At 58.0% G+C, this 442544-nt stretch carries 426 protein-coding genes, 2 tRNA genes and 36 pseudogenes (2 of these 464 only partly in view); 255 read left to right on the top strand and 209 right to left on the bottom strand.

Features of this window, described 5'->3' with window-relative positions:
- The 3 genes from era to recO all read left to right on the top strand — a co-directional run.
- A protein-coding gene (era, locus tag ACZ1HM_RS18960) for a GTPase Era (RefSeq protein WP_472744168.1) crosses the window boundary here: on the top strand, nucleotides 1-455 show its 3' end. It extends 469 nt beyond the left edge of the window; only the last 455 of its 924 coding nucleotides appear in the window; the start codon falls outside the window, past its left edge; the stop codon is at nucleotides 453-455.
- Nucleotides 456-527: 72 nt separating this feature from the next.
- On the top strand, nucleotides 528-857 hold the full coding sequence (locus ACZ1HM_RS18955; RefSeq protein ID WP_472744167.1) for a DUF1491 family protein: 330 nt from the start codon (nucleotides 528-530) through the stop codon (nucleotides 855-857).
- Nucleotides 857-1582: a DNA repair protein RecO gene (recO, locus tag ACZ1HM_RS18950; RefSeq protein WP_472744166.1), complete on the top strand. Its 726-nt coding sequence runs from the start codon at nucleotides 857-859 to the stop codon at nucleotides 1580-1582. The genes ACZ1HM_RS18955 and recO overlap by 1 nt, the downstream gene beginning before the upstream one ends.
- Before the next feature lie 46 nt (nucleotides 1583-1628).
- Here the strand turns inward: recO and ACZ1HM_RS18945 are convergent, their stop codons facing one another.
- Nucleotides 1629-2156 carry a TetR/AcrR family transcriptional regulator gene (locus tag ACZ1HM_RS18945; RefSeq protein ID WP_472744165.1) on the bottom strand — a complete coding sequence of 176 codons (528 nt, stop codon included), beginning with the start codon at nucleotides 2154-2156 and terminating at the stop codon, nucleotides 1629-1631.
- Between the two features lie 63 nt (nucleotides 2157-2219).
- Nucleotides 2220-3911 (bottom strand): acyl-CoA dehydrogenase family protein, encoded by a 1692-nt coding sequence (locus tag ACZ1HM_RS18940; RefSeq protein WP_472744164.1) that lies wholly within the window; start codon nucleotides 3909-3911, stop codon nucleotides 2220-2222.
- A gap of 144 nt (nucleotides 3912-4055) precedes the next feature.
- On the opposite strand from ACZ1HM_RS18940, the gene ACZ1HM_RS18935 reads away from it, so the two are divergent.
- The gene (locus ACZ1HM_RS18935) at nucleotides 4056-4820 is read left to right on the top strand and encodes a TSUP family transporter (RefSeq protein WP_472744163.1); all 765 of its coding nucleotides are present in this window, start codon (nucleotides 4056-4058) and stop codon (nucleotides 4818-4820) included.
- A gap of 3 nt (nucleotides 4821-4823) precedes the next feature.
- On the opposite strand, the gene ACZ1HM_RS18930 is transcribed toward ACZ1HM_RS18935, so the two are convergent.
- Nucleotides 4824-5183, bottom strand: coding sequence for a helix-turn-helix domain-containing protein (locus tag ACZ1HM_RS18930; protein ID WP_472744162.1), 360 nt, complete (start codon nucleotides 5181-5183; stop codon nucleotides 4824-4826).
- A 151-nt stretch (nucleotides 5184-5334) separates the two neighbouring features.
- On the opposite strand from ACZ1HM_RS18930, the gene ACZ1HM_RS18925 reads away from it, so the two are divergent.
- Nucleotides 5335-6183 (top strand): helix-turn-helix domain-containing protein, encoded by an 849-nt coding sequence (locus ACZ1HM_RS18925; protein ID WP_472744161.1) that lies wholly within the window; start codon nucleotides 5335-5337, stop codon nucleotides 6181-6183.
- 155 nt (nucleotides 6184-6338) lie between these two features.
- Here ACZ1HM_RS18925 and ACZ1HM_RS18920 read toward each other — a convergent pair whose 3' ends face one another.
- Nucleotides 6339-6641, bottom strand: coding sequence for a hypothetical protein (locus ACZ1HM_RS18920; RefSeq protein WP_472744160.1), 303 nt, complete (start codon nucleotides 6639-6641; stop codon nucleotides 6339-6341).
- Nucleotides 6642-6742: 101 nt separating this feature from the next.
- Here ACZ1HM_RS18920 and ACZ1HM_RS18915 point away from each other — a divergent pair, with 101 nt between their 5' ends.
- Nucleotides 6743-7090, top strand: coding sequence for a hypothetical protein (locus ACZ1HM_RS18915; RefSeq protein ID WP_472744159.1), 348 nt, complete (start codon nucleotides 6743-6745; stop codon nucleotides 7088-7090).
- 160 nt (nucleotides 7091-7250) lie between these two features.
- Here ACZ1HM_RS18915 and ACZ1HM_RS18910 read toward each other — a convergent pair whose 3' ends face one another.
- Nucleotides 7251-8849 (bottom strand): phosphoenolpyruvate carboxykinase, encoded by a 1599-nt coding sequence (locus tag ACZ1HM_RS18910; protein WP_472744158.1) that lies wholly within the window; start codon nucleotides 8847-8849, stop codon nucleotides 7251-7253.
- Between the two features lie 371 nt (nucleotides 8850-9220).
- Between ACZ1HM_RS18910 and ACZ1HM_RS18905 the strand changes: the two genes are divergently transcribed.
- The 7 genes and pseudogenes from ACZ1HM_RS18905 (at nucleotide 9221) to ACZ1HM_RS18875 (ending at nucleotide 14579) form a co-directional block, all read left to right on the top strand.
- Complete coding sequence (locus tag ACZ1HM_RS18905) at nucleotides 9221-9922, top strand: response regulator transcription factor (RefSeq protein WP_472744157.1); 702 nt, start codon at nucleotides 9221-9223, stop codon at nucleotides 9920-9922.
- Between the two features lie 32 nt (nucleotides 9923-9954).
- Nucleotides 9955-11643, top strand: coding sequence for a sensor N-terminal transmembrane domain-containing protein (locus tag ACZ1HM_RS18900; RefSeq protein ID WP_472744156.1), 1689 nt, complete (start codon nucleotides 9955-9957; stop codon nucleotides 11641-11643).
- A gap of 4 nt (nucleotides 11644-11647) precedes the next feature.
- Nucleotides 11648-12091 carry an HPr kinase/phosphorylase gene (locus tag ACZ1HM_RS18895; protein WP_472744155.1) on the top strand — a complete coding sequence of 148 codons (444 nt, stop codon included), beginning with the start codon at nucleotides 11648-11650 and terminating at the stop codon, nucleotides 12089-12091.
- On the top strand, nucleotides 12088-13002 hold the full coding sequence (rapZ, locus tag ACZ1HM_RS18890; RefSeq protein WP_472744154.1) for an RNase adapter RapZ: 915 nt from the start codon (nucleotides 12088-12090) through the stop codon (nucleotides 13000-13002). Before ACZ1HM_RS18895 ends, rapZ begins: the two co-directional genes overlap by 4 nt.
- On the top strand, nucleotides 12999-13391 hold the full coding sequence (locus tag ACZ1HM_RS18885) for a PTS sugar transporter subunit IIA (protein WP_472744153.1): 393 nt from the start codon (nucleotides 12999-13001) through the stop codon (nucleotides 13389-13391). Before rapZ ends, ACZ1HM_RS18885 begins: the two co-directional genes overlap by 4 nt.
- A 10-nt stretch (nucleotides 13392-13401) precedes the next feature.
- Nucleotides 13402-13671 (top strand): HPr family phosphocarrier protein, encoded by a 270-nt coding sequence (locus tag ACZ1HM_RS18880; protein ID WP_472744152.1) that lies wholly within the window; start codon nucleotides 13402-13404, stop codon nucleotides 13669-13671.
- Nucleotides 13672-13701: 30 nt separating this feature from the next.
- Nucleotides 13702-14579 (top strand): annotated as a pseudogene (locus ACZ1HM_RS18875) (lysophospholipid acyltransferase family protein).
- Nucleotides 14580-14886: 307 nt separating this feature from the next.
- Here ACZ1HM_RS18875 and ACZ1HM_RS18870 read toward each other — a convergent pair.
- Nucleotides 14887-15762: a 3-hydroxybutyryl-CoA dehydrogenase gene (locus ACZ1HM_RS18870; protein WP_472744151.1), complete on the bottom strand. Its 876-nt coding sequence runs from the start codon at nucleotides 15760-15762 to the stop codon at nucleotides 14887-14889.
- 153 nt (nucleotides 15763-15915) lie between these two features.
- On the opposite strand from ACZ1HM_RS18870, the gene ACZ1HM_RS18865 reads away from it, so the two are divergent.
- Nucleotides 15916-16743, top strand: a complete 828-nt coding sequence (locus tag ACZ1HM_RS18865) for a DUF6473 family protein (RefSeq protein ID WP_472744150.1) — start codon at nucleotides 15916-15918, stop codon at nucleotides 16741-16743.
- Nucleotides 16744-16818: 75 nt separating this feature from the next.
- Here the strand turns inward: ACZ1HM_RS18865 and ACZ1HM_RS18860 are convergent, their stop codons facing one another.
- The 6 genes and pseudogenes from ACZ1HM_RS18860 to ACZ1HM_RS18835 all read right to left on the bottom strand — a co-directional run bounded on the left by ACZ1HM_RS18860 (nucleotide 16819) and on the right by ACZ1HM_RS18835 (nucleotide 21222).
- Nucleotides 16819-17748 (bottom strand): electron transfer flavoprotein subunit alpha/FixB family protein, encoded by a 930-nt coding sequence (locus tag ACZ1HM_RS18860; protein ID WP_472744149.1) that lies wholly within the window; start codon nucleotides 17746-17748, stop codon nucleotides 16819-16821.
- Nucleotides 17748-18506: an electron transfer flavoprotein subunit beta/FixA family protein gene (locus ACZ1HM_RS18855; protein ID WP_472744148.1), complete on the bottom strand. Its 759-nt coding sequence runs from the start codon at nucleotides 18504-18506 to the stop codon at nucleotides 17748-17750. The genes ACZ1HM_RS18860 and ACZ1HM_RS18855 overlap by 1 nt, the downstream gene beginning before the upstream one ends.
- Nucleotides 18507-18835: 329 nt before the next feature.
- Nucleotides 18836-19408, bottom strand: a complete 573-nt coding sequence (locus ACZ1HM_RS18850) for a cob(I)yrinic acid a,c-diamide adenosyltransferase (protein ID WP_472744147.1) — start codon at nucleotides 19406-19408, stop codon at nucleotides 18836-18838.
- Nucleotides 19408-19614, bottom strand: coding sequence for a twin transmembrane helix small protein (locus tag ACZ1HM_RS18845; protein ID WP_472744146.1), 207 nt, complete (start codon nucleotides 19612-19614; stop codon nucleotides 19408-19410). The genes ACZ1HM_RS18850 and ACZ1HM_RS18845 overlap by 1 nt, the downstream gene beginning before the upstream one ends.
- Nucleotides 19615-19671: 57 nt before the next feature.
- Nucleotides 19672-20504, bottom strand: a pseudogene (locus tag ACZ1HM_RS18840) (SDR family NAD(P)-dependent oxidoreductase).
- Between the two features lie 61 nt (nucleotides 20505-20565).
- Complete coding sequence (locus tag ACZ1HM_RS18835) at nucleotides 20566-21222, bottom strand: SH3 domain-containing protein (RefSeq protein ID WP_472744145.1); 657 nt, start codon at nucleotides 21220-21222, stop codon at nucleotides 20566-20568.
- A 197-nt stretch (nucleotides 21223-21419) separates the two neighbouring features.
- On the opposite strand from ACZ1HM_RS18835, the gene parC reads away from it, so the two are divergent.
- The 5 genes from parC to tuf (ACZ1HM_RS18810) all read left to right on the top strand — a co-directional run bounded on the left by parC (nucleotide 21420) and on the right by tuf (ACZ1HM_RS18810) (nucleotide 28145).
- On the top strand, nucleotides 21420-23723 hold the full coding sequence (gene parC / locus ACZ1HM_RS18830) for a DNA topoisomerase IV subunit A (RefSeq protein WP_472744144.1): 2304 nt from the start codon (nucleotides 21420-21422) through the stop codon (nucleotides 23721-23723).
- A gap of 66 nt (nucleotides 23724-23789) precedes the next feature.
- Nucleotides 23790-25097 carry a DUF898 family protein gene (locus ACZ1HM_RS18825; protein ID WP_472744143.1) on the top strand — a complete coding sequence of 436 codons (1308 nt, stop codon included), beginning with the start codon at nucleotides 23790-23792 and terminating at the stop codon, nucleotides 25095-25097.
- The gene (locus ACZ1HM_RS18820; protein WP_472744142.1) at nucleotides 25094-26167 is read left to right on the top strand and encodes a M48 family metallopeptidase; all 1074 of its coding nucleotides are present in this window, start codon (nucleotides 25094-25096) and stop codon (nucleotides 26165-26167) included. The genes ACZ1HM_RS18825 and ACZ1HM_RS18820 overlap by 4 nt, the downstream gene beginning before the upstream one ends.
- Nucleotides 26168-26252: 85 nt before the next feature.
- Complete coding sequence (locus ACZ1HM_RS18815) at nucleotides 26253-26819, top strand: hypothetical protein (protein ID WP_472744141.1); 567 nt, start codon at nucleotides 26253-26255, stop codon at nucleotides 26817-26819.
- Nucleotides 26820-26969: 150 nt separating this feature from the next.
- Nucleotides 26970-28145: an elongation factor Tu gene (gene tuf, locus ACZ1HM_RS18810; RefSeq protein ID WP_472744117.1), complete on the top strand. Its 1176-nt coding sequence runs from the start codon at nucleotides 26970-26972 to the stop codon at nucleotides 28143-28145.
- Nucleotides 28146-28283: 138 nt separating this feature from the next.
- On the opposite strand, the gene ACZ1HM_RS18805 is transcribed toward tuf (ACZ1HM_RS18810), so the two are convergent.
- Together ACZ1HM_RS18805 and ACZ1HM_RS18800 are read right to left on the bottom strand one after the other, a co-directional pair.
- Nucleotides 28284-28970: an HTTM domain-containing protein gene (locus ACZ1HM_RS18805; RefSeq protein ID WP_472744140.1), complete on the bottom strand. Its 687-nt coding sequence runs from the start codon at nucleotides 28968-28970 to the stop codon at nucleotides 28284-28286.
- Entirely contained in the window at nucleotides 28967-29386 is a 420-nt protein-coding gene (locus ACZ1HM_RS18800) for a hypothetical protein (RefSeq protein ID WP_472744139.1), read from the bottom strand. Before ACZ1HM_RS18800 ends, ACZ1HM_RS18805 begins: the two co-directional genes overlap by 4 nt.
- A 118-nt stretch (nucleotides 29387-29504) precedes the next feature.
- Between ACZ1HM_RS18800 and ACZ1HM_RS18795 the strand changes: the two genes are divergently transcribed.
- The 3 genes from ACZ1HM_RS18795 to ACZ1HM_RS18785 all read left to right on the top strand — a co-directional run bounded on the left by ACZ1HM_RS18795 (nucleotide 29505) and on the right by ACZ1HM_RS18785 (nucleotide 30974).
- Complete coding sequence (locus ACZ1HM_RS18795) at nucleotides 29505-30158, top strand: CatB-related O-acetyltransferase (RefSeq protein ID WP_472744138.1); 654 nt, start codon at nucleotides 29505-29507, stop codon at nucleotides 30156-30158.
- Nucleotides 30159-30309: 151 nt separating this feature from the next.
- On the top strand, nucleotides 30310-30798 hold the full coding sequence (locus tag ACZ1HM_RS18790; RefSeq protein WP_472744137.1) for a hypothetical protein: 489 nt from the start codon (nucleotides 30310-30312) through the stop codon (nucleotides 30796-30798).
- 100 nt (nucleotides 30799-30898) lie between these two features.
- Nucleotides 30899-30974 (top strand) — tRNA-Trp (locus ACZ1HM_RS18785).
- Between the two features lie 18 nt (nucleotides 30975-30992).
- On the opposite strand, the gene ACZ1HM_RS18780 is transcribed toward ACZ1HM_RS18785, so the two are convergent.
- A complete protein-coding gene (locus tag ACZ1HM_RS18780) occupies nucleotides 30993-31505 on the bottom strand; it encodes a GNAT family N-acetyltransferase (protein ID WP_472744136.1) in 513 nt (170 codons plus the stop codon).
- Between the two features lie 147 nt (nucleotides 31506-31652).
- Between ACZ1HM_RS18780 and ACZ1HM_RS18775 the strand changes: the two genes are divergently transcribed.
- Nucleotides 31653-32588, top strand: coding sequence for a hypothetical protein (locus ACZ1HM_RS18775; protein ID WP_472744135.1), 936 nt, complete (start codon nucleotides 31653-31655; stop codon nucleotides 32586-32588).
- 116 nt (nucleotides 32589-32704) lie between these two features.
- Entirely contained in the window at nucleotides 32705-32896 is a 192-nt protein-coding gene (gene secE / locus ACZ1HM_RS18770; protein ID WP_472744134.1) for a preprotein translocase subunit SecE, read from the top strand.
- Nucleotides 32897-32923: 27 nt separating this feature from the next.
- Here secE and ACZ1HM_RS18765 read toward each other — a convergent pair whose 3' ends face one another.
- Complete coding sequence (locus ACZ1HM_RS18765) at nucleotides 32924-33055, bottom strand: hypothetical protein (RefSeq protein WP_472744133.1); 132 nt, start codon at nucleotides 33053-33055, stop codon at nucleotides 32924-32926.
- A 35-nt stretch (nucleotides 33056-33090) separates the two neighbouring features.
- Between ACZ1HM_RS18765 and nusG the strand changes: the two genes are divergently transcribed.
- A complete protein-coding gene (gene nusG, locus ACZ1HM_RS18760; protein WP_472744132.1) occupies nucleotides 33091-33624 on the top strand; it encodes a transcription termination/antitermination protein NusG in 534 nt (177 codons plus the stop codon).
- An 80-nt stretch (nucleotides 33625-33704) separates the two neighbouring features.
- On the opposite strand, the gene ACZ1HM_RS18755 is transcribed toward nusG, so the two are convergent.
- Both ACZ1HM_RS18755 and ACZ1HM_RS18750 read right to left on the bottom strand, forming a co-directional pair.
- Nucleotides 33705-34364 carry an HD domain-containing protein gene (locus ACZ1HM_RS18755; protein ID WP_472744131.1) on the bottom strand — a complete coding sequence of 220 codons (660 nt, stop codon included), beginning with the start codon at nucleotides 34362-34364 and terminating at the stop codon, nucleotides 33705-33707.
- A 91-nt stretch (nucleotides 34365-34455) separates the two neighbouring features.
- Entirely contained in the window at nucleotides 34456-35604 is a 1149-nt protein-coding gene (locus tag ACZ1HM_RS18750; protein WP_472744130.1) for an aromatic ring-hydroxylating oxygenase subunit alpha, read from the bottom strand.
- A gap of 100 nt (nucleotides 35605-35704) precedes the next feature.
- On the opposite strand from ACZ1HM_RS18750, the gene ACZ1HM_RS18745 reads away from it, so the two are divergent.
- The 10 genes and pseudogenes from ACZ1HM_RS18745 to ACZ1HM_RS18700 all read left to right on the top strand — a co-directional run bounded on the left by ACZ1HM_RS18745 (nucleotide 35705) and on the right by ACZ1HM_RS18700 (nucleotide 51302).
- Nucleotides 35705-36289 carry a TetR/AcrR family transcriptional regulator gene (locus ACZ1HM_RS18745; RefSeq protein WP_472744129.1) on the top strand — a complete coding sequence of 195 codons (585 nt, stop codon included), beginning with the start codon at nucleotides 35705-35707 and terminating at the stop codon, nucleotides 36287-36289.
- Nucleotides 36290-36473: 184 nt separating this feature from the next.
- Nucleotides 36474-36899: a 50S ribosomal protein L11 gene (gene rplK, locus ACZ1HM_RS18740; RefSeq protein ID WP_472744128.1), complete on the top strand. Its 426-nt coding sequence runs from the start codon at nucleotides 36474-36476 to the stop codon at nucleotides 36897-36899.
- A 1-nt stretch (nucleotide 36900) separates the two neighbouring features.
- The gene (rplA, locus tag ACZ1HM_RS18735) at nucleotides 36901-37599 is read left to right on the top strand and encodes a 50S ribosomal protein L1 (RefSeq protein WP_472744127.1); all 699 of its coding nucleotides are present in this window, start codon (nucleotides 36901-36903) and stop codon (nucleotides 37597-37599) included.
- 125 nt (nucleotides 37600-37724) lie between these two features.
- Nucleotides 37725-38699, top strand: coding sequence for a glycosyltransferase family 2 protein (locus ACZ1HM_RS18730; protein WP_472744126.1), 975 nt, complete (start codon nucleotides 37725-37727; stop codon nucleotides 38697-38699).
- 311 nt (nucleotides 38700-39010) lie between these two features.
- Nucleotides 39011-39523: a 50S ribosomal protein L10 gene (gene rplJ / locus ACZ1HM_RS18725; RefSeq protein ID WP_472744125.1), complete on the top strand. Its 513-nt coding sequence runs from the start codon at nucleotides 39011-39013 to the stop codon at nucleotides 39521-39523.
- 68 nt (nucleotides 39524-39591) lie between these two features.
- Nucleotides 39592-39966, top strand: coding sequence for a 50S ribosomal protein L7/L12 (gene rplL, locus ACZ1HM_RS18720; protein ID WP_472744124.1), 375 nt, complete (start codon nucleotides 39592-39594; stop codon nucleotides 39964-39966).
- A 953-nt stretch (nucleotides 39967-40919) separates the two neighbouring features.
- Nucleotides 40920-45058: pseudogene (rpoB, locus tag ACZ1HM_RS18715) on the top strand (DNA-directed RNA polymerase subunit beta).
- Between the two features lie 92 nt (nucleotides 45059-45150).
- The gene (gene rpoC, locus ACZ1HM_RS18710; RefSeq protein ID WP_472744123.1) at nucleotides 45151-49401 is read left to right on the top strand and encodes a DNA-directed RNA polymerase subunit beta'; all 4251 of its coding nucleotides are present in this window, start codon (nucleotides 45151-45153) and stop codon (nucleotides 49399-49401) included.
- A gap of 224 nt (nucleotides 49402-49625) precedes the next feature.
- Nucleotides 49626-50432 (top strand): glycosyltransferase, encoded by an 807-nt coding sequence (locus ACZ1HM_RS18705; protein ID WP_472744122.1) that lies wholly within the window; start codon nucleotides 49626-49628, stop codon nucleotides 50430-50432.
- On the top strand, nucleotides 50433-51302 hold the full coding sequence (locus tag ACZ1HM_RS18700; RefSeq protein ID WP_472744121.1) for a DMT family transporter: 870 nt from the start codon (nucleotides 50433-50435) through the stop codon (nucleotides 51300-51302). It begins immediately after the preceding gene.
- 18 nt (nucleotides 51303-51320) lie between these two features.
- Here the strand turns inward: ACZ1HM_RS18700 and ACZ1HM_RS18695 are convergent, their stop codons facing one another.
- A complete protein-coding gene (locus tag ACZ1HM_RS18695; RefSeq protein WP_472744120.1) occupies nucleotides 51321-52130 on the bottom strand; it encodes a putative rhamnosyl transferase in 810 nt (269 codons plus the stop codon).
- Nucleotides 52131-52455: 325 nt separating this feature from the next.
- Here ACZ1HM_RS18695 and rpsL point away from each other — a divergent pair, with 325 nt between their 5' ends.
- The 4 genes from rpsL (at nucleotide 52456) to tuf (ACZ1HM_RS18675) (ending at nucleotide 56844) form a co-directional block, all read left to right on the top strand.
- Nucleotides 52456-52827 (top strand): 30S ribosomal protein S12, encoded by a 372-nt coding sequence (gene rpsL, locus ACZ1HM_RS18690; protein WP_367879952.1) that lies wholly within the window; start codon nucleotides 52456-52458, stop codon nucleotides 52825-52827.
- A 93-nt stretch (nucleotides 52828-52920) separates the two neighbouring features.
- Nucleotides 52921-53391, top strand: a complete 471-nt coding sequence (gene rpsG, locus ACZ1HM_RS18685; RefSeq protein WP_472744119.1) for a 30S ribosomal protein S7 — start codon at nucleotides 52921-52923, stop codon at nucleotides 53389-53391.
- Nucleotides 53392-53465: 74 nt separating this feature from the next.
- The gene (fusA, locus tag ACZ1HM_RS18680) at nucleotides 53466-55583 is read left to right on the top strand and encodes an elongation factor G (protein ID WP_472744118.1); all 2118 of its coding nucleotides are present in this window, start codon (nucleotides 53466-53468) and stop codon (nucleotides 55581-55583) included.
- Nucleotides 55584-55668: 85 nt separating this feature from the next.
- The gene (tuf, locus tag ACZ1HM_RS18675; protein WP_472744117.1) at nucleotides 55669-56844 is read left to right on the top strand and encodes an elongation factor Tu; all 1176 of its coding nucleotides are present in this window, start codon (nucleotides 55669-55671) and stop codon (nucleotides 56842-56844) included.
- Between the two features lie 131 nt (nucleotides 56845-56975).
- Here the strand turns inward: tuf (ACZ1HM_RS18675) and ACZ1HM_RS18670 are convergent, their stop codons facing one another.
- Nucleotides 56976-58601: an SGNH/GDSL hydrolase family protein gene (locus tag ACZ1HM_RS18670; protein ID WP_472744116.1), complete on the bottom strand. Its 1626-nt coding sequence runs from the start codon at nucleotides 58599-58601 to the stop codon at nucleotides 56976-56978.
- 211 nt (nucleotides 58602-58812) lie between these two features.
- Nucleotides 58813-59715, bottom strand: coding sequence for a glycosyltransferase (locus tag ACZ1HM_RS18665; protein WP_472744115.1), 903 nt, complete (start codon nucleotides 59713-59715; stop codon nucleotides 58813-58815).
- 351 nt (nucleotides 59716-60066) lie between these two features.
- Here ACZ1HM_RS18665 and rpsJ point away from each other — a divergent pair, with 351 nt between their 5' ends.
- The 10 genes from rpsJ to rplP all read left to right on the top strand — a co-directional run bounded on the left by rpsJ (nucleotide 60067) and on the right by rplP (nucleotide 66281).
- Nucleotides 60067-60384: a 30S ribosomal protein S10 gene (gene rpsJ / locus ACZ1HM_RS18660; RefSeq protein WP_011567658.1), complete on the top strand. Its 318-nt coding sequence runs from the start codon at nucleotides 60067-60069 to the stop codon at nucleotides 60382-60384.
- A gap of 15 nt (nucleotides 60385-60399) precedes the next feature.
- Complete coding sequence (gene rplC, locus ACZ1HM_RS18655; protein WP_472744114.1) at nucleotides 60400-61254, top strand: 50S ribosomal protein L3; 855 nt, start codon at nucleotides 60400-60402, stop codon at nucleotides 61252-61254.
- Nucleotides 61251-61868, top strand: coding sequence for a 50S ribosomal protein L4 (gene rplD, locus ACZ1HM_RS18650; RefSeq protein WP_472744113.1), 618 nt, complete (start codon nucleotides 61251-61253; stop codon nucleotides 61866-61868). The genes rplC and rplD overlap by 4 nt, the downstream gene beginning before the upstream one ends.
- Nucleotides 61865-62161, top strand: a complete 297-nt coding sequence (locus ACZ1HM_RS18645; protein WP_472744112.1) for a 50S ribosomal protein L23 — start codon at nucleotides 61865-61867, stop codon at nucleotides 62159-62161. The genes rplD and ACZ1HM_RS18645 overlap by 4 nt, the downstream gene beginning before the upstream one ends.
- A 251-nt stretch (nucleotides 62162-62412) precedes the next feature.
- Nucleotides 62413-63192, top strand: coding sequence for a HalD/BesD family halogenase (locus tag ACZ1HM_RS18640; RefSeq protein ID WP_472744111.1), 780 nt, complete (start codon nucleotides 62413-62415; stop codon nucleotides 63190-63192).
- Between the two features lie 450 nt (nucleotides 63193-63642).
- Nucleotides 63643-64485, top strand: a complete 843-nt coding sequence (rplB, locus tag ACZ1HM_RS18635) for a 50S ribosomal protein L2 (RefSeq protein WP_472744110.1) — start codon at nucleotides 63643-63645, stop codon at nucleotides 64483-64485.
- Nucleotide 64486: 1 nt separating this feature from the next.
- Entirely contained in the window at nucleotides 64487-64765 is a 279-nt protein-coding gene (gene rpsS, locus ACZ1HM_RS18630) for a 30S ribosomal protein S19 (protein ID WP_472744109.1), read from the top strand.
- A 3-nt stretch (nucleotides 64766-64768) separates the two neighbouring features.
- Complete coding sequence (rplV, locus tag ACZ1HM_RS18625; protein ID WP_025054725.1) at nucleotides 64769-65149, top strand: 50S ribosomal protein L22; 381 nt, start codon at nucleotides 64769-64771, stop codon at nucleotides 65147-65149.
- Nucleotides 65149-65856, top strand: coding sequence for a 30S ribosomal protein S3 (gene rpsC / locus ACZ1HM_RS18620; RefSeq protein WP_472744108.1), 708 nt, complete (start codon nucleotides 65149-65151; stop codon nucleotides 65854-65856). The genes rplV and rpsC overlap by 1 nt, the downstream gene beginning before the upstream one ends.
- An 11-nt stretch (nucleotides 65857-65867) precedes the next feature.
- Nucleotides 65868-66281 (top strand): 50S ribosomal protein L16, encoded by a 414-nt coding sequence (rplP, locus tag ACZ1HM_RS18615; protein WP_472744107.1) that lies wholly within the window; start codon nucleotides 65868-65870, stop codon nucleotides 66279-66281.
- A 75-nt stretch (nucleotides 66282-66356) separates the two neighbouring features.
- Here rplP and ACZ1HM_RS18610 read toward each other — a convergent pair whose 3' ends face one another.
- The 3 genes from ACZ1HM_RS18610 to ACZ1HM_RS18600 form a co-directional block, all read right to left on the bottom strand.
- Nucleotides 66357-67097 (bottom strand): heparin lyase I family protein, encoded by a 741-nt coding sequence (locus tag ACZ1HM_RS18610; protein ID WP_472744106.1) that lies wholly within the window; start codon nucleotides 67095-67097, stop codon nucleotides 66357-66359.
- A gap of 96 nt (nucleotides 67098-67193) precedes the next feature.
- On the bottom strand, nucleotides 67194-67811 hold the full coding sequence (locus ACZ1HM_RS18605; protein WP_472744105.1) for a TIGR02466 family protein: 618 nt from the start codon (nucleotides 67809-67811) through the stop codon (nucleotides 67194-67196).
- A 19-nt stretch (nucleotides 67812-67830) separates the two neighbouring features.
- The gene (locus tag ACZ1HM_RS18600) at nucleotides 67831-68205 is read right to left on the bottom strand and encodes a DUF6636 domain-containing protein (protein ID WP_472744104.1); all 375 of its coding nucleotides are present in this window, start codon (nucleotides 68203-68205) and stop codon (nucleotides 67831-67833) included.
- A gap of 297 nt (nucleotides 68206-68502) precedes the next feature.
- On the opposite strand from ACZ1HM_RS18600, the gene rpmC reads away from it, so the two are divergent.
- The 29 genes and pseudogenes from rpmC (at nucleotide 68503) to ACZ1HM_RS18455 (ending at nucleotide 90469) form a co-directional block, all read left to right on the top strand.
- Nucleotides 68503-68703, top strand: coding sequence for a 50S ribosomal protein L29 (gene rpmC / locus ACZ1HM_RS18595; protein WP_472744103.1), 201 nt, complete (start codon nucleotides 68503-68505; stop codon nucleotides 68701-68703).
- Nucleotides 68704-68714: 11 nt separating this feature from the next.
- Nucleotides 68715-68951, top strand: a complete 237-nt coding sequence (gene rpsQ / locus ACZ1HM_RS18590; protein ID WP_472744102.1) for a 30S ribosomal protein S17 — start codon at nucleotides 68715-68717, stop codon at nucleotides 68949-68951.
- Nucleotides 68952-69061: 110 nt separating this feature from the next.
- On the top strand, nucleotides 69062-69430 hold the full coding sequence (rplN, locus tag ACZ1HM_RS18585; RefSeq protein ID WP_008757934.1) for a 50S ribosomal protein L14: 369 nt from the start codon (nucleotides 69062-69064) through the stop codon (nucleotides 69428-69430).
- Nucleotides 69430-69741 (top strand): 50S ribosomal protein L24, encoded by a 312-nt coding sequence (gene rplX, locus ACZ1HM_RS18580; RefSeq protein ID WP_472744101.1) that lies wholly within the window; start codon nucleotides 69430-69432, stop codon nucleotides 69739-69741. Before rplN ends, rplX begins: the two co-directional genes overlap by 1 nt.
- Nucleotides 69734-70297, top strand: a complete 564-nt coding sequence (rplE, locus tag ACZ1HM_RS18575) for a 50S ribosomal protein L5 (RefSeq protein ID WP_472744100.1) — start codon at nucleotides 69734-69736, stop codon at nucleotides 70295-70297. The genes rplX and rplE overlap by 8 nt, the downstream gene beginning before the upstream one ends.
- Nucleotides 70298-70314: 17 nt before the next feature.
- A complete protein-coding gene (rpsN, locus tag ACZ1HM_RS18570; RefSeq protein WP_472744099.1) occupies nucleotides 70315-70620 on the top strand; it encodes a 30S ribosomal protein S14 in 306 nt (101 codons plus the stop codon).
- Nucleotides 70621-70633: 13 nt separating this feature from the next.
- On the top strand, nucleotides 70634-71026 hold the full coding sequence (rpsH, locus tag ACZ1HM_RS18565) for a 30S ribosomal protein S8 (protein ID WP_472744098.1): 393 nt from the start codon (nucleotides 70634-70636) through the stop codon (nucleotides 71024-71026).
- 10 nt (nucleotides 71027-71036) lie between these two features.
- Entirely contained in the window at nucleotides 71037-71570 is a 534-nt protein-coding gene (gene rplF, locus ACZ1HM_RS18560) for a 50S ribosomal protein L6 (RefSeq protein WP_472744097.1), read from the top strand.
- A gap of 12 nt (nucleotides 71571-71582) precedes the next feature.
- On the top strand, nucleotides 71583-71942 hold the full coding sequence (gene rplR, locus ACZ1HM_RS18555) for a 50S ribosomal protein L18 (protein ID WP_472744096.1): 360 nt from the start codon (nucleotides 71583-71585) through the stop codon (nucleotides 71940-71942).
- 149 nt (nucleotides 71943-72091) lie between these two features.
- On the top strand, nucleotides 72092-72664 hold the full coding sequence (gene rpsE, locus ACZ1HM_RS18550; protein ID WP_472744095.1) for a 30S ribosomal protein S5: 573 nt from the start codon (nucleotides 72092-72094) through the stop codon (nucleotides 72662-72664).
- 3 nt (nucleotides 72665-72667) lie between these two features.
- Entirely contained in the window at nucleotides 72668-72856 is a 189-nt protein-coding gene (gene rpmD / locus ACZ1HM_RS18545) for a 50S ribosomal protein L30 (RefSeq protein ID WP_472744094.1), read from the top strand.
- 340 nt (nucleotides 72857-73196) lie between these two features.
- Nucleotides 73197-74279, top strand: coding sequence for an acyltransferase family protein (locus ACZ1HM_RS18540; RefSeq protein ID WP_472744093.1), 1083 nt, complete (start codon nucleotides 73197-73199; stop codon nucleotides 74277-74279).
- Between the two features lie 133 nt (nucleotides 74280-74412).
- Nucleotides 74413-74892 (top strand): 50S ribosomal protein L15, encoded by a 480-nt coding sequence (gene rplO, locus ACZ1HM_RS18535; protein WP_472744092.1) that lies wholly within the window; start codon nucleotides 74413-74415, stop codon nucleotides 74890-74892.
- Between the two features lie 121 nt (nucleotides 74893-75013).
- Nucleotides 75014-76378 (top strand): preprotein translocase subunit SecY, encoded by a 1365-nt coding sequence (gene secY, locus ACZ1HM_RS18530; RefSeq protein WP_472744091.1) that lies wholly within the window; start codon nucleotides 75014-75016, stop codon nucleotides 76376-76378.
- Nucleotides 76375-76953, top strand: a complete 579-nt coding sequence (locus ACZ1HM_RS18525; protein ID WP_472744090.1) for an adenylate kinase — start codon at nucleotides 76375-76377, stop codon at nucleotides 76951-76953. Before secY ends, ACZ1HM_RS18525 begins: the two co-directional genes overlap by 4 nt.
- Before the next feature lie 285 nt (nucleotides 76954-77238).
- The gene (gene rpsM, locus ACZ1HM_RS18520; protein WP_472744089.1) at nucleotides 77239-77607 is read left to right on the top strand and encodes a 30S ribosomal protein S13; all 369 of its coding nucleotides are present in this window, start codon (nucleotides 77239-77241) and stop codon (nucleotides 77605-77607) included.
- Between the two features lie 12 nt (nucleotides 77608-77619).
- Nucleotides 77620-78009 (top strand): 30S ribosomal protein S11, encoded by a 390-nt coding sequence (rpsK, locus tag ACZ1HM_RS18515; RefSeq protein ID WP_472744088.1) that lies wholly within the window; start codon nucleotides 77620-77622, stop codon nucleotides 78007-78009.
- 114 nt (nucleotides 78010-78123) lie between these two features.
- The gene (locus tag ACZ1HM_RS18510; RefSeq protein WP_164353875.1) at nucleotides 78124-79140 is read left to right on the top strand and encodes a DNA-directed RNA polymerase subunit alpha; all 1017 of its coding nucleotides are present in this window, start codon (nucleotides 78124-78126) and stop codon (nucleotides 79138-79140) included.
- 139 nt (nucleotides 79141-79279) lie between these two features.
- Complete coding sequence (gene rplQ, locus ACZ1HM_RS18505; protein ID WP_472744087.1) at nucleotides 79280-79696, top strand: 50S ribosomal protein L17; 417 nt, start codon at nucleotides 79280-79282, stop codon at nucleotides 79694-79696.
- A gap of 452 nt (nucleotides 79697-80148) precedes the next feature.
- Nucleotides 80149-81525: a trypsin-like peptidase domain-containing protein gene (locus ACZ1HM_RS18500; protein ID WP_472744086.1), complete on the top strand. Its 1377-nt coding sequence runs from the start codon at nucleotides 80149-80151 to the stop codon at nucleotides 81523-81525.
- Nucleotides 81525-82838: a replication-associated recombination protein A gene (locus ACZ1HM_RS18495; RefSeq protein WP_472744085.1), complete on the top strand. Its 1314-nt coding sequence runs from the start codon at nucleotides 81525-81527 to the stop codon at nucleotides 82836-82838. The genes ACZ1HM_RS18500 and ACZ1HM_RS18495 overlap by 1 nt, the downstream gene beginning before the upstream one ends.
- A gap of 124 nt (nucleotides 82839-82962) precedes the next feature.
- Nucleotides 82963-83343, top strand: coding sequence for a fluoride efflux transporter CrcB (gene crcB, locus ACZ1HM_RS18490; protein ID WP_472744084.1), 381 nt, complete (start codon nucleotides 82963-82965; stop codon nucleotides 83341-83343).
- Nucleotides 83340-84380: an RluA family pseudouridine synthase gene (locus ACZ1HM_RS18485; RefSeq protein WP_472744083.1), complete on the top strand. Its 1041-nt coding sequence runs from the start codon at nucleotides 83340-83342 to the stop codon at nucleotides 84378-84380. Before crcB ends, ACZ1HM_RS18485 begins: the two co-directional genes overlap by 4 nt.
- Nucleotides 84380-85063, top strand: coding sequence for an HAD-IA family hydrolase (locus ACZ1HM_RS18480; protein ID WP_472744082.1), 684 nt, complete (start codon nucleotides 84380-84382; stop codon nucleotides 85061-85063). The genes ACZ1HM_RS18485 and ACZ1HM_RS18480 overlap by 1 nt, the downstream gene beginning before the upstream one ends.
- A pseudogene (locus ACZ1HM_RS18475) lies at nucleotides 85060-85775 on the top strand (ATP12 family chaperone protein). Before ACZ1HM_RS18480 ends, ACZ1HM_RS18475 begins: the two are co-directional and overlap by 4 nt.
- A gap of 205 nt (nucleotides 85776-85980) precedes the next feature.
- Nucleotides 85981-86997 carry an amino acid ABC transporter substrate-binding protein gene (locus tag ACZ1HM_RS18470; RefSeq protein WP_472744081.1) on the top strand — a complete coding sequence of 339 codons (1017 nt, stop codon included), beginning with the start codon at nucleotides 85981-85983 and terminating at the stop codon, nucleotides 86995-86997.
- A 126-nt stretch (nucleotides 86998-87123) separates the two neighbouring features.
- The gene (locus tag ACZ1HM_RS18465) at nucleotides 87124-88362 is read left to right on the top strand and encodes an amino acid ABC transporter permease (RefSeq protein ID WP_472744080.1); all 1239 of its coding nucleotides are present in this window, start codon (nucleotides 87124-87126) and stop codon (nucleotides 88360-88362) included.
- Nucleotide 88363: 1 nt separating this feature from the next.
- Nucleotides 88364-89651 (top strand): annotated as a pseudogene (locus ACZ1HM_RS18460) (amino acid ABC transporter permease).
- A gap of 50 nt (nucleotides 89652-89701) precedes the next feature.
- On the top strand, nucleotides 89702-90469 hold the full coding sequence (locus ACZ1HM_RS18455; protein WP_472744079.1) for an amino acid ABC transporter ATP-binding protein: 768 nt from the start codon (nucleotides 89702-89704) through the stop codon (nucleotides 90467-90469).
- Nucleotides 90470-90578: 109 nt separating this feature from the next.
- Here the strand turns inward: ACZ1HM_RS18455 and ACZ1HM_RS18450 are convergent, their stop codons facing one another.
- From ACZ1HM_RS18450 to ttcA, 9 genes and pseudogenes are all read right to left on the bottom strand, one after another.
- A complete protein-coding gene (locus ACZ1HM_RS18450; RefSeq protein ID WP_472744078.1) occupies nucleotides 90579-91073 on the bottom strand; it encodes a SixA phosphatase family protein in 495 nt (164 codons plus the stop codon).
- 1 nt (nucleotide 91074) lies between these two features.
- Nucleotides 91075-91727, bottom strand: a pseudogene (locus ACZ1HM_RS18445) (ferredoxin).
- Nucleotides 91724-92587, bottom strand: a complete 864-nt coding sequence (argB, locus tag ACZ1HM_RS18440; RefSeq protein WP_472744077.1) for an acetylglutamate kinase — start codon at nucleotides 92585-92587, stop codon at nucleotides 91724-91726. Before argB ends, ACZ1HM_RS18445 begins: the two are co-directional and overlap by 4 nt.
- 122 nt (nucleotides 92588-92709) lie before the next feature.
- The gene (yihA, locus tag ACZ1HM_RS18435) at nucleotides 92710-93363 is read right to left on the bottom strand and encodes a ribosome biogenesis GTP-binding protein YihA/YsxC (RefSeq protein ID WP_472744076.1); all 654 of its coding nucleotides are present in this window, start codon (nucleotides 93361-93363) and stop codon (nucleotides 92710-92712) included.
- Nucleotides 93360-93536 (bottom strand): hypothetical protein, encoded by a 177-nt coding sequence (locus ACZ1HM_RS18430; RefSeq protein ID WP_472744664.1) that lies wholly within the window; start codon nucleotides 93534-93536, stop codon nucleotides 93360-93362. The genes yihA and ACZ1HM_RS18430 overlap by 4 nt, the downstream gene beginning before the upstream one ends.
- Nucleotides 93488-93937, bottom strand: coding sequence for an MOSC domain-containing protein (locus ACZ1HM_RS18425; RefSeq protein WP_472744075.1), 450 nt, complete (start codon nucleotides 93935-93937; stop codon nucleotides 93488-93490). Before ACZ1HM_RS18425 ends, ACZ1HM_RS18430 begins: the two co-directional genes overlap by 49 nt.
- A gap of 174 nt (nucleotides 93938-94111) precedes the next feature.
- Nucleotides 94112-95962: a membrane protein insertase YidC gene (gene yidC, locus ACZ1HM_RS18420; protein WP_472744074.1), complete on the bottom strand. Its 1851-nt coding sequence runs from the start codon at nucleotides 95960-95962 to the stop codon at nucleotides 94112-94114.
- A gap of 171 nt (nucleotides 95963-96133) precedes the next feature.
- A complete protein-coding gene (locus ACZ1HM_RS18415) occupies nucleotides 96134-97675 on the bottom strand; it encodes a putative bifunctional diguanylate cyclase/phosphodiesterase (RefSeq protein WP_472744073.1) in 1542 nt (513 codons plus the stop codon).
- Between the two features lie 114 nt (nucleotides 97676-97789).
- Nucleotides 97790-98617 (bottom strand): tRNA 2-thiocytidine(32) synthetase TtcA, encoded by an 828-nt coding sequence (ttcA, locus tag ACZ1HM_RS18410; protein WP_472744072.1) that lies wholly within the window; start codon nucleotides 98615-98617, stop codon nucleotides 97790-97792.
- A gap of 206 nt (nucleotides 98618-98823) precedes the next feature.
- Between ttcA and ACZ1HM_RS18405 the strand changes: the two genes are divergently transcribed.
- A complete protein-coding gene (locus ACZ1HM_RS18405) occupies nucleotides 98824-99768 on the top strand; it encodes an alpha/beta hydrolase (protein WP_472744071.1) in 945 nt (314 codons plus the stop codon).
- Between the two features lie 170 nt (nucleotides 99769-99938).
- Here the strand turns inward: ACZ1HM_RS18405 and yidD are convergent.
- The 3 genes and pseudogenes from yidD to rpmH form a co-directional block, all read right to left on the bottom strand.
- A pseudogene (gene yidD, locus ACZ1HM_RS18400) lies at nucleotides 99939-100156 on the bottom strand (membrane protein insertion efficiency factor YidD).
- Complete coding sequence (rnpA, locus tag ACZ1HM_RS18395) at nucleotides 100153-100578, bottom strand: ribonuclease P protein component (protein ID WP_472744070.1); 426 nt, start codon at nucleotides 100576-100578, stop codon at nucleotides 100153-100155. The pseudogene yidD and the gene rnpA overlap by 4 nt, the downstream one beginning before the upstream one ends.
- Nucleotides 100579-100601: 23 nt before the next feature.
- Nucleotides 100602-100736, bottom strand: a complete 135-nt coding sequence (gene rpmH, locus ACZ1HM_RS18390; protein ID WP_036181318.1) for a 50S ribosomal protein L34 — start codon at nucleotides 100734-100736, stop codon at nucleotides 100602-100604.
- Nucleotides 100737-101034: 298 nt separating this feature from the next.
- Here rpmH and ACZ1HM_RS18385 point away from each other — a divergent pair, with 298 nt between their 5' ends.
- From ACZ1HM_RS18385 to ACZ1HM_RS18355, 7 genes are all read left to right on the top strand, one after another.
- Nucleotides 101035-101772, top strand: coding sequence for a TVP38/TMEM64 family protein (locus ACZ1HM_RS18385; RefSeq protein ID WP_472744069.1), 738 nt, complete (start codon nucleotides 101035-101037; stop codon nucleotides 101770-101772).
- The gene (locus tag ACZ1HM_RS18380) at nucleotides 101769-103187 is read left to right on the top strand and encodes a dihydrolipoyl dehydrogenase family protein (protein ID WP_472744068.1); all 1419 of its coding nucleotides are present in this window, start codon (nucleotides 101769-101771) and stop codon (nucleotides 103185-103187) included. The genes ACZ1HM_RS18385 and ACZ1HM_RS18380 overlap by 4 nt, the downstream gene beginning before the upstream one ends.
- A 57-nt stretch (nucleotides 103188-103244) precedes the next feature.
- Nucleotides 103245-104630, top strand: a complete 1386-nt coding sequence (locus ACZ1HM_RS18375) for a sensor histidine kinase (RefSeq protein ID WP_472744067.1) — start codon at nucleotides 103245-103247, stop codon at nucleotides 104628-104630.
- A 67-nt stretch (nucleotides 104631-104697) separates the two neighbouring features.
- A tRNA-Arg gene (locus ACZ1HM_RS18370) sits at nucleotides 104698-104774 on the top strand.
- A 141-nt stretch (nucleotides 104775-104915) separates the two neighbouring features.
- Nucleotides 104916-105626 carry a hypothetical protein gene (locus ACZ1HM_RS18365; protein WP_472744066.1) on the top strand — a complete coding sequence of 237 codons (711 nt, stop codon included), beginning with the start codon at nucleotides 104916-104918 and terminating at the stop codon, nucleotides 105624-105626.
- Nucleotides 105623-106267 carry a hypothetical protein gene (locus ACZ1HM_RS18360; RefSeq protein ID WP_472744065.1) on the top strand — a complete coding sequence of 215 codons (645 nt, stop codon included), beginning with the start codon at nucleotides 105623-105625 and terminating at the stop codon, nucleotides 106265-106267. Before ACZ1HM_RS18365 ends, ACZ1HM_RS18360 begins: the two co-directional genes overlap by 4 nt.
- Nucleotides 106248-107342: an MBL fold metallo-hydrolase gene (locus ACZ1HM_RS18355; RefSeq protein ID WP_472744064.1), complete on the top strand. Its 1095-nt coding sequence runs from the start codon at nucleotides 106248-106250 to the stop codon at nucleotides 107340-107342. Before ACZ1HM_RS18360 ends, ACZ1HM_RS18355 begins: the two co-directional genes overlap by 20 nt.
- 15 nt (nucleotides 107343-107357) lie before the next feature.
- Here ACZ1HM_RS18355 and ACZ1HM_RS18350 read toward each other — a convergent pair whose 3' ends face one another.
- From ACZ1HM_RS18350 to ACZ1HM_RS18335, 4 genes are read right to left on the bottom strand one after another with little or no spacing between them, the layout of a single operon-like run.
- Nucleotides 107358-107849 carry a hypothetical protein gene (locus tag ACZ1HM_RS18350; protein ID WP_472744063.1) on the bottom strand — a complete coding sequence of 164 codons (492 nt, stop codon included), beginning with the start codon at nucleotides 107847-107849 and terminating at the stop codon, nucleotides 107358-107360.
- Between the two features lie 54 nt (nucleotides 107850-107903).
- Nucleotides 107904-108488: a hypothetical protein gene (locus ACZ1HM_RS18345; RefSeq protein ID WP_472744062.1), complete on the bottom strand. Its 585-nt coding sequence runs from the start codon at nucleotides 108486-108488 to the stop codon at nucleotides 107904-107906.
- Complete coding sequence (locus tag ACZ1HM_RS18340; RefSeq protein WP_472744061.1) at nucleotides 108485-108682, bottom strand: hypothetical protein; 198 nt, start codon at nucleotides 108680-108682, stop codon at nucleotides 108485-108487. Before ACZ1HM_RS18340 ends, ACZ1HM_RS18345 begins: the two co-directional genes overlap by 4 nt.
- 26 nt (nucleotides 108683-108708) lie before the next feature.
- Nucleotides 108709-109044 (bottom strand): hypothetical protein, encoded by a 336-nt coding sequence (locus tag ACZ1HM_RS18335; protein ID WP_472744060.1) that lies wholly within the window; start codon nucleotides 109042-109044, stop codon nucleotides 108709-108711.
- A 96-nt stretch (nucleotides 109045-109140) separates the two neighbouring features.
- On the opposite strand from ACZ1HM_RS18335, the gene ACZ1HM_RS18330 reads away from it, so the two are divergent.
- Together ACZ1HM_RS18330 and ACZ1HM_RS18325 are read left to right on the top strand one after the other, a co-directional pair.
- On the top strand, nucleotides 109141-109371 hold the full coding sequence (locus ACZ1HM_RS18330) for a hypothetical protein (protein WP_472744059.1): 231 nt from the start codon (nucleotides 109141-109143) through the stop codon (nucleotides 109369-109371).
- 1721 nt (nucleotides 109372-111092) lie between these two features.
- Entirely contained in the window at nucleotides 111093-111755 is a 663-nt protein-coding gene (locus tag ACZ1HM_RS18325) for a LysM peptidoglycan-binding domain-containing protein (protein WP_472744058.1), read from the top strand.
- Between the two features lie 528 nt (nucleotides 111756-112283).
- On the opposite strand, the gene ACZ1HM_RS18320 is transcribed toward ACZ1HM_RS18325, so the two are convergent.
- Complete coding sequence (locus ACZ1HM_RS18320) at nucleotides 112284-112607, bottom strand: hypothetical protein (protein WP_472744057.1); 324 nt, start codon at nucleotides 112605-112607, stop codon at nucleotides 112284-112286.
- Between the two features lie 247 nt (nucleotides 112608-112854).
- Nucleotides 112855-113424, bottom strand: a pseudogene (gene rplI / locus ACZ1HM_RS18315) (50S ribosomal protein L9); the annotation flags it as partial.
- Nucleotides 113425-113827: 403 nt separating this feature from the next.
- Here rplI and ACZ1HM_RS18310 point away from each other — a divergent pair.
- Entirely contained in the window at nucleotides 113828-114265 is a 438-nt protein-coding gene (locus ACZ1HM_RS18310) for a hypothetical protein (RefSeq protein ID WP_472744056.1), read from the top strand.
- A 483-nt stretch (nucleotides 114266-114748) separates the two neighbouring features.
- Here the strand turns inward: ACZ1HM_RS18310 and ACZ1HM_RS18305 are convergent, their stop codons facing one another.
- From ACZ1HM_RS18305 to ACZ1HM_RS18270, 8 genes are all read right to left on the bottom strand, one after another.
- Nucleotides 114749-115294: a hypothetical protein gene (locus ACZ1HM_RS18305; RefSeq protein WP_472744055.1), complete on the bottom strand. Its 546-nt coding sequence runs from the start codon at nucleotides 115292-115294 to the stop codon at nucleotides 114749-114751.
- Nucleotides 115295-115485: 191 nt separating this feature from the next.
- On the bottom strand, nucleotides 115486-116322 hold the full coding sequence (locus ACZ1HM_RS18300) for a hypothetical protein (RefSeq protein ID WP_472744054.1): 837 nt from the start codon (nucleotides 116320-116322) through the stop codon (nucleotides 115486-115488).
- A gap of 363 nt (nucleotides 116323-116685) precedes the next feature.
- Nucleotides 116686-117195 (bottom strand): hypothetical protein, encoded by a 510-nt coding sequence (locus ACZ1HM_RS18295; protein ID WP_472744053.1) that lies wholly within the window; start codon nucleotides 117193-117195, stop codon nucleotides 116686-116688.
- The gene (locus ACZ1HM_RS18290; RefSeq protein ID WP_472744052.1) at nucleotides 117188-117412 is read right to left on the bottom strand and encodes a transcriptional coactivator p15/PC4 family protein; all 225 of its coding nucleotides are present in this window, start codon (nucleotides 117410-117412) and stop codon (nucleotides 117188-117190) included. The genes ACZ1HM_RS18295 and ACZ1HM_RS18290 overlap by 8 nt, the downstream gene beginning before the upstream one ends.
- A gap of 97 nt (nucleotides 117413-117509) precedes the next feature.
- Complete coding sequence (locus tag ACZ1HM_RS18285) at nucleotides 117510-117881, bottom strand: hypothetical protein (protein ID WP_472744051.1); 372 nt, start codon at nucleotides 117879-117881, stop codon at nucleotides 117510-117512.
- Between the two features lie 121 nt (nucleotides 117882-118002).
- The gene (locus tag ACZ1HM_RS18280) at nucleotides 118003-118284 is read right to left on the bottom strand and encodes a helix-turn-helix transcriptional regulator (protein ID WP_472744050.1); all 282 of its coding nucleotides are present in this window, start codon (nucleotides 118282-118284) and stop codon (nucleotides 118003-118005) included.
- Nucleotides 118285-118365: 81 nt separating this feature from the next.
- Nucleotides 118366-119133, bottom strand: coding sequence for a hypothetical protein (locus ACZ1HM_RS18275; RefSeq protein WP_472744049.1), 768 nt, complete (start codon nucleotides 119131-119133; stop codon nucleotides 118366-118368).
- Nucleotides 119130-120305: a tyrosine-type recombinase/integrase gene (locus ACZ1HM_RS18270; RefSeq protein ID WP_472744048.1), complete on the bottom strand. Its 1176-nt coding sequence runs from the start codon at nucleotides 120303-120305 to the stop codon at nucleotides 119130-119132. Before ACZ1HM_RS18270 ends, ACZ1HM_RS18275 begins: the two co-directional genes overlap by 4 nt.
- Nucleotides 120306-120639: 334 nt before the next feature.
- Here ACZ1HM_RS18270 and tmpA point away from each other — a divergent pair.
- Nucleotides 120640-121775 (top strand): annotated as a pseudogene (gene tmpA, locus ACZ1HM_RS18265) (2-trimethylaminoethylphosphonate dioxygenase).
- Complete coding sequence (gene tmpB / locus ACZ1HM_RS18260; protein ID WP_472744047.1) at nucleotides 121775-122362, top strand: (R)-1-hydroxy-2-trimethylaminoethylphosphonate oxygenase; 588 nt, start codon at nucleotides 121775-121777, stop codon at nucleotides 122360-122362. Before tmpA ends, tmpB begins: the two are co-directional and overlap by 1 nt.
- Nucleotides 122363-122383: 21 nt before the next feature.
- Here tmpB and ACZ1HM_RS18255 read toward each other — a convergent pair whose 3' ends face one another.
- Entirely contained in the window at nucleotides 122384-123166 is a 783-nt protein-coding gene (locus tag ACZ1HM_RS18255) for a lysophospholipid acyltransferase family protein (RefSeq protein ID WP_472744046.1), read from the bottom strand.
- Nucleotides 123167-123526: 360 nt separating this feature from the next.
- Between ACZ1HM_RS18255 and phnD the strand changes: the two genes are divergently transcribed.
- The 10 genes and pseudogenes from phnD to ACZ1HM_RS18205 all read left to right on the top strand — a co-directional run bounded on the left by phnD (nucleotide 123527) and on the right by ACZ1HM_RS18205 (nucleotide 132221).
- Complete coding sequence (phnD, locus tag ACZ1HM_RS18250) at nucleotides 123527-124447, top strand: phosphate/phosphite/phosphonate ABC transporter substrate-binding protein (protein ID WP_472744045.1); 921 nt, start codon at nucleotides 123527-123529, stop codon at nucleotides 124445-124447.
- 121 nt (nucleotides 124448-124568) lie between these two features.
- On the top strand, nucleotides 124569-125375 hold the full coding sequence (gene phnC, locus ACZ1HM_RS18245) for a phosphonate ABC transporter ATP-binding protein (RefSeq protein ID WP_472744044.1): 807 nt from the start codon (nucleotides 124569-124571) through the stop codon (nucleotides 125373-125375).
- Nucleotides 125372-126181 carry a phosphonate ABC transporter, permease protein PhnE gene (gene phnE, locus ACZ1HM_RS18240; RefSeq protein WP_472744043.1) on the top strand — a complete coding sequence of 270 codons (810 nt, stop codon included), beginning with the start codon at nucleotides 125372-125374 and terminating at the stop codon, nucleotides 126179-126181. The genes phnC and phnE (ACZ1HM_RS18240) overlap by 4 nt, the downstream gene beginning before the upstream one ends.
- Nucleotides 126181-126981 (top strand): annotated as a pseudogene (gene phnE, locus ACZ1HM_RS18235) (phosphonate ABC transporter, permease protein PhnE); the annotation flags it as partial. The gene phnE (ACZ1HM_RS18240) and the pseudogene phnE (ACZ1HM_RS18235), both read left to right, overlap by 1 nt.
- A 12-nt stretch (nucleotides 126982-126993) precedes the next feature.
- Entirely contained in the window at nucleotides 126994-127896 is a 903-nt protein-coding gene (locus ACZ1HM_RS18230) for an HAD-IIA family hydrolase (protein WP_472744663.1), read from the top strand.
- Nucleotides 127897-127974: 78 nt separating this feature from the next.
- Nucleotides 127975-128628 carry an HAD-IA family hydrolase gene (locus ACZ1HM_RS18225; protein ID WP_472744042.1) on the top strand — a complete coding sequence of 218 codons (654 nt, stop codon included), beginning with the start codon at nucleotides 127975-127977 and terminating at the stop codon, nucleotides 128626-128628.
- A gap of 57 nt (nucleotides 128629-128685) precedes the next feature.
- Nucleotides 128686-129252 (top strand): helix-turn-helix domain-containing protein, encoded by a 567-nt coding sequence (locus ACZ1HM_RS18220; RefSeq protein WP_472744041.1) that lies wholly within the window; start codon nucleotides 128686-128688, stop codon nucleotides 129250-129252.
- Nucleotides 129253-129344: 92 nt separating this feature from the next.
- Entirely contained in the window at nucleotides 129345-130532 is a 1188-nt protein-coding gene (locus ACZ1HM_RS18215; protein WP_472744040.1) for a glycine C-acetyltransferase, read from the top strand.
- Between the two features lie 11 nt (nucleotides 130533-130543).
- On the top strand, nucleotides 130544-131584 hold the full coding sequence (tdh, locus tag ACZ1HM_RS18210) for an L-threonine 3-dehydrogenase (RefSeq protein ID WP_472744662.1): 1041 nt from the start codon (nucleotides 130544-130546) through the stop codon (nucleotides 131582-131584).
- A gap of 85 nt (nucleotides 131585-131669) precedes the next feature.
- Nucleotides 131670-132221 carry a pyridoxamine 5'-phosphate oxidase family protein gene (locus ACZ1HM_RS18205; protein ID WP_472744039.1) on the top strand — a complete coding sequence of 184 codons (552 nt, stop codon included), beginning with the start codon at nucleotides 131670-131672 and terminating at the stop codon, nucleotides 132219-132221.
- A gap of 34 nt (nucleotides 132222-132255) precedes the next feature.
- Here ACZ1HM_RS18205 and ACZ1HM_RS18200 read toward each other — a convergent pair whose 3' ends face one another.
- On the bottom strand, nucleotides 132256-133104 hold the full coding sequence (locus ACZ1HM_RS18200; RefSeq protein WP_472744038.1) for a DMT family transporter: 849 nt from the start codon (nucleotides 133102-133104) through the stop codon (nucleotides 132256-132258).
- A gap of 218 nt (nucleotides 133105-133322) precedes the next feature.
- Between ACZ1HM_RS18200 and ACZ1HM_RS18195 the strand changes: the two genes are divergently transcribed.
- The 6 genes from ACZ1HM_RS18195 to ACZ1HM_RS18170 all read left to right on the top strand — a co-directional run bounded on the left by ACZ1HM_RS18195 (nucleotide 133323) and on the right by ACZ1HM_RS18170 (nucleotide 139343).
- Nucleotides 133323-133994: a DUF1045 domain-containing protein gene (locus ACZ1HM_RS18195; protein ID WP_472744037.1), complete on the top strand. Its 672-nt coding sequence runs from the start codon at nucleotides 133323-133325 to the stop codon at nucleotides 133992-133994.
- 278 nt (nucleotides 133995-134272) lie between these two features.
- Nucleotides 134273-135367 (top strand): ABC transporter ATP-binding protein, encoded by a 1095-nt coding sequence (locus ACZ1HM_RS18190; protein WP_472744036.1) that lies wholly within the window; start codon nucleotides 134273-134275, stop codon nucleotides 135365-135367.
- A gap of 89 nt (nucleotides 135368-135456) precedes the next feature.
- Nucleotides 135457-136560, top strand: a complete 1104-nt coding sequence (locus tag ACZ1HM_RS18185; RefSeq protein WP_472744035.1) for an extracellular solute-binding protein — start codon at nucleotides 135457-135459, stop codon at nucleotides 136558-136560.
- 62 nt (nucleotides 136561-136622) lie between these two features.
- Complete coding sequence (locus ACZ1HM_RS18180) at nucleotides 136623-136910, top strand: DUF1330 domain-containing protein (RefSeq protein WP_472744034.1); 288 nt, start codon at nucleotides 136623-136625, stop codon at nucleotides 136908-136910.
- A 27-nt stretch (nucleotides 136911-136937) separates the two neighbouring features.
- A complete protein-coding gene (locus ACZ1HM_RS18175; protein ID WP_472744661.1) occupies nucleotides 136938-138443 on the top strand; it encodes an ABC transporter permease in 1506 nt (501 codons plus the stop codon).
- Between the two features lie 3 nt (nucleotides 138444-138446).
- Entirely contained in the window at nucleotides 138447-139343 is an 897-nt protein-coding gene (locus tag ACZ1HM_RS18170) for an ABC transporter permease (RefSeq protein WP_472744033.1), read from the top strand.
- On the opposite strand, the gene ACZ1HM_RS18165 is transcribed toward ACZ1HM_RS18170, so the two are convergent.
- The 5 genes from ACZ1HM_RS18165 to ACZ1HM_RS18145 all read right to left on the bottom strand — a co-directional run bounded on the left by ACZ1HM_RS18165 (nucleotide 139340) and on the right by ACZ1HM_RS18145 (nucleotide 143932).
- Nucleotides 139340-140074 (bottom strand): maleate cis-trans isomerase family protein, encoded by a 735-nt coding sequence (locus tag ACZ1HM_RS18165; protein ID WP_472744032.1) that lies wholly within the window; start codon nucleotides 140072-140074, stop codon nucleotides 139340-139342. The genes ACZ1HM_RS18170 and ACZ1HM_RS18165 overlap by 4 nt on opposite strands.
- On the bottom strand, nucleotides 140074-141234 hold the full coding sequence (locus tag ACZ1HM_RS18160; protein WP_472744031.1) for a M24 family metallopeptidase: 1161 nt from the start codon (nucleotides 141232-141234) through the stop codon (nucleotides 140074-140076). Before ACZ1HM_RS18160 ends, ACZ1HM_RS18165 begins: the two co-directional genes overlap by 1 nt.
- Nucleotides 141231-142277 carry a pyridoxal-phosphate dependent enzyme gene (locus ACZ1HM_RS18155; protein ID WP_472744030.1) on the bottom strand — a complete coding sequence of 349 codons (1047 nt, stop codon included), beginning with the start codon at nucleotides 142275-142277 and terminating at the stop codon, nucleotides 141231-141233. The genes ACZ1HM_RS18160 and ACZ1HM_RS18155 overlap by 4 nt, the downstream gene beginning before the upstream one ends.
- A gap of 81 nt (nucleotides 142278-142358) precedes the next feature.
- The gene (locus tag ACZ1HM_RS18150) at nucleotides 142359-142775 is read right to left on the bottom strand and encodes a response regulator (RefSeq protein WP_472744029.1); all 417 of its coding nucleotides are present in this window, start codon (nucleotides 142773-142775) and stop codon (nucleotides 142359-142361) included.
- Nucleotides 142772-143932 carry a sensor histidine kinase gene (locus ACZ1HM_RS18145; RefSeq protein WP_472744028.1) on the bottom strand — a complete coding sequence of 387 codons (1161 nt, stop codon included), beginning with the start codon at nucleotides 143930-143932 and terminating at the stop codon, nucleotides 142772-142774. The genes ACZ1HM_RS18150 and ACZ1HM_RS18145 overlap by 4 nt, the downstream gene beginning before the upstream one ends.
- A gap of 129 nt (nucleotides 143933-144061) precedes the next feature.
- Here ACZ1HM_RS18145 and ACZ1HM_RS18140 point away from each other — a divergent pair.
- Nucleotides 144062-144830: pseudogene (locus ACZ1HM_RS18140) on the top strand (SDR family NAD(P)-dependent oxidoreductase).
- Nucleotides 144831-144832: 2 nt separating this feature from the next.
- Here the strand turns inward: ACZ1HM_RS18140 and ACZ1HM_RS18135 are convergent.
- From ACZ1HM_RS18135 to ACZ1HM_RS18105, 7 genes and pseudogenes are all read right to left on the bottom strand, one after another.
- Nucleotides 144833-145225, bottom strand: coding sequence for a Na+/H+ antiporter subunit G (locus ACZ1HM_RS18135; RefSeq protein ID WP_472744027.1), 393 nt, complete (start codon nucleotides 145223-145225; stop codon nucleotides 144833-144835).
- Nucleotides 145222-145509, bottom strand: coding sequence for a K+/H+ antiporter subunit F (locus tag ACZ1HM_RS18130; RefSeq protein WP_472744026.1), 288 nt, complete (start codon nucleotides 145507-145509; stop codon nucleotides 145222-145224). Before ACZ1HM_RS18130 ends, ACZ1HM_RS18135 begins: the two co-directional genes overlap by 4 nt.
- On the bottom strand, nucleotides 145506-146006 hold the full coding sequence (locus tag ACZ1HM_RS18125) for a Na+/H+ antiporter subunit E (protein WP_472744025.1): 501 nt from the start codon (nucleotides 146004-146006) through the stop codon (nucleotides 145506-145508). Before ACZ1HM_RS18125 ends, ACZ1HM_RS18130 begins: the two co-directional genes overlap by 4 nt.
- Nucleotides 146007-147562: pseudogene (locus ACZ1HM_RS18120) on the bottom strand (monovalent cation/H+ antiporter subunit D). It lies immediately after the preceding gene.
- Nucleotides 147559-147915, bottom strand: coding sequence for a Na+/H+ antiporter subunit C (locus ACZ1HM_RS18115; RefSeq protein ID WP_472744024.1), 357 nt, complete (start codon nucleotides 147913-147915; stop codon nucleotides 147559-147561). Before ACZ1HM_RS18115 ends, ACZ1HM_RS18120 begins: the two are co-directional and overlap by 4 nt.
- Before the next feature lies 1 nt (nucleotide 147916).
- Nucleotides 147917-150799 (bottom strand): monovalent cation/H+ antiporter subunit A, encoded by a 2883-nt coding sequence (locus tag ACZ1HM_RS18110; RefSeq protein ID WP_472744023.1) that lies wholly within the window; start codon nucleotides 150797-150799, stop codon nucleotides 147917-147919.
- 241 nt (nucleotides 150800-151040) lie between these two features.
- Complete coding sequence (locus ACZ1HM_RS18105) at nucleotides 151041-152144, bottom strand: Do family serine endopeptidase (RefSeq protein ID WP_472744022.1); 1104 nt, start codon at nucleotides 152142-152144, stop codon at nucleotides 151041-151043.
- A 151-nt stretch (nucleotides 152145-152295) separates the two neighbouring features.
- On the opposite strand from ACZ1HM_RS18105, the gene ACZ1HM_RS18100 reads away from it, so the two are divergent.
- The 13 genes and pseudogenes from ACZ1HM_RS18100 to ACZ1HM_RS18040 all read left to right on the top strand — a co-directional run bounded on the left by ACZ1HM_RS18100 (nucleotide 152296) and on the right by ACZ1HM_RS18040 (nucleotide 164274).
- Nucleotides 152296-152967 (top strand): response regulator, encoded by a 672-nt coding sequence (locus tag ACZ1HM_RS18100; RefSeq protein WP_472744021.1) that lies wholly within the window; start codon nucleotides 152296-152298, stop codon nucleotides 152965-152967.
- On the top strand, nucleotides 152964-154313 hold the full coding sequence (locus ACZ1HM_RS18095; protein ID WP_472744020.1) for a sensor histidine kinase: 1350 nt from the start codon (nucleotides 152964-152966) through the stop codon (nucleotides 154311-154313). Before ACZ1HM_RS18100 ends, ACZ1HM_RS18095 begins: the two co-directional genes overlap by 4 nt.
- 75 nt (nucleotides 154314-154388) lie before the next feature.
- A pseudogene (locus ACZ1HM_RS18090) lies at nucleotides 154389-155350 on the top strand (NADPH:quinone oxidoreductase family protein).
- Nucleotides 155351-155412: 62 nt separating this feature from the next.
- Entirely contained in the window at nucleotides 155413-155928 is a 516-nt protein-coding gene (locus ACZ1HM_RS18085; protein ID WP_472744019.1) for a CoxG family protein, read from the top strand.
- Nucleotides 155929-155985: 57 nt separating this feature from the next.
- Complete coding sequence (locus tag ACZ1HM_RS18080; protein ID WP_472744018.1) at nucleotides 155986-156933, top strand: ABC transporter ATP-binding protein; 948 nt, start codon at nucleotides 155986-155988, stop codon at nucleotides 156931-156933.
- The gene (locus ACZ1HM_RS18075) at nucleotides 156930-157691 is read left to right on the top strand and encodes an ABC transporter permease (protein ID WP_472744017.1); all 762 of its coding nucleotides are present in this window, start codon (nucleotides 156930-156932) and stop codon (nucleotides 157689-157691) included. The genes ACZ1HM_RS18080 and ACZ1HM_RS18075 overlap by 4 nt, the downstream gene beginning before the upstream one ends.
- A 50-nt stretch (nucleotides 157692-157741) precedes the next feature.
- Complete coding sequence (locus tag ACZ1HM_RS18070) at nucleotides 157742-158539, top strand: S49 family peptidase (RefSeq protein WP_472744016.1); 798 nt, start codon at nucleotides 157742-157744, stop codon at nucleotides 158537-158539.
- Between the two features lie 170 nt (nucleotides 158540-158709).
- The gene (locus ACZ1HM_RS18065) at nucleotides 158710-159657 is read left to right on the top strand and encodes a calcium/sodium antiporter (protein WP_472744660.1); all 948 of its coding nucleotides are present in this window, start codon (nucleotides 158710-158712) and stop codon (nucleotides 159655-159657) included.
- An 11-nt stretch (nucleotides 159658-159668) separates the two neighbouring features.
- Entirely contained in the window at nucleotides 159669-160451 is a 783-nt protein-coding gene (locus ACZ1HM_RS18060; protein WP_472744015.1) for an SDR family oxidoreductase, read from the top strand.
- 286 nt (nucleotides 160452-160737) lie between these two features.
- Nucleotides 160738-162603, top strand: a complete 1866-nt coding sequence (gene uvrC / locus ACZ1HM_RS18055) for an excinuclease ABC subunit UvrC (RefSeq protein WP_472744014.1) — start codon at nucleotides 160738-160740, stop codon at nucleotides 162601-162603.
- A gap of 313 nt (nucleotides 162604-162916) precedes the next feature.
- The gene (gene pgsA, locus ACZ1HM_RS18050; protein WP_472744013.1) at nucleotides 162917-163585 is read left to right on the top strand and encodes a CDP-diacylglycerol--glycerol-3-phosphate 3-phosphatidyltransferase; all 669 of its coding nucleotides are present in this window, start codon (nucleotides 162917-162919) and stop codon (nucleotides 163583-163585) included.
- Nucleotides 163582-163827 (top strand): molybdopterin converting factor subunit 1, encoded by a 246-nt coding sequence (gene moaD / locus ACZ1HM_RS18045; RefSeq protein WP_472744012.1) that lies wholly within the window; start codon nucleotides 163582-163584, stop codon nucleotides 163825-163827. The genes pgsA and moaD overlap by 4 nt, the downstream gene beginning before the upstream one ends.
- A 3-nt stretch (nucleotides 163828-163830) precedes the next feature.
- A complete protein-coding gene (locus tag ACZ1HM_RS18040) occupies nucleotides 163831-164274 on the top strand; it encodes a molybdenum cofactor biosynthesis protein MoaE (protein WP_472744011.1) in 444 nt (147 codons plus the stop codon).
- A 123-nt stretch (nucleotides 164275-164397) separates the two neighbouring features.
- Here the strand turns inward: ACZ1HM_RS18040 and ACZ1HM_RS18035 are convergent, their stop codons facing one another.
- The 3 genes from ACZ1HM_RS18035 to ubiA all read right to left on the bottom strand — a co-directional run bounded on the left by ACZ1HM_RS18035 (nucleotide 164398) and on the right by ubiA (nucleotide 167672).
- Entirely contained in the window at nucleotides 164398-164751 is a 354-nt protein-coding gene (locus ACZ1HM_RS18035; protein ID WP_472744010.1) for a hypothetical protein, read from the bottom strand.
- Nucleotides 164738-166648 carry an OmpA family protein gene (locus ACZ1HM_RS18030; protein WP_472744009.1) on the bottom strand — a complete coding sequence of 637 codons (1911 nt, stop codon included), beginning with the start codon at nucleotides 166646-166648 and terminating at the stop codon, nucleotides 164738-164740. The genes ACZ1HM_RS18035 and ACZ1HM_RS18030 overlap by 14 nt, the downstream gene beginning before the upstream one ends.
- Nucleotides 166649-166709: 61 nt before the next feature.
- Entirely contained in the window at nucleotides 166710-167672 is a 963-nt protein-coding gene (gene ubiA / locus ACZ1HM_RS18025; protein ID WP_472744008.1) for a 4-hydroxybenzoate octaprenyltransferase, read from the bottom strand.
- Between the two features lie 11 nt (nucleotides 167673-167683).
- Between ubiA and ACZ1HM_RS18020 the strand changes: the two are divergent.
- From ACZ1HM_RS18020 to ACZ1HM_RS18010, 3 genes and pseudogenes are all read left to right on the top strand, one after another.
- Nucleotides 167684-168410 (top strand): annotated as a pseudogene (locus tag ACZ1HM_RS18020) (16S rRNA (uracil(1498)-N(3))-methyltransferase).
- Complete coding sequence (locus tag ACZ1HM_RS18015) at nucleotides 168407-168934, top strand: hypothetical protein (protein ID WP_472744007.1); 528 nt, start codon at nucleotides 168407-168409, stop codon at nucleotides 168932-168934. Before ACZ1HM_RS18020 ends, ACZ1HM_RS18015 begins: the two are co-directional and overlap by 4 nt.
- Before the next feature lie 61 nt (nucleotides 168935-168995).
- Nucleotides 168996-170365 (top strand): annotated as a pseudogene (locus ACZ1HM_RS18010) (glutamate--cysteine ligase).
- Here ACZ1HM_RS18010 and ACZ1HM_RS18005 read toward each other — a convergent pair.
- The 5 genes and pseudogenes from ACZ1HM_RS18005 to ACZ1HM_RS17985 all read right to left on the bottom strand — a co-directional run bounded on the left by ACZ1HM_RS18005 (nucleotide 170362) and on the right by ACZ1HM_RS17985 (nucleotide 175252).
- Nucleotides 170362-171288, bottom strand: a complete 927-nt coding sequence (locus tag ACZ1HM_RS18005; RefSeq protein ID WP_472744006.1) for a DUF805 domain-containing protein — start codon at nucleotides 171286-171288, stop codon at nucleotides 170362-170364. The pseudogene ACZ1HM_RS18010 and the gene ACZ1HM_RS18005 overlap by 4 nt on opposite strands.
- Nucleotides 171289-171673: 385 nt before the next feature.
- Nucleotides 171674-172276, bottom strand: a pseudogene (gene plsY, locus ACZ1HM_RS18000) (glycerol-3-phosphate 1-O-acyltransferase PlsY); the annotation flags it as partial.
- On the bottom strand, nucleotides 172276-173556 hold the full coding sequence (gene pyrC / locus ACZ1HM_RS17995; RefSeq protein WP_472744005.1) for a dihydroorotase: 1281 nt from the start codon (nucleotides 173554-173556) through the stop codon (nucleotides 172276-172278). The pseudogene plsY and the gene pyrC, both read right to left, overlap by 1 nt.
- 199 nt (nucleotides 173557-173755) lie before the next feature.
- The gene (locus tag ACZ1HM_RS17990) at nucleotides 173756-174292 is read right to left on the bottom strand and encodes a hypothetical protein (RefSeq protein ID WP_472744004.1); all 537 of its coding nucleotides are present in this window, start codon (nucleotides 174290-174292) and stop codon (nucleotides 173756-173758) included.
- A gap of 2 nt (nucleotides 174293-174294) precedes the next feature.
- A pseudogene (locus ACZ1HM_RS17985) lies at nucleotides 174295-175252 on the bottom strand (aspartate carbamoyltransferase catalytic subunit).
- A 131-nt stretch (nucleotides 175253-175383) separates the two neighbouring features.
- Here ACZ1HM_RS17985 and ACZ1HM_RS17980 point away from each other — a divergent pair.
- The 4 genes and pseudogenes from ACZ1HM_RS17980 (at nucleotide 175384) to ACZ1HM_RS17965 (ending at nucleotide 181682) form a co-directional block, all read left to right on the top strand.
- Nucleotides 175384-176171, top strand: a pseudogene (locus ACZ1HM_RS17980) (uracil-DNA glycosylase).
- Nucleotides 176168-176710 (top strand): molybdenum cofactor biosynthesis protein B, encoded by a 543-nt coding sequence (gene moaB, locus ACZ1HM_RS17975; RefSeq protein ID WP_472744003.1) that lies wholly within the window; start codon nucleotides 176168-176170, stop codon nucleotides 176708-176710. The pseudogene ACZ1HM_RS17980 and the gene moaB overlap by 4 nt, the downstream one beginning before the upstream one ends.
- Nucleotides 176711-176825: 115 nt before the next feature.
- Nucleotides 176826-178280 carry an efflux RND transporter periplasmic adaptor subunit gene (locus tag ACZ1HM_RS17970; protein ID WP_472744002.1) on the top strand — a complete coding sequence of 485 codons (1455 nt, stop codon included), beginning with the start codon at nucleotides 176826-176828 and terminating at the stop codon, nucleotides 178278-178280.
- 3 nt (nucleotides 178281-178283) lie between these two features.
- Nucleotides 178284-181682: pseudogene (locus ACZ1HM_RS17965) on the top strand (efflux RND transporter permease subunit).
- Here ACZ1HM_RS17965 and ACZ1HM_RS17960 read toward each other — a convergent pair.
- Nucleotides 181683-182489, bottom strand: a complete 807-nt coding sequence (locus tag ACZ1HM_RS17960) for a protein-disulfide reductase DsbD domain-containing protein (RefSeq protein WP_472744001.1) — start codon at nucleotides 182487-182489, stop codon at nucleotides 181683-181685. It abuts the pseudogene before it with no gap.
- Nucleotides 182490-182640: 151 nt separating this feature from the next.
- Here ACZ1HM_RS17960 and ACZ1HM_RS17955 point away from each other — a divergent pair, with 151 nt between their 5' ends.
- Nucleotides 182641-183210: a YqgE/AlgH family protein gene (locus tag ACZ1HM_RS17955; RefSeq protein WP_472744000.1), complete on the top strand. Its 570-nt coding sequence runs from the start codon at nucleotides 182641-182643 to the stop codon at nucleotides 183208-183210.
- A gap of 1 nt (nucleotide 183211) precedes the next feature.
- Here the strand turns inward: ACZ1HM_RS17955 and ACZ1HM_RS17950 are convergent.
- Nucleotides 183212-184164, bottom strand: a pseudogene (locus ACZ1HM_RS17950) (L-threonylcarbamoyladenylate synthase).
- A 132-nt stretch (nucleotides 184165-184296) separates the two neighbouring features.
- Between ACZ1HM_RS17950 and ACZ1HM_RS17945 the strand changes: the two are divergent.
- From ACZ1HM_RS17945 to ACZ1HM_RS17925, 5 genes and pseudogenes are all read left to right on the top strand, one after another.
- Nucleotides 184297-186003, top strand: a complete 1707-nt coding sequence (locus ACZ1HM_RS17945; protein WP_472743999.1) for an acyl-CoA dehydrogenase — start codon at nucleotides 184297-184299, stop codon at nucleotides 186001-186003.
- A pseudogene (locus tag ACZ1HM_RS17940) lies at nucleotides 186000-187051 on the top strand (MBL fold metallo-hydrolase). The gene ACZ1HM_RS17945 and the pseudogene ACZ1HM_RS17940 overlap by 4 nt, the downstream one beginning before the upstream one ends.
- Before the next feature lie 5 nt (nucleotides 187052-187056).
- Nucleotides 187057-187527, top strand: coding sequence for a DUF6173 family protein (locus ACZ1HM_RS17935; RefSeq protein WP_472743998.1), 471 nt, complete (start codon nucleotides 187057-187059; stop codon nucleotides 187525-187527).
- Nucleotides 187528-187618: 91 nt separating this feature from the next.
- On the top strand, nucleotides 187619-187753 hold the full coding sequence (locus ACZ1HM_RS17930) for an aa3-type cytochrome c oxidase subunit IV (protein ID WP_472743997.1): 135 nt from the start codon (nucleotides 187619-187621) through the stop codon (nucleotides 187751-187753).
- Nucleotides 187754-187794: 41 nt separating this feature from the next.
- On the top strand, nucleotides 187795-188400 hold the full coding sequence (locus tag ACZ1HM_RS17925; RefSeq protein WP_472743996.1) for a hypothetical protein: 606 nt from the start codon (nucleotides 187795-187797) through the stop codon (nucleotides 188398-188400).
- Here ACZ1HM_RS17925 and ACZ1HM_RS17920 read toward each other — a convergent pair.
- Complete coding sequence (locus ACZ1HM_RS17920) at nucleotides 188389-188715, bottom strand: AzlD domain-containing protein (RefSeq protein ID WP_472743995.1); 327 nt, start codon at nucleotides 188713-188715, stop codon at nucleotides 188389-188391. The genes ACZ1HM_RS17925 and ACZ1HM_RS17920 overlap by 12 nt on opposite strands.
- A pseudogene (locus ACZ1HM_RS17915) lies at nucleotides 188712-189430 on the bottom strand (AzlC family ABC transporter permease). Before ACZ1HM_RS17915 ends, ACZ1HM_RS17920 begins: the two are co-directional and overlap by 4 nt.
- Before the next feature lie 46 nt (nucleotides 189431-189476).
- Here ACZ1HM_RS17915 and fdhD point away from each other — a divergent pair.
- The 4 genes and pseudogenes from fdhD to ACZ1HM_RS17895 all read left to right on the top strand — a co-directional run.
- Nucleotides 189477-190352, top strand: a pseudogene (fdhD, locus tag ACZ1HM_RS17910) (formate dehydrogenase accessory sulfurtransferase FdhD); the annotation flags it as partial.
- Between the two features lie 12 nt (nucleotides 190353-190364).
- Complete coding sequence (gene mobA, locus ACZ1HM_RS17905; RefSeq protein ID WP_472744659.1) at nucleotides 190365-190967, top strand: molybdenum cofactor guanylyltransferase MobA; 603 nt, start codon at nucleotides 190365-190367, stop codon at nucleotides 190965-190967.
- The gene (gene mobB, locus ACZ1HM_RS17900; RefSeq protein ID WP_472743994.1) at nucleotides 190964-191455 is read left to right on the top strand and encodes a molybdopterin-guanine dinucleotide biosynthesis protein B; all 492 of its coding nucleotides are present in this window, start codon (nucleotides 190964-190966) and stop codon (nucleotides 191453-191455) included. The genes mobA and mobB overlap by 4 nt, the downstream gene beginning before the upstream one ends.
- A pseudogene (locus ACZ1HM_RS17895) lies at nucleotides 191452-193513 on the top strand (molybdopterin-binding protein). The gene mobB and the pseudogene ACZ1HM_RS17895 overlap by 4 nt, the downstream one beginning before the upstream one ends.
- 41 nt (nucleotides 193514-193554) lie before the next feature.
- On the opposite strand, the gene ACZ1HM_RS17890 reads toward ACZ1HM_RS17895, so the two are convergent.
- The 3 genes from ACZ1HM_RS17890 to ACZ1HM_RS17880 form a co-directional block, all read right to left on the bottom strand.
- Complete coding sequence (locus ACZ1HM_RS17890; protein ID WP_472743993.1) at nucleotides 193555-194610, bottom strand: hypothetical protein; 1056 nt, start codon at nucleotides 194608-194610, stop codon at nucleotides 193555-193557.
- A 37-nt stretch (nucleotides 194611-194647) separates the two neighbouring features.
- Nucleotides 194648-195118, bottom strand: coding sequence for a transcription elongation factor GreA (greA, locus tag ACZ1HM_RS17885; protein WP_472743992.1), 471 nt, complete (start codon nucleotides 195116-195118; stop codon nucleotides 194648-194650).
- A gap of 147 nt (nucleotides 195119-195265) precedes the next feature.
- Nucleotides 195266-195646 (bottom strand): VOC family protein, encoded by a 381-nt coding sequence (locus tag ACZ1HM_RS17880; RefSeq protein WP_472743991.1) that lies wholly within the window; start codon nucleotides 195644-195646, stop codon nucleotides 195266-195268.
- Between the two features lie 75 nt (nucleotides 195647-195721).
- On the opposite strand from ACZ1HM_RS17880, the pseudogene soxR reads away from it, so the two are divergent.
- From soxR to ACZ1HM_RS17860, 4 genes and pseudogenes are all read left to right on the top strand, one after another.
- Nucleotides 195722-196179 (top strand): annotated as a pseudogene (gene soxR, locus ACZ1HM_RS17875) (redox-sensitive transcriptional activator SoxR).
- Between the two features lie 215 nt (nucleotides 196180-196394).
- The gene (locus ACZ1HM_RS17870; RefSeq protein WP_472743990.1) at nucleotides 196395-198047 is read left to right on the top strand and encodes an electron transfer flavoprotein-ubiquinone oxidoreductase; all 1653 of its coding nucleotides are present in this window, start codon (nucleotides 196395-196397) and stop codon (nucleotides 198045-198047) included.
- Nucleotides 198048-198217: 170 nt separating this feature from the next.
- A complete protein-coding gene (locus tag ACZ1HM_RS17865) occupies nucleotides 198218-199933 on the top strand; it encodes a tetratricopeptide repeat protein (protein ID WP_472743989.1) in 1716 nt (571 codons plus the stop codon).
- Entirely contained in the window at nucleotides 199923-200729 is an 807-nt protein-coding gene (locus ACZ1HM_RS17860; RefSeq protein ID WP_472743988.1) for a 4-(cytidine 5'-diphospho)-2-C-methyl-D-erythritol kinase, read from the top strand. Before ACZ1HM_RS17865 ends, ACZ1HM_RS17860 begins: the two co-directional genes overlap by 11 nt.
- Here the strand turns inward: ACZ1HM_RS17860 and ACZ1HM_RS17855 are convergent.
- The gene (locus tag ACZ1HM_RS17855; RefSeq protein ID WP_472743987.1) at nucleotides 200722-201720 is read right to left on the bottom strand and encodes a polyprenyl synthetase family protein; all 999 of its coding nucleotides are present in this window, start codon (nucleotides 201718-201720) and stop codon (nucleotides 200722-200724) included. The genes ACZ1HM_RS17860 and ACZ1HM_RS17855 overlap by 8 nt on opposite strands.
- A gap of 69 nt (nucleotides 201721-201789) precedes the next feature.
- Here ACZ1HM_RS17855 and ACZ1HM_RS17850 point away from each other — a divergent pair, with 69 nt between their 5' ends.
- The 3 genes from ACZ1HM_RS17850 (at nucleotide 201790) to ACZ1HM_RS17840 (ending at nucleotide 203028) form a co-directional block, all read left to right on the top strand.
- A complete protein-coding gene (locus ACZ1HM_RS17850; protein ID WP_472744658.1) occupies nucleotides 201790-202008 on the top strand; it encodes a putative signal transducing protein in 219 nt (72 codons plus the stop codon).
- Nucleotides 202001-202753, top strand: a complete 753-nt coding sequence (locus ACZ1HM_RS17845) for a tRNA1(Val) (adenine(37)-N6)-methyltransferase (protein ID WP_472744657.1) — start codon at nucleotides 202001-202003, stop codon at nucleotides 202751-202753. The genes ACZ1HM_RS17850 and ACZ1HM_RS17845 overlap by 8 nt, the downstream gene beginning before the upstream one ends.
- A gap of 110 nt (nucleotides 202754-202863) precedes the next feature.
- Nucleotides 202864-203028 (top strand): YdcH family protein, encoded by a 165-nt coding sequence (locus tag ACZ1HM_RS17840; RefSeq protein WP_472743986.1) that lies wholly within the window; start codon nucleotides 202864-202866, stop codon nucleotides 203026-203028.
- A 12-nt stretch (nucleotides 203029-203040) separates the two neighbouring features.
- On the opposite strand, the gene yddG is transcribed toward ACZ1HM_RS17840, so the two are convergent.
- From yddG to ACZ1HM_RS17815, 5 genes are all read right to left on the bottom strand, one after another.
- A complete protein-coding gene (yddG, locus tag ACZ1HM_RS17835) occupies nucleotides 203041-203916 on the bottom strand; it encodes an aromatic amino acid exporter YddG (protein ID WP_472743985.1) in 876 nt (291 codons plus the stop codon).
- Nucleotides 203913-204854: a transcriptional regulator GcvA gene (gene gcvA / locus ACZ1HM_RS17830; protein WP_472743984.1), complete on the bottom strand. Its 942-nt coding sequence runs from the start codon at nucleotides 204852-204854 to the stop codon at nucleotides 203913-203915. Before gcvA ends, yddG begins: the two co-directional genes overlap by 4 nt.
- Before the next feature lie 311 nt (nucleotides 204855-205165).
- Nucleotides 205166-205888, bottom strand: coding sequence for an acetoacetyl-CoA reductase (gene phbB / locus ACZ1HM_RS17825; protein ID WP_472743983.1), 723 nt, complete (start codon nucleotides 205886-205888; stop codon nucleotides 205166-205168).
- Nucleotides 205889-206050: 162 nt separating this feature from the next.
- Nucleotides 206051-207226: an acetyl-CoA C-acetyltransferase gene (locus ACZ1HM_RS17820; protein ID WP_472743982.1), complete on the bottom strand. Its 1176-nt coding sequence runs from the start codon at nucleotides 207224-207226 to the stop codon at nucleotides 206051-206053.
- 164 nt (nucleotides 207227-207390) lie between these two features.
- Nucleotides 207391-208230, bottom strand: coding sequence for an EAL domain-containing protein (locus ACZ1HM_RS17815; protein ID WP_472743981.1), 840 nt, complete (start codon nucleotides 208228-208230; stop codon nucleotides 207391-207393).
- Between the two features lie 109 nt (nucleotides 208231-208339).
- On the opposite strand from ACZ1HM_RS17815, the gene ACZ1HM_RS17810 reads away from it, so the two are divergent.
- Both ACZ1HM_RS17810 and ACZ1HM_RS17805 read left to right on the top strand, forming a co-directional pair.
- Nucleotides 208340-208924 (top strand): DNA-3-methyladenine glycosylase I, encoded by a 585-nt coding sequence (locus ACZ1HM_RS17810; protein ID WP_472743980.1) that lies wholly within the window; start codon nucleotides 208340-208342, stop codon nucleotides 208922-208924.
- A 1-nt stretch (nucleotide 208925) separates the two neighbouring features.
- Nucleotides 208926-209237, top strand: coding sequence for a Dabb family protein (locus ACZ1HM_RS17805; RefSeq protein WP_472743979.1), 312 nt, complete (start codon nucleotides 208926-208928; stop codon nucleotides 209235-209237).
- Between the two features lie 95 nt (nucleotides 209238-209332).
- On the opposite strand, the gene ACZ1HM_RS17800 is transcribed toward ACZ1HM_RS17805, so the two are convergent.
- The gene (locus tag ACZ1HM_RS17800) at nucleotides 209333-210763 is read right to left on the bottom strand and encodes an NAD-dependent succinate-semialdehyde dehydrogenase (protein WP_472743978.1); all 1431 of its coding nucleotides are present in this window, start codon (nucleotides 210761-210763) and stop codon (nucleotides 209333-209335) included.
- A gap of 297 nt (nucleotides 210764-211060) precedes the next feature.
- On the opposite strand from ACZ1HM_RS17800, the gene rpsD reads away from it, so the two are divergent.
- From rpsD to ACZ1HM_RS17775, 5 genes are all read left to right on the top strand, one after another.
- Nucleotides 211061-211681 carry a 30S ribosomal protein S4 gene (gene rpsD, locus ACZ1HM_RS17795; RefSeq protein WP_472743977.1) on the top strand — a complete coding sequence of 207 codons (621 nt, stop codon included), beginning with the start codon at nucleotides 211061-211063 and terminating at the stop codon, nucleotides 211679-211681.
- A 122-nt stretch (nucleotides 211682-211803) separates the two neighbouring features.
- Nucleotides 211804-212886, top strand: a complete 1083-nt coding sequence (gene hisC / locus ACZ1HM_RS17790) for a histidinol-phosphate transaminase (protein WP_472743976.1) — start codon at nucleotides 211804-211806, stop codon at nucleotides 212884-212886.
- Nucleotides 212883-213803, top strand: coding sequence for a prephenate/arogenate dehydrogenase family protein (locus ACZ1HM_RS17785; protein WP_472743975.1), 921 nt, complete (start codon nucleotides 212883-212885; stop codon nucleotides 213801-213803). The genes hisC and ACZ1HM_RS17785 overlap by 4 nt, the downstream gene beginning before the upstream one ends.
- Complete coding sequence (locus tag ACZ1HM_RS17780; protein WP_472743974.1) at nucleotides 213800-214129, top strand: hypothetical protein; 330 nt, start codon at nucleotides 213800-213802, stop codon at nucleotides 214127-214129. The genes ACZ1HM_RS17785 and ACZ1HM_RS17780 overlap by 4 nt, the downstream gene beginning before the upstream one ends.
- On the top strand, nucleotides 214126-214599 hold the full coding sequence (locus ACZ1HM_RS17775) for an extensin-like domain-containing protein (RefSeq protein WP_472743973.1): 474 nt from the start codon (nucleotides 214126-214128) through the stop codon (nucleotides 214597-214599). The genes ACZ1HM_RS17780 and ACZ1HM_RS17775 overlap by 4 nt, the downstream gene beginning before the upstream one ends.
- 90 nt (nucleotides 214600-214689) lie before the next feature.
- Here ACZ1HM_RS17775 and ACZ1HM_RS17770 read toward each other — a convergent pair whose 3' ends face one another.
- Nucleotides 214690-215697 (bottom strand): DUF2125 domain-containing protein, encoded by a 1008-nt coding sequence (locus tag ACZ1HM_RS17770; RefSeq protein ID WP_472743972.1) that lies wholly within the window; start codon nucleotides 215695-215697, stop codon nucleotides 214690-214692.
- Between the two features lie 66 nt (nucleotides 215698-215763).
- Between ACZ1HM_RS17770 and ACZ1HM_RS17765 the strand changes: the two genes are divergently transcribed.
- From ACZ1HM_RS17765 to ACZ1HM_RS17755, 3 genes are all read left to right on the top strand, one after another.
- The gene (locus ACZ1HM_RS17765) at nucleotides 215764-216306 is read left to right on the top strand and encodes a gamma-glutamylcyclotransferase (RefSeq protein WP_472743971.1); all 543 of its coding nucleotides are present in this window, start codon (nucleotides 215764-215766) and stop codon (nucleotides 216304-216306) included.
- Nucleotides 216307-216380: 74 nt separating this feature from the next.
- Nucleotides 216381-217583, top strand: coding sequence for a biopolymer transporter ExbB (locus ACZ1HM_RS17760; RefSeq protein WP_472743970.1), 1203 nt, complete (start codon nucleotides 216381-216383; stop codon nucleotides 217581-217583).
- The gene (locus ACZ1HM_RS17755; RefSeq protein WP_472743969.1) at nucleotides 217584-219818 is read left to right on the top strand and encodes a peptidoglycan -binding protein; all 2235 of its coding nucleotides are present in this window, start codon (nucleotides 217584-217586) and stop codon (nucleotides 219816-219818) included.
- A gap of 63 nt (nucleotides 219819-219881) precedes the next feature.
- Here the strand turns inward: ACZ1HM_RS17755 and ACZ1HM_RS17750 are convergent, their stop codons facing one another.
- The 3 genes from ACZ1HM_RS17750 to gloB all read right to left on the bottom strand — a co-directional run bounded on the left by ACZ1HM_RS17750 (nucleotide 219882) and on the right by gloB (nucleotide 224115).
- The gene (locus ACZ1HM_RS17750; RefSeq protein WP_472743968.1) at nucleotides 219882-220853 is read right to left on the bottom strand and encodes a M23 family metallopeptidase; all 972 of its coding nucleotides are present in this window, start codon (nucleotides 220851-220853) and stop codon (nucleotides 219882-219884) included.
- Nucleotides 220850-223171, bottom strand: coding sequence for an ATP-dependent Clp protease ATP-binding subunit ClpA (gene clpA / locus ACZ1HM_RS17745; protein ID WP_472743967.1), 2322 nt, complete (start codon nucleotides 223169-223171; stop codon nucleotides 220850-220852). The genes ACZ1HM_RS17750 and clpA overlap by 4 nt, the downstream gene beginning before the upstream one ends.
- Nucleotides 223172-223347: 176 nt before the next feature.
- Entirely contained in the window at nucleotides 223348-224115 is a 768-nt protein-coding gene (gene gloB / locus ACZ1HM_RS17740) for a hydroxyacylglutathione hydrolase (RefSeq protein WP_472743966.1), read from the bottom strand.
- A 62-nt stretch (nucleotides 224116-224177) separates the two neighbouring features.
- Between gloB and ACZ1HM_RS17735 the strand changes: the two are divergent.
- Nucleotides 224178-224923, top strand: a pseudogene (locus tag ACZ1HM_RS17735) (methyltransferase domain-containing protein).
- 94 nt (nucleotides 224924-225017) lie between these two features.
- Here the strand turns inward: ACZ1HM_RS17735 and ACZ1HM_RS17730 are convergent.
- Nucleotides 225018-226361 (bottom strand): hypothetical protein, encoded by a 1344-nt coding sequence (locus ACZ1HM_RS17730; protein WP_472743965.1) that lies wholly within the window; start codon nucleotides 226359-226361, stop codon nucleotides 225018-225020.
- Between the two features lie 376 nt (nucleotides 226362-226737).
- Here ACZ1HM_RS17730 and ACZ1HM_RS17725 point away from each other — a divergent pair, with 376 nt between their 5' ends.
- The 7 genes and pseudogenes from ACZ1HM_RS17725 (at nucleotide 226738) to ACZ1HM_RS17695 (ending at nucleotide 233286) form a co-directional block, all read left to right on the top strand.
- Nucleotides 226738-227298: a F0F1 ATP synthase subunit delta gene (locus ACZ1HM_RS17725; RefSeq protein ID WP_472743964.1), complete on the top strand. Its 561-nt coding sequence runs from the start codon at nucleotides 226738-226740 to the stop codon at nucleotides 227296-227298.
- Complete coding sequence (gene atpA / locus ACZ1HM_RS17720) at nucleotides 227299-228837, top strand: F0F1 ATP synthase subunit alpha (RefSeq protein WP_472743963.1); 1539 nt, start codon at nucleotides 227299-227301, stop codon at nucleotides 228835-228837. It abuts the gene before it with no gap.
- A 14-nt stretch (nucleotides 228838-228851) separates the two neighbouring features.
- Nucleotides 228852-229730 (top strand): F0F1 ATP synthase subunit gamma, encoded by an 879-nt coding sequence (locus ACZ1HM_RS17715; protein WP_472743962.1) that lies wholly within the window; start codon nucleotides 228852-228854, stop codon nucleotides 229728-229730.
- 19 nt (nucleotides 229731-229749) lie between these two features.
- A pseudogene (gene atpD, locus ACZ1HM_RS17710) lies at nucleotides 229750-231175 on the top strand (F0F1 ATP synthase subunit beta).
- Between the two features lie 12 nt (nucleotides 231176-231187).
- Nucleotides 231188-231616: a F0F1 ATP synthase subunit epsilon gene (locus ACZ1HM_RS17705; RefSeq protein WP_472743961.1), complete on the top strand. Its 429-nt coding sequence runs from the start codon at nucleotides 231188-231190 to the stop codon at nucleotides 231614-231616.
- Nucleotides 231617-231804: 188 nt separating this feature from the next.
- Nucleotides 231805-232164: a hypothetical protein gene (locus ACZ1HM_RS17700; RefSeq protein WP_472743960.1), complete on the top strand. Its 360-nt coding sequence runs from the start codon at nucleotides 231805-231807 to the stop codon at nucleotides 232162-232164.
- Nucleotides 232165-233136: 972 nt separating this feature from the next.
- Nucleotides 233137-233286 carry an H-type lectin domain-containing protein gene (locus ACZ1HM_RS17695; protein WP_472743959.1) on the top strand — a complete coding sequence of 50 codons (150 nt, stop codon included), beginning with the start codon at nucleotides 233137-233139 and terminating at the stop codon, nucleotides 233284-233286.
- 27 nt (nucleotides 233287-233313) lie between these two features.
- Here the strand turns inward: ACZ1HM_RS17695 and ACZ1HM_RS17690 are convergent, their stop codons facing one another.
- A complete protein-coding gene (locus ACZ1HM_RS17690) occupies nucleotides 233314-234330 on the bottom strand; it encodes a ribose-phosphate pyrophosphokinase (RefSeq protein ID WP_472743958.1) in 1017 nt (338 codons plus the stop codon).
- Nucleotides 234331-234425: 95 nt separating this feature from the next.
- Between ACZ1HM_RS17690 and ACZ1HM_RS17685 the strand changes: the two genes are divergently transcribed.
- The 3 genes from ACZ1HM_RS17685 to ACZ1HM_RS17675 are packed head-to-tail and all read left to right on the top strand — an operon-like array spanning nucleotide 234426 to nucleotide 235829.
- A complete protein-coding gene (locus ACZ1HM_RS17685) occupies nucleotides 234426-235022 on the top strand; it encodes a DsbA family protein (RefSeq protein ID WP_472743957.1) in 597 nt (198 codons plus the stop codon).
- Nucleotides 235023-235051: 29 nt separating this feature from the next.
- Nucleotides 235052-235591 (top strand): alpha/beta fold hydrolase, encoded by a 540-nt coding sequence (locus ACZ1HM_RS17680; RefSeq protein WP_472743956.1) that lies wholly within the window; start codon nucleotides 235052-235054, stop codon nucleotides 235589-235591.
- A complete protein-coding gene (locus ACZ1HM_RS17675; protein ID WP_472743955.1) occupies nucleotides 235560-235829 on the top strand; it encodes an alpha/beta fold hydrolase in 270 nt (89 codons plus the stop codon). The genes ACZ1HM_RS17680 and ACZ1HM_RS17675 overlap by 32 nt, the downstream gene beginning before the upstream one ends.
- Before the next feature lie 81 nt (nucleotides 235830-235910).
- Here the strand turns inward: ACZ1HM_RS17675 and ACZ1HM_RS17670 are convergent, their stop codons facing one another.
- The 5 genes from ACZ1HM_RS17670 to ACZ1HM_RS17650 all read right to left on the bottom strand — a co-directional run bounded on the left by ACZ1HM_RS17670 (nucleotide 235911) and on the right by ACZ1HM_RS17650 (nucleotide 239865).
- Nucleotides 235911-236945 (bottom strand): threonine aldolase family protein, encoded by a 1035-nt coding sequence (locus ACZ1HM_RS17670; RefSeq protein WP_472743954.1) that lies wholly within the window; start codon nucleotides 236943-236945, stop codon nucleotides 235911-235913.
- Nucleotides 236945-237415: a YcgN family cysteine cluster protein gene (locus tag ACZ1HM_RS17665; protein WP_472743953.1), complete on the bottom strand. Its 471-nt coding sequence runs from the start codon at nucleotides 237413-237415 to the stop codon at nucleotides 236945-236947. The genes ACZ1HM_RS17670 and ACZ1HM_RS17665 overlap by 1 nt, the downstream gene beginning before the upstream one ends.
- Entirely contained in the window at nucleotides 237412-238344 is a 933-nt protein-coding gene (locus tag ACZ1HM_RS17660) for a bifunctional riboflavin kinase/FAD synthetase (protein ID WP_472743952.1), read from the bottom strand. The genes ACZ1HM_RS17665 and ACZ1HM_RS17660 overlap by 4 nt, the downstream gene beginning before the upstream one ends.
- Before the next feature lie 114 nt (nucleotides 238345-238458).
- On the bottom strand, nucleotides 238459-238902 hold the full coding sequence (locus ACZ1HM_RS17655; protein ID WP_472743951.1) for a MaoC family dehydratase: 444 nt from the start codon (nucleotides 238900-238902) through the stop codon (nucleotides 238459-238461).
- Nucleotides 238903-238992: 90 nt separating this feature from the next.
- Nucleotides 238993-239865 carry a TIGR01459 family HAD-type hydrolase gene (locus ACZ1HM_RS17650; protein ID WP_472743950.1) on the bottom strand — a complete coding sequence of 291 codons (873 nt, stop codon included), beginning with the start codon at nucleotides 239863-239865 and terminating at the stop codon, nucleotides 238993-238995.
- 325 nt (nucleotides 239866-240190) lie between these two features.
- Here ACZ1HM_RS17650 and ACZ1HM_RS17645 point away from each other — a divergent pair, with 325 nt between their 5' ends.
- Nucleotides 240191-240454, top strand: a complete 264-nt coding sequence (locus ACZ1HM_RS17645; RefSeq protein WP_472743949.1) for a hypothetical protein — start codon at nucleotides 240191-240193, stop codon at nucleotides 240452-240454.
- 42 nt (nucleotides 240455-240496) lie between these two features.
- Here the strand turns inward: ACZ1HM_RS17645 and ACZ1HM_RS17640 are convergent, their stop codons facing one another.
- Nucleotides 240497-241417, bottom strand: coding sequence for a manganese-dependent inorganic pyrophosphatase (locus ACZ1HM_RS17640; protein ID WP_472743948.1), 921 nt, complete (start codon nucleotides 241415-241417; stop codon nucleotides 240497-240499).
- A 78-nt stretch (nucleotides 241418-241495) separates the two neighbouring features.
- Nucleotides 241496-241849 (bottom strand): MmcQ/YjbR family DNA-binding protein, encoded by a 354-nt coding sequence (locus tag ACZ1HM_RS17635; protein WP_472743947.1) that lies wholly within the window; start codon nucleotides 241847-241849, stop codon nucleotides 241496-241498.
- A gap of 52 nt (nucleotides 241850-241901) precedes the next feature.
- Here ACZ1HM_RS17635 and ACZ1HM_RS17630 point away from each other — a divergent pair, with 52 nt between their 5' ends.
- The 6 genes from ACZ1HM_RS17630 to ACZ1HM_RS17605 all read left to right on the top strand — a co-directional run bounded on the left by ACZ1HM_RS17630 (nucleotide 241902) and on the right by ACZ1HM_RS17605 (nucleotide 247618).
- A complete protein-coding gene (locus tag ACZ1HM_RS17630) occupies nucleotides 241902-242582 on the top strand; it encodes a DUF2161 domain-containing phosphodiesterase (RefSeq protein WP_472744656.1) in 681 nt (226 codons plus the stop codon).
- A gap of 179 nt (nucleotides 242583-242761) precedes the next feature.
- Nucleotides 242762-243049: a co-chaperone GroES gene (locus ACZ1HM_RS17625; RefSeq protein WP_472743946.1), complete on the top strand. Its 288-nt coding sequence runs from the start codon at nucleotides 242762-242764 to the stop codon at nucleotides 243047-243049.
- 70 nt (nucleotides 243050-243119) lie between these two features.
- Nucleotides 243120-244769 carry a chaperonin GroEL gene (groL, locus tag ACZ1HM_RS17620; RefSeq protein ID WP_472743945.1) on the top strand — a complete coding sequence of 550 codons (1650 nt, stop codon included), beginning with the start codon at nucleotides 243120-243122 and terminating at the stop codon, nucleotides 244767-244769.
- A gap of 129 nt (nucleotides 244770-244898) precedes the next feature.
- Nucleotides 244899-245642, top strand: coding sequence for a sensor histidine kinase (locus ACZ1HM_RS17615; RefSeq protein WP_472743944.1), 744 nt, complete (start codon nucleotides 244899-244901; stop codon nucleotides 245640-245642).
- A 173-nt stretch (nucleotides 245643-245815) separates the two neighbouring features.
- Nucleotides 245816-246409, top strand: a complete 594-nt coding sequence (locus tag ACZ1HM_RS17610; RefSeq protein ID WP_472743943.1) for a response regulator — start codon at nucleotides 245816-245818, stop codon at nucleotides 246407-246409.
- A 360-nt stretch (nucleotides 246410-246769) separates the two neighbouring features.
- Nucleotides 246770-247618, top strand: a complete 849-nt coding sequence (locus tag ACZ1HM_RS17605) for a DMT family transporter (protein ID WP_472743942.1) — start codon at nucleotides 246770-246772, stop codon at nucleotides 247616-247618.
- Here ACZ1HM_RS17605 and ACZ1HM_RS17600 read toward each other — a convergent pair.
- A complete protein-coding gene (locus ACZ1HM_RS17600) occupies nucleotides 247584-248039 on the bottom strand; it encodes an NUDIX domain-containing protein (RefSeq protein WP_472743941.1) in 456 nt (151 codons plus the stop codon). The two genes, ACZ1HM_RS17605 and ACZ1HM_RS17600, sit on opposite strands and share 35 nt — an antisense overlap.
- A 70-nt stretch (nucleotides 248040-248109) precedes the next feature.
- Between ACZ1HM_RS17600 and ACZ1HM_RS17595 the strand changes: the two genes are divergently transcribed.
- Both ACZ1HM_RS17595 and ACZ1HM_RS17590 read left to right on the top strand, forming a co-directional pair.
- A complete protein-coding gene (locus ACZ1HM_RS17595) occupies nucleotides 248110-248916 on the top strand; it encodes an alpha/beta fold hydrolase (protein WP_472743940.1) in 807 nt (268 codons plus the stop codon).
- Nucleotides 248903-250045 carry an alpha-D-ribose 1-methylphosphonate 5-triphosphate diphosphatase gene (locus ACZ1HM_RS17590; protein ID WP_472743939.1) on the top strand — a complete coding sequence of 381 codons (1143 nt, stop codon included), beginning with the start codon at nucleotides 248903-248905 and terminating at the stop codon, nucleotides 250043-250045. Before ACZ1HM_RS17595 ends, ACZ1HM_RS17590 begins: the two co-directional genes overlap by 14 nt.
- Here the strand turns inward: ACZ1HM_RS17590 and ACZ1HM_RS17585 are convergent.
- From ACZ1HM_RS17585 to ACZ1HM_RS17575, 3 genes are all read right to left on the bottom strand, one after another.
- On the bottom strand, nucleotides 250035-251102 hold the full coding sequence (locus ACZ1HM_RS17585; RefSeq protein WP_472743938.1) for a 5-(carboxyamino)imidazole ribonucleotide synthase: 1068 nt from the start codon (nucleotides 251100-251102) through the stop codon (nucleotides 250035-250037). The genes ACZ1HM_RS17590 and ACZ1HM_RS17585 overlap by 11 nt on opposite strands.
- A complete protein-coding gene (gene purE / locus ACZ1HM_RS17580; RefSeq protein ID WP_472743937.1) occupies nucleotides 251095-251583 on the bottom strand; it encodes a 5-(carboxyamino)imidazole ribonucleotide mutase in 489 nt (162 codons plus the stop codon). Before purE ends, ACZ1HM_RS17585 begins: the two co-directional genes overlap by 8 nt.
- A gap of 89 nt (nucleotides 251584-251672) precedes the next feature.
- Nucleotides 251673-251897 carry a YdcH family protein gene (locus ACZ1HM_RS17575; RefSeq protein WP_472743936.1) on the bottom strand — a complete coding sequence of 75 codons (225 nt, stop codon included), beginning with the start codon at nucleotides 251895-251897 and terminating at the stop codon, nucleotides 251673-251675.
- Nucleotides 251898-252058: 161 nt separating this feature from the next.
- On the opposite strand from ACZ1HM_RS17575, the gene ACZ1HM_RS17570 reads away from it, so the two are divergent.
- The 3 genes from ACZ1HM_RS17570 (at nucleotide 252059) to ACZ1HM_RS17560 (ending at nucleotide 253660) form a co-directional block, all read left to right on the top strand.
- The gene (locus tag ACZ1HM_RS17570) at nucleotides 252059-252472 is read left to right on the top strand and encodes an Hsp20 family protein (RefSeq protein ID WP_472743935.1); all 414 of its coding nucleotides are present in this window, start codon (nucleotides 252059-252061) and stop codon (nucleotides 252470-252472) included.
- 5 nt (nucleotides 252473-252477) lie between these two features.
- Nucleotides 252478-252696: a DUF1150 family protein gene (locus tag ACZ1HM_RS17565; RefSeq protein ID WP_472743934.1), complete on the top strand. Its 219-nt coding sequence runs from the start codon at nucleotides 252478-252480 to the stop codon at nucleotides 252694-252696.
- 85 nt (nucleotides 252697-252781) lie between these two features.
- Nucleotides 252782-253660, top strand: a complete 879-nt coding sequence (locus ACZ1HM_RS17560) for a PhzF family phenazine biosynthesis protein (RefSeq protein WP_472743933.1) — start codon at nucleotides 252782-252784, stop codon at nucleotides 253658-253660.
- A gap of 102 nt (nucleotides 253661-253762) precedes the next feature.
- On the opposite strand, the gene ACZ1HM_RS17555 is transcribed toward ACZ1HM_RS17560, so the two are convergent.
- The 3 genes from ACZ1HM_RS17555 to trxB all read right to left on the bottom strand — a co-directional run bounded on the left by ACZ1HM_RS17555 (nucleotide 253763) and on the right by trxB (nucleotide 258355).
- Nucleotides 253763-255481 carry a bifunctional sulfate adenylyltransferase/adenylylsulfate kinase gene (locus tag ACZ1HM_RS17555; RefSeq protein WP_472743932.1) on the bottom strand — a complete coding sequence of 573 codons (1719 nt, stop codon included), beginning with the start codon at nucleotides 255479-255481 and terminating at the stop codon, nucleotides 253763-253765.
- Nucleotides 255482-255611: 130 nt separating this feature from the next.
- Nucleotides 255612-257312, bottom strand: a complete 1701-nt coding sequence (locus ACZ1HM_RS17550; RefSeq protein ID WP_472743931.1) for an adenylate/guanylate cyclase domain-containing protein — start codon at nucleotides 257310-257312, stop codon at nucleotides 255612-255614.
- Between the two features lie 53 nt (nucleotides 257313-257365).
- Nucleotides 257366-258355 carry a thioredoxin-disulfide reductase gene (gene trxB, locus ACZ1HM_RS17545; RefSeq protein ID WP_472743930.1) on the bottom strand — a complete coding sequence of 330 codons (990 nt, stop codon included), beginning with the start codon at nucleotides 258353-258355 and terminating at the stop codon, nucleotides 257366-257368.
- A 203-nt stretch (nucleotides 258356-258558) separates the two neighbouring features.
- On the opposite strand from trxB, the gene ACZ1HM_RS17540 reads away from it, so the two are divergent.
- Nucleotides 258559-259059, top strand: a complete 501-nt coding sequence (locus ACZ1HM_RS17540) for an Lrp/AsnC family transcriptional regulator (protein WP_472743929.1) — start codon at nucleotides 258559-258561, stop codon at nucleotides 259057-259059.
- On the opposite strand, the gene ACZ1HM_RS17535 is transcribed toward ACZ1HM_RS17540, so the two are convergent.
- The 5 genes and pseudogenes from ACZ1HM_RS17535 to lgt all read right to left on the bottom strand — a co-directional run bounded on the left by ACZ1HM_RS17535 (nucleotide 259049) and on the right by lgt (nucleotide 263261).
- On the bottom strand, nucleotides 259049-259831 hold the full coding sequence (locus ACZ1HM_RS17535; RefSeq protein ID WP_472743928.1) for a Hint domain-containing protein: 783 nt from the start codon (nucleotides 259829-259831) through the stop codon (nucleotides 259049-259051). The genes ACZ1HM_RS17540 and ACZ1HM_RS17535 overlap by 11 nt on opposite strands.
- Before the next feature lie 308 nt (nucleotides 259832-260139).
- The gene (locus tag ACZ1HM_RS17530) at nucleotides 260140-260283 is read right to left on the bottom strand and encodes a hypothetical protein (RefSeq protein ID WP_472743927.1); all 144 of its coding nucleotides are present in this window, start codon (nucleotides 260281-260283) and stop codon (nucleotides 260140-260142) included.
- A gap of 284 nt (nucleotides 260284-260567) precedes the next feature.
- Entirely contained in the window at nucleotides 260568-261323 is a 756-nt protein-coding gene (gene pgeF, locus ACZ1HM_RS17525; RefSeq protein ID WP_472743926.1) for a peptidoglycan editing factor PgeF, read from the bottom strand.
- A complete protein-coding gene (locus ACZ1HM_RS17520) occupies nucleotides 261320-262381 on the bottom strand; it encodes a class I SAM-dependent methyltransferase (RefSeq protein ID WP_472743925.1) in 1062 nt (353 codons plus the stop codon). Before ACZ1HM_RS17520 ends, pgeF begins: the two co-directional genes overlap by 4 nt.
- Nucleotides 262378-263261, bottom strand: a pseudogene (gene lgt, locus ACZ1HM_RS17515) (prolipoprotein diacylglyceryl transferase). Before lgt ends, ACZ1HM_RS17520 begins: the two are co-directional and overlap by 4 nt.
- 92 nt (nucleotides 263262-263353) lie before the next feature.
- On the opposite strand from lgt, the gene ACZ1HM_RS17510 reads away from it, so the two are divergent.
- From ACZ1HM_RS17510 to ACZ1HM_RS17485, 6 genes are all read left to right on the top strand, one after another.
- Complete coding sequence (locus ACZ1HM_RS17510; RefSeq protein ID WP_472743924.1) at nucleotides 263354-263602, top strand: accessory factor UbiK family protein; 249 nt, start codon at nucleotides 263354-263356, stop codon at nucleotides 263600-263602.
- A 168-nt stretch (nucleotides 263603-263770) separates the two neighbouring features.
- Nucleotides 263771-265906 (top strand): hypothetical protein, encoded by a 2136-nt coding sequence (locus ACZ1HM_RS17505; protein WP_472743923.1) that lies wholly within the window; start codon nucleotides 263771-263773, stop codon nucleotides 265904-265906.
- Nucleotides 265907-265989: 83 nt separating this feature from the next.
- Nucleotides 265990-266421 carry a hypothetical protein gene (locus tag ACZ1HM_RS17500; protein WP_472743922.1) on the top strand — a complete coding sequence of 144 codons (432 nt, stop codon included), beginning with the start codon at nucleotides 265990-265992 and terminating at the stop codon, nucleotides 266419-266421.
- Between the two features lie 221 nt (nucleotides 266422-266642).
- Complete coding sequence (locus ACZ1HM_RS17495) at nucleotides 266643-267143, top strand: type III secretion system chaperone family protein (RefSeq protein WP_472743921.1); 501 nt, start codon at nucleotides 266643-266645, stop codon at nucleotides 267141-267143.
- A gap of 30 nt (nucleotides 267144-267173) precedes the next feature.
- Nucleotides 267174-267989 carry a pyrroline-5-carboxylate reductase gene (gene proC / locus ACZ1HM_RS17490; protein WP_472743920.1) on the top strand — a complete coding sequence of 272 codons (816 nt, stop codon included), beginning with the start codon at nucleotides 267174-267176 and terminating at the stop codon, nucleotides 267987-267989.
- Nucleotides 267982-268320 (top strand): tRNA-binding protein, encoded by a 339-nt coding sequence (locus tag ACZ1HM_RS17485; RefSeq protein WP_472743919.1) that lies wholly within the window; start codon nucleotides 267982-267984, stop codon nucleotides 268318-268320. Before proC ends, ACZ1HM_RS17485 begins: the two co-directional genes overlap by 8 nt.
- 71 nt (nucleotides 268321-268391) lie before the next feature.
- Here ACZ1HM_RS17485 and ACZ1HM_RS17480 read toward each other — a convergent pair whose 3' ends face one another.
- Nucleotides 268392-268988: a thymidine kinase gene (locus ACZ1HM_RS17480; protein ID WP_472744655.1), complete on the bottom strand. Its 597-nt coding sequence runs from the start codon at nucleotides 268986-268988 to the stop codon at nucleotides 268392-268394.
- A 287-nt stretch (nucleotides 268989-269275) separates the two neighbouring features.
- Between ACZ1HM_RS17480 and ACZ1HM_RS17475 the strand changes: the two genes are divergently transcribed.
- Both ACZ1HM_RS17475 and arsH read left to right on the top strand, forming a co-directional pair.
- Entirely contained in the window at nucleotides 269276-269737 is a 462-nt protein-coding gene (locus tag ACZ1HM_RS17475) for a hypothetical protein (protein WP_472743918.1), read from the top strand.
- Nucleotides 269721-270437 (top strand): arsenical resistance protein ArsH, encoded by a 717-nt coding sequence (gene arsH / locus ACZ1HM_RS17470; RefSeq protein ID WP_472743917.1) that lies wholly within the window; start codon nucleotides 269721-269723, stop codon nucleotides 270435-270437. The genes ACZ1HM_RS17475 and arsH overlap by 17 nt, the downstream gene beginning before the upstream one ends.
- Before the next feature lie 50 nt (nucleotides 270438-270487).
- Here the strand turns inward: arsH and ACZ1HM_RS17465 are convergent, their stop codons facing one another.
- Nucleotides 270488-271612, bottom strand: a complete 1125-nt coding sequence (locus tag ACZ1HM_RS17465) for a beta-ketoacyl-ACP synthase III (protein ID WP_472743916.1) — start codon at nucleotides 271610-271612, stop codon at nucleotides 270488-270490.
- A gap of 173 nt (nucleotides 271613-271785) precedes the next feature.
- On the opposite strand from ACZ1HM_RS17465, the gene ACZ1HM_RS17460 reads away from it, so the two are divergent.
- On the top strand, nucleotides 271786-272226 hold the full coding sequence (locus ACZ1HM_RS17460; RefSeq protein WP_472743915.1) for a BrnA antitoxin family protein: 441 nt from the start codon (nucleotides 271786-271788) through the stop codon (nucleotides 272224-272226).
- A gap of 261 nt (nucleotides 272227-272487) precedes the next feature.
- On the opposite strand, the gene ACZ1HM_RS17455 is transcribed toward ACZ1HM_RS17460, so the two are convergent.
- A complete protein-coding gene (locus tag ACZ1HM_RS17455; RefSeq protein WP_472743914.1) occupies nucleotides 272488-273078 on the bottom strand; it encodes a TetR/AcrR family transcriptional regulator in 591 nt (196 codons plus the stop codon).
- A complete protein-coding gene (locus tag ACZ1HM_RS17450) occupies nucleotides 273075-273446 on the bottom strand; it encodes a hypothetical protein (RefSeq protein WP_472743913.1) in 372 nt (123 codons plus the stop codon). Before ACZ1HM_RS17450 ends, ACZ1HM_RS17455 begins: the two co-directional genes overlap by 4 nt.
- Before the next feature lie 188 nt (nucleotides 273447-273634).
- Between ACZ1HM_RS17450 and ACZ1HM_RS17445 the strand changes: the two genes are divergently transcribed.
- The gene (locus ACZ1HM_RS17445) at nucleotides 273635-274936 is read left to right on the top strand and encodes an adenylate/guanylate cyclase domain-containing protein (protein ID WP_472743912.1); all 1302 of its coding nucleotides are present in this window, start codon (nucleotides 273635-273637) and stop codon (nucleotides 274934-274936) included.
- 38 nt (nucleotides 274937-274974) lie between these two features.
- Here ACZ1HM_RS17445 and ACZ1HM_RS17440 read toward each other — a convergent pair whose 3' ends face one another.
- The 7 genes from ACZ1HM_RS17440 to ACZ1HM_RS17410 form a co-directional block, all read right to left on the bottom strand.
- The gene (locus ACZ1HM_RS17440) at nucleotides 274975-275481 is read right to left on the bottom strand and encodes an SRPBCC family protein (RefSeq protein WP_472743911.1); all 507 of its coding nucleotides are present in this window, start codon (nucleotides 275479-275481) and stop codon (nucleotides 274975-274977) included.
- Nucleotides 275482-275565: 84 nt separating this feature from the next.
- Entirely contained in the window at nucleotides 275566-276795 is a 1230-nt protein-coding gene (locus tag ACZ1HM_RS17435) for an RNA polymerase sigma factor (protein WP_472743910.1), read from the bottom strand.
- Nucleotides 276792-277145, bottom strand: a complete 354-nt coding sequence (locus ACZ1HM_RS17430) for a YciI family protein (RefSeq protein WP_472743909.1) — start codon at nucleotides 277143-277145, stop codon at nucleotides 276792-276794. The genes ACZ1HM_RS17435 and ACZ1HM_RS17430 overlap by 4 nt, the downstream gene beginning before the upstream one ends.
- A gap of 28 nt (nucleotides 277146-277173) precedes the next feature.
- Entirely contained in the window at nucleotides 277174-277686 is a 513-nt protein-coding gene (locus ACZ1HM_RS17425; protein ID WP_472743908.1) for an SRPBCC family protein, read from the bottom strand.
- A gap of 432 nt (nucleotides 277687-278118) precedes the next feature.
- On the bottom strand, nucleotides 278119-279276 hold the full coding sequence (locus tag ACZ1HM_RS17420) for a 3-hydroxyacyl-CoA dehydrogenase family protein (RefSeq protein WP_472743907.1): 1158 nt from the start codon (nucleotides 279274-279276) through the stop codon (nucleotides 278119-278121).
- The gene (locus ACZ1HM_RS17415; RefSeq protein WP_472743906.1) at nucleotides 279273-280241 is read right to left on the bottom strand and encodes an enoyl-CoA hydratase-related protein; all 969 of its coding nucleotides are present in this window, start codon (nucleotides 280239-280241) and stop codon (nucleotides 279273-279275) included. Before ACZ1HM_RS17415 ends, ACZ1HM_RS17420 begins: the two co-directional genes overlap by 4 nt.
- A 12-nt stretch (nucleotides 280242-280253) precedes the next feature.
- Entirely contained in the window at nucleotides 280254-281462 is a 1209-nt protein-coding gene (locus tag ACZ1HM_RS17410) for an acetyl-CoA C-acetyltransferase (RefSeq protein WP_472743905.1), read from the bottom strand.
- A gap of 287 nt (nucleotides 281463-281749) precedes the next feature.
- Between ACZ1HM_RS17410 and ACZ1HM_RS17405 the strand changes: the two genes are divergently transcribed.
- Genes ACZ1HM_RS17405 through ACZ1HM_RS17395 form a run of 3 tightly spaced genes read left to right on the top strand, consistent with a single transcriptional unit; the run spans nucleotide 281750 to nucleotide 283894 of the window.
- On the top strand, nucleotides 281750-281875 hold the full coding sequence (locus tag ACZ1HM_RS17405; RefSeq protein WP_472744654.1) for an acyl-CoA dehydrogenase family protein: 126 nt from the start codon (nucleotides 281750-281752) through the stop codon (nucleotides 281873-281875).
- Between the two features lie 43 nt (nucleotides 281876-281918).
- Nucleotides 281919-282692: an enoyl-CoA hydratase-related protein gene (locus ACZ1HM_RS17400; protein ID WP_472743904.1), complete on the top strand. Its 774-nt coding sequence runs from the start codon at nucleotides 281919-281921 to the stop codon at nucleotides 282690-282692.
- 56 nt (nucleotides 282693-282748) lie between these two features.
- Entirely contained in the window at nucleotides 282749-283894 is a 1146-nt protein-coding gene (locus ACZ1HM_RS17395) for a CaiB/BaiF CoA transferase family protein (protein WP_472743903.1), read from the top strand.
- A gap of 93 nt (nucleotides 283895-283987) precedes the next feature.
- Here ACZ1HM_RS17395 and ACZ1HM_RS17390 read toward each other — a convergent pair whose 3' ends face one another.
- Nucleotides 283988-284209 (bottom strand): hypothetical protein, encoded by a 222-nt coding sequence (locus ACZ1HM_RS17390; protein ID WP_472743902.1) that lies wholly within the window; start codon nucleotides 284207-284209, stop codon nucleotides 283988-283990.
- A gap of 172 nt (nucleotides 284210-284381) precedes the next feature.
- Entirely contained in the window at nucleotides 284382-285305 is a 924-nt protein-coding gene (locus tag ACZ1HM_RS17385; protein WP_472743901.1) for a LysR family transcriptional regulator, read from the bottom strand.
- 98 nt (nucleotides 285306-285403) lie between these two features.
- Here ACZ1HM_RS17385 and ACZ1HM_RS17380 point away from each other — a divergent pair, with 98 nt between their 5' ends.
- The 3 genes from ACZ1HM_RS17380 (at nucleotide 285404) to ACZ1HM_RS17370 (ending at nucleotide 288547) form a co-directional block, all read left to right on the top strand.
- Nucleotides 285404-286384 (top strand): sterol desaturase family protein, encoded by a 981-nt coding sequence (locus ACZ1HM_RS17380; RefSeq protein ID WP_472743900.1) that lies wholly within the window; start codon nucleotides 285404-285406, stop codon nucleotides 286382-286384.
- Complete coding sequence (locus tag ACZ1HM_RS17375) at nucleotides 286381-287163, top strand: 3-methyl-2-oxobutanoate hydroxymethyltransferase (protein ID WP_472743899.1); 783 nt, start codon at nucleotides 286381-286383, stop codon at nucleotides 287161-287163. The genes ACZ1HM_RS17380 and ACZ1HM_RS17375 overlap by 4 nt, the downstream gene beginning before the upstream one ends.
- A 232-nt stretch (nucleotides 287164-287395) precedes the next feature.
- Nucleotides 287396-288547, top strand: coding sequence for an amidohydrolase (locus ACZ1HM_RS17370; RefSeq protein ID WP_472743898.1), 1152 nt, complete (start codon nucleotides 287396-287398; stop codon nucleotides 288545-288547).
- Nucleotides 288548-288610: 63 nt separating this feature from the next.
- Here ACZ1HM_RS17370 and ACZ1HM_RS17365 read toward each other — a convergent pair whose 3' ends face one another.
- From ACZ1HM_RS17365 to ACZ1HM_RS17325, 9 genes are all read right to left on the bottom strand, one after another.
- On the bottom strand, nucleotides 288611-289894 hold the full coding sequence (locus ACZ1HM_RS17365) for a TRAP transporter large permease (RefSeq protein WP_472743897.1): 1284 nt from the start codon (nucleotides 289892-289894) through the stop codon (nucleotides 288611-288613).
- Entirely contained in the window at nucleotides 289891-290439 is a 549-nt protein-coding gene (locus ACZ1HM_RS17360; protein WP_472743896.1) for a TRAP transporter small permease subunit, read from the bottom strand. Before ACZ1HM_RS17360 ends, ACZ1HM_RS17365 begins: the two co-directional genes overlap by 4 nt.
- 25 nt (nucleotides 290440-290464) lie before the next feature.
- Nucleotides 290465-291490: a TRAP transporter substrate-binding protein gene (locus ACZ1HM_RS17355; protein WP_472743895.1), complete on the bottom strand. Its 1026-nt coding sequence runs from the start codon at nucleotides 291488-291490 to the stop codon at nucleotides 290465-290467.
- On the bottom strand, nucleotides 291487-292332 hold the full coding sequence (locus ACZ1HM_RS17350) for a putative hydro-lyase (protein ID WP_472743894.1): 846 nt from the start codon (nucleotides 292330-292332) through the stop codon (nucleotides 291487-291489). The genes ACZ1HM_RS17355 and ACZ1HM_RS17350 overlap by 4 nt, the downstream gene beginning before the upstream one ends.
- A gap of 92 nt (nucleotides 292333-292424) precedes the next feature.
- Nucleotides 292425-293303, bottom strand: a complete 879-nt coding sequence (locus tag ACZ1HM_RS17345; protein WP_472743893.1) for a LysR family transcriptional regulator — start codon at nucleotides 293301-293303, stop codon at nucleotides 292425-292427.
- A gap of 97 nt (nucleotides 293304-293400) precedes the next feature.
- Nucleotides 293401-293697: a TOBE domain-containing protein gene (locus ACZ1HM_RS17340; RefSeq protein ID WP_472743892.1), complete on the bottom strand. Its 297-nt coding sequence runs from the start codon at nucleotides 293695-293697 to the stop codon at nucleotides 293401-293403.
- Nucleotides 293698-293713: 16 nt separating this feature from the next.
- Nucleotides 293714-294262: a hypothetical protein gene (locus ACZ1HM_RS17335; RefSeq protein ID WP_472743891.1), complete on the bottom strand. Its 549-nt coding sequence runs from the start codon at nucleotides 294260-294262 to the stop codon at nucleotides 293714-293716.
- Nucleotides 294263-294695: 433 nt separating this feature from the next.
- A complete protein-coding gene (locus ACZ1HM_RS17330) occupies nucleotides 294696-295340 on the bottom strand; it encodes an extracellular solute-binding protein (protein ID WP_472743890.1) in 645 nt (214 codons plus the stop codon).
- 159 nt (nucleotides 295341-295499) lie between these two features.
- Nucleotides 295500-295718 carry a hypothetical protein gene (locus ACZ1HM_RS17325; protein WP_472744687.1) on the bottom strand — a complete coding sequence of 73 codons (219 nt, stop codon included), beginning with the start codon at nucleotides 295716-295718 and terminating at the stop codon, nucleotides 295500-295502.
- On the opposite strand from ACZ1HM_RS17325, the gene ACZ1HM_RS17320 reads away from it, so the two are divergent.
- Nucleotides 295681-296334 carry a winged helix-turn-helix domain-containing protein gene (locus ACZ1HM_RS17320; protein ID WP_472744653.1) on the top strand — a complete coding sequence of 218 codons (654 nt, stop codon included), beginning with the start codon at nucleotides 295681-295683 and terminating at the stop codon, nucleotides 296332-296334. The genes ACZ1HM_RS17325 and ACZ1HM_RS17320 overlap by 38 nt on opposite strands.
- Before the next feature lie 509 nt (nucleotides 296335-296843).
- On the opposite strand, the gene ACZ1HM_RS17315 is transcribed toward ACZ1HM_RS17320, so the two are convergent.
- The 3 genes from ACZ1HM_RS17315 to ACZ1HM_RS17305 form a co-directional block, all read right to left on the bottom strand.
- Nucleotides 296844-298109: an NAD(P)/FAD-dependent oxidoreductase gene (locus ACZ1HM_RS17315; protein ID WP_472743889.1), complete on the bottom strand. Its 1266-nt coding sequence runs from the start codon at nucleotides 298107-298109 to the stop codon at nucleotides 296844-296846.
- A 79-nt stretch (nucleotides 298110-298188) separates the two neighbouring features.
- Nucleotides 298189-301242, bottom strand: coding sequence for an efflux RND transporter permease subunit (locus ACZ1HM_RS17310; protein ID WP_472743888.1), 3054 nt, complete (start codon nucleotides 301240-301242; stop codon nucleotides 298189-298191).
- A gap of 7 nt (nucleotides 301243-301249) precedes the next feature.
- The gene (locus ACZ1HM_RS17305; protein WP_472743887.1) at nucleotides 301250-302380 is read right to left on the bottom strand and encodes an efflux RND transporter periplasmic adaptor subunit; all 1131 of its coding nucleotides are present in this window, start codon (nucleotides 302378-302380) and stop codon (nucleotides 301250-301252) included.
- Nucleotides 302381-302413: 33 nt separating this feature from the next.
- On the opposite strand from ACZ1HM_RS17305, the gene ACZ1HM_RS17300 reads away from it, so the two are divergent.
- Nucleotides 302414-302848, top strand: a complete 435-nt coding sequence (locus ACZ1HM_RS17300) for a MarR family winged helix-turn-helix transcriptional regulator (protein ID WP_472743886.1) — start codon at nucleotides 302414-302416, stop codon at nucleotides 302846-302848.
- 353 nt (nucleotides 302849-303201) lie between these two features.
- Here ACZ1HM_RS17300 and ACZ1HM_RS17295 read toward each other — a convergent pair whose 3' ends face one another.
- Both ACZ1HM_RS17295 and ACZ1HM_RS17290 read right to left on the bottom strand, forming a co-directional pair.
- Nucleotides 303202-303810 (bottom strand): LysR substrate-binding domain-containing protein, encoded by a 609-nt coding sequence (locus tag ACZ1HM_RS17295; protein ID WP_472744652.1) that lies wholly within the window; start codon nucleotides 303808-303810, stop codon nucleotides 303202-303204.
- On the bottom strand, nucleotides 303746-304141 hold the full coding sequence (locus ACZ1HM_RS17290) for a LysR family transcriptional regulator (protein ID WP_472743885.1): 396 nt from the start codon (nucleotides 304139-304141) through the stop codon (nucleotides 303746-303748). The genes ACZ1HM_RS17295 and ACZ1HM_RS17290 overlap by 65 nt, the downstream gene beginning before the upstream one ends.
- A gap of 90 nt (nucleotides 304142-304231) precedes the next feature.
- Here ACZ1HM_RS17290 and ACZ1HM_RS17285 point away from each other — a divergent pair, with 90 nt between their 5' ends.
- Together ACZ1HM_RS17285 and ACZ1HM_RS17280 are read left to right on the top strand one after the other, a co-directional pair.
- Nucleotides 304232-305068 (top strand): TauD/TfdA dioxygenase family protein, encoded by an 837-nt coding sequence (locus tag ACZ1HM_RS17285; protein ID WP_472743884.1) that lies wholly within the window; start codon nucleotides 304232-304234, stop codon nucleotides 305066-305068.
- Nucleotides 305069-305088: 20 nt separating this feature from the next.
- Nucleotides 305089-306720, top strand: coding sequence for an arylsulfatase (locus tag ACZ1HM_RS17280; protein WP_472743883.1), 1632 nt, complete (start codon nucleotides 305089-305091; stop codon nucleotides 306718-306720).
- A 139-nt stretch (nucleotides 306721-306859) separates the two neighbouring features.
- On the opposite strand, the gene ACZ1HM_RS17275 is transcribed toward ACZ1HM_RS17280, so the two are convergent.
- Nucleotides 306860-307513, bottom strand: a complete 654-nt coding sequence (locus tag ACZ1HM_RS17275; RefSeq protein WP_472743882.1) for a TetR/AcrR family transcriptional regulator — start codon at nucleotides 307511-307513, stop codon at nucleotides 306860-306862.
- Nucleotides 307514-307556: 43 nt separating this feature from the next.
- Between ACZ1HM_RS17275 and ACZ1HM_RS17270 the strand changes: the two genes are divergently transcribed.
- Nucleotides 307557-308090, top strand: a complete 534-nt coding sequence (locus ACZ1HM_RS17270; protein WP_472743881.1) for a hypothetical protein — start codon at nucleotides 307557-307559, stop codon at nucleotides 308088-308090.
- 258 nt (nucleotides 308091-308348) lie between these two features.
- Here the strand turns inward: ACZ1HM_RS17270 and ACZ1HM_RS17265 are convergent, their stop codons facing one another.
- The 8 genes from ACZ1HM_RS17265 to ACZ1HM_RS17230 are packed head-to-tail and all read right to left on the bottom strand — an operon-like array spanning nucleotide 308349 to nucleotide 315372.
- Nucleotides 308349-309239, bottom strand: coding sequence for a DMT family transporter (locus ACZ1HM_RS17265; protein ID WP_472743880.1), 891 nt, complete (start codon nucleotides 309237-309239; stop codon nucleotides 308349-308351).
- Nucleotides 309236-310027, bottom strand: a complete 792-nt coding sequence (locus ACZ1HM_RS17260; RefSeq protein ID WP_472743879.1) for an ABC transporter permease — start codon at nucleotides 310025-310027, stop codon at nucleotides 309236-309238. Before ACZ1HM_RS17260 ends, ACZ1HM_RS17265 begins: the two co-directional genes overlap by 4 nt.
- Nucleotides 310020-310958 carry an ABC transporter permease gene (locus ACZ1HM_RS17255; RefSeq protein WP_472743878.1) on the bottom strand — a complete coding sequence of 313 codons (939 nt, stop codon included), beginning with the start codon at nucleotides 310956-310958 and terminating at the stop codon, nucleotides 310020-310022. The genes ACZ1HM_RS17260 and ACZ1HM_RS17255 overlap by 8 nt, the downstream gene beginning before the upstream one ends.
- Nucleotides 310955-311680 carry an ABC transporter ATP-binding protein gene (locus ACZ1HM_RS17250; RefSeq protein ID WP_472743877.1) on the bottom strand — a complete coding sequence of 242 codons (726 nt, stop codon included), beginning with the start codon at nucleotides 311678-311680 and terminating at the stop codon, nucleotides 310955-310957. Before ACZ1HM_RS17250 ends, ACZ1HM_RS17255 begins: the two co-directional genes overlap by 4 nt.
- Nucleotides 311674-312357, bottom strand: a complete 684-nt coding sequence (locus tag ACZ1HM_RS17245) for an ATP-binding cassette domain-containing protein (protein WP_472743876.1) — start codon at nucleotides 312355-312357, stop codon at nucleotides 311674-311676. Before ACZ1HM_RS17245 ends, ACZ1HM_RS17250 begins: the two co-directional genes overlap by 7 nt.
- Nucleotides 312354-313877, bottom strand: a complete 1524-nt coding sequence (locus ACZ1HM_RS17240) for an ABC transporter substrate-binding protein (RefSeq protein WP_472743875.1) — start codon at nucleotides 313875-313877, stop codon at nucleotides 312354-312356. Before ACZ1HM_RS17240 ends, ACZ1HM_RS17245 begins: the two co-directional genes overlap by 4 nt.
- A gap of 11 nt (nucleotides 313878-313888) precedes the next feature.
- Nucleotides 313889-314161, bottom strand: a complete 273-nt coding sequence (locus tag ACZ1HM_RS17235) for a DUF6525 family protein (RefSeq protein WP_472743874.1) — start codon at nucleotides 314159-314161, stop codon at nucleotides 313889-313891.
- Nucleotides 314158-315372 (bottom strand): GTP-binding protein, encoded by a 1215-nt coding sequence (locus ACZ1HM_RS17230; protein WP_472743873.1) that lies wholly within the window; start codon nucleotides 315370-315372, stop codon nucleotides 314158-314160. The genes ACZ1HM_RS17235 and ACZ1HM_RS17230 overlap by 4 nt, the downstream gene beginning before the upstream one ends.
- 105 nt (nucleotides 315373-315477) lie before the next feature.
- Between ACZ1HM_RS17230 and ACZ1HM_RS17225 the strand changes: the two genes are divergently transcribed.
- On the top strand, nucleotides 315478-315906 hold the full coding sequence (locus ACZ1HM_RS17225) for an RrF2 family transcriptional regulator (RefSeq protein ID WP_472743872.1): 429 nt from the start codon (nucleotides 315478-315480) through the stop codon (nucleotides 315904-315906).
- A gap of 140 nt (nucleotides 315907-316046) precedes the next feature.
- Nucleotides 316047-316331: pseudogene (locus tag ACZ1HM_RS17220) on the top strand (tyrosine-type recombinase/integrase); the annotation flags it as partial.
- A 284-nt stretch (nucleotides 316332-316615) separates the two neighbouring features.
- Here the strand turns inward: ACZ1HM_RS17220 and ACZ1HM_RS17215 are convergent.
- From ACZ1HM_RS17215 to ACZ1HM_RS17175, 9 genes and pseudogenes are all read right to left on the bottom strand, one after another.
- Nucleotides 316616-318660: pseudogene (locus tag ACZ1HM_RS17215) on the bottom strand (oxidoreductase).
- A 16-nt stretch (nucleotides 318661-318676) separates the two neighbouring features.
- Nucleotides 318677-320176 carry a M81 family metallopeptidase gene (locus ACZ1HM_RS17210; protein WP_472743871.1) on the bottom strand — a complete coding sequence of 500 codons (1500 nt, stop codon included), beginning with the start codon at nucleotides 320174-320176 and terminating at the stop codon, nucleotides 318677-318679.
- Between the two features lie 21 nt (nucleotides 320177-320197).
- Nucleotides 320198-320869: an alpha/beta fold hydrolase gene (locus ACZ1HM_RS17205; RefSeq protein ID WP_472744651.1), complete on the bottom strand. Its 672-nt coding sequence runs from the start codon at nucleotides 320867-320869 to the stop codon at nucleotides 320198-320200.
- Between the two features lie 188 nt (nucleotides 320870-321057).
- Complete coding sequence (locus ACZ1HM_RS17200) at nucleotides 321058-322056, bottom strand: ABC transporter ATP-binding protein (RefSeq protein WP_472743870.1); 999 nt, start codon at nucleotides 322054-322056, stop codon at nucleotides 321058-321060.
- On the bottom strand, nucleotides 322053-323039 hold the full coding sequence (locus ACZ1HM_RS17195; RefSeq protein ID WP_472743869.1) for an ABC transporter ATP-binding protein: 987 nt from the start codon (nucleotides 323037-323039) through the stop codon (nucleotides 322053-322055). The genes ACZ1HM_RS17200 and ACZ1HM_RS17195 overlap by 4 nt, the downstream gene beginning before the upstream one ends.
- 3 nt (nucleotides 323040-323042) lie before the next feature.
- On the bottom strand, nucleotides 323043-323885 hold the full coding sequence (locus ACZ1HM_RS17190) for an ABC transporter permease (protein ID WP_472743868.1): 843 nt from the start codon (nucleotides 323883-323885) through the stop codon (nucleotides 323043-323045).
- Between the two features lie 16 nt (nucleotides 323886-323901).
- Entirely contained in the window at nucleotides 323902-324846 is a 945-nt protein-coding gene (locus ACZ1HM_RS17185; RefSeq protein ID WP_472743867.1) for an ABC transporter permease, read from the bottom strand.
- Between the two features lie 58 nt (nucleotides 324847-324904).
- Nucleotides 324905-326464: an ABC transporter substrate-binding protein gene (locus ACZ1HM_RS17180; protein ID WP_472743866.1), complete on the bottom strand. Its 1560-nt coding sequence runs from the start codon at nucleotides 326462-326464 to the stop codon at nucleotides 324905-324907.
- 82 nt (nucleotides 326465-326546) lie between these two features.
- Nucleotides 326547-327215, bottom strand: coding sequence for a helix-turn-helix domain-containing protein (locus ACZ1HM_RS17175; protein ID WP_472743865.1), 669 nt, complete (start codon nucleotides 327213-327215; stop codon nucleotides 326547-326549).
- Nucleotides 327216-327397: 182 nt separating this feature from the next.
- Here ACZ1HM_RS17175 and ACZ1HM_RS17170 point away from each other — a divergent pair.
- A pseudogene (locus ACZ1HM_RS17170) lies at nucleotides 327398-329349 on the top strand (CocE/NonD family hydrolase); the annotation flags it as partial.
- A 143-nt stretch (nucleotides 329350-329492) separates the two neighbouring features.
- Here ACZ1HM_RS17170 and ACZ1HM_RS17165 read toward each other — a convergent pair.
- On the bottom strand, nucleotides 329493-330077 hold the full coding sequence (locus ACZ1HM_RS17165; RefSeq protein ID WP_472743864.1) for a hypothetical protein: 585 nt from the start codon (nucleotides 330075-330077) through the stop codon (nucleotides 329493-329495).
- 81 nt (nucleotides 330078-330158) lie between these two features.
- Between ACZ1HM_RS17165 and ACZ1HM_RS17160 the strand changes: the two genes are divergently transcribed.
- Together ACZ1HM_RS17160 and ACZ1HM_RS17155 are read left to right on the top strand one after the other, a co-directional pair.
- Nucleotides 330159-330614, top strand: a complete 456-nt coding sequence (locus ACZ1HM_RS17160; RefSeq protein ID WP_472743863.1) for a MarR family winged helix-turn-helix transcriptional regulator — start codon at nucleotides 330159-330161, stop codon at nucleotides 330612-330614.
- A 205-nt stretch (nucleotides 330615-330819) separates the two neighbouring features.
- Nucleotides 330820-331620, top strand: a complete 801-nt coding sequence (locus tag ACZ1HM_RS17155) for a GNAT family N-acetyltransferase (RefSeq protein WP_472743862.1) — start codon at nucleotides 330820-330822, stop codon at nucleotides 331618-331620.
- A gap of 732 nt (nucleotides 331621-332352) precedes the next feature.
- Here ACZ1HM_RS17155 and ACZ1HM_RS17150 read toward each other — a convergent pair.
- On the bottom strand, nucleotides 332353-333198 hold the full coding sequence (locus tag ACZ1HM_RS17150; RefSeq protein ID WP_472743861.1) for a hypothetical protein: 846 nt from the start codon (nucleotides 333196-333198) through the stop codon (nucleotides 332353-332355).
- A gap of 165 nt (nucleotides 333199-333363) precedes the next feature.
- Here ACZ1HM_RS17150 and ACZ1HM_RS17145 point away from each other — a divergent pair, with 165 nt between their 5' ends.
- On the top strand, nucleotides 333364-334011 hold the full coding sequence (locus tag ACZ1HM_RS17145) for a hypothetical protein (protein ID WP_472743860.1): 648 nt from the start codon (nucleotides 333364-333366) through the stop codon (nucleotides 334009-334011).
- 48 nt (nucleotides 334012-334059) lie between these two features.
- On the opposite strand, the gene ACZ1HM_RS17140 is transcribed toward ACZ1HM_RS17145, so the two are convergent.
- On the bottom strand, nucleotides 334060-334236 hold the full coding sequence (locus tag ACZ1HM_RS17140) for an adenylate/guanylate cyclase domain-containing protein (RefSeq protein WP_472743859.1): 177 nt from the start codon (nucleotides 334234-334236) through the stop codon (nucleotides 334060-334062).
- 676 nt (nucleotides 334237-334912) lie between these two features.
- Between ACZ1HM_RS17140 and terL (ACZ1HM_RS17135) the strand changes: the two genes are divergently transcribed.
- Nucleotides 334913-335398 carry a phage terminase large subunit gene (gene terL, locus ACZ1HM_RS17135; RefSeq protein ID WP_472744650.1) on the top strand — a complete coding sequence of 162 codons (486 nt, stop codon included), beginning with the start codon at nucleotides 334913-334915 and terminating at the stop codon, nucleotides 335396-335398.
- 342 nt (nucleotides 335399-335740) lie between these two features.
- Here terL (ACZ1HM_RS17135) and ACZ1HM_RS17130 read toward each other — a convergent pair whose 3' ends face one another.
- Nucleotides 335741-336376 (bottom strand): TetR/AcrR family transcriptional regulator, encoded by a 636-nt coding sequence (locus ACZ1HM_RS17130; RefSeq protein ID WP_472743858.1) that lies wholly within the window; start codon nucleotides 336374-336376, stop codon nucleotides 335741-335743.
- Nucleotides 336377-336418: 42 nt separating this feature from the next.
- Between ACZ1HM_RS17130 and ACZ1HM_RS17125 the strand changes: the two genes are divergently transcribed.
- Nucleotides 336419-337441 carry an alpha/beta hydrolase gene (locus ACZ1HM_RS17125; RefSeq protein ID WP_472743857.1) on the top strand — a complete coding sequence of 341 codons (1023 nt, stop codon included), beginning with the start codon at nucleotides 336419-336421 and terminating at the stop codon, nucleotides 337439-337441.
- Nucleotides 337442-337560: 119 nt separating this feature from the next.
- On the opposite strand, the gene ACZ1HM_RS17120 is transcribed toward ACZ1HM_RS17125, so the two are convergent.
- From ACZ1HM_RS17120 to ACZ1HM_RS17105, 4 genes are read right to left on the bottom strand one after another with little or no spacing between them, the layout of a single operon-like run.
- Entirely contained in the window at nucleotides 337561-339942 is a 2382-nt protein-coding gene (locus ACZ1HM_RS17120) for a transketolase (RefSeq protein ID WP_472743856.1), read from the bottom strand.
- Nucleotides 339943-339966: 24 nt separating this feature from the next.
- Nucleotides 339967-340518 (bottom strand): OsmC family protein, encoded by a 552-nt coding sequence (locus tag ACZ1HM_RS17115; RefSeq protein WP_472743855.1) that lies wholly within the window; start codon nucleotides 340516-340518, stop codon nucleotides 339967-339969.
- Entirely contained in the window at nucleotides 340518-341834 is a 1317-nt protein-coding gene (locus ACZ1HM_RS17110; protein WP_472743854.1) for a trans-sulfuration enzyme family protein, read from the bottom strand. The genes ACZ1HM_RS17115 and ACZ1HM_RS17110 overlap by 1 nt, the downstream gene beginning before the upstream one ends.
- 21 nt (nucleotides 341835-341855) lie before the next feature.
- Nucleotides 341856-343061 carry a methionine gamma-lyase gene (locus ACZ1HM_RS17105; protein ID WP_472743853.1) on the bottom strand — a complete coding sequence of 402 codons (1206 nt, stop codon included), beginning with the start codon at nucleotides 343059-343061 and terminating at the stop codon, nucleotides 341856-341858.
- Between the two features lie 92 nt (nucleotides 343062-343153).
- Between ACZ1HM_RS17105 and ACZ1HM_RS17100 the strand changes: the two genes are divergently transcribed.
- A complete protein-coding gene (locus ACZ1HM_RS17100; protein ID WP_472743852.1) occupies nucleotides 343154-343627 on the top strand; it encodes an Lrp/AsnC family transcriptional regulator in 474 nt (157 codons plus the stop codon).
- Between the two features lie 3 nt (nucleotides 343628-343630).
- On the opposite strand, the gene ACZ1HM_RS17095 is transcribed toward ACZ1HM_RS17100, so the two are convergent.
- Genes ACZ1HM_RS17095 through dctP form a run of 8 tightly spaced genes read right to left on the bottom strand, consistent with a single transcriptional unit; the run spans nucleotide 343631 to nucleotide 352167 of the window.
- On the bottom strand, nucleotides 343631-344320 hold the full coding sequence (locus ACZ1HM_RS17095; RefSeq protein ID WP_472743851.1) for a TetR/AcrR family transcriptional regulator: 690 nt from the start codon (nucleotides 344318-344320) through the stop codon (nucleotides 343631-343633).
- Between the two features lie 22 nt (nucleotides 344321-344342).
- A complete protein-coding gene (locus tag ACZ1HM_RS17090; protein ID WP_472743850.1) occupies nucleotides 344343-344948 on the bottom strand; it encodes a hypothetical protein in 606 nt (201 codons plus the stop codon).
- Nucleotides 344941-347733 (bottom strand): 2Fe-2S iron-sulfur cluster-binding protein, encoded by a 2793-nt coding sequence (locus ACZ1HM_RS17085; protein ID WP_472743849.1) that lies wholly within the window; start codon nucleotides 347731-347733, stop codon nucleotides 344941-344943. The genes ACZ1HM_RS17090 and ACZ1HM_RS17085 overlap by 8 nt, the downstream gene beginning before the upstream one ends.
- Entirely contained in the window at nucleotides 347730-347996 is a 267-nt protein-coding gene (locus tag ACZ1HM_RS17080; RefSeq protein ID WP_472743848.1) for a sarcosine oxidase subunit delta, read from the bottom strand. The genes ACZ1HM_RS17085 and ACZ1HM_RS17080 overlap by 4 nt, the downstream gene beginning before the upstream one ends.
- 12 nt (nucleotides 347997-348008) lie before the next feature.
- On the bottom strand, nucleotides 348009-349262 hold the full coding sequence (locus ACZ1HM_RS17075) for a sarcosine oxidase subunit beta family protein (protein ID WP_472743847.1): 1254 nt from the start codon (nucleotides 349260-349262) through the stop codon (nucleotides 348009-348011).
- A 7-nt stretch (nucleotides 349263-349269) separates the two neighbouring features.
- Nucleotides 349270-350559 (bottom strand): TRAP transporter large permease, encoded by a 1290-nt coding sequence (locus ACZ1HM_RS17070; protein WP_472743846.1) that lies wholly within the window; start codon nucleotides 350557-350559, stop codon nucleotides 349270-349272.
- Nucleotides 350556-351119, bottom strand: coding sequence for a TRAP transporter small permease (locus tag ACZ1HM_RS17065; RefSeq protein ID WP_472743845.1), 564 nt, complete (start codon nucleotides 351117-351119; stop codon nucleotides 350556-350558). Before ACZ1HM_RS17065 ends, ACZ1HM_RS17070 begins: the two co-directional genes overlap by 4 nt.
- A gap of 58 nt (nucleotides 351120-351177) precedes the next feature.
- Entirely contained in the window at nucleotides 351178-352167 is a 990-nt protein-coding gene (gene dctP, locus ACZ1HM_RS17060) for a TRAP transporter substrate-binding protein DctP (protein ID WP_472743844.1), read from the bottom strand.
- Nucleotides 352168-353294: 1127 nt separating this feature from the next.
- Between dctP and ACZ1HM_RS17055 the strand changes: the two genes are divergently transcribed.
- From ACZ1HM_RS17055 to ACZ1HM_RS17030, 6 genes and pseudogenes are all read left to right on the top strand, one after another.
- The gene (locus ACZ1HM_RS17055; protein WP_472743843.1) at nucleotides 353295-354416 is read left to right on the top strand and encodes an aromatic ring-hydroxylating oxygenase subunit alpha; all 1122 of its coding nucleotides are present in this window, start codon (nucleotides 353295-353297) and stop codon (nucleotides 354414-354416) included.
- The gene (gene betC / locus ACZ1HM_RS17050; RefSeq protein WP_472743842.1) at nucleotides 354413-355954 is read left to right on the top strand and encodes a choline-sulfatase; all 1542 of its coding nucleotides are present in this window, start codon (nucleotides 354413-354415) and stop codon (nucleotides 355952-355954) included. The genes ACZ1HM_RS17055 and betC overlap by 4 nt, the downstream gene beginning before the upstream one ends.
- Nucleotides 355944-356738, top strand: a pseudogene (locus ACZ1HM_RS17045) (SDR family NAD(P)-dependent oxidoreductase). The gene betC and the pseudogene ACZ1HM_RS17045 overlap by 11 nt, the downstream one beginning before the upstream one ends.
- A complete protein-coding gene (gene kce, locus ACZ1HM_RS17040; protein WP_472743841.1) occupies nucleotides 356738-357670 on the top strand; it encodes a 3,5-dioxohexanoate:acetyl-CoA acetone transferase in 933 nt (310 codons plus the stop codon). The pseudogene ACZ1HM_RS17045 and the gene kce overlap by 1 nt, the downstream one beginning before the upstream one ends.
- 10 nt (nucleotides 357671-357680) lie before the next feature.
- Complete coding sequence (locus ACZ1HM_RS17035; RefSeq protein ID WP_472743840.1) at nucleotides 357681-359099, top strand: aminobutyraldehyde dehydrogenase; 1419 nt, start codon at nucleotides 357681-357683, stop codon at nucleotides 359097-359099.
- Nucleotides 359099-360763 (top strand): SDR family oxidoreductase, encoded by a 1665-nt coding sequence (locus tag ACZ1HM_RS17030; RefSeq protein ID WP_472743839.1) that lies wholly within the window; start codon nucleotides 359099-359101, stop codon nucleotides 360761-360763. Before ACZ1HM_RS17035 ends, ACZ1HM_RS17030 begins: the two co-directional genes overlap by 1 nt.
- Here the strand turns inward: ACZ1HM_RS17030 and ACZ1HM_RS17025 are convergent.
- On the bottom strand, nucleotides 360741-361853 hold the full coding sequence (locus tag ACZ1HM_RS17025) for a GlxA family transcriptional regulator (RefSeq protein ID WP_472743838.1): 1113 nt from the start codon (nucleotides 361851-361853) through the stop codon (nucleotides 360741-360743). The two genes, ACZ1HM_RS17030 and ACZ1HM_RS17025, sit on opposite strands and share 23 nt — an antisense overlap.
- Nucleotides 361854-362214: 361 nt before the next feature.
- Between ACZ1HM_RS17025 and ACZ1HM_RS17020 the strand changes: the two genes are divergently transcribed.
- From ACZ1HM_RS17020 to ACZ1HM_RS17005, 4 genes and pseudogenes are all read left to right on the top strand, one after another.
- Complete coding sequence (locus ACZ1HM_RS17020; RefSeq protein WP_472743837.1) at nucleotides 362215-363006, top strand: helix-turn-helix transcriptional regulator; 792 nt, start codon at nucleotides 362215-362217, stop codon at nucleotides 363004-363006.
- Between the two features lie 99 nt (nucleotides 363007-363105).
- Nucleotides 363106-364458, top strand: a complete 1353-nt coding sequence (locus ACZ1HM_RS17015; protein WP_472743836.1) for an aminomethyl transferase family protein — start codon at nucleotides 363106-363108, stop codon at nucleotides 364456-364458.
- An 18-nt stretch (nucleotides 364459-364476) separates the two neighbouring features.
- Nucleotides 364477-367703 (top strand): annotated as a pseudogene (locus tag ACZ1HM_RS17010) (reductive dehalogenase).
- 38 nt (nucleotides 367704-367741) lie between these two features.
- Entirely contained in the window at nucleotides 367742-368995 is a 1254-nt protein-coding gene (locus ACZ1HM_RS17005) for a cytochrome P450 (RefSeq protein WP_472743835.1), read from the top strand.
- A gap of 129 nt (nucleotides 368996-369124) precedes the next feature.
- Here the strand turns inward: ACZ1HM_RS17005 and ACZ1HM_RS17000 are convergent, their stop codons facing one another.
- The 5 genes and pseudogenes from ACZ1HM_RS17000 to ACZ1HM_RS16980 form a co-directional block, all read right to left on the bottom strand.
- The gene (locus tag ACZ1HM_RS17000; protein ID WP_472743834.1) at nucleotides 369125-369607 is read right to left on the bottom strand and encodes a GFA family protein; all 483 of its coding nucleotides are present in this window, start codon (nucleotides 369605-369607) and stop codon (nucleotides 369125-369127) included.
- A 30-nt stretch (nucleotides 369608-369637) separates the two neighbouring features.
- Nucleotides 369638-370486 (bottom strand): MBL fold metallo-hydrolase, encoded by an 849-nt coding sequence (locus tag ACZ1HM_RS16995; RefSeq protein WP_472743833.1) that lies wholly within the window; start codon nucleotides 370484-370486, stop codon nucleotides 369638-369640.
- Between the two features lies 1 nt (nucleotide 370487).
- Nucleotides 370488-371495, bottom strand: a complete 1008-nt coding sequence (locus ACZ1HM_RS16990; RefSeq protein ID WP_472743832.1) for a sulfatase-like hydrolase/transferase — start codon at nucleotides 371493-371495, stop codon at nucleotides 370488-370490.
- Nucleotides 371496-371686: 191 nt separating this feature from the next.
- Nucleotides 371687-371878: pseudogene (locus tag ACZ1HM_RS16985) on the bottom strand (sulfatase-like hydrolase/transferase); the annotation flags it as partial.
- A gap of 63 nt (nucleotides 371879-371941) precedes the next feature.
- Nucleotides 371942-372412, bottom strand: coding sequence for a MarR family winged helix-turn-helix transcriptional regulator (locus ACZ1HM_RS16980; RefSeq protein ID WP_472743831.1), 471 nt, complete (start codon nucleotides 372410-372412; stop codon nucleotides 371942-371944).
- 114 nt (nucleotides 372413-372526) lie between these two features.
- Between ACZ1HM_RS16980 and ACZ1HM_RS16975 the strand changes: the two genes are divergently transcribed.
- The 4 genes from ACZ1HM_RS16975 (at nucleotide 372527) to ACZ1HM_RS16960 (ending at nucleotide 377206) form a co-directional block, all read left to right on the top strand.
- Nucleotides 372527-373474, top strand: a complete 948-nt coding sequence (locus ACZ1HM_RS16975) for a Bug family tripartite tricarboxylate transporter substrate binding protein (RefSeq protein ID WP_472743830.1) — start codon at nucleotides 372527-372529, stop codon at nucleotides 373472-373474.
- A gap of 152 nt (nucleotides 373475-373626) precedes the next feature.
- Complete coding sequence (locus ACZ1HM_RS16970; protein WP_472743829.1) at nucleotides 373627-374097, top strand: hypothetical protein; 471 nt, start codon at nucleotides 373627-373629, stop codon at nucleotides 374095-374097.
- Nucleotides 374097-375686, top strand: coding sequence for a tripartite tricarboxylate transporter permease (locus tag ACZ1HM_RS16965; RefSeq protein ID WP_472743828.1), 1590 nt, complete (start codon nucleotides 374097-374099; stop codon nucleotides 375684-375686). Before ACZ1HM_RS16970 ends, ACZ1HM_RS16965 begins: the two co-directional genes overlap by 1 nt.
- Nucleotides 375683-377206, top strand: coding sequence for a sulfatase-like hydrolase/transferase (locus tag ACZ1HM_RS16960; protein WP_472743827.1), 1524 nt, complete (start codon nucleotides 375683-375685; stop codon nucleotides 377204-377206). Before ACZ1HM_RS16965 ends, ACZ1HM_RS16960 begins: the two co-directional genes overlap by 4 nt.
- A 526-nt stretch (nucleotides 377207-377732) precedes the next feature.
- Here ACZ1HM_RS16960 and ACZ1HM_RS16955 read toward each other — a convergent pair.
- The 7 genes from ACZ1HM_RS16955 to ACZ1HM_RS16925 all read right to left on the bottom strand — a co-directional run bounded on the left by ACZ1HM_RS16955 (nucleotide 377733) and on the right by ACZ1HM_RS16925 (nucleotide 387237).
- A complete protein-coding gene (locus ACZ1HM_RS16955) occupies nucleotides 377733-379214 on the bottom strand; it encodes a sulfatase-like hydrolase/transferase (protein WP_472743826.1) in 1482 nt (493 codons plus the stop codon).
- 1303 nt (nucleotides 379215-380517) lie between these two features.
- Nucleotides 380518-381249, bottom strand: a complete 732-nt coding sequence (locus ACZ1HM_RS16950) for an SDR family NAD(P)-dependent oxidoreductase (RefSeq protein ID WP_472743825.1) — start codon at nucleotides 381247-381249, stop codon at nucleotides 380518-380520.
- The gene (locus ACZ1HM_RS16945; RefSeq protein WP_472743824.1) at nucleotides 381246-382874 is read right to left on the bottom strand and encodes a flavin-containing monooxygenase; all 1629 of its coding nucleotides are present in this window, start codon (nucleotides 382872-382874) and stop codon (nucleotides 381246-381248) included. The genes ACZ1HM_RS16950 and ACZ1HM_RS16945 overlap by 4 nt, the downstream gene beginning before the upstream one ends.
- Nucleotides 382875-382878: 4 nt before the next feature.
- The gene (locus tag ACZ1HM_RS16940) at nucleotides 382879-384012 is read right to left on the bottom strand and encodes a mandelate racemase/muconate lactonizing enzyme family protein (RefSeq protein ID WP_472743823.1); all 1134 of its coding nucleotides are present in this window, start codon (nucleotides 384010-384012) and stop codon (nucleotides 382879-382881) included.
- A gap of 1 nt (nucleotide 384013) precedes the next feature.
- Nucleotides 384014-385426 (bottom strand): aldehyde dehydrogenase family protein, encoded by a 1413-nt coding sequence (locus ACZ1HM_RS16935; RefSeq protein ID WP_472743822.1) that lies wholly within the window; start codon nucleotides 385424-385426, stop codon nucleotides 384014-384016.
- A gap of 3 nt (nucleotides 385427-385429) precedes the next feature.
- Nucleotides 385430-386413: a transketolase family protein gene (locus ACZ1HM_RS16930; RefSeq protein ID WP_472743821.1), complete on the bottom strand. Its 984-nt coding sequence runs from the start codon at nucleotides 386411-386413 to the stop codon at nucleotides 385430-385432.
- Entirely contained in the window at nucleotides 386410-387237 is an 828-nt protein-coding gene (locus tag ACZ1HM_RS16925) for a transketolase (RefSeq protein WP_472743820.1), read from the bottom strand. The genes ACZ1HM_RS16930 and ACZ1HM_RS16925 overlap by 4 nt, the downstream gene beginning before the upstream one ends.
- A gap of 82 nt (nucleotides 387238-387319) precedes the next feature.
- Between ACZ1HM_RS16925 and ACZ1HM_RS16920 the strand changes: the two genes are divergently transcribed.
- The 9 genes from ACZ1HM_RS16920 (at nucleotide 387320) to ACZ1HM_RS16880 (ending at nucleotide 395198) form a co-directional block, all read left to right on the top strand.
- Nucleotides 387320-388021 (top strand): GntR family transcriptional regulator, encoded by a 702-nt coding sequence (locus ACZ1HM_RS16920; RefSeq protein WP_472743819.1) that lies wholly within the window; start codon nucleotides 387320-387322, stop codon nucleotides 388019-388021.
- 101 nt (nucleotides 388022-388122) lie between these two features.
- A complete protein-coding gene (locus ACZ1HM_RS16915; RefSeq protein ID WP_472743818.1) occupies nucleotides 388123-389088 on the top strand; it encodes a tripartite tricarboxylate transporter substrate binding protein in 966 nt (321 codons plus the stop codon).
- 72 nt (nucleotides 389089-389160) lie between these two features.
- On the top strand, nucleotides 389161-389622 hold the full coding sequence (locus ACZ1HM_RS16910; RefSeq protein ID WP_472743817.1) for a tripartite tricarboxylate transporter TctB family protein: 462 nt from the start codon (nucleotides 389161-389163) through the stop codon (nucleotides 389620-389622).
- 3 nt (nucleotides 389623-389625) lie between these two features.
- Nucleotides 389626-391122 (top strand): tripartite tricarboxylate transporter permease, encoded by a 1497-nt coding sequence (locus tag ACZ1HM_RS16905; RefSeq protein WP_472743816.1) that lies wholly within the window; start codon nucleotides 389626-389628, stop codon nucleotides 391120-391122.
- The gene (locus ACZ1HM_RS16900) at nucleotides 391119-392606 is read left to right on the top strand and encodes a sulfatase family protein (RefSeq protein WP_472743815.1); all 1488 of its coding nucleotides are present in this window, start codon (nucleotides 391119-391121) and stop codon (nucleotides 392604-392606) included. The genes ACZ1HM_RS16905 and ACZ1HM_RS16900 overlap by 4 nt, the downstream gene beginning before the upstream one ends.
- Nucleotides 392607-392613: 7 nt before the next feature.
- A complete protein-coding gene (locus tag ACZ1HM_RS16895; protein WP_472743814.1) occupies nucleotides 392614-392892 on the top strand; it encodes a hypothetical protein in 279 nt (92 codons plus the stop codon).
- 8 nt (nucleotides 392893-392900) lie between these two features.
- Complete coding sequence (locus tag ACZ1HM_RS16890) at nucleotides 392901-393584, top strand: transketolase C-terminal domain-containing protein (protein ID WP_472743813.1); 684 nt, start codon at nucleotides 392901-392903, stop codon at nucleotides 393582-393584.
- The gene (locus ACZ1HM_RS16885) at nucleotides 393581-394426 is read left to right on the top strand and encodes a transketolase (protein WP_472743812.1); all 846 of its coding nucleotides are present in this window, start codon (nucleotides 393581-393583) and stop codon (nucleotides 394424-394426) included. Before ACZ1HM_RS16890 ends, ACZ1HM_RS16885 begins: the two co-directional genes overlap by 4 nt.
- Nucleotides 394419-395198, top strand: a complete 780-nt coding sequence (locus ACZ1HM_RS16880; RefSeq protein WP_472743811.1) for an SDR family NAD(P)-dependent oxidoreductase — start codon at nucleotides 394419-394421, stop codon at nucleotides 395196-395198. The genes ACZ1HM_RS16885 and ACZ1HM_RS16880 overlap by 8 nt, the downstream gene beginning before the upstream one ends.
- 27 nt (nucleotides 395199-395225) lie before the next feature.
- Here the strand turns inward: ACZ1HM_RS16880 and ACZ1HM_RS16875 are convergent, their stop codons facing one another.
- The 5 genes from ACZ1HM_RS16875 to ACZ1HM_RS16855 are packed head-to-tail and all read right to left on the bottom strand — an operon-like array spanning nucleotide 395226 to nucleotide 400118.
- A complete protein-coding gene (locus ACZ1HM_RS16875) occupies nucleotides 395226-396323 on the bottom strand; it encodes a DUF917 domain-containing protein (protein ID WP_472743810.1) in 1098 nt (365 codons plus the stop codon).
- A gap of 1 nt (nucleotide 396324) precedes the next feature.
- The gene (locus tag ACZ1HM_RS16870) at nucleotides 396325-397107 is read right to left on the bottom strand and encodes an ABC transporter permease (protein WP_472743809.1); all 783 of its coding nucleotides are present in this window, start codon (nucleotides 397105-397107) and stop codon (nucleotides 396325-396327) included.
- Complete coding sequence (locus ACZ1HM_RS16865; RefSeq protein WP_472743808.1) at nucleotides 397104-397949, bottom strand: ABC transporter permease; 846 nt, start codon at nucleotides 397947-397949, stop codon at nucleotides 397104-397106. Before ACZ1HM_RS16865 ends, ACZ1HM_RS16870 begins: the two co-directional genes overlap by 4 nt.
- Nucleotides 397946-398902 carry an ABC transporter ATP-binding protein gene (locus ACZ1HM_RS16860; protein WP_472743807.1) on the bottom strand — a complete coding sequence of 319 codons (957 nt, stop codon included), beginning with the start codon at nucleotides 398900-398902 and terminating at the stop codon, nucleotides 397946-397948. Before ACZ1HM_RS16860 ends, ACZ1HM_RS16865 begins: the two co-directional genes overlap by 4 nt.
- Nucleotides 398903-398957: 55 nt before the next feature.
- The gene (locus tag ACZ1HM_RS16855) at nucleotides 398958-400118 is read right to left on the bottom strand and encodes an ABC transporter substrate-binding protein (protein ID WP_472743806.1); all 1161 of its coding nucleotides are present in this window, start codon (nucleotides 400116-400118) and stop codon (nucleotides 398958-398960) included.
- A gap of 40 nt (nucleotides 400119-400158) precedes the next feature.
- On the opposite strand from ACZ1HM_RS16855, the gene ACZ1HM_RS16850 reads away from it, so the two are divergent.
- From ACZ1HM_RS16850 to terL (ACZ1HM_RS16840), 3 genes and pseudogenes are all read left to right on the top strand, one after another.
- Nucleotides 400159-401085 (top strand): LysR family transcriptional regulator, encoded by a 927-nt coding sequence (locus tag ACZ1HM_RS16850; RefSeq protein ID WP_472743805.1) that lies wholly within the window; start codon nucleotides 400159-400161, stop codon nucleotides 401083-401085.
- A gap of 344 nt (nucleotides 401086-401429) precedes the next feature.
- Complete coding sequence (locus tag ACZ1HM_RS16845) at nucleotides 401430-402026, top strand: hypothetical protein (RefSeq protein ID WP_472743804.1); 597 nt, start codon at nucleotides 401430-401432, stop codon at nucleotides 402024-402026.
- Between the two features lie 777 nt (nucleotides 402027-402803).
- Nucleotides 402804-403265, top strand: a pseudogene (terL, locus tag ACZ1HM_RS16840) (phage terminase large subunit); the annotation flags it as partial.
- Between the two features lie 395 nt (nucleotides 403266-403660).
- Here the strand turns inward: terL (ACZ1HM_RS16840) and ACZ1HM_RS16835 are convergent.
- The 6 genes from ACZ1HM_RS16835 to pcaC are packed head-to-tail and all read right to left on the bottom strand — an operon-like array spanning nucleotide 403661 to nucleotide 408057.
- On the bottom strand, nucleotides 403661-404710 hold the full coding sequence (locus ACZ1HM_RS16835; protein WP_472743803.1) for a 3-carboxy-cis,cis-muconate cycloisomerase: 1050 nt from the start codon (nucleotides 404708-404710) through the stop codon (nucleotides 403661-403663).
- A complete protein-coding gene (pcaD, locus tag ACZ1HM_RS16830; RefSeq protein WP_472743802.1) occupies nucleotides 404707-405492 on the bottom strand; it encodes a 3-oxoadipate enol-lactonase in 786 nt (261 codons plus the stop codon). Before pcaD ends, ACZ1HM_RS16835 begins: the two co-directional genes overlap by 4 nt.
- Nucleotides 405485-406336, bottom strand: a complete 852-nt coding sequence (locus tag ACZ1HM_RS16825; protein WP_472743801.1) for a 3-oxoadipate:acetyl-CoA acetyltransferase — start codon at nucleotides 406334-406336, stop codon at nucleotides 405485-405487. The genes pcaD and ACZ1HM_RS16825 overlap by 8 nt, the downstream gene beginning before the upstream one ends.
- Nucleotides 406329-406949 carry a protocatechuate 3,4-dioxygenase subunit alpha gene (gene pcaG, locus ACZ1HM_RS16820; protein ID WP_472743800.1) on the bottom strand — a complete coding sequence of 207 codons (621 nt, stop codon included), beginning with the start codon at nucleotides 406947-406949 and terminating at the stop codon, nucleotides 406329-406331. Before pcaG ends, ACZ1HM_RS16825 begins: the two co-directional genes overlap by 8 nt.
- Nucleotides 406949-407677 (bottom strand): protocatechuate 3,4-dioxygenase subunit beta, encoded by a 729-nt coding sequence (pcaH, locus tag ACZ1HM_RS16815; RefSeq protein WP_472743799.1) that lies wholly within the window; start codon nucleotides 407675-407677, stop codon nucleotides 406949-406951. Before pcaH ends, pcaG begins: the two co-directional genes overlap by 1 nt.
- Nucleotides 407674-408057, bottom strand: coding sequence for a 4-carboxymuconolactone decarboxylase (pcaC, locus tag ACZ1HM_RS16810; RefSeq protein WP_472743798.1), 384 nt, complete (start codon nucleotides 408055-408057; stop codon nucleotides 407674-407676). Before pcaC ends, pcaH begins: the two co-directional genes overlap by 4 nt.
- 97 nt (nucleotides 408058-408154) lie before the next feature.
- On the opposite strand from pcaC, the gene ACZ1HM_RS16805 reads away from it, so the two are divergent.
- Complete coding sequence (locus ACZ1HM_RS16805) at nucleotides 408155-409069, top strand: LysR substrate-binding domain-containing protein (protein WP_472743797.1); 915 nt, start codon at nucleotides 408155-408157, stop codon at nucleotides 409067-409069.
- On the opposite strand, the gene ACZ1HM_RS16800 is transcribed toward ACZ1HM_RS16805, so the two are convergent.
- Nucleotides 409060-409962: a LysR family transcriptional regulator gene (locus tag ACZ1HM_RS16800; RefSeq protein WP_472743796.1), complete on the bottom strand. Its 903-nt coding sequence runs from the start codon at nucleotides 409960-409962 to the stop codon at nucleotides 409060-409062. The genes ACZ1HM_RS16805 and ACZ1HM_RS16800 overlap by 10 nt on opposite strands.
- A 76-nt stretch (nucleotides 409963-410038) precedes the next feature.
- Between ACZ1HM_RS16800 and ACZ1HM_RS16795 the strand changes: the two genes are divergently transcribed.
- The 9 genes from ACZ1HM_RS16795 to nrtS all read left to right on the top strand — a co-directional run bounded on the left by ACZ1HM_RS16795 (nucleotide 410039) and on the right by nrtS (nucleotide 418457).
- On the top strand, nucleotides 410039-411049 hold the full coding sequence (locus ACZ1HM_RS16795; RefSeq protein WP_472743795.1) for a TRAP transporter substrate-binding protein: 1011 nt from the start codon (nucleotides 410039-410041) through the stop codon (nucleotides 411047-411049).
- 68 nt (nucleotides 411050-411117) lie between these two features.
- Entirely contained in the window at nucleotides 411118-411642 is a 525-nt protein-coding gene (locus ACZ1HM_RS16790) for a TRAP transporter small permease (protein ID WP_472743794.1), read from the top strand.
- Entirely contained in the window at nucleotides 411639-413024 is a 1386-nt protein-coding gene (locus tag ACZ1HM_RS16785) for a TRAP transporter large permease (RefSeq protein ID WP_472743793.1), read from the top strand. Before ACZ1HM_RS16790 ends, ACZ1HM_RS16785 begins: the two co-directional genes overlap by 4 nt.
- Before the next feature lie 18 nt (nucleotides 413025-413042).
- The gene (locus ACZ1HM_RS16780) at nucleotides 413043-413825 is read left to right on the top strand and encodes a coniferyl-alcohol dehydrogenase (protein WP_472743792.1); all 783 of its coding nucleotides are present in this window, start codon (nucleotides 413043-413045) and stop codon (nucleotides 413823-413825) included.
- Between the two features lie 112 nt (nucleotides 413826-413937).
- The gene (locus ACZ1HM_RS16775) at nucleotides 413938-414723 is read left to right on the top strand and encodes a nuclear transport factor 2 family protein (protein WP_472743791.1); all 786 of its coding nucleotides are present in this window, start codon (nucleotides 413938-413940) and stop codon (nucleotides 414721-414723) included.
- 14 nt (nucleotides 414724-414737) lie between these two features.
- Nucleotides 414738-416240, top strand: coding sequence for an aldehyde dehydrogenase family protein (locus ACZ1HM_RS16770; protein ID WP_472743790.1), 1503 nt, complete (start codon nucleotides 414738-414740; stop codon nucleotides 416238-416240).
- Between the two features lie 81 nt (nucleotides 416241-416321).
- Nucleotides 416322-417428 (top strand): OsmC family protein, encoded by a 1107-nt coding sequence (locus ACZ1HM_RS16765; protein WP_472743789.1) that lies wholly within the window; start codon nucleotides 416322-416324, stop codon nucleotides 417426-417428.
- Nucleotides 417429-417442: 14 nt separating this feature from the next.
- Nucleotides 417443-418219: an SDR family oxidoreductase gene (locus ACZ1HM_RS16760; RefSeq protein WP_472743788.1), complete on the top strand. Its 777-nt coding sequence runs from the start codon at nucleotides 417443-417445 to the stop codon at nucleotides 418217-418219.
- A complete protein-coding gene (gene nrtS / locus ACZ1HM_RS16755; protein ID WP_472743787.1) occupies nucleotides 418191-418457 on the top strand; it encodes a nitrate/nitrite transporter NrtS in 267 nt (88 codons plus the stop codon). Before ACZ1HM_RS16760 ends, nrtS begins: the two co-directional genes overlap by 29 nt.
- A gap of 4 nt (nucleotides 418458-418461) precedes the next feature.
- Here the strand turns inward: nrtS and ACZ1HM_RS16750 are convergent, their stop codons facing one another.
- Nucleotides 418462-419301: a helix-turn-helix domain-containing protein gene (locus ACZ1HM_RS16750; RefSeq protein WP_472743786.1), complete on the bottom strand. Its 840-nt coding sequence runs from the start codon at nucleotides 419299-419301 to the stop codon at nucleotides 418462-418464.
- A 106-nt stretch (nucleotides 419302-419407) separates the two neighbouring features.
- Here ACZ1HM_RS16750 and ACZ1HM_RS16745 point away from each other — a divergent pair, with 106 nt between their 5' ends.
- Genes ACZ1HM_RS16745 through ACZ1HM_RS16730 form a run of 4 tightly spaced genes read left to right on the top strand, consistent with a single transcriptional unit; the run spans nucleotide 419408 to nucleotide 425401 of the window.
- On the top strand, nucleotides 419408-421051 hold the full coding sequence (locus ACZ1HM_RS16745) for an alkaline phosphatase family protein (RefSeq protein WP_472743785.1): 1644 nt from the start codon (nucleotides 419408-419410) through the stop codon (nucleotides 421049-421051).
- Between the two features lie 3 nt (nucleotides 421052-421054).
- A complete protein-coding gene (locus tag ACZ1HM_RS16740) occupies nucleotides 421055-422317 on the top strand; it encodes an alkyl sulfatase dimerization domain-containing protein (protein WP_472743784.1) in 1263 nt (420 codons plus the stop codon).
- A complete protein-coding gene (locus ACZ1HM_RS16735; protein WP_472743783.1) occupies nucleotides 422314-424410 on the top strand; it encodes a TRAP transporter permease in 2097 nt (698 codons plus the stop codon). The genes ACZ1HM_RS16740 and ACZ1HM_RS16735 overlap by 4 nt, the downstream gene beginning before the upstream one ends.
- Nucleotides 424411-424423: 13 nt before the next feature.
- Nucleotides 424424-425401, top strand: coding sequence for a TAXI family TRAP transporter solute-binding subunit (locus ACZ1HM_RS16730; RefSeq protein WP_472743782.1), 978 nt, complete (start codon nucleotides 424424-424426; stop codon nucleotides 425399-425401).
- Between the two features lie 70 nt (nucleotides 425402-425471).
- On the opposite strand, the gene ACZ1HM_RS16725 is transcribed toward ACZ1HM_RS16730, so the two are convergent.
- Nucleotides 425472-426383, bottom strand: a complete 912-nt coding sequence (locus ACZ1HM_RS16725) for a LysR family transcriptional regulator (protein ID WP_472743781.1) — start codon at nucleotides 426381-426383, stop codon at nucleotides 425472-425474.
- 97 nt (nucleotides 426384-426480) lie between these two features.
- Here ACZ1HM_RS16725 and ACZ1HM_RS16720 point away from each other — a divergent pair, with 97 nt between their 5' ends.
- On the top strand, nucleotides 426481-426765 hold the full coding sequence (locus ACZ1HM_RS16720) for a DUF2218 domain-containing protein (protein ID WP_472743780.1): 285 nt from the start codon (nucleotides 426481-426483) through the stop codon (nucleotides 426763-426765).
- 23 nt (nucleotides 426766-426788) lie between these two features.
- Nucleotides 426789-427628 carry a nuclear transport factor 2 family protein gene (locus ACZ1HM_RS16715; protein ID WP_472743779.1) on the top strand — a complete coding sequence of 280 codons (840 nt, stop codon included), beginning with the start codon at nucleotides 426789-426791 and terminating at the stop codon, nucleotides 427626-427628.
- A gap of 393 nt (nucleotides 427629-428021) precedes the next feature.
- Here the strand turns inward: ACZ1HM_RS16715 and ACZ1HM_RS16710 are convergent, their stop codons facing one another.
- From ACZ1HM_RS16710 to ACZ1HM_RS16695, 4 genes and pseudogenes are all read right to left on the bottom strand, one after another.
- Nucleotides 428022-429113, bottom strand: a complete 1092-nt coding sequence (locus ACZ1HM_RS16710) for an aminomethyl transferase family protein (protein WP_472743778.1) — start codon at nucleotides 429111-429113, stop codon at nucleotides 428022-428024.
- A 12-nt stretch (nucleotides 429114-429125) separates the two neighbouring features.
- Nucleotides 429126-429866 (bottom strand): trimethylamine methyltransferase family protein, encoded by a 741-nt coding sequence (locus ACZ1HM_RS16705; protein ID WP_472743777.1) that lies wholly within the window; start codon nucleotides 429864-429866, stop codon nucleotides 429126-429128.
- A 121-nt stretch (nucleotides 429867-429987) separates the two neighbouring features.
- Nucleotides 429988-430596 (bottom strand): annotated as a pseudogene (locus ACZ1HM_RS16700) (trimethylamine methyltransferase family protein); the annotation flags it as partial.
- A gap of 7 nt (nucleotides 430597-430603) precedes the next feature.
- Nucleotides 430604-430855: a hypothetical protein gene (locus tag ACZ1HM_RS16695; protein WP_472744686.1), complete on the bottom strand. Its 252-nt coding sequence runs from the start codon at nucleotides 430853-430855 to the stop codon at nucleotides 430604-430606.
- On the opposite strand from ACZ1HM_RS16695, the gene ACZ1HM_RS16690 reads away from it, so the two are divergent.
- The 3 genes from ACZ1HM_RS16690 (at nucleotide 430796) to ACZ1HM_RS16680 (ending at nucleotide 434299) form a co-directional block, all read left to right on the top strand.
- The gene (locus ACZ1HM_RS16690; RefSeq protein ID WP_472743776.1) at nucleotides 430796-431728 is read left to right on the top strand and encodes a LysR substrate-binding domain-containing protein; all 933 of its coding nucleotides are present in this window, start codon (nucleotides 430796-430798) and stop codon (nucleotides 431726-431728) included. The two genes, ACZ1HM_RS16695 and ACZ1HM_RS16690, sit on opposite strands and share 60 nt — an antisense overlap.
- Before the next feature lie 271 nt (nucleotides 431729-431999).
- Nucleotides 432000-432923 (top strand): DUF1963 domain-containing protein, encoded by a 924-nt coding sequence (locus ACZ1HM_RS16685; RefSeq protein WP_472743775.1) that lies wholly within the window; start codon nucleotides 432000-432002, stop codon nucleotides 432921-432923.
- 350 nt (nucleotides 432924-433273) lie between these two features.
- Nucleotides 433274-434299: a hypothetical protein gene (locus tag ACZ1HM_RS16680; RefSeq protein WP_472743774.1), complete on the top strand. Its 1026-nt coding sequence runs from the start codon at nucleotides 433274-433276 to the stop codon at nucleotides 434297-434299.
- Nucleotides 434300-434517: 218 nt separating this feature from the next.
- On the opposite strand, the gene ACZ1HM_RS16675 is transcribed toward ACZ1HM_RS16680, so the two are convergent.
- The 5 genes from ACZ1HM_RS16675 to ACZ1HM_RS16655 form a co-directional block, all read right to left on the bottom strand.
- Entirely contained in the window at nucleotides 434518-435084 is a 567-nt protein-coding gene (locus tag ACZ1HM_RS16675) for a hemerythrin domain-containing protein (protein WP_472743773.1), read from the bottom strand.
- Nucleotides 435085-435162: 78 nt separating this feature from the next.
- Nucleotides 435163-436692 carry a glutamate synthase-related protein gene (locus tag ACZ1HM_RS16670; RefSeq protein ID WP_472743772.1) on the bottom strand — a complete coding sequence of 510 codons (1530 nt, stop codon included), beginning with the start codon at nucleotides 436690-436692 and terminating at the stop codon, nucleotides 435163-435165.
- Nucleotides 436689-437684, bottom strand: a complete 996-nt coding sequence (locus ACZ1HM_RS16665; RefSeq protein WP_472743771.1) for a glutathione S-transferase family protein — start codon at nucleotides 437682-437684, stop codon at nucleotides 436689-436691. The genes ACZ1HM_RS16670 and ACZ1HM_RS16665 overlap by 4 nt, the downstream gene beginning before the upstream one ends.
- A 22-nt stretch (nucleotides 437685-437706) precedes the next feature.
- Nucleotides 437707-438750 carry a hypothetical protein gene (locus tag ACZ1HM_RS16660; RefSeq protein WP_472743770.1) on the bottom strand — a complete coding sequence of 348 codons (1044 nt, stop codon included), beginning with the start codon at nucleotides 438748-438750 and terminating at the stop codon, nucleotides 437707-437709.
- Nucleotides 438750-439976 carry a hypothetical protein gene (locus ACZ1HM_RS16655; protein WP_472743769.1) on the bottom strand — a complete coding sequence of 409 codons (1227 nt, stop codon included), beginning with the start codon at nucleotides 439974-439976 and terminating at the stop codon, nucleotides 438750-438752. The genes ACZ1HM_RS16660 and ACZ1HM_RS16655 overlap by 1 nt, the downstream gene beginning before the upstream one ends.
- A gap of 105 nt (nucleotides 439977-440081) precedes the next feature.
- On the opposite strand from ACZ1HM_RS16655, the gene ACZ1HM_RS16650 reads away from it, so the two are divergent.
- The gene (locus ACZ1HM_RS16650; RefSeq protein WP_472743768.1) at nucleotides 440082-440972 is read left to right on the top strand and encodes a LysR family transcriptional regulator; all 891 of its coding nucleotides are present in this window, start codon (nucleotides 440082-440084) and stop codon (nucleotides 440970-440972) included.
- Between the two features lie 1147 nt (nucleotides 440973-442119).
- On the opposite strand, the gene ACZ1HM_RS16645 is transcribed toward ACZ1HM_RS16650, so the two are convergent.
- Nucleotides 442120-442544, bottom strand: partial view of a tyrosine-type recombinase/integrase gene (locus tag ACZ1HM_RS16645; protein WP_472743767.1) — the final stretch only. 1090 nt of this gene lie beyond the right edge of the window; 425 of the gene's 1515 nt are visible here — the last part of the coding sequence; its start codon lies beyond the right edge, outside the window; the stop codon is at nucleotides 442120-442122.

The following is a 442544-nucleotide window of genomic DNA, read 5'->3' as shown; positions in this document are numbered from 1 at the left end:
TTTCTGCGGAAAAGGGTCATGGCGTAGAGGCGCTGCGCGATTGGTTGGCGGTTGAGATGCCCGAAGGGCCTTGGCTCTATCCCGAAGACCAAATCGCCGATCTGCCCATGCGCATGATCGCGGCTGAGATGACACGGGAGAAGCTGACCCTGCGCCTGCATCAGGAGCTGCCCTATCAATTGACGGTGGAGACTGAGAACTGGGAAGAGCGCAAGGACGGCTCTGCCAAGATTGACCAGTTGATCTATGTCGTGCGCGACGGCCACAAGGGCATTGTGCTGGGTCACAAGGGTGAGACGATCAAAGCGGTCAGCAAAGCCGCCCGGACGGAGCTTGAAGAGTTTTTGGGCCGCCGCGTGCATTTGTTTTTGCAGGTCAAGGTCCGGCCAAATTGGCTTGATGAAGCGGAGCGCTATAAGGAAATGGGGCTCGATTTCAAAGATGGCAACGCCTGAGTTTCATCGCAGATGTCTGTCTTGTGGCCACGGTGGCTGTAAGTTTTATTGGAAAGATGAAGGGGCAGGCCAGTGCCAAGGCTGACAACACGGTTCTGGGTTGATGCCTATTTGGCGCGTTTGTCGCTGCAAGGGATCCCGGCTTTTGTCGTGGCGCATGGGGATGACACGGGCGGGGCGGTTCTGGTCAAGCTTGCGACGCTTGATGGGCAGGCGGTGTTGTTTCAGCGGTCCTTTGATCTGATGAGCGGAGAGCGGAGTTGGGTTGAATTGGCCAAGGGCGCTGAGCCGGAGGTGGATGCAGCGGCGCGCAGACAGCGTGAATTTGACCCTGACCTGTGGGTGATTGAGGTGGAGGACCGTCAGGGCCGGCATCTGTTGGACACAGAGGGGCTGGCCTGATGGAGTGGCGCGATCAGGGCATATTGCTCAGCACGCGCCGCCATGGGGAAACCTCTGTGATCATCGAAGTCTTTACGCCAGAGCGCGGCAAACACGCAGGCGTGGTACGGGGCGGAACCAGCCGCAAAATCGCGCCAGTGCTGCAACCGGGCGCGCAGTTGGATCTGGCCTGGCGGGCCAGGTTGGAAGACCACATTGGTAGTTTCACCGTGGAACCGCTGCGCAGCCGTGCGGCGATCGCATTGGGCGACCGGCTGGCGCTGGCTGGGTTAAATGCGGTAACCGGGCTTTTGGCCTTTGCCCTGCCCGAACGTGAGCCGCATCCGGCACTTTATGCCCGAACAGAAGCGCTGTTGGATTTGCTGGGGCAGTCCGATGTCTGGCCGCTGGCGTATCTGCAGTGGGAGATGTGTTTGCTTGAAGAGATGGGCTATGCGCTGGATCTGACGTCTTGTGCGGTGACGGGGTCCCGTCAGGGGTTGCGCTATGTCTCGCCTAAATCGGGGCGGGCGGTATCGGCGGAAGGGGCCGGAGAATGGGCGGATAGGTTGTTGCCCCTGCCCGATGTTTTGCGGGGACAAGGAGAGGCGTCTGATGCAGAGATTGCGCAGGCCTTTGTCACAACGGGGCATTTTCTGAACGCACATATGGCCAAGAACCTTGGCGACAGGCCGCTGCCTGACGCGCGGGCACGCTATGTTGAGGCGTTTGGACGAAGCCTTTGAAGGCTTCGGGCCGTTTCCTTGAAAGGAAACGGGCACCGCCGCGTCTTTATTCCAGTGCCAGGATCGTATCGACCAACGTGTCAAAGGGCGCGATGCCGTCATCAGCAGCGCTTTGCGCGATTTGCGGCAGGCCAATCAGAGACGCCTGAAGCGCGCGGGCAAAATCGGGGTTGCCCAAGCCCAGGCCTGCCAGAAGCTGCGTCAGATAGCGCAGGCGTTCGGCGTCAACCTCTTCCAACACGGTGCGAACGCGCGCATCGCCGTTGGCCCAGATCCGCAGATTGGCCTCAACCCCGTCATTCAGAACGTCTCGGCCAAATTTGCGCAGCCGTTGATCGGGTTCACCACGTTCCTGCAACAAGGCCACCACATGGGCCAGCGCCCGGGCGCGCCATTCTTGCAAGACAGCGTCCTGGAAGGCGGGGACATCTTTGAAATGCCAGTAAAACGACCCTTTGGTCGTTCCCAACCGGCGGGCAAGGGGTTCTGCGGCCAAAGCGGAAGGGCCGGAGGCCACAAGCGCTTCCATGCCAGCGGAAAGCCATTTTTCAGGGGAGAGTCGGGGGCGTGCCATATCCGAGGGATACCGCCCCGCGTGCAGGAGAGGCAAGCGATGCCTCTCCTAATTCACGAAAACTTAGCCAAGCAAGCGGCGTGCGATCACCTGTGCCTGAATTTCAGCCGCTCCTTCAAAGATATTGAGGATGCGGGCGTCACACAGAACGCGGCTGATCTTGTACTCCAGGGCAAAGCCGTTGCCGCCGTGGATCTGCAAGCCATTGTCCGCCGCAGCCCAGGCCACGCGGGCACCCAAGAGCTTGGCCATACCGGCCTCAACATCACAGCGGCGTCCCTCGTCCTTTTCAAAGGCAGAGAAATAGGTCAGCTGACGCGCCACCATGATCTCCACCGCCATCATCGCCAGTTTGGACGACACGCGGGGGAAGTTGATCAGGGATTTGCCGAACTGTTTGCGGTCAATCGCATACTGCATGGAGATATCGAGCGCGGATTGCGCCACGCCAATCGCGCGGGCCGCGGTTTGGATGCGCGCGCTTTCAAAGGTCTCCATCAGTTGCTTAAAGCCTTTGCCTTCTTCGCCGCCCAGAAGGTTTTCACCCTTCACGTGGAAGTTATCAAAGCCCAGTTCGTATTCTTTCATGCCGCGGTAGCCCAGCACTTCGATTTCGCCGCCGGTCATGCCTTCGGTGGGGAAGGGGGCCTCATCCGTGCCGGGTGTCTTTTCGGCCAGGAACATGGACAGACCTTTGTAGTCAGAGGTCTCAGGATCGGTGCGTGCCAGCAGGGTCATCACCTGGGTGCGTGCGGCATGGGTGATCCAGGTTTTGTTGCCGGTGATTCTGTAATCGCCATTCTCGTCCTTCACCGCGCGGGTGCGCAGAGAGCCAAGATCAGAGCCGGTGTTCGGTTCAGTGAACACAGCCGTCGGCAGCGTTTCAGCGGAAGCCAGACGTGGCAGCCACTTTTCTTTCTGCTCTTGCGTGCCGCCAGCGATGATCAGTTCTGCCGCAATCTCAGACCGGGTGCCCAGAGAGCCCACGCCGATATAGCCGCGCGACAATTCTTCGGACACAACGCACATGGACGCTTTGCTCAGACCAAAGCCGCCGAATTCCTCTGGGATGGTCAAGCCAAAGACGCCCATCTCAGCGAGCTCTTCGATCACCTCCATCGGAATAAGTTCATCCTTGAGGTGCCAGTCATGCGCAAAGGGTTCGACCTTTTCCACCGCATAGCGGCGGAACTGTTCGCGGATCATCTCAAGCTCTTCGTCCAGGCCAGATGCACCGACGGTGATGTTCGCGGCCTGCTCTTGCATCAGCTCACAAAGCCGGGTGCGGGCGGCTTGGGTGTTGCCCCCTTGGGTCAGCGTCTGGATCGCAGGTTCCATCATCCCGCGCATGTCTTCTTGGGTCAGGCCCATGTCCTGGAGGCGCAGCACCTCGCCCTGGTTCATCTGGATGCCGCCGTAGATCTGCCAGAGGTATTCGCCAAAGGCGATCTGGTGGATCAGCTGCTCAACCTCGCCAAACTTGCCTTCGGTGTTGAGCGTTTCGGCCCACCGCTGCATTTCGCGCAACGACTGCGCATAGGTGGCCAACCAGGCCAAACCGTGTGCGGCGGTCTGATGCGCCTCGATCAAACCTGCTGAAACGCGGCCGTCTTTGCTGACCAGCGCCCGCACAGAGGTTTTGGCCTTTTCCAAGATCGTTTCAACGGGTGCCACGGCCGCACCTGTCAGCTCCAGCAGATTGTCCAGCAGGACAGGTGCCTGCATCATTGTCATGTCCTGACCGTCATGTGCCATAAGTCTAACCCTCGTTTTGCTGCCCTGCAGATAGCGCCTTCGCAACTGCAGCACAATAAAGATACGTTTTGATGCGTCAATTTGTTCAAAAATTGCGCGCCCATTTTCGCCGTGCAGCGGATTCGCCAGATGGTATGTAGGGCTATGAGCAGCTTATTCGCCATTTTGGACCCATTTCAGCTGATCTTGGCTATGGGTATCGCGTTTTGCGCAGGATTCGTCAAAGGCGTGGTCGGTTTCGCGCAGCCCTTGGTGATCATCTCGGGGCTGACATTGTTCCTGTCGCCAGAGCTGGCGTTGGCGGGTCTGATCCTGCCCACGCTGGTCGCGAATGTGTTTCAGTCCCTGCGCCAAGGGGTGGGGGCGGCGTGGTCTTCTGTGCGGAAGTTTCGGTACTTCATGGCCGTTGGCGGGATCACAATGGTCGTCGCGGCACAGTTGGTTCTGGTGGTGCCGCAGCCGGTGCTATTGGTCGTGATTGGCCTGCCTGCGTTGGTTTATTCTATTCTTGAGCTGTCTGGCGTGTCTTTCACGCTTAAACAGCAACGCAAACGCGTGGACATGGGCATTGGGGCGGTGGCCGGTGTCATGGGCGGCATGGCCGGGGTCTGGGGCCCGCCAACGGTGATGTATCTGACAGCACTGAACACGCCCAAGCATGACCAGATGCGGGTGCAGGGGGTGATTTATGGCGCTGGATCGGTGGTGCTGGTCTTTGCCCATACCGGGTCAGGGGTGCTGACGTCTGACACTGTGGGGCTGTCGCTGGCCTTGATTGCGCCGGCGCTGATCGGGATGTGGGTCGGCGGGCAAGTCATGGACCGAATCGATCAGGTGATGTTCCGACGCGCGACCTTGGTCGTGCTGCTGATCGCAGGCGCGAACCTTATCCGCCGCGCGATTTTCTGACGTTTAGTTGCGCCGCGCGACGGTCACGCCAGAGACGTCTTCGATGAATGTCACGATCCGTGTCTTTACGTTTTCATCTTTGATGGCCGCCAAAGCATGCACAATCTCAAGTCCTGCGTCTTCGCGTGGGGCTTCGTTTTGATTGTCATGCAGTCCTTCAAAGAAGAAAGACGGCGAAACTTCAAGGATTTGCGCCAGCTCAAACAGGCGGCTGGCAGCGACGCGGTTTGATCCGATCTCGTATTTCTGAATTTGCTGGAAAGACAGGTTAAGTTTTCGGGCGACATCCGTTTGAGACAAGCGGCGCAGGGTGCGGATCTGCTTGAGTTTCCGACCGACGTGAAGATCTACAGGATGCGACATTAATCAAACCTCAGGTTGTGAGCTGTAGTCGTTGTCTCCACTTTCGGGATGTCATTCAATTGCCTAGTTTTTTCCTCTTTGGGGAAACAAATAACACGTAGATGGGTGATTAATGTTGCAATGATGGGTGATTTCTTTACCTATGAGTCTAATGAATGAAACGACGAACATAGAGAGCCGTGTAGCCGCCGCCGCGCAGGATGCACCGCCCGCTTTGTTGTACGAAATGATACGGTCGTTCATTGCATTGGCGGACACGTTAAACCTCAGTCATGCAGTTGCGGAATTAAACAGCACCAGACAGACGGTCCGCCGCCACATCTCGCACCTCGAAGCGTCGATGGGCGCGTCTTTGTTCAATGTCGTTGACCGGCGCTATTTTCTAACGCCCGTGGGTGAAAGCATGCGGCCGATGGCCAAGGATATTCTGGCCAGGGGCAAGCTGTGGCATTCCGGCCAGGTCCGCAGCATTGGCGATCTTGAGCGTCTGCATGCGACATCTGGCGACTGGATGCTGTATCAGCAGCAACAACCGTTGGGGCGCATCTGGAGCGATTCCTCCCCGCTGTTGCGAGAGACCTTTCGCGCCTGGAGCATGGCGGGCGGAGAAATTGAAAGCGAATTTTTCGCCCATGTGCGCCCCTATGTGATTGTATATCGCCAATCAGAGGCTGGGTGGATCTGTGTCGAATTTGGCGAACAATCCACTTACGTAAAGTGGTTCGGAAAGGATTTCGCCCGCTCAAGTATTGGTCGCCCGATCAATAAGATGCCCGCGGGGGAGGATTTCTCCAGCCTGGTCTATGCCGCTTTTGAGGAAGTGCAGGCCGCACAGATGGCGCGGCTGGACCATGTTCTGACCCGCATGCCACGCCCCGATGGGCAAGTGGCGCGGCCCGTTGCCTATCAGCGTTTGATGCTCAGCGGTTTTTTCCAGATAAATCACCTTCGGTTCTGTCTTTGGTGGCCCCCGCCGATGACGTGTATATCGACGGTATAGATGTCTCCAAAATCAGGGATTTAGAACCCGTTGAGCCGCTTGAGTTCGGCCCCGAACAAACCCTTTTTGAGGGTGCAAACATGAGCGCCTTTTCGAAATAAGGCGAAAATTGGACAGTTCGATGTCAAATGTCGGGTCTTTTTCCCGCATTTGTATTAGTCTTTTGTCAAAGCGGACAAAAGGACTCGGGCATGACAATTCAATTTCCAAGCGACGCCGCGCCGTTCATCGCGACAAGTCGCGATATCTTGCGGGCACATAAGATTGAGGTAACCACAGGTAGTAATTTTGAAGAGTACAGTGAGATCATCCACACTGAGCGCAAGGTGCAGAATCTTGGTGCGCCGTTCGACTTCAAGCAGTACGACCTGAAAAAAGAAGATGCCTTTTGGCTGATCGGCCGCAACCGTGAGGGGGAGCTGATTCATTCGCAGGCGGCCAAAAAAGTTCCCTTGCATGGTGCTTCTTTGGCAACACATCTGCGCACGCATTTCGTGGATTTCCCGCCTCCTATTCCGGGGTCGATTTTGAACGCTCGCGCTTTCGGGCGACGCCGGGCATGCGCGGCATCACGGGGAATGTGGTCTATCACGGTGAGGTTTGGATGGCCCCGGAAGAGGGCCAGTATCGCGGCACGGGTCTGTCTACCGTGTTGGCACGGACCGGCCTGCTTGAAATCATGCGCCGTTGGAACCCTGATTTTATCTACGGCTTCATGCTGCGCCAAGTTGCGTTCAAGGGGTTCTCTGAACGGATGGGGTATTTCCACAATGAACCCGGCGCGCTCAAGTGGCAGATTGCGGGCCGCGACAAGCCGTTGGAGGCGTTTCTGACCTGGCTCAGTGACGAAGACGCGCGGTTCTTGCTGGATATTCCGGTTGAGGATCTGGTGACAGAGGCGGCCTAAAGCGCCTGCTTCAGGCGGGATGAGCCTCAAAGCGACGATGGAAATGAAAAAGAGCCGCGCCCTTGTCGCGGCTCTTTCTATGTCAAAAGCGATAACGCTCTAATCTGCCCTTAGCGGCTCTGCAGCCCAGCGTCCCTGGAACGCAACTGCGCTGCCAAGCTTACCCGATAGCAGCTGATTTGACGTCTTCATCAATGAAGGGGACGTATTGTTCAAAGTTGTCTGAGAACATCGCAACCAACTTGGCCGCTTGCACGTCATAGCCTTCTGCGTCGTCCCAGGTCCGGCGGGGATCCAGCAGGATGTCCGGCACACCCTCCACCGCAACAGGCACCTCAAAGCCAAAGTTCGGGTCTTTGCGGTAGGTCACCTCGTTCAGTTCACCTTCCAACGCGGCGGTCAGCAGGGCGCGGGTGGCCTTGATCGGCATCCGGCTGCCGGTGCCGTAGGCGCCCCCGGTCCAACCGGTGTTCACCAGCCAGCAGGTCGCCCCATGCTGGGCGATCTTTTCGCGCAAGAGGTTGCCATAGACCTCAGGGCGGCGTGGCATAAAGGGCGCGCCAAAGCAGGTGGAGAACGTGGGCTCAGGCTCAGTCACGCCGCGTTCTGTGCCCGCCACCTTGGACGTAAAGCCCGACAGGAAGTGATACATCGCCTGTGCAGGCGTCAGCCGCGCGATAGGGGGCAAGACGCCAAAGGCGTCGCAGGTCAGCATGATGATGTTCTTGGGATGCCCGCCCACCGCCTTTTCAGAGGCGTTAGAGATATAGTGCAGGGGATAGGCGCAGCGCATGTTCGCCGTCAGGCTGTCGTCGTCAAAATCCAGAGCTTTGGTTTCAGGATCAAAGACCATGTTTTCAATGACGGTGCCGAACTTGCTGGTGGTGTCATAGATCTCTGGCTCTGCTTCGCGGCTCAGGTTGATCGTTTTGGCATAGCAGCCCCCCTCAAAGTTGAAGGTGCCGTTGTCGGACCAGCCGTGTTCATCATCGCCGATCAATGTGCGCTGTGGATCGGCAGAAAGCGTCGTCTTGCCCGTGCCCGACAGGCCAAAGAAAACAGCCGTATCCACCGGGTTGTTCGTCGCGTGGTTGGCTGAGCAGTGCATCGGCATGATGCCTTTCTCAGGCAGCAGATAGTTCAGCAGCGTGAAGACAGACTTCTTGTTCTCGCCCGCGTATTCGGTGCCGCCGATCAGGATCATCTTGCGGTCAAAGTTCATCGCAATCACCGTCTCAGACCGGCAATTGTGCTTGGCGGGGTCCGCCTGGAAGCTGGGGCAGTTGATCACGGTGAAGTCTGCGATGAAGTCATCCAGATCTTCGCGCTCAGGGCGGCGCAGCATGGTGCGGATGAAAAGCCCGTGCCAGGCCAGTTCTGTCACCATGCGAACGTTGATCGCGTGGCGCGGGTCGGCGCCGCCGACCAGGTCCTGCACAAAGTACTCTTTGCCCTGCATGTGCGCGATCATGTCGTCATAAAGCGCGTCAAACCCTTCGGGCGACATCTCGGCGTTGTTTTCCCACCAGATCGTGTCTGCGACACTGGCGGTTTTCACAACATGCTTGTCCTTGGGTGACCGGCCGGTGAATTTGCCCGTGGTGACCAAAAACGCACCACCATTGCCCAGCGTGCCTTCCCCGCGTTTCAGGGCGGTCTCAATCAAGGCCGGTTCCATCATGTTATAATAGACATTGCCCAGCCCGGTGATCTGTTGATCTTCAAGGCGGAACTGCGGGTTTACCCGTCCAGATGTCATGCAATGTCTCCTGTAGACGTGCCGGTGCGGCGATTGGCTAAACTGTTGGTACCAGGCTGGCAAAGCGCTGGCCGCGACCGTTAAGGGTCACAAAGCGGCTCATAACATGAGGGTTTCGGGGATGAACAGGTGGCTTGGTCGCAGTTAGCGCCATCATAGCAAACTTTGGCCACAGGGCGTTGCGCGCAAACGATTGCGCCGGGTTGAACCCAAGGAAAAGTGCGGCAATTTAGCCATTCCTAACCAAAATGTGGCGGAAATGTGGCGATCATCCGAGGTGATTCGCACTTAAGGATTGATTCGCAGGGTTAAAATTGGGATCAATGCCAAAAAACAATAACATGTATTGAGCAGCACGAAGGAAACAGGCGATGTCAAAAATTGCTTTGGTGGACGACGACAGGAATATCCTGACGTCGGTCTCGATGACTCTAGAAGCAGAAGGCTTCGAGGTCGAGACATATAATGACGGCCAGGCGGCCCTCGACGCGTTTAACAAGAAACTTCCAGACATGGCCGTGTTGGACATCAAGATGCCCCGCATGGACGGCATGGATCTGTTGCAGCGTCTGCGTCAGAAAACAGCGATGCCCGTCATCTTCCTCACCTCCAAGGATGATGAGATCGACGAGGTGCTGGGTCTGCGTATGGGCGCGGATGACTACGTCAAAAAACCGTTTAGCCAGCGCTTGTTGGTGGAACGCATCCGCGCGCTTTTGCGCCGTCAGGATGCCGTGGACACCGGACAGGTGGGCGAAACGGAAGAGACCAAGGTGATGGAACGCGGCGATCTGCGGATGGATCCCTTGCGCCACGCGGTCAGCTGGAAGGGCAAAGATGTGTCCCTGACAGTCACCGAATTCCTGCTGTTGCAGGCATTGGCGCAGCGCCCGGGTTTCGTGAAATCGCGCGATCAGCTGATGGATGTCGCCTATGACGATCAGGTCTACGTTGATGACCGGACGATCGACAGCCACATCAAACGTCTGCGCAAGAAGATGCGCACCGCGGATGATGAATTCTCCGCAATTGAGACGCTGTATGGGATCGGGTACAGATATAACGAAGAATAGAATGGCCGCAGAGCCATTGTGAAAGGAACGTAGTGCGGGATACGAGCACACCCACGCGGGACGGTGACGTTGTTCTGGGCGATGATTGGGTCGCCCCGGACAATGCAGCACCCGATGAGCTGCGCGTGCGTCGTGAACGCCGCGGGCTTTTCTCGCTGCGTGGCTCGCCGCTGACCCGCAAGATCATTACCTTCAATCTGATCGCGCTCAACGTTCTTGTCGCGGGCATTTTGTATCTCAACTCCTCGCGGGATTCTCACGCAGTTCAGCGCGCCACGGCGCTGGTGTCTGAGGCTGAGCTGATCGCGAATGTGATTGAGGCTAAATTGCCCGTAGGTGCGCCCGTCAGCCTTGCCACCGGCGATGGGGTCGATTTGAACGCCACCTTGGCGGCGATTGATCTGCGCACCGGGATTGATGTCTTTGTCTACGATCCTGCCGCCAATCTGGTGGCACAGACCAAAGGTGGCCTGTCAGAAAGCATGTCCGACACCGGCAACCGGACATTGCTTACCGATGGTCTAAGCTGGATCTGGGACAAACTCTCCGTGCCTTTTGGCCGGGCAGATGCCGAACCCGCTGCACCTTTGTCTGAGCAGTTCAAACCCTATGTCGCCGACAGCCTGTCTGCGGGGACCCGGACTGAGAACACCATTGATGCCGCAGGGGCCACGCTCTTTACGGTCATGACCCCGATTGAGCAGGGGGCAAACCGTGTCGGCGTTGTCGCCATCGCATCCGCCGCGGGTGAGATTGACAAATTGGTCCGACAGGAACGTGAACGCGTCCTGCAGATGTTTGTCATCGCCACGCTGGTCTCCATCGGTCTCAGCCTCGTGCTGGCCTCAACCATCGCCAACCCGCTGTCTGATCTTGCCTCCGCGGCTGAGCTGGGCCGCGACAAGAACGCGCGCAAGATGAACCCGGGCCGCATTCGTATCCCCGATCTGACCGCGCGCCCCGATGAGATTGGCCGCCTGTCAGGCGCGCTGCGCGGCATGGTTTCAGCGCTTTACAACCGCATTGATGGCAACGAACAATTCGCGGCTGACGTTGCCCATGAAATCAAGAACCCGCTGGCCTCACTCCGCTCGGCAGTGGGCACGCTGCGGATGGTCAAACGCGAAGACCAGCGCGAAAAGCTTCTGGATGTGATCGACCACGACGTGCGTCGCCTGGACCGTTTGGTCAGCGATATCTCCAACGCTTCGCGGCTTGATTCCGAGCTGGTCAAAGAAGAAGAAGAACAGTTCGATCTGCTCAACATGGTGTCCAACCTCGGCCAGTACCTGGGCGAGGATGCCAAGGGCAAAGGCATTGATTTCATTACCGACCTGCCGCAGCAGCCTATCCACGTCCACGGGTTGGAAGCGCGCCTTGCGCAGGTCTTTGTGAACCTGATCACCAATGCAATTTCCTTCTGCGAAGAGGGCGATGCGATCCGCGTCTGGGCACGCAAGCGCGACAATCGTGTCTTGGTGGTGGTCGAAGACACCGGTCCGGGTATCCCCGAACAGGCGCTGGCCAAAATCTTCAAACGCTTCTACTCACAGCGCCCCGAAGAGCATTTTGGCAATAACTCCGGTCTGGGTCTGGCGATCTCCAAACAGATTGTTGAAGCGCATGGCGGCGTGATCTGGGCGGAAAACATCCGCCCCACTGAGGCTGACATCACCTCCGACCCGCTTGGCGCCCGCTTCGTTGTGGGTCTGCCGCTCTAAGCCGGTGCCGCCAGACGCGCCTCCTTCCTTTGAACGTATCCATGCCACCTGTGTGAGCCTTCAGGACCACGCCGCATTGATCATTGGGCCTTCGGGCGCTGGCAAATCGTCCCTTGCGTTGAACCTCATCGCATATGGTTGCGACCTTGTCTCAGACGATCAGACCGAACTCACCCGGCACGCGGACCATGTTGTTGCCACGGCACCTAAAACCATCACCGGCCTGATCGAAGCACGCGGCGTGGGCCTGCTGCGCGCCCCTACCACAGATCAAGCCCGGCTTGCCTTGGTTGTTGATCTGTCTCGGCAAGAGCCCAAACGCCTGCCTGAGGCGCATAGCTATGATCTGCTTGGGATCACCTTTCCGTGTCTTCGGGCCGCCCCCAGCCCCCATTTCGCCGCTGCCGTCTTGCTTTCGCTCAAAGCGATGTTAGGTCCGGGGGCATGACCGAAACGCCCACGTCCACTACCGATAAAACCACTGGCAAACGCCGTGTGGTGCTGGTGACGGGCCCGTCTGGCGCCGGGCGCTCCACCGCGCTGAATGTGCTGGAAGACGCCGGATTCGAAGGCATCGACAACCTGCCGCTGCGGTTGTTGCCGCAGCTTTTGGAAGGCGATGATGCCACCCGCCCGCTTGCGCTGGGGATTGATGCCCGCACCCGCGATTTCTCAACCGATGGCGTGTTGGATGCGCTGGACCGGCTCTCGCAGGCCCCCCAGCTGTCGGTTGAGCTGCTGTTTCTTGATTGTACGCCTGATGTGTTGCTGCGCCGTTTTTCCGAAACCCGCCGCCGCCATCCGATGGCCGAAGGAGCAGCCCCACACGTGGGCATCGCGCGCGAACAAGAGCTGCTGGCCCCCCTGCGTGCCCGCGCTAATGTTTTGATCGACACCTCTCCGCTCACCATCCACGATCTGCGCGCTGAAGTAGAGCTGTGGTTCGCACCAGGCGGCCAGCATCATCTGAGCCTCTCGGTTCAGTCCTTTTCCTACAAACGCGGCCTGCCCCGGTCGGTGGATATGGTGTTTGACTGTCGTTTCCTGCGCAACCCGCACTGGGACCCGGATCTGCGCGCGGCCACCGGCCAAGACCCCCGCGTGGCGGCCTATGTCGCTGAAGATGCCCGTTTTGCCCCCTTCGCCGATCAGGTTTTTGAGATGAGCAAACTGCTGCTTCCCGCCTTTCGCGAAGAGGGAAAATCCAACGTGACTATCGCATTTGGCTGTACCGGCGGGCGGCATCGTTCGGTTACTCTGGCCGAAGCACACGCTTTGCGGCTTGCAGAGCAGGGCTGGCAGGTGTCAATTAGACACCGCGAGCTGGAGAGCCAGCAACAGGGTAAGGCACATTCGTGATCGGGATTGTGATCGTGGCACATGGCGGACTGGCGCGAGAATACCTCGCCGCCATTGAACATGTCGTGGGCTCACAGCACGGTGTGCGCGCGATTGCGATCCAAGCCGACCACGACCGCGATGCCAAACAGCAAGAGATTTGCCAGGCCGCCGACGATGTGGACCAAGGCGCTGGTGTTGTTGTGGTCACCGATCTTTTTGGCGGCTCGCCCTCCAACCTCTCGCTGCGTGCCTGCCAGCCCGAAAACCGCCGGATCCTTTATGGGGCGAATTTGCCGATGTTGATCAAACTGGCCAAGTCGCGTGAACTGGATGTCCCTGACGCGGTGCGCGCGGCGTTAGAGGCGGGCAAGAAATACATCGACAGTCAGAATATCAGCGTCAGCTAAAGGCCCCTCAATGACCCAAGTGTCCCTCCAGATCGTAAACGAAAAGGGCCTGCATGCGCGGGCCTCTGCCAAATTGGTCGAAGTTGTGGAAGCTTTTGACGCGCGCGCTGAGGTCAGCAAGGATGGCATGTCTGCATCAGGTGACAGCATCATGGGGCTTTTGATGTTGGCAGCTGCAAAGGGAAGCACTATTGACGTGCAAACCTCTGGACCGGATGCAGAGGCGCTGGCCGAAGCACTGGGTGCGCTGGTCGCGGACAAGTTTGGAGAAGGCTTCTGACGCCTGCACGCTAACGGACCCGGGGGGGCCATGGTGGACGAGACACAATCAATCTCTGGCACGACCGGCGCCACCGATGATGCGCCGATGAAATACGATCGCCGCAGCCTGTCCTATGCCTCTACCTTCCAGGACCCTTGGAAAGCGGGCTTTATCAGCGTGATGGAACTGCTTACCGGCAAGCTCAAGATCTTGCGGATGGTGCGCAAGTTTGAACGCGCCGGTGCCCCTTCGGGGCAGGCCTTCTGGCGCGGCGCGTTGGATGTGATGGGGATTGATCTGACAACCCCCGAAGAACAATTGCAGCGCATCCCCAAAGAGGGCCCGGTGATCGTGGTTGCCAACCACCCCCACGGGTTGGTCGATGGGATGATCTTTGCCGATTTGATTGGCCGCGTTCGGCCCGATTACCGCATCCTGACCCGTTCGCTGCTGACCTCAATCGACCAGGCCGCAGGCAGCTACATGATCCCTGTGCCGTTTCCGCATGACCCCGACGCGCAGCGCAAAGGGGTTGAGATGCGCGCCAAAGCCATGGCTCACCTGAAAGACGGCGGTGTCGTGGCGCTCTTCCCCTCTGGGGGGTGGCCCATTCCGACAGCTGGTGGGGCCCGGCCATTGAGGGCGAATGGAATGTCTTTACCGCCAAGATGATCCGCCGGTCAGGCGCGACCGTCCTGCCGATCTTTTTTCCGGGCCAAAACAGCCGTCTTTATCAGATTGCCAATCAGGTCAGCCCGATGCTGCGCCAGGGCCTACTTATCCATGAGATCGTCAAGACCTGCAACAAACCCCAAGGCCCGATTGTTGGCCACCCTATCCCACAAAGCGAAATTGACGCCCGCGCCGATGAGCCACGCAAGTTCATGGCCTGGCTACGTGCCCATACGATTGGGTTGAAGGACTAAGTCCATTTCGATCTGATTGAACGCGGATGGCGGCATCCAGGACCGCTGTTTTTTTTGAGTTTTATTGGAAAGATGAAGCCGAGGTTTCGCGCCATCTTGAGGGCGTGGTTGAGGTGACGTCTTGGTGAGAACCAAAAAGCCACCGCAGTTTTTTATCTCAGACGAGGTTGAGCGGTTCTGCTCCGCACAATTCGACGCTGGCAACACAGGCTGAGCTTCGTCGTTAAAGGACCACGGGGTCGCTTCATCTTTCCACTAAAACTTAATTCCGCATTCACGTCTTGGCTGCAGTTCTTGTGGGGTGCGCCTACCGCGTCGGCACGGGCATGTCCCCGCGGTAGTCATAAAACCCACGTTGCGTTTTGCGCCCCAGCCAACCGGCTTCGACGTATTTCGTCAGCAATGGGCAGGGGCGGTATTTGGTGTCTGCCAAACCATCGTGCAGCACGTTCATGATTGCCAAACAGGTGTCGAGCCCGATGAAATCGGCCAGCTCCAGGGGGCCCATCGGGTGGTTTGCGCCTAGTTTCATTGAGCTGTCGATGGATTGCACGTTCCCGACCCCTTCATACAGCGTATAGACGGCCTCGTTGATCATTGGCATCAGAATGCGGTTCACGATGAAGGCGGGAAAATCCTCAGCACTCGCGGCGGTTTTGCCCAATCGGTCCACCACTGCCTTGCAGGCGGCATAGGTTTCTTCATCCGTGGCGATCCCGCGGATCAGCTCCACCAGTTTCATCACGGGGACCGGGTTCATGAAATGGAACCCCATGAATTTCTCGGGCCGATCCGTGCGGCTGGCCAGCCGGGTGATTGAGATGGAGGAGGTGTTGGAGGTCAGGATCGTCTGCGGTTTGATATGCGGCAGCAGGTCTTCAAAAATCGCCTGTTTGACCGTCTCTCGCTCCGTTGCGGCCTCGATGATCAGATCGCTGGGGCCCAGTTCTTTCAACTCTGTCGTGGGCGCAATGCGTTTCAGTGCTGCGGTCATGTCGTCTTCGGCGATTTTGCCGCGTCCGACCTGCCGCGCCATATTGCCTTCGATCAGGGTGATCGCGTTTTGCAAGGCCTCTGTGCTGACATCGGTCATCGTCACGTCATATCCGGCCAGCGCCATCACATGTGCAATGCCGTTGCCCATCTGACCTGCGCCTACGATCCCGATTTTCTGAATATCCATGCCGCGCCCTTTCGTAACATGTCCCAGACTACGGGCAGGGTGGGGCGGGCCGCAAGGGCGGGTCTTGTGGAAAATCTTGTGCAAATTCATCCATTAAGCGAATCGCAAGGGCCGATGGGAATAGTGCGAGGTGGGTAATGAGAGGTGGGTTTTATGTCTTATGACGTGCTTGGGCCGGGGCCCTTGGATTATTTGCCGTGTCGGTACGGCGTTTCGCGGTTGTTGTTTCGGGGGCCTAAGCGGTCTTTGGATGCGCCATATATCGCGTTTATCGGCGGCACGGAAACCTATGGAAAGTTCATCGAACATCCCTTTCCTGCGTTGCTGGAGGACAGGCTGGGCACCACCTGTCTGAACCTGGGTCAGTTGAACGCGGGCATTGATGTTTTTGCGCAAGATCCTTTTGTGTTGGAAGCGTCTTCAAAGGCCGATGTCACCGTTGTGCAAATCCTGGGCGCGGCCAACATGACCAATCGGTTTTATTCAGTCCATCCGCGCCGCAATGACCGGTTCGTGGAAGCGTCCAGCCTGTTGCAAACCATCTACCGTGAAGTGGATTTTTCTGAATTTCACTTCAATAAACACATGCTGAGCAGTCTGCAGAGCACGTCAGAAGACCGGTTTGATACGGTGTTGCAGGAACTGCGGGCGGCGTGGCTGGCCCGGATGAAACTGATGCTGCGCCAGATTAAGGGCAAGACGGTTCTGTTGTGGCTTTCCACCCGCGCAGTGGATGACGCGGCTGTTTCGGCTCAGGGATTGGGCCCTGATCCACTGTTTGTGTCACGGGATATGATTGAAGAGATCCGGCCCCTCGCCACGGCTGTGTTGGAGGTTGTGGCCTCTCATGCGGCGGTTGATGCGGGTACCGAGGGAATGGTGTTCGGAGAGCTGGACGCGCTGGCCGCGGCTGAGATCTTGGGGCCAGCCGCGCATCAAGAGGTTGTGGATGCCTTGGCAGAGGTGCTTGCAACCCTCTGAGGCGAAGCGTCTTGTGTACTAAATGAAAAAGGCCCGCCGTGGTGGCGGGCCTTTTCCTCATCTCTGAAAGGGGTGTTAGCCCAGCTTTTCCATCAGCTCTGGCACAGCGTCAAAGAGGTCAGCGACCAGGCCGTAGTCGGCAACCTGGAAGATCGGTGCTTCTTCGTCTTTGTTGATGGCCACGATGACTTTGGAGTCCTTCATGCCCGCCAGGTGCTGGATCGCGCCGGAAATGCCGACGGCGACATAGAGGTCAGGAGCCACGACCTTACCGGTCTGACCGACCTGCCAGTCGTTGGGCGCATAACCAGAGTCCACAGCCGCGCGGGACGCGCCAACAGCGGCACCCAGTTTGTCAGCCAGCTTTTCGATCAGCGCAAAGTCCTCTTCGGAGCCAACGCCGCGGCCACCAGAGACCACCACACCGGCGGAGGTCAGCTCGGGGCGGTCGCTTGCGGCAACCTTGTCTTCCACCCAGGAAGACAGGGCAGGATCCGCAGCAGCGCTGATGGTTTCCACAGAGGCAGAGCCGCCTTCACCAGCCGCGTCGAATGTCGCGGTACGGAAGGTGACAACCTTTTTGGCGTCGGTGGATTTCACGGTCTGGATCGCGTTGCCCGCATAGATCGGACGCTCAAACGTGTCCGCATCGACAACGCCGGAGGCGTCAGAGATCACCATCACGTCAAGCAGGGCTGCCACACGGGGCATCACGTTCTTGGCGTCGGTGGTCGCTGGGGCCACGATGTGATCATAGTCACCGGCCAAAGACACGATGAGTGCTGCGGTGGATTCCGCCATGCGGTGACCCAATGAGGCATCTTCGGCCACGAGCACTTTGCTCACGCCGTCGATTTTGGCCGCCGCTTCACCCGCAGCAGCGGCAGAGCCGCCTGCGGCCAGAACGGTCACGTCACCCAGCTGCTTGGCCGCGGTCACGGCCTTGGCTGTGGCGTCCATCGCCAGTTCGCCATCGTTTACTTCTGCAAGAAGAAGAACAGCCATTACACAACTCCCTTTTCTTTAAGCTTCGCAACCAGCGTATCAACATCAGCAACCATTTCACCTGCGGCACGTTCGGCAGGCTCTTCGGTTTTGACGATTTCCAGGCGGTTGGCGACGTCCACGCCGTAATCGGCAGGTGTCTTTTCGTCCAAAGGCTTTTTCTTGGCCTTCATGATGTTGGGCAGCGACGCATAGCGTGGCTCATTCAGGCGCAGGTCAACGGTGATAACCGTCGGCATGGAGACCTCAATGGTCTGCAGGCCGCCGTCGACTTCGCGTGTGACCTTTGCTTTGTCGCCCGCGATCTCAACTTCGGAGGCGAAGGTTGCCTGGGACCAGCCCATCAGCGCTGACAGCATCTGACCGGTGGCGTTCATGTCGTTGTCGATGGACTGCTTACCGCAGAGCACGAGGCCAGGCTGTTCTTCGTCCACGATCCCTTTGAGGATTTTGGCAACGGTCAGTGGCTCAATGTCGTTGTGCACGTCATCGGTGGCGACAACAAGGATCGCGCGGTCAGCACCCATGGCGAGTGCGGTGCGGAGTGTTTCCTGGCTTTGCTTGACGCCGATGGATACGGCGACGACTTCGTCTGCCTGACCCGCTTCTTTGAGGCGGATCGCCTGTTCGACGGAAATTTCGTCAAACGGGTTCATGGACATTTTAACGTTTGCGAGATCAACCCCCGATCCGTCCGCTTTCACACGTACTTTCACGTTGTAGTCAATCACGCGTTTGACAGGTACAAGCACCTTCATGAGCGTTTTTCTCCTTGAGTATGGCCCCGGGGTTCCCGGATTCTCCAATGCAATCTTTTGCGTCATATAACGTTCGGATGCCCTAAAACAGGGCAAAATCGTCCGATTTATGTGGTAGAACGTCACGTCCAGCCCGCCGTTAGCGCGAACGGGATATTATCGGAAATTTTGAAAACCCTTGGCGGGTGAGGATGGCCTGAGCCGGTGATGCCTGACGTCTTGGCCTGCAGGAAGCACCCAGTTTGGCCCGTGTCCCCGCGGGGACACAGGTGGGTTTTCGTTTAGAATCAGCCAGCTGCGCGGAATTTAACCCTTAAGTAGGGATTGGGTCAGCGGTTGGCACCTGGCACCCAAAGGACATCGTCCTTACCGCCATTGTTGGCCACGCGGGCGGCGACAAAGAACCAATCGCTCAGCCGGTTCAGGTACGTGACGGCAGCGGCGTTGGTGTCTTCGGCGCGGGCCAACTCCACCGCTAGCCGTTCGGCTCGCCGTGCCACGGTGCGGCAGACGTGCAGATGCGCAGCAAGGCGGGTGCCGCCGGGCAAGATGAAACTGCGCAAAGGCTCGAGCGCGCCGTTCATCACGTCAATCTCAGCCTCCAGCCGAGAAACCTGAGCCTCAGACATGCGCAGGGGCGGATACTCCGCCTCGGCGTCGGCGGCCATATCGGGGCGGCACAGATCCGCACCCAGATCGAACAGATCGTTCTGGATCCGAGAGAGCGCTGCATCCGTTTCTTCGGTCGCTTCAAGCCGGGCAACACCGACAAAGCAGTTCAACTCATCCGCTGTGCCGTATGCTGCGACGCGGACGTCGTGTTTGACCACCCTGTCCCCGTTACCCAATGCGGTTGTGCCGGCATCACCGGTTTTGGTGTAGATTTTATTCAGGACTACCATCAGCCCACGCCCCCTTTGAACCAAATGTAGCCAACGATCATGACCACCGCGACAAACTGCGCGATGATCCGCATCCGCATGAGTTTGTTTGAGTTTTTCTTGTTGAATGCGCCGCCCGAGGCAAACCCCCCAAGGCCGGTCATCAAGATGATCACCACGGCCAAGAGCGCCAGAAGGATAAAGATAAACAGTGGATCGTCGGCCATGTGTGTCCCTTTACGTTTGTGCGCAGATGTAGCGGGGCGATCCCAGACTGCAAGGGCTTAGCGGTTTGCAACCCAATCGAGGCCACGGGTGGGCAGGATCCGGCGCAGGAAACCCGCGATATAGGTGGGCGTCGTCACGTAGTAGCGCGGCTTTGGTTTGGGGCTGTCTAAGGCGTGGATCAGCTTGGCGGTCACGGCCTCCGGGCCCAGTTCAAACGGGTCCTTTTTGACGGAGGCGTAGAGACGCGGGCGCAAGGTGGCCTCATATTCTGCGGCACGGGGGCGTTGGCCCAGTCTATCCACTTTTCAAACTGCGCGATGGAGTTGCGCCGGAATTCAGATGTGATGGGACCAGGTTCAATCTGGATGATCTTGATCGGCGTGTCCTGCATTTCCAACCGAAGCGTGTCCGAATAACCTTCGAGCGCAAATTTCGTGGCGTTATACGCCCCGCGCCACGGCATGGCGACAAGGCCCAGCACGGATGAACATTGCACGATCCGGCCATGGCCCTGGGCGCGCATCACCGGCAGCACCGCGCGGGTCAGCGTGTGCCAGCCGAAAAAGTTCGCCTCAAAGATGGTACGCAGCGCGTCCGTTGGCAGGTCTTCGATGGCACCGGGAATGGCATAGGCCCCGTTGTTAAAAAGCGCGTCCAACTGCCCGCCCGTGGCCGTCAGAACCTCATCGACGGCGTTTTGGAGGGTGGCCCCGTCTTGGTAATCAAGAAGCGGGGCGTCAAAGCCTTCGGCTTGCAGTCGCGCGCAGTCTTCTGGTTTGCGGCAAGAGGCAAAGACACGCCAGCCGCGCGCTTTGAGCGTTTGGGCCGCGTGATATCCGATGCCGCTTGAGGCACCGGTGATCAGGATGGATTTGGATGAGTTTGACAGCGGAAAGACCTCCTGGTTGGAGGTCTTTTTGCGTGTCAGTGCAGCGAAGGCAAGGGGGCTGTCAGCCGCCGGTCAGCAGGAAATCTGCCATCCAGCCGTTGGTGCGGCCATCGATGGTTTCAAAGCGCACCCAGCCTGCGCCGTTGTCTTCCAGCACCATTACTTCGGCACCGCGTACAAGGCTGGCGACCACGCCAAAGCTGGTGCCGGGGCCGCCGCGCACGTTCACCCGGTTGCCCGACACCCGACGAATGTCGACGGTGTTCAGGCTGGTCAGCGTGCTTTCGTCAACTGTCGTTGAGGGCTGGATCAGGCTGGGGATGATGGCGGGGGTGTCGGCGCTGGCGCTGACCAGGCTGACGTTCTGAGGGACTGCGTCGGTATCTGCATCTGCCTCAGGCGCTGCTGTCAGAACCGCTTCTTTGGTTTCCTCCAATACCTCGTCTGCGGAGGTCAGGTTCAGCGCCACGGGGGTAAAATCGTTCAGCGCAGGTGGATCGGTGTCCACAACCACTTTGGGCGCCTCGGCCACAACAACCGGTGTGGTGGTGGCCGCACGGGTGACCGTCGCCTCAGCTTCAGCAGCGTCCGCGGCGCGCTCAGCCTCATAGGCTTGCATCTTTGCCGTCTTGACCGCCTCCGGGTCAAACGCGGCACCGCCGCTCATTTCATAGAACGCCCAAGCCATGAACGCGAAGGATACAAAAATAAAACGCATGATCGTTACGTCCCTCATCACGATTCTTCGAAGTTTACCACGAAACCTCTGTTGTCGGGGTCATTATCAGGGTTAATGGCCGCGTTAATCGGGGAATTGTCGAATTCCGCTCCCCGTGGCGTTCTTGCCGCAGCGCAGCACCGAAAGACGCCACCAACTGCTTGCCGGTCCGGGCAGTGGGGGCTACACCATCTGGTATGTCTGACGTCACCGACCCCTCTGAGACCGACCCGCATAATGTGTCTGAACCGCTGCGCCGTGCGTTGGGTGAGCGGTATCTGACCTATGCGCTCAGCACGATCATGCACCGCGCGCTGCCAGATGCGCGCGACGGGTTAAAGCCGGTCCACCGGCGTATCCTTTATGCGATGCGCGAATTGCGGCTCAGCTCGGCGGGCGGTTTTCGTAAATCCGCCAAGATCAGCGGCGATGTGATGGGCAACTATCACCCGCATGGCGATGCGGCGATTTATGATGCGATGGCGCGTCTGGCGCAGGATTTCAACGTCCGCTACCCGCTGGTCGACGGGCAGGGCAACTTTGGCAACATCGACGGCGATAACCCTGCCGCCAGCCGCTATACTGAGGCGCGGATGACCGCCGTGGCTGAGGCGATGCTGGACGGTCTGAACGAGAATGCCGTTGATTTTCGTGAAAACTACGACGGCACGCTGACCGAACCTGCGGTGCTGCCTGCACAGTTCCCAAACCTTTTGGCCAATGGGTCGTCCGGGATTGCGGTGGGCATGGCCACAAACATCCCGCCACACAACATTGCAGAGCTGTGTGATGCCTGCATCCACATGATCAAAGTCCCCGATTGCCGCGAAGACACGCTGCTGAATTTCGTGCCGGGCCCGGATTTCCCCACAGGCGGCATCATCGTTGAGCCGCAAGAGAACATCGCGCAGGCTTACCGCACGGGTAAAGGTGGCTTCCGCCTGCGGTGTCGTTGGGAGGTTGAGGATCTGGGCCGGGGCCAGTGGCAGATCGTGATCACGGAGATCCCTTATCAGGTTCAGAAATCCAAGCTGATTGAAAAGATCGCCGAGGCCATTCAAACCAAAAAGATCCCGATCCTGGCGGATGTGCGCGACGAAAGCGCCGAAGACGTGCGCATGATCCTTGAGCCGCGTTCCAAGAACGTGGACCCTGAGGTGCTGATGGGGATGCTCTATCGCAACTCTGATCTTGAGGTGCGGTTTTCGCTCAACATGAATGTGTTGATTGATGGAGTAACGCCCAAGGTCTGTTCGATGAAGGAAGTGCTGCGCGCTTTCCTCGATCACCGCCGCGAAGTTCTGCTGCGCCGGTCCGAGCACCGGATGGAAAAGATCGACCACCGGTTGGAAGTATTGGAAGGCTTTATCGTCGCCTTCCTGAACCTGGACCGTGTGATCGACATCATCCGCTATGACGATGATCCAAAGGCCGCCTTGATGCGCGAAGATTGGGGCAAGACCCATGTGCGCGCGATGGACGAAAAGGACTATGTCTCGCCCGCCGCAGGAGAGGGCGAGCTGTCTGAGGTGCAGGTCGATGCGATTCTCAATATGCGCCTGCGCAGTTTGCGGCGGCTGGAAGAGCTTGAGTTGCTGCGCGAGCAATCAGAGCTGATGGAAGAACGGGCTGGTCTGGAGGATCTGCTAGAAAGCAGCGATCTGCAGTGGCAGGCCATCACGGATCAGCTGAAGGCCACCAAAAAGCAATTTGGCAAAGACTGGGACGGCGGCGCGCGCCGCACGACCTTTGCTGAGGCGGGCGAGATTGAGGATGTCCCGCTGGAGGCCATGATTGATCGTGAGCCAATTACGGTGGTTTGTTCGCAAATGGGCTGGATCCGGGCGATGACCGGGCACATTGATCTGGCCCGCGAGCTTAAGTTCAAGGACGGCGACGGTCCGCGTTTTATCTTTCACGCGGAAACGACGGACCGGCTGTTGGTCTTTGGCTCAAACGGGCGTTTCTACACTCTGTCAGCAGCCAATCTGCCGGGTGGGCGCGGCATGGGTGAGCCGCTGCGCTTGATGGTGGATTTGCCCAATGAGGTGCAGATCGTCTCGCTGTTTATTCACCAACCGGACCGCAAGCTGTTGGTGGCCTCCACGGCGGGGGACGGGTTTATCGTCTCTGAGAATGATGTGGTGGCACAGACCCGCAGCGGTAAACAGGTGCTGAACGTGCGCGGCGATGTGCAGGCGTTGGTGTGCCGGGCTGTCAGCGGTGACACCGTTGCGACCGTGGGGGAGAACCGCAAGGTGCTGGTGTTCCCGCTGGACGAATTGCCAGAGATGGGGCGCGGCAAGGGTGTGCGGTTGCAGAAATACAAAGACGGCGGGCTGTCGGATGCCACCACCTTTACCCTGGCTGACGGGCTAAGCTGGTTGGACCCCGCAGGCCGGACCCGGACAGAGGTTGCGCTGGCGGAGTGGACGGGCAAGCGGGCGTCGGCGGGCCGGATGGCCCCGCGCGGGTTCCCGCGTGAAAACAAGTTCACTTGAACCGGGGCAGGGGCGGATGAGCGGCAGCTCAGTCACCACCGGCCCCTGGGGGCAGCGCCTGCGCCCGTGCCTGACCCCGCACCACATCCCCCGGCAGCAGAGAACGGGATCGCCGTTGAATTTACTGGCCGGCGCGGTGCCCTGTTTTGGCTGGCGCTGAAGACCGGGTTTTTCACCATCCTGACGTTGGGGTTTTACCGGTTCTGGATGAAGACCCGACTGCGTCGGTACTATTGGTCTGCGATACGTCCTGCGGGGCATCCACTGGAATACGTGGGGGACCCGGTTGAAAAGCTGCTGGGCTTTTTCATCGCCGTTGTGATCCTGACGTTCTACATCGGCATCCTGAACCTGTTGCTGATGTTTGTCAGCTTCTCGGTCTTCAGCTCATCTGTCATCGGGTATCTGGCCAGTTTTGCCGGTGTGATCCCGCTGTGGTTTTATGCCCGCTACCGCGCCCGGCGCTATGTTCTGGCCCGCAGCCGTTGGCGGGCGGTGCGGTTTGGGCTGGAAAAGGGGGCCTGGGGCTATGCCTGGCGGGCGTTGTGGTATTGGGCGCTGACGATAGTGACGCTGGGCGTGCTGTGGCCGCGCATGACCTTCCTGCTTGAGAAATATAAAACGGATCGCACGTTCTTTGGCTCTGCCCGGCTGCACCAGGGCGGGCGGTGGACGATGCTTTACCGCGCCGCCTGGCCCTTTGTCGCGGCGTTGGTTGGGCTTGGGGCCGCGCTGATTTGGATGTTGGGCGTGGCACCGGTGTTTCCCGAAGGCATTGAGGATGGTGCCGCCTTTGCCGATGCGGTGGAGGCACTGCTGACAGACGCGGCTTTGCAGATCGGCACCGACAGGCCGGTGCGGCTTTTGCTGATCCCGCTGGCCATGGCTGGGTTGCTCTTTGGCGGGATTTATTACCGGTGGGTCAGCAAAAAGATCATGGCCAATCACAAAATCGCCTCAGGGGTGCAATTTTCCTCTGCGCTCAGCGGTGTGCGGGTGACGATGATCTATGTGCTGGGCAACTTCATCGCCTACCTGATGTTGGCGCTGGGCGTTTTGGCGATGATTGTTCTGGCGGCGTTTATCTACAGCGACAGCCTGCTGTTTCTGGCTGAAGCACCTGGGGCGAACACTTTCACGGACCTGCCGCGTTGGGTGTCGTTTGCGTTTTTGGCTGTGGTCTATCTGGCGTTCTTTTTGCTTTGGGGTGTGCTCTATCACACCTTCGTCACCTTCCCCTTGATGCGCCACATGGCGGTGACAACAACGTTGCCGGTCACGGTAGGTTTGGCCTTGATCAGCCAGCGTGAGCGGGACGCTTTTGCAGAGGCCGAAGGTTTTGCCGAAGCGCTGGATTTGGGGGCCGCGATATGAGTGCGGTGTTCTTTGACGGGGACCGGCCAGAGCCACGCGCCGCCATTGCAACAGTAGAGGGCGAGATGCTGGTCATTGCGCTGGCGGATGGTGAGACCATGCGCTGGCCCGCCGCGCAGGTGCGGCGGGTGGGGGATATGGCAGGCCAGGGCGGTGTGTTGCTGCGCCGGACCGCTGATCCGCTTGCCCGGTTGCTTGTTGATGATGCGGATCTGCTGGCCCGCCTGCCGGCGCTGGACCGGCCCGCGCCGCCAAAGGGGCGGGGCAGGCTTGCGGTCTGGGCTGTTGCGGCCATTGGGGCGGTGGCGCTGCAGATCTTTGTGCTGATTCCATTGCTGGCAGATAACCTGGCGGGCTTTATCCCCCCGGCAGGAGAGCGGGCGCTGGGGGCCGCGACCTATGGCCAGATCCGCGAAGCCTTGGATGAGACCGGGCTGAACCCGCTCGAGATTTGCGAAGCGCCCGCCGGTGTCGCCGCATTGGACCGGCTGGTCGCGCGGTTAAGCGGGGAACGGGCGTTGCGCCAAACCCTGCAGGTATCGGTGCTGGATCATGAGATGGTCAACGCCTTTGCCCTGCCTGGTGGCTATGTCGTGCTGTTTCGGGGGTTGATTGAGGCGGCGGAGGGCCCTGATGAGGTGACGGCCGTCCTGGCCCATGAGATCGGCCATGTGATCAGCCGGGATCCCACGCGCCACGCGTTGCGATCTGCGGGCTCCATCGGCATTCTGGGCCTGCTGTTCGGGGATTTTGCAGGCGGTGCGGCGGTGCTGTTTCTGGCCGAAAGGCTGATTTCGGCGCAGTATTCGCAGGCGGCTGAGACGGCGGCGGATGCCTTTGCCCACGAGATGTTGGCGCAGGCTGACATCAACCCCGGCGCGCTGGGCGATCTGTTTGAGACGCTGCGCGCGGAACACGGCGACCGGGAAGGTGTGATCGCGCATTTTCTGACCCATCCGGGCTTGGGGCAACGCATTGCGGCAGCCCGTGCCGAGGTGGACGCCGCGCGCCTTTACAGCGCGTCGATGCCCGATGCCGATTGGGCGGCGTTGCAGGCGATTTGCCGCTAGGGCCTGCAGGCTGCGGCAATGGATTGCGCCCGCGAGGGTGCTGAGGTATCCGAAACGGACAACCGATCCCAGGGGAGAGCGACCGATGATGCGCGTGATGGCTGTTTTGATGAGCATTGTGATGCTGGCCGCCTGTAATGGCGCGCGCGATTTGAATGAAGCGCCAGTGCCGTTGGGGGATTTCAACCTGGTGCACAACATCGCCGTGGCATCGAAAGCGGCCAAAGGTCCGCTGAGCCGGGAAGCCAGCGAAGAACAGCTGATGAAAGCGATGACCGACGCCACAGAAGAACGCTTTGGCCGCTATAACGGCGGGCGTGACTATCACTTTGGGATGAGCATTGAGGGCTATAATCTTGCCGTGCCGGGCGTGCCGATTGTGTTTTCGCCAAAGTCCGTGTTGATCATCAATGTCACGGTCTGGGATGATGAAAAGAATGCCAAGCTGAACGCCGAACCGCATCAGATCACGGTGATTGAATCGTTTGATCAGGGGGCGATCATCGGCTCAGGCTATACCAAGTCAGCTGAAGAGCAGCTCAAGAACCTGGCACAGAACGCGGCCAAGCAGATTGAGAACTATTTGGTCAAACAAAATAAGGAAAACGGGTGGTTTAACGGCACTGCCACAGTCGCCGCCACGACCGAGTAAGCCCGATGGGCGGCATGGGTTCGAAACCCGCTTGATTTTGTCGCCAAGGTTCAATACATCGCGCGCCATAAACGGCGTCAGACGCAGGTCTGGCGCCAAAAATACGTCCGGGCCCAGGTGGCCTCTCAATTTGAAAAGGGTGCTACACGCATGGCAAAGGAAAAGTTTGAACGCACGAAACCGCACGTTAACATCGGCACGATTGGTCACGTTGACCACGGCAAGACGACGCTGACGGCGGCGATCACGAAGTACTTTGGTGACTTCAAAGCCTACGACCAGATCGACGGCGCGCCCGAAGAGAAAGCCCGCGGCATCACCATCTCCACCGCGCACGTGGAATATGAGACCGAGGCACGTCACTACGCGCACGTCGACTGCCCCGGCCACGCGGACTACGTCAAGAACATGATCACCGGTGCGGCGCAGATGGACGGCGCGATCCTGGTGGTGAACGCGGCTGACGGCCCGATGCCACAGACCCGTGAGCACATTCTGCTGGGCCGCCAGGTTGGCATCCCAAAGATGGTCGTGTTCATGAACAAAGTGGACCAGGTTGACGACGAAGAGCTGCTGGAGCTGGTGGAAATGGAAATCCGCGAGCTGCTGTCTTCCTACGACTACCCAGGCGATGACATTCCAATCGTTGCAGGCTCTGCGCTGGCAGCGATGGAAGGCAACAACCCTGAGATCGGCGAAGAGAAGATCAAAGAGCTGATGGCGGCTGTGGACGACTACATCCCAACGCCTGAGCGTGCGGTAGATCAGCCGTTCCTGATGCCAGTGGAAGACGTGTTCTCCATCTCTGGCCGCGGTACAGTTGTGACCGGTCGTGTTGAGCGCGGCGTGATCAACGTGGGCGACGAGATCGAGATCGTGGGCATCCGCGACACGGCCAAGACGACCTGCACAGGCGTTGAAATGTTCCGCAAGCTGCTGGACCGCGGTGAAGCGGGCGACAACATCGGCGCGCTGCTGCGTGGTGTTGACCGTGACGGCGTTGAGCGTGGCCAGGTGCTGTGTAAGCCAGGTTCCGTGACACCACACACCAAGTTCGAGGCCGAGGCCTATATCCTGACCAAGGAAGAGGGTGGCCGTCACACGCCGTTCTTTGCGAACTACCGTCCGCAGTTCTACTTCCGTACGACGGATGTGACCGGCACCGTTCAGCTGCCCGAGGGCACCGAGATGGTGATGCCAGGCGACAACCTGAAGTTCGACGTTGAGCTGATCGCACCGATCGCGATGGAGCAGGGCCTGCGCTTTGCGATCCGCGAAGGCGGCCGCACGGTTGGCGCGGGCGTTGTGTCCAAAATTACTGAGTAATTTGCGAATGCGCTGAGCGTTCAGCACAGACGAAAAGCAAAGGCCGCCCCTCGGGGCGGCCTTTGGCGTTTGGTGGGGGCCGAACCCTTTAAAGGGTTCGGCGCGATCTCTTTAAAGAGATCGGGATCCACGCAGAGGTTAGCCGCCGAAAATGCGGGCCTGAAACCAGATCAACGATGGGTAGGCCACAAGCCATATCCAGAAGAACCGGTTCAACCCAAAAAGGCAGGCGTTTGCCAGATGAAACAGCGCCGCGACCCCCAGCGCCAGGATCAATGCCGTAGGATGCAGCAAGGCCAGCGGGAACATCAGCTCAAACAGGATCACCGCCCAGGACATCGCCTGCATTAACTGTGGCCGATCCGCAAAGCTGCGCAGCGCCTCGCTGACCGGATAGGCGGAGTAGGCAAAGACGTCCTGCAACGCCTGCCCGCTGCGCCAGCTGGGGTTGGTGATTTTGACCCGTCCTGAGATGAAATAAGACAGGGTAAGTTGCAGGGCGAGATAGCCAAACAGCACCTCTTTGACGAAATCCGTGGGCACAAGGGCGGCACCCAGCAGACACCATAGGATCAGCAAGCTCATTTTATCGCTGCCGCCGTTATAGGGGCCCTGAAACCGGTTGAGCATCACCAGACTGATGGCCGCAAGGGCCAGCAGCGCAAAGGTTGCCGATGGGGCATAAAGCAGGGCGGCGGCACACAGAAACCGCAGGCCAAAAAGCACCCGGTCGCGCGCGGTTGTGGCCAGATGCTCAGCGCTTTGGTGCATGAAAGCCAGCGCCATCAAAACTTCGCTCAGGCGCAGGGCTGCGTCGAGCGTCATGATGCCGGCCCATCCATCTGCCAGGGATCAGAGCGGTAGGTTTCGGTCTCGGACAAGCCTGCCCCCTGACGGTGGACAAACATCAGACGGAACTGCAGCTGTGCGCCTGCGGGGGCCTTGCCTGCCACGTCTTGCGTCAGGATCCGCTGGATCTCAGCCAGGCTGTGCGCCGACGGGGCGAGGGTCAGCCGTTCGGCCAGGCTGACCATATAGAGTGTTTCATTCCACCGTGGGTTCCAGAACAGCCGTTTGAAGATCGCCAAGCCTGACAGGTGCTGCGGCCTTGGGCGGAACTCATGCCAGGTCTCGTCGCCCGGCACAAAACGCCACTGCACCCGGGGGGAGGGTTCCACCGCTTTGAAAAAGGCCCATGACGGGATCAGGGCCGGCAAGAGCAAGCCGAAGGTACGCACCATGTGGGGGATGTAGTGTTTCGGCGTTTAGCCTTGGTTAAGGAATTCAGCCCTGTGGCCCATTTCGCTTTGCCTGCCGCGCCGATATGATCGAGGCGCAGGGCAGCAAGAGGGGGATAAGATGCCGGTCTTTGCCAATCCGGATGAGGTTCACCCCATAAAGCGGCCTGAGGGCGGGGCGTTTCAAGGCACGGTGTTTTTGCGGCCCGCAGTGGATCATCCTCGCATGACAGTCGGGGAGTATACCTATGCCAGCGCGTTTGAGCCGCCCGAGGATTGGGCCGCGCGGCTGGCCCCCTACCTTTTCGATTTCAGCCCGGAGCGGTTGGTGATTGGTAAGTTCTGCCAAATCGCCGACGGGGTGACCTTTGTCACCGCTTCTGCCAATCACCGCTACGACGGTATCTCCTCCTATCCATTTGCGATCTTTGATGATGGCGGGCAGGCGGGGCGGCCCTCTTTGCCGGAGGGCGGGCAAGATACTGTTATTGGTCACGATGTCTGGCTGGGGCAGGGGGCCAAGATCCTGCCCGGTGCCCGCCTTGGAAACGGGGTGATCGTAGGCGCGGGGGCGGTTGTTGCCGGGCATGTGCCCGATTACACGATTGTCGGCGGCAATCCGGCGCGCGCCTTGCGGTCCCGCTTTACGCGCGATGAGGCGGAGCGGTTGAACCGCCTGGCCTGGTGGGATTGGCCCATCGCGCGGATCATCGCCAATGAGGCATTGATTGCAGGCGGTGACATCAGCGCATTGGAAGCCGCTGCACCGACCTAGCCTGCTGGAAATTGGCGGACATATGCTGGTGCCCCGCAGGCCAGTGGCTGGGGCATGCATTCCTGCTGACAAATGTGCTGCGACGCGCTACTTTGGGCGCATGATTTATTTACGCAAATTTTTCACCCCTCTTTTCCTGAGCTTGATGCTGATGATGCCTGCCGCCCTTTGGGCGTCGGTGATCGACCGTTTTGAAGGCAGCTATGCCGGGCAAACCGAATTTGAGGTGAACGGCGAAACCCAGAAGCGGGATTTGAGCACCACGATTGAGAGCAGCCGCAAGGGGTTCACTATCACTTGGACGTCGGTGACGTACAAAAGCGACGGGCGGACCAAGGAAAAGACTTATACGATTGAGTTCTTGCCCAGTGAGCGGGACAATATCTATCAGGCCGCGATGAAGTCTAACCTCTTTGGCAAGGCGGTGCCGTTGAACCCCATGGCGGGTGAGCCGTTTGTCTGGGCGCGGGTCGAGGGCGATACGTTTTCCGTCTATTCGCTCTTTATCAACGAAGTTGGTGAATATGAGATTCAGGAATTCCACCGCACCTTGGTGGAAGAAGGCCTGGATCTGGTGTTCTTGCGGGTGCGCAACGGGGCGCCGGAGCGTGAAATTCGCGCGACCTTGATCCGGCAATAGCCTGAGGCGGCATTGGGCCGCGCAATTGTCAAAAGTTGCCGTCTTGCGGCGATCTGCTCTTGATTGCGGGCGCTTTTGCGACTACCCAACGCCACGGCATAGGGGTTTAGCTCAGTTGGTAGAGCATCGGTCTCCAAAACCGAGGGTCGTGGGTTCGAGTCCCTCAGCCCCTGCCAGACTTCCATCCACTGTATTTATTGCTCGGGTTTGACGCTCCGGTATCGGCGTTTGGCTGGGCCATGCGCGGCTCCGGCAGGCAGTGGCGCAAAACCGGTTTTCTCCAATACCTTTTGGCTTGCAAGATGCGCGGTTGAGACCTGCGCATAGATGGCTTCAATCTGCAGGGTGGCAAAGGCATGGCGGCAGGCGGCCTCAACCGCTTGGGTTGCCAAGCCCTGGCCCCAGTGGGGCTGCGCGATTTCATAGCTGAGCGATGCGCGCTCACGCCGTTGCTGCCCAAAGATCAGCCTTAGAAAACCGATGACCTCACCGTTCTGACGCAGGCTCCAGGCAAAGCCGTTGGCGGAGGCGATCAGCTCAACCTGGCCGTTGATAAAATGAAACGCATCCATTTCGCTGGGGCGCGTTGGCAGGGCCGAGTATGTTGCCATGTCAGGCCCCGCCATGACGCGCGCAAAATGTGGCGCATCGGCCTGGGTGACCGGCACCATCAAAAGCTGCGCTGTGCGTAAGGTGTGTTGGGTCATTGCGCGTTCCATGGCGTCTGCCTGGCGTTCACTACCTTGTCTTGGCGCGTGCAGCAAACCTGGGTTCTGCCACATTTTGGCCATCTAGCCGCCCCGCCGGTGCCAGAATGCCCTGGTAGGCAGGAGGCCTGGGAAAATGAGATGTCTATGCCACAAGAGTTGAAATCTGCGCGGCCAGATGATGCTGCCGTATTAACAGAGGACGGTGAACTTGATTCACAGTCCATGAATGCCATTCGCAATCTACTGGGCGGCGGTTCTGAGCCAGCCCCTGAAACTAGCCATGTGCCGCGCGCTGCCGCGCCGCTCAGGGATGCCGTTGCGGCGCAGCCGCCGCAGATGGGCGCGCCTTTTCCGTTGGAGGATTTGGCCGATGAGGCACCGCGCGTACCGCCTGCGCAGGTCACGCGCTTTGAGGTTGCTGTGCCTGAGGTCGATGATGCGCCACGGGCCGCAGGCCCGCAGCATGCGTATGGCGCGCCAGAGGATGCGCAATTTGCGGACGCAGTGACGGACACGCCAAAGGCGGCGGAGCTTGCCGGTCCGGTCGATGATGCGGCAGCCTTTGCCGCGGCGCTGAAAGCGGCGGAGATGTCCGCCGCGCAGGTGCCTTTTGGCGTGGAGCCTGTGAAAAAGCCGCAGGCCCAAGGCAGCGTACCCGCAGGTGCAGGGCAAAAACGGGCAGGGCGCATGCCCTTTGGGTTTCGTCCCAAGCCCCGCCATTACGTTTATGCCGCGCTGGCAGCGCTGGCGATCTTCCGGCCTGGATTAATTGTTGGGGCGCTGTTGATGGCTCTGGCGTTGTTCTTGGCTGTCTTTATCGTCTTGGGCTATGACGGCTTCTGGCGCCGGGCGATGGGGCTGGGCCAATGGTACGCCCGCCTGCGTCCCGCTCATGCCGAAGTCCTGCTTGGCCGGATGGAACAGTTCGCCGTGAAGTGGGATGCCTTCCTTGACCGCTTTCCAGAAGGCACCGTGGACGGGCTCTATCTGCCTGACTTTGGCGAACTGGCCACAGCGGACAAACGCCATGATGAGGCGATGAGTCGTCGCTTGTCCGGCATCCAGGAAGGCGAGGCGTGAAAGGCGGGGCCCGGAAGGGCCCTGCAGGCTTGAAACCTTTGTCAGCAGCGGCTACATCGCTTGGCAGCGCAGGCAGCATGGCCTGGGCAGCAGTTGGCAAAGGGACGCTTTAGGCAATGACCAATCCACTCCAGTTTATCCAGCAGGTGCGTGCTGAGGTCGGTAAGGTTGTTTGGCCCACGCGGCGTGAGGTCATGCTGACCTCTGTCATGGTGTTTATCCTGTCAGCGCTGACAGCGGTGTTCTTTGCGGTTGTTGATATCCTGATCCGTGGCGGTCTGAACGGCATTCTTGGGATCTTTGGCTAACGCCCGTTTGGCCCAGCTTGCACGCTATTATTCACCCGGCAGGCTTGAATCCCACAACGACTGCGGATAATCAGCAATTCTAGTCTGATAAGGCGTGCGGCGAATCGAGCCCGCGCGCCCTTTTTTTATCAGGTTTTCGAAATGGATTTCGCGGCGCATGGCGCTGCCGCTTCAAGACAGGGATCAAAGGTCAGATGGCAAAGCGTTGGTATTCAGTCAGTGTCCTGTCCAACTTTGAGAAAAAGATCGCAGAGCAAATCCGCCAGACCGTGGAAGAGCAGGGTCTTGAGGATCAGATCGACGAAGTGCTGGTGCCCACCGAAGAGGTGATCGAGGTGCGTCGCGGCAAGAAGGTGACAGCAGAACGTCGCTTTATGCCCGGGTATGTGCTGGTGCATATGGAGATGTCTGACCAAGGCTATCACCTGATCAATTCCATCAACCGGGTCACCGGCTTTTTGGGCCCACAGGGCCGTCCGATGCCCATGCGGGACGCTGAGGTGCAGGGTATCCTGGGCCGCGTGCAGGAAGGCGAAGACGCGCCGCGCACGCTGATCCACTTTGAAGTGGGCGAGAAGGTTAAAGTTGGCGACGGTCCGTTCGAAGACTTTGACGGCATGATCGAAGAGGTCGACGATGAGAACCAGCGCTTGAAAGTGTCTGTATCCATCTTTGGCCGCGAAACACCAGTTGAGCTGGAATATACTCAGGTGATCAAGCAGGGCTGAACCTCACAAACGTCACCACCGCAAAAACCGTAGGGTGCGCTTTCACAGCGCACCTTTTTTCATTCAACGGACGCGTGCGTCTAAGCCCCGCCAACCTCTGCCAACAAACCCTCATAAAACCGCGCGATCACGTCGTGGCGGGCCTGCGCCAGCTGGCGCCCCGTTGGCGTTTGGAACCCGTCTTTCAGCCCCAGCAGTTTGGTCTTGAAATGGTCGATGGCAAAAGATGCATCATCCAGCGTGCGGTTCTGCGCAGCCGGGTCCGCCGGGTCATAAAGCGCGCGCCCCAAACTGCCCGACACAGCAAAGCAGCGCGCGATGCCTACATGGCCCAAGGCATCGAGGCGGTCAGCGTCTTGCAGGATCCGCGCTTCCAGCGTTTCGGGTGGGATGCCTGCGGAAAAGCTGTGGGCCTCGATGGCATGGGCAACCTGATCGGTAAACGCCTGCTCGGCCCCCTGTTGGTGCAAGACATCCCGCGCGTGGCGGGCAGAGAGCCGCGAGGCAAGTTGCCGGTCGGGCGCGTCTTTCGGCAGGTTGACGCAATCATGCAGGATCGTGGCCGCCACAAGCGTGCGCAGATCGCCGCCTTCGGTTGCTGCGATGGTGCGGACATTCTGCCAGACCCGAAGGATGTGGGACAGATCATGCGCGGTGTCAGTGGGGCCCGCCGCACTGCCCGGCAAAAGTGCAGCGGCGAGGGTTTCAAAAGGGCTGAACTGCGTGAGGGGGTCTGTCATGAAACAGGTATGCGGGCTGGTGCCGCACAGATCAACGCCGTTGTCGGGGGTGGCCTTTGGTGGGTTTGTCCGTCTGAGGGGATAGCGCAGGTCAGCCCGCCAGCATTTCCTCCACCACCAGGTTGAAGCGGTTCAAAGCGCCTTCAAACCGGCCAAAAAGGTGGCTGGGATTTCCACGACAGGCAAAGCCGGACTGGATTTCGGCGCCCAGGTCAAAATCCTCCATCAGTGCGGTGACCGTGATCTTCTGGTTTTTTTCCCAATGGGCCTGCATCTCGTCGGTGTCGGGTGCGCTGCGCGGCACCAGCGTGGCCATGCGGATGTGGGTCAAATCCACCGCCTTTGGTTCAAAATGAAACAGCATCACGTGATCCTGTTGGACCAGCAGCTGGACATTGGGTGTTAGGGCATAAAGCAGGTTGGCGTCGCGCCGGATGTCCCGAGAATCCTGTGGCGTGTCGCTTAGGTCAGGCATTGCAATGCGGGGCAGGATCGCGCGGATATGCGGCCCGAACATCTGGTTGCTAAGCAGGTTGTCGGGGAAGTAGGGCGCGATCGTGTTCTTGTGCGCCACGCGAAAGTGATAGGCCTCAAGCCCTCCTTCCATCAACACTTTCCAATTCGCCTTGATCTCCACAGTGTCCATCACCGCGATGCGGTGATCTGCCAGGCCCATCCAGCGGAAGTCGTCACCAAGGCCGTTCAGCCATGTATCGATGTCCGGCATATCCGCCGTTTCGGGGTTGGCGATGATCCAGATAAAGCCATGGGCTTCGGTGCAGGGCAGGCGGCGCAGGCCCCGTTCGGCGCGTGGCAGGTCAGGAAAGCCCTGTTTTTCCTGCGGCACAGCCCGCAATGCGCCGTCATTGGAAAAGCTCCAGGCGTGGTAAGGGCAGGTGAAAACCCGTTTGCAGCCTTTGGCCTCGCGCTCCAACACGGCCCCTCTGTGGCGGCAGACATTCAAAAACGCGCTCACTTTGCCGTCTGCATCCCGGACCAAAAGAAGCGGCAGGTCCAGAAAACGGCGGGTCAGGAACGCGTTCTCTCCCTCCAGTTCTGAGCTATGCGCTGCGACCACGGGCTTTCGGCGAAAAATCATCGCGTTCTCACGCTCGAACCGCTCAGCACTGGTGTAGCGCGCGATTGGGGAATGCGCGATCTCAGGATCCAGAAATGCCGACTTTTGCTCGGCCAGGCCGATGATCTCTTTGATCAGCTTGATCTCAGTTGCGCGGTCCATGGTGTCCTCCTTTGCGTCTTGCCCTTACCGAGTGGTAAGTAACTTACCGGTTGGTAAGGCGTCAAGCCTGTGGTAGGGGAGTGCGTGGAAAGGACCCGCCATGACACAGGCCGAAGACCCCCGCCGCGCCTATATCGCCATCGCCGCGCAGAAATTCGCGGCAGCGGGCTATCACGGCACAAGCCTGGCCGCTGTCGCCTCTGCGGCTGGGGTGACCAAACAGGCGTTGCTACATTTTTTCGGCACCAAAGAACGGCTCTATGCGGACGTGTTAACAGCACTTGCAGACCGTTTGAGCCAAGCGGTGGAAGATGTGCGGCAGGATGATCCGGCGGCCCATTTGCTGGCCTACTTCTTGGCCTTTCGCCGCGCAGCACTTGAACGGCCAGATGACATCCGACTGGTGGTGCGCGCACTTTTGGACAGTGATGAGAAAGCCCGAAAATGGCCGCTCAGACCCTATTTGGATCAGGTGGAAGAATTGCTGCGCGCAACGCCCGCTGAGAACTGGTCAAAAGCACAGCGCATGGCTTGGGTGTCGCAGATGATCGGGTTGCTGCAGTACCTGGCCATCTCAGCCCCCACGATCACGGGCATGTACGGCGCAGAGATGGCGGAGGAGATGGCACAGCAGTATGATGCAGCGATCCGCGATGCCGTGGCGCGCCTGCACCAGCCTGTATAACCAACCTGCATTGGGGCACACGCATGCTTTCCCTTGCAATATCAACAGCCCCTCGTTAGGACGCAGCAATCGTCTTCGGGCGATTCATTCTTGTGGGAGGTGAGGGGGCCGCGGCACCCGACCCGGACCACACAACACATAGCTCGGCGGACGCGTCCAAAGAGCGTTGGAAAGGAGAAGGCCAATGGCCAAGAAACTCGTCGGTACGATGAAGTTGCAAATCCCTGCGGGACAAGCAAACCCATCCCCACCAGTTGGTCCTGCGCTGGGTCAGCGCGGCATCAACATCATGGAATTCTGTAAAGCGTTCAACGCCAAGACAGGCGACATGGAGCCGGGCGCCCCATGCCCAACCGTGATCAGCTACTATCAGGACAAGTCCTTTACCATGGACATCAAGACGCCACCTGCGTCCTATTACCTGAAGAAAGCTGCCAAGCTGAAGTCTGGTGCCAACAACCCCTCTCGTGAGATTGTCGGTTCCGTGACCACCAAGCAGCTGCGCGAGATTGCAGAAGCGAAAATGGCCGACCTGTCCGCAAACGACGTGGAGCAGGCCATGAAGATCATTCTGGGCTCAGCGAAGTCCATGGGCATCGAGGTGAAGTAAGATGGCAAAACTAGGTAAGCGTACAACCGCCGCCCGCGAAGCATTTGCCGGCAAAGAAGACGTGACAGTTGAAGAAGCTGTGGCGCTGATCAAAGGCAACTCCAAGGTCAAGTTCGACGAGACGCTGGAAGTTGCGATGAACCTCGGTGTTGATCCCCGCCACGCGGACCAGATGGTGCGCGGCGTGGTTGGCCTGCCAAACGGCACAGGTAAAACCATGCGCGTTGCGGTTTTTGCACGCGGCCCCAAGGCGGATGAAGCCAAGGAAGCTGGCGCAGACATCGTGGGTGCAGAGGATCTGATGGAAACCGTCCAGGGCGGCACCATCGAATTTGACCGCTGCATTGCAACGCCAGACATGATGCCCATCGTGGGCCGTCTGGGTAAGGTGCTGGGCCCTCGTAACCTGATGCCAAACCCAAAGGTTGGCACCGTCACCATGGATGTGGCTGACGCGGTAAAGGCGGCCAAGGGCGGCGAAGTGCAGTTCAAAGCTGAAAAAGGTGGCGTAGTGCACGCCGGCATCGGCAAACTGTCTTTCGACGAAGCCAAGCTGGTTGAAAACGTGCGCGCCTTCGTGGGTGCCGTTGCCAAGGCCAAGCCAAGCGGGTCCAAGGGCACATACATGAAAAAGATCAACCTGAGCTCCACAATGGGTCCAGGCGTGTCGATCTCTGTGGATAACGCAGCAGGCGAATAAGCCTGACGCGCCTTGTGGCGCGATTGAAACACTTCAAGCAAAAGGCGGGCCAATCGGTCCGCCTTTTTTGCATTGAGATCCGCTGCGCGCCATGGTTGCAAAAAATAAAACCAGAGGCAGAAACGATGCGGGCAGACACCCAATCCCTTCCGCATGCCGATCTATCAGGGCTGACCGTTGCCGCGGTCATGCGCGAAACGATTGGCATGACCATGGCATTCGTTACGTGGTATTTGCGCCAGGGCGCAGATCAGATCGTGATTTGTTTTGATGATCCGGCAGATCCGGCAATTGCAGCACTTGAGCCCTTCCCTCAGGTGTATTGTGTGCCCTGTTCGGCCGAGTTTTGGGGCGCGCTTGAGATTTCGCCCTACGCCCGTTTCACCCGGCGTCAAAATCGGTCGATGGATTTTGTCTATAAAAGCCTGTCGGATGGCTGGTTCATGACCGTGGATGGCGATGAGTTTGTGCATCTCGAAGGCCGCACCCTGCAGCAAGAATTGGAGCGCACGCCAAAGGACATCCGGTCCGTCACAGTGCTGCCAGCGGAGAACATCCAGTCCCCGGATACGCACTATGCCACCCAGTTTCGCCTGGCAATGAGCCGTGAGGCGGTGGATGCTGTTTATGAAGACAGGGCGGGGCTGATGGTCATGCGGCACGGTCTTAGCGGTCACCGCGTGGGCAAGACGGCTTCTCGGGTGGGTATCCCAGGCGTCTTTGTGCGGCAACATTTCTTGCAAGGCACGGATGGCAGCAGGCTGATGGACCGGATCATCGGGCCGGAAGAGGCCGCACATCTGTTGCATTTCTTTGATCAGGGCTATGCCGTTTGGCGGGCCAAGTTGCCGTGGCGTTTGTCGTCGCGCGGGTTTACCGAACGCAGCCGCGCGGTGTTGCAAGACGCGCTTGCCCTGGCTGATCCTGAACCCACGCTGCAAGAGATCTATGCCAAGCTGCATGTCTTTGACGCCAGCCGCAGGCAGGTTCTGGCCGCCCATGGGGCGCTTTTTGAGATAGATGCGCAGCGCACCCGCGCGCTGGCCCAGGCGGTGCCCGATCCGGGGGCCACATCAGGCATCACGCAATACGCCGCCTGACCCTGGCGCGGGTTTGGCGCAGGCCCGCAAAGAAGGGGTTGGAAAACAAACCCGAAGCGGGTAATTCCCTGCTCAAGTACCCAAGCGCGATTCGTCGCGCTTTCGTGCTTTTCGTCCGAGACGGTGGGTGTTGGGATTTGCCAACATAATTCCTGCCTGAGACGGGAAGACGCTTAATTTCTTCGGATGCGCCCATAGGCCTATCCGCAGCAATGCGCAGACCCCCGTAAGGACCCGAAATGTCGGGTGTCACACAAGGCCCCCGGCAAAACTGAGCCGGAGGGGAAACCCTCCCTTACTGGAGTGAAACTGTGGATAGAGCACAAAAAGAAGCACTGGTCGAAGAGCTTGGCCAGATCTTTGAAAGCTCTGGCGTCGTTGTGGTTGCCCACTACGTCGGTATGACAGTTGCTGAAATGCAGGACCTTCGCGCACGTGCACGTGACGCGGGCGGTGCTGTACGTGTTGCCAAGAACAGGCTCGCCAAAATTGCCCTGAAAGGCCGCCCTTGCGAAAGCATTAGCGACCTTCTGACGGGTATGACCGTTCTGACCTATTCTGAAGATCCTGTGGCCGCGGCCAAGGTGGCGCAGGAATACGCCAAGGAAAACCAAAAGCTGGTGATCCTGGGCGGTGCTATGGGTGAGAACGCTCTGGACGTCGCCGGTGTGGAAGCCGTGTCCAAGATGCCTTCGCGCGAGGAGCTTATTGCTACCATCGCAGGCATGCTGGGCGCACCTGCCTCCAACATCGCTGGCGCGGTCGGCGCACCTGCAAGCAACATCGCATCCATCCTGTCCACCATCGAGGACAAGGCTGCGTAAGCAATCGTCTTATCGGCGTGTTGAACATCAACGCGTTGGAACACAAACATTAACGGAAAGAGCTAAACATGGCTGATCTGAAGAAACTGGCAGAAGAGATCGTTGGTCTGACCCTGCTTGAAGCACAAGAACTGAAAACCATCCTGAAAGACGAATACGGCATCGAGCCTGCTGCTGGCGGCGCTGTGATGATGGCGGGCCCTGCTGATGGCGGCGGTGCCGCTGCGGAAGAAAAGTCCGAATTCGACGTCGTTCTGAAGAACGCAGGCGCCTCCAAGATCAACGTGATCAAGGAAGTACGCGGCATCACTGGTCTGGGCCTGAAAGAAGCCAAAGACCTGGTCGAAGCCGGTGGCAAGATCAAAGAAGGTGTCGACAAAGCGGAAGCCGAAGACATCAAAGGCAAGCTGGAAGCAGCTGGCGCCGAGGTCGAGCTGGCCTAAGCCTGCTCGGGCGGGGGTTTCCTCGCTCATTGGAAAAGAAGCGGCGGTTCCGAAAGGGGCCGCCGTTTTTTGCTTTTTGGTGGTGCGGGTGCGTTGCAAAGGACGCGCGGCAATAGTGTTTGGTGGGTCAGGCGTTGGGCTGGCATCTCTTGACATTGCGCGTCGCCATTCAATGGTGGCCAAGCAGATCGCACTTCCTCCAAGGTGTGTTTGCAACGGCCATCACACCAGACCGGTGGAACGCCTGGCGCGGCACTGTTGGCTGATGCCCCTGGTCCCCCGGGGCGGGGATCAATGTCTGATTGGCAATAACACCACAGGTATTTTTGAATTGGACAGGATCAGGGTGGCGCAGTGCTGGAAAGCTCTAGACTAGGGTTTTTCAGGGCACGCGCCAATACGCTGTGTTTGCGCCAATGCCGGCGTTGGCCAACGAAGCAATGAAACCGCCGCCTCAGTTCCCTAACTGTGATGTGACACAAGTCGCTCGTTAACCTACCGCGTTAGGGCGACACGGCGGTTGTTTGGTACAGGGCTGATATTCCTGCAATGCGCAGCTCTGGTAGAAGCGGCCCCAAAACCCGCCATCTTACCTAAGTCAAACAACCCCCTTGACGCAGCCCCCCTCGCACGGCACACTCTGTCCCCGCAAACCCCTCTTGCACTCCCTCCCCATACCGCCTAAATCACAAACTCCGCTGGGAGCGACGATTCGCGCCCGGCTTTTTGCGTCGTATGAACAGGCAGGAGCAGGCACCTCACATAACTCCCTCCAATCTTTCGCAAAAAGCCGCCCCAAAACGCGAACACCGGCGGTTTTTTAGGAAAGATTAAGATCGGGCGCGCACCTCTGGGCCGGTGTGCAGGTATAGATCTTCTTTTCGATCTTTGACGGTTCGCGCCGGTTCAGCCCCACCGCGTGCGATCATACAAAGATGGAGTGCGAAAACCGCATGGCAAATACGTTCCTTGGCCAAAAACGTCTACGTAAATATTATGGCAAAATCCGTGAAGTTCTGGATATGCCGAACCTCATTGAGGTGCAGAAATCCTCCTATGACCTCTTTCTGAACTCCGGCGATATGCCTGAGCCTACAGATGGCGAAGGTATCATGGGCGTGTTCCAGTCGGTCTTTCCGATCAAGGACTTCAATGAGACGTCCATCCTGGAATACGTGAAGTACGAGCTGGAAAAGCCCAAGTACGACGTGGAAGAATGTCAGCAGCGCGACATGACCTATTCCGCGCCGCTGAAGGTGACGCTGCGCCTGATCGTGTTTGATGTGGATGAGGACACCGGCGCCAAGTCCGTCAAGGACATCAAGGAACAAGACGTGTTCATGGGCGACATGCCTTTGATGACGCCAAACGGCACGTTCATCGTGAACGGCACGGAGCGTGTGATCGTCAGCCAGATGCACCGCTCTCCTGGCGTGTTCTTTGACCACGACAAGGGCAAGACGCATTCCTCGGGCAAGCTGCTCTTTGCCTGCCGGATCATTCCCTATCGCGGCTCTTGGTTGGATTTTGAGTTTGACGCCAAAGACATCGTTTTCGCCCGCATCGACCGTCGCCGCAAGTTGCCGGTGACCACGCTGCTTTATGCGCTGGGTCTTGATCAAGAAGCGATCATGGACGCCTATTACCAGACGGTGACCTACAAGCTGGAGAAGAAAAAGGGTTGGGTTGCCCCCTTCTTCCCTGAGCGTGTGCGCGGCACCCGTCCGACCTATGACATCGTGGATGCGAAATCCGGTGAGATCCTGTTTGAAGCCGGCAAGAAGGTCACGCCCCGTGCGGTCAAGAAACTGATCGATGAAGGCGAAGTGACCGAGTTGCTGCTGCCCTTTGATCACATCCAGGGCAAGTTCGCGGCCAAGGACATCATCAACGAAGAAACCGGCGCGATCTATGTCGAAGCCGGGGATGAGTTGACGCTGGAGTACGACAAAGACGGCGAATTGATTGGCGGCACCGCCAAAGAGCTGGTTGATGCAGGTTTCACCGAAATCCCGCTCTTGGACATCGATAACGTCAACGTCGGCCCCTACATGCGCAACACCATGGCGCAGGACAAGAACATGAACCGCGACACGGCGCTCATGGACATCTACCGCGTGATGCGTCCGGGCGAGCCGCCCACCGTTGAAGCGGCAAGCGCGCTCTTTGACACGCTGTTCTTTGATGCGGAGCGTTATGACCTGTCCGCCGTTGGCCGGGTAAAGATGAACATGCGTCTGGATCTGGACGCAGAAGACACCCAGCGCACGCTGCGCCGCGAAGATATCGTGGCCTGCATCAAGGCGTTGGTGGATCTGCGGGACGGTCGTGGCGACATTGACGACATCGACCACCTCGGCAACCGCCGCGTGCGTTCTGTCGGTGAGCTGATGGAAAACCAGTACCGCGTGGGTCTGCTGCGCATGGAGCGCGCGATCAAAGAGCGGATGTCCTCCGTTGAGATCGACACCGTGATGCCGCAGGATCTGATCAACGCGAAACCTGCGGCCGCAGCTGTACGCGAATTCTTCGGTTCCTCACAGCTCAGCCAGTTCATGGACCAGACCAACCCGCTGTCAGAGGTGACGCACAAGCGCCGCCTGTCTGCGCTTGGGCCAGGCGGTCTGACACGCGAACGTGCGGGTTTTGAGGTGCGCGACGTGCACCCGACGCACTATGGCCGGATGTGCCCGATTGAGACGCCGGAAGGACCGAACATTGGTTTGATCAACTCTCTGGCGACCTTTGCGCGGGTGAACAAATACGGCTTCATTGAAACGCCCTACCGCGTGGTGAAAGAAGGCCAGGTTACGGACGAAGTACACTACATGTCCGCAACTGAGGAAATGCGCCACACCGTGGCGCAGGCCAACGCGACGCTGGATGACGCGGGCAAGTTCAAGAACGAGATGGTCAACACCCGCCAGCAGGGGGATTATACCCTCGCACCGGTGGACAGCGTTGACCTCATTGACGTCAGCCCCAAGCAGTTGGTCTCTGTTGCTGCCTCGCTCATCCCGTTCCTTGAGAACGACGACGCGAACCGCGCCTTGATGGGTTCCAACATGCAACGTCAGGCCGTGCCGCTGTTGCAAGCCGAAGCACCGCTTGTCGGCACCGGCATCGAAGAGGTTGTGGCCCGCGATTCAGGCGCTGCGATCATGGCGCGCCGTGCGGGTGTGATCGACCAGGTCGATGCTTCGCGGATCGTGATCCGGGCCACCGAAGATCTGGAATTGGGCGATGCTGGCGTAGACATCTACCGCATGCGCAAATTCCAGCGCTCCAACCAGAACACCTGCATCAACCAGCGTCCGCTGGTGAAAGTGGGTGACACGGTTGGCAAAGGTCAGGTGATTGCGGATGGTCCGTCCACCGACATGGGTGAGCTGGCGCTGGGTAAAAACGTGGTTGTCGCGTTTATGCCTTGGAACGGCTATAACTATGAGGACTCCATCCTGATCTCAGAACGTGTCAGCCGCGACGACGTCTTTACCTCGATCCACATCGAGGAATTCGAAGTCGCCGCCCGTGACACCAAGCTGGGCCCAGAAGAGATCACTCGCGACATTCCGAACGTTGGTGAAGAAGCACTGCGCAACCTCGATGAGGCTGGCATCGTCTACATCGGTGCGGACGTTGAGCCAGGCGATATTCTGGTCGGCAAGATCACGCCAAAGGGCGAAAGCCCGATGACGCCTGAAGAAAAGCTGCTGCGCGCCATCTTTGGTGAAAAAGCCTCTGACGTGCGCGACACCTCTTTGCGGGTGAAGCCGGGTGACTTTGGCACGGTCGTGGAAGTGCGTGTCTTTAACCGCCACGGTGTGGAAAAAGACGAACGTGCGCTGCAGATTGAACGTGAAGAGGTTGAGCGTCTGGCCCGTGACCGGGACGATGAAATGGCGATCCTTGACCGGAACATCTTTGCACGTCTGCGCCAGATGATCATGGGCAAGGTGGCTGTGAAAGGCCCCAAAGGCGTCAAGTCCAACAGCGTGATCACCGATGAGCTTCTGGATGACCAACTGACCCGCGGTCAGTGGTGGCAGCTGGCGCTTGAGGATGAAGACGATGCGAAAATCGTCGAAGCCCTCAACGAACAGTATGAGATCCAGAAACGTGCTTTGGATGCGCGGTTCGACGACAAGGTGGAAAAAGTCCGCCGTGGCGACGATCTGCCCCAGGTGTGATGAAGATGGTCAAAGTCTTTGTCGCGGTGAAGCGCAAGCTGCAGCCAGGCGACAAGATGGCGGGCCGTCACGGCAACAAAGGTGTGATTTCCAAGGTTGTACCCATGGAAGACATGCCGTTCCTTGCCGATGGGACGCCGGTTGATTTCTGTCTGAACCCACTCGGCGTGCCGTCACGTATGAACGTCGGTCAGATCCTCGAGACGCACATGGGCTGGGCCGCACGCGGTCTGGGCGTGAACGTGGATGAGGCGCTGCAAGAGTACAAACGCTCTGGCGATCTGACACCGGTGCGCGAGGCGATGAACCTGGCCTACGGCGAAGACGTCTATGCCGAAGGCATCTCTGGCATGGATGAGGACACGCTGGTCGAAGCGGCAGGCAATGTCACACGCGGTGTGCCGATCGCAACGCCGGTCTTTGACGGTGCCAAAGAAGCAGACGTGAACGACGCGCTGGTGCGCGCGGGCTTTAACTCCTCCGGTCAGTCCGTCCTCTTTGATGGGCGCACGGGTGAGCAATTTGCCCGCCCTGTGACCGTGGGCGTTAAGTACCTGCTGAAACTGCACCACCTGGTGGATGACAAAATCCACGCGCGTTCCACCGGCCCATACTCCTTGGTCACACAGCAGCCGCTGGGTGGTAAGGCACAGTTCGGTGGCCAGCGCTTTGGTGAGATGGAGGTCTGGGCCCTGGAGGCTTATGGCGCTGCATACACCTTGCAGGAAATGCTCACCGTTAAGTCGGATGACGTGGCAGGCCGGACGAAGGTCTACGAAAGCATCGTCAAGGGCGAGGACAACTTTGAAGCGGGCATCCCAGAGAGCTTTAACGTTCTCGTGAAAGAAGTCCGCGGCCTCGGCCTGAATATGGAACTCCTGGATGCGGAGGTGGATGAATAAGGGCAGCCCCGGACCTTTTAAAGGTCCGGCCCGATCTTTTGCCAAAGATCGGGCCCTCTTCTCTCCGACGCACCCCTTTCAAGGATTTGAAAATGAACCAGGAACTGACAAACAACCCGTTCAACCCGCTCGCCCCTCAGAAGGTATTTGATGAGATCAAAGTCTCTCTTGCCTCGCCTGAGCGGATCTTGAGCTGGTCTTTTGGTGAGATCAAAAAGCCCGAGACGATCAACTACCGGACGTTCAAGCCTGAGCGTGACGGCCTGTTCTGCGCGCGTATCTTTGGCCCGATCAAAGATTACGAATGTCTCTGCGGCAAATATAAGCGGATGAAGTATCGCGGCGTTGTCTGCGAAAAATGCGGTGTGGAAGTCACGCTGCAAAAGGTCCGCCGTGAGCGGATGGGCCACATTGAGCTGGCCTCCCCTGTGGCGCACATCTGGTTTTTGAAATCACTGCCGTCCCGGATCGGCCTCATGCTCGACATGACGCTGCGCGATCTGGAGCGTGTGCTGTATTTCGAAAACTACGTGGTGATCGAACCCGGTCTGACGGATCTCACCTACGGTCAGATGATGACCGAAGAAGAGTATATGGACGCCCAGGATGCCTATGGCATGGACGCGTTCACCGCCAACATCGGTGCCGAAGCGATCCGCGAGATGCTTGCCGCGATTGATCTGGAGGCCGAGGCCGACCAGCTGCGCGAAGAGCTGAAAGAAGCCACAGGCGAGCTGAAGCCGAAGAAGATCATCAAACGCCTGAAGGTGGTTGAGAGCTTCCTTGAGAGCGGCAACCGCCCTGAGTGGATGGTGCTGACAGTCATTCCGGTCATTCCGCCAGAGCTGCGCCCACTGGTGCCGCTGGACGGGGGCCGCTTTGCGACGTCTGATCTGAACGACCTCTACCGCCGTGTGATCAACCGGAACAACCGTCTTAAGCGTCTGATTGAACTGCGCGCGCCAGACATCATCGTCCGCAACGAAAAGCGGATGTTGCAGGAATCCGTCGATGCGCTCTTTGATAACGGCCGCCGTGGCCGGGTGATCACGGGGGCCAACAAGCGTCCGCTGAAGTCGCTGTCTGACATGCTGAAAGGCAAGCAGGGCCGCTTCCGTCAGAACCTTTTGGGTAAGCGCGTCGACTTTTCTGGCCGCTCGGTGATTGTGACCGGGCCAGAACTGAAGTTGCACCAATGTGGTCTGCCCAAGAAGATGGCGTTGGAGCTTTTCAAGCCCTTCATCTACTCGCGGCTTGAGGCCAAGGGGCTCAGCTCCACCGTCAAGCAAGCCAAGAAGTTGGTGGAAAAGGAACGTCCCGAGGTGTGGGATATCCTTGATGAGGTGATCCGCGAACACCCTGTGATGCTGAACCGTGCGCCAACGCTGCACCGTTTGGGCATTCAGGCGTTTGAACCTGTGCTGATCGAAGGCAAAGCCATCCAGCTGCACCCGCTTGTGTGCTCGGCCTTTAACGCCGACTTCGACGGGGACCAGATGGCCGTGCACGTCCCGCTGAGCCTTGAGGCGCAGTTGGAAGCACGCGTGCTGATGATGTCCACCAACAACGTTCTGTCGCCCGCCAACGGTGCGCCGATCATCGTGCCGTCTCAGGATATGATCCTGGGCCTTTATTACACCACGCTGGAACGGCAGGGTATGAAGGGCGAAGGCAAGATCTTTGGCACCGTGGAAGAAGTGCAGCACGCGCTTGATGCCGGAGAAGTGCACCTGCACACTAAAATCACCGCGCGCATTCCTCAGATTGATGAGGAAGGCAACGAAGTGATGATGCGGTTTGAAACAACGCCAGGCCGTGTGCGTTTGGGCGCGCTTTTGCCGCTGAATGCCAAGGCACCTTTCGCTCTGGTGAACCGTTTGCTGCGTAAGAAAGAAGTGCAGCAGGTCATCGACACCGTATATCGCTACTGCGGTCAGAAAGAATCCGTCATCTTCTGTGACCAGATCATGACCATGGGCTTCCGCGAAGCGTTCAAGGCCGGGATTTCCTTCGGCAAGGACGACATGTTGATCCCAGACAGCAAGTGGGGCCTCGTTGATGAGACCCGCGAGCAGGTGAAGGATTTCGAACAGCAGTACATGGACGGTCTGATCACCCAGGGTGAGAAGTACAACAAGGTGGTCGACGCCTGGTCAAAGTGTAACGACAAGGTCACCGACGCCATGATGGGCTCTATCTCTGCGGAACGCACAGATGAGGCCGGTGCCGAGATGGAGCCAAACTCCGTCTACATGATGGCCCACTCCGGTGCGCGTGGCTCGGTCACGCAGATGAAGCAGCTGGGCGGGATGCGCGGCCTGATGGCCAAGCCGAACGGCGACATCATTGAGACACCGATCATCTCGAACTTTAAAGAAGGTCTGACCGTTTTGGAGTACTTCAACTCCACCCACGGTGCCCGTAAGGGTCTGTCAGATACCGCTTTGAAAACGGCGAACTCCGGTTATCTGACCCGCCGCCTGGTGGACGTGGCGCAGGACTGCATCGTGCGTATGCATGACTGTGGCACTGAGACTGCGATCACCGCTGAGGCTGCGGTCAATGATGGTGAGGTCGTGGCGTCCCTGGCTGAACGTGTCCTGGGCCGTGTTGCGGCTGACGACATCCTCAAGCCGGGCACCGATGAGGTGCTTGTCACCCAAGGCACCGTGATCGACGAACGGATGGCAGATGCCATCGATGAGGCAGGTGTCCTGTCCACACGGATCCGTTCGCCGCTGACCTGTGAGGCAGAAGAGGGCGTTTGCGCCATGTGCTACGGTCGTGACCTGGCGCGTGGTACGCTGGTGAACCAGGGCGAAGCTGTGGGTATCATCGCAGCACAGTCCATTGGTGAGCCTGGCACACAGCTGACGATGCGGACGTTCCACATCGGCGGCGTTGCGCAGGGTGGTCAGCAGTCGTTCCTTGAAGCGTCCCAGGAAGGCAAGATCGTCTTTGAAAACGCGCAAACGATTGAAAACGCCGTGGGCCAGATCATCGTGATGGGCCGTAACATGAAGATGCTGATCACGGGTGAGGATGGGGCAGAACGCGCCAGCCACAAGATCGGCTACGGCACCACGCTCTTTGTCAAAGAAGGCGATATGGTTGCCCGTGGTGACAAGCTCTTTGAGTGGGATCCATACACGCTGCCGATCATCGCAGAGAAGTCTGGGACAACCCGTTTTGTCGACCTGGTCAGCGGTATCGCCGTGCGCGAGGAAACCGATGACGCGACAGGCATGACCCAGAAGATCGTGACCGATTGGCGCGCTGCACCAAAAGGTAACGAGCTGAAGCCAGAGATCATTCTGGTGGGCGAAGACGGTGAGCCTGTGCGCAATGACGCTGGCAATCCTGTGACCTATCCGATGTCTGTGGACGCGATCCTGTCTGTTGATGACGGCCAGGACGTCAAAGCAGGTGACGTGGTTGCGCGTATTCCGCGTGAAGGTGCCAAAACCAAGGACATCACCGGTGGTCTGCCACGTGTGGCCGAACTCTTTGAGGCACGCCGCCCCAAAGATCACGCCATCATCGCGGAAATCGACGGCTATGTGCGCTTTGGCAAGGACTACAAAAACAAGCGTCGCATCGCGATTGAATCCTCCGAGGATCCGGATCACAAGGTCGAATACATGGTGCCCAAGGGCAAGCACATCCCGGTTGCGGAAGGTGACTTTGTCCAGAAGGGCGACTACATCATGGATGGTAACCCCGCGCCGCATGACATCCTGTCCATCATGGGTGTCGAAGCGCTGGCCGATTACATGATCGACGAAGTGCAGGACGTCTACCGCCTGCAGGGTGTGAAGATCAACGACAAGCACATCGAGGTGATCGTGCGCCAGATGCTGCAGAAGTGGGAGATCCGGGAATCTGGTGATACCACGCTGCTCAAAGGCGAACATGTCGACAAGCAAGAGTTCGATCTGGCCAATGAAAAAGCCGCCTCCAAGGGTGGGCGTTTGGCCAAGGGCGAGCCGATCTTGCTGGGCATCACCAAGGCGTCCTTGCAGACCCGCAGCTTTATCTCTGCTGCCTCCTTCCAGGAGACAACGCGCGTGCTGACTGAAGCATCTGTGCAGGGCAAGAAAGACAAGCTTGTCGGTCTGAAAGAGAACGTCATCGTGGGCCGTCTGATCCCAGCCGGGACCGGTGGCGCGACCATGAAGATGCGTCGCATCGCGCAAGAGCGTGACAACGTCGTGATCGAAGCGCGCCGCGAAGAAGCCGAAGCCGCCGCTGCTTTGGCGGCACCCCAGATGGGCGATGACAACGACATCGTCGGCGGTGAGATCTTTGGCCAGCCTCATTTCGATGAGGAAAGCCGGGATTAATCCACCCCGCATATAAAAAGCTTCAAGCCCCCGTTGCAGCACTGCGGCGGGGGTTTTTCTTTGCCCGGTCGTGATCTTGCACGGGGCCGTCATGCAGCCCCGATGCCTACCCCCGCGCCACGCGCAGGCGCGGCGAGGAGGGGGCCAGATAGGTCCATGAGACTTGCGGGTTCACCCTGATCCGAATTTCCCGTAGTTTGCGCGAAAATCCCAAGGTCAGCGCAGTGACACTCAAATCCCAGATCAAAGGCTTGATGCGGTTTTCGTATCTATCTGAGAACGGCTTTGCCAAATCCGTCAGTGATTTGGACGCCCGGCGTGCGCAGCTTTATGATCCGGCCCGGCTTGAACGGCGGTTTCGGTTGTTTGAACAACTGGCCCTGCCCACCGTGGCCCGTCAGGAGGATCAGAATTTCACCTGCGCGGTCCTAATCGGCGAATGTTTCCCCGATGCCTGGCGCAGCCGATTGGAGGTGTTGCTGGCCGATGTGCCAACGATGCATTTGGTTGCCCTGCCGCCGATGGTTCACATCCAGGCGGTCAAGCAAGCCTATAACGCGCTGCCTGATGACCCGGATGCCACCCATATGGCCACCTTCCGGCAAGACGATGATGACGGCATGCATGGCGAGACCACAGCGCGCATCCGCGCGGTGGCAGATGCCATGCTGCCCGCCCGCGTGAACGACAAGCCGTTTATCATCGCCTTTAACCGTGGTCTCTACCTCGACAACACATCAGAGCCTTCAATCACCGAATGGTATGAGCGGGCGCCCTTGGGCATTGGTCTTGCGATGGTCACGCCCAAAGGCGATCACGCTACGGTCTTCCGCCGCAATCACCGCAATCTGGTGGAGTACTATGATTGCTATACTGAGGTCGGCAAACCCATGTGGATCCGCACCGTGCATCAGGACAACGATTCAGCCGCCATGCCGCAGGGGCGACGCGGTGCGTTGCGGGCAAGGGGTGTCCGGCGTGTGCTTGAGGAAGGCTTTGGCCTGACGCTTGATCAGTTAGCAGGGCTCTGAGTGTCCCGCAATCTGGCCGGCGCGCTTTTGATGATGGCCTCAATGGCCTGCTTTACGCTGAACGATGCGATGCTCAAGCTCACCCTTGGGGGCATTCCTCTGTTCCAGCTATTGTTCGTGCGCAGCACAATCACCACCGGGCTGATCCTGGCCACACGGGGCAGGTTGGGGGCCATTCATTTCAGGATTAGCCGCCGGGATTGGGGGCTGATCATCCTGCGGGCTCTGTCTGAACTGGTGATCGCATATTTCTTTCTGACGGCCCTGTTCAACATGCCCATCGCCAATGTCACAGCCATTATGCAGGCGGTGCCGCTGGCGGTGACACTAGCCTCTGCCCTGATCCTGCGCGAGGCGGTGGGCTGGCGGCGGATGCTGGCCGTGGGCGTTGGGTTTCTGGGTGTCCTGTTGATTGTCCGCCCTGGAGCGGATGGTTTTAACCTGTGGTCATTATATGTGCTGATTGCAGTTGTGGGGGTCACCTTCCGCGATTTGGTGACGCGCCGTCTGTCGGCTGAGGTGCCGTCGATGACGGTCACCTTGGTGACGGCCGCAACGGTCACCATCGCCTCTGGGCTGGCATCGCTCAGCGCGCCTTGGGTGGCCATCTCCGGCGTAAATGCCCTTTATATCGTGGCATCGGCGGTATTCATTCTGGGTGGGTATTTCTTTTCCGTTCAGGTGATGCGCACGGGCGATGTGTCGTTCACGGCACCTTTCCGGTATTCCGGGCTGGTCTGGGCCCTGATCCTGGGCTGGTTCGTTTTCGGGGAATGGCCCACGCTGATCACGATGCTCGGTGCTACAATCGTTGTGGGCACCGGTATCTTCACCTTCTACCGGGAACGCCAGCTGTCGGCGCGCAGCTAAGGCGCACGCCTGACGCGCTCAAAGCGCTGCAAACCGGGCGGTCACCGCATCGGCGTCGATGGCAAAGACGGACTTAAGGTGCGCTTTCATCGCGGCATCCACCGGCGTCAGCTTTGGGGGCTTGATGCCGGGCTTCTGGCGGCTGTCGTTGTGATCGTTGTGCCCCCGGATCAACATATCCTGACCGGTGAAGGTGACAGTGGGCATTTTGCGCCCCACCTTCATGTGGGCGAAGTTCATCACTGACACCTCTAAATCCGCCCGGATCATCAGCGCCAACGCAGCGGTGGTGTAGGGCGTGTTGGTGGGTGCCACTTCGAGCCCTCGCGCAGTGGGGCGCGCGATCAGACCTTGGTTAAAGTCGATGGCGATGTGGCGGTGCTTGGCGGCCAGGGCCTCAACATCCTGCGCGGCCTGGCGCAGCTTTTCGACGTATGTGCAGGCCACCGCATCATCGTCGTCCATGCGAAACTGCAGGCAAGGCGCGCCATCGAACTGGCGCACGCTGTTGATGGCGCGTTGCATGACCTTGCGGTGCGGGCCGGGTGGGCAGCTGCGGATCACCGCGTTGGGCATATCCGCCACCGCCGCTTCCAACCGGGCGCGATACGGGGTGGGCAGGCTGTCACCGGTGACAATCAGAAAGGTAAAATCAGGGTCCGTCTGCGCCTTGAGCGGCGGCAGGGTCATCGTTTCAAAGGTCGCAAAGCGCGCCTCCATCCGGTCGGGCGCATAAAGGTAGCCCATCCGCGCCTGCAGGCTGTCATGTTCCACCTGGAACCCACCTTCGCCCAGGTAGGAAAAGCGGCAGATGCCGATGGTTTGCATAGGCGCAGGCCCCTTGTTTTATCAGCCGAAACATCGCAGGCCGATGGGGGCGTGGCAACCCGGGGAGGCGCTGTTGACAGGTGCCGTCCCTTCCCCTATACGCCCGCTATCTCGACGGCGGGGTCTCCCTGCCAAACGGAATCATAACTTAAGTGGTCAAGATCCGGCCTCCTACTGGCCCGGTCCTCTGAAGCCCCACCGCCTTGTTCACCTCGGTACGGGAACATTGCGGTGCTTTTGCTTTGTTTATGGCGAAGCGCAGAATTTTAAACCGCATGGGGTGAGCCTCGTGCACCTGATGTGAGACAGAACGGGAAGAACCGGAATGCCAACGATTCAACAGCTGATCCGCAAACCGCGGCAGCCAAAACGCAAGACCTCCAAATCCCTGCACCTGGAGCAGTGCCCACAGAAACGTGGCGTTTGCACCCGTGTGTACACCACCACACCTAAGAAACCGAACTCCGCGATGCGGAAAGTGGCCAAGGTTCGCCTGACCAACGGTTTCGAAGTGATTTCCTACATCCCCGGTGAAAGCCACAACCTGCAGGAACACTCTGTTGTTCTGATCCGTGGTGGCCGTGTGAAAGACCTTCCCGGTGTGCGCTATCACATCCTGCGTGGTGTTCTGGATACTCAGGGCGTCAAAGATCGTAAGCAGCGCCGCTCCAAGTACGGTGCCAAGCGTCCGAAGTAATTGATGTCGTGGTGCGCAGTGAATGCGCACCCTACAGCCACCACGTAGGGTGCGCATTTATTGCGCACCATCCGCAAGAAGGAAGACAAACCCATGTCACGCCGCCACGCCGCTGAAAAACGCGAAGTTTTGCCAGACGCCAAGTACGGTGATCTGGTGCTGACAAAATTCATGAACAACCTGATGATCGACGGCAAAAAATCTGTCGCCGAGCGCATCGTTTACAACGCGCTGACCCGCGTTGAGAACAAGATCAAGCGCGCCCCCGTGGAAGTGTTCCACGAAGCGCTGGATAACATCAAACCCTCCGTCGAAGTGCGCTCCCGCCGTGTGGGTGGTGCGACCTATCAGGTGCCCGTTGAAGTGCGCCCTGAGCGTCGCGAAGCACTGGCCATCCGCTGGCTGATCAAAGCGTCCCGTTCGCGCAATGAGAACACCATGGAAGAGCGCCTTGCAGGTGAGCTTCTGGACGCTGTTCAATCTCGCGGTACTGCCGTGAAAAAGCGCGAAGACACGCACAAAATGGCCGACGCCAACAAAGCGTTCAGCCACTACCGCTGGTAAAACCTCCCCCATTAGGGCCGTGATCCGCACGGCCCTTGATCATTTGAAAAGCATACTTCTAAGGAAGCATCAAAATGGCACGCGATTATCCGCTAGACCGCTATCGTAACTTTGGCATCATGGCTCACATTGATGCCGGCAAGACCACATGTTCCGAGCGTATCCTGTACTACACAGGCAAATCCCACAACATCGGTGAGGTGCACGATGGTGCCGCCACCATGGACTGGATGGAGCAGGAACAGGAACGCGGCATCACCATCACATCCGCTGCGACAACCACGTTCTGGGAACGCACTGAGGACGGGTCCACTGCGGACACGCCCAAGCACCGTATGAACATCATCGACACGCCCGGCCACGTGGACTTCACCATTGAGGTTGAGCGTTCCTTGGCCGTTCTCGACGGCGCGGTTGCCGTTCTGGACGCCAACGCCGGTGTTGAGCCACAGACAGAAACGGTTTGGCGTCAGGCCGACCGCTATAAAGTGCCACGCATCGTGTTCGTGAACAAAATGGACAAGATCGGCGCGGACTTCTTCAACTGCGTGCACATGATCCAGGACCGCACAGGCGCCACGCCTTGCCCCATTCAGATCCCAATTGGGGCCGAGAATGAGCTGGAAGGCATGATCGATCTGGTGACCATGGAAGAATGGGTCTGGGCCGGTGAAGACCTCGGCGCATCCTGGGAAAAACGCCCCATCCGTGACAGCCTGAAGGATCAGGCCGAAGAATGGCGCGGCAAGATGGTCGAAGTTGCCGTTGAAATGGACGACGACGCGATGATGGAATACCTCGAAGGCAATGAGCCTGACGTTCCAACACTGCGCAAGCTGATCCGTAAGGGCACGCTTGAGATCAAATTTATCCCCGTTCTGTGCGGCTCTGCGTTCAAGAACAAAGGTGTGCAGCCTCTGCTGAACGCTGTGATCGACTATCTGCCCAGCCCGCTGGACGTTGTTGATTACATGGGCTTCAAACCAGGCGACGAAACAGAAACACGTGACATCCCGCGCCGCGCGGACGATGACATGGCTGTGTCTGGCCTGGCGTTCAAAATCATGAACGACCCCTTTGTTGGCTCCCTGACCTTCACACGTCTCTACTCCGGCGTGTTGAACAAGGGCGACACGCTGCTGAACTCCACTAAAGGTAAGAAAGAGCGCGTCGGTCGTATGATGATGATGCACTCCAACGACCGTGAGGAAATCACAGAAGCATTCGCAGGCGACATCATCGCGCTGGCAGGTCTGAAAGACACCACAACCGGTGACACGCTTTGCGCCGTTAACGATCCTGTGGTTCTGGAAACGATGACTTTCCCTGATCCGGTGATCGAGATCGCGGTTGAGCCAAAGACCAAAGCCGACCAGGAAAAAATGTCCGCCGGTCTGCAGCGTCTGGCCGCAGAAGACCCCTCCTTCCGTGTGGAAACTGACCTGGAATCCGGTCAGACCATCATGAAAGGCATGGGCGAACTGCACCTCGACATCCTCGTCGACCGCTTGAAGCGTGAATTCAAGGTTGAGGCCAACATCGGTGCGCCGCAGGTGGCCTATCGTGAGACGATCTCTCGTGAAGCTGAAATCACCTACACCCACAAGAAACAGTCCGGTGGTTCCGGTCAGTTTGCTGAGGTGAAGATGATCCTGATGCCAACCGAGCCGGGCGAAGGCTACTCTTTCGAGAGCCGCATCGTCGGCGGTGCCGTGCCTAAGGAATACATCCCCGGCGTGGAAAAAGGCATCAACTCTGTCATGGATTCCGGTCCGCTGGCGGGCTTCCCCGTGATCGACTTCAAGGTCGCGCTGATCGACGGTAAGTTCCACGACGTGGACTCATCCGTTCTGGCGTTTGAAATCGCGGCACGTATGGGTATGCGCGAAGGCATGAAAAAAGCCGGCGCGAAACTGCTTGAGCCCATCATGAAGGTCGAGGTGGTGACGCCTGAGGAATACACCGGTGGCATCATCGGTGATCTGACGTCCCGTCGCGGTCAGGTACAGGGGCAGGACACCCGCGGTAACGCGATTGCCATCGACGCTTTTGTGCCGCTGGCCAACATGTTCGGCTACATCAACACCTTGCGGTCCATGTCTTCGGGTCGTGCGAACTTCACCATGCAGTTCGACCACTACGAAGGCGTGCCACAGAACATCTCAGACGAGATCCAGGCCAAATTTGCATAAACCGCGGTGCGCAGTGAATGCGCACCCTACACCAACCCGTAGGGTGCGCTTTTAAGCGCACCGTTAACAAAAAGGAGCCATCCCAATGGCAAAGGAAAAGTTTGAACGCACGAAACCGCACGTTAACATCGGCACGATTGGTCACGTTGACCACGGCAAGACGACGCTGACGGCGGCGATCACGAAGTACTTTGGTGACTTCAAAGCCTACGACCAGATCGACGGCGCGCCCGAAGAGAAAGCCCGCGGCATCACCATCTCCACCGCGCACGTGGAATATGAGACCGAGGCACGTCACTACGCGCACGTCGACTGCCCCGGCCACGCGGACTACGTCAAGAACATGATCACCGGTGCGGCGCAGATGGACGGCGCGATCCTGGTGGTGAACGCGGCTGACGGCCCGATGCCACAGACCCGTGAGCACATTCTGCTGGGCCGCCAGGTTGGCATCCCAAAGATGGTCGTGTTCATGAACAAAGTGGACCAGGTTGACGACGAAGAGCTGCTGGAGCTGGTGGAAATGGAAATCCGCGAGCTGCTGTCTTCCTACGACTACCCAGGCGATGACATTCCAATCGTTGCAGGCTCTGCGCTGGCAGCGATGGAAGGCAACAACCCTGAGATCGGCGAAGAGAAGATCAAAGAGCTGATGGCGGCTGTGGACGACTACATCCCAACGCCTGAGCGTGCGGTAGATCAGCCGTTCCTGATGCCAGTGGAAGACGTGTTCTCCATCTCTGGCCGCGGTACAGTTGTGACCGGTCGTGTTGAGCGCGGCGTGATCAACGTAGGCGACGAGATCGAGATCGTGGGCATCCGCGACACGGCCAAGACGACCTGCACAGGCGTTGAAATGTTCCGCAAGCTGCTGGACCGCGGTGAAGCGGGCGACAACATCGGCGCGCTGCTGCGTGGTGTTGACCGTGACGGCGTTGAGCGTGGCCAGGTGCTGTGTAAGCCAGGTTCCGTGACACCACACACCAAGTTCGAGGCCGAGGCCTATATCCTGACCAAGGAAGAGGGTGGCCGTCACACGCCGTTCTTTGCGAACTACCGTCCGCAGTTCTACTTCCGTACGACGGATGTGACCGGCACCGTTCAGCTGCCCGAGGGCACCGAGATGGTGATGCCAGGCGACAACCTGAAGTTCGACGTTGAGCTGATCGCACCGATCGCGATGGAGCAGGGCCTGCGCTTTGCGATCCGCGAAGGCGGCCGCACGGTTGGCGCGGGCGTTGTGTCCAAAATTACTGAGTAATTTGCGAATGCGCTGAGCGTTCAGCACAGACGAAAAGCAAAGGTCGCCCCTCGGGGCGGCCTTTGGCGTTTGGTGGGGGCCGAACCCTTTAAAGGGTTCGGTGCGATCTCTTCAAAGAGATCGGCCCTTCATCAGACCAGACCGAACAGGCCCGCCATTTCCAGCTGTCCCACAAGCGTGCCGAAATCAATATCGGCCAGGTCATCTGTTGAAACGGCTGTGACAGTTTCAAAGCCCGTGGCCATAACGCCATTTGCGACCAAATAGGCGTCCACATCTTCGATGGGTGTTTCAGAGACGACCAGCAGCATATCGTCACCCGCGCCGCCAAAGAAGAGATCCGCACTGTCTCCGACAACGCCACCGATCTGATCGGCGGAGAAATACACAACGATGTCATCCCCGCTGCCGCCAGCGACCACATCATTGCCCAGCCCATCGACCAGCAGGTCGTTGCCAGCACCGCCGTTGACGAAATCATTGCCCGCGTTGCCCGCAACCACATCATCCCCTGCACCGGCAAACAGCATGTCATTGCCGGCACCGCCGCCCAGGACATCACCATCTGCGCCGCCCAGCAGGACGTCGTTGCCTGTGCCGCCAAAGACGATGTCTTCGCCAGTCCCCGCAAAGACGACATCGTTGTCGGCCCCTGCAAAGATCAGGTCATTGCCCGCATCCCCGCGAATAATGTCACGCCCCGCGAGCGCAAAGATCGTATCATGATCTGCGCTCCCTTCGGTGATCCCGCCCATGGCGTCGCCTTTGATCTGGTTGGTGCCCAGTGTGCGCGCTTGGAAGGCGCCAAAGACCTCATGCAGTTCGGATGTGAAATGCACAGGGTCAATAAAGCCCACCTGATCAATTGGCACATCCGTGATCAGCAGGGTGTTTTCCGCATCGCTGTTGGGCAGGGCATTCTCAAGCGTGAGGAAGCCGTAGCTTTCTGCGTCTGCCTGCACCTCTTGGGCGAGGGCGTAGAAATCAACCATTTCGACATTCACGCCATTGGCGGCAAGGCCTGCGCCAATGGCCTCAAGCCCGGCGTTCACCTGGGCTGAGACGAGATCGAACAGGGTTGCCGTTTCTGGGCCAAAGGCTGCGATCAGCGCGTTGGAGCTTGGGAAAAAGCTGCCGCCCGGCAGGGCGTTCAAAACCAACGTGCCGATACCTGATGCCGCGAGAATTTCCGCCTGCGACTGGATGTCGGTCAAAATCACGCCGATGCCCTGGGCGATGGCCAGCTGATCAATCGTGCCCCCAGCGGTTGCCGCACCCGCAAGCGCGCTCAGATCGTTGAGGCCAATGAAAATTGAGGCCGCTGAGCTGCCCAGAAACGCGGCTTTCTCCGCGTCGGTCCCTGGCAATCCGGCAAGGCCCAGCTGAAAGGTGCCAACCTGTTGTGCCAAGGTGCTGTTGGCCGTCCCGCCAAAGGCGCTGAGGTCGGTCGCAGTGCCGCCGCCCACGGCCAGGTTGGAGCCCATCAGATCATCGTAGACCGTGCTGGTATCACCCGGGATGCCCAGCAAATCCGCCGCGATATCGGCATAGACCGTGCCGTTGGTGAAGTTGTTGTTATAGAAAATCCCGCGCCCGGCGAAATCCACTGGATTGCCGTCCAGGTCCGTCCCCGTCAGCTCTGCTGGTGGAAAGGTGCCGCCGGTCAGGGCGGACACCGCGCCATTGTCGCTCAGGCTGTCGCCAAAGACAAAGAGTGCGCTGTAATTCGGCTGTGCGTTGGTTGTTTCTTCTTCCATTCTTTCCTCCCAATTAAATGTATGGCTCCCAGCCAAGGGGGCTGGTGCCACTGTTGTTGGCTTGCGCCATTCTTGGAAAGAAATGTCCGGCCTGTGGCCTGCCGATGCAAGCCGGAATGCGCAGGTTTACCAAACCTGCCCCCACGTCATCTGCGGTGATGTGCCCGCCCTCAGCTCCACCATCGGCCCGCTCAGGCCCAGACGGTTGGGATCAGGCAGCGTTGCGGGCGGCTTGCAGCTCTTGATGCGCCTCATCGGTACCGGGTGATGAAAAACGGCTCGCCCCTTCGGCCCAGGCCGCCTTCAGTGCGGGCAGGTCCATCCCGAATTTGCGCCTTAAAAACCGCTTTAGGTTGGGCGGGTTAAAGGCGAAGGATTTTGTGCGCCGGGCAAAGGTGCCGATCTGGCTGTCGTTGTCGTGGTGCGCCCCGCGGATGAACATTGCCGTCTGCCGATGGGTCAGTACGGGCATGGAATGCCATACGCGCAGGTGCGGGAATTCAAAGACGGATTTGGCGGTGCTTGCCTCTTGGAACACCACCAATCCGGGGGCCCATTGTCGGGCAGCCACAGGGCGAAAGTCTATGTTGCCTTGCGTCGTGGCCATGATCAGCCCGCGAGTATAATCAAGGCCCGCAATGCCTTCGGTTTCATAGATGGGGCGCAGTTGGTCAAAAATCTCACGCGATTTGGCTACGAATTCAGCGCCCACCGCGTCATCGTCATCAATCCTGTATTGGGCAAAGACATCACAGGTTTTGTCGCGGTAGGTCGGGATCATGTCTGACAACATTGCCCGCATGTCCTGGCCTTCGGGCATAAATACCGGCATGGCCTGGGGCACGGTTTTCAAAAGGCCCAACAGCCGTTTGCGCCAGGGGTCAGGCAGTTGGTCGCCCATCACGAAAAGCTGTCTGAAATTCGGATCGGTTTGTGCGCGCAAACATGGCAGCACCACATGTTCGAGCAAAAAGAGCCGGTGTTCCAACCGGTGGGGCGCATAAAGCTGCTCTCGAAGCTGGTCGAGATCTTTGCCAGATTTGCGAAAGTCAGCGGAGTTGCTGGGATAGGACCATCGGGTCACGCCCAGCACTTGAGTGCGAAGTGAAGCCATTCTGCCTGCTCTTTTGTTCTTCTGAACTGTCAACTTGTTGCCGACTTACCTTCACGCTAACGGATTGCGGGGGTAAGAAAAGGCCCAATTTGCAGCGTCAAAAAAGTGTTTCGTAAATGCAACCCAAGCGGGACCAATCATCTGGGCCAATTTGGGTCAGCGGCGATCCTTCTTTTAAGGGGGCAAACCCTTAAAATAGGCTTGCCAGCCGCATCCCAACCTCCTATACGCCCCAAGACTCACCGGGGTGCGCTGCGCGCGCCCCGTGTGCGTTGACAGCAGGCGCGAAGAAGGTGTGCGATGAGCGTATATCTTCCAATCCGCTGAAACCCCGATGTAAGGGGATGACACATGGCACAAAGCCAGAATATCCGCATTCGCCTGAAGGCGTTTGATTACCGGGTGCTCGATACTTCCACACAGGAAATCGTAAACACGGCAAAGCGCACAGGCGCTTCCGTTCGCGGCCCGATCCCGCTGCCCAACAAGATCGAAAAGTTCACCGTTCTGCGTGGCCCACACGTTGACAAAAAATCCCGCGACCAGTTCGAGATCCGGACGCACAAGCGTCTCTTGGACATCGTGGATCCAACGCCCCAGACCGTGGACGCGCTGATGAAGCTCGACCTCGCCGCTGGTGTGGACGTTGAAATCAAGCTGCAGTCGTAAGGGGGGCACCAGATTATGTTGCGCTCAGGCGTTATTGCAAAAAAAGTCGGTATGACCCGGCTGTTCATGGAAGACGGCAAGCAGATCCCTGTGACCGTTCTTCAACTCGACAAGCTGCAGGTTGTGGCACAGCGCACCGCTGAAAAAGACGGCTACACAGCTGTTCAGCTGGGTGCAGGCACGGCCAAAGCAAAGCGGACGTCCAAAGCCATGCGTGGCCACTTTGCCGCGGCAAAGGTGGAGCCAAAGCGCAAGCTGGCGGAATTCCGTGTGGATGCGGACGCGATGCTGCCCGTTGGTGAAGAGATCATCGCTGATCACTACTTCGCTGGTCAGTATGTGGATGTGGCAGGCACCTCCATCGGTAAAGGTTTTGCCGGTGCGATGAAGCGTCACAACTTCGGCGGTCTGCGGGCGTCACACGGTGTGTCCATCTCTCACCGTTCGCACGGTTCCACCGGTCAGTGTCAGGATCCTGGTAAGGTTTTCAAAGGCAAGAAAATGGCCGGTCACATGGGTGCAGCCCGCGTGACAACGCAGAACCTCGAAGTGGTCAAGACAGACACCGATCGTGGCCTGATCATGATCAAAGGTGCGGTGCCTGGTTCCAAAGGCGGTTGGGTCACAGTCAAAGACGCTGTGAAAAAGCCATTCCCTGAGAACGCAGTTCTGCCAGCAGCGCTGAAATCTGCAGCGGATGAAGCGGCGAAGGCCGCCGAAGAAGCAGCAGCGGCAGCAGCAGCTGAGGCGGAAGCCGAAGCCAAGCGTCTGGCCGAAGAGCAAGCCGCAGCAGAGGCCGCAGCCGAGGCGGAGGCCGAAGCCTCCATCGCGGCAGATGCAGCTGAAGAAAAGAAAGAAGGTGACGCATGAAACTCGATGTCATCAAACTCGACGGCGGCAAGGCCGGATCGGTAGAGCTGGACGAGGCGCTGTTTGGCCTTGAGCCACGCGCCGACATCCTGCACCGCGTGGTCCGCTGGCAGCGCAACAACGCGCAGGCCGGTACCCACAAGGTCAAGACACGGTCCGAGACGTCTTACTCCACCAAGAAGATCTACCGCCAAAAGGGCACCGGTGGCGCACGCCACGGCGACCGCAACGCGCCGATCTTCCGCAAGGGTGGTATCTACAAGGGCCCAACCCCGCGCAGCCACGGTCACGAGCTGACCAAGAAGTTCCGCAAGCTGGGTCTGAAGCACGCGCTGTCTGCCAAGGCAAAAGCGGGTGAGCTGGTCATAATCGACGAGGCCGCCGCCGAAGGCAAAACCGCCGCATTGGCCAAGCAGGTCTCCTCCCTCGGGTGGAAGCGTGCGCTGGTCATCGATGGTGCGTCTGTGAACGAGAATTTCGCGCAGGCCGCGCGGAACATTGAAGGTTTGGACATCCTGCCCAGCATGGGTGCCAACGTATATGACATCCTCAAGCGTGACACTCTGGTGCTCACCAAAGCAGGTGTCGAAGCATTGGAGGCCCGTCTGAAATGAGCGCCAAAGCACAACACTACGACGTGATCCGCAAGCCGATCATCACCGAGAAAGCGACAATGGCGTCCGAACAGAACGCCGTGGTTTTCGAAGTGGATATCGACAGCAACAAGCCACAGATCAAAGAAGCCGTTGAGGCGCTCTTTGGTGTGAAGGTGAAGGCGGTGAACACCACCATCACCAAAGGCAAGGTCAAGCGTTTCCGCGGCCAGATTGGGCGTCGCAAGGACGTCAAGAAGGCCTACGTGACGCTGGAAGAAGGCAACACAATCGACGTGTCCACCGGCCTCTAAGCCGCGCTGGACCCAAGGTTAGAAAGGCCCCCCGCGTGGGGGCCTTTTTGCGTTTGGTGAAGACCTGGTTAATTGTCACACGCTGTACACCGCGCGTGCACCGGACGTGCAGACATGGTGCCGTAGGGTGCGCATGAATGCGCACCGATGTGGTATAGATTGGGATCGACCGGTGCGCATGAATGCCCACCCTACCTTGCCAAGGCGGTGCGAAAAGATAGGCTGCGCCGTGACCTAAACGGAGCCTTGCCATGTCCCTAGCCGCCATTGTCGATCTTGATGCCCACCCGATCACGGACCCTGATTTCGCCACCACCTGCCGGGCGACTTTGGACCGGGACGGCGCATTGGTGCTGCCGGATTTCCTGACACCGCAGGCCCTGGCCGACATCCACGCAGAGGCACAGGCCGGACGGGACCAGGCCTATTTCTGTGCGCAGAACCACTCGGTCTATCTCACGCCCCCTGATCCCGCTTATGCCGAGGATCACCCCGCCAACCGGCAGGTGGTGTCCTCCAAGGGCTGTATCTGTGACGACATGGTCGGGGAAACGTCTGCGCTGCGCCAGCTTTACGATGCGCCCGCGTTTCGGGATTTCGTGCGGGGCGTGACCGGCCAAGACGGCCTGCACCCCTATGCCGACCCGCTGTCGTCGATCAACATCCACTACGCCGAGCGGGGCCAAGAGCTGGGCTGGCATTTCGACAACTCCTCATTCGCGATCACGCTGCTGATCCAAAAGCCGCCTGCGGGCGCGCGGTTCGAATACCTCAAGGACCTGCGGGATGCAGACGCGGGAGAGATGAATTTCGACGGCGTCGGCGCGCTTTTGGATGGGACGGTTGAGCCTGAGGTGCTGACGATGGAGCCGGGGACGCTGGTGCTGTTCCGGGGGCGGAACTCGGTGCACCGGGTCAGCCCGAATGAGAGCGACGTGACGCGGATGCTGGCGGTGCTGGCGTATAATGCAGAGCCGGGGGTGGCGTTGTCGGAAAGTGCGCGGCAGACGTTTTATGGGCGGTTGGGGTAGGGCGCCCGAGACGAATAGGTGATCCGGGTAGCGGTGGCTTGGGCCGAGGCGTTGATGGAGAGGGTGTTGCGTGGGAGTGGCGCTGTTTCATTGGGTGAGAAGGGAGGGGGTATCGTGGAAAAGGCGATGGGTAGGGTGCGCATTTACTGCGCACCGATACTGCGCACCGGTACGTTGATTTGGCGGGAGCGGTGCGCATGAATGCGCACCCTACGGCTTGCTAGGGGAGAGTAAGGAAATTTCTGCCGTGTTCCCCACCCCTTGACCCCACCCCCATTCCCCCCTAAACGCACGCACAGACACAGCCCCGGATCTGTCCGGGGCTCTGTCTTTGTTCGTCCCAGCCCCACACGGGCCACGACGCACACACCAAACTGGGGACCTTCGGGGCCCTTCATACCATAGGCGGGGGCACACCTCCGCCCGTAAGCAAAACGGAAGACAGACAACATGGCACTCAAGTCGTACAAACCGACGACGCCGGGCCAGCGTGGGCTGGTACTGATCGACCGTTCGGAGCTTTGGAAAGGCCGCCCGGTCAAAGCCCTCACAGAGGGTCTGACCAAGAATGGCGGACGGAACAACACCGGACGGATCACAATGCGTCGCAAAGGTGGTGGTGCAAAGCGCCTCTACCGTATCGTTGATTTCAAGCGCAACAAAATGGACGTCGAAGCCGTCGTCGTGCGCATTGAATATGACCCGAACCGGACCGCGTTTATCGCGCTCGTTCAATACACCGATGGTGAGCAAGCCTACATCCTGGCCCCACAGCGTTTGGCTGTTGGTGACAAGGTTGTGGCCGCGGCCAAGGCTGACATCAAGCCTGGCAACGCGATGCCCTTCTCTGGCATGCCCATCGGTACAATCGTCCACAACATCGAGATGAAGCCTGGTAAAGGCGGTCAGATCGCGCGTGCGGCGGGCACCTACGCTCAGTTCGTGGGCCGGGACGGGGGCTATGCCCAGATCCGTCTCAGCTCAGGCGAGCTGCGTCTGGTGCGTCAGGAATGCATGGCCACCGTTGGTGCGGTTTCCAACCCTGACAACTCCAACCAGAACATGGGTAAAGCGGGTCGTATGCGCCACAAGGGCGTGCGTCCAAGCGTCCGTGGTGTTGTGATGAACCCGATTGACCACCCACACGGTGGTGGTGAAGGCCGGACCTCAGGTGGTCGCCATCCGGTGACGCCATGGGGCAAGCCAACCAAGGGTGCCAAAACCCGCAACAAGAACAAAGCGTCCAGCCGTCTGATTGTACGGTCACGGCACGCCAAGAAGAAGGGGCGGTAATATGGCTCGTTCAGTATGGAAAGGTCCTTTTGTTGACTCTTATGTCCTCAAAAAGGCCGAAGCCGCCCGGGAAAGTGGCCGCAACGAAGTGATCAAGATCTGGTCCCGTCGCTCCACCATCCTGCCGCAGTTTGTGGGTCTGACATTCGGTGTCTACAACGGCCACAAGCATATCCCAGTAAACGTTAGCGAAGAGATGATTGGCCAGAAGTTTGGTGAATATTCTCCGACCCGTACCTATTACGGTCACGCCGCTGACAAAAAAGCGAAGCGGAAATAAGCCATGAGTAAGGATAAAAATCCCCGCCGCGTGGCCGACAACGAAGCACGTGCAAAGCTGCGCATGCTCAAGACGTCACCGCAGAAACTGAACCTCGTTGCTGGCCTGATCCGTGGCAAGAAAGTGGAGCGGGCGCTGACCGATCTGACTTTCTCCAAGAAGCGGATCGCGCAGGATGTGAAGAAGTGCCTTCAGTCCGCAATCGCCAACGCTGAGAACAACCACAACCTGGACGTAGACGAGCTGATCGTGGCCGAAGCCTATGTGGGCAAGAACCTCACGATGAAGCGCGGTCGCCCTCGGGCCCGTGGCCGGTTTGGCAAGATCATGAAGCCATTTGCCGAAGTCACCATCGTCGTGCGTCAAGTTGAGGAGCAAGCATAATGGGTAACAAAGTAAACCCGATCGGCATGCGCCTGCAGGTCAACCGCACCTGGGACAGCCGCTGGTACGCCGACACCAAAGACTATGGTGATCTTCTGCTCGAAGACCTCGCGATCCGTGAGTTCATCAAGAAAGAGTGTCATCAGGCCGGTGTGGCCCGTGTGATCATCGAACGTCCGCACAAGAAGTGCCGTGTGACCATTCACACCGCGCGTCCTGGCGTGATCATCGGCAAGAAAGGGGCAGACATCGAAGGTCTGCGTCAGAAGATTGCCAAGATGACCTCCTCCGAGCTGCACCTCAACATCGTTGAAGTGCGCAAGCCAGAGCTGGATGCAGCCCTGGTCGGTGAGAGCATCGCACAGCAGCTGGAGCGCCGGGTGTCCTTCCGCCGCGCCATGAAGCGTGCGGTACAGAACGCCATGCGTATGGGTGCCCTGGGCATCCGTGTGAACCTGGCCGGTCGCCTGGGTGGGGCAGAGATTGCCCGCACCGAGTGGTACCGCGAAGGTCGCGTGCCGTTGCACACGCTGCGTGCTGACATCGATTACGCGCATGTGGAAGCCTCCACCGCTTATGGGATCATCGGGATCAAGACCTGGATCTTCAAAGGCGAGATCATGGAGCACGATCCGCAGGCCCGTGACCGTAAGGCACAGGAACTTCAGGACGGCCCAGCACCACGCGGTGCAGGCGGTCGCCGGTAAGGAGTAGATAGATGCTACAGCCAAAACGGACGAAATTCCGCAAGCAGTTCAAAGGTTCCATCAAGGGCATGGCGAAGGGGGGCTCTGACCTCAACTTCGGCACCTACGGTCTGAAGGCGTTGCAGCCAGAGCGCGTCACCGCGCGCCAGATCGAAGCCGCCCGTCGTGCCATGACGCGTCATATGAAGCGTCAGGGCCGTGTTTGGATCCGCATCTTCCCAGATGTGCCTGTTACCTCCAAGCCTGTCGAAGTTCGGATGGGTAAAGGTAAAGGTTCCGTTGATTTCTGGGCGGCCAAGGTTAAGCCGGGCCGTGTGATGTTTGAAATTGACGGTGTGAACGAAGAAATCGCGCGCGAAGCGCTGCGTCTGGCGGCGATGAAGCTGCCGATCAAGACGCGCGTGATTGTACGCGAAGATTGGTAAGACCGGTTTTGGTGCGCTGAGAAGCGCACCCTACGGTTCGAGATTGGCCCCCGGCGCGCAAGCGGCGGGGGTTCTTCATTTTAGCGAAGTGATTGTCACATCGTCAAACAGGGCTGCCGAGGTCTCGGACCCTTTGCCACCAGGTCTGTAGATGCCAAGCTTTAGGTAGGGCACTGCGCATCGGGCATAATCGACAGGGGCACCCGAAACGATCTGCTGCTCATTGAGCGAGACGCTCAAGCGGCCTGGCTTGGTGCTCATGTCCAGGTCCAATGCGAACCGTACCGGTTTGCCATAGAGCCCCTTCACCGCAATTGTGTGTCCAAGCGCATTGCGATGTCTGCCAGATGACAGGGCTGACACGCCGCGTAAGGTTTCAATCCGCAACTGGCCTTCGTCAAACTTCAACATTGCAGGCGGATAGGCTTTCTTGCAGCGCGTGTTCCAGCCATGGATTTGCAGGAACGCCTCTCTTTCGCCGGTAAAGCCTTGCAGCAGGGTCACTTCTGCCGTGATGCGGTAGCGTGCACCCAGTTCCAGGCGCGTTGCCTGCGCCACCTCTGCCCGCTCCCAATAGGGGGCGCTGTGGCGGGCTTGCGCGTCGGTGCTGCATTTGCCCTTGTCTCCGGGCTTTAGCGTGACCCGCAGCTTCCGGTCGCCATCCTGGGAGACCTGTGAGATGGAGCTTGCCTGAGGCAGCCCGCATGTGTCGCGCAAAACCACGGACCAGTCTTTATCGCGGAAACTGCCTGCAAAGGCTGCCCCCGCGCAAAGCTGTGCCACCAAAAGTGCGCTGCACAGTAATGCCGATCTCATCACGCCCCTGTCTGTTGTCATAGCATGACGACAGTGTAGCACAGCATTCATGGTGCCGTTTGCAGAACATCCGGACTTACCGGAGCGCAGCCCACCTCACCCCCACGCATAATTGAAGCTGACCGATATGCGGTCTTCCTCGCTCATGTTCATGGGCACCTCATGGCGCAGCCAGCTTTCCCACAGCAGCACATCGCCCACCTTGGGAGAGACATAGGCGAAGGGGCGTAGGGCCTCGGGCGCGTCTTTGGTGCGGCCTGGGGCGGCCATCATCATGGGCAGGCGGGGGTCTTCGTATTTGATGGAAGCAGAGCCGTCCGGCAGGGCCACGTAGGTGGTGCCTGAGATCACTGAATGGGGGTGGATGTGGCCGGTGTGGATGCCGCCTTCGGGCAGGATGTTGATCCAGATGTCTTCAAGCTTGAGCGCTTTGCCATCCAGATCGAAATGCAGATCGCGGGCGAATTGGGCCACATGGGCATCCAGCGCCTTGATCACATCCGCAAAGATCGGGAACCGCCAGCCCAGGTCAGTCAGCGAGGCATAGGAGGTATAGCCGGGATAGCCGTTTTCCTCTGACCAGCGCTGCCCGGCCTCATCGTCTTCGGCGATGGCATAGCAGGAGGCCTCAAGCTCATCGGGGTCCACTTGGCCGTGGTCATTGAGCTGCGCATGATAAAGCGGGGTGACGAACAGGGTTTTGGTCTGGGCCATGGGCGTGCCTTTGGGTGGTTCAGAACGCCGTTTGTACGGCGCGGGACAGAAAGAAGCCATGGCCATCTTGGTTGCGGCACTCAAGCCCCTTGCGGCTGGAATGGCACGAAAAGCCGCCGAATTGCCCGGTGACGCCATAGTCGGCCACATGTTGCCCGCCCACGGGGCGTTCGCCTTGGGGTGTGCAGGTGACATCCACGCCGCCGCGGTTGCCCATGAAGGCGGTGATGCCACGGTGCACCGGGCAGGCGGTGAACTGCGCCATGGGGGCTTTGCGTTGAAAGATGGTGCAGGTCAGATCCGAGCTGCTGACCTCTTCGCCCACCCAGCATTCGATATTGCCTGAGGGGGTGTTGAAGGACCAGACATCAGCCCGGCCGGGCCTGCAAAACAAAGGGCAAGGAGCATCAGTGCGCGTAAGATCATCAGCCGGGCTTTCTTGGGGTTTCGGGATCAGGATAAGGCGGTTGCGACGCCTGGGCCAAGCGGTTTTCGCGCATGTGCGCGCGGGTCTTGGCTGGTAGGCTGTGCCTGTTGGGTGGCAGAGGTGTGCGGGCAGGGGCGAAAACCGGCAAAACCCCCTTGCCAAGTCGCGGGCACCGCCATATACGGCGCACTTCTAGTGACCTCCACCAGAATCAGGGTAACGCAAAAGCGGCCTGCTGGTGATGTTGAAAAGGAAATATGCGTGATGAACGCCCAAGACCTTCGGGATAAAACCCCCGATCAGCTTCGTGATGAGCTGGTCACCCTCAAGAAAGAAGCCTTTAACCTGCGTTTTCAGCAGGCCACCGGTCAACTTGAGAACCCTGCGCGGCTGCGCAGCGTGAAGCGTGATGTGGCGCGTGTCCACACCATTCTGAACGAAAAAGCCCAAGCGGCTGCGGAATAAGGAGAGCACCCATGCCAAAGCGTATCTTGCAAGGCGTCGTGACCTCCGACGCAAACGCCCAGACAGTCACCGTAAACGTAGAGCGTCGCTTTACGCATCCGGTTCTGAAAAAGACCATTCGTAAGTCCAAGAAATACCGGGCGCACGATGAGAACAACACATTCAAAGTGGGCGACACCGTGCGCATCATTGAATGTGCACCAAAGTCCAAGACAAAGCGTTGGGAAGTGCTGACGGCGGAAGCCTGATCCACAAGCCGCGTCCGCCGCAAGGCAGGCGCGGTTTCTGACGTTAAGATTTAGCGAAACCCTGGGGAAACGGCTAAGGCATCAGCCCCCCAAAGGTCGGGAGAAACCAAATGATCCAGATGCAGACCAACCTGGATGTTGCTGACAACAGCGGCGCTCGCCGTGTTCAGTGCATCAAGGTACTGGGTGGTTCCAAGCGTAAATACGCATCCGTAGGCGACATCATCGTCGTTTCGGTTAAGGAAGCCATCCCACGCGGTCGTGTGAAAAAAGGCGACGTCCGTAAGGCCGTTGTCGTTCGCACGGCAAAAGAAGTGCGTCGCGAAGATGGCACCGCCATCCGCTTTGACCGCAACGCAGCCGTCATCCTCAACAACAACAATGAGCCTGTAGGTACACGTATCTTTGGCCCAGTTGTTCGCGAGCTGCGCGGCAAGAACTTCATGAAGATTATCTCGCTGGCTCCGGAGGTGCTCTGATGGCTGCCAAACTGAAAAAAGGTGACAAGGTCATCGTGCTTGCTGGCAAAGACAAGGGCAAGACCGGGACCATTTCCTTGGTTGATCCAAAGGCAGGCAAGGCCGTTGTGGATGGCATCAACATCGCCATCCGCGCCACGCGTCAGAGCCAGGAAAGCCAGGGCGGCCGTCTGCCCAAGGCGATGCCGATTGATCTGAGCAACCTTGCGTATGTGGATGCCAACGGCAAAGCCACACGGGTTGGTTTCAAAATGGAAGGCGACAAGAAAGTGCGCTTTGCCAAGACCACGGGAGACGTGATTGATGCTTGATTCCGCTGATTACACACCCCGCCTTCTGAGCGTCTACCGCGACGAGATCCGCGCGAAGATGAAAGAAGAGTTCGGCTATAAGAATGACATGATGATCCCACGTCTGGACAAGGTCGTGCTGAACATTGGTTGTGGTGCTGAAGCCGTGCGCGACAGCAAGAAAGCCAAATCCGCTCAGGAAGATCTGACCGCGATTGCGGGCCAGAAAGCCATGACCACCACCGCCAAGAAATCTATCGCGGGTTTCCGGGTGCGTGAGGACATGCCCCTGGGTGCCAAGGTCACGCTGCGCGGTGAGCGTATGTATGAATTCCTTGACCGTCTGATCACGATCGCTCTGCCACGGGTCCGCGACTTCCGCGGCGTGAAGGGCTCCTCTTTTGATGGCCGCGGCAACTATGCCATGGGCCTGAAAGAGCACATCGTGTTCCCAGAGATTGATTTCGACAAAGTCGATGAGACCTGGGGGATGGACATCATCATCGCCACCACGGCGAAAACCGACGCTGAAGCGAAGGCACTGTTGACGGCGTTCAACATGCCCTTCAACAGCTGATCGGGAGGATTTGAGATATGGCTAAGAAATCCATGATCGCACGCGAAAAGAAGCGTGAAAAGTTGGTCGCGAAGTACGCCGAAAAGCGTGCGGCTCTGAAAGAGATCGTGAACGACGAAAGCAAGCCAATGGAAGAGCGTTTCCGCGCCTCCCTGAAGCTGGCGAAACTGCCCCGCAACTCAAGCGCTGTGCGTCTGCACAACCGCTGCCAGCTGACGGGCCGTCCACACGCGTATTATCGCAAACTGAAAATCTCGCGTATCGCGCTGCGGGACCTTGGCTCAGCGGGCCAAATCCCCGGCATGGTCAAATCCAGCTGGTAAGGAGGGTACATAGATGAACGATCCTATCGCAGATATGCTGACCCGCATCCGCAACAGCCAGATGCGCGGCAAGTCTACCGTCATGACACCTGCCTCCAAACTGCGTGAGCGTGTGTTGGAAGTGATGGCAGACGAGGGCTATATCCGGGGTTTTGAAAAGACCACCGGCATCGACGGCCACCCGGCCATCGAGATCAGCCTGAAGTACTACGAGGGCGAACCTGTTATTCGTGAGCTGAAGCGGGTGTCTAAGCCCGGTCGTCGCGTATACATGGGCGCACAGGACATCCCACAGGTGCGTCAGGGCCTGGGTGTGTCGATTGTCTCCACCCCCAAGGGTGTGATGTCGGATGCAAATGCACGTAGCGCCAATGTTGGCGGCGAAGTGCTCTGCACCGTATTCTAAGGAGGTTGCAATGTCTCGTATTGGTAAAAAACCAGTAGACCTGCCCAGCGGTGTGACCGCGACAGTCTCTGGCCAGTCTATCGAAGTGAAGGGCCCCAAGGGCACCCGCAGCTTCCACGCCACAGACGATGTTGACATCAAAGTGGAAGACAACGCTGTTTCCGTGATGCCACGTGGCAAATCCAAGCGCGCGCGCCAGCAGTGGGGCATGTCCCGCACCATGGTCGCCAACTTGGTGACCGGTGTGACCGAAGGCTTCAAAAAAGAGCTGGAGATCCAGGGTGTTGGTTACCGTGCACAGGTGCAGGGTAACGTATTGAAACTGAACCTGGGCCTGTCCCATGACGTGGACTTTGTCGCCCCTGAGGGTGTGACAGTGACCGCGCCAAAGCAAACCGAAGTTGTGGTCGAAGGTATCGACGAGCAACTGGTGGGTCAGGTTGCGGCGAACATTCGCGCGTGGCGTAAGCCAGAGCCCTACAAGGGCAAAGGCATCCGCTACAAGGACGAGTATGTCTTCCGCAAAGAAGGCAAGAAGAAGTAAGGACGCAAGGACATGGCAAACAGCAAAAGACAACTGTTCATCAAACGCCGCCTGCGCGTTCGGAACAAACTTCGCCGCACAAATGCGGGCCGTATGCGCCTGTCTGTGCACCGTTCCAACAAGAACATCAGCGTTCAGCTGATCGACGATGTGAACGGCAAAACAGTCGCCGCAGCTTCATCTTTGGAGAAGGATCTGGGCGTGGTTGGCAAAAACAACATCGACGCGGCCACCAAGGTGGGTGCAGCGATTGCCGAACGCGCAAAGAAAGCCGGTGTCGCAGAAGCGTATTTCGACCGTGGCGGTTTCCTGTTCCACGGCAAAGTGAAAGCGCTGGCGGATGCTGCCCGTGAGGGTGGTCTGAAGATCTGATGTGGTCGGTGCGCAGTGAATGCGCACCCTACATCGAACACAACCTGTAGGGTGCGCATTCACTGCGCACCTTCGATGATCGGGGAGCCGCTTGGGCTCACTGCGATCGAACAAACCGGGCGCAGGCCCACCAGATAAAGGATGTTCTCATGGCAGAACGTGAAAACCGTCGCGGCCCCCGCCGGGACAGAGACGAAGCACCGGAATTTGCCGACCGCCTGGTCGCCATCAACCGCGTGTCCAAGACCGTTAAAGGTGGTAAGCGCTTTGGGTTTGCCGCACTCGTCGTTGTCGGCGATCAGAAGGGCCGCGTAGGCTTTGGCAAAGGTAAAGCGAAAGAAGTACCTGAGGCCATCCGCAAAGCCACTGAGCAGGCCAAGCGCCAGATGATCCGCGTGCAGCTGCGCGAAGGTCGGACGCTGCACCACGACATGGAAGGCCGCCACGGTGCGGGCCGCGTTGTGATGCGTACCGCGCCAGAAGGTACTGGGATCATCGCAGGTGGTCCGATGCGTGCGGTATTTGAGATGCTGGGCATCAAGGACGTTGTGTCCAAGTCCATCGGCTCTCAGAACCCATACAACATGATCCGTGCAACCATGGACGGTCTCCGCAAAGAGTCCTCTCCACGGTCCGTCGCACAGCGTCGTGGCAAGAAGGTCGCTGACATTCTGCCCAAGAACGATGCGCCTGCGGCCGCACCAGCAGCTGAGGAGGCCTAATCCATGGCTAAGACTATCGTTGTAAAGCAGATCGGTTCCCCGATCCGCCGCCCCGCCATCCAGCGTCAGACGCTGATCGGCCTGGGCCTGAACAAGATGAACCGCACCCGTGAGCTGGAAGATACCCCAGCTGTGCGTGGGATGATCAACAAGATCTCTCACATGGTTGAGATCATCGAAGAAAAAGGCTGAGTTTACAAAAAACTCAACGTCTTAAGGAACGCCCTGCTGGAAACAGCGGGGCGTCTTTTGTTAAGGGTGATCGTGCCAAAGGGTCAGCCATTGGTGTGTTTGTTGAATGAGTAAAGGTGCCAAATGCACCCTCGGACGTGCGACGCCCGCAGTTGAGATCAGGGATTTCAGCGGGTTTCTGGGACGCCTGTCGCCGAGGTGAGATGCATTTCGTGCAAGCGGAGCGTAAACAGTTGGCTGTGTTCAGGATCAGTGGTTCCCCAAGGGTGGGAATGAACCCGGAGAGGGCACGAACCTGCCCCATTTTTGCCCCACTTCTTAAGCTATTCAGGTCCGAATGATGACGTCTGAGCCTCATCAGGAACAGCGGATTAAGGACAGTTCTTTGGTATCGGTTGGTATGAACATGCCCGTGACTGGCACGGCCCCGCAGGGGACGGCGCATGCGGGCCGGCTGCATTCCATTGATACGGCCAAGGGCATTGGCATTTTGCTGGTGGTCTTTGGCCATGCCTGGCACGGTGCCTTTGCTGCAGGTTTGCTGGGCGATGCGGCCGTGTTTCGGGCGGTCGATAACATGATCTATTCCTGGCACATGCCGCTGTTCTTCTTTTTGGCGGGTCTGGTTTTTCTGGATGCGATCACCCGTGTGACGCCGCAGGACTTTGTCCTGAGCCGGATGTGGCGGTTGCTTTGGCCGATGGTGCTGTGGACCTGGATTTTCTTTGGGGTCCGGCTGATGGCGGGGCAATCTGCGAATTTTCCGGTGGAGATATCGGATTTCCCGCTGATCCCGCTGCCGCCCTATGAGCATCTGTGGTTTCTGTGGGCCTTGTTGTTGGTGCAGCTGGCGTCGTTGGCGCTGTGCCGCGCTTTGCTGCCCCTGATATCGGTGCCTACGTTGCATTTCGCGCTGGGGGCCATCGCGTTTGTCTACGCTTTGTGTTTGCCCATCATATCGGTCACATCGCTTTATACAGGGCCTGCGGTTGAGAATGCGCCTTACTTCATTGCGGGCGTCGCCGCCGGTGGCTTGGCAGCACTGCGCCCGGCCCGTTGGATGGCCGTAGCGGCGGCGGTGATCTTTGCCGTTCTGTTGATCCAGGCGATTGAAATTTGGGGGCCGGGCCTGCATTCGCTGGCCTTGGTTGTGTTCTTTTGGGTGATGATTGCCCATCTTGATACCAACGCCGATGAGCCAGGTGTGATCCTGAAGGTCCTGCGGTATCTGGGCGTGATGTCACTGATCATTTTCCTGGCGCATACGATCTTTACCGCCGCGTTTCGAATTGGCTTTGTCAGCGTCGGTGTGACCGATCTGTGGGTGCATCTGTCCATTGGCACGCTTGTGGGTGTCGTGGGGCCGATAGTGCTTTATCACGGCTTGCGCAGGCTGGGTGTGACCAAATGGTTCGGTGTCTGACCAACGCCCTTGATCCACCCCAAGACTTCTCCTATACGCCCCCGGTGGCCACTGCGTGGCCTAGAATCAAGTGAAACGCCGTGTTTGCCCGCTCCCGTCGCTGGGGGGTATTTCCGGCAAGAGGAGAAGCGACATGAAATTGAATGAACTCTCTGACAATCCAGGGGCCACCAAAAAGCGCAAGCGCGTTGGCCGTGGTCCTGGTTCTGGCACCGGTAAAATGGGTGGCCGGGGTATCAAAGGTCAGAAATCCCGCTCAGGTGTAGCGATCAATGGCTACGAGGGTGGCCAGATGCCGCTCTATCAGCGTCTGCCAAAGCGTGGCTTTAACAAGCCGAACCGCAAATCCTTTGCTGTTGTGAACCTGGGCCTGATCCAGAAGTTCATCGACGCCAAGAAACTGGACGCGAAAAAGCCAATTGACGGCGCGGCACTGGTGGCTTCTGGCCTGGTGCGTCGTGAGCTGGACGGCATCCGGGTTCTGGCCAAGGGCGAGATCACAAGCAAAGTTGATCTGACCGTTGCTGGCGCATCAAAGTCCGCGATTGACGCGGTTGAGAAGGCCGGTGGCAGCGTCACTGTGGCTGCCAAGGCGGCCGCTGCGGCGGAGTAACCCTGCCTTTGGGCTTGTGAGCGGGCGCGCGCCCGCTTACATAGACTTTCGAGTTTTCAGGGACGCCGCCGGCTGGAGACAGTAGGGCGGCGTTTTCACACCAACGAAAAGAGACCGCATAATGGTATCAGCCGTCGAAAACATGGCCGCCAACACAAGTTGGTCCGCTTTGGGTAAGGCCACCGACCTGCGCAACCGGATCTTTTTCACGCTGGCGTTGCTGATTGTCTATCGTCTGGGCACGTTTATCCCGGTGCCGGGCATTGATGGCGCGGCTCTGCGGGAATTCATGGACAGCGCGGGCCAAGGCATCGGCGGCATGGTGTCGATGTTCACAGGCGGCGCATTGGGCCGGATGGGGATCTTTGCCCTTGGCATCATGCCCTATATCTCAGCCTCGATCATCGTGCAGCTTTTGGGGGCGATGTATCCGCCCTGGGAGCAGCTGAAGAAAGAAGGCGAACAGGGCCGCAAGAAGCTGAACCAATATACGCGCTATGGCACCGTGGCTTTGGCGACGTTGCAATCCTATGGCCTCGCGGTTTCGCTGGAAGCGGGTGATATCGCGGCGGATCCGGGTTGGTATTTCCGCATTTCCTGCATGATCACGCTGGTGGGCGGGACGATGTTCCTGATGTGGCTGGGTGAGCAGATCACCGCGCGCGGCATCGGCAACGGTATTTCCCTGATCATCTTCGTTGGCATCATCGCCGAAGTGCCTGCGGCACTGGCGCAGTTCTTTGCCTCTGGCCGGTCAGGTGCGATCAGCCCTGCGTTGATTGTCGGGGTGCTGGTCATGGTCGTGGTGACGATCATGTTTGTGGTCTTTATGGAAAGGGCCTTGCGAAAAATTCACATCCAATATCCGCGCCGTCAGGTGGGGATGAAGATGTATGACGGTGGCTCAAGCCATTTGCCGGTCAAGGTCAATCCATCGGGTGTGATCCCGGCGATCTTTGCGTCATCACTGTTGCTGCTGCCTGTCACGATCAGCACGTTTTCCGGCAATTCAACAGGCCCGGTGATGTCCGTGCTTTTGGCGAACTTTGGTCCGGGGCAGCCGCTTTATCTGCTGTTCTTTGTCGCGATGATCGTTTTCTTTGCGTATTTCTATACGTTCAACGTCAGCTTTAAGCCCGACGATGTGGCCGATAACCTCAAAAACCAGAACGGTTTTGTGCCGGGCATCCGTCCGGGTAAGAAAACGGCTGAGTATCTGGAATATGTGGTGAACCGCGTGTTGGTGCTGGGCTCTGGCTATTTGGCGCTGGTCTGTGTGTTCCCCGAAATTCTGCGCGGCCAGTTTGCGATCCCATTTTATTTTGGCGGGACTTCGGTGTTGATTGTGGTATCGGTGACGATGGACACAATCCAGCAGGTTCAAAGCCATCTGCTGGCACATCAATACGAAGGTTTGCTTGAAGAGTCGCAGCTGCGCGGCAAAGGCAAAGGGACGAAGAAGAAACGGAGCCCGGTACGTCGATGAACATTATTCTACTTGGACCGCCGGGCGCGGGCAAAGGCACACAAGCACAGGTTTTGGTTGATGCGCGCGATATGGTGCAGCTGTCGACCGGTGACATGCTGCGCGAGGCGCGCACATCCGGCACGGAGATGGGCAAGCGCGTCGCTGAGGTGATGGACCGCGGTGATCTGGTGACAGATGAGATCGTGATCGGCCTGATCCGCGAAAAGCTGGAAGGCGATAACAAGGGTGGGTTCATCTTTGACGGCTTCCCGCGGACCTTGGCCCAGGCGGATGCCTTGGGTGAGCTGTTGGCCGAAATGGGTCAGAGCCTGGATCATGTGATCGAGATGGAAGTGAATGATGAGGTTCTGGTGGGCCGCATCCTAAAACGCGCAGAAGAGGCGGCGGCCGCAGGGCAGCCCGTGCGCGCGGACGATAATGAGGAAAGCCTCAAGGTGCGTCTGATGGCCTATTACAAGCAGACCTCACCGCTGATCGGGTATTATCATGCCAAAGGTCAGCTGCAGGGTGTTGATGGGCTGGCGTCTATTGACAGTGTCAGCGCGGCGATTGCCGGTTTGCTTGACGCCTGATTTTGGGGCCTGTCTTTTGCAAAAGACAGGCGCGATCTGTTGAAACAGATCGGTCTGAATTCTTTCAAGAATTCAGCTGCCCTGCGCAAAGGTCCTCCATGGGTTGACGCTTTGTTGAAAACGCCATAGTGAGCGCTATCTCGAATGAGAATCAATTCGCAATGCAGGTCGCCCCTGCGGCGCGAGATCACCTGATCAGCCTTAGCCCGACGGCAATACGCCTCGGGCTTATGTTGTGAAAAAAGGGTCTGGGATTACGGACCCGCAACGAAAGGAAATGCACACGTGGCACGTATTGCCGGCGTAAATATCCCGACTGCAAAGCGGGTTCCAATCGCCCTCACATATATCACCGGTATCGGCAACTCCTCCGCCGCAAAGATTTGCGAAGCGGTAGGCATCGACATGACCCGCCGGGTCAACGAATTGTCCGACGCCGAAGTTCTGAAAATTCGCGAACACATCGACGAAAACTATACCGTCGAAGGTGACCTGCGTCGTGACACGCAGATGAACATCAAACGTCTGATGGACCTGGGCTGCTACCGTGGCCTGCGCCACCGTCGTAACCTGCCCGTTCGTGGTCAGCGCACACACACCAACGCACGCACCCGCAAAGGCCCCGCAAAGGCCATTGCTGGTAAGAAGAAATAAGGGGGCTGACAGATGGCACGCGATACACGTCGGACCAAGCGTAAGGTCTCCAAGAACATCGCCGCAGGTGTGGCGCATGTGAACTCTTCTTTCAACAACACCAAGATCCTGATCTCTGACGTTCAGGGCAATGCGATCTCTTGGTCTTCTGCGGGCACGATGGGCTTTAAAGGTTCACGTAAGTCCACGCCTTATGCGGCACAGATGGCTGCCGAAGATGCGGGCCGCAAGGCGCAGGAGCACGGTGTAAAGACGCTGGAAGTTGAAGTGCAGGGCCCAGGCTCTGGCCGGGAAAGCGCGCTGCGCGCGCTGGCGGCTGCGGGCTTTAACATCACGTCCATTCGTGACGTGACGCCCATGGCACACAACGGCTGCCGCCCCCCAAAGCGCCGCCGCGTTTAACAGACATTTTTTAGACTGGGGCCCTGCGGTTTGCTGCGGCCCCAGACCGCATTTTGAAACCTCGGGAGCCTGCGCTGTTTGGACATGCAGTGCAAGGCAGGAATGGAGGGATACATGATCCACAAAAATTGGGCGGAACTGATCAAACCACAGCAGCTTGACGTAAAGCCAGGCAACGATCCTGCGCGCCAGGCCACTGTGATTGCAGAACCACTGGAGCGTGGTTTCGGCCTGACCATGGGCAACGCGCTGCGCCGCGTGCTGATGTCATCTTTGCAGGGTGCCGCGATCACCTCTGTGCAGATCGACAACGTGCTGCATGAGTTTTCCTCTGTCGCCGGTGTGCGCGAAGACGTCACCGACATCATCCTGAACCTCAAAGGTGTGTCGATCCGTATGGAAGTGGAAGGGCCTAAGCGTCTGTCCATCTCTGCGAAGGGTCCGGGTGTTGTGACGGCGGGCGATATCTCCGAATCTGCGGGCATTGAGATCCTGAACCGTGACCATGTGATCTGTCACTTGGATGACGGCGCGGACGTCTACATGGAGCTGACCGTTAACACCGGTAAGGGCTATGTGTCTGCTGACAAGAACAAGCCTGAGGATGCGCCGATTGGGTTGATCCCGATTGATGCGATCTATTCCCCGGTCAAGAAAGTGTCTTATGACGTGCAGCCGACCCGTGAGGGCCAGGTGCTGGATTATGACAAGCTGACCATGAAGGTGGAAACAGACGGCTCCATCACGCCGGATGACGCGGTCGCTTTTGCGGCGCGCATTCTGCAGGACCAGCTGGGTATCTTTGTGAACTTTGATGAGCCTGAATCAGCGTCCCGCGCGGATGAGGATGACGGTCTGGAGTTCAACCCGCTGCTGCTGAAGAAAGTGGACGAGCTGGAACTGTCCGTGCGTTCCGCGAACTGCCTCAAGAACGACAACATCGTCTACATCGGTGATCTTATCCAAAAGACCGAAGCAGAGATGCTGCGCACGCCAAACTTTGGCCGGAAGTCTTTGAACGAGATCAAAGAGGTGCTGTCCGGCATGGGCTTGCATCTGGGCATGGACGTTGAGGACTGGCCACCAGACAACATCGAAGATCTGGCGAAAAAGTTCGAAGACAACTTTTGATTGTATGGCGGGGGCAACCCCGCTTTACAACACTACTGGGTAGCGCGTGAAACGCACACCCCAAGGAGAGCCGGTGACACGCATCGCTGGCCAGACAAAGCAAAATCGCCCGTAGAGGGCATCGAAATGGAGAACTAAAATGCGTCACGCACGTGGATACCGCCGCCTGAACCGCACACATGAGCACCGCAAGGCGCTCTGGGCAAACATGGCAGGCTCGCTCATTGAGCATGAACAGATCAAGACAACATTGCCGAAAGCCAAAGAGCTGAAGCCGATCATCGAAAAGATGATCACACTGGCCAAGCGCGGCGATTTGCATGCGCGCCGTCAGGCGGCCTCAAAGCTGAAGCAGGACGCCTATGTGGCCAAGCTATTTGACGTGCTGGGCCCCCGCTATGCCGACCGTCAGGGTGGCTATGTGCGCGTGCTGAAAGCGGGTTTCCGCTATGGCGATATGGCACCGATGGCGATCATCGAGTTTGTCGACCGGGATCGTGACGCGAAAGGTGCGGCTGACAAGGCGCGTCTGGAAGCGGAAGACGCCGCGGAATAAGACTTTTGCAAAAGTCTGGGGCGCGTGAGGCGTCTGAAAGAGCCCTGCCTTTGGTGGGGCTTTTTGTTGTTCTGAGGTGCATGAGTTGTAGGGTCAGGACCCACTCATTTCGCACCACTGGTTTGACAGATTTTTCTCGTGACAAGGTACATCTGCGCAGGAACTCTTGTTGAATTTCAAGCAGATGTAACGCCCCCTCTCGCGACATTGCTTTGCAATGCGCTGCCGGGCAGTGGCTCACGAGGAAAATCCGTCAAATCTGAAGGACGACAAAACCGCTTCTTTTCAGAGGCATGAGCCATTTGCAATGAACCCGTTCGTTGCAGCATGCCTCAAACCGCTGAAACTTCGCGGTTTTGACGCCAGTGGCGCGAAATTAATGGGCCCTGACCCTAGAGGAAAGATGAAGCTGGGGTGTTGCGTGCCCTGGGGTGGCGCGCATATGGTGGGGCATGCGGATATTTGTTTTGATATGGGCGCTGATGGCGACCCCTGTGATGGCCCAGCAGGTGCCAAGTTCGGCCCTGCAGATGCAGTTGAGCTTTGTGCCTTTGGTGAAAGAGGCAACGCCAGCGGTGGTGAACATCTACGCCAAGATCATGGCCGAGCCGCGGCGAACGCCTTTGCAGAGTGATCCATTCTTTGAGCGGTTTTTTCGCGATCCTTTTGCGGAAAAGCCGCGCGTGCAGAATTCCTTGGGCTCTGGCGTGATCCTGTCCGAGGACGGGATTGTCGTGTCGAACTATCATGTGGTGGGCATGGCCACGGAGATCACTGTGGTGCTGTCAGACCGGCGCGAATATGCCGCGCGCGTGCTGCTGGGGGACCGGGAGGCGGATCTGGCGATCTTGCAGATCGAGGCGGAGGGGCCGTTGCCCTATTTGGCGCTGAGGGACAGTGAGACGGTTGAGGTGGGCGAGCTGGCCTTGGCCATTGGCAATCCTTTTGGGGTGGGGCAGACGGTGTCGAGTGGCATTGTGTCCGGCCTCGCGCGCAGCCGCGTGGGCGGGGGCAATTCGGGCCTGGGCTATTTCATTCAGACCGATGCGCCGATTAATCCGGGCAACTCAGGTGGGGCGTTGATTGACATGGGGGGGCGGTTGATTGGGATCAATACCTCCATTCTGACGCGCTCTGGTGGGTCCAATGGCATTGGTTTCGCCATTCCGGCGGATTTGGTTGCGGCCTTTGTGGACCAAGCGCGGGCGGGGCGGACGGCCTTTTCCAAGCCCTGGGCCGGGATCAGTGGGCAGCCTGTGGATGCCGATATGGCGGGGCCTTTGGGGCTGGATCGCCCTGGTGGCATCATCGTGTCGGGGGTGCATGCGGCCAGCCCCTTTGCCGCTGCTGGTTTGCAGGTTGGTGATGTGATCACCCATGTGGGCGGGGCGGAGGTGAACACGCCGGCTGAGATGGTCTACCGGATGAGTGTGGAGGGCATGGGCCAGGCAGCACCTGTCAGTTTGCTGCGCGCGGGGGAGAAGATGGCCCTTGAGGTGGCGCTGGTGGCGGCACCGGATGTGCCTGCGCGGGATGAGACAGTGTTGTCTGAGCGCAGCCTGTTGCCGGGGTTGCGCATGGTGCGGATCAATCCGGCGGTTTTGGCTGAGATGAACCTGCCGTTGGAGAGCGAAGGGGTTGTGGTGCTGGAGGCGGGCCGGTTTGGCCAGCGGGTTGGGCTGCGCAGTGGCGATGTGATTGTGGGCATCAACGGGGTTGAGACGGTCCATCCCGAGGAGGTCTCCACCCTGTTGGGCGGGCAAGTGCGGCGCATTGAGATGGTGGTGCAACGGGGGGACCGGCGCAGTGTGCTGCGGTTCCGGGTCTGATGGCGGATTTGTTTGACAGCGGTGCGTTTGAGGGGGCGGCACCAACGGGGCACCGGCCTTTGGCAGACCGGTTGCGGCCGCGTTCCTTGTCTGAGGTTATTGGGCAGCAAAAGGTGCTTGGGCCTGAGGGGCCGCTGACGGTGATGTTGGGGGCGGGGGCGCTGACCTCGCTCATCTTTTGGGGGCCGCCTGGGGTGGGCAAGACCACGATTGCCCGGTTGCTGGCTGATGAAACGGATCTGCATTTTGTGCAGATCAGTGCGATTTTTTCAGGCGTGCCAGAGCTGCGCAAGGTGTTTGAGGCGGCCAAGATCCGGCGGCAGAACGGGCAGGGGACGCTGCTGTTTGTGGATGAGATCCACCGGTTTAACAAAGCGCAGCAGGATGGGTTTTTGCCCCATATGGAGGACGGCACGATCCTGCTGGTGGGGGCCACAACGGAGAACCCCAGTTTTGAGTTGAACGCAGCTGTGATGAGCCGCGCGCAGGTGATGGTGCTGGAGCGGCTGAGCCTGGCGGAGTTGGAGCTGTTGGCCCAGCGGGCGGAGAAGGAGTTGGACCGCGCGCTGCCGCTGAGCGGGGCGGCGCGGGAGGCGTTGTTGGAAATGGCCGATGGCGATGGGCGTGCGCTGTTGAACCTGGTGGAGCAGGTGGCGGCCTGGGACGTGGCAGACAAGCTTGACCCCGCAGCCCTGGGCGCGCGGTTGATGCGGCGGGCGGCGAATTATGACAAATCGGGGGATGCGCATTACAATCTGATCTCTGCTTTGCATAAATCGGTGCGCGGATCAGACCCTGATGCGGCGCTTTATTGGTTTGCCCGGATGCTGGAGGGGGGCGAGGACCCGCGGTTTTTGGCCCGACGGCTGACGCGGATGGCGGTGGAGGACATTGGGCTGGCCGATCCGCAGGCGCAGGCGGTTTGTTTGCAATCGTGGGAAACCTATGAGCGGTTGGGATCGCCCGAAGGGGAATTGGCGCTGGCCCAAGCGGTGGCCTATCTGGCCTTGGCGCCTAAGTCGAATGCGGCCTATGTGGCCTACAAGGGGGCGCGGCGCGCGGCCAAAGAGACCGGATCGGCCCCGCCGCCCAAGCATATCCTGAACGCTGCAACCTCCATGATGAAAGATCAGGGGTATGGGGCGGGCTATGCCTATGACCATGATGCTGAGGAAGGGTTTTCGGGGCAGAACTATTTCCCGGACGGGATGGAGCGGCTGGCGCTTTATACGCCGGTAGAGCGTGGGTTTGAGCGTGAGTTGGCCAAGCGGGTTGCCTATTTCACCAAGTTGCGCGCGCAGCGCGGCGGGTAGGCGGCTTGTTCAATGCGTGGTGCGCGCTGAGAACGGGCTTTTGAGTTATAGTGGAAAGATGAAGCCCGGGGCGCGGCTTTGCGGCCAGCTTGACAATTTGGATGCAAAGGAAGACAGACGCGCCATGCTTTCGACACTTTCTCTTGTCGCTTTGGGCGGTGCCATTGGCGCGGCGCTTCGGTTTTTGGCCGGGGTGGCGATGTTGCGTTTGACGGGGCCGCAGGAGTTCCCCGTAGCGATCTTGTCGGTGAATGTGCTGGGGTCGTTTCTGATGGGAGTGTTTGTGGTTATGGCCGCGCATAAAGGTCTGACCGGATACAGCCCCTTTGTTATGACGGGGCTTTTGGGTGGGTTCACGACGTTTTCCGCGTTTTCTCTTGAAACGGTGACGTTGATTGAGAGAGGCGAGGCGGGGGCAGCTGCGCTTTATGTGGGGCTTTCTGTGGTGCTGTCTGTGGGCGGCTTGATGCTGGGCTTGATCCTGGCGCGGGGGATGGTGGCATGAGCCGGGTACAGACTGTTACGGTAGGGCCGGGGGATGGCGATCAGCGGTTGGACCGGTGGTTTCGGTCCAAGTTTCCGCATGTGCCGCAGGGGCGCATCGAAAAGATGTGCCGCAAGGGTGAGATCCGGGTGGATGGTGGCCGGGTGAAAGGATCATCGCGGGTGGAGGTGGGCCAACAGGTGCGCATCCCGCCGCTGCCGTCTAGCCCTGCCCCGGCCCCCACGCAGGTCAAGATCAGCGATGCGGACGCCAAGTTCATCCGCGCTTGTGTGATCTATAAAGATGATCACGTGATAGCCCTGAACAAGCCTGCGGGCCTGCCTGTGCAGGGCGGATCCGGGCAGGGCACGCGCCATGTGGACGGGTTGGGCGAGGCGTTGATGTTTGACGCAGAAGAGCGGCCCCGCTTGGTGCACCGTTTGGACAAGGACACCTCGGGTGTGTTGTTGCTGGCGCGCACGCGTGCCGCGGCGCAGGCCTTGACCAAGGCGATGCGGCACCGCGAGACCCGCAAGATTTACTGGGCTGTCGTGGCGGGGGTGCCAACGCCCTATCTGGGTGAGATCCGGTATGGCTTGGTCAAGGCGGGCGGCCATGGACGGTCGGGGGAGGGCGAAAAGATGGTTGCCGTGCATCCGCGCGATATGGATGACACGCCGGGTGCAAAACGGGCGCATACGCTTTATGCGACGCTGTTTCGGGTCGCCTCTCGGGCGTCCTGGGTGGCGCTGGAGCCGGTGACGGGCCGGACGCACCAATTGCGCGCGCATATGGCTGAGATTGGGCATCCGATTGCTGGTGACGGCAAATATGGCGGGTCTGGGCAAGAGAACCTTGGCGATGGCTGGGGCGCGCAAATTGGTGGGATCATTTCCAAGAAACTGCATTTGCATGCGCGTATGATGCGGTTTGAGCATCCTGAGACGCGCAAGATTATCACCGTGATAGCAGATTTGCCGCCGCATATGGCAGAGACCTGGGACACCTTTGGCTGGACGGAGGATTTGGCCGAAGACGACCCGTTTGAGGCGCTCTGATGGGGGCTGATCTGCGGCTGGTGATCTTTGATGTCGATGGCACCCTGGTCGACAGCCAGGCGGATATTCTGTCCGCGATGGCAGTGGCCTTTGCCGCTGTGGACCAGCCCTTGCCCGCACGGGATACTTTACTGAGCATTGTGGGGCTGTCGTTGAATGTGGCCTTTCCCCGGCTGGCCCCTGATCTGGCACCGTCGGCACATGCGCAGATGGAGGTGGCCTATAAGGCGGCCTATATGGATTTGCGGGCCAAGGCAGGGGTGGCGCAGTCCTCACCGCTTTATCCCGGCGCCCTGGCGGCGATGCAGGCGCTGAATGCGATCCCTGAGGTGTTGTTGGGGGTGGCCACGGGCAAATCGAAGCGGGGGTTGGACAAGTTGATTGAGGGGCATGGTTTGCAAGGGATGTTCGTGACCCAGCAGGTGGCGGATTTCCATCCGTCAAAACCGCATCCGTCCATGATTGAGGCGGCGATGGCGGAAACGGGTGTGTCCGCCGCGGCGACGGTAATGATTGGCGACACCAGCTTTGACATGGAGATGGCAACGCGCGCAGGCGTGCGGGGCCTTGGGGTATCTTGGGGGTATCACCCTGTTGCTGCTCTGACAGAGGCTGCCGCCGTGGTGGACAGCTTTGAGCAGGTGATGCCGACCCTGAAGCGGCTGTGGGGGGCGTCTGCATGAGCGCATGGAAGATGAAACGCTTTTGGAAAGAGGCGCAGGTTTCTCAAGAAGACGCGGGCTTTGCCGTGCTGTTGGATGGGCGTCCGGTCAAGACACCGGCGAAGCGGTCTTTGATCACGCCGACCCGCGCGATGGCAGAGGCTGTTGCGGCGGAATGGGATGCGCAAGAAGATGAGATCAATCCACATGTGATGCCCGCGACCAAGACGGTGAATGCCGCGATTGATAAGGTGGCGGTGCAGCATGCGGAGGTGGCCGACATGATCGCGGCTTACGGTGACAGCGATTTGCTGTGCTACCGCGCGGATCATCCCCAGGGTCTGGTCGCGCGGCAGACCGAAGCGTGGGATCCGATGTTGCATTGGGCAGAGCAGGCGCTGGAGGTGCGGCTGCACCCCGGACCGGGATCATGCACCAGCCGCAAGATCCTGCCGCTTTGGCAGCCCTTGCCCAGCGGACCCATGCGTTGAGTGCTTTTGAACTGGCGGCCTTTCATGATTTGGTCAGCCTGTCGGGATCATTGATCCTGGGCTTTGCCACCGCGCTTGGGGCGCGGCCCGCTGAGGAGGTCTGGACCTTGTCGCGGCTGGATGAGCTTTGGCAGATTGAGCAGTGGGGAAAAGACGACGAGGCCGAAGAACTTGCCGCGATCAAACGCGCAAGTTTTCTGCACGCCAGCCGCATGTTCACGCTTTGCTCTGCTGACAGTTAAGGCCAATGCGCGTTGGCTAGGCATTCGCCTTTGCTGCGTGGGCTTTTTGCATGGATTTTGAGCAGGCTGCCCTTGACGTTCAGCGGGGAATCCGAGCACACTAGCTGCCACTGATCGGAAAATCCGTGATGTATCACCTACTGGCTGCACAATGCGGTTGGTATTACCGCCCTAACACGTGGCGGACTATCAGGAAGAGGTAAAAATGACTAAATCTGTATTCTTTGGCGCGCTAACCGTCGCCGGCCTTGCGGCTGGTGCAGCGGCAGCGGGCACGCTGGATGACGTTAAGGCGCGCGGCACGCTGAACTGTGGTGTGACCACAGGTCTGGTGGGCTTTGCGGCACCTGACGCCAACGGCGAATGGAAAGGCTTCGACGTTGCAGTATGCCGCGCGGTTGCTGCTGCTGTTCTGGGCGATGCAAACGCTGTGGAATTCGTTCCAACAACCGGTAAGACACGCTTTACGGCGCTCGCTTCTGGTGAGATCGACATGCTGGCACGTAACACCACATGGACGTTCTCTCGGGACGTTGACCTGAAGTTTGAATTTGTCGGCGTGAACTACTACGACGGTCAGGGCTTCATGGTTCCAAAAGACCTGGGCGTATCTTCTGCCAAGGAACTGGACGGTGCGACAGTCTGCATTCAGACCGGTACAACAACAGAGCTGAACCTGGCGGACTTCTTCCGCTCCAACAACATCAGCTATGAGCCTGTGCCAATCGAAACAAACGCCGAAGCACAGCAGCAGTACCTGGCTGGCGCATGCGACGTTTACACAACTGACGCATCCGGCCTGGCCGCGACACGTGCGACATTTGAAGATCCAACAGCGCACACGCTGCTGCCAGAGATCGTATCCAAAGAGCCACTGGGCCCACTTGTTCGCCACGGCGACAACGACTGGGGTGACGTGGTCCGCTGGACGCTGAACGCTCTGATCACAGCAGAAGAGCTGGGCGTGTCCTCCACAAACGTGGGCGAAATGTCCTCCAGCACGAACAACCCAGAAGTTGCACGTCTGCTGGGCTCCGAAGGCACATTGGGCGAAATGCTCGGCCTGGACGCAGAATGGGCCAAGCGCGCCATCGAGACGCAGGGCAACTATGGTGAGATCTTTGCCAAGAACATCGGTGAAGAAACACCCATCGGTCTGGCCCGTGGCCTGAACGCACAGTGGACAGATGGCGGCCTGCTCTACAGCCCACCATTCCGCTAAGAACGACGATTGGGGGCGCGGCACAGACCGCGCCCCCAACGCTTTAAGGGACTAAACAATTTACCTGATACGGGCCTTCTTAAGGGCTGATAAAAATCAACGATCAGGCACACGGGGAACAATCTGATGTCGACAACCACCGACCCTCAAGGGGGCTCGTTCCGGCTATCCATGCTGTTGAACGATACGCGATACCGATCCGCGACATTGCAAGCAATTGCGGCGATCGTGCTGGCGCTGGCGATCTGGTATCTGGGCCGCAACCTGATGCTGAACCTGCGCGCTGCAGGTCTCAACATCTCTTACGAATTTCTGGGATCGCCGTCCGGCTATGACATCAACCAGACGCTGGTTGATTACACCAGCCAGTCGACGCACCTGCGGGCGGCCGTTGTTGGCATCCTAAACACGCTTTTGGTGGCGTTCCTTGCCTGTGTCACAGCCACGGTGCTGGGCGTTCTGGCCGGGGTGCTGCGCCTGTCCAACAACTGGTTGGTCAGCAAGCTGATGGCGTTCTATGTGGAAATCTTCCGCAACATCCCCGTTCTGATTTGGATCGTGATCATCTTTACGATCATGATTGCGGTGCTCCCTGGACCGAGGGCGTTCAGGGGCGATGATCCGGCCTCAACCATGTTGCTGGACATGTTCGCCTTTACCAACCGGGGCGTTTATGTGCCCGGTCCCTATTTCACCCGTGGCATCGGCGGAGCAGAGGGCAGCATCGTCAACTGGCTGCTGGTGATCGGTACGCTGATTGGCTCACTGATCGTCACGCGCATGGTGACGGCGCGGGCCAATGCCACGCAGGCCGCGACCGGGATCCGGCCCAACACGCTTTGGGTCAACCTGGCTATTTGGTTTGTTCCTTTGATTGCGCTGCTGGCCATTCTGGGGCTGGCCTGGGACATTCCTGAGCTCAAGGGCTTTAACTTTGCAGGCGGCATCAAAATCGGTGGCCCGCTGATTGCACTGTGGTTCGCCCTGTCGATCTACACCGGTGCCTTCATCGCGGAAAACGTCCGTGCGGGCATTCAGGCGGTCAGCAAAGGCCAGACCGAAGCGGCTGGCGCGCTGGGCCTGCGGCCCAACCGGATCATGAGCCTGGTGGTTCTGCCGCAAGCGCTGCGGGTGATCATCCCGCCGCTGATTTCACAGTACCTCAACATCACCAAGAACTCATCCCTGGCGATTGCCGTGGGCTATGCCGATGTGACGGCGACGCTGGGCGGCATCACGCTGAACCAGACGGGCCGTGCGATTGAATGCGTGTTGTTGTTGATGCTGTTCTATCTGACGATCAGCCTGCTGATTTCGGCATTCATGAACGTCTACAACAATGCCATGAAACTGAAGGAGCGCTAAGATGAGCGATACCAACATCTCATTCGTGCGCACCGAAAGCCTTGCACCGCAGGCCCCTCCGGCGGCGGAAACGGGCATCGTGAAATGGCTGCGCGAGAACCTTTTCGCCACTTGGGGCAACGCCCTTCTGACGATTGCATCGCTTTACGTGATCTTCCTGATCTTGCGGGTCGTGTTTCCGTGGCTTTTCAACGGGGTTTGGACAACGTCCAGCCTGGCGGAATGCCGCGAGGTTTTGCAGGGCGTGTCGGGGGGCTGTTTTTCGGTTCTGACCGAACGCTGGAACCAGCTGCTGTTTGGGTTCACCTATCCATCAGAGCTTTATTGGCGGCCCACCGTTGCCTTTCTTTTGATGCTGGTGGCCATTGCGCCCGTGCTGTTTTTTGACCTGCCGCGCAAGTTGCTGATCATCACGGGGCTTTTCCCCTTCGTGGCCTATTGGCTGATCTGGGGCGGGACCATTTTGGTGCCGGTGCTGGCGCTGGTTGGCTTTATCGTCGGCTACTTTGTCTACATCCGCTTTGAGCGCGTCAGCTTTGCGGCGGGTTTCTTTGGCGGGGTGGCTGCGGCGATTGTTGTGTGGTCGCTGTCGGGCTACATCACCGGGCCTGCGGCCAATGTCCTGGCGTTGGAGGCTGTGCCTTCCCGCGATATGGGCGGCTATATGCTGAACATGATGCTGGGTGTGACCTGTGTGTCCCTGTCCTTGCCCATCGGCATTGCGCTGGCGCTGGGGCGTCAGTCCTCCATGCCGCTGATCAAGTGGATCTGTGTGGTCTTTATTGAGTTCGTTCGCGGCGTGCCGCTGATCACGCTCTTGTTTGTGGCCAACGTGATGCTGGCGTATTTCTTCCCGCCCGGATCCGGTGTGGATCTGTTCCTGCGGGTGGTGATCATGATCACGCTCTTTTCCTCGGCCTATATCGCTGAGGTGATCCGGGGTGGTCTGGCCGCTCTGCCCAAGGGGCAGTATGAGGCGGCGGATTCCTTCGGGGCTGGATTACCCGCAGGCGATGCGCCTGATCATCCTGCCACAGGCGCTCAAGATCTCCATTCCGGGCATCGTGAACATCGCCGTGGGTCTGTTCAAAGACACCACATTGGTTTCCGTGATTTCCATGTTCGATATCCTCGGCATGATCCGCGGGCCGATCCTGGCCTCGACCGAATGGAACGGCGTCTACTGGGAGCTTCTGGGCTTTGCCTGTGTTGTCTTCTTCGTCGTTTGCTACGGCATCTCACAATATTCGCAGTGGCTGGAACGCCGCCTTGCAACTGATCACCGCTGATCCGCGCAAATTAACGCGGTCGCGCTTAGAAAATAGAAAGGGCTAGAGATATGGCCGAAGCTGCAAAGTTGAAAGTATCCGACGAAGTCGCGATTACGATCCAGAAGATGAACAAATGGTACGGCGCGTTCCACGTGCTGCGGGACATTGACCTGACGGTGTTCCAAGGCGAACGGATCGTGATTTGCGGACCATCTGGTTCAGGTAAATCAACGCTCATCCGCTGCATTAACGCACTGGAAGAGCATCAGAAGGGCTCCATTGAGGTGGACGGCACGCTGTTGTCCTCAGACCTCAAGAACATCGACAAGATCCGCTCAGAGGTTGGCATGTGCTTTCAGCACTTCAATCTGTTCCCGCATCTGACGATCCTGGAGAACTGCACGCTGGCGCCGATCTGGGTGCGCAAGACGCCCAAGAAAGAGGCCGAAGAAACGGCGATGCATTTCCTGGAAAAGGTAAAGATCCCGGATCAGGCCAATAAATACCCCGGTCAGTTGTCGGGTGGTCAGCAGCAGCGTGTGGCGATTGCCCGCTCGCTCTGCATGCGGCCGCGCATCATGCTGTTTGATGAACCGACCTCAGCGTTGGACCCTGAGATGATCAAAGAGGTGCTCGACACAATGATCGAGCTGGCCGAAGAGGGCATGACCATGCTTTGCGTGACGCACGAGATGGGCTTTGCCCGTCAGGTGGCGAACCGCGTGATCTTTATGGATGAAGGTCAGATCGTGGAGCAGAATGAGCCTGAGGCCTTCTTTAATAACCCACAATCCCCACGGACGCAGCTGTTCCTGAGCCAGATCCTGGGGCACTAAGCCGGTGCCGGGGGACCCCGGCCCGTTTATGCAAAATCAAGCGCGTCGCCTTTGCAGGGCGGCGCGTTTTTCGTGGGGGCGGGTCTGATTGGGGGACCGGATACCCGGCCTAGCGCATCTCACGCGGGACGACGAAATGTCTGACGAAGGCTTTGCCCCAGGTGGCTCTTTCCCAATCGTCGATATCGAAGTCAGCCACCAATGTGGCCCCGGTGGGGTATTGGTGGAATTGCGGATGGCCGGGGGCCGTTTTCACAAACTCCTCTGCGGCAACGCCGATACCGGGGTTGTGGCCAAGCATTAGAACGCAGTCGCCGGTGGCCCCGTGCAGGGTTTGCAAAATCGTTGGGGCGCTTGCCAGGTAGAGATGTTTGAGCAGCTGCGCGCGGACATCATCGGGCAGGTCCAGCCGCAACAGCGTTTCCTGGGTGCGCACGGACGTGGATACAAGCACCTGATCGGGGATCAGCTCATTCTGGCGCAACCAATCGCCCAAGGCTGCCGCCGCGCGCCTGCCGCGTGGATTGAGCGGGCGGTCATGATCGTTGCTCGGCCCACCTGACCAATCCGATTTGGCATGGCGCATCAGGATCAGTCGCTTCATATCATCTCCCTGCAAACTGCTTCATATGATACGCAGATTGCGCTGGGATGCGCCCGTAGATTTGTGAAACTGGACAACTGCGACGCACATTGCAGCCCTTATCCATATTGGATTTTCCCTCATGGGTAGAAAGAAAGTCTTTACATTTCGGCACGTCATAGCCCGCAGGGGTCAATGCATCCGACAGGCAACTGTTGCGGCAGGGTTGGCCCGCACAGCTGTTGCAGGGGTTCGGTGGCGGCTCTGGCAGATCAATATGCTGGGGCAGGGCCAGGGCCCCCGGAAGGACACGAAAAGGCCAGCCGTATCATGGACCAGCAGTTGCACAGGTGAACTGTGGGTGCGGCCGGTGCGCAGTGCCCAGGAATAAAACGGCTGAAATGGCGGGCCGCCGAAGGGATAGAGCGCGGTGGCGCCAAGGTCTTTGGCCCAGCTGCCAATGACGCGGGTGGACCAGCGGTCCATCGGGTCTGCTGCCCCGTCTTGCCATTCCGGGCTGGCGGTGAACATGGGCCAGAACCCCGGCTCATCCGGGCCCAGCATCAGCAGGGTCTGACACTGATCTGGCACAGCGTCGTCTGCCTGGGGGTGGAACCCGCCCAGGATTGTCAGGTGGCGCGCCTTTGCGGCGTCTTGCAAGGCGGCGTATGTCATCCGCGGCGAATGATGCTGCCCGCACCGTGATCGGTGAAAAGCTCCAACAGGCAGGCGTTGGGCGCGCGGCCATCAATGATCACGGCCGCGCGGACACCGCCCGCCAGCGCATCCAGCGCGGTTTGAACTTTGGGGATCATACCGCCCGCGATGGTGCCATCGGTGATCAAGGTTTCAATTTGGGTGGCGGTCAGATCGGTCAGCACCTCGCCTTCGGCGTTTTTGACGCCAGCGACATCGGTCAGCAACAAAAGCCGGTCTGCCTGAAGCGCAGAGGCGATGGTGCCGGCGGCGGTGTCGCCATTGATGTTGAACGTCTCGCCCTGCGTGCCCATGCCCAAGGGGGCGATGACCGGAATGATCCCTTTGTCAGACAGGTCTGTCAGCACGGTCGGGTCCACCTTGACGGGTTTGCCGACGAGGCCCAGGGCTGGATCTTCGGCCTCGCAGGTGATGAGCGCGCTGTCCTTGCCCGACAGGCCCACCGCGCGTCCGCCCTGTGCTGCGATGGCCTGCACGATCCGTGAATTGACAGAGCCGGAGAGGACCATTTCCACCACTTCCATGGTGGCCGCATCTGTCACGCGTTTGCCGTTCACGAAATCAGATTTGATCTCAAGCCGTTTGAGCATTTCATTGATCATCGGCCCGCCGCCGTGCACCACCACCGGGTTCACGCCGACCTGGCGCATCAGGGTCACATCGCGGGCGAAGTCGGCCATCGCCGCATCGCTGCCCATGGCGTGACCGCCCAATTTGATGACGACGGTGGCCCCGGCATAGCGCTGCATATAGGGCAGGGCCTGGCTGAGGGTTTGGGCTGTGGTGATCCAATCGCGGTTCATGTCTTGGGTTCTCATGGTCAGACCTCTTTGAGCGGGATCATAGAAAGTTGGGCGGGATTGACCACATGGTAAATGGCGCGTTTGGCGCTGGTGTTGCTGTGAGTTGTAGAGGAAAGATGAAGCGCGGTAGCGCGTGCTTATTCCAGCGTTGCGATGATGGATCGGAGGGTGGGAATACCCCAGCCCTTTTCGGAGCTTGTCACAACGATTTCAGGGTAGGCTGCGGGGTGTTTGGAGAGGGCCGTACGGACCTGATCAAGGATTTTCGCGCGTTCTTTTTCTTTGACCTTGTCGGCCTTGGTGAGCACCACCTGAAAAGTAACTGCGGCGCTGTCCAGCAGGCTGAGGATTTCGGCATCCACTTTCTTGACGCCGTGGCGGGCGTCGATCAGCACAAAGGCGCGGCGCAGGGTTTGCCGCCCTGAGAGGTATTGTTTCAGCAGGCGTTGCCATTTCTCAACCACGGGAAGCGGGGCGTTGGCGTAGCCGTAGCCTGGCAGGTCAACCAGGTAATGCGCATCCCCGGCGGTGAAAAAGTTGATCTCTTGCGTGCGGCCCGGCGTGTTGGAGGCGCGGGCCAGCGCCTTCATGCCCGTCAGCGCGTTGATCAGGGTAGATTTGCCCACGTTTGAGCGCCCTGCAAAGCAGACCTCCAGCCGGTCTGGTTCAGGCAGGCCAGACATGGCCACAACACCTTTGACAAAGGTGGTTTCACCGGCAAAAAGCAGGCGGCCCGCTTCGGCGGTTTGCGGATCTGGTTCTTCGGCGATGGGGAAGGGCAGGGATGTCATAGGCGGGTGGCCTTATCTCCGATTTGGATTGTGCCGCCTTGGATGACGCGGGCCTGTACGCCAAAATCGACATGGCCAAAGTTGCGTTCCAGCGCGCCGAGCGTGTCTGTATCGCGTTGGCCGGTCAGGGGGTTGGCGGTGGTATGGCTGCAGCGTTCGATGCGTTCTTCGATCCGCAGAACGGCATCTGCGATGCGGATTTCATGACCGATCCAGCTGAACTCTTCCCGGGGGCGGTGCCCTCCAGCCAGATGTTGCCGCGCCAGCGCTCAGCCTCCAGCGGGCCGCCGAGGGTTTGGGCCACTGCATCGTGCGAGGCTGTTGTCATCAGCGAGAGGGTGGGCAGGGGGCTGTCGGTCATGGCGCGCTGGGTCGCGCGCAGGATCCCGGAAGGGCGGCTGCGGTTTTCGGGGCAGAGCGGCGCGATCCATGCAAGGAATGCTGCCTCGCCCTCGGGCGTGTCGGGGCCAAAGGTGAGCTCGCCCAGGTCCTGATGGGTGAGGGTGATTTGCTGTGCCGCCTCATCGAGCTTGGCCCAGAGCCCGGCAAGGGCCGGGGTGCGGGCACCGATCATGAAGTTGTGGCATTGCACCCAAGCGCCTGATTGGGCGTCTGGTTGCGTGGCCTCATGGGTGACAGCCCAGTGCCCTGTCCCAGGGCATGGTTTGATTGGCCGTCAACGCCACTTTTTCGATGCTTTCGCGCCCGTGGCTTTTGATGGGATACCGCCAGAGCGCAGAAACTTGCATCACTTGCTGCCCTTCTTGGCGGGCTCCTTAGGATCGTTGGCGGCTTTCGCCTTGCGCTTGAAGCTCGACTTGATGTTGCCCAGCAGGTCAGGTTTGTAGCCCTGGCTGCGCATGATCAGGTACTGCTGCACGAAGGTGATCGTGTTGTTGGCGATCCAGTAGACGACGAGGCCTGAGGCAAAGCCGCCCAGCATGAACATGAAGACCCAAGGCATCCAGGCAAAGATCATCTGCTGGGTGGGGTCGGTGGGTGCCGGGTTCAGCTTTTGCTGGAGCCACATGGAGATGCCCAACAACAGCGGCAGGATGCCGATAAAGATGAGCGCCATCAGGCTCGTGGGCTCAGGTGCGTCCCAGGGCAGCAGGCCGTAGAAGTTGAAAATGGAGGTCGGATCAGGGGCGGAGAGATCTTGGAACACGCCGAACCAAGGGGCGTGGCGCAGTTCAATCGTGACAAAGATCACCTTGTAGAGCGAGAAGAAGATTGGGATCTGCAACAGGATGGGCAAACAGCCCGCGGCGGGGTTCACCTTTTCCTTCTTATACAGTTCCATCATGCCTTGCTGGAGCTTTTGCCGGTCATCGCCTGCTTGCTCTTTCAGCTTCTCCATCTCGGGCTGGAGTTCCTTCATCTTGGCCATGGATACGTAGGATTTATAGGCCAGCGGCAGGAGAACCGCTTTGATGATCAGGGTCAGGCCGATGATGGCCCAGCCCATGTTGCCGATGAGTTTGTTCAATTCGTGCAGCAGCCAGAAGATGGGTTTTGTCAGGAAAAAGAACCAACCCCAGTCGATGCTGTCGATGAATTTGGTCACACCTGCGGCTTCGTATTCGCGCAGGATTGCCCATTCTTTCGCACCAGCGAAAAGCTGCGTTGTCACTTCACTGCTTTGACCGGCTGCGATGGTTTGAGTGGGCAGGCGGGTGACCGCGCGGTAGACGTCCGCGCGGGCGTCATAGGTCAGCGCCTGGTCAAAGGTTTGGCCCGCACTTGGGATCAGGATGGCCTGCCAGAAGTGGTCGGTAAAGCCGACCCAGCCTTGGGTCACGCCCTCTTGCACGATGGCCTGGCGGCCCCAGGTGGCGTTCACCTCAGCCTCAGCAATGTCGGCCCAATCGGTTTCGATCAGCTCTTCATCTGCGATGGCAACCGCCCCTTCGTGCAGGATAAAGAAGTTTTCCAGATCGTCAGGTTCGGTGTGTTGAACGACCATGCCGTAGGGGGCCAGGGTGACAGGCTCACCCCCGTTGTTGGTCACGCTTTGCGTGAGCGAGAACATATAGTCGGCATCAACAGAGATCGTGCGGCCAAAGACCTGGCCCGCGCCGTTATCCCAGGACAGGGTGACGGGGCTGTCCACGCCAAGCGTTTCGCCTGAGGTTAGCGTCCATTCGGTGTTGGGGCCGGGCACCGCGTCTGCGGCGATGCCGTTGCCGGCGGCCCACCCTTGAAGCGCGTAATAGGCATCAATCGTGCCTTGTGGCGACAGCATGGTGACGATGGGCGCATCAGGATCAACGGTGGTGCGGTAATCTTTCAGTTTCAGGTCGTCCACCCGGCCGCCAACCAGCGACACCGAGCCGGTCAGGCGCGGTGTTTCGATGGGCACACGCACGGCGTTTTCAAAGCTGGCGCTGCTGTCATCGCTGGGCGCGATGCTGGCCGTCTCGGAGCTGGCGTCTGGGGCCACGGGGACGCTGGCGTCCGCTTCGGCCTGGGCGGCGGTTTCGACCGTGCCGTCAAGGGGGGTGTCAGGTTCAGGTGGTGGGAAAAGCACAAACCAGATCAGGATCACAACAAAGCTGAGACCCGTCGCAAGGAGGAGGTTCTTGTTCTGATCGTCCATAAGGAGCGCCACCTGAATGCTGCTGAAAACTAGGGTGGTTCAACAGAGTGCGGCGCGAAAGGTCAAGTGGAATCGGCCCAATTGCAGCACAGAAAAAGGGCAAGAGCGGCCTTGAAAACAGATGTTTTTGTACGCTGCGCCAGCTTTGCCGCGTCAGAGGGCCAGACGGGGCTATGGCCCTTTGCCGTTCATCAGCCGCGGAACATCTTCCAGCTTGTCGGTGTGGCGGGTGATCCAATCCAGTGTTTGGTCAAAAGGCATGGGGCGTCCGATGCCAAAACCCTGGACGTGGTCACAGCCCAGCTGCGCAAGAAGAACATGTTCCCCGACGGTTTCAACACCCTCTGCCAAGGTTTCAATCTGTAGCCTTTCGGCCATGGTCAGGATGGCGCTGATCATGCGTTGTTGTTCTGGATCGCGGTCGGCTTTCATCACAAATGACCGGTCGATTTTGATGCGTGAGACCGCGAAGCGGCGGATTGATGCGATGGAGGCCTGCCCGGTGCCAAAGTCGTCCAGATCAATTCGGCAGCCCAATTCGCCCAAGGCCTTGATGTTGCGGGTGATCACGTCATCGGAGGTGCTGGCCACGACGGTTTCCAGCACCTCAACCGCCAGCCGGTTTGGCGTCAGCTCAAAGCGGTCAAACTCCCATGACAGTTTGTCGACAAGGTTCGGATTGCTCAGCTCTGGCCCGGCGAAATTCACGCCGATCTGGGGGATGTTGAGCCCGGCACTGTCCCAGGCCTTTAACGCGGTAAAGGCGTGGTACATCATCACTTCTGCCAAACGCTCCAACTGGCCCGCTTGTTCGACCGCGGGCAGAAACTCAGACGGGGCGATCAGCCCGCGATTGGGGTGATCCCAACGGGCGAGCGCCTCAAAACCGCTGATTTGGCCCGTATCCGTTGAGATTTGCGGCTGAAACCAGGGAAGGATCTGCCCGCCTTCCAGGGCTTTGACGACATCTTCGCAGAGATCCACGCGGGCCTGGGCGCTGACGCGCATTTGTTCTGTGAAGGCGCGGATGGCGGAGGGCCCATGGCTTTTCGCTTCGCGCAGCGCCAGGGCGGCGGCGTTCAACCACTCAGCACAGCTGCCGCGCGGGGCGCGATCAAGTTGGCAGAAGCCAATGGACACGGAAATGTAGATGGATGTGCCATCAAGCGACAGCGGTTCTTCGGCAGCGGTTTGCAGGCGGCCTGCCAGTTGGATGCAGCTTTCCAAATCCAAATACGCGACCGGCGCAGTGCAGATGGCAAATCGCGCCTCACCCATTTGGCCAACACGGTCGACCCGTCGCAGCGCCGATTGCAGGCGTTCGCCAACCCGCTGGCTGACCGTATTGGCCGCCGCGTGGCCATAGCGTTCCACAACCTGGTCAAATTCCTCAATCACAACATAGAACGCGGCGCTGTTCAGGTCCTTTTGCTGGGCTTGCTGATATATCTGTTCGGCGAGTTCTTCAAAAACGGGGCGCTGCTGTGGCCCGATGCCGGCGTCTTTTGAAAAACTGGCATTGGGTTGAAAAGACCCGCTGATCAGAAACAAGATCGGGATCAAACCGGCCAGGAAGATCAGGCCGCTTTCGCCGACGAACCAATAAGCGGCCAGGCAAATGGCGGGCAAAAACGCAAGGGCGACGGGGCGCCAGAGGTTGTGAATGCCCAATTTTCGCGCATGAGCGATAAATGAAGGCCGAGGCGGCACCATAATCAATCTCCTCAAGGCGGCGCGCAAAGCCGCGATTGAGGCAAGTAAAGATCAAAGAGGTGGTGCGTGGGTTAACGCGAGGGCGTTAGACAAGCGGAAATTATCTAAAATTCTCTAGGTTTCCCGCGTAAGGCCCGCAAAATCGAACAGTTTGGGGTCCAATAGGTGTGAGGGCCGCGCGTTCATCAAGGCGCGGAACATCACCTGGCGGCGGCCCGGACTGTTGGCTTCCCAGCCATCTAGGATCTGTTTGACCTGCTGTCGCTGCAGCCCGTCCTGAGAGCCACACAGATCACATGGAATGATCGGGTAATTCATTGCAGTGCTGAATTTTTCGCAATCCACTTCGGCAACATGGGCCAGCGGGCGGTAGACAAAAAGATCGCCTTCTTCGTTCACCAGCTTGGGCGGCATCGTTGCCAAGCGGCCCCCATGAAAGAGGTTCATAAAAAACGTCTCAAGGATGTCGTCGCGGTGGTGGCCCAAAACCACGGCGGTACAACCTTCTTCACGGGCAATCCGGTAGAGATTGCCCCGGCGCAGGCGCGAACAGAGCGCGCAAAAGGTGCGGCCTTGGGGGATTTTGTCCATCACGATGGAATAGGTGTCTTGGTATTCAATCCGGTGCGGCACCTCCATTTGCGCAAGAAACTCAGGCAAGACCGTCGCGGGAAAGCCCGGCTGGCCTTGGTCGAGGTTGCAGGCCAAAAGCTCAACCGGCAGCAGGCCGCGCCATTGCAACTCATGCAGGATGGCCAGCAGTGTATAGCTGTCCTTGCCGCCCGACAGACAGACCAGCCATTTGCCGCCCGGCTCGATCATGCCGTATTGATCAATCGCCTCGCGGGTATAGCGGACCAGCCGTTTGCGGAGTTTTTTGAACTCAGTCGTTTGCGGCGCGCCATGAAACAGCGGGTGGATTTCATCAGATTGATCAAGCATGGGGTCCCTTAAAGCGAACGGCATTTCACCCAAATCGTAGCGTATCATGGCCCCCCTTTTGATCTTGGGCCGGGGGAACAAGTCAGCGCCATAGGCTTTGCTCTAGAACATTGGCGGTGGCCGTTCAACGGTTTCACGGGCAGCCTGCGGTGTTCTAGTTATGCGTGATATGCTACCTTGCGGGCATTTTAGAACAGGAGATTAACATGGACTATATTTTTACCGTCCGCAGCATCCGCAGTGGCGCTTTTTCGAATGAGCCGGGGGCCAATCATTTTCTGGCCGTGCCAGCGGGCAGCAAGGTGCCTTCGCCGGATCACCGGATCAAGAAAACCGAATGGGTAAAGCAGATTGTTGAGGCGTCAAAGCATGGGCCCCAAGATGACGGGCCTGTGGGCGACATCGTGCTTTATGTGCATGGCTTCAATACCTCGCAAGAGGAGATGCTGAAACGTCAGCGTTTGCTGCGTAAGGGGTTGGAAAAGCATGGGTTTGAGGGCGTGGTGATCAGCTTTGACTGGCCCAGCGCCAGCAGTGCGCTGAACTATCTGGAAGACCGCACCGATGCCAAGATGACGGCGCTGCGGCTGGTGGATGAAGGCATCTCCAGCTTTGCCGCCCTGCAAACGCCCGACTGCCACATCAACCTGCATCTGCTGGCCCATTCGATGGGGGCCTATGTGGTGCGAGAGGCGTTTGATGACGCCGATGACCGGCCCGCCATCGCGGGGCGCAGTTGGTCGGTGAGCCAGGTGATGGTGCTGTCGGGGGATGTCTCGGCCAGTTCCATGCGGGCGGGGCAGTCAAAGTCCAGCTCGCTTTATCGCCATTGCGTGCGTCTGACGAATTACTTCAACCCGTTTGACAATGTGCTGACCCTGTCCAACGTCAAACGCGTGGGCGTGTCGCCGCGCGTGGGCCGGGTGGGCATCCCCGAAGAGATGCCTGCGCAGGCGGTAAACGTGAACACTGGCAATCACTTTGAGGCGCATCAGGCGAATTTTGCCGATCTGCCTTATGCCGCCCACACTTGGTATTTTTACGATGACACGCTGATGCAGGACCTGATGCACACCATCAAAGGGGAGGTGGACCGTGAGATGATCCCGACCCGTCAGTTGGGCGATCGGGGGAATATGGTGTTGGTTTGAGGTTTGCGTTTTGTCGCAGGGGGTGCGCGGGGGGCAGGCGGTGTGCAGGAGTTGTAGAGGAAAGATGAAGCCGGGGGCGTGGGCAAAACCATTGTTGCGGGTTTGGGTTTCTGTGGCGGGGCATTGCAGCTGGCGCATTTGGTAATGCGCAACCCTTTGGCCCTTTTGATTTAGGGCACGTTGTCGATGCCGCTGGCACCCCAGGGTGGCAGCGCAGGATGCGGCGTGCGGTGAGCCAGCCGCCTTTTAGGCCGCCGTGTTTTGCCAAGGCCTCCAGCGCATAGGCGCTACAGGTGGGGTGGTAGCGGCAGTTGTGTCCGACCCATGGGCTGAAAATCAGCCGGTAGGCGCGCACGGGCAGGGCCAGGATATGGGCGAGGGGGCTCATGATCTGGTGTGATGTAGGCGATTGAGGGCCGATTGAAAGTCTGCTTGAAGCTGCGCAAAAGGCAGGGTGGCGGTGGCCCCTTTGCGGCCGATCAGCACATAATCATGTCCCGGTTTGCCATTTGCGCCCAGCCCCAGTCGGGCGATTTCGCGCAGCCTGCGTTTGGCGCGGTTGCGCGCCACGGCGTTGCCGACCTTTTTGGAGCAGGTGAAGCCCATTCGCATCACGTCAGCGCCTGGCGGTTCGGCGGCACCGCGTTTGCGCATCTGCAGCACAAAGCCGGGTTTCGCGACATGGGCCGCCCGCGCGGCGCGCTGGAAATCGGCGCGCTTCTGGATAACCTCAAGACGCAAAGAAACCGCCGGAGGCATGTCCCTCTCGGCGGCGGTGGTGCCATCCGTTGGGGCCTCCGGCGGTGTCATACTTTACCTTGGCGCTGGCGGGTTTAGGCGCTCAGCTTCTTGCGGCCCTGGGCACGGCGTGCGTTCAGGATCTTGCGGCCTGCTTTGGTGGCCATACGCGCGCGAAAACCATGGCGCCGTTTGCGCACGAGGTTGGAAGGCTGAAAGGTGCGTTTCATCGCTCCGTCTCCATTTATCTAGCTGCCAGGCGGATTCGGCCCGCAGCGGCAATTCAAGCCCGCTCTCTACTGGTGGCTGTTGGGCAAGTCAAACCCTTGGGGCGTGAAATTCGGCGCTGATTGCAACATTTTCACCAAATCCAGACCCGGGTTTGTTTCAATTGCGCACTCAGAGGGGCAAATGCACACGAAATCCTACACTCAAAGTCAAGCGGTTGTGATCGGGCTATCGCACAGGCGCGCAAGCCGCCATCTAGAGTGAAAGAAATGCCGTGTCTTTCCCAAAGGATGGTGCCAAATGACAGAAATGACTGAAACCCGCAAAACCGGCATTGGGCGGTACCTGCCCCTAATTGCGATCCTTGCTGTCGCGGCGATTGGCGCGTTCACCTTGCGCGACTACCTCAGCTTTGAGGCGTTGCGTGACAACCGTGAGGCCCTGATCGCGCTGCGCGACAGCAATGTGGTGTTGTCGGTGCTGGGCTTTGTGCTGGTCTACGTTGTTGTGGTGGCGTTCTCATTGCCGGGTGCGTTGATTGTCACGCTGACGGGGGGCTTTTTGTTCGGCACGCTGCTGGGCACCAGCTTGAACGTGGTGGGGGCGACCATCGGTGCGGTTTTGATATTTTTGGCCGCCCGCATGGGGTTGGGCGACCGGTTGAAGGCGCGCATGGATGCGTCTGATGGATTGGTGGCCAAGGTCAAGAAAGGCATTGATGAAAACCAGTGGTCGATGCTGTTCTTTATCCGTTTGGTGCCTGCGGTGCCGTTTTTTGTGGCCAACTTGTTGCCTGCGTTTTTGGGCGTGCCGCTTTATCGCTATGCGATTTCGACCTTTCTTGGGATCATGCCCGGCACTTTGGTCTTTACCTCGGTTGGCGCGGGGCTGGGTGAGGTGTTTGCCAGGGGCGAGACGCCGGATTTGGGCATTATCTTTGAGCCGCATATCATTCTGCCAATTTTGGGCCTGACCGCATTGTCGCTCATGCCGGTGGTCATCAAGGCGGTGACCGGAAAGAAGGAACTTATCAAATGAACCGGATCAAGACAGATGTGCTGGTGATTGGCGCAGGCTCTGGTGGGTTGTCCGTGGCGGCCGGTGCGGCACAGATGGGCGCGGATGTGGTGTTGCTGGAAGGGCATGAAATGGGGGGTGATTGCCTCAATTTCGGTTGCGTGCCCTCCAAGGCGCTGATCGCCAGCGGCAAGGCGGCTTATGGCCAGCAGCACAGTGCAGCCTACGGGGTGAAAGATGTGGCCCCTAAGGTCGATTATGCTGCGGCCAAGGATCATGTGGCAGATGTGATCGCGCAGATCGCGCCGATGGACAGCCAGGAACGGTTTGAAGGGTTTGGCGTCAAGGTGATCCGGGAATACGGGCGGTTTATTTCCAAAACCGAGGTTCAGGCCGGTGACACCGTGATCACCGCAAGGCGCGTGGTGATTGCCACCGGATCATCGCCGCTGGTGCCGCCGATCCCCGGGTTGGACAAGGTGCCTTATGAAACCAATGAGACCCTGTTTAACCTGCGTGAGCAGCCCGAACATCTGTTGATTATCGGGGGCGGCCCCATCGGCATGGAGATGGCGCAGGCGCATGTTCGGCTGGGCAGCAAGGTGACCGTGATCGAAGGAGCCAAGGCGCTGGGCAAGGACGACCCGGAGATGGCGCGCGTCGTGCTGGACAGTTTGCGCGATGAAGGTGTCGTTATTGAAGAAGATGCGCTTGCCGCTGAAATCCGCGGCTCGGCTGGCGCGATTGAGGTGGAGGCCAAAGATGGGCGCGTGTTCAAGGGCTCGCATCTGTTGATGGCCGTTGGCCGCAAATCGAACACTGACAAGCTGGATCTGGAAAAAGCGGGCATCACACCTTCCCGCACCGGGATCGAAGTGGATGCCGCCCTGCGCACCAGCAACAAAAAGGTCTACGCCATTGGCGATGTCGCCGGTGGGCTGCAGTTCACACATGTTGCGGGATACCATGCGGGCGTGATCATCCGCTCCATGCTCTTTGGTTTGCCGTCGAAGGCCAAGACGGCTCATATCCCCTGGGCGACCTATACGGATCCTGAATTGGCTCAGGTGGGCCTGACCGAGGCTGAGGCCAAGAAAGCGCATGGCACAAACCTGGAGGTTGTCCGCTTTCCCTATCACCATAACGACAGGGCAATTGCGGAGCGGAAAACCAAGGGGTTGATCAAAGTCATGGTGGTCAAAGGCCGCCCCGTTGGGGCCTCTATCGTTGGCTATCAGGCGGGTGAGTTGATCAACCTTTGGGCCTTGGCACTGGCCAACCGAATGAAGATGAGCCAAATTGCGGCCATGGTCGCCCCGTACCCAACCATAGGTGAGATCAACAAACGGGCCGCTGGTGCCTATTTTGGCCCGCGGCTGTTTGAAAGTGATCGTGTCAAAAAGGTTGTGCGTTTCGTGCAGCGGTATCTGCCGTGACCTGCGTGCACCGCGCCTTCCACCTTTGGTCGTTCTGCACAGACGGATAGGGCATTCATGATCAACTCCCTGTCCGGTCGGCTGCTGATCCTTACTACGGTCTTTGTGATGATTGCCGAGGTGCTGATTTTCGTGCCCTCCATCGCGCGGTTTCGCGAAGATTACATGCTGAACCGTCTGGAACGGGCGCAGATCGCCTCGCTTGCGCTGTTGGCGGATGACATGCTTGACCCGGATCTGGAGTATGAGCTGCTGGAGAATGCGCAGGTCTTTAACGTGGTGCTGCGGCGCGATGAGGTACGGCAGTTGATGCTGTCGTCCTCCATGCCGCAATCCATCAGCCAGACCTTTGATTTACGCGATGCCACGGCGCTGATCCTGATCCGGGACGCGATGCTGCGCATGGTCACGCCGGAGAACGAAGTGATCCGGGTGATCGGTGCGCCGGTTCGCGAAGCGGGGCTGTTGATTGAAATCACCATGGAGACCGAGCCGCTGCGGATGGCGATGATTGATTACGGCATCCGTATTCTGATCCTGTCTGCGGTGATCTCGATCATCACGGCGGTGTTGCTGTTTATCGCGATGCGCGCGCTGATCCTAAAGCCGATCAAAGGCGTTGTGGGCCACATGCAACGCTATGCTGAGGCCCCTGAGGACGCGCGCCGCATCATCGAACCCTCTGCCGGGGTGACAGAATTGCGCGAAGCGGAAGTGGCGTTGCGGACGTTGCAGACCGACCTGACCCAATCGCTGAAGCAAAAAGAGCGTTTGGCGCAATTGGGCTCAGCCGTCAGCAAGATCAGCCATGATCTGCGCAACATCCTGACCTCAGCGCAGCTTTTCACGGACCGGATCGAGATGTCAGAAGACCCGATCGTGAAACGTATGGCCCCGAAACTTGTGGGCTCTATCACGCGGGCGGTTCATTTGTGCGAAAGCACGCTGGCCTTTGGCAAAGCGGAAGAGCCTGGGCCGACGTTGACCATGGTGTCCTTGGCTGAGCTGGTGGATGATGTGATCGAAGGGGAACGGCTGGCCATTGCCGAACACCCCATCAGCTTTGGCGCGGATATCCCTGTGGGTCTGACCGTGCGCGCCGATCCAGAACAGCTTTACCGGGTGATTTCCAACATCATCCGCAACGCACGCCAAGCACTGGCTGCGACGGGCAAAGGGGGCGAGATTGGTCTGATCGCCCAGGATAACGAAACAACCTGGCAGATTGATATCTGCGACACCGGCCCAGGCCTGCCGCCCAAAGCGCAAGAGCATCTGTTCACCCCGTTCCAAGGCAGCGCCCGCAAGGGCGGCTCTGGCCTGGGGCTTGCGATTGCGGCGGAGCTGATCAAAGGCCACGGCGGCAATCTTTCGCTGGTCAAAACAGATGAAAGCGGGACGACCTTCCGTCTGGTTTTGCCCAAAGGCGACGGCGCGCTCTAGCTCTTGGTGCAGAAAGCAAAACTTGGGCTTGCAAAGCCCGGGCAGGCCGACTAAACCGCGCGGCAGTGGACCGATAGCTCAGCTGGATAGAGTACTTGACTACGAATCAAGGGGTCGGGGGTTCGAATCCTCCTCGGTCCGCCACTTCTCCAAGCAAGTCATTGATTTTAAAGGAAAATAGGCGCACCCTGCGGTGATCTACCAAGTTTCCTACCAAATTTGATTTCCGGACTAGTGGTGAGTGCGCCCTTGACACACCGCTTTGGAAGTAAACTAGTAGGACCGATGACAAATCAGTTGACCATTGAGCCGGAAGAAATCGAGTCGAGCATTGTGATGATCGGCAATTTCAACCCGGCAATCTTTAACCCAACATGGCTTTTTACACAGGGCATTGAGCTCGAGACGGCTGGCAATGAGACTGAAGTAGATGTGATCCACGAAGACATTTCACGCTTTGTGATCGACGGAACACGGTATCTGATCGAGAAGGGCCGTTTTCAGATTCACACAAACACATCACCATTTGTTCAGATTGCAGATAAAGTAAATTTACTATTTGGGGAGTATTTGATGCATACCCCAGTTAGAGCATTTGGAGTCAACTTACAGATGCACTTCAACTTGCCAACAAAAGAGAAGCGGCAATCCCTTGGTCGGCTTCTTGCGCCGGTTGAGCCATGGGGGCGGTTTGGTGAGGAATTATTGGGAAACACAGGCTCTCTTAAGCCAGGCGGCATGAGAAACATCACCATGCAGCGAGTTGATGATCGGGAAGATGTTTCAATAAGCACAAACGTATCCATACAGCCATCGGGAAGACTAAAGGGTGATGAAGGGGTGTTTGTGTCAGTGAATTTCCACCATACATCATTACAACCCGAGATCCACGTGGGAGCAAAATGGGCGGCTCATATGATCTCGCAGAACTTTGATGTACTGACTCTTGAAGCAATGGAAATTTGTAATCACTTTATGGTTCAGGGGCAGAAATGAATACCGCACGGGCCAGGAACCCAATTTTCGATTTTCGCTATAAGAACTCCGATTATTCTGGCGACAGTTTAGAATTGAGTATGTCTGAGGTAGATTTCGTTGGGAATCTGGCGCACGACTACCAGAGAGTACCCAAGCATATTTCAACTAAGAAACTCCCGAATACTACTGATCTAGAATTGGAAGAACGTGATCAGCTAACTGGTGTTTCAAGTGTCGTAGTTGATCTAGATATTGATGATTTAGTTGCACCCCTTTCTCTCAGGCAGGAGCCATTGTTCTTGCGATCACAACGGCAATTTAACTCGATTGCTGAGTGGGAAGGAGCAATTCATCATATTGATACCGAGTGTTTCTACGTCGCACTGGTGCCAGTTTTTGGTGATAGTTCGTTGCCAATGGATGAAGGCATTTTTCAAATTAGTGACCTTGATGAATATCAGAAACAGCACTTGGAGCTTGGCGCGGTCATTCGCTGGTCGATAGGCATCCAAAAACTGCCCAACGGAGTGAAGCAACGTGTGTCTCAGATTCACTTCCGACGGCTACCTGCCCACTCTTTGAAAGAGCACTCCCGCGAGATTTCAAATGCCGAGCAACTCCTAAGCAAAATTTCGTGGGATGACCGCACCGGATCCTGACCAAATAGAGCTCAGTGTCTTTGGTCCTGGGTTTGGGGAGTGTATCCTTTGCCATGTAGGGTCAGGCAATTGGGTCGTGATTGACTCCTGCCTCGACCACACGTCAAGGCCAGTGGCGTTGAGTTACCTTGACGGTATTGGAGTAGATCCGGCTGTTGGCGTAACTCACATACTTGCTACACATTGGCATGACGATCACATTAGAGGATTGAGCGGAATTTTGGCCGCATCTCCTTCAGCAATCCTATGTCACAGCTCTGCGCTTACAGAAGCAGAGTTTGTGGCGCTGCTAGCTAGCTTTGACAATCAACCTGTATCGAGACTGGATCGCGGCGGCACCGAGATGCTAAAGTGTTTGGAGCACGCTGCCGAACACGGCAACTTGCTACGAGTCTTAGGTGAAAACTCAATCGCTGCCGAATGGGAGAAAGGTATCCTAGCTCACGGAAAGCCAGTTGAGTTGCGTGCGCTTTCACCGTCACGAGAACAGTTTACTAGGTTCCTGGCTTCGGTTCCGGATTGGGTTAGAGCTTTAGACAAATTGGCCAAAGGTCGAATAGCAAGCAAAGGTAGAAATGACCTTTCAGTCGCTGCTTTGCTTCAGGTTGGCGATGAACTTTCTTTACTGGGCGCTGATCTTGAGGAGCACAACGACGCACTAGTAGGTTGGAGTGCTGTTCTTACACTAAGGGACAGCTCACAAAAGAAGGCAAACCTCTTTAAGGTGCCTCACCATGGTTCCGCAGGCGCACATCATGATGGTGTTTGGTCCGACCTGCTCCTTCCGGATCCTATCTCCATTATCACACCCTGGGCTTTAGGCAGTGGACGCCTTCCGAAGGAAACTGACCTTAAACGGATAGATAAACTCTCGGCCGAAACCTACATAACAAGCGAAAAGGAGATCAGTCTTAAGTCCCGATATGAGAGTGAGGTCTTGCGAGAAATTCGAAAGAGCGGTGTTAGCTTGAAACCAGCTGTCTTTGAGCCTGGCCAAGTTAGAGTTAGATGGACGCCTGATCGTTTTGAAAGCCGAACTGTGGAGATTTTTGGTGGTGCAGCAAAGGTAGCGTAAAACCACCCGCCACAACTACCCTTTTGCCACTACCAACGGTGGCTCACTTGGGAAGCTCCGCATGTCAAACCACTTGAACCTGGTGCCGTCAGGATTGACCTGATCTCCCATCACCAAGTTTGAGCCGTTCATCTGGTGCCGGATGAGCGCGGCGCGGAATGCTCGCAGATCAATCAGCCACCACGCATCTAGACCGGTCTCAGCGTCGTTGGAATGGCCATAGAACATCCAATCACCGTTCCCGTTCACTATCTTGCTGAGCTCCGTCTGCGCTCCTGACGGGACCGCTGAGCGAATGGTAAACTGATGAGGATAGCGGCCCACATAGCCAGGACGACGCACTCTTGCTGCAACGCGCATGTCCCTTGCGTCTAACATCATCAGGTCTGTGGCTTGGAGGTGATCAAACGGATCGGCAGCCGTCTCCAAGAGGTAGCCGCCGACCAGCTGTTTGATCTCGGGGAGAAACCGGTCCGACCAGCTTCTGTTGTGGGTGTAACAATTCATACTGACTACTCTCTGGCGCTCCCCCGGCGCACCGAACACAATTGCACTTCCTGGCTATGCTGCTGACTTGATCAGTTGCCGCGCTTCTTTCCAGAATGCGCCGGTTTCCCAATCAGACATAAGGCCACCCTTGCAACTATCGACAACGGCTTTGGCCGCGAAATCGGCTGCGCAGGTGCTTGGCTGGGCCATCATCTCTGCCTCAATCCTGGATGAGTGCTGGTAAAATAGGAGCTCCAGCTCTTCATCTCCGGCCTTCACGGTGGAAGCCGTCTGGTAAGTCTGCGCTGCGCCGATAATGGCTTGGTGCTGGCGGAACAGTTCTAGGATGGGTGTCGAGGCGGTTTGCCGGTTGGCTTCATCTTCAGCATCCGCCTTTGCGGTCTGAGCTAGGGCCGAGGTTGGTAGCTGGGTTTCATCCCGATCCTCTAATCCATCCAGATCCAAGAACAGGTCGTGGGCCAGCCGTGCCATGGTCTCGAAAGTCTGTTGGAAACCTGACCTCTGGAGATCCATGTTCATTGCAGTGTCTGATGCCGCGACGCCCATCTTGGCCAAGCCAAACAGAGCACCTGCCTTTTCATGGGCCAGGTCGCTGGCGGACTTTTCCGCGCTGATTTCATAGATGATGTCTTTCATTTGCCTCTCTCCGCGTTGTCTAATGCTTCGGTTATGTTTCCTGCGACCAACAGGGTCTGATGGAGGATGGCGTGAATGCTGTTGTTAAGGGGGCTGGCGTCCACCACTTCGTTCAAAAGAAGCTCTAGCCCCTGCAGCATTCCGTGAAGCGTGGTCGCTTGATCCCGGAGGTCTCCGAGGGATTGCGTTTGCATGATGCGTTCCTCTTTGTGTTCGACCGTCAAGCCACGAGCCGAAGCTCAGGCTCGCGTTGTTCGGTAGCAGCGTGCGGTGGCTGAAGCTGTTCCTGCGGGGCCCGCAGCGCGGCCCTGAGGACTCCAAGGCGGGTATAGTCCTGCTGAGTGAGCCGGGGTTTGCTCTCAATGGCGTTGATTGCTGAGCGGGTGCGATTGATGGGGCACTCATGGAATGCCGCCAGCTTTGCCTTTGCCCATGCGGCCTGCAGTTCTCGCCCGAATGCCGTGCGGCAGAAGGGCAAGCCGCGATTGAACTGGTGATAGGCTGCCCATGCGGCGCGCATTATGATCAAGTGATCAACCGTTCCATACTTACTCATTGCTTTGCTCCATTTGTGCTGATAGCATAAATTTAGTAACAGTGGCACATGCTGTCAACACATAAAATGTGCAGATAGCACAGAAATGGAGACATCATGACGCCTGAGCAGTTCAAAATGGCGAAATCGGCGCTTGGTCTAAGTAATCCTGACCTTGCTGAAATGACGGGTCTGCACCGCAATACCTTAAACAAAGTCGATAAAGGCGAAGGCAAGCAGTCTACGGTGTCACACCTTCGCTTGGCCCTGGAAGCCCAAGGCATCCAATTCCTGGAAGATGGTCAGGTAGCTGCTGGACCTGGGGTCGCGTTGAAGTTGAGCGAATAGCTAAGGGTACCCTTGACCAATACTCTTCACATCGGCCTTACTGGTTGTCACAATTTTTGATCTTTCAGTATTGGAATTCAAATATGATTAGATTTCTGCTTCTGGCACTCGGCTTGGTCCTCCCGACATTGGCAAACGCTGGGGGCGATACCCCAGAACTATCGGATGGCATTTGTTTATTTGAAGGAGGTGCTTTCTCGGAGGGTTCCCAACTTACGCGGGCTGGGGCCAGGATGGTATGCACCAAAGGGATCTGGGCAAAATCAAAGGAAATTCAGTGTGCTTATGAACAAGGCTTCTACAGCGACGGTTCAGAGATTTTCCCAGTCGGGGGCGAAGGTCTAGTCTGTGAAAATGGTGAGTGGAAGCGCTTTTCCTGTAGCATGCATACCATCGGCGGCGACGCGACCGCACTTGTATCTAATCCCTCCAATCCTGACTGGAAAGTTTGCCTTGTTCATAGCCCGACAATTGATGGCGCGGAGCCAGCAATTGTTGGGATCACGGTAAGAAACTCGGCAGATCCGCCAGACGCTCCTCACGTGCTCAGCGAGCTGATTCGAGGTATTCCCACTGACAACGCTGATGGACCAACAGAGGCTTGCATAAATCTGAAAGTTAGCAGCGGTCAGGTTCTTTCCGCCGTTAAAACAACGAAGCCACTTGGTCTAATGAAGGTGTGCCCAACATCAGTGAAACGCTAGCTCAGCAAACGGCTGCGGGTCTAGAACAGCTATAGATTTTGACGGGACACTCAACCAAGACAGAAAGCCTATTGAAGTATTTCCTTCACTGGCACCCCGCTTCGGAGGGGTTTTTCTTTGCAGTCGAGGGTAAGACAGGCCTGACTACCTCACGCTATGGCGTCTCTTTGCGAACGGACGCCAATTGCACGATAGGGCTTTTTTGCTGTGCTGGGTCGGGACCCTCGTCCAGCAGAAACAAAGCTATTCGCCCTGCAGGAGTTATTTCTCGCGACGGAGTAATCAGACCAGCCTCCGCCAGCTCCCAGGCACATTTCGGATAGATTGGTGGCGCAATCCAAACCCCCGTGTCCCAATGCCGGGCTGTGGCTTTCCGCATTCGGATATATGCGGCCCGTTTTTCCTCGCTCACTGCATGATCTCTTGTGACAGTTGGCTTTGATGCGCACATTTTTGGATGGCTGTTGGCCGCTAAAGGGGAAAGCTCATTGAAAGTTATCATTGCGGTTGTTGCGGTGCTTTTTTTTGGTTTTTTGCGGGTCAGCCGGTTACAGCGGAACTCCCCTTCGAGGCGAAAGGTGAGCTATCCGGCATTGCGGCTGTCGTGGACGGCGATGGTGTTCGCATTGCGGGTGTAGAAGTTAGACTGCAGGGCATCGCCGCGCCGGAGGACAATGGAGCGCGGGTTGAGTCGGGCGGGAAAGAGGCCACAGAGGCGCTGAAGGCCCTTGCTGATGGGCGGTTGGTCCGCTGCTACTTGGACGGCACTACGACGCGCAGGCGGCCTGGGGAGTCTGCTTTGCGGGCAACGTGGAGCTAGGTGAGGTAATGGTGCGAGGCGGGTTCGCGAGGACTGCCCGAGATACTCAAAATCAAGGTACAGCCAAGCAGAGGGAGAAGCTGTTGAGAAGGGTGCCAAGCTTGTGGCCATTTATCCGCTGCCAAAATACTGCTTAGACTGAAGGTCGCCACAGTTTAGAATGCCCCAAGTGTTCCGGAAACACCGAGGGCGAAGACATGACCGTTGAGACTGTTGAGTACCGGGTTAGGCGCGGCGATACGTTCCAGAACATAGTAGAGGCTGCCGGCTTTCCTAGAAGGGATTGGGGGCGCATCTACAACGCTCCGTATAACCGAGCGATTAAGAAGCTTCGGCCTGACCCGGATCATATTGAACCTGGTGACCGCATCATGTTGCCGCGCTTCAACCCTCAACAGATTGGGGACATTGCAGATAGAATCCAGGCTGTAGAAAACCGTTTTGGGCGTCTAACTGACGCCGTGCGCCAGGTCGAACGCGGAATATCAGAGCTAGAAGAACAAGTTCAGAGCTCTCGGGCGCAGTCTGAGAGGGACCAGCGGAGGAAAATCGAGGATCTACAGCGCCGCTCCGACGACTTGCTAGATATTGCTGCATCTGCGGCTGACCTATGCGATGACGCCTATTCCTGCATGGGTGGCGGGGCTGCCTCCGCCAAGTTCGAAGCGACAGCAAGAAAACTCAGGAACGAAGCTAAACAGGTTCAGCGGCATGTTTCGCGTGATGAACGGGCCGCGCTTAAGGCGTTGAAGGGCCTGCGAAGCCGACTAAGCTATTTTCAAAAAGAGTATAAGCGGGTCGAAAATGAGATGATCCGCTTGAGAAACTTCTACAGGAGAGCTGCACGCAACCCCTATTGAGCCGGATTGGTCACTCCATCAGCAAGTTCCAGCTCTGGAAACGCCGCAAGGAAGCTTTCTGCATCTTCCATAGCCCTGAAATAGAACGCGGTAGCATGGCAGTGGATGCCTCGCGTTGATAGGTTCTGGCACCGCTCGGGGCCTAAATTATCACCGATCCAAGCATGGATTTCGCTTAGCTGGTTGCCCAGCTCAGCAGGCGGTATCTTCATCTTCACCCGGATCGGGAAAGCACTGTCAATTCGTCGCTTGTTTGGGGGATTTTGCTTGGGGAGGCGTTTAACCTATCGATCCAAGTCGGCGCAATCAACTGACTTAGCCCCCTGATCCGCGCCGTTCGGGTTGGCGTAGTAGCTTCAAATACCGGACCAGCCAGTTCGCACAGTTGTTAATATGACCTTTCATTCAACCGCGCAACCAGCGGGCAAAAACGAAACAGGTTTTTGCAATGGTACATAATACCAAGAGATAGCACCGTCTGGGTGGTCAATCAGAATATTTCCTGTTTAGCGAAACACTTTTGTAAATCTATCTGTGTACTTTTGACGAGTTAAGCTCAATTCTCTCAGAACTCGATGTTGGCACAACTTCCAGAGATTTTTCAACTGATACCAATCGCGTAATCATTTGTTCATGTGCTTGAATAACCGTATTTGCCGCAGCCTTGATTGCTTCACCTTCAAGTTCGGCGCGAGCGACGCGTAAGTCGGATTTGATCTGCGCAATTTCTTTCTCTTGTTCGCTGATCCTCAACAATGCATCTTGTAGCTGGGTTTGCAAAGTCGATACGTTGGATGTCAATTGTACAACATCCGTAAGTAGTTTCTTAAAATCTGACCAGCCGATATCCATTAACTTAGCCTTAGCGCGAACTCAAAAGTTCATTAATTTCCGCTTCCCTTTGGGCGATTTCCTTGAGCTGCTTGGTCACAAGATCAGAAGTAACGGAAATCTCCACTTTCTGAGTATCTGTTAGTGCTTCTATGAACTCATGTAACGACGGTCTGTCGCTGCCATCTCTACTGACTGAGTTCATAGAAGGGGAGCTTTTGGAAGCGGCGAAACTCGCTTCAACTTGAGATCCATAGGTTGCTTCAAATTCTTCGACCGACACTACCGCCCATACATCATCAAGCATCTCTACTACTTCGATGCCAGCTCCTAATTCTTCCTCCGCCGCGAGCTCTTGGATGGATTTACCGGACGCCTGCAGTTCCGCTTCTTCTTCCGAGCGGGCGACGTTCAGCTGGATCGTAGCATCCACTTCAGGGTGCAGCACAACAGTCACGTCATGCAGGCCCAGCTCTTTAATCGGAGCGGATAGTACAACCTGCTTGCGGTCTACGGTGAAACCACCTGCTGTTGCCGCCTCAGCCGCGTCACGGGTGGTGACAGAGCCGTAGAGCGCGCCTGCGTCAGAGGCGGAGCGAAGCACGATGAACTGCTGACCGCCCAGTTTTTCGGCCATAGAAATGGCCTCTTTTTTGGTCTCCAGGTTCTGTGCTTCGAGCTGTGCCTTGCGGGCTTCAAACGCCTCAATAACCGCCTTGGAGGCAGAGAGCGCCTTGCCATGGGGCAGCAGGAAGTTTCGGGCGTAGCCGGGTTTCACGTCAACCACTTCGCCCATCTGACCAAGTCTTGCGACACGCTTGAGCAAAATCACTTGCATTTCTGGTAGCTTAACCTCGACAGTTCTGCAGCCCTACCTAACCATTGAATGTCAACGGACCAAAGTCAACGTGCGAAGGCTCTTTATTAGAAATAGTTACTAGGTGGTCAACAAAAAACCGCTTGTACATCAAGTCTGAGGTCTTACTTCCTCCTGCCGTGCTAGGGACGGTTAATTTCAAGGCCTGCTACACAGCCAGCCTAAAGTATAAGTCGAACTTAGTGAAAGCCACGGAGGTCACCTTGCAGAGAAAACCGTCTCTTGTTTTCTCAGATTTTGAATAGTTGCTCACCGAACGGCAACAGAGTGATACTACTGGAACCGCAACCAGCTTTTAGCTATCGACCTGAGAGGATCAAAGGGACATTGACGCGGAGCATCAAGAGCGTTGCAGGACGTTAGGATGGCGAGGCCCCCCAGCCTGCGCAAAGATTCTGCTAAAGTGGCGAGTAATTACATGATTTTCCGTACGCGCTTGAAAGAGAGCCTTTGGATGCGATTTTTATTGGCGGTTGAGCGGCTTGCGGTCTTAGGCGCTTCAATTGCCGCAATAATAACTCTTCTGCAGTACTATGGTGAGGCCGATCAACGCAGAGTGGTTCGAACTTCATCTCTGATTATAGCGCTAAATGTCTGTGAAGAGTATTTGGCCGGTGAACGCAAAGAACTCAAGGAACGTTTCTTCACGCTAGATGGGCAACGGGCAATCATCGACGTCGCAGCATCTCGATTAAGCTTCGAGTGCGGGCACATAGAAGCGCTTGCAAATGAAAAAACCCCAATCTTCCAAAGCCTCTTTGACAGGTGGGATGCTCTTCAGAGGACAAGAGGTCAAGACTAGAGGTGCATTGCACAAAACTGTACGAGGAACAAAAAGGCCTAGAATTCAACCCAGTTTTGTTTCTTCGCTTTTAACTCTAGGCTTGTCCTGTTTAGGAAACTTCTACCCCAGAGCATTGACGCCGACTTCAAATCTACAGAGTAGTTGCCTCGGCTGGTGCAACCTTGACGCAGAAGGGGGCCGCCCCCAAATTGAGGGCATGTTCAGAACAATTCTCTTCCTTGCCATATTGGCCGCCGCAGCTTCGACGTACGCGCCAGTGCCCATAACCTGGCCGCTTGTGGTGACGGTCGCATTGCTGGTGGGCTTTGGCCTGGCGACAGGCCGTATTCCCTTAAGGCCTCGCCATTAGCGCGTCGATGATCTCGCGCGTTTTGCCCGTGTACGGTTCACTGCCCGCTGTTTCCTTGGCAGCCAGGACCACTGCAACGTGATTTGTCAGTGTCACTAGTTTTCTTTGGGCTCTAGTTAGTTTTTTGCAGCTCATTTCAACTTGTTTTCGGCATCTCTTCTAAGTTCCAAAATGAGCTCAAGCATTTTTTCCCAGCCAACATGCTGCAATTCAACCGGCTTACCGTGCCAGGTTTGGTCTATCTCAATACCATTCCAAACAGTTGGTAAGTTCTGAAAGAAATTTCCCCGCGAGTTCTGCAAATGCCAGCGAAAATCATGTGAAATAGCATTCCTAAGGTGACGCATGAACGCGTAGCAATCGAAGTTCTTGAAAGCTTTTAGCTGCCCAGAACGTTCGACGTAGTTCAGAACGACTTCATAACTCTCTTTGATTGCAGAACGATACAGCATTAGTGTGTACTCTTTCAGAGCAATTTCGCGGTCCCTCTGCACTTCAAGCATGTCAGCTACCTGGTCGAAAGGAATTGTTTTTGATCCAATGCTCGCGTGACTTTCGCGGAGAACTTCCATACCTCGAGCGTCCATAAGTACTGGAACAGCTGCAAGACCGATTATTAGACTGTTCCTAGCGTTGGTCAGTTGGCTAAGCGCTTCTGCCTTGGTTCCATTTGTCAACTAGGCGTTCCTTCTTACGGTTGTCAGGTATCAGGAGGACTGCGTTTGCCCATATTTCTGTTTATCGTGACACAGAATTGGGTAGACAGCATTTAGGTCTGTTAGCCAGCTAAGTATTGTATTGAGGTTTAATGGATCAACCATAAAGATGAGTATGGAATGAGGTAAAGGGGTCATTCGCCCTTGTTTTCTCAAGTTATCGTCTTTGCGCTCCGGACTAGTGCGTTGACCGCCTTTCTGGACGCAACGGCCTGCTGAGACCTTGCGCCATGTTTCCAAGTTGGATGGCCAGGGCCGGGCAAATGCCCTCCGCCAGCGCCATGCATTCGACAAACAGTCCATCCGCGCACTGCCGGGTTTTTGCACGGTAGACCTGCGCGTTTAGAATGTGCAGTGCATCGCGGCGCTTCATGAGCCTTTTGCATGGGGTTATCGTCACTTTTCACGAGCAGCCTCCCCCTTTGGACGTTTCCAACGATGGCTTGGCCGCCGTTTTCAACGTTCACGTGCTGGACTGTGACAACCTGCTTGCCGCCGTTCCGGTGTTTACGGAGTTGCTCCATCTGTGCTGTGAAGGTGCGAGCAAGTTTGTTGTAGATTTTCTCATGCAGATCCGCCTGCTCGAGATAGTCAGCGCAAGCCAACTTTGCGGAGTGCCGCAGCATTGCAATGTGAGTTGCTGCCATCTGTGTTGCCAGCATCGCTTCGAGGCTGTCGCGCGGCGAAATACCATCAACAATTGCGATAGCATCAGATCCGTCTCCTTCCAGGCCTGCCTTTTGCCCAGACACGTTTAGACATCCACGCAGCATCGCATCAGAGAACTCGCGGCGGCTGTTCCCGAATAGCTCCTCCAATAGTGTTTCCGAGACAATCTGGACGTTTGCAACTCCGCCATCTGTGGCAACCACCTTGGGGAGCGGAAATCGCTTGATTTGATCATCCGTGACAGAGGTGGTTTTTTCAATGCCAGCTTGCATTGATATAGCTTGAACTTGCGTCCCGTTCTTAGGTCTCTTCAAACTCATTTCTGTTTCCTTTGTCCTGTTTCTTCTGCTCTCAACATGTTGGTCATCGGATGGTCCCGATGCGTTTGGCTGCAGCGATAGTTTCTGGGCGTGGACCTTGGGTCTTTCCCCCTTTCTCAGCATCTCCGACATCGGCTCCACGCGCCGAAGAAATCGGTTGGACGTTTTCGCCTGAAAAGCGCGCCGTCTCGTCTAGTTCTTTTCTCGTGTTAGTCTCGTCTACGTCTCGTCTCGTCTTCGTCTCGTGTGCCCCCACGGTGTCGGCAGGGTGTAGGCACGGTGCCTCCATGAAGTGCTGCAGAGAGGGCATGAGAGCGCAAATTTCGGCCTTCACAGCCCGATTTTGCCCCTGCATTTGGTCGCTCAAAGCCTGATGGAAATCTTCTTCAAAGTTCTGGCGCATGGTGGCGAGAAACGGTGAGAAGACACCCCGGAGCTTTTCCCATTCGGTGCTGTCGGGCCTCCACCTTTGGGACCGCTTGATAGACCGACGGTGAACTCAGCCGAAGATGAGAGGAGCATTTCACTGGGCGCATCGATGACCAAAAAGTCGGCTGCAAGCGAGGCCATCCGGCTCGCATTCTCTGGCGCGTTCTTCTTCATGAACCACCCGGCAATGCGCAGAAATTCATCGTCTTCGTTGAATTCGATGAGGCCAACGGTGACCATCTGTTCAATCGCTTTTTCGAGGTCGGAGCGGGTGAGGTCAGCATCATCCGCCCAAACAGCCTTGGGATACCGGAACAATCCGGTAAACCCGCCCAAGGGTGTGAGATGGGCGCACAAATACGCCCACCTTTGCTGGTGGTTGAGTTGCCGGATTTTCTTTGAATGCGGCAAGGTTGCTTCGATTTGAGCGAAGGTTTTACTCATTGCCCGGCACCTCCGTGAGGCTGCTGAGGGCCTGAACTACCTCAAGCAGAAGGGCCGCGCGGAACGCGACCCCCTGTTTCCCTGGACGCATCTCACCACCGCCCGCGTCGAAGAACACCCGGACATTGACTAGGTCATAACCATTGAATTCATTGCGGGAAAAGCGGATGGTCCCGCGCTTGTTTTTGCGGATTTCGACGGTTTGAGGCCCCATCATGCGGCCTCCCCGAAGTACAAATTCGCAATCAGCTTTGCTTGTGTCTGGCTGAGCCCGAAACGGCGCATAAGATGGGCAATTTGAAGAGAGCGGGTCATTATGCGTCCTCTCCATCAATGCGTGTCACCTTGCTGTCGAGAGTGTAGACGCCGTAACGATCACGGCCTGTCTCAGGGTCCTGTTTGTACAGGGTGCAGGTGATCGCCACGCCATGGTCACGCCGCAGGGGCAGGACATTATCTGACAGGCGGCAATAACTGGCAGCCAAAACAGGCGATTGCATCAGCCCTTCGAGAACTTGGCGCTTACGCCGCGATACGGTGATGATCCGTGATTGCTCGCCAGGGGTTTCCACACGGTATTTTGCAGGCTTTGCTGCATCTGGCAGGTCAGCCCACCGATAAATGCGTTTGGTATTGTGAGGCGGTTTTTCGCCAGGTTCTGCAGTGATTGTGGTGCTGTGGGTCATCGTCTCAAACTCCTATGTTGAGATTGAGGCTCAAACGGGCTATCTTTCTTTTGTCCGCCAAGACATGTCGAAAGACGCACCCCCTCGTTCGAACCTCGTAGGTTTAGCGGGGGGGTTGTCTTTAGGCGGCCTGTTCAACGAGATTGTCTGCAAGCCATTTGTCCAGGTCGGAACGGCGGTAGATAATGCAGCCCGCCACTTTTGCAAAAGGCGGACCTTTACCAGCATTAATCCTCATGCGCAGCTTCGCGAGATGGGACAGACTTAAGCCAGAGTATGCAGAAGCAACGGGTGGACGCATGTTTGGCGGCCATTCTGATACCATTGGATCAGATTTGTTCGGTTCATATGCTGCAGGTGGATTGCACAGTTCTGTGCAGCTCTGTTCGAGTGTCTCAGACATTTTCGCACGTTCCTAAAGTTTCATATGTGCGACAAATATCAAGGGCATCATGGGACAGTGGCCCGCACTGTCCCATTTTTCTCAGGTGACCTTTTTTCTCCGATTGTATGTCTTGACCAATGAGCTGTACTTCATGGTCAGCCCAAGACTCTTAATGGTGTTTCTGGCGGCATCAGTCTTTTTTTGTCCCTCGCCAATTCGACGCTCCATTTCAGCGAGAGGCCTGGCAAGTCGGGCAGCTTGGCCCTTCGCCCTTTGATTACCAGCATCAGACGCACCTGACTTAACCTTCCTCCCTCGCATTGCATCTGCTTCGGAGGAGTATTTGGCCTCAAACTGAACCATTAACCCAGCTAGATGCATGCCTAAGCTGAAAGCGCGCCATACTTCTTCCTGTGTCTTATTGTCGGAAGCCTGCACGCGCAGTTCCAGAGCATCATATTTTGCAAGGACCAGAGCGAAAGTTGAGGCGTACCAAAGCACAGAATGATCTTCGTCTGGGCAGTGAAGCATCGCCGCCAAGCGGAAGCCATTGTCCATGCTTCCCTGAAGATAGTCATGACCTCTTTCTGCAGCTTCATGCCAATCCATTGGCCGGAATTTCCCATTAATGTCTATCAGCAGAAACGGATCTGGGAGACCGAGGCTGGAATAAATATGCCTACTCCACTTCTCGGCGGTTTGACGAACATCTTCCAGAACTGGACCGGACATCACCTTCATTCCGCTTGGAACAGGCTGGCCGGTTAAGAATTTTTCGCGTGTCGGACCGTCCATCAATACGGGTTCACGCTCGTAGGCCGTTAGTCCTGAACCGACCCTAACAGTTTCGGGTTTCTTCGAGCTCACGCCTGGCTCCTCTTACCGATGGATTTAGCGCATTCGCCACTGCAGAACTTGCCCCAGGCTTCCATCAGTAGGGCGCGCCTTTCAAAGAGGTTGGATCGGGCATATGACCTGGCGGTATCACTCCCAACGGCGTGGCTCAGACAGGCTTCTGCCACTTCCCACTCCGCCTTTGCGCTTTCACTGGCCCAATCTCGAAAAGCACTCCTAAAGCCGTGAACCGTGAACCCCTCGCACTTCATGCGGATCAACAAGGCTCTGATCGCTGCGTCACTTTGCTCTCTTTCAAACTGAGAATTGCCCATGCTCGGGAATACCAAGTCCTGCCCAAGGCCATTCACCTTTGTCAGCACGCCCTGAGCGGCCTCGGACAAAGGGACGTGGTGTTCGATACCCCTCTTCATCCTTTGTGCGGGGACACACCAGCGGTGCCCGCTGATCTCCGGCCATTTTGCTCCGCGAGCCTCGCCCGACCTCGAGGCGGTTAAGATGATGAACTCAAGGGTGCGTGCGGAAACACCCTCGCGTTCAGCCAGCTGCACCATCAACTGTGGCACTTTTTGCCAGGGCATCGCCGAATGATGTTTAACCTGCGGCCTAAAATTAGGAAGTGCTTTCTGGATGCCGTTGATTGGGTTCTCGTGAAGGAAATGGCCTGCGCCTTTCGCCCAGTCAAAGACGGTCGCTAGTCGCTGCTTGAGCCTTTTGGCAGTCTCATGCTTCTCCACCCAGATTGGTGATAGGATCTTTAGGCAGTCTGCAGTCCGAATTGTTTCTATCGGCCTCTCACCGATTTCTGGATTGGCGTAAGTCTTGACGGTGGATAACCATCCGTCTGCATGCTTTTTGTTGCGCCATGTAGGGAGCAAGCTTTGATGCACTCGGTCAGCCGCTTGAGCAAACGTGAGCTTCTCTTTCCGCCTCTCAACGCGAGGGTCTCCACCGGCGCGAGCTATTTTCCTGATTTCTCGCGCCTGATCCCTTGCTTCTTCCAGGCTGGTGTAACTTGCTCCACCCAGACCGATGTCAGTTTGCTTGCCGTGAATTGTGACCCGGCAAATGTAATACTTCCCGCCGTTCTTGGGGATCACGAGGTAAAGGCAATTTCCGTCAGAGTACCGCCCTGGATTGCTGAGCTTTGCAACCTTCGCAACTGTCAGGCCCGATTTAGCCATCCTACCATATTCCCTACCATGAATATCTATCTATAGCATGGAACATCGAGGAAAGAACAGGCAAGGGGCTAAGGGTTTTTCTATATTTTTATGGAACTATGGTCCATCAGCTGAAATCTGCATGAATAGGGGTTTGGCGGTTCCTCGGTCCGCCACTTTCCTCTCACCCCATCGATAGAAAACTGCCTTGCGACCTGCCCGCGTTTTTGGGTCTGCCGGGCCGTGATTTGTCGCGAAAAACACATCGCTTGGGCGTTTGTTTGTGCTTTAGTGCTTTTTGCAAGCAGCAGGCCCGTGCTGCATCGGCGCGGGTTTTGAGACAAGGAGACTGGCCATGGACACGACACTAAACGCCGATGGAACGGTTCTGACGCTTCGGTCCGCTGAACAGACGCTCCGGTTTCACGCGATGTGGCTGCGCGACAATGCGCAAGATCCTGAGACGCGCGCGGTTGCTAACGGGCAACGTTTGATTGCGCTGCGCGACATCCCGGCAGACACGCACATCAATGCCGCCGTGATCGATGCGAAGGGTTTGCATGTGACCTTTGAGCCCGAAGGCAAGCAGGTGACCTTCGATCCCAAGTGGTTGCGTGCCAACGCCTATGACGTCGATGCCCCCACCGAAAAGGGATGGGTGGGCGATGACATTGCGTTATGGGACGGCACGCTGGGGGCTGGCGTGCCGGTGGCGCAGTTTGCGGATCTGGGCACAAAACCCGAAGTTCTTGCGACATGGCTGGATGAGGTCACGCTGCACGGGTTTGGCAAGGTCGAAGGCGGGCCCATCCAAGAGGGCGCGCTGTTCAAGCTGGTCGATCTTTTCGGCTACGTCCGTGAGACAAATTACGGCAAGCACTTTGAGGTGCGTACAGAAGTAAACCCAACGAACCTGGCCTATACAGGCTTGGGATTGCAGGCCCATACCGACAACCCTTACCGTGACCCGGTGCCCACTGTTCAAGTGCTCTATTGCCTGGAAAGCTCGGCTGCGGGGGTGAGAATATGGTGGTGGACGGGTTTGCCTGCGCGCGCCGTTTGCAGGCCGAAAACCCTGCTTATTTCGACGTGCTCAGCACTTATTGCGCGCGGTTTGAATATGCGGGCGAAGCGGGGGTGCATCTGACGTCGCGGCGTCCGTTAATTGAATTAGCGCCAGACGGCGAACTGATGGCGGTGCGCATCAACAACCGGTCACTGGCGGCAGTGACGGATGTGCCTTTTGACAAGATGGCGCTGTGGTATGCGGCCTATCGGAGGCTTGCCGAGATCATTGATGATCCTGCGATGGAGGTGGTGTTCCGTCTGAACCCTGGCGAAGCCTTTGTGGTGGATAACACCCGTGTGCTTCATGCGCGCAAGGCCTATTCAGGGGCTGGCACGCGGTGGCTGCAGGGGTGTTATGCGGACAAGGATGGGCTGCGATCCACACGTGATGCGTTACGAAAGAAACAGCCGGAGGCGGTGTGATGAGTGCAGCAGCAAAGGATCTGACGGCGGAGACGATCGTCGATTTCCTCGCGTCGATTTTTGAGCGTCGCGGATCAGAAGAATACCTGGGCGAGCCGGTGACGATGGGAGAGCACATGCTGCAGGGGGCGACCCTGGCAGAGCAAAACAACCAGTCGGATGAGATCGTGGTGGCGGCCCTTTTGCATGATATCGGTCACTTTACGTCAGAGTTCGGGACTTTTGCGATGGAGGATACCGAAGACCGCCATCACGAAGACGCAGGGGCGGAAGTGCTTGAGCGGTTCTTTCCAACTGTGGTGACGGATTGCTGCCGGTATCACGTCGCGGCCAAGCGGTATCTTTGCGCGACAAAGCCGTCCTATTTCGACAGGTTGTCTGAGGCCTCCGTGCATTCGCTGAAACTGCAAGGCGGGCCGATGAGCGCGCAGGAGGTGGCAGCGTTTGAGCTAAACCCGAACCTTAGCCAGATCATCGCGGTGAGGTATCTGGATGAGGCGGCCAAGATCGCAGGGATGAAGACACCAGATTTCAGCCATTTCGCGCCAAAGGTTCAGCGGCTGGTGGACGCGCACCTGGGGTCTTGAACCCAAGGTGATGCGGCGCATTCAGTCCTGCGCGCCTTGCTCAAAAGCAGCCATCATGGCGCTGCGCAAGCGGGCCACGTCTTCGTCTATTGAGACGCTGTGATCACAGTGAAACGACGGCAGCACCGTCACCGGGATTGTGCCGCTTTTGGGCAGGTGTTTGCCACGCGGCAGCAAGCGATCTGAGGCGTGAATGACGATGGGTCTGATCGTCCGGCCTGTGGTGCGCGCGACCATCACTGCGCCCGCTTTAAACGGGCCCAAGCTTTCGGACTTTGTGCGCGTGCCTTCGGGGAACAACACGACAGAGCACCGCGCCGGCATGGCGTTTACCGCATCGGTCAGTGTTTCAAGCGCAACCGTGCCGCTTTTGCGGTCAATCTCTACCAAACCGGCCCCTTTGAACCCGTTGCGCAAAAGGGCCGCATCACAAAGTTCCTTTTTGGCTGCGAAGGTGATCCACTTTTCATCGGGCATCAAGTCCATCAGGGCAAAGCCATCCAGATGGCTTCGGTGGTTGATGACGATGATGCTGTCGGTATCAGACGCCAGGGTGGCACGGTCTGCTTGGGACATTTCCGGGCGAATGCTGAGCAACCACATCAGTCGCGAACAGGCCCGTTTGACGAGCCGCCAGTACCATCCGCGAAAGCCGGGGCGCTTGCGGCAGAGCAAGGGAATGAAGGCCACAAAGATGAAATAGACAGGCCCAAGGATGAACAACGCCCCCAGTTTGAGGACGCGCAGGCCAGACGGCGCTTTGGCCGCCGGTGCGGCCTTTTCGTGTGATGGATGCCGTGACATGAATCCCCGTCGCGCATGCTACCTGCCGGGGGATGGTCACAAGGGCGCGTGCCCTTTGGGCGCTTGGCCCGACAAGCCGGAGCGCCCCGTCTCTATGGGCTAAGGGCCGGGGCACTTCAACAAAAACTGTGCATCCGCGCCTGCCAAAAGCCCCGGCAATGTAATCCCGCTGGTTGATTCTTAGCTGTAGCGATAGGCCGATTGAAAGGCCGCAGGGGGCAGATTGCCTTTGCAGGCTTGCTTTGCCAGCCTTTGCATACGGCCGCGAATTGTAAGCGCTTATCAGAAAAGTTGCTCTGCATCGGCGAAAGTGCAATCTTTCAAATCATAAGAGAAGAGAATACTTGGGAGGACTTTAGAATGAAATTTACCAACGCCTTATCAGGAGCCGCATTTTCGCTGCTTTTGGCTGCTGCACCTGCTTTTGCGCAATCTGGGGAAGATTGCCACCGCGGCACATTGGATGTGGCTTATTGTGACAGGAACCTCGATCAGCTGGCTGACCTGCCAACGGACCCCGCCGATTGGGTTGATCCGTCCACGATCATTTTCACCTACACGCCGGTCGAAGACCCTGCCGTTTACGCCAGTATCTGGGACGGTTTTGTGAACCACATGGCTGAGGTAACGGGCAAAGATGTGGTGTTCTTTCCGGTGCAATCCAACGCCGCTCAGCTAGAGGCGATGCGCTCTGGTCGTTTGCATGTGGCAGGCTTTAACACAGGCTCAAACCCGATTGCGGTGAGCTGCGCGGGTTTCGTGCCCTTTGGCATGATGGCCTATGATGATGGGTCTTTCGGCTATGAGATGGAGATCATCGTTCCCGCTGATTCCGAGATCACCTCGCCTGAGCAGATTGAGGGCCGCACGATGGCTTTTACCTCGCCCACGTCTAACTCTGGTTTCAAGGCGCCTTCGGCGATCCTGAAAGGTGAATTCGGGCTGATCGCAGAAGAGAATTTCACACCGACCTATTCAGGCAAGCACGATAACTCCATCCTGGGTGTCTACAACGGCGACTACGAAGTCGCAGCGATTGCCAACTCCGTTTTGCAGCGGATGATGCGGCGCGGGGTGATCGAAGAGGGCAAGATCAGAACGATCTATAAATCCCAGACCTTCCCGACTACGGGCTATGGGCATGCGCATAACCTGCACCCTGAGCTGGTGGCCAAGATCAAAACGGCGTTCTGGACCTACGAATGGGACGAGAATTTCAAAAGGAATTCTCAAAAGCGGATCGCTTTGTCGGCATTGAGCACAAGTATGATTGGGCGGTAATCCGTCAGATCGACGCGGCCAATGGCGTGTCCTACGACTGTAAGTAATCGGTCAACACCTACAAAGGCCCGCCCATTTTGGCGGGCCTTTCGACAGTTATTTCCTCAAAAGAAAGACGCTCATGCTGCGCCTTGAAAACCTGTCCAAGCGCTACAAGACCGGCGACTTGGCTTTGAACGATGTGTCGTTGGACATCCCCGATGGGCAACTGGTGGCGTTGATTGGGCCATCGGGGGCAGGGAAATCCACGTTGATCCGATGTGTGAACCGGCTGGTCGATGCCACGTCGGGCAAGATATATCTGGGCGACCGCGAAATCACCGGCCTGTCTAAAACAGAGCTGCGCCGCGCGCGTCGGCGGATGGGGATGATTTTTCAAGAATATGCCTTGGTTGAACGCCTGACGGTGATGGAGAACGTGCTGTCGGGGCGTCTGGGCTATGTGAATTTTTGGCAAAGCCTGTTCCGCAAATTTCCCAAGGACAGCGTGCGCGAAGCGTACCGGCTGCTGGACCGTGTCGGTTTGATGCATATGGCGGACAAACGGGCGGATGAACTTTCCGGCGGGCAACGCCAGCGCGTTGGCATCTGCCGCGCCCTGATCCAGGATCCTGAGCTGTTGCTGGTGGATGAACCCACGGCAAGCCTTGATCCCAAAACCTCGCGGCAGATCATGCGCCTGATCAAAGAGCTGTGCGAGGAACGCGGCCTGGCCGCGATCATCAACATTCACGATGTGGCCTTGGCGCAGATGTTTTCGCAGCGGGTCGTTGGCCTCAAACTTGGTGAGATCGTCTATGACGGTGCGCCGGATGGGCTGAAGCCTGACGTTTTGACTGAGATCTACGGCGAAGAAGACTGGGAAGCCACGATCGAGGACAAAGAGGTCAAAGAAGAGATCATCAGCGGTGACGGGCACGCGGCATGAGTGACGCATCCCCTTCATACGCGGATCATTGGAAGAAACCGCCTTTCATCAAATCATCGCTGCTGCGCTACCTGATCTATCTTGGCGCGCTGACCTATTTCTTCCTGGCCATCTACACGATGGAGGTGAATTGGACCCGCGTTGCCGAAGGCATTCCGCGCGGCGCTGAGATGCTGAGCAAGTTCTTTCCACCAGACCTAAGCGACAGTCGCGGTGTGATCCTGGACGGCATCCTGGAAAGCATCTGGATGGCCATCATCTCCACCATTGGGGGCATCCTGTTGTCGGTGCCCATCGGTCTGGGTGCTGCGCGCAATCTGGCGCCCACGTGGATGTATCTTTTCTGTCGTGGGATCATTGCCGTATCGCGCACCTTTCCCGAAGTGATCCTGGCGATTTTCGCGGTGAAGTTTTTTGGCTTTGGCCCCTTTGCCGGTTTCATTGCGCTGTCCATCGGCACCATCGGCTTTTTTGCCAAGCTGTTGGCCGAGGACATCGAAAACATGAACCGGTCGCAGGCCGAAGCGGTGCGCGCGACGGGGGCGTCCTGGTTGCAGTGGGTGAACTACGCAATCCAGCCTCAGGTCTTGCCGCGCATGATTGGGCTGTCGCTCTACCGGCTCGACATCAATTTCCGTGAAAGCGCGGTGGTGGGGATTGTGGGTGCCGGTGGGATCGGTGCGCATCTGCTGACCTCCGTGCAGCGGTATGAATATGCCACCACAGCGACAATCCTGTTTTCCATCATCGCGATTGTGATCACGCTGGAATACACCTCAGGCTATCTCAGAAAGTGGGTGCAGTAATGCCGTTGATTGAGACAAACGAGGGGCCGATTTGGCGCAAACGTACCCCCCTGAAGCAATGGCTGATCTGGGGGGGCTGGCTGATCGGGGTGTGTATCGCGGTATATGCCTGGCAGCTGATATCAGAGAAAACGATCTGGATGTTCGTGTGGGATGCCCCGCGGCAGATTTCGGACATTGTGGGGCGCATGGTGCCACCGGACACAGGATACCTGTCGCAGCTTTGGCGCCCTGTTTGGGATACGCTTAACATCGCGACCATCGGCACGGCCATTGCCATGGTCCTGGCTGTTCCCATTGCCTTTCTGGCCGCCCATAACACCACGCCGCATAAATCGGTGCGGGCCGTGATGTTGCTGATCATTGTGGGCACACGTTCGGTAAACTCACTGATCTGGGCGTTGCTGCTGGTTGTTATTGTGGGGCCCGGCGTTTTAGCTGGAACGCTGGCCATTGGTATCCGGTCCATCGGCGGCTGTGCTAAGCTCATCTACGAATCCATCGAAGAGATTGATCACAAGCAGGTCGAAGCGATTGAGGCCACTGGCGGGTCACGGGCGCAGCAGATGGTCTATGGGATCATCCCGCAAATCCTGCCCACCATCGCGGGTGTGGGTGTCTTTCGCTGGGACATCAATGTGCGCGGTTCAACAATTCTGGGCATCGTGGGGGCCGGCGGGATCGGGGTGCAGCTGAATGCCTCCATCAACGTGCTGGCCTGGACCCAGGTTTCAACGATCTTGTTGGTCATCTTGGGCACGGTTTTCATCTCAGAATACATCTCGGCAAAGGTCCGGGGGCCATCATCTAGCATGACCCAGCGAGATGCCGCATGGGCCGTGCAGCAATATGAGGCTGTGCGCGCGCTTTTGCCTAAAGGGCACATGCCAGCAGACTATCAGCGTGCCGCCAATCTGGGGGACATTGCGGATGCCTTTGACGTGTTCTTGCTGGATGCCTTTGGGGTGCTGAACGTCGGCAATTCCGCAATTGTGGGTGCCACTGACCGGGTGAAGATGTTGCAAGACATGGGCAAGCGGGTGCTGGTCCTAACAAATGGCGCCACCTACCCGGCCGAGGCCGCGCTGCGCAAGTTCACCGACTTTGGCTTTCACTTTGAGCTGAATGATATCGTGTCCAGCCGCGATGCCCTATCGGCGGCCCTGTCCAAGTGCGGCGATGCGGGCACATGGGGGGTGATGGCCGGGCCAGCCTCTGCCGTTGACATGCTGGGCGTTGCTTGGCACGCGCTGGGAGATGAGGCCGCAGCCTATGACCAGGCCTGCGGGTTTTTGCTGTTGTCGTCGGGGCAATGGTCTGACAGCAGGCAGGCGCTGTTACGCGCAAGCCTTTTGCGCCATCCGCGCCCCGTACTTGTGGGAAACCCCGACATTGTGGCCCCGCGCGAAGACGGGTTCAGCCTGGAGCCGGGGCATTATGCCTATCAGCTTGCCCGCACGCTCGGCATTGAACTGGGTCTTTTCGGCAAGCCCTTTGCAAACATATTTGAGCAAGCCTTTGACCGTCTGCCCGCCGTTGATCTGGGCCGGGTTGCGATGGTTGGTGATACGCTGCACACCGACGTTTTGGGCGGCGCGGCATATGGCGTGCAAACGGTGTTGGTGACAGACCACGGGCTATTTGCAGGCCAAGACCACGCCGCATTCATCGCGCAAACCGGGATCGTGCCGCACTACGTTATTCCGGGCATCTAAAGCGAAAGAGACAGACATGCAGTTTACCACCAGCGCCAACAGGCCACAAAAGCCCCATGATGTGGAAAGGGCAGGCCGATGAGCGCACGCATCCTCTTTGATCTGGACGGCACGTTGATCGACAGCGCGCCCGACATTCAGAACATCGCCAATGCCGCACTGGCGCAGGTCGGTGCGGCCCCGATTTCGCTGCAAGAGACGCATACATTTATCGGTGAGGGGGTTGAGGCCTTTGTGCGCAAGATGCGGCAGGCACGCGACCTGTCTGAGACGCATCAGGAGACGCTGCTGCAGGAAATCGTCGCGCGCTATGACAGCGCGGTCACGCATACGGTCATGTATCCGGGGGTGGCAGATGCTCTTGCCAGCCTGCATCAAAGCCATGCTTTGGGCATCTGCACCAACAAGCTGCTGAGGCCCGCGGTGGCGGTGCTGGAACATCTCAAGATAGACCATCACTTTGCCACCATATGGGGCGGCGACAACCCCCTTGCCCGCAAACCAGATCCGGCCCCATTGCGCGCGGCATTTGCTGAGCTGGGTCAGGGGCCGTGCATCTATGTCGGGGACAGTGAGGTTGATGCAGAGACAGCGCAGCGGGCGGATGTGCCCTTTGTCTTGTTCACGAGAGGATACCGCAAGTCCCCGGTGGAGAGCATTCCGCATACTGCCCGCCTGGATGACTTCAGCGCACTGCCAGAGGTGATTGAGCAGATACTGCGTGCGCATTGACGCGTGGCCAGTTGGTGGTGCGCTTGCGCATGGCCGTAATTTGCGTAGTTTTCCGCTATGACGGATGATGACAACGATATTCTGAACGCCCTCCCGGCCCGCCTGAAAGAGGCGCGCAAATCGCAAGGGCTGTCACTTGATGCGGTGGCCAACTTCAGCGGGGTTTCCCGCTCCATGGTCAGCCAGATTGAGCGTGGTGAAAGCAGCCCGACGATAGCAACATTGTGGAACCTGACGCGGGCGCTGAACGTCGATTTTGCGGGGTTGCTGGATCAGGGCGATCAGGATGACCGCATTGACGTGCTGCGCGCCGCAGACGTGCCTGCCATCGAAAAGCATGGCACGGGCTGCCGGATCACAATTCTGTCTCCGCCAGAGGATGCGGGCGGGCATGAGGTGTATGACATTGCTTTTGACGCAGGCGGTGCCTTGACCAGCCAGCCCCACGCGCGGGGCGCGCAAGAACAGCTGACGGTTCTGGAAGGGGCGGTTGAGGTGACCTCAGGGGCGGCGGTTGAGGTGCTGAATGCAGGCGATACCGCGCGGTACGCTGCCGATGTAGCCCATGCGATTGCAGCGCAGGCAGGTGCTGCGCGGGTGTTCCTGATTGTGAAAAGCGCATAGAACCAGTGTAGCGGATGAATATCCGGTATAGTGGATTTCTGTATTGCGGATGAATTTCCGTTATGTCAGATGTGGGGTGAAAGGACATCCCCATGACCACCCATTTCCTGACCGACATCGCCAACACACTTTCTCAAATTGAGGCGGAGGGCCTTTATAAACGCGAGCGTGAGATCACGTCGCCCCAGGCTGGCACCGTTCATGTGCAGGACAGGTCGATGATCAACCTGTGCGCCAATAACTACCTGGGACTTGCCGATCATCCCGCGCTGATTGCCGCCGCGCAAGATGTGATGGGGTCCAAGGGCTTTGGTATGGCCTCGGTTCGGTTCATCTGCGGCACGCAGGACATTCACCGCAGTTTGGAACAGCGGCTGGCGCAGTTTCTCAAAAAAGATGACGCCATCCTCTTTGCGGCTTGCTTTGATGCAAATGGCGGGTTGTTTGAACCCCTGCTGGGGCCCGAGGATGCGATCGTCTCAGACAGCCTTAATCACGCGTCGATCATTGACGGCATCCGGCTGTGTAAGGCCAAGCGCTACCGCTATGCCAACAATGACATGCACGATCTGGAAGAGATGTTGAAACAGGCCCGCAACGAAGGCGCGCGTCATATCATGATTGCAACCGACGGCGTGTTTTCCATGGACGGCTATCTGGCAAATCTGCCCGACATCACTCGGCTGGCCAAAACCTATGACGCGGTTGTGATGGTGGATGACTGCCATGCGACGGGGTTCATGGGGCCGCGCGGGGCCGGAACGCCAGACTACTTTGGCGTGGATGTGGATATTCTGACAGGTACCCTGGGCAAGGCGCTGGGCGGGGCGATTGGGGGATATATCGCGGGGCCGCAACCGGTAATCGACCTTTTGCGGCAGCGCGCGCGCCCGTATCTGTTTTCGAACTCGCTGCCCCCGTCCATTGTGGCCGCAGGCATTGAGGCCATCCGCCTGGTTGAGGAAGGCGCCGATCAGCGGGCCACGCTTTTTGAGAATGCGCGCTACTGGCGGGCGGGGTTGGCGGCGCTTGGCTTTGATCTTTTGCCGGGGGAGCATCCGATCATTCCAGTGATGTTGGGCGAGGCGCAGTTGGCGCAAGATATGGCCGCTGCCTTGTTTGACGAAGGCGTTTATGTCTCAGGCTTTTTCTTTCCGGTGGTGCCGCGCGGGCAGGCCCGCATTCGCACGCAGATGAACGCAAGACTGACCCGGGCAGAGCTTGATCAGGCCTTGGCGGCCTTTGCGAAAGTGGGCCGCGCATTGGGGGCCATCGCATGACACAGAACACTATGACCGCGCTGGCGAAAACCAAAACTGAACCGGGCCTTTGGCGCGTCTCTGCCCCCGTACCTGAGATTGGCGCTGACGAAGTGCTCATCCGGGTGCACAAGACCGGCATCTGTGGCACGGATATCCACATCTGGAACTGGGATGACTGGGCGGCAGAAACCGTTCCCCAAGGGTTGATCACCGGGCATGAGTTTGCAGGTGAGATCGTTGAAGTTGGCCGGAACGTAGAAGGATTGCGCCTGGGCCAACGCTGTTCAGGGGAGGGGCACCTGATCGGCACAGACAGCCGTCAGTCCCGGTCTGGCCGGTTTCACCTTGATCCGGGCACCCGCGGTATTGGGGTGAACGAACAGGGGGCCTTTGCACAATACCTCAAACTGCCGGCCTTCAACGTTGTGCCGCTACCCGATGATATCCCTGATGAGATCGGCGCCATCCTCGACCCGCTTGGAAACGCGGTACACACGGCGTTGAGCTTTGATTTGTTGGGAGAGGACGTGCTGATCACCGGCGCGGGGCCCATCGGCATCATGGCGGCGGCCGTCGCACGGCATGCAGGCGCGCGGAACGTTGTGATTACAGATATCAACCCCGCGCGATTGCGGTTGGCCGAAGATGTGGTGCCCAGCCTGCGCCCGGTTGATGTCACCAAAGAAGACTTGAACGATGTGGCCCATACGCTTGGCTTGAAAGAAGGCTTTGATGTGGGGCTGGAAATGTCCGGCAATCAATCGGCCTTGGACCAGATGGTTGAGGCGTTGGTGATGGGCGGCAAGATCGCTTTGCTGGGCATTCCCCCCGGCCAATCCCCCGTCAATTGGAGCCGGATCGTGTTCAAGGCCATCACCCTGAAAGGCGTCTACGGGCGTGAGATGTTTGAGACCTGGTACAAGATGATCGCGATGCTGCAGAACGGTCTGGATGTGAGCCGCGTCATCACCCACCGGTTTCCGGTTGAGGCCTATGAGGACGGTTTCGCCGCGATGTTGTCAGGCACCTCCGGCAAGGTGGTGTTGGATTGGACATCTCCCACCGCGTAACGTGCCGCGCGCAGGCCAATGCGCAAAGCCGTTGTTGGATGCCAGATGTTCATCTAATGTTCGCTCACGCAAATAGGGGGCGAACATGGCATTAGGGCAGAAACTCAACGGTACATTGCGCAAGTTCATTGAACGGCAGCCGGTTTTCTTTGTGGCAACCGCAGCGCCGGATGGGCGCGTCAATGTCTCGCCCAAGGGGGCGGACACTCTGCGGATTTTGGATGATCGGAACCTGCGGTGGTTGAACCTATCGGGCAGTGGCAATGAAACGGCGGGCCATATTCTGCAATGCAACCGCATCACCATGATGTTCTGCGCCTTTGAAGGGGATGCGCTGATATTGCGGCTGTATGGCAAGGCCCAGGTGCTGCACCCACGGGATGAAGGCTGGGATACGGCCTGCGCGGATTTCCCGAAACTCGCGGGCAGTCGTCAGATTTTCGACATCGAAATTGACGGTGTGCAAACCTCTTGCGGCACCGGCGTGCCGATCATGCGCTTTGAAAAAAGCCGCGTCGAGGATGAGCTTGAGCCCTATTACGCTGAAATGGGCGAGGACGGTGTGCAAGCCTACTGGCGCAAAAAGAACCTGCGCACGATTGATGGTTTTGACACCGGGTTGCTGGGCGAGGATTGAGGTGTCGGGCGCTGGGCCCACATCCAGCTGGCGGTCAGAGCGCCAGCACACCGATCCCGCCAAAGGCCACCGCACAGCCCAGCCATTGCGGCGGGGTCAGCTTTTCGCGCAGGAAGATCCAGGCGAGGATAATGGTGATCATCCCAAACGTGGATGAGGCCACAGCGGCATATTGTGCCGATGGCAGGCTGCCTGCGGAAATCACGCAGAGCAACGCGATGCCGTCCAAAACACCCATGATCGCAATGAACACCAATGCCCCGCGCCCCGGCAACCACGGCAAGGCCAGCAGCGGAAAGGCGGGCAGAAAAAGCGTGATGCTGGTGATCCGCGTGATCAGGATGGAGGGTAAATCATCCGCAAGTTTCGCGGCCTCTTGGCCAAAGGCGAAGGTGGCAAAGAACCCAATGGCAGACAGGGCCGAGAGCGCGATGGTGGGTAGAACCGCTGGAATCTCCGCGTCCTCTTCATCCGCTGAAAACGTGGAGACGATGGCGATGCCGGCCACCACCGCCAAGACAGCGGCCCATTGCACAGGGCTGATGTCTTCGCCGCGAAACGATGCAAAGGCCACGGAAAGCACCGGATAACTGCCGATCACGGGTGCTACGATCCGAACAGGGCCGCGGTGGAAGGCGTTATAAAGGCACACACTTGCCAGCAGAAAACCAATGCCCGCCAGGACAGAATAGATCACGGCGATCTGCGGCAGTGCCGTAAAGCTGCCTGTCGCGGCCATTACCACAACCTGAAAGGCGGCCCCCACCACAAGCACGCCCAAAAGCGTCGCCATCAGTGGGGCAGTTTGGCTGATACGGCGGATGGTGACATCGTGAATGCCCCAGCACAGCGCTGCGATCAAACCAAGGGTCAGAGCATTCATGTGGCGACATTTCCCAATTGAGGGGTTGAGCATTCCCCAACCGGATTTTCCATGCGCCAGACCTAAAGCAGAAGTGCATCAGCCCGCAACACTCAACCCGGCGTGAAATCAGAGGCTTCAGCGGTTTGCAGGATTGGCTTAGGATTTGGTCACATGCCTTTCGCTGGGGCACAACCTGTGCCAAGCCTGCAGCGTCAGTCTTGCAAGATGAGGCCGCCATGTACACGCGCTACGCCATTTATTACCTGCCCCCACCCGGTGCTCTCGCCAGTTTTGGCGCGCGTTGGTTGGGCTGGGATGTCCTGACAGGCGAAGCGGTGCCGCATTACGATGTGCCTGCGCTGAGCGAGGCGACCAAGGCCCCCCGCAAGTATGGCTTTCACGGCACGTTGAAACCGCCCTTTCGCCTGGCTGACGGCACAGATGCTGCGGCACTCAAAGACGCAGTCGGGGCGCTGGCCGCGCGCACGGAGCCCGCACACGCGTCAGGTCTGGGGATCACCCGTTTGGGCCGGTTCTTGGCGTTGGTTCCGCAGCCAAATCAGGGGGATCTTGGCCGCGTGGCGGATGCTTGCGTGATGACGCTGGACGACTTTCGCGCCCCCGCGACGGCGGACGAACTTGCTAAACGCCGCAAGGCCAACCTGACGCCCGCACAGGATGCGTTGTTGCTGCGATGGGGCTATCCTTATGTCTGCGAAGCGTTTCGGTTTCACATGACGCTGACAGGGCGCTTGCCCGCCGGGGATCTGGAAGGTTGGGCGGCGCAGACGGCGGCAAAACTGCCCGCGCTTTCTGACCCCTTTGTGCTGGATGCCATCGCTCTTGTCGGCGAACGCGCGGATGGCCGATTTGAGCTTATTGAACGCTTCCCCCTCATGGGAGGCTGAGTGGGGGGAGGCGAGGCCCGCTCTGGCACAGAATCTGCAATTGCGCAGCTTTAGGCAAAAGTGCGGCTTTGCGTGCAGGAGAATGTTTTGTGATTGCTGGTTTCTTCAGTCGAAAAGCCTATGGATGCCTCGAACAGTGGCGGGATTTCTCAAAAAACCCCTGCAAGGCGGGGCGCATGGAATTTCTGATTGTAAAATTCCCCATGACGTTTCACAGTCACGTCTGAAAATAAGTCCTGCGCGCACAACGACGACAGGTACAATGGGGAAGTATTGCAATGCCAACATCCGACGGGGCCTTCGTCGCCTTTGATCGTGTGCAAAAAAGCTATGATGGGGAAACGCTGGTCGTCAAAGACCTGAACCTGTCCATGCCAAAAGGCGAATTTCTAACCATGTTAGGGCCATCAGGGTCAGGCAAGACAACCTGTCTGATGATGCTGGCCGGGTTTGAAACAGCGACACATGGTGACATCACGCTGGATGGCGTGTCGATCAACAACATCCCGCCGCACAAGCGGGGCATCGGCATGGTGTTCCAGAACTATGCGCTGTTCCCGCATATGACAGTGGCCGAAAACCTCAGCTTCCCGCTGGAAGTGCGCAAGATGGGCAAATCTGAGCGGGACGAGAAGGTAAAGCGCGCGCTGGACATGGTTCAGATGGGCAGCTTTGCAGGTCGCCGTCCTGCGCAGCTTTCTGGCGGGCAGCAACAGCGGATCGCCTTGGCCCGTGCGCTGGTGTTTGAGCCTGAGCTGGTGCTGATGGACGAACCGCTTGGAGCTTTGGACAAGCAGCTGCGCGAAACCCTGCAGTTTGAGATCACCAACCTTGCGCACGAGCTGGGCATCACCACCGTTTATGTGACCCACGACCAGACAGAGGCGCTGACCATGTCAGATCGCGTGGCGGTTTTTGATGATGGCCGAATTCAGCAGCTTGCCCCGCCGGATGAGCTTTATGAAAAGCCCGAAAACAGCTTTGTTGCGCAGTTCATCGGTGAAAACAACACGCTGGATGGTGTGATCCAAGAGATCAAAGGCGATACCTGCATCGTCAAGCTGGATAGCGGTGAAATCATTGACGCCGTGCCGGTGAATGTCAGTGCCGTTGGCGAACGCACTAAGGTGTCCATCCGTCCCGAACGGGTTGAGTTTAACAGCGACCGGTTGAGCGGTGATGCCCATACACTGCAGGCCGAAGTGCTGGAATTCATCTATATGGGTGACATTTTCCGCACTCGCCTGCGCGTGGCGGGAACCGACGAATTCGTCATCAAGACACGCAACGCCCCCGATCAACGCCGCCTGAAACCAGGCGAAAAGATCGAAATCGGGTGGTTGGCACAAGACTGTCGGGCTTTGGACGCCTAAGCGTCCGGCCTTGATCAGAATAGAGGGTGACGTCACCCGGGCGACGCCCTTGGATTATCAAACCGGGTAACAAGTAACGGGAGAACCAAATGAAAACCACATTGAAACTGATGGCAACATCCTGCCTGACGCTGACGGCAACAATGTCGTTCGCCGAAGAAATGGCAGACGAAATGACCATCGTAAGCTGGGGCGGCGCTTATTCTGCGTCTCAGCAAGCGGCTTATCACGACCCCTACGCCGAAAAGACAGGCGTGAAGATCATCAACGATGAATCCTCTGCCGAAGCGGTTGCTAAGCTGCGTGCGATGAATGAAGCGGGCAATGTCACATGGGACGTCGTTGACGTTGTGGCGTCTGACGCGATCCGCCTGTGCGACGAAGGTCTGGCGCTTGAGATCGACCCTGACACACAGCTGGCAGACGGCGACGATGGCTCCAAAGCTTCTGATGACTTTGGCGATCTGATCGTATCCGACTGCTTTATCCCGCAGATCGTGTACTCCACCACATTCGGCTACCGCACCGATCTGGTCGGCGACACAGCGCCAACATCCGTCTGCGCCGTGTTCGACACAGACGCCTATCCTGGCAAGCGTTCGCTGGAAAAGCGCCCCATCAACAACATGGAATGGGCGCTGATCTGTGACGGCGTGGCCAAAGAAGACGTCTATGACGTGCTGGAGACCGAAGAAGGTCAGGCGCAGGCGTTTGCCAAGCTCGACACCATCAAAGACGATGTGATTTGGTGGTCTGCGGGTGCGGACACGCCACAGCTGCTGGCGGATGGCGAAGTTGTCATGGGCTCCACCTATAACGGTCGTCTGTTTGCGCTGATCGAAGAGCAAAAGCAGCCCGTGGGTATGCTTTGGGATGCGCAGGTGTTTGACCTTGATGGTTGGATCATCCCAACGGGCCTCAGCCCAGAGCGTCAGGCGCGTGCGCTGGACTATGTGAAGTTCGCGACAGACACACAGCGTCTTGCCGATCAGGCCAAGTACATCTCATACGGTCCTGCGCGTAAGTCTTCCGCACCATTGGTCGGCAAGCATGCGACACTGGGCATCGAGATGGCACCACATATGCCAACCGATCCCAACAACGCCAAGAACACCTTCTTGTATAACTACGAATGGTGGGCGGATTACCGCGATGATCTGGATGCGAAATTCCAGGCCTGGCTGAGCCAGTAAACCTATCGTTCGCAGCCCCGCCAACTGGTGGGGCTGCGGCACGCTACTAAAAGGATCGCGTCATGCCCAAGGGCTATATCATCGGCCATATCACCGTCACTGACCCTGAGGGGTATCCGGAATATGTGCGCCGCGACACGCCGATCCTGCAATCGCATGGGGCGCGCTTTGTCGTCAGAGGCGGACAGCAAGAGGTGCTGGAAGGTGACGCTGGTCAGCGCACCGTGGTGATTGAATTTGACAGTTTTGACGCCGCCAAGGCGGCCTATGACGATCCAGAATATCAAGAGGTTGCCGAAATCCGGCGGCGCTGTGCTGACAGCACGATCCTCGTCGTTGAAGGGACATAACCCGTGACAGATGCCACATCCGGTCCAATGCTGGCCGCCGATGGTCGGCCGCTCAAAGCGTCGCTGAACCGCGCGTTGCGCCGCCAAAAGTTGCGGGCGCTCGCGCTGATCGCGCCTTTGCTGATCTTTATCCTGGTGTCTTTTGTGATGCCCATTGCGGACATGTTGTTCCGCTCTGTCGAAAATGAGATCGTCTCAGAAACCCTGCCGCGCACCGTTGTGGCGCTTGAGCAGTGGGATGCGACCTCAGAAGAGGCCCCAGGAGAGGCTGTTTTTTCGGCGCTTTACACAGACATTGCCCTGGCGGCGGAATACAAGAAACATACGCGGGTCGGCTCGCGCCTGAACTATGAAACCACCGGCATCGCATCGCTTTTCCGAAAATCCGGTCGGCGTGTGGGGCGTTTTGATACAGATACCTATACAGATGCCTTCACAGATGCCGATCCCGCCTATGCCGACCCCGCTCAGTGGGCCACCTGGATGGCGGATGACAGCATTCGAACCGCTCTGCCGCTGACGGCCTCGGCCTATGATGGCTGGGCGCAGATGATTGTTGAAGCCGAAGGCGACGACCCTCTGGAAGAAGAGCCATGGGATTTCGTCTTTACCGCGCTTTACCAAGACGCCACCAACGGCGGCACGCTGCCCGTTAACGTGGATCTGTCAGGCGTAGAGCCTGTGTCCCTGCGCGCGGCCTTTGAAGACATTGACGATGATTGGCTTGACCCGGAGGTCTGGCAAACGATCAAGACCTATTCGCCGGTCTATACAGACGGCTATTTCCTGAACTCCATCGACATGCTGAAAGGCCCCGATGGGGCCGAAGCGCGGCCCGAGAATGAGCAGATCTACATCACGCTTTTTATCCGCACGATGATCATGTCGATGGCCATCACCGGCATGTGCGTGCTTTTGGGCTATCCCATCGCTTGGCTTCTGGCCAACCTGCGTGATAGCACCGCGAACCTGCTGATGATCTTGGTTCTGCTGCCCTTCTGGACCTCGCTTTTGGTGCGAACCTCAGCCTGGAAAGTGCTTTTGCAGCAGCAAGGGGTGATCAACGACACGCTGGTGTGGATTGGCATCGTTTCTGACGGCAACCGGCTTGAGCTGATCAACAACCAGACCGGCACCATCATCGCGATGACGCACATCCTGCTGCCCTTCATGATCCTGCCGCTTTATTCGGTGATGAAGACGATCCCGCCCAGCTATCTTCGGGCGGCCAAATCCTTGGGGGCCACGAACTGGACCGCGTTCTGGCGCGTCTACTTCCCGCAATCGGTGCCGGGCATCGGGGCGGGCTGTATCCTCGTGTTCATTCTGGCGATTGGCTATTACATCACGCCGGAACTGGTAGGCGGGACCAAAGGTGTCTTTATCTCCAACCGGATTGCTTATCACATCTCCAGCTCTTTGAACTGGGGTTTGGCAGCGGCGCTGGGTAGTATTCTGCTGGCGGTCGTGCTGATCCTTTACTGGGTCTACGACAAGATCGTGGGCATCGACAACGTGAAGCTGGGGGGCTGATCCATGAGCGCATTGCCACCATATGCGACAACCGGCCAACGCATCTGGCACTATAGTTTCCGGGTGATCTGTGGGTTGATCTTTTTCTTCCTGATCGCGCCGATCCTGGTGATTATCCCGCTGTCGTTCAACGCGCAGGATTTCTTTACCTTCACGCCTGAGATGCTGGCCTTTGACCCTGAGGGGTATTCGCTCAAGCATTATGAGGATTTCTTTACCAACTCCGATTGGCAGTTGGCCTTGCAGAACTCACTCAAGATTGCGCCGGTGGCCACGTTGCTGTCGGTGTCTTTGGGCACCCTGGCCGCCATTGGTCTGAGCCAGAGCCACGTGCCCTTTCGGCGCGGGATCATGGCGATCCTGATCTCGCCCATGATCGTGCCGCTGATCATTTCCGCCACGGGCATGTATTTCTTTTATTCCAACCCCTACATCCCGTTGCCCTTCGGTTTGTCGATTGAGCTGCCGTTCACGCTCACCGGCACCTACATCGGCGTTGTGCTGGCCCATGCGGCCTTGGGCATTCCGTTTGTGATCATCACCGTGACCGCGACGCTGGTGGGCTTTGACCGCTCGCTGACGCGGGCTGCGGCGAACATGGGGGCAGGGCCGGTCACCACCTTTTTCCGGGTGCAGATGCCATTGATCTTGCCGGGCGTCGTCTCGGGCGGGCTTTTCGCCTTTATCACCTCATTTGATGAGGTGGTTGTGGTGCTCTTTGTCGGCTCTGCGGGTCAGAAAACACTGCCGTGGCAGATGTTCACCGGCCTGCGCGAACAGATCAGCCCCACCATCCTGGCGGTGGCGACCATCCTGATCACGCTCTCGGTTATCCTGCTCTTTGTGGTGGAGCTGCTGCGCCGCCGGTCTGAGCGGTTGCGGGGCATGTCACCCAGCTAACAACGCCAAAGGCGTCCCGGTGCATCCGGGGCTGCCTTGGCGCCGGCCAGCTTCAGCATGTGCCAGGCCAAGACCTGATTGCTGCTGAGCACGGGCTTGCCCAACTCATCCTCCATCTGCGCAATCACGTCGAGCGTGCGCAGGTTGGTGCAGGACAAAAAGACGGCATCACATGCCTCATGTGCCCCAACCAGCGCGCCCGCACGGTGCAAAGAGGCGGGCGTGATGCGGACCACGTTGGCCTCCACCGGTTCGTTGAAGCTCCCGAACTGAGCTACCTCAATCCCCGCCGCCTGCAACACTTTGCGCAACTGGTCAGAGATATTGGCGACGTAAGGACTGACCAATCCCAAGGAAGTCACGTTCAGCGCACCGCAAGCGGCGATCAATGCGGCCACGGGGTTGGTGACGTGTTGTGTTTGAACACCGTCCTGAATGCGCGCGGCAATCCTGTCGCTGCCGATCTGGGCCGAGGCTGAGGTGCAGCCGTATCCAACGGTGCCAAAGCGGCTGTCTTGCGGCAAGAGGCGTGCCGATGCGGTCAGCCTGCCTTCCATGGCGGCGATCATGTCCTGGCTCAGCACGGTTCCCGATTCCACGCGCGACACCAAAAGCTCCACCTCCGGCGGCAGTAGCCTACGCATATCCGCCTCCAGGGTTTCATCCGATTGCAGCACGATCATCCCAAGTTGCATGGGGTGGCCTGAGCTAAGCGAATACGGCAGGTCCATCACAGCACCCTCATGTCAGCGGTTTGCGGGGCCGACAGAAAGCGCGGCGCGCCTTCGGTGATCAAGATGTCCTCTTCATGCACCATGATCTTGCCATCCGCCAAGGTGATCCCCGGCTCAAGTGTCAGGACCATGCCGGGTGCCAATGTTGTGTGATCAGCCGGGATGATCGACGGACCTTCGGTCAGCTGCATGCCCAAGCCATGGCCCAGACGCCCCGCATCCGACCCGCTTTGGCCGGGGTTCAGGGTGGCGTTCATCACGGCAAATAGATCGCAGATACGCGCGCCTGGACGGGCGATTTCAAAGGCGGCCTGGGTCGCCTTGATCAAACTGGCATGGGCGTCTGCCACAGCACTGTTTGGCGGGCCAAGGCTATAGTTGCGGTCGAAATCGCAGAAATAGCCATCCCAAACCAATCCGGTGTCCAGCATCAGAACATCGCCCGCCTGCAGGGGCGCATCCGTTGCGGGTGAGATGACATCGCCATATCCCCCTTGCCCTGCCGCCCCGGCCAGATAGGGCACCCAATCCGCGCCTTCCTCCAGGCAGAGCCTTTGGAAATTGCGGAAAACCTCAGAAAGCGGTGTGCCCTGATTGGCAATTTCATGCACCCGGTCAAAGGCGCGATTGGCGATGCCGGTGGCCTGCTCAATCTTGGCAATCTCAGCGGCGGACTTGATCTGCCGCAGATCGAATGTGATCCGCTGATCGCTCACGATGTCGCGGTCGCCAAGCTGGCCACGCAGACGCCGGAAATCCGTAATCGGCATCCGCAGGTGGCTTTCAAGGTGGCTGGCCAGGCCGATCTTGCCGCCCTTGGGCACAACCTCCCGCAGGGTGTCAGACAGGGCGGTCACACCGTCGTCGTCGTAATCTGGCGACTGCCAGGTGCGGATGTCTGTCAGCCAGGTCTGCCCCATCAAATGGGCACCAATGGCGGGGATGACGGCGATGGGCGTGCCCATGGCGGGCAGCACCACAAACCAGGGTCGGGTAGGGCTTTCCCAAAAACGGGTCAGAAATCCTGTGTAATAGCGCACCTCAACCTCGGTGCTGAGCAGCAGCGCATCAAGGCCAATTGCGCGCATCCTGTCCTGGGCAGCGGCGGTTCTTGCCGCAAACTCAGCATCCGGAAATCCGCGGGTGGGCGGCGTCACGCTTCGGGTCCTTCGCTTAGGATGACCATCACCCGCGCGTCTGGGCCAAGGCCAAACTCACCCGGCATCCGGGCGGCTTTCAGCAGCCCCGACAGACCCGCGCCGCCCGATGGGGTGGTGGGCATGCCGTGCGCAGCGGCGGTTGCGGCACCGGCGGCGCCTTCTTCTTCGCTGATCAGCAGAAAACCGTCAGCATCCCGCGCCAGCCCTTTGAGTGCGATCAAGGATGGCTCTTTGCAGTCCAGCCGCCCCATGTCGGAAACCGGCCCGTCCATGATTTGCGCCGATCCCGCTTGGACGGAGCCATAAAGGGCAGGTGCTGCTTCTGGCTCTACCACGATGATCTGCGGCGTGCTGCCCCAGACCTTGCGTGCGTAACAGGCCGCCGCGGCAGCCAGCCCGCCCACACCTGCTTGCAAAAAGATATGGGTTGGGGCCTGCGGCATCTGCGTGACCGCTTCTTGCATCAGCGCCAGATACCCTTCCATCAAGCGGTGCGGCAGTGTCGTGTAGCCGGGCCAAGAGCTGTCGGACAGCAAGACCCACCCGTTGGCTTCTGCCGCTTGGGCCGCGCCTTGCATGCTTTCCTCGTAAATTGCGCCGTGCCGGACAACCTCAGCGCCTTTGGCGCGCAGCCTGTCGGCAAAGCTCTCAGGTACGGTTTGGGCCAGGTAAATGACTGATTTGGCGTCAAAAGCGGCAGCGCCTGCGGCCACGGACATGCCGTGGTTCCCCGCACTTGCCGTCACAAACGTCTGCCCTTTTGCCCGGCCCTGTTGCGCCTCGTGCGCGATGACATAGGCCGCGCCCAAAGCCTTGAAGCTGCCAAGGTTCATGCGCCCGCGTTCATCTTTGACGTGGATCTCGCCCAGACCAATTTCGCGGGCCAAGGGGCTGAGGGACGTCAGCGGCGTGATTGCGGCGGCCGGACACTGCTCCAGCAGCGCGGTGGGGGTGTCCGCATCATCGCTTGGCCAGGGGAAATCTTCCAGGCTTTGAAGAACGGCAGCTTGCTGGGCGGGGGTTTTGTGAAAGAAGCTCATGCCAAAGTGCTAACGCACTTTTGTGCGGCACAGAAGCATGCAAGCGGCATCTGGACCTTGTGTTCGCGACGTCTGCGCGAGTTAATTATCTTGCCGCGCTACCAGTCTGCTTAGACACAATAGCTGCTCACCGGTCAGTGGCTTGTTCAGAAAATCCTTCACCATCTCAAACGTCCGGGCGCGGATTTCATCCTCTGGGTTGAGCGAGGTGGTCAACATCACAACGATGGGGCAAAGCGATGCGCCCAATCTGTCTGTGGCTTCTTTGAGAAATTCAAAGCCGTCCATCCCGGGCATATTGATGTCCAACAGGATCAGATCAGGCCGCGCGCTGTTGGGGTCTTGCAGATGGGCCAGCGCCATGGTCGCGTCCATAAACTGGATGAGGTTGCCCACCAGGCCAGATTTGTTTGCGATCCGGCGATAGATCATCTGATCAATTTCGCTGTCGTCGATCAGCATCAGCGTCTCAATCGGGTATGTGCTGGTTTCGGTCATGCTAAGGGCACTTCCATGCTAAAGGTTGCGCCTTCGCCCAAAGCGGAGGTGAGGGTGATGTCGCTGGCGTGGTTCGCCGCGATGCGCCGACAGATGGCAAGCCCCAGACCCGTGCCGCTTACCTCAGTGGGTTGTTGCAGACGTTTGAACAGTTGAAACACCTGATCATGCCGCTGGGGGTCAATCCCGATCCCGTTGTCCGTAACAGACAGTGCGCATGTTTTGGCCATGGCCGTCAGATGTGCCTCAATGCGCACAACAAGAGGATGATGTTCTTTGCGGAACTTGACGGCGTTCTCAATCAGGTTTTGCAGATAGATCCGGATCTGGGTGTGATCACCGCGCACCATCGGCAAGTCAGCTACATGAATCCGCGCGCCACTTTCTTGTAGCAGGCCGCGCAAATCGGCCTCGATGTCGGACACGATCTGGCCCAGGTCAACGGTCTGCATGTGCAGTGCCTGATTGACGACCTGGGTGTAGTGCAGCACATCATCCACCAGCCGCCCCATGCGCCCCGCCGTTTCCAGTGCCATTTGGACGAGGTATTGCGCATCTTGGTTCAGTGTCTCTTGATGTGTGTCCAACAATTCCCGCATTAACAGGCCCAGCGTGTTGGAGGGGGATTTCAGATCATGCGACACCGAATAGGAAAAGGTGCGCAATTCGTCGTTCACCGCTTCTGATTTGCGATGTTCTGCCTGCGCTTTTTCCTCGGCTAGTTTTTGTTTGGTGATGTCAGAGGCGACGCCGATGTGACGCACCACGTTGCCCAAATCGTCGCGGTCAAAAACGGTGTCATAGGAAATCAGCCAGACCCATTCGCCATCTTTGGCCTTCATCCGGTATTCCAGCTGCGCCACTTCGCCATCCTCCAACGCGGAGATATCGCTAAAATGTTTACTGATCCGGTCAATATCATCCGGGTGGCACAAGCGGGGCATCACCTCTGATCCCATTTCTTGTACTTCTTGGGCGCTGTAGCCAAGCGCCTCACCCACGGAGCGGTTCGAATATTCGTTGCACTGGGTTTGTTCGTTGAAAATGTAGATAATGCTCGGAACAATGTCCGTTACCTTTTTCAAAAACTGGGCGGCCTGCCACGAAGACATGGTTGTGCCATCTTCAAAGTCCAGAACCTGCGTTGCTGCGTTCATGTTACTCTCCATCACCCGCGACCGACGGTAGAGGACAAGTCTTAAGCAAGGCTAAAACCCTGCCCGCCTCTTGCCTGCCTGTGTGTGAAAAACTATGCCTGCAGCAGCCAGCAAGAGAGGGAGCGGGAAATGGAAATGTGGGCAGGTAGCGTCGCGATTGTCACGGGTGGGGCCTCAGGATTGGGGGCGGCCAGTGCCGAGGCTTTGGCGCAGGCGGGGCTGAAAGTTGCTATTTTCGATCTCAATGATGCTTTGGGCACCGCCAAGGCCCAAGAGTTGGGCGGGACCTATCACAACGTGAATGTCGCGGATGCGGCCAGCGTGTCAGCGGCCATGGCAGCGGTTGTTGCTGAGGTCGGAACGCCGCGCGTGTTGGTCAATTGCGCAGGCATCGGGCCTGCTGCAAAAACCGTGTCGCGGGGCGAACCTCATGACCCGGATGTCTTCGCCAAGGTCATTGGCGTTAACTTGATCGGCTCGTTTATCTGCGCCTCTCAGGCTGCGGCCCATATGGTGGCGGCAGACCCGATGGCCCCTGCCGGCGCACGCGGCGTGGTGATCAACACCGCCTCGGTTGCGGCCTACGAAGGGCAGATCGGCCAGGTGGCCTATGCCGCGTCCAAAGGCGGCATCGTGGGCATGACCTTGCCGATGGCACGGGATCTGGCAGATAAAGGCGTGCGCATCTGCACCATCGCACCCGGCTTGTTCCTGACGCCGTTGCTGAAAGGGCTGCCTGAGGATGTGCAGACGTCACTGGGCCAACAGGTGCCATTCCCGTCCCGTTTGGGCGATCCTGCCGAATACGGCAAGTTGGTGTGCCACATCCTGGACAACCCCATGCTCAACGGTGAGGTCATCCGCACTGGACGGGGCCATCCGCATGGCACCCCGGTAAGGTCAGGGTTTCGCAGGCTCCGCCGCTGGGTTGGCATCCTGATCCGGTGTGTTCAGCGTAGACCAGGTGTCATCCTCAGGCGGGGATGGCGGCGTCTCACAGGTGCCTTTGTGGATGTTCACCTTTGCAATGAAATTTGCAGAAATAGGCGCGGTGACAAACAGGAACGCCATGATCAACAGCTCATGGATCGATCCATCCGCCGTTGTGAAAGCATAGACCAAAGAGGCCGCCAGCAGCGCACCAATGCCCACCGTACCCACCTTGGTGGGGGCGTGCAGGCGGGTCATAGGGTCATTGAATTTCAGCAAGCCGATGGCCCCAACCAGGGCAAAGCATCCGCCGATGATCAACAGCAAGGCTGTCGCATATAGTCCGATCACATCCAGGCTCATTCGATGATGTCCCCCCGCAGCACAAACCGGGCATAGGCCACGGTCGACACAAATCCGAGCATTGCGATGATCAGCGTGACCTCAAAATAGATTTCGCTGCCCTGGGCGATGCCCAAGAGCACAATCAGACCAATGGCGTTTACCACCATCGTATCCAGCGCCAGGATCCGGTCGCCCACGGCGGGGCCAATCACCAGTCGCACCATGCACATCACCTGCGATATCGCCACCGCGCTAAAGGCAAAGATCAACGCAGCGTTCAGGAAACCCTCTGCGGCTGTCATGCGAAAATCTCCTTCAACCGGCGTTCATAACGTTCTTTGATCGTGTCCCGCTCAGCCTCGGGATCATCGGTGTGCAGCACATGCACCAAAAGGCTGTGCCCTTCGTCAGACAAATCGGCTGAGACCGTACCAGGGGTCAGCGTGATGGTGCCTGCCAAAATCGTAATCGCCTCAGGCTGGCGCAGCTCAAGCGGGATCACGATCCAAGCAGGCTTAAGCTTGGCGTTGGGTTTGGTCAGCACGATCCAGGCCACTTGCAGGTTGGCCACGATGATGTCCCACATCACGATCAAAGAGTAGCTGATGAACTTGCCCACCGCGATGCCTTTGGGGCGTTCGGGCCACCAGATCTCAGTGATTTTGGGAATGATGATGCCCAGGATCAGGCCGAAGACAGCCATGCCCGCGCTGACCGAATTCTGCAAAAGCACCCAGACGATGGCCAAAAGGACCGTCAGCAGCGGATGCGGGAACAGCCAATGCAATGCGCGTGTCATCTATTTGTCCTCCTTCTCACCGTCTTTGGCCGGCTTGCTTAGTTTGCCGGGGGTGTCCACCACGGTGGAGATATAGGGCTCCGGTGCAAAGAGCGCGGCTGAGGTTTGTTCAGTGTAGCGATAAATCGGACCGGCAAAGACAGTGTGCGCAATCAAAAGCGCGATCAGCCCGCCAACGGCGGCATAAGACAATGTGCTGGGGGGGCGGATGTCTCAGCGCCTTCATCCGGCGTGATGGATTTGGCTTTCCAGAACACCACTGAACCGGCACGGGCAAATCCAACAACACTGATCAAGCTGGAGGTGAGGATGACGGCCCAGATCCACGCCGCAAGTGGCGTGTCAAAGCCTGCATCCAGGATCATCAGCTTGCCCACAAAGCCCGACAAGGGCGGCAGGCCCGTCATCGCGATGGCTGCGGTAAAGAACAGCGCGGATGTCAGGGCAGCGCCCGCAACCGGCGGCATCGCCGTCAGCGCAAGCGAGGGCCGCCCGGCCCGCACCAGATCCGCGATCAGAAACAGAGCTGCGGCGGCCAGTGTGGAATGCACGATGTAATACAGCGCTGCTGAAATCCCCGCAGGCGTGAACATCGCGATGGATACCATCACCATGCCCATCGACCCAATGACCGAAAACGCTACCAGCCGGTCCAGTTTTTTCGCGCCCAGCACACCAATCATCCCAATGGCCAGAGACGCAAGTGCTGCTGGCAAAAGCCAGGTGGTGTGCAAGCCCGCTGTCACTTCAAGCTCGGGTGAGAAGACCATCGTGTAGACCCGGATGATCGCATAGGCCCCGACCTTGGTCATGATCGCAAACAGGGCGGCCACAGGTGCGGGCGCTTCAGCATAGCTTGACGGCAGCCAGAAATGCAGCGGCACCACCGCGGCCTTGATCGCAAAGACCAGCAGCAACAAAACCGCAGCCAGACGGATGCCCACGGTATCCGCAGGATCAATAAGCGCCACCCGCTGGGCCAGATCTGCCATGTTCAGCGTGCCGGTCTGGGCATAAATCGCCCCCAGCGCAAACAGGAACAGCGTGGAGCCGATGAGGTTAAAGAGCACATATTGCACCCCGGCGCGCAGCCGCACTTCACCGCCAGCGTGGATCATCAGACCGTAAGAGGCGATCAACAGGACCTCGAAGAAAACAAAGAGGTTAAAGAGGTCACCGGTCAGGAACGCCCCAAGGATGCCCATCAACTGGAATTGGAACAGCGCATGGAAGTGCCGCCCCCGCTCATCCCAGCCGGACCCAATGGCGTAAAGCAGCACAAAAAGCGCCAGCACAGCGGTGAGCAGGATCATCATCGTGCTCAACCTGTCGCCCACGACGACAATGCCAAACGGCGCGGCCCAATCGCCCAGCTGATACAGCAGAACAGTACCGTCAGAAGTGGCCCAGGCCAGGCCCGCCGCCAGGACGATCTGCGCAATAACGCCAGCAACAGAGAACACCCGCTGGATGCCCATGTGATAGCGCGCCGCCAGCACAATGAAGGGGGCCAGCAGAGAGGGCAGAACAATCGGAAGGATGATCCAGTGCATCATGACCGTTCTCCTTCCTGCGTATCTTCCTGGGCGGGATCGTTGACGCTGTCGTCATCCGCGCCAAGAAACGCCCCCAGGGCGATCATCACCACAACCGCCGTCATCCCGAATGAGATCACGATCGCGGTCAGAACCAGCGCCTGCGGCAGCGGATCGGTATAGGTGGTGGCATTGGTCAGGATGGGCGGTGCGCCCACCGCCAACCGACCCGAGGCAAAAAGAAACACGTTCACCGCATAGGTCAGCAGCGAAATGCCCAGGATCACCGGGAAAGTCCGCAGTCGCAGGGTCAGATAAATCCCTGCAGCGGTCAGAATGCCGATGGCTGAGGCAACAAGCAGTTCAAGTCCCATCTTACGCGCCCTCCGCTTTTGGGCTGGCCGGATCAATGGGATCCGGATCATCGCGGGATGGGTCAATATCCATGGCGTGTTCACTGTCTTTCACATGGGCGCGGCGTGCCAGCCGCGAAAAGCTCTCCAACGACAGCATCACCGCACCGACCACAGCCAGGAAAACGCCAAGGTCAAAGAGCGCCGCCGTGGCCAGCTCAAATTCGTTGAAGGGCGGAATGCGGACATAGGTAAAGTCAGACGTCAGGAATGGCTTTTCTACAAACCACGACCCGATCCCGGTCAGACCCGCGATCAGAACGCCTGCACCAATGATCCCATGGTAGGGATAGCGCAGCCGCGCTGTTGTCCAGCTAAAGCCGCTGGCCATGTACTGCATCACCACCGCGATGGAGACGACAAGGCCCGAGATGAACCCGCCCCCCGGCTCATTATGCCCGCGCAGGAAGATATAGAAACCAACCAGCAGGACAACCGGCATGATCACCCGTGTCAGCACCACCATCATCATCGGATGGGCATCACCCGCAATCGGCTGATCCGGTCTGCGGTTCAGCAGACGGGCGCGCACAGGGCCGTTCAGCAAAGTCTCGGTCAGGGCGAAGATCAGCAGAGCGGCGATGCCCAGCACGATGATCTCGCCAAAGGTGTCAAAGCCACGGAAATCCACCAGGATCACGTTCACCACATTGGTGCCACCGCCGCCTTTATAGGAATTGGCCAGGTGGAATTCTGAGATGGGCGTGGTCACTGCGTCGCGCAGCAAGAAGTGATAGGCCATCGCAAAGGTGGCAAGCCCGCCCGCAATCGCCACCGCGCCATCGCGCATCCGGCGCAGCACGCTGCTTTCTTCTGGTGTGCGGTTGGGCAGGAAATTCAGCGCCAAGAGCAGCAGAATGATGGTGACAACTTCGACGGTGATCTGCGTCATCGCCAGATCCGGTGCGCTAAAGAACACAAAGCCCACAGAGACCATCAGGCCGACAATGCCAATCAGGATCAGCGACAGCAAACGGTTGCGGTGCAGCAGCACCAGGCCCAGCGTTGCTGTCACCAACATCGCCCAACCGGCGATTTCCACCACACCTGCCGCCTGCGGCGTGCGCGTGGCGGGCCCGACAACGCCGGTGGTCCAGGCGTAATAGCCTGCCGCCGTGATCGCCACAGCAGCAAAGGCTGCGTAGCGTGAAAACGCGCCATTGTGCAGGCCGTGGGTAATGCCACGGGCGAGGGCGGCGGCGGCCTCTACAATGGCTTCAAAGATAACCTTGGCTTCTGGACGCGGGGCGGCATCCCACATGCGCAACATCGGTTTGAACAGCATCAGCGCAATCAGACCACCGACCACAGCCGCGATCGACATAAAGAGCGCAGGCACCAGCCCGTGCCAGATCTTGATGTATTTCACTTCAAGCTTCGCGGTGTCGCCGATCACGGCATCGGCCACCAGGAAGACAAAGTTCTGCACCAGGAAGGGCGCGCAGCCGATGAGCACGACCAGCACAACCAAAAGCGCCGGCGGCCCCCACATGCCAAAACCCGGATCATGCGGCTTGGCCGGATAATCATCCCTGACAGGGCCAAGGAAGGTGTGGCTGATCAGGCGGAAACAATAGGCAGCTGAAAAGAGCGAGCCGATCACCGCCAGCGTTGGCACCAACCAGGGCGTGCCAAAGAGCACGGTGTGATTGGCTTCCTCCAACATCATTTCCTTGCTGAGGAACCCGTTCAGGAACGGGATCCCCGCCATCGACAGAGACGCGACCGTGGCGATCACAAAGGTGACCGGCATCAAGGTGCGCAACCCGCCCAGCTTGCGAATATCGCGGGTGTGTGTCTCATGATCGACAATGCCTGCGGACATAAAGAGCGCTGCTTTGAACGTCGCGTGGTTCATGATGTGGAACACAGCCGCCATCGCGCCAAAGGGCGTGCCGGTGCCCAGCAGCATGGTGATCAGGCCTAGGTGGCTGACCGTGGAAAAGGCCAAAAGCGCCTTCAGATCATGTTTGAAAAGCGCGATTACAGCGCCCAGCACCATGGTAATCAGACCAGCGCTGGTGACGATCACGAACCATTCGGTCGTCCCCGACAGCACAGGCCACATCCGGGCCATCAGGAAAATACCGGCTTTGACCATGGTGGCTGAGTGCAGGTAGGCCGACACAGGCGTCGGTGCCGCCATCGCGTGGGGCAGCCAGAAATGGAACGGGAACTGCGCGGATTTGGTGAAGCACCCCAGCAGGATCAGGATCAGAGCGGGCAGATACAGCGGGCTTTCCTGGACCATCTCGCGGTTTTGCAAAATGACGCTTAGGTCAAAGCTGCCAACGATATTGCCGATGATCAGCATCCCGCCGATCAAGGCCAGCCCGCCCATACCGGTCACGGCAAGCGCCATGCGCGCGCCCTGACGGCCTTCGGGCAGATGTTTCCAATAGCCGATCAGCAGGAAGGAAGACAGGGACGTCAGCTCCCAGAAAATGAGCAAAAGCAGGATGTTATCGGACAGGACAATCCCCACCATCGCGCCTTGGAACAGCAGCAGATAGGTAAAGAATTCGCCCATGTTGTCGTTTCGGGACAAATAGAAGCGCGCATATGTGATGATCAACAGCCCGATGCCAAGGATCAGCAGCGCGAAAAAGAACCCAAGCCCGTCCAGCATCAGGTTCACGTTCAGCCCCAAACCGGGCAACCAATCCACGCCGGTGGTCACCACATCGCCCGCCAGCACGTAAGGCAGGTTGGTCAGCAGGCCGATAAAGGCGGCAAGTGTGACAGTAAAGGTGACGCCAGCACAGGCCTGACGCCCTGCGTTGTACATCAGACCCGGCAGCAAAGCGCCCAGAAAGGGCAAGGCGACGATGAGGAAGAGGGACACGCGAACTCCTGATCAGGGTCTTTGGAAGTTCGGCTATATCTGTGTTACTTGCTTGCCTTTCTCAAGGGAAACCGGACCGAAATCCGACCGAAATCGTCGAAAATCGACATGCCAAGGTATCTTGAGCGCTCCAGAGGGCCCTATACGACGTTTCAGGGCATGAAACGTGGCCCCGCGCTGGCGATGCGCAGGGCCTCAGACCCCGATTGGGTGATACTGGGGGAATCGGGGTCTGTTGGGGTCAGGCGGCCTCTGGATCCAGCACGCCGATGGTCACACCCAGCGTCAAGGTCTCGCCCCGGCGCAGCAGGGTGATCTTAGCGGCGTCCTTGGGTGTGGTGGTGGCCACAGCACGGGTCAGATCGCGCAAATCACTGATCTCTTCGCCCGCATAGCTGAGGATGATATCGCCTTTGCGCAGGCCAGCGTCCTCAGCGGGGCTGTCTGCGGTCACGGCCTCAATCACAGCACCTTTGGGCGCGTCATAGCCCAACACGGCGGCGACTTCCTCGGTCATGGGCCGGATCTGCACGCCCAACCAGCCGCGCGCCAGCTCTCCATCATCGGCAAGATCGGCAACCACCGTCTGCACCAGATCTGAGGGAACGGCAAAGCCGATGCCCACCGATCCGCCCCCGGGCGAGATGATGGCGGTGTTCACGCCGATCACGTCACCTGCGTTGTTAAACAAAGGCCCGCCAGAATTGCCCCGGTTGATCGCAGCATCTGTTTGGATGAAATCGTCAAAAGGGCCTGACCGGATGTCGCGCGACAGTGCTGAGATGATGCCCGACGTCACCGTGCCGCCCAGACCAAAGGGGTTGCCAACCGCGACAACCTCATCGCCAACGCGCAACCCTGTTGAGGTGCCAAAATCCACCGTTGGCAATGGCGCATCTGCCGCGACCTGCAGCAAGGCAATGTCGGTCATCGGGTCAGAGCCGATGACCTCGGCCTCTAACTTGCGCCCGTCCGTCAAGGTCACTGTGACCGTCTCAGCGCCCGCAATCACGTGGTGATTGGTCACGATCTGCCCGTCTTCTGAGATGATGAAACCAGATCCCAGCCCCTGGCTTGGTCCGCGTTGACCTGGGGTGAAGTCTTCAAAGAAGCGGCGCATCTGTGGCGGCATATTGCGCGGCGTTTGCTCCAACGCGGCCTGCGCTTTGCCAGTCACCTCAATAAAGACCACCGCAGGTGTCACTTCTTCTACCAGATCGGCATAGCCCCCCGGCGGCACAGCGAATGCGGGCGCGGGAACTGAGGTAAGTGCAACAGCAGACAACATCGCCGCGGTTAGGGCCGCGGTTGTGGTCCGGTTTGATAGGGAAAATACGTTACGCATGAAGGAGCCTCATCCAATGGTTCGTGATGGGGCTGGATATGGCGGGCCAGTCTTACAGCGTGATGGGGCTGGCTATACAAATTTGTAACACGCCCTCCTGATCCATCTGTCACCTCTATATAAGGGAGGCGACAGAAAGGACGTAGCACCCATGAAACTGCTGGTGATAGAGGACGACGCCACCACAGGCACCTATATTGCGCGGGGCTTGCGGGAAGAAGGCCATGTGGTCGATTTGCTTGAGGATGGCAAAGCCGGGCTGATCGCGGCGGCCTCTGGTGGATATGACGTCATTGTGCTGGACCGGATGTTGCCTGAACTCGATGGGTTGAGCGTTCTGAAAACCCTGCGCGGGGCGGGCAATACAACGCCCGTCCTTCTGTTGACCGCTCTGGGTGAGGTGGATGACCGCATCGAAGGGCTGCAGGCCGGGGCAGATGATTATCTGGCAAAACCCTTTGTCTTTGGAGAGCTTTCGGCCCGCGTTGCAGCCCTGGCACGGCGCCCCCAAACGCTGGAGGCTGAGGCGGTTTTGCGTGCCGGGGACCTGGAGATGAACCTGATCACCCGCCAGGTCACGCGGGGGGCTGCCAAGATTGATCTCTTGCCGCGTGAATTTGCGCTGCTGGAGCATCTGCTGCGCCGCAAGGGCCGGGTGCAGACCCGGACGATGTTGCTGGAAAGCGTATGGGACATTGGGTTTGACCCCGGCACCAACGTTGTCGAAACACATATCAGCCGTCTGCGCGCCAAGGTGGACAAACCCTTTGCGCGTGATCTGATTGAAACGATCCGCGGCGCCGGGTACCGGATCGCCGCATGAGCTTACGGGTGGCGGAACTCTGGCGGTCGATGCCCCTCAGGCTTGCGGTTTTGCTGGTCTCCCTCTTCGCGCTCATCTCATTGCTCAGCCTTGCGGCCAGCTATGCCGTTACCCAAGCCTCATTTGAAGAAACCATCCGAGCGGATCTGAACCAGGACCTTGCCGGGTTTCGTGCGGCCCCCAACGCGCGTGCCGTGGCGCTGTTGGTGGATGCAGAATCCAAAGAAGCTGACCCCAACCGCCTGATCCTCAGCTACATCGCACCGTCGGGGCGCATTTTTGGCAATGGGGCCATCGCGCGGGACGATGAGGGGTTTCATATCTTCTCGCTCAACCCGGAACGTGCTGAGTTCGAAGGCCGCTACCTGTCGCTGACCGATACGCTTTATGGCGGGCTGATCACGGTGGCGCGCAGCCGGGCTGAGATCGAGGCGCTTGGCAGTGTGTTTGTGAACATCCTTGTCATCAGCCTGTTGCCCACAGTTCTTATCGCGCTCTCTGGGGGGCTGATCCTGGCGCGCCGTTCAAAACGACATGTTGAGGTGGTCAACGCAGCACTTGACCGGATGACGAGCGGAGATTTGGGCGCCCGCGTTCAGATCGGGCCGCGCTGGTCTGATGACATGGTTCAGATTGGCGTGAAGCTGAACCAGATGGCCAGCGCACAAGAGGGGCAGATGAAGGCGCTGAAGGGTGTTTCATCAGACATCGCGCATGATCTGAAAACCCCGTTGCAGCGCGTCGCTTTGCACCTCGAAGAATTGGACGCGCAGATGCAAGGCAACGATGCATCGGCGCAGTTGGTCGAAAAGACCCAGAAGGAAGTGGCCGAAATGACCCGCGTCTTTCAATCGCTTCTGCAATTGGCGCAGGTTGAGGCGGGATCTCCGAAAGCGCGGTTTGAACGCGTGGACCTCAATGCGTTGTGCCAAACCGTTGTCGATGTGTTTGAGCCCAGCACCACGGAAACGGGCCACGTTTTGCGTCTTGAAAGCAAGGTGCAGACCGCTTGGGTACAGGGTGACAAGGCGCTTTTGGGTCAGATGCTTTCCAACCTGATCGAAAACGCGCTGCGCCATACACCAGATGGCACCATCGTGCGGATAACGCTTGGGGCTGAAGATGCAGGCCCCGTGCTGGCCATTGCAGACACTGGCCCCGGCATCCCGGCTGAGGAACGTGAAAAGGTGCGCCAGCGTCTTTATCGTCTGGACCGCAGCCGCAACACGCCGGGCCATGGTCTGGGCCTCAGCCTGGTGGAGGCGGTGGCCAGCTTGCATGATGCCACGCTGACGCTGGAGGATAACGCGCCCGGTTTGCGCGTGACCTTGCGTTTCACTGGATAAGCGGCGCGCAAGGCTACTTGTGTTCGGCGCACAAAATTGGCCAAGTGCGCGGAACCTTCAGAAAGGATCGTTCAAATGCGCGCCATGCAAGTCACCGCCTATGACACGCCGCTTACCCTGCAGGACGTGGACCGCCCAACCCCCGGCCCGGAAGAAGTTCTGGTGCAAATTGACACCTGTGGCCTCAACTTTGGCGATACGCTGCTGATCAAAGGCACGTACCAGGAAAAACCTGCCCTGCCTTTCACCATTGGCATGGAACTGGCAGGCACCGTGGTTGAGGTGGGGGCAAATGTGACCAGCCTTGGACCGGGGCAGCGCATTGCCTCCTACACCGGCTTTGGCGGGCTTGCGGAATATGCGGCCATTCCGGCGGACATCTGTGTGCCGATCCCGGATGAGATGTCTGCCGTTGATGCGGCGGCCTTTCTGGTGGCCTACGGCACCAGCCACGTGGCGCTGGATTACAAAGCGCGCATGCGCCCGGGTGAACGGCTCTTGGTGCTGGGCGCGTCTGGCGGCGTTGGGCTGACGGCGGTTGAATTGGGCAAACTTATGGGCGCTGAGGTCATCGCCTGCGCCAGGGGGCGGCCAAGCTTGAGATCTGCAAGGCCGCTGGTGCCGATCATCTGCTGGATTCTGAGACAGGCGACATTCGCACCTTTGTCAAAGATCTCGGCGGCGCTGATGTGGTCTATGACCCGGTGGGCGGGGATCAGTTCAAAGCAGCGCTGCGCGCCTGCAATCCCGACGCGCGGTTGTTGCCCTTGGGCTTTGCCTCGGGCGAAGTGCCCCAGATCCCGGCCAATATCCTGCTGGTCAAAAACCTGACCGTCATGGGCCTTTATTGGGGGGGATATGCAAAGGTTGATCCCTCTGTCCTGACCGACAGCTTCAAAACGCTGTTTGATTGGTACGTGGACGGCAAGCTTAAGCCGCATGTCAGCAATGTGCTGCCGCTGGATCAGGCCAATGAAGCCCTTGATTTGCTGCGCACGCGCAAGGCCACCGGCAAAGTCGTTGTGCAAGTGTCCTAAGCGACCCCTTGCCGCCACCCAACAGGTGACGGTAACGTAGCGGGGTTACAGGAGGAATTTCCATGCAGATGTCAGATACCCGCCAGATCTCCGTCCCTCCGGCGCAGGTCTATGCCGCGTTGTTGGATCCTGAGATGTTGAAGCACTGCGTGCCCGGCGCACAAGAGGTGACAGGCTCTGTCGCGGATGGGTTTGAGGCCACCGTGGTCCAGAAAGTAGGCCCGGTAAAGGCCACGTTCAAAGGCCAGGTGACCATCTCTGATTTGGTGCAGGACACATCGCTTAAGATTGACGGATCGGGTAAAGGGGGCGCTGCGGGCTTTGCCAAAGGCGGTGCTGAGGTCAGGCTGTTGGAAAAGGACGGCGGCACTGAGCTGAGCTATGACGTCGAAGCGAAGGTGGGCGGTAAGCTGGCGCAATTGGGCAGCCGCATCATCGATGGCTTTGCCAAAAAGATGGCTGATCAGTTCTTTGAGAACCTGCAAACCGCACTCGAAGGGCCAGCTGAGCCTGAGGAAGAGGCCGAAGGCGAAGACGCGCCTGCCAAAAAAGGCTGGTTTGGACGCTCAAAAAGCTGAACTGCTCTGTTCACTTTTTCGATCCCGGTTTAGATTGCCTCTCCGGGAGAGCTTTACATGCAGAATATTGTTGAGATCAAAGACCTCAAAAAATCCTACAAAGGCGGGTTTGAGGCGCTCAAAGGCGTGGACCTGAACATCAAAGAGGGCGAGATCCTCGCGCTGTTGGGGCCAAATGGCGCGGGCAAGACGACGCTGATTTCAACCATCTGCGGCATCACCACCGCATCCTCGGGCAGTGTCACCGTGGGCGGGCACGACATTCAGCGCCAATACCGTGCGGCCCGCGCGATGATTGGCCTTGTCCCGCAAGAGATCAACCTGGAACCCTTTGAGCGGGTCAAGAATACCGTAAAGTTCTCACGCGGTCTTTTTGGCAAAGGCAGCGATGATGCCGCCATTGAAAAGGTGCTCAAACAGCTGTCGCTTTGGGACAAGAAAGACAGCCAGATCCGCGAACTCTCTGGTGGGATGAAACGCCGCGTGCTGATCGCCAAGGCGCTGGCGCATGACCCGCGCGTACTGTTTCTGGATGAACCCACAGCCGGTGTGGACGTCGAATTGCGCAAAGACATGTGGGAAGTGGTGGCCAATCTGAAAGCCAGCGGTGTCACGATCATCCTGACCACACATTACATCGAAGAAGCTGAGGCCATCGCCGACCGGGTAGGCGTGATTGCCAATGGTGAGCTTTTGCTTGTGGAAGACAAAGACACGTTGATGGCCCGCATGGGGCAGAAAGAGCTCGAAGTGCAACTGACCGCCCCCATCGACGCGCTTCCCGCGGCATTGCAACAGGACGCTCTGCGCCTGTCTGACGATGGGCATGCGCTGATCTACACCTACGACACCCGTGCAGAGAGGACAGGCATCACCAGCCTGCTGTCGGACGTGGCCAAGGCCGGTCTGGTGCTGCGCGATGTGGTCACGCGGCAATCCTCGCTTGAAGAAATTTTTGTCAGCCTTGTCAAAGATAACGCTGACCAGTCGGAGGATGCCGCATGAACTGGACCGCTGTGCGCGCCATCTTTGTGTTTGAGATGATGCGTTTTTTCCGCACCATCGCACAAAGCTTTCTGGCCCCTGTCCTGTCCACGTCTCTCTATTTCGTGGTCTTCGGTGCCGCCATCGGCAGCCGCATCCAAGAGGTTGAAGGCGTCAGCTATGGGGCCTTCATCGTGCCGGGTCTGATCATGCTGACCGTGATTACGCAATCCATCTCCAATGCCTCTTTCGGGATCTACTTTCCGAAATTCATCGGCACCTTCTTTGAGCTGTTGTCCGCGCCGATCAGCTTTATTGAGATCGTGATCGGCTATGTCGGTGCGGCGGCGGCTAAGGCGTTGATCATTGGCCTGATCATCCTGGTCACGGCCTTCTTCTTTGTCGATTTCAGCATCGCGCACCCGCTTGCCATGCTGGCCTTCCTGATCCTGACCACCATCAGCTTTGCGCTTTTTGGCTTTATTCTGGGGATCTGGGCCAAAAGTTTTGAACAGCTTCAAATCGTGCCGTTGCTGATTGTGACACCTTTGGTTTTTCTGGGCGGGTCGTTCTATTCCATCTCCATGCTGCCGCCCGTCTGGCAGACCATTTCGATGTTCAATCCGGTTGTTTACCTGATCTCTGGCTTCCGCTGGGCCTTTTATGACACGGCGGATGTGCCCATCATCACCAGCCTTTTGGCCATTGGTCTTTTCACCGCTGTTTGCCTTGCTGCGATCTGGTGGATCTTTCGGACTGGGTGGCGCATCCGCGAATAAACCGGGCCGCCGTCTTGTTTGCCCCGTTCTTGGGCTCTACATGGGGGGACATGAAGAACTGGCTTCCTTTCCTAAAATCTGATCCGACCGTCGCTGTGATCCGCCTGTCAGGTGTGATCGGCGGGGCAGGGCGCGGCACATTGTCTGACGCCGCACTCGCCCCCGTGATCGAAAAGGCGTTTTCGCGGGGCAAACCTGTGGCCGTAGCGCTTGAGATTAATTCCCCCGGCGGCAGCCCCGTGCAATCGTCGCTGATTGCCGCACGTATCAGACGGCTGGCAGAGGAAAAAGAAATCCCCGTTTTCACCTTCGTCGAAGACGTCGCCGCCTCTGGGGGCTATTGGCTTGCCGTGGCGGGGGATGAGATTTTTGCAGATCGGTCATCAGTTGTTGGCTCAATCGGTGTGATCTCTGCCTCTTTCGGGCTGGATAAGCTGATCAACACGTATGGCGTGGAACGCCGCGTTTATACCGCCGGTAAATCCAAAAGCATGCTGGACCCGTTCCGCCCCGAAAACCCCGAAGATGTCGCCCGGCTCAAAGGTCTGCTGGAAGACATCCATCTCAATTTCAAGGATCACATCAACGTCCGCCGCCAGGGCAAGCTGCCCGAAGACCAGGATTTGTTCACCGGTGAGGTCTGGCTGGCTGAGCGGGCACAAGTCCTTGGGCTGATCGACGGCATCGGCCACCTGCGCCCGGTGATGAAAGAGCGGTTTGGCGACAAGGTGCGGTTCCGGCCCTACGGCATTAAACGTGGTCTGCTGTCGCGCTTTGGCGCGCAATTGGTATCTGACACGGTTCAGGGGATTGAGGAACGGGCGGCATACGCTCGGTTTGGCCTCTGATTTATGCTGTCCAAGATTGTCCTTCTTTTTCTGGTGTTCATTGGCGTGCTTGCATGGTTCGGCAAGATGCACTGGATTGGGGGCAAACGTTTGACCCAAAAGAAATGTAAGGCCTGCGGGCGCTACCGCATCGGCAAAGGTGACTGCGCCTGTGGAGGGCCCGGCTCATGATGATGCCTTGGGTGCTGTCCGGTTTGGGCCTGTTGATCCTGCTGCTTGCAGGGGATGCGCTGGTGAAGGGGGCGGTCAATCTGTCCCTGCGCCTTGGCGTGCCTGCCTTGATCGTCAGTCTGACGATTGTGGCCTTTGGCACATCCGCGCCTGAGCTGTTGATCTCCATCAAAGCGGTCTTGGACGATGCCTCTGGCATTGCGCTGGGCAATGTTGTGGGCTCAAACACCGCCAATATCCTGCTTGTGCTGGGCATTCCTGCGCTGCTGGCAACGATGCACACGTCTGAGTGTGAGACCAAAAAGACCTTCAACATCATGATCGCTGCATCGGTGATGTTCATTGCCTTGGCCTTTCGCGGGGTCTTTGACTGGACCGCGGGCCTGATCCTGCTGGCCGCGTTGACCTTTGTTTTGGGCAGCGCATTCTATGACGCGCACAAACACCGCAAAGCTGGTGAGGCGGTAGATGAAGAAGAGCCCGAAGGCGCAGACCCGGACATGCCGGGATGGCAAATTGCCGTGTTTCTTGTGCTGGGCCTGATGGGCCTGCCGCTTGGGGCGAGCCTGCTGGTAGATAACGCCACGATCATCGCCAAAGCTTACGGCGTCAGTGATACGGTGATCGGCCTGACCCTTGTGGCCATCGGCACCTCGCTGCCCGAGCTTGCGACAACTGTGATGGCCGCTTTGCGCCGGCAAGCGGATGTGGCGCTGGGCAATGTGATCGGCTCCAACATGTTCAACCTGCTTGCCATCATTGGTGTCGCCAGCCTTGTTGGGCCGATTGCGGTGGATCCCGCGTTCCTGCGGTTTGATCTTTGGGTGATGCTGGGCGCGTCGCTTTTGCTGATCCCCTTTGTTTATTTCCGCCAAGACATCACGCGCCTGTGGGGAATTGCCCTAAGCGCGCTATATGCGGCCTATCTGGTACTTGTCTTGATCTAAGGAGTTCGCGCATGAAGCGGCGTGCACTTGTGACTGGCGCGGGGCAGCGGCTCGGCGCTGCGATGGCGCTCTATTTGGCCAACCGTGGGTTTGATGTTGCTGTGCACTACGCCAGCTCTTCTGAAGGGGCGGATGCGGTGGTGCGGCAGATCACCGATCTGGGCCAGCATGCCACAGCCCTGCAAGCAGACCTGCTTGAGGATACCGCAACAGGGCATCTGTTCAGCGCTGCCACTGAGGCGCTGGGCGGGCCAATCACCTGTTTGGTCAACAACGCCTCCATCTTTGAATACGACACGCTCAGCAGTGCGACGCGTGAAAGCTGGGACAGACATATGGGCAGCAACCTCCGCGCGCCCTTTGTATTGACCCAGGCGATGGCCGCGCAGGGCCTGACGGCTGAGACAGACGCCCAGGGGGAGCCGTTGGCCACAGGTCTTGTGGTCAACATGCTCGATCAGCGCGTGCGCAAACTCACGCCTGAGTTCATGACCTACACGTTGGCCAAGATGGGGCTGTGGGCGCTTACCCAAACCAGCGCCCGCGCGCTTGCCCCAGCGGTGCGCGTCAACGCCATCGGGCCAGGCCCCACTTTGCAAGGCAGCCGCCAGTCTCAGCAGCACTTTCAAGATCAACGCGCCAACACCGTGCTGAAACGTGGTGCAAACCCCGCTGATATCACCGCTGCATTGGGTTATTTTCTGGATGCTCCGGGGGTTACCGGGCAGCTGCTGTGTGTGGACGGGGGCCAGCATCTGGCGTGGGAAACCCCGGATGTTCTGGGCGTGGAATAGGTGTTTCGCGATCAAGTTGTGCACGTCCCGCGGGTTTCGCCACATTTCTGTCACAATTCCACTTGGTTTTCAGACTGTTAGGCCGGAGGCGAAAAAATATCTAGTAATATCAAGGGCTAATGATTTTGCTTAAAAACCGCTCATTTCCAGGAACTGCCCGAACTGCAACGATAAATTTGCATTTTCAGGATCCTGTCCTCAGGTTTATCCACAGGCAAAGTGAAAGGCTTTACGCTTGCGCAGCAGGGCGTCCTGTTGCAGGACGAAGTGAGAATCAGGCCCCGACATGACAGAGCAAACCAACGCCCCCCTTCTGGGTCACGAGGTGATCCAAAACTACCTGAAGACGATCGACACGTCGCCGGGCGTCTACCGCATGCTCGATGCGGAAAGCCGCGTGCTTTATGTCGGCAAGGCGCGCAACCTCAAGGCGCGGGTCAGCAACTACGCGCGGCCCTCTGGCCACTCTGGCCGGATCGCCCGCATGATCGCCTCAACCGCGTCGATGATGTTTCTGACCACAAAGACTGAGACCGAAGCACTGCTGCTGGAACAGAACCTGATTAAGCAGCTCAAGCCCAAGTTTAACGTGCTTTTGCGCGACGACAAAAGCTTTCCCAACATCCTGGTGACGGGCGAACATGATTTCCCTCAGATCAAAAAACATCGCGGCGCCAAAAAGGAAAAAGGCGCCTACTACGGCCCCTTCGCCAGCGCCGGTGCGGTGAACCGAACGCTCAATCAGCTGCAGCGCGTCTTTCTCTTGCGCGATTGCTCAAACGCGATGTTTGAAACCCGGACGCGGCCCTGCCTGCAATACCAGATCAAACGCTGCTCTGCGCCCTGTGTGGGCAAGATCAGCCCAGAGGCCTACCGCGAGACGGTCAAAGACGCTGAACGGTTCTTGTCGGGCAAGACCACCGATATTCAGGCGCGTCTGGCCGCCCAGATGTCGGCGGCCTCTGAGGCGATGGAATTTGAACGCGCTGCCGCCCTGCGCGACCGGATCAAGGCCCTGACCCAGGTGCAGACCGCCCAGGGCATCAACCCGCGCGGCGTGTCTGAGGCTGACATCATTGCGCTGCACATGGACAGCGGGCAGGCTTGCGTTCAGGTGTTTTTCATCCGCGCCAATCAAAACTGGGGCAACAAGGATTACTATCCCCGCGTCGGCGCTGATGTGGATGCGGCCGAAGTGCTTGAGGCTTTCATCGGCCAGTTCTACAGCGACCGCGAACCGCCCAAACAGCTTTTGCTGTCCAACCAGATCGAAAACGCTGATCTGATGGCCGAAGCGCTGGGCAGTAAGATCAACCGCAAGGTTGAGCTTTTGGTGCCCCAGCGCGGCGAAAAGGCCGAGTTGATCGACGGCGCGCTGCGCAATGCCCGCGAAAGCCTGGCCCGCAAAATGGCGGAAACCGCGACCCAGGCCAAATTGCTCAAAGGTCTGGCGGATGCCTTTGACCTGCCCCAAGTGCCTGCACGGATTGAGGTCTACGACAACTCTCACATCCAAGGCACCAATGCCGTGGGCGGGATGATTGTTGCAGGCCCCGACGGGATGATGAAAAATCAATACCGCAAGTTTAACATCAAGGGCGATGCGCTGACCCCAGGCGATGATTTTGGCATGATGAAAGAGGTGCTCACCCGGCGCTTCAAACGTCTGATCAAGGAAGACCCTGACCGCAAGGAAGGCCATTGGCCGGATCTGTTGTTGATCGACGGTGGGGCGGGGCAGGTTTCTGCCGTGGCCTCTATCATGCGCGAATATGGTGTTGAGGACATTCCGATGGTGGGCGTTGCCAAAGGCGTCGACCGGGACGCCGGCAAAGAGGAGTTCCACCGCGTCGGTCAACGCCCGATGGCGCTGCGCCACAATGATCCGGTGCTCTATTTCGTGCAACGTCTGCGAGATGAGGCACACCGCTTTGCCATTGGCACCCACCGCGCCAAACGCGCCAAGGCTGTCGGGGCAACCCCTCTGGACGAGGTGCCAGGCGTCGGTGCCGCCCGCAAACGCGCCCTTTTGGCTCATTTCGGTTCTGCCAAAGCGGTTGGGCGCGCCAACCTCAACGATCTCAAAGCAGTGGACGGCGTCTCTGATGCCCTGGCTGAGACGATCTATGCCTATTTCCACGAAAAAGGCTGAGGTCCTAATAGGCACCTCTCAAACGCATGCTCCGTCCCCCCGGTCACGAGGCAGGGGTTTTATAGGATGGAATGATCCGCTCTCTTCCAAGCCCTGTGCCTATTTCCCTACTTGAGTGTTAACGACATACCTATCCCCATGGTATTAAACGAAAAGCCTCTCCTGTCCCCGCGGGGACAGCCCCCCGTTGGCTCTGTTTGCACGCCGCCTCAAATCTGCGCAGCCTTCCCGATAAGAGAAACCCCAGCACCGATCTGATCAATCCCGCCGTTCCGGCTTTCGCCTGCCGAAGCCGCATTGTAATGTGCGCGTCATGACGTGGAATCTGCCCAACATCCTGACGCTCCTGCGCCTGTTGGCCGCCCCGATGGTGGCGGTGATGTTTCTCTATTTCACGCGCCCCTATGCGGATTGGTTTGCGCTGGTGCTGTTTCTCTCAGCCGCCATCACAGACTGGTTTGACGGCTACCTCGCCCGGGCGTGGAGCCAGGAAACCAAACTGGGTGCCATGTTGGATCCCATCGCAGACAAGGCCATGGTTGTCATCGCGCTCATGGTCATCATCGGCTTTTCCAGCTGGTCACCCTGGCTGGTGCTGCCCGCCACTGTGATCCTCTTCCGAGAGGTTTTTGTCTCTGGCCTTCGGGAATATCTGGGCGATGTTGCGGGCACGCTGAAAGTGACCCAGCTGGCCAAATGGAAAACCACCTGTCAGATGATCGCCATTGCGGTGCTGTTCAGCCAGGGGGTGTTTGAACATTACCTTGGCATGTCGGTTTTTGGCATGGATGAAGCCATGGTGGCCGACATCCTGGAAGGGCGCGAAGAAGACATCTTGGGCTTGCAATGGAAGCTGGCCGGGATGGAATGGTCGGGCCTGATCGGCTTGTGGCTGCTTTGGCTTGCAGCCGCGCTGACGGCGATCACCGGGGCGGATTATCTCATCAAAGCGATGCCGCATTTGAAAGAGGGTCGGACATGAATGTGCTCTATTTCGCCTGGGTACGCGAACGCATCGGCCTGCCGCGTGAAGAGGTAACAACCGACGCCAAAACCGTAATGGAGCTGGTCACGGAACTTAGAGCGCGGGAAGACCGCTACGATATGGCGTTCTCTGATCTGTCTGCCCTGCGCGTGGCCGTTGACCAGCAGCTGACGGATTTTGATGCCTCTCTTGAAGGCGCGCGCGAAGTGGCGTTTTTCCCGCCCATGACAGGCGGCTAAGCCATGCGCATCCAAGTGCAAGAGGCCGCTTTCGACCTAGGGGCTGAGACATCCGCTTTTGCCGCCACGGGTCGCGATATGGGGGCCATCGTCACCTTCACCGGCGTTGTCCGGGATCTGCCCGACACGCCCTTGCAGGCGATGGAGATCGAACATTACCCCGGCATGACAGAAGCAGCCCTGCGCCAGATCGCCGAACAAGCGACCGCGCGGTTCTCACTGGGCGACGTGCTGGTCATCCACCGCTATGGCAGACTGGCCCCGGGGGAGATGATCATGATGGTCGCCACCGCCGCCCCGCACCGTAAGGACGCCTTTGAGGGCGCGGAGTTTTTGATGGATTTCCTAAAATCCCGCGCGCCCTTCTGGAAACGAGAGATCACGGCAAAGGGTGCTGATTGGGTCGCTGCAAAAGACACGGACGAAGACGCGCTCAACCGGTGGTAAAAGACCAACCGCGCCTTCCTACTGGGTGGGCGCTACCGGCACCCACGCCCTGCGCTTCATCTTTCCCTTAAAACTCCAGTACCATAGATCCAACAAGACACAGCCTCGCGTTGGAGCGGCACCTCACCGTTTGCTGGTAAAGACTTCGCCGCCTGATTTACTCTGCGCTTCCAGATAGGATCGCAGCTCTTCGGCCTCATGCCGGGCATCGCGCAAACCTTCCATGGCAGCACTCAGCTCCGCTTCGGTCTGGGCCAATTGGTTGGTCAATTCTGCCTCGCGTTGCTGCAAATAGGTGATGGCCTGATCGCGGGTTTCTTCCGCCTCGTGCAGCTCTTGGCTCATCTTATCCAGCTGGGCCACATCGCCTGCGGCCACGCGGGTAAAGCGGTGCAGCAGCCAATTCGCGAACCACCCAAGGCAAAAGGCAACGAAGAGGATGATCGCTGTTGCGAGGACAAACTCAGTTCTGCTCATCGGTGGTGCTTTCTTCTGCGGCGTCGGCAGGGGCTGTATCGCCGGATTGCGCGGCACTTTCCAGTGTTGTTTCGTCTGGTGTGGCCACGGTATCGGGGCGGATCAGGCGAAACTCGATGCGACGGTTCGCTTCCCGGCCTTCCTCGGTGTCATTCCCGGCAATGGGGTTTTCCTCACCGTAGCCCTTGGCGGTGAAGGATGAGGTCAAAACCCGCCGCGCGCGCAATTCGTTCAGCACGGATTCAGCGCGGCTTTGGCTCAGCGCCAGGTTCATCGTCTCACGGCCTTGGCTGTCGGTATAACCTTGGATCTCAAGCGGCAGATCCCCGCAATCTTTCAACAGGTTAGCGATGGCATCCATGATGCTGAGGGCAGAGGCATCGATCGTGGCTGAGCCAGGCTCAAACGTGATTTTACCGCCCGCCAGGATCTCACCGATTTGGACTTCGCATTCGTCCGGGGTGGGCAGGCCCAACACAGGATCAAGCTTTTCCTGATATGTCACATTGATGTCAAAAGCGGCCCCGTCGCCCAGGTTGGCAGAAAGCAGAGCTGCGATCACGTTACTGGCATCTGGATTGCCGGTGTTGCCCGTAACGGTCAGCTGATCGGGGGTGACCAGGATTTTGCCGTTGTCGAGGGCGGCCAAAGCCTCCAACCCGGTCAGAACCCGCGGGGCCCAATCGCCGGGCAGGTCATCGGTGACGCGCGCGGCCATATAGACATTGTCGGTCCCAAACCGCGCCTGGGCATAGCTGTCGGCCAATTCGCGCAACGCAGGGTCGGACACCCGGCCACGCAGTTGCACCTGCCCTTCAGGGCTGCGGGTGGCGGTGAATTCGGGGGGGCCTTGGTTGGGGTCTTCGATTTCAGGCAATTTGGCGTTCAGCACAAACAGCTCGGGCAGGCTGGTCTCCAGCTCTCCTACGACCCGGTCGAATTGCGCCTGATTGCTGCCGGGCAAACCGATCAGGGTGATATCCGCATCCGCGAAAGTGACAGAGCCGCCTTCCAGGCGGTGCACGGCCGCAATGGTCTGCGTGACCGCTTCGCTCCATTTCGGGCTGGGCACGCCCAGGCCCACCAGACAGCGGGCAGCGCCCGTCAGACCAGCATCACTCGCCGCGGCCAGGATGCGGCTGCGCGCTTCTTCGGTATCGGCTGAGCAGACGTCAAAACGCGGGCCATCCGCATCAATCTGAAACTTCAGCGTAAAGGGGGTGATGACCGGGCGCGGTGCGGCGATATCCAGCGTCAGGTCGATGCCCTCTGGCACGCGACGTGTCAGCCGGGTCTCCATATCGATTTTTTCCTGAGGGCTATCGGCAATGGCGGTGATCATGACCGCCCCCGCTGACACGGATGCTTTGGCCCGGGGCAGCTGCGCCATCGCGGTCATCGCGTAGGACAAGGCGTCTTGCCAGCCATCAGGGGCGGGGTAGTTGGCCTGTTCCAGCAGGTCCGTCACATTGGCTTCCCCTGCCAGATCCTGAAAGCTCTCAATCATCTCTTCGCGGTCGGTGCTGGTGGGGATCAAGCCGATGATCGACACACCGCTGTCGTTGCGCAGCACCTCGGCAGAGAATTTGGGCGGTGCCAAAGCGGCCTGCGCCTCAACCGCCATTTCATCAATCACGCGGGCCGCATCGACGATTGACCCGGCGGTGCTGAGCGCTTGGAACCGCACAGCTTCGGTGGGGGCCACGCCTGCAAGGGTCACCTGCAGGCCGTCGGCCTGCACTTCGGCCCAGGTCATGCCAGCCTCATCCAGCGCGCCGCGCACGCCGATTTCAGAGGTTTCCTCGATCAACTTCACACTGAAGTTGGCCGCCAAAAGCGACACCACGCCAGCGGCGAAGAAGGTGGTAGAGATGATCAGAAGGGATGACAGGCGCATCTGTTGTTTATTGTCTTATTATTCGGTGTCTTCTGATACGCGGCTCTGCGCTTGCGCGCAATCACGCCAATAGCGCAGCGGCGAAAAACAGCAGCGGGATTATGCCGGTGTCCCTGTTGGCTTGAAAAAGCCGGAGCATCTTGCCAGGGTTTTCCAGATCAAGCCCCCGCAATTGCCAGGCCATATGCCACCCCATGGCCCAAGGTCCGGCCAGAGCAAGGACAAGCGCCAAGGGTGAGGCGTTGGGCATCGCAGTAAAGATCACCGCCAGCCCCATCAGGCCCACCGTCACCATCAAGAAACGGCGCAGCCAAATGGGCGAGCTTTCGCCAAAGAGCCGGGCTGTGGATTTCACCCCAATCAAGGCGTCATCTTCGGTGTCTTGGTGAGCGTAGATCGTGTCATAAAAGAGCGTCCAGGCAATGCCCGCGCCATAGAGCAGGACCGCAGGCGCATCCAATTGGCCGGCATGCGCGGTCCACACCAACAGCGCCCCCCAGTTAAAGGCGAGGCCCAAAAACACCTGCGGCCACCAGGTGAACCGTTTGGCAAAGGGATACACGGCCACCAGCAAAAGCGACAGAACACCCAGCGATATGGCCGCACGGTTGAACGTGAACAGAATCACCGCCGCCAAAAGCGCCTGGATCACCATCCACGCCACAGCACCATTGACGGTGACCTGGCCCGAGGGGATGGGGCGCGACCTTGTGCGCGCCACCTGGCCGTCAAAATCGCGGTCGGTGATGTCATTCCAGGTGCACCCCGCCCCTCGCATCAAGAAGGCGCCAATGCCGCACCCGATAAAGATCCACAGATCCTCCCACCGGGGCGACTGATCATAAAGGATAGCAAGCGCCAGACCCCACCAGCACGGAAGCAGCAACAGCCAGGTGCCAATGGGCCGGTCCGCCCGGCTGAGCCTGAGATACGGGCGTGTGAAGGGCGGCGCATAGCGGTCTACCCAATTGTCTGGGGGCGCGTCTGCGACAGGAGCATCTGGTGATGGCGGCAGGTCTTGCATATATCGGGCCCATGAGAGCGAAGATCAGGCTTTATGTAGATCACCCCTTGGGTGAGGGGCAATCGGTTCCTTTGGATAAGGCGCAGGCGCATTACCTTTTTGGGGTGATGCGGCAGGCGGTCGGTGGGCAGGTGGCGCTGTTTAATGGCCGCGATGGAGAGTGGACGGCCCAAATTGCCCAGGCAGGTAAGCGCAGCGGGGTTTTGACCTGTGTGGCGCTGTCCGCTCCGTTGCAGGTGCCGCCCGATCTGTGGCTGGTCTTTGCCCCCATCAAAAAGGCGCGGACCGATTTCATTGTGGAAAAGGCAGCCGAAATGGGGGCCGCGCGGATCGTGCCGGTGATGACAGAGTTCACCAACGCAGGCCGGGTCCAGCGCGACCGGCTTCAAGCCCATGCGGTTGAGGCCGCCGAGCAATGCGGGGGCACTTTCGTGCCGCAGGTGGATGAGGCGGTCAAGTTTGGCCAGCTGATGGACCGCTGGGATACGACCCGCCAGATCATGTTCTGCGACGAGATCCCTGGCCGGTGGGCAGGCCGAGCTGCCGGATCTGCCGGGACCTTGGGCGATCCTGATCGGGCCAGAGGGCGGGTTTTCTGAGCAAGAGCGTGCGCGGCTACAGCGCATGGCGCAGGCCCACGCGGTGGCTTTGGGCCCACGCATTTTGCGGGCAGATACTGCGGCGGTGGCTGCGATGACGCTTTGGCAGCAGCAGTTGGGCGATTGGGGGCAGGCATGAGCTTTATCCGACCACAGGCCAAAGCAACGCTTTGGCGTTGGCGCGAGGTGATTGTGGCCTTTGGCTGTGCGGTGCTGGGGCTTTGGATGGTCTCGGGCCCTGGTTTCCTGGTGGCGATCCCGGGTTATGCGTTCATTCTGGGGGGGCTTGTCATGGGCTGGATCGGCATTCAGCGCGCGCGGTTTCGGGGCGGCGATGGCGGGGCCGGGGCGGTGCAGATTGACGAAGGCCAGGTGACCTATTTTGGCCCGCTCACCGGCGGCACGGTTGCTTTGCGCGAATTAGAAAGCCTGACGCTGGATGGGGGGATGTATCCCGCGCATTGGCGTCTGGTCCAGCGGGGGCATGCGCCGCTGCTGATCCCGGTGAATGCGGCAGGCTCGGATGCGCTTTTTGACGCTTTTGCCACCTTGCCGGGGCTTAAGACGGAGCGGATGTTGCACACGCTGAATGCCAAACCACATCAAGCGGTCGTGATCTGGCAACGCGGCCCTTTGCGCCCCGCAGGGGCCATGTTGCATTGACACCTTTGAAATTTGGGACCATGGCTGACGCCCAAACAAAGCCAAAGCGGAGCGCTTAGAGATGTCCATTCCACAGTCCGGCGGTGGCCCGATTGAGCGTCATGAACAGCTTGCAGAGTACCTAGAAGCTGGATGCAAACCCAAAGAAGACTGGCGGATCGGCACGGAGCACGAGAAATTCGGCTACTGCAAAGACACGCACAAGCCGCTGCCCTATGAGGGGGAACGTTCCATCCGGGTCATGCTGGAAGGGCTGCGCGATCGGCATTCCTGGGCCCCAGTGGAAGAAGCGGGCAAGCTGATTGGGCTGGAAAAGGACGGCGCCAACATTTCGCTTGAGCCGGGCGGGCAGCTGGAGCTGTCGGGTGGCCCGTTGGAGACAATCCACGAAACCTGTGATGAGGTGAACACCCATTTGGCTGAAGTCAAAGACGTGGCTGATGAGATTGGCGTCGGCTGGATCGGCCTGGGCGCGGCGCCTGAGTGGACCCATGAGCAGATGGATCTGATGCCCAAGGGCCGATACAAGCTGATGAACGATTACATGACCCGTGTCGGATCCATGGGCCGGGTGATGATGCGCCGCACATGCACGGTGCAGGTGAACCTGGATTTCGGGTCTGAGGCGGACATGATCAAAAAGATGCGGGTGGCTGTCGCGTTGCAGCCCGTTGCCACCGCGCTTTTTGCCAACTCTCCTTTCTTTGAAGGCAAACCCAACGGCTATAAATCCCTGCGCTCCATGGTGTGGCGCAATCTGGATGCGGCGCGCACCGGGACGCTGCCGTTTGTCTTTGATGAAGGGTTCGGGTTTGAAGCTTGGGTGGAATATGCGCTCGATGTGCCGATGTATTTTGTCTATCGCGATGGGCAGTACATCAACGCGCTGGGCATGTCTTTCCGTGACTTTATGGCAGGCAAGCTGCCTGCTCTGCCCGGTGAAACACCGACGCTGAGCGATTGGGCCGATCACCTGACAACCGCCTTCCCCGAAGCACGTATGAAAAAGTTCATCGAAATGCGCGGCGCAGATGGTGGGCCGTGGCGGCGGCTTTGTGCGTTGCCGGCGTTTTGGGTGGGGCTGATGTATGACCAGACAGCGCTTGATGCGGCCTGGGATTTGGTCAAGGACTGGACCGCGGCACAGCATGACGCGCTGCGGGTTGCGGCCTCAATCGATGGGCTTCAGGCGCAGGTCACGGGCATCAATATGCATGAGGTCGCGCGCGAAGTGATCGCGATTTCTGAGGCCGGGTTGAAAGCGCGGGCAAAGCCTGGCGCGGGCGGCATGGTTCCAGATGAGACCCATTTCCTGAATGCGCTGGTCGAAAGCATCGAGACGGGCAAAGTGCCCGCCGATGAGTTGTTGGATGATTATCACGGCGCTGGGGCGGTGATTTGAGCCAGATCTACAGCGCCTACAGCTACTAAGACGTGGCCTGTCCGGGTCTGTCCGTGCTTGCGTTCGCAGCACCCAGCACACGTTCGCGGTAGAGCGCCTTCAGCTCTTCTTTTTGCTTTTGCTTGAGATACGCCTGTTCCTCGGGCGTTTTTTCAAACAGATGGCCATAGCCTTCCATCGGGTTGTGCGATGTCGGCCCTTTGCGGAAACTCGCAGCCGACGGCACGCTGCTTTCGCCATAGCCGTTGCCCTCAGGGTCTGAGGGCAGCAGCATGAAGAACAGGTGCAACGCGACGCAGACAAAGGGTGTCGCAACTGTGCCAATCATCGCAATCAGCAAGCTGCCGCCTTCGATAGGGCTTTCCTTCAGGCCCTGGGCCACGTTTCCGGCAACGGCTTTCGCCTCTTCTGCCTCCAAACGGGGGGCAGAAGACCAGCTTTCGGCAACACCAGCCCAAAGCGCATCCCAGCCAACGGCGTTCAGTGCAGCGGCCGTGCCAAAGGCGGCCTCCCAAAAGGTGTCAGCGGCACCGGCGACAAGCGCGCCCAGAATGATCCCGATGCTGAGCATCTGAAACCCGGTGTCAGTGGCGGTGATCAGGAAAGTGCTAAGGCCGAACATCAAGATGATACCTGAGATCAGCGCTGAGACAGGCAAGGTGGCCCATTTGCCACTGCGCCCGCTGTCGTGCAGGCGGCGGACGGTCAGCGAAAAGCGGGGCACCAGTGTAAGGAAGAACAAGACGATGGATTCATAGAACAGCGGGTTCAACGGTGGGATTTCACGGCGCAGCAGATACTCCCATATCTCGCGCGCATCGACGACAAAGGCCCAGATGATCAGGCCCCAGATCACCGGCATCACGGCCCAGTATTCCAGCCGCGTGGCGCGGTCCCAAAAGTTGATGCCGCGAAAGGCAAATTTCTCAAATGCGGAAAAGACCTGTTGCATATGCAGTCCTTCTGACGTGCTGAGTTTGCACGGATTATGCGTGCAATCGCGTCCGAATTAGGGCGCGGTGATGTCCTTTTGCGGTAACGCCGGGCTGTTTTTAATCTGCTTTTGATTGTGCGTCGGGCAGATAGGCGCGCACAAAGTCGATCACCTTTTGCGCGGGCATTTCGCAAGGAAACAGCGCGGGGCCTGCGCTGAGGTCATAAAGATTGAGGCTGATGTAATCCGTGCCGCCCAGCTCTTCGGCAACGACTTTGGTGGCCTTTCCCGCCCCAAAGGTGCTGCGGCTGGTCACATAGCGTTTATCAAACGCGGTGCCTGTGGTGGTGCCCATTGGCAGGGCGGCGATCTTTGCCACGACATCGGGCGGCGGGGTCACTTTTTTCTGGCCGATTTTCGGCTCTGTCCCTGCTTTGATGCGCGCGATGTTTTCGCGGTGACGGTAGAACACCAGCAAGGTCATCAGAATGCCCCAGGCCAGCGCATAGCCGTAGCCCAAGAAGACCAGCAGGAACGTTGACGCTGATGCAGAGGCGAGCCCACCCATGGACGAGATGCGCGTGATGCCTGCAGCAATCAGCCAGACCAGACAACAACCAATGCCCACGGGCCAGGCCACGGCCAGCATCAGTCCCAGGAAAGTGGCCACGCCCTTGCCGCCCTTGAACCTAAGCCAGACTGGAAAGCAGTGCCCGATCATCGCCGCAAGGCCTGCTACCAATGCGGCGTCTTCCGCGAAAAGGGCGCGTGCCAGCAAAAGCGCAACCGCCCCTTTGGCGGCATCAAACAGCAAGGTGAGTGCAGCCGCCAGTTTGTTGCCGGTGCGCAAGACATTCGTGGCCCCGATATTGCCAGAACCGATGTCGCGAAGATTGCCCAGGCCCATGGCGCGGGTCAGGATCATGCCAAAGGGGATCGACCCCAGCAGATAGCCCAGCACAGCGCAGAGCGAGAGGATGGTTGATGTTGATTCAAGGGGTGGCATCAGGGGGCCTCAAATACGCAAGCGCCAGCGACATAGGTGCCCAGCACCTTACCTTCCAGCCGCACCCCGTCAAATGGCGTGTTGCGCGACTTGGACCGCAGGGTTGCACGGTCCAGCACAAAGGGGGCGTTGGGATCAAACAAGACCAGGTCAGCAGGCGCACCCACGGCCAGCCGCCCTGAGGGCAGGCCCAGTCGGTTGGCGGGGTTCAGCGACAAGGCCCGCCAAAGTGTTGGCAGGTCCATATGATCGTTGTGCACCAGCCGCATCGCGGCAGGCAGCAGCGTTTCCAGACCCACTGCGCCAGAGGCTGCTTCTTCGAACGGCAGGCGTTTGCTTTCTTCGTCTTGTGGGGTGTGCATGGAGCAGATGATGTCAATCAGCCCTTCCGCCACGGCATCAATCACAGCGCGGCGGTCGTCTTCGTCGCGCAGCGGTGGCTTGAGCTTAAAGAAGGTTCGGTAATCGGCCACATCCAGCGCGTTCAGGGTCAGGTGGTGAATGCCCACACCCGCGGTGATATCCAGACCGTTCTTTTTGGCACGTGCCAAAGCGGGCAGGGCGCGCGCGGTGGTGATCTGATCGGCGTGGTATTTGGCTCCGGTCATTTCAATAAGCGCGATGTCACGGTCCAGCCCCATGCGTTCAGCCATCGGTGAGACCGCAGGCAGGCCGCGCAGCGACGCGAATTTGCCAGAGGTCGCAGCCGCGCCTGCGCTGAGCGTGGGTTCCCGGGGGTGCGCGATGACCAAGGCACCCAAGCTGCGCGCGTAGGTCAACGCGCGGGAGAAGACTTTGGTATCTGCGATCACGGCGTCGCAATCGGTAAACGCGGCGGCACCTGCGTCTTGTAAAAACCCGATTTCGGTCATTTCACGGCCCGCGCGGCCTTTGGTCAGGGCCGCCATTGGTACGACGTTGACGGGCGAGACTTCGTTTGCGCGGCGGGTGACAAACTCCAGCACTTCGGGACTGTCGATGGCGGGCTGGGTATCGGGACGGGTGATCATGGTGGTCACGCCGCCCGCTGCAGCGGCCAGCCCAGCGGAGCGATAGCTTTCTTTGTGCCGCTCACCGGGTTCGCAGACTTTCACGCCCAGATCGACGATGCCGGGGGCCAGAAACTTGCCCCTGCAATCGACCTCTTGCGCGCCTTTGGGCAGGGGCGCCATTTCGGTGCTGATCTGAGAGATCTTCCCATCAAAGACCGACAGGGTGCCGGTGATAATGTGCCCGGCTTCGGGATCAATCATTTTGGCGTTGGTAAAGTGCAGCGACATGAGCCGGTGTCATTCCTTTGTGCGGTTGCGCTCTCTTGCCCGAAACTGCGCGGTGAACCAAGGGGATTGTGTGTTGTGTCAGCCGATCCAGAGCATCATGCCGACAATGCCAAAGGCCACAAGCAGCGCGATCATCGCGATGCGGCCTGACATTTTGGGGTCTGGTTTGGGTTCTTGCATGGAGCGTTTGCCTTTGTGGTTATGCGGCCAGCAGCCAGATCAGAACGGCCAGCACGACAAGTGCCAGGATGGCCACGACGATGGAGCCGCCCCGCTGGCGGCGTGCGGGCTGAGCGGTGTCCGGTTGCGGGGTGCCGGAATAGGGTGCGGCGGCTTCAGTTTGGAGTGCCGTGACTGAATTGTCGGCGGGCGTCTGGCTGTAGCTGCCGATCAGCGTGAGGGCGGAAATGGGGTCAATCTGCCCGCCTGCGCCGCCAAAGGCGGAGGAATGCACAAGCAGCACCCAGCCATCAAGGGCTGCGAGTTTGGCTGCATCCCGCTTAAGATCCACCTCATTGGCGTCCACGCCGTCCCGCAGATATCCGGCCAGCCCCAGATCGCCCAGATCGGAGATGGCAAAGACCTCAAGCCCGAGATCATTCAGATCTTCGGTGCCAAGCGCGGCCTCTTGCAGCATGTGTTCATCCGACAGTGCTTTGGCCTCAGCAGGCGACATCGACAGCGAAAAGACGCGCGTGACGCCCTGTTCACCTGTGGGGATCGTGATGCGGCCCATCGTCAGGCCAACGCCATTCGGTCGGCGCGTAGATTGCGGGCCAGCAGATCCATGGCCGCCATGCGCACGGCGACGCCCATCTCAACACTGGTCCTGGATCACGCTGCGGTTGATGTCATCGGCCAGCGTGCCGTCAATTTCCACGCCCCGGTTCATCGGGCCGGGGTGCATGACAATCGCATCTTCGGCGGCATGGGCCAGCTTTTCGCCGTCCAGACCGAAGCGGTGGTAATATTCCCGTTCTGACGGGATGAAACCGCCGTCCATCCGTTCCTTTTGCAGCCTGAGCATCATGACGACATCGACGTCTTTGAGGCCCTCTTGCATGTTGTCAAAAACCTCAACGCCAAACTCAGCAATGCCCGACGGCATCAGCGTGGGCGGGCCGATCAGGCGCAGGCGGTTTTCCATTTTGCCCAGCAGCATGATGTTGGACCGCGCCACGCGGCTGTGCGCGATGTCGCCGCAAATGGCGATGCTGAGCCGGTGCAGGCGGCCCTTGGCGCGCCGGATCGTCAGCGCGTCCAGCAGCGCCTGTGTGGGGTGCTCATGCCGTCCGTCGCCGGCGTTTAGAACGGCGCAGTTGACCTTTTGGGCCAGCAGATCAACCGCCCCCGACTGGGGATGGCGCACGACCAGCAAATCGGGGTGCATGGCATTCAGGGTCATCGCGGTGTCAATCAGGGTTTCACCCTTTTTGATCGAGGACGCCTGCATTGCCATGTTCATCACATCAGCGCCCAAACGCTTGCCCGCGATCTCAAAGCTCGCCTGGGTGCGGGTGGAGTTTTCAAAGAACATGTTAATCTGGGTGAGCCCGGCCAGCGCGTCTGAGTGTTTGTCCGCGCGGCGGTTCAGATCAGCATAGCTGTCGGCCAGATCCAGGATCTCGGTAATGTCCAGCGGGCTAAGCTGTTCAATGCCCAACAAATGACGATGTGCGAAGGTGGCTGTGGTCATTGTTGCGCGGTCCTTTGGAAACTCAGCGTCTTATAAAGGTCAGACCGAAGCCCCCGCAAGCCACTGCGACAGTTTGAATGGGGGGCATGAGAGGGATTTAGCTCAAGGCCAGTGGCGGGTAGGGTGGGAGTATGGAATCGATGAGTTTTCACAGCGATCTTGCGCTGCTGGATTGGCAGATGGAATTGGGTGCGACCGAAGCCATTTGTGATGCGCCGGTCAACCGGTATGAGCTGCCCGCGACGCTGGGCAAGCCCAAAGCGGTTGCCGCAGCTGCGCAGCCGGTTGCGGCCCCAAAGCCTGTGGCCCAGGACGATCCGGTTGCGGTGGCGGAAGGGGCGGCGCGGGCTGCGCAAACGCTTGAGGATTTGCGCGCCGCCGTGGAGGCCTATCCGCATTGTGAGTTAAAGAAAGGCGCGCGCAATCTGGTGTTCAGCGATGGCATCCCCGGTGCGCGGGTTATGCTGGTGGGTGAGGCACCGGGGCGCGACGAAGACCTGCAAGGGCGGCCTTTTGTGGGGCGTGCGGGCCAATTACTGGACAAAATGTTGGCGGCGATCAACATGGGCCGGGCCGATGAAAACGCACCGGTCTACATCACCAACGTCTTGCCCTGGCGGCCACCGCAGAACCGAGACCCCAAGCCGCATGAGATCGCGATGATGAAGCCGTTTGTGCAGCGCCATATCGAACTGGCCAAGCCGGATGTGCTGGTGCTGGTGGGCAATTGGTCCTGTCAGGCGTTGTTGGGCAAACGGGGCATCACACGTCTGAGAGGGCATTGGACCGAGGCAGCGGGCCTGCCAGCTTTGCCGATGTTCCACCCCGCCTACCTGCTCCGTTCGCCCGAAAAAAGCAGGAGGCCTGGGCCGATCTGCTGAGCCTGCAGGCGAAACTGCGTCAGGGAGCAGCGCGATGAGCCGTATTGACGAAAGCAAAGACTTTATCGCAGTCCGGGTGGCGATTTTGACCGTTTCAGACAGTAGAGCGCTTGCCGATGACCGCTCAGGCCAGGTTTTGGTCGACCGGGTTGAGGGCGCGGGCCACGTAGTTGCCGCCCGCCATATCTTGCCCGATGAGCGGGATTTGATCGCAGATCAACTGCGCGAATGGTGTGCGGACCCTGAGATTGATGTGGTGCTCAGCACCGGGGGCACCGGGCTGACGGGCCGGGATGTCACGGTTGAGGCGCACAGGGATGTCTATGAAAAAGAGATCGACGCCTTTGGGACGGTCTTTACCATCGTATCCATGCAAAAGATTGGCACCTCAGCGGTGCAAAGCCGGGCCACTGGTGGCGTTGCGCAAGGGACGTACCTTTTTGCGCTGCCAGGCTCGCCGGGGGCGTGCAAGGACGCCTGGGATGAGATTTTGGCAAAACAGCTCGATTACCGGCACAGGCCCTGCAACTTTGTTGAAATCATGCCCCGGCTTGATGAACACCAGCGGCGAAAATAAATTTGCTGCGGCGCGACGGAAATGCCGCGCAGCTGCGTAATATAGCTGTGACTTGGTATTTTGCGGTAGCCGATTAGGTTACTGGGTGAGGCAAAATTTTTGAAAGCTGAATAATATGAGGTTTTTGCGCCAAAGCATGATCGGCCTTTTCCTGGCGGCGGTGACGCTGGGATTGCTTGTTTATGCAGGGTCCATGATCGGTTCTGCCGTTAGTGAGCGGATGGCGGATGAGCGGACAGGCCCCCCTCAGCGGGAGCGCGTGTTCGCTGTGAACGTCATTTCAGCCCAGATGTCAGACGTGACCCCCATTTTGGAAACCTTTGGTGAGGTGCAAAGCCGCCGCCAGCTGGAATTGCGCGCGGCCAATGGTGGGCGCGTGATTGAGCTGGCCGCAGATTTTGAGGATGGCGGCGAAGTGCGCGCGGGCCAGGTGCTGGTGCGGCTTGACCCGGCTGATGCGCAATCTGCCGTGGACCGTGCGCAAAGCGATGTGGCGGATGCCACCGCCGAAGGGCGCGATGCGGCACGTGCGCTTGAGTTGGCCAGAGCAGAGCAGGCGGCCTCAGAAGAGCAGGCAGCGCTGCGCCAGCGCGCGTTTGAGCGGCAGCGGGATTTGGCAGAGCGCGGTGTGGGCACGGCGAGCGTGGCGGAATCAGCTGAGTTGTCGGCATCCTCTGCCCGGCAGGCGGTGGTGTCGCGCCAACAGGCCGTGGCCCAAGCCGAGGCGCGTGTTGATCAGGCCGCAACCCGGCTTGCCCGCGCAGAAATTGCGCTGGCCGAAGCGGAGCGGCGGCTCAAAGATACGGTTCTGACGGCCCCTTTTGATGGGGTTTTGTCCGCCACGAACGTGCTGGTGGGGCGGCTGGTTTCCCCAAATGAGCGGTTGGCGGAACTGATAGACCCTGAGGATCTGGAAGTGTCGTTTCGCACCTCAACCGCGCAATATGCCCGGCTGCTGGATCAAGACGGTGATCTGATCCTAAGCGATGTCACCGCGACGCTGGACGTCACGGGCGTGGATCTGGAGGCCAAGGGCCGCATCAGCCGCGCAAGTGCGGCGGCAGGCGAAGGGGCCACGGGGCGATTGATTTTTGCAGGGCTGTCCCAGGCCAATGGGTTCAAGCCGGGTGATTTTGTCACCGTGCGCGTGCAAGAGCCTGCGTTGCAGGGCGTTGTGCGTTTGCCCGCCTCGGCTGTGGATGCCAAGGATGAGGTGCTGGTGCTGGATGCGGAGAACCGGTTGGAAGCCATTGCGGTCACAATACTGCGCCGTCAGCGCGATGATGTGCTGGTGCGCGGCCCGTTGGTGGGCCGCCAGATTGTTGAGGCACGATCGCCCCTGTTGGGGGCGGGGATTTCCGTCACACCGCTGAGCCGGGATGCCGCACCTGCGCCGACAGAACCCGAAATGCTAGAGCTGAGCGAAGAGCGGCGGGCGAAACTGGTGGCCTTCATTGAGGCCAATGACCGGATGCCCAAAGAAGCCAAGGCGCGCGTGCTGTCGCGACTTGCGGAACCCAAGGTACCCGCGCGCATGGTCGCGCGGATCGAAAGCCGGATGGGAGGCTAACCCATGGTGCGCAAGATGCCAGGCGCGGCGGGGGGCGTTCTGTCGTACTTTGTGCGGCACAGGACGGCGGCCAACCTGCTGCTGTTGGTGCTTTTGGTGGCCGGGCTCGCCTCAGCGCCCAACATGCGGGCGCAGTTCTTCCCGGATGTGATCATTGATAACGTGTCCATAAACACCACGTGGGATGGGGCCGGGCCAGAGGACGTGGATGAAGCCATTGTCCAGGTCTTAGAGCCGGTGCTGTTGTCGGTTGAAGGTGTGACAAGCTCTGAAAGCACGTCCAGAGAGGGGCGTGCCACGGTGCAGCTGGATTTTGAGCCGGGCTGGGACATGTCGCGGGCCGCTGCTGATGTGCAGACGGCGATTGATGCAGTGACCACTTTGCCTGACGGCGCAGACGAACCTGTCGTGCGGCGCGGGGCCTGGCGGGACAGGGTCACGGATGTGGTCATCACCGGTGATGTTTCGCCCCAGCAGCTGGGACGGTTTGCGGATGAATTGGTCACCCGGCTTTTTGCGGCGGGGGTCACGCGGACCACCATCCAAGGCGTGGCAGACCCCGAAACGCTGGTCGAAGTGCCTTCGGCCAAGTTGATCGCCTATGACATCAGCATGGCCGATATCGCCGGTGCCATCGCAGAAGAGGCAGATGCCGATCCCGCAGGCGATGTGACGGGCGCAAACGCCCGCGTGCGCACCGGCACTGCCAAGCGCAGTGCGCAAGAGATTGCAGGCATTGTGCTGCGGTCAAACCCGGATGGGTCAAAGCTGACCATCGGGGACGTGGCCACAGTGCGGGAACAGGGCGTTGACCGCGAGCGCAGCTTTTTCGTGGGCGATGATCCGGCGATGTCGCTGCGGGTCGATCGCTCAGACCAGGGTGATGCCATCAGCATTCAAGAAGACGTGGAACGCGTCACCGCCGAGCTGCAAGCGAGCCTGCCTTCAAGCGTCACAATTGAGCTGATCCGCACCCGGTCTGAGGCGATTACAGGGCGTCTGAATATCCTGATCGACAATGGGTTGATGGGTCTGGCGCTGGTGGTTGGTTTGCTCTTTTTGTTTTTGAACGCCCGCACCGCGTTTTGGGTGGCGGCGGGTATTCCCGTGGCCATGGGGGCTGCGATTGCGTTGATGTATCTGGGCGGTTTGACGATCAACATGATCTCGCTCTTTGGATTGATCATCACGCTGGGCATCGTTGTTGATGACGCCATTGTTGTGGGCGAACATACCGATGCGCGTTTTCGAATGGGCGACACGGCCATGCAAGCGGCTGAAAACGCCGCTGCGCGGATGGCGATGCCGGTCTTTGCCGCGACGTTGACGACCATCGTGGCCTTCTTTGGTCTGGTCGCGGTTGGCGGGCGGTTCGGCGATTTGATCCGCGACATTCCCTTTACCGTGATCGCGGTTTTGGCCGCGTCCCTGGTAGAGTGCTTTTTGATCCTGCCCAACCACATGGCCCATGCGATGAAGGCGGCGGATAAGGCGCATTGGTATGATCTGCCAAGCCGTGTGGTGAACCGTGGGTTTGTCTGGGTGCGCGAAACCTTGTTCCGTCCGCTGATGGCGGGGGTGATCAAGGCACGCTATGTGGTGTTGGCGGGCACAATGGTGGTGCTGGCCTCTCAAGCGGCGCTTTTTATCACGGGTGATGTGCAGTGGCGGTTCTTTAACGCGCCAGAACGCGGCTCGGTCACTGGGAACTTCATCATGGCCGAAGGGGCCACGCGGGAAGATACCTTTGCCATGATGCGCGAGATGCAGCGCGCGACGGAGGCGCTGGGCGCAGAATATGAAGAGCGGTATGGGACCAATCCGCTGGATTATGTGATTGCCCAAACCGGTGGGAACAGTGGTTTTGGTCTGGCCGGGGCCAGCACCAAGGACAACGATCTGCTGGGCGGTATTTCCATTGAGCTGATCGACGCTGATTTGCGCCCCTATTCCAGCTTTGCCTTTGTCGCGGATCTGCAAGACCGGGTGGTGCAGCATCCGCTGGCCGAAACCGTGAGCTTTCGGGGCTGGCGGTCAGGGCCGGGTGGTGATGCGCTGGATGTGCAGTTTTACGGTGCCGACACAGATACCCTGAAAGCCGCATCTGAGGCTTTGCAGGATGCGCTGCGACAATATCCGGAGGTGAGCGCGGTTCAAGACAATCTGGCCTATGACAAAGAAGAGCTGATCCTGGATCTGACCCCGCAGGGCCAAGCGCTGGGCTTTACCATCGATAGCCTGGGGCGTGCCTTGCGCAACCGCTTGGGCGGGATTGAGGCGGCAACCTATCCCGATGGGCCGCGCTCCGCGAGCATCCGGGTGGAGCTGCCCAAGGGTGAGCTGACGGCGGATTTCCTGGACCGCACACAGATGCGCACGCCCACCGGGCTTTACGTGCCCCTGGCCGATATCGTGAGTGTGGACCGCCGCACCGGGTTCAACACCGTGCGCCGGGAAAACGGCATCCGTCTGATTTCTGTGACAGGCGACATTTCAGAAGATGATCCCGCCCGCGCAACCGAGATCAGCACCGCGCTGCAGGAAGAGATTTTGCCCAAGATCGCCTCAGAGCTGCAGGTGGAGTTCCGGCTGTCTGGCCTGAGCGAGCAAGAAGATGAGTTCCTAAATGATTCCATCACCGGTTTGGTGCTGTGTTTGACCGGGATTTATCTGGTGCTGGCACTGGGTCTTTGGCAGTTGGACGCGACCGGCGGTGGTGATGGCGATTATTCCGTTTGGATTGGTTGGCACGATCTATGGCCATTATGTCTGGGATGTACCGCTGAGCATGTTCACGGTGGTTGGGCTGTTGGGCATGACAGGGATCATCATCAACGATTCCATCGTTTTGGTCACAACCATCGACGAATACGCCGAAACGCGGGGGCTGATGCCCTCCATCATTGATGGTGCGGCGGACCGGTTGCGGCCTGTGATGTTGACGACGCTGACAACTGTGCTGGGTCTAACGCCCCTGCTTTATGAACAAAGCCAACAGGCGCAGTTTTTGAAACCCACGATTATCACGCTGGTTTACGGGTTGGGCTTTGGGATGTTCTTGGTGCTGCTGGTGGTGCCTGCACTGATCGCCGCGCAACATGACATCGGGCGGCAGATCCGGGCGATGCGCCGGGGGTTGCGTGCACCGGTGGGCAGCGTGCAGGCCAGCATGCTGGTGCTATGGGCGGCGGTTTTGGCCTGGGGGGTGTCACCTTGGGATGGGCCGTCTGGACGGGTGCGATGCACCCTGCATTGGCCGGAATGCTGCCCGCTGGCGGCGCATTGGCTGGGACGGCTGGGGCATTGCTGGTCTTTATCGCCGGTGCAGCAGTGATCGCGTTGACTGGCTATGTGGCATCGGTGCTGGTTTTTGCGCTGCGCCGCAGACGGGCTGCGGCCTGATCAGCCCGGTTTGCAGCCTTTGATTTCAACGGAATGTTTCTGGCCCAACACGGTAATGACGACCGCTGATCTGTCGATGGCCACTGGTGCACCATCGCTTGTCATCATCTCGCCTATCGCGGTCAGTGTCTGACCCTGCCTGCTGACCTCTGTTTCGCTCATCCATAGGCCGGGTGCGCCCGGTTCAATGATGACCACTTCGCTGCCGCCTGCGGACGGCATGGAGACGCGGGTTTCGATTTGCAGCCCGTCCTCTGTCGGGCGCAGCGCGCAGGTGGTGCCCCGCACGCCGGCTTCTTTTGCCGAAAAGGGCCGGTTGGCCAGTGCCGCGGCAATGGCGGGCGTGGGTTTGGTGTTGTTGTCATCAATGACGGCGGTGATTTTCATGCGGTGCGGGACGCAGATGTCACTGCACACGCCCATGTCCACCACAGCCTGCAAGGTGATGGGTTGACCCGCCGTTTTCGGCAGGAGTTTCAGCGGCAAGACAACGGTGTCCGTATAGCCAATGGTGCGCATCCCGGCGGTCAGAAAAACCTCTGGTGCGGGCCAGGATATCCCGACGCCGTGCAGATTTTTGGAGCCTGACCAAGAGAAGGTCGGCGGAATGCCCGCATCACCGGGCGTGCGCCAGTAGGTTTTCCAGCCCGGTGCCAGCTCAAGCCTGAGAGCTGCCATCCGGCTGCCATCCGATTGCTGCCACCCGCTTAGGATTTCGCCGCTCACCGGCACTTCAAAACGGTCTTTGGCAAGCGCGGGCAGCGCGATTGCGGCCATGGTCGCGGCGATGAAAAGGTTTTTGATCATGGCAAGCTACATGCGCCATCCTCTGGCTGCTGCCAAGTCACGTTTGGGTCATAGCGGACGTGATCATCACCGCTCAGCCCCGTCAAGCACCTTGCAAGGTGTGCCCAGTGCGGGCATCCTTGGCCCATGCGCTCAACCCCTGATCGACTTCATGACTGAAGACATCACATCGCTGACCGGCAAATTGCTGATCGCCATGCCTGGCATGGGCGATCCGCGGTTTGAGCATTCTGTCGTGTTTTTGTCGGCCCATTCTGAGGATGGGGCCATGGGTCTCATTGTGAACAAGCCTGCCGACGGGGTCAGCCTGTCAGACGTGCTGGACCAGTTGGTGCAGGACATGCCCCAGGGCAAGCCGCAGATGGGCGTGCATTTCGGCGGGCCGGTCGAAACCGGGCAGGGGTTTGTGTTGCATTCGCAGGAATACCGCTCAGCCATGCAGACACTGGTGGTTGATGGCGGCTTTGCCTTGACCGCCACGCTTGACGTGTTGGAAGACATCCTGCGCGGGCAGGGGCCAGAGAAAGCGCTGCTGATGCTGGGCTATGCCGGTTGGGGGCCGGGGCAGCTGGAAGGTGAAATTGCGCAGAACGGGTGGCTGACGGCGGATGCAGACCGGGAGCTGGTGTTTGATCTGCCGGACGCGCAAAAGTGGGAAGCGGCGTTGAAATCGCTGGGGATTGACCCGTTGGTTTTATCGGCGACGGCGGGGCGGGCCTAAATCAGGGCGCAGTAACGTTGCGGGGGGCCGCCGCGCGGCGCAGGCGATCATTGATTGCAATGCCCAAACCACGCGCTGGGATCGGGGCCACGGCGATGGGGGCGCCTTTGGCGTCCGGGGGTGTGCAGGTGGTCAAAGAGGTTGGCGGCGGCCTCAACCAGATCACCACTGGCCGAAAGAGACAGATCACCAGCAATTGCACCAAACCCCAGCAGCAGCTCATCGGCGCTTGCGTCCGTGGCGTTCAGGCGCACGCGGGCTGCAGGCGCGTAGTGAGAGCTGAGTTGACCGGGGGCGGTGATGTCGTTTTTTGCAGGGGCTGCAAGCGGGTGGCCCAGGGCGGCCTCAATGGCCTCTTGCGGCAGGCCGCCCGCGCGCAGCAAGGTTGCGCGCCCGTCTTGCCATCCGACAATGGTGCTTTCCAAACCGACGCTGCAGGCCCCATCGTCGAGCACCGCTTCGATCCGGCCTTCCAGCCCGGCCAAGACATGGTGAGCCTGCGTCGGGCTGATCCGGCCCGATGGGTTGGCCGAAGGTGCCGCGACGGGGCCACCAAAGCTTTGCAATAGTTGATGTGCTGCGGGGTGCGCGGGCACGCGCAAGGCGACGGTGGGCAGACCAGCAGTTACCAGAGACGACAGGCCATGCCCTTCTTTCAGCGGGAGGACGAGGGTGAGGGGACCGGGCCAAAAGGCTGCCGCCAACACCTCTGCCGCATCAGACCAAAGCACATAATCCCGCGCCTTAGCGGCCTCAGCAAGGTGGACAATCAGCGGATTAAAGCTGGGCCGCCCCTTGGCGTCATAGATCCGGGCAACCGCACTGGCCATCACGGGCATCGGCCCCCAGGCCATAGACAGTTTCGGTCGGAAAAGAGACCAGCGCCCCCTCCCGCAACAGCGCAGCGGCTGCGGCGATGCCGTCGTCTTGTGGGAAAAGCAGGCGTGTTTTCATGGACCTTCCCCGCGTGACGCCGCGTCGTGGTTGTGGTGCAGTGGTGGGATTTTCATGGTTGACCCAAGGCAAAGCTGATATCGCGGCAGGCGTACTTTGCCAAGGCATTCCAAGTTTGTAAGGAGATGCATCATGCCCTACCGTGCTGCTGTTGAAGATTTTCGCTTTATGCTCGACCACCTGATCGACATGGAGGCGGTGCGTCAAACGGAGCGCTTTGCAGAGGCTACCAAAGATGTGTCGGACGCTATTCTGGCTGAGGCTGGGCGCGTTTGCGATGATGTTCTGTCGCCCTTGCAGCGCAATGGTGATCTGCATCCCGCGGTGCTGGAGAACGGCGTTGTGCGCACCTCGCCTGGCTACGCCGAAGGGTTCGCCGCCATCGCCGAGGGCGGTTGGATCGGCATCACCGCCAACCCCGCGCATGGCGGCATGGGACTGCCGATGGTGTTGAACACCGCAATGAACGACATGATGAGCGGTGCGTGCCTGTCTTTGCAACTGGCCCCGTTGATGAGCCAGGGTCAGATTGAGGCGTTGGAGCATCACGCCTCTGATGAGATCAAAGCGCTTTATCTGCCCAAACTGATCAGCGGTGAATGGACCGGGACCATGAACCTAACCGAGCCGCAAGCCGGCTCTGACGTTGGGGCGTTAAAGACCAAAGCGGTGGACAACAACGACGGGACCTATGCGATTTCGGGTCAGAAGATTTACATCAGCTGGGGCGACAACGACTTTGCCGAAAACGTCTGCCACCTTGTGCTGGCGCGTTTGCCCGGCGCACCGGAGGGGACGAAAGGCATCAGTCTGTTCATCGTGCCCAAGTATCTGCCAAATCCAGACGGGACCGTCGGCAAAAGCAATGGTGTGAGCGTGGTCAGCCTGGAGCACAAGCTGGGGCTGCATGGCTCTCCTACAGCTGTGATGCAGTATGATGACGCGACCGGCTGGATGATCGGGCCGGAGCAGGGCGGCATGGCGGCGATGTTTACGATGATGAACAACGCGCGTCTTGGGGTTGGCACGCAAGGCATCGGCGTGGCCCATGCCGCGTTTCAACACGCGATGGCCTATGCGCTGGAGCGCAAGCAGGGCAAATCCATTCATGGCTTCACCATTGCCGCCCATGCGGATGTGCGCCGGATGCTGTTGGCGATGAAAGCGGATGTGTTTGCGGCGCGCGCAATTGCGCTGTCTTGTGCGCAGGCGATCGACATGAGCAATGCGACCGGGGACAAAAGCTGGCAGGCCCGCGCGGCCTTTTTGACGCCGATTGCCAAGGCCTTTGGCACCGAGACCGGGATCAAGGTGGCGGATACGGGCATTCAGGTGCACGGCGGCATGGGCTTTGTTGAGGAAACCGGTGCTGCGCAATTCCTGCGCGATGTGCGGGTGACAGCGATTTATGAAGGCACCAACGGCATTCAGGCGATGGATCTTGTCGCGCGCAAGATGATGGACGGTGGCGAAATGGCGGGCCGCCTGCTGGATGAGATCGAAGAGACAGCAGAGGCCGCGCGCGCCACTTTGCCGGACCTCGCAGAAGCGGTCTGGGATGCGAGCGAGACTTTGAGGGAAACGACAGATTGGTTGGTGGCCCAAGAGGACCTGACCGACAGGTTCGCCGGTGCGGTTGCCTATCTGCAAGCTTTTGCCCGTGTGCTGGGCGCGCATTTTCACCTCAAGGCCGCCATGGCAGCCCCCGGTGGCCCGCGCGAGAAAATGGCGCGCTTTTATATGAACCGCCTGTTGCCGGAACACGTTGTCCTGCTGGCACAGGCGAAAATCGGACAGGACGACCTTTACGCCATGGATCTGGATGAGTTGTCTGCATGAACACCCAAGCACCTGAAGGCCTGCGCTATCCCTGGGAAACCCCGCCCGCGCATGGTGACGAAGCGATTGAGGTCGCTCCCGGCGTTTTATGGCTGCGCATGCCGCTGCCCATGAAGTTGGACCATGTGAACATCTATGCGCTCGATGATGGCGACAGCTGGACAATCATAGACACTGGGTTTGCGTCCAAGAAATCAAAAGCGCTGTGGGAGGCGGCTCTGGCTGGGCCGTTGGGTGGTAAACCCGTGGGCCGTGTTGTGGTCACACATCATCACCCTGATCATGTGGGACTGGCGGGGTGGTTCCAAGATGCGCATGGGGCCTCACTGGTAACCACACGCACAGCGTGGTTGATGGCGCGCATGCTGACGCTGGATGTGCAAGAACAGACGCCCCCCAAGACCATTGAGTTTTATCGACGCTCAGGCATGGACGCGGCCTTGCTTGAAAAGCGTATTGCAGAGCGTCCGTTTAACTTTGCCGATATCGTGGCCCCCTTGCCCTTGGGCTATACCCGGATCCAGCAGGGGGACAGCATCGTCATGGGCGGGCGCACTTGGGACATTCACATGGGCAACGGGCACGCCCCTGAACACGCCACCTTCTGGAGCCGTGATGACAATCTGGTTCTGGCGGGCGATCAGATCTTGCCCTCCATCAGCCCCAACATCGGGGTCTATCCAACGGAGCCGATGGCAGATCCCATCGGCGAATGGCTTGAGGCTTGTGAGCGTTTGGCGGGTCTGGCGCGGGCGGATCACCTGGTGCTGGGGGGCACAAGCTGCCCTTCACCGGGTTGCCCAAACGCATGAGCCAATTGATCGAAAATCACCACAGCGCGTTGAAGCGGTTGGAAGAGTTTATCGCCGCGCCCAAATCCGCCTCAGAATGCTTTGCGCCTTTGTTCAAAAGAACGATAGGTGAAGGGGAGTATGGGTTGGCGCTGGTTGAAGCTGTCGCGCACTTGAGCCACCTTTACCAGGAAGGACGGGCAACCCGTGAATTGCGCGAAGCGGACGGGGCCTGGGTGTATCAAAGCAAAGGGTGAGCGGTATGGGTGATGAGATCAAAACAGCAGCTGAGGCCAGTGAGGCGCATGTGCTGCCACAAATCTACGAAACACATGCCGATCCAGCGCAGCGCAAAGCCTCGGATCAGCCGATCCCGCAAAGCGTGGCGGGCAAACCTGTCGCTCAGAAAAGCCCAGCACAGTGGGCCTATGAGCGTACAGTGCTGTATCTGAAGAACTTTGAAGAACAGTTGGATAATGAACACGAAGTGGCCATGGGCTTTACCGGGGGCGACACAGGTGTGCTGCGGATTGAGGGCATGGGGTATTTTGATCCCGATATCGTCACCTTTTATGGGGCCGATCAAAACGGCGCGCGCACGCAGTTGGTGCAGCATGTCAGCCAGCTAAGCGTTATGTTTCGCGCCTTGCCAAAAGCGGTGCAGGGGGCAGAGCCCAAGCGCATCGGTTTCCGGTTGGTCGAAGACCTGGAGACGGCCAAAAGCACCAGTTGAGCCTTGCGAGGTGATGCTGCATTTTGACTGGGTGACAGGGCCAGACAAATACGCTAACCAACGCACAAGTCCGTAGCTAAGGAAATTCAAAATGGCTGAACATGAGCATGGCAGCATGGATACATCCGTGCAGGAAAAGACATTTGACGGGTTCATGTCTTTCGTCACCAAATCCGTCATCGTGATTCTGGTGATCATCGTCGGTATGGCGATTTTCATCACTTGATCCGCGCCTTCCGCGCGAGGCCGGTAAAGGAGCGTGCTGCTGTGAAACGCATCGTTTTGGCGCTGAGCGTCGTTGCTGCGGTTGCCGCATGTGTCGCACCGCCCGGAACCGACAGTCCGTCTGAGGCAATACAGGCGGCAGCCTTCCGTGCCAGCGATGCGCCCAGCCTGACCTTGTTTACCATGGTCAACAACCGCACCGGCAGCGGCGGGCATACTGCGCTGATGGTCAGCGGATCACAACGGGTGATTTTTGACCCGGCTGGATCTTTCCGTGACAGCCGCGTGGTTGAGCGCGGCGATGTCCTTTATGGAATCACGCCCGGTTGGTTGCAGGCCTATAAATCCGCCCATGCCCGTGAGACGTTTCACGTCGTGTCCCAAACGATTGCTGTGTCACCTGAAACGGCAGAACGGGCGCTGCAGCTTGTGCAGGCCAATGGCCCGGTGGCGGGTGCCTTTTGCGCGCAATCCACAACAGCCATTCTGGCCCAGCTGAATGGGTTTGAAGGCATTGAGCGGACGTTTTTCCCGGTTAACGTGATGGAGCAATTCGCAACGCTGCCCGGTGTGACGACGACAAAGCTTTATGAAAACGATGCGGGCGATGTGATCGACGCGGTGCGTGCGGCAGAACTAGCCCAGTAAATAGAGCATCGAATAGAGGGTGACCGCACCGGCCCCCACTGCGATCAGGACATTCTTCGTCATCAGCCCAACGGTCAGTGTCACCGCCGCCGCCGCAAGGCGCGCGGGGTCAAGCTCACCTCCGGTGGCGGACGGCCAGATGACCTGAGGCGTGACCAAGGCGGGCAAGACGGCCACGGCTGTATAGCGCAGGTGCCGCAACAGCCAATCGGGCATGGGTCGGTTCCCCACCAGCCCGATGAACACAAACCGCAAGAAAAAGCTGCCCAGGCCCATCCCGATGATGATGATCCAGAGAGTGAGTGGATCGTTCATTTCACAGCCTCCGCGCGCTGGGCCATACGTTTTTCAACCCAAGCGCCCGCAATCATGCCTGCCATCCCCGCCACGATGATGCCCAGCGAATAGGGGATCGCCACGGTAAAGAGGCTCATCACAACGGCGACCAGGGCGGCCACCACATGTGCCAAGGTGCGAAACATCGGTGCGATCATGGCCAGAAACGTGATGGGGATTGCGAAATCCAACGCCCAGCTTTCAGGCACGCGTGAGCCAAGGACCGCGCCAACAACGGTGAAGATGTACCAAAAGGGGCCACCAGCGACACGGCCCCAAAGAAATAGGCGACACGTTCGGGCACGGTCATGTCGGGGTCTTGTTCGTATTTCGCCACCGACACGACATAGGATTGATCCACCGTCAGATAGGCAGCAAAGGCCCTCTGCCACAAAGGGGCGGAGCCGATGTAGGGCGTCAGGGATGCGGAATACATCGCCATGCGCAGGTTCACCGCAAGCGCTGAGGCCAGCACAACGATGGTCGGGGCCTCTTCCTGCATCAGCTGCAGGGCGGTGAATTGGGCGGCCCCGGCGATCACCACGACCGAAAAGGCCAAAGCCTCCAGCACGTTCAACCCCGCCTCGACCGCCAACAGGCCAAAGAGCGTGGCAAAGGGGATCACCACCAGCAGGAAGGGCGCTCCGGCAAGCAGGCCTTTGAAAAAGGTGGATTTCGCGGTGGTGATGGTCATGGGAAAGCCTTAGGTTATTGCCAGTCGTAACGCTAACGCTGAGAGGATACAATTGGCCCAAGATCCTGATCTGAGCGATTACATCATCGCGCCTGATCCTCAGGCGGCGCGGTTGACCCGGGCGGTTTGGGGCACGGATCATAAGGGCTGCAAAACTGAGATCTCAGTTGTTGAAGAACGCCCGCTGACCATATTCCTGAACCGTCAAGAAGTGGTCACCGCCATGACGATCGGCGATTACCCTGCCTATCTTGCCGTGGGCTTTCTGCGCAATCAGGGGATGTTGCAAGACAGCGATGACATCACCGGGATTGATTACGACGAAGAGCTTGAAACCGTTGTGGTCCGCACCGCGCGTGAAACGGATTACGAAGACAAGATGCGCCGCAAAACCCGCACCAGCGGCTGTGCGGTTGGGACCGTCTTTGGCGACATGATGGAAGGGCTGGAAGGCGTGGAACTGGCCCAGACGCAGGTCCGCACATCCTGGCTTTATGCCCTGTCGGCCAAGATCAACCGCACGCCTTCTCTTTATCTGCAGGCCGGTGCGATCCATGGCACTGTGCTGTGCCAGGGTGACCGCCCGCTGGTCTATATGGAAGACGTGGGGCGGCATAATGCAGTTGATAAGATCGCAGGCTGGATGCGGCTGGAGGATGTGCCCTGCGATGACAAGATCCTGTATACCACTGGGCGGCTGACCTCAGAGATGGTGATCAAAACCGCAATGATGGGCATACCTGTCCTGGCCTCTCGGTCAGGATTTACCGCCTGGGGTGTTGAGATTGCTCAGCAGGTTGGGCTGACGCTAATTGGCCGGATGAAAGGCAAGCGGTTCGTCTGCCTGAGCGGTGAGGATCGTCTGATCCGCGATGCCGACCCCGATCAGATCGCAGATGAGCCGCGCCGCGCGGGCCGCAAAAGGGGCTGCGGCATGAACGAACCCCTTGGCGTGATTTTGGCTGGGGGCCAGGCCACCCGGATGGGTGGCGGTGACAAGGGGCTGCTGCGCCTGCAAGGCAAGATGCTGTTGTCACATGTGATGGACCGTCTGACCCCGCAGGTGGGGCAAGTGGCGCTGAATGCCAACGGCGATGCGGACCGGTTTGCGGCCTTTGGTCTGCCGGTGGTGGCTGACAGCATTGAAGGGTTTGCCGGACCGCTGGCCGGTGTGCTTGCGGGGCTGGATTGGGCCGCAGAGCAAGGGGCGGACGCGATTGTCACAGCCGCTGCAGACACGCCGTTTTTCCCTTGTGATCTGGTGCCGCAGCTGTTGCTGGCCGGTGAAGGCATGGCGCATCCTCTTGTGTTGGCCACCACGCCTGATCCCAAACGGGGCCGGGCGCGCCACCCCACATTTGGGCTTTGGCCCGTCGCACTGCGCGATGACCTACGCGAGGCTTTGGCCGGTGGTCTGCGCAAAGTCGTGTTGTGGACAGATCAGCACGGCGGGCGCGAGGCGCTGTTTGCGGATGAGGCCGCGTTTTTCAACGTCAACACGCCCGAGGATCTGGCGCAGGCAGAGGCGATGACATGAGAGTTTTTGGGGTCGCGGGCTGGAAGAACGCGGGCAAGACCGGACTTATGGAACGTCTGGTGGCCGAGATTACAGGGCGCGGGTTTACCGTTTCTACCATCAAGCATGCGCACCACAGCTTTGATGTCGACCACCCCGGCAAAGACAGCTACCGCCACCGTGCCGCAGGCGCATCGGAGGTATTGCTGGCCTCTGGCAAACGCTTTGCGTTGATGCATGAATTGCGCGGAGCTGAGGAGCCTGCGTTGCCTGAATTGCTGGGCAAGCTGGCGGCGGTCGATCTGGTTCTGATCGAGGGCTATAAAACGGCCCCCCACCCCAAGATTGAGGCCCACCGCGCCGTGACAGGTAACCCCCTGATCGCGCCGCAGGACGACACGGTGCGCGCCATTGCCAGTGATACGCCAATGGAGGCGCAGGTGCCGGTGTTTGATCTGGATGACACGGTGCGGATCGCTGATTTTATCTTGGCAGAGGTTGGGTTGTGACCGGATTTGACACCATCGTTGTGGTGGACTGGTCAGGCGGCAATGACCGGGGGAAGGCCCCGAAAAAGGACGCGATTTGGGCTGGTGTGAACCGGGGTGGCACCATGGACGCCCCTGTATATTTGCGCAATCGGCAAGAGGCTGAGGCTTGGCTGGCGTCCTTCTTTGAGGCGGAGCACGCGGCGGGGCGGCGGGTTTTGGCCGGGTTTGATTTTCCATTTGGCTATCCCGCTGGATTTGCCCAAGCCTTGACCGGAACGGCAGATCCCTTTGCCCTGTGGGATTATTTCGAAGCGCATCTGGAAGATACCCCCAGCGCCAATAACCGTTTTGCATTGGCGGGGAAGATAAACTTGGCCACAGGCGGCGGGCGTGGGCCGTTCTGGTTCGCGCCTGTGGCAACGGAAGTGGCCGGGTTGCCACGAACCAAGGCCGGATATGAAAACCCCTTTCCCGAAAAGCGGCAGTGCGAAGGGTTGGCCCCCGGGGCGTTCACCTGTTGGCAGATGGGCGGCGCGGGTGCCGTGGGTGGACAGGTCTTTACCGGCTTGCCCGTTCTGAACCGGCTGCGGCGGAAATTTAAGGCGGCCGTTTGGCCGTTTGAGCCGTTGACCCAAGATATCGCCTTTGTCGAGATCTGGCCCTCTTTGACGGTCGGCCCGCCGCCCGATGGGTGGATCAAAGATGCTTGGCAGGTGGCTGAGGTTGCCCGGCAGGTCGCCGCCTTGCCGCCTGAAAAGCTGCGGGAAATCCTAACGGTGGAGTCCCCGGAAGAGGGGTGGATCTTCGGGCTGGGCTATGAGGAGTTCCTGACCGCGCCGCCGCTGAGGAACGATTGCTTTGCGCTGCCCCCTGGCGTGCATTGGACGCCGGTGGATGAGGCATTGAGCCTGCTGCAAGAACGTCTGGCCCCGGTGACAGCGGCACGGCGCGTGGAGCTTGGCGAGGCTTTGAATGGGATCGCTAGCCAGGACCATTTTGCCCAACGTTCCAATCCGCCTTTGCCCAACACGGCGGTTGATGGCTATGGCTTTGCGGGTGGCAGGCCAGAGGGCGTGCACAACCTGCCCCTGGCCGAAGGTCGGGCGGCGGCGGGCGATGCGCCGGGGGCGGTGCCCGCAGGTAAGGCCATCCGCGTGCTGACCGGTGCGGCAATACCAGAAGGCGTCGATACGGTTGTGTTGCAAGAAGACGTGGTGGTCTCAGACGGTGCTATCCAGTTTTCCGGGCCGCTCAAAGCTGGGGCGAATGTCCGCAAAGCAGGCGAGGATGTTGCCGCTGGGGACATCGTGCTGGCAAAGGGCCGCCGGATCACGCCCGCTGATCTGGCGCTTTTGGCAGCCACTGGCCTGTCACAGGTAACGGTGCGCGACCGGCTGCGGGTTGGCGTGATCTCAACCGGGGATGAACTGGTAGCACCGGGCGATGCGGCGGGGCCGGGACAGATTTTTGATGCCAACCGCCCAATGTTGACCGGGCTTGTTGCGCGTTTTGGCTATCAGGCGGTCGACCTTGGCATTGTGCCTGACAACGCGGATGCCCTACGTGCCGCGCTGGACGCTGCGGCGGCTAAGACGGACGTTATCCTAACCAGCGGCGGGGCCTCAGCGGGCGACGAGGATCATGTGTCAGCGTTGCTGCAAGAGGCGGGCGCGATGGCGCTTTGGCGCATCGCGGTCAAGCCAGGGCCGCCCTTTGGCGCTGGGGATGTGGGATGGGGTGCCGGTCTTTGGTTTGCCGGGCAATCCGGTTGCGGCGATGGTCTGCGCGCTGATCTTTGCGCGCCCCGCGATGGCGCTTTTGGCCGGAGAGGGATGGCGCGCGCCACAGGGATTTGAACTGCCAGCAGGGTTTTCCAAGCGGAAGAAAGCAGGCCGCCGTGAGTTTTTGCGCGCCCGGATCCGGGACGGCGTTGTTGAGGCTTTTGGATCCGAAGGATCTGGCCGAATTTCGGGGCTAAGCTGGGCCGAGGGGCTGGTGGACTTACCTGAACCGGCCGCAGAAATTACGCCCGGCGATCCGGTGCGGTTCATTCCTTACGCAAGTTTTTGGGACTGAGTGCGCGGGGCAGACACTGCCACGCAGAGGATCAACAGATCCTAGTCAAAGGTCCCTGCGCACCGGCCCAGCAGCATAAATGCGCGCGCCGTACGGGTATCGGCCATCGCAGAGATTTCGCCATCGGAGGCGTTTTTTTCAAACTCAGCAATGGTTTTGTCAAAGCGGCGGAGAAAGTGGTGGGCGGCGTCGCGAAAGATCGGGTCTTGTTTCATGCGCGCGTTGGTCAGCGCCAGTGACGACCGGTCTCTGATCCCACCAAGAGCGGCCACTGCCCGCCCGCGTGCGCCTTGGGAAAACTGGCGCCAAACCTCGGGCCTTGCGCGGTCGGGGCGCAGGTCGTCCATGTAGATGCCGTCCTGGCTCATCAAGGTCAGCACGTCCTGAGCGGCCTGGATCAACTGAGAGGTTGATCGGTCTTTCAACGCCCTGCGCAGGGCGGCAAAGCCCATTTCATCTTCGGCCGTTTCAGGAAAATTCAGCGCGCGGATGAAATCATCATTGGCCAGTTGTGGGGCCATATCCACAGCCTGCGTGCCCAGCTCTAATGCGGGCTGATCATCCAGCATGGCGGCGTCGTCAGGTCTGGGGGCTGGGCGGGTGGTTTCATTCCGGCTGGACTGGAATGTGGCCAACGCGGTTTCGGTTTTGCGCGTGGCAGCGGCGATTTCATCAAGCCTGCGTGTCACAGATGGCTCTGCGCGCAGGGGCTGGTTTTGCTGTTGGTTGAGATAGGCTTGCCGGATGGCATCAATCGCAGACTGCAGCCGCTGGCTTTCGTCGCGCATGACGCGGCTGGCTTTGGCCGCCGTTGCGGCGACCCAGATCATCGCCACGGGCATGAAGACCGCCAGCATGGTCATCAAGAACCGCAGGCTTTCTGCGCCGTCTCCGGCTGGGCTGTCGTCGCGCAGGATCAGAAAGAAGAAGATCGCGCCCAACAACCACACCGCGCTGAGCGCGATGGCGATGATTTCAATGCCGGTGATGATCTCTGGCTTGGGCTTGTCATAGATGCCAAGCGGCGTCGGTTTGGCAGCGTCCGAAGCCGGGCGTGCCGCTGGGGCATCGGATGGGTTTTGTGAGGTTTCAGCCATGCTGTGCTCCGCGCCTGCGCCTGATACTGGGAAAGCCCTAGGCGTAAACGATTTTCAGAACCTCATAGGATTTTTCGCCGCCGGGGGTGCGTACCTCAACGGAATCGCCTTCCTCTTTCCCGATCAATGCGCGGGCAATGGGGGATTTGATGTTGAGCAGGCCTTCTTCGATCTTGGCCTCATACTCACCCACGATCTGATAGGTTTTTTCCTCATCCGTGTCTTCATCAACAACCGTGACAGTGGCCCCGAACTTGATCGCACCAGACAGCTTAGCAGGATCAATCACATCCGCCAAAGAGATTGCTCCCTCCAACTCTTTGATGCGACCTTCGATAAAGGACTGCTTTTCCTTTGCGGAATGGTATTCCGCGTTTTCGGACAAATCCCCATGCTCGCGCGCTTCGGCGATTGCCTTGATGATCGCGGGACGCTCTTCTGACTTGAGCTGCTTGAGCTCTGTCTCAAGGGCCTGGTGCCCTGCGCGGGTCATTGGGATCTTTTCCATGGGCGTTTGTCCACGTCATCTGGGCCGCACAGCGGGTTTTCCGCTGAACGGCTGTTTGCATACTAAACTGGCGGATACCTGACCCAAACCGAAAGGGAATTGCAAGGGGGCTTTCACGCCTTGGCTAACCCCCGCCGTCAAACATGCCTATTCATATTGCACAACCTCGTATTCGATGTTGTCGCCATCATGGAAATAGAACCGTTTGCCCGGCTCATACTCGTAATGCGGCCCGGTCTGAAACCCGTGGGCCTGCACCTGCGCTTCCATGGCATCCAGGTCATCCACCACAACGGCGATGTGGTTCAATCCACCAACCGAGGTATAGCTGCTGGCTTTGTCCTGCATCGGTTTGCCGGGGGTGTAGAGCGCCAGATACTGCGTATCGGTGCCGACGTGTACCGTATGCCCGCCGTCTATGGCGTCGCCCTGCCAGCGGATATGCCAGCCGAAAAGCTTTTCCATCCAGGCGGCGGTGGTTTGCGGATCAGAGACAGTGACGTTGGTGTGTTCGAGCATTGCGGGCATGTTTTTTCCTTTTGCTTGCATCTTCTGGACTCAGGTGTAATTTCTAAACCTAACTTTAGGTCAAGGTATTTTTTTATGGCAGTTCATGAGGGTCTTTCCATTGGCGCATTGGCAGATCGGACCGGCCTGGCCGTGTCCGCCATCCGGTATTATGAGGCGCAGGGCCTGATCAAACCCTGGCGCAATGCCGGGGGACAGCGCCGGTTTGAACGCGCTGATTTGCGGCGGTTAAGCTTTGTTATGATCGCCCAGCAGTTCGGATTTACCCTGCCGCAGATCAAAGCGGAGCTTGATCGGCTACCGGGGGGCGGACACCAACCAAGGCGGATTGGGCAGAGATCAGCAAAGGGTTTCGCGCAGCCTTGGACACCCGGATCGCCACATTGACCAAACTGCGGGACAATCTGGATGGGTGTATCGGATGCGGCTGTCTCAGCCTTGAGGCCTGCCAGCTTTACAACCCCTTGGATCGTGCGGCAGAGCGCGGGCAGGGGCCGCGATATCTGATGGGGGATCTGCCCGAAAAGGCGTAAGGCGTTTGAGTAGCAGCGTGGGGAGAAGCGCTTGAGCGGGCCCGTTGGGCCAACCCTCCGACCAAATCGTTTCATTTTTGAGCCCTTTGGCCAGATTGTCCTTTTTTATTGCCAGTCCGGCCCCTGCGTCGATTTTACGTATCGTCCCGATTGCAATGAATGCTCACCTAGGCTAGCGACACAAAAACGCATTTTGCCCGGAGGAATTCCTAGCCATGGCTGAGATCGAACGCGAAGCAATGGAATATGACGTGGTCATCGTTGGGGCAGGGCCTGCTGGCCTGTCGGCGGCGATCCGACTGAAGCAGCTGGACCCTGATTGCAACGTGGTCGTGCTGGAAAAAGGCTCAGAAGTGGGCGCGCATATCCTGTCAGGTGCTGTCCTTGACCCCTGCGGTTTGGATGCGCTGATCCCAGATTGGAAAGCCAAAGGCGCGCCGATCAACGTGCCCGTTGTCGAAGACAACTTTTATATGCTGGGTGAAGCCGGTCAGCTGCGCATCCCGAACTTTCCAATGCCGCCCTTGATGAACAACCATGGCAATTACGTCGTCTCCATGGGCAACGTCTGCCGCTGGATGGCCGAGCAAGCCGAAGAGCTGGGTGTTGAGATTTTCCCCGGCATGGCCTGTTCTGAGCTGGTCTTTGGTGAGAACGGCGAAGTGAAAGGCGTTGTGGCTGGCGTCTTTGGTCTCGAAGCAGACGGCTCTTACGGGCCCGACACAGAGCCGGGGATGGAGCTTCACGGCAAATATGTGTTCCTTTCTGAGGGCGTTCGCGGATCCTTGTCCAAGCAGGTGATCGCGAAATACGGCCTGGACGAAGGCAAAGAGCCGCAGAAATACGGCATCGGCATGAAAGAAATCTGGGAGATTGACCCGGCCAAGCACAAGCCCGGGTCTGTCACCCATACCATGGGCTGGCCGCTTGAAAAGAAGGCGGGCGGTGGGTCATTCATCTACCACCTGGACAACAACCAGGTCTATGTCGGGTTTGTGGTGCACCTTGGCTACAAGAACCCGCATGTCTTCCCTTACATGGAATTCCAGCAGTTCAAGCATCACCCCATCGTGGCGGATCTGCTTGAGGGCGGCAAACGCGTGGCCTACGGCGCGCGGGCGATCACCGAAGGGGGCTATCAGGCGATGCCTAAGATGGTTGCGCCTGGTGTGGCGCTTTTGGGGTGCTCCGTGGGTATGGTCAACGTGCCGCGGATCAAGGGCAACCATAACGCGATGCTGTCAGGCAAGGCGGCGGCGGAAGCCGCGCATGCGGCCATTCAGGCGGGTCGGGCCAGTGATGAGCTGTCTGCCTATGAAAAAGACGTCCGCGAAGGTGCCATTGGCAAAGACCTCAAGAAGGTGCGCAATGTGAAACCGATGTGGTCCAAGTGGGGCCTGACGGCGTCTTTGGCCTTTGGTGGGTTCGACATGTGGTGCAACACGCTTTTTGGCGGCTCGCTGTTCGGCACGATGCAGCACGGCAAATCCGATGCTGAAGCGACAGAGCCTGCCTCAAAGCACAAAGAAATCGACTATCCAAAGCCTGACGGGAAACTCAGCTTTGACCGTCTGACCAATGTGGCCTTCTCCTTTACCAATCATGAGGAAAGCCAGCCTGCGCATTTGACGCTAAAGGATGCGGACGTGCCGGTGAAGGTGAACCTTGCAACATACGCAGGGCCGTCTGCGCGGTACTGCCCGGCGGGCGTTTATGAGTTTGTTGAGGAAGAGGGCAAGGAAACCCGCTTTCAGATCAACTTTCAGAACTGTGTGCATTGCAAAACATGCGACATCAAAGACCCCAGCCAGAATATTGTCTGGACCACGCCGCAAGGCGGTGACGGGCCGAACTATCCAAACATGTGATCTAGTGGGCTGAGGGCGCCTGTGTCCTCATGCGCCATGGGTCACTTAGGTGAGATTGATAAGGGGCGCGGCCATTTGGTCGCGCCCTTTTGATGTTGTTTGTACGGCCAGGCATTGCGCTGCGGCGCGGAGATGTTAGCCTTTGGTGCAAATCAAAAGAGGCAGTAGATATGATACGATCACTTCTGGTGGGTGCCGCTGCGCTGATGCTGAGTACAGCCCAAGTGCCGCCTGTGGCTGCGCAGTCTGTTGCCGGGGCCTATTTGGCAGGCAGGCATGCCGCTGTGAACAGTGATTACCGCGAAGCCGCACGGTATTACACCGAGGCGCTGACCCGCGACAGCGGGAACGTGGAGCTGATGGAAAGCGCGGTACTGGCCCGTCTGGCGCTGGGTGACGTGGCGCTGGCCGCACCGATTGCGCGGGTGTTGTCCCAAAAGAACCAGACGTCGCAGGTGGCGCGGATGGTCATCACGGCCGATCTTGCCGGCAAAGAAGACTATCGCGGGCTGCTGGCGCAGGCCCCGGATACCTCAGGCATTGGGCCTTGGGTCGACGGGTTGGTCAAGGCTTGGGCGCATGTGGGGGCGGGGGATGTCACCTCGGCCATGGCGGCGTTTGATGATCTGAGCGATGAAGCGGGCATGCGGGGCTTTGTGCGGTATCATCAGGCTTTGGCATTGGCCAGCGTGGGTGATTTCGAAGGCGCAGAGGCCATTTTCGGTGAGGCAGGCGCAGGCGCTGCCGGTCAGACCCGGCGCGGTGTGATGGCCCATGCAGAAGTTTTGGCGCAGCTTGACCGGCACGAGGATGCCCTGGTGGTGCTCCGCTCCAGCTTTGGCGATGCGACGGATCCGGAACTCGACCGCATGATCGCGCGTCTGGAGGCCAAAGAGACGGTGCCTTTTACCCACGTCCAAGGGGCGCAGGATGGCATCGCTGAGGTGTTTTTTACCTTCGCGGCTGTGCTCAGATCGGAATCTGCGGGTGATTATTACGTGTTGCTATACGCGCGCATCGCCCGGCATTTGCGCAGCGATCACGTGGATGCGCTGCTGCTGACGGCGGACTTGCTGGAAAGCCTGGGCCAGAACGAACTGGCGATTGCTGAGTACAAGGATATCCCCGCCGATGACCCGGCCTTCCATGTGGCTGAGTTGGGGCGGGCTGATGCCCTGCGTCGGTCTGGCAAGTTGGATCAAGCGGTTGAAGTACTTGAACAGCTGACCCGCAGCCACGGAAACCTGGCCGTGGTGCATTCCACGCTGGGCGATGTGCTGCGCGGAAACGATCAATACGCCGAAGCGATTGATGCCTATGACAGGGCGATTGACCTCGCCGCTGCGACAGCCCCCGTGCGCTGGGTGCTCTATTACTCTCGGGGGATCGCGCATGAGCGGTCCGGCGATTATGACCGTATGGAACAGGATTTCCGGGCCGCCTTGGCGATTGAGCCGGACCAGCCGCAGGTGCTCAACTATCTGGGCTATTCCATGGTTGAGCAGAAACGCAACCTGGAAGAAGCGCTTGATATGATTGAGCGCGCGGTCGCCGCCAGCCCGGACAGCGGGTATATCGTCGATTCCCTTGGCTGGGTGTTCTACCGCCTGGGCCGTTATGATGAGGCCGTTGTGCAGATGGAGCGCGCGGTGGAGCTAATGCCGGTTGATCCGGTGGTGAACGACCATTTGGGCGATGTCTATTGGGCGGTTGGCCGCCAGCGTGAAGCGGAGTTCCAGTGGAGCAGGGCGCTGTCCTTCATTGATGCAGATGATGCCGACACAGAGGCAGATCCCGAACGTATTCGGCGCAAGTTGGATGTTGGGCTAGACGTCGTGCTGCAAGAAGAAGGCGCCCCACCTTTGCAAGTGGCCAATGACATCTGAAACCTTTGCGCCGGCCAAGATTAACCTGACGCTTCATGTGACCGGCCAGCGGGCGGATGGGTATCACCTGCTGGATTCGCTGGTGGTTTTTGCGGATGTCGGCGACAGGCTTTGGTTTCGGGATCAAGATCGTCTGGCGCTCAGCGTGACGGGGCCCTTTGCCGAAGGCGTGCCCGCGGATGAGCGAAACCTGGTTTGGCAAGCGGCAGCGCAGGCAGGGGTTACCGCGCATATTGAGCTGGAAAAGAACTTGCCCCATGGCGGTGGCATTGGCGGCGGGTCTTCTGATGCAGCCGCCGTGTTACGGGCCTTTGCGCATCCGACGGGTGCGTTGGCGCTGGGGGCGGATGTTCCTGTCTGTTTGGCCGCCAAAGCGCAGCGCATGCGAGGTATCGGTGACGCGTTAGAGCTGGTGCCGGACCTGCCGCCCCTTTGGGCAGTGTTGGTCAACCCTGGCCACCATGTGCCGACGCCGTCGGTATTTCGTGCGCTTGAGCTCAAGGATAACCCCGGAATGGCTGACGCGATCCCTTCCTTTGCGGATGCGGGGGAGTTCGCCGCCTGGCTGGCATTGCAACGCAATGATCTGCAGGCACCAGCGATCCAATTGGTGCCTGAGATTGGCGCTGTTTTGACGGCTTTGGAGATGCAGCCAGGGCTCCGCCTGGCGCGGATGTCCGGATCGGGTGCAACATGTTTCGGTGTGTTCGAAGATGAGGCAGCCGCCCGCGTAGCGGCGCGGCATCTGTCGGGCGCACATCCCGGTTGGTGGGTTGCCCCGACGCAGCTTAGCTGATGCGGCTGACCACATAGTCAGCCAGATCAATCAACATATCCTTGACGTCATGATCTGGCAGGACGGCCAATGCGGCTTTGGCTTTTTCGGCCCAGGCCAGCGCGTCTTGTTGGGTGGCTTGCAAGGTCGCGTGCTTGTGCAAAAGCGTCAGCGCATGTTCTAGATCACCGTCCTCTTGCCGGCCTTTCTCGATGGTCCGGGTCCAAAAGGCGCGTTCGTCCGCATCCGCCAGGGCTACTGCCTTGATCACCGGCAGGGTCAATTTGCGCTCGCGGAAATCGTCGCCGATGTTTTTACCTGTGGCATCGCTTTGACCCTGATAATCAAGCAGGTCGTCCACGATCTGAAAGGCGATCCCCAGCGCGTCACCATATTCAAAGAGCGCCTGTATCTGGCTGTCCTCAGCATCCGCAATCACGCCGCCCACTTCGGTCGCGGCTGAGAAGAGAGCGGCGGTTTTGCCGCGCACTACCTGTAGATAGATGCTTTCGTCCGTGGCCAGGTTTTGCGCTGCCGTCAGCTGCAGCACCTCGCCTTCGGCGATGGTGGCCGCGGCGTTTGACAGGATCTTCATCACCCGCATGGACCCCGGTTCGGTCATCAGCTGGAAGGACCGTGCAAAAAGGTAATCACCCACCAGGACGGAAGATTGGTTGTCCCACAGCAGGTTCGCAGTGGGACGGCCCCGGCGCTGCTGGCTTTCATCCACCACGTCATCATGCAGCAAGGTCGCTGTGTGAATAAATTCGACCGTAGCGGCGAGGTGGACGTGATAGGGGCCGTCATAGCCGCACATGCGCGCCGCAGCGAGTGTCAGCATGGGCCGCAGTCGTTTGCCACCAGCGCCGACCAAATGGGCGGTTACCTCTGGAATGCGGGGGGCATGTTCTGAGGCCATGCGTTCGTTGATCAATGTGCCAACCAGGCCCAGGTCTTTTTCAAGATAGGCGGCCAGGCGGTCATGCGGCTTGGCGACGGCGGCAATGTTCATGAACGCTCTCCTCTTTGTTGGGTCAACCGAAGGCTCGACAACCGGATGAATATGCCCCACATCTCAGATATGAAGGAACTACTGCGCACCACGGACATGACGATCATCGCCTTTGCCCAGGCCCTTCTTCGGGGGGAGGATATAGACTGCTTCGAGATGGACGTAAACATGAGCGTCCTCGAAGGCGGCATCGGAATTTTCCCACGTCGTTTGATGGTGCATCCTGATGATCACGACGCCGCTGAGCGGGTGTTGCGGGATAACGACATCCCCTTTGGCATTGACTGAGCTTCCTGACACAGCCCTTAGCCGCGATGCTTTCCTGGGCGGGCGGCTCCACCTTTATCAGCCGCGTAAAGGATACCGGGCTGGCGTGGATGCTGTCCTGCTAAGTGCTTCTGTTCCGGCAGAAAATAGCCAGCGCATATTGGAGCTTGGGTGCGGGGTTGGTGCTGCGATTTTGTGTTTGGGCACCCGTGTGCCGGGCTTGGAACTGACCGGGGTTGAGCGTGATCCGGCATTCGCCAGCTTGGCGCGGCGCAACGGGGAGGGGCGTCTGCAGGTGGTGGAGGCGGATCTGGACGATCTACCGTTGGATATCCGGCAGCGTCAATTTGACCACGTTCTGGCCAACCCGCCTTATTATGACCGCGACGCTTCCGTTGCGTCAGATGATCCCGCGCGAGAAGCAGCACATGGTGCGCAGACCCCGTTGTCGCGTTGGGTGAAAACAGCCGCGCGTCGGTTGGCCCCGAAAGGCCAGGCGCATTTTATCCATCTGACAGAGCGTTTGCCGGATATTCTGGCCGCATTGCCGCATGAGATGGGGAGCATCGAAGTGCTGCCGCTTGCCGCCCGCACAGGTCGTGCGCCTGAACGCATCATTGTGCGGGCCCGCAAGAACGGTCGCGGGGCCTTTAAGTTGCATGCTCCGCTGATTCTCCACGCTGGCGTGCAGCATGAACGGGACGGAGACAGCTATGTGCCGCACATCAGAGCCGTCTTGCGGGACGGGGCGGCGCTGATTTTCTGAGCCTTCTTAAGCAACTGTTTACCCAAGGTCAGGATATGCTGCGAGGCGGCGTGACACACCGCCAGATCTGTGGTCCACTTCAGATCTATACACAAATTTAGGAGGTATACATGGCTCTCAATGCACATCTGGAGACACTCAAGCGCAAGCACCAGGATCTCAGCGATGCAGTCGAAATGGCACAACGCTCCCCTGGCCATGATGATCTAGAAGTTGCGACCATGAAGAAAGAAAAGCTGCGATTGAAAGAGGAGATTACGCGGCTTTCGAGTTAGCCTCAGATAGATTTATCTGCTCGATGACGTCATGCTGGCCCGCGCGGCGATGACCGCGCCGCCAGTGATCAACAGGGCTGCCCAAAGCAAAGCCAGGCTTGGGGCAGCCACACCGGCCAAGACCAGGACAAGTGTAGACAGCAGCGGGGCCGCGTAAGAGCTCGTGCCCAAAAGCTGAATGTCGCCTTGTTTCACCCCAATGTCCCAGACAAAGAACGCCAGCCCGACCGGGCCTGTGCCCAGCCCGATGATGGCGGCCCATCCCAATGTGGTGGAGGGCAGCTGGGTGTCCTCAAATACCAAATGCAAGGGCAGCGACAGCGCGGCGCTGGCGATGCAAAACACAGCCACCGTCGCGGTGGGCGCATCGCCGACCAGGCGCGACAGGACCGAATAGCTCGACCACGTCAGCGCGCAAAGGAGCGCAAGCGCATAGCCCGCTGCGTGTGAGGTGGCAAAGCCAGCCCCGCCACCCCCAAGGATGATGAGCGCTGCGCCCGAAAAACCCACCAGGGCGCCAATCAGATGGCCCAGCCGCAGCCGTTCACCGGGCAGCAAGCCCGAAAACACGACGATCAAGAGCGGCCAAAGATAGGCGATCAGCCCGGCTTCGGCAGCGGGGGCAAGCCTGAGCGCAGAAAAATAGAGGGCGTGATAGCCAAACAGGCCCAGCGTGCCAAAGATGTACACCTTGAGCGGTACGGACCTAAGGTTGGCTGTCATGCCGGTCAGGGCCGCCCAGATCAGCCCCAGCGTGCCGCCAATGGCAAAACAAATGGTGTTCAATAGAAACGGGGGCGTTGGGGCCGATCCAACCGTAAAGAGCGCAAGAAGCGCCCATAGCAGAACGGCACCAAAGCCGATCGCGGTGGCCCGGGAACGATTCATGTAGCGGATCCAATCGGTTTGACATCAAAGCTGTCGGCGATGTGCGTGTTGCGTTCAATCTCGCGCAGGATCCAGGTTTTGAAGGCGGCGATCTGTGGGCGGGTTTCCTGCCCCGCTTGGCACAGAAAGCGAAAGCGCGCACCAGTGTTCAACGCCATTCTGAAAGGCGCGACAAGCCGGCCTTCTGCGATGTCTTTTATGACAAAGGCACGCCGCCCCAGCGCCACACCAATCCCTGCAAGTGCGGCGTCCAATGCGTGGTCTGACTGGGTAAAGCGTGGCCCCGAAGCAGGCAGCGGCGCGATCCCAACACTGGCGCTCCAGGCGGCCCAATCCACGCGGGGTTTCAAAAAATCGATGGATTCGTCGATGATCAGAACCGCCTCGGCCAGGCTTTCAGGTGTTGGAAAGCGCGATGCCATTTCGGGCAACATCACAGGCGTGACCCATTCCTCGGCCAATGGCAGGGAATAGACACCAACATCGGGGCCCAGGCCAAAGCGAATGGCGACATCAATGTTGTCGCGCACAAAATCCATTCGGCGCAGAGAAGCGGAAAAGCGCAGCTCAATCTCGGGGTGTTCCTGCGCGAACTCGTACAGGCGCGGCGCCAGCCATTTCGCGGTGAACGCTGGGCCCGCTGTGACGGTGAGCGCGTGATGATCCTGGGCCCGTTGTGCCGCATGCCAGCCGTTGGCCAGTGTTTCAAAAGCGGCCTTTGCATCCGGGGCCAAGGCACGCCCTGCATCTGTCAATTCAACCGCCCGATTGAGCCGGACGAACAGCGGTGCGCCTAAGTGTTCCTCAAGTGATTTGATCTGAAAGCTGAGGGCCGCAGGGGTCACGTGCAGCTCATCTGCCGCCTTTGCAAAGGACATATGGCGCGCAGCGGCGTCAAAGGCTCTTAAAGCGGTTAAGGGGGGCAGAGGTGTCGCCATCTCGACTTAAGTAAAACTAAACTGAGGCGTTGGAAAGTCTCGTTTGTCAGAAAGGCCAGGAAATCTCATATTGAGGTCAATCGAGACACACTTTCCTCCCTGAAAGGACACCGCCATGGAAACGCAGAACACACAAAAGACCTACCACGATGCATATGCCCGGGCGCATCAAGAGCGTGCAGCCGCAGCCGCGCAGATGTGGTCCTGGCTCTTTTCGCGTGCGTCCCGCTGATTGACTGCAGCTTTCTTACGGGACAAAAAAGGCCGGCTCAGTTGAGCCGGCCTTTTCTATTCAAGTGTGGTGTTGCGGCTTAGACGAAGAACTGCGCGCCGTTGGCTGAGATGGTGGAGCCGTTGATAAAGCCCGCGTCATCGGCCACCAGGAATTTCACGCAGCGTGCGATTTCTTCAGGCTCACCCAAACGGCCTGCTGGGATCTGAGCAATGATGCTGTCGCGCACTTTTTCTGGGACCGCCATCACCATGTCCGTGCCGATATAGCCCGGGCAGATCGCGTTTGCCGTGATGTTGGCGCGTGCGCCTTCCTGAGCCAGCGATTTCACGATGCCCAAATCGCCTGCTTTGGTCGCGGCATAGTTTACCTGCGCGAACTGGCCTTTCTGACCGTTGATGGACGAGATCACAACGATCCGGCCAAATTTACGCTCACGCATGCCGGGCCAGATGGGGTGAACGGTGTTGAAAACACCGGTGAGGTTGGTGTCGATCACCTGGTGCCACTGTTCTGGCGTCATTTTGTGGAAAGGGGCGTCACGGGTGATGCCTGCATTGGCCACGATGATTTCAATGGGGCCCAGATCGGCTTCGACCTGTTCCAGCCCTGCTTTGGAGCTGTCGTAGTCTGCGACGTTCCACTTGTAGGTTTTGATGCCCGTTTCTGCGGTGAAGGCCGCTGCTGCTTCGTCGTTGCCAGCATAGGTGGCCGCAACGGTATAGCCTGCCTCTTTGAGTTCTTTGGAAATGGCGGCACCGATGCCTCGGCTGCCTCCGGTTACAAGTGCGACGCGGGACATGTAGGTCTCCTCTAGAGAATTTGCGTTGTTCGTTTATTACGTTGGGATAAATCTGGGCGCAACATTATTACGCGGCCGATTTGTCCTTTTGTCCTGCACCAGCGGTGCAGCGCCTCTCAAATGGGCGTGTGGGGGTGCGCAGTAGATGCGCACCCGCAAGAGTTAGGGACGCTCAAGGCACATGGCGACGCCCATGCCACCGCCGATGCACAGCGTGGCGAGGCCTTTTTTCGCATCGCGGCGCTTCATCTCAAAGAGCAGCGTGTTCAGGATGCGGGCACCAGAGGCACCGATGGGGTGGCCGATGGCGATGGCACCGCCGTTGACGTTCACGATCGCCGGATCCCAGCCCATGTCCTTGTTCACGGCACAGGCCTGTGCGGCGAAGGCTTCGTTTGCTTCTACCAGGTCAAGGTCTTCGGCTTTCCAACCGGCTTTTTCCAGCGCTTTGCGGGAAGCATAGATCGGGCCAACGCCCATGATGGAGGGGTCCAGACCCGCGGTTGCGTAAGACGCGATGCGCGCCAAAGGCTCAATGCCGCGCTTTTCTGCGTCATCCGCTGACATCAAAAGCGCGCCCGCCGCACCGTCGTTCAAGCCAGAAGCGTTCGCGGCTGTGACAGAACCATCTTTGGTGAAGGCAGGGCGCATCTTGGCCATCGCCTCCAGGTTTGCGCCGTGGCGGATGTATTCATCGCTGTCGACAGTGATGTCGCCTTTGCGGTTTGGCACGGTGTAGGCGACGATTTCGTCCGCGAACTTACCTGCCTTCTGTGCGGCTTCGGCTTTGTTCTGAGAGCTGACGGCGAATTCGTCCTGCGCATCACGGCTGATCTGCCACTTCTCAGCGACGTTTTCGGCGGTTTGGCCCATGTGGTAGCCGTTGAATGCATCCCACAGACCGTCTTTGATCATGGTGTCGATCAGCTTCATGTCGCCCATTTTCTGACCCGCGCGCATGGCTTGGGCGTGGGGGGACATCGTCATATTTTCCTGACCACCTGCGGCAACGATGCTGGCGTCGCCCAGTTGGATGTGCTGTGCGCCCAAGGCAACAGCGCGCAGGCCGGAGCCGCACACCTGGTTGATGCCCCATGCGGCGCTTTCTTGGGGAAGACCTGCGTTGATGTGCGCTTGGCGGGCGGGGTTTTGGCCCTGGCCAGCGGTCAGCACCTGACCAAGGATCGTCTCTGACACTTCGGATGCATCGACACCTGCGCGGGCAACAATCTCTTTCAGAACAGCAGCGCCCAAATCGTGTGCTGGGGTGTTGGCAAAGGACCCTCCGAAACTACCGACGGCGGTACGGGCGGCGGATGCGATGACGACGTTGGTCATGAATATGGCTTCCTCTTCATTATTGGCAGAGAACCAAAGGGCATGTGTCTCACTACACCACGCCGACTCCCCCGCCTTCTGGGGGGCGTCTTACATCATGCGCTGCCACGCGACAACTGACGCAGGGAAAGCCCGCCATGTGTCAGACACATGGGAGCGCGGTGTTATCCTGTGCGTGAAACTTTGGGTGCCATCCAGGTAGGCTGTACCGTTGGGGCCGCGTAATAATAGCCCTGAAGGCAATCCACCCCCATCTCGGTTAGCATCGCGGCGTCGGCTTCGCGTTCGACACTTTGCGCCACGGTCAGCATGTCGAATTGTTCCGCGATTGAGATAAGGGCGGCGGTGATCACCTGGTTATCGGGGTCTTGGGACAGGCCCCGTATGAATTGGCCATCGATTTTCAGAATGTCGAACAGGAAATCCTTGAAATAACGGATCGCGGTTTGGCCTGCCCCGTAGTTGTCCAAGGCAAAGCAGATGCCATGAGGTTGCAGGTCATCCATGGCGTCCATCACCAGTTCCGGTACCAGCATGGCCGGATCCTCGGTGATTTCCAGGATCAGCCGTTCGCCAACCGTGGGATCCGCGCGCAGATGACGTCTGAGCGTTTTATGCCAAGCGCTGTATCCGATGGAGCGCGCAGAAAGGTTGATAGACAGTCGCAGACCGGGATTTTTGCGCAACGCTTGCAGGCCCAGACGCAGGGCAACAACATCAACCTCGCGGCCCAGTTCCGTGGCGGCAATGGCGGGCATGAAATGGCCTGCCGGAATGACGCGGCCTGTCGGGTCCAAGACCCGCATCAATCCTTCATAAAACCCGACTTTCGTCTGGTCGCTGGCCAGCATGATCGGTTGGAAGGCCAGCAGCGTTTGGTTGTGTTTTACAGCCTGTTCGACCATGTCCAGCGTCCCTTTGTCGCGCTTGGACACAGCATAGTTCAGAGGGCTGTCCGCCCCGGGCGGTACGTCTGCGAAGCGACGTTTGGAAGAATGCACCACAGCGATTTACTTTCGTTAGGACCTGCGCCAGCATGACCGACAAAGATTTAAACGCTTGTTAAGACGTGGATTTGGTTTGAATTGTTGCCGTCCCGTCCCGGAGGATGCGATGGAACGATGCGGCTGGGCAGGGTCGGAACCGATCTATGTTGCCTATCACGACACCGAATGGGGCGTGCCCGAATGGGATAGCCGTGCGTTGTGGGAAAAGCTGATCTTGGATGGGTTTCAGGCCGGGCTAAGCTGGATCACCATTTTGAAAAAGCGCGATAATTTCCGCGCCGCGTTCGAAGGGTTTGATCCCAATGTGATCGCCAGCTGGGGCGAGCCGGAGGTGCTACGCTTGCTGCAAAACGAAGGCATTATTCGCCACAGGGGCAAGATCGAAGCGACCATCACGAACGCGCGGGCCTGGCAGAAGGTTGAGCAACGTGAAGGATTTGATCGCTTCATGTGGAACTATCTGGATGGCACCCCGCTGCAAAACCGCTGGACCAGCCTAAGCGAGGTGCCCGCCAAGACGCCGCTGAGCGAACGCATTTCAAAGGACCTCAAGAAAGAGGGGTTCAAGTTCTGCGGCCCCACGATTGTCTACGCCTGGATGCAGGCCTGTGGGCTGATCAACGATCACCTCGTGACCTGCCCCAGACATGCCGATTGTGCAGCGATGGCCCCTGCCGGGGTGCGGGGCTGATATGATCTTGCATTGCGTGTTTTGTAACTTTCGAGTGGATGCGCCTGAGGCTGACCGCGAAGCGGTTTTTGCTGAGCTGCGCGCATTTAGCCTGACCCTTGAAGGGGTGTCGCAGTTTGCGCATGGGCCGAACCGGGATTTTGAAAAACTGTCGCAAGACTATGACGCGGGTTTTGTGATCCATTTTCGGGATGCGGCGGCGTTGCAGGCCTATGCCCAACATCCGACCCATCAGGCTTTGGGCAAAAGGCTGGTGTCGCTTTGTGAAGGCGGGACAGCTGGCCTTATCGTCTTTGATCTTGAGACCGCTTAACCCGAAAGGGGCGGGGCGCACGGGGCCTCACGCAACCCGGCGAATCCTTTGAAATCAGGCAGAGTGCTGGTGTGCGGTTTTCTTCCCTTGCGGCGTTACTTGATCTGGCTGGCGTGCCAGACGTTTTTTGCCACCATGTAGTTTTCCAACCCTTCGGTGCCGCCCTCGCGGCCATAACCGCTTGATTTCACGCCCCCAAAGGGGGTTTCTGGCATGGAGGCTTCCAGCGTGTTGACCGAGAAATTCCCCACCTCAACCTCTTGGGACAATCTGTGCAGATAATCCGCACGGTTGGTAAAGGCATAGCCTGCGAGGCCGTAGGGGACTGAGTTTGCCTTTGCGATGGCCTCATCCAGAGAGGCGACGGGATTTAGAACTGCAATTGGGCCAAAGGGTTCTTCGCGCATCACCAGCGCTGTATCTGGCACATTTGCCAGCACTGTCGGGGCAAAGAAGTATCCGGTGTCCCCGATGCGTTTGCCACCGGTCAAGACCTGTCCGCCGCTGGCACGCGCATCCTCTGTCATGTCTGTCAGGGTCGCGATCCTACGGTCATTGGCCGTGGGGCCCATTTGCACCCCATCCTCCAGGCCATTGCCCACTACGACCGTCTTGGCGTGCGCGACGAAAATCTCGCAAAATTGCTCATAGATGCTGTCGTGAATGAAAAATCGGGTCGGAGAGGTGCAGACCTGCCCGGCTGAGCGATACTTACGTGAGGCGCTTGTGATGGCCGCCTTTTCAACATCGGTATCTTCGCAGACGATCACGGGGGCATGGCCACCCAACTCCATCAGCACGGATGTCATATGTTCAGACGCCAGCGTGGTCAGATGCCGCCCCACAGCGGTGGAGCCGGTGAAAGCGACCAGTTTGACAGGATCTTGCGGAATAAGATGGCCCGAGATTTCGGCGGGATTGCCGAACACCAAGTTCAGGACACCTTTTGGCAGGCCCGCATCTTCGAAGGCTTTAACGATGTGCACCGCACCTGCGGGCGTTTCTTCTGCCGCTTTCAGAATAACCGAACAGCCTGACGCCAGCGCACCTGCGATTTTCCGGGCAGGCTGGCTCATCGGGAAGTTCCAGGGCGAAAACGCGGCCACCACGCCGATGGGTTGGTGGTGGACGGTAAATGTTTCGTCTGCGCGCGCGGGAATGACCCGCCCATAGGTGCGCATGGCCTCTCCGGCGTCCCATTCAAAGAACTCAGCGCCTCGGATCACCTCAAGCCGGGCTTCCTTCAAGGTCTTGCCGTGCTCCAGCGTGATGTCGCGCGCGATCTCTTCTTGCCGTTCGCGCATCAGGGCAGCAGCGCGGCGGATCAGGTTGGCACGGTCGCGCGGCGCTGAGGCACGCCAAAGCTTGAACCCGGCCACTGCAGCGGTGACGGCATCATCCAGATCAGAAGATGTGGCAACCGGTGTCTGGCCAATGACCTCTTCTGTTGCTGGGTTGATGACCGGCAAATGGTCCGCCGTGTCACGCCAAGCGCCATCAATAAAGAGCCGGATGTCTGGGTACATATTGATGCCTTGCTGCGGAAACCTTATCAGGATGAGCATCCAGCAAGCGTGCCTGCCGGTTCAAGTAAATTGACTGAATACTGATATCTCGATTGTGAATGTCGGATGTGGTCTGTCGCGGGTTGTCTGCTTGCGCGGATGATTTGCTCAAGAACCTGGGGACAAGTCATTGACTCCTTCACAAACCCTCGTATAAGCGCGGCTTCATTGGTGTTGGTGGCCCCCGCAAGGGGATGCCTGTCGGGGTGAAAACCCAAAGGACAACGCCCTTCGAAACCATATTGAAGGAGAACAGCTGTGACAAAACGCACCGCTGCCAAGCACAAGATTGATCGCCGCATGGGCGAAAACATTTGGGGCCGCCCCAAATCCCCTGTTAACCGTCGTGAATATGGCCCCGGCCAGCACGGTCAGCGCCGTAAAGGCAAGCTGTCAGATTTCGGCATCCAGCTGCGCGCCAAGCAGAAGCTGAAAGGCTACTACGGCGACCTGACCGAAAAGCAGTTCCGCCGCATCTACTCCGAAGCGGAGCGGGTAAAGGGCGACACCGGTGAAAACCTGGTGGGTCTGCTGGAACGCCGTCTGGACGCGGTTGTGTACCGTGCCAAGTTCGTGGCAACCGTTTTTGCGGCGCGCCAGTTCGTGAACCACGGCCACGTCCGGGTGAACGGCAAGAAGGTGAACATCCCGTCCTACCGCGTGAAAGAAGGCGACGTGATCGAAGTGCGTGACCGTTCCAAGCAAATGGTTGCCCTTCTTGAAGCCACACAGCTGCCAGAGCGTGACGTGCCAGATTATATCGAGGCAGACCATTCCAAGATGACCGCGACATTCGTGCGCACGCCCAGCCTGGGCGACGTGCCGTATCCGGTCATGATGGAACCCAACCTCGTCGTGGAATTCTACGCGAAGAACTAACTTCGCCACCATTCCAAGCCAGATCAGGGCCGCGACGGGAAACCGCCGCGGCCTTTTGTCATTCCGGCTGGCGGCGGCGGGTCGCGCCCGTTAAGAAACCTGAACAGATAACAGGACCACCTATGTCTCAGTTCACTCCGCAACCCGGCATTATGAACATTGAGCTTTACCAGGGCGGCAAATCGGCCATCGCGGGCCGGGATGACGTGCTCAAGCTCAGTTCAAATGAAAACCCATTGGGCCCCGTGCCCGCAGCCATCACCGCGCTGCAAGATGCGGCGGCGGACATGCACCGCTATCCCTCCACGGATCACGCTGCTTTGCGGACAGCGATCGGTGAGGTTTGGGGCGTGGCCCCTGAGCGGGTGATTTGTGGCGTCGGATCAGACGAGGTGCTGCAGTTTGTCACGCAAGCCTTTGCCGGGCCGGGGGATGAGATCATCCACACCGCGCATGGCTTTTCGATGTACCCGGTGCTGATCAACATGGCGGGGGCGACATCGGTCTGTGTGCCTGAACATGAGCGTGTTGTGGATGTGGACGCGGTCCTGGCCGCTGTCACAGACCGGACGCGGATTGTGTTGCTGACCAACCCCGGCAATCCCACCGGGACCCGCATCTCTGACGCGGATTTGCTGCGCCTGGCGGATGGCTTGCCCGCCTCTGTGATCCTAGTGATTGATGCGGCTTATGCCGAATATGCCGAAGGTTATGACGGTGGGCTGTCCCTGGCGGCGACGCGCGCCAATGTGTTGATGACGCGCACGTTCTCCAAAATATACGGCTTGGGCGGATTGCGGATCGGCTGGGGCTATGGCCCCAAGGCGATGATCGATGTGATGACGCGCATTCGCCAACCCTTTAACCTTTCCACGGTGCAGCTTGCCGCGGCCGAGGCGGCGGTGCGGGATACCGATTGGGTGGCCAATTGCGCGGCGCTCAACGCCGAACAGCGCAGCCGCCTTGTGGGGGCTTTGGGGCAGTTGGGCGTGGCCTGTGACGCCTCTGATACCAACTTTGTCCTTGCGCGATTTGCCGATGTGCCAGAGGCCGACAGCGCCGAGGCCGCGCTGACCGAAGACGGCATTTTGGTACGCCGCGTTGCGGGATACGGCTTTCCCGAAGCGCTCCGGATCACCGTTGGTGACGCAGATCAAACAGGCCGGGTGATTGATACCCTCCAGCGTTGGCGAGGTGAGCCATGAGTGTGATCTATGATCGTGTCGCCTTGATCGGGCTGGGCCTGATTGCGTCGTCGATGTTTTGGGCTATGAAGCGCGATGGGCTGGCGGGGCACGTCAGTGGCTATGCCAAATCCGCCGAAACCCGCGATATCGCGCGTAACATTGGGCTGTGTGACCAGGTTTGCGACAGCGTCGCCGAAGCGGTTGAGGATGCGGATCTGGTTGTGCTCTGCGTCCCTGTGGGGGCCATGGGCACAGTCGCGGCTGAGATGGCACCGCATCTAAAAGAGGGTGCCACGATCACCGACGTTGGATCGGTCAAGGCAGATGTGATTGCCCGGGTCAGCCCCCATGTGCCGCAAGGCGTCCATTTTATCCCTGGCCATCCGATGGCGGGCACAGAGCATTCTGGTCCGAATTCAGGGTTTGCTGAACTATTTGACAACCGCTGGTGTCTGCTGGTCCCGGTAGAAGGGTCCGCACCGGAGGCCGTCAAACGCCTGCGCTCCCTTTGGGAAGGCATGGGTTCCAACGTGGAAGAGATGGAGCCTGAGCACCATGATTTGGTCTGCGCTGTGACGTCACATGCGCCCCACCTCATCGCTTACACGATGGTTGGGGTAGCCGATGACCTGCGCCGCGTGACCGATAATGAGGTCATTAAATTCTCAGCTGCGGGTTTCAGGGACTTCACCCGCATCGCCGCCTCGGACCCAACGATGTGGCGGGACGTGTTCCTGACAAACAAGGAAGCAACGCTCGAAATTCTGGGCCGGTTCACCGAAGAGCTCTTTGCGCTGCAACGTGCCATTCGGCAAGGCGATGGTGAGCATCTTCACGCCTATTTCACCCGCACCCGTGCCATTCGCCGTGGTATTATCGAAGCGGGTCAGGATACAGATGCGCCAGACTTTGGCCGTAGCGGAGACCGGACTTGAGCCTGAAGGCCTGGACATTGATGGGCGCGCTTTGCTTTGCGCAGGGGGCCTATGCGGCTGATCCCACATCGTCGCTGCGCCCGGTGCAGCGCGGTGGCAACGTGGCGGTGCAACCTGTGACGCTGGATGGCACGGGTGCGGTTCGCCAGCCTGCGCAGAGTGCCGCGCAAGAGGCGGCCAAGGAACGGCCGGGCCTCTTTTCATCCTTGCGCCCCTTTTTCGCACCAACGCGGTCGCGCGTGAGGGGCGAGAGCAGCAGCGCTTGCGCAAAAAGGGGGCGGTTTGCGGTGATCTGGCCATTCAAGGAGAAGCGGTTGGCAGGGTGACAGGGAACCTGCGGGGCTGCGTTATTGAGAATGCCGTGCGCATCCGCGAGGTGGCAGGTGTCGGGCTGAGCCAGCGGTCGGTGATGGATTGCCAGACCGCCGATGCGTTGAAGAATTGGATGGAAAGCACGGCAAAGCCTGCCCTTTCCAGAAAGGGCGGCGGGCTGAAATCGGTTCGGGTGGCCGCGCATTATGCCTGCCGCACCCGCAATAACCAAAAGGGCGCGCGATTGTCCGAACACGGCAAGGGCCGTGCCATTGATATCTCGGCCTTCCGGTTGCAGGACGGCACAGAGGTGAGCGTGCTGGATGGCTGGAACGCACGGCGCTATTCAAAGGCGTTGCGGCAGATGCACAAAGGGGCCTGCGGGCCGTTTGGCACGGTGCTGGGACCAGAGGCTAACCGGTTTCACCGCGACCACTTTCATTTTGATACGGCGCGTTACCGGTCGGGCAGCTTTTGTCGTTAAGGTAGACGTCAAGTGGCCCGGACTTCGCCTGCGCCACAGCGATCTGCGGAATGCACGATTGGTCTTGCCTTTGGCGATAGGTATTGCGGTCTAATAACGTATTTTGATCTTTGGCGCGGGGCCAAGGGCAATAGGGCCTAAAAAGGCATTGCCCGCCTCAAACCTGAGCTGCAGATCCAACGTCTCTGACGCGCCGCTTAAGTTGGCCAATGCGTTCGCGACCACCTCAACCTGACGGGCGCGGGCGGCAGGCAAAAGCCGGGCGCGTTCCAGTTGGGCCAGCAGAACGGCCCATCGTTCTACCACCAGTCGGACCTCACCCTCAGGCACCCCCTCTGCGTCAAAGGTCAGCGTACCTGAGCCACCTATCGCCACTTCATACCACCGCAGATCAAGCGTATCTAACCTGACGCTGCGCGGTTGCGGGTGGGGCGCTTGGCCTGCAAAGCGGTCGAGCGGTTTGTCAAAAGTGATGTCCGCAGTTGCCGCAAACGCCTCAAAACGTTCTGGCCAGACCGAGGGGATCTCCAAAAGGCCGCGCAGCAGGTCGCCGGGTATCAGCTCCGTTGCGGTAAGGGTGGCGCGGTAGCTATGGCGCTCCTCAGGCAGGTGCCGCAGTTCAGCCAGAAGCCCCTTGCCACTGATCAGATTGCCCTGCGGCGTATTGGCGTCCCATGACGCAGCAGAGACGGAGAGACGCGCCAATTCGGTGGCGAAGCTGGGATATGTTTTCAGCGCCGCGCGCCCGTCACTGCTGCGCAGAAACAAGGTGCCTGCCGGCCCGCTGATCTCAACGGGGGTTTGGGGCAGGTCTAGCGTGATATCACCCGGCCAATAGGCGGGCATCACGGCCCTTACATCATCGGCCTTCACCGACAGCCCAGTGTCAGGGTGTTGGACGGTGATGCGCCCGATGTTCGTGTTGAAAACACCTGGAAAACCGGCGACCTGCAGATCCCCCAGATCGGCCTGCCAGCCCGCATCAGGCGCGTTGACTGCCACTTCGCTCAGTTGACGTTCGATCACCCCCGCAGCCAGCCACCACCAGCCCGACCACAGCAGCGCCAGCGCAACACAGACCTTGAGCAGAGCGCCCATTGCGAAATCCCTTTAACTCTTGCCTGAGATGCGGTTTACCCACGCAAAACGCAAAGGACCAGCAAGATGGCGATGTGGGTATTTGGCTATGGCTCTCTTCTGTGGAACCCAGGGTTTGAGGTGGCCGAAAGTGTGATTGCGACGCTGCCGGGCTATGCCCGCTCTTTCTGCATGCGCTCAATCCACCACCGGGGCACCGAAGAGGCCCCAGGCCTGGTGCTGGCCCTTGACCGCCAGCCCGATCAAGGCTGCACAGGTATGGCGTTGCGGGTGGCCCCCGGTCAGGAGGCAAAGACCTTGGCATACCTGCGCGAGCGTGAGCTGATTTCCTCTGCCTATCTGGAGCAGAACCTTGAGATCACCTTGGCGGATGGCCGGGTGGTTGAGGCGGTTGTGTATGTTGTGGACGAAAGCCACAACCAATATTGCGGCGGGCTGCCGCTGGAAGAGCAGGCGCATATCATCGCCCAAGCCGTTGGGGGGCGCGGACCCAATACCGAATACCTCTATAACACCGCCGATCATTTGCAGGAGGTGGGGCTGAATGACCCCGACCTTGAGTGGCTGAGCGCGCGCGTCAAAACCCTTGCACAGCCATCAAAGGCATAATTTCTTGGCATCTGCAGCATATTTCAGTGTAACCTCTGCGCAGAGCAGACAAAAAGGTCAGGAGCACCGGCCGAATGGCGCAGTCTGAGCGCACAGAACGACCGCAGTTTTCGCAGCCCGTCCGTCAGATTTCACTGATGCTGATCGTGCTGGGTCTGACCGGTTTTGGTGCCTTTTTGGCGCTGCCGTCGGTCTATCCGATTTTTGCGGCTAACCCCTATTTGAACGGGTTTATTATCTTCGTGTTCCTGATCGGGGTGATCGCCTGTTTCTATCAGGTGTTTCAGTTGATCGGTTCGGTCCGCTGGATTGAGAATTTCGCCTCTGACACACCCGATCCGGCCACCGTAGCGCCGCCGATGCTGGCCCCCTTGGCCGCCCTTTTGCGGACGCGGGGGGCACGGATGCAAGTCTCTGCCAGCTCTACCCGGTCCATCCTGGATTCCGTCTCTACCCGGATTGATGAAGCGCGCGAGATTACGCGCTATATCGTCAACATGCTGATTTTCCTGGGCCTTTTGGGCACGTTCTATGGCCTTGCGACGACGGTGCCCGCGGTGGTCGATACCATCCGCTCGCTGGCCCCCTCGGATGGGGATAGCGGCACGGAGGTGTTCAGCAATCTGATGACCGGGCTTGAGGCGCAGTTGGGCGGCATGGGCGTGGCCTTTGGCTCATCGCTGCTGGGGCTTGCTGGATCCTTGGTCGTAGGCTTGCTGGAGCTTTTCGCCGGACACGGCCAGAACCGCTTTTACCAAGAGCTTGAAGACTGGCTCAGCTCCATCACACGGGTTGGCTTTAGCGCGGGCGATGATGCGACGTCTGAACAGACAATGGTTGCGGGCGTGGTCGATCACATGGCCGAGCAGATGGAGAAGCTCCAGCAGATGTTCGCGCAGTCCAACGTTAGCCGGGCTGCGGTCGATGACAAGCTCAACCGATTGGCGGATGCGGTGGACCGGATGACGGAACGCATGCAAACCGATGATCCGTCTGCCGCCGCGCTTAACCAGATTGCTGCAGGTCAGGAACGGCTGATTGCGGTCATGCAAGAGCGTGAAGGTGGTGAAGGCATTGATGCCGAAAGCCGGATGCGCCTGCGCTCCATTGACGTGCAAATGCTGCGTATCCTGGAAGAGATCTCTGCCGGGCGTCAGGAAACGATGGCCGAGCTGCGCCAAGATATCGCCATGCTGGTCAAGGCCACGTCAGGAAACCGATCAGGCGTTTTGCGCAAGGTTCGCACCACGGATACATCCAGCGGCGAGGGCCAGTAAATGGCGCTCTCCCGGAGGACGGGTACACGTTTTCAGGGCTCCATTTGGCCCGGTTTTGTGGATGCGATGACCGGTCTGTTGCTGGTGCTGATGTTTGTTCTGACGATCTTCATGATCGTGCAATTCGTTTTGCAAGAACGCATCACGGGGCAGGAAACAGAGCTGGATGTTTTATCCGAAGAGGTGGCCGCGCTGACCCAAGCCTTGGGGCTGGAAGAACGCGATAACGCGCAACTTGAGGCCAGGTTGGGCGCGTTGAATACCACGCTGAACAGCACCCAAGACCAGTTGAATGCAGCCCAGGGGCGGCTGTCCCAACAAGAGGCATTGATTGCATCGCTTACCGCTGAGCGGGACCAGAAGGTGGCCGAGCTGGAGGCCGCAGGCGCTGAGATCACGCGCTTTGAGGCGCAAGTGGCAGGCTTGCTGGCGCAAAGGGACACCGCGCTGACGCAGGTTGAGCAGTTGGAGACCGAAAAGGCAGATCTTTTGAGCGCGCAAGAGCAGCTCAACCTCGCGCTGGCGACAGCGCGCACTGAAATTGACGCCCAGGTCGAAGCCGCGCGTCTGGCGGCCAGCCAGCGGGAGGCGCTGGACGCACTTGTGGCGCAGTTGCGTGCCGAGACCGCAGAGCAAGGCACGCAAATTGCAACGCTGCAAGGGCAGCTTGATGAAACCGCGCAAGCGCTCAGCGATGAAGAGGCCGCGCGCCTGGCCGAGGCTGCGGCGGCAGAGCTGCTGCGCGAACGGTTACAAAACGCCGATGCGGATCTGACGGCGATGACCCTCGCGCTGGAAGAACAACGCCGCCAGGCCGAAGAGACGCTGACGCTTTTGGCAGCGGCGCGGTCGGCCGAAGAGATGTTGGATATCCAACTCGCAGAGATGTTGATCCAGCTGGAAGCAGCGCAAACTGCAGCGATTGAGGGTTTGCAGACACAACAACAGCTGACGGAGACGCAAGGCGCGTTGGAAGAGTTGCGCGCGCAGGCAGAGGCGGATGCCGCCCAGGCGGCGGCCCTTTTGGCACGGTTGCAGGAAGAGGCTGAGGAAAACCGCGCCATCACAGCGGCGGAGATTGCGCAGTTGCAGTCGGATGCGGCGGTTGCCGCGGCAGACCGGGCCGCTGAGATCGCTGCCTTTCAGACGCAAGCGGATGCCCAAAAGGCTGAGATCGCGCGGTTGCGCCGCGCACTTGAGGCAAGCCAGACCTCTGCCACCCAGAGCGACAGTGCACTTGCCCGACTTCAAGCGTTGGTCGACGCGCAAGAAACCGCCACGGCTGATTTGACGGCAGACCGCGATGAGCTGCGGGCCCGGCTGGCCGAGGCCATTGCCGCGCGGATTGCGGCACAGACAAACGCAGACACGCAGCAAACCGATGCGGAGCGTCAGGCCGCCCTGTTGGCCACAGCGCGCGCACAGCTTGCCGAAGAACAGGCTGCCGCAACACAAGCGCAGCGACAGACGGAGTTGTTGAACCAACAGGTCGGCGCGCTGCGGACGCAGCTGACCCAGTTACAAGCCTTGTTGGACGATGCCCGCGCGCGGGACGCTGCCAAAGAGGTGGAGCTGCAGTCGCTGGGATCAGAGCTGAACACAGCACTTGCACGGGTTGCCGCCCAAGAACGCCGCCGCGCTGAGCTGGAAGCAGCAGAACGCGCACGGCTTGAGGAAGAAGCGCGCCTGTTGGCCGAGGCCAAGCGGTTGGCTGAGGAAGAAGCACGACTGGCGGCACAAGAGGCCGAACTGCTGCAAGAGCAGGCCCGCGATCTGGAGCAGTACCGTTCCGAGTTCTTTGGCCGCTTGCGGGACGTTCTGGGGGCCCAAGAAGGTGTGCGGATCGAAGGCGACCGGTTCGTGTTCTCATCCGAGGTTTTGTTCCCGCCGGGCGGCGCAATCCTGTCCAATGAAGGCCGGGGTGAGATTGCCAAGGTTGCGGGCATTCTGAGGTCTGTAGCAGGAGACATCCCGCCCGAAATAGACTGGGTGATCCGGGTGGACGGGCATACCGATAACGTCCCTGTGGTGGGCGGCGCGCAGTTTGCCGACAACTGGGAGCTTTCTCAGGCGCGCGCACTTTCCGTGGTGCGCTATATGATTGATTTTCTGGGCATCCCACCGGATCGCCTCGCCGCTAACGGCTTTGGTCAGTATCAACCGTTGGCCGAGGGCGACAGCCCTGAGGCCCGTGCGCAAAACCGCCGCATTGAGTTGAAGTTCACTGAGAAATAAGCCGGGTCTTCATTTCCGAGCGCGCCGGTTTGGGAGCGTCCATACTGGGTCGCCCATCAGCCCTTAGGGCGAGACATAGACCACATCACGCCTCAGGCTGATCACCTCTCCGTCCCGCAACAGCGTGGCAGTGCCCACGTAAGACCCCGTTGGCCAGGCCTTGCCTCGTAGGCGCTTGCCGATGGCTCTGAACGCCTGGGCGTGGTTGCGTTCTAGCGTGTGGTCTTTGCTGACTACTTCACCCTCTGGCCCGACGATGCGCAGCCGGAGGATGTCATCTTTCAAGGTGCCAAAACTGAACCCATAAAAGACAAGTGCCGATGCATCGGCGGGCAGGTTCGCCGCAAAAGGGATGCCTTGTTTCACGGTCGCAAAATCCGGCACTTGATCCGTCATACCAACGCGGATCAGCCCACCGGGTTGATAGAAAGGCGTCTCCTCCCACAAGGTACTGTCGCCCGCTGATCCGCAGGTCAGCGTGCCGTCTGGATCAAAGGGATCGACAGGCGTGCTGTTTTGGCGCACGGACAGATGCAGATGCGGAAATTCGGTGCGCCCGGAATAGCCGATCTGGCCTAGCACATCCCCGGCTTTGACCTTTTGGCCATTGGTGACGGTGATGGAGCCTTGTTTTAGGTGGCAATACTGCGTTTCCCAGCCATCTGGATGGGCCAGCAAAACGCCGTTGCCGCATTCCTTGCCTTCAACCTCGGCGCGGGTTTCATCGCTCCAGCCGGTGTCGGGCATGGTGTCACGCACGCCCCGCACGGTGCCGTCCGCGGCGGCGATCACATCTACGCCACGGCGCATGTCGGCATGCGTGGGCACGGCAAAGTCGGTGCCCTTGTGCCCGTCATAGGCAAGCGAACTGCAGTGAAAATCGATGGCACCTGCGCCGGGGTCGCGGTCCATATATTGCTGGATATAGCAGTCTTCGCCCAGCGTGCAGTCCACCGGCAACGACAAAAGAAAATCCTCCGCCAGCACCGGGCTGGCGGAGGATATGATCAGTGCCAATAGGCCGCTGCGCGTCATTCCGCTGTCAAAAGTGGCGGTTTGTTCCCCGCGATCTTGGGTGTTTCTGGATCAAGAATGGTCAGCTCCAGCTCACCTTTCTTGACGCCCACCTTGACCACGCCACCTTTGGCCAACTTGCCAAAGAGCAACTCCTCGGCCAGCGGCTTTTTGATGTGTTCTTGGATCACGCGGCCGAGTGGGCGCGCGCCCATCTTGTCATCATAACCCTTGTCGGCCAGCCATTCGGCGGCTTTCTTGGTCAGCTCAAACGTCACGTTGCGGTCCATCAGCTGCGCTTCAAGTTGCAGCACGAACTTTTCAACCACCCGCAAGATCACCTCTTTCGGCAGCGCGCCGAAGGAGATCACCGCATCCAGACGGTTGCGGAATTCAGGTGTGAAGGTCCGCTCAATCGCGGCGGTATCCTCACCTGTGCGGCGGTCACGGCCAAAGCCGATCGCCTCTTTCGCTTGTTCGGCAGCACCGGCGTTTGACGTCATGATCAGCACCACATTGCGGAAATCCACCGTGCGGCCGTTGTGATCTGTCAGCTTGCCGTGGTCCATGACCTGCAACAGGATGTTGTAGACATCCGGGTGGGCCTTTTCCATTTCATCGAGCAGAAGCACACAGTGCGGATGCTGGTCGACACCGTCGGTCAGCATGCCACCCTGGTCAAACCCCACATAGCCCGGAGGCGCACCGATGAGGCGAGAGACCGCGTGTTTTTCCATATACTCAGACATGTCAAAACGCAGCAGTTCCACACCCAGCGTATCCGCCAGCTGTTTGGCCACTTCGGTTTTACCCACACCGGTTGGACCGGCAAAGAGGTAGTTGCCGATGGGCTTTTCAGGCTCGCGCAGGCCCGCACGGGCCAGTTTGATCGCTGAGGAAAGCGCCTCAATCGCTTTGTCCTGCCCAAAGACCACCCGCTTGAGCGAGGCTTCGAGGTCTTTCAGCACCACAACATCGTCTTTGGAGACGTTCTTGGGCGGGATGCGCGCGATTTTGGCCACGACGCCTTCGATCTCTTTGGTGCCGATGGTTTTGCGCCGTTTGGAGGCGACAACAAGGTGTTGTGCCGCACCGGCCTCATCAATCACGTCAATGGCTGAATCGGGCAGCTTGCGGTCGTTGATATAGCGGCTGGCCAGTTCCACAGATGTTTTGATCGCATCCGAGGTGTATTTGACCGAATGGTGATCCTCAAAATACGGCTTGAGGCCTTTGAGGATCTTCACCGCGTCTTCGACGCTTGGCTCATTCACGTCAATCTTCTGGAACCGGCGGCTTAGCGCGCGATCCTTCTCAAAATGCTGACGGAACTCTTTGTAGGTGGTGGACCCCATCGTGCGCAGCTTGCCACCGGCCAGGGCCGGCTTCAGCAGGTTGGAAGCATCCATCGCGCCACCGGAGGTGGCACCGGCACCAATAACGGTGTGGATCTCATCAATGAACAAGACCGCATCGTCATGCTCTTCCAACTCGGAAACGACAGCCTTGAGCCGCTCTTCAAAGTCACCGCGGTAGCGTGTGCCTGCCAGAAGCGCGCCCATGTCCAGTGAATAGATCGTGGTGTTCTGCAACACCTCAGGCGTTTCACCGGCAACGATCTGGCGCGCCAGGCCTTCGGCAATCGCCGTTTTGCCCACACCGGGGTCACCCACCAGCAGAGGGTTGTTTTTGCGGCGACGGCATAGCACCTGGATGCAACGCTCTACTTCCAGGTCGCGCCCAATCAGAGGGTCGATGTCACCTTCCCGCGACTTGGCGTTCAAATCGACGCAGTATTTCTCAAGCGCGGTTTCTTTCTTTTCGCCGTCCGTGACGCCCTGCGGCTCTTCATCGGCCTCGGGCGTGCCCGCGACGGGCCGCGCTTCGCCGTAGGCGGGGTCTTTGGCGACGCCATGGGCGATATAGTTCACCGCATCATAGCGGGTCATTTCCTGTTCTTGCAGGAAGTAGGCCGCGTTGCTTTCGCGCTCAGCAAAGATGGCGACCAGTACGTTGGCACCGGTCACTTCTGTGCGACCGGAGGACTGGACGTGGATGGCCGCGCGTTGGATCACACGTTGGAAAGCGGCGGTAGGCACCGCCTCTGATCCGTCGACATCGGTGACCAGATTGCTCAGGTCCTCATCAACGAATTCAACCAGAGTCTCGCGCAATTCATCAACATCAACAGAGCAAGCTTTCATTACTTGCACTGCATCGGGTTCATCAATCAGCGCAAGCAAGAGATGTTCCAGCGTTGCGAATTCATGTTTGCGTGCGTTGGCCAGCGCCAGCGCCGCATGTATTGCCTGCTCAAGAGTGTTTGAGAATGAAGGCACCGGCGTGCTCCTTATCCTTCGGGGTCGGTCAGGGTGCTGTGGGATAACAGGGCCCCGGTCCGACCATGGCCTCTACCTATTAGAGTTTGGTTGATCACGGCGCGGCTTCAAGCATTTTCTTCGAAAAACTAGTCACAAAGTCCGTGATCAGTGCTTTTTGCACCCATTTGCCGCAGTCAAAAATTGTCTTTTCGTTTGCGGATTTCGGCAAAGACGTCGGCGTCGGGTGCGGTGGGCATCCCCAAAGTGGCACGAATGCCGGGATCGGCAGGGCGCAAAAAGGGATTTGTGGCAAGTTCGGTTGCGAGGGTTGAGGGAACGGTGGGTGCGCCTTTGGCGCGGGCGGCATCCACCTGTGCTGCTCGAGAGATAAGTGCGGAATTGTCAGGATCAACCGTCAGGGCGAATTTGGCATTGCTGGCGGTGTATTCATGGCCTGAACAGATGGTTGTCTCTGGGGGAAGAGCCATCAGCTTTTGCATGCTGTCCCACATCTGAGGTGCGGTGCCCTCAAAAAGCCGCCCACAGCCCAAAGCCATCAAGCTATCAGCCGTAAAGCAGGCACTGGCCGCAGCGACGTAGAATGCGATGTGGCCCACGGTATGGCCTGAGACATCGAAAATCTGCGCCTGCAGGCTGCCCAACGCAACGGTGTCGCCTTCGCTGACGGCAAGGTCTAGGTCAGGCAGACGTGCCGCATCGGCTTTGGCACCGACGACTTTGGCCGGGTGAGCGGCCAGCAGATCAGGCAGGCCGTCTACATGATCATAGTGGTGATGGGTGATCCAGACCTGTGAGGCGGTCCAGCCCCGGTCGGACAATGCGGCGTTGATCGGACCCGCCTCAGGCACATCGATCACCGCAACCTCCCCGGTTTCGCCGTCTCGCAAAATGTAGGCGTAATTGTCGCTAAGGCAGGGGACGGTGATCAGCTCAAAAGCCATGGCGCATTCCTCATTCGTTGATATGCTGGAGGTAAGACTGTCACCGCAAAGGCCAAGCCGCAATGCACCTTGATGTGCAAGATCTGCGCAACTTCTATTACCGCAGCCCCTTGGGTCGTGCCGCGCAGGCGTCTTTGCGCGGGCGTATGCTTGAGCTGTGGCCTGAGGCTAAAGGCCAGACCGTTGTCGGATTTGGCTTTGCCGCCCCGCTGCTGCGTCCCTATTTGAAAGACGCCCGGCGGGTTATCACGCTGATGCCGGGCCCGCAGGGGGTGATGCCTTGGCCGCCGGGCATGGCTAATACCTCAGTTCTGACAGAAGAAACGCTTTGGCCGCTTGAAACCGGTCACGTGGATAAGCTGGTGTTGATGCACGGCCTTGAGACCAGCGAACGCCCCTCTGACCTGCTGGAGGAATGCTGGCGGGTGCTGGGGCCGGGGGGCGCGTGCTTTTTATCGTGCCAAACCGCGCGGGGCTTTGGGCGCGCAGGGATGCAACGCCCTTTGGCTTTGGCCGCCCCTATTCGCCCAGCCAGTTGGACGCGCAGCTCAAAAAACACCAGTTTCTGCCTGAACGGCATGTGGGCGCGCTGTATCAGTTGCCTTCACACCAGCGTGTCTGGATGAAATCGGCCCGGCTTTTGAAAGTGTGGGCCGCCGCATGCCTGCGATGATGGCGGGGGGCGTTTATGGTGGAGGCGACCAAGCTGGTCTATCCGCCGAAAGGCACCGGTAAGAAGGTGCGGTCGCGGGTGAGTGTCCTTGAGGGCCTCACAGAGCCCGCGGTTGGGCGGGCGCGAGGCACTTGAAGGTCAGTGGTGATCTGGCAAAACCGCGACAAAGCTCAAACGCGAAAGAGCCCCTGCAAGGTGCAAGGGCTCTCTTATTTATTCTACGGTTTGATTAGCCAAAGCCGGGGATGGTGAATGGCAAGCTCAGACCTGTGAGTGTGCCGCCCGTGTTGCCACCGGTGAGAGAGAAGTCAAAGCCGCTCCCGGTGTCTGTGCCGTCGTCATCATCGGCTGTCACGACGCCCGCTTCGGGTTCGACATAGTTCTCAACACTTGCCCAATCCAGGTTGGACGTGATGGACGGATCATCATTCACAAAGCTGTCGATGCGCAATTCATAGGGGCGCATGTCTTCGGGATCTCCGTTGATGACCACGGCGTCCTCACCCAGGTAGATTTCGGAGACCATGCGCATGTCATTCGTCTGCCCATCAGGGTCGGCCAGAAGGGCTTGGATCTGTGCATCGCTCAGGCTTTCCACATCGGATGATGTTTCGATGACATAAGCGCGTTTGGTGACGCTGGTGTCGTTTTCGCGGCCATCTTCCACCTCTTCGAAGATCAGGTGCACGTTGCCGGTGACATCAGACCCAAATTCGAAATGCAGGCTGTCGTTGGGGTTGCTCAGATCAACCTCAGCGATATGCGTGCCCAGATGATCGCCCTCCACGTCCAGCGTGATATCAGTGCTGCCCTCAAAGGATTTGGTTGTGGTCAAGGTGGTCACTTCGGTGCCGCTTTCGTCGACATCAACCGTTTCGGCGGACATCAAGCTGCCCTCCGGCCCTTCGATGTTGCTGTTCAATCCAGCAGTGATCGCGGTGGTCTGTGCGTTAAACTCAATGCCAAAGGTATGTTCCGCGTCATAGCCAACTTCAATGGCATTGGCGTCTTCAGGCGCTGTGACACTGAACGCTGGATCTGTTTCATCAGCTCCTTCAGCGCGTTCTTCCATCACCAGGCCGTCATCAACCTCAGAGCCGGCTGACGTGCTGACCGTCACCAAATTCTCAGGCTGGCGCGCTTCCTCAGCGGCGGCTTCTTCTGCCGCGCGCTGCTCTTCCAGTTCTTCGGCAATTATCAGCGGATCACGATACTCATCGCCCATGGGTGGGCGTGCCACTTCCTCGGTGCCGGTCTGAGTTTCGTCATCAGCGCTGTCCAGATTGCCGACAAAGTCATGCAAATCGTCAACAACGTCTTCGATCTGCTGATCAGGGTTTTCCTGAACGCCTTCGACAAAGTTGTTGATCTGCTCTTCCAATTCGGGTGCCAGATCATCCGCAGGCTGGAACTGGATCTCAAGATCACCGGTTCCTTGGGCCACTTGCGTCGGCTCTGTTGTGTCCTCAGCAGAGGTTTCGTCTACCTCATACTCATCAGCATCGCCACCGCCGCCCATCGACATCGCGGCGAAACCGACGGACAAAAGAGACAAGAATCCAATTGCAAACATCTGCACGTCCTCGTTCTGCTGGCCCAAAACTGCTCGCAGGCCAATGAATTAATTTCGATTTGTTTGCCCAAGGAACTTGGCCGGAGTGAGGCGAATGAGGGCAATGAGGGGGCAAGATCTCGTATTTCTGCGCTGCAAAAGGCGATGTTCGCGCCACAATTGCAGCTTCTGCGCGCATGAAACCGGCTGTCAGGCAAAGGTTTGGCAAATAAACCAAGGGGGGTCACATCACCGCACGTTACTGTGTTGCGGTGCGGCACACCCTCTGCTACATGGCCCCTGATTTAGCTGCCTTGACCCTGATCAAGACGCGCCAACGAACCGGTGACGCGCCTTTTTGGTGTGGATGACCGGCCCACTGAATGAGAGGATGGACGTGTCCGAAACCGCTTCGATTTCCACTGGCATCGCGCAGCGTTACGCTTCTGCCGTTTTTGAATTGGCCAAAGAAGCCAAAACAGTCAAAAAGATTGAGGCCGATCTTGATGCGTTGACTGCTGCGCTGAACGATAGCGAAGATTTTCGCAACCTGATCTCATCACCGATCTATTCGCGTGAAGAACAGGGTGCTGCCATTTCTGCGCTGGCCAAGAAAATGAAACTGACAGACACAATCGCAAACACCTTGGCGCTGATGGCGTCCAAGCGTCGTTTGTTTGTTGTGCCCGCGCTGGTCAAAACCCTGCGCGAGATCATTGCTGAGGACAAAGGCGAAGTGACCGCTGAGGTGACATCTGCCAAGGCGCTGACAAAAGCGCAGTCTGACAAGCTGGCCAAGTCGCTCAAGGCGACAACTGGCAAAACCGTAACTCTACAAGCGACCGTGGATGAAAGCCTCATCGGCGGTCTTATCGTTAAAGTGGGCTCCAAGATGATCGATACGTCGATCCGCTCGAAGCTCAATTCCCTCCAGAATGCAATGAAAGAGGTCGGATAAATGGGTATCCAAGCTGCGGAAATCTCCGCGATCCTGAAGGACCAGATCAAGAATTTCGGTCAAGAAGCTGAAGTGGCCGAAGTTGGCCGCGTGCTCTCCGTTGGTGACGGTATTGCCCGTGTGTATGGTCTGGACAATGTACAGGCCGGTGAAATGGTCGAATTCCCCGGTGGCATTCAGGGCATGGCGCTGAACCTCGAAGCTGACAACGTGGGTGTTGTGATCTTCGGTTCTGACCGGGACATCAAAGAAGGTGACACAGTCAAGCGCACCAACTCCATCGTGGACGTGCCAATCGGTGACGGTCTGCTGGGGCGTGTTGTTGACGGCCTGGGCAACCCCATCGACGGCAAAGGCCCGATTGATGCCAAAGAGCGCGGCGTCGCCGACGTCAAAGCGCCTGGCATTATCCCTCGTAAATCCGTGCACGAGCCAATGGCCACTGGCCTGAAGTCTGTGGACGCGATGATCCCTATTGGCCGTGGCCAGCGGGAATTGATCATTGGCGACCGTCAGACCGGCAAAACAGCTGTGGCTTTGGACGCGATCCTGAACCAGAAATCCTATAACGAAGCCGCAGGCGATGATGAGTACAAGAAACTGTACTGCGTCTATGTCGCCATCGGCCAGAAGCGTTCCACCGTGGCGCAGCTGGTGAAAAAGCTCGAAGAGAGCGGCGCGATTGAATATTCCATCGTTGTGGCTGCGACCGCGTCTGACCCAGCTCCGATGCAGTTCCTGGCCCCCTACGCCGCGACTGCGATGGCGGAATACTTCCGCGACAACGGCCGCCACGCGCTGATCATCTATGATGACCTGTCCAAGCAGGCCGTGTCCTACCGTCAGATGTCCTTGCTGCTGCGCCGCCCACCAGGCCGCGAAGCGTATCCTGGCGACGTTTTCTATCTGCACTCCCGCCTGCTGGAGCGTTCTGCGAAGCTGAACGAAGACTTCGGCGCCGGTTCTTTGACGGCTCTGCCTGTGATCGAAACCCAGGGTGGCGACGTGTCGGCGTTTATTCCGACCAACGTGATCTCCATCACCGACGGTCAGATCTTCCTTGAAACCGAATTGTTCTATCAGGGCATCCGCCCCGCGGTGAACACCGGTCTGTCCGTTTCTCGTGTGGGCTCCTCTGCTCAGACCAAGGCGATGTCCTCTGTGGCGGGCCCTGTGAAGCTGTCTCTGGCGCAGTACCGCGAAATGGCGGCCTTTGCGCAGTTCGGTTCTGACCTGGATGCCGCGACACAGCAGTTGCTGAACCGGGGTGCCCGTCTGACAGAACTGATGAAGCAGCCTCAGTATGCACCGATGACCAACGCGGAAATCGTATGCGTGATCTTTGCGGGCACCAACGGCTACCTCGATGGCATCGACGTGACCGACGTTGGCCGCTGGGAGCAAGGCTTGCTGGCGCACCTGCGGTCCAAGAATGCGGACCTGCTGGCCGACATCACCGACAACGATCGCAAGGTGAAGGACGAGCTGGAAGACAAGATCAAGGCCGCCCTCGACGCTTACGCCGCTGACTTCGCTTAAGGGGAGATCGGCAGATGCCTAGTCTCAAGGACCTTAAAAACAGGATCGAGTCGGTCAAATCGACCCGCAAGATCACCAAAGCCATGCAAATGGTTGCCGCGGCGAAGCTTCGCCGCGCGCAGGAAGCGGCTGAGATGTCGCGGCCCTATGCTGAGCGGTTTAACGCCGTGATGGCCGGGCTCGCGGCCTCTGTTGGCGGCTCTGACAGCGCGCCCAAACTGCTAAGCGGTACGGGCTCTGATCAGGTTCAGCTGTTGGTCGTTATGACCTCTGAGCGCGGTCTTTGCGGTGGTTTCAACACCAACATCGTAAAGAAAGCCAAGGTCATGGCAGAAGAGCTGTTGGCCGCTGGCAAGACCGTAAAAATTCTGACCGTTGGCAAAAAAGGCCGCGACCAGCTTAAGCGTGATTATGGCGACAACCTCGTCGGTCACGTGGACATGAGCGAGGTTAAGCGACTGGGCTATGCGGACGCGCAGGGCATTGCCAAGGACATCCTTGGCCGCTTTGACGCGGGTGAGTTTGACGTGGCGACGCTGTTTTATGCGGAGTTCGTGAACGTGGTCAGCCAGGTGCCGCAGGCACAGCAGATCATTCCTGCCAAATTCGAGGACAAAGGCGAAGACGAAGGGGCCTCAACCCTCTTTGATTATGAGCCTTCCGAAGAAGCGATCTTGGCAGATCTTCTGCCGCGTGGCGTTGCCACCGCGATCTTCTCAGGTCTTCTCGAAAATGCCGCCTCAGAGCAGGGCGCGCGGATGTCCGCCATGGACAACGCAACGCGCAACGCGGGCGACATGATCGAAAACCTGACCATCGAATTTAACCGTTCCCGTCAGGCCGTCATCACCAACGAGCTGATCGAAATCATTTCCGGCGCGGAAGCGCTGTAGACAAAACCGGAGAAACGACATGGCAAATGCAGTCGGCAAAATCACTCAGGTCATCGGCGCTGTCGTTGACGTGCAGTTTGAGGATCACCTGCCAGAGATCCTCAACTCCCTGAAAACACCGAACCAGGGCAAAGACCTGGTGCTTGAGGTTGCCCAGCACCTCGGCGAAAACACCGTGCGCGCCATTGCGATGGACGCCACAGAGGGCCTCGTGCGTGGCGCAACCGTCACCGACACAGGTGCCCCCATCGCTGTGCCAGTGGGCAAAGCCACACTGGGCCGCATCCTGAACGTGACCGGTGACCCGGTTGACGAAAAGGGCCCCGTTGAAACAGACGAAACGCGCCCCATCCACGGCGACGCGCCTGCGTTTGACGCGCAGTCCACTGAAACAGAGATCCTGACCACAGGCATCAAAGTGATCGACCTGCTGGCCCCCTACACCAAAGGTGGTAAGATCGGCCTCTTCGGCGGTGCCGGCGTGGGCAAAACCGTTCTGATCATGGAACTGATCAACAACATCGCCAAAGTGCACTCCGGTCTGTCCGTGTTCGCGGGCGTGGGCGAGCGGACCCGTGAAGGGAACGATCTCTACCACGAGATGATCGAATCCGGCGTTATCGTTCCTGACAACATGTCAGAATCCAAAATTGCTCTGGTCTACGGCCAGATGAACGAGCCTCCCGGAGCGCGTATGCGTGTGGCTCTGTCCGGTCTGACACTGGCCGAACAGTTCCGCGACGAGATCCGGTTCTGACGTTCTGTTCTTTGTGGACAACATCTTCCGCTTCACACAGGCCGGTTCTGAGGTGTCCGCTCTGTTGGGTCGTATCCCATCCGCTGTGGGCTACCAGCCAACACTGGCCACCGACATGGGCGCGATGCAGGAACGTATCTCTTCCACCAAGAACGGCTCAATCACATCCGTTCAGGCCGTTTACGTGCCTGCGGACGACTTGACCGACCCTGCGCCTGCGACCTCCTTTGCCCACTTGGACGCGACCACCGTTCTGGACCGCTCCATCTCGGAAAAAGGCATCTATCCTGCGGTGGATCCTCTGGGTTCCACATCCCGCCTGCTGGACCCGATGATCATCGGCGAAGAGCACTATAAGGTCGCGACAGACGTGCAGCAGATCCTGCAGCGCTACAAATCCTTGCAGGACATCATCGCGATCCTTGGCATGGACGAACTGTCTGAAGAAGACAAAATGACGGTTGCGCGTGCGCGTAAGATCGAACGCTTCCTCAGCCAGCCGTTCGACGTGGCCAAAGTCTTTACCGGTTCTGACGGTGTGCAGGTGCCATTGGATGACACAATCGCGTCGTTCAAAGCCGTGGTTGCAGGTGAATATGACCACCTGCCCGAAGGTGCCTTCTACATGGTAGGCGGCATCGACGAGGTGAAAGCCAAGGCAGAAAAAATGGCGGCAGACGCCGCCTGATAGGAGGCCTTCATGGCAGATACGATGCAATTCGATCTGGTTTCGCCTGAACGGCGTTTGGCGTCGATGCAGGTCACATCTGTTCAGATCCCAGGCGCTGACGGTGACATGACAGCGATGGAGGGGCATGCCCCCACCATCACGACACTGCGCCCTGGCGTGCTGTCTGTCGAAGGGCCCGAAGGGTCTGAAGACTATGTCGTGACCGGCGGTTTTGCTGAGATCCGCGCCGATGGCGTGTCGGTTTTGGCAGAACGTGCTGTGACCAAGGGTGACATGACCCAAGACCATCTCGATGAGATGATCGAAGAGGCCAAGAACATGTATTCTCAGGCAAAAGAAGCGTTTGAGAATGAGCCTGGCCCAGTAGATGACGCAGCCAAGCTGCTGTCTGATATGGTCGCAATGGGTGAGCATATGGGCCTGTCGGCCAAACAATAAGATCACACGCGAAAGCGTTAGGAACCCCGCCCCTTTGGGCGGGGTTTTTTGTTTCTGCGTGACGGGCAAAGCGTTGAAGAGGGTTGGGCGGTGCGGATCCGGTGCGCTCTTTCGCCCCAATCCCGTCCTACTCTTGCCCTTGGCACCGCCTATTCCCAGCGCAAAGACCCTTTCTCGGAGAATCCGATATGCGCAAGCTGCTCCTTGTGTGCCTCATTGGCCTGCCAACCCAAACCAGCGCTCAGCCCTATAGCGAAAGCATGGCAGATTGCGCCGCTGTTTTTCAAAACGCTGCACAATGGGTGAAGACGGATGTCTCCGCCGATGAGCTGATGTCGGTCGCCATTCGGTGGGCGGATGCGGCGATTGCCCAGGCCGCGCAAGAGGGGGACGCGATGAGCGAGGACGCCCTTTGGGCTAAGATCGATGGCAAAACAGCCCAATGGGAAGCCAAAGGCGGCACTGTGTTTTTCACGCAGGACTTCCGCGATTGGTCACAATACTGCCGGAAATTTGCTGATCACACAGGCGTTCGCATCTACCAATAGGATGGGCCATAAACGGCAGAAGACGCCGGGGTGCCCGAACTAGGTTCGTGCCTGCGTGGCCGAAACCACACCCCCAGCGCCTTCTTGAATATCGGCGGCCGAAGCCCCCTCTATCCGGTTTGCGTCAGCTCAAAGAGCCGTTGCAAGCGGGATCATACCTTGCGGCATAGTCCCCCCAGGTGGTTCCAGCCTAGGGCCTTCCCCACACCTACGATGGCTTTATGCGCTACCTTCCCAACCTGCTCCGAAAAGCCTGCCGTTTCGGCCAGCGTTCTGAACCTTTCATCACGAGAGCACTCCAGGCGAACCCTTTGCTTTCCCGCTCCAGCCTCAGAAGACCTTCGCGTCCCGCTCGGGATCTATGATCCTCTGCGTTGAACTCAGAGTTGCACTGGATCGGCGTTCTGGCAAACAAAAGTTTTTCGGATGCGCAAATTTTTTGGGGATAACCTGTTGAAAAGACATGTGAATAACTGCTGTGGATAAGTCGATTTTTGCACATTCTCCAAGAATTTAGAGCCCGGCCCCAATGCCGTATTTTTGAGCGTTTTAAAAACTCTGCTGAGGGGCGGCAAATCTGCGATTTTGGATGTGATTTACCGGTCCGAAAGCAGAATCACCTGATCTGATCCCTGACTTTTTGGGAATCACTCTTGCGGCCGGTCATCTTTTCAGCATTTGGCCGTGGCCCGGTGAGCCTGATGCGCGTCACCTCTTTTGTGCCTGGCAAGGCTCGGCTACAACCTGCGTGTAAACCAATGGCTGCGGGCATATGAAAAAACTAAAAAGCCATACTGTTGGCATCGACAGCGGTGACGTTACCCTGTTCAAAGATTTCGAAGACGATGGCGATATGTGGACAGGCCAGGGCCAGCGCGAACGCCGCCGTCACATCCGGTTTTCGGAACGATACAAATCCCCCCGACGGTGCAGCTGTCGCCCTCTCTGTGGGATTTGGACACCAGCACGATCATGCGCGCTGACATCACGCCAGAGAACATCACCAAAAGCGGGTTTGACATGGTCTTTCGCACCTGGGGCGATACCCGCGTGGCCCGCATGCGGATTGCCTGGATGGCCATCGGTGAAATGTCGGAACTGGATGATTGGGATGTGAACTGACGCTTGGCAGATCACCCAGGCAAAACGTCAGACCCCGTACATGCCATCATAAATCGGCTCAAGGCTGTCTGCCTCAAACAGGGATGACACGCTTGTCCCGTTCCAGATGTTCAAAATCGCCTGCGCAAACATCGGGGCCGTGGGCACGATGCGGATGTTGGGTGCTTTTTTCACTGGCTCAGTTGGCGCAATGCTATCGGTAATCACCAGGGATTTCATGACCGAATTGGTCACCCGCTCCACCGCGGGCCCGGACATCACACCGTGGGTGATGTAGGAATGGACCTCTTTCGCCCCGTTCTCCATCAGTACCTCAGCCGCTTTGCACAAGGTGCCCGCGGTATCACAGATGTCGTCCACGATCAGACAGGTCTTGCCCTTCACATCCCCGATCACGGTCATTTCGGCGATTTCGCCAGGTTTTTCACGGCGCTTGTCCACGATCGACAGGGGGGAGTTGATGCGTTTGGCCAATTCGCGCGCCCGGGCCACGCCGCCAACATCCGGTGACACCACCATCAGATCCGCCATCTGATCCTTGAACTGGCTTTTGATGTCCAAGGCAAAGATCGGAGAGGCATAAAGGTTATCGACAGGAATATCGAAGAAGCCTTGGATCTGGGCGGCGTGCAGGTCCATCGTCAACACACGTTCAATGCCGGTGCCCACCAACATGTTGGCCACCAGTTTTGCACTGATCGGTGTGCGGGCCTTGGTCCGGCGGTCTTGCCGCGCATATCCGAAATAGGGCAGCACAGCCGTTACCCGCTTGGCCGAGGACCGACGCAGGGCATCAGCCATGATCAAGAGTTCCATCAGGTTGTCGTTGGCCGGGTTTGAGGTGGATTGGATGATGAACATGTCCTCCCCCCGCACATTCTCAAACACCTCAACGAAAATTTCGCCGTCGTTAAAACGCTCTACCCGTGTCTCAACCAGCCCGACGTTGACGCCACGGTGTAGCGACATGCGTCGCGCAATTCCTTTGGCCAGAGGCATGTTCGCATTGCCGGAGATCAGCTTCGGCTCGGGTGTATTGGGCATGTGGCGGATCTCCGTGGCAGCGGGATATGACAGATTCGTGACGTTGAACCTCGCTTAACACGGGTCTACGGTGCGGCAAAGCTAAGGAGGCGCAAATGGCTCAGATCGATTACTTTTTCGCGACACTATCCCCCTATTGCTACCTGGCCGGGATGCGCCTGGAAGAGGTCGCCGCAAAACACGGGGCAACAATCAACTACAAGCCCTTTGATATCGTATCGGCCTTCGGTCGCACGGGCGGGACATCCCCAAAAGACCGCCATGTCAGCCGGCAAGAATACCGGGCGCAGGAACTCACGCGCCAGGCCAAGAAACTTGGCATGGCGTTCAATTTGAAACCCGCCCATTGGCCTACCAATGGGGCCCCTGCGGCCTATGCCTTTATCGCGGCCCAAAACGCAGGCGGGGGTGATCTGGGCAAACTTGCACATATCATCACACGCGCGGTCTGGCGCGATGAACAGGACATCGCAGAAGACGCCGTTGTGCGCGCCTGCCTGCAAGAGGCCGGGTTTGACCCTGGATTGGCAGACAGCGGATTGCTTGTTGGCGCAGAAACCTATGCCGCCAACCTCGAAGAAGCGGTGGAGCGGGGCGTTTTCGGCGCGCCATTTTATATCGTCGGGGATCAGCGCTTTTGGGGACAGGACCGCATCGAAGACGTTGATGCCCACCTTGCAGGCGATTTGTGAGGCCGCAGCAGGGGTTCTCGCCCAACTGCATGACCTTGGGCAGCGGCGCCCGCCGCGCGCTGGCTTTGCATTGCACGATGGCTTTTGGCGGGGCCTGGTCTGGCTTTGCCAAAGCACTGCCGGAATGCACGCTTCTGGCCGCGGATATGCCCAGCCACGGCCGCAGCGCGGACTGGGATGAGGTAAGCGATTTCAGCGATACGGTTTTTTCTGGTGCGCTCAGCGTGATGGATGAGGCACCGATGGATGTGATAGGGCATTCATTTGGTGCTGTTACGGCGCTGCGCTTGGCCGCCTTTCACCCTGAAAAGGTCAAAACCCTCACGCTCATCGAACCGGTGTTCTTTATCATCGCCGCCCGTGACGCACCCCAGACGATGGCAGCACATGACGCCCAGGCCCAGCCCTATGTCACAGCAATCGCTGCCGGGGACAAGGAAGGTGCGGCGCGGGCCTTTAACCGGATGTGGAGCGCCACCGCCCCCCTGGGAGAGCCTGCCTGCACGCGACCGCGCGGCGATGGTCCGGGCCATCCATGTGGTCCCCGATACCCAAGCGTTTCTCTTTGAGGATGCCGCAGGCCTTCTGGCACCGGGCAGGCTGGCCGCCCTGGACATGCCAACGCTGCTGCTGCGCGGTGAAGAGGCCCACCCGGCCATCATCGCAACAAACGATGGCCTGGCCCAGCGGATACCACATGCGACCCAAGCGGCAGTTCCCGGTGCAGGCCACATGGCCCCAATCAGCCATCCCGCTGAAACAGCACAGGCCGTTCGCAAGCTATTTGAGCAGAGCGCAGAATCTTGATCCCACCTCACTTAAGGGCGCGCCGCCTGGGCTTCATCTTTCTAATATAACTTCTGGACAGCCTCTGCCGCACGTGCGCCTTCAGAAATGGCGCACAAAGTCATCAATCTGCGCCTTCTCAATCGACCAGTCGCAGACCAGCCGGGCAGAGATATGCGCCTCCGCCGGCCCCTCCAGATCTCCGCCAAACCGGCCATAGCGCGCGCCTGCGGCCTCAAGCGCTTGATGAATGCGCCGGGGGAAGGAAACAAACAGCATGTTGGCCTGGGGTTCATGCAAGAACGTCACACCCGCCTTGCGCAACCCATCTGTCAGATAGGCGGCGTTCTCATTGGCCTGACGTGCTGTCGTCAGATAGGTGTCGTTTTCCAGATACCCGGCCATCTGAGCCGACAAATACCGGTGTTTGCTGAACAAATGCGCCGCGCGTTTGCGGCGCAACTCAAATTCCCACGCCTTCGCAGGATCGAAAAACACCACCGCCTCAACACCCATGCAGCCGTTTTTGGTGCCGCCAAAACTCACCACATCCACGCCGGCCTTCCACGACATCTCAGCCGCGCTGCATCCCAGCGCAGCTTGCGCATTGGCAAATCGTGCGCCGTCCAAATGGACAGGCAAGTCATGCGCCTTGGCGATGGCGCAAAGCGCGCTTAACTCATCCAGCGTATAGACACTGCCGCGCTCTGTGACTTGGGTGATCGTGACTGGCCCGGGCTGGGCGCAATGCACATCGCCCTTGGGGGTCTCCTCAATCGCGCAGCGCAGCATGTCTGGCGTGATCTTGTCATCTGTCGGCAACAGGGCAAGTTTGGCCCCACCGCTGTAAAACTCGGGCGCGTTGCATTCATCCACCTCAACATGAGCAACCTTGGCGCAATAAACCGCTTGCCACGGCTGGGTATAGCACGCCAGCGCCAGCGCGTTTGCCGCTGTTCCCGTGGCCACCAGATAAACCGCCGCCTGCGGCGCTTCAAAGACATCGCGGATGCGGGCGCGCACCTCATCCATGATCGCATCATCGCCGTAGGATGCCTGATAGCCGCTGTTCGCCTCCATCACCCGCGCCATAACATGTGGATGGGCGGGGCCATTGTTGTCAGAGGCAAAGAACATCAGGTGGGCTCCTCTATGATGTGGTCTTCCCATTCTTCAAATGGGGTGTCGAATTCAGAAACGGTCATGCCTTGCACCGACACGCCCGCGGCATGAACGCTTTGCGCGCTGCCGCTGATCAGTGGATGCCACTCAGGCAAAGGTTTGCCCAAATACAGCAGCCGGTAGGCGCAGGTTTGTGGCATCCAATAGGCATGGGTATCCAGGTTGCTGGGTTTCAACACGATGCAGTCAGGCACAAACTGATGCCGGTTCTCATAATGCGTGCAGCGGCAGCTGGCATCATCCAGCAACCGGCACGCCACCCGGGTCAGGGCGACCACATCAGTGTCTTCATCTTCCAACTTATTCAGGCAACATTTCCCGCAGCCATCGCAAAGCGCTTCCCACTCGGTCTGGCTCAACTTTGTCAGTGGCTTTTTCTCCCAAAATCTTGGGGTCAGCCCCTCCCGTGTGATCGGATCGCTCATAACGCCGCCAGAATGCTGCGCGCCTCAGCGCTGTCTGCATCCATCTGGCGGATCAACGCCTCAAGGCTGTCAAACTTTTCTTCACCGCGCAGGTGCTCGACCAAGGCCACAGACAGCCCCGCGCCATAAAGATCGCCTTTGAAATCAAAGAGAAAGGTCTCCAGGTTGGCCTTGTTCTCTCCAAACATGGGCCGCACGCCCAGGCTGGCAACGCCGTGATAGCTGCCTTGATGCGCGCCTTCCAGAACATCGACCAGAACCGCATAAACGCCAAAGGCCGGCTGGTGCAAACCGTCAATCGACATGTTGGCCGTGGGATAGCCCAGCTCGCGCCCGCGCTGCTCACCCCCGATCACGGGGCCTTCAATCCGGTGCCAATGGCCCAGCATATCCGCCGCCTGACGTGGATCGCCGGCGCTTAGCGCTTGGCGTATCGCGGTGGACGACACGGTTTGCGCGCCCGTTGCCATCAAAGGTGCGATGCTCACCCCGAACCCCAGGTCCCGGCCAAAGGCCACAAGGTCTTCTGCCGTTCCCGCGCGTGCTTTGCCAAAACAGAAATCAGCGCCCACCACCACATGACGCAGCCCAAGCCCGTCCTTGATCACATCGCGGGCAAATTCCTCGGGCGAGAGGGAGGCAAGCCCCTTGTTGAACCCCAGCTCATAGAGCCGCTGAACACCGATTTTTTCCAGCCGCGTGGCCCGTGCTGCGGCCCCCATCAACCGAAAGGGTGGCGCATCCGGTGCGAAATACTCGCGGGGATGGGGCTCAAAGGTAAGAATGCCCAACGGAGCATCCGGCACAGCCTGCCGCGCCATTTCAATGACCGATAGATGCCCCTTGTGCACGCCATCAAAGTTGCCAATCGCAACGGTGGCCCCCCGGTCTGCGTCCCGGACAAACTGATAATCTCGGATAATCCTCATGACCCCTGCCTAGCCGTGCAGGGTCAGAGAGACAAGAACCCCCAGGGGCTTCATCTTTCCAATATAACTTATCACAGCCGTTGCCCCATAGGGCGCGCTTGGCGTTCGCGCGGGTCAGTCGAACTTGCGGGATGGTGCCAGAACGGTGGCTTCGCCAATCAGGACCTTCTTTCCATCAACCGCACAATGGCAATCCATCTTCACGCGGCGTTTGGAAAACTCAATATCCGTGACCTTCACCTCGGCATAGACCAGATCACCGGGACGCACAGGGGCCAGGAACTTCAGCGACTGGCCCATATAGACGGTCCCGTGGCCCGGCAGCTGCTCTCCGATCACGGCTGAAATTAGACCAGCGGTCAGCATCCCATGCGCGATGCGGCCCTGGAAAATGGTATCTTGGGCGTAATCGTCGTCCAAATGCACCGGGTTATGATCTGTTGAGATCTGGGCGAACATCTGGATGTCTTCATCCGTCACCACTTTCTGAAGATAGCGTGACATGCCAATTTCGATGTCTTCGATGCAGATCGTGCCGCGGGGGAGATTGTCCAACATGTCCCATCCTTCAGGTAATAAAATGCCGCAGGGGCGGTGAAGTTTGGAACTTAATTACTTCGCAGGCGCAGAAAAGCAAGCGAAAAATGTCTACCGCAAAAAGCCAATTGTATAGGTTGGGCTCGACATTTCTCTTTCTAAATAATTGTTTAGGGCAGCAGGGTCAGGTTGGTGTGTTGTTTTTGTTTCTGCAGCAGCAAGGCCGCCCGATATGAAAAGAGAATCGATATCCTCTCCCATGGCCCCTTTGATGTCTGTCAGGATGCCATCTCCGATGCACAAAATCCGCCCGTCGGGGATATCCGTGCCCAAGGCTGACAGCCTGCGCCGGGCCAGATCATAGATCGGCGGATGGGGTTTGCCGAAATACAGGCTCTCGCCGCCCATCTCGGTATAAAGCTGTGCCAGGGCACCGGCACACCATTCCCGTTTCTCGCCCCGGTCCACCACAATATCGGGATTGGCACAGAGCAGTTTCAGGCCCTTTTGCTTGGCATAAAGAAACGTGGGGCGCATCACGGCTGGATCGGCAGAGGGATCTTGCGGCCCGGTGCATACGATGCCTTCGGCTTCCTCCAGCGGCACCATTGTGATGTCGAGCGGCTCTTCCAAAAGGTTCAGCGGCTGAAAGAATTTTTCTTCCCCCGGCGCGCCGATAAAAAAGACCTTGGTGCCTACCGCACCCTGGAACATCGCAGAGCGCGCTGAATCGCCTGATGTGGCGATGCTGTCCCAGCTGTCCTCGGGAACCTGGAAATGCGTCAGCTGCTTTGTCACCCCTGCACGGGGGCGGGGCGAATTCGTGACCATGATCACTTTGCCCCCGGTGTCGCGGTAGGCCTTCAGCGCGGCGACCGCATCGGGGAAGGCGACGATGCCGTTATGCACACAGCCCCAAAGATCAACAAAGAGCGCATCATATTGCGCGGTGATGTCTGACAGTCGTTCGATGATCTGGGTCATGGGCGGTCTTTGTTCCTGCTCAGGCGTGGCGTTGGGCGGCATACTTTCTGCTCTAGGGGATTGTGCACCAAGATGGAACCGCGGGCGCGCGTTTCACTTGTTGAATGGGCTTTGCGGCAGATCCAGAAACAGCGGCCTTCTTTTGCCACATTTGGGTCGAGATCAAACAGCCCTGTTTCGCAATCACGATCGGAGCGGGGGGCAAATCAGGGATTGTTTCGCCGCTTTGGTCAATTCTGCCCCAATTCAGGCAAGAATGTGGAAAGACGTTGAAAACAACATGCAGAGCGCTGATGCTCTTCGTAGGGGAATCAGACTGCTCACTATGCGCCACATCGAAGAGCCAATCATCACGTCCAAGTTAATGGGCCTCACCGCATACCAGCGCGCTTTGGGGAAAGCTGCGCGGCCTGCGATGTCAAAGGTGATGGGTGCTTCTAACCAAGGCGGGCACGCCCGCGCGACCGTGGTCACCAAGGACCTGAAGATGTCTGTCTTACGGTCGTTGCAGCAGCAGTCTAACGGCGGATCTGTCAAGATCCGCGATGTAGCGGCGGCGCTTGATCGGTTGATCAAGCAGCCCCGATAGACAGCGCCCGCCTGCCCGGGGGGAATGGCGGGCGCTGTGCCGTTACATTTTCAGGTTTGGGATAATCTGTTTCTTGCGGCTCATGATGCCGGGCAGAACCACGTTGTCGCCCTCCACCGTCGCATCAAAGCTTTTCTCAGCGATGTGTTTGACCATGTCATTCGGTATGAGAAGCGTTGCCTCTTCTTTCAGAATGTCGACCACAAAGAGCAAAACTTGTGCCGCGCCATCCGCCTCGGCCACGCCAGGCATTGCCGCCATCAGCGCTTCTTTGCGGGCCAGCAGCGGCGCAGGAGAGGTCGTCTCCAACACGCTCACGCGCAGGCCGGTGCCATCCAGATCAAACTCTTTGCTGTCCATGCGCAGCAGCTCTTCTTCGGAAAAGGCTGAAACGTCGGATTTGGCGGCAAACATTTGCTCCGCGTAGGCGGCGATGTCCACGCCCAGTTCTTCGGCGATCGAATAAGCAATCGCTTTGTCTTCTTGCGTCGTTGTGGGCGAGCGGAATTCCAACGTGTCAGACAGGATACAAGACAGCGCCGCACCTTTGACCTCGCGTGGGGCCTGCGCCCAGTCTTTGCCGATCTTCTTCCACATGATTGTTGCAGTGCAGGCCAAGGGCTGAATGTCGATCTCAATCGGGCCACGTGTTTCAAGCCCGGCCACCAGGCGATGGTGGTCGATGATGCCGGTGATGTTGGCGTCGTTGATGTTGTCGGGCAATTCCGCGGGGTTGTTGGTGTCCACGATCACCACGTCCGTGTCTGCGGCCAGATCTGTCAGGATCTCGGGCTTGTCCAAGCCCCAATGCTCCAGCACGAACAAGGCTTCTGTGTTGGGCTCGCCCAGCAGCACGGGTTTGGCGGCAACGCCCTTGATCTGGTTGAGATACCAAGACCAGACAATCGGGCTGCCGGTGCTGTCAGTGTCGGGGGACTTGTGGCCAAAAACGAGGGTGCTCATACGCGCGTTCCTTGAAAATCGAAGGGGTCATTTTGCGCGCCTTATAGGGGCGGGCCGGGCTGATGTCACCACCTCGTCTCAGAGACCGAGATCCGCGCGTTTTTTCTTGGTCAACCCAGCCACCACCATGTCGTATGAGGCTTTAATATGATCGCGCAGGCTATCATCCGACAGGCCGGGTTCAGCGTAGTGTTGGATCCATTTCAACCCACGCGACGCCATATAGGGGGCGGGCCGCAAGCCGGGGCTGTCTGAGAGGATTTCAAAGGCCATCTCAGAGGCCTTGAAGGTCACGGTTGCCTCCGTGTTGCCCATGCCAATGACGGCAAAGACCTTACCGCCGACCTTATAGACATCGGCATTGCCCCACTGAACCACATGGGTGGTCTGGGGCAGGCTGGCGCAAAAGGTGTTGAGATCATCGCGGGTCATGGCGGCAGTCTATTGGCTTGGCGCGGGCAGGGGAATGCGCAAATATGCGCCCATGACCAATCCCCGCGAAACGGACCTTTACCCGCCGATCAAGGCGTTCTTGGAAGACCAGGGGTATGTGGTGAAGTCCGAAGTGGGTGCGGCAGACGTTGTGGCTGTTCGGGGGGCTGAGGCACCTGTGGTCGTTGAGCTGAAGCTGGGCTTTTCACTGGCGTTGTTTCATCAATGCATCGCGCGGCTGAAGGTCACCGATGACGTCTATCTGGCCGTGGCGCGCCAGCCGGGCAAACGTTTTGCCAAGGCGGTAAAGGACAACACCGCATTAGCGCGACGTTTGGGTCTGGGTCTGATCACTGTGCGGCTGAAAGACGGGCTGGTCGAGGTACATTGCGATCCCGGCCCCTATGTGCCGCGCAAGGTGGCCAAAAAGCAAAAACAACTGTTAAAGGAATTCGCCCGGCGGCAAGGCGATCCAAACGATGGCGGTCAAACGCGGGCCGGGTTGGTGACCGCCTACCGGCAGGATGCACTGAAACTGGCGGTGTATCTGTTTGAGGTTGGCGCCAGCAAAGGCGCTGACGTTGCCAAGGAAACAGGTGTCGGGCGCGCCACGACGATGATGCGTGACAATCACTATGGCTGGTTTGAGAAGGTCGAAACCGGCGTCTATGGTCTGACGCCTGTGGGGGCTGAGGCGGTGACAACGGCGGGCCGGGTGCTGGGAGCCTCATAACCATCTGAGCGGCCCGGGGATTTCTTGCAAAAATTTTGTAGCCCGATTGCTTGACTCATTGTCGCACCATCCCTAGCTATGCGCCGTTAGCACTCAGCACAGAAGAGTGCTAACGCCTGATCGCTCCGCGAACGGAGGGCAGGCTGGGAGTAAACTTTGAGCCTTAAGGAGCTACAAAGATGGCATTGAAACCGCTTCATGACCGCGTGCTGGTAAAGCGCACTGAGAGCGAAGAGAAAACAGCTGGCGGGTTGATCATTCCTGATTCCGCCAAAGAAAAGCCCTCCGAGGGCGAGGTTATTGCATGCGGCGAAGGCGCCCGCAAAGACAGCGGTGAGCTGATCGCAATGGCCGTAAAGCCAGGCGACAAAATCCTGTTCGGCAAATGGTCCGGTACAGAAGTGACAGTCGACGGCGAAGAAATGCTGATGATGAAAGAAAGCGACATCATGGGGATCCTGTCCTGATCACAGGACAGCGGCGCAGCACCTGCGCCCCAAGATGACCTTCTAACACAGAGATTGATGGAGAAGATAAATGGCAGCTAAGGACGTCAAATTCGACACAGATGCCCGTAACCGGATGCTGAATGGCGTGAACATTCTGGCAGACGCGGTCAAAGTGACCCTGGGCCCCAAAGGCCGCAACGTGGTCCTGGACAAGTCTTTCGGCGCACCACGCATCACCAAAGACGGTGTATCCGTGGCCAAAGAGATCGAGCTGGAAGACAAGTTCGAGAACATGGGCGCGCAGATGGTCAAGGAAGTCGCTTCCCGCACCAACGACGAAGCCGGTGACGGCACAACAACAGCCACAGTTCTGGCCCAAGCGATTGTCCGCGAAGGCATGAAATCTGTCGCTGCTGGCATGAACCCAATGGACCTCAAGCGCGGCATCGACATGGCGACAATCACTGTCGTTGAGGCGATCAAAGCAGCGTCCCGCGAAGTGTCTGACAGCGACGAAGTCGCTCAGGTCGGCACCATCTCCGCCAACGGCGAAAAAGAGATCGGCCAGCAGATCGCAGACGCGATGCAGAAAGTCGGCAACGAGGGTGTGATCACCGTTGAGGAAAACAAAGGCCTGGAAACAGAAACAGACGTCGTCGAAGGCATGCAGTTCGACCGCGGCTACCTGTCCCCCTACTTTGTCACCAACTCTGACAAGATGACGGTTGAGCTGGAAGACGCCATCGTGCTGCTGCACGAAAAGAAACTGTCTTCTCTGCAGCCAATGGTGCCTCTGCTTGAGCAGGTGATCCAGTCTCAGAAGCCTCTGCTGATCATCGCAGAAGACGTTGAAGGCGAAGCGCTGGCAACTTTGGTTGTCAACAAGCTGCGCGGTGGTCTGAAAATCGCGGCTGTCAAAGCACCTGGTTTCGGCGACCGTCGTAAAGCCATGCTGCAAGACCTTGCAATCCTGACCGGCGGTCAGGTGATCTCCGAGGATCTGGGCATGAAGCTTGAGTCCGTGACAATGGACATGCTGGGCTCCGCCAAGAAAGTTGCGATCACCAAAGACGAAACCACAGTTGTGGACGGCGCTGGTGAGAAAGCAGAGATCGAAGCACGTGTTGCTCAGATCCGCACGCAGATCGAAGAAACCACATCCGACTATGACCGTGAAAAGCTGCAAGAGCGTGTTGCGAAACTCGCCGGTGGTGTTGCGGTGATCCGCGTAGGCGGCATGACCGAAGTGGAAGTGAAAGAGCGCAAAGACCGCGTTGATGACGCGCTGAACGCTACACGTGCTGCGGTACAAGAAGGCATCGTTGTTGGCGGTGGTGTTGCTCTGGTTCAGGCGGCCAAGAAGCTCGAAGGCATGTCCGGTGAGAACAACGACCAGAACGTCGGTATCTCCATCGTGCGCAAAGCCATCGAAGCGCCTCTGCGTCAGATCGCTGAGAACGCCGGTGTGGACGGTGCTGTTGTTGCGGGCAAAATCCGCGAAAGCGACGACACTTCCTTTGGCTTCAACGCCCAGACTGAAGAATATGGCGACATGTTCAAGTTCGGCGTGATCGACCCTGCGAAAGTTGTCCGTACTGCTCTGCAGGACGCGGCCTCTGTTGCGGCGCTGCTGATCACCACCGAAGCCATGGTGGCAGACAAGCCCGCCAAAGAAGGCGCAGGCGGCATGCCAGGCGGCGGCATGCCCGACATGGGCGGCATGGGCGGCATGATGTAAGCCACCCCTACCTGTTAGGTAAGCGCAAAGGGCCCTCCGGGGCCCTTTGTTGCGTTTGGGGCCTGCCAGAATTAACGCGGCAGAAAGGGGATTGGCGTAGACGGTCACTAATCCGCAGATGAGGTCGCCATGTCAGCCCAACCGTCTTCCCAGGTCGTCTCTGCGGCGTCCGCGCAGCATGGTCGATCAGATCCGGCTAAGGAATTTGAAGACTTCATTTATTTGATCAGCCATGACGTGCGCAGTTCGGTCCGCGCTTTGATTGAGCTGCCACAATGGATCGTCGAAGATCTGCAGGACGCCGGTGTTCCCATTGAAGGGTCTGTGGCCTCTTCTATCGAAATGATGAACCGGCACACCGGCAGGCTGGACCGGATGTTGGTGGATCTGCTTGCCTATTCGCGGATTGGCCGCATGCAAAGCGTTGTGGCACATGATTTGACGCAAATTCTGGATCAGGTGCTGGATGAATTTCAGGTTCCTTCCGCCTTTACCGTCGTGCGCGATTTTGAGGCTGAAACCCTCATTCTAGGGGATCGCGATGTGCTGATGCTTTTCGGGGCGCTTCTTCAAAACGCGGTGCGCCACCATGATAAACCCGCTGGTCGGGTCATTGTATCGACAGGATGGGAAGGGCCGTTCTTTGTGCTGCGCGTTGCAGACGACGGGCCTGGTGTCGCAGAAAAATTCCGCGAACGGGCCTTTGGTGTCATGCAAACCCTGCGCCCCCGGGACGAGGTTGAGGGCAGCGGGCTGGGTTTGTCAAACGTGCGCAAAATCGCTGAACTCAACGGGGGAACAGCGCATATGATCGCCTCCCCCTATGGGCGTGGCACCTGTGTTGAGGTGCGGCTGCTCCAGCCCAGGGCGTAGCGCCGAACGGGACAAAATGAAGCACTTCCGCGCGCTGAGTTAAGAAATGCGCAGGATTTTGGCGCAATCCTGTATCCATCGGACCTGAGAAGGAGAAGGCAAATGCTGCACACATCGTCCACATCTTCGTCCATGCCACATCCGCTGCCCGCCCCCGTGACATACGGGCGCTGTTGCTTGATGACAGCAGCTTTGATCGCGCGCGCATCCGGCGGCTGAGCCAGAAAACCAAGCTGTCGATTGAACTGGATGAGGTCGACAGCATCGAACAGCTGGACCGCGCTGTGGCTAAGGCGGATTATGATCTGATCCTGATTGACTACCGCTTGCCCGTTGGCGACGGGATGGAGGCGTTGGATCTGATCCTGCGCAACGATTTGAACCGCGATGCAGGCAAGATCATGATCACAGGGGATGGCGCACGCCAAACCGTTGTGCAAGCGATGCGCAGCGGCTGCCATGATTTTCTGACCAAAGAAGAGATGGATGTAGAAGCCTTACGCGGTGCCATCTTGAACGCGCTCAAAGCGGCCCACGCCCGTCAGACAAGTCTGTTGCACCTGGAAGAGCAAAAAGAGGTTATTCGCCAGGGCCTTGTCGCTGCTATGCAGGACAGCGAAGTGCAGGGCAACGTCGTCTCGCTCGTCCAAAGCCAGCTGCGCCACCTCGGTATTTCGCCGGATCAGGCCCGCAGCGGCATGGCCGTTGAAGACCTGGAGGCGCTTTTGGCAGATGCCGGCGACCGCGACAGGTTCACCTTTCACTAGGGTCAGGACCCATTCACCTCACCCGACTGGTTGACAAATTTTCTCGTGACAAGGCACATCTGCGCAGGAACTCTTGTTGAATTTCAGCCAGATGTACCGCCCCTCTCGCGGCATTGCCGTGCAATGCGATGACGGGCAGCGGATCACGGGAAAATCCGTCAAATCTAAAGGACGACAAACCGCGAAGTTTCAGCGGCATGAGCCATTTGCACTTAACCTGTTCGGCGCGGACATGTCGCAAACCACTGCAACTTCGCGGTATTAACGCCAGCGGAGAGAAAGGAATGGGGCCTGACCCTACGCAGTGCATAACCGGCAAGTGTATTGCCGCCGCCTGGTAAACTGCATTAAGGCAAGGACATGCGCCTTGTCCTTGCCACCGTCCTGACGATGATCGCCTTTGCGGCAAACTCCATCCTGACACGCATGGCGATCGATGGTGGGTATATTGATCCATCAGGCTTTGCGCTGGTGCGTGTTGTCTCAGGCGCCGTTGTACTTGGCATGATCATCACCCTGCGCAGCGGCGGCTTTCCCCTCTTGCGGCGCAATCGTATTCCAGGGGCGCTCAGCCTGGCGGTCTATTTGGTTGGGTTTTCCCTTGCCTATCTCACACTTGACGCGGGGCTGGGGGCTTTGATCCTTTTCGGGGTCGTTCAGATCACGATGTTCGCCCACGCCACGCTCACCGGCAACACGCCGACGCAACGCCAGATTGCCGGGGGCAGCCTGGCTTTTCTGGGGCTAATCATTGCCCTTTGGCCGGGGCCGGGGGGCGTGGCGGATCTTGGGGGTGCGGTGCTGATGGTCTTTGCCGGGATCGGCTGGGGGGCTTACACGATCATCGGCAAAGGGGCCGAGGATCCACTGGCTGCAACAACCGCCAATTTCGTCCTTTGTGTGCCCATCCTGATGGTGCTTTTGGTGGGCACGGGGCTGCGGTTCAGCGTGCAGGGCATCGCGCTGGGCATTCTGTGCGGTGGGCTGACCTCTGGTTTGGGCTACGCCCTTTGGTACAGCGTGTTGCCGAAACTGCAGGGGGCCACGGCTGCGATTGTTCAGCTGAGCGTGCCCATTCTGGCAATCCTGGCAGGCGCGCTGTTCTTAGGCGAAACCGTGGGTCTGACCGTTCTGGCCGCAACCGTTTTGGTGGTTGGCGGTATCGGTTGGTCGGTCACCGGACCAGCGGCTCAAGCGGGTCGTAGATAACCGTATCTGCATTCTCAAACGCAACTTGGGCCAAGCTATCGGGCTTGTGTCTCAGCTGGCGCAGCTCTTGCGGCGTTACCCAATGCCATTCCGTCACGATCTTTTCGGTGTCCTGCCATGCCGGATCAACCTGTGCTGTGCCGACTAAGGTGCAGCGAAAATAGATATCGACCTGATGAAAGGCGCTGGCGGGATCGTGAAATTCGTTCACCAAACAGGGCGCACCCACCTCAATCTCCAGCCCGGTTTCTTCGAAAACCTCGCGGCGCAGGTTGTCGGGCAAAGACGATCCAACTTCGGCACCGCCTCCCGGCGCACAAAGCAGATCACTTTGCCCATCCGCGAAGGCGTTGACCAACAAAAGCCGTCCCTCATGCAAGATAATCGCACGCACCGCCAAGCGCGGAGATTTTGGGCGCATAATCGTAGTTTCCTTGTCTCTTGCGCTTGCAGCATTTCATACCGGCGCAAATCAGTCTATCTGAACTCTCATGCGCTTACCTGCTCTCTTTACGGCCTGTTTCGCCCTGCTGACTGCCTGTCAGTCCGTCGCTCAAGAACGGTGCGCGGTGCTGCTGCATGGCTTGGCGCGCACGGAAAGCTCTTTTGCCCTGATGGAAGCGGCACTTGAGACCGAAGGCTACCGCATCATCCGTCCGGGCTATCCCTCGACCGAAGCCCCGATAGAAGAGCTGACACGCCGCACCATCCCAGACGCGGTGGCGGCCTGCGGGACGCAGACGGTGGATTTCGTGACCCATTCCATGGGCGGCATTCTGGTGCGGCAGTGGATGGCGGAAACCAATGATCCGCGTATTGGCCGCGTTGTCATGCTGGGGCCACCGAACCAGGGCAGTGAAGTTGTCGATAGCTTGGACAACATCGCCGCCTTTGACTGGATCAACGGCCCGGCTGGCGCGCAGATGGGGACAGGGGCGGATTCGTTACCGCGCAGCCTGCCACCGGTGACGTTTGAACTTGGCGTGATTGCGGGATCGCAATCTTTGAACCCCTATTTTTCGACCCTGTTGCCGGGCCCGGATGACGGCAAGGTTTCGGTCGCTTCAACCCGTGTGGAAGGGATGAAAGACCATGTCATCATGCCCGTGACCCATACGTTTATGATGAACAACCCCCGTGTCATCGCCCAATCCATGGCGTTCTTGCGCGATGGCGTTTTTGACCGGTCGATGGGGTGGTTCGAAGGTGTGCTTGAATCGATTGGCTGCCCCGATGGCGACTGCATCACCGGTGAGGATGAGGATAAGGACGAGGAAGGCGACAATGCCAAACCTTGATCTTGTCGGGGGGCAGGTGCTGCGCCCTGAGGGCCTGACGCCGACCCGGCTGTCCTTTGCGGAGGGGCTGATTTGCGGCGATACCACCGGGCGCGAAATTGATCTGAGCGGTTTTCTGATCCTGCCGGGCATCGTTGATCTGCACGGCGACGGGTTTGAACGTCACTTGGCGCAACGCCGCGGCGCGATGAAGCAACTGGATGCGGGGTTGGTCGCCACCGAAGCCGAGCTTGCCGCGAATGGCATCACGACGGCGATCCTGGCGCAGTTTGTCAGCTGGGAAGGCGGCATGCGGGGCCTCGATTTCGCTAAACGGGTTTTTCAGGCGATCAGGGATGTGAACCCGGCGCTGGTCACGGATCTGCACGCCCAGCTGCGCTTTGAAACGCATCTGTTGGATCTTTACGCTGATCTGCCGGGCTGGCTGTCTGAATGGGCGGTCCGCTATATCGTTTTCAACGATCATCTGCCGCATGACCGGTTGGCAGCAGGCAAGCTGCCGCGCCGGCTGAACGGGCAGGCGTTAAAGGCGGGGCGCAGCCCGGAAAAACACCACGCCTACATGCGTGATCTGCACGCGCAATCCTCCCAGGTGCCCACGGCGCTCAAGGCGCTTTGCCCGCAGTTGGCCGCGCAGGGCATCCGTATGGGCAGCCATGATGATGCAAAGCCTGAAACCCGCGCATGGTGGCGCGCCCAAGGCGTGTCCATCGCCGAATTCCCCGAAGCCCTGCCCGCAGCCGAGGCCGCGCATGCGGAGGGCGATGCCGTGCTGATGGGGGCACCCAATGTGGTGCGCGGGGGGTCTCACAACGGGAACCTGTCGGCCATCGACGTGATCTCAATGGGGTATGTGAACGGCATCGCCTCTGACTATCACTATCCATCCCCGCGCCGGGCGGCCCTGATGCTGGCAGACAGCGGCGTGTGCAGCTTGGCTCAGGCCTGGCATCTGGTCTCTGGCGGTCCGGCACAGGTGCTGGGCTTTGACGACCGGGGCGTTTTGATCCCGGGCAAACGCGCTGACATGGTGATCCTGGATCAACAGACCCGCCGTGTCGCGGCCACGTTTGTGGCGGGGCAGGTGTCTTATATGGCGGGCGACGTCGCGGCGCGGTTTATCGGCTGATCCGGTTCACATGCCCCATCTTGCGGCCCGGCTTTACCTCTGCTTTGCCATATAGATGCAGCGCTGCATCCGGCTCTTGGGCGATGCTGGGCACGCGGTCCATGTCATCGCCAATGAGATTCTCCATCACCACATCCGTATGCCGTGATCCATCCCCCAAGGGCCAACCGGCAATGGCGCGGATGTGTTGTTCAAACTGATCAACCGCACAGCCGTTTTGGGTCCAATGGCCTGAATTATGCACGCGGGGGGCAATTTCGTTCACGATCAGACCGCGCGGGGTCACAAAAAGCTCCACGCCCAGAACGCCCACATAATCCAGCGCATTCAGGATCCGTCCGGCCAGCAAAACCGCGTCCGTCCGTTGGGCCGCGCTCAGCCGGGCAGGGACTGTGGTGGTGTGCAATATACCGTCCCGGTGCACGTTCTCGCCCGGATCAAAACAGGCCACTTCCCCCGAAACACCCCGCGCCGCGATCACCGACACCTCGTGTGAAAAATCAACGAAGCCTTCCAGGATCGCAGGCGCGCCCTGCATGTCATCCAACGCCCCGCTTGCATCTTCTGGTGTGCTGAGCCGGGCTTGGCCCTTGCCGTCATAGCCGAACCGCCGGGTCTTCAGGATCGACGGCGCGCCAATCTCTTGGACAGCGGCGGTCATGGCGGCCGCGTCGGGGATGTCTGCAAAGGGGGCCACGGTCAGGCCCAGGTCTTGCAGGAATGTCTTTTCGGTCAGCCGGTCTTGCGACACCCGCAGCGCCTCACGTCCGGGGCGGATCGGGGCGATGGCTTCGATCACATCCAGCGCGTCTGTGGGGATGTTCTCAAATTCATAGGTGATCACATCGCAGGTCTGGGCAAAGCGGGTCAGCGCCGCGGCGTCGTCATAAGACGCGGTTGTCACCGCATCTGCCACCTGTCCGGCAGGCGGGTTGGCACCGGGTTCAAAGATATGTGTGACAAAGCCCAGCCGTGAGGCCGCGACCGACAACATGCGCCCCAGCTGCCCACCGCCCAGGATGCCAATGGTCGCACCAGGTGAAAGCGGGTTAGTCATCTGAAGGTGCATCCGGGATAGAGGCCGACAGGGCGTCGCGCCAGGCATCAAGCCGCGTGGCCAGTGCGGGGTCTTGCAGCGCCAGAATGCCCGCCGCCATCAAAGCCGCATTTGCGGCCCCTGGCGCCCCGATGGCCATGGTGGCCACCGGAAAGCCCTTGGGCATCTGCACGATGGAATAAAGGGAATCGACACCAGACAGCGCCTTGGTCTGAACCGGCACACCCACCACCGGCACCCGCGTTTTGGAGGCCATCATGCCCGGCAAATGCGCGGCCCCTCCGGCCCCTGCAATGATCACCTGCAGGCCGCGATCTGCGGCAGTTTTGCCATAATCCCACAACCGATCCGGCGTGCGATGGGCGGACACGATCCGGCTCTCATAGGCGATGCCAAGTTCATCCAAAAGATCAGCGGCCTCGCGCATGGTGGCCCAATCAGATTGGGACCCCATGATAATACCGACAGCAGGTGTGGTCATAGTTCTTGGCCTTTGGCTCTCAAGCGGAGCGCGCACTATAGCCAGCCTGAACTGAGGGGCAACGGCCAAGCCGCAACCGAGGGGCGATACTATGCAATGATATCCGGCGTCAGACGGTCTTCGATCATCGCGATCTGATCTTTCAGGCGCAATTTGCGCTTTTTCAGCCGCTGCAAGGTCAGCTGATCCGCCGTGGCGCGTTCGACCAGGGCTTGGATCGCTTCATCCAGATCGCGATGTTCACGGCGAAAAACCTCAAGCTCAACGCGCAAAACCTCATCGGTTTTCATCGAAAGATCGGTGGGTGCGTTCATTTTGAGCGATTCCGTGGCCAGCCTCTGACCTTACAATATAGTGTTCACCTCTATCCCGCAAAACCCTTGCACCGCGTGGCGGGGGCCACCATATTCTTTTTTGCGGGTTGCCTGCATGGGATCCGCTTCTGACTGTCGCTTTTTTTGCAAGGACGTGTCGCATGACAAAGTTAACGCTTGCCTCATACCCGCATATGCTGGGTTTTGAACAGCTTGAGCGTGTGCTGGAACGCACCGCTAAATCCGGTAACGAAGGGTATCCGCCCTTCAACATCGAACAAACCTCTGACTTCAGCTACCGCATCACGTTGGCCGTTGCGGGCTTTGGCGAAGATGACCTGTCGATCACCGTGGAAGACCGCCAATTGGTGATCCGGGGCCGCCAGACCGACGATGGCGATGATCGTGTGTTTTTGCATCGCGGCATCGCGTCACGTCAGTTCCAACGTTCATTTGTGCTAGCTGATGGTGTGGATGTGGGCGAGGCCCGTATGGAAAATGGTCTGCTGCACGTGGATCTGACCCGCGCCAAGCCTGAGACAATTGTGCAAACGATCAAGATCAAGAAAGGGTAAATTCGATGCAAGACATGGCCCAAACCACCGGTGATAGAACGGTTTACGTGAAATCCATCGCCGTGAATGATCTGCCGAAAGACATGCGTGTGCAGGCCGAAGGGCTTGACCTGATCTATGCCGTGCATGACGCCAAGGGCAAGCAGCTGGCGCTTGTGGGGGACCGCAAGCTGGCGTTTTCGCTGGCCCGCCAGCATGATTACGCGCCCGTTATGGTACATTGATCGCCTGGCCGGTTGCAGGAGTGCGACCGCCGGGTAAAGCTGAAAGGCCGCGGGGTTTCCTGCGGCTTTTTTCATGAAAGGGGGGATGATGGCATTTGAATTTGACTGGGTAGACGCCTTTGCCGATGCGCCGTTTGGCGGCAATGGCTGTGCTGTGGTGCATGGCGGTGCGGGGGTGCCGGACGATGTTTGCACCGCCTATGTGCGCGAAACATCTTTGGTGGAATGCACGTTCACCGGGCCGTCGCAGGTGGCCGACATCAAGGTCAAATACTACCTGGCCAGCCAGGAAATCCCCTTTGCTGGTCATCCCACCATCGCAACCGTCGCTGCCATGCGGCACCGGGGTCTGATCGCTGATGGCCCGCTCACGCTTGAGACAGGGGCAGGTTTGGTGCCGGTGGAGGTTGCGGGCACTCAGATCACCATGACCCAAATCGCGCCCAGCTTTGGCATGGAGGTGCCTGCCAAGATCATCGCAGCCGTTGGCGGTTTGGCACCTGAGGACATCATCGCGCCGCCCCAGATTGTCTCAACAGGCCTGCCGTTTTGCGTCACACTGCTGCGCGACAAGGCGGCGGTTGATCGGGTGCGCTTGGATGTCGCCGCGCTTGAGGCGTTTCGCGCGCACACCGGGCTTACTGCTGCGGATGTGATGGAGCCTTATTGGATCACGCGCGAAGGGGCGACCGCCCCGGGCGATACCTATGCGCGTTTGGTTCTGGGCCCCCCAAACCCGCCTGAGGATCCTTTCACAGGGTCCGCCACCGGCGCTGCGGCAAGCTATCTGTGGTCACGCGGGCTGATCGACGCCCCTGCATATCTGGCTGAGCAGGGCCACGGCATGGGCCGGCCCGGCCAAGCGCAGGTTGAGGTTTTGGGCCCGCCCGATGCGATCACCGGCGTCAAGGTCGGCGGGCAGGGCGTGGTGGTCATGTCGGGCGAGGTCTTCTTGCCGGTCTGACCCCCAAAACGGCAGCACCCCGGACAGGGTCCAGGGTGCGTCTGTGTCATTCTGCGCGGTGACGCGCTTTGACTTGGCGAGGTGATCTTAAGGGCCTGCCGCTTACTGCGCGGCAATCAGCCCCATGCTTTCCAGCTTCAAAAGCACCTGATGGGCGCAATTGTCCACTTCGACATTTTCGGTCTCAACCCGCAGCTCAGGATTTTCTGGCACATCGTAAGGGTCTGAAATGCCGGTGAATTCCTTGATCTTGCCTTCGCGCGCCAGCTTATACAGACCCTTGCGGTCGCGCCGCTCACATTCTTCCAGGCTGGTGGCCACATGCACTTCGACAAAGGCGCCAAAGCCTTCGATGTCTTCGCGTACCGCACGGCGGGTGGTGGCATAAGGGGCGATCGGGGCGCAGATGGCGATCCCGCCGTTTTTGGTGATTTCACTTGCGACATAACCGATGCGGCGGATGTTCAAATCGCGGTGTTCTTTGGAAAAGCCCAGCTCAGAGGACAGGTTCTTGCGAACAATGTCGCCATCCAAGAGCGTCACGGGCCGTCCCCCCATTTCCATCAGTTTGACCATCAGCGCGTTGGCGATGGTCGATTTGCCAGAGCCTGAGAACCCGGTGAAGAAAACCGTAAACCCTTGCTGAGAGCGTGGCGGCCGCGTGCGGCGCAGTTCGGTGACCACTTCGGGGAAAGAGAACCACTCAGGGATCTCCAGGCCTTCTTGCAGACGACGGCGCAGCTCAGTGCCTGAGATGTTCAGGATGGTGACATCGTCTTTGTCCAGGATCTCATCGGCGGGCTCATATTGGGCGCGTTCTTGCACATAAACCATGTGCTTAAAGTCGACCATTTCGATGCCCATCTCTTCCTGGTGTTCGCGGAACAGATCTTGTGCATCATAGGGGCCATAGAAATCCTCACCTGCGGAATTCTTACCCGGCCCCGCGTGATCCCGGCCCACGATGAAATGCGTGCAGCCGTGGTTTTTGCGGATCAGCCCGTGCCAGACTGCTTCCCGTGGGCCTGCCATGCGCATGGCAAGGTTCAGCAGGCTCATGTTGGTGGTGGCGGCGGGGTATTTATCAAGCACCGCCTCATAGCAGCGCACGCGGGTAAAGTGATCCACGTCGCCGGGTTTCGTCATGCCCACAACCGGATGGATTAGCAGGTTCGCCTGCGCCTCACGGGCGGCGCGGAACGTCAGCTCTTGGTGCGCGCGGTGCAGCGGGTTGCGGGTTTGAAACGCCACGACCTTGCGCCAGCCAAGTTTGCGGAAATAGGCGCGCAATTCGTTGGGCGTGTCGCGACGGGCACGGAAATCGTAATGCACGGGCTGTTGAATGCCGGTTACAGGCCCGCCCAAGTACACCGCGCCTGCCTGGTTGTGCAGATAATTGACGGCCGGATGTGCCGCGTCATCGGCGCCAAAAACCTTCTCCGCTTCGCGCGCCTTGTTCGGCGTGAAGCGGTCCGTCACGGTCATCGTGGCCAGAATAACGCCTTCTTGATCGCGCAGCGCGATGTCCTGCCCAATCTCAAGGCTGTCGGCAAAGCTTTCGCTGACATCCAGCGTGATGGGCATGGGCCACAGCGTGCCGTCCGCAAGGCGCATGTTTTCGACAACGCCGTCATAATCCTCTTGCGACAAGAACCCTTTGAGCGGGTTGAAGCCGCCGTTCATCAGAAGTTCCAGATCGCAGATCTGGCGCGGCGTCAGGTCGTGGCTGACAAGCTCGGCCGCGTCCAGCTTCATCTTCTGCGCAGACTCGTAGGATACGTAAAGTTCAGGGATCGGGGTCAGGTTGGGTAGCATGCTCATGTCGTGTCTCGTGTTGCCTCGTTCTGGTGTGCCCAGTTTCTTGCCCTATGCCGCTTCCTGGTTGCAAAAGTCTAGGTGGACATCGGTTTAACGGTAAAAAAGTCATCAAAAGGTGCAGGAATGCCGGGAATTACTGCGCTGGCACTGTTTCTTGGGCCGTTTTTTGCGTGATCAGGTCGTGCAAATCGCTCGCCTCTTTTACAGGCCAGGCGGGCAGCGGGGTGCTAAGCCCACGCAATTCCAACGCGATGAAATCAGATGCGGGCAGGTGAATGCCCGCCTTTTCCAATAGTGGCAATGAAATCAACGCCTGCACTTTGTGCTCTTTGGTGACGCCTTCGATGCGGGATGCGGTGTTGACCGTATCACCGATCAAGGTGCGCGGTGCTGCACCCGCCGCCCCGATCTCCCCCAGCACAACCTCACCCAAATGCGCGCCAATGCCAATGGCGACAGGGCTTTGCCCCTCAGAGGCTAGGGTTTCATTAAACTCAGCCAAGGCTTGACCGATCCGCTCAATCGCGCGCAATGCGGCCTTGGCTGAGCTTGTCGCGTCAGCTGTTTCAAACACGGCCAGAAACCCGTCGCCCAGGTATTTGTCGATGGTGCCGCCTTCGTTGAGGATGCCGGGGACGATCGCATCAAAGAAACGGTTCAACAAAAACACCACGTCATAGGGCAACTGCCCTGTGGTGCGCGCTGTAAATCCGCGCATGTCGAGAAAGAGCAGCGCCAGCTCCTTTTCTTCGCCCTGGCTTGCGTGTTCGCGGTGCTTGCGCCGACCGTCTGATTGGAACACCCGAAACACGGTCATCGGGTCCATGGGCTTGATCTGACAGGCCAGGCGTGTGTTCGGTTCTGCGCCTACGGCCGCCAGGCTTTTGGCTTCTGCATCGCTGGGGGGATGCAGCAGGTCAGCCCCTTCCACCACCAAGACGCGGCAGGTCGTACAGCGTCCCCGCCCGCCACAAAGCGCTGCATGGGGGATGCCCCGCATTCGCGACATTTCCAACAAAGTCAGGCCTTTGGGCGCGGTAATCTCTCCGCCCCGTGCATATTTGATCCGAACGGAGCGTTTGCGCAGCCGCACGAATTTCACGATGTAGGCCAAAGCGACGGCCAACATGATAACCCCGAACCCCCACAACGCCTGATCGCTTTGCCGGATAAGCGCGCCAAAGGTCGCCCCGTCGGGAAAGTTGAAACGCTGGGCAAGTGCGGCTTGTTGCTCAGGATCAGCCCAGGCCGCATTCACGCGGCGGCCTTCCACCAGAAACCCCGCCAACGCAAATCCAGGCACCAGTGCGGCAAGTCCTGCCATCACCGGTAAGGCATCGCGCCACCACTTTTGGCTGCGCAGCCAGAAATGCAGGCCGATGCAGCTGTGAACCCAGACGATCAGCAACAGCGCGCTTTGCTTCCAGCCGTCCAATGTGCCGTGGATCAACAGCATGATGTAGCTCATCTCATCATTCACGCCGAACTGCTGATGCGCGCCGCGCGTGTGCACAAGATGGGCCGCAAGAAGCACAGGGATGACCAAGCCAAGTGCGATCTGCAGCGCCTCCCAAAAGGGCATGCGCAGCGTGCCGCGTTTGGCCAGTTTGAGCAAAGCCAAGCCCACATGCACAAAAAGCGCGCCGTAAAGCAGAAGAGAGCCTACGTCGCTGCGGGTCACGGCCTTGCGGGCCTCTTGCGCGGCCAGCATGATCTCGGTTGAAAAAAGACCCAAGCCCACGTTCAAAAAATGGGTGAGCGCAAAGGCGAACAGCACAAGCCCGCTTGCGATGCGCATGCGTGTCGCCCAGTTGCCGCGCCAGATGTCGTTCATTGTCTGCCCTCAGGTGTCACAACACCTTGGAAGGCGGGCGGCTTGGCGTCAACTCACTCAGCGACCTGAACGACGGGTGCGGCGTGGGCATCGGCGTTTTCGCCTTCGCCTTCGGCCAGGAAACGTTCCGCTTCAAGGGCGGCCATGCAGCCCATGCCGGCACTTGTCACAGCTTGGCGGTACTTGTGATCGGTCAGATCGCCTGCGGCAAAGACACCGGGCACGGATGTCGCGGTGCTGTCGGGTTGGGTCACCACATAGCCGCCCATGTGCGTCTCCAGCGTGTCTTTGACCAATTCGTTGGCGGGTGCATGGCCGATGGCCACAAAGACGCCCTTGCACGGGATGTCGGTAATCTCGCCGGTTTTGGTGTGCTTGACCTTGATGCCTTCCACTCCCAGTGGGCTGTCGCCGCCATAGACTTCTTCCAGCGTGTGAAACCAAAGCGGTTCAATCTTGGGGTTCTTCATCAGCCGGTCGATCAGGATCTTTTCGGCACGCAGCTCATCGCGCCGGTGCACAAGCGTGACCTTGGAGGCGAAGTTCGTCAGGAACAGTGCCTCTTCTACGGCGGTGTTGCCCCCGCCAATGACCACAATCTCTTGGCCGCGGTAAAAGAAGCCGTCGCAGGTGGCGCAGGCAGAAACGCCGAAGCCTTTGAATTTCTCTTCGCTTTCCAGCCCCAGCCATTTCGCGCGTGCCCCAGTCGCCAGGATCACCGCGTCGGCCACATAGGTCGTGCCGCTGTCGCTTTTGGCGTGGAACGGACGGGACGACAGATCAAGGTCGGTGATGATGTCGGCGATGATTTCCGTGCCCATGGCCTTGGCATGTGCCTCCATGCGCACCATCAAATCGGGGCCCTGCACCTCTGTATCGCCGGGCCAGTTCTCAACCTCGGTGGTTGTGGTGAGCTGGCCGCCCGGCTCAATGCCCTGCACCAGGATCGGCTCCAACATGGCGCGGCTGGCATAGACTCCAGCGGTATAGCCCGCAGGGCCGGACCCGATGATCAGTACCTTGGTCTTGCGTGTCTCAGCCATGTGAATCCCCTCGCGTTCTTCGATGCAGCCCGTCCGATATAGCCCCCCGGCAGGCCAACTTAAAGCCCTGCTGGAGCGCTTGGCGTGCGCGTTATTTGGGCATTGCTCAAGAGGGGATTAGAAAGAATATTGCGTCTTTGCGAAACATTATTGCGCCCAGCCCGCGCCCTGTTATAAGAATCGCGAATTGAAAGGGACATTCAATGGCATCCACACGGCTTGATCCGATTGATCGGAAAATTCTGGCTGAGCTGCAGGCAGACGGGCGTATGACCAATGTAGAGTTGGCCAAACGTGTGGGCATCTCCGCGCCGCCCTGTCTGCGCCGGGTCCGCACGCTGGAAGAGCAGGGCTATATCAAAGGCTACCACGCCGATGTCGATGCCCGTGAGCTTGGGTTTGAAGTACAGGTCTTTGCCATGGTCGGTTTGGCCAGCCAGGCAGAGGTGGATCTGAGCGCGTTTGAGGAAAAGTGCCGCGCCTGGCCGCTGGTGCGTGAGTGTCACATGCTCAACGGCGAGGTGGATTTCATCCTCAAATGCGTGGCCCCCGACCTGTCCAGCTTTCAAAGCTTTCTGACGGGTGAGTTGTTAACCACGCCCAACGTCGAAAGCGTGAAGACCAGCCTTGTCATTCGGGGTGCCAAGGATGAGCCCGGCGTGCCCTTTGACGTGATGGAACAGCGGTTGGAAGTTAAGCCATAACCTGACCAAATTCCGCCCCTGGCACCGGTTCTGGTGCGCGGGGGTAGGCCACTGGCCCAAAATCGCTGATCCGCGTGATATGCGGGAACATCGCCATGAAGCGCGTGCGCAACGCTTCTGAAACAGACAGCGTGGCGTTGGCCCCAGGGTGATAGCTTTCAATTTCGATGCCGCTGGCGATCATCACTGCGTGCCGCGCAAGGCACAGATGGAATAGGCGGATGGGCGTGGGCGGGACGACTTCGATCACATTGACGCCATCCACGAAGGTGTTCAGCGACACCAACATGCGTTTTTCGCCCGCCTCTGCGCGCAATTCATGCGGCGTGTGCAGGATACGCGCCGCAGGCCCCAGCGTCAGATAGCTGTCGGGGCGTCCCCTGCCAAAGGCATCCGGCATGATGCGGCAGAGCGGCAACCGCCGTCCGGCATCGGCTGGCACAAAGTTGCTGGAGCCGATCCAAACTAGCTTTTCCGCGCCGCCATCCGCGGTGCTGATCATATCGCCGGGCTGCAAATCTTCGACAGCAACATCGCCATCCGGCGTGGTGATCAACGTCCCACGGGCAAAGGCGGAAAAGGCGTTTTCAAAAAGGTGAATGGCAGGCGCACTGTCTTGTCCGATGATCAGCGATCCGTCCGGGCGCAGGGCGGCAAACTCAAAACTGCGCTGCGGAATCTTCGACAGCGGCGAAACCCGGCCCTGCTGGCCAGAGGTCTGTTTGTCGGTCACAACCGTTTTCTTTGCGCCGTAGGCGGTATTCAGCGTCATGCGATCACCCTCACTCAGGTTGGTCACATCCGTGTCGGCCCCCACCGACGAGCACGGAAATAACGAACGTCATTTCAGTAGCGAAGACCTGAATGGCCCAAGCGCGCGTGCGAAGTCAAAACCGGGGGGAATTGATGCGATATTTGAGTCCAATGTTTGCAGACAACGCCTTTCTGTTTCCTTAATTTACGCCCCGGCGCCACATTCTCGGCCCAGGTTGGAAAACGAAAAAGCCCCGGATGCGTCGAATCGCATCCGGGGCTTTTTCAAGACAATCAGGCCCGGCAGTAGGGCCTAAAAGCGTTAGGTTAAGCGGTTTTCTGGTCGGCTTCCATGCCGTTGCGCTTGGCAATAAAGGCCTTGCGGCGCGCGCCGCGGGCCCATGGCATCGCGGTCTCTTCTTTGGCAGCAGCTTCTACAATCGCTTTGATGAAACGTGTGTTGGTGTTCATGGCTCTCATCCTCTGGCTGATAATGCGGGCTTCTGCCCTTTCTTGAGGATCAATATGGCCCTGCAATCGGGCCGGTTTTTGACCGCTTCGCAGTTTTTCTAAAAATCTTCCGCACAATCCGTGCCTCAATGTGACCAAGCTGCCCCATTCGCGAAGTGCCCTTGTTTTTATGTAGATTTGCGCGGTTATTGTGAACAAACAGCGGAAACTTGTGCGATTGTTTCCAGACCAGTGTTTCCCATTCAGGCACAATCAGGGCGCAGTCCGCCGCATTTATGCCCAGATCAGAGCGTGATCACCGATATCAGCCGGCCATAGTCTGCTTCTTTGGCGTGGGTCGCGCGCCGGTAGGAAAAGAATCGATCCGCATCGCTGTAGGTGCAGTGGCGGATCCACTCCGCATGGCCCACGCCTGCCGCCCGCAACTGGCTTAGGCCAAAGCCCGGCAGGTCAAACAGCATCCGGTCGCCTTCGCCTTGGATAAAGAACCGGTCAAAGGCCTGATCTTCGGCGATGAAATCCTCAAAGAACTCCGGCCCCACTTCATAAGCCCGTTGCGAAATGCACGGGCCGATGATGGCGGTGATCTTTTCGCGCGCCGCGCCTAGGGATTCCATGGCCGCCACCGTGCTGGCCAACACGCCGTCCAGCGCGCCGCGCCAGCCTGCATGCGCGGCTCCGATGACCCCGGCGCTGGCATCTGCAAAAAGCACCGGCTGGCAATCGGCTGCCAAAACCGACAGCGCAATCCCAGGTGTGTTTGTCACCAAGGCATCCGCCTTGGGTTTGCTCTGCATCGGCGCGTCCACCGTGATCGCAGTGGCGGAATGCACCTGATGCACCCCTGCAAGGTTTTCGTCCGGCACGCCCATGGCTTGGGCAACGCGGGCGCGGTTAATGGCGACAACCTCGCGTTGGTCGCTGCTGCCTTCGCCGCAATTCAGCCCCGCGAACACACCAGAAGAGGCACCGCCACGCCGGGTAAAGAACCCATGCTTGACCGGTGCCAAAGCATCCGAGGTTAGAATTTCCAGCGTCATTGGGACACTCCAGGCGGGGCAGCGGCACCGGGTTGCATCAGCGCCAGCACTTGAAACAGGTTTCCCATTTCTTGCGGGTGCGTCAACCGCCGATGCGCAGCGATGTGGCTTTCAAGAGCCTCTCCGCTCAGCCCGCGCGCCAGGTCTTGGGCACGTTGTGTGATGCCCAAGCGCTCCAGAAACACACCTTGCGGCGTCAGGGCGCTGTGCGCACAGCTTTCGGCCATCTGGGTCAGGCCCTGAAAATCCACATGCGCGGTCAAATCCGCCTCACCGGGTGTTTCAAACACGCCCACCTTCTGATGCGCCTTCACTGCCTGCAGGCTGTCGCCGCGCGTGCGCCAACCCCCGTAATCAATGATCAGCGCGGCACCACCATGGGTGGCGATCCGGTCTGCGACCGGGTCCAGCACGGTCAGCGCACTGGTGCAGGTTTCTATCAATGTGCCGTCAGGCGTATCCAGCATGCGCCCCGCCAAGGCCGGTTGCGGCTGTGCGGGGCCCAGCCCGAAGGCCAAGGCACTGTCTGACAGTCCAACATGCCGTTCCCGCCATTGATCTTGCGCGCGCACAAACTGCCGGATCGGGAGCGCGTCAAAGAACTCATTCGCGATCAGAAAAAGCGGCTGCTGGGGCAGGGCGGATGTATCGGGTTGCCAGCTCACCTCATGGCCCTGCAGCGTCTCACGCTGGACGCGGCGCAACACCTCTGACGCCTCCACCAGCACAATCTCAGCGGCGTCAACAAATCCCGGCACGCCTCGGCACGCCCGCAGCGCATCAGCCATTAGCGTGCCCCGGCCCGGCCCCAGCTCAGCCAGGGTAAACCGCTCAGGTGCGCCTTGGCTCAGCCAGGTTTGCGCCAGGCTCAGGCCGATCAACTCGCCAAACATCTGGCTGATTTCAGGCGCGGTGACGAAATCGCCCGCCTGCCCAAAAGGATCACGCGTTGCGTAATACCCAAACTTGGGGTGCAGCAGGCAGGTGGTCATGTATTCGTCCACCCGCATGGGCCCCTGGGCGCTGATGCGTGCGGTGATGTGTTCCAGCAGGCTCATGCGCCGCGGCGGGCGCGCAGGATAAAGAAGAGGCCGATCAGCACCATCGGGATGCACAGCAACTGCCCCATGGTGAACCCATAGCCGCCGGTTTGAAGGGCCAGTCCTAGTGGATTGCCGGGGGTGATGAATTGCGGATCGGGCTGGCGCACGAATTCCACGATAAAACGCCCAATCCCGTAACCTGCCAGAAACGTCCCGATCAGCAGCCCCTGCGCTTTCAGCGCATCGCGCCGCCAGGCCATCCACAACAGAACAATGCCCAGCACCAAACCTTCCAGTACCGCTTCGTAAAGCTGTGAGGGTGTCTGGCGCAAATGCCCAAAACGCCGGGGCAGAACTGTGCCGCCTGTCCCGGAAAGGCCACACCCCAGGGCAGATCCGTGGGCCGTCCCCAAAGCTCAGCGTTGATGAAATTGGCCACACGGCCCAAAAACAGACCTGGGGCCAAGCCCAGCGTGATCAGATCGCCTGCGGATATGGTCGCAATCTTATGCGCCTTGGTGTAGAAAAATGCGGCCAAGATGACGCCAATCGCGCCACCATGAAACGACATGCCGCCTTCCCAGATCTGCAAGACCCGCAGGGGGTTTTCCAGATAATAGCCGGCTTGGTAGAAAATCACATAGCCCAGCCGCCCGCCGATAATCACACCCAGGATCACCCAGAACAGCAGATCTTCGATCTGGCGTGGGGACATCACGGGTGTGTCATTGCGCCACAACCGCGGTGTGCGCGCGGCCCCCACAACCAACCGCCAGCCCAGCAAAATACCCACAATATAAGCCAGCGCATACCAGCGCAGCGCAAATTCTATGCCCCAAAAGGTGACCGAAAAGATTTCCGGCGAAATATTGGGAAAAGGGATCATCGCAACCATGGCCTGATTGAGCCGTCTTGGACGGGGAAGTCAACCTTGCCTGTCCCCTTCGCAGACCCCATATAGGGAACAGCTGAAAACGGGAGCTTGCCATGCAAAGCCGCAACAAGATTTTTGATGATGTGTCGCAACTGATGACAAACGCGATGGGCGTGGCGCAGGGGGCTAAGGAAGAGGCCGAAAACGCCATGAAAAGCATGGTAGACCGCTGGCTGGCCGACCGTGATTTTGTCACCCGCGAAGAATTTGATGCCGTCCGCGCCATGGCCCAGAAGGCCCGCGAGGAAAATGAGGCGCTCAAAGCCCGGCTTGAGGCGCTTGAAGGTGCTACCAAGGGCTAACGGCCCTCAGCACGCCAACTGACATTCCAAAATTTTCTTTGCGCAGCAGGGTTTATATGCTTTGATGCGCCAAAGTTATTTGTGACAGCATTGATGTGGCGGTAATTTATCTGCCTGCCAAACCCTCTCAATGCCTGTAATCGGCTACGGCCGATGTTGAGGAATGGTATGAATAAGAACCCATCGCTTGAACAGATTGCCATTTTTGAGGCGGAGATCGCCGGCTTTCGGGATCACCACACAGAGATGCACACGCTCTATCAAGCCGATGGCGTCATTGATGCCGACGAAGAAGAGGTGCTGAACCGCATTGAGCAAAAGATCGCGGAAGCTCAGGAAGTTATTGCCACCCTTCGACACACCTATGAACAGAACAAGAAACTCTGGCAGGACCGCCGTGACGATCTAAGCCATGCGCAAGATGGGCTCATTGCGCTAAATATCGCAGCACACCCCGAGGCTAAAAGCGTGCGGGAGGAGTATCGCGGCGTTCTGACCTGCGCGCGCGAAGAACGTTGGACAGATGCCTGTACGGCCCTGGACGCTTTGCTGGTTCGGGTGCAGCCGCTCTTTGAAGAAGCCGATGCCGAAGGGGCGGCGGCGAAAGAGTATCAGCCTAATCGCCGGGACTATGACGAACGTGTCGCCTATCTGGATCGCACCAGCCCTCAACCAGATTTTCTGGTCGACGGTCTTCGGAAACTTGCGGATCATACCAGCAAGATAGATGCGGCAAAGGCCTCTGAGGGGTTTCAAAAGGCCAACGAAGCTCTGGCCGAAGCCCTCAAGACCCTCGCGCCAATAGAGGCGCAGCAAGAGCAATATGAATTCGAAAACCAGGATTTCGAAAGTGCACTCAAAGGGATCGAAGATCAGCTTTTTGAGGTGTTAGAAAGCCGGTTGCCTCAGTTTGCCACCCAACGCGACGCTATTCAGCGCAAATCAGACAAGATGTATGAGCTGATCGCCGTGCCTGACACCGCCGCCGCCAAACCGATCCTGCTTGAGATCATTCAAGAGGTTGAAGCGCTCTATCCTGAACTGATCAAACAAGAAGGCAGCAAAGACGAGTTTTTCCATGACTACCCTCCGCTTGAAAAGCGGGCCAAGGCGGTTGAACACTGCGAGCTGGAGTTTGGCCCAGACCTTGTGCGGCACATGTTGGACACCCAGCGCGAAATTGAGGGTTTTGTGGATGCAGGGGATTACGCATCAGCCGTAAATAAACTGACGCATCTGGAAGCATTTATCAAAGATATCGAAGCGCTCTTTGATGAACCGGTAGAGTACAAAGTGCGCAAAGCCGCGCTGGCAACTGAGCTTGCCCAAGCACGTGTTGTTGACCCTCGGACCGCCTACATCAAGCCGCAGCAAGAGGAGCTTGAAAAGGTCGTTGCGGACATGGAGAAGGACGAAGCCGACAGCCAGTTTTTTCAGGCGTTGGGCCGTATGGACCGGGTCGAAGCCCTGGTGGCGGAAATACTCAATACCATCGCGCAAAAAAAGAAAGACAGCCTGCACCGGCAAAAGTCCTTCCATGCGCAATATGCCGAAGCCACGCGGGACCTGACCAAAGAAACGAAAGACGAATATGTCTGGATTACGCTGTGGCCAGATAAGATCGACAAGGCCATCGCAGATGAAGACTGGGCCAAGGCGCTGACATCTTTGGACAAGGCGTTTGACCGGCTTGGCGAGTTTAACAAAGAGATGCTGCGCGAAACGGCGGGCAACATGACCGATTTCGTGCCTGAAGCCGCCATGGATATTGTCGGACTTTCGCCAGAGCTGACGCAGTCCATTCAGGATCTGGAAAAAGACGGCTGGCGCGTCGAGGTGGGCAAGGCGGGCAAGGGCACACACGCCCAAAGGGGCATCAAACTCATCACCATAGACGCGAATGATCTGGGCAATCCGCGCCGCGTGGTGCAGGCGCTGGCGCATGAAGTGGGTCACGCAGAAGATCACCGCCCCCCCGATTGGTCATCGCGCGAGGCCTTTATCCACTCCATGCTGCTTGGCGAAGCCGAGGCAGTGATGGAGAACATACGCATCCAGCGTGAACTGCTGGCAAATGGCCATCAGAATATCAAAGTCTCGGGCCACCCATCTGCGCTGCCTACTTATGAAGCGGCCTATGATCAATATCTCAAGGACGGAGATACAAAGAAGGCGCTCGAAACCATCGCTACGAAATTTGGCCCGATCGAAGTGCCGTCAGGCAACGATCACAAGTGCAAGAATTATATTGAGTATTACGGCAAGCAGTATGATGAGCTGCATGACAAAAGCGGTGCAAAATGACCCAAGTCCCCGCACCTGGCACCTCATGCCCCTGCCACGCGGCCCCGTTGCACGCCCCCTTTTCACGACAATGGCCGCATATCATGACTGATCCCGCACACTACCTGTCCTTCATCAAACGTCTTCTGCCGGGGCCGCCCCAGTCCATTGATGACGCGTCATTGCAGCTGGGCATTGAAATGCAAACCGTGGAAAAAGGCACCCGCATCTGGGGCGAGGCCTGCGGCGAGACGGCGTTCGGCCCGGTCTTTTCCAACATCGAGCTGCGCTTTTACCCGGACGGACGCGCCTCCCTTCTGGCCCTGACCCTCCCGCCCGATCAGGCCCCAAACCTGGACGACGTGTTGGGCGCCTTTGATGGGCTCAAGATCACAGCCACACCGCGAGGGCGCTCGGACGAAGAGATGACGGAATTCAGCCGAAAAGAATATTGGGGGCCGCTGACCTTCGGGTTTCTGGCCCACACGCCGGACAAATTGGCCAGCGTTGTTTTGGGCTACACCTACATCGACTAAGCTGCGGCTCGCTCTTGCCTATCGTTGTGGCTGATCCACAAGATATGACAGTTATCCCCCACAAACTGCGGTTATCCCCAAGAAAAGGGTTGCCAGGCGCCCCTCTTTGCCTCCACCATATCTTGTATAGGCGGTTGCTCGCCCAACGGCCTATTGTACAGGCTTCTATTCCTTGTATGGCGCTGCGCTGTCGGGAATGGACATAGAAAAGAGGTGTCAAAATGGCCCTGTCCGAGCAGTACCTAGAAGAAGAAATCCACCCTATCGACATCGTTGAACACCTGGCAGCCTACCATGAGTGGGATTTTGACCGGATATCAGATGAACAGATTGCCATGGCTGTTGAGGGCCAGTGGCGGACCTATTCTATCACCTTGGCCTGGTCGGCCTATGATGAAACGCTGCGCCTGATCTGCACCTTTGAAATGGACCCGCCCGATCACCGTCTGCCGGGGCTGTTTGATCTGCTAAACAAGGTGAATGACCAATGCTGGGCCGGGGCCTTTACCTATTGGGCGGAACAAAAGCTGATGGTCTACCGCTACGGCCTTGTCTGTGCGGGCGGCCATGACGCCAGCGCTGAGCAGATCGACACCATGATCGGTGCCGCCGTCTTGTCAGCTGAGCGGTATTACCCCGCCCTCCAGCTGCAGGTTTGGGGCGACAAATCTCCTGAAGAGGCGCTGCAAGTCGCCATTGCAGAGGCTTACGGCCGGGCGTAACACTCTCCCCCACAGACAAGTGGGGGCACCATGCAAAACACGAGAATAGCGGCAAAAGGCCTGGTCCTTTTGGGATGTGGCAAGATGGGCTCGGCCATGCTTGCTGGATGGTTGGCACGCGGGCTCCCGCCCAGCTCTGTTTGGGTGGTCGATCCTTATCCGTCAGACTGGCTGCAAGGGCAGGGCGTGCAGATAAACGCTGAACTGCCAGCAGACCCTGCCATCGTGCTTGTCGCGGTCAAACCGCAAATGATGGCTGAGGCCCTGCCAAGCCTGCAAAAGATGGGCAATTCCAGCACCCTTTTCGTCAGCGTCGCCGCCGGAACGCCCTTGCAGTTTTTCGAAGACACGCTGGGGGCCAACACCCCTGTGGTCCGCGCCATGCCCAACACGCCTGCTGCCATCTCACGCGGGATATCGGCCATCGTGGCCAACGCAGCGGCAGGTCCTGACGCCCTGGATGAGGCGGAAAGCCTGCTCAGCGCCGTGGGCGAGGTGGTGCGCCTGACCGATGAAGCGCAGATTGATGCGGTTACCGGGGTCAGCGGTTCTGGCCCGGCCTATGTCTTTCATCTGATCGAAACGCTGGCCGCCGCAGGTGCTGCGCAGGGCCTGCCGGCCGATCTGGCCATGCAGCTTGCCAAGGCCACCGTGGCCGGGGCCGGTGCGCTGGCCCAATCGGCGGAAGAAGACCCAAGCCAGCTGCGTGTCAACGTGACCTCGCCCAATGGCACGACCCAGGCCGCGCTTGAGGTGTTGATGCATGAGACAGAGGGTTTTCCGGCACTGTTGAACAAGGCTGTCGCGGCCGCCACCAACCGCTCAAAGGAGCTTGCCCGTGGCTGAGATCACTTTTGACGACTTTCTGAACGTGGACATCCGCGTGGGCACGGTGACCCGCGCTGAACCCTTCCCCGAAGCGCGCAAGCCTGCGATCAAGCTTTGGGTGGATTTCGGAGAAGAGATTGGCCTGCGCAAAACCTCGGCTCAGATCACGGTGCACTACGATCCTGACGGGCTTGTGGGCAAACAGGTCATGGCCGTGGTGAACTTTCCCCCGCGCCAGATTGGCCCCTTTATGTCTGAAGTCCTGGTGCTGGGCCTACCGGATGCCGACGGGGCCATCGTGCTTTTGTCGCCTGATCAAACGGTGCCAAACGGCGGGCGGATGCATTAAGGCCGGATGCCTGTCGCAGGGACGGGGAAACGTCCCACAACCTGTTGAACGCGGGGGGCTGTCAGGCAAAGCTACCCGTCGCCCGAAGGGCGATCGCCCACTGCCGCGCGCCAATGAATGCGGCAAAGTGAGACATAGGTCTCATTCCCGCCGATTTGCACCTGCGCGCCGTCCTTGAGCACATTGCCCGCGTCATCCATCCGCACCACCATCGTGGCCTTCTTGCCGCAATGACAGATGGTGCGCACCTCGCGCATCTCATCGGCCAGCGCCAGCAACGTCGCGGATCCGGGGAAAAGCTTGCCCTGAAAATCCACGCGCAGCCCAAAACACATCACCGGGACTTTCAGATCATCTACCGCGCGGGCCAATTGCCACACCTGGTCTGCCTCCAGAAATTGCGCCTCATCCACAAACACACAGGCACAAGGCCCTGCCGACAAACGCGCGCTCAGCTTGGCAAAAAGGTCTTCGCCGGGTGCATAGGTGTCGGCCTCTTTGCTGATCCCGATACGCGATCCGATGCGGCCTTCACCGGCGCGGCCATCAAATTGCGCGGTCAGCAGATAGGTCTCCATCCCGCGTTCTTCATAGTTATGCGCGGCTTGCAACAGCACTGTCGATTTGCCGGCGTTCATCGTGGAATAGTGAAAATAGAGCTTGGCCATACCGTCTGTTATGCCAAGCAGGCCATGGCGTTCAAGCGCCTGTGACACAACGGGCCGCACGCCGCGCGCGGCTTGGCCGGTCTGTGCGGAACCGGCCAAGCCCGACGGCGTACGTAACCTTACTCCCCACCTCATGTTTCTGCGGTGGTACTCGTACGCTCCACCCAACGGAGGTGGAGTGATTAAGACAATGACATTTGCCTTGGGACACATTAATGGGAAAAGCCAACGTCCTTTCCCCGATGTGCGTGGAGTGGAAGGGATTCGGGGAATCGGGAAAACACGACATGGCCGTTATTGGCAGTTATTTGAAAAAGCACACCGAAGCATTGGTGAAGGATGTAGGCATTGAGCCCGCTTGTGAGCTGACGGGGAAATCCAAGGCCACACTGGGGCGCTACTATTCGGACAACGAAGAACACACCGACCGCTTCATGCCCATCGACGCAGTGGCACAGCTGGAAGCGGCTTCAAGCTATCCGCATGTCACTGCCGCCCTGGCTGAGTTGCGGGGCGTGTCGCTTAACTTTGAAGACCGGCTGCGCAACACCGAACGCACCGGCGGGGTGAACGCGGATGTGATCGCCCTCAGCCAGCGGTTTGCGATGCTGATGGCGGAGTATCAAGAAAGCATGCTGGACGGTATGATCAGCGTGAATGAAGCAAAACGTCTGCTGAAAGAAACCACGCTGTTGCAGCAGGTGCTTGTGGACATGAAGCTTAATCTTGAGGATGAAAGTGGCAGCTGATCTGCCCAGTTTGCGGGCCGATTATCTGCCTGCGATTGATGTAGAGGCGTATAAGTCCGCCGACGATCCGGGGCATAAACCTCGGATACTTCTGCTTTATGGCTCTATCCGTGCCCAAAGCTATTCGCGCCGGGCAGCGGAAGAAGCCGCGCGTATTCTAGAGCATCTGGGCTGCGAAACCCGGATGTTTGACCCCACCGGTTTGCCCCAGCCTGATGGCGATGATCCCGATCATCCCAAAGTGGCTGAGCTGCGCGATTTAGCTGTCTGGGCCGAAGGCATGGTCTGGTCCAGCCCGGAACGCCATGGGGCCATGACCGGCATCATGAAAAGCCAGATCGACTGGCTGCCCCTGTCGCTGAAAGGCGGTATCCGCCCGACCCAAGGCAAGACGCTTGCGGTGATGCAGGTCAGCGGCGGTTCGCAGAGTTTTAACGCGGTAAACCAGATGCGCATTCTGGGCCGCTGGATGCGGATGGTGACGATCCCAAATCAATCCTCCATCCCCAAGGCCTGGCTGGAATTTGACGGCAAAGGCCGCTTGCCGGAGGGGCCGTTTTACGCCCGCGTTGTTGACGTGATGGAAGAGCTGGTCAAATTCACCTGGATGGTGCGGGGCCGCAAAGACATGCTGGTGGATCGCTACTCCGAACGGGTGGAAACCGCCGAAGAGGTGCACAAGCGCGTGTCGAAAAAATAGAACGCGCCTGAAGGTTGGTATGCGGCTTTGGCTGGGGCCGGCGATCTGGCCTAGCCGTGCCGTTGCACCAGCACAGACCCCACGGAATAGCCCGCTCCAAACGAACAAATCAGCCCCCAATCGCCATTCTGCAGATCGTCCGAATATTTGGAGAACGCGATGATCGACCCGGCAGAGGAGGTATTTGCGTAGTCTTGCAAAATGTTGGGCTGCTCCATCCCTTCGGGCGCGCGGCCCAGAACTTTGCGCCCGATGAAATCGTTCATGGACTTGTTGGCTTGATGCAGCCAAAGGCGTTTGAGATCAGTGGCTTGTACGCCCTCATCCGCCATATGCTGCCCGATATGATCAGACACCATCGGCACCACTTCTTTGAACACCTTGCGGCCGTTTTGCATGAATTGCATGTCGCGCCGGTCGGCCATGCCATCCGGCCGCGAGCGGCGCAAAAAGCCGTTGTTGTTGCGGATGTTGTTGGAAAACTCAGTGGCGCAGCGGGTGGATTTCACTTCGAAATAGGCCCCGTTTGCGTTCTCCGCGCGCTCAATCAACGTGGCTGTTGCGACGTCGCCAAAGATGAAATGACAATCCCTGTCGCGCCACTCCAGATGGGCCGAGCAGATCTCAGGGTTCACCACCAAAGCGGAGCGGATGGAGCCGGAGCGGACCATGTCAGCGGCGGCCTGGATGCCGAACGTGGCGGAGGAACAGGCGACGTTCATGTCAAAGGCAAAGCCGTTGATGCCCAAGAGCTGTTGGATCTCAATCGCGACCGCCGGATAGGCGCGTTCCAGGTTGGAGGCTGCACAGATCACCGCATCCACATCCGCTGCCGTCTTGCCCGCGGCCTCAAGCGCCTTCTTGGCGGCATCCAGCGCCATTTCCGCCATCTGGGAGGGTTCATCATCCGCACGCTGGCGCAGCAGGGGGTGCATCACCTTGGGGTCCAGAACGCCTGATTTATCGAGAACATAGCGTTGCTCAATCCCCGATGCTTTGACGATGAAGCTTTCTGAGGAATGCTCTTTCGCGGCGACCTCTCCTGCGTCGATTGCGGTGGCGTTTTCGGCGTTGAAGAGATCAACATAGGCGTTGAAAGCATCGACCAATTCGGCGTTGGTGATGACCTCTTTGGGGGTGAAAACGCCGGTGCCGGTGATGGCTGGAGTGTACATGGGATCCTCATGTTCTGTGCGGGGCTGGCCGTGGGGGAGGCCCCAAGGTTACCAAATCGTAAAAAGTCACACCGCGTACACCGGGCGTACACTGCCAGTGCATACGGTGGGTTCGGACATTTTTAACGAAAGTTTCACAGTCTCGCCATCGCAAACGACACCAGGAGGCGCAGATGGCAAAACGAAACAAAACCCAGCGTGAGCATTTCAACTACTTCACCGATCTGATGCAGCAGATCGAATGGGATCTGCACCAAGAGGTGCTGGATGCCAAACGTATCCCCACCCAATGGCACCAGATCGCGCGCGAAAAGGGACAGGCCGAGAAGGTGCGGATCACCCTGCGGGTGGACGCGGATGTGGTTCGGTTTTTCCGCAAGTTCGGGAAGGGCTATCAGCAGCGGATGAACAATGTGCTGGCTGCCTGGATGCATGGGCGGATTGCGGCGCTGATCCGGGGGCCGGATACCGAAGACATCTATACCCAATTTGCCGAAGACGGCCGCCCCCGGTTTGGCGACAGCGCGCTGGTGGAGCGGGGGTATGTGCGGCGGTCTGATGGCCGATATTACGACATGAACCGCCAGATCGTGGTGGATGAGATTGAGGATTGAGGGCGCATGGAGATTGCGCAGTTCAAGGCCGCCGCCTGGCGGGGCTCTGCTCAGTCTCCCGATGGTGAGGTGAGCCGTTGGCCTGAGAGATAAACACGCCAGCCCGGCAGATCATCTGGCGCAACTGGCCGAGGCCAGGTTTGCCGAAAAGCCCGTGACGGTTGCCGGTCTTCTGGAGGCGATTGAGACGCGCGCGTGCCCGGCGCGCTGACTGCAGCCGGGCGACAGTCCGGCAGGAGGGGGAGGGCGATCCGCGTCTGTTTAGCGCGGCTGGGAAGGGTCAGCGGATTGGCCCCCTTGGGACAGTGCTTTTTCGACGAGGGTGTCGTATCGCGCGGCCAGTCGGTGTTGATGGCTTTTTGCCATGTCTGGCTGCAGCAGGATCATGCCGCTGAAGGCGGCGTATTCCAGAAATGCCAAATCTTCGGCGGTGGTCTGATCAATCCCGAAACGCTCGACATATATACGGGTAAGTATGGTGATGCGGGTCTGGTCGGTATCGCGCAGGATTTGCGCGATCTCGGGCCGTCTGCGCCCAAGCTCTCGCATCCCCAGTTCGAGTTTGTAGTCAATCGCCATCGCGGCGGTCGTGAGATCGGCGGCGGTTTCATGGATGGATGTGGTGCTGGTGATGCTGGCCGCGACATCCTCGGTGGATTGCTTTGTCCAAGCCTCAGCCAAGGATCGCAGAAAGGCGTTGTGGTCCTCAAAATGATGATAGAACGACCCGCGGGTAAGGCCGGCAGTTGCGCAGATCGCTTCCAGTTTGACCGCGTCTGGCCCCTGCCGGGAAAGTTCTGCCAAGCCCAGTGCAACCCAGTCTTGCGCCTTTAACCGCCGCTTTTTCGTCATGCTGCCAATCCCAGAACACCAAGGAGAACCACGGGGGCAAACAGCCAGCCCTGCGGGACAAGTCTGTGATTTGCGCCTCTGATTGTGACAAGAAAGATGCCGCAAAGGGCAAAGCCTGAGGCAAGTGCCAGCCCTGCGATTGCGAAAGCGCTGCTGGCTTGCAAAGCGGCCATGCTAAAGAACCCTGCCATGCAAGCAATTGAAACGCTTGTGAAATGCCAGCAGAGGTATTGGGTTTCCCGCACCACTGGGTCAAGTTCATCAGCGCGCAGGAGCGGATGTGCGATGTCGCGTTCTCCGGCGGTCAAATGGATGGCGAGCCAGAGGGCAGACAACCCGCCCGCCGCAGAGAAAAACCAGAAACTCATACGATGTCCTTTCGTAAAACATACCTTTTTGTATGCTGTTTTGAAAAAACATACAAGATGGTATGTTTTGAGGCGCCCGTGTCATTTCCTGAAACCCGCAGCAAAGGCCTGACAGGGCGTCCTTGCATCCCTACACTGCCGGGTATCTGCGCGGTTGCGCGATCACCTTCGGTTTATTGGGACAGGCCATGACAGTCAGCCACATCAAGCCAAACCGTGGCACGGAGATGCTGCGCGCCTCTGATGTGCGGGCAGAGCGGATCATTGCGACGCTGAGGATGATCCTGTCAGCGGCGTTGTTCCTGGGCGTGTGCGGGCTGTTGCTGAGGCTGGAGACGGCGGGCCTGAGTGTGCGCCGGCTGGAGCTGATGTTTCTGCTGGTTGGGGCGGCTGCGTATTTTGTTCTGGGGGCTGTGAATTTTTACTTTTCGCATCCGAGCCGGTTCAGATTTTGGCAAAGTTGGCTGTTTAACGCGCTGGAGGTTCTGCTGCTGGCCGCACAGCTTTATATTGATGTGCGGGATGTGGCGACGCCGTCTTTGGTTGCTTTGGCCAGCCCGCTTATTCTGGTGATCGCGCTGGTGTTGAGCATTCAGGCGCTGCGCTACCGGTTGGAATTGCATGTCTTTACCTCCGTTTTGTTGATCGTCACCTGTGCGGTGATTGCCTTTCACAATCCGCTGTCGGATCAGACCTGGGCCCCGTCTGTGGTTGAAGAAATGCGCGTGCTGTATTCGCCGCCGCCCAATGTGATGCGGTTTGTGATGCTGACAACGCTGGCATTGGTGATTGGGACGGCGGTTTACAGATCCCGCAGCCTGGTGGTGCGCGTTGCCAAAGAGGTCGAGGATTCAGACAACCTGCGGCGGTTCCTGCCCGAAGAGCTGCGCAATGGTTTGGGGGATGAAGCGCTGCAGCGTCTGCGGACACCTGAGCGGCGCAACGTTGCTGTTTTGATGGTGGATCTGCGGGGGTTCACGGAGTTGAGTGAGAGCCTGGAGGCCCGGCAGGTTGCCGACATTCTTTTGTGGTTCCGCTCTTTGGTGCTGGACGCAGCAGAGCAGCACAGCGGGGTCGTGGACAAATTTGTGGGCGATGGAGCTATGGTTATTTTCGGGCTGAGTGATGATGACACCACATCAGCAGGTCAGGCCCATGCGGCGTTTAGGGTCATCGCGGATGGGGTGGCGGCGCGGCGTCGGGGGGATGCATCTGTGGGGCCGGGCATCGCCATTGCGGGCGGTCTGTTTGCCGGGCCTGCGTTGGTGGGGGCCTTTGGCGATGAAAGGCGGCTTGAGTTCACGGCCCTGGGAAGGACCGTCAACATTGCCTCCCGCTTTGAGGCGATGGCCAAGGAGAGAGACCTCAGACTTGTGGCATCCGCGCAGAGCGTTGCTGACGCAGGCGTGGATCAGGCGGGGTTTGAGGATTTGGGACCGGTCGATGTGCGCGGGATTGCAGAGCCGATCAGGGTGCTTGGCGTGAAATAAAGGCGCATGGGATATGCGCCTTCGGTTTCGGGGTATGCTTACCCCTGTGTCAGTGCCGCGATGTTTTTCAGGCCCCGCTCATATGTTTTGCCAAGCATGCGGTCCATGAACAGACCGAAGATGCGGAAGACGGGGTTATAGCCCATGTCAGATGTGACGGTCCATGTGACCTGGGCCCCGGTGTCTGTCGCTTTTGCTTCAATCGTTTGCACGGGTTTGCCCATGGCACCGAGGTCAATCAGATGCGTCACGCGGGTCGCAGAGACATCGGTGACGGTTTGCGTGCCTTTGCCTTCTTTGCCTTCAAAGCGGAAACCCGAACCCACGCCTGAGGCCGGGCCAAATGGGATGATTTTCAGCTCCGGGTCGGTTGTGCGGTAGGGGTTGAAGGTTTGAAAGCCATCGGTGCTGGCCACGCGGGCGATGATATCCTCAGCGCGCAGGGCGACATCTGCCTGCCGGCTGATAACGACTTTGCGCGGCAACAGCAGGGCGATCAGGGCAAGGGCGGCGATGATAGCGATGAGGGTGTAGAGTGTGGTCATGGGTCTGGTCCTTTTGGCTTGGGGGATGCGCGTTTTGCGTCCCTTCTGCCCACACGACGCACGTAGCCTCTGCCAATCGACAACTCAGGACATTTTTTTCCGCACTTCAGCGATTTTTTTCTCAAGCCACCGTTTTGAGGGGGCATCGGTGCAAAGTGAGATGGCTATGGTATAGGCCTCTGCCGCGTCTGCGGTGCGGCCTAAGCCCATCAGACAATGCGCCCGCACCGCATGGAAGGGTTGGTAGTTTTCCAACCCGTCAAACTTAATCAGCGCCAACATCCTGAGGCCTTCTGCGGGGCCTGCATCTTCTGCGACGACGGCCGCGCGGCTGACGGCCCCCCCGATGGAGGGATAGGCGTGCATCAAGCCTTGATAGAGCTGGGACAGTGCCCGCCAGTCTGTTTTGCCCGTCACCGAGCGTGCAGCGTGAACGGATTGAATGGCCGCTTCTAGTTGGAACCTTCCCGGCACGCTTTTGGGTGTGCGCCTGAGGGAGGCTTGGGTCAGCAGGCTAACGGAGCGTTCGATGAGATCACTGTCCCAAAGGCTGGTGTCTTGCTCAGGCACTGGGACCAAAACCCCATCGCTGATGCGTGCGTCCCGGCGGGCCTCAATCAAGCCAATCAGGGCTGTCAGGCCAAGCGTTTCGGGGTTTTCGGGGGCGAGTTCGGCCAGGATGTTGGACAAAAAGAACGCCTCATGGCTGATGTCGCCCTCCCCCTCCAGCCAGTCCAGCGCGTAAGCGCCATAGACGGCTTCTAGCACAGCGACCATCCGCTCAGGGTAGGCGTCGGGTTCGGGAATGACGAAGGGAATGCCGGCGGTCTTGATCTTGCGTTTCGCCCGCACCAGCCGTTGGGCCATCGTGGCGGGTTTGACAAGGAATGCCTTGGCGATCTGATCCGCCTCCAGCCCCAGAACGGTTTGCAACATAAGCGGCGTGCGAATGGCCGCGTCGATGGCGGGGTGGGCGCAGACAAAGAGCAGTTTCAGCCGTTCATCCAACCCAGCCTCATCGGGTTCTATTGCCTGTGCGTCGGCCATATCATTTGCCTTGTCCGTGATGACCAAACGGGCATCCCTGCGCGCCTGATCAATGCGTCTGTTTTTGGCCACGGTCAAAAGCCAGGCCTCGGGTTTGTCGGGAATGCCGCGCGCGGGCCAGGTTTTCAGAGCGGCCACAAAAGCATCGGCAAGCGCGTCTTCGGCGGCGATGATGTCGCCTGTGCGGCTGGCCAACATCGCGATGAGTTTGCCGTAAGCGGCGCGGGCAACATCCTCTGCCCGCGCCTGCGTTTCGCTTTCGCTCACACGCTGTCCATCGCGGATGCGCGGATTTCCAGTTTGCCGTAGTGGACGTGGGGGCATTGTTCGGCCCATTTCATCGCTTCATCCAGGTTGGGCACGTCGATGGCGAAATAGCCGCCCAGGGTTTCTTTCGTCTCAGCAAAGGGGCCGTCCTGCACCTGTTTTTCGCCGCCCGCCAGTGTGACTGTCGTTGCGGTATCGGCGGGGTGAAGCCAGTCGGTTTCAATAAAGACGCCTGCCTCTTGCAGCGCGCCGATGTATTGTCCGTAGATTTCCTTGGACTTAGCCCAGTCCTCTTCTGTCATGCCAGCGGCCATTGCAGGATCGGAGTAAAGAAGAAATGTGTAACGCATTGTTTTATGTCCCTTGATGAGTTTCAGATTAAGCCGCGACGTCGGCGATGTTGGCAAGGCCAAGTTCGAAGTTGGGGCCGATCATGCCATCCATGAAAAGCCCCATGACGCGGAACACCGGGTTCATGCCCAAATCCATGTCCATGCGCCAAGTGACTTCGGTGGCATCCTCCAGCGCCACAGCCGAGATCGCCTGGGTGGGCTGGCCCAACGGTCCAAGATCAAGGTCAAACACCACCTGATTGGCCGAAACAGAGGCCACCGTTTGCGTGCCAGCGCCGTCTTTGCTTTCAAACGAAAAGCCAGAACCAACCCCGGATGTCGGGCCAAACATTTCAACCTGCAGATTTGGGTCCAGGTCTTTGTAGGGGTTAAAGCGCTGGTAGCCGACATTGGATGCGGCAAGATCGATCACGGCTTGGGGCGCGGCCTGAACCATTGAGCTGCGTTCAATCATCACGTGGCGCGGTAAGCTGAGGGTCGCCGCGGTGAGTGCTGCGATGCCGCATGCTGTGTAGAAGGCGAGTTTTTTGACGTTCATAAGACTTTCCTCTCGTCTGAGATTGGGAAGGGCTTTTTTGCCGCTTCACCCACACGACGCGCGGAAAGGCCGCCAATCGACAGCGGGTGCGAAATTTTTTGAGAAAAGTTTTGGGGGCGCTGGGCGGCTGACGAGGGGCGGCGGTTTTTTGGCGGGTTGGGGAGCGCATCGCGTTGCACCGCGCGTGCAGGGGCTGGGCGGCTCACCTTTGCGCGACATTTGCTGCGTTGGGTGACGATCTGCGGCAATGTCGGGGACATGGATCCCGGGGGACGAGGCTATCTGACGGCAGAGCCTCATAGGCATTCTGTCGGGTCCGGTTCAAAGAATAGGTTATCTTTGAACGGCGGGTCTTACGGGTATCCGTTGCGAAGAATTTGATCGCTTATGTGTTCAGTGTTTTCGTCCCGAATGAACGTTGATTGGATTTCGCTAAACCTGTTCTAGAAGCGCAGGATCGAGGTGGAAACGCGCGCCGTATCTCTCTGCTAATTCGCTGCAACGGGCCGCGAATTTTTCTTTTCCGACGAGGTTGACGTATTCCAGCGCGCCGCCCGCATATGCAGGAAAGCCGATTGCCAGGATGGAGCCGATGTTGCCGTCGTTGGAGGAGTGCAGAACACCTTCATGACGGCATTTCAGGGTCTCGATGACCTGGCGGTAGATCATGCGATCTTCGATATCTGCCTTGGGGACGTCGATGTTTCGCTCAGCGAAGTCTTTCAGGCCAGGCCACAGGGATTTGCTGCCGTCTTCGGCATAGTCATAAAAGCCCGCCCCCGCGAGGCGGCCACTGCGCCCCATTTCATGCAGCGCGATGCCAACCTTGTGGGTTGAGCTGTTGTCGGCAGGGAACCCGTTTTCGACGCCCAAACGCGCATCAAGCATTTCGTGGGTTTCTTTGACCTTCTGGGCAAGGGCCATGGAGACCTCATCAAACACAGCAAGCGGGCCAACCGGCATCCCGGCTGTCCAGGAGCACCGCTCAACCGCGACAGCAGAGACGCCATCGCGCATCAGGGCCTGGCCTTCGTCCAGATAGGTGCCAAACACGCGGCTGGTAAAGAAGCCGCGGCTGTCGTTGACGACGATGGGTGTGTAGCCAATTTGCAGGACGTAATCGTAGGCCTTTGCCAATGTCGCATCGCTGGTTTTCTCACCCACGATAATCTCCACGATGCGCATTTTGTCGACGGGGCTGAAGAAATGCAGGCCGATGAAACGGGTTGGGTCCGGGCAGGCCTCTGCCAGGATGGAGATCGGCAGGGTTGAGGTGTTTGAGCCATAGATGCCGTCGTCAGACAGCTTGGAGAACGTATCGGCGATGACCTTTTCTTTCAGGGAGATGTCTTCGAAAACGGCTTCGACAATGACGTCCACCTTCTCAATATCGTCATCTGATGCGGTCGGGGTGATCTGCGACAACAGGGCATCGGCCGCGTCTTGGGTCATGCGGCCGCGTTTGATCTGACCCTTGGCCAGACGCTCAGAATAGGCTTTGCCGCGTTCGGCTGCCTCAAGCTGGGTGTCTTTGAGCAGGGTTGGCAGTTTGGACTTTGCATTGGCCCATGCGATGCCTGCCCCCATCATCCCCGCGCCAAGAACGGCGGAGGACGTCGCTTGCCATCTGTCATGGTCCTTTGGGCGGGCTTTGCCTGCTTTGATATCCTGAAAGCCAAAAAGAAAGTGCGGATCGCCGCTTTGGCCTCTGGGGAGACGGCCAAGGCTGCAAAGCCGCGGCTTTCGGCGCGCATTGCGCTTTCGAAACCCATTCTGAGTGAGTTCACAGCGATATCGAGGATTTTCTCGGGCGCAGGCATCAGCCCACGTGTCTTGTTATAAAGCATCGCCGGCGTGGTGGAGATGACGCCCCGCACGCGGGGGCTGTTTGCATCACCGCCTGGCGGGACAAAGCCGCGTTGATCCCAAGGCTGGATGCCCGCATCTGGGTTCGCTTTGATCCATGCCTTTGCCGCTGGGATCAGATCCTCTTGAGTGGCCACGATTTCATCGACCATCCCAGCTTTCACCGCTTGGGCGGGGCGCACCTGTTTGCCTTCCAGAAGATTGGGCAGAGCGGCCTCCAGCCCGATCAGAGCCGTCAGGCGGACCACACCGCCCGCACCTGGCAGCAGGCCGAGGGTGACCTCTGGCAGGCCAACAACTGCTTTCGGGGAATCGACGACGATGCGCCGGTTGCACAGCAGACAAATCTCATAGCCACCGCCAAGTGCGGCGCCATTGATTGCGGCAACCATCGGAACGGGCAGTTTTTCAATTTTGCGCAGCGCGGCTTTGGTGCGCGTGACCTGCGCCATCGCTGCTTCGGTATCGGACATCTCAAGGATTTCGCCGAGGTTGCCGCCCGCGAAAAAGGTCTTTTTCGCAGAGGCGATCACGATCCCTGTGAGGTCTTCTTCGGCCTCCAAGCGTGGACCAAGCTCTTCCATGCCGAGCAACCATGCTTCTGTCATCGTGTTGGCAGAAGCGCCCGTGGCATCCAAGGTTACGGTGACGATGCCGCTTTCGTCTTTTTCATACGTGTATTCGGTCATTTTCCTGATCCGTTAGCAGCGTTCGATGATCGATGCGATGCCCATGCCACCGCCGACACACATGGTGATCAGGGCGCGCTTTTTCTCGCGGCGTTCCAGTTCGTCCAGAACCGTGCTGACCAGCATTGCGCCTGTGGCGCCCAAGGGGTGACCCATCGCGATGGCACCGCCCGCCACGTTGAGGTTTTCGTCATCGACTTCCAAATCGCGCTGCAGCTGCAGGGCGACTGAGGCAAAGGCTTCGTTGATCTCAACCAGATCAATGTCGTTCATGGTCATGCCGGCCTTTTTCAACGCCTTGCGCGAAGCAGGCGTAGGCCCGGTCAGCATGATGATAGGGTCTGATGCGGTGACAGCGGTTGCGACAACGCGTCCGCGGGGCGTCAAGCCAAGGTCTTTGCCGACCTGTTCACTGCCCAGAAGGACAAAGGCCGCGCCATCCACGATACCAGAGGAGTTGCCCGGCGTGTGCACGTGGTTGATGCGTTCGACTTCGGTGTATTTCGACAGGGCCACGGCATCAAAGCCCATCGCGCCCAGCTTTGCAAAGCTGGGTTTCAGGGCGCCAAGCGCCTGCATATCGGTTGCGGGTTTGATGAAATCGTCACGCTCCAGAATGACAGCGCCGTTTTCGTCTTTGACGGGCACCACAGAGCGATCAAACCACCCGTTGTCGCGGGCTGTTGCCGCGCGTTGCTGAGAGCGCACGGCAAATGCATCGACGTCATCGCGGCTGAACCCTTGTAGAGTTGCGATCAGATCTGCGCCAATACCTTGGGGGACAAATTTTGTGGCCAGGACGGTTTCAGGATCTTCAGCGAAGGGCCCGCCGTCAGAGCCCATGGTCACGCGCGACATGCTTTCATAGCCGCCGGCACATACCATGTCTTCCCAGCCGGAGGCGATTTTCGCGGCGGCGGTGTTGAGGGTATCGAGACCTGAGGCACAGAACCGGTTCACCTGAGCACCCGGTACGCTTTCGTCCCAGCCTGCTTTTTGCAGCGCGATCTTGGGCAGCACGGCACCTTGTTCCTGAACAGGGCTGACACATCCCATGATGACATCATCCACACGAGAGGTATCCAGATCATGGCGCGTTTGCATTTCGCTCAGCAGCGTTGTGACAAGGTTGATCGGTTTGACTTCATTAAGAGAACCGTCGGGTTTGCCCTTGGAACGGGGTGTTCTGAGAGCGTCGAAAATATAGGCAGTTTCGACCATGACATTTCCTTTTCAGCTGTTTCCGGCGCACGACTGGCTGGGGTCGGCATATCAAAGTGTTTGATGTGCCGCCAAGTGTTGCTGTGTTTTGGGCATATCACAAAGGGCTGTGGTCTGTGGTCTGACGTTGATCTCAGATCGCTTTACTAAGCTGCTGGGCATCGAACACCCCATTGCACAAGGTGGCATGATGTGGGTTTGGCGCATCTGAACCGGTGCCTGCTGCGGCATGGGAAGGGCGCGCTGACAACGGCTGAGGCCTCAGCCGCGAAGCTTTACACACCCAAATCCTGAACGCGATGTGTGACGATGCGTTGCAGCGGCATGGCGGTGCCGGTTACATGAACGAATACCTGATCGCGCAGCTTTGGTGTGATGCGCGGGTATCGCGGATTTATGGCGGAACCGAATAGATCATGAAAGAAGTCATCTGTAGGGCGATCTGAGAAGCGAATTATGACAAATCTTCCCCAAGTGGATGTGGCCGATAATGTCACAACAATCACACTCAACGATCCCCGGACGCTGAACGCGATCACGCCAGAGGTGGGCAACGCGCTGCGCGATGCGCTGGCCATGGGGCAAAAGCAATCGCGGGCAATCGTTCTGACGGGCGGTTCCAAGGCGTTCAGCTCTGGTGCGAACCTGTCGCCGGATTTGGACATCAAACCGGGTGCGATTGATGCAGGGCAGGTGCTTGAGGAGGTCTATAACGGCCTGATGATGGATATTCGCAACCTCGACGTGCCGTTCATTACGGCTGTGAATGGAGCGGCAGCCGGGGTTGGGGCATCACTGGCCATGGCGGGCGATTTGATCGTTGCAGGCAAGAGCGCGTATTTCCTGGAGGCTTTTTGCCATATCGGATTGGTGCCGGATGGCGGCGCGACCTGGATGCTGACCCGCAATCTGGGACGGGTCCGGGCGGCAGAGCTTGCGTTGTTGGGTGGACGGTTCGGCGCGGAAGAAGCGCACAAGGCAGGGATGGTCACACGCGTGGTTGAGGACGCTGAGGTTATCGACACGGCGGCAAAACTCGCGGTAAAAATCGCCAAGGGGCCAACGCATGCGCTGGGCCTGACGCGGCAGTTGCTTTGGCAAGCGGGCGATGCATCTTTTGACGCGCAGCTTCGGGCGGAGCGCGTGGCGCAGAAGTCTGCGGGTGAGCATCCGGATTTTGCAGAAGGCGTTGCCGCCTTTTGGGAGAAACGCAAGGCAGACTTCTCTTAGAGCGGTCGCATTCGGGCGGCTGTCTGTCTGGACGCAAACAGAATTGGAATAGAGCGATGCCAGGACCACTTGACGGAGTGCGGATTGTTGAATTTGCAGGGATCGGGCCGGGGCCTTTTGCCTGCATGATGTTTGCCGATCACGGTGCGGAGGTGATCAGGATTGAACGCCCGGGCGGTGTTCAGGCGGGGCCTGAAAGCCCGGCGCAGACGGATATTTTGTTGCGGTCGCGCAAGCGCATGTTTGTGGATCTGAAATCCGATGAGGGCAGGGCGGTTTTGTTCGATCTGATCGCCAAGTCAGACGGTCTTGTCGAAGGGTTTCGCCCCGGGGTGATGGAACGGCTGGGTTTCGGCCCCGACGAGATGCTTAAGCTGAACCCTGCGTTGGTTTACGGGCGGATGACAGGCTGGGGTCAGACAGGGCCTTACGCCAGTATGGCGGGCCATGACATCAACTATATCGCGCTGACGGGCGCTTTGCATGCCTTTGGCCGCAAAGACGGACCGCCTGTGCCACCGATCAACATGGTTGGTGATTTCGGCGGCGGTGCCATGATGCTGGCCTACGGCATGTTGGCGGGTCTTCTGGCGGCGCAACGGACGGGGCAGGGGACGGTTGTGGACGCGGCGATGACCGATGGTGCGTCGTTGCTGATGTCGATGATTTATACGTTCCTGCGGCAGGGCAATTGGCAAGACGAACGCGGGACAAACCTGCTGGATACCGGTGCCCATTTCTATGACGTCTTTGAAACCAAGGACGGCAAATACATCTCCCTCGGGGCGATTGAGCCGAAGTTTTATGCGCAGATGCTGCAGCTGTTGGGCTTGTCTGATGATCCATCATTTGAAAAGCAATTGGACAGCAGATCATGGGACGCGCTGAAGGCCAAGATTGCCGGAGCGGTGAAGGCGCGCACGCGCGATGAATGGGACGTGGTTTTCGCGGGAAGCGACGCCTGCTATGCCCCGGTGATGTCCCTGACCGAAGCGCCGGATCATCCGCATAACGCGGCGCGCGAGACTTTCGTCGCGGAGGGGGGCACGACCCAGCCGGCACCCGCACCTCGCTATTCCAACTTTGAAACACGGGTGCCGCAGATGTCGGACCAAAGCTCTCATACGCGGGAAATTCTCGAAGGGATTGGGTACGGGGCTGCGGATATCGACACGCTTTTGGCAGGCGGCGGTGTCAGCTGACAGGCCAAGCTGTTCTGAGGCTGTGCAACCGGGGACGGTAGCGCCGATGCCATGAAGGCACCGGCTGTCTTGTGTGATGGCCCCGCGGTCGAGTTAGCTTAGGTATGTGTCCAGAAAGCTGAATTGTGAGCTGAGGAACGTCGCCGCAGTTGGGGTTTTGCCCATGTCAAAGGCATGTGTGGCATCGGGGGCCGAGACGTAGGTGACATCGACACCAGCCTCGCGCAGGCGCTGCGCATCGCTGCGGTCTTGATCCAGGAAAGTCTGCGGTCTGCATCGTAATCTACGGCTGTAGAGGTCATCAGCTGAAACCAAGGGCCATCCAGATCGGTTTCAGAGACACGGCGTGCCGGTGGTCCTTGCCGTCTTGGTGTAGCTCCTAAAGTCGCCGCTTCGATTAACTGATCCGCCGGCAACGCGGAGTTGATGGCAGACTATTCGCAGCGCAGCGTCTGAAAACGTTGCGTGCGCCAAGCCCTGTTCCCCCTCAACGCGCAGCAACGCAGTGTTTCTGTCCCACGTCGTCAAAATACGCGCGGGTGGCTTGAACGAACTGTTCGACGATACGCCTGGGTTTTGAAGGGTCGTAGGCGATGGACAGTGTCAGCGGGCGCAACGCGTCTGAGATCGGCAGGCTGACCAGCTTTTCGCCGGCATAGGAGACGTCGGTCAGTGGGGTCATGTTGAGGACGGCACAGCCATAGTTTTGGCTCACCAGACTTCGAACCATCTCAGTTGAATTGGCGTAGGCTGCGATGTTGGGGGACGTTCCAAAGTCCTGAAAGAGCTTTCGGTAGTAGGCACCCGCGACGGGGCGGTCGAGGATGACAAGGCTTTGCTCTGCGATCTGGGCCAGGCTGATGGTGGCGTGTTCTGCCAAAGGATGGGACGCGGGCAGCAGGCAATAGGGGGCCGCTTCTATCAACACGTCGAAGTTGATGGATGCTTTGGCCCCATCGCTTACGAAAAGGATGACGTCGAAATCGCCATTCAAAAGCCCCTGCTGGGCGGCGTCATTGTCACACTCCTGAAGATGGAGCACGGAGCTGCCATCTTTGGGTACGAAGGTCGCCAGGATATCGGGGAGAAACGCCGGTGCAATCGGCGCGTAATAGCCGACGCGCAAGGTGCCACTGAGGGATTGTTTCAGCGCTGTGCCGTCTGACAGGATGGATTGATAATCCTCTAAAAGGTGCTGAAATTTCTTCGCGATCAAACGCCCGCTTGCATTCGCGGTGATCCCACGAGAGCGTTGCCGCGATACCAAAGTCAGCTCAAACGCCTCTTCCACCTGATCAATCGCGGCGGACACGGCTGAGGCTGAGATGTTCAAATGCTCAGACGCTTTCACGATGCTGCCATAGGCCAAAGCCGTGTTGAAATATTGCATGGCTTTCAAAGAGAGGGTCATCTTAAATCTGATTTTCTGAGGTAGTTCATCGTTTCATTCTGTTTGTTGTAGGAAGCTGGCTGTGTCAATCTTGCTCTGCCGCTAGGGAGATTGCGCTTATGTCTGACGAACAGCTCAAAGGATGGAACCATCTGCCGGATGTCCCACTTAGGACATCGCCGTTCTTCACCTGGCCGCTGGATCCGGTTGAGATGGTGAAGTGGTTCTGGAATTCATGGTTTTTGATCACAGAAAAGCTGATCATTCTTGGCCTGGCTTTCGCCTGCTACGTCTGGTTCCAGCCCTCTTTGGAAGAAACACAAACCTTCGGATTTGGCTGGATTGCTCAGATGTATCTGCGCAACATCGTGCTGACCCTTCTGGTCGCCGGTTCCCTGCATCTGTGGTTCTACACGTTCTCTGCCCAAGGAAAGGAGCTGAAATTCGACCCGCGCCCGCTGATGGTCAATGGGCGGCAATTCACCCTGGGCGGGCAAGTGCGGGACAATATGTTCTGGACGCTTGGGACCGGGGTGCTGATCTGGACCGCGTTTGAGGCGGTATTATTCTGGGCGCTGGCCAACGGGTACATGCGTCTGGTCACGTTTGAGGCGAACCCGGTCTGGTTTGTTGCGATCTTTTTCCTGATCCCGATCTGGGAGAGCTTCTATTTCTACATCATCCACCGGGCGCTGCACATTCCGTTCCTCTACAAGCACGTCCATTCCCTGCATCACCGCAACATCAACGTGGGCCCGTGGTCTGGCATGTCGATGCATCCGGTGGAGCAGTTCATTTTTCTGGGCTCGGTTTTCATCCACCTCGTTATTGGGGCGCATCCGGTGCACATCTTGTTCCACCTGCAGTACTATTTCCTGACAGCGATCACGACGCATACCGGCTTTCAGGGGTTGCTGGTGGGGGACAAGAACCGGCTGGCGCTGGGGACATTCCACCACCAGATGCACCACCGCTATTTCGAATGTAACTACGGCAGCCTTGAGATCCCTTGGGACAAGTGGTTCGGGTCTTTCCATGACGGCACCCCGTCGGCCAACGAAAAGATGCAGGAGCGGCGCAAAAGGATCATGGGGCAGTGAAGGGATCGTTGAGCATCATGGAGTTGCGCGCCCTTAAAGGCGTGCGCCAGATCGCCTACGTCCAAGTGGCGCGTGAGGAAGAAGCGATTGCCGCGGCTGAGGCGGGCATGGACATGATCGGCACGGCCTTTATCCCCGAACGCGCCCATTTCGCAAAATCAGTTCCGGGCACGCATTTCCAATTTGGTCTGCCTTGGGGCCAGCACGCAAACGCGACAGAGGCGCTGCGCGATGCTATGGCTGCGATGAAGGCGGGCGCGCAGTCGGTTTATTGCGGCTACAGCGCAAAGATTGTCGAAGCGCTTGCACGTGAAGGCGTGCCTGTCATTTGCCATGTTGGTCTGGTGCCGCCTAAAGCCACGTGGACGGGTGGCTACCGCGCCGTAGGCAAGACCGCAGAGCAGGCAAAAATGGTCTGGCAGCAGGTGCAGGATTTTGAACAAGCCGGTGCTTTTGCAGTGGAATTGGAGGTCGTTGCAGCGCCTCTTGCAACTGAGATGACCAAGCGGACGTCAATGCTGACAATCTCGCTGGGCTCGGGCGGGGGATGCGACGCGCAGTATTTATTCTCTGCCGACATTCTGGGCGAGAACCGCGGCCACTTTCCCCGCCACGCCAAGAAATACCGCGACTTCGCCGCCGAAAGAGACCGCCTGCAAGCCGAACGCATCGCGGCTTACAAAGAATACATCGCTGATGTCGGATCAGGCGCGTTCCCGGAAACCGGGCATACGGTGCGCATGGATGAAGACATCCTGCGTGATGTGTTGGGGGATTAACGGCCCTAGGCTGCTGGTGTCTGACAGCTAGCTTTTGTCATGGTCCGCTTTCGGGGCTGGGAACCTTTGTGGTCTGGGCACTGGCACACCCTGCGTTTCAGGTCTCGAAAAACTCTTGCTGCCATGCGACATGGAAAAGGCCCTTTCTTATGGCGCGGCGCTGGGCGCGTATTTTCCACGCTGACTTAGGGGCGGCACTGCAGGCTGAACTTACCTTGGACGCGGGACATACATGCTGACAAATCTTGATTTGAAGGAGCTCACAGAATTTCGCCGCGAACTGCATCGCCATCCCGAACTGTCGGGGGAGGAGGTCGAAACGGCCCGCAGGATTGTCGCGGCATTGGAGCCCTTGTCGCCGACGCGCATCTTGACTGGATTGGGTGGGCATGGCGTTGCCGCAGTGTTTGACAGCGGCACAGACGGCCCAACGGTTCTTTTCCGCGCTGAGCTGGATGCGTTGCCGATTGAAGAGCGTAATGACATCGCGTGGGCGTCCCTGTCGCCCGGCAAGAGCCATGTTTGCGGTCATGACGGGCATATGACCATGCTGCTGGCGCTGGGGCGTATGATTTCGCGTCAACGGGTCGCAAAGGGCCGCGTTGTTCTCATGTTCCAACCTGCCGAAGAAGACGGCAGTGGTGCCAAAGCCGTTGTCTCCGATCCCGCCTATCAAGACATTCAAGCGGATTGGGCCTTTGCCATTCATATCGAACCCGGCCGTCCGTTTGGATATGTCTCGACCTGTGTTGGGCTGATAAACTGCGCGTCGCTTGGGCTGAAGATAAAGCTGTCGGGCAAAACTGCACATGCCGCCGATCCAGAAGACGGCGTCTCTCCTGCACGGGCTGTTGCTCAATTGATCCCTGCGCTGGATGCTTTGGGGACGGGTGGCGCACTGGACGACGCTTTCCGATTGGTGACGATTACCCATGTGAAAATCGGTGAGCCTTCGTTTGGCGTTGCACCGGGGGACGCGGAGATCTTCGCGACATTACGCACAGCAGGTGATGCAGGCATGGCGCAGCTTGAAGCCACGGCGCGCAATCTTGCGCGTTCAGCGGCGGAGGCGTTCGGGCTTGGGATCGCGTTTGAGGTCTGCGATGATTTCGCGGCCTCGATCAATGATGCAGAGGCCTATGCGGTGGCAACGCGTGCCATGGATGCACTCGATGTCTCCTATGGGGATGCGGGCGTTCCCATGCGTGCATCTGAGGATTTTGGTGTATTTGGCTGGAATGCCAAAGCGGCGATGCTGTGCCTGGGGCCAGGCGAAAAATACGCAGCGCTGCACAACCCCGACTACGATTTCCCAGATGATCTTATTCCGGTCGGAAGCGCCATCTTTGAGCGCATCGCACGGGATTTGTTGGGAAGCACCTGACCCTAGTTCGCGGCATGCGGTGCCGCATCCCTGCCTTTCGTTCGTCACGCGCGGCGTGCAGCGCTATTGAAGGGCGTTCGGCAGCCAGAGTGCGATGTCAGGAAAGGCAATCAACGCAAAGGCCATCGCGAGCATGACCAGCGCATAGGGTATGACGCCCAACATCACCTCGTTCAGGTTGCCTGATTTACGCGCGCCTTGAACGACGTAGAGGTTCAGACCAACAGGGGGCGTGATCAGCGCCATTTCGACCAGGACGATCATCAGGATGCCAAACCAGATCACGTCGTAGCCCTGTGCGAGGACCATTGGCACAATGATTGGGATCGTCACCACCATCAGTGAAAGCGTTTCAATAAAAAAGCCAAGTACGATGTAGAGGACAACGACAACCATGATGAAGCCAAGCGGCCCAAGGCCGAGCCCCTCCATGAAGCTGGTCAGTTCGCGGCCAAGGCCTGCGGAAGACAGCGTAAAATTCAGGAACGATGCGCCGATGATGATCAGCATGATCATGGAGGTCACTTTGATGGTGCCCAAAAGGCTTTCACGCATCATCGTCCAATTGACCCCGCCAAAGGCCAGCGCAATCAGCAAAGCGCCTGCGACACCAACGGCCGCTGCCTCTGTCGGGGTGGCCCAGCCGCGATAGATTGAACCGACGATCAATCCAAAAAGGATCAGGATCGGAACGAGGTCGATCAGCGCCCGCGCCATCTGGATGAACGGAAACACCCGACGATTGCCGCCCAGCTCTGGCCGGATCGTGCAGATGATCGCGGTGATCATCAGGAAAGCAAAGGCCAAGGCCAGACCGGGGATCAAGCCCGCAAGGAAAAGCTGCGGGATAGAGGATTGGGTCAGGAACCCATAGACGATCAGGTTAATCGACGGCGGGATCATGATGCCCAGCGTGCCGCCTGCTGCAATCGCTCCTGAAAACAGCTTGGGGTCATAGCCAAGCTTTTCAGCTTGGGGCATGGCGACGGTGGCCACAGTTGCAGCGGTCGCCACAGAAGAGCCGGAGGTGGCTGAAAACATCGTGGCGGTCGCGACATTCGCGTGCACCAATCCACCGGGCATCCAGCTGACCCAGCGGTCAAGTGCGGCATAGGTGCGGGTGGCAACGCCGGAGCGGACAAGGATTTCGCCCAACAGCACAAAGAACGGGATCGCAATCAGCGTGGCCGAGCTTGAAGACGACCAGACCATGTTCCCCAACGCACGGCTGAGGGGGAAGTTGGAAAAGAACTGATCCACGCCGAACCCAAGCAGGAAAAGAACAATGCCTACGGGAATGGAAACGGCAAGCAGGGCCAATAGGCCAACAGAGACGTATGTGATCATTTCAGGCTCTCCTGCTCCGCAAATGCACCGATGAAAGCTTCGGTTTCTGTCGCGCGGCCGCGCACCAGCAGGCCGATGGCGGCCAGGGTCACCAAGCAGGACATGAGCGCGAACCATACCCAGCCCGCGAACCAGGGGATTTGCACCCAAGCAAGCGGCGTGGCCAGTGGCGTGTTGGCACGGCTGCCGTTTTCAACGGCGCGTTCCACAACAGGCCAGCATTTGATCGCGATGGTCACAACGACACCTGACATCACAATCATTGAGAAGATGTCGAAGAGCGCGCGGGCCATGCTGCCCGTGCGGGACCGGATCAGATCGATACGGATGTGGCCAAGCTCTAGCAACGCATAGGCCATACCCCATGAACTGACCAAGGCCATCGCATAGCCTGCCAGCTCTTCTGATCCGCCAAAGGACGCATGGACCTGACGCAGCGCAATATCGGCAACGACAAAGGCCGCCATTCCCAAAAGCCCCAGCCCGACAATCAGGGCGATTGTCTGGTTGAGCTTTCGAAGCGTATTGATCAACGCCAGTTCCATATCATGCGTCCTTCAGCTTTTGCGCTTACTCGATCGTTACGCCAACAACTTGGCCAACCGACGCGTTCCAGCGGGCTGCCCAATCGCCTCCGGCGCGTTCTGCCCAATCTGGCAGGACCTCACCAATCAGGATGCCCCGGGCCTTTTCAAAATCAGCGTCCGAGATGCTGACAAGGCTCAGGTTGCGCGCCTCACCTGCCGGACAATCGCCATTGCCTGTCAGGCAAGCGATGTCGTTGACCAAAGCGTCTTGGGCGCTGGCCCAAGCAGGCTCTTCAAACCCTGACGAGATCTGTTCCTTGATCACAGCCTGATCCGCAGCACTTAGTCCATCCCATTTGTCAGCGTTCATAGCTGTGACAACGTGATCCCAACCGCCCAGTGGGATTGGCAAAAGATGGGTGGTGACTTCCCACCAGCCAGCGGAATACCCGGACCCTGCACCGGTCACGGCGCAATCAACAACGCCATTTTGCAACGCGCCGGGCACTTCTGAGAACGACACGTTCACACCCTCCGCGCCCAGTGCTTCGAGAAAGAGCGCAGTCATTCGGCCAGAGGCCCGGACTTTCAAACCTTCCAGGTCGGAAAAGCTGCTGATTTCCGCGTTGCAGAACACGACCTGCGGCGGGTAGGGCGCAATCGCCAGAACCTCTGCGTTAAAGCGTGCGCGATAGATGTCGGACACCATGGGGCGGGCCGCATCGACCATTGCGCGGGCTTCATCCGCCGTCAGCGCCAGCAGTGGCACATCAAGCCCTTCCAGCTCTGGTGCATCGCCAACGGCATAGTCTGCAACCGTCATCGCCACGTCGTAGACGCCTTGGCCCAGCAACGGGTAAATCTCGGACAGACCCAGACCCATTTGGTTGTGTGTTGTCAGTTCAACGTTGAAATCACCGGCGGCTGGCAAAGTCTCGGACCAGAATGGCGCTTCATAGGTTTTATGCAGTGGCAGGCTGGACCAGCTGCCGACGACTGACAGGTCCTCGGCAAGAACAGGTGCTGCAAGTGCCGTCGTTGCGGCAAGCACTGTTAATGTACGTTTCATGATTTCACTCCTAGTTGGTTGGATTCTTGATAGATCGTTGTGTCCGCATCTTCGGCGACATCTGTTATCAGCATGTGCCCAGGCGCATGTGTGATGCACAGGGAGGGTTTTGCCGCCCGAAGCACGTTTTGGGGCGTCACACCGCAGGCCCAATAAACCGGGACTTCGCCCGGTTTGATGTCGACAGGATCGCCATAGTCGGGTTGAGCAAGGTCAGAAATGCCGATGGTTTCAGGATCGCCAACTGCAATTGGTGCCCCATGCGCTTGTGGATACCGGGTGCTGATCGCGCGTGCATCTTCGATTTGGTCTGTGCGGAGCGGGCGCATTGTGACGACCATCTTGCCCCCAAACGGCCCCGCGGGCACCAGATCAATATTGGTGCGAAACATCGGCACATTGCGCCCCTGCTCAATATGGCGCACCGGAATACCGGCCCGTATGAGTGCGTTTTCAAAGGTAAATGAACACCCAAGCGCGACCGTCACCAAATCCTTGGTCCAGCGGCTTGAGATATCTGTTACCTCTTCGGCAAAATCGCCGTCGCAAAAGACCCGGTAGCGGGGCACATCTGTGCGTATGTCGATGTCGCGCCCAAGGGTCGGCAGCATCGGGTCGCCTGTTTCGCTGACGCCCACCAGCGGGCAAGGCTTGGGATTTCGTTGGCAAAACCGCAGAAAATCCAGTGCATAAGCCTCGGGGAGAATGGCGAGGTTGCACTGGAGTTTCCCCGGAGCGAGCCCTGCGGTATGCGCATCATGTTTGCCCGCTCTGATCAGCTTGCGGATTTCACCGCTGGGCAGCGCTTTTGCGTCAGCCTTGGATACTGTCTGTGTAGACATGTCGCCCCCGTGTTCCTGCCGCTCAAACTTCACACAGGGGGTAAATTCACACAAATTATCATTTTCTATCTAAGGTGATAGAAATTTTGAAACTACTTGGGGTGCACCTGATGCCAGGTTAGTGCGACGTTGCGCGCAATTTCTGCACTATTTTCAACAAGAAAGCTGTGTGGCTCAGCCAAATACGAGGCTGTGAATTCCAAAGGAGGCGGCACAAAACCTGGATCAAACTCAGCCACCTCATTCGCGTCGAGATGAGGCACCGCCAGAACACGCGGATAGGGCCCAACAGCGATTCCCGCTGCAATCATCTTCAAACTTGCAGAGAGCGACGCCGATGAGAACACCCGCGATTTTGGCCCCACGCGGCGCGCAAGTTCCGAGGTCAGCTCCCGATAGGGGCGGGTTTGGTTTGAATAGGAAATGATTGGTGTCTGGGTCAGATCAACCTTTCCCATTTTGCTGGATTTGTACCAGTGCAGATCAAATTGCGGCAAAGCGACATTCTTGACCGAATATTCTGAGACAGGCCCCATCAGAAAAGCCAGATCAAGACGCCGTTCCAGGATCGACGCACGCAGGTTCAGTGAAATGTCCACCGTGAGGTCGACATTCACTCTGGGATATTGCGCGCTGAAGGCTTGGATGAAGGATGGCAACCATGACTGAGCAATTGTCTCAGAGGCGCCGATGCGGAACAGCCCTTCGGTTTCGGCGGGGTTTGCCACACGGTTTTTGATCTCCTCTTCGACAAAGAGAAGCTGCTCGGCATACCCTAACAGTTGCTGACCTTTCTTGGTCAGGACAAGCTCTCCGGGTCCACGCTCAAAGAGTTTGGATTCCAGCTCAACCTCCAAATTCGAAATACGCGTTGAAACGGCAGGCTGCGACAGGTGCAGGCGATCGGAGGCTTTGCGAAAGCCACCCAAGCGAGCCACCCAAAGGAATGTGCGGAGCTGTTCAAAGGTCATGCCTATTCAAAACACTGATCGAAGCGCGGCGCAAATCATCCGTTTCTTGGATGTTGTGCCGGTCTGGCAATTGGGAAAGGGGACGCGTATTTCAGGTTCAGGTCGACACAAGGCGGGCCTGCTCTTGGACAATGTTGACCGAAACGCTGTCACCTTGCACGAAGGGGTTGGCCTGGACAGGTGCAATGACAAACAAAGACCCAACAGGCGTTTCGACAGTATATTGCATTTCCTTGCCCAGATAGGCCGCATAACTCACTTCGCCCTGCAGGCCAGTCGTCCTGGGCGCAGTCAGGGTCAATGCATGGGGACGCAACACCATTTGTGCGGCACCCTTGCCGATGCCATGATGTGGGATGCTGAATGTCTGACCACTCAACATTGCCGTTGCCATTTTGCCCTTGGTGGCTTCAACTTCGCACGGCACGAGGTTCGCATCCCATGAGGTCGGCAAAGAATTCGGTCACGGTGCCCGCGCGTCCGAACAGAAGGATGAGCGCGAGGCCGATGACAAAGGGTGGTGTGATGATCGGCAAAACGGTCAGCACGCGCAGAACCTTTTTGGCGCGAAAATCGGTGCGTGTGAAGATCAGCGCAAAGGACAGCCCCAGCAGCGTTGTGCCTGCACCCGTCATCACCGCAAGGATCAGCGAATTGATGCCAACACCACAGGAGCGGCCGCTGATCAGGCAGCCAAGCCCCCAAATGTCGCTGCTGAAAAAGCGCGGGAAAAACTCGGTCAGCGCATAGCCACCCTCGACCTCGAATGCGCGGACAAGGATGTGGATGACGGGGAAAAAAACGAAAATCGCGACGAGTGCCACTATCAGACCAATGGTGCTGACGACGAAGGCATCGCCTTGGCCTTTTCCCGACTGAGAGATGGAGATCGTGGCTGCAAAAAGCAAAGACAGCGCACAAACCGCAGCACCCGCTCCCATGCCGGGTTGCCCGGCCAAATGGATTCTGAGGTTAGCAACGCCTCAAGTATGCGCGGGCCGGCGCGCACAATGACAAGGCCCTGGACAGCCAAAAGGGCCAACCCAAAGATGGATGTACCAAGGGTCAGACGTGCGCGGCGAACAGGGTCCGCGACACTTAACTGAAGCATTAGAGCGCCGAGCAGCGCCAGACCTACAGGGGCCAGCCACCATTGCCCCGCAACGCTCGCAAACAGACCGGTAGACGCAGTGCCGTCCGTCATCCACCCAGCGTTAAAAACACCATCATCGGTCATGTGCCACGGCAGGCAGATGAACCCAAACACCCCAAGGGCCAGCCAGAAAAGGACTGTCTTTTTCATCGTAATGTCCATGCAGATTGGGGATGCCCCGCCTTTTCCGGCGGAGCATCCGTCGTCCGTCCCGCGTCGTGCGGGGCTGACAGGGAGGATTATTGCTTGGGGTTTGGATCGCCCACTTCGGCGTCCCAACGAGCCAGCAGACGTTCGCGGGTCTCAGAAGAACCGTAGGTCGCGAAGTCGTAGTCGATCAACTTGATCGAGGCGAGGTCCGGCGATTGCGGTGCCACCGACGCATTGGAATTGGACGGCACTTGGAAGGCCCCAACTTCTGGTCCGCGAGACTGAATATCCACCCGCAAGGCGAACTCGACCCAGGCCTGAGCACCTTCAAAATTGCGCGCACCTTCGATGATGGAAACAGCGCCAACCTCATATCCGGTGCCTTCACACGGTGCGACGATGGCCAACGGAAGTCCGATGGCAGCCTGGTTCACCATATCGTGCATGAAGCCGATGGAGACACCCGTTTCGCCGCGTGCCGCAGCCTTTGTAGGGGCGGAGCCGGATTTGGTGTAAGAGTTCACGTTGGCCCCAATTGCGGCCAGCCGTTCCATTGCTTCGTCTTCTCCGAAGAGCTGAACAAATGTAGCGAGTTCGGTGTAGGCTGTGCCCGAGGAGTTCGGATATGCGACCTGAATTTCGCCCTCAAACCGCGGGTCGGCCAGATCGGCCCAGCATTCCGGCGGGGCAATGCCTTTGTCGGCCAGAATTTCGGTATTGTAGGCGATGCCCAAGGCACCGGCCTAGATGCCGACAGTACGATCTTCCGAAATCTCGGCCATATTCTGGGACCAGCCCAGCAGCTCACTTGAGTCCATGCCAGAGGCTTGCGTCAGGCCTTCTTCGGCTGCGATCAGGTGCGGGTCGCCAGTACCGCCCCACCAGACGTCAATCTAGGGGTTGCCTGCCTCAGCACGGATTTGCGCCAGGGTTTCACCGGTCGATTTGCGCACCATCAACACATCGGTGTCTGGGTTTTCCGCCTCAAAGGCCGCAACCATCAAGTCACACCAATCCTGCTCTGCGCTGCACACCACGCTCAGCTCATCGACCCAGGCTGCGGCACCAGATGCCATCAGCGCAGCCGCCGAGATCATTCCTAATTTCTTCATGTTGCCCTCCCAAAAAGTTTTGCACGCCGCACGCGAGGTGCCCCTAGATCTTGTTCTGATTGACCTGCAGCTGCGCGATGAAAGCGGTTTGGCCTTGGCCATGGATATTCGCAAAACGAGCGATCTGCCCATCGTCATGCTGACGGGGCGTGAGGATGAAACCGACAAGATCGTCGGGCTTGAGGTCGGCGCGGATGATTATCTGCTTAAACCCTTTAACCCACGCGAATTGGTGGCCCGCATCCGGGCGGTTTTGCGCCGCTATGGCAAGGCAGACGCTGTGACACACGCCGCGTCAGAAACATCGCGGCGCGGATTTGGACGCCTGACAGTCGATCAAAAAAGCCGCGCTCTTTTCGATGACACGGGCGCGGAAATCTCTCTGACCCATGCGGAATACCGCCTGTTGGAGTATTTCCTCGAACGTCCCAACCAGATTATCACGCGTGTGGAATTGCTGTCGGAACTTGGCAACGATCTGACGAAGTATGTCGACCGGACGATTGATGTCCTTATCCTGAGGCTGCGCCGCAAAATCGAAGAAAGCCCTTCTAAGCCAGTGCATCTGCAGACCCGGCGCAGGCAAGGGTATATTTTCGTCGCAGAGGCCCGCTGATGCTGCCGCGAAGCGTGCGCGGGGTCTTGCGCCAGAAACTAGGCGGATCCTGATCAGCGGCAAATCCTCCCTTCGGGACCTGCAGATCGCGGGTGCAGTTTTCGTCGAGAAACCCGTCACCAATGCCAGGCTCTCTAACGCCGCAGCAACAAGCTCGGTCTAATGTCTTGTGCTCAAGGCGAGCGGCCGCTTTGGATCGACGCATTTGCAGCATCCGTTATGGTCGGGTAACGGCAGCATTGGGCCGTTAGCGAAAGATCGATTGACCAACTAGGGGATACCACTGCCAATAAACTTCGATTGAGCATTGATGGCTTCGTGCAAGAACTTTGCAAAAACGCGCTCGCGCTCGCAGCACGAAAATCGCTTTAGGTGCACTGTACCGGGCTGAGTCACGCAACTGCGACATTGGCCGTTCGCTCATAGTTGTAAGAGGACTGACCCGGTGAAGATCAAGTCATGGATTGACCTGAGATTCTGCACAGGTAGGAAACTTCCAAACTTTGCTTTCAAGAACCGCCCTTTTCCCGGTCCATGATCAACCGAACGCCACGTTGCCAGGTGAGATAAGACCAAGCCCACTGCAGCGTGACAAACAGACGGTTCCTAAACCCGATTAAGAAATAAACGTGAGCGGCACCCCATAGGAGCCATCCAAGAAACCCCGCCAATTGCAGGCCATAGATGTCTGCAACGGCCCTGTTCCTGCCAATCGTCGCGAGCGCGCCCGCATCTGCGTAGCGAAAGAGGTCTTTGGTGTCCTTACCACTGGCTGTCTTCGCCAGCCGCCTTCCGACATATGTTCCCATCTGCTTGGCGACCGGTGCGATGCCGGGGAGAGGGGCGCCGTCCTGTTCATATCGTGCAACATCACCAACGACGTAGATGTTATCGTGCCCAACCGGGCGTAATGTTTCATCCACTATGATCCGACCATTTGGGCCAGCCTCACTGTCCAACCATTCTGCCGCGGGTGATGCGCGAACGCCTGCGGCCCAAATAATTGTTTCAGTTGCAATCGTTTGGTCCGGGGTCTGAACCTGCATACCTGAAACATCAGTCACCCGTGTATTGAGCATGACGCTGACGCCAAGCTGTTCTAGATAGGTTTTAGACTTTACCGACAGTTCTTCGGGAAATGATGGGAGGACGCGGTCCGTCCCTTCAATCAAGAGGACCTCGACCATGTCATCCGTAATTCTTCGAAAATCACGGATCATTGACTGCGAAAGTTCTGAAATCGCGCCGGCAAGCTCAACACCGGTTGGTCCCGCCCCGAAAATCACAAAGCGGAGTTTGCGTTCGGCCCCATCCCTGTCGTTTTCGACGATTTGTTCTGCATGTTCAAAGGCCTTCAACACAAGATCCCGCAGGTATAGCGCATCATCCAACGTCTTCAGGCCGGGTGCCGCGTCTGCCCAATGATCATTCCCGAAGTAGCTGTGCTTTGCACCAGTTGCGATCACCAACGCATCATAGTGCAGGGTTGTACCCGACTCCAATTTGACGGTCTGATTGTCTTTATCCACGGTTACGAGGCTGTCCATTGCAATCGTCACATTGCGCTGATGTCGCAGAATGCGACGGATGGGGACGGCAATGTCAGCTGGAGCCAAAGCGGCAGTGGCAACCTGATACAACAGGGGTTGAAAGAGGTGATGGTTCTGCTGATCCACCAATGTCACGTCGACAGGCGCATTTGCAAGCGCCTTGGCTGTCGAAAGGCCAGCGAAACCGGCACCAATAATGACGACATTTTTCAATGGTTTGTGCATTTTCACGGTTCTTTTTGAACGACTAGACCTGAATGCTATCGGCAATGTGGCAGTCGGCTGGCAAACTCTCTCGGTTTGATCAAACCTCTCCGCCTAGTTCCGCTTTGATCTGCGCGTCGGTGCGGACAAAGAGCAGGTAATAGAAGACAGGTGCTGCGATCAACGTCAGGATTGATGCAAAGGCCAGCCCGCCCATGATCGTGACTGCCATGGATTGAAAGAATGCATCCGTTAGCAAGGGTGCCATCCCGAGGATGGTCGTCAACGCGGCCAGCATCACGGGGCGCAGACGGGTGCTTGACGCCATTGCAATCGCGTCATCCAAAGGCATGGCGGGATCGTCTTTACGAGTAAGATCAATCTCTTCTACCAGTACGATCCCGTTCTTGATCAGCATGCCCGACAGGGACAACAGGCCCAACAGTGCCGTAAAGGTGAACGGAAGGCCCGTGCCCAAAAGGCCAAGGCTGACGCCGTTCACGGCCATGGGCACCAAGGCCCAGATGATCAGCGGCTGCTTTAAACCATTGAACAACAGGATCGAGATCAACACCATGACGATAAGGCTGAGTGGCAATTGCCCTGCAAGTGAGGTCTGCGCATCGGTCGAGCTTTCATACTCACCGCCCCACTCCATTGTGTAGCCGACGGGGATGTCCATCGCCTCGATAGCGGTCTGAACTTCGGCCTGAACCGAAGCCGCGGTTACGCCGCGCGGGATGTCTGCGCCAACCGTGATGACGTTTTCGCGGTCGATCCGGCGAATGATCGTGTTCTGCGCCTGAAAGGTAAAGCCATCGATCACCTGTTCGATTGGCACAAAGGTATTGCCACTGTTTGAATAGACCAGCAGGTCTGACAGGTTAACGCCATCTTCCCGAGGGCTGCGCACCACCATCGGTATTTGCCTGTCGCCTTCGCGGTATATCCCGGCCATGCGTCCATCATTGGCGTATTGTATCGCGCGCGTGATGTCCGATCTTGAAATGCCAGCTACCTGCGCACGATCAGCGGCGTAAATCGGTTGCAGTACCAATTCCTGTTCTGCCCAATTTAGGCGCGGCGCGACGATGTTGGCAGACGCATCTTGCAGAACGCGGATCGCCTCATCCCCCAAGGAACGCAACACCGCTGGGTCCGCCCCCGCAAAGCGGACTTCGATGGGTGAGCCGCCGCCCGGACCAAAGGCCAACCGCTGCACGCGGACCCGGCCCTCTGGCGCGTTCGCTTGCGCAAATGCGTTCAGCGCGGCCATTTCGGCTTCGATCACGTCAAGTGAAGAGACCCGCACGATCAGATGACCGTAGGCTTGGAACGGATCCTCGGATTGGTAGGTCAGCATAAAGCGCGCACCACCACTGCCCGAAAAGGATGTGACCGATACAACGTCGTCACGGCTTTCAAGCCAATTTTCAAGCCCCATCAAACCTTGTGAGGTCTGTTGGATCGATGCCCCTTGTTGCAATTGATAGTGCACAAAATAGAGCGGCGTGTTGCTGTCGGGAAAGAACTGCTGCTTGATATTTCCGAACAGCACGTAACAGGCCACGGTTGTCCCAAACAATAGGGCCATTACAAGCCACCACAACTTCATCGCGGCCTTCAAGAAGGCGCGGTAAGCGTGAAAGAGTGGGCCTGCGTAGCTGTCGCCAGTGCCGCTTTGTTCGACTTTGAAGAAATAATGCCCCAACAGTGGTGTGGCCGTGATGGCCAATAGCCAGGACAGCAGCAGCGAAATCGCGATCACCGCAAAAAGCGAGAACAGGAATTCTCCGGTTGCATCGGGGCTGAGCCCGATCCCGGCAAAAGCCATGATCCCGATCACGGTCGCACCAAGCAGCGGTATTTGCGTCTTTTGGGCAGCTTCCGTCGCCGCATCGCGAGAGGACTTGCCCTGCCGCATCGCGTTTTGCATGCCCTCGGCTACAACGATTGCGTTGTCGACCAGCATGCCCATGGCGATGATCAGGGCGCCCAGCGATATGCGTTCCATTTCGATTGAAAAGATCGACATGAACAGAATCGTGCCAACGACCGTCAACAACAGGGTTGCCCCCACAACGACCGCCGCCCGCCAGCCCATAACACAAGCCAATACGACGACCACAATGGCCACGGACATCGCCAGGTTCACAAGGAAATTGTTGGACGCGTCCTCAACGATCTTGTGTTGCTGATAGATCGGGTGAAGGTCGACCCCAACAGGAAGCGATGCGGTGAGTTCGGCAAGTTTTGCGTCTACGCGCGCGCCCACCTTAACGATGTCTTCTGTGCTGAGGCCCGCAACGCCAAGGGTAAAGGCATCATCACCATCATGCCGCACGATCAGGGAGGGGCTGTCCGCAACACCGCGTGTTACTGTGGCGAAGTCCGACAGGTTTACCAACTGATCGCCCACACCCAGCGTCAGGTTTCCGATCGCTGTCACGCTGTCTGATCCTTCGGGGCGTTGCACAATCAAGCGCCCCTGAGCGTCCTGAATAAAACCACCGTCGACAACTTCGTTAGACGTCGCGATTGCGGCTTCGATAGCACTGGGCGGGATGCCCAAAGTTGAGGTCAGCGCAACATCGGGTTCGACGAAAATACGTTCTTCAGGCAGGCCCGAGACCTGAACATCCGCGACGCCCGAAACCGTCAGCAGTTCACGGCGCAGAAACGACGACAGCTCGTGGATTTCGGCATTGTCAAATCCCGGCGCGGTGACCGCGTAATACAGGCCGAAGACATCGCCAAATGCGTCATTCACAAACGGCGTGGTCGCTCCTGTTGGAAGCCGTGCATCCGCAACCCGATTGCGCAGTTTGACCCAGATCGCGGGCAGTTCCGTCCCATCGTATTGGTCTTGCATATCAACCGAGATCCAGGACAGCCCCGGCTGGTTCATTGTGGTGATCTCGCGGACCTCACCCATCTTCTGTATCTCGGATTCGATGGGTTCGCTGACCTCACGGGCGACTTCCTCGGCAGAGGCGCCCGGATATTGCGTGATTACAATTGCAGTCTTGATGGTAAAGGCGGGGTCTTCGAGGCGCCCAAGATTCAAAAAACCAGAAATGCCGCCCAGCAGACAGCCTAGAATGAGTATCCAGGTGTAAATTGGCCGGTTGATGGAGAAGCGCGCGATATCCATGTTGCACCTATTCTCCAAATCCGGTGAACCGGGTGACCGTTTCGCCGTCTTGTAGTCGGGACGCTCCGACCGCGACGTATTCCTGGCCCATCTCAAGGCCTGACACCACAATCACCTGCCCTGCATCATTTGGCACAATCTCGATGGGGGTCGCTGTCACGGTCCCTGTTGTTTCGCCGGCTTGCTCAAAAAGCATGACTTGCGGAGAGCCATCGCTGGCGAAGACCAAAGCGGATCTTGGGACGCTGATTTGCTGTTTGACATCGTTAAAGCGCGCTTCAACCACGACAGAGGAGCCCGGGAGGATGATCAAATCCTCTGGCGGGGCCATCCCCAAGGTGATGGTATACGTCTGACCGACGGCAGCCGTTTCGGCATTATATTCTCGGACCTCTACGGGGAAAGGTGCGTCAGCCGCAGGAAACCGCGCCGTCAACGTCACATCGGGGTCACGTCCTGCTCTTTGAAATAAAACCTCAGGGACGCTGATCTCGATCCTGATTTCCGACATGTTGTGAAGCCGAACAACCGGCACACCTGCGGCCACAGTCGATTGATTGGCGATAAGCCGCGAAGACACGAGCGCGTCAAACGGGGCGGACAAAACCGCTTGATCTAGCGCACGCTGCGCCTGATCGACCTGCACTTTGGTCAGATCAAAATTCGTCCGCGCATCATCAACCGAGGCCTGACTGACTGTATTTCCGCTCAGCGCCTCCAGACGTTGAAGCGTCCGTGCGGCTTGATCAAATTGTGCCGTCGCCTGAGCAAGTGCGAGTTCAAACGGAACAGGATCAAGCGTTGCAATTAGCGTGCCTTGGTCAATCGAGGACCCTTCGACGACAGGGAGCTGCAAGATCTGACCACCAACTTGAAACGCCAGGTCAACCGTTTCCAGCGCGACGACGCGGCCGTAGAATTCCCTACTGGCCTCTTCGGTTGCTGCCGTGACCTGTTCAATTTTCGCGATCGCGTTGTCTTGCGCCGCTGCCGGGCCGGATGCAACCGCCACCAAGATGGCCCACGTTAAAGCGGGCAAAATTAAGCGAACAGGCTTTTTGTCGCCGCGCATCTTCATGAAAGCCACGCCTTTGGGTTTGCGATTTATCATGGCGTCCATCTCAGTTATTTGTTGCATAATATAATTATCTTTTGTAATTATACAACATGGATGTCAACAAGAGATGAAGATGGTTTTTACAGAAGACTTCCCCCTGGTTTGCTCTTGCTATCTTTCTTCAAGGAGCTGACGGACCAAGTATTGAACGAAACGGCAGAAGCCAGCGGCTCAATGACTGTCAACCAACTCGAACTGGTGGCGATCCTTGGCCGGAAAATGACAATGAAAGAAGTTGCTGACACGCTACGAATGCATCCGTCGAATGTCACTGGCCTGGTGAATGCGTGCACTGATGCCGGATGGGTTGAGCGTGTGCCGTCAAAAAGTGACAAGCGCACCAAGTACTTGGTTTTGACGGAAGGAGGCGCGGATCGACGCAAACGCATTTTGTATGAAATAGAGCGCCGTTTTTACGACATATCGGGGATTTCCGATGTGGTCGCAACACAGATCCTAGCTCAATTGAAGGTTTCCGATTCCGCCTGAAAAGCTCCTTGCTTTTCAAAATAGTTCAGTCCCTTTCACATCTTAGTGGGCATTGGGTTCACAAAATAAGGATGAACTTTGCACATTCCGCAGCAAAACTTCCATCGAACGGACGGCTGCCTTTTTTTGCAGCCGCAAAGTTCACAATCAGACCTTTGCAACCTGAGAACTTGGTCTGCGACCCGATTGTTGGACCCCCGTGCGGCGAAACTGCGGGTTCGGCAGGCCCAATTTTCGAACTTCTCAATGGCCGCTCTTAAAAAACGCCGCGCTTCAAAATGCATGCTGCAGCGCCTCCGATGGTGGCAATGAGCCCATCGCGACAGGTGCTGCAGAAAAGACGAACGGCTGCATCACGGGTTTGCAGATATTTGAATGCCCGCAAGACGGGAGCTTGAGACCGACGACTTGCAGATCTCCAGAAACCGGTCAGTCAGCACAGACTGAACCGCTTGGCGCGAGCGGGCAATAACCACCCTGTAATGCCCGATGTTTTCCTTGAGAGGCCGCGCAACGATTGGGTCGCCTTCAGTCGTGCAGTCCTGTTTGGGCGGGAAGCCTGCAAGCGTGAAACCGAACCCCTTGCCGACATAAGCCTGAACAAGCTCGCGTGATTGGGACTGGAACGGCACTTCGGGGTGAACGCCCGCGGCCTGCAGCAGTTGAAGGTAGCTGGGACCGGGGCCAGCGGGCGAGACGGAGATATAAGGCAGACCGGTCAGGTCGGACAGGCTGATCCGGGCTTTCGATGCCAAAGGGTGCGCGCCTGACAACAGAATCAGGGGCGGCAGCTCCAATAGCACTTCAACCTCATGCCGACCGGGATCGAACCCCTGATCAAAGACCACTAGCGCATCCACCTCGCCAGTGTCCAACGCGGCCACCAGTGCCGGGTAGTCAGCTTCCTTCACTTCTATACGGACACCCGGATGGCTTTCGCGGAAAGCAAGCACCGCAGGCAGGACGATCTGCTGCGCAAGTGCGTGATGGGTGCCAATGTGGATCCGGCCAGTGCGGCCAAACGCCAGATCTCGCGGCCTGCCGGTCCAGTGCGGCAGCCTGCTTTAGCAGCGCCTCGGCCTGGGTAGCGAACATCCCGCCAGCGCGGGTCAGCCGCATGCCTTGTGCCGGAAATCGGTCGAACAGGCTCAGGCCGGTGGCGGCCTCCAGCTTATCCAATGCCGAGGCGATGGCCGCGGCAGAGACATTCAGCTGCCGCGCCGCCTGGGCAATGCCGCCCTGCCGCGCGGTTTCCGTCAGGTAGGTGAGCTGGCGAAGGGTGAAGCGGACCATTGGAAAAATCTTTCTTTAAAGCAGATTAAATCAATTTTCCCGGCTTTAGGACAGGCCTTATGCTGCCTGAAGGCGACAGCGGAGGATATTATGGAAATTATCCCAATGACCGGCGGTTTGGGCGCGGAAATCCTGGGAGCGGATATCCGCCGCGGCGAGGATTTCACTGCCATCCGCGATGCATTTGCGGAATACTCGGTGATCGTGTTGCGGGGGCAGACTGCAGGCCCAAAAGATCACCTGACCTTTGCCCGCCGTTTCGGACCGGTGAATGTCAACCGGTTCTTCAAGCCGGTTGAGGGTCACCCTGAAATCGCCACTGTACTGAAAGAGAAGGACCAGACAGAGGCCGTTGGTGAGGGATGGCATACCGATCATTCCTATGATCAGGAGCCGGCGATGGGCTCAATTCTTCGGGCCATCGAGATGCCGCCCTATGGCGGCGATACCCTGTTTGTCTCTATGGGTGCGGCCTATGAGGCGTTGTCAGAACACATGCGCCGATTTCTGGATGGGCTGACGGCCGTGCATTCGTCCCGTCATGTCTTCGGCGTGACCACTCTGGACAGCGAAGCGGCCAAAAGCGGGCGGTTGAGCAACTCAGAAGCTGCAACTCAGGATGCACGCCATCCAGTCGTCATCACGCATCCGCTCAGCGGACGGCGTGGACTATTCGTGAACCCTGTTTTCACGACGCATATCGAAGGTCTGACGGCCGAGGAATCTGCGGCCATACTCGACATGCTCTATGCCCATTGCCAGCAGCCGGAATTTCAATGCCGCGTGCGTTGGCGGGCCGGTGACATCACCATGTGGGACAACCGTGCCACCTGGCACAAGGCGATCAACGACTACCACGGGTTCCGCCGCTTGATGCACCGGGTCACCGTCGAGGGCGGCCCGCTTGCCTCCACTTGCCCATCCTGACCGCTGATGAAAGCTCAGCCATGACCCGCCACAGCTCCAATACAGAGATCGACCGACCCAATGTCATACTCATTTTGGCTGACGACATGGGGTTTGCCGACCTTGGTGTTACGGGTTCTGAGATCAAAACTCCAAACATTGACGCGCTCGCCGGAGACGGTGTCCTACTGTCAGCTATGTACAATTGCGCCCGGTGCTGCCCGACGCGGGCCTCCCTGCTGACGGGGCTTTATCCGCACAATGCAGGTATCGGGCACATGGGGGCAAATTTAGGCACGCCTGCCTATCAAGGGTTTCTACGCAACGACAGCGCCACGATTGCCGAACATCTACGGGCCAATGGATATCGAACGCTCATGTCCGGCAAATGGCATGTGGCCGGTGATTTCGAGGCGCGTAACTACGACAGTTGGCGCGTTGGCGATGTTGAGCACCCCACACCCAGGCAACGCGGGTTTGACCATTTCTACGGGAACATGGACGGGGCCACGCATTTCTTCTCGCCGCACTACATGCTTGAAGATGACAGCCGTTTGGAAACGATCCCCGATGATTTTTATTTCACCGACGCGATCACGCATAAGGCCATCGGGATGATCGAAGGCGCGGTCGAAGATGAAAAGCCGTTCTTTCTTTATCTTGCCCACACCGCACCGCATTGGCCACTGCACGCGCATCCCGGAGACATCGCCAAATACGACGGTGTGTATGACAAGGGCTGGGATCAAACGCGCACCGCTCGGCACGAAGAAATGAACGGGTTAGGCGTCTTTCAGCGCGCTTGGGACATCTCTCCCCGTGACCATGGTGTCCATCGCTGGGCCGACGAGAAACATAAGGATTGGGAAGCCAGCAAGATGGCCACCTATGCCGCGATGGTGGATCGGATGGACCAATCTATCGGAACGCTGATCGCCGCGCTTAAAAGGCTAGATCAATTCGAAAACACGTTGATCCTGTTCTTGTCCGACAATGGTGGGTGTGCCGAGTTCATGGCCGAGGATGGCTGGGCCCAGTTTTACCCCGACCGCACCCATGACGGTCGTAAGATCACGATGGGGAATGTACCGGACCTGCGCCCGGGTGATGCCCAAACCTTTCAAAGCTACGACAAGCCTTGGGCAAACGTGTCGAACGCACCATTCCGACTGTTCAAACACTATGTGCATGAAGGCGGCATCTCGACCCCGCTTGTCGCTCATTGGCCCAAGGGGTTCGCGCCGCGCAGTACCGCGCAAGCACCCTGCCATGTGGTCGATATCCTGCCCACAATTCTGGAGGCTTGCGGGGCCAGCTATCAATCCGAGGTGGGCGGCCATAAGATCCAGCCGCTTCAAGGGGAGTCACTAATGGGCGTGTTCCGCGACAAAGACTGGGAACGTGAACAACCCATTTTCTGGGAACACGAAGGCAATGCTGCCATCCGATTGGGTCAGTTCAAACTTGTTCGCCTGCACAACCAGCCTTGGGAGCTTTACGACATGGAAGCAGACCGCACCGAGCTTGCTAATCTTGCCGGGCGGCATGCGCCGTTTGAGTTGGAGTTGATAAAAGAATATCAGGCATGGGCGAAACAGGTCGGAGTCATGGATTGGGACCATGCCCTTCCGCTTCTGTTGGCTGCTTGGGATATGGAAACGGTGAATGGGTGATCACTTTAGAAACCGGCCATTCGAAAGTTGATCTTCAACGGCGGCTTCGTCCCGTAGAGTGGTCATTTAGTGAAATTCGCCCAATGACCGCAACGCGGGACGAAGCCGACCTTGAGCTCGATCTCTCCAATGATCGCTTCTACTCAAACACTGATAGAGCAAGCTGGAAGACTGCGTTCGCTTCATTCGCCGCAACACCCTGCCTCTGCATGTTCATTATGCACGCAATCTGCGCTTCAATGTACAGAGCAGCCGTTTGGGTAGGGATGTCTGGGTTAAACTGACCGTTCGCTTTCGCCCTATCAATCCATTTTGCGTAGGTTTCTATGTTTAACTCTCGAAGTTCATCGACCTGCTCGCCGGTGAGTTCTCCTAGCTGAGCACGGCACTGACATAAATCAACAAACAGGCAACCGTCTGGCATGCCGTGTTCTTGATGGTCCCGCAGGATGTACGTGGTGAGGGCTTCCAACGCCGTTTCAAAGGGTTGATCGACAGCCAATAATTCAAAGAGCGGTGCCATCGTCATCTGGTGATAGTCGATGAGCACCGCCTGTTTAAGTCCGTCCTCACTGCCAAACTCTTTGTAAAGCGATGGCTTGGACACGCCCGCGCGCTGACACACCGAATTCAGCGACACCGCTGCTTGTCCATCCTGCCAGTAGGCCTGCATTGCCACATGCACGACATGGTCACGATCAAACGTCTTTGGCCGTCCTCGTGAGGCCTTCTTCTCACCTGCATTCATTTTAATACCGCATGGTTTTTTATAATTGACAGAGGGTGCACCCATATTTAATACCAATCGGTAACAAATAATTCAACAAGGGAACATCATGAACGAATTTACGATCTCCGGCCTCGGATTACTCCTATGCCTTGCCCCGGCTATTGTTCATGCCGTTGAAGTCTACCGGCCACTTTGGGCACGTTGGGTGGTCAACTGGGTCCTGCCGTTCTTCGGGCCTGGATTACCGCGGCCATCCAAGGCACTGACTCATGATGACGAGATTGCCATGCTTGACGCCGCACTTGGGGCGGCGCCTGCAGACAAAGCCCCGGCAGCTGCCGACTACATCTTCGTGATACTGTTCGAACAACGTCAGGGCGCGCTTGCCTTCATCTCTCTCGCGGCGGGCATCTTCTATGGGCTGACACTGCCCTTGGCGGATCGCCATACTTTGCATTTCGTGTTTGGGATCATGGCAGCCCTGTTCGCGCTGGTGAACGCTAACCACGCAGGTATTCCGGGACTTGGGCATCATCCCAGAGTTACGAGACACGGCCGTAATGTCGGCATCGTCTTTGGCGCGTTTTGGGTGGTCGTCGCTGCACTAAACTGGTTGGGGTTCACATACGCTTTGGCATAGGTTTAGCGGCACGCGCACTTCCTTAAGGGAAAAGCGGCCGTTCGAACACTTTGCAGCGTCCGGCAAAGTGGGCTCTTTGCTGCCATTAGGTCAGTCGCAGCATTCGCGGCGAACTGCCAAGACCGTGTCCACACGAACGGCCCATTGCGGTCGTTACGAAACACATTGAATGCTGCATTGCAGCTTCCCAAAAGCGGACGTTGGCCTACTGTTCTCAAAATCGAATTGATATATCAATGCGCGGCCCTTAGGGAGCTACTAGCCGCGATCCTTTCTATCTTTCTCTGCACCAGCAATTGCGGCCCCAGCCAAAATGAGCGGCGCGGCCAGGACGAAGCTGGTGGAGAAGCTTAGGCGGAAGATGAACACATCGGCGAGTATCGGCCAAAGCAAAGCTACGTATTCAAAAGGTGCAAGCCGTGATGCTTCTGCGTATCGGAATGCGAGTGTCATTGCGATATGAGCGCAACCGCCAAAGAGGCCCGAGAGGATCAAAAACCAAAGGGCCGACCCGTTTGGCGCGACCCAACCCCAAGGCAGCGTCGCAAGACCGCCCACCGTTGAGGCTAACACAAAATAAAGTGCGATGGCCCCAGGGCTCTCTGTTTTGCTGAGACTGCGGACCATGATCAGGGCCAAAGAGGTCAAGACGGCGGCAGCTATCCCGATGATGTAGCCTACCAGCCGTCCGCTTTCCTGTGCGGGGGATGTCAATTCGGGCCAGACAAGGACGACGACCCCCACAAAGCCGAATGCGATTCCTCCGATGCGCCACTTTGTGATGCTTTCTGACAAGAGGACGGTTGCGCCTATCGCCAGCAATATGGGTGAGAGTTGGGAAATCAGGATTGCTTCGGCGAGATTCAACTGCGCTACGGCTGCGAAAGAACCGAACAGCGCAAGTGCCCCGAAACTTGCCCGCAAAAGATGTGCGCCGGGTCGCCGAGTCGCAAGTCCGTGAGGGAACTCGCCACGGAGCCAAAGAAAAACGATCAGGGGGACAATGGCAAAGAAAGACCGAAAGAAAACGATTTGCCCGAGAGGAACGTTATCGCTGACCGCTTTCACGCTGACAAACATACCAGCAAACAGCAGCCCTGACAGGATGCGCAGGCTGATCCCCCGGCCTGGACGGTCAATAACGCTCATTCCGGCGTGTCTTCGGCCAGGGCGTCGCGCAGCGCGTCTCCCGTCAAGTTGATAGCCAAGACGCAGATGACAACAGCAAGACCGGGCCAGATCATTTGTAAGGGCGTTGAGCGCAGGTGCACGCGCGCATCAAGGAGCATGGATCCCCATTCCGGGTACGGGGGCTGGACGCCAAAGCCAAGGAAACCGAGCGCGGAGATGCCAAGGATGGCACGCGCAAACATTCCGGTCCAGACCACGGTAAGGGAGGGGATGAGCGATGGCAGGTAATGCCAACGCGCGATGGACCAACCGGGCAGGCCAGCAAGGCGAGCTTGTACGACATATCCACGGCTCTGGACGGACAGCCCGATACCACGCGCAACACGGGCGTAGCGCATCCAGCCGGTGACGCTGAGGGCGAAGATGAGGCTCCAGGTGCCTGCGCCCATCAGCCCGGCGATAACAATGGCGGCCACCAGCTCTGGGAAGGCCAGAAAGGTGTCTGTTGTGCGCATCATGATCCAATCAGCGACCTTGCCCCCCAGCGCGGCGGCAAGTCCGATTGTGGTACCGATCGCAAGACTGATGACAGAGATTAGGAATGCCAGCCCCAGCGACCACCGCGCACCGTGTAAAAGCCGAGATAGGATGTCACGACCAAGTGCATCGGTTCCCAATATGAACTCGGTGCTTGGGTCGGACAGACGGTTCGGGATGTTGATAGCTGTCGGATCGAAGGGTGCCAGAATTGGCCCCAAGCCCGCGAGCAACACAAATACGGTCACGAGAATAAGTACGCTACGCATCGCTCTCTCCGATCCGCGGATCAATGACGCGGTAGATCAGGTCGATGATCAGGTTAATGGTCACAAAGACTAACGCGGTAAGGACGACAACAGCTTGAACATGTGAAAAGTCACGGGCAAGGATTGCCTGCACCAAAAACGTGCCGAGGCCTGGCCTGCCGAAAATCACTTCAACCAGAACCAAGCCTTCCAGGAGAAAGGCGAGTTCTAGTCCAAAGACCGTGATGACCGGAATGGCGGCATGTGGGGCGATATGGTCGCGGCCAACTGACTTTTTTGAAACGCCACGTCGCCGGAAGGCTGGCAGGAATGTTTGACCACGGGCCTCCAAGATACCGGAGCGGATAATCCGCGTGAGCGACGCTGCGACGCCAAGGCCAAGTGTGAGGGCTGGAAGGATGGCATGCGCCGGCGTGCTGGCGCCTAGGGCTGGCAGCCATGCGAGTTTTACAGCGAAGATCAGAATAAGGATCAGTCCAAGCCAATAGGCTGGAATCGCGTTCCCGAGCGAAGCAATGCCAACCGCGGACCGATCTAACAGGCTGCCTGGGCGTTTCGCCGCGACAATGGCAAGCGGGACAGACATGGCAAGCCCGATAGCCAATGCCGCGAACGCCAGGGGAAAGGTATAACTCATCGATGCCAACAGGTCAGGCCAAACCGGGCGTCCTGTGACGGCTGAGAAACCAAGGTCGAGCGTCAGCAATGGACTGAGCCATGCCCAAAAAGCCTGCGAGAAGGATCGGTTCAAGCCCACTTCTTCGCGGACTTGATCAATCACCTCATCCGTCAGAAGCGCGTCGAACCGGGCCATGGCAATTGCCTGAGCTGGATCGCCTGGCGCGTTCCATAGCAAGGCAAACGTCAGGATCGCCGTGCCAGATAGGATAACAAGCGCGCGCAACAGCAGGGCTCCGGCAACTTTGGTCATGTCGCCGCCTCTAGTGATCCAAGGGCGATGGCGGCGTCGCGCAGGGTGCGGCAATAGGATGATTGCGGGTTTGATACAAAGGTTTGGGCATCGGCGGTCTCGATCATCCGTCCGGCCTTGAGAACCGCGATCTGATCAGCATGGGCCACAGCATAACCCAGATCGTGTGTGACAATGAGTGCTGCGAAGCCTTCCTCAACCTGCAAATCTGAGATTAGTCGCGCGGTGTGCTTTTGCGTCACAGCGTCAAGGGCCGAAAGCGGTTCATCGAAAAGCACCAGTGGCGGAGAAGCAATCAACGCGCGGAGGATACCAGCGCGCTGCGCCTGCCCGATGGAGACTTGAGTGGGGCGGCGATCCAGCAGATCAAGCGGCAACTCTAGCCCAGCGCAAAGGCGCTCTAACCGACCCTCTGGCAGGGTGATGCCCCGCGCGACAATGGGTTCCATAAGCGAGCGGCGCAAGCTCAGAACCGGATTGAAGGCCGCACGTGGCTCTTGCATGACTAAGCTAGGGCGAACCATGTGCATGGGCGCGTTGGCCCATGTGACGCGGCCAGAGGTTGGCTTTAAAAGGCCGAGAATGGCGGCGATTAAAGTGGACTTTCCCGCGCCGCTTTCACCGACAACAGCGAGCGTTTTACCCGGCGGCAAAGACAGTGAGATATCCTCTAACGTGACGCGTTTGCCGCGCTTCACGAGAAGGTCTTGCACGTTCAACATGGCAGCGCCATCCAGTTGCGATGCGCCGAAAGAGACTTTGCCGCCGGTGTCTGCGGTCGCTCCAAAATCTCTTCTGTCCGGCCATGTTCAACCAGCCGCCCGGCATCCATCACCATCAGCGTACCCACCCGCCTCGCGGCAAGTCCAAGGTCATGGGTAATCAGGATCATGCTCGTGTCTTTGCCGTCCAGAAACGCACTCAAAAGGTCCATCGTTGCGGCTGCCACCACCGGATCAAGTGCGGATGTCGGTTCGTCCAATACAATCAGGTCAGGCACACCGATCAGCGCCATGGCAATCACAAATCGCTGCTGCATTCCCCGGCTCCAACCCCAAGGACGCTTGTGCAGGTCACCGCCTTCGATGCTGAGGGCTTGGAATAGACCGACCTGATCCGCAGACCTCGGGGCAAGACCAAGAGCGACCTCAGCCTCGCGCCAGTGAAACGCCATTGAGCGCAGCGGGTCCAGCGCTTCATCCGGGCTTTGCGGCACGTGGGCCACGCTATGCCCTTGCCCGCGCAGATCATCGATCAACGCATGACCCAGCGTAGATTTGCCTGAGCCAGACGCACCAACGAGGCCAATGCGGTCTCGCGGTTCGATCTCCAGCGATGTGGGATGAAGGATGGTCCGGCCCGCGCGAACAGCGCTCAGGCCAGAAACTTTCAGTGTCATTCGGTCAACTTTGTCTCGTGCGTGATCCAGTAGGTTTCTGTTGGGTGCACCTGATAGCCAGTCAGGCCGGGAACGCCAACATTGGTCTGGCTCACGTGGAAGACCGGGATCATTGCAGCCTCAGACGCGATGATCTGCTGCACCTCGTCATAAATGGCTTTGCGGCCCTCATGCTCAAAGGTCAGGCGACCCTGGTCCAAAAGCTCATCAAGACGTGCGTTGGCATATTGACCGGAGTTGGACCCGCCATCTGAGCGCAGCAGAGTCTCCAGCACCGCACCAGGATCGCCTTGTGGTGTGGTAACCCACGCTTGCAAGAATAGATCTGCCTCGCCAGCCGCAATCGCATCATTGCTGGCACCCCATTCCCCAACGGTGATGTTGGTTTGAACACCAATGGCGGACAGGAAGGCTTGTGTCAGTTCTGCAGTAGGCGGAAGAGCGGCGCGCGAAGAATAGGTGACGATGTCGATCTCAAGCGGTTCGCCCCCAAGCATCCATTTGCCGCCTTCTTTTACAGCACCGGCCTCTGCCAGCAATTCTTCGGCGCGGGCAGGATCGTACGTGGCTGGGATGTCGGCGGCCCAACCCGTGCCTTCAGGATAAACGGTGCCTGCCGGTTCGCCACCGACGCCAGATAAGGCGGCTTGTACGATACCGTCACGGTCAATTGCGTAAGATACAGCTTGACGGATCAAAGGGTCGGCCATTGGGCCACTCGCAGCGTTCACCGTGTAGAAATAAAGCCGCGCTGTCGGCGCAGTAAACCCTTGTGCGCCCGTTTCTTGAATGCGTTCGTAATCAGTCTCTGGATAGTTGATGACCAGATCAACCTCGCCCGCCTCAAAGGCTAATGCAGCAGTTGATGGATTGGTTGAGACCACCACGCGTACCTCTTCCAGTCCCGGTGTGCCAAGGCGATAGTCAGGGTTCGCTTCAACACGGTAAAGCTGCTCTGGCACGGCCTCTTTGAAAATAAAGGGGCCCGTCGCATTGATTGGGAAATCGTCAGTCGGTGTACCAAGAATAGCAATGCCTGGTTCGGACAACGTCCAAGGGAAAGCGGCGTTCGGGCTGTTCGTTTCAAACACCACGACATTGTCGCCATCACTGGACGTGCTCGCCAGGTCAAGCAGGCTGGCGATGCGGGCGTTGTGACCGGGGTGTTCCTCGTCCGAGATGGGCGCAATCGCATCGATCACAGCTTGCGCGGTCACAACCGACCCATCGTGAAACGTGAGCCCATCGCGCAAAGTCACGCGCCATGTTGTTGGTGAACTCTGTTCTATACTCTCGGCCAGTCGCGGATAGAGGTTCATCTCATAGTCGATCCCCATCAGCGTTTCAGTCACGCCCGTCTGGTTCGACATCCATCCGTTGTAGCTGGCACGGGGGTCAGGAACTTCAGCGGTGGGACCAAAGCTAACCGAGACAGTGAGGCTGCCGTCTTGGGCGAATGCGGGAACAGAGGTGCCAAGGGCGAGAGCTGAAACGCAGGCCAGCCGGGATAAGAACGTCATAGTTATTTCCTTCAGGATAGGGTGTTGAGTCTAGAGAGTGTTGATTGCCGATCCCGCGCAAGGGTGTCCGCTTCGGCCTGAGAAAGTGACAAGAGCGCCTCAGCATCTGATAGACCGTTGGCGCGGGCCTTGGTCCAGATGCGGCGGACTGAGGTGGGCGACCATGGCAGGGCGGCTTGCGCCACCCACTGCCGTACCGATGCGGGCAAGCCGTCAAAAGCCTCCATAGGATTGCCGGTGCGCCGTTTACGGCGCAGGCTGCATTGCCCAAGGTTTTGGTTCATGCCGCATCCTCAACCCGTCGCCAGCCGGGAAACGGGTCGGGCATGTCCAGCGGCAACGCATCTGGCCCAGCCGCCAAAACTGCTGGAACCAGGCAGTCGTCAAGTTTGGTCTTTAGAGCACGCCAATCAATGCCCGCACCGATGAACACAAGCTCTTGCCGCCGGTCGCCCCAAGGCTCTACCCAGTGCTGCTGCATATACTCTTGAGCAGAGGCGTGCTCCGGCCAGCGCTCTTGAGGGACAGAGGCCCACCATGTGCCAATTGGCTTCACGCTGGAAAGCGACCCAGCCAGCGAAAACTCGGCAACCCACTCCGGGCGCGTGGCGATCCAGAAATGCCCCTTGGCGCGGATCACACCGGGCATATCGCCGTTCAGTACTGACAGGATTTTCTCGGGAATGAAGGGCTGACGCGCACGGTAGACGTAAGAGACTACACCATATTCTTCGGTTTCAGGCACATGGTCAGCGAAGCCGTACAATTCCTTGGCCCACATCGGGTGCTCATGCGCCTTGTCGAAGTCGAACAAGCCGGTGTCGAGAATCTTCTCCGCAGCGACCTCTGAGTGATTGGTCTCTATGATCTCAGCGTCGGCGTTGAGGCTGCGGACAATCTTGCGGGCAGCATCCAGTTGCGCATCGGTCGCATACGCAACTTTGTTAAGGATGACCACATCGGCAAATTCCATCTGATCCGTAAGAAGATGCACGAGCGTGCGTTCATCTTCATCACCCATGACTTCGCCGCGATCCCGCAGGAAATCGTGACTAGAGAAGTCGTTGAGAAGGTTCACCGCATCCACGACCGTCACCATCGTGTCGAGCCGCGCGACATCCGACAGACTGTCACCAAATTCATCTCTGAAATCGAAGGTCGCTGCGACCGGCAGAGGTTCTGAAATCCCCGTGCTTTCAATCAATAGATAGTCAAAACGCCGCTCTGCCGCCAACCGGCGGACTTCATCCAGCAAGTCATCGCGCAAGGTGCAACAGATGCAGCCGTTAGACATCTCAACCAGCGTCTCGTCGGTCCGGCTCAGCTCGGTGTCTGCACGCACAAGGTCCGCATCAATGTTCACCTCGGACATGTCGTTCACAATGACAGCGACCCGTCGCCCCTCGCGATTGTTGAGGACACGGTTCAGCAAGGTGGTCTTACCTGCGCCCAGAAATCCAGACAGAACGGTGACGGGGAGCCTTTTGTCTTGCATCTCTGATCTCCATCGCTTGCGGTGACAGTCACGCAACCTACGCAGTTACTAGACAAATGCAACTGCTAATGTTACGTATTGAATGAGCTAGGAGAAGAAGCGCGTATGAAGCGAAACAGCCGCCTGTCACTTGCCCTTCACACACTGAGCCACATGGCGGGTGAGCCCGACCGAGTGCGGACATCTGCCGATATCGCTGATCACGCCGGGACAAACCCTGTGGTGGTTCGTCGTGTTCTCGGAAAACTGCGCGAAGCTGGGCTTTTGTCCTCTGAGAAGGGCCACGCAGGCGGTTGGCGATTGGCCAAGTCAGCCGCCAGTATCACTTTGGCAGACGTCTATTTAGCACTCGATGAAAGGCTTGTCTCCGGTGCGGGCGGCGATGATGAACCTTCAACCTGCAGCGTGGAAACAGGCCTGCACGCCCGCGTTGCGGGCGTCCTCGATGACATCGAGGCAAGCCTCGTGGAACGTCTACGCGAAACCTCGATCACAGATGTACATCCTAAAAGTTGTAGTTATTGCTCAAGCTGAGAACTGAAATCGCCCGAGTTCAAAAAGACCGAACCATTCGCCCTTTGACGTCATCCGAAAGTTCGGCATCGCAACAATATTGCCAGTTCTCATGGTATGATTCAGCGACAGCGTCGGGTTGTCGTTGTGGAGGGCATGGCGGATCGGAGTACCTTTGGCCCGGACGCTTCCGTGAACGCCTGCACATCTCGACCCGACAATACGCGCGGATTGTCGGAGACTGGGTAACCTCGATCGGCCTTGAGGTAAGTGCGTATGGGACGCATTCGAAACGGCGAACCAAAGTAACCCAGATCTACAACAAGACAGGCAACTTGCGGGCCGTTCAGCTCTTACTGGGCCATACGAAAATGGACCGCACGGTTAGGTATCTTGGTGTCGAACTCGAAGATGCTCTGGCCATTGCCGAAGCCATTGAGATCTAGTGTATTTGGGCCGCCTTCGCGGGCGGCCCAAACCTACTGTTGGATTTGTCCCTACAATGCTGCGGCACTGTTGTCCAAAACGGACATTAACATGCGGGCGAAACTACCAGCGCTTTCGCTAACAGGATTTCGACCAGCAATGTCTCCCCGACAGAGGCAAAAGAGGCCCTTCACTACATTTCTCAGTAAAGCCGAAAGTTCAAAAAGCTGCCGGGCCGCTGGCGATCGAGGTGTGTGCCCCGTTTTAAGCGCGTGGAAACATACGCCGAAGGCCAGCGACGGCGCTAAAGATCTTTGACCAAACGCAGAGCGTCATAGATGGCGGCATGGGTATTGCGCGCTGAAACGGCGTCACCAATACGGAATAGCAAGAAATCGTTGCTTTTCGTTTGTCCAAAAGACTGCCGCGTTCCTGCAAGAAGCGCGTCATAATCAACAGCACCGGCATTTGCGCTGAACGGTTTGAGTTCAAAGTAAAGGTCATCAAGCGGCATTGTGCCGTAGTTCACGACGATCTGATCGTACTCTTTCTCCGTGATGTGATCACTGTAGTCAGTTCCGACGCGCGCGCGCAGACGGTTGCCAGACTGCGACACGCCCAACAGTCGACGCGCGACCGTAAATATCGCATCTTTCTCCTGAAGACTGCGCATGTAGGGTACGAGGTTCATTGCCATAATCTCTGGAGCAAAGGTGCGATCGGGCGTCATAACTTCGACGCGCAATCCTGCTGAGGTCGCGACCTCGGCCGCCTGCATTGCAGGATGATCACCGCTTTCGTCATAGATCAGAACATCGCCCTCAGGCTTTACATCGCCCGAAATGATATCCCATGCGGAGATGACATGCTTCGCCTCTTTGCCACTTTCAAACAGCTCTAGATTGGGCAGGCCGCCAGTTGCGATTATGACCACGTCGGGGTGTTCATTACGCACATCCTCGGCCTCGGCCCATGCATTGAAGTGAAAGGTCACATCGCGGGCCGCGCATTGCGCCATGCGCCAGTCGATAATGCCCATCATTTCACGGCGGCGCGGGTTTTGTGCGGTCAATCTGATCTGGCCGCCGGGGTCGGGCTGGACTTCGTAGACGACCACCTCGTGGCCGCGTTCTGAGGCGACGCGCGCAGCTTCCAGACCCGCAGGACCAGCCCCGACGATGACCACTTTGCGGCGCTCCGCAGCGGGCGTGATCACATGCGGCATGCTGAGTTCACGCCCCGTTGCCGCATTGTGGATGCAAAGCGCATCGCCCGCCTGATAGATGCGATCGAGACAGTAGGTCGCCCCCACGCAGGGTCGGATATCATCCTCGCGGCCCTCTTCGATCTTTCGCACGATGTGCGGGTCGGCCATATGGGCGCGTGTCATGCCCACCATATCGAGCTGCCCTGATTGCACCGCATGACGGGCGGTGGCCACATCGGGGATCCGCGCGGCGTGGAACGTTGGCATGCCGGTCGCTCGCCGGACCCTCCCTGCGAAATCCAGATGCGGCGCGCTTGGCATTCCCTGTACCGGGATAACATCCGTCATGGCGGGGTCGGTGTGGATGCGGCCCCGGATGATGTTGAGGAAATCGACCTGACCGGTGTCAGCCAGCCGTTTTGAAATCTCAATCCCTTCTTCTGCAGTGATCCCCCCTTCTGCGCTTCATCCGCCGTATAGCGGAATCCCACAATGAAATCGTCGCCAACGCGCTTGCGGATCGCGGCGAGAACATCGAGTGGGAAACGCAGGCGGTTTTCAAGGGTATCCGCGCCATAAGGCCCGCTGAGATCATTGGTCAAAGGCGACCAGAACTGATCCAGCAGATGGCCGTAGACCTGCAATTCGATCCCGTCCATGCCGCCGTCTTTCATCCGCTCAGTGGCATCCGCGAAATCGTTGATGATCCGGTCGATGTCCCAGTCCTCGATCAACTTGGGAAAGGCCCGGTGCGCGGGTTCGCGGTGCTTTGAGGAAGACACCGAGGGCAACCAATCGCCCTTGTTCCAGGCCGTGCGGCGGCCCAGATGCGTGAGCTGGATCATTACAGCGCAGCCATGTGCGTGGCACGCATCCGTCAGGTTGCGTATCCAGGGGACAACCTCATCCTTGTAGGCCAGCACGTTGTTGAAGACTGGAGGGCTGTCCTTGGAAACTGCAGCAGAGCCAGCGGTCATCGCCAGCGACACACCCGCCTTTGCGCGTTCCTCGTGGTAGGCCCGGTAGCGGTCCTTGGGCATCCCGTCCTCCGGATAGGCCGGTTCATGGCTGGTTGTCATGATCCGATTTTTCAACGTCAGATGTTTGAGTTGGAAAGGCTGCAAAAGCGGGTCTTTGGACATATCGGAACCTTGTATGTCAGGATGACTGAGGATCGGGTGCACGGGTCGCTGACGTGAGCCTGACCGAGCGTCTGAGCTTGGTAAAGGGGATCTCAGCCAACCGGCAGGGAAATTGCCCCGGCGCTGCCGTCAGCAGCGTCTGGGTCGCGATCTTATCGAAGTCCGCCCTGAAGTGCGCTGTGCTCTTGACGCAAACGATCCGCGCTTTTTCAGGGGCAAGCCCGAAGTGGCGGAAGAGTGCCAAATCCAAGCACTGATTGCGAATGCTTGTTACCACGATGCAGATGCTGGTCCCTTCCAGCCTAAGCGCCGCGGACGGGCCAAGTGTCGCGATCCCACCGCCGTACATTTCGCCGGTATAGGTGCAAAGCCCATCGCTAAGATGCACCACCCGGACGGTAGCGTGCAATGGGCTATCGCCTGGGCTGCGCCCGCCAATCCTGCCGGCAAAGCAGCCGCCGACTCCCGCGGCATGAGCTTGGCGCGCCAGCTCAGGGTCATGGATTAATCCCACAAATGCGTCGGGCGCGGATTGGGCGATCAACTCCCTCAACATGCCGGTTGTGTCAGAGGACGCCCCGGCCCCGGGATTATCCTGCACATCTGCAATGACGACGGTCCCCGTCTTGCTTGCCTCCATGGCCTTGGCGACAGAATCTATGGGGGAAAGCAGGTCGGTATCAAAAACTTCTTCAGCCTGTTTCAACCGGGCAAGCAAGCCGTCCGCGATACAGTCCGCTTCACTTTGCGTTGATGCATAGGCCAGCACCGAAGGGCCGTTATCGGCAATGTCCGCCGCCGTAAACCCGAGCGCCATTTCTGCCAGCTGTCCGGGCGGACCGTCGAATTCTGATAGGTTGTGATAAAGCGACTGCGCGGGTTCAGCACCGGTGTGCTGGGCATGCAAGGGGACCAAAAAGTCCGCCTGCCGCCATGCCTTTGCGGGCGGCCCCTCTTGCATAATGTGTTGCAGCATCGCGTGCGCTCGCGCCCCAGTGTCTGCCATGTCGAGATGGGGATATGTGCGATACACCGTGAAGACATCCGCCGCATCCATCATCGCTTGGGTCACGTTGGCGTGCAGATCGAGACTTGCCACCAGCGGGACGTCCGGCCCAATCAGTCTACGAAGCCGCGTCAACAATGCACCTTCACCGTCATCAAGACTTTGGGTGACCATCGCTCCATGCAGGTCAAGATAGACGGCATCGACGGCTCCCATCGCCTCTACCTCGCGCAGAATGCGACCAGCGATTGTCTCAAAGGCGTGATCACTGACCGAAGCCCCCGGTTCCGCCGAGCACCACAGGATCGGTTCGACCACTGTGCCGGGGATGGCACCTGCCGCCTTGATGAAGCCTGCAATGGGCAGGTTCATGCCTTGCGTGACCTCAATCACCTGGCTGCCACTTACCAACGCGGGCCAGCTGTCTGCCTGTTCAAAATCCGCAATCGTGGTCTCTCCCGCAACAAACGTGTTGGTTTCGTGTTGAAAGCCGGCGATTGCGATGCGCATCAGGGTTCGTTCCGCTTTGATTTAGGGCAACGCGGCGGCGAGGATTTCGCGCAGCTTGTCAGCTACAATCCCCGGCTTATGGCGCGTCATCGATACATGGCCCAAACCCGGTATCTCATGGAAGACCCCATGTGGTGCCAGATCGGAAACCACCTTGCACATCGAAGGGGCGGTCTGCACGTCTTCAGAAAACGCGATCACATGCATCGGCACTGGGCAGGTCTTGAGGCCCTCGCGGCAGTCGAATTCAAGACAAGCCTCCCACTGATCAATGGTGTCCTGGGGATCGCGGTCGCGGAAGCGTTCCGTGTAGGAGGCTTTGATTTGTTCCCACAGCTCAGGGACGTGCAGCGCCTTGGCCGGAAAGGCATAAACCGCATAGTGCGGTGCCAGAAAGTAGTCTGGCAGAACTATGCCATCCTTGCGCAGGTCAATTTCCGCCTGCATCCAGTCGCGGGTGAACCCGTCAATGTAGGCAGAGGTACCCATAGGGATAGCCAGCCGCACTTTGTCCGGAAAATCGATGGCGGTCTGCTGGGTTACAAGCCCGCCCAGCGACAGGCCGCAGACCACTGCCTGCCCCTCAGCAAAGGCGTCGATGACAGCCGCGCAATCGGCGGCATAATCCTCCATTGTCCAGGGGGCGGTGGCGCGGTGGTTAGCCCCGCGCCGCGCGGGTCGTAAGAAATACAGCGGTATTTGTCTGACAGCCGTGCGAACTGTTGGGAGTAAGCATCCGCCGTCTGATCGCCGCCGGGCACAAATACGACACTTGGGCCGGTCCCTTCCACTACCACGCGCATGGCCACGCCGTTGGCGGTTAGCGTATGGGTTTCGGTATCGGGTCCAAAGCTTGGAAAAACGGACATCGCGGGCGGTCCTTACGTTGCTGGTTCAGTCTGGGGAGGCGGACGCGCGCCGGGGGCTAGTGGAAAGTGGCAGGCCACGGCCCGAGATCCTTCGTGATAGCGCAGCGGGGCCTCCTCACTGCATTTGGCCTGCGCCCAAGGGCAGCGGGTATGAAATTCGCACCCTTTTGGTCTGGCCAGTAGCGAAGGTACTTCGGCGGGTAGTGATATCCGGTCGTGGGTCTTGTTGGGGTCTGGTTCAGGGTTCGCAGACAACAGCGCCGCTGTGTAGGGATGACGCGGCGCGCCAAAGACCTCTTCGGTCTTTCCTGCCTCCACAAAGCGGCCCAGGTACATCACCGCCGTCCAATCTGCCACGTGATGCACGACATGCAGGTTGTGGGTGATGATCATCATCGCAAGCCCCAGCCGTTCACGCAGATCATTGAGCAGGTTCAGCACCTCTCCCTGCACCGACACATCCAGCCCCGCGGTCGGTTCATCTGCGATGATCAGCGCCGGATCGAGCGCGATGGCACGCGCCACGCCCACACGCCGCGCCTGTCCGCCTGACAGCTGATGCGGGAAGCGGCTGGCAAAGTCGGTGGGCAGGCCTACCAACGACAACAGCCGTGCGGCCTCGTCACGCAGATTGCGGCCTTCGGCCCCGTGGATGCGGAACGGTTCAGTGACCAGATCGCCCACTGTCATACGAGGGGAAAGCGAGCCGACAGGGTCCTGAAACATCATCGACATGCGCTGCCGGATGGGCTTCATCGCGCGGCGGTCCAGCCCGTCGATACGCTGCCCTTCAAACATGATCGTCCCCTGGCTAGTCCCCTGCAAACCGTTCACGGCCCGCGCCAGCGTGGTCTTGCCCGACCCGCTTTCGCCCACAATCGCAAAGGTTTCGCCTCGGCGCACATCGAAACTGACACCGGCCACGCCCAGGATCGAACTGCGCCGCCCAAAGCCGCCAACGGGAAAGCTGACCTGCACGTCTTGGACGCTAAGGATGGGATCGTCGCTCATGCGGGAGCCTCCGTCTCAGCTGGAGTGGCGGCAACAAAGCAGCGCGCCACATGGCCACCCTGAACCTGTTTGTCCGGCGGCGGGCTGCCGCAGGCGTCGTGCACCCGGTGGCAGCGGTTAGCAAAAATGCACCCCGCTGGCCGTGCCCGCAGGTCGGGGATTTCGCCGGGAATGGTGGGCAGATTGCGTGTGCGCTCAGACTGCCGCGCCGGGTCACATTCCAGCAGGCGGGCCGTATAGGGATGGCGCGGATCGTTGAAGATTTGCTGCGTGCTGCCGCGTTCGACAACTTCGCCTGCGTACATCACCACAACATCGTCACAAAGCTCCGCGATCACGCCCAGGTGGTGCGAAATGAACATGACCGAACAACCAATCTGCTGTTGCAGGTCTTTCAGGAGCTCAATGGTTGTCACCTCCAGCGTAGCATCAAGCGCGGTTGTCGGCTCATCCGCAATGAGCAACGCAGGCTCCATCATGAGCGCCATGGCGATGGCGATGCGCTGTTTCATGCCGCCGGAAAACTGGTGCGGATAGCGCGCCAGCGCGGCCTGCGCGTCGGGGATGCGCACAAGCTCCAGCATTTCGGCCGCGCGTTTGGCTTTGTCCGCCTTCGACACGTCTGATCGGTATTGGATATTGATCATCTGCTGCCCGACTGAAATCACCGGGTTCAAAGCCCCCATCGGGTCTTGAAAAACCGTTGCAATCCGAGGACCGCGCAAATCGCGCATGCGCGATGGGGTAAGGCGGGTTAGGTCGTCAGTGTCTTGAAACAGGATGCTGCCGCTGTCGATCTTCCCATTGTCGGCTAGCAGGCCAAGGATGGCGTTGATCAGGGTGGACTTGCCGCAGCCGCTTTCGCCGACGATACCGACAATCCGGTTTTCCGGCACGTCGAAGCTGACGTTTTTCAAAGCGTGCAGCGGTCCGTCTTCGGTGGAAAAAGTGACGTTCAGGGCGTCGATGGCCAGCGTTTTCATGGCTCAGCGTCCTTTCAACCGCGGGTCAAAGACATCGCGCAACGTCTCGCCCAGAAAGGTAAAGCCCAGCGTCGTCAGGATGATCGGCACGCCCCCTGCGATGGCGATCCAGGCGGTATCGCGTATGGACGTAAAACCATCGTTCAGCATAGACCCCCAGGAGGGTGTGGGCGGGCGCACGCCAAGCCCCAAAAAGCTCATCCCCGCTTCGATCCCGATCACGACGGGAATGTCCATCGAAGCAAGGATCACCAGCGGGCCGATCACATTGGGCAGGATATGTACCCGCAGGATCCGGGCTGGCGATGCGCCCATGCTTTGCGCCGCCGTCACGTACTCGGAGTTCTTGAGCGCAATCGTCTGCGTTCGGATGATCCGCGCATAGCCCGGCACGGTTACAAGGATCACTACCACCATCACAGCGGTCAGTGAGGGGCCCATGATCGTCACCAGTGCAAGGGCCAGCATGACCGTGGGAAAGCTCTTCATCGCGTCAAAGAGCAGGATCATCAGGTTATCCAGCCAGCGCGGCCCGTAGCCCGCGATCAGCCCCAACACGATGCCAATGGCGAGCGAGGCGGCAGTGGACACTAGTGCTACAAACAGCGCGATCCGCCCGCCGTACAGCACCCGCGCAAACAAGTCACGGCCAAGTTGATCCGTACCCATCAGATGCTCAGCACTTGGTGCCTGAAAGCGGTCACGCGGGCTGATGCGCGTGGGATCATAGCTGGTCAGGAAATCGGCAAAGATTGCCCCGAAGACGACCAAGACCACCAGGAACAGACCCAGAGCGCCCAAAGGTTCGCGCAGGATCTTGCGGATCGGTCGCCACAGCTCGGTCATGCGGCTGGGTGGGGCTTTAGAAATTGCTTCTGACACGGGGGTCCAAGGCTCCGATAATGAGGTCCGCCAGAAGGTTCAGCAGGACAAAAAGAACGGTTGTGACCAGCACGGTGCCTGACACAACGGGGAAGTTGCGGGTGAGGATCGCGTCATATACCAGCTTGCCAACACCGGGGCGCGCAAAGACGATCTCGGCAAAGACGGCTGAAGACAGCATCTGCCCGATGCCCACACCCAGCAATGTCACGGTGGGCAGGATCGCGATGGACAGTGCATAGCGATAAGTGATCATCCGGTCCGGTAGGCCAAAGGCGCGGGCGGTGCGGATGTGACTGGCCTCCAGCACCTCCAACATGGACGCGCGGACCATACGGGCGATGTAGCCAACCCAGCCCAGCCCTACCGCCAACGAGGGCAAAATGAGGTGGACCAATTGATCACCCAGCTGCCCCGGCTCGCCTGCGCCGATGGCCGGTAGCCAGCGCAGCTGCACGGCAAAGATCAACAGTGCGTAGATAGCGATGACAAAGGAGGGCACGGCAATCACAGCGACCGATAGAATTCCGACAATACGGTCGGCCCAGCTGCCACGGCTAACCGCCGCCCAGCAACCCAGCGGGATGCCCAGCGCCACCGACCAGGTGATGCCGCCTGCGATCAGCGCCAGCGTGTAGGGCAGCTGCTCCAGCACCACCGTCAGCACTGGACGGCCTGACAGCACCTCATTGCCCAGATTACCGGTCCATGCGTTGGTGAAGAAGTTCCAGAATTGCGTGACAATGGACTGGTTGAGCCCCATCGCCTCGCGCAGGGCTTCGCGCATTTCCGGCGTGGCGCGGGGGCCGAGAGCCACCGCCGCCGGATCACCGGGGATCAGGTAGATCATGCAAAACAGGATGAACATCGCTACGGAGACGATCACCGCCGCAAGGCCCAACCTTTTGATGAAGTAAGTTAGCACAACCGCCCCTCCGGTTCAGTAATCAGGCGGCCCGGCATCGGGGCCGCCCTCTTTGGTCTTAGGTCGGTTTGAAGAGCGGCAGTAGCGGTTCCCCATTGGGTTTGAGGCCGGGATCAATAGTGTCCTTGTGAATCAGACCCACGACTTCATGCGTGAGGAAGACATAGGAGCCACTTTCGTCCATGAGACCTTGCATCTTCTTGTAGATCTCATCGCGCTTGGCGTTGTCGCTTTCGACCAGACCCTCTTCATGCAGAGCCTTGTATTCGGCATCATTAAACCGCTCCCAGTTCCATACACCTACCTGTTCGGGTGTGAACCAGACCGTTGCCCAGCTGGGATCCGGGTTCATGGAGAAGCGGCTAAGCACCAGCTGCAGGTTCATGAAGTAATCGCCATCTTTGGAGCCCAGCGTCCAGAAGGTGCCGGAGTCATTCTGCTTGATCTCGCAAGTGATGCCGACGTCCGCCAGATTGGCCTGGATGACCTGAGCCGCTGTAAGACGCTCGGACTGGTTCAGAATGTCGAGCGTGACAAAGAGGTTGGTCGCCCCGGCCTCTTCAAGCAGCGCGCGCGCTTTGTCGGGGTCGTAGTCGTAGGTGACCCCATCACGATTACCGGGCAGGCCCGGCGCGATGATGCCATTGGCGACGGACGCGGCCCCGAAGTAAGCGGCATCGACAACCGTTTCGCGGTCAATCGCGTGCTGGATCGCACGGCGGATGCGGATGTCTTTCAGCGCCTCGTTGTCCTGATTGATGCCCAGCCAGACGTAGGCGAGCGACGGCTTTTCTTCCACCACGGAGCCTGCAGGCGGGTTTTCCTTCAGTCGCGGCAGGGAGGACACTGCCGTCCAGGTGTAGTCCAGATCGCCAGCTTCAAAACCCAACTCGGCTGTTGCCGGGTCTTCGATAGGCAGGATGTGGATTTCCTCAAACCCGCCGGCTTCATAGGCCCATTCGGGGTTGCGCTTGAGCACGGTCTTTTGCTTGGGCACCCATTCGTCAAGCAGGTAGGGTCCGGACTGCGCCACGGCTTCGGTACCGATCTTGCCGCCCAGTTCTTCCACCGCCTTTTGCGAAACCACGCAAGATGCCGCAGTGGGCAGGGTGGTGGTCCAAAGCGGCACGAACTTGTTCTTGAGGTGGATAAGGCCCGACAGCTTGTCCTTGACCTCGACCTCTTTCAGCGCACTCCAATCGCCCGCATAGGGACTTTCATTGGCCGGATCGACAATCCGTTCGATGGAAAACTTCACGTCCTCCGCCGTCATCTGACCGTAACCATCGGTAAACCCGATATTGTCACGCAGGGTGAAAGCGACGGTCAGGTCATCCAACTGTTCGATGGACGAAACGGCCACAGGCCGCCAACCCCACTGATCGCCCGGCGTGTTGTCCACCAGCGGGGCGAAGATTGATTTGATGATGTCCGCCTCTGGCAGCGACAGCCAGAAGGCCGGGTCTAGGATTTGAATGTCGCTGTAGGACCGGACGGTCAGGACGGTGCCATCCTGACTGATCGCCATGTTCGGAAATGCCAAACTGGCCGCACCAAAGGCACTGGCACCTGCCAGAACAGACCGCCGAGAGACGTCCTTTTTGAAGATTGAACTCATGAGCTTACTCCCTAATTGTGTGACGGACGTGATCCGTGCAGTATGAGGCGGGCGTGATCCCGCAGATCGGAAATGGCGGCTGTTAACCGCTCTTTTTTGTAGTGGTCTTGGGCTTTTGGGCCGAAGCAGTCCGCTCGAGAAATTCAGGAATGATCACGGGTGAGTTGACCCAAAGAAGCCGCGCGGGCTGATCACTGACGTTGCGGGCGTTGTGCACGATGTGGCCCGGAAAGCTAAAGCTGTCGCCCGCCTGAAGGGTGATCACTTCGTCGTCCAATGTCAGCTCAAACTCGCCATCCAGTACCAGCCCGTGCATCTCACCATCGCGGGTGAAAAGGGGTGTCACGATTTCAGTTGAATGAGGGCTGTAGTCTGAGACGCCCATATAAAAACCGCCGCCAATCGAACTGGAGAGCAGTTGGTCGGAATACCCCGATTGCTCCATCGGTTCCTGATAAAGAAGGCTGAGGTTGCGGCGGTTCTGTTTGCGCACAACATAGGACCGTTCCATCGGGCCGGATCCGGGACGTCGGTTGAAAAACCACTCCTCCGGCACGGCAAGTGAGTTGGCAATGCTGGTGATCTTGCGCAGCGAGGCGCTGACAGTACCGCGTTCAATGGCGCTGAGGTGGCTGACCGATATGCCGCTGGCTGCGGCAAGTTCGGCCAGCGTCAACTCACGCGCTTTGCGCAACTGCCGCACTTCGGCTCCGAAGGCCGTCAAGGCCTCTGTCGAGGTGGCCCTGGCCACTTTTGAACCCCTGCTGTCAGCCACGAATCCCCATTCCGCTAAATAATTTCAAAGGAAAGCTATCAGTAGTTTTTCACAAAACAAGAAAAATGAGTCAAAATTATTGTATAAACGCAGTCGATCTGCCAAATTCCAGATACTAAGGGGAGGATCTGGCAGTGAATACTCGGCAGGCGCGCGCCACATTCTCTGTGGTCGAGACAGACCATCTCTGGATCAAAATGTCCGATGGAACACGGCTGGCGGCCCGTCTCTGGCGACCCGAGACGACAGATCCGGTGCCCGCCATTTTGGAATACATCCCCTATCGCAAGACCGATATGGTGCGCGCCCGCGATGAGCGGAACCATCCGTTTCTGGCCACCCATGGCTATGCCGCCATCCGCGTCGACATGCGCGGCTCAGGCGACAGCGAAGGCCACATGCCCGATATGTATGCCCCGAACGAGTTGGCAGATGCCCGAGAGGTGATCAACTGGCTGGCGGCTCAGCCCTGGTGCAACGGGCGGGTCGGCATGTTTGGCACATCCTGGGGGGTACTGCGTCTTTGCAGGCCAGCGTCAAGGCACCGGCCGCTTTGAAGGCGGTCATCGCAGTCTGCGCGACCCACGACAGGTTCGAAGACGATATCCACTATATGGGCGGTTGCGTGCTGACCGACACCTTTGAATGGGGGGCAACCTTGCCTTCTATCCTTGGCGCGCCCCCCACGCCGAATGTGGGAGAGGAGTGGATGGAGCTCTGGCGTCAGCGGCTTGCGATGCTCAGCTGCCCTGTCGAAAACTGGCTCCGGGCAGACGAGCGTGGTTCGTTTTGGCGGCACGGTTCGGTCATTCATGAGGCGCAAGATCTCTGCGTGCCCATCCTTTCCGTCGGAGGTTGGAGTGACCGATATTCGAATTCCGTCATGGCACTGGTGAATGCTCGCCCTGATCTTGTCTGGGGCGTCGTTGGTCCTTGGGGGCACCACTATCCCGACCACGGCGTCCCGGGGCCTGCCATCGGGTTCCAGCAGATGGCGCTCGACTGGTGGGATCACTGGCTTGGCACAAAAGAACCCAAACAGCCGAAGTGGCCCCGTCTGCGGGCCTGGCTGCGCGAGTTTGAAAAGCCACAAGACGCTCTCCCGCAACGCAAAGGCCACTGGATTCAAAGCGGCCCACCCAAGCAAGAGACAGAGCCAACCGGCTTTGCGTTTGGCGAACACCTCCTAGGCCCTGAACAGGGCGGATGGCAGGTGCCGTCCAACCCGGTCATCGGCACGACTTCTGGCGACACCGGTTACTTTGGGCGCACCGGAGGGCTTCCCTTGGATCAACAGGAAGATGACGATTTGTCATTGGTCTTTGAAACAGAGCCCGTTGAAAAGGACATGGTGATCTACGGCGCGCCGACACTGACACTCAAGGGCCACACCAGTACCGGCAAGGGCAACATAGCTGCGCGGCTCAATGACGTCTCAGCAACCGGAGAAGTTCAGCGTATTGCCTATGGTGTAAGGAACCTAGCTCTCGATAAACACCTGGACAGGCCGGTGAGGTCTGACCAGGCTGGTGGCTTCGCTGTCGATATCGCGCTGCACAGTACGGCCTATCTCGTTCGAAAAGGCCACCGGCTGCGACTGGCACTGTCACAGACCATGTGGCCGCTTGTACTAAGTGAGGCAAAGGCAGGCGAAATCGCATTGCACGCGGGCAACTTGGTCCTCCCCCACCTTAAGACCCCTCCTTCACCTTTGACTGTCCCGTTTGCGGCAGCACCGGATTTGCCCGCTAAAAAGTCACACCAGACGCTCGAAAACCCGCCCTTGAAGCGTTGGCATGCAAAGGACGCTACGGCAAAAGAAATGGGCTGGTATCAGCCAAATACTGAGGTTCACTACGACGTGACAGGAACCACTTTTGCTTTCGAAACACGCATGAAGCACCGTCTTGAAGCCGCCGAGGAGCCGGTACAGGTAACCGAGGTATCCCACGAGATGCGCTTCGACCGTCCAGATGGCCGGGCTGTCGTTGCAACGACACTCGAAAGCCGCAAGTGCGCGACGGAATGGACCGTCAAAGTTAGCTTCTCCGCTTGCTGGCAAGAGAACGAAGTCGCCGCATTGGAATGGTTCTTTGAACCGCATTTGTGACAAAAGGCAGCAATGCCCCTGTCTGGAAAGCAGAAAAAAGATCCGTCGACCACAAAGTCTGCTTTGGGACCATAGGTCAAAAGATCATGCACCCGGGGCGAAAGTCCGGTTTCCGCCCTTTATGCTCATATGGCATCTTGCTATCACCCGTCGCTTGCGTTGACCGCAGCCGCAAATCGAGACAAACCACCAGTGATGTAGCTTTCTATTTCCGGCATGCTCCGGCGTACGATCTGCCGTGTGACGAAGTTTTTGGGTAGCACATTGTACGTCCATTCGAACTGTGCACCGTCTTCAGTTGCGATGAATCTCTGTTCGCCCACCACTTGCTCCACGCCGCGGCCTGTTGCGTTGGTAAAAATGAAAAGTTGGTACTTGAAGAAGTCGGCGCGGTTCTCGACCACCCGCTCGATGATGTAATGCCCATCTGCAAGCTTCAGGCGGCGTGTTGCGTTTGGCTCGGGCCAAGTTCCACGGATGATCTCCGTCTCAACCGGATTGGAGATGTTCTTCGTTGGCTCAAGGAATGTAATGAGCGGCTGTTCTTCCATGAATTTTCGCAGTTCTGGAACGGTTAGGCTGACCTCCTCCTCGGCATAGGCCGTCAGGAAGCCAGTTGTTGCGACGGGTGGCGGCGCTCTCCATTCGGGTGGCGAAGTCGGCGGTGCGCTGGCTGAACAGGCTGCGAGCAAAACGGTGAGTGACATTGCTGCAATTATCTTGTGCATGTTTATCTCCTTGGTATCATAATACGTACTCCGTCCTATTTGATACGGACTACGTATTATTCAAGGAGGGTCACCTCAAAAATGTCAGTTGAAGAACTCGCTGATGACCTGGCAGGTCACGTCGGTGTCCTGATGAAGGCCTTCCTGGTCTCAAACCGCCAAGGCGCGCCGGCCGAAGGCAAACTCCCCTTTAACCCCCTATATTTTAATTTGCTGAAACTGCTCCGCGCGGCTGGTAGAGCAACGCCGTCCGAAATCGCTGAAACGCTGATCGTGCCCAGAACAACCGTTTCGACGGCCATCAAAGCTCTTCTGAAAAGAGATTTGTTAAAGACCGCCCCAAGCAAAAGTGATGGGCGATCCATCGAGGTTTCCCTCTCGGAGGCTGGCAACGAAGCTGTTGAGGCGATTTTGCGTCAGGACTTTCGGAATTCAATGGCCATGTTGCTGGCCCTGAATGAGGAGGACCGAGAACAATTCGTGGCCTCCTTCCAAAAAATTGCGTTGTTTATCGAACGTTCAGGATCCGAAACCTGACATTCGAGAGCTCTGCAGCATTCGGAACTCTGGGCTCCGTTGCCGCCATTTGCTGGATTGTCACCAAAGTCTGCTAGGAGCTACTCTGGCAGGAATGTCGAACCTGGTCATGTCCACTCGATAAGAAAGAAACCTCGTCAACTTGCAAGTCGAGCAGAGACCCGTTCTTTGCATTTGTACGCATCACGGAGGGATGAAACCAAAAATGGCACGGATTACTTCGTTTGCCGGATCAGGTTTTGACCTAGATGCTCTGCATCGCGCCATGCTTGCCGCATTTTCTGACTATATCGTCCCTTTGCAACCAGACAGAGACACGTTCAAAGCCGCGCTGAGCGCGAGAGGTTTTGACCCCGAGGCGTCTTTTGTCGCCGTCGACGATGATGAAGTCATCGGGTTTTGGAACGTCGCGACGCGTGGCCCTAAACGGTATCTGATCGGTAGCGGAACTCGGATTGGCCATAGAGGCCGGGGATTGGCGTCCCGTTTGGGCATGGCGGCGATATGTACGGCAGAGAATGTCGGAATCGAGAGCTTTTGGCTCGAAGTCATCGAGGGGAACACAGGCGCTGAACGTCTCTATCGGAAGCTCGGGTTCGATGTGACAAGAAAGCTCAACTGCTATCGGTTTAGTCATCCATCTCCTGATCGGTCCTCATGCGAACTGTCGGATTTTGGCACCGTTGAGAATGTCATTCAGCGGTATTTGACCTGGGAGCCTACTTGGCAAAACGCCACGGAAACCATTTCCGGCTCACAGCTGACGTCCTTCCTGCATGAAAAAGGTGGAGCGATCATCGGCGTAGGTGGCCTCGTGCATCAGATTGCCGCCAGCGAACCCTCGGCTTTGGAAGACCTCCTCGCTGCGGCAGCCACGATCGGCTCGCTGACATTGGTCAATGTCGACTCCGACGACATCGCGTTGTGCTCCCTTTTGCAGGAGCTTGGGGCTCACCGCTTCATCGTTCAGTCTGAAATGCGCCTGTTGTTGCCAATCGTCTCGTAGCGGACGTTCGAACCCGGCGCAGCATTCGTCAACATAGGATTCAAACCGACCTCGAATGCGGCGCAGCAATCCATCTTGCGATGCCTAGACCACCGCCAATCACGGCCCACAGCTGTCACTAGATCAATTGCAGCAGGACGACCTATCAGCCGAAATTTGCGTCAGACAACTTACAGATTGGCGCTAGAGCGCCGACCCCTCCACCACCACCTCTGAGAAATCCGACCACCGATGCACATCCAGGGGGCTAGACGGCCACGGATCCTCTATCTCATTTGGTCATGCCGTCTCCTAGGACCATGAAGGCCGGCCTTAGCTAGGTGGTTCGGAGAGCCTCTCGGGTTGGGGCCTCTTCCTTTTTCTTGCCCCCCTGTCTCTTCGCTTCCATTACTCATACCTATTTCAAGTATGGTCTAAGCCTACCACTGCAATGGCCGACAGCACGATCAGGGGCATTTTGGGGTGGCATTTCTGGCCCGAGAGCATCACTCAGGCGCATCAATGATCATGTAAGGAAGAAGTGGCTGGGATGGTAGGAGACCGTGTCGCCCCACGGGTTCATTAGAATTCCCCAACTAGCTTCCAGAAGTGGGGCAGTTCGGGAGTCTCGGGAGTCCGGTTGCTCACCTATGGACTGCGCGGCCACGGCTTCTACAGATCGCTACTACAGCCCGAGCCACCCCTGATGAAAAAAGCAAAGTGGGCGACCCCGGCCAGATCAACCAGCCGAGGTCACCTAGTCTTCCCAGAGCCCGTCCCAACGATCCCGAACTCCATCAACAGCCGCTCCCCAACCGTCACCCACTGTCTCCTGTCCCTTGCGCAACGCGTCTCCGGCGGCTTCTCCCGCCCACTCCACGGCGTTTCCGGCGGTCTCCAGCCCGGTGCTCCGGGTCTCCCGGAACTCAGGTAACTCAGGAACGTATTGCTGCACCTCCTCCCAGGCCTCTCCCGGCGCTGACCGCACCTTGGCCCAGACCTCTTCCCGGGTGGGGGCTTCATCCCGCAGACCCGCTGCTCCTCCTCGGACACGTCCAAGTTGGGGTTCAGCGCCACCTCCAGCGCCCGCAGGTCCTTCAGGTTATCGCAGCCGTCCTTCAGCTCGTAGCCCGTGACCGCCACTCCGACACCAACGCCCACGAAGGGAATACTGCTGGCGAACAGCGACGAGACGTTTCTGGTGGCGGCCACTGTGGTCCTCCGGGACAGCCGACCAACCGTGTCACTCACCGCTTCGCTGAGTTGTTTCTGTGAGCCACGATACTGGACGGTGGGATCCTTCAAGGTCGTGATCGTCTTCTCCTTGAGTGCAACTTCGTTTTTCAACTTGGTGATCCGGCGATCCCGGGCATCAAGGTCGGTCGTTAGCGAGGCGACCTTTGCCTTGGAGGTCTTTAGCTGACCATCCAGATCAGCGTTCTTCGCAGTCAGGGACGAAATCACCGACCGTGTTCCCGTGACCGCATCGAAGACAGAGCTGACCACCGTGGCAACAGCGCTGAAGGCGAGCGTCGCAACGTTCAGGCTGAGCGATAGAGCAAGGCAGAGAGCCAGGATTAGAGTACCGATACGTTTCATTTCTTTCTCCGTTTTCGACCCACCGGCCCTGTTGTTGAATCGAGTTCGTTATGCCCGATCTATTCCACTCCAACCTGCGTAGTTTCGAAGCGGCAAGCGGCAGCCGCTGAAAGCAGGATCTGCGGCAAGGGTTGACTGGATAACCTTACCACTCAACAAAAGGTAATGTCCTACAGAACTTATATTGCCGCCAGTAGAGCTGCCTACATTGCTGGGATCGAAGCAGGGATTTCGCCGCAGGAGCTTCGAGCTCACACTGGTGTAATTGGTGAAGCCTTCGTTGCCGATCATTTGGGTGTGAGACTATCAGCCAAGAACAATCAACACGGCAATGACCTGACCGACTCCAATGGGCTGAGGGTCTCCGTCAAAACAATCACTACTTCAACCCATATCTCTTTGAACGCCAACACTCTCGATAAAGTGGATAGAATAATAGTTGTCTGGATTGGTACAGAAGCTGACGAGCTAGATGTTGAGATTGTTTACGACAAGAGCGCCGAGGATTTCTTGGCCGAAGCAGTTGTTTACCGAAGCACTTTGCGTTTGGCCCGTGGAGCCATGACCTTCCCTCAACGGATTGCGGGACCGGCTGCCTTCGATGTTGGTGCTGTTATTGACACTTACAACGACGGGTTGATCGAATACCGGAAGCACGCCAGCGGATCGTTCACAGTCCTCGTTGACGGTACCGCTCAGCCTGCCTTTCAACATCTCCGACTGCTCAGAGACAGGTTAGGCCTGGAGAAGAAGAGGAACGACACCACAAGGTCGATGGGGACACAGATCTTTAACAAACTGGGACAGTCCTAACCCTGCTCACCCTAGAAAACTCCTTTTGACCAAGCATAAACAGCCATTTTAGCTGGTCGTCACTTTGCCGGTGAGCCACCAAATTTCCACTTCGCCCATGCCCTTAACGGTAACAGCCCCGCGCTCTTCGAACAAATAATCCTCGCCTAGCTCTTTATAGGCTGGACCTGTAACCTGGATGCGACCTGGCTCACCGTGGCTTTCCCTGCTTGGCTCCTTTGTCATACCCCGCATCAAAGGATTGTCGCTGTGTCATATGCGGAGGCGCTTGCTGACAAACTTGCTCTGGACTGTCTGAAGGTACTCGAGGCGCGATGGTATCGCGAGGCTTTTCCAATGCAGCGTATTGCTAGGAGCTGCTCAGCGCGATCCGATTTTGAGACGGCCAGGGGCGGGGGAGATTCTCGACATCCGTCGGCGGCGCACTGACGGGCAGAGGGGGTGATATCATCATCATCGATGACCCACACAAACCCGAAGACGCAGTATCGCAGCTCAAGCGAAGCGCAGTACTTGACTGGTACCAATCCACCTTGCTGAGCCGCCTCAATGACCCCTGACAGGACCAATCGTTTTGATTCAACAACGTCTGCATGAAGCGGACTTAGCGGGCACTTTGTTAGAACAAGGAGGATGGTTCCACCTCGACTTACCTGCGATTGCCGAGGAGCCAGCTGAGGTTGACCTTGGGCGGCGTGGGCGAGTGCAAAGAAGGGAAGGGGACGTCTTACACCCTGAACGTCTACCCCGGGATTTGTTGGAGCGACGCCGGGCTGAACTCGGCTCTTATGTGTTTGCGGCTCAGTACCAGCAACGCCCGGCACCGCTAGGTGGGGGGCTCATTAAGTGGTATTAGTTCCAGACCTACGATCACCATCCACGTAAGACGCCGAAAGATCGTATCGTACAAAGCTGGGATGCCGCGTCCAAGGCTGAAGAGAGCAATGACTACTCTGTATGCACGACATGGTTGGTCAGGGGCGGTTCTGCGTGGTTAATTGACCTTTATAGAGCAAAGCTGGAGTTTCCTGCACTTCGTCGGCAGATCGAACGCCGGGCTCAGAAACATGACGCCAAGTTCGTTCTTATTGAGGAAGCGGGATCTGGCATTCAGCTCATCCAAGATCTCAAATCCAGCACCCGCCTTTCCGTCAAAGGGATTATCCCAAAGGATGACAAAGCAACGCGTATACTTGGCGTCTCGCACATGATCGAAGCGGGCAGGATTGCAGTTCCAGCTTCAGCGCCTTGGCGCGCAGACTTCCAGCGAGAAGTAACTCTGTTTCCCTCTGGCATGCATGACGATCAGGTCGACAGCCTGTCACAGTTCCTGAAGTGGTTTGCCCGCCCTGCGCGAAAGACAAAGGTGGGACCGCTGCCATTTTGAACAGGTTAGCCGGTGGTTTGAATACATGCTGCAAGCGCTGGTTCTGAGAGAACAAGCCCAGGCAGTGCTTTGCATGACAAACCTCCGGCTTAAGTCCTCGAGTGCCAGGGCCGCTTTGCAGACTTCGCATCTAAGCAATGAGGTTACACGATTGAAATCTGGTTTGGGCCGTTTGCAGGCCTTGTACCTGTTTGCAGCGAACGGCCGGTTCCAGTCCATGGCGACCTCGAGTGTTTATTCAGCAATCGAGGGACGGGCGGAGGGCGGATGTTCGCGGCTTTGCGGTGATGATCTCTGGCACTCTTCGAAGCAGAAGTTCGAAGCCCTAGCCCCAGTTCGCGTTCAAGTTTGCAATTCAGGAATAATGTCCAAGATGCTAGCCTTAAGCATCTCGTCTTTCTTGAAGCGGTTTGCTGTTAAGAGTTGTGCATAGCCATGCACCAGGCTCCAGACAAACATTTGTTGGCGGGCTTCATTCTGATTGGCGTCGTCGGAAAAATGTCCGAAGTCTTGAGCGATATCGGCCAGAATGACGAAACATGCTCCAACCGACGTTATGAGGTGTGGATCGTTTGACGATACCCGGTCCCGCGCGAACATCAGCTCATAAAGGGCGGGATGATCCTGCGCGAAAGCAACATAGCCGAGCAGCGCTGCCTTCCGGCGGCCATCGCGGTCAGCCGCCTCATCCAAGTTACCCCGCATATAGGTTTCCAATTCCGCGTAGCCCTGTGCCGCGAGAGCGGTCAGGAGAGCGGCTTTGTTTGCAAAGTGATTTTGCGGCGCGGTCGCGCTCACGCCGACGGCCTTGGCGCATTTGCGTAAGGATAGGTCACTGTGGCCTTCTGTTTCGAGCAAGCGGCGTGCCGCTGATAACAGCGCGTCCCTGAGATTGCCGTGGTGGTATGTCTTGGCGTCTTTTGCTGCTTCCATATGTGCAATGTAAACTTCTTCTTGACGAGAGTACAAGTTGATCAATATATGTGCACTGCAAATATACAGTGCGCATATGAGGGAAAAATGAAAAAGATGTTGGTCTATCTGATTGGAACGGTTGCCGGGCTTGTAGTATTGGCCGCAGCTTTTTGGTTCACGAACCCAATGGGGTTGCGGGACAGTCTGCTTGCAAACCAGATCGTCAAGATGCGGGTCGCGCCAGCCCGGTTGGACAATCCCAAGACCCCAGGCGACTACGGCATGGGCTATCGCGATGTCGACATTATGACCGATGACAACGTGCGGCTAAGTGCATGGGAAATTCCGGCGGCACGGCCATCGGATCAGACAATCATTCTCAATCATCCGCTCACCACGACCCGCTATGGGTCAGTGGCCGGACTGGATGGCGTTTCGGCTGAGTTCTTGCCGATGGTCAAGCATCTGCATGATGCAGGCTACAACGTGGTGATGTATGACCATCGCGGGCAGGGGGACAGCGACGGCGGGCTAGGCAGCGCTGCACGCGGAACCGAAGCTCCGGTGGGCGCAGGTGTGACAGAGTGGCAGGACGTCGTCGCGTCGCTAAACTACGTTCTTGCACATGCGGAGTTCGCAGATGATGAGATCATCTTCTTGTCCCAATGCATGGGTGCCAACGCAACCTTTCTCGCTTGGCAAAACGCGCCTGAACTGTTTGCAAACCCACAGATCAAAGCGCTTGTCGCGAACCAACCGACTTTGTCCTACAACATGACCGATCGATTTATTCGCGCGAAAACAGGCCTCGATATTGTGGACCTTGTGCTTGATACGCAACGCGAGAAATACGGGTTCGGCTTTGCCAACGCGTTGGAAACAGTGCCGAGCGTCACGGTTCCCATCCTGTTCGCACAGGTGGAAAAGGATCAATACACGTTCAATACGCAAACAGGACGAAACGACATTCAGGAGATCATCGACGCGGCCACGACCGAGAACGAGGTCATCTGGATTGGTCCAGAGCATCCAAATGCATTCGGAACCGGAATGCGTTTCGACGGGTACCAGTACTTCAATCAGCACCCAGAGGGTCTGTTGGACTTCATGGCCAGGCAGTTCAGCTAAGTTCTTCCCTGGGCCAATTTGGGAACTGGCCTAAAGATGGCGGACCTTTCGGCGGTGACACCAAGGGTCCGCTTAAACTTGGGGAACTCTTGCGGTTTGCGAAAATGTAGATTGGTCCGTCATGCGCGCACTGGCATGCGAATGTCATTGCCCTGTGTCAGACCTTGCACTTTTTCCGCGATCGAAATGGCATCGATTCCATGATGTTTGTAGAGATCACTGATCGTACCTGTTTGCCCGAAATGCTCGACCCCCAACGAGATCGTCTGGTGACCTGCGACGCCACCGAGCCATGCGAGCGTCGCGGGATGCCCATCAATTGCTGTGACGATCTTGCAGTGTGGTGGTAGCTCGGAAAACAGTGTCTCAATATGCGAACGAGCTATCGCGTTACCACGTGACCTGGCCCGCTGTGCCGCCGTCCAACCGGCGTTCAATCTGTCAGCAGAGGTTACGGCGAGTACGCCGATGTCGCGCCGTCCTTCGCCGATGATGCCGGCGGCCTTGATAGCCTCAGAAGCGACAGCGCCTTGATAAGCAATCACGACATCGCAGTTCGGTCCCGGTTTACGCAGCCAATAAGCACCATCGATGGCACCTTGGCGGAAGGCGTCGTCGTGGCGTTTGCCGGGCTGTTCAATCGGATTGGTTGCCAGACGCAGATAAACGCTGCCACCAGTTTCGTCACGCAGCCAGGTGCGTTCGTCCGGGTCACCCTCGCCATCGCGCTGCATATAGTCGAACGCCCACTCCATGATGACAGCCAGTTCGTCGGCAAAGGCGGGCTCGAAACTCGCCAGGCCATCCTGGCTCATGCCGGTGAGCGGCGTGCCGATGGATTGGTGCGCGCCGCCCTCGGGCGCGAGCGTCACTCCAGAAGGCGTGCCCACGATCATGAACCGTGCGTCTTGGTAGCAGGCATAGTTCAGGGCATCGAGGCCGCGATGCACGAAGGGATCGTAGACCGTCCCGATAGGCAAAAGCCGTTTACCAAAAAGCGAATGCGACAGACCGGCGGCACCGAGAAGCAGGAATAGGTTCATCTCGGCGATGCCCAGTTCGATATGTTGGCCTTCTGGGGCAAACGCCCATTTCGCAGTTGAGGGAATCCGATGCTCGATAAACGCATCGCTTTGTTCTGACCGCGCGAAAAGCTTGCGACGGTTCACCCAAGAGGCAAGGCCCGTCGTCCCCGTAACATCCGGGGACGTGGTCACGATCCGAGCGGCTAAGTCAGTGTCACCTTTCGACAGATCATCGAGGATCTTGCCAAAGGCGGCCTGTGTGGAAATTTCTCTATCGGAGCTGAAATCAATCGCGGGGACCTGAACCTTGGCATCGCTAAACCTGCGCGGACCAGCGGCAAAGAAGGGGACATCGGAAAGAAACGCCTCGAGCGCAGCGGGATCCTTGACGCCGGCGAGGCGGTCCCATTCCTGACCCTCGGCGACACCCATATGCTGCTGCCAGTCCTTGAACTGGGTCTTGTTCATCAAGCCGCCGTGGTTGTCCTTGTGGCCCGCGATCGGCGTACCCCAGCCCTTGATCGTGTAAGCCAGAAAACAGGTTGGGCGGTCGTGATCGATGCCGTCGAAGGTATCGGCCATTGTAGATACACAGTTGCCGCCAAGGTTTTCCATCAACTCCGCAAGTTCATCATCGCTGCGTCGGTCGATCAGTGCCGATACATCGCCCTGGTCGCCCAGGTCATCCATCAAGCGCTTGCGCCAGACTGCACCGCCCATGAAGGTGAGCGCTGAATATTCCTGATTGGGGCAGGCATCGATCCAGTCGCGCAGCTTGTGGCCGCCGGGCTCTTCAAAGGCGGCACGCTGCAATGCACCGTGTTTGATGCGGACGACGTCCCAACCAAAAGCATCAAAGATCTTCTCGATGCGCTCGAAGAGGCCCTCGCGCACGATCCCATCAAGCGACTGCCGGTTGTAGTCGATGATCCACCAGGTGTTACGCAGGTCGTTCTTCCAACCCTCTTGCAGGGCCTCGTAGATGTTGCCTTCGTCAAGCTCCGCATCACCGACCAAGGCAACCATACGGCCCATCGGCGCGTCCTGGCCCCAGGACTTGGCGGTAATGTAATCCTGGATGAGCGATGCAAACGATGTGATGGCAACGCCAAGCCCGACCGACCCGGTCGAGAAATCCACATCGTCTACATCCTTCGTGCGGCTGGGATAGCTTTGGACGCCACCCCACCCACGAAAGTTCTCCATCCGCTCGCGCGTCTGGTTGCCCATCAGGTATTGTGCGGCGTGAAAGATGGGCGAAGCATGGGGTTTCACGGCCACCCGATCCTCCGAGCGCAAAGCCGAGAAATAGAGCGCCGTCATGATCGACACCATCGAGGCCGAAGACGCCTGATGTCCGCCGATTTTGATCCCGTCCACCTTGGGGCGGATATGGTTCGCGTGGTGGATCATCCAATGCGAATGCCAAAGCAGCAATTGCTCCACGGTCTTCAGATGGGCGCGCGAAACGGTCATGACGAGGCTCCCGGAGGTGAGGTGTTAGTCTTCGATCTGGCTGACGACGATGTCGCCGGACAGGCTAACAGGGTTAAGGATCGTTTGAGCGTTAGGGCTGTGTTTGACGGCCTTCTTGTGCAGTTCTTCGAATTGCTCGGGCGTGCCGTCGCCCGTCACATGGATTGTGTAGCGGATTTCGGGAAAGCCTACTGGCGCGTTGCTGGCCAGACCCATGAAGCCGCGCAAGTCGAGTGTACCATCAAAGTCGATCTTGACCGATTCCAACTGGATACCTTCGGCGGTTGCCCCCGCAACGAAGGCCACCATCATGCAGGACCCAAGACCCGACAACAGCAATTCCTGTGGGTTGGGGCCGTGGTTGTTGCCCATCAACTGCCGCGGCTCATCCGCTTTCCAGACGAAGGACCGGCTGACCTTGTGCGGCCCGACAAGCATCGGCTTGGTCGATGTGCGGGCACGGGTCCCGCTTTCCCAGTCGATTTCGATACCATAGCTCATCAGCCCTTCTTCGGGATCGTTCGCAACCTCGTTGACGAATTCGCTGAGGGCGGCGGTCGGGATAGAGTTGCGCATTATGCGGCCCCTTTCATGGAGGAAATGGCATTCAGTGCTTGGTCAAAATCGGCGATGAGGTCGGCGGGGTCTTCAATGCCGACGGAGAGACGCACGCAGCCCGGATGGATGCCGATATCGGCCCGCTGACGGCTGGTCATCGTCGCCTGAGACGAGTTGAAAGGCAAACTGATCAGGCTTTCGATTCCACCCAGGCTTGTCGCCTGTTTGGGCAGGCGCAAATGATCCAAGAGCGCAAGGGCAGCCCTGTCGCCACCTTTGACAAAGAAGGTCACATTGCCGGTGCCCATCTTCATCAGCTCTTTGGCGCGGGCGTGATCCGGATGGCTGGGCAGCATTGGATAGAGCACGTTTTCCACGGCGGGATGGGTTTCGAGGAACTCTGCCAGCGCCGTGGCGGAGGCCTCATGCGCCTTCATTCGAATGTCGAGCGTCTTCAGACCACGTTCCAGCAGGAAACAAGCATGCGGATCGAGGGATCCGCCATAGTTCAACAGTCGCGGCCAGATCATATCGACCAGCTTGCGCGGTCCGCACACTACGCCAGCAATCAGGTCCGAATGCCCGTTGAGGTATTTCGAAGCAGAGTGCACGACCAGATCGACGCCAAGCTCCAGCGGTTTCATGACGGGAGGCGGGGCAAAGGTGCTGTCCACGATCAGGCGCAAATTGTTGCGCTTTGCGATGTCGACGAGTGCAGGAATATCGACGACCTTCAGGACCGGGTTAGTGATCACCTCAAAATAAAGGATCTGGGTGTTGGGCTGGATCGCGGCCTCGATGGCCTCCAGATCATAGCTGTCCACCAATGTGGCCGACATGCCCATCGACGGAAATTCCTGATTAAAGAGGTTGTAGGTCCCGCCATAAAGATCACTGGCCGCAACCACATGCGCGCCCTTGTCAACCATGGCCATCACCGCTGCGGTAATCGCGGCCATGCCCGAGCTGAAGACGATAGCGCTTTCTGCGCCTTCGAGTGTCGCCAACTTCTCTTGCACTGCCCATTGGGACGGGTTGCCGTAACGGGTGTAGATGAAACGGTCACGCCCGAACCCTTCCTCGATCGAGCCATAGGTTTCCTCGTGCAGGATGAAGGTCGACGTCTGGTAGATTGGCGTACCGACCGCACCCGTGCGGGGGTCATCATGGGTGCCCGCATGGACCGCCTTGGTCGACATCCCCATGCCGTCCATCGGGTGCGCGTCCAGGAACGGACCCGCCTGTCTACTACGATCCAACTCATTGATCCAGCGCCCGGGCTGTCGTTTTGCAGCCTGGCTCTTGGTATCACCGAAGAGTCTTTTGCCAGTCATATGTTCCTCCGCGCGTAGGATTTATTCAGCCGCGATTGCGTTGTGCCCCGACAGGGCCGTCATCAGGTCGTCGATCAGGTCGTCCGCCGTCTCAAGCCCGACTGAAAGACGCACGAGCCCTTCGGCGATGCCGTGCTCGGCGCGTTCGTCGGGTGTGTAGGTGGAATGCGTCATGCTTGCCGGATGCTGGATCAGGCTTTCTGCATCGCCAAGGCTGACCGCGCGCTGGACGAGGTTCAGCCGGTTCATCATCGCGATGCCGCCTGCCTTGCCGCCAACAACCTCAAAGGGGATCATGCCGCCGAAGTCTGACATTTGACGCTGTGCCAGATCACGCTGCGCGAAGCTGGCGAGCCCGGGATAATGCACGCGTTCCACAGCAGGATGTGCCTCCAGAGCTTCGGCCACGCGCATTGCGGTCTGACAGTGACGTTCGACTCGCAACTCCAACGTTTTTAGGCCCCGCAAGATCAGCATGGCCGTCAACGGAGACATCACAGCGCCGGTCATATCTTTAAGCCCCACCAGACGAACCTGCTGCATGACCTCCGCCGATCCAACGATCAGACCGGCGACCAGATCGCCGTGGCCGCCGAGATACTTGGTGGCAGAATGCAGAACGACATCTGCACCATGTTCGATCGGGCGCGTCAGAACCGGTGTCGCGTAGGTGTTGTCGACAACCACCTTTGCACCATTCTTGCGGGCGATTTGCGAAATAGCAGCAATATCCACCAAACGGTTGTTCGGATTGGCGGGTGTTTCGAAATACACAACCTTGGTCCGGTCCGAGATCGCACTGGAGAGGTTCTCAGGATTGGTCAGATCGACCGGCACAACCGAGATGTCGAACTTGGTCAGTCCGTGCGTTAAAAAGGCAAAGGTGCAGCCGTAGAGCGTCTTATCGATGATCACCTCGTCGCCCGCTGCCACCAGCGTCCAAAACACGGAAGAGATGGCGCCCATCCCCGATGCAGTGGCCAGTCCTGCCTCTGCGCCCTCAAGATTGGCAATGCGCTGTTCAAGCTGATCAAGGGTCGGGTTGGAAATCCGGCTGTAAAAATGGCCCGGCTGCTCACCTGCGAACATCGCACCACCGGCTTCGGCAGTGTCGAAGGTGAATGTGGAGGTCATGTAGACCGGCGGGTTTAACGAGCCTTGGTTTGATGCAGCATCATACCCGTGGTGTATCGCCCGTGTCGAAAACCCTTTGTCCTTCGTATCCATGGCGCACCCTTTTTGCTTCGCGCTATAATGGGATGGATTGTGGGGCAATAGATTGCTAAGTTCGCCTCATATACGGTCAGGATTAGCACAATATGCCAAAAACCGCCGAAATGGATGCGACAGATCGCAAGATCATCCGTGCGCTTCAGAAAAACGCGCGCATGACGAATCTGGAGCTGGCCGAACACGTGAACCTTTCACCATCGCCGTGTCTGCGCCGATTGCGGAACCTCGAACAAAGCGGCACCATCAAAGGCTATACGGTGAATGCCGACGCGAAGGCCTATGGCTATCCGATCATGGTATTCGTGCGCGTCACGTTGAATGCACATACAGGCGAGACTGTTCAGCTTTTCGAGGCCGAAGTTCGGAACATTCCCGAAGTGCTAGAGTGCTATGTGATGACGGGGGCAGCCGACTATTTCTTGCGAGTCGTGGTTTCGGACCTTGAAGACTACGAACGTTTTGTGCGGCAGCGGCTCCACGAAATTGGGTGCATCAGTTCCATCGACACCAGTTTTGTCTACGGGGTCGTGAAACAAACCCACGTATTTCCTGATCTCTGAGGTTTAGCTTACGCTTGCCAGACCGCGCCGCGCAATCCGATCCGCGACACTCTCCCGTCGGGGATAATTGATGAGAGCCGCTTCGATGTCGGCTGGCGTCTTCAGTTTCTTCAGCCACGGGTCACCGGCGATGATCTCAGCGTAATGCGGAATCTGAAGGAGACGCTTGTCGGGGTCTTCCTCCACGCGCATGGCATAGTAGCCGATCTGATGGAAATACATCGTGCGCGCCCGCACAATGGCCGACATTGGATCGTGACCAAACCCTTCAAAAACCCACTGGTAAAGAGAAATGCGCTTGTGATCTACGTACTTCATTGTTCGAGCCGCAAGCTTCGAGGTCTTCCCCCATTCCCGGATTGCAACGTCGAGGGGTGCATCAAATTGCGGGCTCAGGACCCAAACATATGCGAGAGCGAGATATTGGGCTTTCGGACACTCGGCCGCATCTTCCAAAGCTTCGATGAAAGGATGCACGTTTGTGGCAAGCCAATCCTTCAGTAGCGCACGATAGAGCGCGTCACGGTTTTTGAAGTGCCAATAGAAACTGCCAGGCGTCACGCCGAGTTTCTTGGCCAAGGGCTCAACTTTGACAGCAGAGATCCCGCGTTTGATCAGGACGGCGCGAGATGCATCAACCCAGTCCTGGGCCGAAATCGACCCCGACTTCGGTGCTCTCTTTCTACCAGTCAAAAGAACATCCTTTTCTTTTTCATCAACTTACTTCTCTACAGTTACAGTTAGTGCCATCCCTTTCTTTTGAAAGCCGACTTGTGGCATCCTCGTCCCAAAGGTCACTCAGAACGGCGATTTGTCTTTCTAGCATTTCCCAAACCGACTCCAGCAGGGGGCTTCGGACATGCATGCGAAATTGATCGTCGCGCCCGTAACGATAAAGGAGAACTCCAAAGCCATGCCAGAGCATTGATGTCGAAGCCGACGAGCGGTTGACGGCGAATTCGGTTCCCGTCGCGATGATTTGTTCAGCTTTGACGCCGTCGAACTGGATGACTGAGTAAGCATCCGTCATGTCGGAGACGGCAACGTTTTGATCGGAGTGCCACCCGTCGCTAAGTTCTGGTCCATTCACGACCAGGACACGATCTCGCCTCTGGCGCAGGCAGTAGGTTTCACCCAGTGCAATGTCCGGCCCACCACCAAGGGCAAACTTGCAGCCGCTCATCGCCAGGCAATCCGCGATGTCCCCGCTGATGACCGTTTGTCGAAGGGCGGGCACGATGCGAAGTGCTGCGTGCCTTTGAATGAGATCGGGCCTTTGCTGACCCACCGCGATCGGCCACTTGTTACGATCATCACGCATCAATCCGTTCCCCTTCTGGATCAAAAGCGCATGCGGGCGAGATCGTGGCGTCGCGGGACTGACCAAGGTGCCATATTTTGACAGCTTCGCCCATCGCAGCCCGGCCGCCTTCGACAAGTGCTAACGCAATGGGTCGTTTCAGTGTTGGACTGTCGTGACTTGTCGTCACGTAGCCCAGAGATCTGCGGGTCCCGTTTTGCTCCTCCACGACATGCGCACCTATCGGCAGCATCGGTTCGCCGTCTTGCACGCTGAGCCCGACGAGGTTCTTCCTGTTCTCTTCGTTGGCTTTCGCGGTGTGCAAGCTTCTGTCGCCCACAAACGCCGTCGTCTTTTTGATCCGCGGCGCGGCGAAACCAAGGTCATGCGGCATAGTTTCCCCATCTGTGTCCTTGCCCATAAGGATGTAGCCTTTCTCCGCCCGCAAAACGGTCAGGGCTTCGGCACCGACAGGGCCAGCGCCATGTCTCTTTCCAGACTCAATTGCATTGGACCAAAGCTTGGCAACGACAGTGTTGCGCACAGAGATTTCGTAGCTCGTATCACCCGTAAAGCTGACCCGCGCCACGCGGGCCTCTTCCCCTTCGAAACGCCCAAACCGGAAAGACATGTGTGGAAACTCATCCATGGCTTCAAGCACGCCCAGTTCTTCGATGATCGCTGACGCCTTTGGTCCGGCAATGGTGACGGTCGACCAATTTGCAGTCGTATCATGAACATGCACCCGCTTGGGATTGAAGGAGTCTTGTCGCCAATTTTCCAGATGCGCCATCACGGCATCAGCATGAGAGGATGAACATGATATGATGAACCGCGTGTCGTCGATGCAGGCCATGACGCCATCATCAAAGACCAAACCGCTTTCGGTCAACATGAAGCCATAGCGGATCTTGCCCGGCTTCAAATTGGACATCGTGTTGTAGTAGACAAAGTTCACGAAAGCGCGCGCATCAGGGCCAATGACTTCGATAGTCCCAAGAGCTGACCCATCCATGATCGCCGCCGCTTTACGGGCGGTTCTGCATTCGCGTTCCACAGCCGCAGCCTCACCGCCATCGCCGTACCAGGCTGGGCGCAACCAGCCGCCGTATTCACCCAAGGCTGCATCAAGCGCGCGATGTTCCGCCTCAAGTGCCAGACGCTTCAGGGGTTGTATCTGACGGTCGCGTTTTGCGCCGCGATAGGCTTCGAGTGGGACCGGCACAAACGGCGGGCGGAAGGTCGTCGTTCCGACGTCGGGAATGCTCTGCCCCTTCAATTCCGCCATCGCTGACAGACCCGCGATATTCGACGTTTTTCCCTGATCACCGGCCATGCCAAGGGTCGTGTATCGCTTAAGATGCTCGACAGAGACCATGTTTTCGCGATGGGCCAGGGCGACATCCTTCAGCGTAACGTCATGCTGAAAGTCGATCCACTGCCGCCCCTTGCTGGACAGATCAGGCCTAAGTGGCGTGACTGCATAGGCAGAGCGCTTTGGTGCAGGGGCGTTGACGGCGGCAGCGGCGGCTTCGTTAATAGCGGAGTCAAAGTCGAACGTACCTGCTGCGCTACCAACCACCCGCATCCACTCTGGGCCGTTAGCGGGAACAAAAGTCTGGCGACCCTCGTCCCAGTCCAGCTTTCCGCCGGCATGCCGCCAAAGGTGGATAAGTGGCGTTAATCCCGTTGAAGCCAGAACGGCGTCGCAATCATAACGATCGGCACCAACGACGATTGCCTGAAGGGTTTTGGATCCCACTGCCCGAATATCAGGACGTGTGGCGTCCAAGACGTTGACTGTGGCACCTGCATCTTCGAGTTGCTTGATGTAAGAACTCGAATCCGGTCGATTGCTAAGAATCGCGATTTTTGCGCCGACGCGCACACTATATCGGCTCAGATACTCCGTCCCTGCCTCCAGGGACATGATACCGGGACGGTCGTTGTTTACGAAGGTCACAGGCCTGTCGATGGCCCCGGTCGCCAGAATGACACGGTCGGCTCGGACCTTGCGCAGGATGGGCGCGACACCAAGCCCGCGGTCTGTCACCAAGGACAGCATTTGATGATCGTAAACGCCAATCGCTGTCGTTTTCGGCAAAACGCGACCGCCTGCGGACTGTATCGCTCTGACATGGTCGGACACCCAATCAGACGCGTCCACGCCATTGTGCAATTTCATGCGATAGAGGCTGCCCCCCATGTCCGGGTGATCATCAACCAGCAAGACCGATTTGCCGATTTCCGCCGCTTTGCGCGCGGCCGTCAAACCCGCAGGCCCACCGCCGATTATGAGCACCTCACAGTGCTCATGAATGATTGCTGCTTGGTATTCGTCGGAAACTTCCTGCCCAAGCGAACCGAGACCCGCCATTCTTCTGATGGTTGGCTCAAACAGATGCCAATCGGGCCACATGAACATCTTGTAGTAGAAACCGGCAGGCAAAAACCGATGGGCCAGATCGAGCACACCCTTCACGTCGCGTTCGGCCGATGGCCATGCGTTGATCGACCGGATCGCCATACCCTCTGACAGTGTCGTCGTTGTTGCCTGACAGTTCGGGTAGGACACTCCACCAAGCTCAACATCGACTATCGCGTTTGGATCGTCGGACCAAGCGCCCCAAACCCCGCGCGGGCGGTGATATTTAAAGCTACGGGCAAAGATGCGGACGCCAGCCGCCAATAAGGCCGAAGCGGCGGTGTCGCCCTCAAAACCCTGATAGCTTTTTCCGTCAAAGGTAAACCCAATCGGTTTTGCGCGGTCAATCAGACCACCGGATGAAAGGCGTAAACCGTTCATGCTGTTTCCTCGTGAAGCGTCTCGGTTCCAAGCACCTCCATCGACACCGTGTTCCGCGTCATGATGAAATACTCTTGGCAAGTCGTGTGGACCCAGATTTCCCGGGAACGGCCCTTGGCATTGGCGCATTCGTACAGATACGCGGACCATTCTGCGTCGCTGATGTCTTTGGTCGTATCGGGCCGCGTTTTTCCGGCTTCACCGGCAAAATGGAACTCTCGCTCGTCGCGCAGTCCGCAGAATGGGCAGGGGAACTGTTGCATCCTATTATACCCTCAATGCGCAATGCCGGACCCGGCAGCCTCATCGACAAGGTGCCCCGTTTGAAACCTTAAGGGGTCAAACGGGCGGCTGATTTCGTGGTGGCTGCCGTTCGCAAGCAGGTACGCGAACAGGTAACCACCCGCCGGAATAGCTTTGAAACCGCCCGTTCCCCAGCCGCAGTTGATGTAGATGCCTTCTGTGCTCGTAGGTCCGATCAATGGGGAACTGTCGGGGCTCACATCTACGATCCCAGCCCAATGACGCAGCAGCTTAACCTTGGCTAAGGCCGGCGCCATGTCGATGATGCCCGCCAGAACCGTTTCCTGCGTCGGCGTGTTGCCGCGCTGTCCGTAGGAGGGGACGCGATCCAGCCCGCCGCCGATCACCAGGCCACCTTTGTCCGACTGGCTAAAGTAGCTGCCGGTCATGGGAGAGAAGGCGACAGTGTCCATGAAGGGTTTGATCGCTTCGGTCACAAATGCTTGCAATGCGTAGGAATGAAGCGGCAACCGATAGCCGCCCATTTCGGCCAGAACCGACGAATGACCCGCAGTCGCCACGCCCACGCGGCCGGCCTTGATCGGGCCTTGCGTCGTTTCAACGCCCTTGCATTCGCCGCTCTCAATTAGAAAGCCCGTGACCTCACAATTCTGGATGATATCGACCCCGTGGCGGTCCGCTGCGCGGGCGTATCCCCAGGCGACCGCGTCGTGACGTCCTGTTCCGCCACGGGGTTGAAAAATCGCGCCGTGGATCGGATAGCGCGCATCGTCACGAAAATTCAGAACCGGTGCTTTCTTCTGCACACCCTTGGCGTCCAGCAGTTCCGCATCGGCACCGCCAAGCTGCATGGCATTGACCGTCCGCGCCGACATTTCCATTTCAGCATCAGAATGCGCAAGTACCATCATGCCGCGCTGCGAGAACATCACATTATAGTTGATGTCTTTGGACAGCCCCTCGTAAAGCCGAACCGACAGGTCATAAAGCGCCGTGCTTTCGGGGTAGAAATAGTTCGACCGGATGACAGTCGTATTGCGCCCAGTGTTGCCGCCGCCAAGCCAGCTTTTCTCGATCACTGCGACGTTATTCAACCCGTGGTTTTTTGCCAGGTAGTACGCAGTTGCCAGCCCGTGTCCGCCACCGCCTATGATAACGATATCGTAGGCCTCTTTTGGTGCCGGGCTCCGCCAGAGCGGGGCCCAGCCAGTATGTCCCTTGAGACCCTCACGAATGACCGACAGCGCGGAATAGTGGCGTGTCATCCGACCATCACCCCAGCAGAAGTTCTGGCAGCCACAGCGCTACGCCGGGCACGAAGGTCGTGAGCGCAAGCGTCGGGAGCCACGCGAAGATGATGAAAATCATCGTCGGCCCAAGCATGCGCTGCACCGGCGCACCCGTCACGCGCGCGCCCAAGAACAGCAGCGGTGCGGTCGGAGGAGTGATGTTGCCCATCCCGAGGTTGACGCCCAGGATCGCGGCAAAATGGATCGGGTCGACGCCGACGCTTTTGGCAATCGGCAAAAGCAGCGTGGCGCTCAGGATTAGTCCACTGAAGTCATCCATGATCATACCGATCAGGATCATCGTGAGGTTGATCATCAACAGGACGACAATCGGGTTCTCAGAGATTGAGAAGATCAGATCCTCAGCCAACCCGGGGATATCTTCAAAGATCAAGAAACGGCTGACGATCAGAACCATGAAGATCATCACCATGACAACGCCGATGGTCACGGACGACTCTTTGAGCGTCTCCATGAAGATCTTCCAGGTCAAGCCCTTGTAGACAAAGAAACCGATTGGAATAGCGTAGATCACAGCGACGCCTGCGGCTTCCGTCGGGGTCATAATGCCGCCGTAGATGCCCCCCAGGATGATGATCGGCATCATCAGTGCTGGGAACGCCAACATTGTCTTCTTACTGAATGCTTTGACGAATTGATCCTGATGCTCGGGCAGAATGATGTCGTCATTCTTGCGCATCATGATCAGGTTGATGATGACAAGCAGAGACGCGACGATCAGGCCGGGCAGGACCGTCGCCAGGAAGCACTTCAACACGGATTGCTGCGTCAACCAGGCATAGATCAACTGGGCTGAACTTGGCGGGATCAGCAGGCCAAGCGGGCTGGCCGCGACCAATAGGGCCGCGGAAAAACCGTCTGGATACTTTGCCTTGCGCAGATGCGGCATCATCACCGACCCGATGCAGGTTAGCGTGGCCGCACCACTTCCGGAGATTGCGCCGAACATTGCGCTCGCCACAACGGAGGCACCAGACAGGCCGCCACGGATACGGCCGAGCAGCATTTCCGCCAGATCCACGATCGGCGCCGCGATCTTGCCGTTCTTCATGATGTCACCGGCGAGAATGAACAGCGGAATCACGAGGATGACGACGGTGTTGAGTTTCCAATGCCCCGTCGGCATGAACCCGGACACATCATGGCCGCCGGTATAGGCGAGAAAGATCAACACGCCACCAAAGGCAAGCGGCACGGAGATTCCGGCAAAGAGCAGAACGCAGATGAGGACGACAGAGAGAGCGATAATCATACTGCCGTCTCCTTGGCTGCGGTGGTTTTTTGTGTGACGGCGTCAACGCCCAGTTTCAAAAGCACGTAGAGGTGAAGCGCGCTGTAGAACGCCATGAAAACAAGGCCGACGAAAATGCCGAGACGCGGCACAAAGAAGGGGATGCGCAGAGCGATGGTTGTCTGCCACTGTGGATAAGAGGCGATCTCGTCCTGCAGCATGAGAACCGCCCAATAGACAAGGAATATCGACACGATTAGTTCGATGGCGGTAATGATGACCCGCCTCATCCAAATGGCACGGGGGTTTTTGAACCACTCCTCAAGAATGTCCGCCTTGATCTGTGTGTCGTCGTAGGTTCCGACCGCGCTGCCTAGGAAGAAGAGCCAAAAGCACATCGGCAGCAGCCACTCTTCATAGGCGAACAGGTCACTTTCAAGGACGTAGCGAAACACAACAACCAAGAAGAATGTCAGGGCAAGGACGAACGTCGAGATGATCAGGAAAAAGGATTTGATCTTCAGGAGTCTTTTGATGGTCACCCCGATCTTTGGAGGCAACTGATCGGCAAGTTCTATCATTGGAACCGCTCCAGGTTGATTGAAGTGGGCCGAACGATGCGGCCCACTTCTGGGAACTCTAGTTGGCGGTCAAACGATCAAGAATGTCCTGGCCGACGACATCGGCGACGTTAGGCCATACCGTTGCTTCGATGTGCGCCTTGATTGCGTCGCGCTCTTCCTGAGTGAACTCGACGATTTCCCAGCCGGCTTCCTTCAATTGGTCCATGAAGCCCTGGCTTCGCTCCCAAGCGAGTGCACTGATTTCAGCGGCGGCTTCGGCGGTTTCTTTTTCGACCACTGCACGCTGTTCGTCAGTCAAGCCGTCATAGAAGCGCTTGTTGGCGTAGATCATCGTGCTTTCGATGAAGGCGTTATAAGGCACGTAGGTGTTGCCGACACCGCTTGCCGCAAAGGTGGTATAGGCCCATTCCGGTGTGCAGCAGATGGCGCCGTCAATCGTACCGGCCTGAACTGCAGGGAACACTTCCGCCCAGTTAAGGGTCGTTACGTTGTACCCGAGCTCTTCCATCGTCTGCTTCGCGATCTGGGACGACCATGCCCGTACATTCATGCCCTGGCTTGCGATATTCGTCGGATCGGCAGGACGTTCGGTCGCGATCATCCCGATGAGGCCTTCGCCAATCGTCCCGAGCGGCTGAATGCCAAACGACGTCAGGATTTCTTCGAGGATTTTGTTGTATTCTGAACCGGGATCGCCGTAGACCGCATCCAGTTCTGCTTTGGTTGTCACCATGAAGGGCAGGCTGTTGATTTCCAGGCGCGGGTCTTTCTGAGCGTAAACCGTGGCGTGCACCATTTGAACTTCGCCGCGGATCGCGCTTTCAAGCAGTTCTTCGCCCGAGCCCAGCTGGCCTGCAGGGAAATACTTCACGTCCAGCCCAACGCCGGCGTCTTCAATGTCCTGTGCCATTTGTTCGAGAACAGCATTTCCAAAGTGCTCAGCCGGAACAGTTCCAGCGATGCGTAGGCGTGTGTCAGCGGATGCAGTGGTCGCAAGCAGGGCTGCCGCTGCGGTCCCCGTAATGAGGCGTGAGATGAATGACATGGGGTCCTCCAGTCTGTTGGTATGTTTCTTGAGGCAGCGGCCTTGAACGTAGGCTACCCTATGGTTAAGCATAGGGGTATAAGTGCTGATCGCGCAAGGATTTGTTCGCAACGCACATGATCACCATCTCGGTTTCTGCTGCCCATTGCGCTCGTACAAAGGCACGGCGTTGATTAAAGGCATGAATTTCAAGGGACATTTTTGAAGGGGCAGCCGGAGCACTAAGTTGCGCTGCCCCTGCATATTCTGGTCCAACAGACCAACTTCATCGAATGAGACTAGCGAATTTGAATACTCAGAAATGAGTCGGTCGCATCTGATGCGGCGACTCCATTGGGCTATCGAAACGCGCTTTTCTGGAACAAGAAAGGCTGCCCTGAGCGTTCAAAGAGCAGCCTCTTCAATGCAGCTATTGGTCTTCGTTCTTGTATAGAATACCAACTTTGTCGGTCTTCGCTTACATGACCAAGAGCGCGACGTTAACGGCAACAACGGCGACCGTAAGTGCGATCAAGACCGATGCTTCTTTGACGATTTTGAGCGTATCAGACATTTTGCACTATCCTGCTTCGAGTTGAAAACTATCGGGGCATTTAGGCCCAAAATAGAGTCGGTAGAAGCGAAGATATTGCAACGCTGGAATGCAATTTTGACATGACTGGCGCCATCATAGAGCAGTCGCTCAAAGCACTAGATATAACACCAGTGCGATGGTTAGCTCTTGTCTTGAGACTGCTGCATTAAGGGCGGATCAAGCAACTGATGAAAGAATGAGGCTTGGCGAAATCGCAAGGACAGCAACGTCCGCTTTCGAGAAACTGCATCGCAGCATCAGTTGCAAAGGTGAGCGTCTGCTAAGGGGCGCTGCTGAGGTGGCGCACCAGCTTGACGCGCCGCATGCTGCAGCGCCTCCGATGGCGGCAATGAGCCCGCAGTGTTTGATGCTGCAGCGTGCGCGAACGACCGCATTGTATGTGTGGGCGGAATCTTGAACTGCATGGGCGAATTTGACCTCAGGGTGGGCTAACAATGAGATGCCTGCTTCTAAAAAGATCAAATTCGCGTCCAATTTCGCATATCGCAGAGCTGCGCTTGAAATAACCTGTCATGACCCTGGGAGGGACGACATGACAGATATAGAATCAATTTCTCTTGGATATGATCAAGATCCATCGCGCTCTAGTTCTCTGCGGGCAGAAGCCTACACCGAAGACAAATGGTTTGACGCTGACCTCCGCTCTGTCCTGTCCAAAACTTGGCAATGGGTGTGTCACGCCGAAAAAACGCGTGAACCAGGTTCTTATGTGACAATTGAAATAGCTGGCCAGCCTATCGCGGTGGTGCGAGACAAAGAAGGCACACTTCGCGCCTTCTATAATGTTTGCAAACACCGAGCCCATGAGTTGCTATCCGGTGAAGGTAATACGTCAAGGATCATGTGCCCGTATCATGCATGGGTTTACAAACTTGATGGGCGACTGGCCCGCGCGCCTCATACCGAAAATCTTGAGGACTTTAGAACTGACGAAATCTGTCTCGATGCGGTGCAAGTAGAAGAGTTTTGTGGATTTGTTTTCGTTAATCTGGACCCCAAAGCTGCGTCATTGTCTGATCAGTCCGGAGATTTGGAAACCGAAGTGCGGCATTGGGCACCGGATGTTGATCAACTGACTTTCGGGCACCGTTTGACCTACGACATCAAGTCAAATTGGAAGAACGTCGTGGATAACTTCCTTGAGTGCTACCACTGCCCGACGGCGCATAAAGACTTCTGCGATCTGGTGGATATGGATACCTACAAGGTTACGACCTACGGCATCTATTCCAGCCACATGGCCGATGCAGGCAATAGCCCGAATGCCGCATATGACGTGTCGAATGCAACTGTGAAGACACATGCCGTTTGGTGGCTTTACCCGACAACATGCCTGATGCGGTACCCCGGGCGTTCTAGCATGATTGTTCTGAACATTATTCCTGTTGGTCCGGACAGGACGTTGGAGACCTACGATTTCTTCCTTGAGACGCCCGAGCCTGATGCGATGGAACTCGATGCGATCCGTTATCTGGACGAAGTCTTGCAGGTAGAAGATATCAACTTAGTCGAGAGCGTGCAGCGTGGCATGAACACACCTGCTTTCACGCAAGGCCGGATCGTCAATGACCCGGATGGATCAGGAAAATCTGAACATGCCGTGCATCACTTCCACGGTCTTGTGCTGGACGCCTATGCCAAAGGTGCCGCGTGACGCGTCCGAACATCCTTGTGATCATTGCGGATCAATTGGCTCCGCACTTCACAGGGGCATATGGACATAGGGTCGCAAAAACACCCCATCTTGATGCATTGACTGCTCGTGGGATGCGCTTTGATGCTGCGTATTGCAATTCACCCCTTTGTGCACCTTCGCGGTTTGCATTTATGTCAGGCCAACACATCAGCCGGATCGCGGCCTATGACAACGCATCCGAATTCAAAGCCTCAGTGCCGACGTTTGCGCACTACCTCAAATCACTCGGCTACCGAACCTGCCTTTCGGGCAAGATGCACTTTGTCGGTCCTGATCAGATGCATGGATTTGAAGATAGGGTGACAACAGATATCTACCCTTCAGATTTTGCATGGACACCTGATTGGGAAGCGCCGGACGAGCGGATCGATAAGTGGTATCACAACATGCAAACGGTCAAAGAGAGCGGTTTGGCCCATGCGACGTTCCAGATTGATTACGATGATGAAGTCGGCTTTGCAGCCAAGCGTTGGCTCTTTGATGCGGCCCGAGACAAGGCGCTTGGACAGGAAGCACCTTTTGCGATGGTGGCGAGCTTTATCCACCCCCATGATCCATACGTAGCGCGGCCTGAATGGTGGAACCTGTATTCAGACGATGACATCGACCTGCCAGAGTTCACTCCAGCTTTGGAAGACCAAGACCCTTTTTCCCGCCGGTTAATGGATGGGATCGAGGCGTCTTACGTGCCCCTGTCGGAGGAAGAGGTGCGCCGTGCGCGCCGCGCTTATCTGGCGAATGTGAGCTACTTTGACAGCAAGATTGGTGAACTGGTTCAAACGCTCGACGAGACAGGTGAGTTGGACAACACGATCGTGATTGTCACGGCAGATCACGGAGACATGTTGGGCGAGCGCGGGTTGTGGTACAAGATGAACTTCTTTGAACACTCGGCTCGCGTGCCATTGGTGATGGCAGGGCCGGGTGTCGCCACTGGCACTGCTCAGAACGCGGTATCCTTGGTGGACCTCTTGCCGACCTTTATCGAGATTGGAGGCGGCGACACTGGCATGATAGGGGAGCCAATTGATGGTCGCAGCCTGATGCCTTTGGCGCGTGGGGAAGCCGATCCCATTGACGAAGCGATTGGTGAATATTGCGCTGAAATGACGGGCTATCCGGTCATCATGATCCGACGTGGTCCATTGAAATACATCCACTGCGATAGCGATCCGCCGCAGCTCTATGACCTAAGCCTAGATCCAATGGAGACGACCAACTGCGTTGCTGACCCTGCCTATGAAAACGCGGCGCGGATGTTTGCCAAAGAAATCGCCGCGCGTTGGGACGGCGAAGCCTTACGCGAACAGATCATCGCAACCCAGAGATCTCGTCGCGCGCTGCATGCGGCGATGGAGGCAGGCGCGGGCGAAGCTTGGGACTACAACCCGCCGTCGGACGCGAGCCAGCAATATGTTCGTAACAACATGGATTGGACGGTTGCGGCAAACCGCTATCGCTATCCGCCACTAAGGATCAAAACCAATGACACTTGAGGGAAAAATCGCCCTTGTTACAGGCGCGAGAGGCGGGATTGGCCGTGCCATTGTTGCGCGCTTTGTGAAAGAAGGCGCAACCGTTTATGCCGCCGATCTTACGCCCCAAGGATCGCTCGCCGCGCATGACGATGATGGCAGTCACTTCGTCAAGCTCGACGTCTCGCAGGAAGCCGACGCCATCGCGGCGATGGATAAGGTGCGCGAGGCGCATGGCAAGCTCGACATCCTCGTGAATGCGGCTGGGATAGAGATTGAAAAGACGGTCGAAGAAACCACGCTTAAAGAATGGAACCAGAGCTTTGCGGTCAATTCTACCGGCACGTTCCTGACCTCCAAATACGCCCTTCCGCTCATGCGAGAAGCTGCAAAGTCGGGCAGTAGTGCAAGCCTGATCAACTTTGGCTCCTAAGATGGCTTTATCGCTGATCCGGGCCTGGCCGCCTATTGCGCAACCAAAGGGGCTGTGCATGCTCTGACGCGTGCTATGGCCTGCGATCACGGCCCCGAAGGCATCCGCGTCAATGCGATTTGCCCCGGCTATATCGACACGCCGATGTTGCAGAGCTTTTTCGACGGCGATGGCTCGGGCGGCGGTGGCGGCAATATCGAAACGCTGCAAAAGGCGGTGCGCGATGTGCATCCAATGCGGACCTATGGCACGCCGACAGACATTGCCAATCTCGTCAATTGGTTGGCCAGCGACGAGGCGCGCTATGCCTCTGGTCAACTCTGGGTGCTTGACGGGGGACTGTCCGCTCAAGTGCAACAGATGAAGCTTTGATGCCCAAGTCGGTCATCATCACCTGTGCACCGACGGGCGGCATTCATACGCCCTCCATGTCACCCTACCTGCCGATCACACCGGCGGAGATTGCCCAGGCCAGCATCGAGGCGGCAGAGGCGGGTGCCTCGATCATCCACCTACATGCGCGCCATCCCGAAACGGGTAAACCTGATCCCCGACCAGAGTTGTTCAAACAGTTTTTGCCGGTGATCAAGCAGGCCACGGATGCCGTGATGAATGTCTCAACCGGTGGTGGCTTGGGCATGTCAATGGACGACCGGCTGCTGGCGGCAACGTCAAGCAGCCCCGAGATGGCCTCGCTGAACATGGGTTCATTAAACTTTGGCATTTTCCCAATGCTGGAGAAATACACCGAGTTTGAGCATGATTGGGAACGTCCTTTTTTGGAGATGACCGAAGATTTCATTTTTCCCAACACCTTCAAAACGATCCGTTATGCGATTGAAAAACTGGGCGGGGATCACGGAACGAAGTTTGAGTTTGAATGCTATGATCTGGGCCATCTCTACAACGTCAAATGGTTCATTGATCAGGGGCTGATCAAGCCCCCGTTCTTCGTCCAAATCGTCTTTGGCATTCTAGGCGGTGTTGGCGCCGACCCCGATCATTTGACCCATATGCACAACACTGCAGATAAGCTGTTTGGCGCTGAAAACTACGAATGGTCGGTCCTTGCGGCTGGCCGCCACCAGATGCCCTTTGCCACTCAAAGCGCGATGCGCGGTGGCAATTTGCGGGTGGGGCTAGAGGACAGCCTGTTCATCGGCAAAGGGGAACTGGCAAAATCAAATGCGGAACAAGTGAGCCGCATTCGCACAATCATCGAAAACCTCGGCCTCACGGTGGCCACACCGGCAGAGGCACGGGCGCGACTTGCCCTTAAAGGCGGCGATCAGGTTGGGTTTTAGGGAGAGAAATATGCACAGGAACATGTTGATCAATGGCGAGATGGTCGCAGGCGATGGGAACGCGCTTGACGTTGTTAACCCGGCCACAGGCGAAGCGATTGGTGCGGTCAATGAAGCCAGTCCCGCCCAAATAGACGCCGCAGTACGCGGATCACAGGAGGCGTTTGACACCTTCAGCGCTGTTCCGCCGGCCGAGCGTGCAGCACTTCTACTGCAAATCGCGGATGTGATCGCGGCAAATAGTCAAGAACTGGCAGAACTTGAAAGCCTCGATGTCGGCAAACCCTGGCCGTCCGCCCATGACGATGAAATGCCGCTCACGATTGATGTCTTCAGATTTTTCGCTGGGGCCGCGCGGACAATGACGGGGTCTGCTGCAGGAGAATATGTAGCAGGCCACACTTCTATGATCCGGCGCGATCCAATTGGCCCAATTGCGGCCATCGCACCTTGGAATTACCCTTTGATGATGGCGTCTTGGAAAATCGCCGCTCCCATCGCGGCAGGGTGTCCAGTTGTGTTAAAGCCTTCTGAAGTTACACCGCTTTCTACGCTGCGGCTGGCCGAGTTGCTCCAGGATGTTTTGCCGAAGGGGGTGCTGAATGTCATTCATGGACGTGGGGCCACCGTCGGCGATACCTTGATCAAAAGCCCGCAAATGGAGGGGATCAGTGTGACCGGGTCACCCGCCACCGGCATGGCAGCGATGCGGGCAGCTTCGCAGCAGATCAGGCATGTGCATCTCGAACTTGGCGGCAAGGCTCCGGTCATTGTCTTTGATGACGCCGATTTGGATGCTGTCGCAGAAACGATCCGCTATGGCAGTTATTTTAACGCGGGTCAGGACTGTGCACAGCCCTGCCGTGTAATGGTGGCAGATCAAGCTTATGACAAACTTGTCGCGGCGATTGCAGATCAGGTTGGTCAAATCCAGATCGGAGCGCCGAAAGCAGAGAGAACCGAAATGGGGCCGCTCGTATCGGCGGCTCAAAGAGATCGTGTCGCTGGTTTTGTAGATCGTGCGCGCAGTGCGGCCGAGGTCGTTTCGGGCGGAAACGCTGGCGAGGGAAACGGGTTCTTTTATGAACCAACAGTCATCGCAAACGTCGATAATGATGCCGAGGTCGCCTGCAACGAGGTCTTTGGCCCAGTGGTTACAGTTTCAAGGTTTTTAGACGCTGAAGAGGCGCTGAACATCGCCAACTCCGGGCACTATGGATTGGCATCATCCGTGTGGACGCGCGATGTCGGTCGCGCGATGCAGATGACTTCAAAACTGCGCTATGGGTTCACTTGGGTCAACACGCACGGGGTCGCCACACCCGAAATGCCATGGGCGGCAATGAAAGGCTCTGGCACCGGCAGTGACATGTCCGTTTATGCGCTGGATGCCTATACAGCGATCCGTCACGTTATGGTGGCACACTGATGCGGTTGGCTGGCAAGCGTGCTTTTGTGACTGGCGGTCGGCAAGGGATTGGTCGCGGAATTGTTGATCAATTTATTGCAGAAGGTGCCGAAGTCATCACCTGTGGCCGTGGGCCAGCACCGGATGGTTTCGGGGCTGGCTGGCTGTCACTGGATGTGTCTGATGCCAAAGCCGTTGGTGCAGCCGCGCAAGAACTTGGCACCTTGGATATCGTCGTGAACAATGCCGGTGTGCAAGTCGAGAAAACTGTCGTGGATAGCACCGATGCGGATTGGGATTTGGTCATGGGGGCCAACGCCAAAGGTGTTTTTAATGTCTGCCGCGCATTGATCCCGCTCATGAGAGCGGGTGGTTCGATTATCAACATCGGTTCGATCTCGGGCAATGTCGCTGATCCGTCGATGGCGCTCTACAATGCATCAAAGGCATTTGTGCATGGGCTTACCCGCTCGATCGCAGTGGATCATGGTCCTGCGGTTCGCTGCAATGCAATCTGCCCGGGGTGGATTGAAACAGGCATGCTGGACGCCGGGTTTGATTTAGCCAATGACCCCACACAGGCCAAGACCGATGCGTTGGCACGGCATGCGGTAAAGCGTTTCGGCAAACCCGCGGATATCGCAGCGATGGCGCTCTGGTTGGCTTCTGACGAGGCATCCTTTGCAACGGGGCAGCTCTTTACGGTTGATGGTGGAATGACGGCGGCCTCCCCTAAATCCGGGATTGTTCTGATGTCACAGATAGAAAGAACAGCTGTTCTGGGCGGCGGGGTTATCGGGGCAAGCTGGGCCGCATTGTTCCTTGCCGCTGGTCGAAGTGTGAGCGTTTTTGACCCTGATCCAAACACCGAAGACACCGTACGCGCCTATGTCAAGAAAGCCTGGCCGGCGCTGGAAGAACTGGGGCTTACTGACCACGCGACACCTGATGCCATCAGCTTCGTGCCAACGGCGGCAGAAGCCGTGGCAGATGCAGAATTCGTTCAGGAGAACGTACCAGAGCGCTTGACGATAAAGCATGCAACTTACGCAAAAATCGAACCTGCGTTGTGTGCGAACGCTATCGTCTCAAGTTCAACATCAGGTTTGACACTGGAAGCATTGCAGACAGGATGGAGTGACCCAAGCCCGCTGATCCTTGGCCACCCATTCAACCCGCCGCACCTTATCCCGCTGGTCGAACTCACCGCGAACCACGCCACCGGCTCAGATGTAATTGACCGCACAGAAGCGTTTTACCGCGATATCGGCAAAGTGACGATCCGGATCAGAAAGGGCTTGCCAGGACATGTTGCCAACCGATTGCAAGCCGCTGTTTGGCGCGAGGCCGTCCATATGGCAGTTGAAGGTGTCGCAAGTGTCGAAGACATCGACAAAGCGATGTGGGCTGGGCCAGGATTACGATGGGCCGCGATGGGGCCAACTTCTCTGTTCCACTTGGGCGCTGGTAAAGGAGGCCTACAAGCCTTTTGTGACCACTTCAAAGACACGTTCAACGGGTGGTGGGACGATCTTGGTGATCCACGCTTGAATGATGATGTGATTAGACAATTGGTCGATGGGATGGATGCGCAAGCGCAGGGACAAAGCACCGAGGGCTTATCAGCGCAGCGCGATGAGATGCTCGTAGCGATGCAAAGAGCTACGAGACACCTTCGGACTTGATATCGGGCTTGAACATCGGCCACGCGCGAAACTCGAAGGGGACACGGCCTTCAATGCGATCAGAACTTGGTGTCAAACCGAACCGGTTGCGATAGGCGCGGCTGAAATGAACTTGTCCATTGAACCCTGACGCCTGCGCAATTTCGCTGAATTTCAACTCGGTCTGAGTGACCAACCCTCGGGCGCGGTCAAGACGGATATCTCGATAGTACTCAACCGGAGACTTCTGAACATACTGCCGAAACAAGCGGCTCAACTGCCTTTGCGAGATACCAAGCCTCTCTGATATTGATGGGATCGACAAAGTCGTCTCCAAATGCGCTTCCATCAGATCAATGGCCTCTCGGACAATGCTGGATGTGACATAACCCAGCGGTTCCATATCCTTGGGGTTTTGAGACTGCCCTTCACCGCGCACTGTGTGGTGGAAAAGATATCGCGCAGATGCGTTGGCGATGCTCTCACCGGCAACAGAATGAACGAAGCGTAGTCCCAGATCGGTAGCAGCTGTCCCGCCGCAACACGTGAAAACCCTCTTATCCATGACGAACATGTTTTCGGAAACCGTAGTCTCGCGTGCAATTTCAGCGAACGCGTCAATGTGTTCATAATGAACTGTTGCGGTTTTGCCTTTAAGCAATCTAGACTGCGCTAGAACAATCCCACCCGTATCCAATCCACCAATGATTGCGCCAGCCGTATCCCATTTCTGAAGCGCGACCTTGAACTGAGGCGTCACGTGACGTTCGGGGGTCCAACTTGTGCTGACGAGAACCAGCCATGGTGTGCGATTGGTCACATTCAGCAGGGGCACAGTTTCAACGACTAAGCCACTGCTGGACTCAATTGGGCCGCCAACATCAGAGGCATAGGTCCAAGAAAATCGAGATGATCCCGAAAGGTAGTTCGCGATGCGGAAAGGATCAACAAAAGAGGTAGTTGCCGAAACATTGAAGTGCGGGCTTACGAAAACAACGATGTCGAACGTTTGGCGATCTTGGTTTGCCATGGCTGTTTTTGTAAAGCGTCGTCCAAAAATATCAATTAGTTTTCCTTGGCTGAAATTCGGATTGCTGGACTCCTGAATCAATAGACGACCAAAAGTAGTCGAGCTCCAGCTTGGCGCAGCGTAAGCTTACATAAGCGCAAACGTAGCGAATTGGTGCGTTGTCGCGCGGGGCCGACGTTCAAGTTGGCTACTGGGAATGACCGCTATGCAGGACTTTGCTGCCGATGGGATTCTCTATCTGAACGGCCGCTTGGCGCGCTTCGCGTCCGTGGCGAAAAGGGCAAGGCAAAAAACTGACCCGGGCTGCGCCCGCTCAGTGTTTTGCTGTTTCACGAAGATCGGACGTTGTCATTTTTTCTCAAGCACTCAGGCAACAGAAGTCCAAGTCCGCGTATGACGATCCTTAACCTGCACTTTGATGTTTCATCTGCTATTGAGGGTCATGGCACAAGCAAAGACACACACGTTCGAAAATCCAGTCGGTTTGGAAAGGCTGATCGCCTGCGCGCCGAAGGAAGACTTTGGTGCGGTGGCACTGAAATTTCTATCAAATATCACTCGAATCGAAAGCTTTGGTGCTTACCATATTGCCAATCTCAATGCGCCAAATCCGGTATTATCGTTCTGGTCAGGCCGCATCAGTGACTATAGGTTTCAGCGCGATGCGGATCTTATCCTTGCTGATGCAGGCACCAAGACGAAGATCATCGATCTGGTTGAATCCACACCCGATTATTCGGTGACGATAGATCGCTGGACTCCGCCCGAAGGTAGCGACCGAAAGGCGATCTACGACAGAAATAGCGTGATTGAGCGCGTTGCAGTCTCTTCTAAGGACGGGCGCTCTGGGCTACGGTCCTTCTACTTGCGAAGTCACGCAGATGGCTGGATCTGCGAAGATGAATATGTGGCACTCTGCAGAGTATTGCCTGTCGTGCATCAGCTGATCGGACTGAGACATCAGATCATCGGCACGGCAAGGCACCGCATTGGCGACGGTGCCAATGCCACACGGCTCAAAAATACAGGGGTCGGCAAATTTCGAGAGCTAACGCCGCGTGAGGCAGATGTCTGCGATCTGTTGTTAGATGGAAAATCCATTGCGGCTTCGGCGCTGGAACTGGGCATATCAGAGGCCACGGTACGCACCTTGCGGCAGCGGGCGTATCGAAGGCTGCGTGTTGGCTCGGGACGGGAACTGATGGCTCTATTTGTCGGAGCACCCGGTGCGTAAAGTGCCTTGCTTCCGCTGAGAGATCGTCATCTTTTTGGATGACAGAATTCAGCGCCGGATCGATCTAGGCTTGCCCTCGACAATTTAGGGACAGCTTTCATGATATCTCCGGCAGATCAATCGCTTCAGGACAAAATCGATCAACACGGTGATCTTTGGTCGATGCTCTATGATGGGGAAGTCCATCGTTTTCAGTTTCCCGTGAAGCCGGAGTTTTCGAACTGGATTGATGAACAGATTGCCTGGCGGACGTCTGTCATATTTCAGAACATGTCGCATCACATGACCGATGTATTCCTGGAAGGGCCAGACGTTATTCGCCTGCTGTCGGATTTGGGCATAAACTCATTCGACGGGTTCGGCCCGATGCAGGCCAAGCAGTATGTCGTGTGCAACTTTGATGGCCAAGTCATCGGCGACGCGGTGCTGTTCTGCGAGAAGGAGAACGAAGTCAGCATAGTTGGGAAACCGATGGCGGCGAATTGGGTCCGCTATCATGCGGAGACCGGCGACTACGACGTCAATGTCACGAAGATCGACCGTCCGTCGCCAAACCTGACAGATCGCGTGCGGTTTCGCTATCAGGTTCAGGGCCCAAAGGCTGATCAGTTGTTCGAAGAACTGAACGGCGGTCCTTTGCCAGATATCCCTTTCTTCAAAATGGGAAGGTTTAAAATCGGCCCACATGAAGTTGTGGCCCTGAACCACAGAATGTCAGGATTCCCGGGGTTTGAGTTCTGGGGGCCTTCCGAACAAGGCGACGCAGTGCGCGGCCTGATCCTGGAGGGCGGCGAAAAATATGGTCTGACCCAGATCGGCGGGCGGACCTATCCCGTTACAGCGGCTGTCTCAGGCTGGGTGGGGGCGATCCTTCCGGCCATCTACACAGGCGAGAAAATGCGTGGCTATCGTGAGTGGCTGCCTGCGAATGGGCCAGAGGGAAGGCAAGCGATTGGCGGCTCATTGGCCACTGGTCGCGTCGAGGATTTTTACCGCACGCCCTACGATCTTGGCTATGGCTTCATGGCTAAGTTCGACCATGATTTTATCGGCCGCGAAGCGCTTGAGGCCATGGCGCCGCAAGACAAACTAAAGAAAGTGCGCCTTGTCTGGAACCAGCAGGATGTTGTGGACATCTATGCCAGCGGGTTCTCTGACGGCGACAGATACAAGAAAATCGAACTGCCGGCGGGAAACTATACAGTGGCGCCCGGCGACCGTGTGATGCTGCAAGATGAAGGCGTCGGCGTGTCGTTCTACCCGGCATATTCCGAAGCGGAGCGCAGTTGCATCTCGCTCGCGTCCATCCGGACTGATCTGGCTGTTGACGGGCAGGAATTGACCCTGATCTGGGGCGAGCCGGACGGCGGGTCGGGCAAACCGACGGTGGAGAGGCACATTCAAAAAGAAGTTCGCGTGGTTGTGGACGCCAAGCCGATCAAACGTCACTGAGATGTTGAAAGCCCGCGCATGACCAGCCCGATTTTCTCAAACAGGAAACGCGCGTTTCATTTGGGGCCGTTCCCACTGGAACGGATGAAGCGGTCTCAAGGCGGGACCTCATCGCGCGTGCCACAGATGCGGCCATTGAACTACGGGCACGGCGCGCGCTCGAACACGCTGGTTAGTGCGTTGGATGAATACCAGTCGATGCTTGATGCGATCCGCGATGGTCTAGTCTCCAGGAAAAAGGCCACATGCCCGGAGGACCCGGACGAGCGCGCACGCCACATCAAGTCTTTTGCGTATTTTCAGGATGCACCGATGGTTGGCATCGCGCGGATGGACCCTGCTGCACTGCTTGAAGAACCCATCCGAAATGAGGGCATAGGACGGCTGGCTGAGGAGCTGAAAACCAAACAAGTCAAGTCGCTCGCTGCGGGCATCGAGACCATGATGGCCGATCTGAAAGACGCCATGGAGGCGCCGCCCCAGTCGATGGATGGGCATACTCACGCGATCGTGCTTCTGTATCCTTTCAGCCGTGATCCGGAGCCCGACGAGGCGGGATATCTTTGGATGCAGGGCGCGGCAGCGCATCGTGGTTCGGTACGCGCGACTGAGACGGCTGTGGTTTTGGCAAATTACTTGCGCGTCTTGGGATATGACGCGCGGGCGCATAGTGGCTCGGCATCCGATGTTGATCTCAATCATCTGACTGTTGCGGCGGGCTTGGCCACTGTGGAAGGCGACAAGCTGGTAAACCCCTTCGTTCAGGACAGGTTCCAAGTCGCCGTGGTTTCGACCGACTTCGAGATGACACCGGATCAGCCAATCGCGCCTCTTTCAGAGCAACCAGCATCCCTCACTTCTGGCGTGGCCTGGTCCCTGGGGTATGGTTCAGCAAAAAATGCGCTGACGCTCGATCCCTTTGCCAAGCGATCCTATGCCAGTGGACCGCACCCGTTTGAGACGCTCAAGCGCGTCGATACCCCGACGACCTATATTGACGAGGCGCGCGTTGCGCGGGTGCCCAAACGCGCCGATATGTTCGCGCGTTCCAAATTCGGAGATATGGGGAAAGCCAATCAAGACGCATCGAAGGGTGGATACTTCGCGCAGAAATCCCCACTTGCGCAGGCCCTCAGAAGGCCACTGGGGGCGTTCCTGGTATTGCAAGATGGTCCCCGCGTGCCCGAGATAGACCAAGAAGCGCGCGATCCAAAATTAAACGCAGACGGGATCAAGGCGCTCGCTTATTTTCTAGGCACAGATGCGGTCGGCATCTCTCGCTGCCCCGATTGGGTGTGGTACTCGCATGACGCTAACGGTGACCCGATCACGCCTGAACATCCCAACGCCATCAGCTTTATCGTGGATCAAGGGTTCGACACGACCGAGGGATCGTCCGGCGACGACTGGATTGCTGTTGTGCAATCCATGCGCGCCTATCTGCGGTTCTCATTGCTGGGCGGGATCGTGGCGAAACATATCCGAAACCTTGGATACAAGGCACAGGTTCACACAAACATTCAGAGTGAAGTTGTCCATCCTCCGCTGCTGCTGCTCTCTGGTTTGGGAGAGGTTAGTCGCATTGGCGAGGTGATCGTAAACCCGTTCCTGGGGCCGCGCCTGAAATCAGGTGTGATCACGACCGACATGCCGCTTACCCATGACAAACCGATTGATTTCGGAATGCAGGCCTTTTGTGAGGCCTGCAACAAATGCGCGCGGGAGTGTCCGTCTGGGGCTATCACGGCGGGGCCAAAGCTGATGTTTAACGGGTATGAAATCTGGAAATCGGACAGCCAGAAATGCACCACCTACAGGTTGACGCAAAAGGGCGGTGCCATGTGCGGGCGCTGTATGAAGACATGCCCCTGGAATGTGGAAGGATTGCAGCACGAACGCCCCCTGCGGTGGATGGCGATGAATGTGCCCGCGATGGCGGGCATATTGGCAAAGATGGATGATCTGGTCGGCAACGGTCAGATCAACCCGAAAAACGCTGGTGGTGGGATCTGAAGTGGCATCCAGATGGCTCCTGCGAGATGATCAACGCCGAAGACGAGCCGCCGAATAACCGCCAACTGCAGACCGATCTGAAGCTAAGCTACCAAGATCAGACGCTTGCCGTTTATCCTGCCGATCTTGCGCCGCCCCCTTGGCCGTTTCCATTTCCTATGGATCGCGAAAAGGGGATTGAGGCCTATCAGGCGCTGATCACGGCAAAAGAATACCAGCGCCGTTTGGTTGAGGGCGTGGAAACTCCAACTTCGCACAGTCTGGGTCCGCCAGATGAAGCGCCGGTCATTCGTGTCGAGGTGACGAAGGCGGAACAGATGACAGATGGCATCACCAAATATGAGCTTTCTTCGCTTGACGGCGGGCCTTTGCCAGAATGGACAGCGGGTGCGCATGTGGACATTGTCATCGCACCTGAATACCTGCGCCAATACTCGCTGTGCGGGAATCCCAAAGACCGGTCGAAGTATCAGATCGCTGTCTTGCGCGAAGACACAGGTCGTGGCGGCTCAAAGCTGCTTCACCGAATTTTTTCCGAAGGGCGCAAAATCTTCATTTCCAAACCAATCAACCACTTCCCTCTCGCGCACGAAGGCACAAAGCATCTTTTGATGGGCGGTGGCATTGGGATCACGCCGATGATTGCCTTTGCGCATGAATGCTTTGCTGCGGGCAGCGACTTCGAACTGCACTATTCGGCTTCCAAAATGAGCGACGCGGCTTTTGTACGCGAACTGAAAGGTTTCGATTGGGCCGGCAAAGTCCAGTTTCACTTTTCCGATCAGGACAGCCGCGCTGACTTCGATGCCATTCTCTCAGATCATAGAGAAGGATCGCATGTCTACGCGTGCGGGCCTAAGCGCTTCATGTCGGGGGTGATGGACGCGGCGGAACGGCAGGGTTTTCCGGAAGACGCGCGCCATGTTGAGTACTTTTCCGTGCCCGAATTGCCAGATTACGAAAACCACGACTTCATCTTGCGGCTTGCGAGATCGAACAAGGAATTCACCGTCCCGGCGGACAGAACAGCAGCCGAGGTTCTGATCGACAACGGGTACCCGATAGACCTGAAATGCTCTGACGGCATCTGCGGCGTGTGCAAATGTGGCCTGCAAGGTGGCGAGGTCGAGCACCGCGATTTCGTATTGTCCAACGCGCAGCGGCAAAACAGCATCATTTTGTGCCAGTCGCGGGCTCTACAAGAGAACGGCATCGTGGAGATCGATCTATGAGATGCGAAGTAGAAACCCGCTCGCGCATGGGAGGATAAATGCCGGACACGTCAAACACCGAACCAAAGTGCCCATTCCCACAATTCGGAGCGCGCCACGAACCGTTTGAACATGAGGGCATGTACAGCTTCTTCTCTGATGTTCGACCCGAAGCTCGGATTTTCTATTCGCCCGAGATCGATTGCTGGGTCGTCACGCATCATGCCGACATCAAGCCCGTTTTGGAAGATTCCGAACACTTCTCTGCAACGCTGGCAACGCGCCCCATCTCTCCCTGGCCCCAATCCGTGCGCGATTACCTCGATAGCCGAAACTTCCAGAACGAATCCGTTCAAGTGGCGTGCGATCCACCGAAACACACGCGGATCAGGCAAATCGCGGCACGGTTCATGAATATCCGCCAGTTTTCTTCTTACGAAGGCCAACTGCGCGCTCTGGTGCGCGGCTACATCGACAAGATGGAGGGGGCGAAAGAAGCTGATTTGGTCGACGCCATCTTCTACGAGTTTCCGGCACAAGCCGTCTTTCTGCTGATCGGCGTCACTGATTTCGACCCGCGCAAGATCAAGGAATGGGGGGATTTGCGGATCAATTCGATCTTTGACTGTCCCTCTGAAAAGGAACTGCTCGACGCCGCCAAAGACATTGCTGATTTCTGGGATTTCAGTGCCGAGCTTGTGCAATCCCGCGTCGAGAATCCGGGTGATGACTATGCCAGTATCCTCCTGGAATTGCGTGACGATGACGACGAGAAACTCACCATGAACGAGCTGCGCAACCTCGTCTTTGGCTTGCAGCTCGCTGGGCATGAGACCACGACGAACGCAGCCGGCAATCTGTTCCATGCCCTTATGACTCACCCTGAACAGTGGAAAAAGCTGGTCGAGGACCCGTCACTTATTCCGAACGCAGTCGAAGAAGGTTTGCGGTTCGCGTCATCTGTCGTCGCATGGCGACGGATTGCCAAGACCGAGGTAGAGGTCGCGGGTATGGGCTTTCCCGAAGGCACGAAGTTCTTGCTGGCGCTGGCGTCGGGAAACAGGGATGAGGACGTTTTTGCCGATGGTGACACGTTCGATGTGACGCGCTCCAACCCGCGGGAGCACGTTGCGTTCGGTCATGGGCTGCACAAATGTCTGGGCGCTCCGCTGGCTCGGCTTGAGCTGCGCATTTTGCTCGAAGAACTCACAACACGCTTCCCTAACATGAGGCTTGCGCCGGGCCAGGACATCTCATGGCTCAAGACCCTGTCATTTCGTGGCCCCAAAAGCTTGCGCGTCACGCTAACCTGACGAACTGACAAGTAAGTTGGCTGGCCTTTGCATGGCTGCTTACGTCAGGTGGCGAAACAATATTCTTGGAGAGGCAAACCGTCACTTGGACAGCAACAAGAGCGCAGACGTATGTCTGCAATCCAATGGCTAAGGAACTTCGAATGGCGCCTCATAAATGGTTGGTATTGCCTTCGTGCCATCATCAAGAACGGCTCTTTGCGCGAAAACGTCGTAGTGCGCCGGAAGAAGTGTGCCTCTTTGGGCGAAAGACGCAAAGATGTGTCGGGCCACCTTCGGTGATCTTTCAAACCAATTCGGGTCATCAAATGTCCCGCCATAGACGGGCACCACACTGGGCAGCCTTTCCAGCGTGTTAAACAATTTTGTTCCACAGTCCGCACAAAAATTCACGGTCAGTTTTTTCCCACTGGTGACCGAGGTTTGCGCATAGGCCTTCGGTTGCCCTGCCAGCAGTCGAAAATCGTGGTCTTGAAAGATTGGTTCAATCAGGAACGCACTGCCGGTTGCCCTCTGGCAGAACTTGCAGTGGCAAATTGTTACGTGCAACGGGTCATCTTGAACGCAATACCTAATCTTGCCACACAGGCAGCCACCCTCATGATTTATCATCATATTCTGTCACGTCGGGTTCTCCGGGTTTCAAATCTCGAACGTGTCCAGATCTTCAACGATACCAGCGTCACCATCAAAATTTGCCGCCAAGTCGGCCAGCGCCTTCGTGTGACCTTCTTCGGAATCCATGTGAATTCGGAAATGCGTCAGGAACACGCGTTTCACCCCAACGCTTGCCGCCATGCGCGCGATTTCGCCCGGATCAGGGCTGAACGCCATCAAGGAAGGGTGCAGGATCTCGCCACTTCCGCGATAACACCAATGAACAAGGAGATCGGCGTCCCGGCATAGCTCGGTGATCTCAAGATTGATCCCTGTGTCACCGGAATAGACAAACTTCTTGCCCTCAGCCTCTAACGCGAAGCCGAGACACTCAAGGATCGGTTGCGCATGGGTCGCCTGCGCAGAGGTCAGTCGCCAGTCGTTCCCATCGTAACCAAAACCCGGCTCAATCTCTGTTATTTCTGGCGCAGGCCATGGTCGTGGGAGTGTCCCGCCGCGTGCTGTCCAGACTTGCTGACTTTGGGGCAGCTCGGTCCGCGCTCGGAGATCATGGCTCAGAACGCCGTTTGGCCCAAAATACCCTGCGGTTATCGCGGCTAGCGGTTTGGGCCCAAAAACCTTGAGCGGTCTTGCGCCTTCATCCCATGCTGCATGCACCAAACGCGCGTAATCCATCATGTGATCGGTGTGATAGTGCGTGAAGAAGAGATGCGTGATGTCTTTTGGCAGACGACCCGACCGGATCAGATTGTCGACAACGCCGCCACCACAATCAAACAGAATGCGGTCCTCACCCACCTCGATCAGGTAGCCGGATGAAGCGCGGCGGGCATAGGCCTCAGGCGAGCCGGACCCCAATACAGTGAGTTTCACGTCATGCTCCCGCCTTTGGCGGCGGCGTCGCTCCGGGTGCGCCCAGTTTCAACGCAGCTTCTCGGCCACCATAATGCTCGATCAAGGCCGCCTGATCAGCGAAAGCCTGTGCATTTACGGCTTCCGGGTCGCAGATGTTGCGCAATGCCGCATCCAGTTCCTTCAAGACGTCCACGCACGTGGGATCGGATGCCAGATCGACCAACTCTTCCGGATCCTCTTCCAGATCGAAGAGTTCGGGCGGAAAGCCGATGTAGTAGTTGAACTTCCAACGGCCCTTGCGCAGCATATATCCGCCCGACACCGCCCCCGCAGCGTGGTATTCGCTGAGAATGGGTCGCTCGGGATCATCCGGCTGCTTGGCAATGTCCGCCAACGACTGCGCACCTTGGGCTGCTTCGATGTCGGCACCAAAATGATTTGCGATCGTTTTTGACAGATCGACGAGGCTCACCGGCGTATTGCAGGTACCAGTCGCGACATCCGGCCCCGCCATGATCATCGGAATGTGGACGCTTTCCTGATAGAAATTTGACTTGCCCCACAATCCGCGCGCCCCAACGTTGTCGCCGTGATCCGACGTATAGACGACCGTCGTATCCTCGGACATTCCAGCCGCCTCCAGCGCCTGCAGGATCTGGCCGATGTTGTAATCCAACCAACTGCAGAGACCATAGTATGACGCCATTGCGCGCAAACGCTCCTCGGGACTGTCGAACCTTGATTCACTGTCCATGCTGGCGTTTTGTTTTTCCACCCAAGGGTGTCGTTTGTACCCTGTATTGGGGTGCAGCTTTACGTCTGGAAGCCGATCAAGCGGATAGAGATCATAAAATTCCTGTGGAACCACCAACGGGAAATGCGGGGCGACAAGGCCCACGTACAAACACCATCGCCGATCGTCTTTTGATTCCGCACGGCCTTGCAGCCACTCTTTGGTTCTTGCCGTGACGGAGGCGTCATAATCGGTGTACGGCGAAGTACCAGGCCCGATGTATTTGCCCAACATACGTCCGCCACCGGGGGAGAGATACGCTCATTTTCTTTGCGGATCGACGCCCAGACCATGCCAACGCCACCCACCACCTGCATCGGGATATGCTCGACATCAAACCCAGCTGGGTCGGCCTCATCCCGGTAGTGCAGCTTGCCGATGCTCTCGACCGGGAAACCCTTTGCCTGCAATGCGTGCCCCCATCCCCTTGGATCGCCGATATAGGGCATCGCATTGTCCCAAAGCCGGTTTTGATGGACGTATTTTCCGGTGGCAAAGCTGGCGCGCGCAGGAACACAGATCGGGCTCGGCGTATAAGCGTCGGTAAAGCGCATGCCGCGTGCCGCAAGCGCATCAAGGTTGGGCGTCTGCGCTATGGGATGACCAGCACATCCCATAGCCCTCGCTTGATGCTCGTCGGACATGATCACAAGGAAATTCGACTGGGTCATGAGGCGTCTTTACTTTTCGGCTGCGATTTCGAGGTGATCCAGGACCTTGTGAAACACCCGCAGTTCCTCGTCAGTCAAACCTTCGCGCAGTTGCGTTTGCCTTGCGCGCGTAACAGGAAGGGTTTTCTCAAAAATCGCCCGCCCTTTGTCTGTCAAACTGAGAACTTGTACGCGGTGATCTCCTGAGTCAGTCCTTGATGCAACCACTCCCTGTTCGATCAATGTCTTGAGGTTCCTGCTGAGCAACCCCTTGTCCAGAGCGGCTTCTTTTGACAGTTTCGATGATTGGGTTTGTCCCGCCGCACCGACCAGGGCGATCACCCGCCATTGGGTCAATGTAATCCCGCTTGTCTTATGCAAGATACGAGACGCTTGCGCATTAAGCTTCGCTTGCACACGAGAGATACGGTAGGTGACAAACCGCCGGAGTGGCAGTTCACTTTCAGGGTCGGCGAAGCCAACAAACTTCTCTTGCTCCATGCGAATTTCGTCCCTTGCTGTTCCGCAAAGATGCAGACCATTAGTGGATGGGTCAATCTTTTTGTTGACCCATCCACTAAAGTGTGGCTGAGTTTTGGAAACAGGGAGGAAAACATGAAAAAGATCGTGAAAGCTGCGGTTGCGGCCATTGGCCTGACCGCACTGGCAACTGGTGCTCAGGCTGACGATTGGACACCACCGGGGCCGATCAAACTGATGATCGCTTTTGCAGCGGGTGGCGGCGCTGACACCCAAGCGCGTATGATCGCGGAAGAGCTGGAGGTCGCCAAGGGCTGGAAGATTATTCCAGAGCAAGTGACCGGCAAAGGTGGTCTCAACGCCGTGAAGGCGCTGCAAGGTGAGCCCAAGGACGGCACTTCGATTGCGATGATTGTGACGGAAACCCTGGGGTACAACCTGGCCGCTGCTGATGCTGGCGAGCCGAGTATTGCTACTGCAATTACAACGACGGCAGGCAGCCAGATGGCCGTCGTGTCGATGGCGTCCAAGGGCTACAAGACGTTTGCCGATGTCATCGCCGCCGCGAAAGGTGGAGAGGAAATCCGCTTTGGCGTCATGAGCCCATCGCTGGCCGATCTTGCCTATGTGGTGGGCAAGGAAAACGGCGTCGAATTCAACATCGTCTCAGTGCGCGGTGGCAAGGCCGTCATGAACGGGCTTACAGCAGGTGACATGGACGTTGGATTTGGCGCTGGCATTCAGGCCCGTGCCGTTGCGGCTGGTGACATGGTCGAACTCGCATCCGCCAAAACCGGCCCTCTTGCGGGCACACCTGACGCGCCGAACCTGAGCGAGTTTGGGTCGCAGTTCCCGAACGACACAATGTTCCTGATCGCAGGTCCGGGCGATATGGACCCTGCCGCGCGTGACGCCATCGCCGCCGCGATTGCCGAGGTTGTGACAGCCGACGGATCAAAGGCAGGCGGCTTTATCAACAAAGCATTTGGCGGCATTGATCTACGCACCGGTGATGAACTCGACGCTTTCATCGCGGATGCCTATTCGAACGCAGGTGCATTGCTGGAAGCCTCAGCCGAGTAATCTGAGGTCAGCGCGTCTACATATCGGCCCGGCATCGCGTCCGGGCCGATTTTCTCTCTGGAGTTGACATGCCGCCGATATCCCGCAGCAATATGTTTCTGAGCATCATTTGCATTGGCTTTGCTGCGCTTGTCGCTTTCGTATGGATACCCTTGGATGTGGAAACCGGACTGATTGAGAAGGTCCGCAGGCGCACAGTCATCGGCGATGCACTCGCCCCGACTGTCGCGGCCTTCTTCGTGGGAGTTGGCGGCGTCCTATTGTTTGTTTTCGAACGGAAGGACACAAGCCAGCCCAGGTTGAATTCGGAGAATGTAAAGTTCATCAGCATCCAGATTGGCATTCTTGTCGTCGGATTTCTGATCATGCTTTATGCGGGGCCACTGGCTGCTTATATGGTGCAGGATGGGGGTGAATACAGGCTGCTGCGCGACAGCGCGCCCTGGAAATACATCGGCTATTTCCTGGGAGGCACCTTCATCGTCTCCGGCTTGATCTCACATGTCGAAGGCAGGTTTTCGGGGCGTAATGTGGTGATCAGCATCTGCGTCGTGTTGGCTCTGATCGTCATCTATGATCTTCCCTTCGAAGATCTTCTGCTGCCACCAAACGGCGACGTCTGATGACCGTGCTGGACTACATCTGGCTTGGCGTCTTGGCCGTTTTCCAAGGGCCCGAAGCGCTTGCCATTCTGGGCCTGCCGGTTTCCATCACCCTGGTGATGATCCTGGCAGGGTTTCTGCTTGGGATCATGGTGGGTGCCACGCCAGGGATGGCAGGGCCTGTGGCCATGGCGATTTCATTGCCTATTTTGATTTCGGTTTTCGGATATCACCCCGATGCCATGCTGCCGGTGGTCGGCTTTCTGATTGGGATCATGAAAGGAGCCACCGTTGGCGGTGCCGTGCCCGCGATCCTGTTCAATACGCCCGGCACACCAGACGCCTATATGACGACGCTGGACGGCTATCCAATGGCACAGCGCGGCAAGGCAAAGAAAGCGTTGCGTGTGGCGCACCTGTCCTCCGCCTCGGGAGATACGTTCTCGGATATCGTGCTGTTTGTCTGTGCGCCGTTCCTTGCCATTCTGGTCGAGGCCTATCTGGACCTGCCAGAGAAAACGGCCTTGCTGATCCTGTCGCTTAGTTTCATCGCAGCGGTGATCGGCGGCTCCCCGGCCAAGGGCCTGATCTCTACCGGACTTGGCCTGTTGGCCGTTTACGTCGGCACAGGCGAGGACTTCTACCCGCGCTTGTCCATGGGCACGCAGGAACTGGCGCGCGGCTTTCCCATTGCGACCTCTGTCCTTGGGGTTCTGATCATCGGTGCGGTATTCAAAGGTCTCGATGACCTTTGGCGCGAGCGACAAAGCAAAGGCACGATTGCCTCTGTCTCGGACAGCGGTGATCAACGGCTGCACTGGGCCGATGTGCGCCGCCTGTTTCCTTACATCGCAAGGTCCGCCGTGATTGGGACGACCATTGGCGCGCTCCCTGGTGTCGGTTCAACGCTTGCCGCGACGCTGGGCTATACGGTGGGAAAGGCTCGTCACGATCAACGCAATGCGCCGGAACAAACCAAATTTGGTGAAGGAGCAATGGAAGGTATTGCTGCGACCGAGGCTGCGAATTCGTCGGTTTCGGGCGCAAATCTGATCCCTGTTCTGTCCCTTGGCATCCCCGGCAATGCGGCAGCGGTTTTTCTGATCCTTGCCATGGAGTCAATCGGTGGTTTCAACCCGGGGCCATCCGTCTTCAAATTTTCAGCCGAGCAGGTGAACACGGAACTGGTCATCGCTTTCGGTCTGTTTACCGCGATGGTTTTCGCCAACCTGCTGAACTGGACGATCGGGGGGCTGTTTATGCGCTCCATGGGCATTATGATCCGCATCCCCAAACAGATCCTGCTGCCGTCAGTTTTGCTGCTCACACTGACCGCCATCTACGTTCAGGAAACCAGGATCGAGGCGATTTGGTTCGCCCTTGGCTTTGGCGTGCTGGGATACCTGATGCGTGTCATCGCGATGTCGCCGCTGCCGTTCGTCATTGCGTTTATCCTTGGTGGCAGGCTGGAAGAGACCGCACGTCAGGCCTATTCGGCCACGGGCAATGATCCGTTTTTCCTGTTTAACAATCCAATCGCCGCCGTCCTGATGGCGATGGCTGTCGGGGTCATCATCTACGCCGCACGCAGCAGAAAGAGAGCAACATGAGCCGTCCCAACATCCTGCTGATTTCAGCCGATCAGCAACGCGCCGACTGCTTTGGTTTCATGGGGCGCAAGGTCAAGACCCCGCATCTGGACCAGTTGGCAGCAGACGGCACATACTTCGACGCCTGCATCACGCCTTCCGTGGTGTGCCAACCGGCGCGTGCCTCAATTCTGACCGGTCAGCTGTGCCGCACCCATGGCGTGCATGACAACGGTATAGATCTTGACCCGGCCATTGGCGAAAAGGGCTTTGCCGGAGGGATGTCCGCTGCAGGGTACCAGACAAGCTTCTTCGGCAAGGCACATTTCTCGACCTACCACACATATGAGCCAACCGGCACGCCTGAGTGCCTGCGTTCTTCCGCGCGTTATCCTGCGGATTGGAACGGGCCTTACATGGGGTTCGAGCACCTAGAGCTTATGCTCGTCGGCCATAATTGGTGGGCACCGGAAAAACCGCCCGCCGGGCATCACTACGAACGCTTCTATCATGCAGATGGCCGGGGCGATGAACGCACAAAATTGATGTGGGAGAACGCTGGCGACACGAAGGGGGCCGCACAGGTTTGGCATTCCAAATTGCCTGTTGCTTTTCACAACTCCCCCTGGACAGCTGATCGGGCAATCGAATGGCTCAGACACGGGCGAGACACTGACAAGCCGTTTTGCACATGGGTCAGCTTTCCTGATCCCCATCACCCGTTTGACTGCCCCGAGCCCTGGTCGCGCCTGCATGACCCCGCTGAGGTAGACCTGCCCGAGAACCGCACGCGCAGTTACGAAGGCAAACCGTGGTGGCACAAAGCTGCTGTCGAAGGTGAACCCACGGATCCGAAATTTGCAGATATCCGCAAAAACTACAGCCGCATCGCACCCCAAACAGATGAACAGCTTCGCGAAATCATCGCCAATACCTATGGTCAGATCGCACTCATCGACGATCAGGTGGGCCGTTTGATGAACGCGCTGCGCGAAACTGGCCTCGATGAGAATACCATCGTGATCTACATCTCGGATCACGGCGATTGGCTTGGCGATCACGGGCTGATCCTGAAGGGGCCGATGCATTACGAGGGGCTGTTGCGTGTGCCCATGATCGTGCGCGGCCCCGGCGTTCCTGAAGGCAAACGGGTGTCCGAGCCGGTATCGACCATCGATCTTGGCCCGACGTTTTTTGACTACGGTGCCGCCGAACCGCTGCTTGACCAGCACGGGACAAGCCTGCGCCCGTTGATCGAAGGGGATGCCAAACGCGACTTTGCCAGAAACGAATGGGGCCTGGGACCGGGGCGCGTTGGTGTCGCGCTTGAACTACGTACTGTGCGTACGAGAACTCATAAACTGACGGTTGATCTCCTTTCTGAGGACGGCGAACTCTACGATTTGCAGAATGATCCGGGTGAGTTGAACAATCTGTTCGGCGCGCGCGATGCCGCAGATATCCAGAAGAAGCTGTTGGAATTCGTGCACGCGCGGCCAGAGGAGGTTCTGCCGGATCAACCACGCGTTGGAACCGCCTGAGGGGTCGGCGCGGACGCCCCCTTCGAACGCCGGCATGCCAAGCTGGTTGCATGGTCAGCATTCGGTACTCAAGTTGAGCGAGTGGCATGGGCCCACTCCGGCTTAGCCGACGTCAGGTTTCAGCGCTTCGCTCCCATTTGTGCATTGTGCGGCATTTGGTAAGTATGGGCTCCACGCAGGCGTTCGCTGCACACTGTTTGAGCGCCCGCTTTCGGTCGAACCGGTCAGAATGCCTAACTAGGTTGATTGGCCGCTCTGAGGGACTTAGTTGCCATTCGTCCGAATGATCTGAACGGCCGCTCATAGTTCACGACAGTCAGGTATTATCGGCGGAGTGCCCCGTAAGCCACGTCATACCCTTGACGACCGACACAGTGTTCTTTGCGGCTCTCGGCATAAGGACAGAGCGGACCTGCGTTTCGCTGAAGTCAACGGCTGCTGTCTAAATCAGCATATGCCACCGTTCAAATGCGAACGTTTAGGCTATCCGACAACCTGACGCGTCCATTGCAACGACAACTTAAGGTCACAGGGATTTGTCTTCGCCCATTTTTGCCTGTTCAGTTGGTGTGGGTGTGTGGTTGAAGACATAGGCGTTCAGGCAGGCGTCTTCTCCACCCAGGTCAGCGATCCTTGCTTTCTGATCGGCGAAGCACAACGCATTCACCGCATCGGGGTCGCAGATTTTGCGCAAACGGGCTTCGCCTTCCGCCAGCGCCGCAATTGTGTTGGGGTGGTTTGGCCGCAATGCAGCGAGATTGCGCATCTCGTCGGGGTCGGCGTCCAGATCGAAAAGCTGTGGCTCGTGTCCGACATAATGCACATATTTCCAGTTTTGCCAGCGCAGCATGAAGGTGCCGGTGGTCGAGCCACCGTCATGGTATTCGCTCAGGATCGTTCTATCGGGGTCATCTTCTGCATTCGCCAGCGCGCGCAAGGACACCCCTGGCAACGCGCGGCTCTGGTCATCATGCGCAACCCCGGTCACATCCAGCGCTGTGGCGGCCACATCCAGCAGCGACGCGCCCGTTCTCACCCGCCGCCCCTGTGGCACACCAGGCCCTGCAACGATCATCGGGACACCGGCGGATTGTTCGTACATGACTTGCTTGGTCCAAAAGCCCTGATCGCCCATCATATCGCCGTGGTCCGAGACATAGACGATCACGGTATTCTCAGCCTGACCGCTTGCCTCAAGCGCCTTGAGGATGCGCCCCACGCAAGCATCCATAAAACTGGTCAACCCGTAGTAGGCCGCCTTGGCCTCGCGCATTTTTGCCTCGTCAAAATGGCGGTCATAGTCGAAAAACTCTGCCACGTTTTTCAGCTCGCTATGTTCGGGTTGGAACCGGTCTGCATAGCCCACCGGCAGGTCCATCTGGGTGGGATCGTACATCGCATAAAAGTCATCGGGACATGTCAGAGGATAGTGCGGGCTCACGAGCGATACGAATGCAGCCCATGAGTTCTGAGAACCCGCCTTTTCATTCAGCCAGTCCTCTGTCGCCGCGGTGATCTCGCGATCATATTCCGTATAGGTACTGGTGCCAGAGCCTACATCCGCTGCCAGTTCTGCCGTGTCGTAGGCGGGCAATGTTTCACGTAGCAGCCCCACGGGCCAGCCGATACCTCCCACCACATGCATGGGAAGGATTTCCTTGGAGAACCCGTTGTCATCGTCGCTCGATCGAAAATGCAACTTTCCGATCGACACGACCTCTACGCCTTCATTACGCAAATGGCGCATCCAACTGCGTACCTTGCCGTCATAGGGTGAGGCACTGTCCCAATGGCGGATTTTGTGAACATGATCTCCTGTCGCAATGGCAGCCCGTGTGGGCACGCACATGGGCGACGGCGTGTAGGCATTAGTGAAATGCGCTCCGTTCGCGGCGAGGGCATCCAGGTTCGGGGTTTTGACGATAGGATGCCCTGCGCATCCCATCGCGTCTCTCCGATGCTCATCTGAAATGATGATCAGCAGATTTGAGGTTTCTTCGTGCGGCATCGAACTTGGCAGCCTTCTCGTGTGGTCTTCCATCGTAGCGCCAGGTAAAAAAACCGTAAAGCGGACCTTTTGCGCACCCGGCTCGCTTGGTCAGTCTGGGTTCTGTAGCAATTCTAATGGCGGGGCCCGGCGCTCTAACGCATTCTGAATGGGCGACATTCGCGCATGCTACAGCATCCGCCGCTTTGGGCTCACAGCCGACTTCCGAGGCGGCGCAGCATTCCGTTTTGCGATGCCAAGACCACAGCCAATCACGGCCCAGAGCTGTCTCTAGATCAATCGCAGCAGTGCGAGCTATCAGCCGAAATTTGCGTCAGACAACTTACAGATTGGCGCTAGAACGCCGACCCCTCCACCACCACCTCTGAGAGATCAGACCACCGATGCACATCCAGGGGCCTAGAATGCCACGGATCCTCTATCTCATTGGTCATGCAGTCTCCTAGGACCATGAAGGCCGGCCTTAGCTAGGTGTTTCGGAGAGCCTTTCGGGTTGGGGCCTCTTCCTTTTTCTTGCCCCCCTGTCTCTTCGCTTCCATTACTCATACCTATTTCAAGTATGGTCTAAGCCTACCACTGCAATGGCCGACAGCACGATCAGGGGCATTTTCGGGGGCATTTCTGGCCCGAGAGCATCACTCAGGCGCATCAATGATCATGTAAGGAAGAAGTGGCTGGGATGGTAGGAGACCGTGTCTTTCCATACCCTTCTTGTGCTTAGCGGAGGCAGTCGGAAAAAGGGGGCACTTTAGGGGGCATTTTTATGATGATGACCACAATTCCCGGGCGGTAGTTGGGGCCCTCAAAAGGGGTGGCTTTCGCCGGTGCTGTCAGACGCCCAAAAAGAGCGTCCGACCCGAGACTCAGAGACAGCGGCTTCACCGCTGCCACACCCCTAGCTAGGACCTTTCGTTGAGAGGGGCACGCACTGGGGCCTACACGGGTCCAGCGGGTGGAACGGGTGTGGGGATACCCAGTCTGGGGAGCCTGACAGGGCCTCTATCTAGGGTAATCCATGGTAAGAGATCATCACTAATAGAAAAAACAATAATAACAGAACGTAAGGCAGGTGCAGGGAGCGGAACACAAGACTGGCAGTGATGGATCACAAACTACCGCCACCCGTTACACCCGTTCAGCCGAGAGGTCCCGTCATGAGGCCGGGGAGGTGAGTTGATATATCTGGGATAGTGGGACTAGGGGCGGAATCCGATCGTTCGCTGCGGATGGAAACCGATTTGGTAAGGATAACAAAAGCGGACAATCACAAATACACCAAAGTCGCGCTACTCATTTTCAGCCGTCATGCCTTCATGGCCCCGTCAACGACAAACTCGTGCCCTGAGCAATGGCTTGAATCGTCAGACGCCAGAAACAGCACCATGTGGGCGACTTCATCGACCGTACCCTGTCGCCCCAGGGGGACTCGTGCGTCTCGCTCATCTGCTGTCTCGTCCAATTCGCTCATCATTCGGGTGTCGATCAAGCCTGGATGGACGGAATTGACGCGGATGCCAAAGGGTGCAAACTCTAATGCGGCTGATTTAGTCAGACCGCGAACAGCCCATTTGGTTGCGGCATAGGCAGGTGCGCGTGGGGCACCAGCAAGCCCAGCGATCGAGGACAAATTGATGATGCTGCCCGCCTGTTGTTTCTTCATCAGCGGGGCAACACTTCGTATTCCAAGAAAAGTGCCGGTCTGGTTGATGGCCACCTGGCTGTGCCAGTCCTCAATCGAGGTCTTCTCAAGGCTCACAACACGAAAAATGCCTGCGTTGTTGACCAAAACATCGAGGCGTCCGTGATCTCGGGTGATGTTGGCGATCACTTGGTTCCAGTCAGCCTCAGCAGAGACATCCTGTTCAATGAAAACGCATTTGGACCCAATGTCTGCTGCGACAGCCTGACCTTTGTCCACATCCACATCTGTGATGATGACCGTAGCACCAGCCTCCACGAACAAGGCGGCTTCCGCAGCCCCCATGCCCTGTGCGCCGCCGGTGATGAGCGCGACTTTGCCATCCAAGCGGTTCATGCGCGAAACCTTTGCGCCAATTGCAGCGCCAACAGACGGGAGAAGTATCGCGCCTGGCTCAGGTTCCCTCCTGTGAACCACAATCCCGGTTGTGCCGTTTCGACCCACATGTTGCGCAACTCACCGATCCACGGTCCGGGGTCACCCTTGGTGCCCGATCCGTAGCCCCAGCAGGGACCCACCCGGTCTGCGGTTTCGCGGTCCATGAACTTGGCCACCCAGTCGGTCATGTCGCCATAGCCGGTGGCATAGACCACGGCATCAGCCTTCAGCGTGCTGCCATCCTCCAGATGCACGGCGTGCTCAGAAAGGTGACTGATGCCGCGCCCGGACTGGACAGCGATACGCCCGTCCATCACCATCTCAGCAGCGCCTACGTCGATGTAATAGCCCGATGCGGTGCGACGGTACTTCATGCCCAGCCCCGTGCCATCTTCTGCAAAATCAAGCGTAAAACCGGCGTCTGTCAGGCGTTGGTAGTAGGCGCTTTGATCTGCGCGGATATTATCCCATATCGCGCGGTGGCGCGGTTCGAGCAAGCGCAGCGGTACGGAAGCCTGAAGGATGTCGGCTTTGTCCGTGGTGATCCCGTTCGCCACGGCCTCGGCTGAGTAAAGAGGGCCCAGGACCCTTTCGCAGTAGTCTTCTTGCCGCACAACCAGTGAGGAAGATCGCTGAAGCAGCGTCGGACGGGCACCGACGGATACAAGATCAGAGGCAATATCATGCGCGGAGTTGTTGGCACCGACCACGACCACATCCTGCCCCGCAAACTGTGGCCCCAGCTTGAACGCGCTGGAGTGCATTTGGGTGCCGGCAAAAACGTCTTGCCCAGGGAATGTCGGCACGTTCGGAAACCCGGAAAGACCTGTCGCCATGACTATATGGGTGGGCTCCAAGGTGACCGCGTCGCCGTCCCGGATCAGTTGCACTGACCAACTGCCACTGTCAGCTTTAAACGTGGCAGACGTCAGTTCCGTGCTTATCCAGATGTTGAGGTTCAGGTCATCCGCGTATTGCTCCAACCAGTCCCCCATCTGATCTTTGGGCGTAAAGACGGGCCAATCCTTTGGGAATGGCTTGAACGGCAAGTGATCGTACCAAACCGGATCATGAAGGACGAGGCTGTCATACCGAGATCGCCACTGGTCCCCGACGCGGGGATACTTGTCGACGATAATGTAGGGCACCCCTAGATCGGCAAGTTGCGCGCCCAAGGCGAGACCACTCTGCCCGCCACCCACCACGAGAACGAAAGGCACATCGGTTTGCGCCCTGCCACTGGAAGGCGTGTTTAACCCCTCCAGCTGCGTAAACAGCGTGTCGCACACCCCCTGTGAAAGCCGCAAATATCCGCGCCCCGGGCCTTCCGTTGTGTTGAAACGAAAGAAGCCTTCAGCCGATTGGTCCGCGTCCTCCACGACCGCATTCTGAAACCCTGCCTTTGCTCCATGTGATGCGCCGAATGCCACAATGGCCTCCCGCCCTTCGATGGTTTGCAGGGTTCCGCCAAAAGGGAGGTAGTCGCGCCAGAAACCTTTGGCTGCAAAGAGGCCTGCGATGTCATCCGCGGTATCTTTGCCCACGGCCTCCGAAAAGCGGGTGAGCCAGCCTTGAAGTGTCATTGGATTATGCGACTTTCTCAACAAATTTATCCAGTGCCTCAGGGCTTGGTGGGACAACAAGTCCGGGATCTGAAGGCAGGCCGACGCAACCCTCTTGGATGTCGATTGCATCACCACAAAGCGCGGTTCTGAGCGGATTTTCGTTTACGTCTACTTCACACGACGACCTGTTCCCGATCGCCCCGCTGATGGACAAGGCTGCAACCTGTCCAATGGCCGTGCCCATGAAATGGGGCCAGATCAGAATGTCATCGGGGACAGCCTCAGCCAAATCGAGCGCCCCGGAGATGCCACCCCATTTCGCCACGTCGGGCTGTAAAACCCGCATCCCGGCGCGGGACATCGTCAGAAAGTTGTCGATACCATAGATGTTTTCGCCCCCAGCAAGCGGGATACTGGTTGCGGTCGCCAAGGTTTCCCAATCTTGCGCAGGGGCATCTGCGCGCAGGGCCTCCTCTGCAAAGAATGGGGCGAAGTCTTCGATGGTCTGCAAGGCGGTTTGAGCCACGTTCAGTGTCCAGCTTTGGTTGCTGTCTACCATGATCCTTGAACCCTTTGGGCAAAGTCCGGCAGCCCGTTCGACAATCTTTGCGTTGCCGTGTTCGGCAAAACCGATCTTCAGTTTGAAATAGGTCTGCCCCAGGCTGGCATGATGGGGGATCAACCTGTCGAGGTCTTCAGCATTGATTGAGGTGGCGTAGGAATTCGCCGTTGGCGTGGGCAGGTCCATGAACTTCGCAAATGAAATGCCCGCGCTGCGCAACGCAAGATCCCAGAGCGCCGTGTCAATGCCTGCGAGGATATGTTCGAACACCTCGCACTGCCCCACATGCAGGAAAAAGACAGAGAGCTTTGCACGCAACCTCTCCTGCACCTCGCGCGGATCGCAGAACGACAGCCCGTCCAGATGCGTCGCAATCACGTCTTCGATGATATGCGCCTTGTGCAGGTTGGCCCGTGGCGGAAAATTCGCCCAGACCTCACCCCAGCCGAAACAGCCTGCGTCATCTTCGACGCGCACCAGCAACGCCGGGCGCGTTGGCATTGTGCCAAGCGCCATCTTGGGAGAGACACCTCCCGACGCGCGGACCGGTATCGCCTCAATGCGCGCCAGTGTGATGGGCCGCGTGAACTGCATATCAGTAGGCGACGTAGGCCGCGTGTTCGGACGTGTAGAAATTCACCGCCGTCGGTCCCACGCTGTAGGCGCCTACGCCTGAATTCTTGATCCCGCCAAAGGGCATATTGTTGTCCGGCACGGTGCCGTGGTTGACATGGATCATGCCGTTCTGGCTTTCATTCAGGAACCTTTGGATCAAGTCGTTTCGGTTGGAAAAAAGGGCAGAAGTCAGGCCAAACTCGGTGCCGTTCAGCATCTCCATCGCCTGATCGAAGGTGTCATATTCAAGAACAGACAGGACAGGCCCGAAGATTTCCTGCTGCCCAGCAATTGAATTGTGCTGCACATCATCCAGAACGGTGGGGGTGTAGAAATACCCGTCTTCCGGTGCACCTGGCGCTGATCCACCTATCAAAGGCTTGGCACCCTCGGCGATGGCCTTGGCCGTCACATCGCAAACGTCCTGCCAATGCGGTTGATTGCACAAAGGGCCAATGTCAGAGCTTTGCTCAAGCCCTGGACCCATCTTCATCGCCGCGGCCTTTGCCGCCAGAATGTCCTTGGCCTCTTTCGCCAAATCCTTATGCACAATCACCCGGCTGATTGCCGTGCAGCGTTGCCCGGACGTCATGAAAGCCGCCCCCATGATCTGGGTAATTGCCCCCTCCAGATCATCGCTGTCATTCAGGATCGCACCGTTTTTGCCCCCAAGTTCCAGCTGAGCAGGGATCAGGTTTTGTGCAGCCGCCGAATAGACCAGTTTTCCGGTCGGGACCGAGCCGGTGAAGCTGACGCCGTGAATGTCGCCAGAAGCAATTGCCTCGCTTGCAACTCTGCCAGACACCATGGCGACCTGGATCAGATTTTTGGGAAAGAACTCCGATGCAATCTCTGCCAGCAGGAAATTCGCGCCGGGCGTGAATTGCGAGGGCTTCATCACCACCGCATTGCCAAAGGCCAGGGCCGGGCAAATCTTGCGCATGGGCGTTGAGATCGGAAAGTTCCAAGGGCTGATGCAAAAGATCACGCCGCGTGGACGGCGCAGGATCTGGTTGGAAAACCCCGCCCGTCCCGAAGCAATCGCCATGGCCCCCATGCGTGCGGCCTCTCCCACGGAAAACCGGCCCTCGGCGCAGGATTTCATCGTCTCGCCTTTACTTTCCCGGAACAGTTTGCCCTGTTCCAGTGTACCCGCGGTGGCCAATGTGTCGGCTTGCGCCTCCACCGCGTCGATAAACGCGTTCAACCTGGCAGAGCGTTCCAAGCCGGGCACCTTTGCCCATTCTGCCTGCGCGACATTGGCCTGTTTGATGACCTTGGCCAGCGCGTCCGGCTGCATGATCCCATAGCGCCCGATCTTTTCCGAGGGGTTGGGGGGGTTGACGGTCTCAAAGGCCTCTGACCCTGAGCCGAATTCATAGCGAAAGCTCATGGCTCATCCCTTCTTTCTTTGCGTGACACCGCGCGCTGCGTCGGCAATTGCAGGTGCGTCGAGGCCGAATTTATTCATCAGATAAGACGTTGTGCCACCCTCACAAAAGCGGTCCTGCACCCCAATGCGTTTGAACGGCAGGCCAATTCCTGCGTCCATCAGAACCTCGGCTACAGCAGAGCCAAGCCCGCCGATAATGTTGTGGTTTTCAGCCGTGACAATCGCGCCCGTTTTAGCAGCACTTTCGATGATAAGGTCCGCGTCGATGGGTTTGATCGAAGCCATGTCGATCACCCGCGCATGAATACCTTCAGCGGCGAGGGTCTCTGCCGCCTGCAGCGCCTCTGACACGCACAGGCCTGCTGAGATGACTGTCAGATCGGACCCCTCCCGCCGGATCACGCCCTTGCCAACTTCAAGTGTCTTGGGCGTGAATTCAGGCGGCGTACTTTCGGGGCGCTTCATGCGCAGGTAAGCCGGGCCGTCCCAGTCTAGCGCTAGTTTGACCATCGCGGCGTGGTATTCCGGGCCGGAGGGTTCAAAAATTGCCATGTTCGGCACCGCGCGCAGGATCGCCACGTCTTCAATCGCCTGATGTGACACGCCCAGCAAAGTGGCCACGCCCGGCAGAAAGCCAACGATCTTGACCGGCAGGTTCGGGTACGCGGCCTGCATGGTGATCTGGTCCAGCACACGTTTGGTAATGAAGGCGCAGAAGGAGTGGCAGAACGGGATCTCGCCAGAGCGCGCCATACCGCCGGCCATCCCGATCATATTGGCCTCGGCGATACCGACATTATGAAACCGTTCTGGCAGTTCATCGCGAAAGCGATCAGTTTCCGTTGGCGGCACCAGATCGGCACACAAGGCGACGATGCGCGGATCAGCCTGAGCGGCCTCAACCAGCGCATCGCCATAAGCGCGCGGCAGGGGTTTGAACGACCGGTTGATAAAGTCCGCGGCTTCGAGTTGGGACAAGGTGCTCATTGCTGCGCCTCCAACTCGGCGCGGGCAGAGGCTGCGACCTCGGGCGGGAAGCGCAATTGGTGGAACATCAGCCCTTCAAGGGACGCGACACCTTTGCCCATAAGGGTGTTGGCCTTGATGAAACTGGGCCTGCCCTTGGTTGAGCGGGCGGTGTCGAACGCACCAAGCAGCGCGCCTATATCATTGCCGTCAATCTCCTGGCAGGCAAAGCCAAAGCTCTCCATTTTGTCCATGAGCGGCTCAAGGTTCATCACCAGATCCATTGGGCCTTCGGATTGGACGAAGTTGTAATCAACAATGAACACAAGGTTATCGAGCCCCTTCGCCCCGGCAAACATCGCGGCTTCCCAAATCTGGCCTTCCTGCATCTCGCCGTCGCCAACAATCACATAGAACCTGGCCGAACGCCCCTGTCGCTTTGCACTCAGCGCGCAGCCGATGGCCACTGATAGACCTTGCCCCAGAGACCCGCAGGTCGCCTCGACGAAAGGGCCCATGCGCTCGGAAGAGTTGATCTCGAGCGTCGAGCCATCCGTGACGTAGGTTTTCAGATCCGCGATCGGAAAGAAGCCGCGCTCGGCCAGCGTTGCATAGAAGATGGCGGTGTTGTGGGCCGTCGTCAGGAACACCCGGTCTCGGTCAGGCCAATCCGGATTGGCCGGTTCCATGGTGGCTTCTGCGAAATAGAGCGCTGTAAAAATGTCCGCCGCGCCAAGCCCTTGCTGCACATATCCCTGACCTGATGGTGCAATCATGTCCACGACATGCAGGCGCAATCGCGTGGCAATCGCCTCCAGCTCCGAAAGATTGTGTTTCGCATTCATGTTAGGGCCATGCTACCATATGAAAGGTATGGACCTTTGTACCTATTGATTAGGGGATATTGTCAATATGAATCTTCAGGCGATGAAGCGCACTGCCGTCCCGCTGCATGCCGAGGTGGCAGAAGTGCTGCGGCATCAGATCATGTCTGGCGAGCTGCCCGCTGGGGCGAAACTACCGGCCCTGCGGGAGCTGACCGAGACACTGGGCGTGGCGCGGATGACCGTGGTGCAGGCGATGAACACGCTGCAGGACGAAGGCCTGATCGAAAAGCATTCCGGCAAAGGCACATTCGTCAAATCGGTCAAAATGGCCCCGCGGCACACCATGCATATGGAAGCTGATATTTCCCAGATCTACACCATGGTCGATCAGTTGGAGGTCTCGGTGCGGCAGACAGACGCGATCATCGAAAAAGACGCAGATGGCCGTTATCTTAGGTCGATGCGACGCATTCACGCCCGCGCGGGAAAGCCGTTTTGCCAGGTCGACATCAAGCTTGATGATCAGGTTTTCGAACGCGCGCCTGAGCGGTTTGCGCAGGAAATCGTTGTCTCTGTGCTCAAGGATTTGGGTGTGAGCATTCACAAGGCTCGGCAGAAAGTGACGATCTCCTATGCCGATTTCGCGATGGCACAGGCATTGGGGATCAAGGTCAATTCCGCCGTTTTTAGGGTGCTTCGGGAATTCCTGAGCGAAGATGATACGCTGATTTATTCGGCCGCGCTGACCTACCCCGGAGACCTTCTGGAGCTGGAAATGGAATTCTCCACCGGGGCTACGTAAGCCACAGCGGGCTTGACTCTGAAATTTCGTTGCAGAAAGGTATATACATCTAGACCATTAGTGCCGCAAAGGCCGTGGTGAAGCAGGGAGGGCTTCTGAACATGAAACTATTCAAAATGGCGGCCGTGGGGATTGCGGCGCTTGGGCTGAGCGCCGGGGCTGCCTTAGCCGAGTGGCCGGAAAAGCCGATCACTTACGTTGTATCTTTTGGTGCTGGCGGAAACGCTGACATCGTGGCGCGCATGAATGCCGAGGTGCTCAGCGAGGCGTTGGGCGTTCCGGTGAATGTCGTGAACAAGCCTGGCGGCGCGCACATCCCGGCGACCATGAGCGTTCTGGAAGCACCCGCCGACGGCTACACTGTGTTCAACTGGTCGCCGCCCAGTTTCATGGTTGTACCGCTGACCCGCGAAACGCCCTACACCCCGCTTGAGGATTTTATCCCGCTCTATGCAGGTATCTCGGCATCCAACGCGCTTTATGTGCGCGCTGACAGCCCCTACACGACCTTCGAAGAATTCATCGAAGGTGCAAAGGCCAACAAACTGAACATGGGTGTGAACAACTTTGGCGCACCGCCCAACCTGTCAGCCGTGCAAATGGCATCGGAATTCGGGCTGGAGTTCAACACCATTGCGCTCAAGACTGTTCCGGCAACGTTGGCGGGGCTGATCGGTGGTCAGGTTGACGTGGCCGTGGGTCAGGTCGCCTCGATCCACGCCTACGGCGATGAAATCCGCCCGTTGATCATCCTCGATAACACCCGCAAACCCTACTACGAAAAGGATCTGCCGGGCGTTCGCACTGTCGGTGAGGCGTTCCCCGGCAAAGAAGCGGGCACGTGGGTACATGGCGGTCTGGCCGTGAAGGCAGGCACCCCGCAGGAAATCGTGGACAAGCTGCTGGAAGCATCAAAATCCATGGGCGAAGAAGCATTCATCGCCAAGGTGCCCAAGGCGGTCAGCTATGACTGGACCCACGGGGTTGAGGAGACCACAGCGCTGATCCAGTCGGGTATCGACCTCTATTCGCCTTTGCTGGATGGGCTAGGCTTGCTGAAAAAGTAAGCGGACTTGCCCACTGTACGACGCCGCGCGGGCATATTGCCTGCGCGGCGTGTTTGACACCAAGAGGCCCCGATGCTGAACCAAAGAACAGCCAATCTTGCCTTTGTCTGCGTCCTGCTTTGTGGCGCAGCCTATTTTGCATGGATGGCAGAAGGCTTTGTAACGTCGGGCCTGTTGGCAAGTCAGGGCTTGCCGTCAAAGTTCTTTCCGCAGCTAACCTTGGGCGTGATCGGGCTTTGTGGCCTGATTGTCGGGTTCACGTATCTGTCGCGCGGTCACGTTGGTGGTGACGACGGGGAAACCGTTTTCACGAACACAACCGAGGCGCGCCAAGGGCTGTTGATGCTGGTTGTTGCTGTGGTCTGCTACGCGATCTGGCGCAACTTTGGTTTTGTTCCGATGGCGATCTGTCTTGGCCCGCTGAGCCTTTTGGCAATGTGGGTGAGGGCCCCATTAATCTACGTGGTTGTTCTGGCGTTGACCGCGGTCATTTACGCAATTTTCACCTACGGCCTTGGCATTCAACTGGTGTAACTGATGTTGGACACTGCCGCCCTATTATCCGCGATTGGTCTGTTGGCAGACCCGTTCACGATGGCCTTGCTGGTCGTCGGGATTGTCCTTGGGCTTGTTATCGGCATTCTGCCCGGTTTGGGGCCGCCAATCGCCATTGCACTGGCCTTGCCGTTTACTTTCTACATGGAGGCGGTCCCCTCCATGGTTCTGCTGCTCGGGATCTACTCGGCCGCGATCTATGGCGGATCCATTTCGGCGATTGCAGTGGGCATTCCCGGCACGGGGGCCGCAATTGCGACCGTGCAAGACGGCCACAAGATGTTCAAATCGGGCCGAGGCGGCGAGGCGCTTGGCTTTTCCTTGACCGGTTCGATCATCGGCGGGCTTTTCAGTGCCGTGTGCCTTGCATTGATTGCGCCCTTGTTGGCGGACCTGGCGGTCAAATTCGGCCCGCGCGAATACCTTGCCATTTCCGTTTTTGGTTTGATCGTGGTTGTCCGTGTCGCCGGGCAAAGCCTTGCCAAAGGGCTGTTGATGGGCGCGTTGGGTCTGTTTTTGACGACCTGGGGCCTGGATGAGCTCAACGGGACGGAGCGGTACACCTTCGGCACCTATCACCTTTATGAAGGGCTGCCGCTGGTGCCTTTCCTGGTCGGGCTTTTCGCCATGTCGGAGGTTCTGATTGGTGCAGAACGCGCGGCCCGGAAGGTATCGTTTTCGACCGAAAGCCTGTCTGTAAAGCTGCCGGGGCTGAAAACGCTGGGACGAATGAAAGATGTCATCCTGCGGTCTTCCCTGATCGGGACCATTATCGGCATCATCCCCGGAGAAGGTGCCGCCGTTGGCGCATTCTTCGCCTACTCAGAAGCCAAGCGCCGCTCCAAAACGCCGGAGGCTTACGGCACTGGCATCCCTGAAGGGATCGTCGCACCCGAAACCGCGAATAACGCAACCGTTGGCGGCGCGTTGGTGCCGACACTGACGCTGGGCGTGCCAGGCTCCCCCGCCGCTGCGGTGCTGCTTGGAGCGCTGCTCATTCAGGGTCTGACACCGGGGCCCAAGCTGTTCTCGGATGAACCCGACTTGATGTACGCGATCTTCATCGGGCTTTTCCTGATCAATATTCTGATGATGGTTATCGGTCTTGTGGCGATCCGGTTCGCTGCACAACTGATCCGGGTGCCAACCTCGGTGATCGTGCCGACAGTCATGTTGCTGAGCTTTGTGGGCATCTATTCGGTCTCCAACTCCTTCTTCAATGTCAGCGTTCTGCTGGGCGCGGGTATTCTTGGCTACGTGGTGCGCAAGCTGGGATACTCCATCGCACCACTCTCCATTGGCTTTGTCCTTGGGCCGATCCTCGAAAACTCCCTTCGGCAGTCGCTGACCATTGCGGACGGATCCGTGCTGGAGTTTTTCAGCACCCCCATCGGCCTGACGATCTATGCAGCACTTGCGCTTACGATCCTGTGGGGGCCGATCAAATCACGCCTGCAGCGCGGGACGGAGGACGCATGACAAACCAACCCAACATCCTGATCATCTACGCTGACCAGATGCGCTATGACGCGATGGGATGCGCGGGCAACCCGCTGATCCGAACGGCGAATATCGACCGGCTGTCTGCCGAAGGCGTGCATTTCGAGGAAGCCTACACCAGCTATCCGATCTGCTGCCCTTTCCGCGCTTCGGTTTTGACCGGGAAGTACGCGCAGGGCCACGGCATGATTCAGAACCACTTTCCCTTGCGCGGTGGGCAAGGGTTTCTGGCGGAATACCTGCGCGATGCAGGGTATCAGACAGGATACGTTGGCAAGTGGCATCTGGAAGGTGGCCCCAAGCCGGGGTTCGTGCCGACCGACAGACGGTTTGGATTTGACCATTTTGTTGGGTTCAACCGGGGGCACGACTACCAGTCTTCCATCTACTACGACGATGACGGCCAGGTTTATCATTCGGCGCGCTATGAACCGGACTACCAGACCGACCAATTCATGGAATTCGTGGACAGCGCCGCGCAGAACGACGCGCCGTTCTTTGGCTATCTCAGCTATGGTCCGCCGCATTTTCCGATGGACATGCCGGACCACCTGCGACGGATCTACAAGCCGGAAGAAGTTCCACTGCCGCCCGGCGTGCCAGACCCGCAGCTTCAGAGAAAGGTGCAGGACTACAGGACAAACGTCCTGTGCGGCGGCAATCCGCGCTCGGGTCACAAGAGCCATTGCAGCCACGAGACAAAGCCCGTGGGCGAGATCGAAACCGAGGCTGAAATCCGCGAATTCATCGCCGAGTACTATGGGATGATCCATAATATCGACTGGAACCTTGGCCGGCTCCTCAACCAGCTTGACGCATTGGGGATAGCCGAGAATACCGTAGTGATTTTCCTGAGCGACCATGGCGATATGCTGGGCCAGCACGGGTCGTTCTGCGGGATCAAAAATCAGGCTTACCGTGCGGCGATGCATGTGCCGCTGATTATCCGCTATCCTGCGCGGTTCAAGCCGCATCGCAGTGGAGCGATGATTGATGTGGGGGTCGACATGATGGCCACACTCTTCGACCTCGTTGGTATCGACATGCCCGAAGGGCGCGATAGCCAAAGCTACCTGCCTGTGCTGGAGGGCACCTCTGACGACCACCGCGACGCGATCTGGTATCAGGTCTTTCGCCAGACAGGAGGCAACCCGATTGAATACACGCCCTACGCAGAGCGTGGCATTCGCACGAAGGACTGGCTTTATATGCGGCGCAAAGATCACCGCGCGTATCTGTTCGATGAACGCGTGGACCCCGATGAGCAATGCAATCTGGTCGATGACCCGGCCCATGCCGCGCTGATGGACGGCTTTGACGCGCAGCTTGACGCGCATATGGCCGCTACGGGTGACGATTGGGACATGGCCGCTGATTTCCCGCCGCCCGATTGGGTGACCCACGCCGAGGCAAAGGAGCATCTTGAAAACGTGCTGCTGCCAAACGCCACACACGTTCCATGAGGTTCCAATGCTTTTGACCGGCGCGCGCGAGGTTGATCCCGCGCCCTTTGACGACATCAGTTTCGACCTTTGCGAGCGTCGCAAGGACGTAGTGATCATGAGCGCGGATCTGAGCAAGTACTGCCAGGTCGTGCGGGTGAAGAACGAACTGCCCGCCCAACACCTGGATGTGGGCATGGCGGAACAGAACCTCTTGTCTGTGGCCGCAGGTGTGGCCAAGGGGGGTATATCCCCATCGCAACCTGTTTTGCCTGCTACATCACCCGGCGCGCCTATGATCAGATGATGATCTGCATGGGTACCGGATCGGGCCCCGGCACCAACCGTGAAACGGGCCCCACAAATATCGCCATCGGGTTTACCCCCGGCATTGCGAACCCTGCCCGCATCCACCATCAAGCCGCTGAAGACCTTGGTATGGTGCGCGCGATCCCAAATGCGACGGTTATCGACCCGATGGACCCAACTGATTTTCGGGCGGCGGTGAATGCCGCCGTTGATCTGCCCGGCCTGACATATATCCGGGGACACCGTGGGGATACGCCCCGGCTGCTGGATCCGGACAAATTTACCTTTGAGCTGGGCAAGACCTATCAGCTTAAGACGGGCAAAGGCATAGGGATCATCTCCACAGGCCATGGCTCGCAATGGGCGCTGGAGGCGTCGGACCTGCTGACCCAACGAGGAGTGGATCACTCCTTACTGCATGTGCCGACGTTGAAACCGGTGAATGAAAAGGAAGTGGCGGATTTTGCTTTCGCCCATGACCAGATTGTGACGGTGGAGAACCATCAAGTTGTAACCGGTCTGGGCTCCTTGGTGGCCGAAATCGTCTCCGATGTTGGCGGCGGCCCTCGCATCACCCGGCTGGGATTGCCGAACCGATGGGCCCCCGGCGGCACAATGCCCTATATCCGCACCCAGCTTGGACTGGATGCAGAAAGCCTGGCGCAACGGATCGCAGAGGTGGCTCGATGAGACGCAAAACCACCGTTCTGGACCTGGAAATCCTCGCCGCTAAGATCCGCCGCAACGTGCTTGAGATCTGCCGACAGAGGGGCGGCTACGCAGCGCAAGGCGTCGCGTTGGCAGACATCGCGGCGGCGCTTTACTTTGACGAATTGCGCCCCGATGGGGACGGCTGGTTTCACGACCGCTTCGTACTGTCAAACGGGCACGACGCGATCATGACCTATGGCGCGCTGGCGGAAAGCGGTCACTATACGATGGACGATCTGCGCACGATCAACGCGGATGGGTCCTGGGTGGATCAAAGCCCCATTGAAGGGCAATTGGGGTTCGAGATGACGGCAGGCTCGCTTGGTCAGGGTCCCAGCCAGTCGGCGGGTCTGGCCTGGGCGCTGCGCCAGCAAGGGTCCGATGCGCGGATCTATTGCCTGTTCTCTGACGGCGAATTGCAGGAAGGGAACGTCTGGGAGGGGGCAATGTTCGCAGCCCATCAGAAGCTCGATAACCTGTGCTACATCGTTGATAACAACGACATGCAGGCGTCCGGCCATGCCGCTGACGTGATGGGCGTGGAACCTGTGGCGGAGAAATTTGAGGCCTTCGGGTTCAAGACGCGGCGGATCACTGGGACGGACATTGGCGAACTGCTAGCTACGTTCGAAGAGGCCCGTGCCACCAAGGGTAAGCCGTTTGTAATGATCTGCGACACGCGATTGTGGGACGGGATCGACAGCCTGCAAAAGGCGCTGCCAATGGCGCATTATTCCGCCAAAGGTGCCGTGGATTGGGATGCTGGTTTGGCTGAGATATCGGCGGTACTGGCGGCATTGGAAGCAAAGCGAAATGACTGACACGCCGCTCTCGGCGAAGGTGGCCGTTGTTACAGGTGCAGGTCGCGGCATAGGCAAATCCATTGCGCTGACCTTCGCTAAAGCCGGAGCGGATGTTGCGATTTGCGCCCGAAACGAGGCTGAGATTGAAGAAACAGCTGCTCAGATCAAAGCGCTTGGACGCCGCTGTTTTGCTGCCACTGTAGACCTTGCCGAACCGGGAGAGGTTGAGGCCTTCGCCCGCAACATCTTGGCCGAATTCAGCGCGGTGGACGTGCTGGTCAACAACGCTGGGGCCTACCTTGAGCGTGGTGCCTTCGTCGACAGCGACCCCGCGCTTTGGTGGAACACGATGGAAGTTAACGTGCGCGGCCCGTACCTGCTGACCCGCCGTTTGGTGCATGCGATGCCTCAGGGTGCAAAAATCATCAACCTGACGTCGGGCAAAGGCTATTCGGCAGGGGCCAATAGTAGTGCCTATCACGTCTCAAAGGCGGCGCTCAACATGCTGACCGACGGTTTGGCCAACGAGCTTTGGCAGCACGAGATTGAGGTGAACAGCCTTGTACCTGGCCCTACCGCTACGGCGACGTTCGACAACGCAAAGCTGGGAGAAGAGCGCAGCCCGGAGGCAATTCTATCTGCAGGTCCCGACGCACTGCCCAAGGGGTTGCCCGCATGGGAACGGGTCAAACACCCCGATGAGGTTGCGCAGATGGCGCTTCAAATGGCGACCTATCCCAAGGGAGGCCCAACCGGGCAGATATTCTCGCTCGCACGCCGGCCGATGTGATTTCTATGACGGAACAGCCAAGCTATCCTATTTCGCAGCAGAAATCGGCGTGCGGAATTCCGCGTCGATCCCAGCGTAGTTAGGTCCAAAGATAGACAGCCCGAACTCTGACTTGAACGGGTCTGGCGCGGGTAGGACGACCACTGTGATGTTCTGATCTGGATGCACGTCCGGGTTGGCGACAGAAAGGCCGGTGTCGGCATCAAACAGACAGATCAGGTCCGGGACGGTGGCATGCACAGCACCATCGATCCAACAGGCCATGTTTTCGTTCTTCACGCTGATGGCCATTGTGCCGCGCTCGCCCCGCAAGGAAATCTGGCCGATGGTAAAGCCCTGATCGGTCCTATAAGTGGCCTTAGACACTTTCCCGCGAAACAGCACGATGCCGTTCCCAGCATCCGCAACCCTTTGCGCAGGATCCTCGTTGGCGCTGATCGCCTTGCGGCAAATGCGGCCCAGATCGACCGCTTTGCTAATGGTTCCGGGGATCAGCGCGCCACGCAGCTCACGCATCGGCAAGGCATGATCAATCGCCGCGATGTTGTTGCGGCTGACGCGGGACAAGGCGCGCACCAGCGTTTCCGCCCGTTGATCATCCTTTACCTTATCCAGCAGGAAGGATTCGCCAAAATCGTTCACCGCATAGATCGGTGCGGCAGGCAAACCATTGAGGTAATAGGTCGAGTGCGTGATCTCAGGCACCGCACGCCCCGCGGGATCACCGTCAATGATCTTGTGCCCATTCATCACAGCGGGAAAAAACGCGGCGACCGTGTTGGAGCCGCCCAGCTCGCAGGGCGTCGTGCCATAAAACTCCTGCCCCAAATGGTCCTGAAATTCGGCGTAGGCTTGCAGCAGCGGATTGGTCTCGCATTGAGGCAACCCAGCATAAAGGCGTTCTTCTTCCGCGCTAAGCGGGCTGATCGCACCCAGAAGGTAGGGTGTGCAGATCAGCGCGTCGTCAGGGACATCGTCGATTGCGACCAGATCGAAAGACTTCCCAGCCTCCAAAGCCGACTTAATCATCGCGCGGCCTTCTTCGATATCGCCGCCCCCTCCCGCGCCAAGGATCACGGCACCGAGCAGCATGTCTTCCAGATCTTGAGGGGTCAGCGAACGCATTTCAGGTGTCCTTTGATGTGCCGAAAAGGGCGACGAGGTCGGTGATGCGCGACAGGATCAGGAGGATCGTCACGGTCAGCGCGACAAAAAGCATGGAGGCGGCTGCAACAACCGGCGAATAGCCATAGCGCACGTTGTTGAAGATCTTGATCGGCAGCGTTTCGACCACGAAGCCAGAGATCATGTTGGCGATCAGGTATTCGTTCACGCTAATGATCGCGACGAGGGCAAAACCGGTGACGACGTATGGCGCCACAAGGGGTAGGACGACTGTGCGGAATACCTGACCCGGCGTGGCCCCCATCATCTGTGCGGCTTCAATGACCTCATCCGTCAGCGCGGCAAAGCCCCGCGCAATGATGACCAGCGGTAAGGTCACAAAGAAGATGCCATGAGAGATGATCGTGGCCTCAATCCGACCATACCAGCCGACTTCTGCCCAGAAGAGGCTGGCACCAAGGGCCAGTATGATTGGGGGCAACAGAAACGGGCCGAGGCCCAGTGCAAAGGTCGCTTTTGCAAAGCCGGAGCCAGTGCGCCAGAGCACGTAGTTGATCGCCAGCGCGACCGAAGTGGCAATGACGCCTGCAATGACCGCAATTAGTAGCGACCGCCCAATGGCCGCCAGCCACTCCGCTTCGGTCAGCAGTTGGTGGTACCACGTGACGGATAGGGCGTCCGGCGGGAAAGAGATGTTCTTGGACGCTCCAATGGAAACGCCTGTGACAATCACGAAGGGGGCGATCAGCGCGGTGGCGATGAAAAAGAGGTAGAATTTCCTCATGCTGTCTGCCTCCGCGCCAGAAGGGCAGAGATGAGCAGCACGATAATCGTCACGATCAGCATGACCACGGCAAGGGCCGCGCCCAAGGGCAAGTTCGCATCCCCTAGCGCTTTGTCGGAAATGATCACGGTCATCGTCCAATCCTTGGGACGGCCCAGCATGGTTGGCATCACGAAGACCCCTAGCAGGTAGACGAACATCGTCAGCGTGACTGAGATCAGGCTGGTCTGGAAGGTGGGCAGCAAGACTTTGAAAAAGACCAGCGCAGGCGGTGTGCCAAGGGTTACGGCAGCCTCTTCAATGCTGCGATCCCGGCGCGCGACAGAGGGGTACAGGATCAGGGAAACGATCGAGAACCCAAGGAACACCAGACCGATCATCATGGCACCGAAGCTGGGGGACAGGGAACGCGGGTTCTGCCACAGCCCAATCCATTCAAGGAATCGCGGCAGGCCTGCGCTTTCGGACAGAAGGATCAGCCAGGCAAAACCGATGATCACCTCGCTCAGGCACATCAGGGACAACAGCAGGATGATCCAGAACAGCTGCCAACGGCGGCTGAGATCAGAGATGATGAGGACCAGGGGAAAGGCGAGCGCCACAACAAGCACCGCTCCTAAGGCAGAAGAATAGAGCGATCTGACAGAGACGGTGTAGTAAAAGCTGGAAAAGAACTTGGCGTAGTTTTCCCAGACGAAATCAGGCTTGTAAAAGCCCATCGGGTCAGGCTGGTAAAAGCTGACCACGATCATGAAGATCAGCGGGATCACAAAAAACACCGCCATGGCCGCAAAGGCCAGACCGCCCACGATCCGGGGGATCAAAGTGCGCCCTTCAGTCATCCGTTCAACGCCCAGGCTTTGTCATCATCCCATGACAGATGGACAGTCGCACCATCGTCAAAACTGGCACCAGCACCCGCGATTTCGCTTTGATGCAGGATCAGGTCACCGACCTTGATTTCGCGCTCCAGCAGTGCGCCCAGGCGACGTTGCCGCAGGATCTGTCCTTGCAAACCCGTCTGGCCCAGCCGAATGAATTCCGGTCGCACGGCAATCACGCGCCCCTGATCTTCGATGATGTTGTTGACACCGATGAAGCCCGCAACAAAGCGCGTGGCGGGATTTGCATAAAGCTCTTCCGGTGGGCCGGCCTGCTCAATACGTCCCTCGTTCATCACCACGATGCGGTCCGCCAGCGCCATGGCTTCGCGTTGGTCGTGGGTGACAAAAACGGTGGTGATCCCCAGATCGCGCTGGATGTGTTTAACCTCTTCCTGCATCTGGTCGCGCAGGGCGGCATCAAGTGCTGAAAACGGTTCGTCCATAAGAAAGACCTGTGGGGACAGGATCAGCGCGCGGGCAATCGCCACGCGCTGACGCTGGCCGCCGGACAGGGCCGAGACGGCGCGCTCTCCCAGACCGGAGAGGCCGACCATATCTAGCAGGGTCGCCACCTTTTGGGCCGTTTCACCAGCCGGTTTGCCTCGCAAACGCATGCCGTAGCCGATGTTGTCCTGCACATTCAGGTGCGGGAACAACGCCAGCGATTGAAACACCATGCCGATGTTACGTCGATGACAGGGGATCTGGGTCAGATCCGCACCGCCCAGCGTGATTTCGCCTTCGTCGTGGGTTTCCAACCCCGCGATCAGGCGAAGCAGTGTGGTTTTACCGCACCCCGATCCCCCTAACAGGCAAATAAACTCCCCATCCTCAACCGCGATGGAGATGTCCTTGAGCGCCTGATAGGTGCCAAAGGACTTGCGCAGGTTGGTGATGGTAAGTTCAGCCATGAATGCCCCCAAAGTCGCTAAAGCGGCAGGGCCTGATGGCCCTGCCAGTGGTCGATCACTGTGCGATCATTTCCTGATACTTGGTTTCTAGCCAGTCGCCTTCGCGCAGGTGGATATGTGTCTGCACGCGGATGGGGTCGATTTCGCTACCTACGGCTGCGAATTCCTCGTCTGTCAGGTCCATCGTGTCGCGCGGGACTACCGGCGTGACCCCCATTTTGCGCGCCATCAGCGCCTGCGTTTCCGGGCGGCTCATGTAATCGAGGAATTTCTCAGCCGCTTCGATGTTTTCGGAATCGCGCGGGGCCACCCAATAGGCATCAGAAACAATGCCACCTTCTTTGGGGAAGGTCGACGCGACAGGCAAGCCGTCCCAGACGGACAGCATCGTCACATCGTGGTAGTAGAGCCCTGCGTTCAGCTCCCCGTTTTCCAGCTGCTGCTGGAATTGGCCTTCGTCGCGATACCACAGGCTAACCTGCGGTTTCAGTTCAGCGATCTTGCCGATGACCTGCTCAAGACCTTCGCGGGTTTCCATGATCTCGACGCCATCAAAGAAGGTCGTTGCCGTCACTTCCAGCAGGCCGGAGTTCGGCGTTGTCACCACGCCCAGCTTGCCATCCCACTTGTCTTCCCACAGCTCTGCCCAGCTGCCGGGGGCATCTGGGGCGTAGTCCGTGTTGGTCACGAACGTGGTGTAAAAGGACAAAGCCCCAACCGCATAGGCGTTGCCCGCGTCATCCAGCTTCATATAGCCGTCCTTGAGGCTGCCCGTGCCCGGCATGTTTGCGGGGTTGAGCGCGGCCCATAAGCCAACCTCGTTGCCCCGGATCAGAACCTCATCGACAACCAGCGACAGATCAGCTGGCGCTTGCTTGGCGCGGGCCGCGGCCATGAGCTGCGTCATCCGTGCGGAATCCTCCGGCTGCGCGATGGAGTTGACCTTGATCCCGGTCTCTTCGGTGAAGGCTGGATAGATCTCTGCCGCGAGTGTTTCTTCGAAAAAGCCCCCCAGGCGCTGACAGTCAGCTCTTGTGCAGAAGCGGCGGATGCAAGCCCTAGGGCAAGGGCAGATGTGGCAAAAAGGCGATGTGGTGTCCCCATGGTTGATCTCCTGTTGATTTGACCTGTTCTTCGCAGCCAAGCTAGAAGCACGCAGAAAATCAGACCATATTGAATTGGTTATGTTTGCATAAGCTGATCGGCATGGGGGCATCAGGTGCCCTTTACCGGCCACGAGACAGGGGGGAACAGGTGTGAGACTTTCCGACATCGATCTGCGCCTGCTTCGCGTCTTTCAGGCAGTCGCGGCGGCGGGTGGGTTCGCTAAAGCGCAAAGCGTCCTTGGTATCTCCCAACCGGCGATCAGCACCCAGATTGCAAAGCTCGAAGACCGGCTGGGCCTGCACCTTTGCGACCGGGGGCCAAAGGGATTTGCCCTGACCGCTGAGGGGGAGCAGGTGCTGCGCGAGGTCGATCAGTTGCTTGATCAGATCGATGCCTGTGCGGCGCGATTGGATGCGATTGGCAGCCCTGCCACCAGACTTGTTCGGGTTGGCGTTGTGGATTCGATGGTAACAGACGCAAACAACCCTCTGATTTCTGTTCTACGGCATGCAAACGCCGAACACCCTGACCTGAAGATCAGCATCGGCATTTTCGACTATTTGGCTTGCCTTGAAGAATTGCGCGCCAACCGTCTCGACATTGCGATTGTCGGCATCGCCGGCAATGAGCAGGTACCGACAGAGACGGAAGCCATCCCGCTCTACCACGAAACGAGTTCTTTGTATTGCAGTCCGGATCACCCCTGCGCCTCCGTGAATGATGCGCAAGGTCTGCGAACTGCGCTGGCAAACACGCAGATCTCGGCACACAGTTTTGTCTTCAATCCAATCGACAAAGACCTCGATCCGATGCTGCTGGGGGATTACGACGGCGTCGCTCAGGATACGATCGAGTTAACAGCCTACCACGCGTTGTCATCGACCCATGTCGGTCTTTTGCCCGATCACTACGCAGCGCCGTGGGTGGGCACCGGTCAACTAGTATCGCTAGCCCCTTATCACGAAAAAATAGTGTCGATTTTTCACGGGTTGCGTATGCGATCAGCGCGGAAAGAAGCCGGGGTTGGGTGGTTTTGGCAGCAGCTTCAGTCTCGGGCATTGCATTGGAAGGGCTGACCGATTGACCCTAAAGTGACGCTTCCGCCACCGACCGGCGCGCCCGCTGGCCTGCGAACAGGCTGCACACCTGGGCAGGAACCGACAAGACCGCCTGTCTCAGCCCGTCCGCTTTGACCGTCAAAGTCGAAGCCAAAGGATGGTCTGTCCGTCGCATAAAGCAATACTGTGGCGTTGGGAGGTCTACGGCACCACGCCGCAATTGCAGCGGCCGAAGGGTATTGCCATCCGGTCAAAGGTGATCTTTGCAATGATCGCTCAACGCGGACGGATGCTCTGTATGGCGAACGATCGAGCGCGCTGGTGAGGACGCATTGGTTGGCACGGTCACTGGTCTCTACGACGTGCTCCGTTTTTTCTATCTCGGATATCGACGTCTGTTTGGTGTCATCACAGAAGGGAAAGAGCAAGAACGGCTGACCGCGCGCCAGAATATCCTTGATGCGCTGGAGCGATTGGCAGAGCTGGACCGGGAAACGGCCGAGCAGATCGCCGAGGAAGCTGTTGCCTATTTCGAGGCGCAGCACGCAGAGCTTGGATTGCTTGATCTTGAATACCGCATGGGCTTGACCAGTGAAGAAGCCTTGCTGCGCGCCTACGAAGATGTGGCTTACCTTGATGCGTCGGTACTTCTTGGCGGGACGGCCATGACGGTTGGCGCGGCAAAGCTCGGGATCAACTTGACCCGGCTGCGGCCGACAGCAGCTCTGACCGCGCTGCGGGCCGGTTGCACTCGGTTGGATGATATGATCAACACGCGCCGCCGCGAGGTCGATGCGCTCGTTACGCGCCGTTTTGCAGAGTTGGGGGCCCAGGGGCATGGGCCAAAACGTCACGAAGGAGCGGTGACACGCCAGATGCTTGAGGATCGGGTTATGCGTGGTTTCGATCCGATGACAGGAAGCAGGACAGATGGCGCGACCGGCGGCACGCCCCCCTGAGCCGCAGAGCGACAAGAATAACCCGCGAAGCAGATTTCGTTGCTGCTGAAGCGTTTAGTCGTAGATCTTCAGAGTATCGATCTTCTAGAGATGCGGTAATTTCTCTGGTCGGGAGTGGTCGACCAAGGTTTGAAGTTGTCCTGCCTATCGAGGATGTTCTTGGCCCTGACTATGCACGCGCAGTTGAAGGGGTAAGAAGGTTAGGTAGTTTCAATAACCCCCAAGGAATCGTGCCGATTGATTTTAGTGGTGGGCCGCTGAAAGCTGTCTATGAACTTACCCCAGACGGGGAGCCGGTTTTGTTTAAATTCTTTCCGATCGGGGGAACCTGATGACCCGCATCGATCTTAGAACCGAAGCGTGGCTGACGGATATAGGGCTGTATTGCGGAGGCAACACATATGACCCAGAAAGACTACGACAGGTCACCGCAGAAAAATCCGAGTGGTCTGAACGCCTGAAGCGCAACTTTGAGCACGTCCTAAACGCGCGACAGCTCAATGCCCTAGATTATGAAGAGCGGGTCGATGTTGAGTTTGCAAGTGACGAAGGCTCTATGCCTACCTTCAGCGGCTGTTCGCTTATCTTTTTACGGGCGGTCTGTTTCCGTCATGGGATTAAGACGGCATGGTGGTTGATCAGCGAACCCAGGCATGACTTGATGATATGTTCATCTGTGGCGGAGGCGATGTATCCGGACCACCCCAACTTAGGGAAGCGACGGATACGCGCGGTGAGTGGGGGAGGATCAGACGGTAGCCCTGCTGGGATACCGCTTCCAAGGCTGAAGAGAGCAATGACTACTCTGTATGCACGACATGGTTGGTCAGGGGCGGTTCGGCGTGGTTAATTGACCTCTATAGAGCAAAGTTGGAGTTTCCTGCACTTCGTCGGCAGATCGAACGCCGGGCTCAGAAACATGACGCCAAGTTCGTTCTCATTGAGGAAGCGGGATCTGGCATTCAGCTCATCCAAGATCTCAAATCCAGCACCCGCCTTTCCGTCAAAGGGATTATCCCAAAGGATGACAAAGCAACGCGTATACTTGGGGTCTCGCACATGATCGAAGCGGGCAGGATTGCAGTTCCAGCTTCAGCGCCTTGGCGCGCAGACTTCCAGCGTGAAGTAACTCTGTTTCCCTCTGGCAGGCATGACGATCAGGTCGACAGCCTGTCACAGTTCCTGAAGTGGTTTGCCCGCCCTGCGCGAAAGACAAAGGTGGGACCGCTGCCATTTTGAACAGGTTAGCCGGTGGTTTGAATATATGCTGCAAGCGCTGGTTCCGAGAGAACAAGCCCAGGCAGTGCTTTGCATGACAAACCTCCGGCTTAAGTCCTCGAGTGCCAGGGCCGCTTTGCAGACTTCGCATCTAAGCAATGAGGTTACACGATTGAAATCTGGTTTGGGCCGTTTGCAGGTCTCGTGCCTGATTGCAGCGAACGGCCGGCTCCAGTCCATGGCCACCTCGAGTGTTTATTCAGCAATCGGGGGAAGGGCGGAGGGCAGATGTTCGCTGCTGGTGCTAAAACTGCGATCAAAGCTAGTCGAAGCGGACATTCAGATGTTGCCAAAGATCGTCTCCGCTAAGTATGGAAGTCGCATTGGTGTGCTAAAGCGTTCATCGTAGTTGACTTTCAAGTCTTCTGGCCAATCTTCTCGATCGAATTCAAGATATCCAAACCTATGCTAAGCGCTCGCCCTGTGGTGACGGCCATATGTGGCAAGATCATCCATTCGATCATCCAGGCCGATCCTGATCGCTCCTGCTCGTGAACCAAAGCTTGATGCAGACCGGTAATCTGGGTCGAATTGAATCTGGCCAAGGTTATGAGCAATTCGGCAAGGATAGGGTTTGACTTGTGAGGCATCGCGGAGGATCGACCACCGCCCCGGAGCGTCACCTCGTCAATTCCCTGTTGCGCCATCAGAGCGATGTCCTGCCCGAGCTTTCCGAGGGATCCCGTCACCAGCGATAGACGTCCGGCGTACTCCGCTATGCCCGTTCGATCGGTATGCCAGACAGGTCCCGCTGCGAGTCCAAGCGCATCGGCGATATGGGTTGCAATGCGGTCTCCGTCTTCGCCGAAGCCATGTCGGATTCCAACTGCGCCGCCAAGCTGCAGACGCTCGACGCGAGGTTTCAGCGCTTCCAGACCGGCAATGTGATCTTTGAGAGGTCGCCGCCAGCTTACGATCCGGTCGGAAACGTTGATCGGTAAACCCGCCTGCATGCGGGTCCGACCCATCAAGGGTGCATCCCCTTTCTCATCGGCCAATTTGGCAAGGCCTCGGTCCAGCACTTGCAGCCTGTCGGTCAACACGCGTGACACCTGTCTAAGCGTGAGCGACAGCGCCGTATCAAGAACATCTTGCGATGTGGCCCCGGTATGAATTGCAGTCTCGTTCCCACCTGCCTTCCCACGAAGCTGGCGCACAAAATCTGGGATCGGTACCCCATCACGGAGCGTGGCATTTGCGAGGGAGGGAATGTCTATCGTCGCGTTTTGGACCGTTTCGGCGGCTTCTCGTCCCTCTTCAGACGGAACACGCCCGCAAGCTGCCAGTGCATGCGATAGCGCCACCTCGAAGGCCCGGTAATGTTCAAGCTGCGTGTCAGCACACCAAAGTTCCTCGACCTCGGGATCGCCAAAGAGTGCGCCTAGCCAAGGGTGATCGAAGATCACGCCAATGACTCCATCTGATTGCAGAGGAGTGCCGCCAGTTGATCGGGCACCTCGATGCAGGGTAAGTGACCGACATCGTTAAGGCAGACGTAATCTGCACCGTGGATGAGGTCAGACATGGTTCTCACGATTTCCGGCGGCGTTGCCCTGTCTTCAGTACTGGCGACGCTGAGGGTTGGACAGGTCAGGCGGCTGGTCGTTCGGGTCAGGTCGGCATCCCGGATTGCGGCGCAAACCGCGCGGTATCCGTCCTTTGGCGTTCGGGTGAGCATCATACGATATCCTGAGACGAGATCGCGGCGTACGTCTCGGAAAGTCTGCGCAAACCAACGGTCGAGGATGCCATCAGCCATTTCTTCAAGGCAGGACTTATCCAGTGCTGCGATCCGCTCGGCCCAGATTTCTGGGGTGCCAATTCGATGGCTCGTATTGCAAAGCGCGAGCCCGGCTACGAGATCAGGACGCGCAGCCGCCAGAGCCTGTGCGATCATACCGCCGACCGAAACACCGCAGATCATGGTATCGCGGAGGCCCAGCTCGTCCATCAAAGATGCCAGATCGGACGCGAAGTCGGCCATTGATAGAGCACCCGCCTCCGACAGGCCGTGACCAGACTTGTCGTAGGTCAGGATCGGAGTGTCAGGGGGAAGGCCCTCGATCACTCTGTCCCAAATGCGCAAATCTGTTCCCAGCGAATTGGCGAAGACCAACGCCCGGCTTCCCGATCCCGGACGAAAACGGTAGTGATGAAGTCGGCCATTCGCACGCAAAAAGTCAGGCATGCACGGCTCTTGTGGATTGCTTAAGGCCTAGAATTCGGCGTGCTTCCGTCGAGGTGGCGACAGGGCGGTCATGCTTGGCGCAAATCTCTACAACCCGTTGCACCAGAGCTGCGTTCGATGGTGCCAGTGAATTGCGATCTAGCCGTACGTTGTCTTCAAGTCCCGTGCGTGCATGGCCGCCTGACGAAATCGACCATTCATTCAGCGTCAATTGTTGTGCTCCAATTCCGGCAGCGCACCACGGCGTGCCTTCGCCAAAAAGCCGGGCGACCGTTCGGATGTAGAAGTCAAAGGCCTCACGGTTGACCGGCATGGCGTTCTTCACACCCATGACGAATTGAACATAAGGGGTGTCTGCGATCTGACCGTTGGCAAACATCTTGGCGGCCTGAAAAATATGCGACAAATCGAAAGCCTCGATTTCGGGCTTCACGTCATAGGTCCGCATCTCGCCTGCCAGCCAATCAATCAGCTCCGGTGAGTTTTCGTATACCCGCGTTGGAAAATTGGTTGATCCGACGGACATCGAAGCCATGTCGGGACGGAGTGACAGCATTTTCCCTCGCTCCCGTCCTGCACCGGATCGCCCGCCGGTCGAAAACTGGATGATCATCCCGGGACAATGTCTTTCCAAACCCTCCTTGAGGCGCTCGAATTTTTCCGGGTCAGAGGACGGGGTTTGGTCATCATTGCGCACGTGTGCGTGGCAGATTGAGGCTCCGGCCTCAAAAGCTTCCTGCGTGCTTTCGATCTGTTCAGAGACCGAAATTGGCACTGCAGGATTGTTGGCCTTGGTTGGCAATGAGCCTGTGATCGCCACACAGATGATGCAGGGGCTAGACATCGAAGAAGACCGTCTCGTCGCCGCCCTGAAGACGGATATCGAAGCGGTAAACAGGCATACCGTCGCGCTCGGTCCGTTCTGCGATCAGCGTGCCGCGACGGTTTTCCCATTCGATCAGATTGAGCACCGGATCTTTCGCATTAGCCGCGCTTTCGTCGCCAAAATACATCCGGGTGTTGAGGCCGATATTGATGCCACGCGCAACGAGCCAAAGGTTTAGGTGAGGTGCCTGTTGTCCGACGTTGCGGCCCTGCGTAGGGCCCGGTTTAATCGTATCAAATCCCCATTCGCCGCTTTCGAAATCGGTAATCACGCGGCCCCAGCCACGAAATCCGTTCTCGACATCGCCACCACCCTCGGGGTGGGCATAGTTGCCTTCGGCATTCGCTTGCCAGACTTCAAGAAGCACGTCCTTAATCGGTGCGCCCATGCCATCGATCACCCGGCCCTCGACGCGGATTTGTTCACCCTTGGCATTCAGGCCAATGATGTCGTGGCCAAGTTCCTGTTCATAAATATCGAAGCCTGCGGCACCCGGGGCGAGGCCGATGTGTACGTAAGGACCGGCGGTCTGCGAGGCCGACTCTTTAAGATATTCGAGTTTCTGAACCATCAGTTCCCCTCCAGACGGTTTTCAAACAGCGTTGAGCGACGGCCGCGGAGCACGATGTCAAACTTGTAGGCAATAGTGTCGAGTGGAATGGTCGCATTCAGGTCGAGTTTCGCCGTCAGTTGCTCGATGGCGTCCTGATCAGGAATCGTTTGTACGATGGGGCAGATCGGGATCAGCGGATCGCCCTCGAAATAGCATTGGGTGATGAGCCGCTGCACGAAACTAGACCCGAACACGGACACATGTATGTGGGCGGGACGCCAATTGTTGACCATGTTGCGCCACGGGTATGCACCGGGTTTCACGGTGCGGAAATAGTAATACCCGTTCTCGTCTGTCAGTGTCCGCCCGCAGCCACCGAAGTTCGGATCAATCGGAGCAAGATAGGTGTCCTTCTTGTGCCTGTACCGTCCGCCGGCGTTGGCCTGCCAGATCTCTATCAGTGTGTTTGGTACGGGCCTTGCGTTCTCGTCCAACACTCGCCCATGCAGGATGATCCGCTCACCGATCGGGCTTTCATCTGCCTTGGCGTAGTTTGTCAGCAGGTCATTGTCACCGGGGTCGATGTCATTGTGACCAAAGCGGGGCCCAGTGATTTCGCTAACTGAGTTCTGCAAAGAAATGAGCGAATAACGAGGGCTGCGCGCCACGGATGTCTTGTAGTCAGGTGCGAAGGCTGGGGGATGGATGCCGCGGTCACGCATGAAGTATTCTCCGGGCTGGCTCATTGGTTCTTCTCCATCTCGGAATAAGTCGCTTTTGCAAGCTTGATCGCATGGTTGGCCTTGGGAACGCCGGCATAGATGGCCACGTGCTGGAAAGCCTGCATGACGTCGGCCTTGCACGCGCCGGTGTTGGCCGTGGCACGGATATGCATCGGGATTTCCTCGAAGTTTCCGGTCGCGGCCAGCAAGGCGAGTGTCAGCATCGAACGTTCGCGTCTTGAGATGCTGTCATCTGCCCAAACGGTGCCCCATGCGCCTTCGGTGATAAGCGACTGGAAGGGGGCATCGAAGTCAGTCTTCGCCGCCTCTGCGCGGTCGACATGGGCGTCGCCAAGGACCGCGCGCCGCGTTGCCATCCCCTTTTGCACCCGTTGATCCAACATGACATTCCCTCAGCGATACTTTGTTGAGAGTGGGGGGTATATTGCCTTATAGGTGTTTAATATTGATAATTCGAGCAATATACATAATCGGTGTGATATGAATTGGGATGCAAATCTTCAGCTTAGGCACGTCCGTACCTTTTTGGAGATCGCGCGGGCAGAGAGCGTATCAATCGCAGCAGAGCGCCTCAACATCACCCAACCGGCCGTGTCCCGAAGCCTGAAAGAGCTTGAAGAAATGCTAGGCGCGCCGCTCTTTGACCGTGTCGGGCGAGGGCTCCGCCTGAATGAAGCAGGGCGGGTCTTCCAGTCCCACGCAAGCGCTTCCATGGTGGAATTGATGCGAGGTCGCGACCGTTTGGCCAAAGACGGTGATCTGACATCGCGACTTTCCATTGGGGTTCTGCCCACGGCAGCGACGGATCTCCTGCCACGGGCTGCACTTTCGTTTCGCGAGGAGATGCCGCAAGTCCGTTTGCACATTCTAACAGGCCCGAATTGGCTCCTGTTCAATCAACTTCGAGATGGGGCGCTCGATTTGGTCGTTGGCCGAATGCCAGAAAGGGATGCCGCGACCGGAGTTTCTTTCCGACAACTTTATATCGAGGACGTCATTCTTGTGGGCCGGTCCGGGCATCCGATTTTCGAGCGAAGCAATCCAGAAGATCACATCTCAGATTTCACTTTGATCCTTCCGCCCCGCGGGGCGGTCATTTCCCAAACCGTTGATAGATATTTGGCAAGTATCGGTTTGCCTGAGATAAAAGGCGCATTTGAGACAGTCGCTTTGCCCGTTGGCCGCAAAATTGTCGGCCTTTCGGACGCGCTGTGGTTTATCTCACGCGGCGTGGTCGCGGATGAAGTGGCCGCAGGAAGCCTGTGCGCAGTCGAACTCACATCGCCGCTTTTGTCCGGTCCCGTCGGTGTTAGCGCTGCGCGGTCAGCACCCATCAGTGTCGCGCGAAGTGTTATGACCGAAGCTCTCGTGGCTGTTGCCCGATCTCAGAGTTGATGCATCCGAATGACGTTCTGAATTTGGTCTCTGAGCCATCGGTGTGCTGGATCGTTCGTGGAACGTTGATGCCAGACCATATAGATGCTGATTGGTTCTGTAGCAAAAGGAAGATCGGCCATCGCCAAAGGGCTCAGCGACGTTTGCTGCATGAACTCGAACTGAGTGGTAATGAGGTCTGTCCCGAGAAGGAAAGGTGGGATCCCGGCGAAGTTCGAAACAGAGACTTTTGCTTTCGGAAAAGAGGAAAACTCCGTAGTTTCTATGACTTCCTCCGCAGATCCCCCAAGTGCAAAGTGAACTGTCACGTGATTGGCATTTAGATATTCGTCTAAAGTTGCTGGCGGATTACGACGGGCAGGATCATAAAACACCTTCATGTTTCCAGAGAACAGCTTTCGCTGCATGAGGTCAGGTGCATCAGGTGGCAGCGGCGTCAGGATCAGATCGCACCGCGCGTCGCGCAGAAGGCCAACACTCGGAACGCCTGATGGGCGAAGCTCCATGGTTAAGTCAATTGACTCAGCCCAAGCGTTGTGAAGAAGACGCGGAAAAATCAAATCGCGCTGCATGTCGTTGGCGGCGATAACAAAATGCATCTTTTCCGAGCGGGGATCGAACGGTCGCAGGTTAGTGAGCGACTGTAGACGGTCAAGAACTTCGAGGACCGGCACCTTCAAGGAAATTGCGGTCTCTGTGGCTGCTAAGCCCTGTCCGGAGCGGACAAAGAGTGGATCGCCGAGGATTGTACGTAGTTTGTTAAGTGCGTGACTGACGGTTGATTGGGTCACCCCTAGACGCTCGGCTGCCAAGGAAACGGATGACTCCTCGAGAATCATCAAGAATGTCCGAAGGAGCTGCCCATCCAATCTTTCGAAATCGAAATCTTTCATAACCCTTATCGAAACGCATCGATTTATCGAATGTCAATCCTCCAATAGGTTTGAGAGAATATTTAGGGAGGAAACCATGAAACTGTCATCCATTCTCGGAGCAGCCGCACTCGCAGTTGCAGCGGCTTTGCCCGTTAAGAGCTTCGCTGAAGAGCTATCAGTCGCCAATTTTGTGCCGCCCCAACACCATACGAACGCGGTACTATTTAAGTGGTTTGCTGAAGAAGTCGCCGAGCGCTCCGGCGGATCGCTGACTGTGAAAGTATACCCGGCAGGCCAGCTTGGTGCCGGTCCTGTACAGCAATACAAGCGGGCAGTTGAAGGGGTAGCGGACATTACCTTTGGCCTTCAAGCCTACACGCCTACAATTTTCCCGAAGTCCATGTTGATCATCCCACCCGGTAAGGCGACCAACGCCGCCGAAGCTACCGAACGCCTGCTTGCGGTCTACGACGAGCATCTCGCGGATGAATACGAGGATGTGAAACTTTTGGGCATCTTCACCACCGCTGGCAATGTCTGGGCAGCTACGCGTGATGTGTCGACCATGGAAGGGTTGGATGGCGCGAAGATGGTACCCTATGCGGCTATGACAACGCCCATTGTCGAAGCCCTTGGTGGTGTGCCGGTCCAAATGCCGGTTACTGAGATGTACACTGGGCTTTCGACTGGTACCATCGATGCGACGACGGCGACTTACAACAACATCACCCCGCCCTGGAACTTCTGGGACGTGTCATCGCACCTTGTGACGAATGTTCCAGTGCAACATGCGGTGTTTTTTGTTGCGATGAACAAGGAGCGTTACATGGGGCTGAGCGATGAGCACCGCGCCATTATCGACGATCTGGCCGGCGAGACATTCTCGATGCAGGGCGCTGCCAGCTTTGATGGTGCTGATGCAAAGTCGCTTGAGATGATGCAATCCGCCGACCAGATGACAAAAGTGACTCAGGCGGAAGTAAGCGCCGAGGAGCGGGCCAAGATGGACGCGGCCGTCGCTGCGGGGCTGGAAGTCATCTTTGCGGAATACGAGTCGCGCGGGATCACAGATGCCCGCACTGTGTACGACGCAATCAATCAGTAATCTCCCTGGGGGCGGCCTTCGGGCCGTCCGCGCTTTCTTCGACATCTAGAGACAATTGGGAGGCTTTTATGTCGCGTCCTGCATACCTTGCAGCGCTTGATGGCGTGCTGACCGGTGCCGCCTTGTTGATCGGCGGAACAATGCTGGCCTTCATGACGATCTTCGGGACGATCAACGTCTTGGTCATGCGCAAGCTTCTCAACGCTCCGATCCGAGGCGCTGAAGATCTGATGATCCTGTCTCTTGTCATTCTGGTCGCGATTGCAATTCCCTTCGGAGGGCGGGTTGGAGCGCATATCGAGATCGAAATTCTCGAATCTCGCATGTCTGTTGGCTTCGCAAAATGGTCGCTCTTTGTGGTTCGCATAGTCTGCGGTGCCCTGATGCTTTTGATGGCATGGGAGCTTGTTGTTGCTGGCCAGAACGCCACGAAGTTTGGTGAAACGACACAGCAGCTCCTGATCTCATACGAACCCTTCTACTACCTCCTTGCCATCTGCGTTGTGGTCTATGCCCTTGTCTGTGCGTCCGATGCGTTGCAACTCGCGAAGACAGGCAAGATCACGCAGATCCCGCTGGGGGACATGCTATGATCAGCATGACTGTTCTGGGCATTCTGGGGCTTGTCGCACTGTTCGTGTTGCTCGCCCTACGGGTCCCGGTTGCCTTGTCGATGATCCTTGTGGGTGTCGTCGGCACCATTTTGGCGACGGCCAACCGCTTCTTGCTACTGGGCATGGCGTCTGATCAGGCATGGTCGCGTGGGATCAAGACGGCCATGTCAAACCTATCGGGCGAGACCTTTGAGGCCGCATCGAACTACAACCTGCTCGTGATCCCGATGTTCGTATTGATGGGCAACCTTGCTGGCGTCTCGGGCATGTCGGCGGATCTGTTTGGGGCCGCTTACCGCTGGATGGGGCATCGAAAGGGCGGGCTTGCCTCTGCAACGATCGCAGCTTGCGCAGGATTTGCGGCGTTATCGGGGTCGTCCTTGGCTGCGGCGATAACCATGGGGCGGGTAGCACTGCCTGAAATGAAGAAGTTCGACTATTCCGATAGTCTTGCGACAGGCTCTGTCGCGGCAGGCGGCACACTTGGATTTCTAATCCCGCCTTCGGGTGGAATGATTATCTATGCTGTGTTGACTGAGCAAAGTATCGGGCGGCTTTTCATGGCTGGCGTGATCCCTGGCATTTTGATGACGTTGCTCTTCATCGGTGCGATCTACTTCACCGTATTGCGCAAACCGGACGCAGGACCACCGGGCGAAAGAGCGGCATGGCCTGAACGTCGCGACGCGCTTCTTGCGGCGCTGCCTTTCATCGCTGTGGTCGGGATCACGATCGGGGGCATGTACACTGGTTTCTTTACGCCTGTTGAAGCGTCTTCGGTTGGCGCGTTCCTGACCCTTCTTGTCGCCATTTGGCGACGCTCCCTGAATGGAAGGGCGATCCGAGAAGTCATCCTTCAAACGGTCAAGGCGTCGGCCACTGTATTCATGATCATCATTGGGGCCTTCATTTTCATTCCGTTCATGTCGTTGACTGAAGTTCCAAGCCAACTGGTCACACTGATGACGGCATTGCCAATTGGTGACTATGGAGTGCTGCTACTAATCATCTTGATCTACATGTTCCTCGGCATGTTCCTTGAAGGAATTGCCATGCTTGTGCTGACGATACCGGTGGTGTTGCCGATCATTGCAGCACTGGAATTCGGGTTCGATCCCGCAATGGCCGACATGAAGATGATCTGGTTCGGCATCATCGTCGTGATCGTGCTGGAGATGGGCATGATCTCACCACCGGTGGGACTCAACGTCTTTGTCGTGAAGTCTATCGCGCCGGGCGTGCCAATGGGACAGATTTTCCGCGGCATCTGGCCGTTCTGGTTCGCAATGGCGCTGATGTTGATCCTGCTGATGCTGTTTCCGCAAATCGCAATTTTCCTACCACAAACAATGGTGGGTTGACCCTGGGAGGTATGAACAATGCATGAGGGCAAAACTTATATCGTGACCGGGGTCGCCTCGGGAATTGGTGCCGAAACCGCGCGACTACTGAAGTCGGAAGGGGCGTCCGTTGTCGGTGTGGATCGGAATGAGGCGAGCGATGTCGACGCCTTCTTCCAGGCAGACCTGAGCGATCCCACCTCAATTGATGAGCTGGTCGCCCAGCTACCGGAAGGGGCCGATGGGCTCGCGAATATTGCTGGCCTGCCGCCGACGGCCCCCGCGCCTTTGGTCATGAAGGTGAACCTTTACGGGCTACAAAGATTGACCAATGGTCTGGTTCCAAAACTGGCCGACGGGGCGTCTATTGCCAATTTGGGATCACTTGCAGGCTTCGGATGGCCAAATGCGGTAGATCAAGTGAAAGCCGCGCTTTCAGTTTCGCTCGATAAGGACGTAGATGCGTTTTGCGATGCGCAGGGGCTGAATGACGATCAAACTGGGCGCAATTACTTCTTATCGAAAGAGGCCTTGATTGTTTGGACGATGCAGAACCGTTGGACGTGGCGGGACCGGAACATCACCATGAACTGTGTCAGCCCCGGGCCCGTTGACACACCCATCCTTGGTGACTTCATCCAAACGTTAGGGGAGCGGGCCGAAGAAGACATGAAAGTCATGGATCGTCCCGGTACACCTCAAGACGTCGCACCTGTCGTGAGCTTTGCACTGAGCAAAAACGCCAAATGGTTCCGCGGGACCAATCTCACGGTCGATGGCGGCATGTCGAGCCACATTCTATCGAATATTCAAGGGTTCTAGGTTTGGGCAAGCGGTCCACCTGGAGGACTGCCTATTTCGGCTAGACGGCGCAAACCGGCTAACATTCACATTCACCTGCGTTGTTGTACTCAGGGATCAAGGGAGCAAAAAGGTGGCAACCTCGAAAATCGAACATGCGAAGGGCCTCTACTTAGGCGGCATTCGTGACGGAAAAATCTGGGATGCGCTCAATGCACATACCGGCGACCGCTATACCCAACACTCGACAGGTGTCGCAGACGGCAAAGAAGGCTTTGCCGAGTTCTTCGGACCGTTCCTCGAGCGCAATCCGGATCGTGACATTCAAGTCGTTCGGGAAATTGAAGATGGCCCTTACGTTTTTCTTCATGTCTATCAAAGCCTTGGCAACGGGGCGGCGCAATGGGTCACAGGCGATCTTTTCGACACAGACGAAAATGACAAGGTCATCGAGCATTGGGACGTTATTCAGGAGTTTGCGACCGAAACTGTGTCCGGTCGCACCATGGTCGATGGACCAAGCGACATTGAAGATCTGGACGAGACAGACGCAAACAAGGCCAAAGTCCAAGAATTTTGCGATGTCGTTCTGGTCGGTGGGCAATTTGACCGAGTGACGGATTTCATCTCGACCACCCAATACGACCAACACAATCCCGCAGTGGGTGATGGATTGGACGGGTTCGGCACATGGGCCGCAAGCCTGGCCGAGCAGGGCCTCGCGATGCGCTACTGGAAAGTCCACAAGTTGATCGGACAGGGCAATTTCGTTGTAACGCTCAGCCACATGCAGATGGGCGACAGCCACTACTGTGTCTTTGACATCTTCCGTCTGAAGGAAGGGCTGATCGTCGAGCACTGGGACATCATGGAGAAAATCCTGCCGCCAGAGCAATGGAACAACCAAGGTAAATTCTAGGGAGCGGCCAAGCCATGAGCAATATGGATCACGTCATCACAACTGAGATTGTTATCAACGGGGAAGTTCGGCCAGCTTCGGATGGTGCCGTCTACGACCTTTTTAATCCGGCTCGGCCAAGCGAACTGGTCGGCCATGCCGCTGCTGCGACGAAGGAAGACATGAATGCGGCCGTTGAGGCAGCACATGCTGCATTTCCTGCATGGGCTGAGCTTGGATTTCAGGCGCGGGCCGAAAAGCTGCGCGAGATCGCCAAGGCTCTGACCTCTGACGAGGATGACGTCAAATACCGCTCGCGACTGTTCACACGCGAGCATGGCAAGATTGCCCGCGAGACGCTGCTTGAGATGTCGCGGCTGGGCGATCGGTTCTTGCAGGCTGCTGCCTATGGCGAACGCATGGCCATTGATGAGGTGATGGGGCCAGCGAAGGTAGGTCCAAAGTTCGACACGGTGGTCATGCGTCAACCGCGTGGCGTGGCGGCTTTGATTGTGCCTTGGAACTGGCCGCTGTCAATTCTGGGTGCGAAGCTGCCGCAAGCTCTGGTGACCGGGAACACGGTGGTTGTGAAACCGTCCGAAGACAGCGCCATGGCGCCAGTTCTGACGTTGCAGATCATCGCGGACATGCTTCCACCGGGCGTGGTGAACATCATTACCGGCGACGCGAAACAGATTGGCGACACCCTGACGGGGCACCCGCTGGTGCGCATGGTGAATTTCACTGGTTCGGTTGGCGTCGGCAAGCATGTCATGAAAGTCGCTGCGGACAACCTGACCCCTGTAACTTTGGAACTTGGCGGCAATGATGCAGCCATTATCCTAGAAGACGCGGACTTGAACGATGACGTCTTTACCAAGATGTATTGGGGAGCCTTTGGCTCTTCGGGCCAGATCTGCATGGCGATGAAGCGGCTATATGTGCACGAAAGCCGGTACGATGATGTGGTTGATGGCTTTACGGCCGCCTGCGAGCGGGCCGTGGTCGGCGACGGCCTGTTGCCGGACACGACTATGGGGCCGGTCAACAATGCGCGGCAGTTCAAGGTCGTCACTGACATGATCGCCGAGGCGCGTGCCAAGGGCGCAGACCTTAAGGAATGCGGTCAAGTGCCGGACGAAGATCTGTATAACGGCGGAGGCTACTTCCAGAAACCGGCCCTTGTCTATGACGCGGACCCATCGCTTTCGATGGTCCGGGACGAGCAATTCGGGCCCTGTTTGCCGATCATGAAGTTCAAGACCGAAGACGAAGCGATCGCTGCCGCAAATGACAGCATTTTCGGTCTCTGCTCATCGGTATGGACCGAGGATTCGGAGCGGGCGATGCACCTCGCCCGGCGGATTGAGGCCGGGTACACCTATGTCAACGGGCATGGGCCGATGGCTCAGGATGGCCGCGGCCCGTTTGGTGGTTTCAAACACAGCGGCATTGGCAGAAATCTTGGATATGACGGCGTGCTGGCCTTCGCAGAACCGCATTCGGTATCTGCGCCGGCAGGTTTTCTGGTGGAGTAAGAAATATGGGAAAACTCCGGAAAAGATATCATCGGAACCAGTGGGCTGGCGCCGTTTTTCGAACTGGTGAACCCAGATGAGGTGTCCATTGACGCGCCGGAAAATCGCAAGGGCGACGCTCTGAGGACATGGGTGCGCTCGCTGAGCGGTTTTCAGAAAGAGGCGTTTGTGCGGTCGGCGCAGACCGGACGCACTTGGCGGCTGGTGTCGGACGAAGGTCCATATCTGAACGGACATGACGCAGCGCCTTGTCCGCTGGCGTTTCTGTCAACCGGAATGGCGGCCAGCTTTATGAACGAGATTCTGGCGCTGGCCAAAATTCAGGGCGTGGAGATCCGCAAACTGAAGCTGATCCAAGACAATTACTACACGATGCAGGGCTCTATGCCCAAACGCACGATGGTCGGCGGGGCTGAGAACATCGACCTTCAGGTTGAGATCGACTGTGATCTTGAAGATGCAAAGTTGAATGAATTCCTGATCAACGCGACCTATGCATCGCCCTTGAATGGTCTGATGCGGGGCAAGCTGGAAAGCCTGTTCAAACTGGGCAAGAATGGCGTCGAACTGGCAACCGCGAAGGTGTCGGAGCTCGACGCGCCGCTGTTTCCCGATCCGGGCAATCACTTTGCAAAGGCAAAGGCGAAACCCAGTGATCAGGAATTAATGTCCCCTGTGGGTCCAACACCAATGAAAGACGTGGTTCTCGGAACCACGACGGGCGGCTCTTCACTGTCCGAAGAACAAAATCGGCGGCTCAACATCGGGGCGGTGGCCATCTTGCGCGAAGACGGCATCAAGGAAATCCAGCAGATGCAGTATTCACCCTATGGCACATCGTTTAAATTCCTGTCGTCTGAAGACGGGCGTGCGCCGGATGCAAACTCTCTGATTTCGGCAGGCATTGGCTTTTGCTTCATGACACAGTTTGGGCGGTTTGTTTCGATGCTGAAACTTGATCTGCCCGACTACCGGATTGTGCAGGACACCCATTTCAGTCTTGGCGGCGCATCGGGCGGAACGGGCAAGGCGGGAGAGGCCGACCCGATTGAAACGCATGTCTATCTCGAAACATCTGAGAGCGATGAAACCGCGCAAGAGATGCTCGATATCTCAGAGCAGACCTGTTTCCTGCACGCGTTCTGCCGAACGGATCTGAAGACAAAGCTGAAAGTCGTAAGGGTCTAAGGGAGCAATCGATCATGAAAATCGCGTTGACGGGCGGCGCCACCGGTATAGGCGCGGAGGTTGCCAAAAAGCTGTCGTCGCAGGGCCACGAGGTCACGGCGTTCGACATCTCTGAGCCGGGCGAAGGGGTTGCGTGCTGGATCAAGACAGATTTGAACGACCCAGCGTCGATCCGGGCCGCCATAGACGCTGCGGACGGCCCGTTTGATGCTTTGATCAACAATGCAGGGCTGCCTCCGCGTCAAGGGTTGGAAGCGGTGATCCTAGGTGTCAACTTCTTTGGATTCTGCAGCTTCTTGAACGGAATGCTCGGCAAGCTTGGCGAGGGGGCCGCGATTGTGAATGTCGCATCCCGGGCCGGGGCTGCTTGGCGCGACAACCTTGAAGAGGTCAAGGCATTGATGGGCGCGTCTCACGAGGATGCGGCGGCCTTTATCGAGGCGCGCGAAATCGATCATGTCCGTGCCTATAACCTGTCCAAAGAGGCTGTAATTGCGTTTACACTGGCCGAGACGGAAGCCATGATCTCGCGCGGTTTCCGGATGAATTCGGTCAGTCCGGCTGCTGTGAGCACGGGGATTCTTGACGATTTCACGGCGGCTTTTGGCGAGCGCGTGGCCAAAAACATCGCGCGAGCAGGTCGCCCTGGTTTGCCAGAAGAAATCGCAGATGTGATCATATACCTTGCCTCAGAGCAAAGCGCGTGGATCAAGGGGCAAGACATCGTCATCGATGGTGGCATGGGCGCGATGGCCATGACGGATGCCCTCGGTCTGCAAGATGGGCGCTAAGCCAGGTCCAACATTCCTGCAGATCGCGGTGGATCGCTCTGTCAGGAGGCGGGCATTCAGGATCGCGCTTGTCGTTGGATGCGTGCTTGCCCTTATCAATCATGGTGACCGGCTCCTGACTTTGAACCTAGACGGCATGTCTATCGCAAAGATCGCTTTGACGTTCCTCGTACCCTATTGCGTCTCGACCTATTCATCAGTTCTCGCCGTTCGTGAACGCTTGCAGGCCTTATCGTGAGCGTTCACGCCAAGATCGGCGCTGCGATCCCATTTTTGTCGAGAGCAACTCCAATGCGCGCCGAAGTCTTCTGCAAATCTTCCAACGAGCCTGCGGCGAGCACGTCCTCGAGCGACATTTCTTCTGCCATCCACAGCAAACTGATCGACCCATGCACACCTGTTTTTGAAAGGATCGGAACGGCAATCGCACCGAGTTCAGGACCAGGATCAAAGGGGGCTTGCCAGTAATTTGGTTCACGCAGTCCGAAACCCTGCTTGCGCGTTCTGGCGATTTCGTCTTCGAACTTGCCGGTCTCGATCCAGAGCATGTCTTCTTTCGTTCCACTTTTTAGGATGGCCCGAAAGTGACGGTCGCATAGAGCGTCACTTGAAAAGGCCAAAATAGCACGGCCATGCGCGGACATCACCATCGACGGTCTGATCCCAAGGGCGGTTCGGGTCAGCGCCATTGGACCACGCAGACGCGTGCTTTCAACGATTTCGATGCGGCCTGGGCCGACAAGTGTGCAGAGATCTGACGGCCATCCCGCCTGACGGCTCTTCAGGTCCAATAGGTAAGGAGCAGACAGTTCGGCAAGGGGATGTGCACGTGCGGTCTCGCTCAACAGATTGCCAAGCGAATGCGCCAATTCATAGCGACCTTCGACGATATTGCGCCGGACCCATTTCCTGTCTTGCAAGGTTAAGAGGATGCGCAACAGGGTCGGGTTGCTTAGCCCAGAGGCCTTGCGCAGATCGGCTAGCGTCATTTGCCCCTGCTGTGACAGCAGCTCCAGGACATGGAGACCACGGTGCAGGGCTCTTATTGGCTTTGAAGAGCCTTGCGTTTCGTTCTCTGTCATCGGTCCACCTGGTGGACCCAACATTAGGTCAGGGCGGCCGGGTCGGCAATACTTGTACACCAGAATGGCCGCACACGCATGCGGCTACAGGATTGGGAGGAGACTGATGAACATCCTGTTCATCATGTATGACCAGCTGCGGTTTGATTACCTCAGCTGCGCGGGGCATCCGCATTTGCGCACGCCGAATTTCGATCGGGTGGCTGCGAAAGGTGTGCGATTTACCAATGCGTTTGTGCAATCGCCGGTCTGTGGTCCGAGCCGGATGAGCTTTTACACGGGGCGCTATGTGTCGTCGCATGGTGCCTCGTGGAATGGGTATCCTATACGTGTCGGAGAGCTGACGATGGCGGACCATCTGCGTCGCGCAGGCATGGATTGTTGGCTCATCGGCAAAACACATATGAAGGCAGATGCCGAAGGTATGAAACGTCTTGGCCTCAGCCCGGACAGTGAAATTGGCGCGCGGCAGGCGGAATGCGGGTTCGATGTATGGATCCGGGATGATGGCCTCTGGGGGCAAGGGCCGGACGGTTATTATGATGAACGCCGCTCACCCTACAATGAATATCTGAAATCAAAAGGTTACCCATCCGAAAACCCCTGGGCCTTGCATGCGAATGCAGGTGTGGACGACAAGGGTGACATCGCGTCGGGCTGGATGTTGGGTAATGCCGACAAGCCTGCCAATATCCGCGAAGAAGACAGCGAAACGCCTTGGCTGACACAGCGCACGATAGACTTCATTGATCAAGCGCAGGGGCCCTGGTGCGCGCATGTCAGTTTTATCAAGCCGCATTGGCCCTACATCGTGCCGGCCCCCTATCACGATATGTACGGTGCCAATCATGTGCCGGCACCGCTCAGGCATGAAACCGAGCTTGATGACCCCCATCCGGTTTACGCGGCCTATGCCAGCAACAAGATTGCCGATGCCTTCCAGCGGGACGACGTCAGGAACAAGGTGATCCCCGCCTATATGGGGCTGATTAAGCAATGCGATGATCAGCTTGGGGTTCTGCTCGACCATCTTGAGGATACCGGGCAAATGGATAACACCATGATTGTCCTGACCTCCGATCACGGCGACTATCTGGGTGATCACTGGCTGGGTGAAAAAGACCTGTTCCACGACCCATCCGTCAAGATACCAATGATCATTCATGACCCGCGGCCCGAGGCGGACCCGACGCGTGGCATGGTTTGCGACGCACTTGTCGAGGCAATCGACCTTGTGCCAACGTTCCTAGCGGCTGCGGGTGGGCCTGCTGTCCCTCACATCCTTGAGGGCCGGTCACTGATCCCGTGGCTGCACGGTGAGACGCCAGAGTGGCGGAACTATGTGGTGTCGGAATATGACTATTCGCCAACACCTCAAGCGACCAAGCTGGGGCTGGATCCGATGGATTGTCGCTTGTTCATGATTTTCGACGGGCGGTTCAAATTGATGCATGCTGAGGGTGGATTTCGGCCCATGCTCTTTGATCTGCAAAACGATCCGAACGAATTCACGGACCTTGCAAAATCTCCGGGACATGAGACTGAGATCGACCGCATGTATCGTCTGCTATCCGACTGGGGCCGACGCTGTTCCCAACGCGTAACCAAATCCGACGAAGACATTCGGGCCATGCGCGGCGCGTCCATTAGACGGGGCGTACTGCCCTTTCTGGTGGACGGTTCAGAAGTGCCGGACGAGTTGACCACGGCCTATCGTGGCCCTGTTCAAAAAAACTACTTGGAGGAGTGATCCATGCCGAACAACAGCCTTGTTGAACACAATCAAACCCAGTTCAAAAAACAGGTTGTTGAACTGGCACCCGGCATCTGGACAGCGGTTGGATTTGCCGCTTCCACACAACACATGATCGAAGGAGCCTCCTCGGTAACCATCGTCGATACTTCGGAAAGTACCAGCGCAGCAGCAAACGTTCTGGCCGCGTTCAGAGAGCATTCGCAAAAACGGGTGGCGCGGATCATCTATACCCATAGTCATCGCGATCACATTTCCGGGGCGACGGTGTTTGCCGAAGGGAACGAGGTGCCGATCCTCGCAAGCGCGGCTTTCGAGTCTGATTTGGTTGGTCAGGACGAAACGCGCATTACGCCGAACAAGGCCCTTGGCCGCCGGACGATGGCGCAATTCGGCATCGGTTTGACGCCTGAGGAGCGCATCTCCTTGGGATGCGGTCCTGGTGATCGCCCGATGGAAGGGATGGGAGCCGGACACATACCGCCCAACACTATGGTGGCAGAGGACTGCGATATTGACCTTGATGGTGTGGCGGCCCGCCTGATCCATGCGCCCGGCGAAACGGCTGATCACATCGCGGTTTGGTTGCCCGATGCCGGAGTCCTGTTTCCCGGAGACAACTGGTATCACGCCTTTCCCAATCTCTACGCCATTCGTGGAACGCCTTATCGTGATTTCGCGGCTTGGGCAGACAGCCTGAAGTTGCTTTCTGATCTGGGTGCGCGGGTTCTTGCACCAGGTCATACACAGCCTGTTTTTGGCGAAGACAAGGTGCGCGAGGTTTTGCTGAGCACACGTGATGCGATCCTTCATGTCATGCGCCACACAGCTGAAGGGATGAACGCCGGGCTGTCTCAGGACGACATCGCGGCGTCGCTGGAACTTCCTGAAGAGCTTGCAACGAAGCCGTGGCTTGGTGAGTTTTACGGCAAGGCATCTTGGTCAGCGCGTGCGTTCGCGACGGGCACTCTTGGCTGGTACGATGGCAATCCGACCCATCTGGGGACCCTCTCTTCTGCCACACGGGCCAAACATTTCGCGGACATGGCGGGCGGCGTTGATGCTCTGCGCGCGGCGGCAGAAGCAACCGCCGATCTCCAATGGCGCATGGAGCTTTGCGATCATCTGATCGCTTTGGGGCATCCTGCGCAGCACCTCAAGGCCGATACAATGGCCGCGCTCGCGGAGACAGAGATCAACGCCACGGCGCGCAACACTTATCTTTGGGAAGCCAAGCGTCTTCGCGAAGGAGAGGACCCTTGACCAAAGCCACTCCAATGAAGCGTGTTGGCGATCTCATCGCCTTTGCTTTTACCATCATCATCCTGGTTTATGCCGCGTCCGGCCCGCTGTCGGAATTAGTGCGATTGATCATCGAAAGCACAACACCCGATTTCGAAGAGCTCTCGCGCCGGGATAAGCGGTTGTTGTTTCGCGAGCATTGGCTCGGTGCCAGCTTTCGTGTCTTTGAGCAGGGATTTCTCCTGCCCACCGGTCTGATCCTTGGCTTGCCGCTCGTTTTTGCGTTTGTCATCTCTTACCTGAGTGTCGTTGAAACGCCGGATTGGGCCAAATGGTCGGGCGCAATCCTATCTGCCGGTGTCTTGATACTTTGGATCATCGGCCTGTTTGCGGTTGATGGCGGTGCGTTGCCTTCGGCAAACACGCAAGATTTTGTCCTGTTCCCGCTCGCCTCAGCGCTTGTACTTTATCTCACTTGGCGGATGTTCGGCACGTTTATTGTAGGCTTTTGCCTGTTCTGGGTCGTCTACTTCTTTGTTCGTGGCGCGCTGCCGGACTGGACCGGGATTCTCGCGGGCTCGGAATCGAGCTTCTCTCAAAGCATGCGCTCTATGGTTCTGAATTTCTGGGCGCAGACGGGTGGTATGTTTGGCCAGCCTTTGCAGGTCGTGTCTGGTAACGTTCTGATCTTCATCGTCTTTGGCGCAGTCCTGATGGCCAGTGGGGCTGGAGAGTTGCTGATGAAAATCGCAAACCGCCTAACGGGGCGCTTTACCGGCGGCGCGGCCCATGCCGCCGTTGCCAGTTCCGCGCTGTTTGGAACACTAAGCGGGGCAGCCATTTCGAACGTTGTGTCCACCGGAGTGATGACTATTCCCGTGATCAAACGCTCCGGCTTCAAACCGGCGTTTTCTGCGGCCGTTGAGGCGGCTGCGTCGACCGGCGGGCAAGTTATGCCACCAGTCATGGGGGTGGTCGCCTTCTTCGTCGCGGGCCAGATCGGGCTGGAATACAGGTACATTGTTGTCGCCGCGATCATACCGGCGGCGTTCTTTTACCTTGGCACCTTCATGACTGTCTATTTCGAGGCGCGTCGCCAAGGTGTCGGCCCTCTTCCTGCAGAGAACCGGCCAAAGCTAACCTCGATCGAATTGGTTCAGTGTCTTGTTTTTGTCCTACCGCTGGGCGTGCTGAGCTATTTCCTGTTCGCGCAGCCATCGGTTCAGAAAGCCGGCTTTTATGGGTTCGTCGTCGCACTTGTATCTGCTTTGGTCCTGTTCAGGGGGTTCCGCAATTGGCCAAGCATATATCAAGCATTTGTTAGCGCAGGCCGGATGTCCGGCGCGATCATCATTATTGTCGCCGCGATTGGGTTGATCGTTGGTCTTATTCAGGTTTCGGGTTTCAGCGGTCGGCTATCCCTGCTGCTTGCGCAACTCGCAAGCGGACCGCTCTTTTCGACGCTCATTGTTGTTGCCCTAGGGGCCATTGTTCTGGGCATGGGGCTGCCGCCGGGGGCCACGTATTTCATCATCGTGATTGCGCTCAGCTCTGGCATTGACACCGTGGGCATACCGCCGCTGACACTGCATCTCTTTGTCGTCTTTTTCGCGGTGATCTCGACAGTGACACCACCCGTGGCTCTTGCGGCCTTTGCCGCAGCGCCGATTGCCGGGGCCGATCCCGTGCAGACCGGGTTTCAGGCGGCAAGGCTTGCTTTGGCGGGTTTTCTCATACCGTTCGTCTTCGTTTATCACCCAGCAGTGCTCTACCAATTGCAGAACCTCTTCGTCTGGTTCGGCGGGGAGCTCCCAAATTCCAACGCCATGATCGACATCTCGAGCGTCTCCTGGCTGGATCTGGGTTGGATCATATTTGCTTTCACCTTGTCGATGTGGCTGCTCACCTCCGCAATGACAGGGTTCGAAAAGAACAGGCTCAACGCTGCCGAACGCGCGCTCCGCGTCGCAGCCGGGTTCGCAGTTTTGGTGCCCAGCACGATCATTGCTGCGCCGGCGGTGATCGCAGGTCTGGGTCTAATTATCGCTCACCGGTTCCTTGGCGGAGAACCATCGCCGGTCGATGTCAATTCTGAAACCAACGTAGGTATATAACGGGAGGAACTCTATGCGTACGATAATTGCAGCACTTACAACCGGACTGGCCTTTGCCAATGTCGCTCATGCAGAGGACGTGACGCTCAAGATGGCAACCATTGCACCCAGTCTGGGACAGGCCGTTACCATGGCGACCTTTGCCAATGTCGTTACTGATAACCTGGAAGATGTTTCAATCGAGGTCTCGGGTGGGGGCGCGGCTACAGTTCACATGATGGAGGTCGCGCGTGGCAACCTTGATCTGTCGATGACCAGCCCGGTTGTTTACAATCTTATGGCCGGTGGCAAGGCGATGTACGCCAATCAGGCCGATGCCCCAGGGCTTTCCGAAAACCTGTCGTTGCTGATGTGGTTCCCATATGGTGCCTACCATTTTGCCGTGCGTGCCGACAGTGATATCGAGTTCTTGGATGACATCGAAGGCGCATCCGTCTTTCTCGGTCCGCAAGGCGGTGGAGCCTATAACGCCTCGCGCGGGTGGATCGAAGCCACAACCGGACTGGTGGTTGGCGAGGACTACGACGCTATCAAGGCCAATTGGCAGACCGGCTTTCAAGCCTTCATGGACGGCAAAATAGATGTCTATGTCAATGGTTGCCTCGACCCATGCGGGAACTTCATTCAGTTTACAGAAACGGAAGATATCCGCTTTCTCGGACCTGACAGCGATCAGGGCGAGGCGGTCGAAAAATTCCTGGGTAAATGGCGTTATCGCGGCGAAATCCCGGCGGGACTATATGGCGGGCAAAAGAACGAGGCTTCGGTGATTTCCTTTGACACCGCCGTAGGTATCGCCGTGCGTGCCGATTTAGACGAGGAAACGGTCTACCAGGTCACAAAGACCTTCTGGGACAACATCGATCAAGTTACCTCGGATGCGCCATGGGCCAAGGCTCTGGACGTGAATTTCGCAGCATCCAAGCGCGGGCTGATGGAGTTGCATCCTGGCGCGGCGCGTTACTACCAGGAAATTGGCGCGACGAATTGACGACTATTTCAGGCGGGGTTAACGCCCCGCCCATTCTCACGGCGATTAGACGCACATGTCATAGTGTGCATCACTTCATGTGCTGACTAACGACGCTTGACCCTTTTGATGCCGATGCAAGATGATCGACTAATTGTCGCGTCAGACGTTTCTGACGCCCAATCTCTGGCCAGACAGCATAAACGCCGAGAACAGGTGGTCGCCAAGTCGGGAGCACCTCAATCAGGGTGCCGTCTGCTAGCTCTCGTTCGATTTCACTTCGGGGGAGATGCTGTATTCCAAGTCCTGCAAGCAAGGCCGACTTAGCTGTGGCAACGCTGTCTACTTCTAGCCGAACACTCTCTGGTTCAAAGCCAACCTGTTCTTTCCCTTTCTGAAGCGTGATCGTGTCCGAAATCATCGACAGGGATACAAAGTCAGCAGATTTCAGATCTTCAAGTGACTTAATTTTCGGACAAGACGCAAGGTAGTCCGGAGAGGCTACTAAGACCCGCTCAAAACTGCCAATACGTCGGCTCATGAGTCTACTGTCTGACAGACTTCCAAGTCTGATCGCGAGATCGAACCCATCTCTGACAAGATCTACACGTCGGTCGCTTCCGTGCAGTGAAAGCGCGACCATCGGGTTTTGTTTGGCAAAACTCCACAAGGCTTGGTGGACGTCACTGTTCTCTCCAAAGGCAGGAATCGCAACACGTAGCGCACCGACAAGCTGGTTGCTGGCTGTAGACACCATATCAAGGGCTTCCTCGCCAGCCGCGACCATCCGCCGAGCAGCCTCAAGCATTGATGTGCCTTCCGGCGTGAGCGAGAGCGCACGGGTCGAGCGAAAGAACAGCGAGAGACCAAGCTTTTCTTCAAGCCGCGAAACGTGGTGACTGACGACGGAGGTCGACAGTTTCAGGCTTCGTCCAGCGCCGCTGAAGCTGCCCGCTTCAGCCACAGCGACGAAAACGGCGAGGGCACGATAGTCTTCAATCATATTTCTAATTATTCGAACAATGTTGCCAACAGAATTGGGCTAATTCAAACGATCTCCAGAGTCCAGATATGTCTTCGTCAAGACACGGAGGCACAACATGACTGCAAGCCAGTCCACCATCGCAACAGATCACGCCAGCAAGTATTTACAGCAACTTTGTAAGCACTTTGGTCACAAGGTGCCCGTCACATTCAGTGAGACGGACGGCAAAATCGAACTGCCGTTTGGTGCCTGTATGTTGGTCGCAACGTCGTCCGAACTGACGATGACGGCCACTGCCGATGCCGCAAACCTTTCAAAAACGGAACGTGTGATGGGCGATCATCTGACCCGTTTTGCGTTTCGTGAAAACCTCACCCCAACTTGGCAGCGCGCTGCCTGAACTTTGACGGGAAGGAAAACCTAATGAAGAAAACTCTGACAGCGCTGGGCATTGCCGCAGTGAGCGCAACCTTCGCGGCAGCGGACACCGTCGCAAACAAGGAACTCGTCATCAACGGAATGACGGAGGCTCTTGTTCGGGGCAATGTCGATTCAATCGATACATACTTCGCTGACCCTTACATTCAGCACAATCCGATGGCGGCCTCGGGCGTCGAAGCGCTCAAAGGTTTGGTTGCCAACCTGCCAGGCGACCCGGACGGTGTTTTTGAACCCGCCCGGATCATTGCTGAAGATGATCTGGTTGTAACACATTACGTTTACGAGAACTTTGGCCCGGTTCCCTTGGTGGCCTTTGACGTATTCCGGATCGATAATGGCAAGATCGTCGAGCACTGGGACAACATGATCCCGCTGGCCGATGCGCCCAATCCGTCGGGCCGTACTCAGGTCGACGGTGAAACCGAGGTCACCGCTCTGGACAAAACGGCTGAGAACAAGGCGCTGGTCGAAGACTTCATAACCCGCGTTTTGATCAACGGCGAACAAGTTGACTTCACCGATTACGTGAACCCCGAACAGTATCTACAGCATAACCCGGCGGTCGCAGACGGTCTCGATGGTCTGGGCGCTTTCCTTCAGCAATTGGGTGAGCAAAACATCGCGTTCTACTACACCGCCACACCAATTGTGGTCGCGGAAGGCAACTTCGTCTTTGCCGCTTCCGAAGGTATCTTTGGTGAAACGCCGACAGCTTACTTCGATCTATTCCGTCTCGAAGACGGCCGCATCGTCGAGCATTGGGATGTAATCGCAGACATGCCCTCAGGCGAACTGCCTGAAGGCTATCCAGGTAAGTTCTGAACCCATGCAACGGCAGAGACCAAATGCCCTTGAATCCCGGATGTGATCACTTCGACTAGTATCACTGTCAGTTTTGAACGGCGGTTAAGTCCCCCAGAGTGGGAGTTCGCTGCAGGTTCGACTTTGCACTTGCAGGGAAAGTCCGGTCTGACGGGCCGCACCGCAGCGGAGTGAGACCTTGTCCAAGGTCCGATATGGGCCGGGCGTGTCGATCAAATCCAGACCGTTTAACAGGATTTCGGCGAAGCGGAAAACGACTGCTCCGAGCCCACTTTACCCGATGCTGCGTCATGCTTGAATGGCGGGTTTGCGCATCGGTTTTCGGCCGAGGTCGATTACAGTGATGCGAAGGTCGATCAGAGTTTCGCCCTTCGCTGGAATGTATTGGCTGTGTCAGCTATGCGTCCGCGACTTTTCAGGATCATAGACGGGGCTTGAAGTGATTGTGGCCTTTGTTTCCAGACCGTCGCCCGACACCATGAGTGTGGCACCGCACGAAAGGCTAGGCTCTACATGCGCTAGCGCCAGCGATTTGTTCATCCGGTGCGAATAGCAGGGGCTGTTGATGGTGCCGACGTTCTGACCGTCCAACATCAAGGCTTCACCGCCTTCGACCATGTCTGGATGGTCGATGTCGAGGCAAACGTTGTTGATCTTCTCAGCACCTTTCGCCGCCATGACCGCCGATTTGCCGCGAAAATCACCCTTGGTGCTGCTAACCGTGAAGCCCAGACCAACCTCCCATGGGGTGTTGTCCTCAGTCATGTCGTAGCCGTAGAACAGTAGGCCCGCTTCGATGCGCACCTTGTCGAGCGCAGTGAAAGAACAGGGCATGACGCCTGCCTCGACCAGTTTGTCCCAGATGTCAGTGATTACCGAGCCATCGGCAAAAACCTCGTAGCCGCGTTCGCCAGAGTATCCGGTGCGTGAAATCCGGCAAGAATGACCAAAAAGCAACGCAGGCGCATGCTCAAAAAAGGCCAGATCAGCCAGGTCGATATCCGCATGCGCGTTGAGAATATCCAGCGACGCAGGTCCCTGCACCGACAGATCATGCAAATCATCGGTGAACTGCACCTGAACATCGTGCCCCTCCGCCGAAGCTTGCAAAAGCGCCATCGTGCCGCCCGAGCCGTGCACGATCATCCACTCGTCACCGCCGTTGTTCGACACGATAGCATCATCCGCGATGCCACCCTGATCGGTTAGAACACAGAGATAGGCCGACCGGCCCGGCGTGACCTTGGAAAGATCGCGTGTGGTCAGGTGATCGAGAACCGCCTGAGCGTCAGAACCGCGCACGAACACTTTTTTCAATGGCGACATGTCGAACATCCCCGCGCGCTCGCGCACCGCATCGTGCTCGTCGTTGGGGTCGGCGTTGTAGGTCCAGGCCGTTCCCATACCATTCCAATCTTCCAGCCCCGATCCAAGGGCAGTGTGGCGTGAGGCAAGGGCGGATGTGCGGCTGAGTTCTTCGGTCATGGGTGTTCCTTTCTAGTACCATTCGTCCGGCATCTGCGCCTTGCGCTCCGATACGAAGTCCTCAAGCGCGGCATGGATGCTGGGTTCCATTTCAGGTTGTTGGTATTCGTCCAGCATCTGACGCCACCGCGCGGTGGCGCGCTGATCAGCGGTCAGTGCGCCATTTTCGGACCAAGTCTCGAACGGCCCGGCGTCAGATATCTGTGGTTCGAAATTCGCTGTCGTGTAGTGGCGCAGGGTGTGGCTGGTCGACAGGAAATTCTCGCCCGGACTGGTTTCATAGTAGGCGTCCCGGCCAAAGGCCTCGTCATCGGTTTCGAAGCCCTGCAAGAGCTTCAGCATCGCGCCGCAGTGGTCGAGGTCCATGATGAATTTCTCGTACGACATCACTAGCCCGCCCTCGAGCCAGCCTGCTGCATGCCAGACCTGATGCGCGCCAGAGAGCAGCGTTGACCACATCGCGCCGGTGCTGTCCTGCATGGCTTGCCCGTCCGGCGCGTTGGACGTGGTGATCTGCCCCCCGCCGGAGCGCACCGGCACGCCGAGCCTTCTTGCCAGTTGTGTGATAGCCATCGTGGTCATGTTCGCCTCTGGCGATCCAAAGGTCAGCGCGCCAGTGCGCAGATTCATCGTCGAATGGAACGAGCCAAACACCACCGGGCAACCGGGGCGCACCAGCTGTGCCAGCGCGATGCCAACCATGGCTTCGGCCAACGTCTGCGCCGCCACGGCGGCGGGGGAAAGTGGCCCCATGGCACCTGCGAAAATCGCGGGAGAGACGCAAACGCATTGGCCCGCCTCTGCATAGATCTCGCAAGGTGCTCGACATGGTGTCATCATAGATCAGCGGCGAATTGACGTTGATATTGGCCTGCATCACTGCGTGGTGTTCCATGACGTCGCGGCCAAAGACGAGGCGCGCCATTTCGATACTGTCGCGCGCTCGGTCCGGTGCCGTGACAGAGCCCATAAAAGGCTTGGTCGAGAGCGTCAGATGCGCCAGCATCATGTCCAGATGGCGCTTGTTCACTGGAACATCTGTTGGCTCGACAACCGTGCCACCGGAATGGTGTAAAGCGGGTGCAAGATAGGCCAGCTTCATGAAGTTCTGGAAATCCTCCAGCGTCGCATAGCGCCGACCCTTTGAGAGATCGCTGACAAACGGCGAGCCGTATCCCGGCATCAGCACAACGTTGTTGCTGCCAAGCGTTACGGCCTTGGCCGGGTCGCGCGCGTGGAGCTGAAACTCAGGCGGAGCCGTGGCACAGAGCATGCGAACATGACCAGGTTCAAATCTCACGCGTTCACCGTCAACCCGCGCGCCCGCCTGGGCGAAGAGATCCAGCGCCGTTTTGTCCCCTCGAAACTCGACACCGATCTTGTCCAATATCCAGTCCGCCTGATCTTCGATGCGGGCCAATGCCGTCTCATTTAGCAAGTCGTATGCAGGTATCTTGCGGCCGGTGAACGGCGTGCTTTCCAAGGGCGCGTTATGACGTGACAAGCGGCCACGGCGCGCGCGATTCCGGCGCCCCTGAGGTGTTGATGTGTCTGCAATAGCGTTCAAGGACTTCAACGCCGCCTCTTCGTTTGTGGGTCTGAAAGCAGATGAACAGCATAAGAATCTGTTTGGAAATGAAGTTTTTCTGTTCTCTGCGTTTAAATAAATTATACGCTATCTCATGCTTGCCCGGTTTCATCACCACGATCTGCTGAGGCTTTTTGCCGAGATCGCTTGCCATGCCAGCTTTTCGGCTGCGGCGTCGGCACTCAATATGACAAAGGGCGCGATCAGTTATCAGATCAAAACGCTTGAGGCCGATCTGGGGATGAGCCTGTTCCAGCGCACACCGCGCGGCGTCGTACTGACCGGCGAAGGGCTGAAACTGCTGGCGATCTGCCAGACACGATACGACGAGATCGAAGCCGAAATTCAGGCGTTAAAGGGGATCTCGACCCTCTCTCTGACAGTTGGTGTTTCGACCTATTTCGCCGCGCGCTGGTTGTCGCCACGTCTGATGACGTTCATTCAAAGCCACCCGGATGTGCAGCTTCGTATTCAGCCGATGATCGAGTTTTCGGAAGCTGAGATGCATGGCGTGGATTTGGCCATCAGGTGGGGCAACGGGAATTGGGAGGATGGCACCGTGACACCGTTCATGCCTATGCCGTCCTTTCCGGTTGGCAACGCCGATGTTGCGGGGCGGGTAGAGCGGCTGGGGATCAGGGAGGCGGTCACAGAATTAACACTGCTGCGCGATCGCGAAGACAGCAACGCCTGGTCTGAATGGTTGGAGCTCGCGGGCCTGCCGCCGCAAGCGCGTCGAGACGTGTTGATCGTGCCGGATCCTAATGTGCGCGTTCAGGCTGTGATCAATAGCCAAGGTGTCGCTTTGATGGATGATCTGGTGGGCGATGAGTTGGAGGAAGGCAAGCTCCATCGGCTGTCGGATATCATGCTGCCGGACTACGGTTATTTCATCGTCAGGCCAGATCGGGCTACAGCCTCGGAGCCAACGACGGTGTTCTCAGATTGGCTTCAAGATGCAGTTTCAGCCCGCAACCAGGCGTTCGACTCGAGGGAGCAAGCGGCGGCAAAGTCCCACGACCTGTGAGTTCGACCCTGTCGCGATTTTGCGATTGCAGCGAATGACCGGAAAGCGGGCTGCAGCCGCAGAAACTCGATTGCACGGTGAAAGGCAGCAATGGGCCGTCTACGACGGTGCTCTTGGTCTGCCACGTTGCAGACGCTGCGCCGCATCCGAGGTTCGCTTTGAGCCCATCTTTCCAAAATTCGGCGGTGCAGCTAACGTCCGGTCTAGGGATTGGGGACAGCATGAATATCTCATATTCTGTTCCAATGCACTCTAAAGGAAAAGCTCTGTAATGAGAACAAGAACACGTATCAGAACAGTCGCAAAGGCGCCGTCCCCGCCCGAAATAGAAGAGCCCGAAATCCTGGCGGCGCTCAAAGCCTTGGAGACAAACTGTCTGCATATTCGCAAGACACCGCGCCCGGATGGTGACGGTGCGCAGGGATGCTGGTTGGGCGGGCGACCGACCCTGCCTTCTGATCTGGACTGGCCGCATATAGACTGGGAGGACGAGCATCCGATCATTCCAATGCATTTTTTGGCGCAGATCGACCTTGCGTCGGTTCCTGACTTCGAAGGGCGCCCCGCTATGCCCACGTCGGGGACACTCTTTATTTTTGTCGAACCCGTTTACGCGCCGATCTACTCGTACATTGACGGCGGCTCTAAAGTTCTGTTTTCCAATCAAGACCTGACAGGGGTAGAACATGCTCCGGTCCCAGCGGGTCTCCCCGTCGATTTCGACCTTGATCCACCTGAAGCATCCGGTGGGTATGAGGATAACCCCACAAGCGAATATGAGAGATGGAACTTCACGTTTGAGCCGATGAAGAGCTGTGCTCTTCGGCCTGAAGCGCATCCTGAAGTTTATCGACGCGCTTGCCTCGCGAATTTTCATGCGTGGCAAGCCATGGAGCAAAAGACGTCTATCGATCGCGATGGTGAGGGCACGGAGACCGGCGCGAAGTCAATGATGTTTGGCAGCCATTCAATGTTCGATACGGGTACCCCTTTCGATGAGTTTACTCGGAGGTCTATCCCGGACGACAAAAAAAGCCCAACCGAGCGGTATGTGAATTTTTTGACCGTCTTCGCCGATAGGGATGATCTAAATTTTTTCCTTGGCTACGATGACGACGCGCGCTTTTGGATTAGCCAAGAGGCACTGGCCCAAGGCGATTTCTCTAGAGCATTTGTGCTAGGTTATAACTCTTGACTGAGTAATACCACGGACGGTCTGGACGCGGGGCGATCGGCTCTGCGGTTGCATGAACAAATAAGTATCAAAAGGCGACAACGGGCTCCGCTCGTTTGGGCGTAGCGAATGTCCTTTTCCCACCGCGGCGCGGTTCAGGTCAGCTTCGAGCCCAAACCAATTAGCTTGCCACGAGACAGCGAAAGTTTCGTCTTGTTCAGGACACAAATTTCTTGAAACAGTGAAATCAAGAAATGCGAGACATTTATGCTCACTGCAAAAATAAGCTTCAACACACTCTTAGTTGGAAAAGGGTGTTCAAGTTTTTGGGGTGAGAAGACCGTGCCATTGCCCGAAACAAAGAACAAACAATGATTGACCCACCACTTATTCTGTCAGACCAGGCTCTAACGGACAGAAAAATTCTTCACCGCGATCTCGCTTATATCAAGATTGCGGATCGCACTTTTCGACTTGGATTGGATCATTCGGCTTTCAAACAGGAAAGAGAGATTTTTGATACTGCCTTCGTGCTTGGTGAACGCCCCTACATGGCGATGAACGAATTGATGTGGCTGGGCATCCGCAAAAAACTGACCAAAGAAGAACGGCTGGAGATACAAGACGAAGGTATGGCCGATGACCGCAGAGACGCCAAGATTTGGCGCGCCTTTGATCGGCCCGATATCGCCGACATTCTCGACGAATATTACAGTCTATCAGAAGACGTAGAGATCGAGATTGTCCGTGAGGACGGCTACGTCTGGCCAGAGATAAAGAACTACGAGAACATCGAGAAAAGGAAGAAAGATCTACAGGAGCGCGCCAAAGCTCTATCAATGGGGGCGTGTTACTCGGTCGATGAGATGACATCCGCTGTCTGCAACAAGTTCAACCTAGAGCTGCGACATCTGGACGAATTCAATCAGTATTGGGTTTCGAAAGTCATTGAATCTCCAAGGTTTTTGACATTTGCGCCGCGAGTTGACGACGCGAGCTGGGGCCTGGCAAATAAGCCTTACGGTTGGCTGACGAAACGCCATGGCGCAGCACTCGAAAAGCATGGCTACACTTATAAGTTCGCGTTCTGGGAACAAGAGATTGGCCACGCGCGCGGGCACCTTTGGATACAAACAGATCGCGGGCCGTTGCGTTTGACCGATAAGACTGATGCAACTTCGCTACGCAGTAACTTTCCTGTTCAGGTGTCTACGGTCGAGGGCGAACACCTTTTTGTGCTTTTGGAAGCTGATGTGCCAGACCATCTGATGCGAGACGGGCCAAATATTCATCCAGAGCTTTCAGCACGCAGATCAAAGAAGAAAAAGCCGACCAAGTTCGATCCCACGTCTTTGCCGAACTGGCTGAGAAGACTCTTCGCACCGAATGGTAAATGATACTAACTGCACCAAGTCTCTTGAATTTAGGCACCAGCGACAACACACGTTGTGACCTAACCGATTTCAACCTTAAGCCGACATTGGCGCAGGCGCAGCGAAAGCTTACTTTGTCCGCAAGGCCGACGTTCAAGTTGGCCACAGCGAATGTTCGCTAGGCGGGACAAAACGGACCTTGGGTGTTATAAACCCAAGGTCTGCTTTCAATACGAATGGCATCAACCTCTTAGGCGATGGTGCAGAATAATTGGTACCGCCAACTCTTCCTCGTCGCTGAGGTGCCGCTTGAGGAATGCTTCGATAGTGGCACTCGCTTCGTGGACCGTTGCGGTTTCATCATAGGCTTGTGCCTCATCAAGTGCTGACAATTTTATCACCCGATTGGCCGTGCATGTAAAATCATCAAGCACTTTGTCCAGATCGGCGTGGTCCTGTTCCAGCACCTCGAGTCCTGCATCAAAACGTGGGTCAGCCGCTGACAGCTCTGGGAAATAGCTGTGGTCCTCCCAGCCGTGATGACCGTGCAAATTGCCAACGAGATGACCGCCATAATAGGACAGCCGTCCGGCGTAATCCATCAGGTCCATGTCTTTGTTCAAGAGGGCTTCGGCGTCCAAACGAACACGCTCCGCTACGCGACGAAACAATTGATGCGCGCCGAGCCAATGCTTGGTTTTTTCTTTGAAACCAGGGTGAGCGTCCCAGCTGTCGCGGGGATATTGCTCCAAGAGAAATCGCATCTCTTTCGGTATCACAGTCTGGCGAACAGTGTATGTATCGAGCATTTGATTACTCCTTTCCGATCATAGGTGGGACGACGACAGGCGCCCCACCAGCGCGGTCAAACGCATAGTGGAAATGCGTCAGCGAACCCCCGCATAGCGGATGCCACTGAGGTCGGCGACTTCGCGTTTCCATGTGGTGATGTCGCGCTGCGCGAAGCCGGACAGGCTGTCGTGGCCACAGGCGCGGGCGAGGACCTGCATCAACTCCACACTGGCCCCGAAGTATCGCGCCAGCTTCTCGGCCCCAATCTGCACATCAAGCCGCTTGCGCAGTTCTGGCTTTTGCGTCGCTACGCCGACCGGGCAGTTGTTGGAGTTACACATGCGCGCGGCGATACAGCCAACCGCTTGCATGGCCGCGTTGCTCACTGCAATCGCATCAGCCCCAAGGGCCATGGCTTTGGCAAAATCCTCGGCAACACGCAGGCCGCCCGTAATCACCAGAGTCACCTCGCGCCCCGTCTTGGCGTCCAGATGCGCGCGGGCGCGGGCCAATGCCGGGATCGTCGGTACAGAAATATGGTCGCGGAAGATCAGGGGTGCGGCCCCTGTGCCGCCACCACGTCCATCAAGGATGATGTAGTCTGCGGATGCCTCTAGCGCGAAATCGATATCGTCTTCGATATGGTTCGCGGACAGTTTGAACCCAATTGGAATGCCACCCGAGCGTTCGCGGACCTGATCGGCGATGCGTTTGAAGTCGGCAGCTGTGTGCAACTCTGGAAAGGTCGATGGGGAAATCGCAGATTGCCCCGGCTCCAACCCACGCACCTCAGCGATTTTGCCTTGCACTTTGTCGCCGGGCAGATGGCCGCCCGTGCCGGTCTTGGCCCCTTGACCTCCTTTGAAGTGGAAAGCCTGCACCTTGGCTACATGGTTCAAGTCCCAGCCGAATTGAGCAGAGGCAAGCTCGTAAAAATAGCGGTCATTCTCGGCCTGCTCTTCGGGCAACATGCCGCCTTCGCCGGAACAAATTCCCGTGCCTGCCATCTGCGCACCGCGTGACAGGGCTGTCTTGGCCTCTTCGGACAGCGCGCCATAGCTCATGTCCGAGACAAAGAGCGGGATATCCAGCTGCAACGGCTTGGCCGCACGCGGGCCAATGGTGACCGACGTGGCGACCGCCGCGTCGTCCAAAAGCGGCTTTCGCGCCATCTGTGCGGGCAGGATCTGGATGTCATCCCAATGGGGAAGATCCTTGCGGGGAACACCCATCGCACCCATTTCGCCGTGGTGCCCGAGCTTGCTCAGCCCGTCTTTGGCCAGCGCATGAATGCGCGCGACAGTAGGTTCCTCCGGAGTTGGTGTGGCCTGCGGGATGTCGGATTTGGGCGCAGGTGCGTTGTCTCCAACTGCCAAATCCCCAAGCCGCGTGTGCGAGCCGTCGCAGAACGGGCCATTCGCGGTAGATTTGCACTGGCAAAGCGCGGCATCGCCGTCCTTGTCTGCGGTGAACTTCAGCGGTGTGATGTTTGTGCCTGCATGAGACCCATCACAAAAGGGTTGCGACTTGGAGCGTCCGCATCGGCACCAGTAGTAGTCCTTGCTTGCCTCTAGCGTTACTTTTGCCGGAGCTTTGGCGGCGATGATGGGAACGTCTTTGGTCATCCTGCAGTATCCTTTCCAAATTTTGCACGGTCATGTGGGGCCGCGTAATCAATCACCGGCCCCATTGGCACGACACCGGTCGGGTTCACGGTAGCATGGCTGCCGTAATAGTGTTTCTTGATATAAGGGATATCGACTGTGTCCGAGATGCCGGGCTGCTGATAGAGATCGCGGACGTAGCCGGACAGGTTCGGGTAGTCAGCGATGCGGCGCAGGTTGCATTTGAAATGCCCGACATAAACCGGATCGAACCGCAATAGCGTGGTCCAAAGCCGCCAGTCCGCTTCGGTCTGATAGTCACCCATCAAGTAACGCTGCGTGCTCAGCCGCTCTTCCAGCCAATCAAGGGTGTCGAACAGAGGCCCCAAAGCCTCTTCGTAGGCCTCTTGTGTCGTGGCAAACCCAGCCTTGTAGACGCCGTTGTTCACGGTGTCGTAGATCCGGGCATTCAGAGCGTCGATCTCGGTCCTGTCAGCTTCGGGGTAGTAATCCCCTGTTTTGGCTCCAATACCGTCAAAAGCCGCGTTGAACATACGGATGATATCTGCGGACTCGTTCGACACGATCGTGTTTTGCTTCTTGTCCCAAAGCACGGGCACTGTGACACGACCTGAGAAATCAGGTTTTGCTGCCGTATAGACCTGGTGGAGAAACTCGGCGTCGTGGATCACATCTGGTGTCGATCCATCGCCCTCTGCAAAGGTCCAGCCATCAGGCCCCATGAACCAATGTACGATGGAGACCCCGATCATTTCTTCCAGACCTTTCAGGGCTCGAAAAACCAAAGCGCGGTGCGCCCAAGGACAGGCGAGCGAGACATAGAGGTGATAGCGACCTGGTTCCACTTTGAAGCCGCTCACGCCCGAGGGGCCTGCCGACCCATCTGCCGCTACCCAGTTTCGAAACGCGGACGGTTTGCGCACATAACGCCCGCCGGTGGATTTGGTGTCATACCATTTGTCGACCCATTGGCCGTTTTGAAGCAATCCCATATAGGTCCTCCGTTTTGCACTCTCAGGGCGCAATGTTGATTGTCAGGATGGTTGGGTCTTGCACCGTGCCGATGGTTCCGGAGGCGGCATCAAAGGGTACACCGGGTGTGTTGCCGGAGACATCTTCGAGTTCTGGATCAACGATCAGGCGATAACGACCAGCGGTCCAGGGCCTGCTTGGAACAAGCGACCAACCGCCGCCGTCAGTTGTGATATCGCCTTGGACTACAGTGCCATCGGGCGCTTCCAGCTGTAGGAGCCGCCGCACGGCCCCGATGTCCATAATGCGATCAAACCCGACAGAAAGAGGCGCGTGCGTATCTGATTGAGGCACAAGGATGTCCCATGCAAATGGATCAATGCCCCGCCTTTCTGCGGGGCCGACCCGAAAAGCTAAAGCGACAGGCTCGTCGAGGCTTGCGCCTGCGGCACTGCGCATCTGGTCCGATACGATCAGTCGGTAGCTCTCTCCTGCCTGCAGCGGCGCACCACCTGCTGAATTGGGACCAACCCCCTGCTTGATGCGCCCGGGATCAAGCAACAGCGTTGCCCGGCGTTGATCTGCATCCCAAAGCTCAGTCTCTAAGTTGAGGAAAGGGCTGATGACCTCTGATCCGTCGGCCACGATCAAATTGACCTGATCCAACAGCTGACCCCGCGCCATCGGTTCGGTGAAGTGGATATAGAGGCGCAGAGTGTTAGCGGGGATCACTGCTTGTGACGGACTGAACCCGGCGACGCGCGGCACAGCAGCCTCTGTTGCGGGCACTGCGATGTCAAAAACGCTGCCCCCAATAATCAAAGTGTAGTTCGTCCCGGGACGCAGCGAAAAGCGCGGGGCTATAATCAACCGGCCCTCATCTTCGGTTACGCTCAACGGCATGCTCCGCGTTGAGGCTTGCCCCGTCACCGTCAAGCGCACGTCAGCCTCAACACGCGCATCTGTCACGACGATGATGCCCGCAGAGTGATCATACCGCGCCGTAACCTCCGCCAATACCGGCAGGGGCAAGGCAACGAGGGCGGCAAGCAAAGCCTGCCGCACCATCTGCGCTCCGAACGTCATCAGTTATACTCAAGCGGTGGGGCCGATTTGTAGCCGAATGGGTCGGGACCGCCCTCAAAGTTCATCTCGACGATGTGGTCAGCACGATCAAAGAAGAACGGCATTGGCAGTGTGTGCAGCTGGATGTTGCGTGTGTCTTCCGGCGCGCGGCGGATCACCACGGCGTAGTTCTCATCCAGGGTGTCCAGATGCATTGCCCCGCTCATTGGTAGAGAGAACTGAGCCACGCCCGCCGTCGAAAACACGGGCTGCACCCCCTCACCGTGGGGCATCTCCTCAGCCGCAGCGACCGCCTCAATGTTCAAAGCTGCGGCGGAGCGGTTTGTGTTGGTCACAACCACATTACTGCTGCCATCCCATGCGTTCACGTAAGGCACGATATCAAGCGGCGTGTTGCCAAAGCCCATCTCGCCGATCATCGTGCCGCGCACTTCTGCGCCATCTGTCAGATCGGCCAGCGGAATGCGGACAATCGGCGTACAGGCAAAGATCGCGATGAGCGTCGGCTCGCCATTTAACTCGGCAATGGTCTGGCTGATGATCGGTGCGCGCGTCTCATACTGCGCATGAACGGCATGCCAGATCTCGATGGAAGATGTGCTGACCTCATTCGTGAAGGGGAGCGGTATCCGACGCAATTTGGAACTGAACTCCTCATTCGACAGGCCTGCGACGATCAATTCGCCGTTGTAGTAGTCGATATCCGTGATCGCGAGCGTATTGAGCGATTGTCCGAACTCGAAGGTCTCTGTTGTCGGAACCGGACCAACGCTTATCGAGGAATGGGTCGCTTCTGTCAGATCAACAAGCTCAAGTGCGCCATTGTTCACCGCAATGATGACCGCCTCGGCATCAGGGCCTTCGCCGCGATGCACCGACAGGAACACTTGTTTGCTGGGTTTGTGCACCACCATATCGTTGATCACGACATCATGCGCTTCGACACCAAGCAGACCGGCGATCTCAACGTCGAGGTTATTGAAGATCGTCCGCCCCTCAAAGGTTTGCGCGCGACCAAGTTGATAGGATGCTTGGTCCGCGACCAGATTGCTTAGGTCAAAGGCGTGAACAAGCCCCGCCTTGCCGTCGCCGACGAAGAGCGTGTTTGCGGTGTCAAAGGCCAAGGCTCCAGCGGACTGCAAGATAGCATTTTGAGCGTTGACCGAACCAGTCGCCGTGACCGCAGCCACAGCTCCTGCGAGCAAGTGTTTGGATGGAAATCGCATTCTTCTCTCCATTGTTTGTCATTGTCCGCCACATTCTAAGGGGTTGCGTTTCTGCGCACAGATCGGAAATAGTGACCTCAGGGGTCACAAAAAGAGAACGGCGTCATGGGTCAAATCGAAGATTTGAAACTGTTTGTCACGGTGGTTGATCAAGGCAGCATCGCACGCGCGGCTGATACGCTTGGCATCGCAAAATCGGCAGTGAGCCGACGCCTCGGGCAACTTGAAAGCCGCTATGATATGCGGCTCGTTGACCGGAAACCGGGAAACTGGGCAGTGACCGAAGCAGGCAAAGAACTGCACCAGCGCGCCGTGCCAATGCTGGCGGATGCGGATGACCTGGACGCCGACTTCACGCACGCATCGCGCAATGCCAGCGGACCACTGCGCGTCACAATTGCCCATGAATTTGGGCTGAGCTTTCTCAAGCCGATGCTCTTTCAGTTCGTCCAAGACTACCCCGATATCGAACTTGTGGTCGATTTTGATGACCGCACCATCGATTTGGAACGTGAAAATTACGACCTCGCCGTTCGCATCACGTCGCATGACCTGAACGAGGTCAGCCAAGTCTCGCTGGGCACGACAACGCATGGGCTATTTGCTAGCCCCAGCTATCTGCAGCGGTACGGAATACCGTCTGAACCAAAAGACTTGGCCAGCCATGCCTTTCTGCACTACGGATCAAGCCGTCGCCCGACCTGGAGTTTTGGGTATCAGGGCAAGCCAGCAAGGATCGCCTTTAAGCCTGCTCTCAATTCCAACACCGGGTCATTCTTTACCGATGCCGCTGTAGACGGTTTGGGCATCATCAAGCTACCAGACTTCATCGTTTCGGGAGCCGTGGAAAACGGCGATCTGGTCCCCGTTCTACCGGAGGCAGAATTCGAGGTATTCGGTATCCATCTCATCCACTCACCAAACCGACGGTTGAACAAGCGCATGCGCATGTTTGTCGCAGCGGCTCAAGAGCAATGTGCTGTCTTCAGGAAGTAGTCGATACGGACCGGGAGCAGACTTCGGTGCAGCCTGCAGCATCAGTCGGATTGGGCTCGAACCTGTCATTAGGTCCATCGCGGCAATGCGATACGTCAGCCGAAAATTGCGTCAGACAACTTATAGATTGGCGCTAGAACGCCGACCCCACCACCACCACACCCACCTCTGAGTGATCAGACCACCGATGCACATCCAGGGGCCTAGAATGCCACGGATCCTCTATCTCATTTGGTCATGCAGTCTCCTAGGATCATGAAGGCCGGCCTTAGCTAGGTGGTTCGGAGAGCCTCTCGGGTTGGGGCCTCTTCCTTTTTCTTGCCCCCCCTGTCTCTTCGCTCCCATTACTCATACCTATTTCAAGTATGGTCTAAGCCTACCACTGCAATGGCCGACAGCACGATCAGGGGCATTTTCGGGGGCATTTCTGGCCCGAGAGCATCACTCAGGCGCATCAATGATCATATAAGGAAGAAGTGGCTGGGATGGTAGGAGACCTTCCCTTCCGATCCTGTTCTTGGGCTTAGCGGAGGCAGTCGGGAAAAGGGGGCACTTTTGGGGGCATTTTGATGATGATGACCACAATTCCCGGGTGGTAGTTGGGGCCCCAAAAGGGGTGGCTTTCGCCGATGCTGTCAGACGCCCTGAAGAGCGTCCGACCCGGGTTTCCGAGACAGCGGCTTCACCGCTGCTTCACCCCTAGCTAGGACCTTTCGTTGAGAGGGGCACGCACTGGGGCCTACACGGGTCCAGCGGGTGGAACGGGTGTGGGGATACCCAGTCTGGGGAGCCTGACAGGGCCTCTATCTAGGGTAATCCATGGTAAGAGATCATCACTAATAGAAAGAACAATAATAACAGAACGTAAGGCAGGTGCAGGGAGCGGCACACAAGACTGGCAGTGATGGACCACAAACTACCGCCACCCGTAACACCCGTTCTCCCCGTTCAAGCTGAGGCAAGGCTGGTTGCTGGGACTGGGCTGAGTGATGAGTACCAAGAACGGGTGTCACGGGGGGCTTGAGGGGGTGTGGACAACAGGGGCGGAAAGCGGACTTTCGCTGCAGCACGTGAAAAGGGCCGCCGAGCGGGACAAAGGTTCCGTCCACTGAGGCAGTATGAAAGTCAGATTGCGGCCCGTTTCTGCCTAGCTCAGTCGATCTGATGAACTTACTTTACCGTCGACATGTTCGAAATACTGTGCAATCTCCGGCACCGGTCGCGCAAACGATTGAAGCGGCTTTGTCGTGCCGCGATCCAGAGCAGCATAGTCTCTCCATTCCTCAGTCTGTACGCTGGACCAGAGAGTCTTCAGCTCAGGCAGCATTTCCAGCGCTGCCCGAACCCGTTTTTTGTTCAAGGGAGTGAACCTTTGCCGAATTTGCTGCTCTCGGTATTGCTCAGCCAAATGTCCGTAGGTGTTGCTGACCATTATGCTGCTCGCATGGCCCAGCTGTTTTGCCACAATATCCAGAGGAACACCGTTACGGACTAGATCGCTGGCGTATGTGTGGCGAAGACCGTGAAACACCAGTTCAACTGGAAGCCCAGCCCTTGCGACGGCACGTCGAA

The organism is Sulfitobacter sp. GN1-4 (assembly GCF_055693825.1).
Note: the sequence above shows the minus strand (reverse complement) of the source record. Positions and strands in the feature narration are given on the sequence as shown.

Excerpts from the sequence above, each read along its gene's own strand:
- recO (WP_472744166.1), top strand. The coding sequence starts at position 857 with ATGGAGTGGCGCGATCAGGGCATATTGCTCAGCACGCGCCGCCATGGG.
- ACZ1HM_RS18945 (WP_472744165.1), bottom strand. The coding sequence starts at position 2,156 with ATGGCACGCCCCCGACTCTCCCCTGAAAAATGGCTTTCCGCTGGCATG.
- ACZ1HM_RS18940 (WP_472744164.1), bottom strand. The coding sequence starts at position 3,911 with ATGGCACATGACGGTCAGGACATGACAATGATGCAGGCACCTGTCCTG.
- ACZ1HM_RS18935 (WP_472744163.1), top strand. The coding sequence starts at position 4,056 with ATGAGCAGCTTATTCGCCATTTTGGACCCATTTCAGCTGATCTTGGCT.
- ACZ1HM_RS18930 (WP_472744162.1), bottom strand. The coding sequence starts at position 5,183 with ATGTCGCATCCTGTAGATCTTCACGTCGGTCGGAAACTCAAGCAGATC.
- ACZ1HM_RS18925 (WP_472744161.1), top strand. The coding sequence starts at position 5,335 with ATGAATGAAACGACGAACATAGAGAGCCGTGTAGCCGCCGCCGCGCAG.
- ACZ1HM_RS18920 (WP_472744160.1), bottom strand. The coding sequence starts at position 6,641 with ATGCAAGGGAACTTTTTTGGCCGCCTGCGAATGAATCAGCTCCCCCTC.
- ACZ1HM_RS18915 (WP_472744159.1), top strand. The coding sequence starts at position 6,743 with ATGCGCGGCATCACGGGGAATGTGGTCTATCACGGTGAGGTTTGGATG.
- ACZ1HM_RS18910 (WP_472744158.1), bottom strand. The coding sequence starts at position 8,849 with ATGACATCTGGACGGGTAAACCCGCAGTTCCGCCTTGAAGATCAACAG.
- ACZ1HM_RS18905 (WP_472744157.1), top strand. The coding sequence starts at position 9,221 with ATGTCAAAAATTGCTTTGGTGGACGACGACAGGAATATCCTGACGTCG.
- rapZ (WP_472744154.1), top strand. The coding sequence starts at position 12,088 with ATGACCGAAACGCCCACGTCCACTACCGATAAAACCACTGGCAAACGC.
- ACZ1HM_RS18880 (WP_472744152.1), top strand. The coding sequence starts at position 13,402 with ATGACCCAAGTGTCCCTCCAGATCGTAAACGAAAAGGGCCTGCATGCG.
- ACZ1HM_RS18870 (WP_472744151.1), bottom strand. The coding sequence starts at position 15,762 with ATGGATATTCAGAAAATCGGGATCGTAGGCGCAGGTCAGATGGGCAAC.
- ACZ1HM_RS18865 (WP_472744150.1), top strand. The coding sequence starts at position 15,916 with ATGTCTTATGACGTGCTTGGGCCGGGGCCCTTGGATTATTTGCCGTGT.
- ACZ1HM_RS18860 (WP_472744149.1), bottom strand. The coding sequence starts at position 17,748 with ATGGCTGTTCTTCTTCTTGCAGAAGTAAACGATGGCGAACTGGCGATG.
- ACZ1HM_RS18855 (WP_472744148.1), bottom strand. The coding sequence starts at position 18,506 with ATGAAGGTGCTTGTACCTGTCAAACGCGTGATTGACTACAACGTGAAA.
- ACZ1HM_RS18850 (WP_472744147.1), bottom strand. The coding sequence starts at position 19,408 with ATGGTAGTCCTGAATAAAATCTACACCAAAACCGGTGATGCCGGCACA.
- ACZ1HM_RS18845 (WP_472744146.1), bottom strand. The coding sequence starts at position 19,614 with ATGGCCGACGATCCACTGTTTATCTTTATCCTTCTGGCGCTCTTGGCC.
- ACZ1HM_RS18835 (WP_472744145.1), bottom strand. The coding sequence starts at position 21,222 with ATGCGTTTTATTTTTGTATCCTTCGCGTTCATGGCTTGGGCGTTCTAT.
- parC (WP_472744144.1), top strand. The coding sequence starts at position 21,420 with ATGTCTGACGTCACCGACCCCTCTGAGACCGACCCGCATAATGTGTCT.
- ACZ1HM_RS18820 (WP_472744142.1), top strand. The coding sequence starts at position 25,094 with ATGAGTGCGGTGTTCTTTGACGGGGACCGGCCAGAGCCACGCGCCGCC.
- ACZ1HM_RS18815 (WP_472744141.1), top strand. The coding sequence starts at position 26,253 with ATGATGCGCGTGATGGCTGTTTTGATGAGCATTGTGATGCTGGCCGCC.
- tuf (WP_472744117.1), top strand. The coding sequence starts at position 26,970 with ATGGCAAAGGAAAAGTTTGAACGCACGAAACCGCACGTTAACATCGGC.
- ACZ1HM_RS18805 (WP_472744140.1), bottom strand. The coding sequence starts at position 28,970 with ATGACGCTCGACGCAGCCCTGCGCCTGAGCGAAGTTTTGATGGCGCTG.
- ACZ1HM_RS18800 (WP_472744139.1), bottom strand. The coding sequence starts at position 29,386 with ATGGTGCGTACCTTCGGCTTGCTCTTGCCGGCCCTGATCCCGTCATGG.
- ACZ1HM_RS18795 (WP_472744138.1), top strand. The coding sequence starts at position 29,505 with ATGCCGGTCTTTGCCAATCCGGATGAGGTTCACCCCATAAAGCGGCCT.
- ACZ1HM_RS18790 (WP_472744137.1), top strand. The coding sequence starts at position 30,310 with ATGATGCCTGCCGCCCTTTGGGCGTCGGTGATCGACCGTTTTGAAGGC.
- ACZ1HM_RS18780 (WP_472744136.1), bottom strand. The coding sequence starts at position 31,505 with ATGACCCAACACACCTTACGCACAGCGCAGCTTTTGATGGTGCCGGTC.
- ACZ1HM_RS18775 (WP_472744135.1), top strand. The coding sequence starts at position 31,653 with ATGCCACAAGAGTTGAAATCTGCGCGGCCAGATGATGCTGCCGTATTA.
- secE (WP_472744134.1), top strand. The coding sequence starts at position 32,705 with ATGACCAATCCACTCCAGTTTATCCAGCAGGTGCGTGCTGAGGTCGGT.
- ACZ1HM_RS18765 (WP_472744133.1), bottom strand. The coding sequence starts at position 33,055 with ATGCGCCGCGAAATCCATTTCGAAAACCTGATAAAAAAAGGGCGCGCG.
- nusG (WP_472744132.1), top strand. The coding sequence starts at position 33,091 with ATGGCAAAGCGTTGGTATTCAGTCAGTGTCCTGTCCAACTTTGAGAAA.
- ACZ1HM_RS18755 (WP_472744131.1), bottom strand. The coding sequence starts at position 34,364 with ATGACAGACCCCCTCACGCAGTTCAGCCCTTTTGAAACCCTCGCCGCT.
- ACZ1HM_RS18750 (WP_472744130.1), bottom strand. The coding sequence starts at position 35,604 with ATGGACCGCGCAACTGAGATCAAGCTGATCAAAGAGATCATCGGCCTG.
- ACZ1HM_RS18745 (WP_472744129.1), top strand. The coding sequence starts at position 35,705 with ATGACACAGGCCGAAGACCCCCGCCGCGCCTATATCGCCATCGCCGCG.
- rplK (WP_472744128.1), top strand. The coding sequence starts at position 36,474 with ATGGCCAAGAAACTCGTCGGTACGATGAAGTTGCAAATCCCTGCGGGA.
- rplA (WP_472744127.1), top strand. The coding sequence starts at position 36,901 with ATGGCAAAACTAGGTAAGCGTACAACCGCCGCCCGCGAAGCATTTGCC.
- ACZ1HM_RS18730 (WP_472744126.1), top strand. The coding sequence starts at position 37,725 with ATGCGGGCAGACACCCAATCCCTTCCGCATGCCGATCTATCAGGGCTG.
- rplL (WP_472744124.1), top strand. The coding sequence starts at position 39,592 with ATGGCTGATCTGAAGAAACTGGCAGAAGAGATCGTTGGTCTGACCCTG.
- rpoC (WP_472744123.1), top strand. The coding sequence starts at position 45,151 with ATGAACCAGGAACTGACAAACAACCCGTTCAACCCGCTCGCCCCTCAG.
- ACZ1HM_RS18695 (WP_472744120.1), bottom strand. The coding sequence starts at position 52,130 with ATGCAAACCATCGGCATCTGCCGCTTTTCCTACCTGGGCGAAGGTGGG.
- rpsL (WP_367879952.1), top strand. The coding sequence starts at position 52,456 with ATGCCAACGATTCAACAGCTGATCCGCAAACCGCGGCAGCCAAAACGC.
- rpsG (WP_472744119.1), top strand. The coding sequence starts at position 52,921 with ATGTCACGCCGCCACGCCGCTGAAAAACGCGAAGTTTTGCCAGACGCC.
- fusA (WP_472744118.1), top strand. The coding sequence starts at position 53,466 with ATGGCACGCGATTATCCGCTAGACCGCTATCGTAACTTTGGCATCATG.
- tuf (WP_472744117.1), top strand. The coding sequence starts at position 55,669 with ATGGCAAAGGAAAAGTTTGAACGCACGAAACCGCACGTTAACATCGGC.
- ACZ1HM_RS18670 (WP_472744116.1), bottom strand. The coding sequence starts at position 58,601 with ATGGAAGAAGAAACAACCAACGCACAGCCGAATTACAGCGCACTCTTT.
- ACZ1HM_RS18665 (WP_472744115.1), bottom strand. The coding sequence starts at position 59,715 with ATGGCTTCACTTCGCACTCAAGTGCTGGGCGTGACCCGATGGTCCTAT.
- rpsJ (WP_011567658.1), top strand. The coding sequence starts at position 60,067 with ATGGCACAAAGCCAGAATATCCGCATTCGCCTGAAGGCGTTTGATTAC.
- rplC (WP_472744114.1), top strand. The coding sequence starts at position 60,400 with ATGTTGCGCTCAGGCGTTATTGCAAAAAAAGTCGGTATGACCCGGCTG.
- rplD (WP_472744113.1), top strand. The coding sequence starts at position 61,251 with ATGAAACTCGATGTCATCAAACTCGACGGCGGCAAGGCCGGATCGGTA.
- ACZ1HM_RS18645 (WP_472744112.1), top strand. The coding sequence starts at position 61,865 with ATGAGCGCCAAAGCACAACACTACGACGTGATCCGCAAGCCGATCATC.
- ACZ1HM_RS18640 (WP_472744111.1), top strand. The coding sequence starts at position 62,413 with ATGTCCCTAGCCGCCATTGTCGATCTTGATGCCCACCCGATCACGGAC.
- rplB (WP_472744110.1), top strand. The coding sequence starts at position 63,643 with ATGGCACTCAAGTCGTACAAACCGACGACGCCGGGCCAGCGTGGGCTG.
- rpsS (WP_472744109.1), top strand. The coding sequence starts at position 64,487 with ATGGCTCGTTCAGTATGGAAAGGTCCTTTTGTTGACTCTTATGTCCTC.
- rplV (WP_025054725.1), top strand. The coding sequence starts at position 64,769 with ATGAGTAAGGATAAAAATCCCCGCCGCGTGGCCGACAACGAAGCACGT.
- rpsC (WP_472744108.1), top strand. The coding sequence starts at position 65,149 with ATGGGTAACAAAGTAAACCCGATCGGCATGCGCCTGCAGGTCAACCGC.
- rplP (WP_472744107.1), top strand. The coding sequence starts at position 65,868 with ATGCTACAGCCAAAACGGACGAAATTCCGCAAGCAGTTCAAAGGTTCC.
- ACZ1HM_RS18610 (WP_472744106.1), bottom strand. The coding sequence starts at position 67,097 with ATGAGATCGGCATTACTGTGCAGCGCACTTTTGGTGGCACAGCTTTGC.
- ACZ1HM_RS18605 (WP_472744105.1), bottom strand. The coding sequence starts at position 67,811 with ATGGCCCAGACCAAAACCCTGTTCGTCACCCCGCTTTATCATGCGCAG.
- rpmC (WP_472744103.1), top strand. The coding sequence starts at position 68,503 with ATGAACGCCCAAGACCTTCGGGATAAAACCCCCGATCAGCTTCGTGAT.
- rpsQ (WP_472744102.1), top strand. The coding sequence starts at position 68,715 with ATGCCAAAGCGTATCTTGCAAGGCGTCGTGACCTCCGACGCAAACGCC.
- rplN (WP_008757934.1), top strand. The coding sequence starts at position 69,062 with ATGATCCAGATGCAGACCAACCTGGATGTTGCTGACAACAGCGGCGCT.
- rplX (WP_472744101.1), top strand. The coding sequence starts at position 69,430 with ATGGCTGCCAAACTGAAAAAAGGTGACAAGGTCATCGTGCTTGCTGGC.
- rplE (WP_472744100.1), top strand. The coding sequence starts at position 69,734 with ATGCTTGATTCCGCTGATTACACACCCCGCCTTCTGAGCGTCTACCGC.
- rpsN (WP_472744099.1), top strand. The coding sequence starts at position 70,315 with ATGGCTAAGAAATCCATGATCGCACGCGAAAAGAAGCGTGAAAAGTTG.
- rpsH (WP_472744098.1), top strand. The coding sequence starts at position 70,634 with ATGAACGATCCTATCGCAGATATGCTGACCCGCATCCGCAACAGCCAG.
- rplF (WP_472744097.1), top strand. The coding sequence starts at position 71,037 with ATGTCTCGTATTGGTAAAAAACCAGTAGACCTGCCCAGCGGTGTGACC.
- rplR (WP_472744096.1), top strand. The coding sequence starts at position 71,583 with ATGGCAAACAGCAAAAGACAACTGTTCATCAAACGCCGCCTGCGCGTT.
- rpsE (WP_472744095.1), top strand. The coding sequence starts at position 72,092 with ATGGCAGAACGTGAAAACCGTCGCGGCCCCCGCCGGGACAGAGACGAA.
- rpmD (WP_472744094.1), top strand. The coding sequence starts at position 72,668 with ATGGCTAAGACTATCGTTGTAAAGCAGATCGGTTCCCCGATCCGCCGC.
- ACZ1HM_RS18540 (WP_472744093.1), top strand. The coding sequence starts at position 73,197 with ATGACGTCTGAGCCTCATCAGGAACAGCGGATTAAGGACAGTTCTTTG.
- rplO (WP_472744092.1), top strand. The coding sequence starts at position 74,413 with ATGAAATTGAATGAACTCTCTGACAATCCAGGGGCCACCAAAAAGCGC.
- secY (WP_472744091.1), top strand. The coding sequence starts at position 75,014 with ATGGTATCAGCCGTCGAAAACATGGCCGCCAACACAAGTTGGTCCGCT.
- ACZ1HM_RS18525 (WP_472744090.1), top strand. The coding sequence starts at position 76,375 with ATGAACATTATTCTACTTGGACCGCCGGGCGCGGGCAAAGGCACACAA.
- rpsK (WP_472744088.1), top strand. The coding sequence starts at position 77,620 with ATGGCACGCGATACACGTCGGACCAAGCGTAAGGTCTCCAAGAACATC.
- ACZ1HM_RS18510 (WP_164353875.1), top strand. The coding sequence starts at position 78,124 with ATGATCCACAAAAATTGGGCGGAACTGATCAAACCACAGCAGCTTGAC.
- rplQ (WP_472744087.1), top strand. The coding sequence starts at position 79,280 with ATGCGTCACGCACGTGGATACCGCCGCCTGAACCGCACACATGAGCAC.
- ACZ1HM_RS18500 (WP_472744086.1), top strand. The coding sequence starts at position 80,149 with ATGCGGATATTTGTTTTGATATGGGCGCTGATGGCGACCCCTGTGATG.
- ACZ1HM_RS18495 (WP_472744085.1), top strand. The coding sequence starts at position 81,525 with ATGGCGGATTTGTTTGACAGCGGTGCGTTTGAGGGGGCGGCACCAACG.
- crcB (WP_472744084.1), top strand. The coding sequence starts at position 82,963 with ATGCTTTCGACACTTTCTCTTGTCGCTTTGGGCGGTGCCATTGGCGCG.
- ACZ1HM_RS18485 (WP_472744083.1), top strand. The coding sequence starts at position 83,340 with ATGAGCCGGGTACAGACTGTTACGGTAGGGCCGGGGGATGGCGATCAG.
- ACZ1HM_RS18480 (WP_472744082.1), top strand. The coding sequence starts at position 84,380 with ATGGGGGCTGATCTGCGGCTGGTGATCTTTGATGTCGATGGCACCCTG.
- ACZ1HM_RS18470 (WP_472744081.1), top strand. The coding sequence starts at position 85,981 with ATGACTAAATCTGTATTCTTTGGCGCGCTAACCGTCGCCGGCCTTGCG.
- ACZ1HM_RS18465 (WP_472744080.1), top strand. The coding sequence starts at position 87,124 with ATGTCGACAACCACCGACCCTCAAGGGGGCTCGTTCCGGCTATCCATG.
- ACZ1HM_RS18455 (WP_472744079.1), top strand. The coding sequence starts at position 89,702 with ATGGCCGAAGCTGCAAAGTTGAAAGTATCCGACGAAGTCGCGATTACG.
- ACZ1HM_RS18450 (WP_472744078.1), bottom strand. The coding sequence starts at position 91,073 with ATGAAGCGACTGATCCTGATGCGCCATGCCAAATCGGATTGGTCAGGT.
- argB (WP_472744077.1), bottom strand. The coding sequence starts at position 92,587 with ATGAGAACCCAAGACATGAACCGCGATTGGATCACCACAGCCCAAACC.
- yihA (WP_472744076.1), bottom strand. The coding sequence starts at position 93,363 with ATGACATCCCTGCCCTTCCCCATCGCCGAAGAACCAGATCCGCAAACC.
- ACZ1HM_RS18425 (WP_472744075.1), bottom strand. The coding sequence starts at position 93,937 with ATGATCGGTGCCCGCACCCCGGCCCTTGCCGGGCTCTGGGCCAAGCTC.
- yidC (WP_472744074.1), bottom strand. The coding sequence starts at position 95,962 with ATGGACGATCAGAACAAGAACCTCCTCCTTGCGACGGGTCTCAGCTTT.
- ACZ1HM_RS18415 (WP_472744073.1), bottom strand. The coding sequence starts at position 97,675 with ATGGTGCCGCCTCGGCCTTCATTTATCGCTCATGCGCGAAAATTGGGC.
- ttcA (WP_472744072.1), bottom strand. The coding sequence starts at position 98,617 with ATGCTTGATCAATCTGATGAAATCCACCCGCTGTTTCATGGCGCGCCG.
- ACZ1HM_RS18405 (WP_472744071.1), top strand. The coding sequence starts at position 98,824 with ATGGACTATATTTTTACCGTCCGCAGCATCCGCAGTGGCGCTTTTTCG.
- rnpA (WP_472744070.1), bottom strand. The coding sequence starts at position 100,578 with ATGACACCGCCGGAGGCCCCAACGGATGGCACCACCGCCGCCGAGAGG.
- rpmH (WP_036181318.1), bottom strand. The coding sequence starts at position 100,736 with ATGAAACGCACCTTTCAGCCTTCCAACCTCGTGCGCAAACGGCGCCAT.
- ACZ1HM_RS18385 (WP_472744069.1), top strand. The coding sequence starts at position 101,035 with ATGACAGAAATGACTGAAACCCGCAAAACCGGCATTGGGCGGTACCTG.
- ACZ1HM_RS18380 (WP_472744068.1), top strand. The coding sequence starts at position 101,769 with ATGAACCGGATCAAGACAGATGTGCTGGTGATTGGCGCAGGCTCTGGT.
- ACZ1HM_RS18375 (WP_472744067.1), top strand. The coding sequence starts at position 103,245 with ATGATCAACTCCCTGTCCGGTCGGCTGCTGATCCTTACTACGGTCTTT.
- ACZ1HM_RS18365 (WP_472744066.1), top strand. The coding sequence starts at position 104,916 with ATGACAAATCAGTTGACCATTGAGCCGGAAGAAATCGAGTCGAGCATT.
- ACZ1HM_RS18360 (WP_472744065.1), top strand. The coding sequence starts at position 105,623 with ATGAATACCGCACGGGCCAGGAACCCAATTTTCGATTTTCGCTATAAG.
- ACZ1HM_RS18355 (WP_472744064.1), top strand. The coding sequence starts at position 106,248 with ATGACCGCACCGGATCCTGACCAAATAGAGCTCAGTGTCTTTGGTCCT.
- ACZ1HM_RS18350 (WP_472744063.1), bottom strand. The coding sequence starts at position 107,849 with ATGAATTGTTACACCCACAACAGAAGCTGGTCGGACCGGTTTCTCCCC.
- ACZ1HM_RS18345 (WP_472744062.1), bottom strand. The coding sequence starts at position 108,488 with ATGAAAGACATCATCTATGAAATCAGCGCGGAAAAGTCCGCCAGCGAC.
- ACZ1HM_RS18340 (WP_472744061.1), bottom strand. The coding sequence starts at position 108,682 with ATGCAAACGCAATCCCTCGGAGACCTCCGGGATCAAGCGACCACGCTT.
- ACZ1HM_RS18335 (WP_472744060.1), bottom strand. The coding sequence starts at position 109,044 with ATGAGTAAGTATGGAACGGTTGATCACTTGATCATAATGCGCGCCGCA.
- ACZ1HM_RS18330 (WP_472744059.1), top strand. The coding sequence starts at position 109,141 with ATGACGCCTGAGCAGTTCAAAATGGCGAAATCGGCGCTTGGTCTAAGT.
- ACZ1HM_RS18325 (WP_472744058.1), top strand. The coding sequence starts at position 111,093 with ATGACCGTTGAGACTGTTGAGTACCGGGTTAGGCGCGGCGATACGTTC.
- ACZ1HM_RS18320 (WP_472744057.1), bottom strand. The coding sequence starts at position 112,607 with ATGGATATCGGCTGGTCAGATTTTAAGAAACTACTTACGGATGTTGTA.
- ACZ1HM_RS18310 (WP_472744056.1), top strand. The coding sequence starts at position 113,828 with ATGGCGAGGCCCCCCAGCCTGCGCAAAGATTCTGCTAAAGTGGCGAGT.
- ACZ1HM_RS18300 (WP_472744054.1), bottom strand. The coding sequence starts at position 116,322 with ATGAGTTTGAAGAGACCTAAGAACGGGACGCAAGTTCAAGCTATATCA.
- ACZ1HM_RS18295 (WP_472744053.1), bottom strand. The coding sequence starts at position 117,195 with ATGAGTAAAACCTTCGCTCAAATCGAAGCAACCTTGCCGCATTCAAAG.
- ACZ1HM_RS18290 (WP_472744052.1), bottom strand. The coding sequence starts at position 117,412 with ATGATGGGGCCTCAAACCGTCGAAATCCGCAAAAACAAGCGCGGGACC.
- ACZ1HM_RS18285 (WP_472744051.1), bottom strand. The coding sequence starts at position 117,881 with ATGACCCACAGCACCACAATCACTGCAGAACCTGGCGAAAAACCGCCT.
- ACZ1HM_RS18280 (WP_472744050.1), bottom strand. The coding sequence starts at position 118,284 with ATGTCTGAGACACTCGAACAGAGCTGCACAGAACTGTGCAATCCACCT.
- ACZ1HM_RS18270 (WP_472744048.1), bottom strand. The coding sequence starts at position 120,305 with ATGGCTAAATCGGGCCTGACAGTTGCGAAGGTTGCAAAGCTCAGCAAT.
- tmpB (WP_472744047.1), top strand. The coding sequence starts at position 121,775 with ATGAGTGCAGCAGCAAAGGATCTGACGGCGGAGACGATCGTCGATTTC.
- ACZ1HM_RS18255 (WP_472744046.1), bottom strand. The coding sequence starts at position 123,166 with ATGTCACGGCATCCATCACACGAAAAGGCCGCACCGGCGGCCAAAGCG.
- phnD (WP_472744045.1), top strand. The coding sequence starts at position 123,527 with ATGAAATTTACCAACGCCTTATCAGGAGCCGCATTTTCGCTGCTTTTG.
- phnC (WP_472744044.1), top strand. The coding sequence starts at position 124,569 with ATGCTGCGCCTTGAAAACCTGTCCAAGCGCTACAAGACCGGCGACTTG.
- phnE (WP_472744043.1), top strand. The coding sequence starts at position 125,372 with ATGAGTGACGCATCCCCTTCATACGCGGATCATTGGAAGAAACCGCCT.
- ACZ1HM_RS18230 (WP_472744663.1), top strand. The coding sequence starts at position 126,994 with ATGACCCAGCGAGATGCCGCATGGGCCGTGCAGCAATATGAGGCTGTG.
- ACZ1HM_RS18225 (WP_472744042.1), top strand. The coding sequence starts at position 127,975 with ATGAGCGCACGCATCCTCTTTGATCTGGACGGCACGTTGATCGACAGC.
- ACZ1HM_RS18220 (WP_472744041.1), top strand. The coding sequence starts at position 128,686 with ATGACGGATGATGACAACGATATTCTGAACGCCCTCCCGGCCCGCCTG.
- ACZ1HM_RS18215 (WP_472744040.1), top strand. The coding sequence starts at position 129,345 with ATGACCACCCATTTCCTGACCGACATCGCCAACACACTTTCTCAAATT.
- tdh (WP_472744662.1), top strand. The coding sequence starts at position 130,544 with ATGACCGCGCTGGCGAAAACCAAAACTGAACCGGGCCTTTGGCGCGTC.
- ACZ1HM_RS18205 (WP_472744039.1), top strand. The coding sequence starts at position 131,670 with ATGGCATTAGGGCAGAAACTCAACGGTACATTGCGCAAGTTCATTGAA.
- ACZ1HM_RS18200 (WP_472744038.1), bottom strand. The coding sequence starts at position 133,104 with ATGAATGCTCTGACCCTTGGTTTGATCGCAGCGCTGTGCTGGGGCATT.
- ACZ1HM_RS18195 (WP_472744037.1), top strand. The coding sequence starts at position 133,323 with ATGTACACGCGCTACGCCATTTATTACCTGCCCCCACCCGGTGCTCTC.
- ACZ1HM_RS18190 (WP_472744036.1), top strand. The coding sequence starts at position 134,273 with ATGCCAACATCCGACGGGGCCTTCGTCGCCTTTGATCGTGTGCAAAAA.
- ACZ1HM_RS18185 (WP_472744035.1), top strand. The coding sequence starts at position 135,457 with ATGAAAACCACATTGAAACTGATGGCAACATCCTGCCTGACGCTGACG.
- ACZ1HM_RS18180 (WP_472744034.1), top strand. The coding sequence starts at position 136,623 with ATGCCCAAGGGCTATATCATCGGCCATATCACCGTCACTGACCCTGAG.
- ACZ1HM_RS18175 (WP_472744661.1), top strand. The coding sequence starts at position 136,938 with ATGCTGGCCGCCGATGGTCGGCCGCTCAAAGCGTCGCTGAACCGCGCG.
- ACZ1HM_RS18170 (WP_472744033.1), top strand. The coding sequence starts at position 138,447 with ATGAGCGCATTGCCACCATATGCGACAACCGGCCAACGCATCTGGCAC.
- ACZ1HM_RS18165 (WP_472744032.1), bottom strand. The coding sequence starts at position 140,074 with ATGGACCTGCCGTATTCGCTTAGCTCAGGCCACCCCATGCAACTTGGG.
- ACZ1HM_RS18155 (WP_472744030.1), bottom strand. The coding sequence starts at position 142,277 with ATGAGCTTCTTTCACAAAACCCCCGCCCAGCAAGCTGCCGTTCTTCAA.
- ACZ1HM_RS18150 (WP_472744029.1), bottom strand. The coding sequence starts at position 142,775 with ATGACCGAAACCAGCACATACCCGATTGAGACGCTGATGCTGATCGAC.
- ACZ1HM_RS18145 (WP_472744028.1), bottom strand. The coding sequence starts at position 143,932 with ATGAACGCAGCAACGCAGGTTCTGGACTTTGAAGATGGCACAACCATG.
- ACZ1HM_RS18135 (WP_472744027.1), bottom strand. The coding sequence starts at position 145,225 with ATGAGCCTGGATGTGATCGGACTATATGCGACAGCCTTGCTGTTGATC.
- ACZ1HM_RS18130 (WP_472744026.1), bottom strand. The coding sequence starts at position 145,509 with ATGACAGCCGCAGAGGGTTTCCTGAACGCTGCGTTGATCTTTGCCTTT.
- ACZ1HM_RS18125 (WP_472744025.1), bottom strand. The coding sequence starts at position 146,006 with ATGACACGCGCATTGCATTGGCTGTTCCCGCATCCGCTGCTGACGGTC.
- ACZ1HM_RS18115 (WP_472744024.1), bottom strand. The coding sequence starts at position 147,915 with ATGGGACTTGAACTGCTTGTTGCCTCAGCCATCGGCATTCTGACCGCT.
- ACZ1HM_RS18105 (WP_472744022.1), bottom strand. The coding sequence starts at position 152,144 with ATGCGTAACGTATTTTCCCTATCAAACCGGACCACAACCGCGGCCCTA.
- ACZ1HM_RS18100 (WP_472744021.1), top strand. The coding sequence starts at position 152,296 with ATGAAACTGCTGGTGATAGAGGACGACGCCACCACAGGCACCTATATT.
- ACZ1HM_RS18095 (WP_472744020.1), top strand. The coding sequence starts at position 152,964 with ATGAGCTTACGGGTGGCGGAACTCTGGCGGTCGATGCCCCTCAGGCTT.
- ACZ1HM_RS18085 (WP_472744019.1), top strand. The coding sequence starts at position 155,413 with ATGCAGATGTCAGATACCCGCCAGATCTCCGTCCCTCCGGCGCAGGTC.
- ACZ1HM_RS18080 (WP_472744018.1), top strand. The coding sequence starts at position 155,986 with ATGCAGAATATTGTTGAGATCAAAGACCTCAAAAAATCCTACAAAGGC.
- ACZ1HM_RS18075 (WP_472744017.1), top strand. The coding sequence starts at position 156,930 with ATGAACTGGACCGCTGTGCGCGCCATCTTTGTGTTTGAGATGATGCGT.
- ACZ1HM_RS18070 (WP_472744016.1), top strand. The coding sequence starts at position 157,742 with ATGAAGAACTGGCTTCCTTTCCTAAAATCTGATCCGACCGTCGCTGTG.
- ACZ1HM_RS18065 (WP_472744660.1), top strand. The coding sequence starts at position 158,710 with ATGATGCCTTGGGTGCTGTCCGGTTTGGGCCTGTTGATCCTGCTGCTT.
- ACZ1HM_RS18060 (WP_472744015.1), top strand. The coding sequence starts at position 159,669 with ATGAAGCGGCGTGCACTTGTGACTGGCGCGGGGCAGCGGCTCGGCGCT.
- uvrC (WP_472744014.1), top strand. The coding sequence starts at position 160,738 with ATGACAGAGCAAACCAACGCCCCCCTTCTGGGTCACGAGGTGATCCAA.
- pgsA (WP_472744013.1), top strand. The coding sequence starts at position 162,917 with ATGACGTGGAATCTGCCCAACATCCTGACGCTCCTGCGCCTGTTGGCC.
- moaD (WP_472744012.1), top strand. The coding sequence starts at position 163,582 with ATGAATGTGCTCTATTTCGCCTGGGTACGCGAACGCATCGGCCTGCCG.
- ACZ1HM_RS18040 (WP_472744011.1), top strand. The coding sequence starts at position 163,831 with ATGCGCATCCAAGTGCAAGAGGCCGCTTTCGACCTAGGGGCTGAGACA.
- ACZ1HM_RS18035 (WP_472744010.1), bottom strand. The coding sequence starts at position 164,751 with ATGAGCAGAACTGAGTTTGTCCTCGCAACAGCGATCATCCTCTTCGTT.
- ACZ1HM_RS18030 (WP_472744009.1), bottom strand. The coding sequence starts at position 166,648 with ATGCGCCTGTCATCCCTTCTGATCATCTCTACCACCTTCTTCGCCGCT.
- ubiA (WP_472744008.1), bottom strand. The coding sequence starts at position 167,672 with ATGCAAGACCTGCCGCCATCACCAGATGCTCCTGTCGCAGACGCGCCC.
- ACZ1HM_RS18015 (WP_472744007.1), top strand. The coding sequence starts at position 168,407 with ATGAGCTTTATCCGACCACAGGCCAAAGCAACGCTTTGGCGTTGGCGC.
- ACZ1HM_RS18005 (WP_472744006.1), bottom strand. The coding sequence starts at position 171,288 with ATGCAACAGGTCTTTTCCGCATTTGAGAAATTTGCCTTTCGCGGCATC.
- pyrC (WP_472744005.1), bottom strand. The coding sequence starts at position 173,556 with ATGTCGCTGCACTTTACCAACGCCAAAATGATTGATCCCGAAGCCGGG.
- ACZ1HM_RS17990 (WP_472744004.1), bottom strand. The coding sequence starts at position 174,292 with ATGGGCCGCATCACGATCCCCACAGGTGAACAGGGCGTCACGCGCGTC.
- moaB (WP_472744003.1), top strand. The coding sequence starts at position 176,168 with ATGAGCCGTATTGACGAAAGCAAAGACTTTATCGCAGTCCGGGTGGCG.
- ACZ1HM_RS17970 (WP_472744002.1), top strand. The coding sequence starts at position 176,826 with ATGAGGTTTTTGCGCCAAAGCATGATCGGCCTTTTCCTGGCGGCGGTG.
- ACZ1HM_RS17960 (WP_472744001.1), bottom strand. The coding sequence starts at position 182,489 with ATGATCAAAAACCTTTTCATCGCCGCGACCATGGCCGCAATCGCGCTG.
- ACZ1HM_RS17955 (WP_472744000.1), top strand. The coding sequence starts at position 182,641 with ATGACTGAAGACATCACATCGCTGACCGGCAAATTGCTGATCGCCATG.
- ACZ1HM_RS17945 (WP_472743999.1), top strand. The coding sequence starts at position 184,297 with ATGCCCTACCGTGCTGCTGTTGAAGATTTTCGCTTTATGCTCGACCAC.
- ACZ1HM_RS17935 (WP_472743998.1), top strand. The coding sequence starts at position 187,057 with ATGGGTGATGAGATCAAAACAGCAGCTGAGGCCAGTGAGGCGCATGTG.
- ACZ1HM_RS17930 (WP_472743997.1), top strand. The coding sequence starts at position 187,619 with ATGGCTGAACATGAGCATGGCAGCATGGATACATCCGTGCAGGAAAAG.
- ACZ1HM_RS17920 (WP_472743995.1), bottom strand. The coding sequence starts at position 188,715 with ATGAACGATCCACTCACTCTCTGGATCATCATCATCGGGATGGGCCTG.
- mobA (WP_472744659.1), top strand. The coding sequence starts at position 190,365 with ATGAACGAACCCCTTGGCGTGATTTTGGCTGGGGGCCAGGCCACCCGG.
- mobB (WP_472743994.1), top strand. The coding sequence starts at position 190,964 with ATGAGAGTTTTTGGGGTCGCGGGCTGGAAGAACGCGGGCAAGACCGGA.
- ACZ1HM_RS17890 (WP_472743993.1), bottom strand. The coding sequence starts at position 194,610 with ATGGCTGAAACCTCACAAAACCCATCCGATGCCCCAGCGGCACGCCCG.
- greA (WP_472743992.1), bottom strand. The coding sequence starts at position 195,118 with ATGGAAAAGATCCCAATGACCCGCGCAGGGCACCAGGCCCTTGAGACA.
- ACZ1HM_RS17880 (WP_472743991.1), bottom strand. The coding sequence starts at position 195,646 with ATGCCCGCAATGCTCGAACACACCAACGTCACTGTCTCTGATCCGCAA.
- ACZ1HM_RS17870 (WP_472743990.1), top strand. The coding sequence starts at position 196,395 with ATGGCTGAGATCGAACGCGAAGCAATGGAATATGACGTGGTCATCGTT.
- ACZ1HM_RS17865 (WP_472743989.1), top strand. The coding sequence starts at position 198,218 with ATGATACGATCACTTCTGGTGGGTGCCGCTGCGCTGATGCTGAGTACA.
- ACZ1HM_RS17860 (WP_472743988.1), top strand. The coding sequence starts at position 199,923 with ATGACATCTGAAACCTTTGCGCCGGCCAAGATTAACCTGACGCTTCAT.
- ACZ1HM_RS17855 (WP_472743987.1), bottom strand. The coding sequence starts at position 201,720 with ATGAACATTGCCGCCGTCGCCAAGCCGCATGACCGCCTGGCCGCCTAT.
- ACZ1HM_RS17850 (WP_472744658.1), top strand. The coding sequence starts at position 201,790 with ATGAAGGAACTACTGCGCACCACGGACATGACGATCATCGCCTTTGCC.
- ACZ1HM_RS17840 (WP_472743986.1), top strand. The coding sequence starts at position 202,864 with ATGGCTCTCAATGCACATCTGGAGACACTCAAGCGCAAGCACCAGGAT.
- yddG (WP_472743985.1), bottom strand. The coding sequence starts at position 203,916 with ATGAATCGTTCCCGGGCCACCGCGATCGGCTTTGGTGCCGTTCTGCTA.
- gcvA (WP_472743984.1), bottom strand. The coding sequence starts at position 204,854 with ATGGCGACACCTCTGCCCCCCTTAACCGCTTTAAGAGCCTTTGACGCC.
- phbB (WP_472743983.1), bottom strand. The coding sequence starts at position 205,888 with ATGTCCCGCGTCGCACTTGTAACCGGAGGCAGCCGAGGCATCGGTGCC.
- ACZ1HM_RS17820 (WP_472743982.1), bottom strand. The coding sequence starts at position 207,226 with ATGACCAACGTCGTCATCGCATCCGCCGCCCGTACCGCCGTCGGTAGT.
- ACZ1HM_RS17810 (WP_472743980.1), top strand. The coding sequence starts at position 208,340 with ATGGAACGATGCGGCTGGGCAGGGTCGGAACCGATCTATGTTGCCTAT.
- ACZ1HM_RS17805 (WP_472743979.1), top strand. The coding sequence starts at position 208,926 with ATGATCTTGCATTGCGTGTTTTGTAACTTTCGAGTGGATGCGCCTGAG.
- ACZ1HM_RS17800 (WP_472743978.1), bottom strand. The coding sequence starts at position 210,763 with ATGTACCCAGACATCCGGCTCTTTATTGATGGCGCTTGGCGTGACACG.
- hisC (WP_472743976.1), top strand. The coding sequence starts at position 211,804 with ATGTCTCAGTTCACTCCGCAACCCGGCATTATGAACATTGAGCTTTAC.
- ACZ1HM_RS17785 (WP_472743975.1), top strand. The coding sequence starts at position 212,883 with ATGAGTGTGATCTATGATCGTGTCGCCTTGATCGGGCTGGGCCTGATT.
- ACZ1HM_RS17770 (WP_472743972.1), bottom strand. The coding sequence starts at position 215,697 with ATGGGCGCTCTGCTCAAGGTCTGTGTTGCGCTGGCGCTGCTGTGGTCG.
- ACZ1HM_RS17765 (WP_472743971.1), top strand. The coding sequence starts at position 215,764 with ATGGCGATGTGGGTATTTGGCTATGGCTCTCTTCTGTGGAACCCAGGG.
- ACZ1HM_RS17760 (WP_472743970.1), top strand. The coding sequence starts at position 216,381 with ATGGCGCAGTCTGAGCGCACAGAACGACCGCAGTTTTCGCAGCCCGTC.
- ACZ1HM_RS17755 (WP_472743969.1), top strand. The coding sequence starts at position 217,584 with ATGGCGCTCTCCCGGAGGACGGGTACACGTTTTCAGGGCTCCATTTGG.
- ACZ1HM_RS17750 (WP_472743968.1), bottom strand. The coding sequence starts at position 220,853 with ATGACGCGCAGCGGCCTATTGGCACTGATCATATCCTCCGCCAGCCCG.
- gloB (WP_472743966.1), bottom strand. The coding sequence starts at position 224,115 with ATGGCTTTTGAGCTGATCACCGTCCCCTGCCTTAGCGACAATTACGCC.
- ACZ1HM_RS17730 (WP_472743965.1), bottom strand. The coding sequence starts at position 226,361 with ATGTTTGCAATTGGATTCTTGTCTCTTTTGTCCGTCGGTTTCGCCGCG.
- atpA (WP_472743963.1), top strand. The coding sequence starts at position 227,299 with ATGGGTATCCAAGCTGCGGAAATCTCCGCGATCCTGAAGGACCAGATC.
- ACZ1HM_RS17715 (WP_472743962.1), top strand. The coding sequence starts at position 228,852 with ATGCCTAGTCTCAAGGACCTTAAAAACAGGATCGAGTCGGTCAAATCG.
- ACZ1HM_RS17705 (WP_472743961.1), top strand. The coding sequence starts at position 231,188 with ATGGCAGATACGATGCAATTCGATCTGGTTTCGCCTGAACGGCGTTTG.
- ACZ1HM_RS17700 (WP_472743960.1), top strand. The coding sequence starts at position 231,805 with ATGCGCAAGCTGCTCCTTGTGTGCCTCATTGGCCTGCCAACCCAAACC.
- ACZ1HM_RS17695 (WP_472743959.1), top strand. The coding sequence starts at position 233,137 with ATGCGCGCTGACATCACGCCAGAGAACATCACCAAAAGCGGGTTTGAC.
- ACZ1HM_RS17690 (WP_472743958.1), bottom strand. The coding sequence starts at position 234,330 with ATGCCCAATACACCCGAGCCGAAGCTGATCTCCGGCAATGCGAACATG.
- ACZ1HM_RS17685 (WP_472743957.1), top strand. The coding sequence starts at position 234,426 with ATGGCTCAGATCGATTACTTTTTCGCGACACTATCCCCCTATTGCTAC.
- ACZ1HM_RS17680 (WP_472743956.1), top strand. The coding sequence starts at position 235,052 with ATGACCTTGGGCAGCGGCGCCCGCCGCGCGCTGGCTTTGCATTGCACG.
- ACZ1HM_RS17670 (WP_472743954.1), bottom strand. The coding sequence starts at position 236,945 with ATGTTCTTTGCCTCTGACAACAATGGCCCCGCCCATCCACATGTTATG.
- ACZ1HM_RS17665 (WP_472743953.1), bottom strand. The coding sequence starts at position 237,415 with ATGAGCGATCCGATCACACGGGAGGGGCTGACCCCAAGATTTTGGGAG.
- ACZ1HM_RS17660 (WP_472743952.1), bottom strand. The coding sequence starts at position 238,344 with ATGAGGATTATCCGAGATTATCAGTTTGTCCGGGACGCAGACCGGGGG.
- ACZ1HM_RS17655 (WP_472743951.1), bottom strand. The coding sequence starts at position 238,902 with ATGTTGGACAATCTCCCCCGCGGCACGATCTGCATCGAAGACATCGAA.
- ACZ1HM_RS17650 (WP_472743950.1), bottom strand. The coding sequence starts at position 239,865 with ATGACCCAGATCATCGAACGACTGTCAGACATCACCGCGCAATATGAT.
- ACZ1HM_RS17645 (WP_472743949.1), top strand. The coding sequence starts at position 240,191 with ATGCGCCACATCGAAGAGCCAATCATCACGTCCAAGTTAATGGGCCTC.
- ACZ1HM_RS17640 (WP_472743948.1), bottom strand. The coding sequence starts at position 241,417 with ATGAGCACCCTCGTTTTTGGCCACAAGTCCCCCGACACTGACAGCACC.
- ACZ1HM_RS17635 (WP_472743947.1), bottom strand. The coding sequence starts at position 241,849 with ATGACCCGCGATGATCTCAACACCTTTTGCGCCAGCCTGCCCCAGACC.
- ACZ1HM_RS17630 (WP_472744656.1), top strand. The coding sequence starts at position 241,902 with ATGACCAATCCCCGCGAAACGGACCTTTACCCGCCGATCAAGGCGTTC.
- ACZ1HM_RS17625 (WP_472743946.1), top strand. The coding sequence starts at position 242,762 with ATGGCATTGAAACCGCTTCATGACCGCGTGCTGGTAAAGCGCACTGAG.
- groL (WP_472743945.1), top strand. The coding sequence starts at position 243,120 with ATGGCAGCTAAGGACGTCAAATTCGACACAGATGCCCGTAACCGGATG.
- ACZ1HM_RS17615 (WP_472743944.1), top strand. The coding sequence starts at position 244,899 with ATGTCAGCCCAACCGTCTTCCCAGGTCGTCTCTGCGGCGTCCGCGCAG.
- ACZ1HM_RS17605 (WP_472743942.1), top strand. The coding sequence starts at position 246,770 with ATGCGCCTTGTCCTTGCCACCGTCCTGACGATGATCGCCTTTGCGGCA.
- ACZ1HM_RS17600 (WP_472743941.1), bottom strand. The coding sequence starts at position 248,039 with ATGCGCCCAAAATCTCCGCGCTTGGCGGTGCGTGCGATTATCTTGCAT.
- ACZ1HM_RS17595 (WP_472743940.1), top strand. The coding sequence starts at position 248,110 with ATGCGCTTACCTGCTCTCTTTACGGCCTGTTTCGCCCTGCTGACTGCC.
- ACZ1HM_RS17590 (WP_472743939.1), top strand. The coding sequence starts at position 248,903 with ATGCCAAACCTTGATCTTGTCGGGGGGCAGGTGCTGCGCCCTGAGGGC.
- ACZ1HM_RS17585 (WP_472743938.1), bottom strand. The coding sequence starts at position 251,102 with ATGACTAACCCGCTTTCACCTGGTGCGACCATTGGCATCCTGGGCGGT.
- purE (WP_472743937.1), bottom strand. The coding sequence starts at position 251,583 with ATGACCACACCTGCTGTCGGTATTATCATGGGGTCCCAATCTGATTGG.
- ACZ1HM_RS17575 (WP_472743936.1), bottom strand. The coding sequence starts at position 251,897 with ATGAACGCACCCACCGATCTTTCGATGAAAACCGATGAGGTTTTGCGC.
- ACZ1HM_RS17570 (WP_472743935.1), top strand. The coding sequence starts at position 252,059 with ATGACAAAGTTAACGCTTGCCTCATACCCGCATATGCTGGGTTTTGAA.
- ACZ1HM_RS17565 (WP_472743934.1), top strand. The coding sequence starts at position 252,478 with ATGCAAGACATGGCCCAAACCACCGGTGATAGAACGGTTTACGTGAAA.
- ACZ1HM_RS17560 (WP_472743933.1), top strand. The coding sequence starts at position 252,782 with ATGATGGCATTTGAATTTGACTGGGTAGACGCCTTTGCCGATGCGCCG.
- ACZ1HM_RS17555 (WP_472743932.1), bottom strand. The coding sequence starts at position 255,481 with ATGAGCATGCTACCCAACCTGACCCCGATCCCTGAACTTTACGTATCC.
- ACZ1HM_RS17550 (WP_472743931.1), bottom strand. The coding sequence starts at position 257,312 with ATGAACGACATCTGGCGCGGCAACTGGGCGACACGCATGCGCATCGCA.
- trxB (WP_472743930.1), bottom strand. The coding sequence starts at position 258,355 with ATGGCTGAGACACGCAAGACCAAGGTACTGATCATCGGGTCCGGCCCT.
- ACZ1HM_RS17540 (WP_472743929.1), top strand. The coding sequence starts at position 258,559 with ATGGCATCCACACGGCTTGATCCGATTGATCGGAAAATTCTGGCTGAG.
- ACZ1HM_RS17535 (WP_472743928.1), bottom strand. The coding sequence starts at position 259,831 with ATGACGCTGAATACCGCCTACGGCGCAAAGAAAACGGTTGTGACCGAC.
- ACZ1HM_RS17530 (WP_472743927.1), bottom strand. The coding sequence starts at position 260,283 with ATGAACACCAACACACGTTTCATCAAAGCGATTGTAGAAGCTGCTGCC.
- pgeF (WP_472743926.1), bottom strand. The coding sequence starts at position 261,323 with ATGACGCTGGAAATTCTAACCTCGGATGCTTTGGCACCGGTCAAGCAT.
- ACZ1HM_RS17520 (WP_472743925.1), bottom strand. The coding sequence starts at position 262,381 with ATGAGCCTGCTGGAACACATCACCGCACGCATCAGCGCCCAGGGGCCC.
- ACZ1HM_RS17510 (WP_472743924.1), top strand. The coding sequence starts at position 263,354 with ATGCAAAGCCGCAACAAGATTTTTGATGATGTGTCGCAACTGATGACA.
- ACZ1HM_RS17505 (WP_472743923.1), top strand. The coding sequence starts at position 263,771 with ATGAATAAGAACCCATCGCTTGAACAGATTGCCATTTTTGAGGCGGAG.
- ACZ1HM_RS17500 (WP_472743922.1), top strand. The coding sequence starts at position 265,990 with ATGACTGATCCCGCACACTACCTGTCCTTCATCAAACGTCTTCTGCCG.
- ACZ1HM_RS17495 (WP_472743921.1), top strand. The coding sequence starts at position 266,643 with ATGGCCCTGTCCGAGCAGTACCTAGAAGAAGAAATCCACCCTATCGAC.
- proC (WP_472743920.1), top strand. The coding sequence starts at position 267,174 with ATGCAAAACACGAGAATAGCGGCAAAAGGCCTGGTCCTTTTGGGATGT.
- ACZ1HM_RS17480 (WP_472744655.1), bottom strand. The coding sequence starts at position 268,988 with ATGGCCAAGCTCTATTTTCACTATTCCACGATGAACGCCGGCAAATCG.
- ACZ1HM_RS17475 (WP_472743918.1), top strand. The coding sequence starts at position 269,276 with ATGGCCGTTATTGGCAGTTATTTGAAAAAGCACACCGAAGCATTGGTG.
- arsH (WP_472743917.1), top strand. The coding sequence starts at position 269,721 with ATGAAAGTGGCAGCTGATCTGCCCAGTTTGCGGGCCGATTATCTGCCT.
- ACZ1HM_RS17465 (WP_472743916.1), bottom strand. The coding sequence starts at position 271,612 with ATGTACACTCCAGCCATCACCGGCACCGGCGTTTTCACCCCCAAAGAG.
- ACZ1HM_RS17460 (WP_472743915.1), top strand. The coding sequence starts at position 271,786 with ATGGCAAAACGAAACAAAACCCAGCGTGAGCATTTCAACTACTTCACC.
- ACZ1HM_RS17455 (WP_472743914.1), bottom strand. The coding sequence starts at position 273,078 with ATGACGAAAAAGCGGCGGTTAAAGGCGCAAGACTGGGTTGCACTGGGC.
- ACZ1HM_RS17450 (WP_472743913.1), bottom strand. The coding sequence starts at position 273,446 with ATGAGTTTCTGGTTTTTCTCTGCGGCGGGCGGGTTGTCTGCCCTCTGG.
- ACZ1HM_RS17445 (WP_472743912.1), top strand. The coding sequence starts at position 273,635 with ATGACAGTCAGCCACATCAAGCCAAACCGTGGCACGGAGATGCTGCGC.
- ACZ1HM_RS17440 (WP_472743911.1), bottom strand. The coding sequence starts at position 275,481 with ATGACCACACTCTACACCCTCATCGCTATCATCGCCGCCCTTGCCCTG.
- ACZ1HM_RS17430 (WP_472743909.1), bottom strand. The coding sequence starts at position 277,145 with ATGCGTTACACATTTCTTCTTTACTCCGATCCTGCAATGGCCGCTGGC.
- ACZ1HM_RS17425 (WP_472743908.1), bottom strand. The coding sequence starts at position 277,686 with ATGAACGTCAAAAAACTCGCCTTCTACACAGCATGCGGCATCGCAGCA.
- ACZ1HM_RS17420 (WP_472743907.1), bottom strand. The coding sequence starts at position 279,276 with ATGATGGGGGCAGGCATCGCATGGGCCAATGCAAAGTCCAAACTGCCA.
- ACZ1HM_RS17415 (WP_472743906.1), bottom strand. The coding sequence starts at position 280,241 with ATGACCGAATACACGTATGAAAAAGACGAAAGCGGCATCGTCACCGTA.
- ACZ1HM_RS17410 (WP_472743905.1), bottom strand. The coding sequence starts at position 281,462 with ATGGTCGAAACTGCCTATATTTTCGACGCTCTCAGAACACCCCGTTCC.
- ACZ1HM_RS17400 (WP_472743904.1), top strand. The coding sequence starts at position 281,919 with ATGACAAATCTTCCCCAAGTGGATGTGGCCGATAATGTCACAACAATC.
- ACZ1HM_RS17395 (WP_472743903.1), top strand. The coding sequence starts at position 282,749 with ATGCCAGGACCACTTGACGGAGTGCGGATTGTTGAATTTGCAGGGATC.
- ACZ1HM_RS17385 (WP_472743901.1), bottom strand. The coding sequence starts at position 285,305 with ATGACCCTCTCTTTGAAAGCCATGCAATATTTCAACACGGCTTTGGCC.
- ACZ1HM_RS17380 (WP_472743900.1), top strand. The coding sequence starts at position 285,404 with ATGTCTGACGAACAGCTCAAAGGATGGAACCATCTGCCGGATGTCCCA.
- ACZ1HM_RS17370 (WP_472743898.1), top strand. The coding sequence starts at position 287,396 with ATGCTGACAAATCTTGATTTGAAGGAGCTCACAGAATTTCGCCGCGAA.
- ACZ1HM_RS17365 (WP_472743897.1), bottom strand. The coding sequence starts at position 289,894 with ATGATCACATACGTCTCTGTTGGCCTATTGGCCCTGCTTGCCGTTTCC.
- ACZ1HM_RS17360 (WP_472743896.1), bottom strand. The coding sequence starts at position 290,439 with ATGGAACTGGCGTTGATCAATACGCTTCGAAAGCTCAACCAGACAATC.
- ACZ1HM_RS17355 (WP_472743895.1), bottom strand. The coding sequence starts at position 291,490 with ATGAAACGTACATTAACAGTGCTTGCCGCAACGACGGCACTTGCAGCA.
- ACZ1HM_RS17350 (WP_472743894.1), bottom strand. The coding sequence starts at position 292,332 with ATGTCTACACAGACAGTATCCAAGGCTGACGCAAAAGCGCTGCCCAGC.
- ACZ1HM_RS17345 (WP_472743893.1), bottom strand. The coding sequence starts at position 293,303 with ATGACCTTTGAACAGCTCCGCACATTCCTTTGGGTGGCTCGCTTGGGT.
- ACZ1HM_RS17340 (WP_472743892.1), bottom strand. The coding sequence starts at position 293,697 with ATGGCAACGGCAATGTTGAGTGGTCAGACATTCAGCATCCCACATCAT.
- ACZ1HM_RS17325 (WP_472744687.1), bottom strand. The coding sequence starts at position 295,718 with ATGAAGAAATTAGGAATGATCTCGGCGGCTGCGCTGATGGCATCTGGT.
- ACZ1HM_RS17315 (WP_472743889.1), bottom strand. The coding sequence starts at position 298,109 with ATGCACAAACCATTGAAAAATGTCGTCATTATTGGTGCCGGTTTCGCT.
- ACZ1HM_RS17310 (WP_472743888.1), bottom strand. The coding sequence starts at position 301,242 with ATGGATATCGCGCGCTTCTCCATCAACCGGCCAATTTACACCTGGATA.
- ACZ1HM_RS17305 (WP_472743887.1), bottom strand. The coding sequence starts at position 302,380 with ATGCAACAAATAACTGAGATGGACGCCATGATAAATCGCAAACCCAAA.
- ACZ1HM_RS17300 (WP_472743886.1), top strand. The coding sequence starts at position 302,414 with ATGTCAACAAGAGATGAAGATGGTTTTTACAGAAGACTTCCCCCTGGT.
- ACZ1HM_RS17290 (WP_472743885.1), bottom strand. The coding sequence starts at position 304,141 with ATGGTCCGCTTCACCCTTCGCCAGCTCACCTACCTGACGGAAACCGCG.
- ACZ1HM_RS17285 (WP_472743884.1), top strand. The coding sequence starts at position 304,232 with ATGGAAATTATCCCAATGACCGGCGGTTTGGGCGCGGAAATCCTGGGA.
- ACZ1HM_RS17280 (WP_472743883.1), top strand. The coding sequence starts at position 305,089 with ATGACCCGCCACAGCTCCAATACAGAGATCGACCGACCCAATGTCATA.
- ACZ1HM_RS17275 (WP_472743882.1), bottom strand. The coding sequence starts at position 307,513 with ATGGGTGCACCCTCTGTCAATTATAAAAAACCATGCGGTATTAAAATG.
- ACZ1HM_RS17270 (WP_472743881.1), top strand. The coding sequence starts at position 307,557 with ATGAACGAATTTACGATCTCCGGCCTCGGATTACTCCTATGCCTTGCC.
- ACZ1HM_RS17265 (WP_472743880.1), bottom strand. The coding sequence starts at position 309,239 with ATGAGCGTTATTGACCGTCCAGGCCGGGGGATCAGCCTGCGCATCCTG.
- ACZ1HM_RS17260 (WP_472743879.1), bottom strand. The coding sequence starts at position 310,027 with ATGCGTAGCGTACTTATTCTCGTGACCGTATTTGTGTTGCTCGCGGGC.
- ACZ1HM_RS17255 (WP_472743878.1), bottom strand. The coding sequence starts at position 310,958 with ATGACCAAAGTTGCCGGAGCCCTGCTGTTGCGCGCGCTTGTTATCCTA.
- ACZ1HM_RS17250 (WP_472743877.1), bottom strand. The coding sequence starts at position 311,680 with ATGTTGAACGTGCAAGACCTTCTCGTGAAGCGCGGCAAACGCGTCACG.
- ACZ1HM_RS17245 (WP_472743876.1), bottom strand. The coding sequence starts at position 312,357 with ATGACACTGAAAGTTTCTGGCCTGAGCGCTGTTCGCGCGGGCCGGACC.
- ACZ1HM_RS17240 (WP_472743875.1), bottom strand. The coding sequence starts at position 313,877 with ATGACGTTCTTATCCCGGCTGGCCTGCGTTTCAGCTCTCGCCCTTGGC.
- ACZ1HM_RS17235 (WP_472743874.1), bottom strand. The coding sequence starts at position 314,161 with ATGAACCAAAACCTTGGGCAATGCAGCCTGCGCCGTAAACGGCGCACC.
- ACZ1HM_RS17230 (WP_472743873.1), bottom strand. The coding sequence starts at position 315,372 with ATGCAAGACAAAAGGCTCCCCGTCACCGTTCTGTCTGGATTTCTGGGC.
- ACZ1HM_RS17225 (WP_472743872.1), top strand. The coding sequence starts at position 315,478 with ATGAAGCGAAACAGCCGCCTGTCACTTGCCCTTCACACACTGAGCCAC.
- ACZ1HM_RS17210 (WP_472743871.1), bottom strand. The coding sequence starts at position 320,176 with ATGCGCATCGCAATCGCCGGCTTTCAACACGAAACCAACACGTTTGTT.
- ACZ1HM_RS17200 (WP_472743870.1), bottom strand. The coding sequence starts at position 322,056 with ATGAGCGACGATCCCATCCTTAGCGTCCAAGACGTGCAGGTCAGCTTT.
- ACZ1HM_RS17195 (WP_472743869.1), bottom strand. The coding sequence starts at position 323,039 with ATGAAAACGCTGGCCATCGACGCCCTGAACGTCACTTTTTCCACCGAA.
- ACZ1HM_RS17190 (WP_472743868.1), bottom strand. The coding sequence starts at position 323,885 with ATGACCGAGCTGTGGCGACCGATCCGCAAGATCCTGCGCGAACCTTTG.
- ACZ1HM_RS17180 (WP_472743866.1), bottom strand. The coding sequence starts at position 326,464 with ATGAGTTCAATCTTCAAAAAGGACGTCTCTCGGCGGTCTGTTCTGGCA.
- ACZ1HM_RS17165 (WP_472743864.1), bottom strand. The coding sequence starts at position 330,077 with ATGCACAAGATAATTGCAGCAATGTCACTCACCGTTTTGCTCGCAGCC.
- ACZ1HM_RS17160 (WP_472743863.1), top strand. The coding sequence starts at position 330,159 with ATGTCAGTTGAAGAACTCGCTGATGACCTGGCAGGTCACGTCGGTGTC.
- ACZ1HM_RS17155 (WP_472743862.1), top strand. The coding sequence starts at position 330,820 with ATGGCACGGATTACTTCGTTTGCCGGATCAGGTTTTGACCTAGATGCT.
- ACZ1HM_RS17150 (WP_472743861.1), bottom strand. The coding sequence starts at position 333,198 with ATGAAACGTATCGGTACTCTAATCCTGGCTCTCTGCCTTGCTCTATCG.
- ACZ1HM_RS17145 (WP_472743860.1), top strand. The coding sequence starts at position 333,364 with ATGTCCTACAGAACTTATATTGCCGCCAGTAGAGCTGCCTACATTGCT.
- ACZ1HM_RS17140 (WP_472743859.1), bottom strand. The coding sequence starts at position 334,236 with ATGACAAAGGAGCCAAGCAGGGAAAGCCACGGTGAGCCAGGTCGCATC.
- ACZ1HM_RS17125 (WP_472743857.1), top strand. The coding sequence starts at position 336,419 with ATGAAAAAGATGTTGGTCTATCTGATTGGAACGGTTGCCGGGCTTGTA.
- ACZ1HM_RS17120 (WP_472743856.1), bottom strand. The coding sequence starts at position 339,942 with ATGACCGTTTCGCGCGCCCATCTGAAGACCGTGGAGCAATTGCTGCTT.
- ACZ1HM_RS17115 (WP_472743855.1), bottom strand. The coding sequence starts at position 340,518 with ATGCGCAACTCTATCCCGACCGCCGCCCTCAGCGAATTCGTCAACGAG.
- ACZ1HM_RS17110 (WP_472743854.1), bottom strand. The coding sequence starts at position 341,834 with ATGACTGGCAAAAGACTCTTCGGTGATACCAAGAGCCAGGCTGCAAAA.
- ACZ1HM_RS17105 (WP_472743853.1), bottom strand. The coding sequence starts at position 343,061 with ATGGATACGAAGGACAAAGGGTTTTCGACACGGGCGATACACCACGGG.
- ACZ1HM_RS17100 (WP_472743852.1), top strand. The coding sequence starts at position 343,154 with ATGCCAAAAACCGCCGAAATGGATGCGACAGATCGCAAGATCATCCGT.
- ACZ1HM_RS17090 (WP_472743850.1), bottom strand. The coding sequence starts at position 344,948 with ATGCGTGATGATCGTAACAAGTGGCCGATCGCGGTGGGTCAGCAAAGG.
- ACZ1HM_RS17085 (WP_472743849.1), bottom strand. The coding sequence starts at position 347,733 with ATGAACGGTTTACGCCTTTCATCCGGTGGTCTGATTGACCGCGCAAAA.
- ACZ1HM_RS17080 (WP_472743848.1), bottom strand. The coding sequence starts at position 347,996 with ATGCAACAGTTCCCCTGCCCATTCTGCGGACTGCGCGACGAGCGAGAG.
- ACZ1HM_RS17075 (WP_472743847.1), bottom strand. The coding sequence starts at position 349,262 with ATGACACGCCACTATTCCGCGCTGTCGGTCATTCGTGAGGGTCTCAAG.
- ACZ1HM_RS17070 (WP_472743846.1), bottom strand. The coding sequence starts at position 350,559 with ATGATTATCGCTCTCTCTGTCGTCCTCATCTGCGTTCTGCTCTTTGCC.
- ACZ1HM_RS17065 (WP_472743845.1), bottom strand. The coding sequence starts at position 351,119 with ATGATAGAACTTGCCGATCAGTTGCCTCCAAAGATCGGGGTGACCATC.
- dctP (WP_472743844.1), bottom strand. The coding sequence starts at position 352,167 with ATGTCATTCATCTCACGCCTCATTACGGGGACCGCAGCGGCAGCCCTG.
- ACZ1HM_RS17055 (WP_472743843.1), top strand. The coding sequence starts at position 353,295 with ATGACAGATATAGAATCAATTTCTCTTGGATATGATCAAGATCCATCG.
- kce (WP_472743841.1), top strand. The coding sequence starts at position 356,738 with ATGCCCAAGTCGGTCATCATCACCTGTGCACCGACGGGCGGCATTCAT.
- ACZ1HM_RS17035 (WP_472743840.1), top strand. The coding sequence starts at position 357,681 with ATGCACAGGAACATGTTGATCAATGGCGAGATGGTCGCAGGCGATGGG.
- ACZ1HM_RS17030 (WP_472743839.1), top strand. The coding sequence starts at position 359,099 with ATGCGGTTGGCTGGCAAGCGTGCTTTTGTGACTGGCGGTCGGCAAGGG.
- ACZ1HM_RS17020 (WP_472743837.1), top strand. The coding sequence starts at position 362,215 with ATGGCACAAGCAAAGACACACACGTTCGAAAATCCAGTCGGTTTGGAA.
- ACZ1HM_RS17015 (WP_472743836.1), top strand. The coding sequence starts at position 363,106 with ATGATATCTCCGGCAGATCAATCGCTTCAGGACAAAATCGATCAACAC.
- ACZ1HM_RS17005 (WP_472743835.1), top strand. The coding sequence starts at position 367,742 with ATGCCGGACACGTCAAACACCGAACCAAAGTGCCCATTCCCACAATTC.
- ACZ1HM_RS17000 (WP_472743834.1), bottom strand. The coding sequence starts at position 369,607 with ATGATAAATCATGAGGGTGGCTGCCTGTGTGGCAAGATTAGGTATTGC.
- ACZ1HM_RS16990 (WP_472743832.1), bottom strand. The coding sequence starts at position 371,495 with ATGTTGGGCAAATACATCGGGCCTGGTACTTCGCCGTACACCGATTAT.
- ACZ1HM_RS16980 (WP_472743831.1), bottom strand. The coding sequence starts at position 372,412 with ATGGAGCAAGAGAAGTTTGTTGGCTTCGCCGACCCTGAAAGTGAACTG.
- ACZ1HM_RS16975 (WP_472743830.1), top strand. The coding sequence starts at position 372,527 with ATGAAAAAGATCGTGAAAGCTGCGGTTGCGGCCATTGGCCTGACCGCA.
- ACZ1HM_RS16965 (WP_472743828.1), top strand. The coding sequence starts at position 374,097 with ATGACCGTGCTGGACTACATCTGGCTTGGCGTCTTGGCCGTTTTCCAA.
- ACZ1HM_RS16960 (WP_472743827.1), top strand. The coding sequence starts at position 375,683 with ATGAGCCGTCCCAACATCCTGCTGATTTCAGCCGATCAGCAACGCGCC.
- ACZ1HM_RS16955 (WP_472743826.1), bottom strand. The coding sequence starts at position 379,214 with ATGCCGCACGAAGAAACCTCAAATCTGCTGATCATCATTTCAGATGAG.
- ACZ1HM_RS16950 (WP_472743825.1), bottom strand. The coding sequence starts at position 381,249 with ATGAACCGCTTGGATGGCAAAGTCGCGCTCATCACCGGCGGCGCACAG.
- ACZ1HM_RS16945 (WP_472743824.1), bottom strand. The coding sequence starts at position 382,874 with ATGACACTTCAAGGCTGGCTCACCCGCTTTTCGGAGGCCGTGGGCAAA.
- ACZ1HM_RS16940 (WP_472743823.1), bottom strand. The coding sequence starts at position 384,012 with ATGCAGTTCACGCGGCCCATCACACTGGCGCGCATTGAGGCGATACCG.
- ACZ1HM_RS16935 (WP_472743822.1), bottom strand. The coding sequence starts at position 385,426 with ATGAGCTTTCGCTATGAATTCGGCTCAGGGTCAGAGGCCTTTGAGACC.
- ACZ1HM_RS16930 (WP_472743821.1), bottom strand. The coding sequence starts at position 386,413 with ATGAGCACCTTGTCCCAACTCGAAGCCGCGGACTTTATCAACCGGTCG.
- ACZ1HM_RS16925 (WP_472743820.1), bottom strand. The coding sequence starts at position 387,237 with ATGAATGCGAAACACAATCTTTCGGAGCTGGAGGCGATTGCCACGCGA.
- ACZ1HM_RS16920 (WP_472743819.1), top strand. The coding sequence starts at position 387,320 with ATGAAGCGCACTGCCGTCCCGCTGCATGCCGAGGTGGCAGAAGTGCTG.
- ACZ1HM_RS16915 (WP_472743818.1), top strand. The coding sequence starts at position 388,123 with ATGAAACTATTCAAAATGGCGGCCGTGGGGATTGCGGCGCTTGGGCTG.
- ACZ1HM_RS16910 (WP_472743817.1), top strand. The coding sequence starts at position 389,161 with ATGCTGAACCAAAGAACAGCCAATCTTGCCTTTGTCTGCGTCCTGCTT.
- ACZ1HM_RS16905 (WP_472743816.1), top strand. The coding sequence starts at position 389,626 with ATGTTGGACACTGCCGCCCTATTATCCGCGATTGGTCTGTTGGCAGAC.
- ACZ1HM_RS16900 (WP_472743815.1), top strand. The coding sequence starts at position 391,119 with ATGACAAACCAACCCAACATCCTGATCATCTACGCTGACCAGATGCGC.
- ACZ1HM_RS16895 (WP_472743814.1), top strand. The coding sequence starts at position 392,614 with ATGCTTTTGACCGGCGCGCGCGAGGTTGATCCCGCGCCCTTTGACGAC.
- ACZ1HM_RS16890 (WP_472743813.1), top strand. The coding sequence starts at position 392,901 with ATGGGTACCGGATCGGGCCCCGGCACCAACCGTGAAACGGGCCCCACA.
- ACZ1HM_RS16885 (WP_472743812.1), top strand. The coding sequence starts at position 393,581 with ATGAGACGCAAAACCACCGTTCTGGACCTGGAAATCCTCGCCGCTAAG.
- ACZ1HM_RS16880 (WP_472743811.1), top strand. The coding sequence starts at position 394,419 with ATGACTGACACGCCGCTCTCGGCGAAGGTGGCCGTTGTTACAGGTGCA.
- ACZ1HM_RS16875 (WP_472743810.1), bottom strand. The coding sequence starts at position 396,323 with ATGCGTTCGCTGACCCCTCAAGATCTGGAAGACATGCTGCTCGGTGCC.
- ACZ1HM_RS16870 (WP_472743809.1), bottom strand. The coding sequence starts at position 397,107 with ATGAGGAAATTCTACCTCTTTTTCATCGCCACCGCGCTGATCGCCCCC.
- ACZ1HM_RS16865 (WP_472743808.1), bottom strand. The coding sequence starts at position 397,949 with ATGACTGAAGGGCGCACTTTGATCCCCCGGATCGTGGGCGGTCTGGCC.
- ACZ1HM_RS16860 (WP_472743807.1), bottom strand. The coding sequence starts at position 398,902 with ATGGCTGAACTTACCATCACCAACCTGCGCAAGTCCTTTGGCACCTAT.
- ACZ1HM_RS16855 (WP_472743806.1), bottom strand. The coding sequence starts at position 400,118 with ATGCCCCCATGCCGATCAGCTTATGCAAACATAACCAATTCAATATGG.
- pcaD (WP_472743802.1), bottom strand. The coding sequence starts at position 405,492 with ATGCCTGACTTTTTGCGTGCGAATGGCCGACTTCATCACTACCGTTTT.
- ACZ1HM_RS16825 (WP_472743801.1), bottom strand. The coding sequence starts at position 406,336 with ATGTCTAGCCCCTGCATCATCTGTGTGGCGATCACAGGCTCATTGCCA.
- pcaG (WP_472743800.1), bottom strand. The coding sequence starts at position 406,949 with ATGGTTCAGAAACTCGAATATCTTAAAGAGTCGGCCTCGCAGACCGCC.
- pcaH (WP_472743799.1), bottom strand. The coding sequence starts at position 407,677 with ATGAGCCAGCCCGGAGAATACTTCATGCGTGACCGCGGCATCCATCCC.
- pcaC (WP_472743798.1), bottom strand. The coding sequence starts at position 408,057 with ATGTTGGATCAACGGGTGCAAAAGGGGATGGCAACGCGGCGCGCGGTC.
- ACZ1HM_RS16805 (WP_472743797.1), top strand. The coding sequence starts at position 408,155 with ATGAATTGGGATGCAAATCTTCAGCTTAGGCACGTCCGTACCTTTTTG.
- ACZ1HM_RS16800 (WP_472743796.1), bottom strand. The coding sequence starts at position 409,962 with ATGAAAGATTTCGATTTCGAAAGATTGGATGGGCAGCTCCTTCGGACA.
- ACZ1HM_RS16795 (WP_472743795.1), top strand. The coding sequence starts at position 410,039 with ATGAAACTGTCATCCATTCTCGGAGCAGCCGCACTCGCAGTTGCAGCG.
- ACZ1HM_RS16790 (WP_472743794.1), top strand. The coding sequence starts at position 411,118 with ATGTCGCGTCCTGCATACCTTGCAGCGCTTGATGGCGTGCTGACCGGT.
- ACZ1HM_RS16785 (WP_472743793.1), top strand. The coding sequence starts at position 411,639 with ATGATCAGCATGACTGTTCTGGGCATTCTGGGGCTTGTCGCACTGTTC.
- ACZ1HM_RS16780 (WP_472743792.1), top strand. The coding sequence starts at position 413,043 with ATGCATGAGGGCAAAACTTATATCGTGACCGGGGTCGCCTCGGGAATT.
- ACZ1HM_RS16770 (WP_472743790.1), top strand. The coding sequence starts at position 414,738 with ATGAGCAATATGGATCACGTCATCACAACTGAGATTGTTATCAACGGG.
- ACZ1HM_RS16760 (WP_472743788.1), top strand. The coding sequence starts at position 417,443 with ATGAAAATCGCGTTGACGGGCGGCGCCACCGGTATAGGCGCGGAGGTT.
- nrtS (WP_472743787.1), top strand. The coding sequence starts at position 418,191 with ATGCCCTCGGTCTGCAAGATGGGCGCTAAGCCAGGTCCAACATTCCTG.
- ACZ1HM_RS16750 (WP_472743786.1), bottom strand. The coding sequence starts at position 419,301 with ATGACAGAGAACGAAACGCAAGGCTCTTCAAAGCCAATAAGAGCCCTG.
- ACZ1HM_RS16745 (WP_472743785.1), top strand. The coding sequence starts at position 419,408 with ATGAACATCCTGTTCATCATGTATGACCAGCTGCGGTTTGATTACCTC.
- ACZ1HM_RS16740 (WP_472743784.1), top strand. The coding sequence starts at position 421,055 with ATGCCGAACAACAGCCTTGTTGAACACAATCAAACCCAGTTCAAAAAA.
- ACZ1HM_RS16730 (WP_472743782.1), top strand. The coding sequence starts at position 424,424 with ATGCGTACGATAATTGCAGCACTTACAACCGGACTGGCCTTTGCCAAT.
- ACZ1HM_RS16725 (WP_472743781.1), bottom strand. The coding sequence starts at position 426,383 with ATGATTGAAGACTATCGTGCCCTCGCCGTTTTCGTCGCTGTGGCTGAA.
- ACZ1HM_RS16720 (WP_472743780.1), top strand. The coding sequence starts at position 426,481 with ATGACTGCAAGCCAGTCCACCATCGCAACAGATCACGCCAGCAAGTAT.
- ACZ1HM_RS16715 (WP_472743779.1), top strand. The coding sequence starts at position 426,789 with ATGAAGAAAACTCTGACAGCGCTGGGCATTGCCGCAGTGAGCGCAACC.
- ACZ1HM_RS16710 (WP_472743778.1), bottom strand. The coding sequence starts at position 429,113 with ATGACCGAAGAACTCAGCCGCACATCCGCCCTTGCCTCACGCCACACT.
- ACZ1HM_RS16705 (WP_472743777.1), bottom strand. The coding sequence starts at position 429,866 with ATGGGGCCACTTTCCCCCGCCGCCGTGGCGGCGCAGACGTTGGCCGAA.
- ACZ1HM_RS16690 (WP_472743776.1), top strand. The coding sequence starts at position 430,796 with ATGCTTGCCCGGTTTCATCACCACGATCTGCTGAGGCTTTTTGCCGAG.
- ACZ1HM_RS16695 (WP_472744686.1), bottom strand. The coding sequence starts at position 430,855 with ATGGCAAGCGATCTCGGCAAAAAGCCTCAGCAGATCGTGGTGATGAAA.
- ACZ1HM_RS16685 (WP_472743775.1), top strand. The coding sequence starts at position 432,000 with ATGAGAACAAGAACACGTATCAGAACAGTCGCAAAGGCGCCGTCCCCG.
- ACZ1HM_RS16680 (WP_472743774.1), top strand. The coding sequence starts at position 433,274 with ATGATTGACCCACCACTTATTCTGTCAGACCAGGCTCTAACGGACAGA.
- ACZ1HM_RS16675 (WP_472743773.1), bottom strand. The coding sequence starts at position 435,084 with ATGCTCGATACATACACTGTTCGCCAGACTGTGATACCGAAAGAGATG.
- ACZ1HM_RS16670 (WP_472743772.1), bottom strand. The coding sequence starts at position 436,692 with ATGACCAAAGACGTTCCCATCATCGCCGCCAAAGCTCCGGCAAAAGTA.
- ACZ1HM_RS16665 (WP_472743771.1), bottom strand. The coding sequence starts at position 437,684 with ATGGGATTGCTTCAAAACGGCCAATGGGTCGACAAATGGTATGACACC.
- ACZ1HM_RS16660 (WP_472743770.1), bottom strand. The coding sequence starts at position 438,750 with ATGACGTTCGGAGCGCAGATGGTGCGGCAGGCTTTGCTTGCCGCCCTC.
- ACZ1HM_RS16655 (WP_472743769.1), bottom strand. The coding sequence starts at position 439,976 with ATGCGATTTCCATCCAAACACTTGCTCGCAGGAGCTGTGGCTGCGGTC.
- ACZ1HM_RS16650 (WP_472743768.1), top strand. The coding sequence starts at position 440,082 with ATGGGTCAAATCGAAGATTTGAAACTGTTTGTCACGGTGGTTGATCAA.